The organism is Pandoraea norimbergensis, assembly GCF_001465545.3.
Lineage (GTDB): Bacteria > Pseudomonadota > Gammaproteobacteria > Burkholderiales > Burkholderiaceae > Pandoraea > Pandoraea norimbergensis.
Window position 1 is genome coordinate 3160261 of sequence record NZ_CP013480.3, and the last position, 461373, is coordinate 3621633.

Below are 461373 nucleotides of genomic sequence, written 5' to 3' on the forward strand. Positions count from 1 at the left end.
CGGGGGTCGCGATCTCGCACAAATCCGCAGGCTTGGCAACGGTGTGCTGTACGCCGTTGCCGCCAAACCACGACCGAGCGTCGTTATCCCTTCGCCATGGTTTGCAATGTTTCAGGATTTATCCGAAACATGTTATAAATGCGAATCGTTTTCGTTAACGTTTGCATTTGTTGTGCACTTGATTTGCATTCCGTTAGCCTTTGATTTGCGCCGGCTTTCATTAGCCCGCATCGCAGCAACGTCGCCCGAGGGCGGCGTTTTTGCTTGTGCCGCTTCGTTTTTCATCGATCTCATCGATTCCTCAGCATGTTGATTGCATTGGCTATCGCGCTGGCCTGGTTTGCAGGCGGCGCCTGCTACCTGACGTCGGCGCATCAGCGCCTGCGCACGCAGCGCCTGAACCCCCAACCCGCCCGCGCGCTCTCGCTCGTGGCCGCCATCGCCAGCCTCGTGTGCTGGCTCGTGGCCGCCGGGGCATCGGCCGGCATTGCCGCCGCCTTCATGTCGCTGTGTTTCGGCCTGCTGTTCTGGCCCTATGCCGCTGGCGGATGGCACTGGCTGCGCGGAGATGCCCATGTGGAGTAGAACCTTTGCGGGTCTCGTGCTCGGCTTCTTCGCCGCCATGGCGCTGTGCGGCGCCATGGCGTACATGACGCCGGCCGGCTGGCACACCGCCATCATCCCCGTCATCACCCTCTTCCCGCTCGTGTGGCTCGGCTTGTTTGCCGTGGTCTATGCGAGCCGAACCGCCACGCGTGCATGGATCGGCCTCGGCGCCACCACTGTCGTCGCCTGGGTCGCGCTGTGGCTGGCGCGCGCTGTCTGGTAAGGATCGTCCGATGCGTGCCCAAACGCTGCGTCAATATCTGAGCGTCCATACGTGGGCCGGCATCGTCGCCGGTTTCGCGCTGTTCATCGCCATGCTCGGCGGTGCGCTGACCGTTTTTCAACACGAAATCGAGCGCTGGGAGCAACCGGCCACGCGTCATGCGCCGCTCACGCTCGCCCAGACCGAAAAGCTCGCCGAACTCGTGCGTGCGCAGTTTCCGGCAGCGCGCGAGCAAATGGGCGTGGTCCTGCCCAACCATTCGCCGACGCCGTTCGCCTACTGGCAAGGTGCCGACGGCGAATGGATGCAGGCAAGGTTGCGCGAATCTACAGACAGCAGCGGCGGCGCCGAGCCGTCGCTCATCGTCGGCAATGCCCGCCCCGGTTTGTCGGCGACGATCAACGCGCTGCACTACTCGCTGTCGATCCCGACCTATGGCCTGTATCTGATGGGCATCGTGTCGCTGTTCTACGGCATGGCGCTGATCTCGGGCGTGATTGTGCATTTGCCACGCGTGACGCGCGACATCTTCGCGCTGCGCCCGGGGCGCAATCTCAAGCGTTTCTGGCAAGACGCCCACAACGCCATCGGCGTGCTGAGTCTGCCGTTTCACATCGTCTTTGCACTCACCGGCGCGCTGCTGTGCCTGAGCGTGCCATTGATGATGGCGTTCAACGTCATCACGTTCGAAAACAAACTGATGGCGCAGATTCCGCAGGTGATGGGTGCGGTGCCGGCGAAGATTGCCCCGGTCGACGGCAAGCCGCTCGATCTGGCCACCATCCTCGCGCGTGCGGAACACGCCGCCCCGGATGTCGAAGCCACTGCCGTGTCGTGGACCGGTTACGGCAAACCCGACGCCGGGGCGGAAGTCTATGGCGAAGCCGGTGATTCGCTCGGTGTGTTCGCGGCGGTCGCCGTGCGCCTGAACGACGGCGCCATCATCGGCCAGCACAGCCCGGGCGTACGCGATGCGAACCACGCGGTACTGAGCATGATCTACGGCGCGCACTTCGGTAATTTCGCAGGCATCGGCATGCGGTGGGTCTATTTCGTGCTCGGCCTGATGGGCGCTGTGCTCGTGTACAGCGGCAATCTGCTGTGGCTGGAGTCGCGCCGCAAGCGCAACTCGGCCATTCAACCCGCCAATTTGCGCTGGATGGCCAAGGCGACCGCAGGCGTATTCCTCGGCACCTGTCTCGGCCTTGCCGTCGCGTTCTCCGGTGCGTTGCTCTCGCAAGGCACGACAGCGCTGTCGATCTTTGTCGGCACGGTCATCGTGTCGCTGATTTTTGCCGCTTTGACGGCACCCGCCATTGCCGCGACGGGGCTGCTCGCCGCCACCGCGCTCGCGTGTCTCGCGATTCCGGTCATCGACGCCCTCGTCACACCCGACAACGTGCTGCGCTCGATCGCAAGCGGCGACTGGGTATTGGCCAGTGTCGATCTCGTGGCGATCGTTTGCGCCATCGCGTTCTTCCTCTTTGCGCGTGCGACATGGCGTCGGGCGCGCCGCGGCGACCCGAACAGCGTGTGGGCACGGCGCGCGCCGACGGCGGGCACGCCGGAAGTCGGCGGCGCCACGCGCACCACGGTTTAGCAGCACGCCCCGGCGACACCCTCGCTGGCATCGCCGGGGAATACAAGATTTGGCGCGCTGACGCCATCGACCCAGCACACAAGACACCAACTCACTCAGGGAGATTTACCCGAATGCCGCAACTCCGCTCCGTCACGGCGCGCGCCCCCGCTCGCCCCGAAACTTCGCGTCTCGCCTCGCCGATTGCGCGTGCCACCTTCGCGCTCATCGCAACTTACGCCGCGCTGGCCACGGTAGCCACGACACAAGCGTATGCACAAAGCACCCCGTCAGGCGCCGATTCGGCCGCCACGCCATCGAGCACGCAGGCACAGCCCACGGCGCAGTTGACGACGACGACGGTCACGGGCGACCGGAGCAACGACTACGATCCGCTCGCCGTGAAAAACGTGACCTCGGGCGCACTCGGCACCCGCAAGGCGGTCGACACGCCCTTCTCGACCACGACCGTGACCAACGAGCAAGCGCAGGATCTGATGGCGACGTCGATCAACGACGTGTTCAAGTACGACCCGTCCGTCGCGCAGGTCATCAGCAGCGCGACCGGCGAAAACGCGGTCTTCAGCGTGCGCGGTCTGGCGATCGACATGCTCAACGGCATCAAGGTCGACGGGCAGAGTTTCCCGGTGTGGGACGCAGATCTCGCGATGGAGCCGTTCGAGAAAGTCGAGCTGCTCAAAGGCGCCGGCGGTTTCATGTACGGCTTCGCCACCCCGGGCGGCATGCTGAACTACGTGATGAAGCGCCCGACCGATGACGCGTATCGCTCGGCGACCATCGGTTACACGTCGGCCAACATCTGGGCGGAAAAACTCGACGTGGGCGGCCGCTTTGGCCCGGATAACCAGTTCGGCTACCGCGTGAATCTGGTCAACGAGGAAGGCAATTCGTCGGAAGCGCGTCAGCATATTCGCCGCAAGGGCGCGTCGCTGGCGCTGGACTGGCGCATCACGCCGGACCTCACTTGGTCGGCCGACGTGATGTATCAGGATCGCAAGTCGACGGGCACGATTTTCGGTCTGGGCTTTTATGGCGTGACGCAGATTCCGTCGGCCAAGAGCGTCAAGGATCTGTCGCAGCCGCAGAACTGGTATGAAACCGAATTCCTGTCGGTGGGCACGGGTCTCGATTACCGCATCTCGGACGATTGGCGCGCCAGCGTGAAATTCCGCTTCGCCAAGGAAAACCGCTACAACTTCGATAGCTTCATTGCGGTCAACGACAACGCCGGCAACTACACCAACACGCTGTACGCCGCCCTGACGCGCTACTACTACCAGAACTACGATGCGATGCTGCAAGGCAAGGCCGATACGTGGGGCGTGAAGCACGATCTGGTCGTCGGCGCGAGCTACATGAACCAGTGGAAGGACTACGACGCGGGCGAAGGCTGGCAAAACGGCTACAACCTCGGCAACGGCAATCTGTTCTCGCCGACCCTGCTGAGCAACGCCGCCGCCGGTATTTCCGCCGATCTGTATCGCGCCGGCCGCATCACGCAGGCAGCGATTTACGCCAGCGACACGGTTCACGTGACCTCGCGCCTGTCGGTGCTGCTTGGCGCGCGCTACACGCAGTATCACGACTGGAGCTACTTCACCAACGGCACGCAGTCGGCGAACTACTCGGCCAACCCGGTCTCGCCGACCATCGCATTGATGTACAAGACGGACGCGAACTCGACCGCTTATGTGAGCTACGTCGAATCGCTGGAAGAAGGCGCGTCTGCCGACAACCGCTTCGCCAACTCCGGCACGACCTACGGTCCGCTCAAGAGCAAGCAATGGGAAGTCGGCTTCAAGACGGATAACCGCAACTGGGGCGCCAACATCGCACTGTTCCAGATGCGTCGCGGCTATTCGTACGGCGACTCGAACAACAATCTCGTGCAGAACGGCATCATGCGCTTCCAAGGGCTCGATGCGAGCGGCTGGGTCAAGCCGCTCGACGAGTGGCGCGTGATGGGCGGCGTGCTGCTGATGAACTCGAAGGCGGTCGATATCGACGATCCGAGCGTCGCGGGCAAGCGCGTCTACGGTGCGGCCAAGGTCATCGGCACGGGGCGTATCGAGTACAACCCGTCGTACCTTCGTGAGTTGACGGTGGCGTTCGGCGGCAAGTATGTCGGCGGCATGGCCGTCGATGCCGCCAACACGCAGTTCATTCCGGGCTACACCACGTTCGACCTGAGCGCGAAGTACCAGACGCGCATCAGCGGCAAAGATGTCGTGTTCCGCGCGGGCATCAACAACCTGTTCGATCGCAAGTACTGGACCGAAGCGTGGGGCGGCTTCCTGTTCCTCGGCGCCACCCGCACGTTCGTGGCCAACGCGACGATTCAGTTCTAAGCGGCACAGGCTCGGAAACGACAAAACCCCACGACCCGAAAGTCGTGGGGTTTTGTTTTGTGCTGTCGTGCTGGGTTGCGGCGATGTCGCTGACGTCTTAGCCGGCGAACTTAGCCAACAAACGCGCGCTCAACGAGGTAATGCCCCGGGGCGTGGTTGTGACCTTCGACAAAACCGCGCTTTTCCAGCAGCTCACGGGTGTCCTTGAGCATGGCCGGGCTGCCGCACAGCATGACGCGATCGTTTTCCGGCGTGAATTCCGGCAGGCCGATGTCCTCGAACATCTTGCCCGACTCGACCAGCTCCGTGATACGGCCCTGGTTCTCGAACTCTTCACGCGTGACCGTCGGGTAGTAGATCAGCTTGTCGCGCACGTACTCGCCGAGGTATTCGTGTTCCGGCAGGTGCTCGGTGATCAGGTCGCGATAAGCCAGTTCGCTCGTGAAGCGGCAACCGTGCACGAGAATGATGTGCTCGTAGCGGTCATACACTTCCGGGTCGCGGATGATGCTCATGAACGGCGCGAGGCCCGTGCCCGTCGAGAGCAGGTACAGGTTTTTGCCCGGGAGCAGATTGTCGTTGATCAGGGTGCCCGTCGGCTTGCGGCCCACGATCACCTTGTCGCCCGGCTTCAAGTGTTGCAGACGCGAGGTCAGCGGACCGTCCTGCACCTTGATGCTCAGGAATTCGAGCTCTTCCTCGTAATTGGCGCTTGCCATGCTGTAGGCGCGCAGCAGCGGCTTGCCCTCGACTTCCAGACCAATCATCGTGAACTGGCCATTGACATAACGGAACGAAGCGTCGCGCGTGGTCTTGAAGCTGAACAGCGTGTCAGTCCAGTGGTGGACTTCCAGCACGGTCTGTTGATTCTGTGTACTCATATTGGCGGTCGATAATGCGGTAATGGCCCCGTAGCCCGGACGGCGGCGTGTAACGTACACGCACTATCGGTCGAGGGCGGGAAAACCCGACTATTTTACCTTAATTGGGAATGGCTTTCATTTGTCCCCTGCCCCATAGCGGGCTTTTTCGGGACGATTATTGATATCCATCAGGATTCTGGCGCTGCCAGCGCCAGTGATCGACGCACATGCGCGCCAGATCGTACTCGGCGCGCCAGCCCAACAGCGCCTGCGCCTTGGCCGGATTGGCATAGCAGGTGGCGATGTCGCCGGCCCGCCGGGCCACGATGTCATAAGGCACATCGCGGCCGCTCGCGGCCTCAAAGGCACGTACGACGTCGAGCACGCTTTGCCCTTCCCCTGTGCCCAGATTGACAGTGAAACCTGTCTCGCGAGCGCGCAGCCCCGCCAGCGCGAACAGATGCCCCCGCGCCAGATCGACCACATGCAGGTAATCGCGCACGCCCGTACCGTCGGGGGTCGGCCAGTCGCCGCCAAACACCTTCAGGCGTGGCAGTTTGCCCACGGCCACCTGCGCCACGAACGGCATGAGATTGCTCGGCACGCCCGTCGGATCTTCACCCAACAGACCGCTCTCGTGCGCGCCGACGGGGTTGAAGTAACGCAACACCGCCACCCGCCAGCGCGGATCGGCCACGACCGTGTCGGCCAGCATCTGCTCGGCCATCAGCTTGGTCTGACCGTAAGGGTTCGTCGCTGACAGCGGGAACGTCTCGTCGATCGGCACCGAGCCGGGGTTGCCGTACACCGTGGCCGACGAGCTGAATACCAGATCGCGCACGTTGTGGCGGCCCATGACGTCGAGCAACGTAACGAGACTGCCGAGATTGTTGTGGTAGTAGCGCAGCGGCTGGCTGACCGACTCGCCGACCGCCTTGAGCGCGGCGAAGTGAATCACACCATCGATGCGGTAACGGGAAAACACGTCGTCCATGACCGCAGCGGAACAGACGTCGCCCTGCACAAAGACTGGCGCGCGGCCGGCAATGCGTTCGATGCGGGTAACGGCTTCGCGTTGACTGTTGCAGAGGTTATCTACGATGACGACGTCGTAGCCGCTGCCCAGCAACTCGACACACGTGTGCGAACCGATATAGCCGGCGCCGCCGGTAACGAGAATGGTGCCCTGATTGCTCATGAAAATGCCTTGGCGTCGCCTGCCCGGCGCGCCCGGGGTCGCGCACGGCGCGCGAGGTGACGCATATTACTCCACCGCTGTCGGCTTCGCCAATCGGCCCTCACATCGGCTGCCGCATGTACGTTTCGTACTCGAGCGCATCCAGACGCCTGCCCAGCCAGACCACGCCCCGCACCAGCACGCAAAACAACGCCAGTGCGAAACCATAGCCGTACCAGGCCGGCCCGAGCCGCAGACTGACCCAGGTGAACAAGCCATTGAGCACCACCAGCGACACCGTGAGCACGAGCACGTCACGGCGCCGGTCGAGATAAAACAACACGTTGAGCACGCCCAGCAGCAGCACCTGCATGCCGGCGGCAACGACATCTACACGCAACAGCGGCTGCCACGCCACCGGCATGCCGACCACACGCAGCATGTCGTCGCCGAACGCAAACACCAACAGCGTCACGACCGCCTGCACCTTCAGGATTTCGTAGAGCCCGGTGCGCACGGCGCGGGTCATCATGTCGCGCGCCGTCGCGATCTGGCGCAGCGTGCCCCCGTGCCGCACGGCGTCGAAGAAGCTCGTATAGGCTTCGGCAAAATCCGTCTCGATGCGCAGCAGAAACACCGCCATGCCGGGAATGACGCAGAGATATGAGAGGAAGACCGGCAGATCGTAGACCGGCGACGCGCGCAACGGCCCGATGATCACCATGCCGGTGGCCGGCGACACCCAGAACATCAGCTTGTCGATCCACACGCCAAGGCCGAAACACACGCCGACGCCCACCAGCGAGATGTAGATGCCCTTCGGTGCGAACACGTCCCACGACAGCCACGTATCGGTGCGGTACTGGCGCACGACGATCGCCGCCAACCCGAGCAGCAGACACGCGTGACCGATCACAAAACCGCCGAGCAAGCCCGTCAGGCCATAGCGCCCGAGCAATACGGCGCTCACCACGCTCAGGCTGTAACCCACGCAGAACACGCCGAGAATCGCGCGGTACTGCTTCACGCTGGTCAGGAACAACACCACGATCCACAAGTTGCCGAGCAGCACGAAGCCGATCCACATCAGCCAGCGGTACGCGAGCGGCAAATCAGCGAAGAGCGTTTGCGACAGCACTAGTCCGAGGCTGCCGAGCACGACCGTCGTGACCAGCGCCACGGCATTGAGCGCGGGCATGACCGCGCGTGACTCGCCGGCAAACAACCGGTCGCTCAGATGCCGGGTGAACGCGAGCTGCACCAGTCCGGTCGCGATCACGCTGGCGGCGATCAGATACGTCACCGACACCTGAAACTGCGTCAGCACGGCGGCCGGTTGCACGTTCGCCAGACTCATCAGGCCGACGAGCACGATGCCCACCATCGACAGCACCAACGGCCCGGCGCTGATGATGCCCGCGTACCCATAGGCCACCAGCGTGCCGGACAACGTGTCGCTGCGCAGCAACCGGCGCAGTTCGAATCCGATGCCCGCCATCAGTCGGCACTCCCGGCAAGCAGTTGTCGATAGAGCGTGCGATAGGCGTCCCGCATGGCGTCGTGGGTGTAGTGACGCTCGACACGCGCCATCCCGGCGCGACTCGCCGCGTGCCAGGCGTCAGGCTCCAGCACCTCGACGATGGCGGCCGCGAGCGCCTCCGGATCGGCAATCGGCACCACGCGTCCGGCACGCCCGAGCGCCGGATCGCCGTCAATGCCACTGTCGCCCTCGATCAGATGGCGGCATGCGCCCACGTCGGTCGCCACCACCGGCACGCCGGCGGCGGCCGCTTCGAGCACGACGAGCGGCAACGCCTCCGACACCGACGACAACGCCAGCACGCCAATGTGCGGCAGCACCGACTCGACTGGCCGGTAGCCCATAAAGCGCACCTGATATTCCATGCCAAGGCTCGCCGCCACGTCGCGGCACTCCTGCGCATAGGCGGGGTCTTCCGTCTCCGGTCCGATGATCCACCCCTGCACGTCGGGGCGATGGCGATACGCGATGAAGATGGCGCGCAGAAACGTCTTGATGTCCTTGACCGGCACCACGCGCCCGATCAGCGCCACCACCGGCGGAATCTCTGCCCGATTGGCCTCGGCAGGATCACTGGCTGCCGCCGGGTCGCCACGGCGCGGCACGCGCAGCGCGGCAAAATGGGCCACGTCCACACCGTTGGCAATGTTGCGTGTCTTGTGTGCGGGCGCGCCGTCGGCCAGTTGCCGCTGCCGGTTGCCTTCGAACAACGCCACGATCTCATCGGCGGCGTCGTAGCACACGCGACCGATGGTCTCGAAGAACCGCATCCACAGGTTCTGAAAGTAGCCGACCTGTGAGATATCGCGCTCCAGCACGCCGCGGTTGTCGCGCAACCACTCGCTTTGCAACAGATCGAGCTTGCGCTCCTTGGTGTAGCTGCCGTGTTCGGTCACCAGTAGCGGCTTGCCCGTCGAGAACCGCAGCAATGCGCCGAGCAGCCCCGCGTAGCCGGTGGATACCGTGTGGTACAGCCGTGCAGAGGGCATCGCGTCGGCGATGCGCGCGAGTTGCCACAGCGGCTTGTGCATCGTGCGCACGGTCCAGAAGTAATCGGTAAATGACGGATCGAGGCAGTGGCGTTCATAGCGCTCGGTCATGAAGCGCCACGCGGCACGGCTATGCAAAAACTGGGGTTGCGCCAGTTCACGGCCGTCTCTGAGCATCGGCAGGATACCGGCGAGCATCTGGCGCAAGCTGTCGTTACCTTGACTCGCCACCTCCGCCGCAGCCCCCTCGGCTTCGCTCGCGCTCCCGCCCTCGCGTCGACGCATCAGGTCGTGCATCTCGCCGACCCGCGCAAATGCGGCGGCGTCTCCATCGGTATGAAGCGCCCCTTGGTGGCTGGCGCTTGCGCCATCCCCCTGCGGCGACGGCTCGTAAAGATAATGGGCTTCGAAATGCGTGACGTTCGGCGGCAACGCATAGACCGGCGTGCCGTAGTCCTCGCGGCGGCTGCCGATAAACACCACCGCAAACGTCCGCTCGGGGAACGCACGGATCAACTGATCGACCCACGACGACACCCCGCCGCGCACATAGGGGAACGTGCCTTCGAGAAGCAAAGCGATGTCCGCTACCGGGGCGCCTTGCGAGGCGGCTCGGCTGGCGGGCTCGGCCGACGCTCGCAGTCCGTCGTCAGGCGGCGTCATCATCGGGTCCAGAACCGCACGGCAGGCTGCACGGCAGGTGCGACGGCCGCCAGCGCCGCATGGCCGCCCAGTCCGCCGAGCAACTGTGTCACGCGGTCGTAGCGTCGTTTCTGAAATGCCGCTTCGGCGAGCCAAGGCAACAGCCGCTCACTGGGGAAGCTGTGGAACTGCGCATGCCGAAGGTACATTTCCGCCGCGTCAGGCGCATGGCGCAGCAACGAGCAGCGGCCGAGCAGATACCACATCGAGGCGTCGTCTTCGTGCTGCTCCAGCGTGGCGTGCGCAAAGAATTCCACTCGCTCCAGCGTGAAGCGCAGCACTTCGCCGCGCACCAGATTCTGATAGATCAGCTCCCAATACAACTGCGCCAGACGACGGCTCGTATCTGCGCGCTCATCCTCGTCTTGCGCGGCCTCGTGACGGTCTCGCATGCGAAAAATCTGCTGCATGATGCGTTTTTCCAGTCCGTCGAGAATGCCGTAGGCCAGCAGGCGCACCTCTTCGACCGGGTCGGCCAGCAGGTCGCGGGCGATCTCGCTGGTCACCCGCGACGGCAACGCCTGCACCGAGACGAGCGCGGCCACACGGTCGTCACGCTCCCCATTCACATTGCGCAACCGCGCGCGCAAGCGCATGCCGGTGCCGTGCTGCACGCGGGCGACGAGGTGCGTGACGAAGCCCGGCGCGGCCACCTGCACCGCTTGTGGCGCCTCGCGCGGCGGCGGAAACAGGTAGCCGATGACCATCACGCCAAACAGGACGAAAAGGCCCACGACCGGCAGGAAGAAACAGATCAGCGCCGCGTGCCACGTGGCACCGCGCCGGTGGCGATAGCTCGGGGGCAAGGCACGCGCGATGAACGCGCCTGCCAGACCCGCCGACACCGCTTGCCATGCCAGCACGAGCCATAGCGGGTGCGTCGTGGCAGACAGGTCGCGGGCAATGTCAGGCGACGACAAGACGATCCGAGCCGCCTGCCCCTGCGCGGCTATCGCGAGGCACGCGACGGCAAGCAGCAGGCTCCATCGCAGCACATTGGCCGCGCCGCGCCGCTCGGCGTTTTGCCAACGGGGGGTGCCGTCGCCGCGTGGCATCGTGTCAGCCATGACCGACGCACCGCTCGACCAGTTTCAGCAACCCTTCGCCCGGCGCATCCGGATCGACATGCGCGGTGTGTACGGCGATATGGGCGCTCTGAAAATCGACACCGTACTGCTGGCGCAGGAGGTTTTCCACCCGCAACAGATAGCCGTCGATGCCATGCTCGTCGGTGATCGGCATCAACGCGATGGCGATCTGCTGCCGCGGCGTGCCCAACGTCCACAACGCGTCGAGCGCGCGCCGCTGCCGCACGGTCTGTTCGAACAATGAGTCGCCGCGCGCCCCGCGCGGGAACACCAGCGCGACCAGCGACGATTCGATACTGCTGGCCCGTTTGAGCCGCGCAAGACGGCCCAGCTCCAGCGCGAAGTCATACGGCGCCTCGGGCACCGAGGCACGCACTTCGGTCACGAGCGGCTGCTGCGCCACGCCGTCGGCGTAATACGCCAGCAGCACCAGCAACAGTTGGAGGTTGTCGTGATTGAGCGCGAGAAACGGCATGCGGCGCACGATCAGCACGCTCACCAGTTGCCCGTCGGCATCGACCAGCGGCGCACACGCGAGATAAGGGCTCGCGTCGCTGGCAGCGTCATCGGTGCGCACGTGGGTCAACGTGCCTTCGCGAAGGCAATGCTGAACCAGCGGGTCGTCGGCAATGGGCTCGAAGCTCTCGCCCACACGTGCCAACGCCGTCGTGCCGAGCCGATCACCACGCACGGGGAACAGCGATGCCACTTCGATCTGACACGTGAGCGCTGCGAACTCGAGCATCGGCTGGGCGTTCGGGAGCGGCGCACCGTTCGTGTGCGCGTCACCCGCTCGCCGCACCGTCAAGTCGCGCAAACGCGTGATCGCGTCACGCAAAGTTACGGGCCGGGCGAGCAGGTCACGCTCCAGCCGTTCATGCGAGACACGCAGCAGATAGTGGTTGTGGGTGATCGCGACCAGCCGGTCGTTCAGATACGCATTGATGCTGTGTGCGCCGCGGGTGCGATAGGACCAGACGTCGCAGAAGTGACCGGCCACGAGTACGGCGGTCATGCCGCCGGCGAAGTAACCGATCGGGAAGACCTCGCCCGCACGGCCGCACAGGAGAACCCATGCCAGCGCGAGCATGGCGCCGCTGCCCGCACCCGCCAGCGCCCCATAGCGCAGCGCCGTCACCAACGCGACGAGCCACAGCCACGGGAACTGCGCGGTGCGCAGCAACGGGTCTTCCGGCCGGAATTCCCAGGCGACGAAGACTGCCAGCGCCATGACACCCACGATTTCCAGCACTGCGAACGGACGCGCGACGGCGGGGGCGAGCCAGCGGCCCCACACGCCGAGATTGCCGAGCGGTTGCGAGCGGCGAACGCGCGCGGGTGCATGGGCATCGCGTGCCGGCTCGGCGTCGTTGGGCGTGGCGGTTGTCACGTGGCGCTTGTGGAAAAAAGAATCAGCCGGGTCGGGCGGCCTGCGGGCTCACGCGCCAACGCTTCGGTATGGCATCCGCGCAGGCATCGCAATGTCTCGTGGCGGACAACGGCTTTCGCGCAGAACCGGCGCGACGACGGTATTTTTGGATCCCCGGGCAGCCCGTGACTGCTGATCTGAACAGACTTCTTATGGTTGATACGGCCGCACTGTACACATCGTGAGTCCTACTATCGTCCCCTTTTTTTATCGCTGTCCGATGGGATTGCCGCCGGTGACTACCGCCCTGACAGGCCACCTGACAGGGCGCCTGAAACCCTCAGGAGACCAACGCACCGTCAAAGGTGAACGGGCCGTCGAACGGACCCACGTAGGCCAGATGCGTACGCACCCCAGCGCCCGGCTGCCACAGGTGCATGGCGAAGCCCGGCGGCTCCAGCGTGATCGATCCGGGGGCACCGGGTGCCAGCCCCAGTGAGATCTGGTGCGCGGTCGAAACGCAAGTGCTGGCCATGACGCCCGGAGCGCCCGGCACTACCGCGTGAATGCTGCGATGCAGATGGCCGCAGATCACGCGCTCGATGTGACGGTACCGTGACACGACGGCCGCAAAGCCCTCGCGACCTTGCACCGAGAGGCCGAGCCCGTCCATGAATTCGATGCCGGTATCGAACGGCGGATGATGCATCGCAATGATCGTCGGACGCCCGGCGCAAGCCTGCAACTGCGCGTCGAGCCAAGCCAGCCGTGCCTCGCACAAATGGCCGCCCGCGTTGGGCGGCGACTGCGTGTCTAGGGCCAGTACCGTCACCGGCCCCAGATCGACACGGTACTGCACGAAATCGTCGTCGGCATGACCGGCGCTTTGCATGCCGCCATGGAGACACGCATGCTCGGGGAACGTGGCGCGCAACGCGGCACGATGGTCATGGTTACCGACGACGAGATACAGCGGAATTTCCAGCTCAGCGAGACACTCGCGCAATACTTCGTATTCCGATGGATGTGGCGTATCGACGAGATCGCCGGTGGCAATCACCGCATCGGGGCGCGGCGACCACCGGTTGATCGTGGCAATCGCGTGGCGCAGCGCGCGCGCTGTGTCGACGCGCTCACAAGCGAGCGCGCCCGGGCGGCTGACGTGAAGATCGGTAATCTGGCAAAGCAACATGAAGGCGAATCCTTGATGCGCGCGCAGGCGCATGACATCACGTGTTCAAGTGTAGGTCGCAGCGTCAGGCGCGTGGGCAACACCCGTGGTGCGAGAGACGAGGCGAACGACTTAAGGAGATGAAAGCAGAGACAGAAGCCGCGATGAATGCAGGCGGCGCAACGCTAGGCGCCGAAAATGACATCGGGATGACAACCCGGCAGAACGGGGGCAGAAGCCCATCAATGCCAACCAAAAGTCGTCGTTCTGCGCAAGCCCCTCAACGCTAGGGAAACCCCCAAAGCCCGCCCAGCAAGGGATTGCGCGACGCTAAGCCCGTAGATGACCGCAGTTACCGGGGTTTTACCATCAAGAACGAGAAAGTACGCGGCATTGCACAACAAAATCGCCGCAAACCGTTGCCAGCACTGGCCCACAGGCCGCCGAAGGCTCTATAATGCGGCTGCCCGGCAAGTGCCGGCGTCCTCTCGAATCATCACGAGGCGCGATCTTCGGATCGGGTTTTTTCGATGTTCCGGGAAGACGACATTCTGGCGCGCGCCGCGTGCCTTATGGCGCGGATACAACACCGACACTCGCCAAATGGCGAAAGTGTTAGAGTTGTCGCCGGTATTCACCACCTCTCAAGGGAAACACACATGAACAAACAGGAACTGATCGACGCCGTCGCTGGTGTTACGGGTGCAAGCAAGGCTCAAACCGGCGAAACCATCGACGCTCTGCTCGAGACCGTCAAGAAGGCAGTCGCAAAGGGTGACGCGGTTCAGTTGATCGGCTTCGGCTCGTTCGGTTCGGGCAAGCGCGCTGCGCGTACCGGCCGCAACCCGAAGACCGGCGAAGCGATCAAGATCCCGGCTGCCAAGACCGTGAAGTTCACGGCTGGTAAGGCGTTCAAGGACGCCGTGAACAAGAAGTAAAACCAGTTGCGCGCAGGCCGGCCTCCGTGCCGGCCTATCTTTTTTGCTCGCGCTGCCGGTCTCCGGTTCGCAGCAAAGAGATACGTCTCACGTCACCCTCTCACGAGGACCACGACTGATGTGAGCTGCGCGCCTCGCGGGTGTCCTGCGCCGAATCACTTCGGGAACCGGGCGCCCGCGGTAGTCCCGCCGTTCCCGCAATTCCCGCAATTTGCACCACCCTCTGTACTGCCACTCGCAACAGCTTTTCCGACGCTCAACGCCTGGCCACCTATGCTATGGTGCGTGACATGACACGCGAGACGTCTGCGGCCAGCGCCGCCTCCCCCGAGAATTCCTCGCTTTCTGCGCGACCTGAATCCAACATCGGCACGCCGCTCGATATTGGACAGATGCGCCGAATGCCGGCACCCCATTTGCTCGTCAGTCTGGCGGCCGAATCGATTGCGCAGTGGCCGACACTCTCGGCCGCGCACGATGGCGCCGACGTCATCGCCCCCGAAGCCATCCACCACCTGCGCATTGCCACGCGCCGTTTGCGCGCGCTCGTCGACGTGTTTTCGCCGTGGTTGAAGCCACGCTGGCACCGCAAGCTCAAGCAGGAGTTGCACTGGCTGAGCCACGCCATGGGACCGGCCCGTGATGCCGACGTGCTGAGCGGCACGACATTGCCGGCGCTGCGCACCGAACACCCCGACCTCGACTGGGGTTCGGTCGACGCCTACGTGGCGAAGCTGCGCAGCGACGCCCACAGTCAGGCCGACGAGGCGCTGCTGAGCGAGCGTCAGGTGGCATTGCACCGCACGCTGAAGCGCGCGTTTGGCATTGACGAGCATGGCAGCACGGATGTACGCGCCGCCAAAGCGTTGCGACGTGCGTCGCGTACACCCGGCAAGCGGCCCCGCGCCGTGGCGAAGCACGCACGTGACGTGATTCGCGAGCGCTACGTTGCGTTATTTCCGGATTGTCGCCAGTTGGCGATGCTCGATACCGATCAGTTGCACGCGTTGCGCGTGAAGATCAAAAAGGCCCGCTACAGCGCCGAAGCGCTGACACCGTGGTTGCGCAAGTCGATGCGCACGCCCTATCAGGACACGTTGCGCGCCGCGCAGAACCTGCTTGGCCAGCTCAACGATGCCGCGGTCGCACAACAATTCTGCGAGTCGATGCCGCTCTCGCAAGCGCAGCGCGACGTGCTCACCGTACGCCTCGACACGTTCATCGTGAACGCCACCAGCCGAGCCGCCCACGTGCTGTGCCGGTTGCCCGATGCGGCCACGCTCGATCGCAGCATTCGCAAACGCTAAGCGCTGGACGCTGAACGAAAAACGCTGACGGGATTTCCGTCAGCGTCGTCAAACACCACCAAATTTCGCACAACGCTCCCACCCTGCCGGTGCCGGTGTCGATGCCGCGATGCCGGGAAATTGCGATATCGCGTTACAGCGCCCTCAGACCGTGCGCGTACGCAGCAGGCGCATGCCGTTGGCAATCACCAACAGGCTCGCGCCCACGTCGGCAAAGACGGCCATCCACAATGACGCTGCGCCCACGACAGCCAACGCGAAGAACACGGCCTTGATACCGAGCGCCATCGCGATGTTCTGCTTGAGGACCGTGGCGGCACGCCGCGAAAGCGCCAGAAAGGCCGGCAACTTGCGCAGATCGTCGTCCATCAGCGTGACGTCGGCCGTCTCCAGCGCGCTATCAGTGCCGGTGAGCCCCATGGCGAAGCCGACATCGGCCGCCGCCAGCGCCGGCGCATCGTTGATACCGTCGCCGACCATGCCGACATGACCGAATTCGGCACGCAACTGCGTGATCGCCTGCCACTTATCTTCCGGCAGCATTTCGGCCCGCACGTCGGTGACCCCGGCCTGCTCGCCGATGACCTGTGCTGTTGCGCGATTGTCGCCAGTCAGCATCACCGTCCGGATTCCCATCTGCGCCAGTCGCGCCAACGCTTCGCGGCTTTCTTCGCGCAAGGTGTCGGCAACGGCCAATACCGCCAGCGCCTGTGTTTCGCTCGCCAACACAATGGCCGTGCGAGCCTGCGCTTCCAGCCGCGTCAATTCGGCTTCGACACGCGCGTTGCAAACGCCGAGCGACTCGATGAGGCGATGGTTGCCCAAGTAGTACAGCGTCTGACCGATGCGGCCTTTCACGCCCATGCCCGGCAATGCCTCGAAGTCGGTGACCGAAGGCAACGGACCGAGGCCGGTCGCCTGATAGCCGTCGACAACCGCCCGGGCGATCGGGTGCGTCGTCTGCGCATCGAGCGCAGCCGCCAGCGTCAGGACGTCGTTGCGTGATGTTTCTGACGAATCTCCCAGCGGCACCACATCGGTCAGATGCGGCTCGCCGCGTGTGAGTGTGCCCGTCTTGTCGAGCGCTACCGCACGAATCAAGCGGCCGCTTTCGAGAAATGCGCCCCCCTTGATCAGAATGCCGGCACGCGCCGCCGCCGTCAGGCCGCTGACCACCGTCACCGGCGTTGAAATCACCAACGCACACGGGCAAGCGATCACCAGCATCACGAGCGCCTTGTAGATCCACGGCGTCCATGCGAGACCGAAGGCCAGCGGCGGCACAATCGCGACCAGCAGCGCGCAGAGCACCACCACCGGCGTGTAGATGCGCGAGAACTTGTCGACGAATCGCTGCGTCGGCGAGCGCTGCTGCTGTGCCGTCTCCACGATGCGTACGATGCGCGCCAGCGTGGTGTCGCCCGGGGCGACGCTCGTGCGGTAAATGATCAGACCGCTTTCGTTGATGCTGCCCGCGAAGACCTCGTCGCCCACCGTCTTGTCGACAGGCACGCTCTCGCCCGTAATCGACGCCTGATTCAGTGCCGAACTCCCCTGCTCGATCACGCCGTCGATGGCAACACGCTCGCCCGGACGGGCACGCACCCGCGTGCCGACCGTCAACGCGGCCACCGGCTGGTCGGCCCAGCTACCGTCGGGTTGTTCCACCGATGCCTGATCGGGGGCCAGGCGCATGAGCGCTTCGACTGCGCGCCGCGCGCGGGTGAGCGACGCGGCTTCGAGCTTCTCCGAAATGGCGAACAGCACGATGACCATCGCTGCCTCGGGCCACTGGCCGATGGCGAGTGCGCCGATGACGGCGAGCGACATCAGGAAGTGGATGTTCATCGTGAAATGGCGCAGCGCGATCCAGCCCTTCTTGAGCGTCGGCAGACCGCACAAGGCAATCGCAGCCAACACGATGGCGCCGACCCACGGGCTGTGCTCGGGCACGCCCGACCAGACAGCCGCTTCGCTGGCCGCCGCCAGCACGCCGCCGGCCACCAGCCGCGCGACGTCACCCTTGCCGCTCGGCGGCGGCGGCGCGGGGTTGGCCGCGTCATCGGTCAGCGGCACCGGGGTCATGCCGAGTTTGCGCAGCGTGGCGGCCACGACGTGGCTGTGACGCGTGACATCCGCTTCCGAAGCCTTCGCACCGAACACCACCGTCAGTTCGCGCTTGAGCAGGTTGAAATACAGTGCGTCCACGCCCGGTTGCCGCTCCAGTTGGTCGCGAATGAGGCGCTCTTCGGTCGGGCAATCCATCTGGTCGATGCGAAAACGAGCCTGTGGAGCGCCCGTGGCCGGGGCCACCGCCGGCGGCATCAGGCTCGCCGAATCGCCACAGCACGCCACCGCCTCATGCACATGGCCGTGATCGTGGCCATGGTCGTGAGAATGCGAGTGGCCGCCCGACGCCGCTTCATGGCTGTGCTCATGCGCGTGGTCGTGACCATGGTCATGCCCTTCACGACGGGCCTGAGCACCATGATCGTGCGCCTGCCCGTGGGCATGGGCGTGATCATGGTCGTGTGCGTGGTCGTGTGCGTGGTCGTGGTCGTGGTCGTGGTCGTGGTCGTGCCCATGATCGCGATGATCGTGGGCCTTGTCCTGAGGGCCGTGCGCGTGGTCACACACCGCCTCCGGGGCCGTCCGGCGGGCCTGATCCGAGGGATTGGGCATGTTCACTCCTGGTTTCATGATTCGTGTTACTCTCCATTCAAAACCCTGTAGTCACTACGGAGTCAAGCATGAAAATCGGTGAACTGGCGCGTGCGGCCGAAACCGACGTCGAAACCATCCGCTATTACGAGCGGGCCGGGCTGCTGGCCGCCCCGCCGCGTACCGACGGGGGGTATCGCACCTATGGCACGGAACATCTCGAAGCCCTGCGCTTTATCCGTCACTGCCGCTCGCTCGATATGCCGCTGGCCGACGCCAAGCGGCTGGGCGAACTCGCGCACGACACGAACGTAACGTGCGAGGACGCCAATCAACTGATCGAAGCGCATCTGACGCGCGTGCACGCCCGCATCCACGAGTTGCAGGCGCTGGAGCAACAACTGCTGCATTTGCAAGCGCAGTGCCAGAGCCGGCACGACACCAGCGACTGCGGCATTTTGCGTGCGCTGATGCAAGGCGCCCACGGCGAGGCGTGTGCCTGCCATAACGACACCGATCCTATTGCGGTGGCGTGCGAGCACGATCACCAGCACGCGTGAGCGTAGCTGTCGTATTGACGAGACACCCGGCGCCCGCCGGGTGATCCCCCCCAGTCCTCCCCCCCTTCACTTGGCACGCCCGGACGTCGCCGCGCCGACGCGTTTCGGAGCACGCATTACGTTGAACGCCGCGATGATTGTGATGAATCGTGGGTTTGCAAGCCGAAACACGGGCAAAACCGCATGTTTTCTATACAATGTCCCGGCACGTTTCATGCGGGTTGCCTTACATTCCCTTTTAATGACGTTCGCTCGCCGCTTTTAAATGCGTGTCGATATGTCGTAATCCGTCTCAATTTTTCCCATTTGTCGGAGACCTTATGTCCAGCGACGCATCCGCTACGCCCACTCCCGCGACGGAGCACAGCGCCGACATCGTCATCATGGGAGCCGGCGCCGCAGGCATTTCCGTGGCTGCAAGCCTGCGCCGCCGCCGCCCGTCGCTCTCGATCACGATCGTCGATCCGGCCGACACGCATTACTACCAGCCCGCCTGGACACTCGTCGGCGCTGGCGAATTCGATCAAGCGCGCACGGCGCGCCCGATGTCGAGCGTCATCCCCGAAGGCGTGACCTGGCTTCAGGTCGCTGTCACCGCCTTCGCACCGGACCACCAACAGGTCTTGCTCTCCGATGGCCGCCGCCTGAGCTATCGCTACCTGATCGTCGCGCCGGGCCTGCAACTGAACTGGGAAGCCATCGATGGTCTGACGGAAACGCTCGGCCGCAACGGTGTGACCTCGAACTACCGCTTCGACCTCGCCCCTTACACGTGGTCGCTGGTCAATCAGTTCTCCGGCGGAAATGCCCTGTTCACGCAGCCGCCGATGCCGATCAAGTGCGCCGGCGCACCGCAAAAAGCGATGTATCTGTCGGCCGACACGTGGCGCTCGCGGGGTTTGCTCGACAAGACCAAGATCGAATTCCATCTGGTCGCGCCTGCCCTTTTCGGCGTCAAGGATTACATCCCCGCGCTCATGGAGTACGTGAAGCGCTACAACATCTCGCTGAACCATCTCTCGCATCTGCGGGCTGTGGATGGTGAGCGCCGCGTGGCGCGTTTCGAAATTTTCGATGCCGACGGCCAGTCGCAATTTGTCGACAAGCCGTTTGATCTGCTGCACGTGGTGCCGCCGCAAAGCGCCCCCGACGTGCTGCGCGCGAGCCCGCTGGCCGATGCGGCCGGCTGGTGCGAAGTCGATCACGCGACGCTGCGTCACCCGCGCTTTGCCAACGTGTTCGGCCTCGGCGACGCCATCTCGGCCCCCAACGCCAAGACCGCCGCAGCGGCCCGCAAGCAGGCCGTCGTCGTTGCGGAAAACCTGCTCGCCGCCATGGATGGCCGCCCGTTGCCGCTGCACTACGACGGTTACGGTGCCTGCCCGCTCACGGTCGAGCACGGCAAGATCGTGCTGGCCGAGTTCGGCTACGGCGGCAAGCTGCTGCCGACGTTCCCGATCGATGGCACGCATGCCAATCGTTTTGCGTGGGTATTAAAGAAATACGTGCTGCCCAAGGTGTATTGGGATTACATGTTGCGAGGACGCGAGTGGCTGGCGCAACCCAGTCGCCCGGGCCATAGGTGAAACCCGGACTTAATTTTTAAAGCCGGGTGCCGTTAAAGGTCAAAGGACCCGGTTTTCGCGACCGGGCACGAGCTTCTTGTCGGGCCACGCCTTGCGCGCGGTCTGCCGGAAAACGGGGGTGCCTCGCATGGGGCTGCCAATGCATCGCCTGTCACCGGCCGACACATTTACGCGTCTTATGCAGAACATGATTCAAGGGTTTCCTGGCGGCACGACCTGTTCGACGCGTGGGCTTCACCGGTTCGCCGGCCTGACACGCGAGAATGACCCACGTTCAACCCTACGGGCGACGTCAGCCTGCCTGCCGAGATGAACGATACCAACGCGCTGCGCCGGCAAGTCGTACTGGCCGATCTGTTGCTGGATCGCCAGCGGCTGCTGCGCGCCCTCAGCCTTGAGCTACGCACGCCCAGCCCACCCGGCAGTCATAGCGCTCTCGTGGTGCTGCACGTCGGGCGCGGTCAGCGCACGGCCACCAATCAGCAAGCCATTTCCGATGCCGATCTGCTCGCCACGGTGGCGTTTCGCATCGGCTCGCGCATTCGGCGGCGCGACCTGATCGGACGCGTTTCCGAACAGCAGATCGCCGTGCTGTTGCGCGACCTCGGCAGCCGCGAAGCCGCTGTGCAGATCACCCGCCGCTTTATCCGTGCCGGTGAATCGCCGGTGCCGTGCGGCAACGGTTTGCTTTACCCGATTGTGTCCGCAGGTATCACCCACCTGCCGCAGGTGCCGGTATGGCCTGCCACGTTGCTCGAACATACGTCCGAAGTGGCCGATCTGGCCATTCGCGAGAGCGCGGCACGCTTTCTGGTCACCGATGCGCCCAGCGCACCGACCGAAGGCGTCACGCCACCGGACGACGCCGGCAACGAGCACTACTGGCGCAGCGCCATTGGCCGCGCGCTCTCTGGCTCAGAATTCCGTCTGCATTACCAGCCGCAAATCGACATGCGCACGCACCGGCTGACCGGTCTCGAAGCGCTGATTCGCTGGCAGCGCGACGACGAACTGATCATGCCCGGTGAATTCATCCCGGCGGCCGAGCGTTGCGACGTGATCGGCCCGATCGGCGAGTGGACGCTGCACGAAGCCTGCCGCCAGCTCGATCAGTGGCAGACCGATGGTGAGGAATATCCGCGCGTGGCCGTCAATCTCTCGGCCCAGCAGATGCGCGTGCAGACGCTCGAAACTGTGCGCTACGCGCTCAAGCATCACCGTGTGCCACCCGACAAGCTGGAAATCGAGATCACGGAATCGTCGTTGATTTCGCATCTGGACGAGGCGGCCACGCTCATGAACGAACTCGTGGCGATGGGCGTGCGCCTGTCGCTGGACGACTTCGGCACGGGCTATTCCAGCTTTGTGCGCCTGAAGCGCTGGCCGTTCGGTACGGTCAAGATCGACTATCAGTTCGTGGCGGGCGTGCTACTCGGCGGCTACGACACCGAGCTGATTCGCGCCATCATCGCCATCGCTCGCAAACTTGAAATCGAGACGGTGGCCGAGGGCGTAGAGACGAGCGCACAACGCGATGCGCTCGCGCAACTCGGCTGCCACGCATGGCAGGGGTATCATTGCACACGGCCCTTGCCACCCGGTCACATCGAGACGTTCATCCGAGACTGGCACGGACGTCTGTAATCGTTTTTGCCGTTGCTCAACGCCTTCAACACCTTCCTGTCGCGCCGCCGCGCCGTACCTGTCCTCGTTCGCGGCTTCGTCATGCTCCTGTGCGTGTTTGCCGCGTGGGGGCTGGCGCGCTTCGCCGCCGATCAACTGGTGGCGAACCGCTCGGCGCGTCTGCTCGCCGAAGAGCGCAGCGTCGCCACCCGGCTCGCGCGCGGCACCGTGCACACGGTCAATCAGGATCTGATCCTCATTCGCGGCATCCCGCAGGTGCTCGCGCAGATCTCGCAGATTCAGCATGCGGCCGCCGACATCGCCGATCACCCCCTGACCGAACTGCCCCACGAGACCGCGCGCGAGAAGCTGCTCGCCAACGCAGCACTCAAGCCCGTGAACGAACTGCTGCGCGCCGCCCAGTTGTATTTCGGCGCCGATCTCGTCTGGCTCGGCACCCCTGACGGGGTCACGATCGCGTCGAGCGACGCTAACAGCCCCAACCCGCTCGTCGGGGACAATTACGGCGACCGGGGCTACTTTCAATCAGCCGTGCTCGGCACGGCAGGCCAGCAGTACGTGATCGGGCGCAAGACGCGCCTGCCGGGTATCTACTTCACGGCCCCCGTCTACAGGGAAGGCCGGCTCGTCGGTGTCATGGTGGTCAAGCTCGGCTTGCGCCGGTTGTCGCACTGGGTCGATACGGGGGCGTCGTTCGTCACCGACGTCAACGGCGTGATCGTGCTCGCGAACGACCCGACCTTCACGGGGCTGGCTGTGCCCGGCGCGCCGGTGTTCAAGATGTCGCCGGCCGAGCGCCGCCATCTTTATCAGCAGGATTACTTCACGGTCGTGCCCATCGAGGACTACGACCCGGCCCCCGGTACACCGCCGTTCATGCTGCCCGGCACCCGAGGGGAACCGCAGGCGCAACACGAGCCCGAAGCGGCCGATCTGGTGCGCGTGCGCCCCGACAATCAGCCTTATCTGCTCGAATCCGCCCCGTCGATGGACAGCGAACTGGTGATCTACACGATGAGCGAGGTGCCCACGCTGCGCAGCCTGTTCATCGAGCGCCAGCGATATACGGTGCTGATGTTCGGCCTGATGCTGAGCTCGGCGGGCGCCCTCGTCCTGCTGATTCGCCATCTGCGACGTGGAAAACTTCAGTTGTCCGACACACTGGCCAAGAATGCCGCGCTGGAGCACGAGGTGAAGTACGACGCGCTCACCGGCAGCCTCTCGCGCGGCCACTTCCTGAAACGCCTGCGCAGCGAGGTCAATCAGGCCAACACCACGGGCGTGCCGGCGTGCATCATCCTCGTCGATCTGGACCACTTCAAGCAGATCAACGACACGTGGGGGCATGCATTAGGCGACACCGTACTCGCCACGTTCGTGCGGCTTTGTCACGATTCGTTACGCGAAGATGACATCTGCGGTCGTTTGGGGGGCGAAGAATTCGCTATTATCCTGAGTGGCGCCACCGAAGCCCGTGCCTTCGATGCTGCCGAGCGCTTGCGCGAAGCGGTTCGCGCGGCGCGTATCAATGTCGATGGACGCGCACTTCAGTTCACGATCAGTGCCGGGGTCGCACAGTGGCACGCAGGCGATGACGACAACGCCTGGCTGCAACGTGCCGACGCCGCGCTGTATCTTGCCAAATCTCGCGGGCGCGATCGCTGCGCACGCGAGTCCGACCTCCGGGTGCTCACCCGAGGCGGCTCGTAACTGACTTCGGGCTTGCCGGCCCGGGGTCGACAACCCAGACCGGACCGATGCCCAAGACGAATCTCGCCACGTTCGCCACATCCAGCACGTTCGCGCCATGGCCGCTGCGTGCCATGCAGATCGGCGCCGCCCTCTGCCTCGCGTTCAGCACCGCCGCCCACGCCGATCTGTCGCTGCTGCAACCGCCACGCGCCCTTACCGGCGGTGCCCCACTGCAACTGACGCTGCTCGTGACGCAAGACGCGCCGGGCCGCAAAACTGTCAAGCTGCCCGACGAAATCGTCGTGCGCATTTCCAACGACGATTTCAAGCCGACGCTGCTGCATCTCAAGCGCGCGGCCGTCGTCCCGGCGCAGGTCACGCTGTCGAACGGTCAGTACCGGCGTATCTCGTACGCGGCGGAGTTGCCCAAGGAATTGCGGGGCACTGTGCGTCTGGAGCCGGTCGACTGGGACGCCTCGATCACGACCATCGTGCTTGATCGCGCCGCCCCCGCTGAGCCGATGGTGGCCGCCGCGCCCGCACCCGCAAGCGGCGCCGCTGCCGCAGCGGCGGCGGCCGGGACGGGAGGCGCCGCCGTTGCGGCTGCCACCGACGCGGCCAGCGCCGCGAATGCGACCGCCGCCCCCGGCACGCCCGGCACGTCGACCGCGCCCGCCAGCGCCACCGCCGATGCGATTGCCCCGACGGCCGATACCGAGTTCGCGCGCATCTCGTCGCACGAGCCGATGTATATCGCGTTCGGCAAGAATGGCGACGCCAATGCGCGCTTCCAGTTGAGCTTCAAGTTCCACATTCTCAAGCCGGATAATCCGTCGTCCAAATCATTCCTCGACAACCTGTACTTCGGTTACACGCAGTTGTCGATCTGGGATCTGGAGGCGGAATCGGCGCCGTTCCGCGATTCGAACTACCGGCCGAGCCTGTTCTATTACATCCCGGATACCGGTCTTCGCGCGGGCTGGTTCTCGTCGCTTGGCGTGGCCGCCGGTGTCGAGCACGAGTCGAACGGCAAGGCCGGCCCCGACTCGCGCAGCATCAACACGGTCTTCGTCAAACCGATCTTCACGTTCGGCGATCCGGCGGAGTACCACTGGACGGTGGCGCCCAAGCTGTATGCGTATGTCGAGAAGGCCGACAACCCCGATATCCAGAACTATCGCGGCTACATGGACTTGCTGGTGCTGTGGGGCAAGCCGAATGGCTGGCAAGTCGGCGCGACGCTGCGCAAGGGCATGAAGCGCAACTACGGCAGCGTGGATGTGCAGGTGACCTACCCGCTCGGCAAGCTGATTTCGGGCGCAGGCGGCTATATCTGGATCGGGTACTTCACCGGCTACGGCGAAGACCTGCTCGATTACAACCGCCATTCGCCATCGCAGGTGCGTATCGGCTACAGCGTGTTCCGCTGGTAACCGGACGATACGACCTTACAGCACCAGGACCAGCGCGCCGGCGAAGATCAATGCGCCGCCGAGCGCCTCCTTGAGCGAGAACGGCTCGCCGAGCACAACCCAGCCGATCAGCATCGCCATCGCCACGCTGAGCTTGTCGAGGGGCGCAACACCCGAGACGGGGCCGAGTTGCAGCGCCCGGAAGTAACAGAGCCACGACAGCCCCGTCGCCACCCCGGACAGCACGAGAAACAGCCACGTGTTCGCCGTCAAACTCGTGGGACGCTGCCATTCGCCGCGCATGCCGACAATGGCAAGCGTCACCGCGAAGATGATCACCGTGCGGATCAGCGTGGCCATGTTCGAATTGACCTGCGCCACCCCGAGCTTGCCGAAAATCGCCGTGAGTGCAGCGAAAAACGCCGAACCGAGTGCAAAAAGTTGCCAACTCCGCAGCATTTGAAAATCTCCCGAGCCTGCCGTGGCATCCACCGGATGCCGGTACGTAATCAATCTGTGATGGGCGACGTCGCCGATGCGATAATGACGCCTGTCCCACCTTCCTGAATTGCTCCGACATGTCCGAACTGCACGACCGTCCCGACAGCCCCTGCATTGGCATTTGCTCCACCCTGTTCGACGAGGTCTGCAAAGGGTGCGGCCGCACCGCGTACGAAGTGTCGAACTGGGTGTTTCTCAACGAAGACGAGAAACGCGCCATCTGGGAGCGCATCACCCGCGAAGGCACGGCGATGCGCTTTTGCGACAACGGGACTACGACTTCGTCGACGCCGTAACCTTGAATTGCAGCGATTTGTATTCGAGGAATTCTTCGAATCCATAAACGCCGTTTTCGCGGCCATTCCCCGATTGCTTGAAGCCGCCAAACGGCGCGGCCACGTTGAACTCCCCGCCGTTGATGCTCACCTGTCCAGTGCGGATCCGACGCGCCACGCGCGCCGCACGTGCCTCATCCGCTGACCACACCCCGCCTGCCAGTCCGTAAATCGAGTCGTTGGCGATGCGCACCGCATCGGCCTCGTCCTGATACGTGATGATCGTGAGCACAGGCCCGAAGATTTCCTCCTGTGCGAGCGTGCTATCCGGCGTGACACGGCCAAGCACGGTCGCCTGCACGAAGAAACCGGCCTCAAAGCCTTCCGGCACCGCATCGCCACCGGCGATCAACTCCGCCCCTTCCGCCAGTCCCTTGCGAATGTATGACTGCACGCGCTCGCGCTGTGCCGCCGATGCGAGCGGCCCGAGCCGCGTTGCGTCTTCGCGCGGATCGCCCAACGTGAAGCGCGCAACCGATTCCTTGGCGAGCGCCTTCACTTCGTCGTAACGCGTCGCCGGGACGAGCAAGCGCGTGTGCGCCGCGCACGTCTGCCCCGAGTTCAGGTAGCAGGCGTTAAGCGTGCCCTTTACCGCTGCCGCAAGATCCGCATCGTCGAGCACGATCGATGCCGACTTGCCACCCAGTTCCAGCGCCACCCGTTTGACTGTTTGCGAGGCCACTTCCGAGACACGTTTGCCTGCCCGCGTGGAGCCCGTGAAAGACACCATATCCACGTCGGGATGCCGTGCCAGCACTTCACCGGCGACGGGTCCCAGCCCCGTCACGAGATTGAATACGCCCGGCGGCAATCCGGCCTGCTCAATGACTTCGGCGAGGATGAAAGCGTCAAACGGCGCGACCTCCGACGGCTTGAGCACCACCGTGCAGCCGGCGGCGAGCGCCGGTGCCACTTTCACCGTGATCTGATTGAGCGGGTAGTTCCAGGGGGTGATGGCACCGACCACACCAACCGGCTCACGCACCACTAGCGAATTGCCGACCTGTGCTTCGAAGACGAAGGTCTGCGCCAACTCGGCATAGTGGCGCCAGTGTTGAACGGGCGCCGCGACCTGCACCGCACGCGACACGCGAATCGGCATGCCGGTCTCGCCCGTGATCACCTGTGCGAGTTCCTGTGCGCGCGCCTCGAGACCGTCGGCGATCTTGCGGAGATACTCGGCACGCTTGGCCGGGGGCGTTGCGGCCCACGTGTCACGCGCCTTGACCGCAGCGGCAACGGCGGCTTCCGTGTCGGCGGCAACACCTTCCGGGATGCGGCCCATCAGCTTGCCGTCTGCCGAATGAAAGACATCGAGCGTGCCGGTGCCGATCGGTGCGACCCACTGGCCGTCGATATAGAACTTGTCCTGAGTGATCATGTGAGGTCTCCTGCTCGCAGCGTGACAACAAACGTCAATTGTAGTCGCGCGGCGGTAAACGCAAACAGGGCGCCTGCAATGCAAGCGCCCTGTTTGTCGTTGTGAATCTAACGACGCGTTACGTCAGCGCGTTACGTTAGATCTCCACGCCTTGGCTGGCCAGATACTCGTCGTAGGTCCCGGCGTAATCGACCAGCGTGCCGTCGCTCTTCACTTCGATGACGCGCGTGGCCAGACCTGAGACGAATTCGCGGTCGTGCGAGACGAATACCAGCGTGCCCGGATACTTGTCGAGCGCGATCTGGAGCGATTCGATCGACTCCATGTCCATGTGGTTGGTCGGCTCGTCCATCATCAGCACGTTGTGGCGGCCGAGCATCAGCTTGCCCCAGATCATGCGGCCCTTCTCACCGCCGGAGAGCACACGCACCGACTTGCGCACGTCGTCGCCACCGAACAGCAGACGGCCCAGCGAGCCACGAATCACCTGATCGTCGTCGCCTTCCTTGCCCCACTGCGTCATCCAGTCGGTCAGGTTCAGGTCCTGCGGGAACGCTTCCGACGTGTCTTGCGGCATGTAACCGATGTTGGCGTTCTCGGCCCACTTCACATTGCCCGCATCCACCGGCAGGTCCGACATCAGGCTGCGCAGCAGCGTCGTCTTACCGGCACCGTTCTCGCCGATGATGGCCACACGCTCGCCGGCGCGCACTGCACCGGTGTAGTTCTTGAAGATCGGACGCTCGTACGACTTGCCGATGCCCTCGAATTCGAACGCGAGGTTGTGCAGCTTCTTCTCGTATTCGAAACGAATGAACGGGTTCTGACGCGACGACGGCTTGACGTCTTCCACCTTGATCTTGTCGATCTGCTTGAGACGGCTGGTTGCCTGACGCGCTTTCGACTTGTTGGCCGAGAAGCGGCGCACGAAGTCTTGCAGATCGGAGATGCGTTCCTTGGCCTTCGAGTTCGCAGCCATCTGACGCTCGCGAGCCTGTGCCGACGCCAGCATGTAGTCGTCGTAGTTGCCCGGGTAGACCGTCAGCGTGCCGTAGTCCATGTCGGCCATGTGCGTGCACACGGCGTTCAAGAAGTGGCGATCGTGCGAAATGATGATCATGGTGGAGTTGCGCTCGTTGAGCACGTCTTCCAGCCAGCGGATCGTGTTGATGTCCAGGTTGTTGGTCGGTTCGTCGAGCAGCAGCACGTCCGGGTTCGAGAACAGTGCCTGTGCCAGCAGCACACGCAGCTTCCAGCCCGGCGCGACGTTGCTCATCGGGCCTTGATGCTGATCCGTCGGGATGCCCACGCCCAGAAGCAACTCACCGGCACGCGCTTCGGCCGTGTAGCCGTCGTACTCGGCGAACTTCGCTTCGAGCTCGGCCGCGTGCATGTAATCGTCGTCGGTGGCTTCCGGGTTCGCGTAGATGGCGTCGCGCTCGCTCATGGCCGCCCACATTTCCGTGTGGCCCATCAGCACGACGTCGAGCACGCGCATGTCTTCGTAAGCGAACTGATCCTGCTTGAGCTTACCGAGGCGCACGTTCGGTTCGAGCATGACGTTCCCGCCACTCGGCTCCAGGTCGCCGCCGAGGATCTTCATGAACGTGGACTTGCCGCAGCCGTTCGCGCCGATCAGGCCATAACGGTTGCCCCCGCCAAATTTGACGGAGATGTTCTCGAAGAGCGGCTTGGCGCCGAATTGCATGGTGATATTGGCGGTAGACAGCACTGGCGGTATCCGGAAGATGAGGTGCGGCGGCACGAATTTGCGCCACGAAACCTGACATTTTAACACCGATGCGTGTCGCTCGCCGTCACATGGCGAATCGGGAACGTATGAATCGCCCCAAAGAAAAAACCGCCGGGGTCACCGGCGGTTTCTCTGCCCGCAACACCTGACGGGCCAGCCACTTCACCATCCAACGATGGTAATGGCGTTATTGCTTCGGCAGCGTGCCCTCGACGCCTTCCACGAACCAGTTGATCTGGTGCTTCTCGTCGTCGTTGAGTGTCTTGCCAGCCGGCACGATTTCCTTGCCGTCCTGCCCCTTGAGCGGGCCGGTGAACGGGTCGTACTTGCCGTCGCGAATGGCGTCGTGACGCTCGGTCACGGCCTTGCGAACGGCTTCCGGCACGGCCTTGTCGTTGATGGCGACGAGGTTGATTTCGTCTTCCTTGATGCCGCCCCAGACCGGGGTGTTCTTCCACGAACCCTGCATCACTTCGTCGACCGTGCGGATGTAGTACTTGCTCCAGTCGATCGCGGCCGAAGCCAGGTGCGCGTTCGGACCGAACTTGCTCATGTCCGAATCCCAGCCGAACGCGTGAATCTTCTTCTCTTCGGCCACTTGCATGACCACGGCCGAGTCCACGTTCTGCATCAGCACGTCGGCGCCCTGCCCGACCAGCGACTCAGCCGCCTGACGCTCCTTGCCCGGATCGAACCAGCTGTTGATCCACACGACCTTGACCTTCACCTTCGGGTTGGCTTCGCGTGCGGCGATCGTGAACGCATCGATGTTGCGGATCACTTCGGGAATCGGCACCGAGGCCACGTACCCGATCACGTTGGTCTTGGTCACGCGGCCACCGACCACACCGGCCAGATGCGCGCCTTCATACGTGCGCACGTCGTACGTGCCGAGGTTCGGCGCGGTCTTGAAGCCCGTAGCGTGCTCGAACGTCACGTCCGGGAAATCGGCGGCCGTCTTGACCATCGAGTCCATATAACCGAACGACGTGCCGAAGATCAGCTTGTTGCCCTTGCTGGCCAGATCGCGGAACACGCGCTCGGAGTCGGCGCCTTCCGGCACGTTCTCGACGCGGGTCACGCTCACCTTGTCGCCGTACTTGGCCTCGACGGCCTTCGCGCCTTGCTCGTGCGCGAACGTCCAGCCGGCGTCGCCCGGGTTGCCGATGTAGACAAACGCCACACCGACCGGGCCCTTGCCTGCCGGGGCGGCCGACGCGGCTTGCGCGTCCGACGCGGCGGCAGGGGCGCTGGCCGTGTTGTTATCCTGCTTGCCGCAGGCGGAAACCAGCATGGCGGCCGCCAGGCTCGCCATCGTGATCAGGACTTTACGTCGCATCGATTTTCTCCTCGGTATCGATTGATTGAATTACTTCAAGAGCCAGCAAAAAACGGTTTGCCCAGCGACGCCGGGGCATTCAGGCGAATGGTCTGGCGGTTTCGTGAAATGATCACCAGCACGACGATGGTCGCCACGTACGGCAGGCTCGCGAGTGCCTGCGACGGAATGCGGATACCCATCGCCTGCGCCTGAAATTGCAGCGCCATCACCACGCCGAAGAGCAGCGCGCCCAGCACGGTACGCCCCGGACGCCATGTCGCGAACACCACCAGCGCCAGCGCGATCCAGCCGCGCCCGGCCGTCAGGTTCTCCTGCCAAAGCCGCAGATAACCCACGGAGTAATACGCCCCCGCCAGCCCCGACATCGCCCCGCCGAACAGCGTGGCGAGATAACGAATCCGCACGACCGGATACCCGATCGCATGCGCCACCGACGGTGCCTCGCCCACCGAGCGCAGCACCAGTCCGGCGCGCGTGCGGTAAAGGAACCATGCAATCGCCACCAGCAGTACCGCCGCCAGATAGCCGAGCGGATTCAGCGAGAAGATCGAGGGCCCGAGTACGGGAATCGACGACAGGCCGGGGATCGGCAGATCGCGCAGCATCGGAATCGTCGCGTCCGTGTAGGGGCGGCCGATATAGGCCGATAATCCCACGCCGAAAATCGTCAATGCGAGGCCCGTCGCGACCTGATTGGCCATCAACGTCAGCGTGAGCCACGCGAACACGGCCGACATCGCCACGCCCGCCACAATGCCGGCCAGCACGCCAAGCCAGAGACTGCCGGTCACGACCGTCACGGCAAAGGCGCCGATGGCACCCATCAGCATCATCCCTTCGACACCGAGATTGAGAACACCCGACTTTTCGGTCACGAGTTCGCCGAGCGCAGCCAGCATCAGCGGAATGGCCGCGATGACGGCACTTGCGGCCAGCGGCGTGAGCAGATTGATCCAGTCCATGCCGCCCTCCTCAGACGCTCTGCGCGGTCGCACGGGCGCGACGACGCAGTCGGTAATTCACGAAAACGTCGCAGCCCAGCAGACTGAACAACAACAGCCCCTGAAACACGCCGCTGATCGCCTTGGGCAATTGCAGCGAGGTCTGTACCGCTTCGCCGCCGAGATAGAGCAGCGCCATGAGCAGGCTCGCGAGTACGATGCCGACCGGATGCAACCGCCCGACGAATGCCACGATGATGGCCGTGAAGCCGTATCCCGGCGCCCACGTCGCCTGCAACTGACCGACCGGGCCTGCCACTTCACCCGTGCCTGCGAGCCCGGCCGCCGCGCCACCGATGAGCAGCGCCAGCCAGACAGCGCGCGGCTCCGAATACCCTGCGTAGCGCGCGGCGAGCGGCGCGAGGCCACCGACTTCCATGCGATAACCCGCGAAGCTCTTGCGCATGAAGAACCATGCGGCCGGCACGGCCACCACCGCCATGAATACCGAAGCATTCAGCCGCGTACCGCGCCACGGCGCCCAGCGCCAGTCGCCGAAGAAGCGCGGGAACAGCGCATCACGGCTGAAGTTGATCGATTGCGGGAAGTTCATGCCGTGCGGGTCCTGCCACGGACCGCTCACCAGATAGATCAGCAATTGCGTGGCTACATACGTAAGCATCAGGCTCACGAGAATCTCGTTGGCGTTGAACTTCACGCGCAGCAAGGCCGGGATGGCCGCCCACAACATGCCGCCCACGGCCCCCGCGAGCATCATCAGCGGCAGCAGCCACGGGCCGCCATGACCGTCGAAATGGATCGCGACGCCCGAGGCGAAGATGCCGCCGAGCAACAGCTGCCCTTCCGCCCCGATGTTCCACACATTGGCGCGATAGCCGATCGCCAACCCCAGCGCAATCAGACACAGCGGCGAGGCCTTGAGCAGCAGCTCCGACCAGCCGTTCAGGCTGCTGATCGGCGCGAGGAAAAACGCCGCCATCGCCTGCGCCGGGTTCTTGCCCAGAAAACTGAAAATGAGCACGCCGCCCGCCAGCGTAATGAGCGTGGCCACCAGCGGCATGGCGAGCCGCATGGTGCGTGAGGGACTTGGCCGTGGCTCAAGCGTGAAATCGAGCATGATGTCTGGTCTTGATGGAAACGTTGCAGTGCCCGCATCGGCGCGGGCGACCGTTGATGCTTGAGTTGATGCTTGAATTTGATACTTGCGTCAGGCAGCGCGCTGACCGGGGCCGCCGGGGAACATCCCCGCCATCCACAGGCCGATTTCGCGCGCGTCGGTCTGTTCGGGCTTGCGCATCGGCGACAGCCGCCCCTGTGCGAGCACCGCGATCCGGTCGCAAATTTCGAACAATTCGTCGAGTTCTTCCGAGAGCACCAGCACCGCCACGCCGCGTGACGACAGATCGAGCAACTGCTGACGGATAAAGCTCGCCGCCCCCACATCCACGCCCCACGTCGGCTGGGCCACCACAAGCACCTTCGGCTCTTGCAGGATTTCGCGCCCGACGATGAACTTCTGAAGATTGCCGCCCGACAGGCTCTGCGCAGCCGCATCCGGGCCACCGGCCTTCACATTGAAGCGTTCGATGCACAGCGAGGCAAAGCGCCGCAGCGCGCCGCGGCGAACCCAGCCGCCACGCAGCAAACCAAGGTGCGCCGTCCCCGACGCGCCGAGCAGCGCGTTATCGGTCAGCGACATGCTGGGCACGGCACCGCGCCCCAGACGCTCCTCCGGCACGAACGCCAGCCCGAGGCGACGGCGCGTGGCCGCGCCCATCCGGCCGACGGCACGGTCGTTGAGCTTCACCGCGTCGGGCCTGCCGGCACGGGCCTCGCCCGAGAGCGCCGCCAGCAATTCCGCCTGACCATTGCCGGACACCCCGGCAATGCCGACGATCTCGCCCGCGTGCACGTCGAGTGTCACGCCGTGCAGCGAGGTGCCGAACGGGTCTTCACTCGCCAGCGACAAGTTCTGTACCGACAGCAGCACGTCGCCGGGCTGATGCGCCCGGCGCTCGATCTGCGGCAATGCCCGCCCGATCATCATTTGTGCGAGGGTCTCGGCCGTCTCGTCGCGCGGTACGGCATGGCCGGACACCTTGCCCGCACGCAGCACCGTAGCGCGGTCGCAAAGATCGCGAATTTCGTCGAGTTTGTGGCTGATGTAGACGATGCTGCACCCTTCGGCAGCCAGCCGGCGCAGCGTCGTGAAGAGTTTCTGCACGGCTTGCGGCGTGAGCACCGAGGTGGGCTCGTCCATGATGAGCAGGCGCGGGTTTTGCAGCAGACAGCGCACGATCTCCACGCGCTGGCGCTCGCCGACCGACAGGCTGTGCACGTGCCGCGCCGGGTCGACTTCCAGCCCGTACTGCGCCGACACTTCGCGAATGCGCGTGGCCAGTGCCTTCAGATCGTGGCCAGCATCGTCGAGTGCCAGCGAGATGTTCTCGGCGACGGTCAGCGTCTCGAACAGTGAGAAATGCTGGAACACCATGCCGATACCGAGCTTGCGCGCGGCCGCCGGGCTCTCGATGCGTACCGGCTCGCCTTCCCAGAGAATCTCGCCCGCGTCTGGCCGCACGGCACCGTAGATGATCTTCATCAACGTGCTCTTGCCGGCACCGTTTTCGCCCAGTACGGCGTGGATCTCGCCGGGCAAGACGCGCAACGCGATGTCGTCGTTGGCCACCACGCTCGGATAGCGTTTGGTGATGCCGGTCAGCGTCAGACGCGGCGTCGATTGCAAAGGGGATGTCACGGCGGGAAGTCTCGGTCCTGGGCTTGGGCGGTCCGAAAATACCCAATTCGCGGCGAAATGTCGAGCGCGTGTCAATAACATGGCAGTTTCCCGAAGCGAACCAGCTATTGTGGTGATAGGGGCTTTCCGCTATAGAGTCGGCCGGCGCTTATGCCTCATAATGTTTTACTTATGCAATCCCGGGTCCGACATATTCGGATCGTTATATTAGTCATGAGCCAAAACCGCGAACCGATCGATACTTATTTGCTGCGCGTCTTGCATACCTTGCTGATCGAGCGCAGCGTCACGCGTGCGGCCGTCAAGCTGAACCAGTCGCAGCCGGCGATCAGCGCCGCCCTGCGCCGCCTGCGCGACATCACCGGTGACCCGCTGCTCGTGCGCGGCAAGCAGGGCATGGTACCGACCGAATACGGCCAGTCGCTGCTGGAACCGACGCAAAACGCACTGCGCGAGATCGAACGCATTACGGTGCAGCAATCGAACTTCGATCCGGCGACCACGGTGCGCACGTTCCGCATCGGCTCGCCCGACTATCTGAATACCCTCTTCGTGCCGACCGTCGTCGAGCGTTTTCGTCAGCAGGCCCCCAACGCACAGCTCGAACTGCACTCCCTCGGCCCGGCATTCGACTACGAGCACGCGCTCGAAGACGGCAAGGTCGACATCGTCATCGGCAACTGGCCCGAACCGCCGGAGCAGCTTCACCTCTCGAACCTGTTCGTCGACCAGATCGTGTGTCTGGTGCGCAATACGCACCCGTTCGCCAAACGCGGCCTCACGCTCGACCAGTACCTCGCCAGCCCGCATCTTGCCCCGACGCCCTATTCCGTCGCACAGCGCGGTGCCATCGACATGCATCTGGCGCGCGAGCGTCTCAAGCGCAACGTGGTCGTCACGATTCCGTACTTCAATCTGGCGCCGTACGTGCTGCTGAAGTCCGATCTGATCTTTACGACGACGCGCCTCTTTGCCGATCACTACGCCGAGTTCCTGCCGCTGACGGTGGTCGAAGCGCCGATCGACTTCCCGCCGATGCAGTACTACCAGTTGTGGCACGAACGCACGCACTACTCGGATGAAGTGCGCTGGCTGCGCAGCGTCATCTCGGATGCCACGCGCACGCTGCTCGAAACCCGCACCCTGCCCTGATTCTGTCGTGATCTTGTCTTAGTTCGGCCGTATTTCTGCTGCATGTCGGCTTCAGCCTGCTGTAAATCCCCAAGCTTCTGTTCATAGCCTCGCCGGTTTTTACCGGCGGAGCGGCCCCCACCGCTCCGCCGAACCGCAAGGCAGCGTTCCCCATGCACGAGAACGCCGCTAAGACTTCCCTTGCCCATTGCCACGCTCGGCCACACACCATGAATATGCGGCCGGTGTGGCAACGCTTTATCGGGAAGCCTCGGCCAGTTGCCGCGCCAGCGCGTTGTGACGCGTGACGAGGGTCGGCAGGTCGAGCGTCGTCAGACGCCCGTCGCGCACCACCACTCGCCCGTTCACCACGCTGTACGCAGCTTGTCCAGGATTACAGAAAACCAGTGCCGCCACGGGGTCGTGCAGGCCGCCGGCCATGCCGACACCGCGCGTGTCGAACGCCACGAAGTCGGCCGCCATGCCGGGGGCCAGCACGCCAATATCGTCGCGGCCCAGTACGCGGGCCCCGCCGATGGTGGCAATCTCCAGCGCTTCGCGCGCCGTCATCGCATTCGGCCCGAAGCCCACACGCTGCAACAACAACGCCTGACGCACTTCGTTGATCATGCTGGCGGCGTCGTTCGACGCCGAGCCATCCACGCCCAGCGCGACAGGCACGCCCGCGTCGCGCATCCGGCGAACCGGGGCAATGCCCGACGCAAGACGCATGTTCGAGCACGGGCAATGCGCCACGCCCGTGCCGGTCTTGGCAAACAACGCGATACCCGCGTCGTCGAGCTGCACGCAGTGGGCATGCCACACGTCGTGCCCGACCCAGCCGAGGTCCTGCGCATACTCGGCAGGCGTCATGCCGAACTTCTCGCGGCTGTAGGCGATGTCGTTGACGTTCTCGGCCAGATGGGTATGTAGCGACACGCCATAGTGACGCGCCATCGTCGCCGATTCGCGCATCAGGTCGCGGCTCACCGAGAACGGCGAGCACGGCGCCACCACCACCCGCAACATCGAATACCGGCCCGCATCGTTGTAGCTCTCGATCAGGCGCTGCGTATCCTTGAGAATGTCAGCCTCGCGCTCGACCACGCGATCGGGCGGCAGACCGCCCTGACTCTGGCCCACGCTCATGCTGCCGCGGCTCGCGTGAAAACGCATGCCGATCTCACCGGCGGCTTCGATGCTGTCGTCGAGCTTGCAGCCGTTCGGATAGATATAGAGGTGATCGCTCGACGTGGTGCAGCCCGAGAGCAGCAATTCGGCCATCGCCGTCTGCGTCGAGACGCGAATCATCTCCGGCGTGAGGTTCGCCCACACCGGGTACAGATTCGTCAGCCAGTTGAACAACTCGCCATCCTGCGCGGCCGGAATGGCACGCGTCAGGCTTTGATACATATGGTGGTGCGTGTTGACCAGACCGGGGATCACGACGTGCCCGGCCAGATCAAGCACCTCGTCGGCGGTCGTGGGCAGCGAGTCGCTGCTCCCCACGGCCACGATGCGGTTGTCTTCGACGTAGATGCCGCCGCGCGCGATTTCGCGCCGGCCAGCATCCATCGTGACGACAACTTCCGCGTTTTTGACGAGCAGCGATTTCATCAGTGCGCCTCCAGCCCGAGACCGTTACCGTTTTTCTCGCCGTGGCCGTTGGCGGCCGGTGCCTTGAAGCCGTTGAAGTAGGCGTTCAGGATCACCGCCGACAGCGTGGCCAGCAAGATGCCGCTATGGAGCAACGGGGCCAGTTGTTCCGGCATCTTTGCGAAGAACTTGTTCGATGCCACCGGAATCATCGCCATGCCGATGCTGATGGCCACGATGTACAGGTTGTAGCGATTGTTGTTGTAGTCGACTTTGGTCAGGATCTTGATGCCGGTAGCCAGCACCATGCCGAACATGACCACGCCGGCGCCGCCCAACACGAACTGCGGAATCGAAGCGACCACCACCGACATCTTCGGAATCAGGCCAAACACCAGCAGAATCACGCCCGCCGCGGCACACACCCAACGGCTCTTCACGCCGGTCACACCGACCAGACCGATGTTCTGCGAGAACGAGGTATGCGGGAACGTGTTGAACAAGCCACCGATGACCGTTGCCACACCATCCACCCGCAGACCGGCCACGAGCGCCTTTTCATCCACCGGCTTGCCGACGATTTCGCCCAGCGCGAGGAACATGCCCGTCGATTCGATAAACGTGATCAGGATCACGATGGTCAGCGTGGTAATCGCCCACGGATCGAACACCGGCATGCCGAAGTGGAACGGCAGCACCACGTCGAACCACTTCACCTGATCGAGACCGTCGAAGCTCACCTTGTGCAGCATCAGCGCGATGGCGAAGCCGAACAGAATGCCCAACAGCACGGCGATGTTAGAGAAGAAGCCCTTCACGAAACGCGTGATCAGCAAGATGAAGATGAGCACCGCGAACGACACGCCCAGATAGACCGGATCGCCGTAATCGGGGTTGCCCACACCGCCGGCCGCCCAGTTGATGCCCACGCCGATGATCGTGAGACCAATCGACGTGATCACGATGCCCGTGACGATCGGCGGGAAGAAGCGCAACAGCTTGCCGATGAGCGGGGCAATGAGCGTGCCGATGATGCCGGAGGCGATCGTCGCACCGAAGATGCCGGGCAGGCCTAGCGCCGGGTTAGTGCCAATGGCAAGCATCGGACCGACCGCCGCGAACGTCACCGCCATGATGACCGGCATACGAATGCCGAAGCGGCCCACGCCCACGCTTTGCAGCAACGTGGCGATACCGCAGCACATCAGGTCGGCGGAAATCAGGAAAGCAATCTGATCCTTGGGCAAGCCCAGGGCGCCGCCAATGATCAGCGGCACAGCAACCGCACCCGCATACATCACCAACACGTGTTGCAGGCCCAGCATGAACAATTTTGCGATCGGCAGTCTCTCGTCGACTGGATCGACGGTTTTCGTTGTCACACTCATTGCGTCTCCATCCCAGGGGGGCTGTTTGATTGATTTTTTGGGGTGGCTCAATGGTGCAGGTCGACGCCTTTTGCGGCAAGACCACCGGGGGCTATAGTGTTTTTTTCATAGAACGTATGCATGAATGCTTATCTTGAGTTTCGGGTTTTCCCCAAGAATGCACGTAGCCATTGGGCTTTCCGGGCAAATCACCGGCGACCGGGTCACCGCATCATGCGGATACTGTTATAGACCGCATAACAGAACCCCATAGTGGTCCAAAAAATCCTCAATCCGGTGCATGCTGAGCGCGCTTGCCATCTTCAGGCAGTCACTTGATGCGCGTCATCTTTTTGTCTGGCGTGACATGGTATGTGCGCGTTTTTATCTTTGGTATTGCGCGCGTTGCCGGGTCGCCATCTCCCTACAATGCACCCATCCATCACAGGAGACACCATGGGACGACTGACTACCCACGTACTTGATACATCGCACGGCAAGCCTGGCGCGGGCATCCGTGTCGAGCTGTGGCGCGTGGACGGCGAGCGCCGCTCGCTGCGCGACGTGCAGACCAATAACGACGGCCGCTGCGACAAGCCACTACTCGAAGGCGAAGAATTCGTCGCCGGCGAATACGAGCTGGTTTTCCACGCAGGCGACTACTTTGCGGCACAAGGCGTGGATGTTCCGGCGCCGCGTTTCGTCGATCGCGTTGTCTTGCGCTTCGGCATTGCCGAGCCTTCGCAGCACTACCACGTGCCCCTTCTGGTGTCGCCGTGGAGCTTTTCCACGTATCGCGGTAGCTAAACCTAATAACCGCGGACGTGAATGTCAGGCAGTTGAGGAGAACATAAGATGGAAGCGTTTATTACCGACTGGGTCAATCTGCTGTTGCGCTGGCTGCACGTGGTGGCTGCCATCGCCTGGATTGGCGAGTCGTTCTATTTCGTGATGCTGGACAACGGTCTGAAGCCGCCCAAGGCGGCCGAAGACAAGCAGAAAGGCGTATTCGGCGAGATGTGGTCGGTGCACGGCGGCGGTTTCTACCACGCCCAGAAGTACCTGAACTCGCCGCCGCAGATGCCTTCGGACCTGCACTGGTCGAAGTGGAAGTCGTACACCACGTGGCTGTCGGGCTTTGCCCTGTTCTGCGTGCTGTATCTGCTGCAACCGCAGACGTACCTGATCGACAAGAACGTGATGGATCTGCAACCGGGTCAGGCCGTCGGCATTGCCGTGGCGTTCCTGATCGGCGGCTGGTTCGTCTATGACTTCCTGTGCCGTGCACTGGGCAAGAACGAGCGCGTGCTGGGTATTGGCGTGGCGCTGTTCGTAGTGGCCGCAACGTATGCCACGACGCACATCTTCGCGGGCCGTGCTGCGTTCCTGATCGTGGGCGCGATGATGGCGACGTCGATGTCGGCCAACGTGTTCTTCTGGATCATTCCGGGCCAACGCAAGAGCGTGGATGCGCTCACCAAGGGTGAAGTGCCGAACCCGATCTGGGGCAAGCTGGGCAAGCAACGCTCGGTGCACAACACGTACTTCACGCTGCCGGTCGTGTTCATCATGATCAGCAACCACTACGCGTTCACGTACAGCAACCCGTACAACTGGGTGATCCTCACGATCATCATGGCGGCCGGTGCGATGATTCGTCAGTTCTTCGTGCTGCGTCATTCGGGCAAGAATCTGTACGCGCTGCCGGTTGCCGGTGCTGCGCTGCTCGCCGGGATTGCCGTGTTCGCTGCCCCGCGCCCCACCCCGGCCCCGGCCGCCGGTGCGCACGGTGAAGCCGCCGCCCCTGCCGTGAAGCTCTCGGAGATTCAACCGATCCTCACGCAGCGTTGCGCCACCTGCCACTCGGCCAAGCCGACCATGATGGGCAGCGCACCGGCAGGTGTGATGCTCGACACGCCGGCCGAGATCTCGCAGAACGCACAGCGCATTTATCAACAAAGCGTGGCGCTCAAGTCAATGCCGCTGGGTAATGTGACCCAGATGACGGACGAAGAACGCCAGAAGATTGCCGCTTGGTTCAACGGCGGCGCACAACAATAACGGCTACGACCGTCTTTCTTGCTGGACCCATGTTGGGGCGCTTAGGCGCCCCTTTTTTTATGGACGCGCATGACGGCACGGCTTCCGAGTCATTTCCCGCGACGTTATAAAAATCAAACACTTGGGAACTTTGTTACGCTGGCGCGGGTCTGTTCTACGCGCCCGGCAGTCCGGGTGCGACGTTCAGAAGGTAACCAATACGGGGAATCTCTCCGCAACCTTCCAACGACGTCAGATGACCGGCGCGATGCCTTTACTGGCAGGCGCGTCACGCTCAAACATCATGAATTTCCTTCTGTTTTCCGATTCACGGCAAGGCGTTGTCTGGGTGCATTTGCATCAGGCCATGTTTCCGCCGTCCCCCCTGCCGACCCGATAACGCTATCTCGCGTTAACTCGGGCGGAGCGGGTGCGCCATCGCTTGCGCGCGCCCGGCAATACTCTCCGGCAACACTCTCCATCTCGCAGTACCTGATGTGCAAGCCACGGTGAGCCGCGTCCCGACACGACGCGGCGATATGTCATCGAGGGGATCATGTCCAACATGTCTCATTCCATTTCCCATCAAGCCACGCAGGGCGTGAGGACGCCGGCGTTCAAACAACTTTTCAAGCAGTTCACTGCACTCGCGATTCCGACCATCTTGTCCGGATGGGTCTACACGATCTACACACTGATCGACGGGATCTTCATCGGCCGTTACGTCGGCCAACAGGCACTCGCAGCGCTAAACCTCGTGGTGCCGCTGCTGTATGTGCCCTACGCCTTCAGCGTCATGGTCGGCGTGGGCGGTGCCACGCTCATCGCCCGTTTGCTGGGCGAAGGCCGCGAGGCCGACGCCCGCCGTGCGTTCTCGCAGGTGCTCTGGGCGATGCTCGCCTTCGGCATCGTGATGAGCGCTGCCGTCTTGCTGTTCCGTCATGAGATCGCCGCGGCTCTTGGTGCAGAAGGTGCCATCGCCGCCGACGTGGTGGCCTATCTGTCCGGCTGGGGCTGGTTCGTGCTGTTCGCGAACGGCCTGTACGCGATGGAACTCTTCCTGCGTGTGGAAGGCGCACCGGCCGCCCGTTTCGGCCTGTATGCGATGTTTCTCGGCGCACTGGCCAACGTGGCGCTCGACTACTGGTTTATCGCCGTCAAGGGCATGGGCATGTACGGCGCGTCGCTGGCGACAGGTCTGTCGATGATGGTGTCGAGCAGCGTGATGCTGGCGTACCACTTCGTGTTCGCGAAGCAAGTCGTACCGGCGCGTCGTGCGTTCGGTGCAGGCGAGTCGTATGTGGGCCGCGTGATGTACAACGGCGCGTCGGAGTTTCTCGGCGCCATCGCCCCGGCGATCACGGTGTTTGCGTTCAACCGCGTGATTCTGGCCAACTTCGGTGAGTCCGGTCTGGCCGCGTATGCGATTCTCGAATACATGACGCTGGGCGCGACGGTCACGATGGTGGCGCTGGTGCAGAGCATGCAGCCGATGATCAGCTACTATCGCGGCGCGCGCGATATGGCGGCCCTGGAGGGGTCGTTCAAGCTCGGCGTAATCGCGGTGATGGGCTTTTCGGTGCTGGTGGCGATCGCCATGGCGACGCTCTCGCGCCCGCTCACGTTCCTGTTCCTGCCGGAAGGCGGCAATGCGTGGTCGATTCTGGAGCACGCGGTGCTGTGGTACGCGCTGGCGTTTCTGCCGGCAGCCGGCAACCTGATCGTCGCGGGCTTTCTGACGGCGATCGAGGCCCCCGGCCCGTCGGCGGCGATTGCTACGCTGCGTAGCTGGGTGTTGCTGCTGGGCTTGCTGTGGCTCCTGAACGTCTGGTTCGGCGGTGCGGCCATCTGGTACACGCTGCTGATCACCGAAATTCTGACGTTGGGCGTGAGCGCGTGGCTGTACTGGCGCACGGTCAATGGCGGTGCAATGCTCGCCCCGCAGATGCAGGCTTGATGCCGAATCGGTAGTACCCGTCGGCAAGACAAATAAGAACGGCGTGACTTGAGTCACGCCGTTTTTTTATGCCGCGCTGGTTATCTGATGGTCTGCGTTCAGGACGGCATCTTGAGCTTGAAGGTCTGCGCAAGCGACTGCACGGTGCCCGGTTCGGTCGCACCCGGCACACCATCAGGCGGCACGGCCAGCGGCGGCAGCCCGGTCGGGGTATCCGGCACGGTGGCAGCCCACTGCGGTTCGGGCAGTTCGTCGAACACCTGACGCAGGCGCTCGCCCCACGTGTCGTGAATCATCTTGTAGTACACATTCTCGTCGTTGAGCGACGCGAAGCGCGTCACGCGCAGCGAATTCTCTTCATACACGAGCAGATCGAGCGGCAGCCCCACCGACACGTTGGAGCGCAGCGTGGAATCCATCGAGATCAGCGCGCACTTGGCACCGTCGTCGAGCGACGTGGCGGGTGTGACGAGCCGGTCGATGATCGGCTTGCCGTACTTCGATTCGCCGATCTGGAAATACGGGTTCACGGACGACGCTTCGATGAAGTTGCCCGCCGAATACAGTTGAAACAGGCGGCTCGGCGCCCCGGCGATCTGGCCGCCCAGCAGGAAGCTGCAATTGAAATCGACGCCGAAGGCTTCGAGCGCTTTGGCATCGCGTTCGTACACGTCGCGAATGGCCTGCCCCACGACGCGCGCTACGTCGGTCATGGTTTTGGCATTCCAGAGGGTATTGGCGTCGCGCGCTTCGACGAGGTGCTGGCGCACGGCCTGTGTGACGGCGAGGTTGCCCGCCGAGAGCAGCACGAGCACGCGCTCGCCCGGGCGCTCGAACACCAGCATTTTGCGGAAGGTGCTCACGTGATCGACACCCGCGTTGGTGCGGGTATCGGAGAGAAAGACCAGCCCGGCATCGAGCTTCATGGCCACGCAATACGTCATGTCGTTCCTGTCTTGCAAAGCAGGGGCACCGTCCAATTCGGTGCCCCTGCGAGTGAATCTTGTGAGGGTACTGCCAGTGACTGAAATTAACTACTGGTCGAGCGGTGCCGCATCGACTTTCACCGACACATGCAGCGCTTCGGTCGCCCCGCCGCTGCGCATGCCGCGCACCGGTGCGGCGGACTCGTAGTCGCGCCCCACGGCCAGCCGGCAATAGTTGCCGCTGGCGAAGCACGCGTGCGTGACGTCGATGCTAACCCATCCGGCCCCGTCGACCCACACGTCGACCCATGCATGGCTTGCCGCATGGGGCACGTCGCCCGGATCGATGTAGCCGCTGACGTAACGCGCAGGCACGCCGCGCGCCCGGCAGATGGCGAGCATCAGATGTGCATGATCCTGACACACGCCCCGCCCCAGCGCCAACGCTTGCGCGGCGGTACTGGTCACGGCGGTGATGCCCGACTCGTATTCGACGTTGTTGCAGATGATTCCCGCCAGTGCCAGCAGCGCATCGGGCGTGGTGAGCCCGGTGTCTGCGGCCATGGCGTCGATGGCCTCGCTACGGGCGGTCAGCGGCGTCGGGCTGGCGAAGGATAACACCGGTACGGTGTGGGCCGTCTCGCCCAGCCGGCCGTCGACCAGTGGGGTGGTTTCGATTTCGCCTTCGGCGAGCAGGTGGATTTCGCTATGCGGCTGGTGCAGCACGAGGGTGTGCATGTCGTTGCCGTAGGCGTCGCGCGCGGCGGTGAGCTTGCCGGGCGCGTTGAGCCGCCAGTGCACGACGCGCTGCACTTCCGACGACGGCGGCGTGAGCCGCAGTTGCTGGATGGTGTAACGCACCGGTGTGTCGTAGCGGTAGGTTGTCTCGTGACGAATAGTCAGGCGCATGGCATCAGGCCGCGAGCGGGATCAGGAACGTCTGGCTGATCTTGTTGCCGAGCACGGACACGCGCTCGAGAAACTCGGTCAGGACCGGGTGCAAGCCTTGCTGCTGGATCTGCTGGATGTCGGTGTATTTGAGTTCGGCGTGGAGTTTGCCCGCATACCGTTCGACGTCGCCGGACTGCGCGTTGGACAAGGTGGCGAGGTTTTCGCACACGCCCGTAAGTGAGGCGAGCAACGAGCGCGGCATATGGGCGTTGAGCATGAGCAATTCGACGACGCGCTCGGGGGTAATCACGTCGCGATAGACCTTCCGGTAAATTTCGAAACCGGACACGCTGCGCAGCACGGCCGACCAGTAGTAGAAGTCGGTCGGATGCGAAGCATCGGGGCCCGCTCGGTCGGTGCGCACGGCCTCGTGAAAGCGCACGTCGAGGATACGGGCGGTGTTGTCGGCGCGCTCCAGAAAGAGGCCGAGCCGGGTGAAGTAAAACGCATCGTCCTGAAACAGCGTGCCGAAGCTGACGCCGCGCGATAGGTGCGAGCGCACTTTGACCCATTCGAAGAGGTGCGCGGGGTCATGTTCGAGCAGGTCGATCATGCGGGGGAATTCGAGCCACGTACTGTTGACGGTTTCCCACAGTTCGGTGGTGAGTGTGCCGCGCACGGCCCGGGCGTTTTCGCGGGCGGCTGCGAGGCAGCACGCGATGCTCGACGGGTTGTCGCGATCGCGTACGACGAAGTCGAGCACGTTGGCACGCGTGGCGCGGCTGTGTTTGCGATTGAACGCGGGTTCGAGCTCGGAAATTCGCAACGTGGCGCGCCAGCCGGCTTCGTCGTTGAGACCGGCGAGCGAGATGGGAGCGTTGTCGTCTTCGTCGTCGATGACGTCTTGCGGGAGCAACAGGTTCTGCAAGTTGACGTCGAGCAGACGCGCGGTGTTTTCGGCCCGCTCCATGTAGCGGGCCATCCAGAACAGGTGGTCGGCGGTACGGCTGAGCATGATCTCTTCCCGAGTTTGATGACGTAGTTCTGGCAGTCGATTCGCTTACTTCTCAAGGACCCAGGTGTCTTTGGTGCCCCCGCCCTGCGATGAGTTGACGACGAGCGAGCCCTCGGTCAACGCCACGCGCGTGAGGCCGCCCGGCACCATGGTGATGTTCTTGCCGGACGACAGCACGAACGGCCGCAGATCGATGTGTCTCGGAGCGATACCGGCTTCGACGAAGGTCGGGCAAGCGGACAGCGCCAGCGTGGGCTGCGCGATGTAGCCGTCGGGCTTGGCAAGCAACCGTTGCCGGAAGGCTTCGATCTCCGCCTTGGTGGACGCGGGCCCGACGAGCATGCCGTAGCCGCCGGCGCCGTGCACTTCCTTGACGACAAGCTCGCCAAGGTTATCGAGGGTGTACGCAAGATCGTCGGCGCGCCGGCACTGGTAGGTCGGCACGTTGTTCAAAATCGGCTTCTCACCGAGATAGAACTCGATCATGTCGGGCACGAACGGGTAGATGGACTTGTCGTCGGCGACGCCGGTGCCAATGGCGTTGGCGAGCGTGACGCGGCCTGCACGATAGACGCTCAGCAAACCCGGCACGCCCAGCGTGGAGTCGGCACGGAACGCCAGCGGGTCGAGAAAATCATCGTCGATGCGACGGTAAATGACGTCGACGCGCTTGGGACCGTTGGTGGTGCGCATGTAGACAAGATTGTCTTCGACGAACAAGTCCTGCCCTTCGACCAACTCGATGCCCATCTGCTGGGCCAGAAACGCATGCTCGAAGTACGCGGAGTTGTAAATACCCGGGGTCATGACGACGACGGTCGGGTCGTCAACGCCCATCGGGGCGACGGCGCGCAAGTTGTCGAGCAACATGTCGGGGTAATGCTCGACCGGTGCGATGCGGTTCCGGGCGAACAACTCCGGGAACAGACGCATCATCATCTTTCGGTTTTCGAGCATGTAGGACACGCCGGATGGTACGCGCAGGTTGTCCTCAAGCACGTAGAACACACCGTCGTCGCCGGTTCCCGCTCTGACGACATCGACGCCCGCGATGTGCGCATAGACGTTGCCGGGCACGTCGACACCCTGCATCTCGGGCCGATACTGCGCATTCATCAACACCTGCTCAGCCGGGATAACGCCCGCGCGCAAGATGTCCTGATCGTGATAAACGTCGTGAATGAACCGGTTCAGCGCGTCGACCCGCTGACGCAATCCGGTCTGCAAGGTCTGCCACTCATGCGCTGGAATGATTCTCGGGATGAGGTCGAAGGGAATGAGCCGCTCGGTACCCGCCTCGTTGCCATAGACGGCAAAGGTGATCCCCACCCGTCGGAACGCGAGATCAGCCTCGGTCCGCTTATGGTGCAAGACGTCGTCAGACTGACACTTGAGCCAATCGTCAAATCGACGGTAGTGCGAGCGAGTCGTGCCAGTAATGCTCGCCATCTCGTTATAGCTCTCGACCATACGCTTCTCCGCAGATTGCTGTGTCGAGATCGAGCAATATCCATGCCCGAGCTTTTTTGATCACTTCCGGCACGATTTCGGTGCGGTTTCCTCCACTACGCACCATGCCGGTGATTTTGAGTATAGGTCGGCGCTTTCATTGGCACAGGATTACGGCTTTTTGACCTCCCGCCCGGTAAACCTCCCGCCCGGCCAGAGTGGGGCCCCTTCCCGCTGCTCAGACAGTGTTCAACTCGCCTCGGGAAGGGGCCCCACTCTGTCCCCCTCCACCTTGCCGGTCCCTCCGGCGACACCGCCCCCTCCGCTCCCTGTTTCCTCTTCCCGCCAAACAAAAACGCCAGACATCGTCTGGCGTTCTTGTTTGATCCCTTGCAAGGCTGTCTGTTATGCAGCTTTCTGCTCGGCCCGCACTTTGTCCAACTCAGCCTGTGTCAGCCAATACGATCCCGGCAAATCCTGCTCATCACAGTTGTGCCCCTCACCACCCCGGTCCACCACGATGAAGTCACTCACCTCATGCAGCGCCAACAACGGGTGATGCCACACACCACGTGCGTAATTCACGCCCTGCCAGCCATCCGAGACGAACGCCCGCATCTGGCTCACGTCCAACTCGCCCGCCGGTGCTACCACCACCAAATACGGCAAGGTCTTCAATGGAATGAACGCCTGACTGCCCAACGGGTGACGCTCCAACATCTTCACCTCGTACGGCAACGTGCGCGGCTGACCTCGAAACACATTCACCAACGTGCGGCCACCCTCCGGCCCCAAATCCACCGTCGCCAAATCGTGATACCGCTCAGTCGTCCCGCCATTGATCGCGAAATGCTTCGCCCCCGCCAACTCGATCACGTCGCCAAACGCCGCAAACGACTCACGCGTCAACCGCTCTATCTTCAATGCCGGACCCGCCATATCACGCTCTCCTTCTTGTTTTATCCACTCGCACACTCGCCGCCCGACTCTGCGGGCGGCAGTTGCACTCTGTCTTTTGCTTACTGCTTTCCGCCCAACCGGCCCCACAGGCGCAGGCGCGACACGCCCCCGTCCGGGATGATGTTGAACCGGATATGCGTGATCGCACCCAGCTTCTGAATCTGCTCTTCAAAGAAGAACTGCTTGTCCATCGCCAACTTCTGCTCGGGCAACAACACGGGCCAGAACATGGACTGCGTAATCAACGACTGCTCGGTACCACCCGTGACGTACGCGCCCTGAATGGAGCAGCGGTCAGGGAAGTTGCCCTTGAAGTGCGCCGTATCGACTTCGATCTTGCCGATCTCGCCCGGCTGCGCCAGCGCAATGATCGCCCAGTCGTTACCCGGCTCACGACGGCGGCGCGTCTCCCAACCATCACCCATGTTCACGCCACGGCCCGGCATCAACAGGTTCGACGCCAAGCCGAAGTGCTGGTTGTTGGCCGCGACGACGTAGCCGCCGTTTTCCATGGCAATCAGGTCGATCAACTCGTCGCGCGAACGATTGTTCCAGTCGCTCTGCGGCAAGCCATACAGGCGCAGGCGCGCGAGACCACCGTCCGGATACAGGTTCACGCGCACGTGCGTGGCCGGGCGCTGGCTGGTGATGTCGTGATAGTGATGCGAGTTGCCTTGCAGCGTGGTCGAGGCGAGCAGTTCGAACCACTCGGCGTTCTCTGCCGGGGCGCCGTCGGGGCTGTAGCAGCCTTCCAATGACGCGGCCGGCGGGAAGTTGCCGGTGAAGTGGCTGGTGTCGAGATCGACGCCGAACAACACGCCCGGACGCGCCAGCTTGACGATGCACCAGTCGTAACCGTTGACGCGCTTGCGACGCGTCTCCCAACCGTCCATCCACTTGCCGTTGTCGTCGTACTTGCCGGGGATGAACACGGCAGGGTCGGGGTTGAGCATGCGCTCTTTGGCCGCGAAGAATTCGTCGCTGGCGACCAGTGCCTGAGCACCCAGACGCGGATCAGCCAGATTGACGTAACGGCGCACAAATTCCGGTGCGTTCGGGTCTTGCGGGGCGAGGGCCATGCCAACTCCTTAATGCGCTTTAGTGTCTGAAACGATATTGCGTGTAGTGCTTAAACCTGCTGGCGGGTGGCTCAGTCGCTCACCAGATCCTGCAAGCGGAAACCGGCAATGCGGAAGATCTGACGCAGGCACTCTTCGATTTCGTCAGCACGGCTGTTTTCCAGTCGCGTCGCGAAGTTCTCGATGATGCTGCTGCGCGTATGTCCACGCACCGCCAGGATGTACGGGAAACCGAATTTGGCCTTGTACGCGTCGTTCAACTGCGTCAGCTGCGCAAACTCTTCGGCGCTGCATTGGTCGAGACCGGCACCGGCCTGCTCACGCGTCGATTCGGCCGTCAATTCGCCACGCACTGCCGCCTTCCCCGCCAATTCCGGGTGGGCACGGATGAGGTCGAGTTGCGGGCCTTCACCGGCGTCGATGACGGCCTGACACATCGCATCGTGCAAAGCAGCGACGGTGGCGAACGGACGATCTTCCCAAGCAGCTTCGGCCACCCACGGGGAATGTTCGAAAATGCCGTCGAGTGCGGCGATGAATTCTGCGCGCGGCAGCGCCGACAACGCGGCAACGGTACGTTGGGTCATAGGCAACGGGGCGTTCATTTACTGCTCTCCTGGAGAACAAGGGTGGCGCCCCGCCGCGCTCCCTCGCGCAGCCCGATGACGCCTGTCGGTTTCTAGATTAGGTGATGAACTCAAGCGGCCACGAACGGGTGGCGCGCCTGCCAGTGGCGTGCCACGTCGATCCGACGGCACACCCACACCCGGTCATGCTTCTCGATGTGATCGAGGAATCGCTGCAACGCCGCAAAGCGCCCCGGACGACCCAGCAACCGGCAGTGCATGCCGATGGACAACATCTTCGGTGCTTCGTCGCCCTCGGCGTACAAGACGTCGAACGCATCGCGCAGGTAATGGAAGAAGTGGTCGGCGGTGTTGAAACCCTGCGGCGCGGCAAAGCGCATGTCGTTGGTGTCGAGGGTGTACGGCACCACCAGATGCGGCTTCACTTCGCCACTGCTGGTTTCCACCTGCGTCCAGAACGGCAGGTCGTCGCCGTAATTGTCGGAGTCGTAGACGAAGCCGCCCTGCTCGACCACGAGACGTCGCGTGTTGGGACTGTCGCGCCCGGTGTACCAGCCCAGCGGCGCACTGCCAGTCATTTCCTTGAAGATGTCGATGGCGATGCGCATGTGCTCGCGCTCGGTCGCCTCGTCCATGCTCTGATAGTGAATCCAGCGCCAGCCGTGACACGCAATCTCGTGCCCCAGCTCCTGAAACGCGGCCGTCACTTCCGGGTGACGCTGCATGGCCATGGCCACACCGAAGACGGTCAGCGGCAAACCACGGCGCTCGAATTCACGCAGAATTCGCCACACACCCGCACGCGAACCGTATTCGTAAATGGACTCCATGCTCATGTGACGGGCTTCGTACGCGGCCGCACCAATGATCTCGGAGAGGAACTGCTCGGACGCACGGTCACCGTGCAGCACGCAGTTCTCACCACCTTCTTCGTAGTTCAGAACGAACTGGACGGCGACGCGCGCACGGCCCGGCCAATCGGCAAACGGCACGTGGCGGCCATAGCCGATCAGGTCGCGGGGATAATCCTTGGAACTTGCGGTGTTGCTGGCTGGGCTGCTGGCCATGATGTCTTGGCATCCTTGTGACGGCGAAACGATCGAAGCAGTGTAGCCAAATCCACTCCGGCAAAACATAGCCGTACACAGATATTCAAGCTGTGCCGTGACATATAGTCGCCCCTCGCCTCCCCCGCGCGTAGGCGCTCAGACCAGCCCATCCGGCCCACTGGCGGCTCTGAAGACCCGACTCGTTCTCCCGCCAACTGACAGCGATTTCCCCTGCAAATTCCCCAAAGCGCCCCGGATCTGCACAAAACCAAAAAACAACGCCGGGCGCGAAATTCGGCCCGGCGTGCTTGTTGAAACGATGCGGCAGCAGTGATTTACGGCGTCAAACTGCCTTATAGGGATATCCCGTAAGCGTGAGCGTGACGCGCTCTCCCGCCGTCTGCAACCTCGCCTGACCGCCCACGGGCAAGGTCAGTTTGTCGGGGCAATGACCAAACGGCAACCCCGTGACGATAGGAATACCGATGACTTTGCGCATGCTCGCAATCATGGTGTCCATGTCGTAGCCGTTGTCGTACTCGCTCAGCCGGTATTCGGAGAAGTCGCCCAGCACGAGCGCACGCTGCCGCCCGAGAATGCCGGTCTGATGCAGTTGATACAACATGCGCTCAACCCGGTACGGCGGCTCGTTCACGTCTTCGACAAACAGCACGCCGCCGTCGATCTGCGGCAGATAAGGGGTGCCGATCAGGCTGCACACCATTGCGAGATTGCCGCCCCACAACGTGCCCGCGACATCGATGTCCTTGCTGCCACCGTCACCGGTCCACTCGGCCACATGCTCGGGCGCGCTCAGAATCGACTGGAAATGCGAAAGCGTGAAGTCGCTCAGGGTCTCGGCCCCGAAGTCGGCGGTCAGCATCGGCCCGGAGAAAGTCGTCAGATGCGAACGCGCCAGCAAGGCGAGTTGCAACGCAGTGAAGTCGCTATGGCCGACGATGGCCGCCGGCGTGCCGGACAGGCGTCGATGCAGTCCCTCGTAATCGAGCTGGTCGAGCAGATGCACGGCGCCGTATCCGCCGCGCACGGCCAGAATGACGTCGGGCACCGGATGGTCACGCCCGGCAAGACGATTGATTTCGGCAATGCGTTCGGCATCGGTGCCCGCAAAACGCAGGTACTGGCGCTCAAGGGCTTCGCGGTTGTCGACGGTGTAGCCAAGGCGCTCAAGCGTCTCGATGCCGCGCGCGGCGACTTCAAGACTGGCCGGATAGCCGGAAGGCGCAATCAGTTCAAGCAGCTTCGTCTGGGTCAATTGGGTTGTCCCGGGTAGGCGTTGGGGGAGTGTTTCAGGGGGTGTCCGAAGCTTTGCCGGCATCGCTGGCGTCCGTGGCACCAGCCGCCGCTGCCAGCCGTCGTGCCCGCGCGGCAGCACGCCGTTCGCTGAAGAAGCGTTGCAGGATGCCGACGCACTCGTCGCGGCGAACACCGCCGACGACTTCGGCATGGTGATTGAGCCGCGGTTCCGCAAACAGGTCGACGACGCTGCCGCAAGCGCCGGTCTTGGGGTCTGCCGCGCCGTACACGACACGCTTGATGCGCGCATGCATGATCGCGCCCGCACACATCACGCAAGGCTCCAGCGTCACATACAACTCGCAATCGGGCAGCCGGTAGTTGCCCAGTGTCTGAGCCGCCGCACGCAAGGCCTGCATCTCGGCGTGAGCCGACGGGTCATGGCCACCCACCGGGCAGTTGTGCCCGACGGCAACGACCTGCCCATCGCACACGACCACGGCACCCACCGGCACTTCGCCCTGCAACATGGCGGCGCGCGCCTGTTCAAGCGCGAGCCCCATATAGGTCGCGTCTGCGGTCGCTTCGGGAGTGCCGTGGAAGGCAGGATCGGAGGTGTCGCCCGGCGGAACGTCGGGATGGTCGTCGGGGGCGGGTAAATCTCGATTCATGTAACGCTGACGGAAAGCCGCCGCGCAACGCCCCACCCTTCGGCAAGACGCCACGCAGCGCAATGGGCCGCTTTGGCAATGCGATATTCTCGCACGGCCGCGCCGTCAGGCCATCGCTGCCGTGGCCGCGCCGCGTTTTCGATACAGCACGAGGGTGGCGATCAAACCGCACACGGCCGCGAAGGTCATCCACCAACCGGGCGCCGCCTTGTTGCCGGTCAGCCCGATGAGCCCGGTTGCCACGGCAGGCGTGAAGCCGCCAAACAACGCCGTCGCGAGACTGTAGGCCAGCGAGAAGCCCGCCGTGCGCACGTCGACGGGCATGATCTCGGTCAGCGCGACAACCATGGCCCCGTTATAGCTGGCGTACAGGAACGAGAGCCACAGCTCGACGATGAGCATCTTGCTGAAGGTCGGCTGCACGACCAGCCACGCCATCGCCGGATACGCGGTGAGAATGGTCAGCACGGTGAATACGATCAGCAACGGCCGACGCCCGATCCGGTCGGACAACGACCCCATGATCGGCAGCCAGATGAAGTTGGACACGCCCACACAGAAGGTGACGACCAACGCATCGGTGGTCGAGAGTTTCAGCACGGATTTGCCGAAGGTCGGCGTGTAGACGGTGATGAGATAGAACGACACGGTGGTCATGGCCACCAGCATCGTGCCCGCCACCACCAGGCCCCAGTTTTCCAACATGGAGCGAAAGATTTCGCGGGTGCTCGGACGGTGTTTGCGCGCGAGAAACGCTTCGGTTTCCTGCAACGACCGCCGGATGTAGAAGAGCACCGGCACGATCATGCAACCGATGAAGAACGGAATACGCCAGCCCCAGTCGGCCACCTGCCCCGGCGTCAGCCACTTGTTGAGCAAGTACCCCAGCAACGCGGCCACGATGATCGCGACCTGCTGGCTTGCGGACTGCCAGCTCACGTAGAAGCCCTTGTGCCCCGGCGTCGCCATCTCGGAGAGATACACGGACACGCCACCCAGTTCGACGCCCGCCGAAAAACCCTGCAACAACCGGCCGACGAGCACGAGCAGCGGCGCAGCATAGCCAATGGTGGCGAAGCCCGGCACGAAGGCGATGAGGATGGTCCCCATGGCCATCACGGACAAGGTGACGATCAGCCCGCGCCGCCGCCCGATCCGGTCGACGTACGCGCCCAAGATGATGGCGCCCAACGGCCGCATCAGGAAGCCCGCGCCAAACGTCATGAAGGTGAGCATCAGCGACGCGAATTCGTCGCCCGACGGGAAGAACGTCGCGGAGATGTAGGTGGCGTAAAAGCCGAACAGGAAGAAGTCGAACATCTCCATGAAATTGCCACTGGTGACGCGAATCACCGTGGCAAATTTCGAGGGAGGCGTTTGGGACACGGAAGCGGAATCAGCAGGACTGGCAGCCATGATGCGTGCACCTCACCGGGGACGATGTCACTCAAGATAGCACTTGGCGCGACACTTGACATCATGGCTTTCACTTCCACCGGCGCGACCGTATTACAGGTCGTTGGCCGCCGTCTTGCTTAGTCCCAAGCGGGAGCCAGCGAAGCCGGGTTGGCCTGACGGTCGTTGCGGTCGAGCGTCGCGATTTGCTGCATGTCGTCGTCGCTCAGACGCAGGTCACGGGCCTTCATATTGCTGGCCAGATTCTCGCGCTTGGTCGACGACGGAATGACGGCATAACCCTGCTGCATCGCCCACGCCAACGCCACCTGCGCGGTCGTCGCGCCATGCGCCTGCGCAATCTTCACCAGCACCGGGTCGTTCAGCACTTTGCCGTAGGCCAAGGTCATGTACGACGTCACGGGCACGCCTTGCGAGCGGGCGAATTCGGCCAACTTGCGGTTTTGCAGATACGGGCTCAGTTCGATCTGGTTGGTCGCCAGTTGGTCCGGCCCGGCAATGGCGATCGCCTGCTGCAACAAGGCGATGGTGAAGTTGGACACACCAATTGCACGGGTCAGCCCCTGCGCGCGGGCTTCCAGCAGCGCACCGAGATACTCGTCCATCGACACGGCATTGGCGGGCGACGGCCAGTGAATCAGCGTGAGGTCCACCCGGTCGGTGCCCAGCTTCGACAGGCTGTCTTTGAGACTCGGAATCAGCTTGTCGTGGGCGAAGTTGTCGACCCAGATTTTGGTAGTGAGGTAAAGCTCGTCACGCTTGACGCCCGAAGCGGCCAGCGCACGGCCGATATCGGCTTCGTTCTCGTAAATCTGCGCGGTGTCGATGGCGCGGTAGCCCAGATCGAGCGCGTTGGTGACGGTGTCGAATACGGTTTGGCCCTTGAGGCGGAATGTCCCCAGACCGAATGCGGGAAGCGTCATGAATGCCATCTCCTGTCAAAACGTCGCGCCGAAAAAATCAACAACGGTTGAATGGCACGACAAAGAACGACAGTGTGGCCCAATCGCCCGATCACAAAAAGTCCCCGCAGCCGCACAAGATTCGTGACGTAGATTCACAAATCAGCGCAACTCAGGATGTGGCGTTCGGGAATCGAAAGACTCAGACGGCGGCGTAATTGAGGAATCCGCCATCCTCGCGCGCCATCGCCTTGATTTCATTGCGCGTGGCAAGGATGTGCGCTTCGAGTAACGACACGACCGCCCCCACGTCGCGACGACGGCACGCAGCGAGGATTTTGTAGTGGTCTTGTTGCGGTTTCTCTTTGCCGGTGGCCTGCGACATCGCGAGATGCGAGTGACGCTCGGTGTTGAGGCAGTACTCTTCGATGAGCATGCGCAAACGCCGGTTGTTGGCCGGCGCACACAGCGCCAGATGGAAACGCCGGTTGAACTCGGCCCATTCCGACACGACTTCCGAGGCGGCGTACTCGATGAGAATCTGCTCCATCACCTGAAAGTCGCGCTCGGCCATGTTGGGCACGGCCAGCTTGGCGGCGTGGCATTCGAGCGCCACGCGAATGTCGAGCAACTCGCACAACTGCTCGAGATTCATGCTCGCCACCGTCGCGCCACGGTTGAGATGGTGCGTGACCAGCCCCTCCGCTTCCAATTGGCGCAACGCTTCGCGCACGGGCACCCGGCTCGCGTGGAATCGTTCGGCCAATGCCTCTTGCCGCAATTGATAACCACCCGGGAGCACGCCACTCAAGATCTCGTCTCGTAGCGTGTCGCGAATAGCCTGATGAAGTGCTTGGGGTCCGGGGGGGCGCATGGCGCGATTAGAGCACATTTCCTACGGTTTTTGCGATTCTGGATCCAATTCCACGTTATTGGATCCAATATACGAAATAATATTTTTATCGATATATTTCACGCATCGACGCTGACGAATCGATGCGTGGGGTGCCGGCCAGCATTACTTCCCTGCGCGTGCTTCCGCAAGGGCAATCGTCAGGTGGGCCACCTTCTTCTTGAGGGCATCGCGCTCGGTGGTCATGGCCTTGAGCTCGTTCCCCAGACGCGTCAGCTCGTCCGGATACTGCGACGGATCGATGCTGGTGTCCCACGGCGGTGTGCCGTCGTCTTCCATCTCGTTCTCGTCTTCGCCCTTCTTCTTGCGCGGCTTGATCGGGCGCGCTTCGCGCACCTGACGGGCCAACTCGCGCAGTTCCTGCTTGCCCGCCACCACGGCAGCCACCTGCGCCGCCTGAGGCAGCGTCGAGACTGCCGCCGCCGCATTGATCGACACTTCGCCGCGCTTCACGGCGTCGACCAGTTCCGGTGCTGCTGCGTTATGGATCTGCTCGATCTGTCCCAGCGTATTGCTCGACAGTTTGGCCGCGCGTGCCAGCGCCGCACGCGTGAGCGCCATCGTGTGTGCCGGAATCCCCGAAGCGGCAGCGGCGGCATCCTGTGGCGTCTCGCCAGACGCCGGTGACGCGGCCGGGGCCTCGTCCGCCGTCGCCAGCACGGCCGTGCGGGCTTCGATAATCGTCTTCTTGCGCAGGGCCAGCACACCGCGCTGGTAGTCCGACACGCTGCGGCGGCCCAGATGGTTGTCGATCATCCACAGACGCACATCGTCCATCGACTGGAACGACGGGTTTTGCGTCGTGCGGAATTCGATATCGTGCTTGCAGCAGATTTCGTAGCGGTTGTGGCCGTCGACCAGCACGTCGCCCCACAGGACGAGCGCGTCGCGGCACCCTTCGGCAAGCAGGCTCTGTTCGAGCGCCGCGTACTCGTCTGCCGTGAGCGGATCGATGTACGCCTTGAGTTCTTGGTTGATCTGGACTGTCATGGATTTTTCGTTACGGTCGCGCCGCGCGGAACATCGCCCCGGCGGGATTCCCGGGACGACGCGGCGACGTGAGAGGAGAACTTTGCAGGCGGCATTATCGCCGATCAGCGGGGATGGCGACGCAAGAGAATGCCGCGATGGCGTCAGGACAACACGCCGTGATCGGTCAGAAACGCCTGAATACGGGCCAGACGGGCGACCGGATCGTCGATGCCGAGCAGCGTTTCTTTCTCATGCGCCGGCAGCGGCAGCAGCTCCGCCCAGCGATCGGCTACCCAGCCGCATTCGTCCAGCCGGTAAGGCGGGGCAAGCGGCAACTTGGCCGCGCGGGCCGGGTCGCGCTGCAAGCCGGAGATCAGCTTGCCGAGCGTATCGGCGCTCACTTGCAGGGTGTCGGGAATGGCCGTAGGCGCATCGTCGGGCAGCATCTCGGCCTCGCCCATCCACAGGCCGTATTTGGCCAGTTCGACGGACGAGAGGCGAAACTTTGTCGTCCCCCGGCAGACCAGTTCGAGCAGCGCGGGCATCGGCGCGCGCCAGTCGTCGATGCGCGCCATGGTGCCGATCATCGCCGGCTCTTCCTGCGAATCGGGCAAGCGCACTTCACTGCCCTGTCGCAACACGACGACACCGAACTCGGTCCCCTCGCTCAGGCAGCGCTTGATCATGTCGAGATAGCGCACCTCGAAGATGCGCAAATGCAGCACCCCTGCGGGAAACAGGGCGTTGCCGAGCGGGAAAAGGGGGATATTTGCCATGCCGTATGATGACATGAAGTCAAACTTGGCACCGGTCGACATTCGGCCAGCGTGCGGTCTCCTGTGCGAAGCGTTCGATCAGAAAATCGAGCAGCGCGCGCACCCTCGGCACCATGTAGCGCGTGCGATGCCGCACGGCATACACGCCCGGTTCCTTCGCAATGTAATCCGTTAGCAGAATCTTCAACCGCCCTGCCCGCACATCGTCCGCCGCGTCCCATAACGTCTTTCGCACGATGCCCCGACCGTCCAGTGCCCAGCGCCTCGCCAGCGTGCCGTCGTTCGTCTCCCATGCCTGCGCCATCGGCACCGTGAACTGCCACGTGGCCTCGTGCTTGCGGAAGTGGAATTCGTTCAGCGGACCGGACGACGTCACCAGCACGATGAACTGATGCGCGGCCAGCGCCTCGGGCGTCTGTGGCTCGCCATGCTTGGCCAGATACTCGGGCGACGCGCAGAGCACGCGACACATCGGTGCGAGACGCCGGGCCACCAGCGCACCATCGTCGGGTTCGCTAAAACGGATGGCGAGATCGACATCGTCCTGCACGAGATGCGAGATCGAATCGGTCAGCGTCATCGACAAACGCACATCGGGATAGCGTGCCGTGAACGCGTCCAGCCACGGCGTGAGCGTGTGCAGTCCGAAGTCCGTCGACGCGGATAGCCGGATCTTGCCGCGAATGGCAGCACAGCCCGCTTGCAGCGCCGCCTCGCCGTCGTCGATGGCCTGCAACGCCACCAAACAATGTTCGAGATACATGCGCCCCTCGTCCGTCAGGCGCAACTGACGCGTGGTGCGCACGAACAGCCGCGTCTGCAACGACGCCTCGAGCTTCATCAGCCGCGCGCTGGCCGCCGCCGGAGAGAGCCCCAGCTTGCGACCGGCCGCCGACAGACTCCCGAGCGTCGCCGCTGTCGTGAACAGGCGCATATCGCCCAGCTTGTCAGTGGCCATCTGCCCGCATCCCCCGCTTTTGATTGACGCGATCTAATCGATCCATTTGCCTGCCAGATTTGAAAGTTATTCAATTATTTGACGAATTATCAAATGTAACTCGCATCGGCAGACTTCGTCATGTTGCCCCTTCAAGGGGCGTTTCTATGCCGATGAATGACCATGTCCTCCCCCTCCTCCGCGACCAGTAGCGGCCCTGCCGCCTCCGCCTGCCCCGCCGATGTCCCCATCATCCCGAGCCATGCCGCCGACGCCACACCGTGGGCGTCGATGGTGGCGCTGATGCTGGCCACGTTCGTTGCCGCCGCCAACGAAACCGTACCCGCCGGCTTATTGCCGCAACTGGCCGAGGGCTTCCACGTCTCCGAGGCGTGGGCCGGTCAATGGGTGACGCTCTGCGCCTTGGGCGCCGGACTCGGTGCCGTGCCGCTCACGACACTGCTCCAGCGCTGGCCGCGCCGGCGGGTGCTGACCACGGCGCTGCTCGGCTTTTTCGCCTGCAATCTGGTCACGGCGGTGTCGACGCACTTCGCACTCTCGTTGGCCGCGCGATTTGTCGTTGGAATGGCCACCGGGCTGGCGTGGAGCGAAATCGCCACCTATGCGCGCCGTCTCGTGCCGCCGTCGCGTCAGGGCCGGGCGCTGGCGATCGCCATGCTGGGCGTGCCGTTAGCGTTAGCGCTCGGCGTGCCGATGGCCACGTGGCTCGGGCACCTGATCGGCTGGCGCTGGGTGTTCGGAGGCTTGTCGGCTTTCGCGCTGATTCTGGTCGGCTGGGTGCAACTGATCGTGCCCGACGTGCAAGCCGAGTCGGTCGGCGAGCGTGCCCGCATCGGTGACGTGCTGCGCCTGCCCGGCGTGCGGCCGGTGTTGGCCGTGGTGATGCTGTGGGTCATTGCGCACTACACGCTCTACACCTACATCGCGCCATTTTTGGCGTCGGTCGGCCGGGAAGACCGTCTGGCGACCATGCTCTCGACGTTTGGCATTTGCACGCTCATCGGCCTGTGGGGCGTGGGCATGTGGGTGGATCGCTGGTTGCGCCGGCTGGTGCTGGTGGCGCTGGGGACATTTGCGCTGGTGATCGTCGCGTTCAGCGGATGGGGCGAGTCGTGGCCGGTGCTGTGCCTAGGCGCGGTGTTCTGGGGCTTGAGCTTCAGCGGCGCCCCGACGTTGCTGCAAACCGCACTGGGCGACGCTGCGGGGGAACACGAACACGTGGCGCAGTCGATGCTCGTGACCGTGTTCAATCTGTCGTTCGCGGTCAGCGGCGTGCTCGGCGGTGCTGTGCTCGAAACGCTCGAGGCAGCAGCCATGCCGTGGGTGTTGCTCGGACTGGTGCTGGCGGCGTGGCTGGTCGCCTTCGCCGCACGACGGCACGGCTTTGCGCAACGGCGCCGTCATTAAGCGCTCTCGTAAAGCCGTCACTCATCAGGCGAACCGCCGAGGCGCCCCCAACGATTCGGGCGCTTCGGTGACGCTTGTGCGTGCCGATCGAGCCGCTGCGTTAGTCCGCAGCGGCGACCGCACGGTCCAGCGTGGCGATATCGATCTTCTGCATCTGCATCATGGCTTCCATGGCGCGCCGTCCTGCGACGGGATCGCTGCCGCCGATGAGATCGAGCAGGCGCTGCGGTGTGATTTGCCACGAAAAGCCCCAACGGTCCTTGCACCAGCCGCAATCCATGGCTGCCCCGCCGTTGCCGATAATGGCGTTCCAGTAACGATCAGTCTCTTCCTGATCGCCGGTCACCACCATGAAGCTCACGGCTTCATTCGGTTTGAAATTCGGTCCACCGTTCAGCCCGACGAAACGGCGGCCGACCACGGTGAATTCGACGGTCAATTCCGGGCCCACGCCGATGCCCGGGATGGGCGAAACGTTTTTGGCGTCGACATGACTATCGGGAAACGTTGCCGCATAGAATTCAGCGGCCTCGCGGGCCTGACCCTGATCGAACCAAAGCATGGTGACGAGTTGTGTCATCGCTATCTCCTATTCAAGTGACACTGCGCGCCCATGATAGTCCCGTCGATATCGCCGGTCTTTCGCAATCCCAAACGTGAGGTGCAACGGTCCCGGCGAATGCGCCAAGGTTGACCCTCGCACGGTGTTGCGTTAATAACGCCAGTGAAGTGGGTTCACTCGATAGTCGCTAGCCAAGCTTGCCGCCAACGATGGAAAAATTCGACGTCAAGAAATCGCTTAGATCGCTTTACACCGGCCCGGTCGGCGACTTCGCCCTCGTGGACGTGCCGCCGCAGACCTATTTCATGATCGACGGACAGGGCGACCCCAATACGGCGCAGGCCTACCGCGAGGCGGTCGAGGCACTTTACGCGACGTCTTACACGCTGAAGTTCATGTGTAAGGCGATGGATGAAGACTACGTCGTGCCCCCGCTGGAAGGGCTTTGGTGGTCTGACGACATGGGCGATTTCGCGGCCCGCAGAAAAGACCGCTGGTCGTGGACGCTGATGATTTTGATACCGGACTTCGTTGCCGCAGCGCTCACCGAGCGTGCCATTGCCGCAGCACACGCGAAGAAAACCATCCCCGCACTCGCCCGCCTTCGGTACGAAGTCCTGACGGAAGGCCGATGTGTCCAGACCCTCCACATCGGCCCGTACGACGCCGAAGGACCGATTCTCGCGCGCCTGCACAACGAATTTCTCCCGTCGAATGGGCTCGTCGAAACCGGCAGGCATCACGAGATTTACCTCAGTGATCCTCGCAAAGTCGCCCCTGAGAAATGCAAGACGATTCTGCGTCAGCCGGTGGCGCCCGCTTGAGCGCTCAATTCGGCAAGCCGTGTCACGAACGCATCGACTTGCCGGACATCGGTCGCCCACGATGTCACCAACCTGACCAGTGAACGGCTGGCATCGGCGCGCTCCCAGACGTAGAAGTCAAAGTCGCGCTTCATCGCTTCGATGACGGTGTCGGGCAGTATCGCAAACACCAGATTCGTGGCCGTCTCCGAAGCCAGTTGATGCCCGTTGGCGACGATGCCTGCCGCTAGTCTCGCGGCCATGGCATTGGCGTGGCGTGCGTTCTGGAAGAACAGATCGTTGTCGCCGAACAGCGCCTGAAACTGAATTCCCAGCAAGCGCCCCTTGGCAAGCATCGCGCCGCGCTGCTTGAGGTGGAACGCGAAGTCCACCGTCAGTTCGGGATGGCAAACGACAATGGCCTCGCCGATCAGTGCGCCCGCCTTGGTGCCGCCGATCCAGAAAAGATCCGCCAGCGACGCGATATCGGCCAACGTCGCGTCGTTCTGGTCCGAGGCCAGCGCCGCGCCCAATCGCGCACCGTCGACGAACAACAAGAGCCCGCGTTGCCGGGCCAGTGTGGATATCGCGCGCAGCTCCGCCAGCGTGTAGACCGTTCCCGTCTCCGTGGCATTCGAGAGATAGATGAGCCGTGGCTTCGCCATGTGCGGAAAATGCGCGTTGCTGGCCAGCGCCGCTTCGATGCTCTGCGGCGTGAGTTTCCCGTCAACGGGCGGCACGACGATCAACTTGTGGCCGGTCGCCTCGATGGCCCCCGCCTCACGCGTCACTATATGCCCGGAGGTCGCCGCGATCACGGCTTCGTGTGGCCGAAGACAAGCGGAAATCGACACGATATTGGCAAGCGTTCCGCTGGCGACATAGTGAATCGCGCCATGGAAGCCATCGCCCAGACGCGCCCTAATGCGCGCCGTCGCGTCGGCACAAAAGTCGTCGTCGCCGTACGGGCTCTGTTGTTCGAGGTTGGACGCCGTGAGCGCACTGAGGATGTCGGGGTGCGCACCCTCGCTGTAATCGTCGAGAAAGCTGAAAGTCGTCATGCCGGGCTTCTGCCTTGGAGGAGGAACGCCCGGACGAGGGTCCGGCCGGGCACTGGACAGAAGACTACCGGCAGTTACCCGAATCGCCTTGTAAAAAATTGATCGGGGCGTCTCTTGGGCATCAGAACCGCGCGGGCGTCACCCCGTACGCCTGTCGAAACGCGCGCGTGAAATGGCTTTGATCGAAGAACCCGACGGCGTGCGCGACATCCGTCATAGGCATCTCGCGATTCGCATGCATCAGCGCCACGGCCTTTTCGAGCCGCATTCGCAGCAGCCACGCGTGCGGTGTCATGCCGATGGTGTGCTTGAACAACTTGAGAAACCGGAACCGGTCGAGGCCAACCAGACCCGACAAGTCCTCCAGCACGATCTTCTCCGCGACATGGGCCTCCACATAATCGCGCACGCGCTGCAATTGTTGCGACGACAGCGCCCCCGCGACCGCCAGCGGTGCCGGCCGCCGCATGCGGGCAAACAGCGATTCAAGCAGCGAAAGCACCTGCGTTTCGCTACGCATGATGTCGCCGCAGGGCTGGCGCAAGGCCGCATGGATGCCCAGCAGTTGTTCGGCAAGGCTCGCGTCCTGAAGCAGGACGGCGGCCTGCGACGGGAAATAGTGCTTGCCCGTGATTTCTTCACCGAGACCGTCGAGTAAGGCAGGTGACAGCCGAAACGTCTGGAGCGTGTACGAGGCTTCGGCGCCTGCCGTGCCGTCATGAACTTCGCCCGGCGGCATGAGCTGGATCGTGCCTCGGGTCAGCACCAACGACTCACCCCGCATGGTTTGCCGTTGCACGCCGCTGGCGATCAGCGCGATATGACAGTCGAGATGGTAGTGAGGCGCAAAACGGAACTCGGCGAAACGCGCCGTGCCCAGCGTCAGGCCCGGAATGTCGCTCGAATGACTGTAATGCACCTCTTCTGACACCACCCACCTCCTGCCCGCAGCCGGTCGTCCGCCATGCGCAAGCCTGCATTACGTCAGGCGGCGGACCAGCGCGAGGGCCTCCTCTCGCGTCGCGACGGCTTCATGAGCGATGCCGAATGCCTTGACCGCCGTCTCGCCCATCGCCTTGACCATGGCGCGCTGGGCGTCGTCGGGCTCGATGCTCACGAGCGCTTTGCACACTTCGGCCAGCGCCGCCTTGTTGTGCTTGAGCCAGACGGCGCGCTGCTTGCGGTCTTCATGTGATTCATCCGCCTTCAACTGATCGTAGACCACCACGAATGGCTCGCCGTTGTTCACGAGTGCGACCATTTCCGCCTCCCATTGACGGGCATAGCCGGGCTCGGCGGCCTGCTGATTGAAGAGGACAAACGGCAACTCGCGTATGTCGTGGATCGAAAACATCTGTGGATCGAGTGGCATGGTCAGTAACTCCTGTTGCGTGTTGAATGAAATGCGTGAATCGAATGCATGAATGATTGCGGCATGCGGGGCGGTCAGTTCACCGCCTCGCCCCATCCCGCGCCGAGCGACTTGTAGAGCGCGATCGCGCTACGCATCTCACCGCCCTGACTCAAGGCGAGCGCATCGCGCGCGTGATTTGCCGTACGTTGCGCAGTCAGCACCGGCAAATAGCCGCTAAGTCCACGGCGATACAACCGCGTTGCCCGATCGAGGGCCTGCTGGCTATCGCTCACGGCCGCCGCCAGCGAAATCTGCCGCGCGCGCTCGCTGTTCAGCCCGGTGAGCGCATCTTCTACGTCGCGTAACGCCAGCCGCACGTCACGCTCATAGGCGAGTCGTGCCGCGTCCGCCTGTGCTTGGGCTGCCGTGACACCCGCACGTGCGCGCCCGCCGTCGTAGACCGTCTGGCTCGCCTGCAACGCTGCGGACCACGCGAGACTCGCGCCCGAGAACAGGTCACTCAGCAGACTGGCCGTCGTACCGAGGCTCAATGGAATGCTGAAATGAGGAAAGCGCGCGGCCTCCGCGACACCGATCTGCGCCGTCGCAGCAGCCAGCCTGCGCTCTGCGGCACGCACGTCGGGACGCTGGCGCATCACCTCCGATGGCATCGACAGCGGCAGCGACGGCGTGACGGGTAACCGTGGCGACGGCTGCGCCAGCACCTCGCGCCAGTCCCCAGAGAAGCCCCCCGTCAGCACACCAATGGCATGGCTCAGCCGGGCGGCTTCGGCGTCCAGTTGCGGCGGCAACGCTTGCGCCGTCTCGCGCTCGGCGCGCGCCTGTGCCACGTCAGCCGACGTGCCGAGGCCATGCGCCAGCGCCCGCTCGGCAAGCTGCTCCCCTTGCGTCAGGTTGTGAATGTTTTCCTGAGCAATGGCAAGCCGCGCCTGCGCCGTGCGCAACATGGCGTAGTCGGCGGCGAGTTCGGCAAGCAGGCTCACCTGTACCGCGTGCGCGTCGTCGGTCACGGCATCGATTTGCGCGTCGGCGGCTTCCACCGCGCGGCGCGTGCCGCCGAAGAAATCCAGCTCCCAACTGGCGTCGAAACCGGCCCGCCATGTGCGCGATCCGCCGATGCCGGGCGGCCAGTCGAGGCGCTCGCTGGAACGCAACGCTTGCCCGACGCCGCCGACCGAGACTGTCGGCCCGAGCCCAGAGGCGATCTGAATGCGCTCGGCTCTCGCTTGCGTCAGCCGCGTTCGCGCAATCGCGAGATCCTGATTGCCCGCCAGCGCAGCATCGACCAACCGGTCGAGTATCGGATCGTTGAAAGATCGCCACCACGTGCGCAGTTGATCCTGCTGGGCAGCACTGAATTCGCCGCGCCCATCGTGCCCCTGTTGCGCTTCATGCCATTGCGACGGCACATCGATATGAGGGCTGCGGTAGTCGGGTCCGAGTGTCGTGCAGCCTGTCGCCAGCAGGGCAAGCAATGTGGCAAGGACCCTCGCGCGCACCGGCTGGCGTCGCCGGGAGCCGGCCGAAATCAAGACAGCGCTCATGACATCCACCGCATCAGCAGACTGGCCAGCGCGCCTTTCGGTGCGGCACCCTGCCCTGACGGGCCAACATCGACGCTGCACGTCATGCCGGCGGCCAGTACGATCCCCGGCGGCACGCGGTCGATGGCGACGCGCACGGGAATTCGCTGCGCCAGACGCACCCAACTGAACGTGGGTTCAACGCTCGGCAGGCCCTGCGAATCCGGGCGCTCGTTGGCATCGGTGATGCCGCGCCCGATGCTCGCGACGTGACCATCAATCAGGTCATCGAAGCCCATCAGCCGGATGCGTGCCGGAGCGCCCGCGTGAATACCGCGCAGTTTCGTCTCTTCGAAATAGCCCGTGATCCAGAAGCTGTGCGCGTCGAGCAACGCAATGCTGGCGTGTCCCGCAACAGCGTAATCGCCCGGACGAAGGCGCAGATGGGTGACGTAACCGTCGACCGGCGCGCGCAGCTCGGTGCGCGCCAGATCGAGTCGCGCAACATCGAGCGCGACCTGTGCCCGGCGTTGATCCGCCACGGCAATCGCCACCGCCTGACCCGCGCGCTGAATCTCTTCGCCGGGCACCAGATCATCCATCCCGCGCCGGCGTCGGGCGTCTTGCTGCTTCTGCTGCAAGATGGCGCGCGCTGCGCTTAACTGCGCCTCGGCCTGCGAGACGGCAAGTCTGAAACGCTCGGGATCGACGCGATACAGCAGGTCGCCGCGCCGCACGAACTGATTGTCGACGACGGCCACGTCTTGCACGGTGCCGGAGATTTCCGGCGCAATGCGCACGACTTCGGCACTCACGCGCCCGTCGCGCGTCCATGGCGCGACGACGTAAGCGCGCCACAGTGCAACCACAAGAACCACCGCCAGACCAACGACGGCCAAGGTGCCCGCCGCTTTCGCGACCGGACGGAACCACAACGCACGATTAGACATAAAGCATCAAGACAGAAACCAGACAGAGGGAAATGGCGAACTCAAAGAGCGCCGGGTGCCAGACGCGCCGTAACACGCCGGTGCGTGCGAGGACGAAGCGCACGCCGAGGAAAAGCGGCACGGCAAGGCAGGCATAAACGAAGAACGGCGGCAAATAGATGCCCGCCACGGCAACTTCACTGAGCATGGGTACGCACCGGAGGCAACGTTGAGAAATAGCTGGCGTGAGCGTCGAGCAAATCGGCGGCATCGGTCAGCGCGGCAATGAGTCGGGGGACGTCGGTGGCGACGCTTGCCGCATCTGCCTGCACCACGGAAAGACGCCGGGCGGCATCACGGGCGTGACGTGCAGCCCGTGACGGATCGTCCGCACGGCGTGCCATGCGAGCGAGGGCTGTCGTGATGATCTGGCGACACAAGGCGTCGCCGCCCTCGCCTTGCAACCACGCACGCAGGCGATGAATTTCGCGGCCGAGATGCAGGCTCGCCAGCGCGTCCACAATCGCGCGATCCATGGCGTCCGGCTGCGTCTTGAGCAACGCGCCCAACTGCGCGATTCGATGTTGTTGTCGGCGTTGCCAGACGTGTGCGTTGTGTGAGGTGGCCGCAAGACTGCCCACGCGCAACAACTGCACGGCTTCATCGCGAATACGCGCGCGCAGGCGTGCGATGTCGCGGGGCAACTGTCGCGGCAGGAACAACCGGAAGCCCATCCATGCGAAGAGCGTGCCCAGCACCCACGCAATCGACCAATTCAGGAACAACGCGACGTCGTAGTGCATTGGGTTATCGGCCCCCGTCAGCGTGTTGAAACCAACGAGGTACGCCAACGCGGCAAGCCCATGTTGCGGCATCGTCGTCGCGTAGATCCCCGGCAGCCAGAACACGGCCAGCACGACGAGCAACAGTGGCAAGCCTTCGATGTGCGGCAGGATCACGAACGCGCAGACAAACGCCGCAGGCACCGCAATCACCGTGCCCTTGACGAACTGAAACGCCCCGGCCGCCGGGTTGGGTGCCGTCGCCAGCAACGCGCAATACGGCGCAACGATCAACAGCATCATGTCGCCATGCGGCCACCCCGTGACAATCCAGAACGCGCCGGTGCCTACCAGCGTCAGCATGGCGCGCAGGCCGTTTTGCCACGCGGCGCGGACGTCGCGATGGAAATGCACCGGGCGTACGGGAGACATGGGAGACATGGGCGGCACGAGTGCGCCGCGTCGGGATGCCACTCGCGGACGTGTTCGACGCAGCGACGCGAGGCCTTCCAACGCGGCGAGATAGTCGTCAATCTGTTCGATCAACCGGTCGACGGCGATATGAAGCGCGGGGGGCGTCGGTGACGTGACGCTCGACTGCGCATCGAGCGTTGCCGACAGACGCGCCTGCGCGGTACGCAGAACGTCCACGGCACGCGACAAGCCTGTATCGCCCGCTGCGACGGCCTGTCCGGCCTCGCGCCACGCGGTGGCGAGCATGGACTGCGTGTCGCACCAGTGCGGCGACGCTTCGCCCTCACGCCCCGCCGATGAGGCGCTACCCGCCAGCGCCGCAAAGAGTGACGCCATCGCGTGCCGCACGGCGTCCGCGCGATGCGCCAGATCGGACGATTCGGCCTTGCCGAGCGAGAGCAAATCATCGACGCCGTAAATCTCGGCCATCAGGTGCCGCCGGGCCGGTGCGATCCGTGGCGAGGTTGTGCCGCTCACGTCAGCGCCGCCAACGTCATGCTGGGTGGCCAGCGCCTCCGCGACATGGGCCGACAACCGGCCCAGCAACGCGTCCAACTTGCTGCGCACACTGCGGCGGCTGAACAATGCCGACACCAGCCCCAGACACACGACGCCGATCATGACCGTCGAGCCCCGGCCGATCACATGTTCGAAAGTCAGTTGCGGATGTTCAAGCGCGCCGAACGTTGCCAGCCCGACCGTGTAGCCCGCGACCACCACGCCCGACGCCCGGAAGTGCCGGAGCAGCGTCATGCCCGTCACGCAGAGCCCGAGCCAAAAGCCGAAGCCCAGCAGAAACAGCCATGGCGTCTGCCCGAATGCGCTCATCAGCAGCACAGACACGACCATGCCGCCGAGGGTGCCGAGCACACGCCACGTCCCCTTCCCGATGACGGCGCCCTGAATGGGATGGATGACGAGCAGGACCGTCGATGCCGCTGAGTAAGGCATCTCCAGTTCCAGCGCATAGGCGACGACGAGGGCGAGCCACGCGGCGAAGATGGACCGTAAGACGTAGGTAGCGCGCGGCGAGCTCAGATCGAACCGCCCGAGAAAGCCCAGTAACCGGGTGCTCAGGCGGCCGGGCGATGTTGCCCCTGCATTAGTCGCCGTCTGCGATGACGCGGATTGCACGATGACCCTTTACGGAAGTGATGTTGATCACCACTGTAGGGGCCACCGCTACGCTGCGAAAAGTGACTTGATTGGAATTGATAAGTGCGCCAGACGCAACGATGATTACGCGGCGGCTGGCAGATCCCCGCACAGCTCGCGAATCGTGCGGCGCAGCCACTGATGGGCCGGGTCCGCCTGAAAGCGCGGGTGCCAAGCCTGCGTGAGCACCACGGTCTCCAGCGGCACCGGCAGATCGAACGCGCGAATGCGCATGCCCGCCGAGATGGCGCTATGAGCAAGATCAGACGGCAACGCCAGCAACAAGTCCGAGTCTTGCAGCGCGAACAGTGCCGTGAACGGGGTCGAGACCACGAGCGCCACGTGACGGCGAAGTCCGAGCCCGTCGAGCGCCGTATCGATCGGCCCCGCGAACTTCCCTCGCCGCGATACGCCGATATGCCCCCAGTGAGTGATTCGCTCGGGCGTAATGTCCTCGTCGAAGATCGGATGATCGTCGCGTGCGATGCCCACAAAGCGCGTGGTGAACAGCGATTGCACCCGAATTTCCGGCCCGAGCTGACGCGAGGCGCTGATGAAAAGATCGATGCGCCCACTGCGAAGCGCCTCGTCGTCGATATCGTCCTCTTCGGGGGCGAAACGCAGCATCGCGTGCGGCATCTCGTTGGACATCGCTTCGAGCAGGCGGCCCGAATGCATGCCGACGAAGATATCGTTGGCGCGCACGTTGAAGCGCCGCTCCAGCGTTTTCAGATCGACTTCGGCACTCGGCGAGAGGACCTGTGTTGCCTGCTCGACCGCCAGCCGGACCTGTTCACGCAGCGCCAGCGCGCGCGGCGTCGGCACCAACTTGCGCCCAGCCTGCACGAATACCGGGTCGCCCAGCGTTTCGCGGATACGGCTGAGCGTGCGGCTCATTGCCGGCGGGCTCAGGTGCATACGCCGGGCGGCGCCCACGACGCTCCCCTCCTCCAGCAGAATGTCGAGCGCGTGAAGCAAATTCAGATCGGGATAGGCCATGGCAGGTGAGAGTCTTCGATTGCGTTTAGCGAAATCCTAACCCGCGAGTCGTGTCTCCTGCAAAAGCCAATCGCGCACATTCGCCACCTGCCCCGCGTGACGCTGACGACGCGGCGACACGATGTAGAAGCCCGCGCCCGTGCGCAATTCGGTGTCGAAGAGGCGTACGAGCCGCCCGGCCGCGACGTCCGGGGCAACGAAGTCCGCGTGGGCGAGGGCCAGCCCCTGCCCGGCGACAGCAGCGTCGATCGCGAGTGCAGTCTGGTTGAATCGGATGTTTTTCGCGACCGAGGAAAGTGACTTCGGCATGGCCTGATCGAGGAACTGCGGCCACGCGTTGTGCGCATCGTGCAGCAAGGCGTGGCCGTGAAGCGTGCCCGCTGGCCCGGGATGCCCAGCGGTAGCGAGCAATTGTGGGCTGGCGACGGCGACCTGCACTTCTTCGAACAGCAACTCCACACTTACGCCACCGCCGAACGGCGGGCGGCCGTAGCGCACGGCGAGATCGACGGCGTCGGCCTGAAAATGCGACAGCCGGTCGGTCGCGAGAATGCGCAGATCAATGTCAGGGTGTGTGGCGAGAAACGCCGGAAGCCTCGGAATCAGCCACTTGGCCGCGAACGTCGGCGTCACGCTGATCGTCAGCCGAAACGGTTCCGGCCGCAACGCCTGCGTCGCTTCACTGAGCACTTCGAACGCTCGGCGCACGCTGCTGGAATAGCGTCGCCCATTCTCCGTGAGCGCGAGCGTGCGCGGATGGCGTTCGAACAATTTCATGCCCAACTCGGCTTCCAGTCCCCGAATCTGTTGCGCGACCGCGCCCTGCGTCACGCCCAGTTCCTCGGCGGCAATACGGAAATTCAGATGCCGGCTCGCCGCCTCGAAGGCGCGCAACGCATTGAGCGACGGGAGACGGCCAAACGATTCGGACATGGTGTAGTTTTTCTACTGGATCAAGCGTTGAAATCTGGTGCATCAACCAGGACGTGGGATGTTACGCTTTCATCCGTGGATTTCTTGATTTTCTTTGGTTATTAGCGTCGGGACGCCATGGTGGCGGCGGCCGGTGCCTCTGGAGGATAACAGCATGACTGTAGAAAAAGTGGCGTTGGTGACGGCAGGCGGTAGCGGCATGGGTGCGGCGGCAGCGCGTCGATTGGCGGCAGACGGTTACAAGGTCGGCATTCTGTCGTCGTCCGGCAAGGGCGAGGCGCTCGCCGCCGAGTTGGGCGGCGTGGGCGTCACGGGCTCGAACCAGTCGGTTGAATCGCTGCAAGCACTGGTCGATGCCGCCGTCTCGCGCTGGGGCCGTATCGACGTGCTGGTCAACAGCGCCGGGCATGGTCCGCGCGCGCCGATTCTCGAGATCAGCGACGACGACTGGCATCGCGGGATGGATACGTATCTGATGAACGTGATTCGTCCGACGCGGCTGGTGACGCCGATCATGCAGAAGCAGCAAGCGGGCGCGATCATCAATATCTCGACCGCATGGGCGTTCGAGCCGAGCGACATGTTCCCGACGTCCGCCGTGTTCCGTGCGGGGCTCGCGTCGTTCACAAAGCTGTTTGCCGACAAGTACGCGAAGGACAACGTGCGAATGAACAACATCCTGCCGGGCTGGATCGACAGCCTGCCGCAACAGGACACGCGCCGCGACAGCGTGCCGATGCAGCGCTACGGCAAAGCCGAGGAAATTGCCGCAACGGTGGCGTTTCTCGCGTCGGAAGGCGGTGGCTACATCACCGGCCAAAACCTTCGCGTGGATGGCGGACTGACGCGCTCGGTGTAAGCCTCCCTCGCGCGCACAAAAACGCCCCGCCATGTCTCGTCATGGTGGGGCTTTCTTTATGAGGCGACGTACTGACGTTCGCGATAGGCGTTATGCCCGGTCACCCAGCACCGTGGCTCGCGTGAATTCCTCGATGTTGTCCAGCAGCGCGTCGAGCGCATCACCTGCCCGCTTCACTTCACCGGCGGCGATCGCTTCGGCGACTTCTGCATGCAGACGCGCCATCGTTGGCAAGTCGGCCGCTTCCTTGTAGTGGTAGTACCAGAAACGGCGTGACAGGCCGTGCAGCAACCGCATCGCACCTTCGGCGAATTCGTTGCGTGCCGCGACCAGACACAGTTCATTGAATTCGCGGTCGGCGCGGATGAACTCCACATCCTTGCCGCTGCGTGCAGAACTCTTGAACTCCTTCGCCAGACGGGTGAAATGCTCACGCTGCTCGGCAGTGGCCTTCTTCGCGGCGCTTCTGGCGATCAGCCGCTCCACTTCGCGCCGCGTCTCCAGCAGTCGCAACTGCTTGCCCACATCCATCGGCGGCACGAGCAGCCCGCGCTGCGGCAGCACCACGATCAAATGTTCGCGAGCCAGTCGTTGAATCGCCTCGCGAATCGGCGTGCGGCCAAAGCCCGTCATCTCGCTCAACTGCAACTCCGACATCGTCGAGCCGGGCGCGAGCCGCAGCGTCACGATCGCCTCTTCGATCCACTCGTAAGCACGATCGACCATGTGACCGCGAGGGATCGCCTCCACGCGTGGATCCGGCGCGGCGGCTTCTGGTTTTTCCTTGCGTGGTGTCGCTTTTTTTGTCGCCATTGGGTCGAGATTCAGAGCAAATATTAATTGTATATCACCTGCTTCTACGTCCTCTCACGACGCCCCTCCCGTGCGCTACCCCGGGCTTTCCCGGTGTCCGTGCCGCTTGCTCGATCAAACTGATGTGCTATTATTCATCAACTAATATATTACTCAAACAAAAGGCTAGTCATGGAGATTCGGCGCGTAGGAACGCCCGACGGCTTTCCGGTGGTGGCCCTGCACGGCATTCAGGGGACGAGCGATTCGTGGGTACCGCTCGCGACCGCGCTTGGCGACACCTTCCATTTCATTCTCCCGAACCTGCCCGGTAGAGGTGATGCGGGTGATGCGGGTGATGCGGCATTTCCGACCGCCCCAGAGGCGTGCAGTGCGGATGCCTTCGCGCGGCTTGTTAGCGGCGTCATCGCACAGGAAATCGGCGCTCGCCCCTACGTACTGGCCGGCTGGAGCATGGGCGTGTCCGTCATCTTCGAACTGATGGCACAACTGGCGAATGGCACAGCACGACAAGCGCCGCCGGTGGCCGTCATGCTGATGTCCGGCACCGCGCAATTGAATGACGTGCGCTGGTTCGAGGCGTCCGAGGGGAGCGCGTTGCTCGACGAGATACGGCAGCGGGAGATCCGTCTGGGACTCACGCGCGCGGCACACCCGCAGGTCGTTGCGTGGACGTGGCAGGCGCTCAAAACGGTCTCACATCTCCCGAATCTGGCTCAGGTCACCATGCCCGCCCTCATCGTTCATGGCAGCGACGACGAAGACTGCCCCGTCGCACATGCCTATCGCATGCGTGAGGGCATCCGTGACGCGACGCTGCATGTGATTCCCAGCGCCCGCCATTCCCTCCTGACGCAGAACACGCAAGACGTCGGTGCCGCCGTGCGGGCTTTTCTGACCGAGCACACTGCACCGTCGCAGCCCCCGCTAAACCGAGAGGAAAATTCATGAGAATCGATGACTGCATCCACTTTTGTGCGCCCTCCCGGCTCATCATCGAACTGGGCTATCGCCATAAGCTTCCCCAACTGCTGCACAGTCTTGGCTACCGTCGGGGCCTGCTCGTCACCGACCGCTTCTTCGCCGATAAGACGTCTTGGGTGAGCGAATACGTGGCAGCGTGCGCACAGCTTGGGGTCCACGTGGATGTCTACACCGGTGGCCAACCCGACCCGACCACCGACCTTTGCGATCAAGCCACCGTTGAACTGCGCCGCATACTCGACGGGCAACGCCCCGATCATGTCGTGTCGCTGGGCGGCGGCAGCAACATCGATCTGGCCAAAGCGTTGTGCGTCACGCTCCCCGACGGGCGCCCCATTCGAGACTTCGGCGCGGGTGTCACCAGTGACTCGCCGGTTATCGACCATATCGCCGTACCGACCACCGCCGGCACCGGCTCGGAGCTCACGCCGGGCACCATCCTGTTCGATCCGGCGACCGGCATCAAGACGGCCGTGATGGACAATCGCCTGCGGCCGGTCATCGCCGCCGTTGACCCCGAACTGACGTTCACCTGCCCGCCCAAGGTCACGGCCGAGTCCGGCATCGACGCCCTCACGCACGCGCTCGAATCGTTCGTCACGCTCGACTCCAGCCGGTTCGACCGCAACGGCAGCGCCGACCCGGGTTACAGCGGCCGCAGCGGCCTCACGATGCTCTTTGCCCGTGAGTCGATCCGGCTGGCGGCGGCGTATCTGTTGCGCTGCTATGAGAATGGCAACGATGTGAAGGCACGCGTCGGCATGTGCTACGCGAGCGTCTATGCGGCGATGTCCTACGGCAGTGCGGGACTCAACGCGGTCCACGGCATTGCTTACGGCGTCGCGGCGCTCACGCACAAATCTCACGGTGCCACGAACGCGGTGGTGCTGCCGTATGCCATCGATCTCTTGCGCGAATCGCGCCACGCCGAGTTGCTTGAAGTCTCCCGAATGTTCGGTATCGACGCCGCCGATGACGTGCAGGCGGTTCGCGCATTGCCCCGCCTGCTGCGCGATCTCGTCGGCAAGTTGGGTATCCCTACCGATCTCAACGCGTTCGGCATCGCGCGTGCATCACTGAAAGACCTGCTCTCCGACTCACTCGGCGTGACTCGGTTGGCCAAAGCATTCCCCGTCGGGAATATCGAAGAAGGCTATGCGCAAATCATCGACAACGCATGGCAAGGAGCGCTTCGAGACGAGAAGGCAGAGAGACTGACAGCCGCCTGATCGCGTCGGATCGATTCAATTCGATTCGTCCTTTCACGGCTGCGCCGCAAAGACACTACACATCAACGACCGGACCACCGGCCGCTTTGCGTCTCGATGTCTAATATGTTAGTTGATCATTAGCTAGATGTATTGGAGGAGACACCAATATGAATATGTCCGCAGCCGCGTCGCGGCTGGGTGTTGACGTGGTCGCCCGGCTTGAGCGACTACCGATGACCCGTTATCAGCGCAGTCTTTTCTCGATCATTGCCACGGCCTGGTTTTTCGATTCGATGGATCTCGGATTGATGACGTTCGTGCTGGGTTCGATCAAGGCGGAGTTCGGTCTGTCCGCGTCGCAAGCCGGGCTGCTTGCCAGTTCAAGCTTCCTCGGGATGTTTGTGGGAGCCGCGACAGCGGGTCTGCTAGCGGACAAGTTCGGCAGAAAACCGATCTTTCAGATCAGTATGATTTTCTGGGGTGTCGGCAGCCTGATGTGCGGCTTCGCGCACAACGTCGATTCGCTGATGCTGTACCGCGTGCTGCTCGGCTTCGGCATGGGGATGGAGTTCCCGATCGGTCTGTCGATGGTCTCGGAGATCGTGCCGGCCAAGAGCCGTGGCAAGTACGTGGCCATTCTGGAGGGCTTCTGGCCCATCGGCTTCATTGCTGCGGGCGTGTTCGCCTATTTCATGCTGCCCGTGATCGGCTGGCGCGGCATCTTCATCGCGTTGGCTGTCCCGGCGATTTTCGTGTTTGTCATCCGGCGCATGGTGCCGGAGTCGCCCCGCTGGCTGGAAGACACCGGGCGCATGAAAGAAGCGGCCGACGTCATGGACCACATCGAAACCAAAGTGGAAAAAGCCTACGGACGCAAGCTACCCGAGCCGGTCATCACCGCGAGCGCGCCGCGCGTTCAGTCTGACCGCAAAGCGCTCTTCGCCGAGATCTGGCGCGGCATCTATGCCAAACGCACGGTCATGTTGTGGACCACTTGGTTCTTCGCCCTGCTCGGCTACTACGGACTGACGACGTGGCTGGGGGCCCTGCTGCAACAAGCGGGTTACGAGATCACCAAGTCGGTGCTCTACACCGTCTACATCTCGCTCGCCGGCATTCCGGGCTTCCTCTTTTCTGCATGGTTGCTCGAGAAATGGGGACGCAAGCCGACGTGTGCGCTGATGTTGCTGGGTAGCGCCGTGGCGGCCTATCTCTATGGGCAGGCAGCGGGCAATAAAGCGCCCATCGAGCAGTTGATCGCTGCGGGTCTCATGATGCAGTTCTTCCTCTTCGGCATGTGGTCGGTGCTGTACGCCTATACGCCCGAGCTTTACCCGACCCGCATGCGCGCCACCGGCTCCGGCTTTGCGTCCTCCATCGGACGCGTCGGGTCGCTGGCCGGCCCCTTCGCCATCGGTGTGCTGCTGCCGACGTGGGGCCAGACGGGCGTGTTCACCATGGGTGCCCTCTCCTTCGTCATCGCCGCGCTGGCCGTGTTGTTACTCGGCGTCGAAACCAAGGGGCGATCGCTGGAGGACGTGTCGCACTAGTCGCGCACTTGTTAATTTTTCATCGTTAAAACGCAGGAGACTCGCCGTGATTACCGAGCGTCAATTGAAGTTCAGAGAGCAGTACAAGTCCGATATCAGCCCGCTGTACAACGGTCTCCTGCACATCGTCGTGATGTACATCGTGGCCATTGGCGCAGTGACTTACGCGGTGAGCCGGTTGCAGCAGCCGACGTGGGAATGGTTGTTGATCGTGCCGGTGTTTTTGGCGGGCAACTTCGTCGAGTGGTTCATGCACCGGTTTGTGATGCACCGGCGAGTGGATGTCTGGGGCTTGCGCGAGATCTACAACCGCCATACGCGGCAGCATCACCAGTACTTCACCGATCAGTTGTCGACGATCGATACGACGCGTGAATTCCGGATCGTGTTTTTTCCGTGGCGCGTGCTGATTACGCTCGGCGTGGGCGGCGGCGTCTTCGGTTACGTCACCTCGCTGATCCTGAACACAAATGCGGGCTGGATGGTTTTCCTGACGATGGTCGGCCAGTACGTGATCTATGAAACGTTTCACTACTGCTGCCATTGTCATGAGAACTGGTTCGTGCGCAACATGCCGTTTATCAATACCATTCGCCGCCATCACACCGCTCATCACAACATGGGCATCATGATGAAATACAACATGAACCTGACGTTCCCGATTGCCGACTGGTACATGGGAAGCAGCGATTTGCGGCGCGGCCTGCTCGGCCATCTGTTTAACGGCTATAGCGAAAAGCACATCAAGGCGGAGCTCAAACCCATCATCGCGAAGTTCAGGGACGATCACTCTCAGGTCACGCTCGATGGCCCGATCCTTACGGAGGAAGAGCGCAAGGCGATGACAGCTTTCTGAGCGCACGGCTTTGGTAGAATCTGGCGCACACCGAGCGCTAGATAAGAGACCTTCATGATCGATCGACGTCAGTTCGTCCGCTATGGGTTGGGTGCCATGGCCGCCACATCGCTGTCCCGATTCGCCCACGCGGACGACGAGGATAAGAAGGTCTTTCTCGATTACACCCAGAAGCAGTTGGACGACGCCTACACGCAGACCGTGTGGGCGCCCAATGCCAAGCAGGTGATCGACGGCTACGCGCGGACCAGCGAGGAAGTGCGGCAGAAGTTACCGCCGACGACTTATTCGTACGGCAGCAAGGCGTCGGAAAACCTCGATGTCTTTGCCCCGCCGGGCGCGCGCAATCTGCCCATCATGGTGTTCATCCATGGTGGCGCGTGGCAGATGCTCTCCAAGGACGACAGTTCTGGCCCGGCGCCGACGTTTGTTGGTGCGGGTGCGATCTATATCGCGATCAACTTTGACAATATGCCGGGCAATACCCTGCCCGGCATGGTCGATCAATGTCGCCGGGCGCTGGCGTGGGTGGGTGCCAATGCGCGGCGCTTTGGAGGAGACCCGGAGCGCGTTTATGTGTCCGGGCATTCTTCCGGCGGCCATCTCACGGCGGTGATGCTCACCACCGATTGGAAAGCGCACGGTGCGCCTGCGCAGTTGCTCAAGGGGGGTGTCGTGATGAGCGGAATGGGCGACCTCGCGCCGGTTGTCCTGTCGGTGCGCGGGAAGTACGTGACGCTGAGCCCGGCACAGGTGATTGAATTCAGCCCGATGAAGCAACTGGACAAGGCCAATTGTCCGGCGCTGGTCGCGTGGGGGACATTGGAGAGTCCGGAGTTCAAGCGCCAGAACCGGGAGCTTGCCGATGCACTGGCGGGGCGCGCCCGGCTTGCCGGGGTGTTTCGGGTGCGAGGCGCGAACCACTTCGAAGTGGTCAATGAGTTGAATCGACCCGATTCGGAGTTGTCCCGGGCGACGTTGGCGTTGATGAATATTTGAGGCCGGTGTTCGCCAAGCGCCAAGTGCCAAGTTAATTGTCGTTCAGTAATTCAGTAATTCTTGATTCAGAGACGTATGCAAACTGTTGCCGTGCTTGACTTCGAAACGACGGGCCTGTCGCCCACGCAGGGTGACCGGGCCACCGAAATTGCCGTGGTGTTGTGGCGCGACGGGCAAATTGTCGACCGCTATCAGAGCCTGATGAATGCGGGACGACGCATTCCGTCCGACGTCGTGGCACTCACCGGCATCACGAACGACATGATCGCGTCAGCGCCGCCCGTGTCGAAAGTCATGCGTGAGGCCGTCGCGTTCGTGGGCAACTGCCCGGTCGTTGCGCACAACGCCGGGTTCGACAAACGGTTCTGGCAAGCCGAGCTTGCCTTGCTCGGCACCCCGGCGAATCATGCGTTCGCGTGCACAATGCTGACGGCGCGCCGGATCTATCCGAATGCGGTCAACCATCGGCTGTCGAGCTTGGCGGCGATGCTGCAACTGCCGCAAACCGGACGCGCTCACCGGGCCATGGTGGATGCGGAAATGACGACACATCTCTGGCAACGGATGCAAAGCGATATTTCGCGCACTTATGGCCTTGCTCGGGTCGATCACGCGCTAATTTCACGCGTGCAAGTCACGAGCAAGGACAAGGTGCCGATGTTGTTGAGGACGTTGGCGGCGGGTGGGTAAGTGATACGTTTGACGCCACGCAAATACCCGCTTTGGCGCTCAGGCACTGACCGGTAGTCTCATGTAGTGCGCGATCGAACACTCGCTGCATTTGCCCATTGCTCAGGTATGCGATCCCACATCGCCCGATTCATGCTTCTTACTTTTGGGGAAGGATGCGCTGATGTGAAGATGTTTATGTCCAGCGACGCCATCAACTTCTCAGCCCTCCCCGCTTTGCGCCCGACTAAAACCGCGGTTTTCAGATTGGGCAGCAACGCCACAAGGTTGTTTAATTCCTGAACGCCTTCGCGCCATTCCGTTGATCCGACCTTGATGGTTTTATTCCACCCGGGGACGACGTTCCATAGCACCGTTCGCTTTCTGCTGATATCTGCTTCGCTCATAAAACGGAAAAGCGCCTCTGCCGTCGGATCATCGTTGTTGCGAGAAATGAAACCTGAGCCCATGCGCTTACCTGATGTTGAAGTCATCGGGCCAGGTTTCTCCAAGAGAAAAAGCATGTCCGCATCAGTGCCGCCATCTGCCGGATCAAAGTCCTGAAATTCCCATTCTGGTAGCTTGCCCCTAAGACCCTCAACATAGGCAACTAACGGGGCAATATGGGGTTCGTTCAGCATGCCTCGTCGCTGCGCTATTGCCTCGGGTTGTTTGAAGGAACGGGGCGTATTGATGTAGTCCATGGAGTGCGTGTTCCCAATGATGGCGTTGCTCTGTGGGACTTGTTCAGCAGCATTGCGTTTGAACTTAGGGAAAAACGAGGAGAGATGTTGCTTGGTCATCAGGTGCAACTTCATAGCGAGAATTTTCGCTTAAATTAGTGCCCCGATGAGATTAAAACACGGCACATCCGTCACTTCCGAACGATACCCGAGCCGGAACCCAATGCTTGGCGTGTGAGACCGATACCGGGCAGCAAGGCGTCAATATCAACGGTCTCTGCCATCGCACGATTACCCTCGTCCCCGGGATGCAGGTGATCCCCCGAATCGAACCGTGCATTCATGCGTGACGGGTGCGTAGGGTCGCGCAGTGCTGCGTCAAGATCGATGACGGCGTCGAAAGCGTCGCCATGGCGAATCCACGCATTCACCTGCTCACGTAGCGCGTCCTTCTCCGGCTGGTAGTAGTTGTCGAGCGGCGAGCCGGGCAACGCGCCCTCGAACGGCGTGAGCGTCGCGCCAATCACGCGAATGCCTCGGTCGTGTGCCTGCGCGATCAGTTGACGGTAGCCTGCCGTCAAGGCGTCGAATGTCGGTAGCGCGCTGGTTGGCGCGAAGGCCGTCCCCGGCCATGAGATGTCGTTGATGCCCAGTATGACGACGACGCTCTGCACACCCGGCTGCGCGAGCACGTCGCGGTCGATTCTCGCCAATGCATTTGTTCCCATACCGTCGGACAACAGCCGCGCGCCGGAGATGCCGGCGTTGACGACACCCACGCCGTAAGGCGCCAAGCGAGTCGCTAGAAAATCGGGCCACCGACTGTCCTTGTCGAGGCTGGCGGTCGCGCCATCCGTGATGGAGTCGCCGATCACGGCAATCGTTTTCGTCGTTGACGATGCTTCGACGAGTACCCCGCTCAGCAGCGTGCGCGTTGTGATGCTTTCTGTTTTCGGTCCGGACGCAGGCGGTGTCACCACCGTCGTCTGGTCGCCGGCAACGATCCAGCCGCTTTGGCGGCCGTCCCAGTGAAAGGTGGTCACTGGGGTGTTCTCCGGCAAATACACGCTCACCGTCACCTGCCCAAGTGCGGGCACGGACAACGCAACGGGGTCGCTGACCAACGATGCGCCGGGCAGGATCGTGGCCGTTTCGTGCCCGCCGAAGGTGGTGGTTCGCAGGCTGTCGCTGATCAGTCCGCCATCCCCATCCGCCGCCGGCAACGCGATCGTGGCCCTCCCCACGACGATCGGCTGCTTTCCGTACGCATTGGACAAGACGATGCGTACCCGCTTCCCGCCCAGACTGACGCGCGCCACCTGACGCACGGTCTGGTCATGCAGTGTCGCGGGGATGTTGGTGGGAAACAGGAAGTCAGCGCCCCATACGGGCTGCGGGCTGGCGGTCCATGTAGTGATCCAAGTGGCGTCGGCAGCGCTTGCCTGCGTAGAGGAAACCGCTGCGCCAGCCGTTAGCGCCAAGGCCAGCATCGCGTTGGTCGAGGATTTTGAGACGAGTTTCATATTGGTGAATTCAATGTCAGCACAGGTGTTAATCATGAATTCAACGACACATATGGACTAGACTGTCCCCGGTACAAATATTCATGAGTTGAATTCACCGAGGAGGCCGTCGTGGCACGTCTTGAAGTCAACCGATCCGGCGAGCTGGAAGTGTTCGTTCGCGTGATTAAACTTGGCGGCTTCGCGGCGGCGGCGCGTGCCAGCGGGATGACGCCGTCCGCCGTCAGCAAACTCGTGGGGCGGTTGGAGGGTCGGCTCGGGACGCGGCTAATCAACCGATCAACCCGGCAGCTTCAACTGACGCCGGAAGGCTGCACATTCTATGAGCGCGGTATTCAGGTGTTGGCCGATCTGGACGAAGCCGAACGTTACGCCAGCGCGCAAGTCACGCCGCGTGGCAGGCTGCGGGTCAACGCGAATGTGCCGTTCGCGCATCACTTTCTGCTGCCGCTTGTCCCTGAGTTTCTTGAGCGCTATCCCGATGTCTCGCTGGACATCGTGCTGACTGACGAAGTCATCGACATTCTTGAGCAGCGTACTGACGTCGCGGTCCGTGCGGGTCCGCTCAAGAGTTCCAGCCTCATGGCGCGCAAGCTCGGGCAGACGCGGATGGCAATTGTTGGCGCTCCCCGCTATCTGGAACGTCACGGGACGCCGACAACGCCGGACGAGTTGCAGCAGCACAATCTGCTCGGGGCGAATTACGTCCGGTCACAGCCGGGTTGGCCGTTTCGCGTTGATGGTGCGGACACGGTGTTCCCCGTCACTGGCAATGCCCAAGCCAGCGATGGCGAAGCGTTGCACCGTCTGGCAGTTGCGGGATTGGGGTTGGCACGCCTTGCCGCGTTTCAGGTGCGAGAGGACATCGCCGCTGGGAGGCTTGTGCCGCTACTCGAAGCCTTCAATCCGGGCGAAGTGGAAGAGGTTCACGCGGTCTTTGTGGGCCAAGGTGGACACCTGCCCTTGCGCGTGCGAGCGCTGCTGGATTTTCTTGCCGAGCGAGTCAGCATTAGTGAGGACTACTGAGCGGAATAAATGAAAAAACGGCTTGGCAATTCAATTGCCAAGCCGTTTCTCATTTGCTACGGAGCTAATCTCCTAACTGCGTGGAGATTTTTATTCCCACTCGATCGTCGCAGGCGGCTTACCGGAAATATCATAAACAACCCGGTTCAGGCCACGCACTTCGTTGATGATGCGGTTCGAGACCTTGCCGAGCAAATCGTGCGGCAGGTGGGCCCAGTGCGCCGTCATGAAGTCTTGCGTCTGCACGGCGCGCAGTGCCACCACCCACTCATACGTGCGGCCATCGCCCATCACGCCCACGCTCTTCACCGGCAGAAACACCGCGAACGCCTGGCTCGTCAGTTCATACCAGGTCTTGCCGCTGTTCGGCTCGACCGTGTTGCGCAGCTCTTCGATGAAGATCGCATCGGCACGACGCAGCAGGTCGGCATACTCCGACTTCACTTCGCCCAGAATGCGAACGCCCAGACCCGGGCCCGGGAACGGGTGGCGATACACCATATCGTGCGGCAGACCCAGCGCCACACCCAACTCGCGCACTTCGTCCTTGAACAGATCGCGCAGCGGTTCCAGCAGCTTCAGACCCAGCGTCTCCGGCAGGCCGCCCACGTTGTGGTGGCTCTTGATCGTCGTCGCCTTCTTCGTCTTCGCACCGCCCGACTCGATCACGTCCGGATAAATCGTGCCCTGTGCCAGCCACTTCGCATTCTTCAGCTTCTTCGCTTCGGCCTGGAACACTTCCACGAACTCGCGGCCAATGATCTTGCGCTTCTGCTCCGGATCGGTCACGCCCTTCAGGTGACCCATGAACTGCGCCGACGCGTCCACGTGCACCACCTTCGCATGCAGACGGCCCTGGAACATTTCCATCACCATCTGGCCTTCGTTCAGGCGCAGCAGACCGTGGTCAACAAACACACACGTCAGTTGATCGCCAATCGCACGGTGAATCAGCGCCGCCGCGACGCTCGAATCGACACCGCCCGACAACCCCAAAATCACTTCCTCGTCGCCCACTTGCTCGCGAATGGCCTTCACGGCCTCTTCGATGTGGTCCCGCATGATCCAGTCCGGCTTGGCACCCGCGATCTGGAGCACAAAGCGCTCCAGCAGCTCGCGGCCCTTCACGGTATGCGTGACTTCCGGGTGGAACTGCACCGCGTAATAGTTGCGCGCCACGTCGGCGATGCCGGCAATCGGGCAGCTCGGCGTCGATGCCATCAGTTCGAAGCCCGGCGGCAGTTGCGTCACCTTGTCGCCGTGGCTCATCCACACCTTAAGCATGCCGTGGCCTTCGGCCGTACGGAAATCTTCAATGCCTTCAAGCAGCGGCGTATGCGCATGCGCACGCACTTCGGCATAGCCAAACTCGCGATGATCGCTGGCCTCGACCTGACCGCCCAACTGCACCGTCATCGCAAACATGCCGTAGCAAATGCCCAGCACCGGCACGCCCAGTTCCCAGACCGCCTGCGGTGCGCGCAAGTCCTTATCTTCGTACGTACTCGCGTGGCTGCCCGACAGAATGACGGCCTTCGGGTTGAATTCGCGGATGAATTCGTCCGAAACGTCGTTCGGATGGATCTCGCAGTAGACGTGCGCTTCGCGAACGCGGCGTCCAATGAGCTGGGTGACTTGCGAGCCGAAGTCAAGAATGAGGATTTTGTCGTGCATCGTGAGGTACGGATGAAGTGGATTCGTTGGACGTCGGCGCCGTGGCGGAAGGCACGGGCGTGACAATGCCGGTGGCGCCTACAGGCTCGACCGGCGTAGCGGGTGCGGAGCCGCCGCGAGGCGTCTCCATGCGCGGCTCAGCGCGCGTGCCTCGGACCTCGTCGGCCCGGGCATCGGGGTAGTCGTACTGAACGTCGCGTGCATCGCGTGCATCACGTGATGCACGGCCTGCGCCGTCAGTCACGACGCCGCCACGCACCCGCTCAGTGGACTGCTGTGCCGCCTTCACACGCTCTTTCGTGCGTACGCTGGAGGCCAGCTTGACGAGAATTGCGCCAATCACGAGCAATACAGCACCGAGCGCCGGCATCAACAACTTGCCGCCGCCCGTGACCGGCAATTGCCCGGAAATCAGCCAGCCCAGCACGAACGCACCAATGACCCAGTTGATGTGCCCCGTCACTTTCGCAACGGTCGATGTCAACTGGCCATTCACGGTGGCGTGCCATTGCAGCCAGGCCACACCGATAAATGCCACACCCAACGCCTGCGCATAAAGCACAGGCGATGGCGCAGGCACCTCGATGGCTGCGTACAGCGAGGACCAGAACGACGCAATCAACAGCACGCCAAGTGCCAGATTCAACGCCGCATCGAGGAACAGTACCGTACGCAACATGGCCTTCATGGGCAATTACTCCACGTGGTAGTTGGGGGCTTCCTTCATGATCTGAACATCGTGAACATGCGACTCGCGCATGCCGGCAGACGTGATTTCCACAAACTCGGCACGATTGTGCAGGTCTTCGATCGACGGGCAACCCAGATAGCCCATCGACGAGCGAATACCGCCAGTCAGCTGGTGAATGATCGCCAGCACACTACCCTTATACGCCACTCGACCCTCGATACCTTCCGGCACGAGCTTGTCGGCGTTGTTGGCCGGGTCCTGGAAGTAACGGTCGGCCGCGCCATCCTTCATCGCGCCCACCGAACCCATGCCGCGGTAGCTCTTGTACGAACGGCCCTGATACAGGAACACTTCGCCCGGCGCTTCTTCCGTGCCCGAGAACATGCTGCCCATCATCACGGTGTGCGCACCGGCTGCCAGCGCCTTGGCGATGTCACCCGAGTAACGAATACCACCGTCTGCGATCAGCGGCACGCCGGTGTCCTTCAGCGCCTTGGCCACATTAGCAATCGCCGTGATCTGCGGCACGCCAACGCCTGCCACGATACGCGTCGTGCAGATCGAACCCGGGCCGATACCGACCTTGACGGCGTCTGCGCCATGTTCGACCAGTGCCAGTGCGGCACTTGCCGTGGCAATGTTGCCGCCGACGACTTCGATTTGCGGGAAATGCTTCTTGACCCACTGCACGCGATCCAGCACGCCCTGGCTGTGGCCGTGTGCCGTGTCGACCACGATGACGTCAACGCCGGCGGCTACCAGCAGTTCGACGCGCTCTTCGTTGTCCGGGCCCACGCCGACCGCCGCGCCAACGCGCAGCTTGCCGTGTTCGTCCTTGTTCGCGAGCGGGTGCTCGGTCGCCTTCGTAATGTCCTTGACGGTCATCAGGCCGCGCAGCTCGAAGGCATCGTTCACGACCAGCACGCGCTCAAGGCGGTGGCTGTGCATCAGATGCTCGGCATCGGCCGGCGAGGCGCCTTCAGGCACCGTGATCAGCTTGTCCTTCGGCGTCATGATCGCGCGCACCGGCTCGTCCAGACGCTTCTCGAAACGCAAGTCGCGGTTGGTGACGATACCGATCAGTTGCGCGCCTTCGACCACCGGGAAACCGGAAATGCCATGCTGGTTCGACAGCGCAATCACGTCGCGCACCTTCATGTGCGGCGGAATCGTGATCGGGTCGCGCACCACGCCAGACTCGAAACGCTTGACCTTGGCGACTTCGCGCGCCTGCTCGGCCGGCTTCAGATTCTTGTGAATAATGCCGATACCGCCCTGCTGGGCCATGGCAATGGCCAAGCGAGCTTCGGTCACCGTATCCATGGCGGCCGACAGCAAAGGCATATTCAAAGTGATGTTGCGCGTGAGCTTGGTTTTCAGGCTGGTGTCGCGCGGGAGAACGACCGAGTGGGCCGGGACGAGGAGCACGTCATCGAAAGTGAGTGCTTTTTGGATCAGACGCATGGCAAATCCTATAGGCGCAAAACCGAATTATACAGAAATCGCGCGATCGATGGCACGTCTACCCCATATGTCAAGGGGCTTTTTCCCCGATCAATTTCTCAACCGGGCCGGGTGCCGGATTCCACAATTAACGCCCGAGGGGGCCATGCTATTCTTGCGCCCTCCCGGATGGCACTGATCGTCGGCACGACCGGCCCGTCAGCCTCACCCGCTAACACCCCCGTCATCCCCCAACCCTTTTACGGACAACAGGCGCGAACGTCATGGGCCAAGGCATTTCTTTCGGACTGGCAGCAGGCGCCCTCTGGGGACTGGTGTTTCTCGCCCCTCGCCTGCTCCCCGGCTTTTCGCCCCTCGAATTGTCCGCTGCGCGCTACGTGCTTTACGGCCTTGTGTCCGCCTTGCTGCTCGCCCCGCTCTGGGCGCGCCTGCGACATTCGGTCACAGGCAATGACTGGCGTGCGCTGTTCCGCCTGAGTCTGGTCGGGAATCTGATCTATTACCTGTTTCTCGCCGGCGCCGTCCAGATGGCCGGTATTGCCCCGGCGTCGCTGATCGTCGGCGTGCTGCCCGTGACCGTCACGCTGGTCGGCAGCCGGGACCATGGCGCCCTGCCCCTGTCGCGGCTGGCGGGGCCGCTGGCGCTGGTGGCGGCTGGCATCGTCTGCATCAATGTGGATGTCTTCGCGCACGCCACGGCCAATGGTGGCGACTGGCGGCTGACGCTGCTCGGTATTCTCTGCGCCGTCGGGGCGCTGGTGAGCTGGACCTGGTATGCGGTCGCGAATGCACGCTATCTGGCACGCTTTGGCCACTTTACGAGTCAGGAATGGTCGTTGTTGACGGGTGTCGCGACGGGCGTGCTGGCCCTCGCGCTGGCGGTGCCCGCAGTACTGCTGCCGCACCCGGTGGCAGCCGATGTGCCGCGCGACTGGCAGATGTTCATTCTGGTGAACATTGCCGTGGCCGTCGGCGCATCGACCATCGGCAACGCGTTCTGGAATGCCGCCAGCCGGCGCCTGCCGCTGACGCTGTCGGGTCAGATGATCGTGTTTGAAACGCTGTTTGCGCTGGTCTACGGGTTCATCTACGAACACCGGTTGCCGCGCTTGCTGGAAGTGGCCGCCGTCGTGCTGCTGCTGGCCGGGGTGAGCGCCTCGGTGCGGCTGCATGCGCGTGGCTCCGCACACTGAGCGCGTTGAGTTCTCTAGATTTTCTAAGGATCTGAAGCCGGCCGCCCTCGTGAAGCCGGCCGCCCTCACGCGCGGCCACTGCGGCGGTGAATCAACCGCCGCGACGGCTCCCGAGCCACTTCTGGCCCTCTCGGCTGCCCTCGTTGCGAACCTTGTCGACGCGACGCTGGCGAGCCAGTTTCGGATCGGCCTTGAGCGGGCGGTAAATTTCCACGCGGTCGCCCGCTTCTACGGCCGCATCAAGCGCCCGCACCTTGCCGAACACGCCCGCTTTCATGCGAGCCAGATCCAGTTCGGGGAATTGCTTCAGCAAACCGCTGCGCTCGATGGCATCGCCCACGGTCGCGCCTTGCGGCAGCGTGAGTGCGACGATGGCCTGCGTATTGGGCAGCGCGTAGCAAACTTCGATGGCAATCTCAGCGGACATAAACTGCCTCCGCGCGCTTAACGAAGGCATCGACGAACGTATTCGCGATATGGCTGAAGACGGGACCGATGACCTTTTCGAGCAGAAAATTCGCAAACTCGTAGTGCAGGCCGAATTCGATCTTGCAGGCGTTCTCGCGCAGCGGTGTGAACTTCCACGTGCCATGGAAGCGCTTGAAAGGCCCTTCGACGAAGGTCATCTGAATGGAGTGCGGACGCTCCTGAATATTGCGCGTCGCAAACGAATGCTTCAGGCCCTTGAAGTCAATGAGCAGCGACGCCTCCATGCTGTGCTCGTCCTGGTGCCGAATATCGACACCGCCGCACCAAGGCAGAAATTTGGGGTAATCGGCGACATTGGTCACCAGATCGTACATTTGCTCAGCAGAGAAATGCACGAGAACGGTTTTGCTGACTTCGGCCATCGTCTGTCGGGCAAGGTGTGCGTTTGCGCGTGAGCGTTTCGATCGAGAATCGACACGCCTGCGTCGTGGGCCGCCCCTTGCCGAGACTCTTTGTTAAAATCAGCATTTTACCCGAGCCCGACTCACCGGGTCCGACCAAGTTACCCGCCAAGGATCCATGAGCATCATTGACAACAAGAAAGCCTTCTTCGACTACTTCATCGAGGAGCGATACGAAGCCGGGATCGTACTCGAAGGATGGGAAGTCAAGGCGATTCGCGCCGGGCGGGCGCAGATCAAGGAAGGCTACGTCGTCGTCAAACACGGTGAAATCTTTCTGATCGGCGCAAATATCAGCCCGTTACAGACGGCGTCGACGCACATCAAGCCCGACCCGGTCCGCACGCGCAAGCTGCTGCTCAAGGCCGACGAAATCAAGAAGCTGATCGGCAAGGTCGAGCAGCGCGGCTACACGCTCGTGCCCCTGAACTTCCACTACAGCAAAGGTCTCGTGAAATGCGAGATCGGACTGGGCAAGGGCAAGAAGCAGCACGACAAGCGCGAAACCGAAAAGCAACGCGACTGGGATCGCGAGAAAGCCCGCCTGATGCGCACACCGACGCCCGCGGCAGACTGACGAGGTTCGCGAGGCCACCGGCGACGGCAAGTGCAGCGCCCTTGCGGCGCCCTCTCAGCACCCGCAGCGTCGCTAACGCGGCACTAACGCGGCACCATAGAAAAACGGCCCCTCGGGGCCGTTTTGCTTTCCAACAAGTCAGCGGGTGAACGCTGCCGATCAGCGGCGAACGCTGGAGCCACCAAAGCCCGCCACACCGCCAGTGCCGCCAGCACCACCTGCACCCGCGCCACCACCGCCTGCGCCGCCACCCGAGCCACCCTCCGTGCCACGCACGATCTTAAGTGCCGACGCGATCATGCCGCTCATGTCCGTCAGATTGCCCGGCACGATCAACGTGTTGCCCGCCTTGGCGAGCTTGCTGAACGCATCGACATACTGCTCGGCCACCTTCAGGTTGACGGCTTCCATACCGCCTTGCGTCTGAATGGCCGTCGCAATCTTGTGAATGGCCTCGGCATTGGCTTCCGCCACCGCGAGAATCGCCGACGCTTCACCCTGTGCCTGATTGATCTGCGCCTGACGCTCACCTTCCGACTTCTGGATCGCCGCTTCGCGCGCGCCAGACGCAAGGTTGATCTGCTCCTGACGCTTACCTTCCGACGCGGCAATCAACGCGCGCTTTTCACGCTCAGCCGTGATCTGCGCCTGCATGGCGTGCAGGATTTCCTTCGGCGGCGTGAGGTCCTTGATCTCGTAACGCAGCACCTTCACCCCCCAGTTCGATGCCGCCTCATCCAGCGCATTGACCACACTGTGATTGATGTATCCACGCTCTTCGAACGTCTTGTCGAGCTCCAGCTTGCCGATCACGCTACGCAACGTCGTCTGCGCCAGCTGCGTGATGGCCACGATGAAGTTACTCGAACCATACGACGCCTTCATCGGGTCGGTGACTTGAAAGTACAGAATGCCGTCGACCTGCAACTGCGTGTTGTCCTTGGTGATACAGATCTGGCTCGGTACATCGAGCGGAATTTCCTTGAGCAGATGCTTGTAGGCCACGCGATCGACGAACGGCACGACGATCGACAGACCCGGCGTGAGCGTGGCGTGATACTTGCCGAGACGCTCAACCACCCATGCATGCTGCTGCGGCACGATCTTGATCGAGCGCGCCGCGATGATGACCGCAATGATGAACAGAATGAACGCGACGTTGGATAGAGCGAACATGGTTTCCCCTGAAGCGCCGGCGAATACTGCCGGCTAGTTCCCCGCCACGTAAAAACACGGGGCGAATATCGTAACGGTCACTGCAACGCGTTTGCCCGGCGCGCTATCAAATCAGTGACTTTTCCTATGCATCCGAATGCCGACCTAGGCGACTTCATGCACCACGAACAACCGGCTGCCCCGCACTTCCCGGATCACGAACCAACCGGCACTCGGCGCCTCACCCGGCAGCAACTCGACATCCCACTCCGCGCCACGGTACTTGGTACGCGCACTGCCGTCAGCCTGCCACGCTTCGACATGCAAACGCTCGCCGATATCCAGATTGGCATTCGGATCAGCTGTTACATCGACCTTGATGCGACGACGCCCGAACTTGCTACGCCGCAATAGCCAGACCGCCACTGCGGCCACCACGGCGGCCGCGACCAATTGCCCCGGCCAACTAACGCCCAACAGCGCCGCCACACCGCCCGCAAACATGCCCAGCGCAACCATCAGCAGATAGAACGTGCCGCTGGCAAGCTCCAGCACTACAGTCAATCCGGCAACGCCGAACCACAGCCAAGCCTGCTCCATTGCGATCCCCAAAAAACAAAAAACCCCGGTGTATTACCGGGGTTTATAGCATGAAACCGTGGCCGTCAGCGCACGCGTCCCATGGGGCTCTCGGCCATTTGGGCGACGTCCGGCACGTGGACCGGACGCTTCCCAAACGACGCCGACGCCGTTACATCACTTCAACACCTTGGCGAGTTGCTGCCACGTCTCGACCACCGTATCCGGGTTGAGCGACATGGACGCAATGCCTTCCTTCGCCAGCCATTCGGCCAGATCCGGATGGTCCGACGGACCCTGACCGCAAATGCCGACGTACTTGCCCTTCGCCAGACATGCCTTGATGGCACGGCTGAGCATGAAGGTCACCGCCGGATCGCGTTCGTCGAAGTCCTTGGCCAGCAGTTCCATGCCCGAGTCGCGGTCCAGACCCAGCGTGAGCTGCGTCAGGTCGTTCGAGCCGATCGAGAAGCCGTCGAAGTACTCGAGGAACTCGTCGGCCAGAATGGCGTTCGACGGCACTTCGCACATCATCACCAGCTTCAGACCGTTGTCGCCACGCTTCAGGCCATGACCTGCGAGCATGTTGACCACACGCTCGGCCTGGCCCAGCGTACGCACGAACGGCACCATGATTTCGACGTTCGTCAGACCCATTTCGTCGCGCACGCGCTTGAGTGCACGGCACTCCATGGCGAACGCTTCGGCGAAGTCTTCCGAGATGTAGCGCGAGGCGCCACGGAAACCCAGCATCGGGTTTTCTTCATCCGGCTCGTAACGCGAACCGCCGACCAGCTTCTTGTACTCGTTGGACTTGAAGTCCGACAGACGCACAATCACGCTCTTCGGGTAGAACGCCGCCGCGATGGTGGCAATCCCTTCGGCCAGCTTGTCGACGTAGAACGCCTTCGGCGACGCATGACCGCGAGCCACCGACTCGACCGCCTTCTTCAGGTCCGCGTCGATGTTCGGGTACTCGAGAATCGCGCGCGGGTGCACGCCGATGTTGTTGTTGATGATGAATTCCAGACGGGCCAGACCCACGCCTTCGTTCGGCAGTTGCGCGAAATCGAAAGCGAGTTGCGGGTTGCCCACGTTCATCATGATCTTCACCGGGATCTTCGGCATTTCGCCGCGCTGGATCTCGGTCACTTCGGTCTCGAGCAGACCGTCGTAGATCTTGCCTTCGTCGCCCTCGGCACACGACACCGTCACCAGTGCGCCTTCCTTGAGCACGTCGGTGGCGTCGCCGCAACCGACCACGGCCGGCACACCCAGCTCACGCGCGATGATGGCCGCGTGGCACGTACGGCCGCCACGGTTCGTCACGATGGCCGCAGCGCGCTTCATCACCGGCTCCCAGTTCGGGTCGGTCATGTCGGCCACGAGCACGTCGCCCGGCTGCACACGTTCCATCTCGCTCGGGTCCATGATCACGCGCACAGGACCGGCGCCGATCTTCTGACCAATGGCACGGCCCGTGGCCAGCACCGGGGCATCGCCCTTGAGCTTGAAGCGTTGTTCGATCTTGCCGGCCGACTGGCTCTTCACCGTTTCCGGGCGCGCTTGCAGGATGTAAATCTTGCCATCCTTGCCGTCCTTGCCCCACTCGATGTCCATCGGACGGCCGTAGTGCTTTTCGATGATCAGCGCGTACTTGGCCAGCTCGACGCAATCGTCGTCGGTGATCGAGTAGCGGTTGCGCAGTTCCATCGGCACATCAACGGTCTTCACACGGCCCGGTTCGCCCGGTTGCGTGAATTCCATCTTCAGGAGCTTCGAGCCCAGCGTGCGGCGAATGATCGGGTACTTGCCGGCCTTGAGCGTCGGCTTGAAGACGTAGAACTCGTCCGGGTTCACAGCGCCCTGCACCACCGTCTCGCCCAGACCGTAGCTCGACGTGATGAACACCACGTCCTGGAAGCCCGATTCGGTATCGATGGTAAACATCACACCCGATGCGCCCGTGTCCGAGCGGACCATGCGCTGCACGCCGGCCGACAGTGCGACCTCGGCGTGCGTGAAGCCCTTGTGCACGCGGTACGAAATGGCGCGGTCGTTATAGAGCGACGCGAAAACGTGCTTCATGCGATCGAGCACGCTGTCGATGCCGACCACGTTCAGGTAGCTTTCCTGCTGACCGGCGAACGAGGCGTCGGGCAGGTCTTCAGCGGTGGCCGACGAACGCACGGCAAACGACGCGTCCGGCTGGTCGGCCGTGATGCGTGCGAATTGTTCGCGGATGTCTTTTTCGAGCTGCGGTTGCAGCGGCGCGTCGACGATCCATTGACGGATGTCGGCACCGGCTTCTGCGAGTGCCTTGACGTTATCGACGTCCAGACCCTCGAGACGCTTGGCAACGCGTTCGGTGAGATTGTTGTGCTGGAGGAACTCGCGGAAAGCAAAGGCGGTCGTGGCGAAACCACCCGGCACGCGCACGCCGGCGCTGGCCAGTTGGCTGATCATTTCACCAAGCGATGCATTCTTGCCGCCGACCGACTCAACGTCGGTCATGCGCAGATGCTCAAACGGCACCACGTAGGCGCCGTCGTGTGCTGCGTTAGTCATAAAAGCCCCTAAGGTAAGAAAAAAAATTCTCGGCGAATCGGCTGGGACTGACATGGGCCGACTGACCTGTTGGATAAGAAATCGCGCTGTGGCGATGTCGGCGGCCAGGGGCTAGCTCCCGACAACTTGCCTCGACCGTCCGAATTTCCCGGAGCGCCGCACCGGGCGGGCCTCTGACAGGAACTCGCGCGACGCTCGCGCAATTGCTTATCCAACAAGTTGCCGCTATTCTACCGTGCAATGCACCATTTTGCGATTCTGCGCATGAGCGAAGCCTCTACTCCCCCGAATTCCCCGGCAAGCCCCGCCGTTGCTGCCGATACGTCTGCCGCTGCGGTCAAACCCGTGAGCGTGCGCCCGGTCTTTATCGTGTCCGACGGCACGGGCATCACGGCGGAAACCTTCGCGCATTCGATCCTCGCGCAATTCGAGATGCGTTTTCGTCAGATTCGCGTTCCGTTCGTGGATTCCGTCGATAAAGCCTATGAGACGGCGCAACGGATCAATGAAATGTATCGGGTCGACAATGTCCGTCCGATTATTTTCAGCACGCTCGTCGATGCACGGGCGAACGAGATCCTGCGCAACACGCAAGGCGTGATTCTCGATATGTTCCAGACGTTCATCGAGCCGCTCGAACTGGAACTCGGGCTCAAGTCGATGCACGCCATCGGCCGCGTGCACCAGAACGCGGACAGCGAGGCGTACAAGAACCGGATCGAAGCGGTGAATTTCTCGCTCGCGCACGACGATGGTCAGTCGAACAAGAATCTGAAGAGCGCCGATGTGATTCTCGTGGGCGTGTCGCGCAGCGGCAAAACGCCGACGACGTTGTATCTCGCCATGCAGTACGGGGTAAAGGCAGCGAACTACCCGCTGATTCCGGACGATTTCGAGCGCGAGAAACTGCCCTCCACGCTCGATCAGTTCAAAGACAAGATTTTCGGCCTGTCGATCGACCCGATCCGTCTGTCGGAAATTCGTAACGAACGCCGCCCGGGCAGCAAGTACGCCTCGCTGGAGAATTGCCGTTACGAAGTCAACGAAGCGGAAGCCATGATGCGCCGCGAAGGCATCAAGTGGCTGTCGTCGACCCACAAGTCGATCGAAGAAATCGCCACGACGATCCTTCAGGAAATTAAGCTGGAGCGCGACGTGTATTGATCGATAGCGTGCTGGCCCGCGAGTACGGGCCACCACGAAAAAGGGACGCACAGTGAAATACTGGCATCCCTTTGTTTTTTCAGCGTCACGCGAACATCGATTGCCCGCGACGTGTGAATTTTGCGCTCAACTCAATCGTTGACGCACTGCCTCAAACAGACAGATCGCAGCGCACGCGGCGACGTTGAGCGACTCCATGCCGCCCGGTTGCGGAATCCGCACGGGCGTCTGCACACGCTCCAGCCAGTGCGGCGATACGCCCGCCCCTTCGTTGCCGAAGATCCACGCGACCGGCTGCCGCAAATCTTCCTGATACAGCGATGTCTTCGCCTGCAAGCTCGTTGCGAGCAGCGGCACCGCCAATCGCGGTGCCAGTGAATCGGGCGTGCAGTGTTCGACGATATTCAGCGAGAAATGCGCGCCCATGCCGGCACGCAGCACCTTGCTCGACCAAGCCAGTGCGGTGCCCGACATGCAATACACGTCTCGCACGCCTGCGGCTGCCGCGCTGCGCAGAATCGACCCGACGTTGCCCGCATCCTGTACTGCATCGAGAATCACGCAATCCGCCGTTTGCGACGCCGGCAGGTGGCCATTTGGCATCTCCACCACGAACAGCAGCGGCACACCGTTCACTAACGTCGAGAGCGGCTCGAACAGTGCATGCGGCAGGCTGACCCGGCGATCGGGCTCGACGCGCGCCCAGATGGCCGCGACTTCGTCGTTATCGAGCGCCTCTTCCGCCGCTACGCAAACTAGCGGCTGACCCAGCGCGCCAAGGTACGCATCCGCCAGATGCACGCCTTCGAGCAGCGTCTGCCCGAGCTTGCGGCGTTGCTGATTCGACTGCGCGAGTTGCTTGAGTCGCTTGTAGAACGGGTTGTCTTTGGAGCTGATCAGTTTCATGAAGATCGGGCCACGCGGGCGATCGTGAGCGCACCAAATGTCTCGAACGCTTCACGTACCGGCGCAAACGATTGGCGGTGATGCGGGCTCGGTCCATGCGTACGCAGGGCTTCCAGATGGCGCGGCGTGCCGTAGCCGGCGTGCTCGTCGAAGCCATACTGCGGGAACGCCTCATGCAGTTCGACCAGTTGACGGTCGCGTGTCACCTTTGCAAGGATCGACGCAGCGGAAATGGCCGGCACCTTGTCGTCGCCCTTGACGATGGCTTCGGCACGCATGGGCAATACCGGGCAGCGATTCCCGTCGATCAGCGCCAGCGACGGCACGCGCGGCAGTCCGATCACGGCACGCTGCATCGCGAGCATGGTCGCGTGCAGGATATTGAGCGAATCGATTTCGGCGACGCTGGCTTCGGCGATGTAATACGCCAGCGAACGCTCGATGATCTCTTCATAAAGCGCTTCGCGGCGCTTCGCCGTCAGCTTCTTCGAGTCGGCGAGCCCCTTGATGGGACGCGACGGGTCGAGAATGACCGCCGCCGTAACCACCGGTCCCGCGAGCGGGCCACGCCCGACCTCGTCAACGCCGCAAATCAGATCGGCCGCAATGTCGCCGAACAGATCCAGCGTCATTTGCGGCACTGCGGCCTTGGCAGCGCGCGTCCGCGGCTTCACAGCCGGTGACGATACTTCGGCTGCATTCCGCTCACGCGACGCGCTACGGCTCGTCCCACGTCCTTTGACGACGTCTTCGCTCATAGCCGCCCTTTCTCGCGCAACACGCGCTCGATCACTTCTGCCGCACGTGCGGCCGTGTTCTGGCGCAATTGCTCGTGAATTTTGGTGAAGCGGGCCTGCAACGACTCGCGCAATGCCGGGTCGGTCAGTTGTTTCCACACGGCGTCGGCCAGTGCTTCCGGCGTCGCGAAATGCTGCAACAACTCTGGCACGACAAACTCGCCGGACAGAATGTTTGGTAACCCGACATACGGCAGATAGCCCTGCCGCTTCATGATCTGTGCGGTCAGCCAAGGCACCTTGTACGAGATCACCATCGGCTTCTTGTACAACGCCGCTTCCAGTGTCGCCGTGCCGCTCGCGAGCAAGACACTGTCCGACGCTTCGAGCGCCAAGGGGGCCTTACCGTCGGTCACTGTCAGGTTCAGGTCGCTATGCGCGTCGAAAATCGGCTGCATCAACGTGCGCAGGCGCGGCGTCGCGGCGGGCAAGACGAAGCGAATCGACGGATCACGCTGGGCAAGCAGGCGCATCGCCGCGAAGAACACCGGTGTCAGGCGCTGCACTTCGGACGTCCGGCTACCCGGCAGGATCGCTACGACAGGCGCATCGCCCGTCAGGCCCAGCTTGGCGCGCGCCCCTGCCACGTCGGGCACCATCGGGATCTTGTCGGCCATGGGGTGCCCGACAAACGTCGCATCGATCCCCGCGCGATGGTAGATCTCCGGCTCGAACGGAAACAGGCAGAGCATGTGATCGACGGCGCGCTTGATCTTCTTGATACGTCCGCCGCGCCACGCCCAGATCGACGGGCTCACGAAGTGAATCGTCGGGACGCCCGCCTCACGCAGCTTGATTTCGAGATCGAAGTTGAAATCCGGCGCGTCGAAACCGACGAACGCCATCGGCTTGTCAGCCAGCCAGTGCTCGCGCAGTTGCTTTCGGATCGAGAGAATTTCGCGCAGATGCTTGATGACTTCCACATAGCCCATGACCGACAGCTTGTCGATCGGCCAGTAGGCGTTGAAGCCCTCTTCGGCCATATGCGGGCCACCGACACCTGCATACGCGATGTCGGCGGGAAGACTCTGCTTGAGACCGGCAAGCACGTTGCCGGCAATGAGATCGCCAGACAACTCCCCGGCCACCATCGCCAGGGTTCGCTGGCCGGTACCGGGAAGGGTCGGCGGCATAGGTCAGCGCACGATACCGCGCGTGCTGGTATTGAGGAAGTCGAGCAGTGCGAGCACCGAGCTGTGAACGTCGGCAGCTTCGGTGGCGGGTGCAGCCGCCGAGTTGGCTTGATCGAACGCTTCGATCTGCGCCTTGGCTTCGTCGAGCGTCAGACCACTCTTGTAGAGCAGCTTGTACGCATCGCGCAACGCCTTGATGGCATCGGCGGAGAAGCCACGGCGACGCAGCCCTTCGACGTTGATGCCGTACGGCACTGCGCGGTCGCCCGAGGCGATCACAAACGGCGGCACGTCCTGCACGAGGACCGACGCACCGCCGACCATCGAGTGCGCACCGATACGCACGAACTGATGCACGCCGGTCATGCCGCCGATGATGGCCCAATCGCCAACATGGACGTGCCCTGCCAACTGCGCATTGCTCGAGAACACCGTGTGATTGGCCACATGGCAATCGTGCGCGATGTGCACGTACGCCATGATCCAGTTGTCGTTACCGACGCTGGTCAGGCCGCCGTCCTGCACCGTACCGGTGTGGATGGTCGTGAACTCGCGGATCGTATTGCGATCGCCGATGACGAGCCGGGTGGGCTCGCCAGCGTACTTCATGTCTTGCGGCGTGCCGCCAATCGACGCGAACGGGCCGATCTTGTTGCCCTCGCCCAGCGTCGTGTGACCGTCGATGACCGTGTGCGACAAGATCTGCGAGCCCGCACCGATCGTCACGTTCGGCCCGACGATGGCGTACGGACCGACGACAACGTCGTCAGCCAGTTGCGCCTTGGGATCGACAACTGCGGTGGGATGAATATTCGTCATGGACGTCTCGGTTCCGGTTATTCGCCGTTCTTCTTGACCATGCACGTAAACTCGGCCTCGGCGGCAACATTGCCATCAACGAGTGCCTGCCCCTTGAACCAGTAGATGGAACGCTTGTGCTTCACGAAGTCGACGTCGAGCACGAGCTGGTCACCCGGTTCGACCGGACGCCGGAAGCGAACGTTCTCGATACCCACGAAATAGTAGAGCGTGTTCTCGTCATGCACGGCTTCTTCGGAGAACGTGAGCAGCGCAGCGGCCTGGGCCAGCGCTTCAACGATCAGCACGCCCGGCATCACCGGGCGCTGCGGATAGTGCCCCGTGAAGTACGGCTCGTTGATCGTGACGTTCTTGATGACCTTGATGTTCTTGTGCGGCTCGAGAGCGATCACGCGGTCCACCATCAGCATCGGATAGCGATGGGGCAACAACTTCATGATCTTATGGATGTCGAGCTTGCTGACGTCGACGATATTGGTATTGGTCTCGCTCATTTGTCTTGCAGGTCCTTGACCTTCGCTTCAAGTTGACGCACGCGGTCGCGCATCTTGTCCAGATTGCGCATGATCGCCGCGTTTTTATTCCATTCGGCGTTCGGAATTGCCGGAAACGCGCTGGTGTAGGTGCCCGGCCCCGGAATCGACTTCGACACGCCCGATTTGGCCGTGACGATGACACGATCGCCGATGGTCACATGGCCCGCTACGCCGACGGCCCCGCCCAACATACAGAACTTACCGATGGTACTGCTGCCGGCAATGCCCGTGCAGGCGGCGATGACGCTGTAGGCACCGACCCGCACGTTGTGCGCGATCTGTACCTGATTGTCGATCTTGCAACCGCGCTCGATCACCGTGTCGGCCATTGCACCGCGGTCGATCGAGGTCGACGCGCCAATCTCAACGTCGTCTTCGATCACTGCACGGCCGACTTGCGGAATCTTCACCCACTCACCGCCCGCGGCGGAGAAGTCAGGTGCAAAACCGAAACCGTCGGAGCCGATCACCGCACCCGAGTGAATGACGCAGCGCGCGCCGATCACGCTCGTGTGATACAGCGTCGCATTCGGGTACACATACACATCGTCGCCCAACGTCGTGCCACGGCCGACGAACACGTTCGCCACCAGTTGCACACGCTCGCCAAGGCGAACACCAGCTTCGATCACCACGTTCGGGCCGATCACGCACGACGCCGGCACCACGGCCGTCGCGTCGACCACCGCGCTCGGGTGGATGCCTGCGACCGGCGCCGGCGTGGCAGCGTCGGCGAACATCTGCGCAACCCGCGCAAAGTACGCGTACGGATTGGGCGCGATGATCCACGCACGGCCGTCGTGCGACGGCAGTTTGTCGAAATCGGCTTGGGAAAGAATCACGGCCGCCGCGCCCGAATCGGGCACTTCGGCGAGATATTTCGGATTGGACAGAAACGCGAGTTCACGCGCGCCGGCACGATCGAGTGGCGCCAGACCTTCGACGGCGACCTCGGCGTTGCCGACGAGCGTGCCACCGAAGCGGGCCACCAACTGAGCGAGCGAAACCGACATGGAGCGCGCCCCCGTCACTTGCCGCCAGCGGTGCCGTTGCCTGAACTTGCGTTCAGCGTCTTGAGCACCTTGTCAGTGATATCGATGCGCGGGCTCACGTAGACCGCTTCCTGCACGATCAGATCGTACTTTTCCGCTTCTGCAATCGACTTGATCACGCGGTTTGCGCGATCGAGCACAGCCGCGAGTTCTTCATTGCGACGCTGGTTCAGGTCTTCACGGAATTCGCGCTGCTTGCGCTGGAATTCCGTGTCGGCCGCTGCCAGATCGCGTTGACGCTTGGCGCGCTCGGCGTCGGACAACGTGGCGTTGTCCTTGTCGAGCTTGTCCGACATCGCCTTGAGGCGTGCTGCCATGGCCTGAAGGTCCTGATCCCGCTTGGAGAACTCGGCTTCAAGCTTGGCTTGTGCGGCCTTGGCCGGTGCTGAATCGCGCAAGATGCGATCCGAATTGACAGCGGCGATGCGCGCATCCTGAGCCGAAGCGGCAAATGCCGCACCAGCCAGCAACGCCGCGGCCACGCCGCGCAGGCAATGCTTACGGATACCGTTCAATGTATTACCCCTTACAACGATGAAACATTCGGAACCGGTCGATGTACCGTCGTTAGAACGACGTACCGACCTGGAACTGGAATTTCTGATACTGGTCGCCCGTCTTCTTGACGAGCGGGAAGCCCATCGAGAGCTTGAGCGGGCCAATCGGCGAAATCCACGACAGGCCGAAACCGTAAGAATAGCGCAGGTTATTCAGCGTAATCGCCTGGCCGTTATCGAACACGTTACCGCCGTCCATGAACGTGAAGATACGCAGCGTACGGTCATAACCGGTGCCCGGCAGCGGGAACGTCAGTTCGATGTTACCGATCAGCTTCGATGCACCACCCAACGGTTCGCCGTTGGTGTCCTTCGGGCCCAGCGAGCTCGGTTCAAAACCACGCACCGAGCCGATACCGCCGGCGAAGTAGTTCTTGAAAATCGGGAACGGCTGACCGCCCATCCCGTGGCCGTAGCCCACTTCACCATTCAGTGCCAGCGTAAAGCCGCGGCTCACCGGGTAGTAGTACTGGTGCTGGTAGTACGCACGGAAGTACTTGGTCGTCCCGATCGGCGTACCGACTTCGATGTTGGCCTGTTGATAGTGACCGCGATTCGGAATCAGCGCGCTGTCACGCGAGTCGCGCGACCAACCCACCGTCAGCGGGTAGTTGTTGCTGACGTAACCGAACTGGTTCGCGTAGTCGATGTAGCGTTGCGGCGTCGTGCCGTCGCTGGTCAGGTGCAGACGCGTCTGTTCGAAACCGATGCCGAAGAACACGGTATCGACTTCCGAGAACGGCACACCGAACTTCAGGTTACCGCCCAGCGTGTTGATACGGAAATCGGAGTCGCTCGTGAGCAGCAGCGGCTGATACGTACGGTAGTACACGTCGGTAATACGGCTCACACCGTCGACGGTGAAGTACGGATCGACCTGCGTCACGGCCAACGTACGGTAGGTCTTACCGGTATTCACGTTCACCGACAGCGACGTACCCGAACCGAACACGTTGTCCTGGCTGATACCGGCCTGCAACACCACCTTATCGGTCGACGAGAAGCCGGCACCGATGTTGATCGTACCCGTCGGCTTTTCTTCCACCTTCACCTGAAGGTCGACCTGGTCGTTCGAACCGGCCACCGGCTCGGTCGTCACGTTCACGTCGGTGAAGTAGCCCAGACGGTTGATACGGTCTTGCGAGAGCTTCAGGCGGTCGGCGTCGTACCACGAGCTTTCCAACTGGCGCAGTTCGCGGCGAATCACCTCGTCACGCGTGCGCGAGTTGCCCACGATGTTGATCTTGCGCACGTACACGCGGCGGCCCGGATCGATCGTCAGCGTCAGCGCCACGGTGTGATTGTTACGATCGATGGTCGGCTGGGCGTTCACGTTGGCAAACGCGAAACCGTAGTTGCCGAGCAGGTCCGAGATCGCTTTCGTGCTCGCTTGCAGCTTGGCAGCCGAGAACGTATCACCGGCCTTGAGCTGCACGAGCTTCTGCACGTCGTCCTGCTTGCCGAGCATTTCGCCGGCGAGCTTGACGTCCGAGACCTTGTACGGCTCGCCTTCGTGCAGGTTGATCGTCAGGTACATCTCGTCCTTGTCCGGCGTGATCGAGACGTCGGTGGAGTCGATGTTGAATTCGAGATAGCCGCGGTTCAGGTAGAACGAACGCAGCTTCTCCAGATCGCCCGTGAGCTTGTCTTTCGAGTACAGATCGTTCTTCGAGTACCACGACAGCCAGTTCGGCGTACCCAGTTCCATCTCGGCCGTCAGGTCCGACGTCGAGAAGGCTTTGTTGCCGACAAAGTTGATCTGCTGGATCGTCGCCTTGGGGCCTTCGGTCACGGCAAACTGGATGCCCACGCGATTGCGCTCGAGCGGTGTGATCGTCGTCTTCACCTCGGCAGCGTAGTAACCGCGCGTAAGGTATTGACGCTTGAGTTCCTGTTCCGACTTGTCGAGCAAGTTGCGGTCGAAGGTGCGGCCTTCGGTCAGACCGACCGAGCGCAGTGCCTTCTTCAGACCGTCCTTGTCGAATTCCTTGATGCCGAGGAAGTCGATCGTGGCAATGGCGGGGCGCTCATTGACGTGCACCACCAGCACGCTGCCTTGCGCTTCAACGCTCACGTCCGAGAACAGGCCCGTGGCATAAAGGGCACGAATTGCTTCGGTGCCCTTATCGTCGTTGAACTTGTCGCCCGGCTTGACCGGCAAGTAAGAGAACACGGTGCCGGGTTCAATACGCTGCAAGCCCTCCACTCGGATATCCTTGACCACAAACGGCTCGACGGCGCGTGCCAGGAAACTGTGTGCCGCCAGAACCGCAATCACCAGGGTCTTCGGAACAAGGTGGTATTTATTCGACAACTTGCTTCCCCAAGAAACAATTGAATCGTGAAAAACTCGGATTTGCCTGCGACCGGCAGGCACGTGACGCTGTCAGGGCGGAAGAATCACCCTAGTGCAACAATTTCGACAGGTCATTGAAAAGTGCTACGGCAGAGAGCGCAAGGATGCAAACGATGCCCACTCGTTGCAGCGCGCCCTGCCACCGCTCGGAGACTGCCCGACCGGTTATCGCTTCGACCGCATAATATAACAGATAGCCACCGTCCAAAACCGGAATCGGTAGCAGATTCAATACGCCCAGGCTAATGCTGACAAGGGCTAGAAAGGCGACGAAATAATCGAGGCCGAGACGCGCCGATCGACCCGCATAATCCGCAATCGTGACCGGACCGCTCAAATTCTTGAGCGAGGCCTGCCCCGTGATCATCTTGCCGAACATCCGCACGCTGAACGCCGTGACATCCCACGTGCGTTGCGCGCCACGCCCGACCGCCTCGAACAGCCCGTAGCGCACCGTGACGGTGTCGACCTGGCTCGCCAGCGCCGCACCGATCTTGCCCACGCGCGCCCCGCCCGCCTGCTCGGCGTCCACTTCGGCGCTCGGCGTCAGCGTCACATCCTGTGTCGCCCCCGCCCCATCGCGGCGAATCGTCAGTGTCATCGGCTTGCCGGGGTGTGCACGCACGGCGTCCACGAACGCCTTTGCCGAGGCAACCGGACGACCATCGACGGCCGCGATCTCGTCGCCCACGCGCAGGCCGGCCTTGCCAGCTGCACCATCAGGCAACAGTTGTCCCACTTTGATACGCGCCGACGGCACCAGCCCCAGACGCTGCATGAAGTCCTGCTCGCTGTCGGCATCGAAATGCTGGCCGGCAGCGTCCAGCGTGTATTCCGCCCGGCCATCGCGCGTACGTGCCACGAGCGTGACACGTTGGCCGTCGATCATCGGATCGACCAGACGCCAGCGCAGATCCTCCCACGAGCGCACCGGGCTTTCATCGCCCACGGCTTCGTCCGGACTATTGCCGTTCTCGCGAACACCGGTAATGAGCTCACCACCCGCCAGACCGGCGCGCGCCGCCAGCGTGCCCGCCGCCGGCGCCGCAACACGCGCGACCGGCTCCGTCACACCCGCGAGATTCAGGCCGGCGTACAGCGCAATGGCAAGCAGAAAATTGGCGATCGGCCCCGCCGCGACGATGGCGAAGCGCTTATAGACCGACTGACGGTTGAACGCGCGCGGCAGGTCTTCGGGAGCGACGACTTGCGTCTCGTCGCGTTCGTCGAGCATGCGCACGTAACCGCCGAGTGGCAGCGCGCAAAGCGTCCATTCGGTGCGATCCCGCCCCATCGTCCACTTGATGAGCGGCGCGCCGAAGCCCACCGAGAAGCGGAGCACCTTCACACCGCACAGCCGCGCGACCGTGTAGTGGCCCAACTCATGGAATACCACCAGCACACCAATGGCGACGGCGAAGGCGAGCAACGTGGTGAGCAGAGTCATGAGCGAGATCGGGCCGCGGTGGTATTACGACAACAGGAAAGACAGCGTCATGACGACGCCGGAGCCGGCAGTTTGGCCACAAAGGCCGTTGCCAGTTCACGGGCACGGCGGTCGGCTTCTAGGACGACATCGAGCGACGACGCTTCACCCACGGCCTCGCTGTCGAGCACGTGCTCGACAACCTGCGAGATCGCCGTAAAGCGAATGCGGCCTTCAAGGAAGGCAGCGACGGCGATTTCGTTGGCCGCGTTGAGCAGTGCGCCAGCCGTACCGCCGCGATGCAGCGTTTCGAACGCGAGACGCAGGCACGGGAAGCGGCGCAGGTCCGGTGCTTCGAACGTCAGCTTGCCGATGTCGGCGAGATTCAGTCCTGCGACACCCGACGTCACGCGATCCGGGAACGCCAGCGCGTGCGCAATCGGCGTGCGCATGTCGGGGTTGCCGAGCTGCGCGAGCGTCGAGCCGTCCGTGTAGGTGACCATCGAGTGGATCACGCTCTGCGGGTGAATCAGCACTTCGATACGCTCGGGCGGCATATTGAACAACCAGTGCGCCTCGATCACCTCGAGACCCTTGTTCATCATGCTGGCCGAGTCGACCGAAATCTTTCGGCCCATTACCCAGTTCGGATGCGCGCAGGCTTCATCGGGCGTCACATTATCGAGCGATGCCAGTTCGCGTTCGCGGAACGGGCCACCGGAGGCCGTCAGCACCAGCTTCTCCACGCCACGCGTGGAAATGCGGTTCTCGCCGGCCACTTGCGGCAGGCACTGGAAAATGGCGTTGTGTTCGCTGTCGAGCGGCAGCAACGTGGCGCCAGCGCGCTCGGCCGTCGCCATGAACAGCGCCCCGGAGAGCACAAGCGATTCTTTGTTCGCCAGCAGAATGCGCTTGCCGGCGCGCGCCGCCGCCAGCGTCGATTGCAGACCGGCAGCGCCCACGATGGCCGCGACGACCATGGTGGCTTCGGCCGCTTCGGCCACATCGATCAACGCTTGCGGACCGTAAGTCACCTCGATCTTCAGTCCGGCATCCGCCAGACGTGCCGCAATCTGGCGGGCACCGTCGGCATCCGCCACCACGGCGACTTGCGGGCGGTGCGCGACGCACTGCTCGAACAAGCGGTCGAGGTTGCGGTGCGCCGTCAGCGCGTAGACAGAGAAGCGATCGGGATGACGGGCCACGACATCGAGCGTACTGACGCCGATGGAGCCGGTGGAGCCAAGAATGACGAGACGTTGCGACATGATCAGACGAAGAGCAGAGCCAGTGGCAGCACCGGAAGCAGCGCGTCGATGCGATCGAGCACGCCTCCGTGGCCGGGCAGCAGCGCGCTGGAATCCTTCACGCCGGCTTGCCGTTTGAGTTGAGATTCGAACAGGTCGCCGACGACCGAGAAGGCCACCAGCACCGTGAGCGCTATCACGCCAAGCCCGAGGCCGAGCGTGTTGGCGAGATGCGAAACAATGGTCGGTGCCTGAAGGCCGCTCGCGAGCACAACACCCGCTACGACCAGCACCAGCAGCCAGCCGCCGATGGCCCCTTCCCACGACTTGCCGGGACTGATCGACGGCGCCAGCTTGCGCCGCCCGAACGCGCGTCCGGCGAAGTAAGCACCGGTATCGGCGAGCCAGACGATGACGAGCACCGACAGCAGGAATGCCACGCCTTGTTCACGCGCCAGACACAACGCCTGCCATGCGGCAATCAGCAACACGGGGCCGGCAACGAGCAACAGACCGCGCCATGCCCCTTTCGTCGCGGGCTTGCGCAACAGTGTGAAAGGTCCGGCGAGCACCCAGAAAATGGCGGCGGGCTTGAGCCAGATATGCGTAAGCGTCCAGCCGCCCGCCCACGTCATGCCAACACCAAGCAAGGCTAGCGCGCCATAAAACACCGCGCCGGTGCCGTTCAGGCCGACCAGGCGGCCCCATTCCCAACCCGCCGCGGCAACAATCACGGCGGCGAGCAATGCAAACTGCGCCGGCGTACCGACGAAGATCACAGGCAAGAGAATGGCAAGGAGTACGACAGCGGTAATAACGCGTGTCTTGAGCATCAGGCGGAGTGTCCCGAGGGGTTCTGGACTTGCGCGCTGGTACGGCCAAAGCGTCGCTCACGTTGCTGAAACTCGGCAACCGCGCGTTTAAGCGTATCGGCGTTGAAGTCCGGCCAGAATTCTTCGGTGAAATACAGTTCAGTGTACGCCAGTTGCCAAAGCAGAAAATTACTGACGCGCTGATCGCCACCGGTGCGGATGAACAGATCCGGTTCCGGCGCGTAAGCCATGCTCAGGTACGGCACGAGTTCGTCTTCAGAGAACGACGTCTCGAGTCCGGCAGCCCCGCCCTGCGCCACGCGCGCGGCAGCGAGCTTCTGCGCGGCTTGCAGGATGTCCCACCGGCCTCCGTAGTTGGCGGCGATGGTGAGCGTGAGGCCTTTGTTGTCTTTCGTGCGCGCTTCGGCCCGGCGCACCAGTTCCTGGATGCGGGGCTCGAAGGCTTCAAGTGCACCGATGACGCGCAGGCGAATGCCGTTGCTATGCAACTTGCCCACTTCACGCTCGAGCGCGAGGATGAACAACTGCATCAGCGTCGAGACCTCGTCCTGCGGACGGCGCCAGTTCTCGGAACTGAACGCGAACAACGTCAGGTACTCGACACCGAGTTCGGCGCAGGCCGTGACGGCCTCGCGCACGGCATCTACGCCGCGCTTGTGCCCTGCAACGCGCGGCAATTTACGACTGGTAGCCCAACGCCCGTTGCCATCCATGACGATGGCAACGTGGCGCGGAATACTTGCTGTTTCAGGAACAGTAAGCGTGGAGCTGAGAAAACCCATTGAGATACGGCGCGGGAGTCAGGGCGTAGGTCGGCGAGGAATCAGATGTTGAGCGCTTGCGCACTCACACCTTCATGATCTCGGCGTCCTTCTGCTGAACCAGCTCGTCGATCTCGACGACGGACTTGTCCGTCAGCTTCTGAACGACATCGCTGCCACGGCGCTCGTCGTCTTCCGAGGCTTCCTTTTCCTTCACGAGCTTCTTGAGTTGCTCGTTGGCGTCACGGCGCAGGTTGCGCACGGCAACCTTGGCGTTTTCGCCTTCCGACTTGACCAGCTTGGTCAGCTCACGGCGACGCTCTTCGGTCAGCATGGGCATCGGCACGCGAATCAGATCGCCTTGCGTAGCCGGGTTCAGACCGAGATCGGCGTCGCGAATGGCCTTTTCGACCACACCGACCATCTTCTTTTCCCACGGCTGCACACCGATCGTGCGGCCGTCGACGAGCGTCACGTTGGCGACTTGCGAGATGGGCACCATCGAGCCGTAGTAGTCGACCTGCACGTGGTCAAGCAGACCGGTATGCGCGCGTCCGGTACGAATCTTCGCAAGGTTGCCCTTGAACGATTCGATCGAGCTCTGCATCTTTTGCTCGGCATTCTTCGTGATGTCAGCAACGGTCATGACAACCTCCAAACCTAGAATTGATACGCAAACAAACGTAAATGATACGGCGTCGGCACGCCAATGCGCGCCGACGCCGCAATTTGAACTCAAACGTGGACGAGCGTTCCCTCGTCTTCGCCGAGGATGACGTGCTTGAGCGCGCCCGGCTTCACGATCGAGAAAACGCGCACCGGCATCTTCTGATCGCGGCACAGCGCGAAAGCGGTGGCATCCATGACCTGCAAGTTCTTCGAGATGGCTTCATCGAAGCTGATGGTCGAATACTTGACGGCGTCCGGGTCCTTCTTCGGATCGGCCGAGTACACGCCGTCGACCTTCGTGGCCTTGAGCACAACTTCGGCACCGACTTCCGAGCCGCGCAGCGCTGCGGCCGTGTCGGTCGTGAAGAACGGGTTGCCCGTGCCGGCGGCGAAGATCACAACTTTACCTTCTTCCAACTGACGGATCGCGCGGGGGCGGATATACGGCTCCACCACCTGATCCATACGCAGCGCGGATTGCACACGCGCTTCGATACCGGCGTGGCGCATGGCGTCCTGCAACGCCAGGGCGTTCATCATGGTGGCCAGCATGCCCATGTAGTCAGCCGTTGCACGGTCCATACCGGCGGCACCGCCTGCCACACCACGGAAGATGTTACCGCCGCCGATCACGACAGCCAGTTGCACGCCCAGGCGAACGACTTCGGCAATATCGGCCACCATCCGTTCGATCGTCGAACGGTTGATGCCGAATGCATCGTCACCCATGAGGGCTTCACCAGAGAGCTTGAGAAGTACGCGTTTATAAGGAGTAGACATGGCGGTCCCTAAGAAGTCTGGTCTGGCACTGTGGGTATTCTGGATGAAACAACGGGGACGGCACCGCCGCCCCCGGATACTACGGTACTGCGCGAATTACGACTGCTTGGCGGCGGCCACTTGTGCGGCCACTTCTGCTGCGAAGTCGTCTTGCTTCTTCTCGATGCCTTCGCCGACCACGAACATGGTGAAGCCCTTCACCGTCGTGTTGTTGGCCTTGAGCATTTGCTCGACGCTCGACTTGTCGTCCTTCACGTAAGCCTGGTTCAGCAGCGAAACTTCCTTCAGGAACTTCTGCACGCTGCCTTCCACCATCTTCGCGACGATTTCAGCCGGCTTGCCCGATTCGGCAGCTTTCTGCGAAGCGACGCTGCGCTCCTTCTCGATCAGGTCGGCCGACACTTGGTCTGCCGACACCGACACCGGCTTCATGGCGGCGATGTGCATTGCCACGTTCTTGCCCACTTCAGCGTCGGCACCGTCGAACTCGACGACCACGCCGATACGCGTGCCGTGCAGGTACGCGGCCAGCTTGCCAGCCGTTTCATAGCGCTGGAAGCGACGGATCGTCATGTTCTCGCCGATCTTGCCGATCAGGTCGGCACGGATCTGCTCAACCGTCTTGCCGTCGAGCGGCAGTGCCGACAGAGCAGCCACGTCAGCCGGGTTGTTGTCAGCGACGAGCTTGGCCACGTCGTTGGCAAACTTCAGGAAGTCGTCGTTCTTCGAAACGAAGTCGGTTTCGCAGTTGATTTCGACCACGGCACCCTTGCCGCCGTCGATGTAGGCTGCGATCACGCCTTCGGCCGTGATACGGCTGGCGGCCTTGCTGGCCTTGCTGCCCAGCTTGACGCGCAGGATTTCTTCGGCACGGACCATGTCGCCATCGGCTTCGGTCAACGCCTTCTTGCATTCCATCATCGGCGCATCGGTCTTGGCGCGCAGTTCGCCCACCATCGCTGCAGTAATTGCCGGCATATCGTTACTCCTGTCTATCGAATCAGTCGGGCGGATGGCACCCAGGCGGCCGCACTGCCCTGCCCAGGCGCCCCGCGCACCCGACGCGGGGAAATCGGACTAAAAAAAAGGGGCGCCACAAGCAGCCCCTTTTGTTACGCAGCGGTGGCCGCTTACGCCTCTTCGTTCACTTCGACGAAGTCGTCGCCTTCGCCGCGCACGGCTTCGACGACTTCCTTGACGGCGTTTGCACGGCCTTCGAGGATCGCGTCAGCAACGCCTTGCACGTACAGTTCGACAGCCTTGCTCGAATCGTCGTTACCCGGGATGACGTAGTCCACACCTTCCGGCGAGTGGTTCGTGTCAACCACGGCGATCACCGGAATGCCCAGCTTGTTGGCTTCGGTGATGGCAATCTTGTGGTAACCGACGTCGACCACGAAGATGGCGTCGGGCATGCCGCCCATTTCCTTCACGCCGCCGATCGACTTTTGCAGCTTGGCCATTTCGCGATCGAACAGCAGCGCTTCCTTCTTGCTCATGCGCTCTTGTTCGCCGGCTTCCAGCGCCTGCTCCATGTCCTTCAGCTTCTTGATCGACGACTTCAGGGTCTTGAAGTTCGTCAGCATGCCACCCAGCCAACGGTTGTTGACGAACGGCTGGCCAGCGCGGCCTGCGGCTTCTGCCACGATTTCACGCGCTTGACGCTTGGTGCCCACGAAGAGGATCGTGCCGCGGTTTGCAGCCAGTTGGCGCACGTACTTCAGCGCGTCCTGGTACATCGGCAACGTCTTTTCGAGGTTGATGATGTGGATCTTGTTGCGATGGCCGAAGATGTAAGGGGCCATCTTGGGGTTCCAGAAACGGGTTTGGTGACCAAAGTGGACGCCCGCTTCCAGCATCTGACGCATAGTGACAGACATGTGATTCTCCGTGAGGGTTGGGTCTTAGACCGGCTGCCGTACCCGTTTCGTCAGACTGCCATACAGCTTTGCATGACCCGCCTGCGAAGTTCGGGCACCCTGGGTGCGCCGGCCCGCGATTTCAAAGTTTTCCAAGCCGATAACGAATTGAGTCACCCGGCATTCCCTCGGACGCGATGCGAATCAACCGATTTGCACCACTGCGGGGCAGAAACTACCCCAAAAACCCGACAGAACCCATTGAATTCCAAGGGAAAACCCTTGGGCTTATTGACAACTCGTCCTCGACTTAGCCCGAGATTATAGCATCGCACCCCGCTGGCACTCAAGCGACGCGTGAACTTCCCGTGACATCCCGTAAATCCCCGGTTTGCGCGGCTCTCCGGCGAATTCGGAAAGGGCTCGGCTCAGCACGTTCAAAGCGCCGGATCGATTCCGTAAAATCGGCCGGAAATCCACGCCGCACGGGGCGGTCCCCGGCAAAAGCGGGGGCGAAAACCATAGGTTGGTGCGATAATGCGCCATTGTTCAAGCGATTCGTTCGATTCCCCAATGGCCATCACCATCAAGAATGCCCACGATGTCGAAATGATGCGCGTCGCCTGCCGTCTGGCAAGCGAGGTGCTCGACTTCATTACGCCGCACGTCCGTGCCGGCGTGACCACCGGTGAACTGGACCGCCTGTGCCATGAGTACATGCTCAAGGAGCAAGGCACCGTCCCCGCGCCGCTGAATTATCAGCCGCCGGGCTACCCGCCCTACCCCAAAGCCACCTGCATCTCGGTCAACGACGTGATCTGTCACGGCATTCCGGGTGACAAGGCGCTGAAAAACGGCGACGCGCTCAACATCGACATCACCGTCATCAAGGACGGCTATTTCGGCGACACGAGCCGCATGTTCATCGTCGGCGACGGTACCATTCTCGCCAAGCGGCTGGCCCAAGTGACCTACGAATGCATGTGGCTCGGCATCAACCAGGTGCGTCCGGGTGCGCGCCTCGGCGATATCGGCCATGCCATTCAGACGCATGCAGAAGCCCAAGGCTACAGCGTAGTACGCGAATATTGCGGCCACGGTATCGGTCAGGTGTTTCATGAAGACCCGCAGATTCTGCACTATGGCCGTCCGGGCACCGGGCTGGAATTGCAGGCCGGCATGATCTTCACGATCGAACCGATGATCAACGCCGGCAAGCGCGAAATTCGCACGATGCCCGATCAGTGGACCGTCAAAACGCGCGATCGCAGCCTGTCCGCGCAGTGGGAGCACACGCTGTTGGTGACGGAAACCGGCCACGAAGTGCTCACGCATTCGGCCCTGACGCCGCCCCCGCCGCCGGGTTCGGCGTATCTGGCGTCGTACGCCGCAGCCGCTTGAGCTTGATGTCTTATTGAAGTCTTAATGTCCGGCCGCCCTCCCCCAGGCGGCCGCCCAGCCTGACCCAGTTTCACCACGCCCAGGAAGCCGCCATGCACGCGCGCGCGCACGCCCCTTCTCCGCTACGTCAGGCCGTCAAGGAACGTAAGGCCGAACTCGTCGAACGCTTTGCCACCCACGGCAAGATCGACGTGCTGTTGCACGGCCTTTGTCAGGCGGTCGATCAGGCCATGCGCGAAGCATGGGCCAGTTGTGCCATGCCCGACGATCTGGCGCTTGTCGCCGTGGGCGGCTACGGGCGCGGCGAGTTGTACCCGTTCTCCGACGTCGACATTCTGGTGCTGCATCGTCACGCCGAGGGCGAGGCGCTGACCTCGCACGTCGAGCCGTTCATCAGCTTTCTGTGGGATATCGGGCTGGAAATCGGCTCGTCGGTGCGCACGGTGGACGAATGCATCACGGAAGCCCACGCCGACGTGACCGTGCAGACGAGCCTGCTCGAAGCACGCCTGCTCACGGGCAATCAGGCGCTTTTCGACGAGTTCGAACAGCGTTTCTCGGCCGATCTCGACCCGCGCGCGTTTTTTCGCAGCAAGCAGTTGGAGATTCGCCAGCGTCACGCGAAGTATCAGGACACGCCCTACAGCCTCGAACCGAACTGCAAGGAAAGCCCGGGCGGCTTGCGCGACCTGCAAGTGATTCTTTGGATGACCAAGGCGGCCGGCCTTGGCAACAGCTGGTCAGAGTTGTTCGCCCGTGACCTGCTGACCGATCGCGAACTCAAGGAATTGCGCCGTAACGAGCAGTTTCTCAAGGGGCTGCGCGCGCGCCTGCATCTGATCGCCCGCCGCCGTCAGGACGTGCTCGTCTTCGACATGCAGACGCCGCTGGCGCAAAGCCTCGGCTTCGAGGCCACTAGTACCAAGCGGGTCAGCGAGCAGTTGATGCGCCGTTATTACTGGGCGGCCAAAGCGGTCTCGCAGCTCAATACCGTGCTGCTGCTCAATGTCGAGGCGCGTCTCTTCCCGCAGAGCAGCGGCATTACCCGCGTAATCAACGAGCGTTTCGTCGAGAAGCAAGGGATGATCGAAATCGTCGACGATGAGCTGTATCAGCGCCATCCGAACGCGATTCTCGAGACGTTTCTGCTCTACGAGCAGGTCATCGGGGTGAAAGGTTTATCAGCACGTACGCTGCGGGCGCTTTACAATGCGCGCGATCTGATGAATGCGCAGTGGCGTGCCGATCCGGAAAACCGCCACACGTTTCTGGCGATCCTCCAGCAACCGCAAGGCATCACGCATGCGTTGCGCCTGATGAATCAGACGAGCGTGCTGGGCCGCTATCTGATCAACTTCCGTCGCGTGGTCGGTCAGATGCAGCACGACCTGTACCACGTGTACACCGTCGACCAGCACATTCTGATGGTGGTGCGCAATATTCGTCGCTTTGCGGTGGCGGAACACGCGCACGAATATCCGTTCTGTAGCCAGTTGATCGCCAACTTCGACCGGCCGTGGGCACTGACGATTGCCGCGCTCTTTCACGATATTGCGAAAGGCCGTGGCGGCGATCACTCCACGCTGGGCATGGTCGATGCGCGACGTTTTTGCACGCGTCACGGCATCGACAAGGAAGACACCGAATTGATCGTCTGGCTCGTGGGCGAGCATCTGACGATGAGCACGGTGGCGCAGAAGCAGGACACGACCGACCCGGAGGTCATTCGCCGCTTTGCGGAGAAAGTGGGCAACGAGCGGCGTCTGACGGCGCTGTATCTGCTCACGGTGGCCGATATTCGCGGCACCAGCCCGAAAGTCTGGAACGCCTGGAAGGGAAAACTGCTCGAAGACTTATACCGTCTGACGTTGCAGGTGCTGGGCGGCGCCAACCCCGACCCGCACGCGCAGTTGAAGACCCGCAAGGAGGAAGCGCTCGGCCTCCTGCGGCTTTACACGGTGCCCGAGCGCGCCCAGGAGGCGCTCTGGAATACGCTGGACGTGGCTTATTTCCTGCGCAACGACCCGGCGGACGTGGCTTGGCAGACACGGCACCTGTGGCGCCATGTCGATAGCAACACGCCGATCGTCAAGGCACGGCCGTCGCCGATTGGCGAAGGCTTGCAGGTGATGGTCTACGTGCGCGATCAGGTCGATCTTTTCGCGCGCATTTGCGGCTATTTCGAGCGCAAGGGTTTGTCGATTCTCGACGCCAAGGTGCACACCACGAGTCACGGTTTCGCACTCGACAGCTTTTTGCTGACGGACCCGGGACTCGACACGAGCTATCGCGACATCATCAGTCTGGTGGAGAGCGAACTGGTGGCATTGCTCACCCGTGTCGAGCCGCTCGCCGAGCCGAGCAAAGGCCGGTTGCCGCGCCGTTCGCGCAGCTTCCCGGTCACCCCGCGCGTCGATCTGCGACCGGACGATCGTGGTCAGTATTACCTGCTGTCGGTGTCGGCCAACGACCGCACCGGTCTGCTTTACGCGGTTGCCCGCGTGCTTGCGCGTCATGGCGTGAGCGTGCGCACCGCCCGCATTAATACCCTCGGCGAGCGTGTCGAAGACACGTTCCTGCTCGATGGCAGCCGTTTGCAGGACAGTCGTCTGCAAATTGCCGTCGAGACCGAATTACTAGAAGCACTGGAACCATGAGCGATACCCCGCGCGCCAAACTGGGCGCCAAACACCCCCGAACCCTCGACAAGACCCGCGCGCCGGTGCGCTCGTCAGGCGCCCTGCGCCGTCCGACGAAATCTGTCCCGGCGTCGATGCTCGACGGCAGCGGCGTAAAGAAGAAGCCTACCGGACCGCGGCCTTCCCGTCCCCGTCCGGCTGGCGACGACTTCACGCAAGCCACGGGTGGCGCACGCCGTCCGGCTGGCCCGGCAGGCGCTGGTGCCGGTGCAGCACCACGCAAGCCTGCGGGCGCTGCTGGCAAGCCGTTCGAGAAGCGGCCTTACGGCGAGCGCCCCCCAGCGCGCGGCCAGCGCGAGCGCGTCGCGGGTGCCCGTCCGGCACGTGCCGATGACGACCGCCCGCCACGTCGTTTCGACGAAGATCGTCCGCGTCGTGCACCGGAAGGTGGCGCGCGTGGCGATCAGGGCCGTCCGTTCAACCGTGGTGCTGACGACCGTGCACCGCGTCGCTTTGACGACAACCGTCCGCGTCGCGCACCTGAAGGTGGCGCACGTGGCGATCAGGCTCGCCCGTTCAACCGTGGTGCCGACGACCGCGCACCGCGTCGCTTTGACGAAGACCGTCCGCGTCGTGCACCCGAAGGTGGCGCACGTGGCGATCAGGCTCGCCCGTTCAACCGTGGTGCCGACGACCGCGCACCGCGTCGCTTTGACGAAGACCGTCCGCGCCGCGCACCCGAAGGTGGCGCGCGTGGCGATCAGGGCCGTCCGTTCAATCGTGGTGCCGATGACCGTGCACCTCGTCGCTTTGACGACAACCGTCCGCGTCGTGCACCCGAAGGTGGCGCACGTGGCGAACAAGGCCGTCCGTTCAACCGTGGCGCCGATGACCGCGCGCCGCGCCGCTTTGACGAAGACCGTCCGCGCCGCGCACCCGAAGGTGGCGCTCGCGGCGATCAGGCCCGTCCGTTCAATCGTGGCGCCGATGACCGTGCACCGCGTCGCTTTGACGACAACCGTCAGCGCCGCGCACCCGAAGGTGGCGCTCGCGGCGATCAGGCCCGTCCGTTCAATCGTGGCGCCGACGACCGCGCACCGCGTCGCTTCGACGAAGACCGTCCACGCCGTGCTCCGGAAGGTGGCGCACGTGGCGATCAGGCCCGTCCGTACAACCGTGGCGCCGATGACCGCGCACCGCGTCGCAGCCCGGACGGCGCACCGCCGCGCGGCCGGTTTGGCAACGACGAGCGCGGCGCACGCCCGGCCCGCGCCACACGTCCGACGCGCGTCGAACGCGATGACGACGACGATATCAAGGTGCATAACGACGCTGCGGGTTCGCTGCGTCTGTCCAAGCGCATGTCGGAACTCGGCCTGTGTTCGCGCCGCGAAGCCGATGAGTGGATTGCCAAGGGCTGGGTCCGTGTCGACGGCAAGGTCGTGACCGAGCTTGGCACCCGGATTCTGCCCACGCAGGACATTACCGTCGTGCAGGCCGCCCGCAAGGAGCAGGCCAATCGCATGACGATCATCATCCACAAGCCGGTGGGCTATGTTTCGGGTCAGGCGGAAGACGGCTACGAGCCGGCGATCGTTCTGGTCACACGTGAAAACCACTGGTCGGAAGACGATGCCGGCGTGCGCTTCTCGCCGACGCATCTGCGCAGTCTGGCCCCCGCCGGACGCCTCGACATCGACTCGACCGGCGTGCTGGTGCTCACGCAAGACGGCCGCATCGCCAAGCAACTGATCGGCGAAGACTCGGACGTCGAAAAGGAATACCTCGTGCGCGTGTCGTACGACGGCCAAGAGCAGAACGTGCAGGCACTGTTCCCCGAAAGCCGTCTGGCGTTGCTGCGCCACGGGCTCGAACTCGACGACCAGCCGCTCAAGCCGGCACAAGTCGAGTGGCAGAACCCGGAGCAGCTGCGTTTTGTGCTGAAGGAAGGCAAGAAGCGTCAGATTCGCCGCATGTGCGAACTCGTCGGACTGCATGTGACGGGTCTCAAGCGCGTGCGCATGGGCCGCGTCACGCTCGGCAATCTGCCGGTGGGCGAATGGCGTTACCTGCGCCCTGGTGAAGAGTTCTGATCTCGCTGCACGCCAGATGGTCCAAGACGTGAAAAAGCCCGCGAAAGCGGGCTTTTTTGCTTCTGGTGATACGAACTAGACTCGCATCAGCACATCAATCGTCGCTCGCCGGATCGAGTCCGGGGAAGAGGATTTCAGTGAATCCGAACTTGCTGAAATCGGTGATGCGCATCGGGTACAGCTTGCCGATCAGGTGATCGCACTCATGCTGCACCACACGCGCGTGAAAGCCTTCGGCAATACGGTCGATGCTCTTGCCATATTGATCGAAGCCCTCGTAGCGCAGCATCGAATAACGGCTGACCATGCCGCGCAGGCCGGGCACCGACAAACACCCTTCCCAGCCCTCTTCCATATCTTGCGTGAGCGGCGTGATCACCGGGTTGATCAGCACCGTCTCGGGCACTTCGGGAGCGTCGGGATAACGGTCGTTGTGTTCGAAGCCGAAGATCACCACCTGCAAGTCCACGCCGATCTGTGGTGCGGCGAGCCCTGCCCCGTCGGCATGCCGCATGGTGTCGAACATGTCGGCCACCAGTTCGTGCAACTCGGGGGTGTCGAAATGCTCGACCGACTTGGCGATGCGCAACAGCCGCGGATCGCCCATTTTCAGAATGTCGCGAATCATCGATTGGGTCCTCACATCAAAGCGCGGCCAACATGGTCCGCATAGCGTCCTCATCGAGCACGGGTACGCCCAGTGCCTCCGCCTTCGCCAGCTTGCTGCCGGCTTCCGCGCCGGCAACCAGATAGTCGGTCTTCGCCGATACCGAGCCTGCCACCTTCGCGCCCTTCTCTTCGAGCATCGCCTTCGCCTCGTCGCGCGAGAGCGTGGGCAACGTGCCCGTGAGCACGAACGTCTTGCCCGCCAACGGCAACGGGGCTACCGCCGCCGGTTCGGACTCCGGCCAGGTCACGCCTGCCGCGCGCAATTGTTCGATCACCTCGACATTATGCGGCTCGGCAAAAAAATTGGCGATGGACTGGGCCACAATGGGTCCGACGTCCGGCACGGCCAGCAGTTCCTCGGCGCTCGCCGCCATCACGTTATCCATCGTGCCGAAATACCGCGCCAGATCCTTGGCCGTCGCTTCGCCCACGTGGCGAATGCCCAGCGCAAAGATAAAGCGGGCCAGCGTCGTGTGACGCGCCTTCTCGAGCGACGCCACCAGATTGGCCGCCGACTTGTCGGCCATCCGGTCGAGTGCCGCCAGCTTGGCCACGCCAAGCTTGAACAGATCGGCCGGCGTGCGAATGATTTGCTGATCGACCAATTGCTCGACGAGCTTGTCGCCCAACCCTTCCACGTCAAGCGCGCGACGTTGCGCAAAATGCAGCAGCGCCTGCTTGCGCTGCGCGGCGCAAATCAACCCACCCGTGCAACGCGCGATGACTTCGTCGGGCAGCTTTTCGATGGCCGAGCCGCACACCGGACACTCGGTCGGCATGACAAACGCCCGCGCGTCGGCCGGACGGCGCTCAAGCACCGAACCCACGACTTCGGGAATCACATCGCCCGCGCGGCGCACGATCACCGTGTCGCCGATCATCACATCCTTGCGGCGGATTTCACCTTCGTTATGCAGGGTGGCATTCGTGACAGTCGCGCCGCCGACGAACACCGGCGCCAGACGCGCCACCGGCGTGATCGCGCCAGTGCGCCCAACCTGCACTTCGATGTCGAGCAACGTCGTGAGGGCTTCCTGCGCCGGGAATTTGTGCGCCAGCGCGAAGCGCGGTGCCCGCGAGACGAAGCCCAGACGGTCTTGCTCGTCGCGGCGATTGACCTTATACACCACGCCGTCGATGTCGTACGGCAGCGAGTCACGTGTCTCACCGACCGCCTTGTAGAACGCGAGCAGCCCGGCCGCGCCGCGCACCACTTCGCGCCGCTCGTTCACCGGAATGCCGAGTCCGTCATACCAGTCGAGCAGCGCCGAGTGCGTCTCGGGCATCGGCGCGCCCACCAGTTCGCCAATGCCATAGGCGAAGAACGACAGCGGACGTTTCGCTGTGATCTTCGAGTCGAGCTGACGCAGGCTACCGGCTGCGGCATTGCGCGGGTTGACGAACACCTTCTCGCCGGCCGCCTCCTGCGCCCGATTGAGCTTGTCGAAGTCGGCGCGGAACATCAGCACCTCACCGCGAACTTCGAGGACTTCGGGCGGATGATCGGTGTCCAGACTTAACGGAATCTTCTTGACCGTGCGGATGTTGGCCGTGACGTCCTCGCCGGTCGTGCCGTCCCCGCGCGTGGCCGCCTGCACGAGCACGCCGTGCTCGTAGCGCAAGGCGATCGCGAGGCCGTCGAACTTCAGTTCAGCGGCATATTCGACCGGTTCGGCGCCGTCGCCAAAGAGGTCGCCGGAAGGTGCCGCGTTCGGATCCCGCAAGCCGTCGGACACGCGACGGTCGAAGGCTTCGATATCTTCATCGCTGAAACCGTTGTTCAACGAGAGCATCGGCACACGGTGTACCACCGGCGCAAAGCCTTCCACGGCCTTGCCGCCGACGCGTTGCGTGGGCGAGTCGGCGCGCTGCAATTCGGGGAATGCGGTTTCCAGCCCGACGAGCTCGCCGAACAGGCGATCGTATTCGGCGTCGGGCACGATGGGTGCATCGTCTTCGTAATAGGCACGGTTCAGGCGTGCCAGTTCGATACGCAGCGCGGCGGCGCGCTCGGCGGCCTCGGCAGCGTCAGCGACATTCACAACACTGGCGGCCGTAGGGGCGGTAGCGCTCGGGTCCGGAACGGGTGTTTGGGTCATGCGTGGGAACTCTGGGTTCGCGAGATTCGCGGGGTTCGCTAAATAAGTCAGAACATTATGCCTTCGACGCGCCCAGGTTGGCGCGCCCGAAGGTCCGACAAAACAGGAAACCCGCGACGGAATAAAAACGCCGCTCACCCGACGGTGAACGGCGTGCATCAAAGACAGTGCCGGACCGATGTTCGCAGCAAGCCTGCAAACCCCGTGCCCGCCTGTCACGGCGGGCTGACCCGCCGTGTCTTCCGAATCGTTTACTGGCTGAACAAGCGGCGCGTGACCGGTGAGCCCGCAGGCAAACCCCGGGCTTCCAGCCGCTCATAAAGCTTGAGCAACTGTTTGTCGACGTTTTGCAGTGCGGCATCCGAGAGCGGCCGGCGCTGATCGTCCACCACCCGCCCGCCGATACGCTGTCCGATGGAGCGCGCGTAGTCGCACATCAGGCGGAACGGCAGCAGGTCTTCGTCGGCCACCGGCACGTCGAGCAGCATCGTGATCAGATCGCCGCCCTTGTACGTCAGGTCGTCGCGCAGGAAGTTGGTGTCGCCGAATTGCAGCATGAACACCGGATTCTGGCGTGTGTCGAGCTTCACGAAACGCATGCCGTCGCGGGACAGCAGCAAACCGTCTTGCGTGGCGACTGCCTGAACATAGTTGGCCGACCAAGGCGCACCGTCCGAGAGGACGTTCACCGACAGTTGCGCGTCGCACTGGGCCGCAAAGCTGTCCAGTTCACGACCACGCGCGACCGTCTCCATCATGTCGGGCAGTTCGGGCAGCGCATCGACGGCATCCGCCAGCGTCTGCACGAGATTCGAAAATTCGGAGAACTCGACTTCGTTGAGCGCCCCCGCACGGTTGGCCAATTGCACGGCCATGCGCAGTTGGTGATAACGGCCACCGGTGCGAATCGGCTCCCACGGCGAGTCTTCGTCCGCGCGGCCCTCGATATTGACCGGCTTGCCGCCCGCACGGCGCATGCGCACCGTCAGCGGCATCAGGCGCTCGGCGGCAACCACGTTCGCCAGCGGCAGCTCGACGATGCAATCGATGCGCTCGTCGATCACCGGCGGCGGGCCGCTCGGTACCGCAGGACGCGTCGCGACCGCGACTTCAGCCGGTGCAGCCGGTGCAGGCGCTGCCGGAGCTTCGGCGGCGTGCGATGCGGGTGCGGCATGCGTCGCATGGGTCGTCGACGCCACAGCGTCCGGCGCCCCTGCCGCAGCGGCAACCGAGGCGGCCGAAGAGGCGTCTACGGTGTCGTCGGCTGCCAGTTCGGCATCCACGCGCGCCACCATACTTGCCGTGGCCGCCTGTTGTGCGTCTTCGGCTTGCGCCGCTTCGGCCGCGACCATTTCAGCCGATTGAGCCGTTTCGGCCGAGGCAGCGGCGCCGCCAAAGCTCGGCTCTACCGGCGCGTTGCCCTGCTGGGCGGCTGCCTCCTGCGCGGCACGCTTACGTGCGGCAGGCGGCGCATCCCAGGCGTCTTCGTTGATGGCAAAGGCGTCCTGCACCGACGTGCTGGCCGCCGTTGCCGGGCCCAGCGTCGGTTCGCGACGCTCGCCCGACTGCGGCACGCGCGGCGGCGAGAGCGTCGGTTCGATGAACGGACGCTCGTCATCGGGATCGGGGATGCCAGCAGTGGCATCGATCCCTGCGCCGTCGACCGGCATGCGACGTGGAATGCGCTGGCGGGCCTTGCTGCCCTGCCATGCGTTATAAGCCACAACCCCCAGTAGTACCACTACCCCTGCGGCAATCAAGCTCAGCTGCAGTTCATTCATGCGCGGCGTTCCTCTCTCTTCTCCATCGTGGGCATGGGGTCAGGCAATTTCGGCCAGATTGATCGCGGACTCCATGTCCACCGCCACAATCCGCGACACCCCTTGTTCCTGCATGGTGACGCCGATGAGCTGATTGGCCATTTCCATCGCGATCTTGTTGTGTGAAATAAAGACGAACTGCGTGCGGTCCGACATGCGCGCAACCATCTTGGCGTAACGCTCGGTGTTGGCGTCGTCCAGCGGCGCGTCCACCTCATCGAGCAAACAGAAAGGTGCCGGGTTGAGCTGGAACATGCCGAACACGAGCGCGATGGCTGTGAGGGCCTTCTCTCCACCAGACAGCAAGTGAATCGTAGAGTTCTTCTTGCCGGGCGGTTGTGCCATCACCTGCACGCCAGCGTCGAGAATTTCGTCGCCGGTCATGATGAGTTTGGCCTGACCGCCACCGAACAGCATCGGGAACAATTCGCCGAAATGCTTGTTCACCTCGTCGAACGTGCCTTGCAGCAGCACACGCGTTTCTTCGTCGATCTTGCGAATCGCGCCTTCGAGCGTTTCGATGGCGTCGTTCAGGTCGGCCGACTGCGCATCGAGGAAGACCTTGCGCTCGCGCGCCGTCTCCAGCTCTTCCAGCGCAGCCATGTTGACCGGGCCCAGCGAGTTGATCGCGTTGTTGATGCGCGTGACTTCGCCTTGCAGGTACGACGCCTTCATGTCCGGCGTGAGCTTGGCCGAGAGCGCCTCTTCGTCGACCTCGGCATTCGTGAGCTGCTCCACGAACTGCTCGCGGTTCAGGCGGGCGGCCTGCTCCTTCAACTGCAATTCGGTGATGCGATCGCGCAGCGGCTGCAAGCCACGTTCAGCGGCCAGCCGCTCTTCGTCGCTCTGGCGCAGCTTGTGTGTGAGTGCGTCGAGTTCGATACGGGCAGCGCCCAGAATCTCTTCCTTCTCGGCGCGCAGTTCCAGTGCGTCCTGAAGGCCGTTCTCGGCAGTCTGTTCGGTGATCTGCGCCAGTTCGGCCTGTGCTTGTTCGATCGAAACGACCAGACGGTCGGCTTGTTCAAGCGAGGTCTGAATGCTGCGGCGATGCTCGTCGATCTTGCTGACGATGCCCTTCTGACCGAAAGAGGCTTCCTGTGCCAGACGCTCCAGCTCGCGGGCGCGATTGCGGGCGTCGGAGAGTTTGCTGTCGAGCGATTCGAATTCGAGTTGTCCGTCTTCGAACGTTGCCTGCAATTCGGCCAGACGCCCGTCGTTCTGTTCGAAATTGGCTTCTGACTCGGTGCGCAGCGCTCGTTGCTCTTCGATCTGCGCCGCGATCTCACGCAGTTCTTCGTCGATCTGCGTGCTGCGCGCGTTGAAGCGCTCGTAGGCTTGCGTGAGCTTGAGCACGTCGAGTTGCAAGGCGTGCACGCGCTGCGTCGCACGCTCGGCGCGGCCGCGCACATCCGTCAGTGCCTGAGCCGCCTGACTGTAGGCCGCTTCCGTGCGCACCGCTGCCGACTTGGCTTCGTCGGAGAGCAGCACCTGCGCACGCAGTTGCTTGCCGAGATTCTCGATTTCCTGCTGACGGGCAAGCAAGCCCGCCTGCTCCGAGTCGGCCGCGTAGAGCTGAACGCCCACACGCGTGACCTGATGGCCGGCCTTGACGACGAACGATGCGCCTTCGGGCAACTGCGCGCGCAAGGACATCGCCTGCGTGAGATCGTCCGCCACGAAGGTTTGGCCGAGCCATTCCTGCAACACCGCACGCAGGCCCGGATCGTCGATACGGAGCAGCGAAAGCAGCGGGCGCAGCGACGCCGGGGCATCAAGCGGACGCGCAGCCGGTGGCGGCGAATAGAACGCCAGCTTGGCCGGCGGGGCATCGCTTGCAAACGCCTTGACCCAGTCGAGATTGCTGATCTCAAGCGCGGCCAGCCGCTCGCGCAATACCGATTCGAGCGCGCTTTCCCAGCCCGGCTCGATGTGCAATTTCTTCCACAGACGCGGCAGTTGCGCCAGCTCGTGCTTGTCGAGCCACGGCTGCACCTTGCCTTCGGTCTGCACGCTTTCTTGCAGTTGCTTGAGCGCGACGAGGCGCGCTTCCAACTGAGCGATGGTCGCGGCTTCGGACTGCACGCGTGCCTGCGCTTCGCTGCGCTCGGCTTCGAGACGCGGCAGACGCTCTTGCGCCTCGGCCAGTTCGGCCTGTGCGTCTTCGAGCATCGCCTGATGTTCGGCCAGATCGCCGCGCTGCATTTCGAGTTCGGCTTCGTCGGGCTTGTCGAGCCCGCGTGCCTCGCCCTGCAAACGCTCCTGACGCTGCTGCAACTGCTGCAACGCCTGATCGGCGTTGCGCTGATGGGCCGCTTCCAGCTTCAGGCTCTGTTCGACCTGTGCGATTTCGCTGCGCTGCTCGTTGAGCAGGCTCTGCGCATCGCGCCAACCGGTTTCGAGCGCCGGCAGCGCGTCGTTCTGATCGGCGGCCTGATCCTGCGCCGTGGCGGCGCGCTCTTCGGCAATGATGAGTTCTTCTTCGGCCAGCGCGAGCGCTTCTTCCGACTGCGAAGAACGGGCCTGCCACTGTTCGCGCTGCGAGGTCAGTGCCGCCAGTTGCGCCTGCACGCGATTGCGCGACTCGACGACATAGCGAATCTCGGCCTCGAGCCGGCTCACCTCCGAGTTGGCTTCGTACATCGCGCCTTGCGCGGCTTGTACGGCATCGGTGGCGGTGTAATGCGCGGCGCGCAGCGTTTCGAGATCGGATTCCGACCCGCGCAGGCGTGCCATCTGCGCTTCGAGATCGACCTGAGCCGATTCGATGGCGCGCTGCTGACGCTCTTGCTCGCCCTGCGCTTCGTTCTTGCGCAGCAGCCACAGCAGTTGCTGCTTTTCTTCGCCGTCGCGATGCAAGTCCTTGAAACGATTGGCGACGACCGCCTGCGATTCGAGCTTTTCGAGATTGGCACCGAGTTCGCGCAGGATGTCTTCCACACGCGTCAGGTTCTCGCGGGTGTCCTGCAAACGGTTTTCGGTCTCGCGGCGGCGTTCCTTGTACTTCGACACACCGGCGGCTTCTTCGAGAAACACGCGCAGCTCTTCGGGCTTGGCCTCGATGATGCGCGAGATCATCCCCTGCCCGATGATGGCGTAGGCGCGCGGCCCGAGGCCGGTACCGAGGAAGATGTCCTGAATGTCGCGGCGGCGTGCCGGCAGGTTGTTGATGTAGTAGCTGGAGGTGCCATCGCGCGTGAGCACGCGCTTGACGGCGATTTCCGCGTACTGGCTCCACTGCCCGGCGGCGCGCCCGGCGCTGTTGTCGAACACGAGTTCGACGCTGGCGCGGCTCGCCTGTTTGCGGGCGGTCGATCCATTGAAAATCACGTCCTGCATCGATTCACCGCGCAGCTCAGAGGCGCGCGATTCGCCGAGCACCCAGCGCACGGCATCGATGATGTTGGATTTGCCGCACCCGTTCGGGCCGACAATCCCGACCAACTGGCCGGGAACCGCGAAGTTCGTCGGGTCGACGAAGGATTTGAAGCCAGCGAGTTTGAGGGAAGTCAGACGCACGGCAGGTTCGCTTTATCGGTCATTGAATGATGGGAAAGACGCAGACGCGCTTAGCTGGTCCTGTCGGGCCTCGCGCACGCTGGCGTGCGCTGGCCGCTCATACCGTTAATGACATCGGCAACAGCACCAGTCACACCGGTATTACATGGGTACGCATCATACCATCGCATCCCCCGCCGTCGTGGATTTACAACGCTTGGATTCCGGCAAAATTCCGGACAGGATGCCGGCCGCCACGATGCACAATCCGCCAGCGATTTCGCGGGTTCCTAGCCCTTCGCTGGCCAGCCACCACGACGAGATCGCCGCCACCACGATTTCGAACAGCATGATGAGCGCCGCCTGATTGGCCGGCACGCGCGCGAGCCCGAACTGCACGATCACGTTCGAAAAGGCGATGGTGCAACCCAAGGCAACCGCGACCGCCGCCGTCGCCGGGTTCGACGTCAGCGCCGAGAGCGCCGCCCCGCCCGACGCGATCCCGCCGTCGAACGGCAGCACCAGCAGGCCGCCAACCAGACAGCCCAGATACAGGGTCCAGCTCCGCATTTCCGGCTTGACGTCGGGCAGTTCGAGGCTCACCCGGCGCAGCAACACGTTATTCAGGGCGAAAGCGGCCCCGGCGATCATCCCGGCCCACTCACCGGGGTTGTTCGGCACCGGCCAGCCCAGTTCCGGCGACCAGAGCATGAGCCCCGCCCCGCCGAGCGCCAGCGCGATCAGGCCCGCCCCGCGCAGCCCGACGCGCTCGCCAAGCAGCCAGTTCGCGAAGAGCGCCGTCCATACGGGGGTCAGATAGAAAAGCAGCAGCACGCGCATGACATGGCCATGCGTGGTGCCCCAGACGAACGCGACGTTGGTAATGCCGCCCGCGAAGGCCACCCCGGCGAGCAGCCACGACCAGCGCAGCGTGCCCAGCGAGCGTCGATAGACCAGCGAGAGCAGCAGCAACGCGATGGTGGCCGTACAGGCTTGCGCCGGCACGGCGGCGACACCCCACTGGGCGAGAACACGGTAAGGAAACCAGGCGAGACCCCACACGGAGGATCCGATGAGAATGGCCAAGGCGGGGGCCGCCCGGGCACGCAGCGTGGCGCCGGACAGGGAGTCCGGGCCTGGCGCGCCGTTGCCGGCTACGGTCATACTTGCTCCTGAAAAACCTGAGATACTCCGCAGACTTGCCCCACTGGCGCCTCGGAGTGTGCTGAATTACGCAGCGGTTCGCGCTTTGTGCGCGCCGTAACGGTATAATTTTCGCTTTACCGATCTTGCCATTCTTGGGCGCGTCCGGGAACCCCTTCGTGTGATGTGGCTTATACACGGCGCGCTACCCAACGCCGGGCGTCCCATGTCAACATCCGGTATCCCGGCACGAATCCTGCACCGGATGCGCCGTATCCTCGCGACAACGCCATAGCGCCTTGCGAGCCCTAGCCCTGAGTCTGTTTGAATTCTCGTGAACCCATTACTCGACAAGCTCCAGCCCTATCCCTTTGAACGCCTGAAAGCGCTCGTGGCCGATGTCACGCCCGCTGCCGCGTACAAGGCCATCAGCTTCGGTATCGGGGAGCCCAAGCACCCCACGCCGCAGTTCATCAAGGAAGCCCTGATCGAAGGGCTGGGCGGTCTCTCGAACTACCCGGCGACGGCCGGCGGCGAGCCGCTGCGCGCCTCCATCGCCGCATGGCTGGAGCGCCGCTACGCGCTGCCCAATGTGAACCCGGCCACCGAAGTGCTGCCGGTCACCGGCTCGCGCGAAGCGCTGTTCTCGTTCGCCCAGGCGGTGGTCGACGGCAGCAAGCCCGGTGCGCGCGTGCTGTGCCCGAATCCGTTCTATCAAATCTATGAGGGTGCGACGCTGCTCGCCGGCGCCACGCCCTATTTCGCCGACAGCGATCCGGCCCGCAACTTCGCCCCCGACTACGACGCCGTGCCGGCGGACGTGTGGCGCGACGTGCAGTTGGTCTTCCTGTGCTCGCCGGGCAACCCGACCGGCGCGGTACTCAATCTGGCCGACTGGAAGCGCTTGTTCGAACTCTCGGACGAGTACGGTTTCGTGATCGCCTCCGACGAGTGCTACTCCGAGATCTATTTCGACGAAGAACGCGCGCCGTTGGGCGGTCTGGCGGCGGCCCATCAGTTGGGTCGCGGTTTCGAGCGTCTGGTGGTGTTCTCGAGCCTGTCGAAGCGCTCGAACGTGCCGGGCATGCGCTCGGGGTTCGTGGCGGGCGATGCGGCCATTCTCAAGAAATTCCTGCTGTACCGCACCTACCACGGTTGCGCCATGAGCCCGGCCGTGCAGGCTGCGAGCATTGCCGCGTGGAACGACGAAGCGCACGTGCGCCTGAATCGCAGCAAGTACTTGAAGAAATTCCAGACCGTCACGCCGATGCTGGCCGAAGTGCTCGACGTGCGCCTGCCCGACGCCGGCTTCTATCTGTGGGCCAAGGTCGACGAAAAGACCGGCCTGTCGGACACGGAATTCACGCGTCAGTTGCTGGCGCAATACAATGTCGCCGTACTGCCCGGGTCGTATCTGGGACGCGCGGCGCACGGCACCAACCCGGCTGAGAACTACGTGCGCATCGCCCTCGTGGCCGATGTGGACGAATGCACCGAAGGCGCGCAACGCATCGTGCAGTTCTGCCAGTCGCTGAACCAATCCCGTTAATCTTTTTTAGCTTCACATTCTCGCCATGTCGCAACAACTGCAAACCATCATCGACCAAGCTTGGGAAAACCGTGCCGAGATCTCGGCCAAGTCGGCACCTGCCGACGTGCGTGAGGCGGTCGCTCACGTCATCGCTGAGCTCGACAAGGGCGCCCTGCGCGTGGCCCAGAAGCAAGACGGCCAGTGGATCGTGAACCAGTGGATCAAGAAGGCCGTGCTGCTGTCGTTCCGTCTGGAAGACAACGCCGTGATGCCGGCGGGCGGTTTCAGCCAGTTCTACGACAAGGTGCCGAGCAAGTTCGCCAACTACACGGCCGAAGACTTCGCCCGTGGCGGCTTCCGCGTGGTGCCGCCGGCGGTCGCCCGCCGTGGTTCGTTCATCGGCAAGAACGTGGTGCTGATGCCGTCGTACACCAACATCGGCGCCTACGTCGATGAAGGCACGATGGTCGACACGTGGGCCACCGTCGGTTCGTGCGCCCAGATCGGCAAGAACGTTCACCTCTCGGGTGGCGTCGGCATCGGCGGCGTGCTCGAGCCGCTGCAAGCCAACCCGGTCATCATCGAAGACAACTGCTTCGTCGGTGCGCGCTCGGAAGTGGTCGAAGGCGTGATCGTGGAAGAGAACTCGGTGATTTCGATGGGCGTGTATCTGGGTCAGTCGACCAAGATCTATGACCGCGAAACCGGCGAAGTGCATTACGGCCGCGTGCCGGCCGGCTCGGTCGTCGTGCCGGGCAACCTGCCGTCCAAGGATGGCAAGTACAGCCTGTACTGCGCCGTGATCGTGAAGAAGGTCGACGCGCAAACGCGTGCCAAGACCGCCATCAACGATCTGCTGCGCGGCGAGTAATTTTCCGTCGCCGTCAAGGCGACATCGAACTCAGGAGTTTCAGGCGATGACGGCAGTGCTGTACGGCATTCCCAACTGCGATACCGTGAAGAAGGCGCGCACGTGGCTCGACGAGCATGGCGTGGCGTATGACTTTCACGACTTCAAGAAGGCGGGCGTGTCCGACGCACTGCTGAGCACCTGGCTCGCCCAGGTGCCGCTCACCACGTTGCTCAACCGCAAGGGCACAACGTGGCGCAAGCTCACGCCGGAACAACAGGCCGCGGCCGCCGAAGCACCGGCGGCCCGCGTGCTGATGATCGAAAACCCGTCGCTCATCAAGCGCCCCGTGCTGGTGGCCGACGGCAAGGTTTCAGTGGGCTTTACGCCCGACAGTTACGCTTCACGATTCTGATTTCATGACACTCTCCCAAGGCGCCACGCTGGCGCTCACCGAGCAACTGATCGCCCGTCACTCGGTGACGCCCGAAGACCGCGACTGCCAGAGCATTCTGTCGCGCCGCCTTGAAGCGATCGGCTTCGCGTGCGAAACCATTGCATCGAACGGTGTAACGAACCTGTGGGCCGTCAAGCGCGGCACACGCGGCACCGACGGCAAGCTGCTCGTGTTCGCCGGCCATACCGACGTGGTGCCGACCGGCCCGGTCGAGCAGTGGCACTCGGACCCGTTTGCGCCGACACATCGCGACGGCATGCTCTACGGGCGCGGTGCGGCCGACATGAAGACGTCGCTCGCTGCGTTCGTGGTGGCTTCGGAAGAGTTTGTCGCCCAACACCCGGATCACGCCAACGCCATCGGCTTTCTGCTGACGAGCGACGAAGAAGGTCCGGCGACCGACGGCACCGTCAAGGTCGTTGAAGCCTTGCAAGCCCGTGGCGAGCGCATGGACTACTGCGTGGTCGGCGAGCCGACGTCGAGCCAGAAGCTCGGCGACATGGTCAAGAACGGCCGTCGCGGCTCGATGTCCGGCAAGCTCATCGTCAAGGGTGTGCAGGGTCACATTGCCTATCCGCATCTCGCCAAGAACCCGACACATCTGTTTGCGCCGGCGCTGGCCGAGTTGACCGAGACGGTATGGGACAACGGCAACGAATACTTCCCGCCCACGACGTGGCAGATCTCGAACATCCATGCAGGCACCGGCGCCACCAACGTGATCCCGGGCGAACTGATGGTGATGTTCAACTTCCGCTTCTCGACGGCGAGCACGTCCGACGGGCTGCAAAAGCGCGTGCACGAGTTGCTCGATCGTCACGGCCTGACTTACACCATCGACTGGTCGATCAGCGGCCAGCCGTTCCTCACGCCGCGTGGCGATCTGTCTGACGCCCTGGCGGGCGCAATCCACGAGGAAACGGGGCTCGACACCGAACTCTCGACCACGGGCGGCACGTCCGACGGGCGGTTCATCGCGCGCATGTGCCCGCAGGTGATCGAGTTCGGGCCGTGCAACGCCAGCATCCACAAGATCGATGAGCACATTGCCGTGGCTGACATCGAGCCACTCAAGAACATCTATCGTGGTGTGTTGACCCGTCTGATTGCCTGAATTCGCCATGAGCTCCCAACAAGCTTCACACCCCGCATCGCATCCGTTCAAGACGCTGCGCGATTTGCTGCGTTACGCCGTCTCGCGCTTCACCGAGGCCGAACTGGCCTTCGGTCACGGCACCGCCACGGCTTACGACGAAGCCGCGTATCTGCTGCTGCACACGCTGCACCTGCCGATCGACACGCTGGATCCTTTCCTGGACGCGCGTCTGCTGCCGGAAGAAATCGAACGTGTGTTGTCGGTGATCAATCGCCGCGCCGGTGAGCGGGTTCCGGCGTCGTACATCACGAACGAAGCGTGGATGCATGGCCACCGCTTCTATGTCGATGAACGCGTGATCGTTCCGCGCTCGTTCGTCGGCGAGCTGCTCGAAGACGCGCTGCAACCGTGGGTCGATCATGCCGAGTTGGTCAACGACGTGCTCGAACTGTGCACCGGCTCGGGCTGCCTCGCGATTCTGGCCGCCGAGACGTTCCCGGTAGCGCAGATCGACGCCGTCGACATTTCGCCCGACGCCCTCGACGTGGCGAAGATCAACGTGGCCGATTACGCGCTCGAAGATCGCGTGTCGCTGCATCTGGGCGATCTCTACGCGCCGCTGCCCAAGGGCAAGCGTTATGACGTCATCCTCACCAATCCGCCCTACGTCAACGAAGGGACGATGCAGGTGCTGCCGGCCGAATATCTTCACGAGCCGCGTCTTGCGCTGGCCGGTGGCGATGACGGCATGGACGTCGTTCGCCGCATCATCGCGGGCGCACGCGAGCATCTGACCGACGACGGCGTACTGGTCGTGGAAATCGGCAACGAGCGGAATTTCGTGGAAGCGGCCTTCCCCGACCTGCCGATGACTTGGCTTGCCACGAGCGCCGGTGACGACATGGTGTTCCTCGTCCAAGCCGCTGACCTGCCCTGATCGCACGCAAGCGGCGCACGCCGTGGCTTCGGCATAGCGGCTGACTTCGCTTCAGCCGCCCTCTCCACTGACGCTGCCAACGCCGCTTACTCCCTAAGTTCACGCGTCCCGGGTACACTCAGGTTCCCGGGTCCGCGCGACTCTTGGCATGGAGGATGGCAGTCGGTCATGACGCTCAACTGGCTCGATGTCGGCTTTGCCGTCGCCTGTCTTCATGTGCTCGGCGTGATAGCAGCCATTCATGCCGTGCTGACGGTGCGCACCTCGCAAGGTGCGGTGGCATGGGCGGTCTCGCTCGTGACGATGCCGTACCTCACGCTCATCCCCTATCTGTTTCTCGGCCGCTCCAAGTTTGTCGGCTATGTCGAGGCACGCCGTGCGCGTAACGAAGTCCTGCAATCGCGCATGGGGGAGACCGAGCGCAGCGGCGAGCCGCCGGTCGCCGTCGAAGCCCATCCGGAATACAGTGCACTGACGTCGATCACCGGCATGTCGTTCGTCGCCGGTAACCGCGTGCGCCTGCTGGTGAACGGCCGCGCCACGTTCGACGCGATCTTCGCCGCCATCGACCGCGCGCGCGATTACGTGATCGTGCAGTTCTTCATCGTGAAAGACGACGCACTCGGCCGGGCGCTTGCCGCGCGTCTGCTCGCGCGCGCCGCCACCGGCGTGAAGGTGTATTTCCTGTACGACCGCATCGGCAGCCACGACCTGCCCCGCAGCTATTGCGAGAAACTGCGCAAGGGCGGCGTCGAAGTGCATGAGTTCGCGGCGGCCAAACGCGGCATCGTCGTCAACCGCTTCCAGCTCAACTTCCGCAATCACCGCAAGATCGTGGTGATCGACGGCAACGAGGCGTTTATTGGCGGGCACAACGTCGGCGTGGAATACCTCGGCGAGAAACCGCCACTGGCCCCGTGGCGCGATACGCATATTTCGGTGCGCGGACCGGCGGTAGTCGGCATTCAACGGGCATTTGCCGAGGACTGGCACTGGAGCACCGGCAACGTCCCGACGCTCAACCGGCAACCGGTGGCGTCAGGCGAGGACATGCACTGTCAGGTAGTGCCGAGCGGGCCCGCCGACCGGCTGGAAACGTCGTCGCTGTTCTTCGTGACACTGATCAACGCCGCGCAGCATCGCGTGTGGCTGACCACGCCCTACTTCGTACCCGACGAGGCGGTGTTTTCAGCGCTGCGACTGGCGGTACTGCGGGGCGTGGACGTGCGCATTCTGGTCCCGGACCGGGCAGACCACCGGGTGGTGTTCGAGGCGACGACGTCATACGCATTCGAAGCGGTCCGCAGCGGCATCAAGGTGTACCGCTATCACCACGGGTTCCTCCACCAGAAGGTCGTGCTGATCGACGAAGGCGCGGCCGCCGTGGGCAGCGCCAACCTCGATAACCGGTCATTCCGGCTGAACTTCGAGCTCATGCTGCTGACGGTGGATCGCGGCTTTGCCGACGATGTCGCGTACATGCTCACGCACGACTTCGATCAGGCGACGCTGCTCGACAAGGACGAATTCCGGCAGATTCCGCGCTGGCGGCAGATCGTCATGCGCGTGGCACGCTTGTTTGCACCGATTCTGTGAGTCGGCGCAACGCGCTGGCAGGCCATCCAGACGCGTAACTCGTCGACAAATCCGGCAACAAATGCCGCGCGCTCCCCACACCCGGTAAAATAGCGGCTTTGTCGCACCTGACGCGGCGTCGTGCGCCATGTCCGCCACGCCCGTCACGCTTTCGACCCTTACTCCCGATTTCGCCTCCCCTTTCGCTGTGATCCGATTCGAACACCTCTCCCTCGCGCGCGGCACCAAGCAGCTTTTTGAAGACATTTCCGTCACGCTCAATCCGGGCGAGCGCGTCGGCCTCGTCGGGGCCAACGGGGCGGGCAAGTCGACCCTGTTCGCCTTGCTGCGCGGTCAGTTGCATGCCGACGGCGGCGACGTCTTCATCCCCGGCGCCTGGCGCATCGCCCACGTGATGCAGGAAACGCCTGCCGTCGATCGCACCGCGCTCGATTACGTGCTCGACGGCGACACGCGTCTGCGCGACATCGAAGCCCGCATTGCGCAGGCCGAAGCCGCCCACGACGGACATGCCCAAGGCGAAGCCCACACGGCCTTTGCCGACGCCGACGGCTACACCGCCCCGGCGCGCGGTGAAGCCCTGCTGCTGGGTCTGGGCTTCACGCTCGCGCAAACGGCCATGCCCGTCGCGAGCTTCTCCGGCGGCTGGCGCATGCGCCTGAATCTCGCACAGGCGCTGATGTGCCCGTCCGAATTGCTGCTACTTGACGAACCGACGAACCACCTGGACCTCGACGCCATCGTCTGGCTCGAAGACTGGCTCAAGCGTTACCCCGGCACGCTCGTCGTCATCTCGCACGATCGCGAATTCCTCGACGAAGTCTGTAACGTCACGCTGCACATCGAGAATCAGCAGATCAAACGCTACGGCGGCAACTACAGCCAGTTCGAAATCACGCGCGGGCAGCAGTTGGCCCTGCAACAGAACGCCTTCGATAAGCAGCAGAAAACGATTGCTCACCTCGAATCGTTCATCACGCGCTTCAAAGCCAAGGCCACGAAAGCCCGTCAGGCCCAGAGCCGGATGAAGGCCCTCGAAAAGATGGAACGCATCGCGCCCGCGCACGTGGCGTCGCCGTTCACGTTCGAATTCCGCTCGGCCGACAGCGCACCGAACCCAATGCTGGTGCTCGAAGGGGTTCGCTGCGGTTATCACTTGGAAGACGGCAACGAGAAAGTGATCCTGCCGCACGTGACGATGTCGGTGCAGAACGAGCAACGCATCGGCCTGCTCGGCGCCAACGGTCAGGGCAAGTCGACGCTGATCAAGACGTTGGCGGGCACACTCGATGCCCTCTCCGGCAATGTGAAGACCGGCAAGGGTTTGCAGATCGGCTACTTCGCGCAGCATCAGGTCGAGACGCTGCGTCACGACGATTCGCCAATTCAGCATTTGCAACGCCTCGCCCCCGACACCCGCGAGCAGGAACTGCGCGACTTCCTCGGCGGCTTCAACTTCCGGGGAGAGATGGCGACGTCGTCCATCGCGCCGTTCTCCGGCGGCGAGAAGGCACGCCTCGCGCTCGCGCTCATCATCTGGCAGAAACCGAACCTGCTGCTGCTCGACGAACCGACGAACCACCTGGATCTCGAAACGCGCCATGCCCTGACGATGGCACTCGCACAGTTCGACGGCACGCTGATTCTCGTCTCGCACGATCGGCATCTGTTGCGCGCCACGACCGACCAGTTCTTGCTCGTGGCCGGCGGCGAGGTCAAGCCGTTCGATGGCGATCTGGACGACTACCGCGACTGGCTGCTGCAACACGCCGCCGATCAACGGGCCGCCGCGCGCGACAGCGCCGACACCGATGACAACGGCGTGAACCGCAAGGACCAGAAGCGCGCCGAAGCACAGGAGCGTCAGCGCCTGTCGCAACTGCGCAAGCCGTTGCAGCGCAAGATCGAAAAGCTCGAACAGTCGATGGCCAAACTCTCCGACGAGAAGGCCCGGCTCGACGCCATTCTCGCCGACAGCAGCACCTACGAAGACGCGAAGAAAGCCCTGCTCACCGACAGCCTCAAGCAGCAAGTCGAAGTCACGGCGAAGCTCTCGGATATCGAAACCGAATGGCTCGAAGCACAAGAAGCGATGGAACAGATCGTCTGAGCATTCGTCGTAACGAAAAATGCAAAAAGGCCCGGTCAGCGAACACTGACCGGGCCTTTTTCATGTCGGCTTACGATGTCTGCACGCAGGGGAAAATCCCCCCATCGTCGACTCGTTGTGCATCAACACATCACAATCCTGCCACCACCGAAATCGCTTGCTCCAGACGGTCGACGGCATGCACTTCCAGTCCATCGATCGGCTGCTTCGGCGCGTTGGCCTTCGGAATGATCGCGATCGAGAAGCCGAGCTTGGCCGCTTCCTTCAGACGATCCTGCCCACGCGGACTCGGCCGGATTTCCCCCGCCAGCCCCACTTCGCCAAAGGCCACGATCCCGCGCGGCAGCGGCTTGTTGCGCAGCGACGAATGAATCGCGAGCAACACCGCCAAGTCGGCCGCCGGCTCGGTAATCTTCACACCGCCCACCGCATTCAGGAACACGTCCTGATCGAAGCACGCGATGCCTGCGTGACGGTGCATCACCGCCAGCAACATCGCCAGACGGTTCTGCTCCAGCCCCACCGCCAGACGCCTAGGATTGGGCACCTGCGCGGTATCGACCAGCGCCTGCACTTCGACCAGCAGCGGCCGCGTACCCTCCTGCGTCACCAGCACACAAGAACCCGCCACCATCTGCTCGTGCTGCGACAGGAACAACGCCGACGGATTCGCCACGCCGCGCAGTCCCTTCTCGGTCATCGCGAACACGCCGAGTTCGTTCACGGCACCAAAGCGGTTTTTGAACGCCCGCACCAGCCGATACGACGAATGGGTATCCCCTTCGAAATACAGCACCGTATCGACGATGTGCTCAAGCACACGCGGCCCCGCGAGACTGCCTTCTTTGGTCACGTGTCCGACCAGAATCACCGTCACGCCGCTCTGCTTGGCGCACCGCGTCAGTTGCGCTGCACACTCACGCACCTGCGCCACCGAACCGGGCGCCGAGCTGAGCGCTTCGGAATACACGGTCTGGATCGAGTCGATCACCACCACGTCGGGCTTCTCAGACTCGATGGCGCCGAGAATCTTCTCAAGCTGAATTTCGGCGAGCAGATCGAGATCGCCGCCACCGCCCTCGCCCGCTGCGCCCAGACCGAGACGCTGCGCGCGCAGTGCGATCTGCGCGCCCGACTCTTCACCACTGACGTAAAGCGCGCGACGCTCGCGCGACAGATGCGCCAGCGATTGCAGCAACAGCGTCGACTTGCCGATGCCGGGGTCGCCGCCGATCAGCACTACGCCACCGGCGACGAGACCACCACCGAGCACGCGGTCGAATTCACTCACGCCACTGGAGAAGCGCGGTACATCAGAGGCTTCGATCTCCGCGAGCTTGCGGATCGGCGTGCTCTTGGCGAGCGACTGATAGCGGTGGCCGGTCGACGTTTCCGGCACGGATTCGACGAGCGTATTCCAGCCGTTGCAATGCGGGCACTGGCCCGCCCACTTGGGGCTCTGGCCGCCGCATTCGGTACAGATATAGACAGTCTTGGCTTTGGCCATGCGCGCGCTCAGTGCGCGTGCACGGGCACGCGACGCGCCACGGCACACATCAACTCGTAGCCGAGCGTGCCGGCCGAGGCCGCCACTTCGTCGATAGAGAGGCCACGGCCCCAAAGCGTCACCGACGTCCCGACGCGAGCCTGCGGCACCGGTGTCAGATCGACGGCCAGCATGTCCATCGACACCCGCCCAACGATGCGCGTACGCACGCCATCCACCAACACCGGCGTGCCCGACGGGGCCACGCGCGGATAGCCGTCGGCATAGCCGCAAGCGACCGTCCCCACACGCATCGGCGCTTCAGCCGTGAAGATGCTGCCGTAGCCGACGGTGCCGCCGGCCGGGACTTCCTGAATGCCGATCAGCTCCGATTCGAGCGTCATGGCCGGTTGCAGACCGAGGTCGGCAGCAGGCACTTCGAGCCCCTTCGGCGACGAGCCGTAAAGCATGATGCCCGGGCGTACCCATGCGCCATGCGTCTCCGGATGGAAAAGCGTCGCGGCCGAGTTGGCGAGGCTGCGCTCGCCGGGGACATCGCGGGCGCCACGCTCGAAAGCGGCCACCTGATGCTCGATGCCACGCGGGCCGTCGGCGTCCGAGAAGTGCGTCATCAGCACGATCTGGCTGACCCCGGGAATGGCGCGCGCACGTTCCCACGCGGCGCGATAGCGCTCGGGCGCGAAGCCCAGGCGATTCATGCCCGAGTTCATCTTCAGTTGCACGTTGAGCGGCTTGGTGAGACGCGTGGTCTCGAGCATGCGCAGCTGATCGTCGCTATGCACGGTCGTGGTGAGACCGTATTTGTCGACGATGGCGAGATCGGACGGCGTGAAAAACCCTTCAAGCAACAGGATCGGGCCCGCCCAGCCGAGTTCGCGCACACGCACGGCCTCGTCGAGATCGAGCAGGCCGAAGCCGTCGGCGTCGCGCAGACCGGGATAGGCATTTTCAATGCCGTGCCCATACGCATTGGCCTTCACCACCGCCCAGACCTTGGCGTTGGGGGCGTGGCGACGGGCGACATCGAGATTGTGAGCAAGCGCTGCGGTATGAATCGAAACTTTGATCGGACGAGGCATGGCAGGATTGAGGACAGAAGAGAGGCGCCACCGGAACACGGCTTCAAAAACACAGCCAAAGGACTGGCTGAAGCACTGACTGAAGCAGCGGTTCAAATACACTGCATTGACATGCCCCGCGCGAATTGGTGCGATTTTGTGCGAAGGGAAATGACGCAGCGTGAACCACAGCGTTTCAGGCATGCCTGAAGGTGCCGGCGGCATAACGCATCGGCATATTTTCGTGTTATAAAGCCGTGCGCACAACTTGTTTTGCCGAAATCTTTATCCCGACAACAATATCGGTCAAAGACCGAGGGCGACCGGGCGCCCGACACGGGGGCTACAAGGCCGAATATACGGCCCATTAGCGACACATGCATGCTTGATGAGCGCAGATACCCCTGTGTTTAAGCCCGGTTTCATCCCGTTTGGGTGCCCGACGCGGGCACCGCGGATTCCGACAACCGAGACACGCAAGTTTTACGCCGCACGGGATCGACTCAAGTACCGATGAAGAAAGGCTTTTACACCATCATGGCCGCGCAGTTTTTTTCGTCGCTGGCCGACAATGCATTGCTTATTGCAGCAATCGCACTTCTGAAAGATCTGCATTCTCCGCAGTGGATGACTCCGCTGCTCAAACTCTTCTTCGTTCTCTCGTACGTCATTCTGGCTGCCTACGTCGGCGCCTTTGCGGATTCCATGCCCAAAGGCCGCGTCATGTTCATCAGCAATTCGATCAAAGTGGTCGGCTGCATGATGATGCTGTTCGGCTCACATCCATTGATCGCGTACGGGGTTGTCGGCTTCGGTGCAGCGGCGTACTCGCCCGCGAAGTACGGCATTCTCACCGAGCTGTTACCGGCGGAACGACTGGTCGCGGCCAACGGGTGGATCGAGGGGCTCACTGTCAGTTCGATCATTCTCGGCACGGTATTGGGCGGCGCGTTGATCAGCCCCCATGTCTCCGACTGGATTCTGCTGCGCACGCCTGAAGTCATCAGTTCGCCGGCCATGGCCGCGATGGTGATCATCATGGGCATCTACGTGATCGCGGCCTTGTTCAACTTGCGCATTCCCGACACCGGCGCCCGCTACGCGCGTCAGGAACGTAACCCCATCAAGCTGGTTTCCGATTTCGCCGACTGCTTCGTCACGCTGTGGCGCGACAAGCTGGGTCAGATCTCGCTGGCGGTCACCACGCTCTTCTGGGGTGCCGGCGCGACGCTGCAATTCATCGTGCTGCGCTGGGCGGAAAAGGCCCTCGGCATGACGCTGTCGGAAGGTGCAATTCTGCAAGCCGTGTCGGCTGTGGGCGTGGCCATCGGCGCCATCGTCGCAGCCTCGCGCATCCCGCTCAAGCGCTCGCTCTCCGTCCTGCCCGTCGGCATCGCCATGGGCGTTGCCGTGATGGCCATGGCCTTCTTCTCGAAGGATCTGCTGCCCTTCGGCCAGCACTGGAAGGTGCCGCTGTACCTGATCATTGCCTACATTTTCCTGATCATCGTGGGCGCACTCGCCGGCTTCTTTGTCGTGCCGATGAACGCCCTGCTGCAACACCGCGGCCACGTGCTGCTGTCTGCCGGTCACTCGATCGCCGTGCAGAATTTCAATGAGAACCTGTCGGTGCTGATCATGCTGTGCCTGTACGCGCTGCTGATCTGGTTCAACGTGCCGGTCGGGATCGTCATTGTTCTCTTCGGTTTGTTCGTGTCGGGCACGATGTGGCTCGTCATGAGGCGCCATCAGGCCAATCAGCGCGAATTCGATTCGCTCTCGCTCATTGGCGAAGTCAAGCATTGATATGAATTCGCAATCGTCGTCCGCTTCGCAACCCTCCACAGGCATCCCCATTGCGCTGACCATCGCCGGCTCGGATTCGAGCGGCGGTGCCGGCATTCAGGCCGATCTCAAGGCGTTCTCGGCGCTTGGCGCGTACGGGGCGAGCGTGATTACCGCCCTGACCGCGCAGAACACACGCGGCGTGACCGACATTCACACGCCGCCTGCGAGTTTCGTCACGGCACAGATGGATGCCGTGTTTCAGGACCTCGATGTGGATGCCGTCAAGCTCGGCATGCTGGCCAACGCCGATGTGGTGCGGGCGGTTGCCGCCGGTCTGCGTCGATATCGGCCGCGCTTCGTGATTCTCGACACGGTCATGATCTCGAAGAGCGGTCATGCACTGCTGCAACCGGATGCGGTCGCCGCGTTGCGCGACGAACTGCTGCCGCTGGCCGACCTGATTACGCCGAACCTGCCAGAAGCCGCCGCGTTGCTGGGCGTTGCCCCGGCCACCAACGAAGGCGAGATGGAACAGCAGGCGCAGGCGTTGCGCGCGCTGGGTGCCCGCAACGTGCTGGTCAAGGGCGGCCATCTGGGCGGCGATCTGAGCCCGGACTGGCTCGTGAGTGCCGAGGGCGTGGAACGCTTCAATGCACCGCGCATCGCCGCGCACAACACGCACGGCACCGGCTGCACGTTGTCGGCCGCGCTGGCGGCATTACGCCCGCGCCGCAACGACTGGTCGAGCACCGTGCGTGACGCGAAGGCCTACCTCAACGGCGCGCTCGCCGCCAGCGACGAGCTTCGCATCGGCCATGGCATCGGCCCCGTGCATCACTTCCACGCAATCTGGCCGAAGGCATAAGCCTTACCCGGCCCGGCCCCATCGGCTTAACCGGTCTAAAGCGACGGCGCGCCGTCGTCGGCACTTGCTGCCAACGCCCGGCGGGCTGCCGCATCGGCCCGCTCCGCCAACTCTTCGATACGATGCCGCGCACGCGGCGCCCAGTAGTCGGGCACGATAAAACCACGCTCGCGCTCGATCCAGTCGCTCTGTGCCGGTGCGGTACCCGCGACAGGCGCCGCCCGTGTCAGCGACACGATCAACAACGGCTCGGCCACCCCTCGCTCACGCCAGTGCGTCTCGATACGCTCGCGCATGGCTTCGAGCGAGAACACCGCATGTTCGGCCACGCGCGCAGGCGCCAGCCAACGCACCCGCGGCAGAATGGCCCACGCCTCGTCTGCCTGCGCGTCACCGGCTGACACCGCCTGCTGGGCGTGCACCCACCACTCATCAAGCGTCGCCCACCAGCCCCGTCCATGTGTCTCGGCGGCCACCTGCGGCAACACGGAAGGCTGAGTGAGCGGATGGAACAACCACCCCTTGAGATAGACCTGCGGCAACCACGGGCCCGCGGCAGGCAATGCGCTGCGCACGGCGTCGAATGTCGTCAACCGCAATTGATGACCGAGCAGCCGCGCCACCTTGTCGGCGAGACTGTCGGCGAGATTCGGACCCAGCCAGTGGAATTGGAGCGAGCGTTCGTCCAGCGGCGGCACCTGAGCGACCGGCCCCGCCGGGGGCACGAACAGATAGAGTTTGACGGCCAGTTCCCAGTGCAACAACCGCCGGTCGGCGCGTCGCTCCAGCAGAAAGTCGCACTCGCCCAGTGTCATGTTGCCGCGCCGGACATCGCGGACTTGCAGCCCAGCCGCCAGCAGTTCAAGGCTTGGGCTGTGCATCAGCGCGAAATGCAGCAACTGCTCGGCATAGCGTCCGAGACGATTACTCTCGCCCTGCTGCACGATGAACTCGCGCAGCGGCTCGGCGTCGGCATCGCAGGCGAGCAACCAGTCGTGCAATGCCGCCGTGGCGCCCTGCCCGTCATCGAGATGCGCCAGCGCCGCCGGAAATCGTGCGGCACTGAGCAGATCGTCGGACAACAGAAGCCACGCGAGGTCCCTTACCGGCGGCTCGCGCAGCGTTGCGATCAGTTCGCGATAGGCTTGTTGGCCGGAGTCGATTCGCACACCGCCTCGTAGGTGGCCCGCGCCAGGCACCAATCCGTCCAGGCTTTGGCCTTGTCGGGCAGACTGCGTAACAGATATGCCGGATGGTACGTCACGATCACCGGCACGCCTTCATACTCGTGCACACGTCCACGCAGGCTCGCAATGCTCGCCTGCGTGCGCAAGATGCTCTGTGCGGCAAAGCGCCCCATCACCACGATCACACGCGGCTTGAGCAGCGCCACCTGACGCTTGAGATACGGCTCGCAGCTCGCCACCTCGTCCGCCTCGGGATCGCGGTTGCCGGGCGGGCGGCACTTGAGCACGTTGGCGATATACACGTTCTCGCCCCGCTTGAGCGCCGATGCCCGCAGCATGTTGTCGAGCAACTTGCCCGCTTGCCCCACGAACGGCTCGCCCTGCAAATCTTCCTGCTGCCCCGGCGCTTCGCCAACGAGCAACCAGTCAGCCTCGCGGTCGCCGACGCCGAAGACGGTTTGCGTACGCTTCTCGCACAATCCGCACAACTGGCAGTTGGCCACACGCTCGGTCAGCGCTTCCCAATCCAGTGTTTCTACGGCCGGCAATGCCGGACGCTTCTCAGCTTCTGCGGCACCACCATCGCGCACGATCGACCACAGCGCGGCATCGGCCGCCGCATCGCCGTCGCCATTGCCTTCGCTGTCGAGCCACATCGGGACATCGTCGGGCGGCATATCGCTCGCCCTGCCAGCATTGCCCGCAGGGTTAGACGCCACCGGACGCGGGTTGGCGGCACGCGCTGCCGGTGCGACAGGCGGCTCCCGATATGCCGGGACGGGTATCGCCCGCTCAGACGGCGAATCCGATGGGGCAGCATCGAATGCGTTAGCTCGGGCCACTGGGCGCGCCACCACGGGCGGCGTGACGTCCCAAGGCGGCAGCTCGTCAGCGTCAAGCGCTGCGCTGGCCACGGCAACGTCCAGCGTCGCAACGTCCCCTTCCTGCGCGGCATTCGCCGCATCGGCGGCAGCCGCAGCCACCGCTTCGTGCGACATCCATACTGGCCAAAGGCCGAACTCTTCCAGAATTGCTTTAGGCCACGGCACGATCGGTCTCCCACGACAGGCGCATCACGATGGCGTCTTCGCGACGCCCGCTGGCCGGATAGTATCCTTTGCGCCGGCCGATCTGTTCGAAGCCAAAACGCTCGTAAATGCGCAACGCACGCATGTTGGACGGCCGCACTTCCAGTAGCACGCCGCCCATGCCTTGCTCTCGGGAAGTGCGCACGATCTCTTCGAGTAGCGCCACCCCCAGACCGTTGCCCTGCATCTCAGGCACCACGCAGACGTTGAGCAGATGCGACTCGTCGACCACCGGCATCAATAGAAAATAGCCGAGCAGCGAGCCGTCCACTGCACGCAGACACACGCCCTGATGACCGGCATCGAGCGAATCGGCGAAGTTCTGGCGCGTCCACGGAAACGGATAGGCGCGCACTTCCACGGCGATGACTTCGTCGAGGTCGGCCAGGGTCATCGGCGAGTAATGGTTCGGGCCAGTCTGACGCATCAGGACGCCCCCTTGCCGTCAGCCTGGGCTGCCGCCTGCTTGATGGCTTCGCGTTCGGCCGTCGTCTGCGCGACCTTGTTCCGGATATAGACAGGCATCGCCTGATCGGCAGGGATCGCCTCGCCCCGTGCGAACGCACGCGCTGCGAGCGTCGCCACATAGCGCGCACGCGGCATGGCGTCGGCCAGCACGCCCTGCGCCTGCTGGGCGGCAATCAGGCGATCGCCGAACGCGACGGCGGCATTCCCGGCGACCACGAACGGCGCGTCAGGGGCTCGCACCAACTCTGCCGCATCGAGTGAAGGCGCCTGCGCTTCACGCCAGTCGCCGGCAGCGGCATCCCATACGTAATCGGCCCAGTAGGCCTCGTTCATACGGGCATCGAGCGCGACGAGCACACGCTCCGTGTCGACGTGCGTCGCACGGGCCGCTTCGGCGCAGGCCAGCAGCGTGCCGACCGGCACGACCGGCAAACCGGCACCGAAGGCCAGCCCTTGCGCGACACCGCACGCCGTGCGCAGGCCGGTGAACGACCCCGGCCCGGCGCCAAAGGCAATGGCATCGCAGTCGGCGAGCGCAAGACCAGCCTCGCGGAGCACGTCGCGCGCGGCCGGCAGAATATGGGTACTGGAGACGGGACCGGTGTCGAGGTGACGCTCGACGACGAGCGCCGGTGCGTCGCTGGCGGGATCATGACGATACACGGCAACCGAACAGAACTCGGTCGACGTATCGAGGGCAAGAAGCGTAATCGAAGACATGGCGCTATTGTAATCGGGCACGCCGCGAGCAACCTAGCGGATCGACGCAGGAACACGAGAGATCACGGGCATCCGTCGGCGAGTTGCGGGTGGCGGGATCGGCGTCAGCAGCGGGCTTTTTCACCCCGTGTAAATGCCGACGTGCATTTCCAAAAAAAATCAGGTATAATTCGCGCTTCGCTTTTCGGGGCACCATGTTGTACCCCATCAGGCGACGAAAACTGCGTTTTGCCCCAATCCTGTGATAAGCCTTTGTAGTAGTTCTTGCCGGTACTGGCGTTCCTAACCGAACGACCCGCCACCGTCCCCTGGCTTACGATACGGATTTCGATCCGCTTTCTGCCCCATCCGCGATTTGCTTCCTGCTTGCGACGAATTGGGTTTGCCGATTGGCGCCAACGCCCCAACGTAACCCTATCAATCCGCAAGAGGATTCATGGAACAGACATCCAAGATGTCTGCGCTCGCGCAGACCTATTTCCCTTCGTCCGAAGAAAACGCAATCGACGCCGCTGCTCCGCAAGTTGCAGCAGTTGCCGCCGTTGCTGAAGGCCCCACGTTCGCCGAACTCGGCCTGAACGAAGCCATTCTTTCGGCACTCAACACCGCCGGTTACACCAGCCCGACCCCCGTGCAGCAGCGTGCGATTCCCGCCGCGCTCGCCGGTCGCGACCTGCTGGTCTCGAGCCCGACGGGCTCGGGCAAGACCGCCGCTTTCATGTTGCCCGCGATTCACCGCTTTGCCGAAATGCAAGCCAGCGGCGACCTCGGCAACCGTGCCCCGGCCGCTCACCCGCGCAACCAACCGGCTGCCCCGGGCGAAAAGCCGCGCAAGGGCCAACGCATTCGTCGCGTCGCCGCGCAACCGCTGCTGCTCGTGCTCACGCCCACGCGTGAGCTGGCTCAGCAGGTGTCGACGGCCGCCGACACGTACGGCAAGCAACTGCGCCGTCTGCGCACCGTCAGCATTCTGGGCGGCATGCCCTACCCGCGTCAGTTGGAAATGCTGGCCAAGCAGCCCGAAATCATCGTGGCAACGCCGGGCCGTCTGCTCGACCACATCTCCAGCGGCAAGATCGATCTGTCGCAACTGATGATGCTCGTGCTCGACGAAGCCGACCGCATGCTGGACATGGGCTTCATCGACGACATTCAAACGATTGTCGACGCGACGCCGGCGACCCGCCAGACGCTGCTGTTCTCGGCAACGATCGACGGCCGCCTGAGCGAAATCACGCGTCGTCTGCTGCGCGATCCGGAAACCATCGAGATCACCCGCAGCAACGACCAGCGCACGAACGAAAACATCGAACAGATGCTGCACTATGTGGACGACCGCTCGCACAAGGATCGCCTGCTGACGCACCTGCTCGGTAACGACTCGCTCGACCAGGCCATCGTGTTCACGTCGACCAAGCGCGACGCCGACCTGCTGGCCGATCAACTCGAACAAGCCGGTTTTGACAGCGCCGCACTGCACGGCGACATGCCGCAAGGTGTGCGTAACCGCACGCTGCGCGCCCTGCGCGAGCGCAAGGTGCGCGTGCTGGTGGCGACCGACGTCGCTGCCCGCGGCATCGACGTGCCGGGCATCACGCACGTGTTCAACTACGATCTGCCGAAGTTCGCCGAAGACTACGTTCACCGCATTGGCCGTACGGGCCGTGCCGGTCGCCGCGGCGTCGCCGTGAGCCTCGCCGCACACGCCGAAGTCGGTGCCGTGCGTCGTATCGAACGCTACACGCGTCAACCCCTGCCGGTAAACGTTGTGGTCGGCTTCGAGCCGCGCCGCTCGGCCCCCAAGGCGGGTGCAGGCACCGGCGGCAAGCGTCCGGGCCAAGGCCGTGGCGGTCCGCGTCAGGGTGCAGGTGCGGGTGCAGGCCGTTGGAGCAATAACGGCCCGCGTCAAGGCGGCAACGGTGGCGGCGGTTATCAAGGCGGCCAACGCTTTGGTGGCGCAGGCAAGCCGGCTGGCGGCACTTTCGAGCGTCGTGAAAGCACCGGCTACCAAGGTGGCTACGCCGGCGGCGAAGGTGGCAATGGCGGCAACGCCGGCAACACCAGCGGCTTCTCGAACGGCAGCGGTACCGACCGTTTCGAGCGTCGCGCATCGCGTCCGTTCGAAGGCAACCGTCAAGGTCAGGACCGTGGCACCGGCGGTGGTTATCGTCAGGATCGCGGCGGCTACGGCGGCGGCAATCGTAACGGCGGCACCGGCGGCGGCTTCAAGCGTCGCGGCGACTAAGTCCGTGCAGCGCCGGTCACTTCGACTGGCGCTACCGGCGACATCGTCAGATTCGCCCGCAAAGCATTGAACGACACCCCGGCAGGTTGGACGTCAGTCCACCCTCCGGGGTGTTGTCATTTGCGGCCATGAAATCACCTCAACGTGATACGCCGATACTGGCCCGCGTGAGGCGCCCCTCCATGCATGCCGCGAACTGCCCCGCGTCCCTCAACGTAGATCGTGAATTCACCGACCTTCTGACGTAACTCTTTCCCCCGGAGCTCTTGCCCCGCCCCCTCGCACTGCTCGGCGAATGCCAGGCAAGCACGCAGCACCTCCGAGAAACCACCCACCGCGATAAATGTATCCCTGGAACTCGCGAGGCAGCGAATGACGGCCGCTTGCTTGTCGGCGCTCGCGAAATTCGAAATCGCTCGCGTGTAGAGTCCCGCCGCGACATCGAACCGCCCCGCCAACGCATAGGCGCAAGCATCTCGCTCGTGGTCGCGCGCCAGCCTTGTGAGGGCGTCCGGCGATAACGTTTGACGCATTGACACCAAGCACTCACGAATAGAGTTCGACGCACCACATGCGGAATCCATCAGGCCTTCGCACTCCATTTCGGTAATCGCACCGTCGCCGCAGCCGAAGCATTCCGGCATGAGCGGTACGCGCATGCAGACGCCAGGAATCTGCACCGTCACAAGCCCGCAAGGAGAGACCGCCACCCCCTCATTGACGGGACTTCCTGCTAACGGGCGCAGCATCACTGACCGGGCATCCGCGTTCAGCTTTTGAAACAGATACCGGCTGCTCTCGCCCGTCTTCAGCGGATACTCCCCCGATTCGCGCAAGTGTTGTCGTCCCTCGGGGGTTGACGCGATATGGCAGCGCACCAACGCATCGAGGATGCTTCGTTTCTGACCATCATTGGCAAACACATCCACGACCCGATCACGCAACCCCATCTGGGTGACGTCGTGCCGAAAGCGTTGAAACGCCGCGGACAGACGAGATCCGTTATCAGCGTAATTCTTAATGACCAGATCAAGCGCGTCGATGCACGTTCGCACCGTTTCGGCGCGCAATTCGCTGAGCTCACCACCGGGGTATCCCTGCACGGGCAGGCTTCTGGTCACTGTCGATAGCATTGCGATGCCTCAATTCTGTCGGGCGCGGCAACATCAACACCCGGTGTGTGGATTTGTCCGGCCATGTCAGTCAAGCGCGGGACTCATCCCGCCATGCTTACTCATGACTCGCTCGAACTCGTCGACTTCGCGACGAACCTCCTTCGCCTCGTGATTCCTTCCGGCATGCGCTAAGGTGCTGGCGTACCAATCACACGCCTTGACGACGGCCGACGCGTCGCCCGCGATCGGAAAAATCACCTGAGCCTGTCCGAGGCACCGGATCAAAGCCTCCGGTGCCGTTAGTCGCACGAACGCCTCGATAGCACTCTGAAGCAACTGACTCGCGATTTTGAACAGGCCGGCCCTCAGATAGATATGCGCATCGCTCTCGCAAGCGAGTCCAAGCGTTTCGTACTCGACGAGCGACAGTGCTTCATGCCGGTCGGACAGAATCTGACTAATCGATTTCCCGCCTGCGAACTCACCGTTCATCAGCCAATTGTATTCAGTCGGTGTGACCGCCCCATAGCCATCACCAAAGCAATCCGCCATGAGCGGCAGGCGAAGACCGATGCCGGGCACTATGACTTGAATGGGTGGCCCCGAATCCGCCAATATCAGCCGTTCGCAGGACAAGTTATCAGGCGTCGGCATCAGCATGTACGAGCGGACATCGGTCGTCAGGTGCGCCAGCAGATACAGGCTGCTCTCGCCCGTCTTCAGCGGATACTCACCCAGCGCGCGCAAATATTCCCGCCCCTGCACGGATGACCCGATATGGCAGCGGGCCAGCGCGTCCAGAATCGATCGCTTTCGTGCGCCGTTTGTAAAAAAGTCCTTGATGTAATCCCACAGTCCCATCTGCATCACGCAGCGTCGGAATTGCTCGAATGCCGCGCGAGAGGCAACCGTGTTGTCCACCTCGTTGCGCAGCGCATGTTCGAGTGCACCAACACCGAATTGAATCGCGTCGGCGCGTACCTCGCTGAGCTGCTGGGCGGGATATCCGTGTAACGGAAGAGATAGGGGGTGAGCGGGTAGCATCGCTGTGCCTCTGACGTGTCGAACGCAACTGTGCGTTGGCGTCAGCCACCGGGCGTGGGGATCACGCAGGTGCCGCCGCTCCCCGACTATCGCGCCGCCCGCCGCCCGGATATTTCAGGAATCGCCGAACACATGCGGGCGGGCTCCCAAACGCTTTCTGCATCGAGCCGTCACACCACTACGCAAACCGGTCCGTCGCCTCGATCAACCAGTGCAGAATCGTCGGTTCATTGAACGCGTGGCCCGCGTCGGCCGCCCAGAAGAAGTCGGCTTCCGGCCAAGTCTTGTGCAATTCCCACGCAGTGCGCGCGGGCGTGGCCACGTCGTAGCGACCCTGCACGATCACACCGGGAATTCCGCGCAATCGCCATGCGTCATCGATCAGCTGATTGGGCTTCAGAAAACCGTCGTGCACGAAATAGTGGTTTTCGATTCGCGCAAACGCAATCGCGTAATGCGGATCGCCAAACGCCTCAGTGAGCGCCGCATCGTGCAACAACGTGATGGTGCTGCCCTCCCACATGCTCCACGCGCGGGCCGCTTCGATCTTCGCGGCCTCGTCGGCCCCGGTCAGACGCTTGCGATAGGCGCGCATCAGGTCGCCGCGCTCTTCCAGCGGAATCGGGGCGAGAAACGCATCCCAGCGGTCCGGGAACAGCCACGACGCCCCCTCTTGGTAATACCAATGCAGCTCCTCGCGGCGCACGGTGAAAATGCCGCGAACGATCAGTTCGCTCACGCGCGTGGGATGTGTCTGCGCATATGCCAGCGCCAGCGTGCTGCCCCACGAGCCCCCCAGCACGAGCCACCGGTCGTAGCCGAACTTTTCGCGCAAGCGCTCGATGTCGCGCACGAGATCCCACGTGGTGTTGTGATCCAGACTGGCGTGCGGCAACGAGCGGCCGCAGCCGCGCTGATCGAACAACGTGATGCAGTATTTAGCGGGATCGAACAACCGCCGCTGCTCGGGAGAACATCCGCCGCCGGGGCCACCGTGCAGGAACACGGCTGGTTTGCCGTGCGGGTTACCGCACTGCTCCCAGTAGATCTGATGGCCGTCGCCCACGTCGAGCATGCCGCTCGCGAACGGGGCAATGGGCGGGTACATCTGGCGCAGGCGCTCGGGGCGCGCTTCCACCACGTTGCCCGTGGCGCGCGCGCCGGGTTGCGATGGCGGCGTCACGGTGTGCGGATCGCGAAGCGCGTCGTAAGGGGTGTCATCGGGAAAGTCGGCTGGCATCGGCATCCTCGCGTCCATCGTTCATGGTCAGAGTGGCGAGGTTCAGTGTAGCGCGGCAACTTCAACAAGACAAAGCAGTACCCGCCGCTTCGATTGACGTGTCAGGCAACGTTGCTGACGGACGTGACGCTCACGACGACGGCCGGGGTTCCGTGGCGACCAGCAGGTCCAGCGCCTCAACACCGCGCAAGATGTCGCTGCGGAGCAATGCTTCGCGCGTCAGCGGATGCGTACCGATCGCTTCCAGTTGCTGCGCCGACTCGACAGTAATCAGGTCGTAGGTCCGCTTGCCCTGATGCTCCCCTCGCAGCAACAGGCACCAGCGCTCGCCCTCCCCGGCGTCGAATGCCATGGCGGAAATCGGATCGCACATGTCGTCCATGAAAACCGTGGTCGAGCCCGAAGCAAAACCCGACGATGACAGCGCATCGCGATGGCGTCGAATCGCCTTGTCGATCGCCACGGCAATCGCGTCTTCGTTGCGTACATCCGCCTCCAGCAGATCCGCCCAGCGAAAACACTCGTCGGCCCGCTCGCGAAATCTGGCGGCCATTGCCGCCCCATCGGCTTCTTCATGAATGTCGGCCGCAGCCGCGTAAAAGACGCCGGACATGGCGTACTGCGCGTTGAGGCTGCACAGATGCGCAGCGCTGACGATAGCGTTGGTGACGCGCTCGGATACCTCGTTTGCCGAATAACACACGCGCCCCCGGGCCAGACACCGCAGGGCATCGTCATATTGCCGCCCCCTCGCGAAGTGCTGCATTGCCTTGAAGAACTCCGTCGCCGCGTCATCCTGGCAACCGCCCAGCGAGAAGGCATTCGCCAGCAGTTCCTCCTGCCTTGCCGCCAATGCGCAATCCGGCTCCGACAGTGCGTCGTCTCTACTGGCGATCGTGTCACTCACTGTCATCCATTCTTCGGTCCGCAAGTCCATCAGCAGACCGGCCTCATGCTCGCTCAAGGCGCCGTCCGCATGGGAGAAGCACGCCGGCAGCAGCGGCAAGCGCAACGGGGTGCCGGGGATCGTGACCACGATGATCGAGAGTGCCGACACCGCCGGCAGCCTTGCAGCATGCGAAGTCAGCAGCGCGGTGCGCGCCTCGGGCAAGAGTCGTTGCAGCAGATACAGGCTCTGGTCGCCCGTCTTGAGCGGGTAATGGCCTTTGGCGAACAAATAGCGCCGGCCGTGCGCGTAGCTCGCGACGTGGCACCGTGCCGCCGCTTTCAAAATCTCGCGCTTCTGCGAGCCGCTTTGAAACATGTCCATCAAGCGGTCCCAGACGCCCATGCGCGTGACATCGTCGATGAATCGTTCGCAGGACGCATCGATGGCGGCGTCGCTCATGGCCCAAGGCAGATCGTCATCGAGCGTTGCAACACAGTTGGCAATCAGTTGCGCGCGGTTGTCGCTGAGTTGCAGACCGGGATAGCCCTGTAGGGGCAAAGCGGTGGCGTTGATGGAAGTGCTCATGGGGCGATCGGTCGTCGTGTTCTGAAATCAGGCAATCCGGGCAGCGCGCCCGGAAACGATTGCCAGTTTCACAGCAACGACCATCGTTGCATTTCAGGTTTAGCCCAAGCAGTCACACTCAAGAACGCAAAATCCACTGCCAGAAAAGCAAAGCGGGGCGATATCGCTATCGCCCCGCCCGCTCATTGATTTCCCAATGATTTCCTACTGACGACGTCTTGCTGCCGCCGACCTGCCGATCAGACCTCTTCGTAGAGCGGCAGCGTCAGGAAGTCGACAAAGTCTTCGCTCGTGCTCATCTGCTCGAAAATCACAGCCGCACGATCATACGAAGGTGCGACCTGACCGACCAGCTCCTTCACGTTGGCGAGTTCCTGCGGAATCAATTCGCGCACCAGCTCGGCCGTGACCTTGCGGCCGTCTTCGAGCTTGCCCTTCGGCGAGCGAATCCATTGCCACACCTGCGAGCGCGAGATCTCGGCGGTCGCCGCATCTTCCATCAGGTTGTGAATCGGCACGCAGCCGTTGCCATCGAGCCACGCCCCCAGATAGTGGATGCCGACGTTGATGTTGTAACGCAGCCCGGCTTCGGTGATCGGCGCTTCCGGCTTGAATTCGAGCAGGTCGCGGCCCTTCACCTTCACGTCGTCGCGTTGCTTGTCGATCTGGTTCGGACGATCGCCCAGCACTTTCACGAATTCTTCCATGGCCACCGGCACGAGGCCCGGGTGTGCCACCCAGCCGCCGTCGTAGCCATCGGTGGCATCGCGTGCCTTGTCGCCACGAATGCCGGCCATCGCCTTCTCGTTGGCGTCCGGGTCGTTCTTGATCGGAATCAGCGCGCTCATACCGCCAATCGCCGGTGCATTGCGGTGATGGCAGGTCTTGAGCAGCAACAGCGCATAGGCGCGCATGAACGGCACCGTCATGTTGATGCGGCTGCGATCGGCCAGACAGAAGTCGGCATCGACCTTGAACTTCTTGATGCACGAGAAGATGTAATCCCAGCGGCCGGCGTTCAGGCCCGAGCTATGCTCACGCAGCTCGTACAGAATTTCATCCATTTCGAACGCGGCGAGAATGGTCTCGACCAGCACGGTCGCCTTGATGGTGCCTTGCGCCACGCCCAGCTCGTTCTGCGCGAGCACGAACACGTCGTTCCACAGACGCGCTTCGAGATGGCTTTCCAGCTTGGGCAGGTAGTAGTACGGCCCGAAGCCGCGCGCCAGCGATGCCTTCGCGTTGTGGAAGAAATGCAGGCCGAAGTCGAACAGACTGCCCGACATGCGCACGCCGTCCACCGACACATGCTTCTCGTCCAGATGCCAGCCGCGCGGGCGCACGATCAGCGTCGCCACCTTGTCGTTCAGCTTGTACTGCTTGCCGTTCTGCTCGAGGCTGATTTCGCCGCGCACGGCGTCGCGCACGTTGATCTGACCCTGCAACTGGTTGTGCCAGTTCGGCGTGTTCGAGTCTTCGAAGTCGGTCATGTAGCTGTCCGCCCCCGAGTTCAGCGCATTGATGATCATCTTGCGCTCGACCGGGCCGGTGATTTCCACACGACGGCATTGCAGGGCGTCGGGCAGCGGCGCAATGCGCCAGTCGGCGTCGCGAATCGCTTGAGTTTCGGGCAGGAAGTCAGGCACTTCACCGGCATCGAGGCGGGCAGCGCGCTCGACCCGCGCCGCCAGCAATTGTTGCCGGCGCGGTTCAAACGCACGGTGCAGTTTGGCGATGAACGCGAGCGCCTCGGGGGTCAGGATCGCTTCGTATTCAGGACGAACATCAGTGTTCGCATCGACATGCAGTTGCATGCCGGGGGGCAGCGTCAGGGACATCAGGGATCTCCAGCTTTCTTGATTTATATAAGGGAGTGCGCCGCAAGAAGGAACATCAGGGGCTTTGCACAAGAGGCGTCACGCCATGCCGTTTTTACGGCTATGAACGTGAAGCGCGCGCTCCCGTCAGAGACTCGACAAAACGCTGCAAGTCGCGCATGTCGCGCCCCATCCCTTGCGGCGTCACGCCGAGTTGTTCGACCGGCAGCCCGGCACGGTTGACCCAAAACGTCGGGTAGCCGAACCAGGTGGCACCAGCCGCGTCCCAGCCGTTGCTGGAGACGAAAACGATGGACTCGACCGGCAGGCCGAACGCGGCCGGACCCAGTCGATAGGCCTCGGGGGCCGTTTTGTATTTGCGCACGGCGTCGACCGACAACACGTGATCGAACAGGTCTTTGATGCCCGCGCTCTTCAGGCCGACGTCGAGCATTTGCGGGTTGCCGTTCGAGAGCACGCCAAGACCCAGCCCCATGGCGCGCAGGGCACGCAGCACCGGCGGGTTCTCGGGGAACACGGATAAGCAGGTGTATTCGTCCATCAGACGCTTCTCCGCCACCGGCGAGAGCGTGAGATTCAGGCGCGCGGCGGCGTAGCGCAGTGCATCGGCCGTGATGTCCCAGAACGGGCGGTAGCGCTCTCCATTCGGGCCAGAGAGCGTGCGCAGTTGCGTGTATTCGATCTGCTTGGTGCGCCACAACTCCGCAAGCGCCGCCCCGTGACCGGGGAACTGCTGCTCGGCGGCCGCCGCGACGGAATACACGTCGAACAGCGTGCCGTACGCGTCGAAGATCACTGCCTGAATGCGAGAAGCCATAGCTTGGGGGTCGGTTGACACTTGTCGTTGCAGGTCGATTGTATTACCTATACAGAACGTCATAAAATAGCCAAAACATCACTTTATCTTTGACTTTTTAGTACATAATCGCCGCGTGGATCGCTTCAAACAACTCGAAACTTTCGTCGCCGTGGCCGCCAAAGGCAGCCTGTCGGCGGCCGCCGCGCTTGAAGGCGTGGCCCCCGCCGTGATCGGGCGGCGCATCGACGCGCTCGAAACCCGGCTGGGCGTGAAACTGCTCGTGCGCACCACACGACGTGTGACGCTCACCTTCGAGGGCTCGGCCTTTCTCGAGGACTGCCAGCGCATTCTGAACGAGATGCATAACGCGGAAAGCGCGGTATCCGCCGGTGGCGTCAAAGCCAGCGGGCATTTGCGGCTGTCGGGCCCCGCCGGCTTCGGGCGCCGTCACGTGGCGCCGCTGTTGCCCGTGTTCATCGAGTCGCATCCCGACGTTACCGTCACGCTCGATTTGTCCGACCGGCTCGTCGATCTGGTCAACGAGGGCTTCGACTGTGCGATCCGGCTGGGCGAGTTGCCCGATTCGAGTCTGGTCTCCTTGCGGCTTGGCGAGAACCGGCGCGTCTGCGTGGCGGCGCCTGCTTATCTGGCGAAGCGGGGCACGCCCGATTCGCTCGATGCGCTCGCACGTCACAACTGCCTCGCGTTCGGCTCGACCGCGAATCAGCAACGTGGCTGGACCTTCGCGCAGGACGGCAAGGTCGTCACCATCCGCGTGAACGGAACGATGGAATGCACCGACGGCGCGGTGCTGCACGATTGGTGCCTCGACGGCTACGGCCTCGCGTGGCGCTCGTGGTGGGAGGTAGGTGACGATATTCGGGCCGGCCGGCTGGTGACCGTTCTGGACGCATTTGCCGCACCGCCCATCGGCATTCACGCCGTGTTTCCACAACGCCGGCATCTGCCGCTGCGTGTGCGGCTGTTCATCGACCATCTCAAGCATCACTACAGCAGTCCGACGTATTGGCAGGACGAAGGGCCAGCGAGCGCGTGAACCGATGGCCATGGCGAACGCCGTGCGTCGATTCGACACATGCATCATGTGGAACGTTTGTTACGCGGCGTCCGTCCGATACATAAAGGACGTCACACGACATCGCGTCGACCGCTGATGACGTATCGATTTTGCACGTTTGCGGGGCATGCGCCCGCGAATGCACTGGAATTGCGCTTTACTTGAGACAGGGGGAAAGTGGCCGTGCATTACCGGGTTTGCCCCCGTTGTTGCGTCGCGCCAAAGCCATAGAATCGAAGCGAAGGGTCTGTCATGGCGTCGGCAGCATGAACCGAACGCACTGACCGACTGGGTTGTGCAAGACCGTCATACCTGCGCGAGCCTGTGAACGCGTGTTCAGCAACGCCAACTGCGGGAGGTCATATGTTATTTACCCATATCCTCATTCCGACCGACGGCTCGGAGCTATCCGAAAAAGCCGTTACCGGCGGACTCGAACTGGCGCGCGCCCTTGGCGCGAGAGTGACCGGCTATTGTTGCCTCGCCGAATATCCCTACTCTCCGTTCAGCGAATACGTCCTCGAAGCGCCCGCAACTTTCAGTGAGCGCATCGCCGAAGAGGCTTGCTCGCATCTCGACAAGCTGGCCGAATCGGCCGCCGCGGCCAGCGTGCCGTTCCATCGCGACACCTCCACCTTCCCTGCCCCGTACCTCGGCATCATCGACGCCGCTGAGCGTCATGGCTGCGACGTCATCCTGATGGCCTCGCACGGGCGGCGCGGACTCACCAGCCTGCTGCTCGGCAGCGAAACCCAGCGCGTGCTCGTGCACTCGAAGATTCCGGTCATCATCTATCGCTGAGTCGATAGGCCGGTCCGGTTTCAACACATCACCCAATGAAAAAAACGGCTGCGAAGCGTCGCAGCCGTTTTTTCTTTGGCAGTCCGCTCAGCGAGCAGAACTTAAGATGCCCTCGATCTTGAATTGACGCCCGTCAAGGCTGTAAGCGCCGCCGCCGAAGGCGACGACTTGTAGCAGACCACCCGCCATGGCCAAGTTCTTCATGAAATGGAATAGCTGATTCTGATCGCCCAGCGCGTTGTGAAAGATCAACGCCGAAGCCACGGAAAACAGTGCCAGGATGGCCGCCACCAGACGGGTGCGATAACCGAGCGCGAGCAGCACGCCACCGATCGATTCGGTCGCCAGCGCCAACGCAAAGGCCAGAACAGGCATGGGGAGACCCACGGATGCGATGAAGCCGATAGTGCCGGCGGGCGCTGCCAGCTTGCCGAAAGCGCTAACCAGGAAAAGACTCGCGATCAGCAAGCGGCCGATCAGGGACAGTGCCGAAACCGAAGTGGGGGCGGCGGTAGCGGAGGTATTGGTGTTAGTGGACATGGTGAAGTTCGTTTAGGAATGTCGAGAATCAAAGGAATGAGGAAACCGGGAAATCCGATGCCGATCCGCGCGTTCAGCGCGCTCGGCCACGGGCGCGAAGTTGCTCGCCAATGCGGGCAATCTCTTGTTCACCGCGCACAAGCGCAGCGCCGCTGGTGTGCACGGAGTAGTGCCCGAGCACCAATGGGTGCGGATGCCGGACAGCGGTGCCGATAACGAACTCCGTCGCGCCTTCGGCGACCACATCGATCTCAGCGTCACTCTCGTTGAGCACTGCGAGTTCGTTAGCCACACGCGTGCCAGCCACATGCAGCGCCCCTTCGCTGACATGCAGCCAGCCAACGTCGTGCCCCGCCTCCGGTGTCAGTCGCCAGCGTTCGCCATCGCTTAACCGGACATGAAGAAACAGAAGGTCTTCAGGGGCAAGCGCCTGACTCTGGACACCCGCATAGCGGCCAAGAATTACGCGTGCCGGCCCCGATTGCGGAACGGCTTCAGGCGGCAAGTACTGACTCTGCGCGGGTGCAAGTTCCATTGCCTCCGGCAAAGCGACCCACAACTGGTAGCCGCGAAAACGCCCGGCACCGGCCGGAGAACCGTCGTGCCAAACACCGTGACCGGCACGCATCCATTCAACGCTGCCCGCTGCGAGCACGCCCGAGGCCCCCGTCGTATCTTCATAGCGCAGAGCGCCCGAGAGCAGCACCGTCGTCGTGGCGATCCCCGAATGCGGATGCATTGGAAACATGGCACCGCCGGTGGCCTGAAAATCGAAGTAATCCAGAAACACAAACGGCTTGACCTGATGCCCGATGTCGCCGGGGCTGAAGATCCGTGTCACCGGGCCATGTCGGTGACCGGTGGCACGCTGAACCACATAGCGCGGCGCGCTCTGCGGTGCGGTCACTGGCCGCTTGGAATGCAGTGATGCGGTGAGGTTGTCCATCGAGATGTTCCGTCAGAAGAGGTAAGTGCAACTCTAGGAACTGGACATGTAGCTGAGAAGCCTATATTTTTCGATGGAATCCATCCGCAGGAGCGATAGATGCTCGACGGCGTATCGTTGGACCAGCTACGAACCTTCATCGCGGCCGCGGAGGAAGGCAGTTTTTCTGCGGCAGGACGCAAGCTGCGCCGGGCCCAGTCCGTGGTCAGCCAGACCATGGCGAATCTCGAAGCGCAGTTGCGCGTCACGCTGTTCGACCGCAGCGCACGCTACCCGGTGCTGACCGACGAGGGCAAGGCACTGCTGAGTGAAGCCAAGAACGTGGTAAATGGCATGGATGCGTTCAAGGCACGCGCCCGCACCTTGTCCGAAGGACTGGAGCCCGAGCTGTCGGTGGCTGTCGACGTGATGTACCCGATGGCCTCGCTGACCGATGCCGTCGGCGCCTTTCGCGAGGCCTTTCCGACGACACCGCTGCGTATGTATGTCGAGGCGCTGGGTGCCGTGGTCCAGCCGGTGCTGGAAGGCACATGCCGTATCGGTGTGATCGGCTCGATGCCAGTGATACCCGAAGGCCTCAACGCAGAAAGGCTGCCGGGAGTGCCCATGGTCACCGTGGTCGCCCCCAACCATCCGCTGGCCGCAAGCCAAGATATCCTGCCCAGCAAAGTGCTGGAGGCGCATGTGCAATTGGTGCTGACCGATCGCACCACCTTGACGGCGGGCACCAATTTCGGTGTGTTCTCGCCGCTGATCTGGCGGCTTGCCGATCTTGGCGCGAAGCATGCCTTTCTCAAGGCCGGTTTCGGCTGGGGACATATGCCGCTGGCGATGGTGGAGCCCGATCTGGACGCCGGTCGATTGGTCCGCCTCCGTCTGGAAATGCACCAACCGGCCATACCGGTCATCGCCATGTACGCCGTCTACCGCACGGACGAACCGCCCGGACCTGCCGGGCGCTGGTTCATCGACCGCCTGCAACAGTTCACGACCGACGCGCCGGCGTAGCGCTTTCGCTCTCGCCCCCCCTCCCGACCCAATCGCTCCTGCGCAACGCAGGCTGTAGCATCGTCTTTTTCGATGGATTCCATCGAAACAAAGAGGCTACCGCGATAGGTCGTCGGCTCCTACGCTTGGGACATGACAACTCACTGTGTTGTCCAACCCAAGGAGCCTCAAATGACCAAAGTCCTCGTTCTCTACTACTCGTCCTACGGCCACATCGAGCAAATGGCCGAGGCCATCGCCGACGGCGCCCGTAGCGCCGGTGCCCAAGTCGACATCAAGCGTGTCCCCGAAACGGTGCCGGCAGAGGTAGCGAAGAACGCGCACTTCAAGCTCGATCAGGCAGCCCCGGTCGCCACTGTCGCCGACCTGGAGCACTACGACGCCATCGTCGTCGGCACCGGCACGCGCTTCGGCCGCATGTCGTCCCAGATGGCCGCGTTCCTCGATCAGGCTGGCGGCCTGTGGGCACGCGGCGCGCTCAACGGCAAGGTCGGTGCGGCCTTCAGTTCGTCGGCGACCCAGCATGGCGGTCAAGAGACCACGCTGTTCTCGATCATCACGAATCTGCTGCACTTCGGCATGACCATCGTCGGCCTGCCGTACAGCCATCAAGGCCAGATGAGCGTGACCGAGATCGTGGGCGGCGCCCCCTACGGCGCAACCACCATCGCGGGCGGCGACGGTTCGCGTCAGCCCTCGGAGATCGATCTTGCGGGCGCCCGCCACCAAGGCGAACTGGTCGCCAAGACGGCTGCCAAGCTGTTCGGTTAAGGCGTTCACTCCCTCACCGCCTTCCCAAGGAGCCTTTCATGTCTGAACTCAATATCAGCGACGCCGCCAAGGCCGTGATCCGCCGCAACACCGATGAGGTGCAAGGCGGCGGCGACTGGGCCCTCTTCGACGAACTGTTCGCCGATGACTTCGTCGACCACACGCCGCAGCCCAACAGCGGCGCCAACAAGGCCGGTGTGCTCGGCCTTTACCGCAAGCTTCGCGAAGCCTTTCCGGATTTCCGCGCCGTCATCCACTGGCAGCGCGCCGATGGCGACGTGGTCACCACGTACAAGACCTACTACGGAACGCACCAAGGCGACTTCCTCGGCTTGGCCCCCACGGGCAAGGCGATTCACTTCGAGACCGTGGATGCCATGCGTGTGCAAAACGGCAAGATCACCGAACACTGGGGGGTGGCCAATCTGTACTCGGCACTCCAGCAGCTCAACGCACTGCCGCGCTAAGGACCCAGTCATGAACACCAATATCCTGCAAGACAAGGTCGTCGTCGTCACCGGCGCGGCCAGTGGCATCGGTCGCGCGATCGCCATCAATGCCGCCCGGCACGGTGCCAAAGCAGTCATCGTGTCCGACATCAGTGAGACCCCGCGCGAAGGCGGCACGCCCACCACCCGTGAGATCGAGGCGTTGGGCGTACCGGTTCGGTTTCATGCGACGGATGTCAGCCAGCGTGAGCAGGTCGATGCGCTGGTCGAAGCCGCAGCAGCGTTCGGTGGCGTTGACGTGATGGTAGCGAACGCAGGCATCACCCTGCGCGCTGACGGCGTGGACGTGTCCGAAGACGACTTCCATCGCCTGATGGCGGTCAATCTCGACGGCACGCTGTTCAGCGCCCAAGCCGCCGCGCGCCAGATGAAGTCACGCGGCAAAGGCGGCAGCATCGTGCTGATGGCCAGCATGGGCGGCCTGTCGGGTGCCGGCATGACGGTCGCCTATTCCACCAGCAAGGGCGGCGTCGTGCTAATGGCCAAGGCCATGGCCGACGCGCTAGGCCCTGACGGTATTCGCGTCAACGCGGTCGCACCCGGCACCATCGACACGCATCTGCTGCGCACCAGCCCCGGCATCGCCGAAGCGGCCGAGGGCTTTCGCCAGCGCACCCCACTGCGCCGTCTGGGCCGGCCGGAAGAAATTGGCGACGCCGTGGCGTGGCTGGGCTCCGACCTTTCCAGTTATGTAACCGGCACTGCCCTGCTAGTCGACGGCGGCCTGCTGTCCGTCATCTGACGCTCCCCATTCTTTCAATCTTTCAATCTTTCAAGGCAACGCATCATGAACACCACCCTCCGTTTCCATCAGTATGGCGATCCCTCGGTCCTTCAGATCGAGGACGACGCCATCGGCTCGCCCAACGCCGGCGAAGTGCGCCTGCGCCATGAGGCTATCGGCATCAATTTCATCGACACTGCGTTCCGGCAAGGGATTTTCCCCGTGCCACTGCCCTCGGTGCCGGGCGTCGAAGGCGTGGGTATTGTCGAAGCGCTGGGCACCGGCGTGACCGGCATCGAAGTGGGCCAGCGCATGGCCTACTTCCTCGCGCCGGGCAGTTACACGCAGCAGCGCCTGATTGCGGCCGAGCATCTGGTGCCGGTGCCGGACGACTTGTCTGCCGAGATCGTGGCTGCCTTGCTGACCAAGGGCCTGACCGCCTGGGCCGGAATGAACGGCTACTACCCCTTGCAAGCCGGGCAGACCGTGCTGATTCAGGGGGCCTCAAGTAGCGTGGGCAATCTTCTGGCTCGCTGGGCCAAGGCGCGCGGCGCGATCGTGATCGGCACGGCCGGGTCGCCGGAAAAGCTCGCCGCACTCGCATCGGCAATCGATCATGCGTTGCCTTCGGGCGCCCCTGATCTGGCGGCTCAGGTGAAACGCGTTGCACCGCACGGCGTCGATGTCGTCTACGAATTCGTCGGCAAGGCAACTTTCGAAGCCACAGTGGCCGCAGTACGCGACGGCGGAACCATCGTTACGATCGGCGCCGCCTCCGGTGCCCCGGAGTTCGACAAGGCTGAGCTTGCCCGTCGCCGGATCCACATGGTCGGCGGCCCGATGGCGAACCACCTTCAGGGGCGTGTCGGCGAAGCGACGCAAGCCGTATTCGATGCCTATCGGCGTGGTGTGTTCGGGGCTGTCACTGCCACCCGTTATGCGCTCAAGGACGCAGCGCAGGCGCACACCGACATCGCGCGACGCCAAAAGGCAGGATCGCTGGTCCTCATCCCCTGACGCGAACTGGCGGCGAGGCCATCCAGAAGGCCTCGCACTCACGGCTCGCGCTTCAGTGCGATTGCATGATTTGCAGGAAGGTCTCAGCCGAGTCTGCCGAGAACATGGCATCGAATGTCGCAAAACCCTCTGGCGCCGCCTCGTTTGCCCGGTGCTTCATGGCGGCTGCCGCCTGTGCCACTTGTACGGTCCAGTCGCCATCCAGCGTAAGTGCCGTGGCAAGTTCGGCGGCATCCAGCATCGCGAGATTCACGCCGAAACCGACCGGGGGCAGCAGATGCGCGGCATCGCCGAGCAACGTCAGCCCCGCCACCGGTCGCCAGCCGAAGTCACCCGGCAGCGTGTAGATCGGCCGTGTCACGATGACATCGAGACACGACGAAATCAGTGCCAGCAGTTGTGGCGACCAGCCCGCAAAGCACTGCAACAACGCGGCGCGCATCTGTGCGGGGTCTTGCGTATTCACACCAAGCGCGTCGGCCCAGTTCTCCGGGCGACGGAACGCCGCGTACACCCGCACGTGCCCGCCCCCGTTACGTTGGGCAATCAGCCCCATGTTGTCGTGCAGCGAGAACATCGTGCCGCGTCCCACCAGCGCCGCGATCTCGGGATGCCGCGTATCTACCTCGTCGAGCCAGCATTCGACGAAGGTCACACCGGTGTACACCGGCACCACGTCCGAGAGCTTCGCGCGAATCTTCGACCACGCACCATCGGCACCGATGACCAGATCGAAGGTTTCCTCCGCGCCGTTGGCAAAGCGCAGCACATGCTGACCAGCGGGCTCGTTGTTCTTGCTCTCCCCCTCGCTCGCGCCCATGCCAGCCGTCGCAACCGCTTCGACGGCAACCAGCTTGTGCCCCCAGCGCACGGTATCCGGCAACAGCGATGCCAACAGCAGGTCACGCAGCGCACGCCGGTCGATTTCCGGACGATCGCCGGTGCCGGACGGCGGTGAATCTTCAAACAAGGGCTGCGCGCTCGCATAGTCGAGCATGCGGGTGCCCTGATCGTCATAGCGCGCGTGACTGACGAACGTGTCGTGCAGTCCGGCGAGTTCGAGGGCTTTTTGCCCGGTCTCGACGTGCAGGTCTAGCGTGCCCCCTTGATCGCGGGCAGACGTCGATGCCTCGGCTTCGAATACGACGGGATGGAACCCGCGCAATTGCAGAATGCGGGCGGCGACCAGCCCCGCAGGACCGGCACCGACGATGGCGATTCGCCGGGCACTTTGCGGGGCACTGCGCGGGAAATTGCGAGAAGAATGGCTCGTGGAACTGTCCGGGGAATTCTGCCGGGAAGACGTCGGGAACATGCTGCCTCAGTTTGCGTAGGTGTCTGCGCAATTTAGCAAAGAATCGACGTCGCCCCCATGAAAAAAGGCCCGTGAGCGGGATAAGCTCACGGGCCTCTTCTCGTCCGGCGTGCACTGCAACCCTGACGACGACGGGACACGCCGTCAGGGCCGCCCCGGCCGGATAGACCGGGATGCGCGGTCGAAGCGCGGCGGCAGTCCGCTCACAGTGATGTGCCCCCACGACGCATCACCATGGGCGGGCGCCGCTGCGCCCTCCCTCAGCCTGGTCAGGCTGCCTTGACCTGCGCCTTCTTTTCGTCGAAGAACTGTTCGTCCTCCGTCGAACCCTTCAGGGCCGTGGTCGATGCGTCGCGCTCGATGGTCTGCGTGACGGCGTCGAAGTAGCCCGTACCCACTTCACGCTGATGCTTGACCGCCGTGAAGCCCTTGTCGGCGGCGGCGAATTCGGCTTCCTGCAACTCGACGAAGGCGCTCATCTGACGACGGGCGTAGCCGTGGGCCAGATTGAACATCGAGTAGTTCAGGCTGTGGAAACCGGCCAGCGTGATGAACTGGAACTTGTAACCCATGGCACCGAGTTCCTTCTGGAACTTGGCGATGGTGGCGTCGTCGAGGTTCTTCTTCCAGTTGAACGACGGCGAGCAGTTGTACGAAAGCATCTTGCCCGGGAAGTGCTTGTGAATGCCTTCAGCGAACTGCTTGGCGAATTCGAGATCCGGCTTGCCGGTTTCGCACCACACCAGATCGACATACGGGGCATACGCCAGACCGCGCGAGATGGCCTGATCCAGACCGTTACGCGTGCGGTAGAAGCCTTCGACCGTGCGCTCGCCGGTGCAGAACGGTTGATCGATCGGGTCGACGTCGGCGGTGATCAGGTCAGCCGCTTCGGCATCGGTACGGGCGATGAGCACCGTCGGCACGCCCAGCACGTCGGCGGCCAGACGCGCCGCCACCAGCTTGGCGACAGCTTCGCGCGTCGGCACGAGCACCTTGCCGCCCATGTGGCCGCACTTCTTGACCGAGGCGAGTTGATCTTCGAAGTGCACGCCGGCAGCACCGGCTTCGACCATGGCCTTCATCAGTTCGAAGGCGTTGAGCACGCCGCCGAAACCGGCTTCGGCATCGGCCACGATCGGGGCGAAGTAATCGATGTAGCCTTCGTCGCCCGGGTTCTTGCCTTCCGACCACTGAATCTGGTCGGCACGCGTGAACGTGTTGTTGATGCGGCGCACGACTTGCGGCACCGAGTTGGCCGGGTACAGCGACTGGTCGGGATACATTTCACCAGCGAGGTTGGCGTCGCCGGCGACTTGCCAGCCCGACAGGTAGATCGCCTGGAGACCGGCCTTGACCTGCTGCATCGCCTGGTTGCCGGTAAGCGCGCCGAGCGCGTTCACGAACGGCTGCTCGTTGATCTGGTTCCACAGACGCTCGGCACCGCGACGGGCCAGCGTTTGTTCCGGCTGGATCGAACCACGCAGACGCACCACGTCTTCCGCCGAGTAGCCACGCTTGATGCCAGCCCAGCGCGGATTGTTCGCCCAGTCTTGCTCGAGTTGCTTCACTTGTTCTTGACGCGTCGTCATGGTGATCTCTCCTGGTTTCTCAATACAAATAAAAGAGGGGTATCTCTTTGCTGCCCTGATTCCGTTCGGTCGTTGCCACTGGCGGTTGACCGCTTTTTGTGTCTCCGAATCGGCAGGTCTTGTATAAGAGTTTAGGGATTCTTCACGCATCGCAACAGAACGAATGTCGCACTCAACGCATATTTTTTATTTATATAAATCAAATAGATAACAAAATATTTTTGTGATGTGAAACGATGTTTCCCTTCCTGAAATCATGATGTTGTGCCAAGCAGCGCAAATTTTTACGCACCGCAACTTCATTCCACATCATGAAAAAAGGCCGGTAACGCGAGTTACCGGCCTTCTTGCTTCCCTCACGCACCGTGTCAGGACGTCACGCGACTCGCGACCGGGGCGACCTTCGGTGGCTTGCAGACGAGCCACACGGCCATAGCGATGAAGCAGCCGCCGACAAGGTGAGCGAAGGTGACCGCTTCGTTCAGGAATAGCGCCCCCCACAGCACACCGAACGGCGGGATGAGGAACGTGACGGTAAGCGAGCGAAGCGGGCCGAGATCGGCGATCAGCCGGAAGAACAACATATAGGCCAGTGCACTGCATACGAAGCCGAGCGCTGCCATGGCCGCCCATACGCCGCCCGTGGCGGGGCCCGGCATGCCGGTGGTGGTCGATACGTAAGCGAAGAACGGCAGTAGCACGATCGCCGCTCCCAACTGGCTGCCGAACGCCACGAGCTTGGCGTCGAGGCCCCCGCGGTCGCTAATCCAGCGTTTGGTGAGATATCCCGCGAGGCCGTAGCACGACGTCGCCACGAGGCACGCGAGCGCCCCCATCACGACGGGCCCGGACATCGCCACCGGGCCGGTGCGGGTCAGCACGGCCACACCGATCAGTCCCAGCAGCACGCCAAGCCCCTTGGCCCCGGTCAGACGCTCGCGGAAGAACACCACGCCGATCAGCACACCCATGAGCGGCGTGGTGGCATTGAGGATTGACGAGTAACCTGCCGGCAGCACGCGCGCGGCCAGACAGTACATGACGAAGGGAATGCCGGAGTTGATCACGCCAAGCACCATCGACGCGCCCAGCAACCCTTTGAACTGCCAACGGACACGCAGCACGAGCAGGATGACGGCCAGCCCCAACGCGCCGAGCGCGACGCGGAAGAAGGCCGTCGGCAACGGCCCCAGTGCCGGCACGATGATACGCATGAAAAGAAAACTCGCGCCCCAGATGGCGGAGAGCGTCAGCAAACGGGCAATGTCGGACGATCGCATGGTGTGGGAGACGGCACAAAGGCCGCATATGTCTACCGGAATGCGTGCATGCTCCCACAACCGCCCGCGTTGCGCTGGTCATAATCGGACATGGCGGCATCGGCATATTTCAGATTCGGCGCATTGAACGCGCCGGACACGCGCGTTAAGTTCGACGATCAAACTTTCGGATGAACCCCAGCCTATGCCACACAACCCTTCCGGTGCAGCCCGTTCAGTCAACGTGCATGCCACGCATGGAGCTGAGCACGTGAGCCCAAATGCCGCAGCGACTGTGTTTCCTTGCCCACTGCCGCATGCCCGTCTGCGCGGGTCATCTGACACCGCGCATGGAATCAGCATGCGCGGCTACGATCTCTGGAACGACTACGAGGTTGCCTGGCTCGACATGCATGAACGCCCGCAAATTGCGGTGCTGGAAATCGTCATTCCCTGCGATTCGCCGTTCACGCTGGAAATGTCGGACGCGAGACGGTACGTTTCAACGCTGCGCGACCTTCGGTTCGAATCGGCGCAGGCGCTGGAAGCCCACGTCGCGGGGGCGCTCACCCATTGCCTGAAATCTTATGTGCTTGTGCGCGCGACGCCGGTCCGGCAGGCGGTTCGTGCCACCTGCGGTGACGAGTCCGACACGGTGAGTCTCGACACCGAGCCCGTCGGCGTGGTGCGCGGTGGCGTACAGGCCAGCCTGCTGCGAACGGTTCACGATGCTGGAGGCGCTGGCATTGCTGGAAACCGCAGCAAGGCGGAAGACGCTGCCCCGGGGTCGGCGACGCTGTCTCACGAATGTCTCAGTTCCGACCTGCTCAGCTCGCGCTGTCCGCTGACGGGCGGTATCGACCTCGGCACCGTATGGATCGACTACACGGGGCCACGCATCTGTCGGCAGACCTTGCTCGCCTACTTGCTCTCATTCAGAGACAGCGAGATGTTCCACGAACAATGCGTGGAGACCGTCTTTCTCGACGTGCTCGCCCAATGTGCGCCCACGCGCCTGACGGTCGGCGCACGTTTTACGCGACGTCACGGTCTCGATATCAATCCGGTGCGCTCGACGCACGCCATTTCCATTCGCAACGTCCGCACGGTACGCCAATGACCGCATCGCCTACCCATGCCGAATCGTCTACGGTGAACCCGGTGTCACCGGCACCGACATGCCCGCTTGCCCGCAACCAACAAGCCACACGTATCACCCCGGCCGTGATCTGCCTCGCCATTGCGTTCGTGAGCTTTCTGCTGGTATCGAACGCGCTGGGGGCGCGTGTGTGCGAAGTCGTGCTGCCGTGGCCGCTCTCCGAAGAGCCGCTGCGGCTGACGTTTTCGGCGGCGATCATCAGCTTTCCGTTCGCGTATCTGTTTGCGTCGGTGCTGACCGAGGTGTACGGCTATCGCATCAGCCGTGTGGTGATCTGGAGCGGGCTCGCCGCCAACCTCATCCTCATCGGCTTTCTCTGGCTGATGGCGCTGTTACCTACGCAACCGGAGTGGGCTGCGCAAACCGGCTTCACCGATGACGTGCAGCGCCACTGGTTCGAAGCCATCACGCATATGTTCGTGGCGTCGGTTTCGGCGTGCTTTGTCGGAGAGTTTGCTAACGCCGCGACCCTCGCGCGCATGAAGGTGGCCATGCACGGCCGTTGGGCGGGCTTGCGCATCATGGCGGGCAGCGCGTTGGCTGCCTTGCTCGATACGCTCGTGTTCGTCGTGATTGCGTTTGCCTACGTGCTCGATGCCGCCGCGATGGCGCGCATGATCGGACTCGAATTCGTCTTCAAGTGCGCGTTGCAGTGGCTGGTGCTGCCGCTCACCGTCGGGCTCGCTCGCCTGCTCAAGCGACTGGACGGCATCGATCATTACGATGTCGGCACGTCGCTCAACCCATTTGCGTTTCCGAGGCGCGGCGAGTGAACCGATGCGCCGCATCGCGGCGCATCGTGCCGCGCCACGTCATGCCGCGCTGACTTCCCGCGACTTCCGGTAGTCGACCCAATCGCCGCTGGCGATGTACGGCAGACCGGCCACGGCCGCTTCGTTCACGGGGTAGACGATGCAGGTATACGTGGCTCCCTCGTGGGCCACGTCGTGCAACTCGCGCACGAACAACCCCGCTTCCCCCGGATAGACGGCTTCGATCTCGTCGAGCACGGCTACCAACGCCGCCGGAATGCGATAGATGTCGCCGACCGTGCGCTCATTGGCTTGCGTTGATAACACCATGCCCGGGTAACGGCCAAAGTCGTACAGGCGGCCGCCCAAGGTCGACGTGCCCACATAAGCCGGTGCAGGCAACTGGTGACGCTCCGCCGCACGCATCATGTCGTTGATCTCGCCCGCGCGCAGCGTGCCGTAGACGAAGACGTGGATCGCCGCGTCTTCCCCGTTGCTTGTCACGTCGTTCGTCATACCAACGGCTCCGTCGAGACGAGAATGCCGTCGATGTCGCTGTAGATCCACTCGCCCGGGCGCACCAGCTCCCCGGCGATATCTACAATCAGATCGGTCTGCCCGGCCCCGAGCTTCACGCTCTTGCGCGGGTTCGTGGCGAGCGCCCGAATACCGATCTCGCACGCTTCCAGTTCCTCGGTGTCGCGCACCGCACCGTTCACCACGATGCCCGCCCAGCCATTCTTCTCGCCGAGCAGCGCCAGGTTGCCGCCCACCAGCGCACAGCGCACCGACCCGCCGCCATCCACGACCAGCACCCGGCCGTCGCCCGGCGTCTCCAGTGCGGTGCGTACCCGCGAGTTGTCTTCAAAGACTTTGAGCGTCGCCGCCGGGCCGGCAAAACGACGGGCCTGTCCGAACAACAGAAAGCCGGGTTGCAACACGCGCAGGCGGCCGTCGGCCAGCGCGTCTTCATGGGCATCACACAAATCACAGGTGGCGAATTTCATGGCAAGGTTCCGATTCGAATTGGCTTGAATTGGCTTGTTGATGCGGCGGTATCCGGTGCCGCGTCATGCATTCTGGAGGGCTGAGGCCGCAGGCTGCGCCCCACGCCGACATCGATCATAGCGCCTCGCCCGACAGGAAAGCCAATGCGTCGGGTCCCGGGGCGTGCCGCTCGCTTGGCGCACTCGTGGTTAACCTCGACATTACGCCAGCCGACACGGCGGCACGGCTGAATTACACTTATGGGACACAAATTGTCGCGCTTACGCCATGCCAAGCTCTTTGCGCCTCCCGCCCGGACGTTCCGATCTGCCTGCTCTGCCCGATGCTGCGTCGTCAACGACTGCGACCGAACCGGCAGCGGTGAAGGCGCGCGCACCATTGGCCGAGGGTTCCGACACCCCGGCTGAGCCAGCGGCGCCCGCCACGCCGGCGAGGCATGTCGTTCCTCCTGAGTTCTCTCCGACGCCTGAACGCCCCGTACGGTTACGGGCGCGGCCGATTCTCGACACGATTCGTGTGCCCGACCATCAGCACGCGTGGGCGCAAGTGGCCTACACACCGCGCGGCGTGATCCAGATTGCAGTGTCCGATGCCGCGTGGATTGTGCCGCCCTCGCGCGCCATCTGGATTCCGCCCGACGTCGAGCACAGCTTGCAAGTCAATGAGCCGTCCTACCTTCGTACGCTCTACGTGCATCGCGACTTCATCCCGTCCGGGCTCGATCATTGCCGGGTCGTGGAAGTCTCGCCGCTGCTGCGCGAGCTGATCGCCGCCATCGATGTGCCCGAAGACGAACTGGATGCGCCACGCGAGCAATTGCTCGGCGGCTTGATTCTGGATGAACTGCGTCGCGCGTCGCCGCTGCCGCTGGAAGTGCCCCTGCCTCGCGATAAACGCCTGCTGACGTTATGCAACGCCATGCTGGCCGACCCCGCCCGTGCATGGACACTCGACCAATGGGCGCGCTACGCAGGCGCGAGTCCGCGCACGATCGGACGCCTGTTCCGGCAGGAGCTGAACATGAGTTTCGTGCAGTGGCGGCAACAGGTGATCCTTGCGCAGGCCATTCCGCTGGCCTCGAAGGGCTACCCGCTCGCTCGCATCGCCCGCGAGTTGGGGTATCGCAGTCAGAGCGCGTTCTCGGCGATGTTCAAGCGCACGTTCGGGCGCACGCCGAGCGAGTTCTTCGCCACCGCCCCGGAGGCTACATCTGCCGGAACAAGTGCGCGTACTGACGACTGACGGCGACGCGGTCTTTGCGTCGCTTGAGCTTGAGTGTCAGGCGCCCGAGCGGCGTGTGCTGTGCGCTCACCACTTCGGCCACATTGACGACGGTGCTGCGATGCACCTGCCAGAAGCGCGACGGGTCGAGTTGCGGCAGTAACTCGCGCAGGCTCGTACGAATCAGAAGATCGCCGTCGACTGTCGCGACCACCACGTACTTGTCGGCAGCCTCGAAAAAGCACACTTCCTCCACCGGCACGATGCGGATCTCGTCGCCCACCGACGCCCGCACGAACCGCAGATACTCACCCGCCGCCGGCGCTGAGGCCACCGTCACGGCTTTCGAACCGCTCGCCCCATTTGCGCCATTCGTCCCGCTGATGACGTCCGCGCTGTGGGCTCCCCCATTCGTTGCAGCCGCCCCCTGTGCCCCGTTCGTTCCATTCACCGCGCCACTCTGCGCCGCCTCATCTTCCAGATGCGTGCGCAGCGTGGCGAGCAGTTGCGAGAGCGTGTCGTGCTTCGGCGCGGCCAGCCGTTCACGCAACCGTGCGACGGTGCGCGCGAGGCGATCGGGTTCCACGGGTTTGAGCAGATAGTCGATGGCCGCCGCGTCGAAAGCGTCGAGGGCGAACCGGTCGAACGCCGTGACGAATACGATCTGCGGCGCGCGCGTCAGGCGGGCACAGGCACGCGCCACATCGAGCCCGGTCGCGCCGGGCATCGCAATGTCGAGGAACACCACGTCCGGCTGCGCCTGCGCGATGGCCGCAATCGCCGACGTGCCGTCAGGCGCCACCGGCAACACGTGCAGATCGGGCCATGCCTGCGCGAGCATGGCGCGCAGGGCATCGGCGAGTAACGGTTCGTCTTCGGCGATCAGGGCGACGGGGGATGTCATGCACTCCACTCTCTGCGGAACTAGAAACTTATGCCGCTGCCGTCTGCCCGGACGCATCCACGGGCAAGCGCAACGTTGCGACCACACCTTGCGGCACACCCTCGGCGAGGGTGAGACGCGCGGCGTCGCCGTAGAGCACGCGCAGGCGCTCTCGAATATTCGTCAGTCCGATGCCGTGACCCGGCGCGTCCTGTGGCATTGACGGGGCCGGTGCCGCGGAAAATCCGGCACCGTCATCGCTCACCTGCAACACGACAAACTGTGTCCCCGTTTCATCAACTTCACCATGCGCACTCACCCGTACGGTGCCGCCGCGGCTCTGGCGCTCGATACCGTGCTTGATCGCATTTTCGACCAGCGGTTGCACCAGCATCGGCGGTACCTGTCGCGCACGGCAATCGTCCGGCAGATCGAGCGCGTAGTGCAGGCGCTCGCCAAAGCGCACCTGTTGGATCGCCAGCAACGCGTCGAGCAAGGCAAATTCGTCAGCCAGCGATATCGTCTCGGCGCGTGTGGCTGCCAGCGACGCACGCAGGAACCGGTTCATGTGACCCAGCAATACACGGGCACGCGCGGGATCGCTGGCGATCAACGAGTCGAGATTCGCGAGTACGTTGAACAGAAAGTGCGGTTCAAGCTGCGCCTGCAAGGTCTGCAACTGGGCGCGCACCAACTGCTTTTCAGCGGCCGATTCGCGCAAGGCCTGCTGCGCTGCCGCCGCCTTCAACTGCGCCATCCGCGCACGCGACCAACCGTGATACGTCCCCACGCCCGTCGCCAGCAACGCAATCAGCAGCACGATGGGCGTGGTGTGACCATTCAATGGACGCCACAACGTAAGCGGCAGCCCGAGCAGTACGGTGCCCAGCGTGATCCCGCCGACAAGGCCCGCCGAACAACCGAACGCCACCAACAACAGAAACGGAACGATAGGCGGTTCGCCATTGCGCCAGATCGCCCGGCGTCCGCCATCGATCAGCACGGTGATGGTGATGCCGATGCACTGGCTGAAAACGAAGTTCTGCCACAACGTGCCGCCAAAACCGATCAGCTTGAGTATCAGCGCAATCGCCGTGTTGAAGAGCAGCACACCCACGAGTTCGCGAAAAAACGTCGGCCAGAGACCGCGCGTCGCTTTGACGGGGGCCGGCTGCGGAGTCTCGACGGGTTGCGGTTGTCTCATCATCGTTGTCATTATCGTGTGCCCTCCCCGCCTGCCACGCCCGTCGTCGATATCGCCGATACCGTCGCGACCGTCATGACCTCGTGCCCCCATCGGGCGAGCGTCTCGTTGAGCACCCGGCCCGGCACCGCTACCGCCGCAACGCCCGCGACAATCAACCCGGTGTAAAGCCCAAGCATGCTGCGCCGATGCGTCACCACGTTCCCACGCCGGATCGCGGCAATGGCCAGTACCAGACTCACCAGTACCCATGCCGCCAGCGCGTGCAGCCACGAGAAGTGCCCCGGGTTTAACTCCCGAATGCCGAAGCTCGACAGCGCCGTGACCGCCATCGTCATCGCCCACGTCCTGCCCAGCCAGCGATGACGCGGAGTGCCCCGCCGCGCCATCAAAATCGCTATGCCCAGCATGACCGCCGCAACGGCCGCCGCCAGGTGAATTGCCACAATCGTTGTCATCGCTTCCTCTCGTCGTGATCGCTCATGACCCGACGATAGGAATTTGTTGCCGGTGGCGCACCCGCCATGCGACGAAGGACTCGCCCAGTGTCGCGAACGGTGATCCGCCAGCGCGAATCTCACGCGCTTGCACTGGCTGAAGGCAGGCCCGCAGGCGCAACCGCGATGTCAGCACATCGCCCTGCCGTGCCGCCTGCCCGGTCGCGCATTCTCGCCGACGATTGTGACACGACGATGCCATGCGCGAGCGCTCCCCGTGCCGAGGCGCTCCGGCTGGCCTTCCGGCGTGTTACGGCATCGAAGGACGAAAAAAAAGCGCGGCCGAAGCCGCGCTCTGCTACCTGCCGGGGAGGCCGTGACCTCCCCGCGAAGTCCCTCGGCTTACTCTGCCGCGGCTTCCGTTTCCTTGCTCACCTGCGCGGCCGTGTCGCCGTCGAAGGTGAACCGGCCATTGCGCCAGTCGACCGGGATGGTGTCCTTCGGACCGAACTTGCCGGCCAGCACCAGCTTGGCGACCGGATTTTCGATCTCTTGCTGGATCGCCCGCTTGAGCGGCCGTGCCCCGAACACCGGATCGAAGCCCTCGCGCGCCACATGCATCAACGCGGCCTTGCTGACTTCGAGTGCCATGTCGAGCTTGGCCAGACGCTTGCGCAGGATCTCGATCTGAATCGTCGCAATCGACTCGATGTGCTTCTGATCCAGACCATGGAACACCACGACTTCGTCGATCCGGTTCAGGAACTCCGGACGGAAGTGCTCCTTGATCTCCAGCCACACCGCGTCCTTGATACGCTCCTGCGGCTCGCCGACCATCGACTGAATCATCGACGACCCGAGGTTCGACGTCATCACGATCACAGTGTTCTTGAAGTCCACCGTGCGGCCTTGCCCGTCGGTCATGCGACCGTCGTCCAGCACTTGCAGCAGCACGTTGAAGACGTCCGGGTGCGCCTTCTCGACCTCGTCGAGCAGGATCACGCTGTACGGCTTACGACGCACGGCTTCGGTCAGATAGCCGCCTTCCTCATAACCCACATAGCCCGGCGGCGCGCCGATCAGACGGGCCACGCTGTGCTTCTCCATGAACTCGCTCATGTCGATGCGGATCAGGTGATCTTCCGAATCGAACAGGAACATCGCCAGCGCCTTGCACAGCTCGGTCTTGCCCACGCCCGTCGGGCCGAGGAACAGGAACGACCCGTACGGACGGTCGGGATCCGACAACCCCGCACGCGAACGGCGGATGGCGTCGGCCACGGCGGTAATCGCCTCGTCCTGCCCCACCACGCGCTCGTGCAATTTGCCTTCCATGTTGAGCAGCTTCTCGCGCTCGCCCTGCATCATCTTCGAGACCGGAATACCGGTGGCTCGCGAAATGACTTCAGCGATCTCTTCCGTGCCCACCTGCGTACGCAGCAGACGCGGGTGCGCTTGCTGACCTGCCGCTTCGGCAGCCGCCGCATCCTTCAACTGCGCTTCGAGTTGCGGCAGCTTGCCGTATTGCAGTTCGGCCACCTTGTCGAGCTTGCCTTCGCGTTGCAGCTTGGCCAGCTCGGCACGCACGCGGTCGATCTCTTCCTTGACCTGCGCGCTGCCCTGCACGGCCGCTTTCTCGGCGGTCCAGATTTCTTCAAGGTCGGCGTACTCACGCTCCAGACGCGAGATCTCTTCCTCGATGAGCGCCAGACGCTTCTGCGACGCTTCGTCGGTTTCCTTCTTGATGGCTTCGCGCTCGATCTTCAACTGGATCAGACGACGGTCGAGCTTGTCCATCACTTCCGGCTTCGAGTCGATTTCCATCTTGATCTTCGACGCGGCCTCATCGATCAGGTCGATGGCCTTGTCCGGCAGGAACCGGTCGGTGATGTAGCGCTGGCTCAGTTCAGCCGCCGCCACGATCGCCGGGTCGGTGATCTCCACGCCGTGGTGCAGTTCGTACTTTTCCTGCAAGCCACGCAGGATGGCGATGGTCGCCTCGACGCTCGGCTCTTCGACAAGCACCTTCTGGAAGCGGCGCTCCAGCGCAGCGTCCTTCTCGATGTACTTGCGGTATTCGTCGAGCGTGGTGGCGCCGATGCAGTGCAGCTCACCGCGTGCGAGCGCTGGCTTGAGCATGTTGCCCGCATCCATCGCCCCTTCGGCTTTGCCGGCCCCGACCATCGTGTGAATTTCGTCGATGAACAGGATCGTGCGGCCTTCGTCCTTGGCGATATCGTTAAGCACGCTCTTCAGACGCTCTTCGAATTCGCCACGGAATTTCGCACCGGCGAGCAGCCCCGCCATGTCGAGTGCGAGCACGCGCTTGTTCTTGAGCGACTCGGGCACTTCGCCGTTGACGATACGCTGTGCAAGGCCTTCCACAATGGCGGTCTTGCCCACACCCGGTTCGCCGATCAGCACCGGGTTGTTCTTCGTGCGGCGTTGCAGAATCTGAATCGTGCGACGGATTTCGTCGTCGCGCCCAATCACGGGATCGAGCTTGCCGAGCGCGGCGCGTTCGGTCAGATCGAGCGTGTATTTCTTGAGGGCTTCGCGTTGGCTTTCAGCATCCTGACTGTTGACGGACTCGCCGCCGCGCACGCCGACGATGGCGGCTTCCAGCGCTTTGCGCGTGAGTCCGCGGGCGCGGGCCAGCTTGCCCGTATCGCCCTTGTCGTCGGCCAGTGCCAGCAGGAACATTTCGCTGGCGATATAGCTGTCGCCGTGCTTTTGCGCTTCTTTGTCGGCCTGATTCAGCAGGCCCGCGAGTTCGCGGCTGACCTGCACGTTGCCATCGGTGCCCTGCACCTGTGGCAGCTTCGACAGGGCCGTCTCGATGTCGTGAGCCAGCGGCTGAACCTGCACGCCCGCGCGTTGCAGCAGCGAACGTGCTGCGCCCTCGGGTTGTGCGATGAGCGCGGCAAGCAGATGCAGCGGCTCGATATATTGCTGGTCGCGACCGACTGCCATGCTTTGGGCATCAGCCAGCGCTTCCAGGAACTGCGTGGTGAATTTGTCTTGTCGCATCGGGTGCTCCGGTAAGAAAACTTTCTGGATCGGATGTGCGGACAATCCCCTAAGGTTTCAAGGGCATTAGCGCCAAATGGTTGACATTTCGCGCAGGGCCTGTGGGTGGCCCGGTGAAGCCGTGGCATGCGGCAGTCGAACGACGCAGATCGAGGGGACACGCCCCGCGACACGCCTGACTTTGAGGCTCATAATAGCTATTTTTAGCACGCCGCACCATGAGTCAACACGACCGCCAAGGCACTGGATCTACCCGCAGGCACCCGGCCGGACATCGCGCCGAAACGGGGGATAAATCTGCGTCCGGGCTCGCCGCAGAAGTGGCCCTCGAAGGCAGTACTTTCGCTGCGGCGCCCCCCGTGACACGCCTCGGCGCGTGGCTCGATGCGCTGCCCGCCAAGCGGCTCGGGCAGGTCGACGAAGCGGCCGTGCAGTTGCTCGTTCACACCTTCTACGGACGCATTCGCGACGACGACCTGCTGGGCCCCGTCTTCCGGCAGGCACTCGAAGGCCGCTGGGACATGCATCTGGAAAAAATGGTCGCGTTCTGGAGCAGCATCGTGCTCGGTGCGAAACGTTACCGCGGCAATGTGACGCAGGCGCATCAGCCGTTTGCTCACCTCACCGGCCAGCACTTCAGCCGCTGGCTGGTGCTCTTCTTCGATACGCTCGACGCGTTGTTCGAACCGGAGGCCGCGTTCGTCTTCGCCGAGCCGGCGATTCGCATCGCGGAGAGCCTGCAATTGAATCTGTTCGGATGGGAGTACGCGCTGCCACCGGCACAGCGCGCGTTGCTCGACAGCGTGAAGGCAGCACGCCCCGCACGGCCGCATGAATGACAAATCGGCGAAATTGTTCGAATTTCGCCGATTTTTATAGATATTTTTTGATTTTTAGTCGGATTTAGCCGAAGAATCCGACGCATCGTCCTTCCCCACGGCCCAACGCTCACGTGCCGCCGTATCGGTATCGCGGGCATCGACCCAGCGCTCGCCTTGCGGCGTCGATTCCTTCTTCCAGAACGGGGCTTCGGTCTTCAGATAATCCATGATGAATTCGCACGCGGCGAAGGCATCGCCGCGATGCGCCGACGTCACGGCCACCAGCACGATCTGATCGCCCGGGCCCAAATCGCCGTATCGATGGATGACCAGCGCGTCGAACAGACGCCAGCGCTCGCTGGCCTGCGCCACGATCTGCTCAAGCGCCTTTTCCGTCATGCCCGGATAGTGCTCGAGCGTCATGCGCGAGACGTCCTTGCCGTCGTTCAGGTCCCGCACCGTCCCCACAAAGCTCGCCACCGCGCCCACGCGCAGGTCACCCGCGCGAAGTTGGCGGATTTCGGCCGACAGGTCGAAGTCTTCGGTCTGTACGCGAATCGGCATGATCGGCTCTCGGTTCGTCTGCTTTAAAGTCTGCTGTAATCAGCCGCCCGTCACCGGCGGGAAGAAGGCCACTTCGCAGCCGTCGGTGAGGCGCGTGGACGCCGGCACCATCGTGTGATTCAGCGCCATGCGCAGGAATCGCTGCTCACCGAGCGTCTCGGCCCACAGCGGCCCGCGCAGGCACAACCATTGGCGCACGTCTCCCACGGTGGTAATGCCGTTGGGCACTTCCACGTGTTCCTCGGCCACTTTCAGGGCCTCGCGTACGCTGGCAAAAAAGCGAAGATCGATCTGCATAGGCTTGGGCCATGCCGCGTCAGGCGCGGCATGCCTGTCTCTCAATATAGAAGGTCGGAAAACGGCAGGAATGCCACCGTCTGCCCCGCTTCGATGCGGTGGCCCGGCGGGTTATCGATGAGGCCGTCGCCCCATACCGTCGACGTCAGTACCGCCGAACTCTGATTCGGGAACGCGTCCAGTCCGCCATTGGCGTTCAGGCGGGCACGTACGAACTCGTTGCGGCGATCGGCCTTGGCTTGCGTGAAGTCGGCGCGCATGGCGATACGGCGCGGCGTCACGTCCTGCACACCTTGCAGGCGCAGGATGAACGGACGCACGAACAGCAGGAACGTCACGAAACTCGACACCGGGTTGCCCGGCAAGCCGATGAAATGCGCTGTCTGGGTGGCCTCCGCCGCCGCAGCGCTCGCGCCGGTGCGGTTGACCTCGCCATAAGCGAGCGGCTTGCCCGGCTTGAGCGCGATCTGCCAAAGGTTCAGACGGCCCTCGGCTTCCACCGCCGGCTTGACGTGATCCTCTTCGCCGACGGACACACCGCCCGACGTGATGATCAGGTCGTTGCCGCGTGCCGCGTCACGCAGAATGGCACGCGTGGCCGACAGGTTATCCGGCACGATGCCGTAATCGGTCATCTGGCAGCCGAGGTTTTCCAGCAGGCTGCGCAGCACAAATCGATTCGAGTTGTAGATGCTGCCGGCACGCAGCGTCTCGCCGGGCATCGTCAGTTCGTCGCCGGTGAAGAACACCGCCACCCGCAGGCGGCGCGCCACCTGAAGTTTTGCGATACCGACCGATGCCGCCAAGCCGAGCGCTGGGGCGCGCAGGCGGGTGCCTGCTGCCAGCACCACGCTATCGCGGCGGATGTCGGCGCCTTGCCGGTTAACGAATTCGCCATCAGCCGGGGCGTGACGAATCACCACCGAACCGTCGTCGCGCGCTTCGCACTGTTCCTGCATCACGACGGCGTCCGCGCCTGCGGGCACCGGAGCGCCCGTGAAAATGCGCGCCGCCGTGCCTGCCGCCAGCGGCTCGGGGGCGTGGCCCGCCGGAATGCGTTGCGAGACCGGCAACACCGTCTCTGCGCCCGTCAGGGTCAGGTCGGCCCGGCGCACGGCATAGCCGTCCATCGCGCTGGTGTCCATGGGCGGCACGTCGAGTGTGGCGACGACATCGGCCGCCAGCACGCGCCCATTGGCCGCGAGCGTGTCGACGGTTTCCGTCTGCCCGAGCGGACGGGCAGCGGCCAGAACAGCGTCAAGCGCTTCTTGTGTACTCAGCATGGCAGGCGTCGCGGGCCCGACAGGGCCCGGGAAGAAAAAGAGAGAGGGCGTCCCGATGGGTTCACGTGATGTGACGCCGGGACGCCGCGGCGTCCATCAGCCAACGCATCGGCCAACGCATCGGCCAACTTACAGGCCGGTATGTTCCGCAATATAGGCCTTCACGCGGGCGACGTCGTTCTGCACCGTCTCCACGCGTTGCGGCAGCGATTCCAGTTGCTCGAAACCCGCCGGACGCGGCGGCTCACGGTGCAGCGCTTCACGAATCGTTTCGGCAAACTTGGCCGGCTGGGCCGTTTCGAGCACGACCATCGGCACGCCCGGTTCCAGCGCTTCGCGCGCGACCTTCACGCCGTCGGCCGTGTGGGTGTCGATGACCACGTCGTAGCGCTTCGCCACGTCCTGAATCGTCGCCACGCGATCGGCGTGCGTGCTGCGGCCCGACACAAAGCCGAACTGCGCCACGCGCGCAAAGGCATCCGTGCCCGACAGGTCGAAACCGCCCTGCTCCACCTTGGCGAGCAGCGCCGCCGTGGCTTGCGCGTCGCGGTCCAGCAGATCGAACAGGAAGCGCTCGAAATTCGACGCCTTCGAGATGTCCATGCTCGGGCTGCTGGTGTGGAACGTCTCGGCCGACTTGCGCACGCGATAGTTGCCGGTGCGGAAGAACTCGTCGAGCACGTCGTTTTCGTTGGTCGCCACGACGAGCTTGTGGATCGGCAGGCCCATCATGCGCGCGATATGACCCGCGCAGACGTTGCCGAAGTTACCTGACGGTACCGTGAACGACACTTTGCCGTCCTGGCCCGACTTGCCGCCGGTGGCAGCAAAGTAGCCCTTGAAGTAATAGACGACCTGCGCGACCACGCGGGCCCAGTTGATCGAGTTGACCGTGCCGATCTTGTAGCGCGCCTTGTAGGCGTGATCGTTCGATACGGCCTTGACGATGTCCTGACAGTCATCGAACACGCCTTCGACCGCGAGGTTGAAGATGTTCGGGTCTTGCAGGCTGTACATCTGCGCGGTCTGGAACGCGCTCATCTTGCCGGCCGGCGAGAGCATGAAGACACGAATGCCTTCCTTGCCTCGCATGGCGTATTCCGCAGCGCTACCCGTGTCGCCGGACGTCGCGCCCAGAATGTTCAGTGCATCGCCGTGCTGAGCCAGTGCGTACTCGAACAGGTTGCCAAGCAATTGCATGGCCATGTCCTTGAACGCGAGCGTCGGGCCGTTCGAGAGCGCCAGCAACGACAGTTGCGTGCCGTTCTCTTCGCCCAGCGGCAGCAGCGGTGTGATCTCAGTGGCGTCTTCGCCCGGGCGCACATTGCGGTACACCTCGGCGGTGTAAGTACGGCGCGTCAGATCGGCCAGCACTTCGACCGGAATATCGCCGGCGAATTTGGCCAGCACCTTGGCAGCCAGATCGGCGTACGACAACTGGCGCCAGGCGTGCAGTTCGTCTGCCGAGACTTGCGGGTATTCCGTGGGCAGATAGAGGCCGCCGTCCGGCGCCAGCCCGCCCAGCAGGATGCTGGAAAACGATTGCGGCTCGCCCGAAGTCAGGCCCGCGCCGCGCGTGGAGATGTATTTCATGTCAGTCGTTGTCCTGTCCGTTGTCCAGTGGTGTCGAGTCGCTGCCAAGCGTTCAGCTCAGCGACTCCATACGGATACGCGTGACCTTCGAGAGCACGGTGCCCATCGCTTCGATCTTCGCGATGGCGGCATTGATGTGCTTCTCTTGCGTCACATGCGTCAGGAGAATGATGTCGGTCTGGTGCTCGCCTTCGCGCGATTCTTTTTGCAGCAGCGCGTCGATCGAGATATCCAGATCGGCCAGAATGCGCGTGAGTTCAGCCATCACGCCAGCCCGGTCGACCACGCGCAGGCGCAGGTAGTAGCTGGTGGTGACTTCGTCCATCGACAGCACCGGGGTGTTCGACAGCGCATCATGCTGGAACGCCAGGTGCGGCACGCGATGTTCCGGATCGGCCGTTTGCAGGCGCGTCACGTCAACGATATCGGCCACGATCGCCGAGGCGGTCGGCTCGGCACCGGCGCCCTTGCCGTAATACAGCGTGGCGCCGACGGCGTCGCCCTGCACCAGCACGGCGTTCATCGCGCCTTCCACGTTGGCGATCAGGCGCTTGGTCGGAATCAGCGTCGGATGCACGCGCAGTTCGATCCCTGCCTCGGTGCGGCGCGTGATGCCCAGCAGCTTGATCCGGTAGCCGAGTTCTTCGGCGTATTTGATGTCGATGGCCGCCAGCTTGGTGATGCCTTCCACATAGGCACGGTCGAATTGCACCGGCACGCCAAAAGCGATGGCGCTCATCAGCGTGAGCTTATGGGCGGCGTCCACCCCTTCGATGTCGAACGTCGGATCGGCTTCTGCGTAGCCCAGACGCTGTGCGTCGGCGAGTGCCACGTCGAAGTCGATGCCCTTGTCGCGCATCTCCGAGAGGATGAAGTTCGTGGTGCCGTTGATGATGCCGGCGATCCACTGAATACGGTTGGCCGTCAGGCCTTCGCGCAGGGCCTTGATGATCGGAATACCGCCGGCGACGGCAGCTTCGAACGAGACCATCACATTGGCCTTGCGGGCGGCGGCAAAAATCTCGTTGCCGTATACCGCCAGCAGCGCCTTGTTGGCCGTGACCACGTGCTTGCCGTTCTCGATCGCCTTGAGGACGAGCTCTTTGGTGAGGTCGTACCCGCCGATGGTCTCGACCACCACGTCGATGGCCGGATCGTTGACCACGTCGAACGGATCGCCCGTCACTTCGGCGGCGTTGCCTACGAGGCCCTTGGCGCGTTCGACGTTGCGCACGGCGACCTTGGTAATCTCGATGCCCCGGCCAGCGCGACGTTGAATTTCTTCCTGGTTGCGTGCGAGCACCTGAAAGGTGCCGTAGCCTACCGTGCCAAGGCCGAGCAGGCCCAATTTGATCGGTTTCATGCAGTTTTACTCAAAAGTCGAAATCGGTTGGTGCGCATCACTTGCCGTGGCGACGGCGATAACCGTCAAGGAAGCGGGCAATGCGGCTGATGGCATCTTCCAGGTCGCCCTCGTGAGGCAGGAACACTACGCGGAAATGGTCGGGGTGCATCCAGTTGAAGCCGCTGCCCTGCACCAGCAGGACCTTCTCTTCGAGCAACAACTGGAGGATGAACTCCTGATCGTTGGCGATGGGGTACACCGCCGGATCGAGACGCGGGAAGAGATACAGCGCCGCCTTGGGCTTCACGCACGTCACGCCGGGAATGGCGGTGAGCATGCGGTGCGCGATCTCACGCTGCTCGTACAGGCGTCCGCCCGGCACGATCAGGTCCTTGATGCTTTGATAGCCGCCCAGTGCGGTCTGAATCGCGTACTGGCCCGGCACGTTCGGGCACAGGCGCATCGACGCGAGGATGTTGAGCCCCTCGATATAGTCGCGCGCCGGGCGCTTGTCGCCGGACACGATCATCCAGCCCGCGCGGTAGCCGCACGCACGATAGCTCTTCGACAGACCGTTGAACGTGATGGTGAGCACGTCTTCGGAGAGCGAGGCCAGCGAGGTGTGGGTCGCGCCGTCGTAGATGATCTTGTCGTAGATCTCGTCGGCGTAGATGATCAGCTTGTGCTCGCGCGCCAAGGCGACGATTTCCTTGAGGACTTCGTCGGTGTAGAGCGCGCCAGTGGGGTTGTTCGGGTTGATAACAACGATCGCGCGCGTGTTCGGCGTGATCTTCTTGCGAATGTCGGCCAGATCGGGCTGCCAGTCGGCCTGCTCGTCGCACACGTAGTGCACGGGCGTGCCGCCCGAGAGACTCACGGCGGCCGTCCAGAGCGGATAGTCGGGTGCGGGCACCAGCACTTCATCGCCGTCGTTGAGCAGTGCCTGCATGGCCATGACGATCAGCTCGGACGCCCCGTTGCCGAGGTAGATGTCGTCGAGCTGCACGTCTTTGATGGCCTTCTGCTGGGCGTAATGCATGATCGCCTTGCGCGCCGCGAATACGCCCCGCGAATCGGAGTAACCGGCCGAGTTCGGCAGGTTGCGGATCATGTCCTGCACGATCTCATCGGGCGGCTCGAAGCCGAACGGCGCCAGATTGCCGATGTTCAGCTTGATGATGCGATGACCCTCGTCTTCCATGCGTTTGGCATGTTCAAGCACGGGCCCACGAATGTCGTAGCAAACATTCTGCAATTTCTGCGATTTGAGGATCGGTTTCACGGCGGTCGTTATTCTTGTCTGGCTTGACTAGCTTGACTGGCTTGACGGACGGCGGGCATGCCGACCTCTTGCGCAACGCTGGGACCGCAGGCGGGATTTGAGCGGACCGGCTATCCTCAGGCAAAATGCCCGATGTCCCCGGTTCCGGTGTCGCAAATGCCGCACTGCAACGGTTTGCCGTGCTGCGTACGGCAAAAAGCTATAATTTAGCCAATTATGACAGAGTTCGGCAATGCATCATTGACGGTTTCCGCCACGCGAGGCAAGATGCCCGACCGCGCCGAGCGTACAAATCCGTTCTGTTCATCAAGCGATCTGCTGCCACTCCGTCTCTATCCCTTATCCATTCCGTCCGCATCCGGTAGGGAATCTCCGAAAGTGAAACTGCACCAAGACCCCTCGCAAGCCTTGAACACGGTCACCGGCTACGGACCGGGTTATATCGAGATCAACAAGACGCGTCACAACCACAGTGTGATCGTCGCGCCCGAGGGCGAGATTCAGGCTTGGCCGGTGTCGGCGTTCGATGCGCTCGAACCGGCTCATTTCGAAGCCTTGCGCGCCCTCGACCCGGAAGTCGTGATCTTCGGTAGCGGCGAGCGGCTGCGCTTCGCCCACCCGCGCCTCACCGCCTCGTTGACCAGCACGCGCATCGGCGTCGATTCGATGGACACGCAAGCGGCCTGCCGCACCTACAACATTCTGATGAGTGAAGGCCGCCGCGTCGTGCTGGTCGTGCTCGTCGACAACGGAACGCCTGAGTGACCCGCGCCCCCGCCAAATCCGGGAACCCGGGGCTGCCTGCCGCTCACGCGCCGACGCCCCCTGCCCTTTCTCCTGCCACGCCGTACCCACTGTCGCCCGCCGCGTTCTGGACGCTGCTCATCGGCTTTGCCCTCGTATGGTTCGGCATGCTCGATTATCGCCACCTGATCGCCAGCGACGAAGGCCGCTACGCCGAAATGGCGCGCGAGATGTGGACGACGGGCGACTGGATCACGCCGCGCTACAACGGCTACAAGTATTTCGAGAAGCCGCCGCTGCAAACCTGGATGAATGCGCTCACGTTTGCGGCATTCGGTCTGGGTGAGTGGCAAGCACGACTGTGGACGGCGCTGACCGGCTTCGCCGGCGTGCTGATGGTCGGCTACACCGGCCGGCGCGTGTTCAACGCGCGTGTGGGCCTGTTTGCCGCCGCCGCGTTGGCAAGCGCCCCGCTGTGGGCGCTGCTCGGGCACTTCAACGTGCTGGACATGGGGCTGTCGTTCTTCATGGGGCTGTCGCTGTGCGCCCTGCTGCTCGCGCAACGTCCCGGACTGCCCCGCCCGTCGGTGCGCGGCTGGATGTGGCTGTGTTGGGCCGCCATGGCGCTTGCGGTATTGAGCAAGGGGCTTGTGGGCATCGTGCTGCCCGGTGCCGTGCTCGTCCTCTACACGCTCGTCGCGCGCGACTGGGCGCTGTGGAAGCGCCTGTACCTCGGCAGCGGCCTGATCGTGTTCTTCCTGATCGCGGCGCCGTGGTTCGTGCTCGTGCAGATGCGCAACCCCGAGTTCTTCGACTTCTTCTTCATCAACGAGCACTTCCGCCGCTTCGCCGAGGAAGGCCATAACCGCGACGGCGCGCTCTGGTACTTCGTGCCGGTGTTCCTCGTGGGTTTCCTGCCGTGGCTGTCGATCCTGCCCGGCACCGTACGCGCCACGTGGCGCATGCCCCGTCAGCCCAACGGCTTCGCGCCGGCCGTGCTGATGTGGACGTGGTCGATCTTCATCTTTGTCTTCTTCAGCGTCTCGCACTCGAAGCTGATCTCGTACCTGCTGCCGATCGCGCCGGCCATGGCCCTGCTGTTCGGCCTGTATCTGGCGCAGATGCGCCGCGACCAGTTGCGTGGGCATCTGGCCGGGTATGCCGTGTTTCTGATCGCGGCACTCGTCATGGTGGCAATCTTCGTCGGCCGTTCGGGCAGCGTGCGCAACCCCAACGAGTTGTACAAGGCGTTCCAGATCTGGCTGTATTTCGCGCTGGGCGCCGGGCTGGTAGGCACGCTGGTCGCGTGGCGGCTCGCGCGCCATAGCGCCCGCCGGGCCGTCATCATGTTCGCCACCGCCATGTTGCTGCTCACGACCATCGGCGGCATGGGCCACGAGGTCTTCGGGCGGCAAAGCTCGGGCGTGCTGCTGGTGCCGGCCATCAAGGCAGAAATGCAGCGACTCGGGCCCGATACCCCGTTCTATTCGGTCAATGTGCTCGATCACACCATGCCGTTCTATCTCGGCACGGATATGATCATGGTCCAGCACCCGGACGAACTCGAATTCGGCGTAAAGCAGGAGCCACAGAAGTGGCTGCCGACGCTGGCCGACTTCTACACGCGCTGGCGAACCGATCCGAAGGCGCTTGCGCTGGTCGATCCGGACACCTTCGGCAAGCTTGAGGCCGAGCACTTGCCCATGCGTGTCATCGCCCGCGACGCCCGGCGCGTTGTTATTAGCAAACCACTTCCGCAAGACAACGTAAAATAGCGCGTTTATAGTGCGTTTCAAGCGCCGGTTCGACTACCGGCCGCAGCATTCGTCTCATCATCCGAAATTATCAGGCACGGGGTTCGCGGGGAGCCCCTGCCTTCGGAAAAGTGTCGGTGCGTGCGCAGGACTATTGAAATCGACAGGGGTGTGACCCGGGCCGTTTGGGCCGTGCGCCAGCAGGCGCGGCCTAAGGATCAGCCAAGGAACACCATCCATAATTATTCACAAACGTTCACAAACGTTCCATGAATCTCGCTACGTTTTCCCTTATTCTCACGGGCGTGCTGCTCAACGCGTGCGCCCAGCTGTTGCTCAAGGCAGGTGCCAACTCCATCGGCGCGCTTGAATTCACGCGCGCCAACATCGTGCCCATCGGCATCAAGCTCGCCACGCAGGTGCCTATCATGGGCGGTCTGGTGTGCTATGCCATCAGCGTCGTCGTGTGGATTCTGGCGCTCTCGCGCGTTGAAGTCTCGATTGCTTATCCGATGCTCTCGCTCGGCTACGTGGTGAACGCATTTGCCGCGTGGTACCTGTTCGGCGAGACCCTGTCGATGCAGCGTGTCATCGCCATCGGCATCATTCTGGTCGGTGTTTATATTCTTGCGCGCAGCTAAGCTCTGCGCCGCTTACCTGAGGCCTTGTCTACTACCATGAGCGAATCGGCGACCTCCACTGCCAATCAACCGTTCCTGCCGTTCACGCGGCCCAGCATCGACGACGCGACCATTGCGGGCGTCACCGAAGTGCTGCGTTCGGGTTGGATCACCTCGGGCCCGCAAGTAAAGGCCTTCGAACAAGCGTTGTCCGAATTTTTCGGCGGGCGCCCCGTGCGCACGTTCAATTCGGGCACGGCCACGCTGGAAATCGGCCTGCGCATCGCCGGCGTGCAAAGCGGTGACGAAGTCATCACCACGCCGCTGTCGTGGGTGGCCACCGCGAACGTCATTCTCGAAGTGGGCGCCACGCCCGTGTTCGTCGATGTCGATCCGGCCACGCGCAACATCGATCTCGATCTGCTCGAAAAAGCGATCACCCCCAAGACGCGCGCCATCATCCCCGTCTATCTCGCCGGGCTGCCGGTCGATATGGATCGTCTGTACGACATCGCCCGCCGCCACAACCTGCGCGTGATCGAAGATGCCGCGCAAGCCATGGGCTCGACCTGGAAGGGCAAGCGCATCGGCGCGTTCGGCGATCTGATCTCGTTCAGCTTCCATCCGAACAAGAACCTGACGTCGATCGAAGGCGGCGCCCTCGTGTTCAACAACGAGGACGAAGCGCGTCTGGCCGAGAAGTACCGCCTGCAAGGCGTGACGCGTATCGGCATGGACGGCATGGATGTCGACGTGCTCGGCGGCAAGTACAACCTGACCGACGTCGCCGCGCGTGTCGGGGTGGGCCAAATGCCGCATCTCGCCGAATTCAACCGCCGCCGTACCGAACTCGCCCAGTTGTATTTCAAGGGCCTCGCGAACGGTCCGGCCGCCGCGCTGGGCCTTGGCCTGCCGCCTGCTGATTTCGAGAACTCGAATTGGCATATGTTCCAGGTCGAACTGCCGCTGGATCGCCTGACGATCAGCCGCGCCGACTTCATGGAAAAGCTCAAAGCGGCCGGCATCGGCAGCGGCGTACACTATCCCGCCATCCACCTGTTTACAATGTATCGGGCACTTGGGCATCACGAAGGGCAGTTCCCGCAGACCGAGCGTCTGGGTCGCTCGCTCCTCACACTGCCCCTGTTCCCTGCCATGACGAACGACGACGTCGCGCGCGTTTGCGACGCCGTCAACGCCATTAGCGCCAATCATCAAAAATGACTCATCCACAACTCTCCGTCGTCATCCCGGTTTATAACGAAGAGGCTGGCCTCGCCGCCCTCTTCACCCGGCTGTACCCGGCGCTCGACCAACTGGGGCTGACCTACGAAGTGGTGTTCGTCAATGACGGCAGCCGCGACCGCTCGGCCGCCATTCTTGCCGAACAGTACCGCCTGCGCCCGGACGTGACGCGCGTCGTACTGTTCAACGGCAACTATGGCCAGCACATGGCCATTCTGGCGGGCTTCGAGCACACGCGTGGCGAATGGGTCATCACGCTCGACGCCGACCTCCAGAACCCGCCGGAAGAAATCGGCAAGCTGGTCGATCAACTGGCCGCCGGTCACGACTATGTGGGCACGATCCGCATGAACCGTCAGGACACGTGGTTCCGCCGGAATGCCTCGCGCCTCATGAATCGCCTGCGCGAGCGCATCACGCGCATCCGCATGACCGATCAGGGCTGCATGTTGCGCGGCTACAGCCGCCATATCGTGGACACCGTCAATCAGTGCCGCGAGATCAACACGTTCATCCCGGCGCTGGCCTATACGTTTGCGCAGAACCCGACCGAAGTGCACGTCGCCCACGAAGAACGCTTTGCGGGCGAGTCGAAATACTCGCTCTATAGCCTGATTCGCCTGAACTTCGATCTGGTTACCGGTTTCTCGGTGGTGCCGCTGCAATGGCTCTCGGGCGTGGGCATTACGTTGTCCGCCGCCTCGGGCGTGCTGTTCGTCGTGCTGATGGCACGCCGCTTCCTGTTCGGCTCGGAAGTTCAAGGTGTATTCACCCTGTTTGCCGTCACGTTCTGCCTGCTCGGCGTGATTCTGTTCGGCATGGGCCTGCTCGGCGAGTACATCGGCCGAATCTATCAGCAGGTGCGTCAGCGTCCGCGCTATCTGGTGCAAGCCGTGCTGCAAGAGCAATCGGGCCGCGGCGCCGCCACGGCGGCCCTGTCGAATGGATCGACGGGCTCGACGGGCTCGACGGGCTCGAACAGTTCAGCCGCCGGCGCGACGGAGTTGGGCTCTGACACCGCACAGGACGCCGCTTCGGACAGCCCCGCCCATCGCACGGGCGCACGTTGACAGTCCCGGAAATTACACACGTCATGAGTTCCAAAGCTGTCGTATTCGCGTATCACAACGTCGGCGTGCGCTGCCTGCAAGTGCTGCTCGCACGCGGCGTCGACGTCGCGCTCGTGGTGACCCATCAGGACAACCCGAACGAGAACATCTGGTTCGGCAGCGTGGCCTCGGTTGCCGCCGAGCACGGCATCCCGGTCGTCACCCCCGACGATCCGGCCGATCCCGCGCTGGCGGCACAGATTGCCGCCGTGGCACCGGATTTCATCTTCTCGTTCTACTACCGCCACATGATCCCGGTGCCGGTGCTGGCGATCGCCCCGAAGGGGGCGTTCAACATGCACGGCTCGCTGCTGCCGAAGTATCGCGGCCGCGTGCCGGTGAACTGGGCGGTTTTGAAGGGCGAAACAGAAACGGGTGCCACGCTGCACGAAATGGCCCTCAAGCCGGACGCGGGCGCCATCATCGACCAGACGTCGGTGCCCATCCTGCCGGACGACACGGCGGGCGAGGTGTTCGAGAAAGTCACGGTAGCCGCCGAGCAGACGCTCTGGCGGTGCCTGCCGGCGCTGCTGGCGGGCACGGCGCCCCGCCATGCCAACAATCTGGCCGAAGGCAGCTATTTTGGCGGCCGCAAGCCGGAAGACGGCCGTATCGACTGGACGAAGCCTGCCGTCGAGGTCTATAACCTGATTCGTGCGGTCGCCCCGCCGTATCCGGGCGCATTTACCGACGTCGGCGAGCGCCGCTGGGTGGTCACGCGAGCCCGCCTGTCACGGGCGCCCGCCCCCGCCGGTTTGCCCTGCGGCGTGCAAGTAGTGGATAATGCGCTCCTTGGCGTTTGCGGCGACGGAAATGCCCTCGTCATTCATGAACTAACGCTGGACGGCAAGGTTGTCACGCCGACACAGTTTTCCCAGCTCAATCACTGACCGTAATATGAAAAAAGTCCTGATTCTCGGTGTCAACGGGTTCATCGGCCACCATCTGTCGAAACGCATCCTGGAGACGACCGACTGGGAAGTTTATGGCATGGACATGCTCACGGACCGCCTTGGCGATCTGATCAACCACGAGCGCATGCACTTCTTCGAAGGCGACATCACGATCAACAAGGAATGGGTCGAGTACCACATTCGCAAGTGCGACGTGATTCTCCCGCTGGTGGCCATTGCAACGCCGGCAACCTACGTGAAGGCACCGCTGCGCGTGTTCGAACTCGACTTCGAGGCGAACCTGCCGATCGTGCGCTCGGCCGTGAAGTACGGCAAGCATCTGGTGTTCCCGTCGACCTCAGAGGTCTACGGCATGTGCACCGACGGCGAATTCGACCCGGAAAACTCGCCGCTGATCTACGGCCCGATCAACAAGCCGCGCTGGATTTACGCTTGCTCGAAGCAGCTCATGGATCGCGTGATCTGGGGCTACGGCATGCAGGAAGGCCTGAACTTCTCGCTGTTCCGCCCGTTCAACTGGATTGGCGCTGGCCTGGACTCGATCTACACGCCGAAGGAAGGTTCGTCGCGCGTGGTCACGCAGTTCCTGGGTCACATCGCCCGTGGCGAGAACATCAGCCTGGTCGACGGTGGCAGCCAGAAGCGCGCGTTCACGGACATCGATGACGGTATCGACGCGCTCGTGCGCATCATCGACAACAAGAACAACGTTGCCAGCGGCAAGATCTACAACATCGGCAACCCGAAGAACAACTTCTCGGTGCGCGAACTGGCCAACATGATGCTGAAGCTGGCCGGCGAATTCCCTGAGTACGCCGAGACGGCCAAGAAGGTTCAGATCGTCGAAACGTCGTCGGACGCCTACTACGGCACCGGCTATCAGGACGTGCAGAACCGCGTGCCGAAGATCGAAAACACGATGCAGGAACTGGGCTGGGCACCGACCACGACGATGGACGACGCCCTGCGCAAGATCTTTGAAGCGTATCGCGGCCACGTCGCCGAAGCTCGCCGACTGGTCGAGTAAGCATCAGACCCGCTTGCCTATGGTGGCGGGTCTCGTTGCACGAATCGCACTGCACGCCCGGTGCGCCCCTGGCGCATCGGGCGTTTTTGACTCGGTATTTCCCGCGTAATGCTGGCGTAATGTCTGCGCATTTCCCGCGAATGACTCGTGAATTGCCCGGGCATCGCGTGCGCATCTGATGTTTTCGCGGCATCCGCCACATCGGGCACCCGGCGTGCCACGATGCCCCACACGAGGACGGCCATGGCCAAGATTGTCCTGAAGATCGACGTCGACACCCTGCGCGGCACCCGCGAAGGCGTGCCCAACCTGCTCGCCGCGCTGGCAGAGCATCAGGCGCAGGCCACCTTCTTGTTCAGCCTAGGGCCAGACCATACCGGCTGGGCGCTCAAACGCGTCTTCCGTCCCGGCTTTCTGAAGAAGGTGTCGCGCACGTCGGTGGTTGAACATTACGGCTTCAAGACACTGATGTACGGCACGCTGCTGCCCGGGCCCGATATCGGCCTGCGCGCGGCCGACGTCATGCGCACCGTGCAGACCGCCGGCCACGAGACCGGCATTCACACGTGGGACCACACGTACTGGCAAGACAATGTGCGCGGACGTGACGCCGATTGGACGCAACGCCAGATGTCGCAAGCCTATGCCCGCTTCGGCCAGATCTTCGGCGCACCGCCGGTGACGCACGGCGCGGCCGGCTGGCAGATGAACAGCCACGCGTTTCGCCAGATCGATGCCTGGGGCATGAAGTATTCGTCCGACGGGCGCGGCCACGCACCGCATTACCCAATCGTCGACGGCGTGCGCCTGAACCACGTGCAGATGCCCACGACGCTGCCGACGGTCGACGAACTGCTCGGCGTCGATGACCGCGACGCGAATGCCGTGGCCGAACACCTGCTTGCCCTGACTCGCGATCCGGCGCAAGATCACGTGTTCACGCTGCACGCGGAACTTGAAGGTCAGAAGCTTGCCCCACTGTTCCGCCAAGTGCTGGCCGGATGGCGTCGCCAGGGGCATGATCTGGTGACCATGGGTCAGTACTACGAGACGCTCGATCTCGCCAGCCTGCCGGCACGTCCGGTGGTGTGGGGCGAAGTTCAGGGCCGCTCGGGCGACTTGATTCTCGAGGGCCAGGCAGCCGCCTGAACCCGCTTTCTCCCGATCCCTCAGATTCCCCAGATTCCCTTTTCCGGCCGTGAACGGCCACCCCAAGGAGACCAACGTGACGGTAGCCATCGACACTCTCGTGCCTGACTTCACCGCACCGGCCACTGGCGGCGACTTCTCGCTCAAGGCCCATCGTGGCCAGAAGGTCGTGATCTATTTCTATCCGAAGGACAACACGCCCGGCTGCACCACCGAGGGCATGAACTTCCGCGATAGCTATGCTGAATTTCAGGCGGCCGGTGCGCAGATCGTCGGCGTGTCGCGCGACAGCCTGCGCTCGCATGAGAACTTCCAGCGCAAGCTCGAACTGCCCTTCCCGCTGATCTCCGATGGCGACGAAGCGGTGTGCAAGTTGTTCGGTGTCATCAAGCTGAAAAAACTGTATGGCAAAGAACATATGGGGATCGAGCGCAGTACGTTCGTGATCGACGAAAAAGGTGTGCTGCGTCTGGAATGGCGTGGCGTGCGCGTGCCGGACCACGTCAGCGATGTGCTCGCTGCCGTCAAGGCACTCTGAGGGCGAAAAAACACGTCGGCGTTGCGCCGATGTGGTGTTGCTTCAGTGTTGACCGAGCGGTGCCGGGCGGTGTCCGGCCGACCTGAGCGTCAGCGTCCGAGCGCTATTCACGCACGTGTTGCCAAAGCGCCGACGACGCCGCCAGTCAGGTGATTCGACGCTATACAAGCACCGTCAGAGACGTTATAGTCGGTCGTAATGATCAAGCGCATTGAACGAGACTATTGCAGGCGTCGCCACGGCGGCGCCTTCAGCCAAGCCGCCTCTCCGGTGCGTCCGGGCAGGCGGCTTTTTTGTTGCCGGGATGTGATGTATTGCGGTCTGTCCCGGCCGAGTAGTGTTGTGTTTTCTTGAACGGGAAATCTATGCCATTGCCATCGGCGCCGACCAAACCGGGCACGCTGCTTGCCCCGGAACAATTCCCCACTCGCCTCAAACCTTCGCGCACGGAGGCCAAGAAACCGATCCCCTCGTCTGAACAACATGCACTGGGCGAATCGTCTGGTGCGGCTGGTACGGCCGAATTGAAGGTCGTCCCCACGACGTCACCCGTGGCGCAGACTGCACCTCAGTCGCCACCCGCTGTTGCACGCTCGCCGCGTTCGGCACCTGTGGCCGACCCGTCAGGCGCGAATACGCCGCTCAAGGCGGTGAAGGCGCCCGCACCGACCAACGGCGCGAAACGCGCGCGCGTGAAAGACCTGGAACCGGCCAAGCTCTTCGTGCTCGACACGAATGTGCTCATGCACGACCCGAGCAGCCTGTTCCGCTTTGAAGAGCACGACGTCTATCTGCCGATGATGACGTTGGAAGAGCTCGACAATCACAAGAAGGGCATGTCGGAAGTGGCGCGCAATGCGCGTCAGGTGAGCCGCACGCTCGACGGGCTGGTCGCTGAAAGCGGCACAAAGTCGATGTCCGAGGGCATTCCGCTCTCGCGCCTTGGCAACAAGGACGCTACGGGCCGCCTGTACTTCCAGACCGACCTGCCCGAACCGCCGCCGCTCGAAGGGCTGCCGCAGGGCAAGGCCGACAATCAGATTCTGGGCGTCGTACGTGCCTTGCAGGACAAGTTCCGCGATCGTCAGGTCGTGCTGGTGTCGAAAGACATCAACATGCGCGTCAAGGCGCATGCACTCGGTCTGCCGGCGGAGGACTACTTCAACGACAAGGTGCTCGAGGACAGCGATCTGCTCTACTCGGGCGTGATGTCCCTGCCGCCGGACTTCTGGACGAAGCACGGCAAGGGCATGGAAAGCTGGCAGGACAACCGCACCGGCACCACGTTCTATCGCATCACCGGGCCGTCGTGCACGAGCTTCCTCATCAACCAGTTCGTGTATCTCGAGACGAATAACGGCGAAGCGCCGTTCTACGCTCAGGTACGCGAGATCAACGGCAAGACGGCGTTGTTGCAGACGCTGCGCGACTACGGTCACCACAAGAACAATGTGTGGGGCATCACGGCGCGCAACCGCGAGCAGAACTTTGCGCTGAACCTGCTGATGAATCCGGAAATCGACTTCATCACGCTGCTGGGTCAGGCGGGTACAGGCAAGACGCTGTTGGCGCTGGCGGCCGGTCTGGCGCAGACGCTCGACGAGAAGCGCTACAACGAGATCATCATCACGCGCGCGACCGTGCCCGTCGGTGAAGATATCGGCTTCCTGCCGGGCACTGAGGAAGAGAAGATGCAACCGTGGATGGGTGCATTCGACGACAACCTCGAAGTGCTGCAAAAGACCGACGACTCTGCTGGTGAATGGGGCCGCGCGGCCACGCAGGAACTGATTCGCTCGCGACTCAAGGTCAAGAGCATGAACTTCATGCGCGGCCGCACGTTCGTGAACAAGTTCGTCATCATCGATGAGGCGCAGAATCTGACGCCGAAGCAGATGAAGACGCTTGTGACGCGCGCGGGCCCGGGTACCAAGCTGATCTGTCTGGGCAACATCGCACAGATCGACACGCCGTATCTGACCGAAGGCAGCTCCGGGCTGACCTACGTCGTGGATCGCTTCAAGGGCTGGGGTCACAGTGGTCACGTGACGCTCGCTCGCGGTGAGCGTTCGCGCCTGGCCGATTACGCAGCGGAAATCTTGTAACGCTGGCGAAGCTTCACTCGCAGACGACGGCGCCTTCGGGCGCCGTTTTTTATGTGTGTTGAAACGATGCCGAATGCGCCATCACCTCAGCCATTCCCGCAGTCGAGTCGCAGCATTCATGACGTTGCGCTGACAAAATCGCGCTGGAATTGCCTGTTTTGTGACCTCGACGCCACAAAAAGTCCGGATTTCGGCACTTATGCGATGCATTCGCCCGGTAAGCGTCGTAAACTCGGCGCATGCGAATCCAGCGCCCCTTCCGCATTCATCGCTCCACCGCCGCACACCCGGCATTGCCGCGTGCGCATACGCTGCCGTCACTGGCGTGGTTGTCGGGACGTTGCGTCGCCGCGCTGGCCGTCACCGTACTGGTCGCGGCGTGCTCCTCCGGCCCCAGCGTTCGCCAAGGCAGCAACGCCAATTTCGGCAACCGCACGATGGGCCCCGAGCGTAGCGCCGGGCAGGAAGAAATCACGATCGAGGCGATGAGCCTCGTCGGCATTCCTTACCGTTACGGCGGCAATACGCCGGATTCCGGTTTCGATTGCAGCGGTCTGGTTCGTTATGTGGTGGCGCGCGCCGCCGGTGTGAACCTGCCGCGTACAACCGCCGACATGAGCAGCATCGGCACGCCGCTCGAACGAGACGATCTCGCCTCCGGCGACCTCATCTTCTTCAATACGACGGGACGCGCCCACTCGCACGTGGGCATCTATGTCGGTCAGGGGAAATTCGTGCACGCGCCGAATACGGGCGGGACGGTACGGCTGGAAAGCCTGTACATCCCGTACTGGGCGCGCCGCATCGATGGCGTTCGGCGCGTGGCGGCCAACAAAGCACCGGCGGGCAATACGACTTACGTGAACCGTACCGCACCGGATACGGTGGCAGCACAGACGCCGGCAGCCGCACCGTTGCCCACGGTCCCGATGAACACCACACCGAACCGGCCGCTGACCTCAGCAACGCCCTCGCCGCTCGAAACACCGCAAGTGGCACCGCCGAACCGCACGGCCAATCTGGCCCCGCCGCCCGCTCAAGACGACGATCCCATCGCCCGCTTCGCCAACAGCTCGATGTAACGACTTCCGGCCGACGAGGTATTGCACCCCGTTTGGCCTGTCTTGTTAGATCAGTGCAAATGCGAAAGCAGCGTTGCGGCGCCACCGACGTTAATGGCGACGCCCATCAGGGTAGCCAGCGGGCGAATACGCAGCGAACGTTGAATCATCGTGGTCATGTTGGCCTCCTTCGTTGGGCAATAAAACACTATGAGCAAATAATAATCAATTGCAATTAGCTATTGAAATTGATTATCGCGATGAGGCCGATAGGCCATCGCAATGCCAACCACGTCACGCACGACGGGCAACAAAAAAGCGGCCGAAGCCGCTTTTTTGTTTTGCAGGAACTGACCTTACAGGATCTGCTTGCCGACCCACCAGGCGATGGCGGCAATGAATGCCGACGCCGGAATGGTGAGCACCCAAGCCCACACGATGTTACCTGCCACACCCCAGCGCACGGCCGAGAGCTTACGCGTGGCGCCGACACCGACGATGGCGCCGGTAATCGTGTGCGTCGTCGAGACCGGCACGCCGAGCCACGACGCGAAGAACAGCGTGAACGCCCCGCCCGTCTCGGCGCAGAAGCCGCCGACCGGTTTGAGCTTCGTGATCTTCTGACCCATCGTGCGCACGATACGCCAGCCGCCGAACATCGTTCCCAGACCGATGGCCAGATAGCAGCCGACGATCACCCACAGGGGCGGTTCAGCCGCTTCTTGCGGCCACATGCCCGCAGCGATCAACAGCATCCAGATAATGCCGATGGTCTTCTGCGCATCGTTACCGCCGTGCCCGAGGCTATACATCCCGGCCGAAACCAGTTGCAGGCGACGGAACCAGCGGTCGACCCGTGCCGGTGGCGTTCGGAAGAACAGCCACGACACCAGCAGCATGAAGAACGAGCCAAGCACGAAGCCGAGCAGCGGCGACACGAAAATAAACGCGACGGTTTGCAGCAGGCCGCTCGCGACGAGCGAACCCGTACCCGCCTTGGCCACTGCCGCACCGACCAGACCACCGATCAGGGCGTGCGAGGAGCTCGACGGAATGCCGTAGTACCAGGTAATGATGTTCCAGGCGATCGCCCCGACCAGTGCACCGAAGATCACATAGTGATCGACGATCTCCGGGTGGACCGTGCCCTTACCCACCGTCGCCGCGACTTTCAGGTGAAAGACGAACAGCGCGATGATGTTGAACATGGCGGCAAAAGCCACCGCCTGATGCGGCTTCAACACGCCCGTCGAGACCACCGTAGCGATCGAGTTGGCGGCGTCGTGGAAGCCGTTCATGAAGTCGAACAGAAGCGCCAGCGCGACCAATAGTCCGACCAGCCAGAGGCTGATGTGAAGCGTTGCCATCAATCGTCTCCGCTCAGGCGTTTTCCAACACAATGCCTTCGATGATGTTGGCAACGTCTTCGCACTTGTCGGTCACCGACTCGAGCAATTCCGACACAGCCTTCTGCTTGATCAGCTCTTTCACATCGGCTTCTTCGCGGAACAGCTTCGAGAGCGAACCGCGCAGCAGGCGGTCGGCTTCCGATTCGAGACCGTCGATTTCTTCGCACAACTTCAGAATGTCGCGGGCACGATCCATGTCGTTGAGCAGTGCCACGGCGCTTTGCACGCGCTCGCAGCACTTCACGCAGATCTCGCCGAGCTGACGTGCCTCGGTGGGCACGCTCTTGATGTCGTACATCCAGACGGCCGTCGCCACGTCTTCCATCAGATCCAGGATGTCGTCCATGGTACTGATCAGCTTATGGATCTCATCGCGATCAAACGGCGTGATGAACGTCTTGTGCATCAGGTCGATTGTCTCGTGCGTGATGCGATCCGCCTTCTTTTCGCTGTTCTGCACGGCGACGGTACGGGACTCTGCGTTCGGCAGGTCGTTGAGCATGGCGGCAAGCTCTCGGCTGCCGGCAATCATGCACTCCGCGTGCTGGTTGAACAGGTCAAAGAACTTGCCCTCGGTGGGCATGAAGCGACCGAACATTATTGGGAAACTCCGGGTATTGAGTGGGGACTGGTCGACACAAAAACGTCACATTCTACCCTGTTGCGGGCGTGCGTCACCGCACGCCTTCTCAAACAGGCAGTAATTTCGCGTCAGTATTGGGGGCCGGCCAGATTGTCGAACTTGGTGTACGCACCGATGAACGCCAGGCGAACCGCACCGATAGGACCATTACGCTGCTTGGCGATGATGATCTCGGCGGTGCCCTTGTCGGGCGTATCGGGGTTATACACTTCGTCGCGATAGATGAACAGGATGATGTCGGCATCCTGTTCGATGGCGCCCGATTCACGCAGGTCGGACATGACCGGGCGCTTGTTCGGGCGTTGTTCGAGACTTCGGTTGAGCTGCGAGAGCGCAATCACGGGGACGTTCAGTTCTTTGGCGAGTCCCTTGAGCGAGCGCGAAATTTCGGAAATTTCAGTCGCCCGGTTCTCACCGTTGCCCGAACCGCTCATGAGCTGCAAGTAATCGATGATGATCAGCCCGAGCTTGCCGCACTGTCGCGCCAGACGGCGCGCACGTGCTCGCAATTCCATCGGGTTGAGCGCAGGCGTCTCGTCGACGAAAAGCTGCGTCTCGTTCATCTTCTGCATCGCGTGCGTGAGCTTCGGCCAGTCTTCATCGACCAGCTTGCCGGTACGCAACCGATGCTGATCGAGGCGCCCCACCGAACCCAACATACGCATGGCCAGCTGCGTCCCCGGCATTTCCATCGAGAACACGGCGACAGGCAGCCCTTCTTCCACGGCGATATGCTCGCCGATGTTCATCGAGAAGGTCGTCTTACCCATCGACGGGCGACCGGCCACGATGATCAGATCGCCACCGTTGAAGCCAGACGTCATGCGGTCAAGATCGACGAAGCCGGTCGGAATACCCGTGATGTCACTACCGCCTTCGCGGTGGTACAGCTCGTCGATGCGCTCCACCACTTGCGTGAGCAGCGGTTGCAGTTCGAGGAAGCCGGTGGCACTGCGCGAGCCTTCTTCGGCGATGGCGAACACTTTCGCCTCGGCCGCGTCGAGCATCTGCCGCACTTCCTTGCCTTGCGGGTTGAAAGCGTCGGAAGCGATCTCGTCGGCAACCGTCACCAGTTTGCGAAGCACCGCCCGGTCGCGCACGATTTCGGCGTAACGGCGAATGTTCGCCGCACTCGGCGTGTTTTGTGCGAGGGCGTTCAGGTAAGCCAGACCACCGACGTCTTCGCCTTTGCCTGCACTCGTGAGCGATTCAAAGACGGTGATGACGTCGGCAGGACGATCGCTCGCGATGAGCCGGCCGATATGCTGATAAATCAGCCGGTGGTCAAAGCGGTAGAAGTCCCATTCGGAAAGAAAGTCGCCGATACGATCCCAGGCGCCGTTATCGAGCAGCAACCCGCCGAGCACGGATTGTTCCGCTTCGATGGAGTGCGGCGGCACCTTCAGGGAGTCGAGCTGGGGATCGGGCGCGTTCATGCCGGGCATTATACCGTGCTCGTGCGATCCGCCATTGTCGCGATCCTGACCGGAAAATTCTCGCTTGCGCGACGATTTTCCCGAACGAGATTTGTCCAGCAGTTTCCCGGGAGGCAGCATAAGTCGGAGCTATCGAACGTAACGAACGTGGAACGGAACGCGCAACCGGAAGGCGGTCGGCGGGAGCGAGATCAGACGGGCAATCACAGCAGTGATCTTTGTGCAGCAACGAAAACTGCACGGACAGAACAGACGGACATAAAAAAACGGAAGCCGGCGGACCGGCTTCCGTCTTTTCAACGCGTCGGGAAGCTGACGCGTAATAGTTAGGCGTGCTCGCCCAGGACCGAGATGGTCACATCGACGACGACGTCGGTGTGCAGCGCGACCTGAACCGGGAAATCGCCCACGGTCTTCAGCGGGCCATTCGGCAGACGCACTTGCATCTTCTCGATCTTGAAGCCTTGAGCAGCCAGGGCTTCAGCGATGTCGTGGTTGGTGACCGAACCGAACAGACGGCCGTCAACACCCGACTTCTGCGTGATTTGCACGGTCAGACCCGACAGCTTTTCGCCTTCGGCTTGTGCACCGGCCAGCTTCTCAGCAGCAGCCTTTTCCAGTTCGGCGCGGCGAACTTCGAATTCGGCGATCGCGTCCTTCGTGGCACGGCGAGCCTTCTTGTTCGGGATCAGGAAGTTACGTGCGAAACCATCCTTGACCTTCACGATGTCGCCCAGGTTACCCAGGTTGACGACTTTTTCCAGCAGAATCACTTGCATTATCTATTCTCCTTCGTCGACTGGCGATTAAGCACCGTGCAGATCGGTGTACGGCAGCAGCGCCAGGAAACGCGCGCGCTTGATAGCCGTATCGAGTTGGCGCTGGTAGTGCGCCTTGGTGCCCGTCAGGCGAGCCGGGGTGATCTTGCCGTTGTCGCCGATGAAGTCCTTCAGCGTTTCGACATCCTTGTAATCGATCTGCTCGACACCGGCAACGGTGAAGCGGCAGAACTTCTTGCGCTTGAACAGCGGGTTTTGCTGTTGGCGACGGCGATCAAACTTCTTGTTTTTACCGTTAGGACGCGGCATGTTCAACAATCCTTTTCAAACTCTTGCAATGCTGTGATGTGAAACACCAGGGTTCGGCTATTGCGATGCTTCTTGGCGAGGAACCCAGCCCACTGAGCCGGTTTCTCGAGTCCCAATGCCATCACTTTGGCACTGATGGGACCGATCGCAACTGCCGGAATCGAGAACTCGACCTGGCGGGCAATGCCCGCTTCTTCGGTTGTTCCCGCATGGGCCAGAGTCACGTCGATCACGGGAAGCCCGGCTGGGGTATAGCGCAGCGTGCCGATTTCGACGATGCTGGCTTCTAGCCGTAAGCGATTCACGCGGTCGATGGTTCCAATGGCGCCCTGATGCGTTCCGGTGCGCTAATTACGAAGCGGCAGCTTCCGTGACGGGCGTCGCGGCAGCCTTCTTGGCTTCTTCGCGGGCCACTTCCTTCATCATCGGCGACGGGGCGGTCTCGGCCTTCTTCATGCGAACCACGAGGTGGCGCAGAACGGCGTCGTTGAACTTGAATGCATGTTCCAGTTCGTCCAGGGTGTCCTGGTCGCACTCGATGTTCATGCAAACGTAGTGAGCCTTGGCCAGCTTCTCGATCATGTAAGCCAGTTGACGACGGCCCCAGTCTTCGACGCGATGGATCTGACCAGCCTTGGCCGTCACCATGCCGCGATAGCGTTCGATCATCGCAGGCACTTGCTCGCTTTGATCGGGGTGAACAATAAATACGACTTCGTAGTGACGCATATGTAGCTCCTTTTGGAAATAGCCGCCTGAGCGTCAGATCAGTGCAGCAAGGTTGCAGAACTCGCGATTATAGCCACTTTCCCGAGACTGTTCAAGAACGGGCGGTAAACCGCCGCGCTCTCACTGCCCCCCGCCCACCCGCCGGCTGGACATCATTGGAATGTCAGGGTGCGGCGTCAGTCGTACGCTGTCTGGCGATTCCACGGGGTATGTCCCGGGGTATAGCGCTGATATAGCGTACCGCCATCCAGAAAATCGCCGACGCGCACGCGTTGCGCCGGATTATGCGTGTACGCCAACAAACCGATCAGGTGTTCGAGCGAGGAGGCATGCCCCACCACGCGGGCAACCGCGTCCGACCCGGTTTGCCCCAGCAACTCGCTAACCTCCATGACGAGCCCGTCGTACACGATCCGATCACGCGCCAGCAGCGTGTCGCGCGGCGTGTTGGTGTCCCGCATGACGGCGTCCCACGCGAGCTCGCCCTGCGCCACGACGTCGTCCATGCCCTCGATATCCGCCAGCGCGTCCTGAGCGGGCAACGCCGGCATGTAACCGGCATAAAGACTGGGGCCGGCGCTCACCAGCGAATCGCTCGTTCGCAGTGAGGCGTGGCTCACTTCGTGCAGCAGTGTCGACGCCATGACCTCCCGAGAATACCCGGCCAGCGACGAGGTATCGAAGCCGATGACCGGCCGCCCCAGATGCGGGATCAGATCGGCCTGTTCCAACGCACCGGCCAGCGCCTCGGCGATGGACCCATCGGTATTCTCCATCACACCGATGACGTCCCGACGCCGCGCTGAAGCCAGTTGCAGCCCGGTGTCCAAACGATGCAAGGCGTTGCGCAACGCGTCGGCAAGCGCCGGCGCGCTACCCGGCACAAAGCGCTCGAGCACGGCCAGTACGTCGGCGGACAGCGGCGCGAGCAGCGCTGCGCGCGCATCGCCCAGCATCGCTTCAGCCCGCGAGAACATGCTGTCGACGCGCGCCGTCAGCGTTGGCGTCTCAACGTCGCGCAAGCGACTCAGCATCGGTTGACCATTGACTTCGCGCACAGTCAACATGCCCTCCGACATCCGTTGTGTGGCCTCAAATCTGGCGACGTCCTGAGGTGTCATGCGCCCCAGCGCCACACTGAACGCTCTGTTGCTGTTTGGCGGAATGGTGAAACGGTACGCACGGTGGCGGGTCATCACAACGCCAAAACTCTCGCCTGTCGCGTCGATCGCCTCCGCATAGGGAAGTGCCATCTGAATCTCAACGGTATCTTCCAGAACCCGTCGCCCCTGGCTCGGCCGCGGTTGGGCAGCGATTGCCGCACGCAGCCGCATTCGCCGTCGCACATGCTCGGCATCGCGAATGTCGTCCAGCTCGACGTGAAACGCGACGCGCACATGCCCACTCAGTGGCAGCGCCGTGCCCACTGGCTGAAGCCCGGCTTTCAGCCTGCCGATTTCTCGCGATGGCGCGGTCGGCCCAAGCCCTCCTGCACGCCACATGATGGCGTTCCCCACAAGCCAATAGTCGTCGTGAATGCCTGCCGTCGGCCATTCGACACGCGTCGCGCGCACCGCGACATCATTGAGATCGATCCGTTGCCACCGGCCGTTGAGGTCGCGCCTGCGGCACTCGGGAGACCCTGCGAATTGAGGTGTTTGAATGCGCAGTTCGGGTTGTCCGATCAGGACGTCACATGCCGTCAGCAGCGACGGTGGCGCACGACGTACCCGCGCACCGGCCACCGGCGCAACGCACGGGGCAGATTCGCGCGGCGCTTCGATGCGCCCGTCGTGCGACGCGACGTTCTCTTGCCTGCCCCGCGTGAGCCGGTCCGCATCATCGATGCCGAGCCATGGGCCATAAGCTTTCCCCGTGTGCGGATTCGCGAGACGTACGCCCTCCCCGTCATGCCGAACTACGACGTGCTCGCGCTCACCCAGACTGGCAAGCGCCAGCGTCTCGCCGCCGCCCAAACCCGCACCGCTCGCACGCAACTCACCCGCCTGCGCAGGTGACACATACCAGACCCCATCCCGATGCAGGAAGACAGCGCCGCGATCCGCATCACGCCCCCACCGATCGGCCACGCGCGAAAGAAGCGGCAGACTGCCGATACGCATCAACCAGCGACGCCCGAATCCCGGCAGACGAAGCATGCCCCTCACACCGAGTTCCACACCCGGGTCGGCAAATCGTGCGAGCGCCACGCCGGTGTGTTTGAACTGCGCATTGGCGACGTCGATGGCGACGGACACCGCCGGGTCGGACAACACACGTGTAAATCCCCCCGCCAGACCGGCACGGCGAACGACATTCTGCGAGACCTCTTCAAGCACGGCCCCGACCAGCGTCCTGCTCACCTGCAACACCGCCCTCTCGGCCATCACCGCCGCGTGTACCAGCGGAATGGCGCTGGCAACATCGATGCCGCAGTCGAGCAACGCAATGCGGTAACTCCCCGACGTCACGTCATCAACGCAGTTATAGAACGGAATAAAACCGAGCACCGCACGTCGGACAGCCTCCCGATGCGCTTCGGTCGGCGTCTTGCCGTAAGCCCCGTCCCTGAATGCCTTTAGCCGCGCACCGAACTCCCGGGCCACGGCAAGCGTCGGTGACTCGTGCGGCGTGTCTGCCTCCGGCGCGATCGTACGGTACGTAGCCATATCGCCTTGCGTGAGCTTCGGCGCACCTTCCGCCGGACCGAAGAGCGTTTCTGGCGAAGCCCGCAGCCACGCTTCGGTACGTCCGTCATAGGCCGAGATTCTCAACGCCGACAGCGTCACTGCGAAGTGCCGTGTTATCCCGCCCATCGTGGCATCGACGAACACCACATTCGTCGCTTCCCTATTGACGATTTCCGTCCGGGGCTCGCCGACAAAATGTCGCCGCGTATTGGAACTCGCAGCGGCCAAAGGCACGATCATCTTCACGCTGGGCACACGGATCTGCCACGCTCCGCACGTCCAATGGCGAAAATCGTCCGGCGAAAGCGCCCTCACCAGCCCCTCAAGCGCGGGCAGCAGAATCGTGTCCCGGGCATGTTTCACACTGGCAGCGAACTCGGCGTCAAAGCGCTCCGTGAGCCCATCGGAATCAAGCCCTGCGTTGCGCAATCGCTCGCTCAGTTCGGGGTCGATACGGTCGATGTCGTCCATGCAGCCATCGAGAATCAGGTCTTCCATGGCAATCGGATCACCGGGCTTGACGCAGTCTCCACGCATCGCCCTGAGCAACTTCGCGCCCGCCTTCACAAGCAGCCGCGAAGCGCTGTTCTGAATACTCGGCGGCCCTTCGTCAACGGCGAAGTACACCGATTCGTCCTCCGGCAGCTGCTTGGCTAGTTCGCGCGACAGTATCGCCTTGCGCGTTGGCAACTCACCGCGCAATGCCTCCATGCCATTGGCAACCGGCGCGCCGAAAACCGGATGCATGCGCTCGTCGAACGCGTCGATAGCCGACTGCATGGCAGTCGCGACGGGTAAGCCTGCATCTCGCAGGTCGATTAGTCCCTGTGCGTGGGCATGAAGCAGAATCGGCTCGGCATTGATATGGAAAAACGTTTCGATGGCCGTGCCGTTGTCGTTGGCGCTCTCGATCGCACTCTCGTAAGCCGTCATGGCCAACGCTGTCAATTCCGGCGGCGACATCTGCCAGGCGTCCGGCCCGGCCATCGTCATGCCGATGCGGGTAAGCGCCCACGGCAAATCGCCCACTCGCATCGTGCCCATGCTGCCGTGCAGGCCGAGCGTCGGATCGATCAGCGCCCCCACCGTCCGATACACCCACGAACGCGCATCGCCAAGGTCCCAGCGCTCGCTGCCAAATACCCAGTCACCAAGCCGCGCCCGCAGCAAGTGAGCGTCGGGCACACCCACCGCGAACGTACTTTCGCCATTTCGGGCATCACGCTCGATTTCGCAAGTTTGCCGCTGATGATCGGGATGCAGCCAGGTCAGCCACTGTCTGCGCAGCGACGCAGGAATCATCGTCGGATCGTCGCCGTGTACCGGCCAGATCATCGCCGTCAGTACGCGTACGAAGGTCGCCTGAACAAACGTCGGGTCGTCTTGCATGGACGACCAACGAGCGCCATATCCCAACGAAATACCCGCGCGGGTGACCAATGCGTCAAAGGCCGTCGAAACGAAGTTCGCAGCGTCCCACGGCGAGCGATTGGGCTCGGCGGCCGGTCGCAGGCAACGATATAGCGTGAGCAACGCCGACTCGCGCGTTTTCAACCGATCGGCACTTTCGCCCGCCGTCGCCTCGCCGCAGAATTCCGTCAGAAATGCGGCGAACGGGGGGCCATCGAGAAAATCGGTCAGGTTGCCGCGACTGAGCCAGTCTTGACTCAGCAGCGACGCGGCCCCTGCGGTGACGATGGTGTCGTTGGCGCCTGCCGCACGAAGTGCGCGCGGCACACGGGGCCCTTGGGGTGGATGCGTCGGCCGGGTAAGCGTTGCCGCATCACCGGGCATCTCGCCCAGCAGGCGCGAAACGGACACTGATGGCACCGTGGCAGTCACTGTGGCAGGCAGGTAGCGCTGGCGTATGGCCATATCGAAATCGCTGTTGACGGACGCCCCGTCGCGCGATCTGGCGCTGCCACGGTAACTCGGCATGCTGCGCGCCACCACCACTGGGCAAGCAACACTCAGCAGTGCCGCCCCCATAAGTAACGTCTTCCACCCCTCCGATCTGGCCGTATCAGTGGTGGCCCGCACGCGCGCCGATACGGCCGGGGGCGCAAGCGATGCCGGTGACGCGGGCACGCGCGCGGTGCGCATGGGCTTCACCCATCGCAAACTTGCCGTCCAGGTCTGGGCCCCACGGTGTTGTCCGATATGGCGAAGCGCGTCGGCAGCGCCGCCCGCATGAGCCCGCCTTGGCTGACGTGAATGGCTTCGCGTGTGAAACGACGACTTTTGCATGTTGACTCTCGGTTGACGGTGCCGCCGGTCAATCCGGCCGACACCCAGCGCGTCATCATGCGTGTCATCGCAGTGCATCATTTCTTGGATCGGACGAGGCGTTACTGACCTTGACGGGGTGATCGGACAAATCCCCGCGTGACGCCGTCAATTGCCGAACTGGCAGGATCACAAACTTCACATGATGGCCTCGTGGGTGCTGGCCGGATCGGCCGATCCAGTACGCCACGCTTCATGTGAGGTCATATGTCCAAGGCATCTTCTTGTGCCACGCGTCTGACGGGATGTTCTCCGGGTTCAGGCACACCGCCGCACGCGCGCTCGCAACGCGCGCGACCGGTGTCAGGCAACGAAAACATGCAGCGCGTGGCGCACTTGCGCCGCAATCAACGTTGGCACGAAGACATCCAGTGCGTGCGGGGTCATGCCGCCACCGGGAAGGTGCAACTCAAGGCCCGGGGACGCGCCGGCGTCACCCCGCCACACTCACCGTCGGAAGCACCCTCTGAAGCACCGTCAGATAAAGCAGACGGGGCGCCATGGAAGGCGTTGTTGATGAGTACCGCCCTGTTGATGGCCGCCTGCCCGCCGGGCGCCGCTGCACGCCCCCGCCACGCTCGCGATGCATCGTCAATGTCGCCCGCGACCGACGTGTTCACGGGCGCGCGCAGCGAGCTCATGACGACGGCGCCCCCCCGGATGGCGGGCCAATCCGTCACCGTCATGGCCGCGATGTCGCACGCCGCAACACTGCGGGGTACGCAAGCGCTGACGGCAATGCCAACCGGGCCAGCCTCCACGTCCCCACTGTCCACCCAGCACCCCGGCATCGAATTCGATTCCCCGGCGGCGACACCCGCCACCCTGCTTGACGACTGGCTCACGGCGGGCGACCTGAGCGTCTTTCTCGACGGGCCGTCGTTCGCCGATTTTGTCGCGATGTTCGGCAACGGCACGCCCCCGGGCGACACTCGTGCATCGTTTCTGTGCGCGCTCTATCAGGCACTTGATCCGCAGGATATGCCGGGCTTCTCACCGTGGGATGCCTCAAATTTCAACCGCACGGCCACGGACGCATTCGGCAAGGAAGTCCGGGCCATCGACGCCCTGCTGCAACGCATCGCGCTGTCGTCGGGTTACGGTTCGGCCGCCGCCTCGCATGCGGACCCCATTTTTCAGCAGGGCATGCTGGCCCGGTTGCTGCGCGCCATGATATTTCCCGACTTGCGCAATGCGAACGATCGAATTCCAACGAAGCTTCGTACCCAATGGCTAACGTGGCTCCGACGTGATGATTTCAATGCGTCATGCGCGACTGGGGATGCCGGAAACGTCGATAGCGCTCGGAATGCAGATCAATTGCTCACACGTCTGGGCGACACGGTTTTCGCAGACGAGCGCAACGATCTAACGAAGGCAAAGTCGTGGGCTTACCGGCTGTTGGGCGCCTTGTTCGACCCGATCTTGGCCGTCGATGCAAACGCTCCCCCTGTGCGCGTGGGCAGCCTGCCTTGGGCATTGCAGCGAATCGGTATGCGCATGACCGGCGCGAACGCGTGGCAGCTGAGCGCCGCTGAGTTGGTCACGACAGCCGCGACGGCTTACATGACGGCACTCGAACACGCGCCCGACGCACTCGTCGCATTTTTTCATGCGAATGCCGACGTCGTACTGCTGTTTGCGCATGCCACGGGCACCGTCGATTTGCGCGACGAGCAAGTCATGGCAGCGGCAGCATTGAAAGATGCGATGGATTTGTTCCACGTCCAGATGCGCGAATCGTTCGCGAACGATCACGCCGAGTGGCTCGACGCCTTGCAAGGCGAGCTGCCGACTCGCGCAGCAATACTGACGCGCGAACTTGCTGCACAGCTCCCGGAAGACGAGTCGGTGTACTTCACCGTTGCGCCGTTGCCAATTCTTTTCGAGACGACTCATTTGGGGAGACTTGTCACGGTCGCTGCGGAATTGTTCAGGACATTACGCGGCGACTGCGTACAGCGGGACGAGTATTCCGCCATGGAAGACCTGATTCTCGACGGGTGCATGGATGACATACGTCGCATAGATGCCGCACTCGGCGAACGGCTGTGCGACGCACGACTCGATACCCAAGGCATCAATGCGCGCTTCGACGCCGAGTTCACTGCCGGTGTGACACACATTCGCGACGTGATTTTGCGGCCGGCGCTGGAGGCACTCACCAGCGGGCTCGCATCGGAAGATTTCCGGCACTGGACATGCGGTACGTGGAAGATGCGCGTGCCCACCGTGAGGCTGCTTGAGCCGGGCGAATCGTCAAACGCCCACTCCTGTGCGTCTTGTGCGGGGGGGTTCTCCGAGGGCCAGTTCGCCGACACCGAAGCAACGCATACCGTTTTCGTCGTTACCACATTGGACGGCGTGACAAACCACTTCGTCGTCACGCTTTCACCGCTCAAGATCGAGCGATTCGATGGCGACACCGATGCTTGGCTGCTTACCTATCCTCGCAAACTGCTCGGCACGCAAGGTGATGATCCACCACAGCGTGCGCGCAACGACATCGCACGATATCGGACGATCGCGCCTGCACCGGGCAAGCCGCACGAATCACCAACCCGAGCACTCGCAGCCGAATTCAGTGGCCGGCTGGAGGCATTTCGGCGCGCCGCTTATGGCAAAACGCCGACCGAATCGCATCGGGAGTCCGTCCATCGGTTACTGCTCGGGTTCGTGCCCTTCCATAACTGCGCCGACGACGTGCAAACCGGCAGCTATCGGCGAGCGTTGGTCGACTGCGGTATCGATGTTGTCGGCGCCATTCCATTGGCTTATGCCGCCATTACTGCGCAGAAGGCTACGTGGCAGGCGTCGCGTCTGCTGATGCAGGCCGCCCTCGACGATCTGTCGCACGGCGTCGCGCGCCGAGCCGGCTTGACCGGGGCGGCTCGTGTTGTCCCGCACTTGCTCGCGGAGCCAGCCGTGCTTGCCGCCGTCGATCTCGCCAACCTTCGCCTGACCCAGACAGGGTTGGCGGCGGTACGCTTCGTTGACCCGGGATTTGAGTTGGCAACGCGGGCAACGCTGCACTTGCCGGACTTTGCGCTGCGCCTTCGTGACAAGCTTCGCACCATGAAAATCACCGCGAGCGCGGCCAACGCGTGGGCACGCGATGCCGAGGCCGCCGTGACCTATGTGCGCCATGCAGGGGTGTGGCAAGTGCCGCATGAACAGACCGAAGCCTTCAACGCCGCCGCCCCGATCGTCGCGGGCGATGGCCGACCACTCGATCTGGTTGAGTGGGATGCGCACGCCAGCGCCGTTGTGAAACGCGATGGGGCGTGGCTTCGCCTGGCAAATCCGCACTCTGGAAAAACCTACGGGCCGGCATTTTCGATCCATGGGCAGGGGAAGCTTATCGCGCCGGCCCGCGTAACACTGCGCACGCGCGATGCACCCAGTGCGCTGACTCCAGCAGTCAACGACCCCTCGGTGGCGGCCGCCCCCGAGGCGTGCCTCGCCCCTGCAACATCGCGCAAACGCCGCGCCTTGGCGCGCGGCACGGTACCTTGCGCGATCCTCTCCCGGCAACAAGGCGCAAAATCTGCGGTCGTCACCTCGTTGTTCCACGAGCCACCGCCCTTGCGACACTTCGACACGAAGACCCAGCAGTGGCTCGATGTCGATGCCAATGACGTCGCGGCACGCGTCAGCGAGGTGGTATGGCCATCCCCCGATACGTTCGATGAGTACTATCTGAAGGGCAACCATGTGTTCTGGTGCCCCACCACACAAGGCGCGAAGCAACATTATCTGCTCGCCGGCGTACTGCGTCTGCCGCCAGTGCTCACCGGCAAGGTATATCCCGAACATGGCTACGTGCGCATCGATGTGACGATCGATCTCGATAGCCTGGCGGACCCGTTGCACTTCGAACGTCGACGTGCGCTTTACGCCGCACGCGCGATGGAGAAGGAAAGTCGGGCTACGGAACAGGCGCCCGGCACCAGCCGCGGACACACAAAGGCCCCTGAAGGGGCGTTCACTCTGAGCGTGGCATTACCCTACGCGGAGACAGTGGTGCAAGGGAACGATCAGCCCGCCGTGGTGCTGTTGGGCGCGAGCAGCTACGGCTTTTTCATGCACAGGCCCCGGGGACAGACGCAGCGCCCCTACCCGGTGTCGTTTGCACCGCTCGATCCGGCGGCGCAGCAAAATTTTCAAACGTTCCAGGCCGCCTTGCATAGCGATCTGAATGCGCGCTGGGTCGGCGAGACCCAAATGCTCAGCAGTCTGCGCGATCTCGACTCCCCGGGTCTGGAGGCCCAATTCGATCGCATTTTTGGCCGGGCCGAGAGCCTGCTGGTGGAGGCACGTACTGCGCTCAATGGTGAGCTCGCGCCCATGGTGATGTGTTTGCTCGATCGCTTCGTGCCGGGTAAGGCCCATGAGCTGGCGGCTGCGCTCTCCCCGGTCCTTGCAAAAATGCATGCGGGGTTGCAAACAGCCCGGCGCGAGCGGGACACCGTCATGGGTGTCATGGAAAACATCTCTGGCGCCGTGGCCGAGGCGCTCTACGGCACACTAGGACACCCGGAGTATGCGTCCAACTTGGCGCGGCCCGTGATCGGCTTTGATACGTCCGCATTGGCATCGATGCCCGACGAAATGCTGGCGGCGGTGCTGTTGCACGAAATCTCTCATGCCACCGTGGCCAGCAGCGACGCACTCTCCGACGGACGCGACCTTTACGCGGGCGTGATCCCGGCGCCTCGCACCCAGAGGGAATTGCCGACCATGGTCCCCGCGCCGCCCAACGAGCACGGTGAGCACGGTGAGCACGGTGAGCACGGAGGACAGAGTGACAATCGTTTTCCGCCCGATGTCATGGATCGCTCTGACACCCCTCGCTACCACTTGGTCGTGCGCGACTATCTCGTGCACGATGGCTTGCGTGTCGACATTGGCCAGATGCTGAACCAGCAGGGGGATAACGCCATCAGGAACATCGTGCAACACGCCGATTCCCTGGAACACCTGATTCTCACGATTGCCTATGCGCAAGATCCCGCCCAACATGGCCGGATCGGTGGCCTGATGCGCCGGGAGACAACGGTCTATCAGCGCTACACCCCGACCCATACCCCATGGGCACACCGTACGTCGCCGGGCACGTAAGGAATCGGGGCAATCATCCGGCGGGTGACGCCCTCCTGCCGGAGATACTGCCCATCCGTTGGCCGAACGCGCCCTACTCCTGCTCCAGCCAGTAATTCGGCCGCGCAAAGACCTGCCGCAGATGGTCGATGAACAGACGCACGCGGGCCGGCTGGAAGCGTTGCTGGGGGTAGACGGCAAGGATGTCGTAATCCGGCAGGGCGTACTCGTCGAGCACGGTTTCGAGTTCACCCGATAGCAACTCGCGCTGAATTTCCCACGTCGAGCGCCAGCCGAGCCCGAGCCCTTCGAGCGCCCAGCGGTGCAGCAACTCACCGTCGTTGCAGTCGAGATTGCCGTTCACGCGGGTGGTGACGAGCTTGCCCTGACGCTTGAAGTACCAGCCGCGTTGCTGCCCGCCTTGCAGGTTGAACGCCAGACAATTGTGTTTCGCCAGATCTTCCAGCGTCTTGGGCCGCCCGTGCCGTGCGAAGTACGCGGGCGTGCCGCATACCACGCGCCGGTTCTGGGCCAGCTTCACGGCGACGAAGTTGGGATCGACCGAGCCGCCGATGCGAATCCCCATGTCATAGCCCTCGCGCACGATGTCCACCACGCGATCGGTCAGGTTGAACGAAATCTGCACTTCCGGATGCTGGCGCAAAAACGTGGGGGCATGCGGCGCCACGTGCTTGCGCCCGAACGCCGCCGGGGCCGAGACGATCAGGTGGCCCGACACCGCGTGCCGCCCGGCGCTGATTTCGTTCTCGGCCATGTCCCAGTCGCCCAGCAACTGCTTGCAGCGCTCGAGAAAAGCGCCGCCCTCTTCCGACAGCGCGAGCCGCCGCGTCGACCGGTACATGAGCTTGATGCCCAGCCGCTTTTCGAGCGCGTCGATGCGCCGCCCGAGAATCACCGGCGAGACGCCCTCCTTGAGCGCCGCCGCCGCCAGACTGCCCGCTTCGGCCACCTGCACGAAGGTCTCGATCTGCTTGTAACGGTCCATCCCGCCTCCATTCGATACTTTTTGTTATTAAAAAAACGATCTTTTGTGATCTTATCAAACAAATCGTACCGGCTTAAAGTGGCTTCCAAGATCATTACCGATTACACATTGGAGGAGTCACATGGCCAAGATGACCGCCGTAGAGGCCGCCGTTCGGGTGCTGGAGAAGGAAGGCATCACCACCGCGTTCGGCGTGCCGGGCGCAGCAATCAACCCGTTCTATTCGGCACTGCGCAAGGCCGGCAGCGTCGAGCACGTGCTCGCGCGCCACGTCGAAGGTGCGTCGCACATGGCCGAAGGCTATACCCGTGCAGAAGCCGGCAACATCGGCGTGTGTATCGGTACGTCGGGCCCCGCCGGCACCGATATGATCACGGGTCTGTACTCGGCACAAGCCGACTCGATCCCCATTCTGTGCATTACGGGTCAGGCACCGCGCGCCCGTCTGTACAAGGAAGATTTCCAGGCTGTCGATATCGAATCGATCGCCAAGCCGGTGACCAAGTGGGCCGTGACCGTGCGTGAGCCGGCACTCGTGCCGCGCGTGTTCCAGCAGGCTTTCCACCTGATGCGCTCGGGCCGCCCGGGTCCGGTGCTGATCGACCTGCCGTTCGACGTGCAAGTTGCCGAGATCGAATTCGATCCCGATACCTACGAGCCGCTGCCGGTCTACAAGCCCGCTGCCACGCGCGCACAGGCTGAGAAGGCGATCCAGATGCTGCTCGCCTCGGAGCGTCCGTTGATCGTGTCGGGTGGCGGTGTGATCAACGCCGACGCTGCCGACCTGCTGGTCGAATTCGCCGAGACCGTCAATGTGCCGGTCGTCCCCACGCTCATGGGCTGGGGCACCATCGCCGACGATCACCCGCTGATGGCCGGCATGGTCGGTCTGCAAACGTCGCACCGCTTCGGCAACGCGACGATGCTCGCCGCCGACTTCGTGATGGGCATCGGCAACCGCTGGGCCAACCGCCACACCGGTAGCGTCGACGTCTTCACCAAGGGCCGCAAGTTCGTGCACGTCGACATCGAGCCGACGCAAATCGGCCGCGTGTTCGGTCCGGACTACGGCATCGTCTCCGATGCGAAGGCTGCGCTCACGCTGTTCGTCGAAGTGGCCAAGGAACTGAAGGCTGCCGGGCGTCTGCCGGATCGCTCGCAGTGGGTCGCCGACTGCCAGAAGCGCAAGCGCACGATGCTGCGCCGCTCCGACTTCGATCAGGTGCCGATCAAGCCGCAACGCGTGTATCAGGAAATGAACGCCTTCTTCGGCCGCGACGTGCGTTACGTCTCGACCATCGGCCTGTCGCAAATTGCGGCCGCACAGTTCCTGCACGTGAACAAGCCGCGTCACTGGGTCAACTGCGGTCAGGCCGGCCCGCTGGGCTGGACCGTGCCGGCAGCGATCGGTGTGAAGGTGGCATCGCCGTCATCGGACGTGGTGGCCATCTCGGGCGACTACGACTTCCAGTTCATGATCGAAGAACTGGCCGTGGCAGCACAGTTCAAGGTGCCGTACATCCACGTCGTGGTGAACAACTCGTATCTGGGCCTGATCCGTCAGGCACAGCGCAACTTCGACATGGATTACTGCGTGCAGCTCGCGTTCGAAAACGTGAACTCGCCGGAATTGAACGGCTACGGCGTCGATCACGTGAAGGTTGCCGAAGGTCTGGGCGTGAAGGCCATCCGCGTGCATCAGCCGAACGACATCCAGCCCGCCTTCGAGCAAGCTCGCAAGCTGATGGCCGAGTTCTCGGTGCCGGTGATCGTGGAAGTGATTCTCGAGCGCGTGACCAACATTGCGATGGGCACCGAAATCAACAACGTCAATGAGTTCGAAGAAATCATCGACGTCGTGGAAGAAGACAACAGCGCCGTGACGGCGTAAGCCGCCCGCCTGTGACCCGTTTGCGGGGCGTGTGCGTCCCCTCCGATAAGACCTAGACCCCCTTATCGGCCCAGCACGCGCCCTGCAATCCCTGCTTTACCTGTTTCACCCTGAATCGAATCGTCGAAACCACCCCCTATAAGAAAGAGAGGAGTCAGCGCAATGACGAAATTTGCCGCCAATCTGACCATGCTGTTCAACGAGGTGCCGTTCCTCGACCGCTTCAAGGCGGCCGCCGCAGCGGGTTTTCGTGGCGTGGAGTTCCTGTTTCCGTATGCATTCCATCGCGACCAGATCGCCGACAAACTGAACCAGTACCAGCTTGATCTGGTGCTGCACAACCTGCCGGCCGGCAACTGGGAAGCGGGTGAGCGCGGTATCGCGATCTTCCCCGAGCGCATCGCCGAGTTCCGCGACGGCGTGGGCGAAGCCATCACCTACGCCAAGGCGCTGGGCGTGAAGCAACTGAATTGCCTCGTGGGCAAGCAAGGTGCCGATCTGTCGACCGAAGCCGCCCGCGAAACGCTCGTCGGCAACCTGCGCTTTGCCGCCGACGCGCTCAAGGCCGAAGGCATCCGCCTGCTGGTCGAGCCGATCAACACGTACGACATCCCGGGTTTCTTCGTGAACCGCACGAAGCAGGCGCTGGAAATCTTCGACGACGTGGGCTCGGACAACCTGTTCTTGCAGTACGACATCTATCACATGCAACGCATGGAAGGTGAGCTCGCCAAGACCATCGAGACGAATCTGGCGCGCATCGCCCACGTGCAGTTGGCCGACAACCCGGGCCGCAATGAACCGGGCACGGGCGAGATCAACTACGCGTACCTGTTCGCCCTGCTCGATCGCATCGGCTACACCGGCTGGATCGGCTGCGAGTACAAGCCCGCCACCACCACGACCGACGGTCTGGGTTGGTTCAAGGCGGCGGGGCTGCGCGAAGCGGCATAAGTTCGACGCCGCTTACGCGTACGTACGCGCAAGCACAAGACAAGCACGACACAAGCAAAGCTGCTGACGGCGTTTCGACGAGGAAGGGCCCCGCCGGCCGCATGCAGGGGGCATGCGGCCGGAGCACGGGGATACGGGCAACGACTGCCCGCCTCGCTGACCGGCAGCCGCAGTGGCAGCAGCAGCGACAACATTCAAACTTTGGCAACAAGGAGTCTCGAAATGGCACAACTCGGTTTTATTGGTCTGGGCATCATGGGCGCGCCGATGGCGAAGCATCTGCAAAACGCCGGTCACAAGCTGTTCCTGTACGAGCGCCGCACGCCCCCGCAAGACCTGATCGACGGTCAGGCGACGTGCTGCACGTCGGCCAAGGAAGTCGCCAAGCGTGCCGACATCATCTTCGTGATGGTGCCGGACACTCCCGACGTCGGTAACGTGCTGTTCGGTGAAGACGGTTTGGCCGAAGGCCTGTCGGCGGGCAAGATCGTGGTCGACATGAGCTCGATCTCGCCGATCGAAACGAAGGAATACGCCAAGAAGATCAAGGCGCTGGGCTGCGAATACCTCGACGCACCGGTCTCGGGCGGCGAAGTCGGCGCGAAGGCTGCCTCGCTGTCGATCATGGTCGGTGGCTCGCAAGCCGCGTTCGACGACGTCAAGCCGTTCTTCGAACTGATGGGCAAGAACATCACGCTCGTGGGCGAAAGCGGTGCCGGTCAGACCTGCAAGGTCGCCAACCAGATCGTCGTCGCACTCACCATCGAAGCCGTGGGCGAAGCCCTGCTGTTCGCCTCGAAGGCTGGTGCCGACCCCGCCAAGGTGCGTGAGGCACTGATGGGCGGCTTTGCTTCGTCGCGCATTCTGGAAGTGCACGGCGAGCGCATGGTCAAGCGCAACTTCGAACCGGGCTTCCGCATCTCGCTGCACCAGAAGGACCTGAATCTGGCGCTGCAAAGTGCGAAGGCACTCGGCGTGTCGCTGCCCAACACGGCGACGTGCCAAGAGCTGTTCAACGCCTGCGCCGCCAACGGTGGTTCGAGCTGGGATCACTCGGGTATGGTGCGCGCGCTGGAACTGCTCTCCAACCACACGGTTGCCTGACCTTAGTCAGCGAATCTCACGCCCTGCCCTCGGGCCGGGCGTGAATCATCGGGTAGTTCGCGAGAAGATGAAGAAGCGGCCGCCACAGGCCGCCAGCAAGACCAGCAGGTCTAGTCAGGGGAGGTGAATGCGTCACACCACGCGAGTGGCGCATCGCTGAAACGGTAACGGCGCGAGTCGCATGACTGGCGCCGTATTTTTTTGCCTGCGTTCGTCGTGCCGATCAAGTCTCGATCACGTCACGATCCCGTCGCGATCAATACTCGTCGAACAGACTCTGCAAGCGATCGCGCGGCACACCGGCCTGCAAGGCCAGCATCAGCAGCACGCGCGCCTTGTACGGATGCAGATTGCCTGCACTCACAAAACCATACTGATCGTCGGGTGCCGCACCGTTATGCATCACGTGGCCACTGCCGACACGCGCAGCGCGCACCACCGCCACACCCCGCTGCACAGCCTCGGCAAGCGACTGTTGCAGCAGCGAATGCAGCGAACCGTTGCCGGTGCCCGCCACCACGATGCCCTGCACGCCCGCCTCGACCAGTGCATCGACGGCAATGCGTGAAACCCCCGCATAGCTCGACACCACTTCCACCGCCGGCAGTTCGCCCGACAAGCCAACGAATTCGCTTTCGACCGTGTGGTATTGCAGCGCAGCACGCTGGAAGGCAACGCGCTCGTCCTGCACCCAGCCGAGCACACCGATTTCCGGCGACAGGAACGCATCCACTGCATACGTGCTGGTCTTGATGACGTCGCGTGCACAGTGAATCTGATTATTGATGGCGACCAGCACGCCGCGCCCCGCCGAGATCGGGTCGGTCGCGACACGCACGGCATTGAGCAAATTGAGCGGACCGTCGGCAGACAGTGCCGTCGCCGGACGCATGGCCGCCGTGATCACGACCGGCTTGCGGCTATTGACCGTCAGATGCAAGTAATACGCGGTCTCTTCGAGCGTATCGGTGCCGTGGGTAATCACGGCCCCGGCGACGTCAGGCTGCGAGAGCAAAGCGTTCAGGCGTGCGGCAAGCTTCTGCCACAGCGAACAGCTCATGTCCTTGCTGTCGATCTGCGCGACTTGCTCGGCATGGATATGCGCAATGCTGCCCAGCGCCGGCACGGCAGCGAGCAGGTCCTGTACACCGAGCGCACCCGCCTGATAACCGGCCGTACGCGTCGCGTCGGGGGCGCTGCCTGCGATCGTGCCGCCCGTGGCGAGCAGCACAATGCGCGGCAATTCGCCGGTGGACACGGTGTAATGAGGGGTCGGATTAAAAGAGGTCAAAGTCATGCCAGCGATTGTATCGAATCCTGCCCCGGTTCCCAATCGCGGAAAACCCAACGGGCGGCGTGCCCCGGCACACGGGGCACGCGCGCCGGGGGAATTTTGATCTCAGGCCGCAAACTCCAGCGCTTCGCGCAGTTGCGTCGAGATTTCCTGCTCTTTAAGTGCCGGTGCCAGCATCTCGATGAAGCGGTAAGCGTACGAGCGCAGGAACGCGCCGCGACGCAGGCCGATACGCGTGGTGCTCGGCTCGAACGCGTTGTCGAGTTCGAGCACAGCCAGATCCTGATCCTTGCGCGGGTCGACTGCCATCGCGGCGACGATGCCGATGCCCAGCCCGATCTCGACGTACGTCTTGATGACGTCCGTGTCCAGTGCCGTGAGCACGATGTCCGGTACCAGTCCTTGGTCGGCGAACGCCTTGTCCACGTGCGAGCGGCCGGTGAAGTCGCCGTCGTAAGTGATGATCGGATATTCGGCAATGTCGGCCAGCGTCACGCTCTCACGGCCCACCAGCGGGTGATCCTTCGGTACCACGGCAACGTGATGCCACGAGTAGCACGGGAACGTCACGATATCGGGGAAGCGATCGAGCGCTTCGGTGGTGATGCCGATATCGGCTTCGCCGTCGATGACCATTTGCGCGATCTGGCGCGGGCTGCCCTGACGCAGGGCCAGATGCACCTTCGGATATACGCTGGTGAATTGCTTGATGACCTGCGGCAGCGCGTAGCGTGCCTGCGTGTGGGTCGTGGCCACCACCAGATGCCCACTGTCCTGATCGGCAAACTGACGCGCCACGCGGCGCAGGTTTTCTGCGTCGAGCAACATGCGCTCGATCAGTTGCAGCACGGCCTTGCCCGGCTCGGTGAGGCCCGTGAGACGTTTGCCGCGACGCACGAACACGTCGACGCCGAGTTCATCCTCAAGGTCTTTGATCTGCTTGCTCACGCCCGACTGCGAGGTGTACAGCGCACTCGCGGCTTCGGTCAGGTTCAGGTTTTGCCGTACGGCTTCGCGCACGTAGCGCAATTGCTGGAAATTCATGGTGTCACTCCGCCCTATCGCTTGTCTGTTACATCTACCTAGTACGTCTTGTCTTTAACGGCTTATCGATTTTCTGTGCGCTGTCCCAAGTGCTGCTGACGGCCCCGTTGCCGGGAACGCTCATGCCTGCGCCGAGAACACGCGCAACTGACGCGGCACGGCGCGCAGCGGTTCGCCCGCCGTCGCACCCAACGCCTGCCAGCCCGAGCGCGTGAGTTCGGCTTCCCAGACGGCATCGCCCGGCGCGGCCAGTTCCACGCGCACGGTGCCACCCAGCGGGATCGCACGGCGCACCGACACGTCGATGCCCGGCCCGCCATCGTGTGCCGGCAGCAATGCGAGTTCGTGCGGGCGCACGTAAGCAATGGCACGGCCGTCCTGCGGCAGTGCCGGCAGATCGTCCTTGGCCACCGTCACGCGGTACGCGCCGGCATCCGCAATGAAATCATGCGTCTGCAACTGCCCCGACAGGCGGTTTGCCGCGCCGAGGAATTCGTAGACGAAGGCGCTTTCCGGCGTGTCGTACACGTCTTGCGGCGCGCCGATCTGCTCGACCTTGCCGCGGTTCATCAACACGATGCGGTCGGCCACTTCCAGGGCTTCTTCCTGATCGTGCGTCACGAAAATCGTCGTGATGTGCAGCTCATCGTGCAGGCGGCGCAACCAGCTGCGCAGTTCCTTGCGCACCTTGGCGTCGAGCGCACCGAACGGCTCGTCGAGCAACAGCACCTTCGGCTCGACTGCCAGCGCACGGGCCAGCGCGATACGCTGACGCTGCCCGCCGGAGAGTTCTGCCGGGTAGTGATCGGCCAGCCAGTCGAGTTGTACGAGACCGAGCAGCTCATGCACCTTGGTGCGAATCTGCGCATCCGAGGGGCGATCGCGGCGCGACTTCACGCGCAGGCCGAACGCCACGTTCTCGAACACCGTCATATGACGGAACAGCGCGTAATGCTGGAACACGAAACCGACCTGACGCTCGCGGGTGCCCACGCTCGCCACGTCTTCGCCGTTGAGCACGACGCGCCCGGCATCGGCAAATTCAAGACCGGCCACGATGCGCAGCAGCGTGGTCTTGCCGCAACCGGACGGCCCGAGCAACGCCACCAGCTCGCCCGTGGGAAATTCGAGACTCACGTCGTCGAGCGCCGCGAAATCGCCGAACCGCTTCGAAACCTGTTGTACCTGAATGCTCATCTGCCTTGCTCCTCGATGCGTTGTCCGCGTTGGCGGCGTTCGCGTCTGCCTTCGTGTTCGTTGGTGTTCTTGGGTATCGCTTATTGGTGGATTCAGGCGGCGGTCGCGTCGATGCGGCGCGCGGCTTTGTCCTGTGCCAGCTTGCGTTCGGCCCACAGCTTCAGGCCCAGTGTCGCCAGCGCCAGCAGCGCGAGAATCGATGCCGCTGCGAACGCGCCTACCGTGTGGTAATCGTTGTATTCAATCTCCACATGCAGCGGCAGCGTGTTCGTTTCACCGCGAATGTGGCCAGACACCACCGACACCGCGCCAAACTCGCCCATGGCCCGCGCGTTACACAGAATCACGCCGTACAACAGGCCCCATTTGATCTTCGGCAGTGTCACCCGCGTGAACACCTGCCAGCCGCTGGCGCCCAGCACGCGCGCTGCCTCTTCCTCTTCGCTGCCCTGCGCCTGCATCAGCGGGATCAGCTCGCGGGCGACAAACGGGAACGTCACGAAGATGGTGGCGAGCACCAACCCCGGCAGCGCGAATACGATGCGCAGGTTGTTCGCGTCGAGCCAGTCCCACAGCGGGCCCTGACGGCCAAAGATCAGCAGGAACGTCATCCCCGCGATCACCGGCGAGACCGAGAACGGCAGGTCGATGAGCGTGGTCAGCACACTCTTGCCTTTGAAGTCGAAGCGCGCAATCGCCCACGACGCCGCCACACCGAACACCAGATTCACGGGCACGGCAATCACGGCAATCAACAACGTGAGACGGATAGCCGAGAGCGCATCGTCGTTGGTCATACCGTCCCAATACGCACCAATGCCTTTGCCCAGCGCGGTGACAAACACCGACGCGAGCGGCAACACCAGAAACAACGCAAAAAACAGCAGCGCCAGACCGATCAACACGACCTTGACGAGCTTGGGCTCGTCGGTCGGATCGGTGCTGCGCACTTTCGGCACGTGCGCAGCGGCGGCCGGGAGAGTTAGCGAATCAGACATGATCGAATCTTTCTCTGGAATCACGCGCCGCTGGCGCGCCGGCCCGAATGACGGCGTTGCAGCCACCATTGCAGGGTATTGATGAGGAGCAGCAGCACGAACGAGATCACGAGCATGACGACGGCCAGTGCCGCAGCGCCTGCGTAGTCGAACTGTTCGAGCTTGGTGACGATCAGCAGCGAGGTGATTTCCGAGACCATCGGAATGTTGCCCGCGATAAAGATGACCGAACCGTACTCACCGACCGCGCGGGCAAACGCCAGTGCGAAGCCGGTCAGCAGCGCCGGCAACACCGCCGGCAGAATCACGTGACGCACGGTCTGCCAGCGCGAAGCGCCCAGACAGGCCGCCGCTTCTTCCTGCTCGCGCTCGAACTCTTCGAGCACCGGTTGCAGCGTGCGCACCACGAACGGCAGGCCGATGAACGTGAGTGCAACGAAAATGCCCAGCGGCGTGAACGCGATCTTGATGCCCAGCGGCTCGAACCAGCGGCCAATCCAGCCATTCGGGGCGTAGATGGCGGCAAGCACGATGCCCGCGACCGACGTCGGCAACGCGAACGGCAGATCGACCAGCGCGTCGACGATGCGCTTGCCGGGGAACGTGTAGCGCACCAGCACCCACGCCAGAATGAAACCGAAGACAGCGTTCAGGAGTGCCGCCGCGAGCGAGATGCCGAACGTGAGGCGATACGACGCCAGCACGCGCGGCGAACTCACGGCGGTGACAAAACTCGCCCAATCGAGCGAGCTTGCCTTGATGAAGACCATCAGCAACGGCACCAGCACGACCAGACTCAGGTACGCCACGGTGTAGCCCATCGTCAGGCCGAAGCCCGGCAATGCACTCGGCTTACGCCAGATTGGAAACAGTGCGGTACTCATCGTTGGTCCCCTTCGTTCTTTTTTTCTGAATTACTTCTTGGTGTAGATCTGATCGAAGATGCCGCCGTCAGCGAAGTGCTTGGCCTGCGTCTTGGTCCAGCCGCCGAGATCGGCGTCCACCGTGTACAGCTTCAACTTCGGATACTGCGACGCGTACTTCTTGGCGATTTCCGGCGAACGCGGGCGGTAGAAGTGCTTCGCGGCAATCTCCTGCCCTTGCGGCGAGTACAGCCATTGCAGGTAGGCTTCAGCCACCTTGCGCGTGCCATGCTTGTCGACGTTCTTGTCGACCACGGCCACCGGCGGCTCGGTCAGAATCGACGATGACGGCACGACGATGTCGAACTTGTCCGGACCGAGGTCCTTCACCGACAACAGCGCTTCGTTTTCCCAGGCGATCAGCACGTCGCCGATGCCGCGTTCGACGAAGGTCGTCGTCGCACCGCGTGCGCCCGAGTCGAGCACGCCCACGTTCTTGTAGATCGCCTTGACGAAGTCCTGCGCCTTCTGCTCGTTACCGCCCGGTGCCTTGAGCGCGAACAGCCATGCGGCGAGGTAGTTCCAGCGGGCGCCGGCCGACGTCTTCGGGTTCGGCGTCACGACGCTGATGCCCGGCTTGGCCAGATCGTCCCAGTCCTTGATGTTCTTGGGGTTGCCCTTGCGCACGAGCAGCACGATGGTCGACGTGTACGGCGTGGCGTTGTCCGGCAGGCGTTTCTGCCAGTCCTTGTTCACCAGACCGGTTTGCGCCAGCTCGTCGATGTCGGCAGAAATACCCAGCGTGACCACGTCGGCCGGTGCGCCATCGAGCACCGTACGGGCTTGTTTGCCCGAACCGCCGTGCGAGGCCTTCAGCGTGACCGTGTCACCCGTGGTCTGTTTGTAATGGGCTTCGAAAGCCTTGTTGTAATCGGCATAAAGCTCACGCGTCGGGTCGTACGACACGTTGAGCAGCGAAAAGCTTGCCGCTTGTGCCTGTACCGTCATGCCGACGGACAGTGCGATAGCGCCCAGTGCGGTCGCCAGTTTCTTAGCTTTCGAACCCCGTGCTGCAATGCTCATGACTTTCGCTCCTTTTTTGCTTTCGTGTGGTAGGAGGCCAGTCTAGGGGGGCGGCTAAATAATTAAAAATAATATTTTGGCTTTTGTTTATACCGGAATAAGGATTAGAGATTTTGTGCTGAGGGATGAGGGGCACCGGTTTGCGGCAGAAATCGCGTCATTTGACGGCGAAGTTCATGAAGTACTTGAAGTTTTCGCTTGCGCTTTTGGAAACACTGTATAAAAATACAGCCACCTGTGCTTCCATACAGTGATGCCATGATCAAACTTACCGCACGTCAACAGCAGGTCTACGAACTGGTTCGCCAGGCCATTGAGCGCACCGGCTTCCCGCCGACACGCGCAGAAATTGCCGCCGAACTGGGCTTCTCTTCGGCCAATGCGGCCGAGGAACATCTGCGGGCGCTGGCGCGCAAGGGTGTGATCGAGCTTTCCGCCGGGCAATCGCGCGGCATCCGGCTCAAACGTCTCGATGAGGCGGGCGGCGTGCATCAATTCACGCTGCCGCATATGGGGCTGATGCAACTGTCGCTGCCGCTCGTCGGGCGCGTGGCCGCAGGCAGCCCGATTCTGGCGCAGGAGCATATCGAACGCAATTTCCAGTGCGATCCGAACATGTTTGCGCGCCAGCCCGATTACCTGCTGAAAGTGCGCGGGATGTCGATGCGCGATGCCGGCATTCTCGACGGCGATCTGCTGGCCGTGCAGAAAGCCGCAGATGCACGCGAAGGACAAATCGTCGTGGCGCGTATCGGCGACGACGTCACGGTCAAGCGCTTCCACCGCGTGAAGGGCGGCGTGGAGCTGATTGCCGAGAACCCTGACTTCGAGAACATCAACGTCAACGAAGGCAGTGGCGATTTTGCGCTGGAAGGGATCGCGGTCGGCCTGATTCGCAATAACGATCTCTAGGCGCAAGCCAAAGGCGCGCAACGACTTCACATCGCGCGCCATTCCCTGACGATCAAGTAACGCTGATTTGCGCCGGGCTGGGTCCGGCGCCCGTGCCCTGCTGCGCCTGCGATTTGTGAAGCGATGCGACAGGACACCTCTCTCCAACCGCTATTGGAAGAAGGAAACGCATCATGGCTCGACTCTTTGGTTTGCTGCGCACGTCCCTCGGTCAACCGCGCATTCGCTCGGCCACCGCCTCAGCGCAGGCGCGTCTTTCTGCGGTGTATGGCTTGTCGGCCCTGTCCGGACCGTTCGCGGCCGCACCGGCCGTCGCACGTTCTTACACGGTCCCGGCGCGTGCCCGCACTACCGCCCTGCCCCGCGCTATCGCTTCAGTTGTCAGCTCGGCGGCACGCCGTGCCTGCCCTGCCGCACAAGCGGTCAAGGCATCGCGCAATGTGCGTGAATTGCAGACACGGCGCGAGGCGCATGACGACGGGCGCGTCGATGTGCGCGTCTATCGTGACGTCTCGCATATCGTGATGGTCGGCAGCATCGCCGATATCTGCCGCAAACTCGATCAAGCTGTCGGCGAGCAGTTTTGTCAGGCGGCGGTGTAAGCGACGCCTTTTATTCGCCCAGCGTTGCCAGCGGGTGATCGGCACCGCGACGCTCGCCATCGAAGAACCGGGCAACATCTACCGGTTTGACGTCTTCGATGCGGGCGTGTTGCCAGCGCGGTGCGTGGTCCTTATCGACCACGAGGGCGCGAATGCCCTCAACGCCTTCGGCCCCGGTGCGCCCGTCCAGATTGAAGACGCAGCGCATCATCAGCCATTCTTCCCGCAGGTCTTCCGCCAGTGACAATTTGCGAGCACGCCGCACTTGCTCCAGCGTGACGCACACCATCAGCGGCGAGCGTTTGTTGCGCAACAGGTCCTCGGTTTCCTGGGCCCAGCCGGCATATTCGCAACGCGCTTCACGCGCCAGCGAATGCAGAATTGCCGTGGCGTCGGCATGACCGAAGTGCGCATCGATGACGTCGCGCAGCGCGGCGAGTTTGCCCTGAGCCAGCCCCGCCGGCGGCAGACTTTCACGCGCGAAATTGCGGGCCGCATTCAGCACGGCGTCGCTATCTTGCCAGTCACCGGTTGCCAGTTGCTCGCATAGCACCGACAGCGACGCACGCGGCATCACCACGTCGGCCAGACCGATCTCGCAGGCGTCGACGGCACCGAACACCGTGCCCGTCATGCCGAGATACTCACCAAGATGCCCCGCAAGATTCGCGAGGAAGAACCCGCCGCCGACATCGGGGAAGAGGCCGATGGCCGTTTCCGGCATCGCCATGCGCGTGGCTTCCGTGACGATGCGCAACGCCGCGCCTTGCGAGATCCCCATACCGCCGCCCATCACCACGCCATCCATCAACGCGATGTAAGGCTTCGGATACGTCGCGATGGTGTAGTTGAGCGTGTATTCGTCCGTGAAGAAGTCCATGATGCCCGCCGTCGCTTCACCGCCCCGGCTGACAACTTCATGGAAATAGCGGATGTCGCCACCCGCACACAGGCCCTTCTCGCCCTCCCCTTGCAACACGACGCCCAGCACTTGGGGATCGTCTCGCCAGACGTGCAAAGCGCTGGCGATCGCACGAATCATGTCGTGCGAGAGCGCGTTAAGTGCCTTCGGGCGTGCGAGCGTGATGAAACCAATACGGCCACGAATCTCAGTGCGGACAAACTCAGTCATGTCGGATAGTTAGGTCGAGGGGGTAATGTTGAGTGCAAACGTAGGCGAAGTCAGCGGGGTGCGTCAAACCTGCATGCGCATGGCAAATAAAAAAAGCCGGCGCTGAGCACCGGCTTTCTTTCCAACAGACTGGCATCGGCAACCGGACGGGCAACGCCCACTGGCTGCCGACCCTATCGCCGGCGACTACCTTACGACGCGTCGCGCGAAGCGCGCTTACGTTCGTGTTCCTTGAGGTAACGCTTGCGCAGACGAATCGTCTTCGGCGTGACTTCAACCAGTTCGTCGTCGTCGATGAATTCCACCGCGTATTCGAGGTTCATCGCGATCGGCGGCACCAGACGCACGGCTTCGTCGGTACCCGACGCACGCACGTTCGTGAGCTGCTTGCCCTTGATCGGGTTGACCACGAGGTCGTTATCACGGCTGTGAATACCGATGATCATGCCTTCGTACAGGGCATCGCCCGGCGACACGAACATGCGGCCGCGATCTTGCAGCTTCCACAGTGCGTAGGCCACGGCAGCGCCGTCGTCTTGCGAGATCAGCACGCCGTTACGACGCTCACCCAGCGAGCCATCCTTGAGCGGTGCGTAAGCATCGAAGATGTGGCTCATCAGGCCCGTACCACGGGTCATCGACAGGAAGTCACCCTGGAAGCCGATCAGGCCACGGGCCGGAATGCGGTATTCCAGACGCGTACGGCCACGGCCGTCCGAGACCATGTCCAGCATTTCGCCCTTGCGGCGGCCGATTTCTTCCATGACCGCGCCCTGGTGATCGTCTTCCAGGTCGATGGTCAGCATTTCGTACGGCTCGTGCTTCACGCCGTCGATTTCCTTGAGCACCACGCGCGGACGCGACACGGCCAGTTCATAGCCTTCGCGACGCATGTTCTCGATGAGAATCGTCAGGTGCAGTTCGCCACGGCCCGACACTTCGAAGACCGAGTCTTCCGCCGTGTCTTTCACGCGCAGCGCCACGTTGTGGTTCAGTTCCTTGTGCAGACGGTCGCGAATCTGGCGGCTCGTCACGAACTTGCCTTCACGGCCAGCCAGCGGCGACGTGTTCACGCAGAAGTTCATGGTCAGCGTCGGCTCGTCCACCGTCAGCAGCGGCAGCGCTTCCGGCGTATCGATATCGCACAGCGTCGCGCCGATACCCACGTCTTCAATACCGTTGATCAGCACGATGTCGCCGGCTTGCGCGCCGTCCGACATCACGCGCTCCAGGCCTTCGAACGTCAGCACCTGGTTGATCTTGCGCTTGAGCACTTCGCCGTCCGGACCGAAGCGCATGGCCACTTGCTGACCCGGCTTGATGCTGCCGCGCGTAATACGGCCAATACCGATACGGCCGACGAACGTCGAGTAGTCGAGCGAGCTGATTTGCAGTTGCAGCGGGGCATCGACGTCGGCTTCGCGCACAGGCACGTTCTTGAGAATCGCGTCGAACAGCGGGCGCATATTGCCTTCACGCACGTCCGAGTCGAGGCTCGCGAAACCATTCAGTGCCGAGGCGTAGACAACCGGGAAATCCAGTTGCTCGTCGGTAGCACCGAGCTTGTCCATCAGATCGAACGTCTGGTTGATCACCCAGTCAGGACGTGCGCCCGGACGGTCGATCTTGTTGACCACGACGATCGGCTTCAGACCGAGGCCCAGGGCCTTGCGGGTCACGAAGCGGGTTTGCGGCATCGGACCTTCGACGGCATCGACCAGCAGCAACACGCTGTCGACCATCGAGAGCACGCGCTCGACTTCACCACCGAAGTCCGCGTGACCCGGGGTGTCAACGATGTTGATGTGGGTGCCTTCGTATTCGACGGCGCAGTTTTTGGCGAGGATCGTGATGCCGCGCTCTTTTTCAATGTCGTTCGAGTCCATCACGCGTTCAGCGACGTGCTGATTTTCGCGGAAGGTGCCCGACTGGCGCAGCAATTGGTCAACCAGCGTGGTTTTGCCGTGGTCGACGTGCGCGATGATAGCGATGTTACGGAGAGCGCGGGTCATGAAAAGGTGCTCGAAAAAAGCCTTTGGAGAATCCGCGATTCTACCACTTGCGCATGTCCCACGTCATGGCATTTCTGCAATGCAACAACGGCTTACCGCATTGACACCGTGTCGTCACGAATTTTCCCCACCCGCCAACCTCCCGCCCCGCACCAATTAGAGGCTTCTTTCTAGTGCGGCGTGAAATATATGCCTAGTCAACTATTGCATCGCCTTGCTTTTTATTAAGTGCCCGCTATAATCGTGACAAGTCAATTATTGCATCATCACGAAAATGGCCGAACCGCCCGCCACTCTCAACGATTCGACGCCGACATCGCCCAGCGATGCGGCGCCCGCCGTCGACCCGCCCCGTAACGGTTACAACATCGACGATTCCCTCGGTTATCTGGTTGCCCGGGTGCGTCAGTTGATCATGGCCGAACTGACGAAGGAAACCTCGCAGTACGGGCTGACCAGCACACAGGCCACCATGCTCTATAAGGTAGCCACGGGCAAAAGCAAGACGGCAGCCGATCTGGCGCGCGACTACTGTATAGATGCGAGCGCCGTGACCCGGCTGCTCGACCGGCTCGAAGCGCATGGTCTGCTGGTGCGCGAGCGCAGCAAGACCGACCGCCGCACGGTCGATCTGAGTGCGACCGAGGCGGGCAACGCGATGGCCGACCGCATGCCGGATATCTTTGTGCGTGCTGCCGATCACCTGATGCGTGGCTTCTCCGTCGAAGAAATGGGCTTTCTGAAGAGCCTCCTGCGGCGCGTCATTGCCAACGGAGAGAGCGGATAACCGCCGGATTCCCCTCAAATAAAGCTTGCCATGTCCACTATTGCACGGACTCGCAAGTGCCCGATTCCCCGATTATTGTCAGTAGAAGACTTCACTCGTAAAGGTTTTGCGATGAAAGCGGCCTCACCGTTCCTCCCGCGTCTGCGGGCCCGCTCAGCGATTTCCGCCCTTTGTCTGGCGGCAGTGACGCTGGGATTTGCCGGTTGTGCGAATTTCGCCGGCATCCATAGCGACAAGCAGATCACCACGCCTGACCAGTATCAGACCCAGCGCAGCCTGCCCTCCGAAGGCGGTCAATGGCCGGGCACGGACTGGGCCCAGCGTTTTGGCGATCCGCAACTCGTCTCGTTGATCAATGAAGCGCTCGCGACCAACCCGGATCTCGCCTCGGCAGCCGCACGTCTGAAGGCCGCTCAGGCCCAGACCGAGGGTGCCGCTGCGGCGCTGCTGCCGTCGGTCGGTTTCCAGGCCGACGTGTATCGCGAGAAATTCACGGAAAACACCATCTATCCGCCGGGTTACGGCGGCACCTGGTTCACTCAGGGCGACCTGAATGCCTCGCTGTCGTGGGAACTCGATCTGTGGGGCAAGAACCGCTCCGCGCGTGCACAGGCCACCAATGCCGAGCGCGCCGAAGAAGCCGAAGATCAGGAAGTGCGCCTCGCGCTCTCGACGGCCGTGGCTCGCTCGTATAACCAGCTCGCGCAGCAATACGCACTGCACGACGTGCTGGAGCGCATCGGCAAGCAACGCCAGAACCTGGGCAAGCTGACCAACGACCGTGTGCGCGCCGGACTCGACACGCAAGTCGAACAGAAACAGGCCGAAAGCAATACCGCCGATATCGAAACGCAACTCGCGCAACTCGACGGGCAGATCCTGCTCACGCGTCATCAGTTGGGCGTGCTGCTCGGCAAGGGCCCGGATCGTGGTCTCGAGATCGAGCGTCCGACGCTCGCACAACTGCCGACGCCGGCGCTGCCCGACAACCTGCCGCTCGCCCTGCTCGGCCGCCGTCCCGATGTGGTCTCGGCCCGCTGGGGCGTGGAAGCCCAGTTGAAGGGCGTGGACGTTGCCAAGGCACGCTTCTATCCGGACGTGAACCTCAATGCCGCCTTCGGCTTCTCGACCTTCGGGCTGGGCAAGCTGATCGACCCGAGCAGCCAGAACATTCAGGCCGGCCCGGTGATTTCGCTGCCGATCTTCGACGGCGGACGCCTGCGTGCCAACCTCAAGGGTCAGTACGCCGCATATGAAAGCGCCGTGGCGAACTATGACTCGACGCTGAACAAGGCACTCGGCGATATCGCCGACCGCATGTCGTCGATTCGTTCCGCCGACCGGCAGATGGTGTCGCAGCGCGTGGCGCAAAACGCTGCGCAGCGTGCCTACGATCTGGCCATCGACCGTTACAAGGCCGGCCTCACGCCGCAAGTGACGGTGCTCACAGCCGAGTCGTCGCTGCTGCTGCAAGAACAGACACGCGTGAATATCGAAGGTGCACGCCGCGACCAGCAGATCGGACTGATCAAGGCGCTGGGCGGTGGCTTCGACGCGCAGGCGGCCGGTCTGGTTGTCGGGCAGGAGCGCCCGGCCAAAACCGACGGCGACGGCGATGCGGCAACGCAAACGCACTGACCGGCAGCGAACCGCACAGCAGCCCATAAGACACACAAGACACAACGTCAAAAAGCACATTGAGAGATTAGTACGGAGCGAATGATGAGCGAGAACCAACAACAAGCGCCTGCTACGCCGGCCCCGAACAACGGCAAGCGACGCCGCATGATGCTGACGCTGACGGCCGTGATCGTGATTGCAGCGATCGGCTACGGCGCCTACTACGCGCTTTATGCGCGTTACTACGAAGACACGGACGATGCATACGTGGCGGGCAACGTGGTGCAGATCACGCCGCAGGTCTCCGGCACCGTCACGGGCGTGAAGGTCGACGACACGCAGATGGTCAAGGCCGGCCAGCCGCTGGTCACGCTCGACCAGACCGATGCCCGCGTGGCGCTGCTGAAGTCGGAAGCCAATCTGGCGCAGACCGTGCGTCAGGTGCGTACGTATTTCGTGAACAACGACGCCTACGCGGCAACGGTCTCGATGCGCGAGTCGGATCTGGCCAAGGCCCAGGCCGACGTGAAGCGTCGCGAGATGGCGATTGCCTCGGGTGCCGTATCGCGTGAAGAACTGGCCCACGCCCAAGATGCCGTGAAGTCGGCACAAGCCGCGCTTGAGCAGGCCCGTGCGCAGTTGGTGTCGAACAAGGCACTGACCGACAAGACCTCGGTCACCACGCACCCGAACGTGCAGCAAGCTGCGGCGCAAGTGCGTGCCGCGTACCTCGATTACGCCCGCACGTCGATTCCGGCGCCGGTGGACGGTTATGTCGCCAAGCGCTCGGTGCAGGTCGGCCAGCGTGTCGCGACGGGTGCACCGCTGATGGCACTCGTGCCGCTCAACGAAGTCTGGGTGGATGCCAACTTCAAGGAAGTGCAGATTGCCCACATGCGCGTGGGTCAGCCGGTGACGCTCACGGCCGACGTCTACGGCTCGGCCGTCGAGTACAAGGGCACCGTGGCGGGCTTCTCGGCCGGTACGGGCAGTGCCTTCTCGCTGCTGCCGGCACAGAACGCCACGGGTAACTGGATCAAGGTGGTGCAACGTCTGCCGGTGCGTATTGCGCTGGACGCGAAGCAACTGCAACAGCATCCGCTGCGCGTGGGCCTGTCGATGCAGGTGAAGGTGAATGTGCGCAACACCGACGGCAAGGAACTGGGCGAAGCGCCGACGCTGCCGGTGTATTCGACCGACGTGTACGACAAGGTCGGGCACGACGCCGACGACATCGTGGCGAAGATCATCACTGAAAACGCTGGCGCGGCTGCTGGTTCGGGCGCTTCGGGCGCCGCCAACGACACGCGCAACCAGCCCGCTCGCGCGCGTCCCCTGTAAATCGGAGGGGGGTGCCCCCCACCCCCTTTGACAACTCATGGCAACTCAAAACGCTCCTGGCCCGCTTTCGGGCGGCCAGTTGGTACTCGGCACGATCGCGCTGTCGCTCGCCACGTTCATGAACGTGCTCGACACGTCGATTGCCAACGTTTCCATCCCTGCCATTTCCGGTGACCTCGGTGTGTCGTCGAGTCAGGGCACGTGGGTGATTACGTCGTTCGCCGTCGCCAACGCCATTTCTGTGCCGTTGACGGGCTGGCTCACCGAGCGCTTCGGCGCGGTGCGTCTGTTCATCACGTCGATTCTGTTGTTTGTGCTGGCTTCGTGGCTGTGCGGCATGGCGCCCACGCTCGAAATTCTGCTGGCTGCCCGTGTGTTGCAGGGTGCAGTCGCCGGCCCGATGATTCCGCTGTCGCAGTCGCTGCTGCTCTCGAGTTATCCACCGGCCAAGAGTTCCATGGCCCTTGCGCTCTGGGGTATGACGACACTCGTCGCCCCGGTGATGGGGCCGATTCTGGGTGGCTGGATTTCCGACAACTACCATTGGCCGTGGATCTTCTACATCAACATTCCGGTGGGCATTGCCGCTGCGTATGTGACGTGGATGATTTACAAGAAACGCGAAACGCCCACGCAGCGAAAGCCGATCGACAAGATCGGGCTGTCCTTGCTGGTGATCTGGGTCGGCTCGTTGCAGGTGATGCTCGACAAGGGCAAGGAACTCGACTGGTTCAACTCGGCAACCATCGTCGCGTTGGCGCTGGTCGCGCTGGTGGCGTTCTGTTTCTTCGTGATCTGGGAGATTACCGAGAAGCACCCGGTGGTGGACCTGACGCTGTTCAAGCGGGTCAACTTCACGGGCGGCGTGGTGGCGATTTCGGTCGGTTACGGGCTGTTCTTCGGGAATCTGGTGATTCTGCCGCAGTGGTTGCAGATCTATCTCGGCTATACGGCAACGGAAGCCGGGCTGGTGATGGCGCCGGTCGGGTTATTCGCCATCATCTTGTCGCCGATCATCGGCAAGACGTTGCCCAAGCTCGATGCCCGCTGGGTGGTGACAGTCTCGTTCCTGCTGTTCGCGCTGGTGTTTGTGATGCGTTCGCACTTCAACACGCTAGTGGACACGCGCACGCTGATGATTCCGACGTTCTTGCAGGGCGTGCCGATGTCGATGTTCTTCATCCCGCTCACGGCCATCATTCTGTCGGGGCTGCCGGCGCACCGTATTCCCGCGGCGGCAGGTCTATCGAACTTTGTGCGGATTACGTGCGGCGCGGTGGGTACGTCGATTGCAACTACGGTGTGGGACAACCGCATCACGCTGCACCACGCGCAGTTGACCGAGCATCTGACGCCGTACGATGCGACGTTCAACGACTCGGTGCAGTCGCTCAATCAGTTGGGCATGTCGACACCGCAGGCGCACGGCTACATCGATCGCATCGTCACGCAGCAGTCGGCGATGCTGGGCGCGAACGACATCTTCTGGATCTCGGCGCTGTTGTTCGTGCTGATGATTGCGATGGTGTGGATTACGCGCCCGATACGTGGCGGCGGTGGCGGCGACGCTGCGGCGGGGGCTCACTAAGCAGCACCCTCGCGACGCCCCCGGGAAACCTTCTTCCCCCCGAGTGCCCGGCCCTGCTCTGTACTACCGGGCACTTCTTGAACCCCGCTGACGTTAGCGGGGTTTTTTTCGTTTTGAGGCTCGATTCAACGACCGGCATCACGCGCCTCAACATGCACGCGTTCCAATGGGCAAACCGATCCATCGGGCGAATAATACATATCAAACAGCGCTTCCGACATCACGGCCGCGGCTTTGGTCGCCCCGCCCCCTGCCTCGATCCATCGATAGAGGTCAACCAATCCATCGGGAACCGTTGACACGTCTTTGCCAAACGGCAAACGCGCCACGAGCAGGATGAATAGGGTCGTGGATGCCGAGCGGATGTGCCACGCAAGTTGCCTCTGCCAATGCGGATCGTCGTGCATGACGAGCTTGTCACGCAACTTCGCTAGAACCGAGGCAAGGATACCGGCACGAATCGATGGGTTTGGCGCGTTTGGACGACTCGGCGATTCGCCAGTAGCAGGTTCGGGCGGCCCCAACACGGCAAGCATTTGTGCGAAGACCCCGCGATCATTCATCCATCCCATGAGGTTAGCGATGCTGTCGCCTTGAAAACGCAGGGCCCCCGGCTTGCCGATTTCGATAGACCAGCAAATCAGGTCGCCCAGCGCAAGCAATGCGAAATACGGTGCCAACATCGTACCCGGCGTGAAGACTGCGCTTCCGATACGCAACACCTGGCAAGGCGAACATGCGGGGTTGGGTGGAAATACGGTTGAGTAGGCGGGGCTCGTCGGCATCATGGTCGTCTCGTACATGACCTCGGCAGCGAGCCCCGCGAAGTACTTCGGCGCCAGATACGGCGCGGCCGAACTTGCGACCTGTGCCGCAAAATTGGCCGCATGGGTCAACAACACCCCTGCGCCCGCCACCCTGCCGTAGTGGGGGAGCCTGTCGCCTTGCTGAGTGTCCCCTTCTTCCGTATGCATCTCGATGAACGTGCACGCAGAGCCTCGTTCGGCAACGTTCGACTTGGCCGACTCGGCCGATGGGGCCCGAAGCTCCTCGGCCGGGAGCATGGCATCGTGTTCGGCGGGTATGTCGATTCGGAGATGCGGTGGATTCGATGGGACGGTTAGTGCCGCTGCGGCGCGCGTTGCGCCAATTCTAGATAGCATCCCGCAAGCTCCATGGCCAGCATCGCGCCATGGCACGATGCTGGCCGATAACGTTGACGATGCGTAGCATCGCACCACCCTGCGTTGCGTTGTATTGCAGGGGAAACCACAACGTTATGCGCGGCCATTGTCAATCCGCTTTCAGATTTCGCCTGCCTGGAAATGTCACCCGTCGGCACGCGTTTTGCGCATTCGCAGTATCATCGGCGTTCTGACGGCCAAACGCTCTGCCATGGGCGAGGCCCGACGATACATTTCCCCCGCACAATCAGCACAATCATGAATACCCCGCAAAACCAGAGCGACCGCTCCGAGATCACCTTCCGATTCCTGGCCGAGCCGGCTGCCGTCAACTTTGGCGGCAAGGTGCACGGGGGCTCGCTGATGAAATGGATCGATGAAGTGGCCTACGCTTGCGCCGCCACATGGTCGGGCCGTTATTGCGTCACGGTGAGCGTGGGCAATATTCACTTCCATCGGCCGATTCTGGTGGGCAATCTGGTGGAACTGCGTGCGCGCATCGTCGCTACCGGACGCACGAGCATGCACATCCACGTGTCGGTGCACGCGGGCGACCCGAAATGGGGCGAACTGCGCCAGACAACTGACTGCCTGATGGTCTTCGTCGCCGTCGATGAAAGCAATCACCCGGTCAGCGTGCCGTCGTTCGAGCCGAAGACCGACGAGCAGAAAGCGCTCGCCAAGTACGCCATGGACGTTCGTGCTGCGCTGGGCGCCATCGACGCCCTCAAGCCCGAGAACGTCGCCAACTAACTCGGCAATGCGGGCGGTAGTCTCACCGCCCGCTCACCACGCTGTCTTCCCAGCGTTCGCCGTACCCCCGCCCTGCCCTACCTCCCCTCGCTCCCACGTTCTGACGTCAGCGTCCCATAGCGCGTGACGGCTGTCGCCTGTCAACCTTGACAGTGTTTGGCCGTGATTCGTGGTGCTTCAATGAAGGCAACTCCGGCATATCGCCGCCTTCGTGGGAGCGTCAACATGTCTCCGATCAAGCATTTCAGCAGCAACGCACAATTGGCGTTCGAAACCTATGCGTCGATGAATCGGCACGTGTACGTCAGCCCCAAAAGCGGTGAAGGCCTTTTAAGAATTCCGATCGCTAGTCTTTTCGCCGATGCAGGTATTTCACCGGCGCTCGACATCAGTCTTTCGTGCAAGACCCACGAAGGCAACCTCAATATTCTTCCTTGTGGCATCCACACGTTCGTTCAAAGTCATACTGGAGTCGACTTCACTTATAAAGACATGCCGCTGTGCGACGGGCGCACGCTCAACTTCGAGTTGCGCCGCGGTGAATCATTCAATGGCGGGGACTTCCTGGTAGAGGACGCGGGCAATGCCTTCATCGTCTATCACAAGAATGGTGTCTCCGAAAAATTCGGAATTAGTGAAATACCTGGGTCGCGGCCCGGCGCTCAAAAATTTTGGGTATATCCGACTCACTACATCCTGCCCTCGGGCCGCTCACTGACATTCGATTGGAAAATATTCGATAGCACACCGCGAGTCGTCGCCATCAATGACGACGACGGCCGTCTGCTCAACGCGGACTGGATGGATTCACCGCTCGCCCCACTCGGCCTCAGAAACCCTGCGCCGATGCTGAAAAACCTCACTCTTTTCCCCGGTAGCGACGAACAAGTGAGCTACACCTGCGCGTACACCAATACCCGAGATACTTTCAAGCAAACCATTGAAGTCACCGGCGCCATCGGAACCGCCAAGACAATCTACTTTCTCGAAAATGAACAGGGCAACATCAAAAAATTCGAAATGCGCCGTCAGCAGTCAGTTGCGGCGGAAAAGAAAGGAGATCCGGATGTGCTGGAAACCTCGACGCACACCGAGTCGATGGATTTCAAAGACAACCAGGTCGTCAAGCACACCGCCTCACCTGGCGGCGGCGTCACCGCCTTGGTCGAGAGTTACCAATACGAAACGAACAAGACCACCATTGCCTGCACGCAAGGCAGCAAGAACGTTCTTACGCGCGTCTACACGTCCAAGGACACCGGGCAAGCCTCGGAAGCGGTCACTGCCGCCGACGTCACCGTCCTCACTGAACAAAGCGTCAGCATTGACAAGGCGCGCGGCGTCGCAACCCATAAAACGATCAAGAAGATCGACGGCACGGTCGTCGACGAACTCACGCTCGAATACGACGCCATTGGCAACCTCATCAAGTCCACTAAGGATGCCACGACCACTGAATGGACCTACTACAACAACTATGCCGCCTACACCGTCAAGGAAAGCGGGACGCGCTATTACGACACCAGCTTCTTCGGCATTCTGTTGAAGATCGTCGATTACGTGAATCCGATAGGCCTTGGCTTCGTTGCCTTCGGCTCCGGCGGGGTGACGTGGGGTACCCGAATCGATTCGACAGTCACCATGTCGATCACCAAAAACGACTACGCAAAAGCCGCCTTTCAGCTCCCGTTCGCGATGAACTATGCGGGTGACCCGAAAGGATTCACCTCGCACGTGGAGTCCGAACTCGTTTATCGAACGGATGGCGCCAAGAAACATTCGCTACGTCTCACGTACTACGGCTATGCAAAGTTCACCGGCAAATACGTCGGTGGCGTTGACCGGGAACATGTGCTTCTGCCGGGCAGAAAGCTCACCGTGATGCACCCGTCATATGAAGAAATCGACGTCAGCGCCGAACAACTGAAAATCGCCAAAGCGGCTGCCAGCGACAAAGAGGTCGACACCAAGTCGCTGTCCCTCGCAAGTAAGGCCATGAGCGAAACCATGCTCGTGGGTGCCATCGAAACACAGCGCAGCTACGATGCCGGCAAGCGCACGCTTATCGAGACCTCCGGCGCATCGAGTGCCCCGTCATTCAGGAAGCTCACCGCTTTCGACCTCGGCGGCAATATGACGTCCGTCCACATCGAGACCATCGACGGTGACCGGAAGACCAGCGCCGGTGACAAGATCACGATGGCCTACGATGGCCACGGCCGGCTCAAAACACTCACACCCAAGAAAGGCGCCGCCACGGCCTTTACCTACGATCGCTTCGACCGCTTACTCACCTCGACTACCAACGGCATCGAGATCAGCAACGACTACTCCGCCGCGAATCTTGCCGGTGTCGCCATCGGGGGTTACCTCAAAGACGCGAAGGGCACGATCACGCTAGGCCAACAATCGGTCGACGGCCTCGGTCGCCCCGACAAGGAGATGCGCAACGGCACCGATGCCCTCTTCATTTACAACGGCTCATCACGCTGGGGCAAGGACATCGATGCTGGCGCTCGCCCCCCAACGGTCACAGGCTACAAGAGCGAAATCGACAGTACCGGCCTGAAGTACTCCGAGACCACAGCGGACGGCGTTGGCACGCTGACGTCGAAGACACAGTTCAGCCACCGGCAGCAAATCATCGCATTCGAGGACATCACCGGTGCGAAGACGAAGTTCCACTACGACGCCTTCGGACGACTCGTCCGTTCGAAAAACGATAGCTGTGAGGCCACGTTCGTCTATTCGGATAACGGCCTGTTGTCGAAAGAAACGATCAAGGCCGCGAAGCAGAATCTCACCATGACGGTGCACTACAGTTACAACCGCTCGGGGATCGAGATCAAGCGCAAATTCGAATGCACCGGCATCAAGACACATGTCATTGAAAGTCAGCGCATGGACGACGGCCGCATCAACCGCATCATGCTCAAGGTCGACGACAAGACATCGAACAGCGACTACTTCGAGTACGACGACTCACAACGTCTGAAAACGTGGTACTGCTCGCAGGCAGGTGTCGCAGGCTATGGCGGCAAGCAATATGTCAAACAGGTCTTCGATTACGACAAGCTGGCCAATGTCTTGTCGAGCGACAACGAGTTCTATACCGGCGCGAGCCGTCCGGAGAAGCTCTCGGTATCCACGACGAAGCGTGTCTACGACGACAACAAACCCGGCGTGCTCGCCTCGCTTGATGGCACTGCCTATCTCAACGATGAAGCGGGGCGGCTGACGAAGCGATCGAATCGCAGCCTCGCCTACCACGGCAACGGCCAGATAAAGAGTTGCTCTGCCACGGCGGGTGGAAAAGACGGTGATTTCGTCTTCACCTATGACGATCTTGGGCGAATTCGCGGAGGCTCTGCGGGCAAGGGGCGGTGGAACGAGACCTACCACTACCGTGGGCAAAGGCGATATGCCGTTTCCCAACAGGACACCGTATCGCAGCACGGCTTCAACAAGCGCTCCCTTGTCCTGAAAAACGACAGCCCGTCATGCTTCCTGCAAGAGGCATCCACGACGATCGACGGCAAGACGACGGCCACCAGTTCCTTTGAACTTCGGGATCAGGCCGGGACCGTCTTCGCCAGCATCGACCTCGATACCAAGGCCATCACGTACTACCGCTTTACCCCTTACGGCTACCGGACTTCAGACCCCGGTGCGCTCACGTGGCTCGGTTTCAAAGGCGAACCGTTGAACTATGTGGGGCTCTACCATCTCGGCAACGGCTACCGGATGTATGACCCGGAGCATTGCCGATTCCAGTCGCCCGACACCCTGAGTCCATTCGATATGGGCGGGATCGCCGCCTACGTCTATTGCCACGGCGATCCCCTCAACTATCACGATCCGAGCGGGCACGCGGAAGTTGCGCAGTACAGCCGTCTCGACACGATGCCGCTCATGTACACGCAGGAATTCCGTATTGCATTAAGCGTGCTGGGTGTTCTGGCTACGCCATTTACCAGCGGCGGTTCTCTCGCGCTTGCGATCGGCATGACCGGGCTCGCTTCGGTGGCCGGTGCGTTCGATATTTCCGCGGTCGTGCTGGAGGATAGTGATCCGGACCTGGCGAGTGTGCTGGGGTATCTCGGACTGGGTTTGGGCGTTTTCAATCTGGGCGCCGGTGCGCTGGCGGGAATTGGACGGCGTGCGCCTGTGGTGATTGCGGGTCAGGGACTTCGGGGCGGCAACTTGTTCAACCGGTTCGTCTCCCGTCTTAACCGGGTGAAACCCAGCTTGGCCGGCAACGCCGCAAAAAAAGCCAGCCTCCAAGGCAACAAGGGATTGCAAACGCTCACGAAGGCGAACAGCTATGCGGGCGCGATCAACGGTGCCGTTGGATCCTCGCAGTACAGCGGCGCTACGGCAAAAGTGTCCAACAGCGTGTTGATGTGCACCAAGAACTGACCCTTTGAGGGGTGTAGTTTTCATCGAAAATTGACCCACGTGATTCAATGTCCTGCTCAACCTTTGAGCAGGAGATACCAAGGTGATCACGGTGGGCATGCTAGCCAAGATCAGGCGGATGTATTTCCGCGAGAAGGTACCGCTGCGAGAGATTGCGCGACGCACGGGCCTGTCCCGAAACACGATTCGCAGCTGGCTGCGCCAGACCGATGCGGTCGAACCCCATTACCCCAAGCGAATCAGCCCCAGCGTCATCGATGAGTGGGCGGAGCAATTGAGCTGCTGGTTACGCACCGACAGCCATCGGCCAAAGCGTGATCGCCGTACCGCTCGCTTCATGTTTGAGGCAATCCATGCACAGGGCTACGCCGGCAGCTACGCACGAGTGAGCGCCTTCGTGCGGCACTGGCACGAGACGCAATCCCAGGCACCACGCACCAAAGCTTACGTGCCGTTGGCTTTCGATCCGGGTGAGGCGTTCCAGTTTGATTGGAGCTGCGAGTATGCCTTCGTGGGAGGCTTGCGCCGGCGGCTCGAGGTCGCCCACGTCAAACTCAACGCCAGTCGCGCATTCTGGTTGGTTGCCTATCCCACGCAGAGCCATGAGATGCTATTCGACGCACATGCTCGAGCTTTTGCAGCATTTGGTGGCGTGCCTCGGCGAGGGATTTACGACAACATGAAGACTGCGGTCGACAAGGTCGGCCGAGGCAAAGAGCGAGCGATCAACGCCCGCTTCGAGGCGATGTGTGGCCACTACCTCTTTGAGCCCGAATTCTGCAATCGCGCTGCCGGTTGGGAGAAAGGTATCGTCGAGAAGAACGTGCAAGATCGGCGACGACAGATTTGGCATGAAGCGGCCGAGCATCGATGGGAAACACTTGCGACGCTCAACGAGTGGGTTGCCGACCAATGCCTATGCGCGTGGCAAGGCAAACACCCGCAGTGGCCTGAGCTCACCATTGCTGACGCGTTGCAAGATGAGCGCACGAAGTTGATGCCCAACCCTAAGCCATTTGATGGATATGTTGAGCAGACGCTACGCGTCTCCTCAACGAGCCTGATTCACTTCCAACGCAATCGCTACAGCGTGCCATCGAATCTGACCAATCAGGTCGTTAGCGTGCGCTGCTACCCGACATATCTGAGCATCGTTTCCGAAGGGCAAGAAGTCGCCCGACATGAGCGTAGCTTTGATCGATACCTCACTTTTTACGATTGGCGCCACTACATCGACTTGGTGGAGCGAAAACCCGGTGCACTGCGCAACGGAGCACCGTTTGCGACGATGCCGGTGCCGCTGCAGCGCTTACAGCATTACTTGCTCAAGCATCCCGGTGGCGACCGGGTTATGACGCAAGTACTAGCGGCAGTACGTGACCACGGTTTAGACGCTGTGCTGACTGCCGTAAAAATGTCATTGGAGTCAGGTCGGCCGAGTGCCGAGCATGTCATCAATGTGCTGGGCCGGCTCAAAACGCCAGTCGGGCCGTTACTGCCCGCACCAACCAAACTGCACCTGACCGAAGAGCCCTCAGCGGATGTCGATCGCTATGAGAGCCTAAGGCCCAATGCCCCGGAGAATCGCCATGTCTAATGACATTACAGCTCAGCTCAAGGGTTTGAAGTTGCACGGCATGGCAAGCAGTTGGCCGGAGCTGCTCGCACAATCCAGGCACACGGAGTTTGATCCGGAGCGTTTCATGAAGCAACTGCTGATGGCTGAGACGGCAGAGCGCCAAGTCCGATCTATTGCCTATCAAATGACTGCGGCTCGTTTCCCGGCACATCGCGATCTCACCGGATTCGATTTCGACCAAGCGCACGTAGATGAAATGCTGGTGCGAGAACTACATGACCTGGCGTTTCTCTCCAGCGCACACAACGTGGTGTTTATCGGCGGGCCCGGTACCGGCAAGACGCATTTGGCGACTGCGATAGGCATCCAAGCGGTGCAGCGCCAAGGCAAGCGAGTTAGGTACTTTTCGACAGTGGAACTGACGAACGCGCTGGAGCAAGAGAAGGCTATCGGCAAGCAAGGCCAAATAGCGCACAAGCTGATGTACGTGGATATGGTGATCCTCGATGAGCTGGGCTACCTGCCATTCAGCCAGACGGGCGGTGCACTGCTATTTCATCTGCTCTCGAAGCTGTACGAGCACACCAGCGTGGCGATAACGACGAATCTGAGCTTTAGCGAATGGGCCAGCGTATTCGGGGACGCAAAGATGACAACTGCGCTGCTCGACCGGGTGACGCATCACTGCCACATCGTAGAAACGGGCAACGATTCCTGGCGTTTCAAGACCAGTTCGGCCAAGTCTCGGGTATCGCGGAAAAAGGCCCCCAAGGGCACGGAAAATGACGACTTATCCACACAGAAGTAGATGTACTAGGCTGATTGGGGTGGGTTAAATTTCGATGAAAATCCCGGGTCAAGATTTGGTGAAAATCAACACCAACAGCGTGCTCACCGAGTATGCGATGTCAACCGACGTCAAGGAGATGCCGGGCCTTACCAACACGAAGTCGCTCGACCTAGGAGGCCTGTTCGGCAACGTGGGCCGTCAGCAGGGTGTCGACATCCTGATACCGATGCAACAAATCACGTTGGACCAAGTAATGAATGCACTCGCTGGCGCTGGATACCAGTACAAAGTTGTCGACGGTCTGTTTTGCCGCAGCGCCGTAGGCGCCATGGCCCCCGGCTTCGCAAAGCCGGGGCTGAGCAGCATTTTTGATGGGATGGACTGGTGGAGCGGCGCTCGGATGACGCCGTGAGCGCAAGGTTCGAAAGTCACGTTAAGGAGCGAAAAATGCCGAAAGGTAAAGTCAAATTTTTCAACGGCAACAGAGGTTTCGGCTTCATCACACCGGACGACGGCAGCGAAGCTGTTTTCGTTCACTCGGACAAACTCACCAACGTGATGGGTCAAACACTCGTCGAAGGCATGCTCGTCGAATATGACGTGGTGCAAGGCCCTAAGGGCCCAATGGCGGATAACGTGACGATCACGGATACCAAGTGAGACGCGGTGAGGTCACCGCGACAAGGGGCCACTAGAGGTGCCCTATCTAGGGGTTTCGCTACTCGTCTCCAGCGAATGCGTACCGCGCGGAGATGGGTCGCGAGTCCCCTGCCATCGGATTACTGTGTCTTGAGCAATCGCTGCGGTGTGAGCAGTGCCTCACTGTCGAGGCGAGCGACGCCGAGCAGGCGTGCTGCGATGTCGTCGGCAGCCTCTGCGTAGACCTTCACTTCGATGCCCTCTTCGTGCCCGGATGCGCAGGTGCGCAGCGTTTGCGGGCAACGCGTCTCGTCGAGCCGCAGTCGTTGACCGTGACCGAAACGTTTGGCGAGCGCGTCGTCGAGCCATACGGTCGGCAACGTCTTGAGCAACGCATCCACTGGCGCGAGTTTTTCCACACGCTGCGGTTGATCGATCGCATTGAGGTCTTCAAGCGTGACCGCACCATCAAGCGTCAACGGGCCTACCGCCGTGCGGCGCAGCGCCCGCAGGTGAGCACCACAGCCCAGCGCTTCACCAATGTCTTCTGCCAGCGTACGCACGTATGTGCCCTTGCTGCACGTCACCCGGAAAGTGAACTCCGGCGCGTCGGGCAACGAGCAATCCAGCAATTCGAGCGAATGAATCGTGATCTGGCGTGCCTCACGCTCCAGCGTCTGACCGGCGCGCGCGTACTCGTACAGCGGCTTGCCATCACGTTTGAGTGCAGAATACATCGGCGGCACTTGCGAGATCGGTCCAATGAACTGCGGCAATACGGCGCGAATAGCGGCTTCATCGACGGTCACGTCGCGGGTTTGCAGCACGTCGCCTTCGGCATCCCCCGTGGTCGTGGTCTCGCCGAGACGGACGCGGGCTTCATACGTCTTGTCCGCTTCGAGCAAATCCTGCGAGAACTTGGTCGCTTCGCCAAAACACAGCGGCAACAAGCCGGTGGCCAACGGGTCGAGCGTGCCGGTATGCCCGGCTTTCAACGCTTGCAGCAAGCGCTTAGCCTTGATGAGCGCGTCGTTCGACGACAGACCCAACGGCTTGTCCAATAGCAACACGCCATCGAGGGCGAATCGGGGAAGTTTTTGGCGGGGTGCCTGCGAACGCGGGTCCGTCATGATGCGGGAGAGCTTGAGATGTTCGTGGAGAATCAGCCACGCTGCGCGTCAGGCGCCAGCAGGCTTTCGTGCACCGCCGGACCGGCCTTTCGGCAGCCCGGCGTGCTCAGTCGGTCGAACCCGGAACCACGGAGACCACCGCTTACTTGCGGTCGTCGTCCTTGCCTTCGTCCTTACCGTCGCGATTAACGTCGCGATTAACGTCGTTCGTGTCTTGTTCTTCTTCGTCGACGCCGCCCTCTTCCTCTTCTTCCTTCGCGCGCGTGGCGTTGGCCGTGTCGATGAGGCGCGACATTTCAATCGCTCGTTCAATCGATTGGTCGAAGTGGAAGTGCAACGTCGGCACGGTGTGAATGTGCAAACGCTTGAACAACATGTTGCGCAGAAAACCGGCCGCTTCGTTGAGCGCTTCGCCCGTCTGCTTGGGGTCACCCGTCAGCGTGGTGTAGTACACCTTCGCGTGCGCGTAATCGGGCGTGACTTCCACGCTTTGCAGCGTCACCAGACCAATACGCGGGTCTTTCACTTCACGCTGGATCAGCTCGGACAGATCGCGCTGAATCTGATCGTTGATGCGCAGATTGCGGCCGCCCGGAATGTTACGTTTCTTTGCCATGACTCACTCGCTAGTAATGCAATGGCCCACCCCACCGGTTACCCGGCCTGGTGGGCCATTCCACATCCGTTGAACGTCGCGCCTTACAGCGAACGCGCAACCTCAGTGATTTCGAACGCTTCCAGTTGGTCGCCTTCCTGGATGTCGTTGAAGTTCTTCACCGACAAACCGCACTCGAAGCCCGTCTTGACTTCCTTGACGTCGTCCTTGAAGCGCTTGAGCGAATCCAGCTCGCCCGTGAAGACCACCACGTTGTCGCGCAGCACGCGGACATTCGACGAGCGCTTGACGAAGCCGTCAAGCACCATACAACCGGCAACCGTACCGACCTTCGGCACGCGGAACGTCTGGCGAACTTCGACGAGACCGGTGATTTCTTCCTTCTTCTCCGGTGCCAGCATGCCCGACATCGCTGCCTTCACTTCATCCACTGCGTCATAGATGATGTTGTAGTAACGGATGTCGATGCCGTTCGACTCGGCCAGCTTGCGCGCCAGTGCATCGGCACGCGTGTTGAAGCCGATGATGACCGCCTTCGAAGCCGTTGCCAGGTTGACGTCGCTTTCGCTGATGCCACCCACCGCAGCGTGCACGATCTGCACACGCACTTCCGGCGTCGAGAGCTTGTTGAGCGACTGCGCCAGTGCTTCCTGCGAACCCTGCACGTCTGCCTTGATGATGAGGGGCAGCGTCTTGACTTCGCCGTCGGCCATCTGCTCGAACAGGTTCTCGAGCTTCGCGGCTTGCTGCTTGGCCAGCTTCACGTCGCGGAACTTGCCCTGACGGAACAAGGCGATTTCACGTGCCTTGCGCTCGTCTTGCACGACCAGCACTTCTTCACCGGCACCCGGCACTTCCGACAGACCCTGAATTTCCACAGGGATCGACGGACCGGCTTCCTTCGCGTTCTTGCCGGTTTCGTCGAGCATGGCACGCACGCGGCCATAAGCCTGACCTGCCAGCACCATGTCGCCACGCTTGAGCGTGCCCGACTGCACCAGAATCGTCGCCACCGGACCCTTACCCTTGTCGAGCTTGGCTTCGATCACGATACCCTTGGCCGGAGCGGCTTCCGGTGCCTTCAGTTCCAGCACTTCGGCTTGCAGCAGCACGTTCTCGAGCAGATCGTCGATACCCGTACCGGTCTTCGCCGACACCGGCACGAACGGCGAATCGCCACCGTACTCTTCCGGCACCACGCCTTCGGCCACGAGTTCCTGCTTCACGCGGTCGGCGTTGGCTTCCGGCTTGTCGATCTTGTTGATCGCCACCACGATCGGCACACCGGCCGACTTCGCGTGAGCGATCGCTTCCTTCGTCTGCGGCATCACGCCGTCGTCGGCCGCCACCACCAGAATCACGATGTCCGTTGCCTGAGCACCACGGGCACGCATGGCCGTGAAGGCCTCGTGACCCGGCGTGTCGAGGAACGTCACCGTGCCGCGCGGCGTTTCAACGTGATACGCACCAATGTGCTGCGTAATACCACCGGCTTCGCCCGACGCGACCTTGGCGCGACGGATGTAGTCCAGCAGCGAGGTCTTGCCGTGGTCGACGTGACCCATCACCGTCACCACCGGCGGACGCGGCAAGGCTTCGCCTTCCGGTGCGTCATTGCCCAGCGACAGCAGCGTTTCCGGATCGTCCATCTTCGCGGCAATCGCACGGTGGCCGAGTTCCTCGACCATGATCATTGCCGTTTCCTGATCCAGCACCTGGTTGATGGTCACCATCTGGCCCATCTTCATCATCAGCTTGATGACTTCCGAGGCCTTCACCGCCATCTTGTGCGCCAGATCGCCCACGGTAATGGTTTCCGGCACGTGCACGTCACGTACGATCGGCTCGCTCGGCGCCTGGAACTGATTGTCCTGCGCATGACGATCGCCACGACGGCCGCCACGGCCACCGCCACGCCAACCGTCCGAACCACCGCTCGCGTCGCCGCGGGTCTTCATGCCGCCACGCTTGTTGCGGTTATCGGCATCCTTCTGCCACTGACCCGGCTTCTTGTCCTTCTTGTCGGCGGTCGTCGTCGACGGCGCAGCCGTGGTCGCAGGCTTCTTGTCTGCCGGCTTGGCCGACGTCGAACCTTCCGGCTTGGCCGGCTTGTGCAACGTACCCTTGGCTTCCGGCTTGGCGGCGGCCGGAGCCGCTACCGGTGCCGGTGCCGGTTCCGGTGCCTTCAGCACGCGGCGCGGGGCATTCAGCATTTCGCGAATGGCACGTGCTTCGGCTTCTGCCGCCGCACGGCGCTTGCGAATCGCTTCCTCTTCGGCACGCGCCTTGTCAGCCGCAGCACTGGCCTTCTCGGCAGCTGCACGCGCTTCTTCGCTGGCCTTGCGGGCCTGCTCGCGCTCGGCGTCCGCCTTGGCGGCCGCTGCCTTGTCAGCTTCCTGAGCCGCCGCTTGCTTGGCTTGCTCGGCCTTTTCCGTCTCGGCCTGAGCGGCCTTGTCGGCTTCAGCATCGACCTTGACTTCGGCTTTCGCTTCCGCCTTGGCCTTCAGCTCGGCCGCAGCCTTGGCCGCCGCCGCAGCGCGCTCCGCTTCTTCACGGGCACGACGCTCAGCCGCTTCCTTCTCTTCACGCTCGCGGCGCTCGGCCTCTTCGCGTTCAAGTTGTTCCTGGCGAAGCTTCAGTTCCGCAGCCTCGGCAGCAAGACGCTCCGCCTCACGGCGTGCGTCTTCCTCACGTTGGCGCAGCGCTTCGTCTTCGGCCGAAACCGCCGCGTTTTCAGCGCCCTCAGCCACATCGTCGCGCTTGACGAACGTCCGCTTCTTGCGGACTTCGACTTGAATCGTGCGCGCCTTTCCGGTCGAGTCGGCTTGCTTGATTTCCGAGGTCTGGCGACGCGTCAGAGTGATCTTCTTTTTGTCGCCGTCGCCAGCGCCGTGCGATCGGCGCAGGTGTTCCAGCAAACGGGCCTTGTCGGCTTCCGTTACCGAATCGTCGGCGCTGAGTTTGTCCACACCGGCGGCTTTGAGTTGCTCCAGCAACACGCCGGCCGGCATTTTCAGTTCTTCAGCAAATTGGGCTACGTTGATGCTCGCCATTCAAACCTCTTCAAGCAAGGCCACGCGCCTTGCGGTTAACTTCAAAGTTCACTGTTCCATATGCATGCCGGGGCAGGTCATCATTGGAACCAGTGCTCTCGCGCTTTCATGATCAAAGCCTTCGCAGCTTCCTCGTCGACACCGGTCATTTCGGTCAGTTCGTCGACGGCCAGCTCGGCCAGATCATCGCGCGTCTGAATTTCATGCTCGGCCAGTTTGGCCAGCAACTCGGGCGTCATGCCGTCGAGGCTCTTCAGGTCGAGCGCAACGCCCTCAACCTTCTCCTCGGTGGCAATCGCCTGCGTCAGCAGTGCGTCGCGCGCACGGTTGCGCAACTCATGCACCGTGTCTTCATCGAAAGCCTCGATTTCGAGCATTTCGTTGAGGGGCACGTAGGCGATCTCTTCCAGGCTCGAGAAACCTTCCTCGATCAGGATGTCCGCCACTTCCTCGTCCACATCCAGACGCTGCATGAACAACGTGCGCAACGTACCGCGCTCTTCGTTCTGCTTCTCGGCCGATTCGTCCGGCGTCATGATGTTGATCTGCCAGCCGGTCAGTTCCGACGCGAGACGCACGTTCTGACCACTGCGGCCAATCGCCACGGCCAGCTCGTTCTCGTCGACGACGACGTCCATGCTGTGCTTCTCTTCGTCAACGACGATCGACTGCACCGCCGCCGGCGCCAGGGCACCGATCACGAATTGCGCCGGGTCTTCCGACCACAGCACGATATCGACGTTCTCACCGCCCAGTTCGTTACGCACGGCCTGCACACGCGTACCGCGAATACCCACGCACGTACCGATCGGATCGATACGTTTGTCGTAGGCCACCACGGCGATCTTGGCGCGCACACCCGGGTCACGGGCGGCGGACTTGATCTCGAGCAGGCCTTGCTCGATTTCCGGCACTTCCATGCCGAACAACTCGATCAGGAACTCCGGTGCGGTACGCGAGAGTTCGATCTGCGGGCCACGGGCCGTGCGATCGACCTTCACGATGTACGCGCGAACGCGGTCACCGATACGGAGGTTTTCTTTCGGAATCAGTTGATCGCGACGCAGCAGCGCTTCGACACGGCCCGACTCGACGATCAGGTTGCCCTTATCGAGACGCTTGACCGTACCGGTCATGATCTTTTCGCCGCGCTCGAGGAAGTCCGACAGGATCTGCTCGCGCTCGGCATCGCGAATGCGTTGCAGAATCACTTGCTTGGCAGCTTGCGCGCCAATGCGGCCGAATTCGACCGACTCAACCGGCTCTTCGACAAATTCGCCGAGTTCGATCGCGTCGTTGTCTTCCTTTGCCTCAAACAACAGAATCTGCTTGTCCGGCTCTTGCAGGCCAGCCTCGTCGGGCACAACCAACCAACGACGGAAGCTCTCGTGCTCGCCCGACTCGCGGTCGATGTGCACGCGAATGTCGACGTCTTCGGTGTAGCGCTTTTTGGTGGCCGAAGCCAATGCTGCTTCCAGCGCGCCGAACACGACATCTTTGTCGACGTTCTTTTCGCGCGCGAGCGCATCGACCAACAGCAATACTTCGCGACTCATCGTTTGCGACTCCTAAAATCAATCTGCGGCACTAGGCGCGCACGGTCAATATCCGCGAGGGTGAATTCGAGCAGCGCCGGGCCGCCCTTGCCTTCGAACTCGAGGCTCAGATTTTCGCCTTGCGGCGCCTGCAAGATGCCGCGGAACTGCTTGCGGCCGTCCAGCGGCACACGCAACGTGAGACTCACTTCAACACCGGCAAAACGCTCGAAGTCGCGCAGCTTTCGCAGCGGACGATCCAGCCCCGGTGACGACACTTCGAGTCGGTCATAGTTGACGTTCTCGACCATCAGCACGTGCGAGAGCTGACGGCTTACCGTCTCGCAGTCATCGATGCCGATGCCCTCAGGCTTGTCGATATAAACTCGCAGCAAACCGCCGCCGGCGCGTTCAAGATCGACCAGCTCGTAACCCAGGCCTTCGACCGTGGTCTCGATCAGTTCTGGCAATTGCAACTTTGCTCACCCTAGAAAAACTCGTGCGCATCAGCGCCCGACTATATCTGCGCGCCCCGCATGGGACGCCGCACGATACCTGCCTCGACCGTCCGGGCCGGCGTGCCTGTGTCGACACACCCACTCCCCAACGCGGCGGTATCGGCCGCGCAAAACGCTCGCGGCAAAAAAAAATGGGCGAAACGCCCATTTCTTACATCCTCATTGCGCATGAGGTGCGCGCCGCAACAGAAAGTCCGGCACGCCAACCAGCTTATTCACTGATTTTATATGGTTTTTGGCCATTTTGCAACGCTTGGCATGGCAAATGCCCGTGGGACGGGCGTCTTCACAACGCCGCTGCAACGCAATAAGTCTGCCGCCTTCCAGCGTGTCAGACGGGCGCCCGGGGTGTCGCGAATGCCGTGCACCCACCCCACCATGCCGGGCCTGCCCTGAAGCATTAGCGCGAACGGTTACCGCCGCGATTGCCCCGGTTGCCGCCCGTGTTGCCCTGGCCGCCACCGCCGCCGGCACGATTGCCGCCGCCGCTGCGATTGCCGTTGGCATTACCGCCACGACCGCCGCCGCTACCGCCACGGGATTGGCCGCCAAAGCCGCCGCCGCCCGCGGAATTACCGCTGCGCGATTGACCGCCAAAACCACCGCCACCTGCGGAATTACCACCCCGCGACTGGCCACCAAAACCACCACCGCCGGCGGAATTGCCGCCACGCGATTGACCGCCGAAACCACCACCCGACGAATTGCCACCACCGAAGCGGCGACCTTCACCGCGCGGCGATGCCGCCGGCGCCGGGAAACCGCCGCTCGGTCCGACAAACGTAGTGAGCGGATTGGCACGCGGACGACGCGCCTGACCGTAGCCCTGCTCGCGAGTGAACACGCCAAGCGCGGTCTGCATCGGGTCCGGCTGACGGCGCGGCTCTTTCGGCGCACCTGCCCCGCCACGCGTACCCTTGCCACCCTTTTCAGCTTCGCTCGCACCCGGCACTTTCATACCGACGGCGGCGAAGAGCGAACGCACCTGAGCATCGTCCAGTTCTTCGTAACGGCCACGCTTGAGGCCGCGCGGCAGCGTGAGCGGGCCGTAACGCGTACGGATAAGACGACTCACCATCAGGCCCGCCGCATCGAACATGCGACGCACTTCGCGGTTCCGGCCTTCGGTCAGTGCCACGTGATACCAGTGGTTCGAGCCTTCGCCGCCGCCATCCTGCAAGCGCAGGAAGTTGGCCTTGCCGTCGTCGAGTTCAATGCCGCGCAGCAATTGCTGACGCGACGACTCGCTCAACTGACCGACGGTACGCACGGCGTATTCACGCTCGATGCCATAACGCGGATGCATGAAACGGTTAGCCAGATCGCCCGACGTCGTCAGGATCAGCAGACCTTCCGTATTGAAGTCAAGACGGCCCACGGCCAGCCACTTCGCAGTCTTCATCGGCGGCAGACGGTCGAACACCGACGCACGGCCTTCCGGATCTGCATGGCTGACGATCTCGCCCGACGGCTTGTGATACAGCAGCACGCGCGGGGGCTTGCTGGTGATCCGGCGCTTGACGAGCTTGCCGTTGATACGAACCTGATCGGTCGGCAGAATGCGCTGGCCGATGTGTGCCGGCTCGGCATTGACCGACACGCGACCGGCAAGAATCAATTCTTCCATCTCGCGACGCGAGCCCATGCCCGCTTCGGCGAGCACCTTATGCAGCTTGGGCGCTTCGTCGTCCGGCGAGAGCACACGGCGATCAGCCGACTTACGGGCACCACCACGCTTGGCGTCGCCCTCAGCCTCTTCGCTATCGAAACCACCCGACGTCACAAACGCAAACAGGTCGTCGTCGCCGGCCTTTCCGCCACGGGGGCCAGCACCAGCACCACCGGCCGGCTTGCGTCCGCGGCCCTTGCTTGCGCCTTGGGGTTTGCCTGCGCCCGTGCCTGCACCAGCGCCACCACCATTGCCGGCAGCACCTGCAGTCCCGCCATTGGCTGCGTTGCCAGCGGGCGCACCTTGCGCCCCTTGGCCCGCGCCATCGCGCTTGGTGCGCGGCTTGCGAGTGCCGGCACCGCTACCGCTGCGGCCACGGCCTTGCGCGGCAGACGCGGCGCCATCGGCAGCCGCTTCCTGAGCTTGCGGCGCGTCGACATGCGGGGCATCGGACGAGTCGGACTCGCCCGGGCCGCCTTCATCGCCTTCTCGCTTGGCTTGCTGGGCCGCACGACGGCGGGCGATCAGACTACGCGGACCACGGCGCAAACCGCGGCGCGACGCCTTATCATCGCCGCCCTCGCCTTCCGGCGCGCGTGCTTCGGCACCGGCATCGCGTGCGTGCAGGTCCTGGGATTCTTCGTTTTGTTTCAACACAACCTCATTGGAAAACGGGATCGTGGCGGGCAGGCAACTATCGCTGCCCTGATCCGTGTTCGCACCATGAATGCGCGGCAAACCTATGCCGCGGCTTCGTTTTTGTCGCTAACGGCCCTGTGCGAACCCGGCGCAATGCGCCGGAGCCTCAGGTACCGGTGACGAGATTCTTGTCGTCCCCGCCGTTTTCGTCGTCGTCCTCGTCCGCACCGGGCAAGGGCTGCCCGGATGCGGCTTCGTTCGCCGCCGTGTCGGCAGCGTGCGGGGTCACATCTTGCGTTGCCGGCGCGGCGGGATCGGCCGCCTGCGTCGTCACGTGCTGCATATCTTGCGGCGGATCGTTGTCGACCGGTGCCGCAGGTTCCGAATCTTCGGAATATTCCTCGTCCTGCTTGAGCGCGGCATCGATTTGTTCGACATCGCCTTGCTCACTGACGTGCGTCACGTCCGCGAGTTCCGCCGACGCCGGCAAATCACCGCCTTCGCCCTCAGCAATCACCGCATCGAGCAGCGCGTCGTCGGTGAGCGCTTGCGCCGCATCCGATACCGGCCGCTGATCTTCCGGCACGCCTTGGGCGAGCGGCAGATCGTCGGCACGCGCCTCAGCCAGCCGGGCCAGCGCTTCGGCATCGGCGACCGGCGCATCGTCCGAGGTCGCCTCGTTGTTGCTGTCTTCGCCTTCGGCACGTTCGCCGAATTCGATGTTCTGTTGCGCGAGCAAGTCGATTTGCGCCTGTGCCGCCGGGTCTTCCAGCGGCGGCAGCGCGTCGAGTGCACGCAAGCCGAGATCGTCCAGGAAATCCTTGGTCGTCGCGTACAGGCCAGGGCGTCCCGGCACGTCACGATGGCCGATCACCTCGATCCAGCCACGATCTTCAAGCTGCTTAATGATCTGTGTATTGACCGTCACACCGCGAATTTCTTCAATATCGCCACGTGTGACCGGTTGACGGTATGCAATGATCGCCAGCGTCTCCATCACAGCCCGCGAGTACTTCGGCGGCTTTTCCGGATTGAGGCGATCGAGATATTCACGCATGCGCGGACGGCTCTGGAAACGCCAGCCGGTGGCCAGAGCCACCAATTCCACACCTCGGCCATCCCATTGCACGCGGATTTCCTCGAGCAGCGCGCGCACCGTATCGCCAGACACGGTGTCATTGAAAAGCTTTCGCAGATCGCCAACCTTCAGCGGCTCTTGCGCGCAAATCAACGCGGTCTCGAGGACGAGTTTCGCCTCTTGGGTATTCATGTGCGACTAAGCAGACCGGGGGCTTGGCGACCCGGTATCAGGAATAAATGGATGCTTGGAACACGAGAAACGGTCGTAACCGCTTCGCATAAGCGCGCGCCCTTTTGTGTTCGGTCGTAGTGACGGCGGCGCGACCTGGATGCTTCGAAACGACCTGCCGGGAAAACGCCCAGGCCGATAGTGCGGCGAGACGGACGTCCGGTATGTGCGCAATTATTACTGAAACACTGTCGCCCGTAAAGCGTCGTCGACATGTCTGCGTCCCGCGCCCGCCCTTACCGGCCGGGAGAATGCCGCCATCGCCCCGCCGGCCGCCATTCGCCAGCCTGCGGCGTCTTGTCGCATTCACACACGGCGCGGACCGACACACCCCCTCAAACGCCCGTTCTGCGCCCCTATCGAGTCCGACAGGCCACCCCGTCGTTTGAAACGGCGGGTAGACGCACCATGGTAAACTTCTGAAATAACTTCAAGGGCATTCATGACCACCGAGATCGGACGCATTCCAGTCGCTCAGCCCCGTTGTTCCACGTGCTCGCTGGGGCAGTTCTGCCTGCCCGTCGGCATTCCTGCACCCGAACTGGAACGGCTGGATGCACTCGTGAGCGAGCGCCGTCGCCTCAAAAAGGGCGAAGTGCTCTATCACGCCAACGATTCGCTCAACGCCGTCTACGGCATCCGTTTCGGCTCTCTCAAGAGCTGTGTCACGGCACCGGACGGACGCGAGCAGGTCGTCGGCTTTCACCTGCAAGGCGAACTCATCGGCCTTGACGCCATCGCCGACAACCATCATCCAAGCACCGCCGTCGCACTCGAAGACAGCGAACTCTGCATTGCCCGCTTTGGCGAACTGGAGACGCTCTCGCGTCAGGTGCCCACGCTGCAACGTCAGATGCACCGCTTGATGAGCCAGGAAATCCGCAACGAACACCAGCAGTTGCTCGCGCTGGGCACCATGCGCGCCGAAGAGCGTCTGGCCGTGTTCCTGCTTAACCTGTCGGAGCGTCTGGCCGCACGCGGCTACGCGGCCAACGAATTCGTGCTGCGCATGAGCCGCGAGGAAATCGGCAGCTTCCTCGGTCTCAAGCTCGAGACCGTGAGCCGGCTGTTCTCCCGCTTTGCCCAGAACGGCATGATCGAAATCCGCCAGCGCCACGTCAAGATCATCGACGCCACCGCCCTGCGCACCCTAGCAGGCGCCCCCTCGGCCTGCTAAGACCGGCTTGCGTGCATAACCGATAAGCTACCGGTCGGCCGGCTCGCCCGCCTTGCGCCAGATCAAGAGTCGCGTGACGTCGATAACGGCGCACGCGATTCGACACACAGGCCGGGCGCGGCTCTGGCAAGCGTTCGACAAGCCCGGGCAAACCCTCCATAATCGGCGCGTTCGCCGTGCCGCCACCTGTGGTCCGGCGCATCACCCCGTCGGAGGCCGCCGTTATGCCCGCAGCCATTTTTCTGAGTCCGGAAGACGCCGAGCACGCTTATTACGAAGCGCTTCGTGCCGGTGACATCGATGTCCTGATGAACGTGTGGTCGGAAGACGAGGAGATCGTCTGCATTCATCCGGCCGGTCCGCGCCACGTCGGCCCCGCGGCCGTGCGCACGAGCTGGCGTCAGATTCTGTCCAAGGGCGGCCTGCAATTGGCCGTCAGTCATCTTCAGGTCGCACACAATCCGCTGTGCGCCGTCCATAACGTTCTGGAACAGATTCTGGTGGAAACGCATCCCGAAGCGCGCTACGCATTCGTGCTGGCCACCAACGTCTATCTCAAGGAAGCCGACGGCTGGCGCCTCGCGCTTCACCACGCAAGCCCCGCCATCGGCCACGAAGACACTCGCTCACCGACGTCCCACTCGCATCGCCTGCATTGACTTCGGCTGCATCGGGTCGGCTGCATTAGGTCACACAGACGACATCACTCAACGGCTCGCCGATGAGCGTCGCGCCCCTGCCTCTGAAGCTCACACGGTGGTGCCGGTACCGGCAGGCCCCTCTAGCGCATCGTCTTGCACGTCCCAATAAGGCGTGGGACCGAAGCGTGCTTGAAGGAAATCAATCAGCGCGTGCGTCTTCGGCGGCACGAAAGCGCGGCTCGGATACACCGCCCAGATCGCGACTTCGTCGGCGAGCGGGTACGCCGATAGCACCGGCACCAGCTCACCGCGGCGCAGGTAAGCCCCGATATCCCACGTCGACTTGGGGGCAATGCCCAGCCCCGCCACCACGGCGTCGCGCAGCACTTCGCCGTTATCGGACGACAGCCGCCCCGTCACGCGCACGCTGAGCGCGCCCCCGGATGTCATGAACCGCCAGTCACGCTGATCGCCCAGCGTCAGGCAATCGTGACTGGCCAGATCGCCGGGGTGTTTCGGTGCGCCGCGGGCCGCGAGGTAGGCCGGTGAAGCACACAACACGCGCCGATTGGGCGCGAGCTTGCGTGCGACCAGCGTCGAATCACGCAACGCCCCCACGCGAATCGCCAGATCCACGCCCTCCTCGATCAGATCGACCACCCGATCGGTCAAACGGAAATCCAGAGAAATGCCCGGGTACTGCGCAAGAAACGCAGGTAGCGCCGGCGAAACGTGTTGCCGCCCGAACGACGAGGAACACGACACCCGCAGGCGTCCTTGGGGGGCGGCATGCCCCTGCCCAACCGACGCCAGCGCCTGCGCTTCGGCCATCAGCAACGCCTGCGCCTGTACGAGAAAAATATCGCCTTCCTGCGTGAGTGCCACCCGGCGCGTCGTACGATGAAACAAGCGCGCGCCGAGCACGGCTTCAAGTTGGGTAAGCCGTGTACTGGCCGCAGCCGGCGACAAACCGCGTTCGCGGCCCGCCGCGGACACATTTCCCAGCGCCGCCACTCGCACGAACAACGCGACCGTCTCGAGGTCCAACGACATTTATCGCCTTTTCAAAAAAATCTTTTCTGCATTATGCGGATTATCAAATTAATCGACCAGTCGTAATCTCTCGTCATCATGGTCGGCGCTGGCTAGCCACTGCGCAAAGCGCCTCGCCCTTTCAAGGAGAAAACAGATGAAAGCTGTCGGATTGACCCGTTACCTCCCCATCGACGACCCCAAGTCGCTCGAAGACATTGAACTGCCTACGCCGACCCCGGCGGGCCGTGACCTGCTGGTCAAGGTCGAGGCAATTTCTGTGAACCCGGTCGACACGAAGGTCCGTGCCCCGAAAGACCGGGTGGAAGACGCGCCGCGTGTACTCGGCTGGGACGCAGCGGGCACCGTCGCCGCCGTTGGCCCCGACGTCACGCTCTTCAAGGTCGGCGACCCGGTGTACTACGCGGGCAGCATCACGCGCCCGGGCGCCAACAGTGAATTCCATTTGGTGGATGAGCGCATCGTCGGCCACATGCCGGCGTCGCTCGACTTTGCGAATGCCGCGGCGCTGCCGCTCACGACCATCACTGCTTGGGAAGGCCTGTTCGACCGCCTCGGCATCGCACCGGACGGCAGCGACGAAGGCAAATCGATCCTGATCGTGGGCGGCGCCGGGGGTGTCGGATCGATTGCGATTCAACTGGCCCGCCGTCTTGCCCGGTTGAATATCGTGGCGACTGCCTCGCGCCCCGAGTCTGCCGACTGGTGCCGTCAGTTGGGCGCCCAAAACGTGATCGATCACTATCAGGACATCCCGTCGCAACTGCAAGCGCTCGGCTTGCGTCATGTGGATTTCGTGCTGTGCCTGAACGACACCGACAGGCATTTCCCTGCGTTGGCCGAAGCCGTCGCGCCGCAGGGCAAGATCTGCTCGATCGTGGAGAATTCGGCGCCGCTGGAAGTCGGTCTGCTCAAGAGCAAGAGCGCCACGTTCGTGTGGGAGTTCATGTTCACGCGGGCGATGTTCGAAACGCCCGACATGATTGCGCAGCACAAGCTGCTGACCGAAGTGGCGCGACTGGTCGATGCGGGCACGTTGCGCACGACCGTCGGTGAAGTGCTTGGCCCGATCAATGCGGTGAACCTGCGCCGTGCGCATGCGCAGTTGGAAGGCGGACGTACTATCGGGAAGCTGGTGCTGGCAGGATTCTGAGCCCGGTATCCGATAAAAAGAAAGGCGTTTGCGCACAATTGCGCAGACGCCTTTTTTGCATCCTGATCGCAACAACGCGCGGGCACCCGGCCCGCCCGCCTTACTTCGTCGTCGGCACCGTCCCTTCAGGCAACGCCACCGCTTCGGCCGGATGGATGATCTCGCCGCCCAGCGCGTTCACGCCGGCCACCAGCCGCTCGAAAGCTGCGCCAACCTGCGCCGGGTCGCCCTTCACCCCGAGATCGATGTGTCGCCGTGCGTAGACCGCCCCGCGCTCCGCATCGCCCACGCTCGGCAGGCTGAAGACCTTGATGCCGTCATATTCGGCCTCGATGGCTTCCATCAGCGGCGTCAGCGTCGATTCCGCCAGCCCGAACACCAGCACCGAGCGCTCGGCGTGGCGCGTGAGATGGTGCAACTGGGTGTAATACGTGTCGAGCACCCACGCCATCATCGGCCACGCCATCACCGGGAAACCCGGCATGAAGTGGTGTTGTTCGACCGAAAAACCGGGAATCTTGTTGTACGGATTGGGCAGGATGCGCGCACCGACCGGAAACTCGCCCATCTTCAGACGATGGCGGTTGTCGGGGTTCGTCATGTCCGCGCGGCCGTCGCTGCTCGTATCCGCAATGCGCTCCATGATGAGCGCCTCGGCTTCCGGCGTGAGCGCCAGCGGCACGTTGAGCGCCGCCGCCGCGCACTGACGCGTGTGGTCGTCGGGGGTGGCGCCGATGCCGCCGGTCACGAACACGACGTCGTCGGTCGCGAGCGTACGGCGCAGCGTGGCCGTGATGCGCTCGGGATCGTCGCCCACATATTCGGCCCAGTCCAGTTGCATGCCGCGCTCGGCGAGCAACTCGATGATCTTGGGCAGGTGCTTGTCGTGGCGACGACCGGAGAGGATTTCGTCGCCGATGATGATGATGCCGACCGCCATGATGCTTCCTTTGTGTTGTCTTGCCGACGCGCTCGCGCTGCTCGTTTTGCCCGATGCAGCGCGCCGCCGGCGCTTGGGGGAGGGTCTTGAATCCGGACCGCGGCCGCCCCGGCCCACTGGACGTCCGCAGATCAACGATTGTGCCACTTTCGCAGCGAATCGTTACAGCACTTGCTCACGGGCAGCGCGCGCTCACCACCCCGTCACCGCCCGTCCGGCGGCGGCAGCAAGGGCGACGTGCCCGAGCTGCCCGCAGCACCCGCTGCATCGCCACTTTTGTGCGTCAGCGCCGTGGCGGCCGGCAGCACAGTGCCGTGAAGCGTCGGCTCATGATGGGCGGCCTCTTCGATGCGCAACCGCGAGAGCGCGCGCAAACAGTAATGCGCGAACCACAGCGCCGAGAACACGAAGATCACCACGTACAGCCAGATCGCCAGCAACGCGATAACCGGGAACAGCACGATCATGATGACCGACGACACCCACAGCAGCGTGGGCAACGAGCCCAGCAGACCGGTCGCCACGCCGATCACCAGCAGCGGCAGGCGTCGCTCGCGCACGATACGCTTGCGCTCCTCGGCACTCGCGTGAAACGCCAGCGCGTCGTAAGTCATGACCCGATACGTCAGCCAGCCCCAAAGTAGCGGCGGCACGATCGCAAAGAACGGCGGCACGAGCCACAGCGGCAACGTCACGAGCGCAGCGACGAGGAAGATGACCGTAGCGCCCAGCGACTGGCCGAGACTGCCCCAGAACGAGCCGCCTTTGCGCGCCTCCAGATGGATGAAGTGCCGGCGCGACAAATGCCGCAACACGGCCGGCATCGACCAGCCCGCGATCAGCAGCAGCGCGGTGACGACGATCAACGGCACGAGCAGCGCGACGAGAATGAACGGGGCGAGCGCCATGCGCACGCTATCTACGCCAAAGTAGCCGAAGAACCGGTAAATCCACTGCGTGAACTGCCACTGCTCAAGCCACAGCCGCAGAAAATCGGTGAACGGCTCCCAGCCGAACCAGATGACGGCCCCCCAGATCAGGCCGGAAACAAAAAAGGGCATCGCGGTGAGCCACAACATGCGCGGGTGCAGCAGGCTCACGAGCGCGCGGCCAAGCGCGCGAAGAATATCGTTCATGCAGATTCGGTGCGGTCAGTACGGGAAGCGGGTGGACGACCCTCGCGGTCATTACGACCATCGGGGCCATTAGTGACATTGGGACCATTCCGGCGAGTCGGTCGCAGACTTCTGGCCATGCGTTTGAGACCGAGCCACTGCTGGGCCCAGAACCCTTCGCCATAGTCGGTCGAGCGGCCGGCCGGCGGCGGCAGTTGATCGCGAATGCCGGTCGCCACGGCGGCCGATGAAAAGTCTGCTGTTCGAAACGCCATATCCCACCAAGGGAACAGCACGCCGAAATTACAGCCGCGATGGCGCCCCTCATGCCCGGCGCCGATGGCGTGATGGCGCCGATGGAACGTCGGGCTCACGAGCAACCGCTCACCCAGCCACCCGAAGCGCAGGCGGGTATTCGCGTGCTGCAAGCTTTGCAGCCATTCCGACACGGCCACAAGCAGCACGAACTGCACCGGGCTCACGCCGATCAGGATCGCGATGGTCGCAAAAAACGCGGCCTTGATCAGATCGTCGAGCAAATGGTTGCGGTTATCCGTCCAGAGCGACATCTGCCGCTGGCTGTGATGCACCGCGTGCAGTGCCCACCACCATCGGAACGTGTGACCCCAGCGGTGATACCAGTAACCCGCAAAATCGAGGATCAGGAGATAGATCAGAAAACTCGCCAGCGCGTGATCCGTCACCCCGGGCCAGACATTTTCCAGATTCAGATTGACGAAGCCCATCAGGCGCAGCCACGACTGCAAGGCGTCGAAGAGCGGCCGGAACGCGAAGAAGAACACCAGATTGAACAGGCCGAGCCGGTGCACGAGCGTGTAGAGCACGTCCACACGCACGGCGCGCCTCTCGCGCCAGGCTTCAGCGGGTGCAATGGCCTCGAGCGGGCGCAGCAGCACCAGCATGAGCACAATCTGGAGAACGCCGATGAGGAAGAACTGCACGGCGTCGTAAGCATCGTCGGCGAACGACATCAGCCCGGTGGCGAACAGCACGGGCTGCACGATGCGGGTATAGATCTCGGTCTGCGCCGCCGAGAAGGCGGCGTAGAAACCGTCGACCAGCGTTTCGAACATGGAGCGGGGCCGGGCGTCACGGGGACGCCCGGTCAGAGAAGCCGTTGCGGCAATGCCCCGATGTTACAGCACCGGCGCACGGTCGTAGAAGTAGATCCCATGGGGGGAACGACCGACCGGAATGGTGTTGATCAGCTTGCGCGACGCGAGGTCGATGATGCCGACCTTGCGCGCCCAGCGAAACGTCACCCACAGCGTCTTGCGGTCGGCTGAGAGCTCCATGTCGTCAGGCCCCGGCAGCAGGCCGGTGATATCGCCCACGTTGGTGAGCGCGTCCTGATCGATGATGCTGATCGTGCTCGACACACGGTTCGAAATCAGCACGTGCTTGCCGTCGGCCAGCGAACGGAAGTTGTGCGCGCCCTTACCCGTCGGGATCGTCTTCACGACCTTCTGGTTGCGCCAGTCCACCACGGCCGCGTAATCGGCACCGGTCATGCCCACCAGCAAGTACTTGTCGCCGGGCGTGAGCCACACCCCTGCCGGGCTGTCGCCGACCTTCATCTTCCAGATCACTTTCTGGCTGGCGAGGTCGATAGCCGCCACTTCGTTCGACTCTTGCAGCGAGATGAAAACGAGCTTGCTGTCTTGCGTGAAGACCAGGTGGCTCGGCATCTTCTTGAGCGGGATGCGCGACGCCACCGTCAGATTCTTACCGTCGAACTTGTAGACGTCCACGCGATCCAGACGCAAACCGTTGGCGACAAACCACTTCTTGTCCGGCGAAAAACCGATCTGATACGGGTCTTCGATGTTCTCGATCTTGCGTTGAATCTGACCGGTCTTCGGGTCGAGGAACACGAGGTTGTTGCCCACCGAGTTCGCCACGATGAGCGACTGGTTGTCAGGGGTCGCCATCAGGTGATGCGGTTCCTTGCCGACCGGGAACGTCTGGATGACCTTCTGGCTGGTCTTGTCGATCAGGCTGACGCTGGCGTCGCCGGAATTGAGCACCACCACCACGCCGTCCGGCACCGCTGCCGGCGCGGCCGGTGCTGCCACGGCCACCGGCCCGGCAAGCGCCGTGAGACCGAAGGAAGCAGCCAGACTGGCGGCGATCAGGAATTTACGCATTGCGAAATCTCTCGGGAAAAAAGAGTCACTGAAGAGTCTCTGCGAGGTCGCTGCGGGGCCATCGTCTGGCCACCGCAGCGTCGCGAAAAAGTTTCGCTATTGTAGGCTGGGAAATTGCCTAAGCGCGCGCCTCACCGGCGCTTTTTTGATCAGACGAAACAGTATCTCGACAGTTCCTGACGTAGCGCAAACCGGCGCGGGCGATCAGCGCTGCAACGCCTCCCAGACCTTGTGCAGACGTTTGACCGACACCGGCATCGGCGTGCGCAGCTCTTGCGCGAAGAGCGACACTCGCAGCTCTTCGAGCAGCCAGCGGAACTCCTCCAGACGCGCATCGCCGTGGTCGCGGCGCTGCGACGTCGCCCGTTGCCAGTTTTGCAGCAGCGGCCCCAGTTCGCTCATCGCCCGCGCGTCGCGGGTCGGATCGGCCTTGAGCTTGTCGATACGCGCCGCCATCGCCTTCAGATAGCGCGGGTAATGGGCGAGTTGCGGGTACGGCGTATCGATCAGGAACCGCTTGCCGATCAGCCGCTGCAACTGCGCCGTGAGGTCGGCATAGGCCTGCGCAAACGGCTTCGCCTGCGCCAGTTTCTTCTGCAAGGCCGCATATTCCGTGAGAATCTGCCCCGCCAGCCGCGCGATCTCCTGCGCGAGCAGCGTGAGCCGGCCGCGCCCTTCGTCCTTGCGCGCGACGAACGACGTGTTATCGCTCGGCCACGGCAATTGCAGACAAGCGCGCTCCAGCGCGAGATCCACGATCTGATCGCGCAACTCCTCCTGCGTGCCCAGATTCATGTACTGCATCGCCATCTGTTGCAGGCCGGGGATGTTCTTCTCGAGGAACTTCACCTGTTCGCGCAACTGAATAGCGAACAGACGCCGCAGCCCGGCGCGATGCTGCCGCTGGGCTTCGTCCGGATCATCGAACACTTCCAGATCGCAGTGATCGCCACGATCGACCAGTGCCGGATAGCCGAACAACGTCTGCCCGCCACGCCGGATTTCGAGCATTTCGGGCAGTTCGCCGAAGCTCCACGTCGTGAGGTTGTCGTATCGGCCCGGCTCCACCGCCGCCGCAGATGCGCCCGGCTGAGCGCCCGCGCCGCGCGAGGCTGCGCCCTTTGCGCCATTTGCCCCCCCCGCAGCCCCTGCCGCGCCGGTCATATCGCCCTTGCCAACCTGCTTGGCAGACTGACGGCCACCGCCATCGCTGCCCGCGCCACTCGCCACCACGCCAGTCGGCGTCGTGCCGCTCTTTGCCGCGAGCTCTTGGAACGTGCGTTGCGCCTGCTGACCGAGTTCTGCGCGCAGTTGCGCGAGGTTACGGCCCATGCCGAGTTGGCGCCCGTGCTCGTCGACGATCTTGAAGTTCATCGTCAAGTGCGCAGGCAACATCTCCAGCTTGAAATCGCTCGGGCTGAGCATGACACCGGTCTGCTCGCGCGCATCGGCCATCAGTGCATCGAGCAAGGCCCCCTGCCCGAACGTCGCACGGTCGACAAAGCCCGCTGCGTACTCGGGCAGCGGCACGAAGTGACGCCGCAACTTCTGCGGCAACGACTTCATCAACAGGTGCGCTTTTTCCTTGAGCATGCCCGGCACCAGCCACTCGCAACGGCGCGCGTCCACCTGATTGAGCGCGAAGAGCGGCACGGCAAGCGTGACGCCGTCGCGCGGCGAACCCGGTTCGAAGTGGTACGTCAGCACCATCTCGATGCCCGCGATAACCGTCTTTTTCGGGAACAGATCGGTGGTCACGCCGGCCGCTTCGTGGCGCATCAGGTCGTCGCGCACCAGATACAGCAGCTTCGGCGTGCCCTTGGCCGTCTCGCGATACCAGTGTTCGAAGCTCGTGCCGTCGTACAGATCCTCGGGCACCTGCGCGTCGTAAAACGCGTAAATCAGTTCGTCATCGACCAGCACGTCCTGCCGGCGCGACTTGTGTTCCAACTGTTCGATGTCGGCGATCAGCTTGCGGTTATGCGCGTAGAACGGCAGCTTGGTTTCCCATTCGCCTTCTACCAGCGCACTGCGCAGGAAAATTTCGCGGGCGCGACGCGGGTCACGCGGGCCGAAATTCATCCGGCGGCGCGCATAGATCGTCAGGCCGTACAGCGTGCCGCGCTCGTAAGCGGTGACCTGCGCGGCTTTCTTTTCCCAATGCGCATCGGACAGCGAGGTCTTCACCAGATGCTTGCCCACGCGCTCGATCCATTCCGGCTCGATCCGGGCGATACAGCGCGCATACAGGCGGCTCGTCTCAACCAGTTCACCGGCCATCACCCAGCGGCCCGCCTTCTTCACCAGCGACGACCCCGGCCAGATATGGAACTTGATGCCGTGGGCGCCGAGGAAATGCGGATCGTCGTCGGCCTTGCAGCCGATGTTGCCGAGCAGACCGGCAAGCAACGCAAGGTGCACCTGTTCGTACGTCGCTTCCGACTCGTTGAGGCGCCAGCCTTGCTCGCGCACCACCGTCAACAACTGGCTGTGCACATCGCGCCATTCACGCAGACGCAACTGCGAGAGGAAGTTCTCGCGGCAGGCCTGCCCGAGCAAGCGGTTCGACTTCTTGTGCGCAATCGCCTCGTCGAACCAGCGCCACATCTTGATCCACGAGAGGAATTCGGACTTCTCGTCGGCGAACTTGCGATGGGCGTTGTCGGCGGCGTCCTGCGCCTCGATGGGCCGATCGCGCGGGTCCTGCACTGCCAGTCCGGCGGCGATGATGAGCACTTCGCGCAGCGACTGCTGATCTCGCGCGGCGAGAATCATGCGGCCGACGCGTGGGTCCAGCGGCAAACGGGCCAGTTCGCGCCCGAGCGGCGTGAGCTGATTGGTGTCGTCCACGGCACCCAGTTCGTTCAGCAACTGGTAACCGTCGGCAATCGCGCGGCCCGGCGGCGGCTCGATGAACGGGAAGTCCTCGACCTTCGCCAGACGCAGCGATTGCATCCGCAAAATGACGGCAGCGAGCGACGAGCGGAGAATTTCCGGATCGGTAAAGCGCACCCGCGACTGGAAGTCCGCTTCGTCGTACAAGCGGATGCACACACCGTCGGCCACCCGGCCGCAACGCCCGGCGCGCTGGTTCGCCGCGGCCTGCGAGATCGATTCGATCTGAAGCTGTTCGACCTTGTTTCGGTAGGAATAGCGCTTCACGCGCGCCGTGCCCGCGTCCACCACGTAGCGAATGCCCGGCACCGTGAGCGAGGTTTCCGCCACGTTAGTGGCCAGCACGATGCGCCGCGCGTTCGACGCCTTGAACACGCGCTCCTGGTCCGTCGCCGAGAGCCGGGCAAACAGCGGCAAAATCTCCGTGTGTGGTGGATGGTGCTTGCGCAGGGCCTCGGCCGCTTCACGGATTTCACGCTCACCGGGCAGAAACACGAGCACGTCGCCCGAGCCTTCGCGGCACAGTTCGTCCACCGCGTCGACGATGCCGTCCATCAGATCGCGGTCGCGGTCGCGCGCGCTGGCGCGGCTGCCCTCGCGGCCTTCTGCGTTGGCAATGCGGGCGTCGTCCTGAATCGGGCGATAGCGCACCTCCACGGGGTACAGACGACCACTGACTTCGATCACCGGCGCGGGGTGCAGCGTTTCGCCGTCCATCGTGCCGAAGTGACGGGCGAAGCGGTCTGCGTCGATCGTCGCCGAGGTAATGATCACCTTCAGGTCGGGCCGGCGCGGCAGCAGTTGCTTGAGGTAGCCGAGCAGGAAGTCGATGTTCAGACTGCGCTCGTGCGCCTCGTCGATGATGATGGTGTCGTACGCACGCAACAGCGGGTCGGTCTGCGTCTCGGCCAGCAGAATGCCGTCGGTCATCAATTTGACCGACGCGCCGTTTGAGAGCGTGTCGTTGAAGCGCACCTTGAAGCCGACGATTTCGCCGAGCGGGGTGTTCAATTCGTCGGCGATACGGCGTGCCGTGGCCGAGGCCGCGATGCGGCGCGGCTGCGTGTGGCCGATGAGGCCTGTGCCGCCCGCGCCCAGCCCGCGGCCGAGCGCGAGACAGATCTTGGGAAGCTGAGTGGTCTTGCCCGAGCCGGTTTCGCCGCTCACGATCACGACCTGATGGCCCGCGATGGCGCGGGCGATCTCCTCGCGGCGGCCGGACACCGGCAGCGCTTCGGGAAACTGGATCTCGGGAATTCGGTTGGCGGCGGCCTGCTTCGCGGCCAGCCGCTCGGCGTCGCGTTCAGCCCGTTGGGCGGCCGTCATGCGGCGCTCGCCGGCATTCTCACGTCCGCGTTTAGGTCCCGCAGCCGGCACTGTCGGCTTCGGGGGCTTAGATTGTCGATTTCGTTCATCACTTGCCATGGGCGCGCATTATATAATCTGCGGATGTTTGCGCACGTACACCCATGCTGACCGAACCCGATCCCGCCCTACAAGACGAAGAGACCGCCCACCAAGCCCAGTTTGTGGATTGGTTGCGCTCGGTCGCCCCTTACATCCATGCATTTCGTGACAAGACCTTCGTGGTCGCCTTTGGTGGCGAGCTTGTTGCGGCCGGCGGGCTCGACACCCTGATTCAGGACGTCGCGCTGCTGTGTGCCATGGGCATGCATATCGTGCTGGTGCACGGCTCGCGACCCCAGGTCGAAGAGCAGATGCGCCTTCGACATATCGAATCGCACTTTGCCCAGCAACTCCGTATCACCGACGCGGCCGCTCTCGAAGCGGTCAAGGAAGCGGCCGGTGAGTTGCGTCTGGACATCGAGGCGTCGATCAGTCAGGGCTTGCCGAACACCCCGATGGGCAACGCGCGCATCAGCGTGGTGTCGGGCAACTTCGTCACGGCACGGCCGGTGGGCATTGTCGACGGGGTGGATTTCCAGCACACCGGCGTGGTGCGCAAGGTCGATGCCGAATCGATTCGCCTGTCGCTCGCCAACGGCAAGATCGTGCTGCTCTCGCCGCTCGGCTTCTCGCCGACGGGTCAGTCGTTCAATCTGACGATGGAAGACGTGGCGTCCTCGGCGGCCATCGCGCTGCGTGCGGACAAGCTGATCTTCATCACCGAGACGCCCGGCATTCTCAACGAATACAACGAGTTGCAGCGTGAGCTGACGCTCGAAGACGCCCAGCGCATGCAGTCGCAGGGCGCGCTCGACCGCGACTCGGCGTTCTATCTGAAATACGCCACACGCGCTTGCCGCGCGGGCGTGGGACGCGCGCACATCGTGCCGTTCGCGCTCGATGGCAGCATGCTGCTCGAACTGTTCTCGCACGATGGCGTGGGCACCATGATCTCGTACGAGAACCTGGAAAGCCTGCGTGAAGCGACGGTCGACGACGTCGGCGGCATCTTGCAGCTCATCGAGCCGCTGGAATCCGACGGCACGCTGGTGCGTCGCGGACGTCACCAGCTTGAGCGCGACATCGATCACTTCTCGGTCATCGAGCACGATGGGCGTCTGTTCGGCTGCGCGGCGTTGTATCCGTACCCGAGCGAGCGCATCGGCGAGATGGCCTGCCTCACCGTGGACCCGGAAGCCCAGGGTTCGGGGGACGGCGAGCGACTGCTCAAGCATATCGAGCAACGGGCGCGGGCGCGGGGGCTGGAGCGGCTGTTCGTGCTCACCACGCGTACCGAGCACTGGTTCCTCAAGCGCGGCTTCGTCAAGGCAGGCGTCGACGACCTGCCGGCGGACCGTCGCCGGCTTTACAACTGGCAGCGCCGGTCGCTGGTGCTAATCAAGAAGCTGTAACACGACACCGGGGGACGGGCCGCGTCGCTTGAGACCGATGTTGCATCGGCACCTTGAGTCTGGCGCGCCCTGCCCCCATATCCGGATATCGGCCACGGCAAGCGACGTCTCGATGTCGTCGCGTGAGTGCGTGGCCGCTCTTTTCACGCCCTACCCAAGATTACGAAGGAGTTCCCCATGGCTCGCATGGTTCAATGCATCAAACTCGGCAAGGAAGCCGAAGGTCTCGATTTCCCGCCGATGCCCGGCGAGCTCGGCAAGCGCCTGTGGGAGAGCGTGTCGAAAGAAGCGTGGGCCGGCTGGCTCAAGCAGCAGACCATGCTCATCAACGAAAACCGCCTGAACATGGCTGACCCGCGCGCACGTCAGTATCTGGTCAAGCAGACCGAGAAGTACTTCTTCGGCGAAGGCGCCGATGTGGCGCAAGGCTACGTGCCGCCGCCCTCGGAGTAAGCATCCCGCACTGCCGGTGGCTTTGAAGGTCACCGCAGCCGAGATGAAAAAGGGGTTCACGACGTCATGTCGTGAACCCCTTTTCTTTGCCTGAGCCGCTGATTGCCAGTGGCTTGAAACGTTGAGTGGACGCGTGTCAGGCAGGTTTGCCCGTCATGCCGTCAACCGCAGGATTCCCCGCGTTGGCACCGAGCGATGCTGCCCCGCAGTGGTGGCAATAGTGCGCGAACGCGTTTTTGCGCGTCTTGCACGTGCCGCAGTGATCAAACAGACAAATCCCGCAGTGCATGCAGAAGTCGCGCTCCGGGTCGTCGAGTTTCACCGGCCGCTCGCAGCCCGGGCACACCGCTTTCGACAGCCGCGCCTGTGCCAGATCGTACGACAGCGTCTTGCGGCGCTCCTGATCCGGCAACTGCTCCTCTGCCTTCTGGCGCGCCAGATAGCGTTGCAGCGAGACGATGGCGTAGCGCCCGACCAGCACCGTCAACACAATCCCCACCAGATAGCGCACATAACCGCCGTAGTCCGGCAGATACGGCACCAGTTCGACAAAGAATGCGAACAGCGCGAAGAAGATAAAGCCCCAGACGAACGGCCACCACGTGCTCTTGCGCTGACGCACGAAGAGCCAGCCGCCGATGGCGAGCAAGGGCAACGTAATCGCCAGACGAATACCGAAGACCTTCAGGTCCTGCGAGCGCTGGATCGCGGCCAACTGTTCGCTGGCTGCCGCGTTGAGTGCGAAGCGTGCCGTACGCGCCGACTGCACGGCGCGCGAGGCGTCGAGTTGCTTCGCCTCCAGCGTGTCGATCTGCGTCTGGGCATCGCGCTCGGCGGCCTTGAGCGCGTCGAGGGCACGCGTGCGGGAAACGAGTTCGGCATCCTGACTCGCCTGCGCCGTGGCGGTGCGCGTGGCAACCCAATCGTTGAACGACTCACGCGCATTGCGGTAGGCCGTGCTGCGCGCCTTGAGTTGCAGGCGCGCCGTCTCCAACTGCGTCTGGATGTCTTCGGCCTGCGCTTCCGCCTGCTTGATCGCGGCATCGGCGCGAGTTGCCTGTGCCGGATCGATGAACGAATCGAGTGTGGGTGCCGGGGCAACACCCGGCAGCTTGTCGACCACCAGACCGCCGAGGCCGATCAAAAACACCGCAAACAGCACGGCGATCAGCCACAGCCCACGGCGAAACCAAGTTTCGGGAAGACGACGCGATTGAGCCATCCTGCCCTCCAGGGTCAGTTATTTGTAGTCGATGGTCTTGACGCCCTCGGGCGTGCCCATGAGCGTAAGGTCAGCGCCGCGTTGCGCAAAGAGGCCTACTGTCACCACGCCCGGCAGTTGATTGATTTGCGTCTCGAACGCCACCGGATCGAGGATTTGCAGGCCGTGCACGTCGAGAATCGCGCAGCCGTTATCGGTCATGTACGGGCTGCCATCGGCGCGCACGCGCGCTTGCGGCTTGCCGCCGAGGGCGGTGAGTGCACGGGCGACGCTCGCTTGCGCCATCGGGATGACTTCTACCGGCAGCGGGAACACGCCGAGCACGGCGACGAGCTTCGAGGCGTCGACCACGCAGACGAATTCCTTCGCGACCGAGGCGACGATCTTCTCGCGCGTGAGCGCCCCGCCACCGCCCTTGACCATGTGGCCCAGCGCGTTGATTTCGTCCGCACCGTCCACGTAGACGGGCAGGCTGTCGATCTGGTTCAGGTCGAACACTTCGATGCCGTGCTTGCGCAGGCGCTCGGTGCTCGCTTCCGAGCTTGATACCGCGCCGCGATAGCGGCCCTTGTGGGCGGCGATGGCGTCGATAAAGCAGTTCGCCGTGGACCCGGTGCCCACGCCGATCACGCTGCCTTCGGGCACGTGTTGGTTCACATAGTCGGCAGCAGCCTGGCCGACCAAGCGTTTGAGTTCGTCTTGGGTCATGGGGAATTCCGGCAAAGTTTGGTAAAGTCGGAAGTTTACCGGAGTCGGGCGTGCCGCGCCGTATTTCGTCGCACGGCATGCCGGCAGTTTCGCGCCGACCGCCCCGTAGCGGGGCGGCATCATCGGCATCATGTCATGCAGTGCATTACTTGTAAGGCCCGCCATCATGAATCAGCTCGATCAGCTCAAGCGCCACACCATCGTCGTTGCCGACACCGGCGACTTCCAGGCCATGGATGCCTACAAGCCGCAGGACGCGACCACCAATCCGTCGTTGATTCTCGGTGCCGTGCAAAAAGACGCCTACAAGCCGATTCTCACGCGCGTGGTGAGTGAGCATCGTGCCGAGACCGTCGACGAAATCATCGATCGGCTGCTGATTGCCTTCGGGCGCGAAATTCTCGACATCGTGCCGGGGCGCGTGTCGACCGAAGTCGATGCGCGTTTGTCGTTCGACACTGCGGGCACCGTTGCCCGTGCGCGCAAGATCATTGCCATGTACGAAGCCGAGGGGATCGAGCGCAAGCGCGTGCTGATCAAGATCGCGTCGACGTGGGAAGGCATTCGGGCGGCGGAGATTCTCCAGCGCGACAACATCCACTGCAACATGACCTTGTTGTTCTCGCTGGTGCAGGCGGCGGCGTGTGCCGAAGCCGGTGCTCAACTGATTTCCCCCTTTGTCGGCCGGATTTACGACTGGTACAAGAAGTCTGCCGGGGCCAAGTGGGACGAAGCCGCGAATGCGGGCGACAACGACCCGGGTGTGCAATCCGTCGCGGCGATTTACCGCTACTACAAGCATTTCGGTTACGACACCGAGGTCATGGGTGCGAGCTTCCGTTCGGCCGGTCAGATTCTGGCGCTGGCGGGTTGCGATCTGCTCACCATCAGCCCCGCATTGCTTGAGCAGCTGCGCACGACCGAAGGCGACGTGCCGCGCAAGCTCGATGTCAAAGACGCACGTGATGCGGCGATCGATCGCGTGAAGACCGACGAGCCGTCCTTCCGCTTCCAGCTCAACGACGATGCCATGGCGACCGAAAAGCTTGCCGAAGGCATTCGCGCGTTTGCAGCGGACGCGATCAAGCTCGAAGCGTTGATCGAAGCGGCGCGATAAGCCGCAAGGTTCGAGCAGATCGAAAGCAAAAAGCCGGCGAGAGCCGGCTTTTGCGTTGCTGCTACGCGGATCGTGAATCGTGACCCTTGACCCTTGACCCGCAATTCACATGCGACTTACTTCGATTTGGCGGCCACCTTGCGTTGACGCACGGCTTCGTACAGGCACACGGCGCTGGCGACCGAGACGTTCAGGCTTTCGCAGCCGCCCGACATCGGGATGCTCATCAGCATGTCGCAGTTCTCGCCCACGAGGCGGCGCATGCCCTCGCCTTCTGCACCCATGACAATCGCCATCGGGCCGGTGAGCTTCGTGCCGTAGATATCGGCAGGCGCATCGTCCGACGTACCGACCACCCAGATGCCGCGATCTTTGAGTTCGCGCAGCGTGCGCGACAGGTTCGTCACCATGATGTAGGGCACTGTTTCTGCGGCACCGCTGGCGACCTTGGCCACCGTTGCGTTCAGGCCGACCGCACGGTCCTTCGGCGCGATCACGGCGTGCGCACCGGCACCATCGGCCACGCGCAGGCAGGCGCCGAGGTTATGCGGATCGGTCACGCCATCGAGAATCAGCAGCAGCGGGTCACCCGAGATACCGTCAAGCAGTTCGTCGAGGTTCAGGGCGAGCGAGACTTCCTGCGCGCGGGCGACCACGCCTTGGTGGCGCGACGAACCGGCCATACCGTCCAGGCGTTTGCCGTCGGCCTGCACCACCTTGATCTTTACGCCCGGCGCGCCTTTGGCGGCTTCCACGGCTTTCAGAAAGTCCGACATGCGGCGATCGCGACGGGTCGGGTCGTAGTAGATCTCTTCGATGCTGGTTGCGTCGTGGCGCAGGCGGGCTGTGACGGCGTGAAAGCCGAACAGCATTTTCAATTGACTCATTTCACATCCTCAAAATAGCGTGTGCCGAGGCAGGCCCCGACGTCGGGCGGGCCGGACGGGTCGCGTTGGCCGGGTGCGTCGAATTCGCGGAATTCGCAGAATTCGCCCGGCTGTCGTACAAAGTACGACGGCGGCGGCACCCTTGCCGGGTGTCCGCCGCCGCAACCCTACGCGGTCTTCTGCGCTGCCTTGCTTGGACACGGGGGTCGGCACAAGGCGCACATCTTACTGCAAAGCGCGAACGGCCCCTGCGCTTTCCACGACATCGTGCACTGGGTGCATCGTGTCAGGCACAGGGCAATCCGATCAGCGGCGCGGCTTCTTTGCCGGCCCGCCTGCGCGTTTCGACGAGGCCGTTTTCCCGCCCGAGCGCTTCACGGGCGTGGGTGCGCCGCGTTCGCCGTGGGGGATCTTGACCTTTGCCGGCTTCGGTTTGGCTGCGTGCTTGCCGGCCGGGGCCAGTTGCACGCCGTTGAGCAGCGCGCCGCCCTTGGGCAGTTGACGAACCGACGGCCCTGCCCCTGCGCCCGCCGTGCCTGCTACGCCCGGCGTACCGGCGGCAGGTGTCGGCACCGGTGCGCCACCGCGCTCCGTGCGACCCGAGGTCTTGGCGAGACTGCGGGCGTTGGCTTCCTTCACCAGACGGAAGTCAATCTTGCGGGCGTCGAGGTCCACACGGCTGACTTGCACACGAACGCGGTCCGTGAGGCGGTAGCGAATGCCGGTGCGTTCACCGCGCAGTTCGTGGCGGACTTCATCGAACTGGAAGTAATCGCTGCCCAGTTCCGTCACGTGGACGAGGCCTTCGATGAAGAGGTCATCGAGTTGCACGAAGATACCGAACGACGTGACCGCGCTGACCGTGCCGCCGTATTCCTCGCCGAGCTTGTCGCGCATGAAGTAGCACTTGAGCCAGGCTTCCACGTCGCGCGAGGCTTCATCGGCGCGGCGTTCATTGGCCGAGCAATGCAGGCCGAGTTCTTCCCAGACTGCGTCGCGCTTCTTCGCCGAGGGCGATTTCTTGTTCTTCGCGGCCTCGTCGTCCTTTTGAAGCTTACGGGCGTGCGGCGAAATCCCGGTCGTCATATCGACGCCTTGCGGAATCTCGGGTTCGTACTTGCGGCCGGCGAGAATTGCCTTGATCGCGCGGTGTGTGAGCAAGTCCGGATAGCGGCGAATCGGGCTCGTGAAGTGGGCGTAGGCCGGATAAGCGAGGCCGAAGTGGCCAATGTTATCGGGGCTGTAGACCGCTTGCTGCATCGAGCGGAGCAGCATCGTCTGGAGCATCGGTGCGTCGGGACGCGATTCAATCTGCGTCATCAGCTCCGAGTAGTCCGACGTTGCGGGTTCATCGCCGCCGCCGAGCGAGAGGCCGAGCGTCTTGAGGAACGTGCGCAGTACCTGAAGCTTCTCGCCCTTCGGCCCTGCGTGGATACGGTAGAGGCCGGGTTGCTTGTGACGCTTGAGGAAGTCAGCGGCGCAGACGTTCGCCGTCAGCATGCACTCCTCGATCAGGCGGTGGGCGTCGTTGCGGGTACGCGGCAGGATCTGTTCGATCTTGCCTTGCGCGTTGCAGACGATGTACGTCTCTGTCGAATCGAACTCGATGGCGCCGCGCGACTTGCGCGCTTTGGCGAGCACCTTGTACAGCTCGTAGAGATTTTGCAGATGCGGCAGCAGTGCGGCGCGGCGTTGCGCTTCCGGGCCCTTCGTGTTGCCGAGCACGGCGGCCACTTCCGTGTACGTGAGGCGTGCGGCCGAGTGAATCACGGCCTGATAGAACTGATATGCCTTCACGTCACCGGTCGGGGTAACGATTGCATCGCAGACCAGGACACAGCGATCGACGTCTGGGTTCAGCGAGCAGAGGCCATTCGAGAGTTTTTCCGGCAGCATCGGAATGACGCGGCGGGGGAAATAGACCGAGGTACTGCGCGTGAGCGCGTCGGCGTCGAGCGGGCCGCCCGAGGTGACGTAATGTGAAACGTCGGCGATGGCGACGATCAGGCGGAAGCCGTTGGCGCGACCGATCTTGACGGGTTCACAGTAGACCGCGTCGTCGAAGTCGCGGGCGTCTTCACCGTCGATCGTGACGAGGGGCACATCGCGCAGGTCGACGCGGTGGCGCAGGTCTGGGGCGCGAACTTCGTCGGGGAGCGCACCGGCGGCGGCGAGGGCTTCGGGTGAGAACTGATGGGGCACGCCGTATTTACGGACGGCGATTTCGATTTCCATGCCGGGGTCATCGATATCGCCGAGCACTTCCGAGACGCGGCCGATGGGTTGGCTGTAGCGGCTGGGGTAATCGGTGAGTTCGACCGAAACGACTTGTCCGACCTTCGCTTTGCCTTGCGAGCGGGGTGGGATGAGGATGTCGTGCCCGATGCGTTTGTCTTCCGGGGCGACGACCATCACACCGTTCTCGTTGAGAAGGCGGCCGATGACGTGCGTGTTGGCGCGGCTGACGACTTCGACGATGTGTCCTTCTGGTCGGCCGCGGCGATCATAGCCGGCGACGCGCAGGAGGACGCGATCGTTGTGCATGACCTTCTTCATCTCTTCCGTGGGGAGATAGAGGTCATCGCCATCGTCGTCGCGCACGGCGAAGCCGTAGCCATCGCGGTGGCCGATGACACGGCCGGCGATGAAATTCGAGGGGTGAGTCAGTTGATAGTAACCACGGCGATCGAGACGGATTTGGTCATCGCGTTCCATGGCGGCGAGGCGCTTAAAGAAGCCTTCGCGTTCTTGCTTTTTGATGGCCAGGGCTTCGGCGATATCGTTGGCGGACAGCGCGGAATCGGCGGTGCGCAGTACACCGAGGATTTCTTCGCGGCTCGGAATCGGATAGGGATATTTGCTCAAAGGTCGGTAGCGTTACTGTGCCGGTTGAGTCCGGCCGAGCGGCGCACCATGCGCCCTACGGTCCGTGGTGATGTTCGCGCCTCTGTAAAGGGGGTGACTGTGGCGAGAACAAGGACAATCATACGGCAAACCTTGCGAAAACTGCCACCTGTGCGGATTTTGGTTTTTGCTTGGGGGTTGGGTGGGGAGTTTGAAATTTTTTTGTACGGAAGTGTTGACAGTGCGGAGGTGCATGCGCATAATCTCACTTCTTCGCAGCGAGCACGCAAAAACGAGTGAGCTGACGATGCCCAGATGGCGGAATTGGTAGACGCACTAGTTTCAGGTACTAGCGGGTAACACCGTGGAGGTTCGAGTCCTCTTCTGGGCACCAAGACAAGAAAAGGCAGATGATCGAAAGATCATCTGCCTTTTTGTTTTGGCGCCCAGAAAGCAATGTGCTAATGCACATTGCGTGGGGACTCGAAAGGCATCGCATGCAGGCGATGCCGGGGTCGCGCGGAGTGTGACCGAGTCCTCTCGGTGCCGGGAGGCGCCGTATGGGCGGATGAGGCAAGCGCTGATCGTGGGCCAGAACTCCCGGTGTTAGCAAGTGTTTAAGTCCTCATCACCTTCTCAACCGTAATCGGCAGATCCCGCACGCGTTTCCCGGTAGCGTGAAACACCGCATTCGCCACAGCAGCGGCCAATCCAGTAATCCCAATTTCCCCGATCCCTCTCACCCCAAACTCATTGAGTGCAAGGTCAGGGTAATCAAGAAGAATGACGTTGATATTGGGTTGATCGGCGTGAACGGGGACGAGGTATTCGGCGAAGCTGTTATTGGCTGGGAGTCCGGAGTGGGGATCGTAGTCGGTGGCTTCGAAGAGGGCCATGCCGATGCCCATGACGATGGCGCCTTCCACCTGATTTCGGGCGGTAAGCGGATTCACGATCTTGCCGACATCGATTGCGCTGACCACACGAGAAACGCGCAGGTGGGAAATACCGGGATCGAAGCGGACTTCCACAAAATGGGCGCCGAAGCTACGGAAGGAGACTTTGCCTTCTGGGGCGCCGCCGGTGGCGCCATCGCCGATGGCGAGACCGAGCCGCAGTTCTTTGAGCGCGTCGCCGAACGGCACGTGTTTCCCGCGATAGACCAGCGCGCCGTCCACAAACTGCACCTCTTCCGCTTTCGCCCCGGCAAACGCGCCCTTCCCTGCGACCGCATACGAAGTGAGTTGCCCGATAGCGTTGCGTGTCGCCGCAGCAACCGCGGGCATCACACTCGCCGTCGCCCATGAGCCACCGGAGAGCGGTGCTGCGGGCATAGCCGAGTCGGCGAGCTTCACATCAATTTTCTCGATAGCGACCCCGGTCAAATCCGCCACCGTCTGCGCGACCACCGTATACGTCCCGGTGCCGATATCTTGAACAGCGCAGGTCACCTCCACCGTCCCATCCGCGCGCAGCATCACGCGGGCCCGCGCAGGTGTACGCATCGCATCCCAGCTACAGGCGGCCATGCCCATGCCGATGACTTCATCGCCGTCTCGCATGGAGGCAACACGGGCGTCTCGTCGTTGCCACCCAAACGCAGCCGCCCCTTGCACAATCGCTTCACGAAGATGATTACTCGACCAGGGAAGATTGGCGCTTTCATCCCGAGTAGAAATATTACGCAGGCGAAATTCCAGCGGATCGAGACCGGCGGCGAGCGCCATCTCATCTACTGCCGACTCGAGCGCGAACAATCCCGGCGCAGCACCGGGCGCGCGCATGGAAGTCGGCGCGCCTTGGTGCACCCGCGTCGTATGGTGGCTCACCAGAACATTGGCGCAGCCATAAAGACTCTTCGACATTCCCCCGCAGTTCTCGGTGAAATTATCGACAAACGCCTGCGTCGAAATCGACTCATGTCGTAGCGAAACAAGCTTCCCGTCCGCATCCGTCGCGAGTCTCAGCCGCTGCTCCGTTTGCGGCCGATGCCCGGTCGTCGTAAACATCTGCGCGCGCGGCACGAGCAACTTCACCGGCCGTCCGACTTCGCGAGAAACCGCGGCCGCGGCAATCGAATGCGGCCAAATAAACAGTTTCGAGCCGAAGCCGGAGCCGATAAACGGCGCCTCGACAACCACACGTTCCGGATCGAGTCCGAACACGCGGGCAATCGTATTGCGATGCACGGTGACGCCTTGCGTCGCCTCATAGAGATGCAAACTCCCATCGCGCCACTGCGCCGTAGTCGCATGCATTTCCATCGGGTTGTGGGTTTCCACCGGCGTGCGATAAACCACATCCACACGGCGCACTGCGTTATTGAATGCGGCGGCGGCGTCACCACGCTGGTGCCCTCGCCCGCCGTCTTGCGTGCCGTTGCGGGCGACGCCTTGCTCGAGACTCGTGAGCGGCGCTTCTTTCAGATAATCCACCCGCACCCGATACGCCGCTTCACGCGCGTGCTCAAATGTATCGGCCACCACCAGCGCGACAAACTGTCCGGCGTAGTAGACCTTGTCATCTTCGAACGGCAGCCGGTGCTCGTCGGTAATCGACGCTTCGAGAATCGCGTTGAATCCGCCGCCACGTTGCGGCACGCGAAAGAGCGTCGGGAAGTGATCGTGATGAAAGATATCGACGACACCGGGTACGCGCCGCGCGTCGCGCACATCGATGCTGCGAACCGTGCCGCGCGCCACGGTTGAGAACACGCCGTACGCATAGCAGAGCCCGGGAGGATGCCAATCTGCGGCGTAATGCGCGGCACCGGTGACTTTCTTGCGGCCGTCGATGCGACGAATCGGCTGACCGATCGTGGGCGTCGTCATACCGTACCTCCCGCAGCGAGTCGAGACAGATTTCGGACGATGGCCTGTTCGCAGAGTGCGATCTTGTAGCCGTTCTGTCCGTAGTCATGGGCACCTTCCAGCGCCGCCGCTGCCGCCCGTTGCCACAACGCAGGCGACGCTTGCCCGCCCCGCAGCACTTGTTCGGCCTGCATGGCGCGCCATGGCTTCGTCGCCACGCCGCCGAGCGCCACCCGCGCGTCGCGCACCACACCCCCATCGAGCGACAGAATCACGGCACAAGACGCCAGTGCGAATTGATAGGACGCCCGGTCCCGGCGCTTCAGATAGGCACCTCGCGCGTTCGCGAGCGGCGCGTCGAGCGTCACATGCGTAATGATTTCGTCGTCGAGGAGTGCATGTTCGCGCCAAGGCGTGTCGCCGGGCAGCTGATGGAAATCGGCGAATGCGATATCCCGCTCGCCTGCCGCGCCTTGCACGTGCACCGTCGCGCCGATGGCGGCCATCGCCACGCACATGTCGGAAGGATGCGCTGCGATGCATTGCGCGCTACCACCCAGCACCGCGTGCAGACTGCGGTGGTGCCCGCTGATAGCAGCACATCCTGAACCCGGCTCGCGCTTATTGCACGGCGATACGCCGTCGCGGAAATAGCCGCATCGCACGCGCTGCATCACATTCCCGGCCGTCGTCGCCTTGTTACGCAGCGCGGTGCTCGCGCCACTCAGCAGCGCCTGTGACAGCACCGGGTAATCGCGCACGACATTCGGGTCATAGGCCAGCGTCGTATTCGTCACCAGTGCGCCGATGCGCAGTCGCCCGTCGGGCAGCCGCTCGATCCGATCCATGCCCAGCCGATGAATATCGATCACGCGGGCCGGCCGCATCACATCGAGTTTGACGAGGTCAAGCAACGTCGTGCCGCCTGCGAGATAAACACCCTCGCCCACCACCATGGCGGCATTCTGTGGCGTGGTGTGTGCCGTCGCGTGGACGCTGATCGCCTGCGCGAGACTTTGTGGCCGGATGAATTCGAACTGTCGCATGGTGCTTAGCCTCTCATGCGCGAGCGCGCATCCTGAATGGCCGCGAGGATGTTGCGATAGGCGCCGCAGCGACAGATATTGCCGCTCATGGCTTCGCGCACGGCCGCGTCGTCGCGACCGATGCGTTTATCGGCGAGTATCCCGACCGCGCTCATGATCTGACCGGACGTGCAATAGCCGCATTGATAGGCGTCGTGCTCCCAGAACGCCGCTTGCACCGGGTGCAGCGTGTCGCCGCGCGCGAGACCCTCGATGGTAGTGACGGCGTCACCCTCGTGCATCAGTGCCAGCGAGAGACATGAATTGATCGATACGCCGTTGACGTGCACCGTGCAGGCGCCGCACTGGCCGTGATCACAGCCCTTCTTCGTACCGGTGAGTTGAAGTTGATCGCGCAGCACATCGAGCAGGATGGCGTTCGGCGCCACATGCAGCGCGCGACGCTGGCCGTTCACCGTCAGCGTGAGGGGCTCGCCCTCGACAGGCGCCGCAGCACCGGCGTTGGCGCTTGTGCTGGCGATGGCATTCCCGTCAGTGGTTTGCGCGTGGGCATTAGGCAGCCATGCGGCGCTGGCGCCGGCAAGGCTCGACGCGCCGAGCGACTTCAGAAAACGGCGGCGTCCGGCGGGATCGGCCACGGCGGCAGCAGCGTGAGCGGCTGCCGTGGGCGGCGATGGTGGATGGACGGAAGCATGCGGCGACTGCGGGTGTTGATGGCCATCATGTGAGCCATTGGCGTGGCTGGAACATGAGGCATGGGGGGAATGGCAAGCATGTTCCTTCATCGAGAGGCCTCCCTGAGGGCAATCGTTGAGGATGGCGACCGGTCGCCGCAAATCCATTCGAGCACTATAGAGAAAGCTTGCGCGGCTTGCAGGTGTCAGGAAACCGCCATCCTGACGTCATCTGACGCGCGCTGCGAGGGTTTGCGCACACATGCGGCGATGACTGCGCGCTCACCGCATGCTTCGGGTTTGTGGTTATAACTTCGCGTCGCGCAGGCGGGGTGCCATGAATTCTGGTCCTATTGGCGAAGTCACGTATTTCGCGAGAATTTCGTCGATATCGGTGAGATCCTGCGCGCAGAGTTGCCAGCCGAAGGCATCGTGAACGCCATCGAGCTGATCCGGGCGGCGCGCGCCCCACAGGGCAATCGTCGGTCCTTGATCGAGCACCCAGCGAATGGCCAGTGCGAGCACCGACTTGCCGTGACGCGCCTTAGCGAAGTCCTTGAGTGCATTCACGGCAGCCAGATATTGGTCAAACCGTGGCGCTTGAAACTTCGGGTCGGACTTGCGCAGATCGTCGCCTTCGAACGTCGTGTTTTCGTTCATGCGTCCCGAGAGCAGACCGCGGCAAAGCGCACCGTAGGCCAGCACGACGAGCGTCTCGCGCTTGGCATACGGGAGCACATCGGCGTCGATCGCCCGTTCGAACAAGTTATACGGCGGCTGCACGGCGGCGAGCGGTGCTGCGCGGCGGAACGTATCCATTTGTGCGGGCGAGAAATTGCTGACACCGATCGCGCGGATCTTGCCGGATTCACGCAGTTTTTCCAGCGCGGCGGCCGTCTCATCGAATGGGACAAGCGTATCTGGCCAGTGCACTTGATAGAGGTCGATGTAATCCGTGCGAAGGCGGCGCAGCGAGTCCTCGACTTCCTTCTGAATACGAGCGGGCGTCGAGTTACGGCGAATGCCGGCGTCGCCCCACGCCAGCGCGACTTTCGTGGCAATCACGGCCTTGTCGCGCAGGCCTTCGAGGGCGCGGCCGACGATCTCTTCCGAGTGGCCGAAGCCATAAACCGGGGCCGTATCGATCAGGTTGATACCGCGCTCCACTGCGCTGCGAATCGTGGCGACCGAGGCGATGTCGTCGGCGCCGCCCCACATGGCGCCGCCGATGGCCCACGTCCCCAGGCCGATGCGGCTGACGGGCGTATCGATGCCTGCGATGTGTAGCGTTTCTGTCACGTCCTTCATAGAGCGACCTCCCGAAAACATGTAATTCTGTAGAATTTAGCTCATAAAAAATTGAGTATTATTCAACGAACGCTTAACTCGTTGTCCGTGCTCGACGTTTCTGGTTTTGGATATTTGATACTTGTTGGGACCTACATGCCTGCTTTCACTCGCGGCGAGCTTGCCGATCTGAACGTTTTCGTCACCATCTGCCGCCGGCAGAGTTTTCGGGAGGCCGCCACCGAGTTGGGCGTGACCACATCGGCGTTGAGCCATGCCATGCGCAACCTTGAGGCACGTTTGGGGGTGAAGTTGCTCAACCGCACCAGCCGGTCCGTGTCACCGACGGCGGCGGGTGCGGCGTTGGCGAAAGAACTGGAGCAGGGGCTTGAGCAGATTGCCTCGGCGATCGGGGCATTGGATCGCTATCGTGCGTCACCGGCGGGTCGTTTGCGTTTGAATGTTCCGCGCGATGCGGCGCGGCTGTTACTCGACCCGATCTTGCCGCGATTTGTGGCGGCGTATCCGGACATCGAGTTGGACATCACCGTCGACGATCGGATGCTTGATATCGTGGCCGAGGGATTCGATGCGGGGATGCGGTATGGCGACACCGTACCGGGCGACATGATTGCGACGCCGTTGACGCCATCGTTGAAGTGGATTGTGGTGGCATCGCCTGCGTATTTGGCGCGGCATGGGCGGCCGAAATTGCCGCAAGATTTGTTATCGCACAATTGCATTCGGATGCGGTTAGGCGACAACTCGCTGTACAAGTGGGAATTGGGGAATGGGTCGAATGCGATCGAGCTGGACGTACCGGGGGCGTTGAGCATCAACGAGACCGATGGTGTTGTGGCGGCGGCGTTGGGTGGGTTGGGGTTGGGTTATGTGCTTGAGCAGAATGTGAGAGCGGAATTGGCGGCGGGCACATTAGAGGCGGTGTTAAGTGATTGGGCGGTGGATGGGCCGCCGTTGTCGATGTATTACCCGAGTCGCCGGCAGACGTTGCCTGGGTTGCGGCACTTGATCGACATGATTCGATCTGAGCATATGGGGCGAGCGGCTTGAGGAAGTGTGGATGTGAGTGGGTGCTTTATGAGGTGAGTTAAAGAGAAGCTGGGGGTGTTGATGACTTTTTCATTAAACCCTATTGACAGCATGTGAGGGTCTCGGCATAATCTCACTTCTTCGCAGCGAGCACGCAAAAACGAGTGAGCGGGCGATGCCCAGATGGCGGAATTGGTAGACGCACTAGTTTCAGGTACTAGCGGGTAACACCGTGGAGGTTCGAGTCCTCTTCTGGGCACCAAGACAAAGAAAGGCAGATGATCGAAAGATCATCTGCCTTTTTGTTTTGGTGCCCAGAAAGCAATGTGCTAATGCACATTGCGTGGGGACTCGAAAGGCATCGCTTGCAAGCGATGCCGGGGTCGCGCGGAGTGTGACCGAGTCCTCTCGGTGCCGGGAGGCGCCGTATGGGCGGATGAGGTTGCCGCTGACCGTGGGCCAGCAAAGCGCAACGCCGCCTCACCCTCCTCACCCTCCTCACCCTCCTCACCCTCCTCACCCTCCTCACCCTCCTCACCCTCTTCCCCCTCTTCACCCTCCATCCCAGTCATAAGCATCCAACAAGAAAATAGTTGTGTGACGGGATGTGTGTGGGGAGGATGGTTGTTTTGCCTGAGGTGATGGGCGAGGCACGAGTGAGAGTTGGAAGCCATGTCGCGAGAGCGGGTGACGAAGGACCAAGCGGAACACCAACTGGGATACCAAGCGAGCGATCCATCCGAGCAACCGGATCGGGTGGCGGATTGGTTATTGGCGGGGTTGGAGTTAAAGAGCACGTTATTCCATGTTGGGGAATATTGCGGGGCTTTTCAGGCGTCGACGGCGGGTCACCAACGCGCGAGTTTCCATGTGGTGTTGGACGGCGGTTGTTACTTGCACGTAGGCGCAGAGAATGGTCAACCTGCGCGATCGATTCGATTGAGCAAGGGCGATGCGGTCTTCTTGCTTTCGGACCTGAGTCACTGCTTATCACCGGATGCGGCACCGCCTGCGGACTTATCCGCACGCGCGGGAAAAATGACCGCGTTAGCAGCAAAAGAACGCGAGCACACCACCACCACCACCACCCCATCCGTCGCCTTAGCCTGCGGCTTCTTTGAATTTCGCACCGAGCTGGACGCCTTGGTTCTCGGCATGTTGCCGAACCCGATCATTGCGCGGCGCGACAGTGGCCGACATGACGGGCTCACGCAAATTTTCGCGTTAATCCAGACGGAAGCGCGCCGCCCGGGCGAGACGCCCTCCCCGTTACTCGCGCGGCTCACCGACTTGCTTTTCTACTATGCGTTGCGTGAAGCCGTGCATGCCGAGGACGTTGCGCCGGGCATGTGGCGTTTAATGCGGCGCGACGCCTTTGGCCGTCTTGCTGCGGCAATCATCGAGTCGCCCGGTGAGCGGTGGACCACAGACACGATGGCAGATTTCGTGCATATGTCGCGGGCGCGCTTTTGCAAGCAGTTCGCCGAGATCGGTGGTCAGCCGCCTGCGCAGTTCGTGACACTAGTGCGCATGAAAACGGCGGCCGCGCTGCTACGCTCGGGCGTGTCATTACCCGACACTGCGGAACAGGTCGGCTATCAGTCCGAGTCTGCGTTCGCGCAGGCATTCAAGCGAGTCACAGGCATTCAACCGGGCGCGTGGCGTCGGCAGACGAGCGCCGACAACGCCACTGACGCGCGTTTGCCAGCCCCCTCCCCTGCGCCTTCCGCTGACGCAACCGTCACACATTACGCGTTACACTGACGCGCCCGCGTCGCCATGCCCGCTCACGGGAGGGCATGGCAAATTCAGCAATACTTCCGACGCATCCAGCCAGGCCACAGCCCGCAACAAAGAAACGTCAGACGCCGCCGTCCGCCGGATGAGACGAATCCGCAGTATTTCCAGACGCGCGCGCATTGAGTGCTTGGCCGGGCCTCTGCACAATGGAGGCTCGACTTTGAGGAGCCCGATATGAGCCGACTGCCGTTGCATACCGTTGAGACCGCCCCGGAGGCGAGCCGTCCGTTTCTAGAGAAATCGTTGGCGGCGAATGGATTCCTGCCGAACTTGGTGGCGTCGCTTGCCAATGCACCGACGGCGCTCGAGACGTACCTGACCGTGGGCGCGATCAACGGCCGCGCGAGCCTGACGCTGGCCGAGCGCGAAGTGGTGCAGATCACGGCGGCCGGCATTCATGGCTGCGGGTTCTGCGTGGCGGGCCATACGGCAGTGGCGCTCAAGAAGGCGCAACTTCCCGAAGCACTGGTCAATGAAATCCGCGATCAGCAGACGCTTTCCGATGCGAAACTCGATGCCGTTGCCGTGTTCACGCGCGCTGTCATCGCCACGCGCGGTGCGGTCTCCGACGCCGAGTTCTCGGCATTCAAATCCGCCGGGTTCGACGATGCAGCAGCCCTTGAAGTGGTGCTCGGCGTATCACTCGCGACGTTGTGCAACTTTGCCAACAATCTTTCGCAAAACGAACTGAATCCGCAACTGGCGGCATATCGCTGGGCGCCGAAGGGTCAGGCGGCATGAGCACGAACGCCAGCGCATCCAGCGATGCAACTGCGGCAGTCGCAAAGACCACAGACGCGCCTTTCGGCTTGAGCGTGCGCGCGCCCGCGCTTGCCGCATGGCTGGACGCCCATGCGGAAGTGCTGGACACCGACGCCACGCTCGGCGCGGATGTCGTGCCGCAACTGGCGCAGGCCGGGTTGTTGCGCGTTGGCGTGCCTATGGAACTGGGCGGGTCCGGCGGCACGATTGGCGACGCCATCGACAGCGTTGCGGCGGTAGCGAGCCATTCCTTTGCGGCCGCGTTCGTACTGTGGGGCCAGCGCACGTTTATCGAATATCTGCTGCAAAGCCCGAATCGCGGTTTGCGCGAGCGTTTGCTGCCGTCGCTGCTCAGTGGCGAGCTTGCCGGGGCAACGGGGTTGTCGAATGCGATGAAGTATTTGTCAGCCATCGAGCCGTTGCAGATTCGCGCGACCGAGCGCGCCGGCAACGGCGGCACGCCCGCGTGGCAGGTAACGGGTGGCTTGCCGTGGATTACCAACTTGCGCAAACAGGGCTTCGTGGCAGCGGCCGCGGCCGATCATGACGCAGGCGGCCCGCCATCGATCTTCGCGGTTGCGCACGATGCCGAGGGGGTGACGCGCAGCGACGATCTCGACCTGATCGGCTTGCGCGGCACGAACACGGCGGCCTTGCAAATGGCGGGCACACCGCTTGACGACAACGATCGCATTACCGACGACGCCCCCGCATGGCTGGTGCGTGTGCGGCCCGCGTTCCTGGGCTTGCAATGCGGTATGTCGCTCGGTCTTGCGCGCCGTAGTCTTGCGGCAACGAATGACGGCGGCCCGGGCGCACGCGCTGCCGTGGCCGATGAAGTCGGCGCCCTTGCCGACCAGATCGAGGCGCTTGCCACGCGCCTGAAGTCCGGCGTCGCGCAAGGCGAGTTCGTCACGACGCCCGCCAAACTGTTCGAGTTGCGCATTGCGCTGGCAGGCGTGGTTCACGACGCCGCAACGCTTGAAGTGCAAACGGGCGGTGGACGAGGCTACCTGCGCGGATTGTCGGGCGTTGCGCGACGTCAGCGCGAGGCGGCGTTCGTGCCGATCGTGACCCCGAGTCTCGTGCAGTTGAAGAATCAGTTGGCGGCGCAGCGAGCGAAGTCATCTCTCCCCGCTGACACTGCCGCAAAACCCCGGACCGGAACGGCCTCATGACGCACCCCACGGCGACGCAACGCACGCATGCCGACACGCTGACCACCCCGGCGCGCGACGATGACTCGCGCGCTGCCGAGGCATCAAAAACTACATCGGCGACGCCGAGCGTGCACGCCAAGCCGTTCCTCATGCTGCGCGGCATCGGGCTGGCCTACGGGCCGCGAGAAATTCTGCGGGGCGTCGATCTGAGCGTCGCGCCCGGAGAACTCGTTTCCGTGTTGGGCCCGAGCGGCTCCGGCAAATCGACCCTGCTGCGCATTGCGGCCGGGTTGCTGCCGCCGAGCGCCGGCACCGTCGATATCGATGGTGCGCCGTCGAGCGGTCCGCGTCCCGACGTCGCACTTGCGTTTCAAGACCCCTGCCTGCTGCCGTGGCTCTCGGTCGAACACAACGTGGCTTTCGGCCTCACGTTCACGCGCCAGCCCAAGCTCTCGCGCGATACGCGCCGCGAGCGCATCGATGCGGCACTCACCGAAGTCGGGCTTGCCCACGCGCATCATCTGCACCCGCGCCAGCTATCGGGCGGTATGGCGCAGCGTGTTGCGTTGGCGCGATGCCTCGCACGGCAACCGCGCGCGTTGTTGCTCGATGAGCCGTTTGGTGCACTCGATGAAGTCACACGTGCCGACATGCAGCGCCTGCTCGTCACCGTCGTGCGCGATACCGGCGCGGCGACCGTGCTGGTGACGCACGATATCGACGAGGCGCTGCTCGTCTCCGACCGCATCGTGCTGCTCGGCAATCAGGGGCGCACGTTGGCGCAATGGCACGTCGACATTCCCGCGCCGCGCGAGACGCAGGTGGAAGCACTGGGTGCGTTGCGCATTGAAATCCTGCAAGCGCTGCAACGCGCGATGTCGCGCGAAGCAACGAGTGCCGCAAACGTAACAACCGAATCGAACCTGTCCGGCGTCGCGAACTCGCGGGACGTATCGAACGCCACACCGAATTCGCTGTAGATAATTCACCACACCGACCATACCTACGGGGATCTCTTATCCATGTGCCAAATTTCCCGCCGTGAATGGCTCAAGCTTGCTTCGATGATGACGGTGGCCGGCGCTGCGCCGCTGCTGGCCTCGGCCGCCGCGCGTGCGGCCGTTGAGCCCGACGCGCCGTTGCGCATCGGCTATCTGCCGATCACCGACGCCACGCCATTGCTCGTCGCGCACAACAACGGGTACTTCGAGCAGGCCGGCATCAAAGCGGAAAAGCCCACCCTGCTGCGTAGCTGGGCACAGTTGATCGAGGCATTCCTGTCGGGTCAGGTCAACGTCGTTCACCTGCTCTCGCCCATGACGGTCTGGGCACGTTACGGCAGTCAGGCGCAGGCCAAGGTCGTCGCGTGGAACCACGTCAACGGCAGTGCGATTACCGTGACGAACGACATCAACAAAGTGAGCGATCTCGGTGGCAAGACCGTTGCCGTGCCGTTCTGGTATTCGATTCACAACGTGGTGCTGCAAGGGCTGCTCGCCGCCAACGGTTTGACGCCGGTACTCAAAAAGTCGGGCGCACCGGCTGCCAACGAAGTGAACCTGATCGTGATGGCCCCGTCGGATATGCCGCCGGCACTCGCCGCCAAGCAGATCGCGGGTTATATCGTGGCGGAACCGTTCAACGCCGCGGCCGAGAACCTCAAGGTTGGCAAGGTATTGCGCTTTACCGGCGACGTGTGGAAGAACCATGCCTGCTGCGTGGTCACGATGCACGAGCGCGATCTGAGCGCACGCCCCGAGTGGACGCAGAAGGTCGTCGACGCAATCGTGAAGGCGCAGGCATGGACGCGTACGCATCCGGAAGACGCCGCCCGCCTGCTCTCGAAGGAGGGCGAGAATCGCTATACGCCGCATCCGTTCCAGGTGTTGCAACGCGTGCTGGCCCCGTCGGCGGCGGAAGAAGGCCGCTATCTGGCGGACAAGGCGATCGTGCATGCCGATTGGCACGAAAAGCGTATCGACTTCCAACCGTATCCGTATCCCAGCTACACCGAAGCCCTCGTGCGTCATATGCAGAAGACGCAGGTGGAGGGCAATGCGCAGTTCCTCGCCAAGCTCGATCCGGCGTTCGTTGCGCGCGATCTGGTCGACGACCGTTTCGTGAAGAAGAGTATTGCGGCCGCGGGCGGCATGAAGGCCTTCGGGTTGCCGGAAGGCTTCACGCGTCAGGAGGTCATCGTTGTCTGAGTTGGCGTCCGCAAAGGCAAGCACTGCACCCGCCGCGTCGAACGGCCGGGCGACAGTTGCCGAAAATCCGCTGAGCGCCATGAACGCCGCAGGTGCCGCAGGTTCTGCAACCAATGCGAGCGCAGTCTCCGCCGGCCGCCGCGCATGGCTCGGGTTGGCGGGACTGGCCGGCATCATCGCGATCTGGTGGCTGGGCATTGCGCTGCTGACCACACCGGGCTCACTGGCGGCGCAGTTCTCGCCCGCGGCAGCACTGAGCGCACTGCCCGACCTGTTTCGCGACGAGCAACTCGGCCTGCATATTCTCGCGAGCTTGCGACGCATCGGCGTCGGGCTTGCATGGGCGCTGGTGCTGGGCGTGCCGCTCGGCTTTCTGATCGGTCGTGTGCGCTGGCTCGACGCGACGCTCACACCATCGCTGCAATTCCTTCGGATGGTGTCGCCACTGTCGTGGATGCCGATCGCCGTGATGTCGCTCGGCGTTGGCGACCCGGCCGTGTACTTTCTGCTCGCGTTTGCCGCATTGTGGCCGCTGGTGATGAGCACCGCCGCAGGCGTGACGCAAATCGACCGGCGCTGGGTGCAGTTGGGCGAGAGCCTGGCGGCCACCCGCTGGGAGATGCTCTGGCACGTCTACGTTCCCGGCATCGCCGCGCATGTGCTGACGGGCGTACGTCTGGCCATCGGCATTCTGTGGATCGTGCTGGTCCCGGCAGAAATGCTGGGCGTGAACGCCGGACTGGGCTACCTGATTCTCGACACCCGCGACCGGTTGGCCTATTCGGAACTGACGGCGGTCATTCTCGTCATCGGCGTGCTCGGCTTCGGCCTCGATTGGGCAGCGCGCTTCATCTATCGCCGCTTTAGCGGAACGATGACCGACGAGTGAGCGGTACCGCCGTGCGTTCAGGCCGCTACAATAGCGGCCTGAATTCATGACGCCCGACGGAGAACGGATCATCGAGCTAGAACGTATTTTGCAATCGCAGGGCTTCGGCAGTCGCAAGATGTGCCGCAAGCTGGTCGCCACCGGCGCCTTCGCCATCGACGGCGTGGTGCACGACAACCCGCGCGAGTCGATCGATCCGCACGGCCTGCACTTCACACTGGACGGCGAACCGTGGGAGTACCGCGAGCACGTCTATGTGCTGCTCAACAAGCCCGCCGGCTTCGAGTGCTCCACCAGCCCCACACACCACGAAGGCGTGCATTCGCTGCTGCCGCTGCCGTTGGCCGTGCGTGGCGTGCAACCTGCCGGACGTCTCGATCAGGACACCACCGGCATGTTGCTGCTCTCCGACGATGGCCCGTTTCTGCACGCCATGATGTCGCCGCGCCGTCACGTCCCCAAGCGCTACATCGCGACCACCAAGCACCCGGTGACGGACGAGATGCTGCAAGCGTTGCGTGATGGGGTGCTGTTGCGCGATGAGACAGAGCTGTTGGCAGCCACCGACGTGATGAGCCCCTCGTCACACGAGATCGCGCTCACGATCACGCAAGGCAAATACCATCAGGTCAAGCGGATGGTCGCCGCAGCGGGCAATCGGGTGGAAGGTCTGGTCAGAACCGCCATCGGTGGTCTTCCGATGGGGATACTCGCTGAAGGGGAATGGCGCTATCTCAACCCCGACGAACTGCTGTCACTACCGTACGAAATTCCAGCAACCGGTCAGCGGTAACGCCAGAATCGACGTCATCGACAGAAATGCCGGAAATGCCAAAAACAGCAGTGACAACACTAACGACGGCTAAAACGGCAATGACGCAGATGATGCCGATGACGCGGATGACACGGATGACGGCAACGAGAACGCCGCGAATTCAGCCGCGGCGTTAGCCAGCAAGTCTGCCGCCCGGCTTACCGCCCGCCGCGTCGCGGACCGGGGGTTCGGGCACCCGGACGCCCAGGCACCGAAGTGCCGGTCGTCCCGGTCGTCCCGCTCGTCGAGGATGTGCCGGGTGTGCCCGGCTTGGCAGACGTTGCGCCAGTCGACGCGCCACGCCCGCCTGCCGACGGCCGCGATGCGCCACCGCGAGGCAGCAGCACCTTATGGCTGTCGTCCTCCAGCAGGTACTGCGCGCCCTTGTCCTGTCCCAGCGCCTTGACCAGATACGGCATGGTCGTCTTCAGCGTTTCATACAGCTGGAACGGCGGGTTCACGATGAACATGCCGCTGCCGTGCAGCCCCATGCCGCCCGGCACCGGGGAGCTCACGGTCAATGCCACGTGCACCCAGTTCTTGATCGGCTGATCTTTGATCGTCAGGCGCTTCATGCGCTCCGGCAGTTGCGCGGCCTCACGGCGCTGCACCAGCGGATACCACACGGCGTACATACCGGTCGGAAAGCGATCGAGCCCTTCCTGCACCGCTTGCGTCGTGCGCGTGTAATCGCGCTTGTCTTCATACGACGGATCGATCAGCGTGAAACCGCGGCGCGGGGCCGGCGGCAGAATCGTCTTGAGGCCCGAAAAACCATCGGCGCCGAAGATCATCGTGCGACGGGCCACTTCACGGCCTTGTGCCTCGAAATTCTCGCGCAGAACTTCCTGCTCCGTCGGGTGCGCCTCGAACAAACGCAGGCGATCGCGATCGCCCAGCAGTTGCAGCGCGAAATACGGCGAGCCCGGGTAGTAGCGCAACTGGCCGTCCGGGTTGAACTCACGCACCAATGCCACGTAGTCTGCCAGTGCAGGCGGCAGGTCGTTTCGCTCCCACAGTCGGCCGATACCGGTGTGATACTCGCCCGTCTTGTCGGCCCACTTACCGTCAAGCGCATAGCCACCCGCGCCAGCGTGCGTGTCGATATACCAGAACGCCGTGTCTTTCTGGCGCATGTAATCGATGCATTCGACGGCGATGAAGTGTTTCAGTACGTCGGCGTGGTTGCCGGCGTGGAAGGCATGGCGGTAGCTGAACATTAGGCAGTTCCTGATTCGTCAGGCGCGATTGTAGCCGACGCGGCGCCCCAGCGCCCTCTCCGCACCCTCAGCGCCGTCAATCGCCTCGCACGAAAACCCCTCAAACACTTCGCGAACACTTCGCGAACACTTCGAAAATACCGCGCAGACACCCTTCAGCGCCCCCTGCTCAGGCGCGCTTTGCCGACTTCGACGCCCCCTTCGCCAACGCCTTGACGGCCTTGTGACGCGGGCATGCCACCAAATGGTCGTTGATCATGCCGGCTGCCTGCATGAACGAGTAGCAGATGGTCGAGCCGACGAAGGTGAAACCCGCCTTCTTGAGCGCCTTGCTCATCGCGTCGGACACTGCCGTGCTCGCGGGCACTTCGCCAAGCGTCTCCCAACGATTCTGCAACGGCTCGCCGCCGACGAACTGCCAGACGAAATCGGAGAATCGGGTACCGGCAGCCTCCATGGCCAAATAAGCCCGCGCACCCTTGATCACGCCGTTCACCTTCAGGCGGTTGCGTACGATGCCCGCATCGGCCATCAGCCGCGCTTCGTCCTGCGGACCGTAGGCGGCAATGCGCACCGGATCGAAGCCGTCGAATGCCTTGCGATAGTTGTCGCGCTTCTTGAGAATCGTCGACCACGACAACCCCGCCTGCGCCCCTTCAAGCATCAACAGCTCGAACAACGCACGCGAGTCGCGCAGCGGCACGCCCCACTCCTCATCGTGATACTGACGGTACTGCTCGAAGCCCTCGCTCCACGGACATCGTTCCATTGGCCCCTCGATCGTTGCGCCCTGAGCGCTTTCGCGCCGCAGACAAAGTCATTGAATTGACGCAAGTGTGCCAGCATTTACCGGGAAAGCACACGCCACGCATCGCGTAGCGGGTCGCTTTCGGCACTGTGGCATCGATGGCCCGGAATTTTCCGGGTGCCCTCTCGGAATCGGCTCCTTGGGGCACCCCGACTCACAACATCAACTGTCCGCCATTCACCTCGATGATCTGGCCCGTGACGTAGCTCGCCAGTGTCTCCGACGCGAGGTAGAGGAACGCGCCCGAGCACTCGTCCGGCACACCCAGACGCCCCATCGGAATGCTCTGGCGGAACGCCTCGATCTGCGCTTCGGTGCTGAACTGCTCGTGGAACGGCGTCATGATCACCCCCGGCGAGACGGCGTTCACGCGAATACGGTCGGGCATCAACTCCTTTGCCATGCCACGCGTGAGCGTGCTCACGAACCCCTTCGCCGCCGCATAGATCAGCGCCCCTGGGCCGCCGCCATGGCGCGCCGCAATCGACGTCACGTTGACGATGGCCCCGCCGCCCTGCTTGCGCATGGCCGGCACCACCGCACGTGAAAACGCCACGACCGAGCGCGCGTTGACGTTGAGCACGTCTTCGAAGAACGCGTCGGTGACTTCAGTGAATGGCGTGCGCTTGACGAGACTGCCCGCGTTGTTGATGAGCACGTCAATACGCCCGAAGCCGTCGAGCACGTGCGCCACGGCGGCATCGATGGCCCCCGTGTCGGCCACATCGGCGGCCACGGTCATGGCCTTAACGCCATAGGCGCGCACGGCCTCCGCCACCGCCTCGGCCTTCTCCCGCGAACGGTTGTAATGCACGGCCACATTGGCGCCTTGCGCCGCAAACGCCGTTGCGGCGGCGGCACCAATGCCGGTGCTCGCCCCCGTGATCAGCACGAATTTGCCTTTCAGGTCTTCCATGGTGAAATCCTCAAATCGTCAGTCGAGCCAGCGCGTGTCGTAAGCATGAACATGCTGCTCCTGCTCGCCCAGCCCTTCGATCCCCAGACGCATCACGTCGCCCGCTTTCAGATACACCGGCGGCTTGTGGCCCATGCCCACGCCCGGCGGCGTGCCGGTGGTAATCAGGTCGCCCGGCTTGAGCGTCGCGAACTGGCTCATGTAGTGCACGAGAAACGCGACATTGAAAATCATCGTCGACGTGTGACCGGTCTGACGGCGCACGCCATTCACGTCGAGCCACATGCCGAGTTGCTGCGGGTCGCGAATCTCGTCGGTCGTCACCAGCCACGGACCGACCGGGCCGAAGGTGTCGAAACCCTTGCCCTTGTCCCACGTACCGCCGCGCTCGATCTGATACTCGCGCTCGGAGACGTCGTTCACGATGCAGTAGCCCGCCACGTAGTCCAGCGCCTTCTCAAGCGGTACGTAGCGCGCCGTCGTGCCGATCACAAAGCCGAGTTCGACTTCCCAGTCGCCCTTGACCGAGTCTTTCGGTAGCACCACGGGGTCGTTCGGCCCGTTCAGGCAGTTGTCCCACTTGGTGAAGAGCACCGGCTCGGACGGCGCCGCCAGCCCCGCTTCGGCCGCGTGGTCGCTGTAGTTGAGGCCCACGGCAAGAAACTTGCCGAGACCCGTGAACGGCACCCCCAGACGCCCCGGCGCGGCCACGATCGGCAGCGCATCGACGTCGAGCGCACGCAGCGCCGCCAGCCCTTCCGGGCTCAGCGTCTCGGCAGTGATATCGGTGAGCACGTTCGACAGATCGCGCACTTTGCCGGCCGCATCGAGCAGGCCCGGCTTTTCTTGGCCCTTGGGGCCGTAACGCAGCAATTTCAAAGCAGTTCTCCCAATTGGAGCAGTGGTAGCGGTGGATCAGTTCGACCAGCCGCCGTCGATCACGTGAATGGCCCCGGTGGTGAAGGCCGCATCGTCGGAACCCAGATACACGGCAAGCGCCGCAATTTCGTCAGGCGAGCCAACGCGTCCCATCGGCTGACGCGCCACAAACTGCGCGCGCACCGCCGCTTCGTCAGTGCCCGCTGCATTGGCCTGCGTCGCGATGCGCTGACGCAGCGACGGCGACTCGACCGTGCCCGGACAAATGGCGTTGCAACGAATGCCGTGCGCCACATAGTCGGCCGCGATGGACTTCGTCAGTCCGATCACCGCCGCCTTGGTCGCGCCGTACGCACAGCGATTGGCGACGCCCTTGACGCTCGACGCCGCCGACGACATGTTGATGATCGAACCGCGCCCGGCGGCCAGCATGGCCGGCAGAAAGGCCCGCGTGGTGCGGTACATGCTCTTCACGTTCAGGTCGAACGAGAAGTCCCATGCCGCGTCGTCGCACTCGAGAACCGAGCCGTGGTGCACGAAGCCCGCGCAGTTGAACAGCACGTCGATGGCGCCGATTTCGCCGGCCAGCGCCGCAACGGCGGCGGTATCGGTCACGTCGAGCGGGCGACGTACAAGGTTCGGGTGATCGTCGAGCTCACGCAGTCCTTCCGCATTCAGATCGGTCGCGATCACGCGGGCGCCCTCGCGCAAGTACGCTTCGACGCTGGCGCGTCCGATGCCCTGCGCTGCGGCGGTAATCAAGGCGGTCTTACCCGCCAGTCGGCCTGCCATCGGTGTCTCCTTGATGCTGGGATTGTTCGGAATGCTCGGGGGGCTCGGAATGTTCGGAATGTGCTGAAGGCTCTGTGCTGCCGATGTAGGCCTCTCGCACGCGGCACAAATGCCGGCGCATCGCCTCGGCGGCCTGCGCCGGATCGCGCGCCTGCAAGGCGGCAATGATGTCGCGGTGATCCTGCAAGCTGCGCTCCAGCACGCCCGCCACTTGCGACGTGACGCGCCGGCTCTTCTTGCCAAGCAGATACAGACTGTTGGCGATGCTTTGCAGAAAGGGGTTATCGCATGCGTCGATGATCGTCTCGTGAAACGCCATGTCGGCCGCCGAGAAGGTCTCGGGGTTGCCGAGCAGCGACTGCTCGTCCTCGACCAGCGCGTGCAGGCGCGCGAGGTGGGCATCGCTCATCTGACTGGCCGCCAGCGCCGCGACGCCGGGCTCGATGACCAGACGAGCATCGAACAGCGCTTCGAGCGTGCCCGCGTTTAACTCGATCACCATCTCCAGCGGCTCCAGCAACTCGCGCGTCTGAAGCGTGCCGACGAACGTCCCCTCGCCCTGCCGGATGCGTAACAGGCCCAGCAACGCCAATCCGCGAATGGCCTCGCGCACGGCCGGCCGGCCCACGCCGAGCATGGCCGCGAGATCGCGTTCAGGGGGGAGTTGCTGACCGGGCTTGAGCAGCCCGGTACGAATCATCGTGAGCAGCCGCTGGGCGACTTGCTCCGAGACGGAGACCTGCACGATGGGATCGAAGGACATGGCAGCCGGATCGTGAAGTGAACCGGACGCGTCATGCCAAATGCTGCGATGGCGGGACGCCCGTCGTTCAGTGGTAAGACCAATGAACACGACGATACGACTGATACCGATCGGATGTCAACTCATTGCACTCAATGTTTCATCCTATGGAATTTCTTGCCGATTGGGCACTCGGAGTCAAATGCATGGATGGCCGCAAATCGTTTGGCCATGCGCGTTTCGAGCCAAATGATGTTTTGGCCGGTGGCACGTCGTCATCGCGCCCTTTCTGTTGTCTGGGTGTCGCTTTTCTGCGACCATGATTCGCTGCCTCGGGGTTCCTGCCGGGGCAATGCTCCCGCCGTATCCGCTGTATCCGCTTTATCCCTCGAATCCCCCCGAATTCTGGAGTCTCCGACGATGTCCTCCTCAAAGACCGCCAAGCTGGGCCACTGGACCATGTACATGCCGATCGTGGCCCTCGTCGCGTGGGGCATTGCCGGTGTCCTGCCCTACGGTGTCTCGCTCACGGTATGTGCCATCGCCCTCGCCGGTGCGGTGTTCTCGGCCGTGCACCACGCCGAAACTGTCGCTCACAAGGTCGGTGAGCCGTTTGGCACACTGGTCCTCGCCGTGGCCGTGACCATCATCGAAGTGGCGCTGATCGTCTCGGTCATGCTCTCAGGCGGCCCGGACAAAGCCGGTCTCGCCCGCGACACGGTGTTCGCGGCCATCATGATCGTGTCGACGGGGATTGTGGGTCTGTGCCTGCTGTTTGGCGGGGTTCGCCATCACACGCAGGGCTTCCACGTGGAAGGCGCGAGCGCTGCTCTCGCCGTGCTGTGCGCACTCTCGGTGCTCACGCTGGTGCTGCCGAACTACACCAGCTCAGTGCTTGGACCGGGACTCACGTCCTCGCAACTGGCCTTCGAGGGCGTCATTGCGCTGGTGCTGTACATGGTGTTCGTGTTCGTGCAGACGGTAAGCCATCGCGACTACTTTCTCGCGAAGGCGCCCAGTGAAGAAGTCCACGTGCCGCCGCCCTCGCGCCGCACTGCCGTGCTGAGTCTTGGCTTGCTGGTGATCGCGTTGCTCGCAGTCGTCGCGTTGGCGAAGAAGCTGTCGCCGGCGGTGGAGCAAGCGGTGGCCGAAGCGGGTGCGCCGAAAGCGGTGGTGGGGATTGTGATTGCTGCGCTGGTGCTGCTGCCGGAAGGGCTGGCCGCGCTGCGTGCCGCACGTGCCAACAAGCTCCAGACGAGCCTGAATCTGGCACTCGGCTCGGCACTCGCCAGTATCGGCCTGACCATTCCTACGGTGGCGGCCGTCTCCCTGTTCCTCCACATTCCGATCGAACTGGGTCTGGCGCCCAAAGAGACGGTACTGCTGGCGGTCACGCTACTGGTGAGCGTGATCTCGCTTGGCACGGGGCGCACTACGGTGCTGCAAGGTGCGGTTCACCTTGTGCTGTTCGCGGCGTTCCTGTTTCTGGCGATCGTGCCTTAATGGCCTGAATCAGCGGCATGAATCTGCGGCCTTGAATCCGCCGCGTTGTGTCTGAAACATCGTGCGGGCACCTCAGCGGTGCCCCGCACGCTGGTCCTGAGCGATCAGGACTTCGACGTTCCCTTGGCGGGCGCTGCCGTGCCCGTTTCGCCACCCGCGTCATTCTTGCCTGCGTCAGCGTCAGCCGGTGCCGGGGCCTTGCCCAGCAGCGAGCCGAGCAGCTTGCTGCCCGCGGGGTTGCGCTTGCCTTGCGCGCCGACGCCATTGCCCGAGGGCGGGCCGCGGCGCACGCCGGCGTTGATCTTCAGGCCTTGTTGCTTGGCGAGGTCGAATTTTTTGAGCGTCATGATGATGGTCCTTGTGACCTCCGCTTCGGAGGCCGGTACAGCGTAGCGGTGGTCGCTCAGGGATCGATGCCGAGCGCGCCGTCTTCTACGAGCGTTTTTGCCAATGCATGGGCGGCTTCGAGCGCGTCGCCTGCCCAGCGGTAGGTATCGGGTGTCGTGTGCACGAGCGGCGGGTCGAGCGTTTCGATCACGTCGTCCACGTCGCGCCAGCCGGTAAAGTGCACCACTCCCTGAAACTGCCCGTCAGGCATGGGCGCGGTTTCCGCCCAGTAGTAAAAATCGCCCGCCAGCAGGCAGCCTTCGAAACCCATATCCGATCCCGCAAAAAGGCGGCATCGTAGCACGACGGGCGGCATACCGTCGTCACGCAGTAGAATACTGCGGCATAGCAACCTACGACTCTCTTACCGACATCACGATGTTCACCGGAATTGTTCAAGGCACGGCCACGCTGTCGTCCATCGAAGATCGCGACGGCATGCGCACTCTGGCGCTGGCGTTTCCCGAGGGCTTTTGCGAAGACCTCACGCTGGGCGCAAGCGTCTCGGTCGACGGCGTGTGCCTCACCGTCACGCAACTGCTCTCCCCCACTGCCGCATCGTTCGACGTCATTCTGCAAAGTCTGAACGTGACCACGCTCGGCAGCTTCGGCGTAGGCGCGCAGGTCAATGTCGAGCGCGCCGCCAAAGACGGCGCCGAAATCGGCGGCCACCCGCTCTCGGGCCACATCGACTTCTCGACCGAAATCCTGAGCGTGCGCACCTCGGACACGAATCGTGTGCTGCGCATCGCGATTCCCGAAGCGTTTCGCAAGTACGTGTTCGCGAAGGGTTACATCGCGATCAACGGCGCGAGCCTCACCGTCTCGGAGGTCAATCGTCAGGAAGGCTGGTTCGAAGTGTGGCTGATTCCGGAAACGCGCCGCATGACCACGTTCGAAGACAAGCTCGACGGCGCTCGCTTGAATATCGAAATCGAGCGCAGCACGCAGGTCGTGGTCGACACCGTGCGCGAAGCCGTGCAAGAGAGCCTCGGCCGCTTGCAGCCCGTGCTCGAAGCACTGCTCAAGGAGAAAGGGCTGACGCTGGACGACTTCGTGTCGGTGCCGCAACTGCCCGCTGCGGACACCAAGGCTTAATTTGGCATCAAGCCACTTCAGGCCACCGACAACCCCCAAAGGACATTCATGCAATTAGCCACCTGCGAGTTTAATTAGTGTTCCATAACGTCTCAATACGTTCCTAACCCTCCGTCTTCTCCCCTGAACCTCTTGAATCTTCGTTTCGTAGCGTGTCAAGATGCGCCCCTACATCGCGCATAAAGTGGGTAGCTAGGTGGGTAGCTAAAAGCGCCCGGCCAACTAGCTACCCACCCTGAAGGGAGGGGCTACTTGGCAAAACTCACGCACCTGTTGAATGACATCCAGATTAGGAACTGGGTGTCGAAAGGCGAAGCCATCGCGCGCTCTGATGGCGATGGCCTCACCTTCACCCTGTCCGACGCCGGCACGGCGACATGGATCCTTCGCTACCGCATCGGCAAAGGCCGCCGGCGCGAACTCACCATCGGGAACTACCCCGATGTTTCCCTGGCCTCCGCACGCGAGAAGGCCCGCGTCGCCCGCGTTGCCATCGACGAGGGCCGCGACCCGGCTATCGAAAAGCAAGAAGAAAAGAACCGGGTGCAGGCCGCGTGGAGCGTGCGCGACCTGATCGCCGACTACAGGGAAAAGTGTCTGCTGCTCACCGAGTACGCCCAGGACACCATCGACTACCGAAACCGCGACTACGACCAAATCATCATCCCCTACATCGGCGCGCGCCCCGTGCAGCGCGTCACGGCCATCGACATCGTGTCGATGCTCACCGACTGCAAACGCACCTGGACAGTATCGAAGCGCATCCTCACCTCTGCATCCAAGCTGTTCGACCATGCCTGCGGCCTGAAAATCATCGCCGCCAATCCCTGCACTGGCGTCAAGCTGAAGTCCATCAAGGGGCCGCGCCCGCCCATCCGAAAGCGCGTCATGCTGCTGGAAGAAGAGCTGCGCGAACTGCTGCCCGACATCGACTTCATCGGCGTGGAGAACGCCTACGCCTTCCGCATTCTGCTGGCAACGTGCGTGCGCGGCGTCGAGCTGGTGAAGGCCAAGAAAGCGCATATCTTCCTTGACCTGGGTATGTGGTGGATACCAGACGAATCGGTGAAGACCCGCCGGGGCTTCCTCGTGCCCCTCACGCCCGTGGTGGTCGAGTGGTTCCGCGCCCTGTTTGAAATGTCTGGGGAATCCATCTACGTGCTGCCCGCGCGCCAAGAGCGCCGGCGCCGCAACAAGGGCGGCGATACCCACGTCGGGGAAACGACCCTCTGGGCGGCCATCCGCCGCGCCTTCGAGCGCAAGGACATCGAGATCCGCAAGTTCACCCCACACGATACCCGCTCAACGGCCAAGGGCCACCTGCGCAACATGGGCGTGTCGTGGGAAGAATCCGAGGTGGCGCTCAACCACAAGCTGGGCGAGCTGGACGAGATTTACGACGTGCGCGAGGAAAGGCCGGAGCGGCGCGAGGCGCTGGAAAAGTGGTGCGAGTTCATCGTGGCCTGCGAAACGGGCGCGCCCACGCCGGCGTTCGTCAAGCCAACACAGAGCAGCAACGTCATCCGCCTGTTGTCAGCCGCCTAGCATGAGCTTGTCGGGGATGTCGCGCAGGCCGGGCACCAGCACCAGATCACCCAACACGCCTTCAACGGTGCGGTGGGCGTTGCAATGCTTGGCGTAGGCGAGGAACGACATCACGCGCTGGCGCACGTCGGGTAGATCGACCTCGCCGGCGAAATACTGGGTCATGAGCCGGCGGAAGTCAGCGCGGGCGCGCTTGATATTGCGCTTGCGCGGGAGGATATGCGTCGGCCAGATGCGGTAGCCGCAAAAGTCCACGCCGCGCTGCCACGGGTGAATCGCGGTCTTCGGGTTGAGCGACAGGCCCAGGCTATTGACGACCTTTTCCAGGGCCTGTAGCACGCGCTGGGCTTCAGCCTTGCCCTGCACCACCACCACGAAGTCGTCCATGTACCGCACGTAGAAGCGCAGGCCCATGTCGTCCTTGGCGATGTGATCGAGGCGGTTCAACAAGACGTTCGCCGCGAGCTGGCTGGTCAGCGCACCGACTGGCAGGCCCAGCCCGGCCTCGTGGCCGTATCCGCTGATGATTTGCCGCCAGAGCCAGAGCACGCCAGGATCCGAAATGACCCGCTCCACCTCGTCCATGAGAATGTGATGCTGGATGCTGGCGAAATACTTGCTGATGTCCGCCTTCACCACATAGATGTCGTCGCCCCAGTTCCGCTTCGCCACGCGCAGGAAGTGCTGCACGCGCATGACGGCGCGCTGGGTGCCTTTGCCCTCGCGGCAAGCGTAGCTGTCGTAAATGAACCGGCGCTCGAAGTGCGGCTCCACGACCTGCACCAGCGCATGGTGAACGACGCGATCTTGAAATGGTGGCGCCTGAATCAGGCGTAGCTTGGGCTCGCGCACCACGAACTCGCGTTGCGGGCCGGGCTTCCAAGTCTTCCAGAGCATGTGATTCTGGATGTTGAAGAGGTGCTCTTCAGCCTCTACCGCGAACTGCATTACCTCGTTGCGATACCGCTTTCCATCGCGGGCGCCCATGTAGGCCAGGTGCAGATTTTCAAAGGAGGTGAGTTCGTCCCAAAGACCATTCACAGTGCGCGGCATGTCTTCCTATTCAGTGTGGTCGGGTGCTGCCACGTCCGCCGGTTTCCCGGCTACTGGCCGCAGCGCCCTGTTCATCTTCGACAACATGGTCAGGACAAAGGCCCCAAAGGATATGCACTGGACGGCGGCCCGTGGGCCGCGCGCCTTCTGGCACTATTCGTTTGCGAGGCGACCGCCGATATTCGTGTTGACGTTCGACGCGGGATTGTTGACGTTCAGGCAGAAGAGCCCGTCGTTCGCGCCGTTGTCCCAATTGCCGCCGTTATAAGCCCTTGCCCGTTCAAAAACCGGGGTGGTGCTCTACGACATGGCGGCTCCTTCGTGCTTGATCCACGCGCCGACCATGCGGCCAATTTCGTTCGTGTGTTTCATCCAGACTTCCAGGCGATGCGTGTTGATGTATTCGAGGCGATGGGCCTTGCGGATGAAGTGCCGGAACACCTCGATTTCCACGTCCAAGTCGAAAAGCGACGAAGCCTTCTGTCGGCGCTTCCACGCCACGACGGCCAGGCGGCATACCTTATTCATGGCCGCCCGCATTTCCGCGCAAAGCAAGTGCCTTTCCAGCTTCGGGAACTGATGCAGCACGGTATGCGTGTAGGCATCGAGCTCTTCCAACTTGGTGATGAGCTTCAGGTATGCGTCGTTTTTCAAGTCAGCCTTTCCCCTTCATCCTCTTCGATGTTTTTCTGGCAGTGCTGGGCGTCGAAGGCGTCGAGCAGTTTGCACAGGATGCACCCCCACCGCTTTCCAGAGCGAGCGGCCTTCCCGGCCCGGCTGCTGATGGTTTCATCCTCGCTGCCGGCAAGCGCGGCGTTCAAGGTCTGGTCGTTGGAGACGGCCACCCGGAAAGCGCGATCACTTCCACCGATAGCCGACACCAGCGCCAGCATGTTGCCCGCCAGCGTCATCAGCATGGAGCCCAGCAGCAGGGCGATTCGGGCGCAATACTGCTTCACCTTGCGCCCGCCCGTTACCAGGAAATGGCGGACAGGTCTTCCAGGGACGCGGTGGCGCCGATGGCATCTTCGGCGGCCTGACGCCGACCAATGAGCACGCCGGAGGCCGCCGCGTAGGCGTTCATCTTGTCGAGCACGCGCGAGGCGAGCTCCGCGACCGGCAGGCCGCGCGCCGTGGCGATGGCGGTCAGCAGCGGAGCGTCCGCGCCGGCGTCGGCGGCCAGCGCCGTGGCTTCCTTGACCTGCTGGGGCCAGGACTGCACTTCGCTGTCAGGGTAGTCGGCAGCCAGCGCGGCCACCGCCTTCTGGCACTCGGCGTTGATTTCGGTCAGCTTGGCCGCCTTCGCCGCGTTCAGGATGGCCGCGTCGCTGGCTTCGAGGATGTCCTCGCCCAGCAGTTCGACCAGATCCTGACTGCACGCCGGCACGTCTTCCGGCTGGCCGGGAACCGTGACCGAAATGAACAGGCGACCGGGGCGGTACGCCTCGGGGACGAGGTACGCTTTGACCTTGGCGGCGGTTGCCACCTCGGGCAGCGGCACGGTCATGGTGGAGCCTTCGACTTCCACCACCAGATTCCCGTTTTCGATTTGCATTTACTGCTCCTTTCTTGAGAGGGGCGGCGCGCTTGGCGCGCTCGCCCAACTGCTACATGACACAGGTCACATGACCCATTACACCTTTGCGAGGCGACCGCCGAGACCCGTGCTGCCGCTCGACGCGGGACTGCCGACGCTCAGGCAGAAGAGCCCGTCGCCCGCGCCGCCGTCCCAATTGCCGCCGTGATAGGCGACGCAGTTCGCAGCCGACCAGAAGGCGTCCGCATACGTGCCGTTCGAGGCCGAAGCGTCGATGGTGGCGGGCAGGAACACTTGCGACAGGTCGTAGTTCGCGCCGGCATCCACGGACATCGTGACCGGGTAGGAGGCCGAAGCCGACGGCGCCACCTGGTTCGTGGTGATGTAGGTCTTGTTGCCCTGTTTGTCCCAGATTTTGTATTTCAGGCTGGCGTCGGTTTGCAGTCCATCGACCATCTGCCAGACGTTCGACCAGAGGCCGATAATGCCGCGCCACGAGGCTTGCGAGGTGGGCGACGCATCGACGTTGGTAGCGCCGGAACTGTTCGAGTTGCCTTGGCCGACCAAGGTCTGGGCGTCAGGGTTGCCCAGTTCGATGAGGGCCAGCATCTGGATGGCGGAGAGTTGGTAGATGTTCCACAGCGAGAAGCCCGTAACGCCCCCGGTGTTGCGCGCGTTCGCGCGGGCCTGCATCGTCGGGAAGTCGATGGAAACCAGCGGCCCGACGGCAGCCACGGACGCCAGCTTGTTGCCGGAGGCGTTCGAGCCCTGATACTTGCCGACCCAATACTGGGCCAGGTCAGCGCCGGCGTTCTTGAAAGCCGGGTGAATCTCGAAGCCGGTTTCCTTCTTGTCCGAAACCCAGATGGCCTTCTTTCCGACGTAGGCGCCGGACGCCACGATGCCGGTCTTGATGTAGAAGGCGGGCACCTTCACCATCGCCTGGCTGTCCAGGGTCTGATCGACGATACCGGCATAGGTCGGGTGGGCGTTGAAGAAGGCGGCATCGGTGGCCTTGGCGTTGCCGTCCTCGTCGATGCGTGCCCACGAACCGGAAGTCGCGCCAGTCGAAACCAGAGCGATACCGATCACCGTGCCGAAAATCTTTTTCGTAGTGAACTTCGTCTCCACCGACCATTCCGACCAGCCGATGGTTGCGCCCTTGTGGCGGACGCGCCAGAAGTATTGCGTGTTCGAGGACTTCAGCAGGCCGGCAGGAACGGCCAGCGAGGTCAGATGCGTGGCGTCCTCGCCGCTGTCGTAGGTGGAGGCGTCGTAGGACGCGCTGGCCTCGCGGATTTGCCATTGGGCCGCCGCTTGGGTGTCCGCACCCGCATAGACCGCGAAGGCGCTGGACGACAGCGTGGGCGTGTCGGCGACGTTGGTCAGGTTGTTGGCCGGGCCAACGTTCGACGGGGCCTGCACATACACGAACGACGCGGCGGTGGAGAACGAAACCGGGTCAGACCACGGCGACCACGCGCCTTCGGCGTCGCGCGCGCGGCCACGGGCGAAGTAGTCATGGCTGGTTTGCAGGCGCAGGCCGATTTCCTGCCAGGACAGGCCGCCCACCTGCGTGCCGCTGTCGATGATGACCTCGGCGAAGTCGGCGGTGGCGGAGACTTGGAATTGCACGGCGCCCACGGGCGTATCGGTGGGCGAAACGTAGCCGGTCAGGCCCAGCGTCGGGCGGTCGGTCAGGTTTTCAGCGCCATCGACGGGGTTGGACATGGCAGGCTTGAGCGGAGGCGTGTGCGTGCCGCGCAGGCCCGTGGTGGAGCCCAGGCCAATGATGTGCTGGATCTCGGTATTGCCAGCGCCGCCCACGACGGTCACGCGCAGCGCGGTGTCGCCATTGACGAGCAATTCGTACTCGCAGTCGATGTAGCCCGCCGGCACTTTGCCGCCTTCGCGCGTCCATGCCAGCGGCGCGGACACCCAGTCGCCATCGATCAGAAAATCGACGTTCACAACGGATGCGGTGGGCGTGCGGCGGATTACGACGGCGCGCTTGACGCCATCGAAGCCCAGATTGATGGGCTTGGAGAAGTAGGCCGCGCCCGGCTTGGCCTGCGCGGTGCCGTTAGCGACGGCAAACGAGGTGCGCGCGAGGAACGCGCCGGCGCCGCCGTAGGCGTTTGCCAGCGGGTCAGAAATGCGGATGCGGGTGCCGTTCAGCACAGCATTGACATGAACCTGCTCGGCGTGCGTCGCGTTGTAGATGACATAGTTCTGGCCGGGCGTGAAGAAGCTGCTGTCGGTCACGTCGATGGAATCGTCGCCGGCGACGGCAGAGGTCACGGCGATGGGCTGCGTGTCGGTCAGCGTGTATTCGCCGGCCCACATTTCAAGGCTGATGTTGTTGCCCGAATAGTCCCAGTCCAGGCGCACCGCACGCGCCAGCATGGGCGCGGTCATGCCCTGCAAGTCGCCGATGTCGCCGCCCAGGTCTGCGACGGCCTGCGCCACCTGGTTCATCTTTTCGGCGAAGGTGGGCGCATCGCCCTTGGCGGCGTTCAGCTCGTCTTCGACGCTCACCTGGCGCTCGTCGAGGGCGGAGAAGTTCTCGTCGATTTCCTGGTAGCGCGTGTTCCACAGCGAGGGGACGGCATCCGGCTCGTTGTTCGGAATCGGCGTGATGTTTTGGTTGGGCAGGGACATGGGGGGAGCTCCTTTCAGAATCGCATCTTCAGATTGACGCCATAGGTTTCCCCGTTCTCCAGGTACTTCGGCGCAAAGGTTTTCCAGCAAACAAGGTTGCCGTCGGTGTCGAGCAAGGCCGCCTCGGAGAGAGCGCCGGCATTGAGGTCGTCGGATTCGACGACGCCCTTCCCGGTGGCGGAATACAGGTCTTCTTGAACCAAGGCCGTGACGGGCTTGCGCTTGACCTCGTGGTAGAGGCCGGCGGCGCCGCTGTCGGCGGGCTTGGCGGTGTTGTCGGGGTTGTGGCCACCGTCGCCGTAGGCGATGAATGCGATGGGCTTGAGTACGCCAGTGCCGGCCATGTGGGCGGCGACGCGGCGGCGGTAGCTATCGGCGACTACGGCTTCGGGCACGGTCACGCTCCTTCGATCTTGTAGAACTCAAATTCCGCGTTCCTGGGGCCGCCCAGCTTCCATGCGCCGGAGAGCGTCAGGCGCGCGGGAGAGGTCGGCAGCAGGACGGGCTGCTGGTAGTTGCGGATTTTGAATTGACCGAAGCGCGGGTATTCGGTCATTTTCCGAGTGGTGAGCCGGTGCGAGCCGTCGAGGAGGAATGCGCCGATGTGCAGGCCGCTACCCACCGTCCAGCCGCCATCGAGGCGGCGCGTGTGGTGGTAGAGCTTCGTGGGTGGCGGCGGGGTGACGTACTCGAACTCTTCCAGCGGTAGGGTTTCGACGCGCCAGGCCGGGGCCTCGGCGGTGATGGTCACGCGCTGCGCGCCAGTGACGCGGCAGTTGTGCAGGTGCCAGTTCGACTTCTGGCCGTACTTGTGGCCCAGCTTGAAGGTGCCGAACGGCTGCGGCAGGCGCGGGAGCTCGCCGTCGATGCCCAGCTTCCAGCGCCCGGATGGTTCATCGGTGATGACGCGCCCGCACCACGGGTAGCGCGCCAGCATGTCCTTCCGCATCCAGAACTTGTAGGACGCGAGGATGGTCAGCAGGAACGATTCGTTCAGCCAGAAGCGGAATACCGGAACGAGGCGCGCCGGAATCACGTCCTTGATAATCTGGATGAGCTTGGCGACGGACTGGGTATCCACGTCGAAGCCCAGCGAGATCATGATGCGGCTGGTCAGGAACATGCCGCTCGTATCCACCACCCTGTCCTTGCGGCTTTCGTCAGCATCCTCGATGCGCCGGCCCAGGCCCCAGGTGCCGTCCAGCTTCAGGCCCGGCTCGCCGACCTGGTGCAGCCACCACGCGAAGCTCGGCTTCGAGGTGTAGAGCGCGGTGGGATACGGATAGTCCTTGTCCTGCCAAAGCTGCTCAATCTCGCACTGGTTCGGGAAGAGCATTTGCAGGTAGGTCTTCAGGAAGTGCAGGCCGCGCCCCTGCACGTCGCCCGACTTCCATGCCCGATACAGGTAGCGCGTGGCCGCCTCTTCGCGGTCGCCTTGCAGCAGCACCAGGCCGTCGGTGTTGACGGCCTTGCGCACCAAGTCGAACGAACCCAGGTGCGCAGCGCCCGACACATTCACGTCGAAGACATCCGGGGCCAGCATGTCGTTGAAGAGGTCGAGGAAGAGCCGCTTCAGGTCATCTTCGACATCGTTTTCGGCATAGCTGTTTTCCAGCGGCAGCAGGCGCGGGAGCTGGGCATTCGAGAAGTCAAAGGACATGGCGATCACCCGCCCCAGGTGGGCGTGACGATGTTTGCCGTTTCGACGGTCACGGCCAGGCTGTCGGCGGACACGTAGCGCCACATTTCAGGGCGTGCGGCCAGAGACGGCGGTTCCACGATGTTCACGGTCAGGTCGGAATCGCCGCTTGCCAGCGCCGCCACCTTCTGGCGCAGCAGTTCATACACGCGCTTGTAGAGCGGGCGATTGCGCCCACGGCGCGACGCGGCGGCGGCCTGGCCGAACTCGCCCAGCGCGGCCTCGATGATTTTCTGGCGCACGTCGGAAGCAACGTAGGACGTGCTCACGCGCGCGCTCACGGACATGGCGATCTTCGAGCGCACCGGCGTGAAGAAATAGACCCGGTAGCTGTTGTCGGCGGCCAGAATCGCGGCGCGAATGGTGCGCTGCGTCTCGGTCAGGTCATCCTCGGCGATTTTCACCGGCGCCACGGGCACAGCGGGATCCGATTCTTCGAGCACGGCTTCGCCGCCCTCTTCGGACAGGCAGGCCACGAACAGGGCGTTGATGTTGTCGAGGCTCGCGCCGCGCGCCTGCTCTTCCTCGGTTTCGTTCCAGATCGAGAGGAATTGCAGGTTCGGGAACTTCTTGCGTACCAGAAACCCGAACTCGCCCAGGAACACCGCGTTGTCGTCATAGACCGACGGGTAGCGCGCGAGGTCGCGCAGCACCGACATGGGCATGGGGTTTTGGCCGGGCTGCAAGAGCGCGTCCATCTTGAGCTCCACGACGGCTTCCAGCGGCGAACCAAGGTACTCGAACGAGAACGGGCTGCCGAAGGCCGGGCTCACAGCGCCGTTGGTGTAGTAGGTGGTCAGGGTGATTTCGGCCCCGTCCGCCGGCTGCACGCCCACCACGCCGCTGAAGCCGAATCGGACATAGACCTGCTGGCGGTCGTCGGCTTCGACGTGGAACACGCGCTCGTCGGCCTCGGTATTCACATAGCGATTGCGGTAGGCGTACTCGCCCTGGGCGTCGCTCACGGCGATGGAGCACAGGAAGGCGTCGTCGTCCGCCGCCGGCACAGGCACGGCATAGAACGGCTCGCTGCCGGAAACCGTGTGCGTGATCGTCACGGCGCGAAGCTGGCTGGCCTCGAAGGTAGCCTCGCCGCCCGGTGGGATGGTGATGGGGGTTTCCGCGCGGTACAGCAGGCCGGACGAATCCAGCAGCGTGCGCGCCGATTCCACGGTGAAGTCCTCGGTTCCGCCGTTGATGGCGCGGATGCGCACGCGCGCCGGCGTGCCGCTACGGATGATGCCGCGCATGGCCGCGTCGGCAAGCACGGTCGAATCGCGCACCTTGTCGTAGGGTTCGGCCTGGGCGGTTTCCACTTGGGCGGAAAACATCGCCAGCATGGTCGCCATCGCGTCCAGGTGTTGCAGGGTGCGCGGGTCGCCCGCCTGGTACAGCGGCGCGATGGACTGGTAGTTGCCGATGGTGTCGGCGATTTTCTTCTGGAAGTCTGCCTTGGTGTACATACTCTATGCCCCTGGCACTTGAATTGCCACGCCGGCCACATCCACGAACAGATCAACCCTGTCCGGGGGTGTGCGCACGGCGTAGAGGTTCAGCGAACCGGGGGGAAGAGCCTGAAGCGCCGGGATGTCCTGGCGCATCTTTTCGAGGAAGGCTTCGGGCGCACCGTCAGCCTGCGGCAGTTGCAGCAGGGCCTTGGCGTCCTGGCCGTAGCCGGAGCCCAAATAGCCCTCCACCGGCGTGTTCAGCCAGTGCCGCACCATTTCCTGAATGTCTTTTCCCGTGATCGTCGCCATACCCAAAGTGTGCGGTGCTGGCAACTACAGGAATCACGGTTTTTTCCGGGCCGGGCTCGCTATGCGCTCAATCCGCCCGTGGCGACGTGGGCGATACCCCGGTCGCGCACGTCCTGGCCCACGTCCGGCGACGGCATGGATACCTGGATGGGCTTGCCAGAATCGTTGGACGCCATCGGCACCGTCACCGGCGGGGCCTCGGGCACGGACGGCACGCTGGGCGCCGACGGCACCACCGGCGCGCTGGCGCTTGCCACCACCGGCGCGGCGGGCGCAGCCACCGATGCGATGGACGGGCGCGCGGGCGCAGCGGGTGTCGCCGGAGCGCCATCTGGGCCGGCGAACGCCTTGGCGTAGATGTTGCCGGCGGCCAGGTCGTTCTTGTATTTCAGGGCCGACGTGCCGTTGGCGTCGGATGGGCCGGATTCGCCGCGCGCAGCCTGCGCCGCGCCGCCCTCGCCGGCGATGTGGCGGGCCTTCAGGATCCCGGCGATTTCGTCCTGGCTCATGCCCTCCTTGATGACGCCGCGCGCCAGCAGACGGGCGTAGGACTTGTCGGAGTTGGTCTTGAAGGCGGCGTCCTGGGCATCGGCGCTGCCCAGGTACTTGTCGTAGCTCATGCCGCCGTTCCAGTTGTCGGCGTTCTTCAGGAACTTCGACATGCCGCCGGCCTGGCCCCACTTATATTCGTTACTGAAGCCGTCGGCCTTCATGGCGGCCTGCACCGCCGAGCTGCCGCCCTTGATGAGGCCCGCATCCGCCAGCCAGCCTGCGCCGGCCTGGTAGCGGCCCATGTAACCGGCGGAATTCACCACGTCGAGCTTGCCGCCGGCGCTTTCGGTTGCGGCGGTGGAAGCCACCAGCGCGCGCGTGTGGGCGTCGTCCAGCCCGGCGATGTTGCCCTGCTTGTAGTCGGCTCCGGTTTCCATCGCGCGCCGCGCCGCGATGCGGTCTTTCAGGCCCTGCGGCACCATGCTGGCGGCGAAGTCCTTGGTGCCGCTCCACGCGCTGCCGGCGGCGTTCTTCGTAGCGTTCCATGCGGTACTCGCGCCGGACTGGACAGCATCGGCAGCCTTGCCACCCAGTTCGACGGCACCATCCTTCACCGCGCCTGCCACCTCGGCGATCTTGCGCGCGCCAGCCTCGGCGGCCTTGATGGCTGGGCCGATACCGGGCAGGGACTTCAGCCCTTCGTAGGCCGACGCGAACGCGCCGGACACGGATTCCCAGCCAGCCTTCGCGGTATCGACGAAGCCGCCCCAGGCTTTCTTGATGGTGTCGCCCACGGCGGCGAACGCAGTCATGGTGGCGTCCCAGCCCTTTTGCAAGGAGCCCACCACCGAATCCCAGCCGGACTTCACCCAGTCGAAGGTGCCCAGCGCCGTGACTTTGACCTCGTTCCAGGCGTTGCCGATCATGCTGGGGATGTCGGCGGCGCGCAGGTCATTGACCCAGCCGCCTACGGTGTCCCCGAGAATCTTCCCGGCGTCGTCGCCCAGGAACATGCCCACGGCGCCGCCGATAGCGCCGCCAATGGCCGTGCCGATACCGGGGAAGATTAGCGTGCCCAGCGCCGCGCCGCCAGCCGCACCAGCGGCCATGCCAGCCATCGAGCCGGCGAACCCGCCGACGGCAGCCCCGGTCTTCTTGTCCTTCTCGCGCCGTGACAGGGTGTCATCGGATTCCGACGAATACACGTCCGCTGCTGCGCCCGCGCCGGCCAGCAGTGCCCCCAGAATCGGGACGCGCTTCAGCAGCCCGCCCATCTTGGAGAGCGCGCCGCCCTCCTTCAGCAGGCCGCCGGCCTTGCCCAGAAGACCGGCTTCTTTCGCGGCTCCACTGGCTGCGGCAGCTTCTTTGCCCCCGAAGCCCAGCAGGCGGCCCGCGCCCTTGAGCAAGCCACCGCCTGCACCCAGCAGGCCACCCACAACCGGGATGCGCGTCAGCACGCGGCCAAGGCCGCCGAACAGGCCGCCCAGAAGGCCAGACCCACCCTTCGCGCCGTCGTCCGGTTTTTCCTCGATGTTCTTCAGGCTCTTGTTGGCCGCCTTGTTGAAGGTCGTCTCGTCCTTGCGGAAGCCGGTCAGCGAAGTCCAGATGCGGCGCAACCAGCCTTCCTGCCGCTTCTCGCGGCTGCCGCCGGTCAGCAGTTCGTAGCCGCGCGCCATCGGGCGCGCCACCTCGTTCATGGCCTTTACGGCGGGGTCGGCTTCCTCCATGCCGCTGCCGGATTCCCTGATGGCCCCAGCGATGCGGTCGGCGACGCCGCGCAGCGCGCCGGTTTCTTCTCCGTCTCCGCCACCACCGCCGCCACCATTTCCACCCCCAGAACCGGGCGCACCAGAGCCGCTGCGCCCATCGCCACGCACGAAGCGCCCGCGCCCGTCGCGCGATACCGGCTTGGCGATGGCGCGCTGCGTGGCCTGGCTGGCCGCGCGCACGGCGGCCACCGCCTGCCCGGCAACCTCTACGGCCTGGGCATCGCGGCGGATTGCGCTGGCGCTGGCCCCGCCGGTCTGCGGCGTGGCGGTCTTGCGCAGCAGCGCCGGGATCTGGCTGGAACTGCGGGGAGTGCTCGGGGCGGGCGCCATCGGGCGCGCCACCTCGTTGCCGGTCTTGTCGGCGCGGCCAGGCCGTGCAGGCCCGCCGGATGCGCCGCTGGTCAGCGCGCGCCGGATAGCGCGCACGTCGTCGTGGATGTCGTCCCAGACCTTGAGTGCGCGCCCGATGTCGATGGGGTCGCCGGTCAGGAAGCCTTGTGCGTCGTGCTTGAGCGCCATGCTACGGTCTCATAAAGGTGTCGAGTTGGGAGAAGGACATCTGCACCTCTTCCAGCCCGTCCTCGCGGCGGGACAGGCTCAATGCCATGTTGGCCGGACGGAACATGCCGATGTCCTCATATCCGCCCCGGTTGCTGCCACGGGTGATGAAGGCATGGACTACCTTGATGGTGATGGCGTAGCTGTCCGGCACGCCTACCGTGCCGTCGCGCGGGGCCGCCGCGCCGTGGTGCGCCGCAAACCACCGCTTGAGCGTGCCTTGCTGGTCGTCGATGGTCGTCAGGCGCAGTTCCACCGGCTCCGCGCCCTGCACGGCGTCGATGACGGCACCGCCGACGCGGCGCTTCTCGCCGGCGATGATGAAAGGCTCGTATTCGACCTCGGTTGCGAAAAGGTTGAACCGCTGCGACATATCGCCGTTGAGGCGGCTCGAAACCTCGATCAGCCAGAGGTTCTTCTTCGCCAGTTTCTGGCCGCGCATGTCGTCGTAGATGTTGCGCGCCTCGGTCGGGCTGATGCCGCCGAACAACGGCGTGGGCGAGCCCCAATACATGGTCTGCGAGGCAACGCCGCCCATACCAGGCAGTAGATCGTTCAGCAGGCCGGAATCCAGCAGGCGCATCCCGGCGTCTTCCCAGTTGCCTTGCAGGACATCGCCCAGGGCACCACCGCCCACGTTAATAATGCGCTGGGCCTGAAGTGGCACGTACTTATTGACCAGGTTCATGGCGGCATTCGACGCCATGCTCTGGCCCATGCTGGTTACGGTCTTCGCCAACTTGCCGCCGCCCAGGGCATCGGACGCCGCGCTGCCGGCGCTGCCCAGCACGGAGTTCAGGCCCGACTTGATTGAACCGAACAGGCCGTTACTGGAAAGGCTCTCCGCGATGTTGTTGTAGAGGGACATGGGTTAGCCCCTCATGCCACCGAACCCGCCGCCCATGCCGCCATCGTCCTCGGGCGGTTTAGCATCGACGACGCTGGCGTAGAGCTTGGCCTGGTCTTCGTCAAGCATCATGGTCTTCACGAGGAATTCGGTCATCACCTCCTTGCTCGCGCCCAGCTCCTTCATCATCTGCATGGCCTGGGCCAGCAGCATCCCCGCGTTCATCGAATCAGAGCGCGTGCGCTGCTTCTCGGCTTCCAGGGCCGAAATAGACCCGAAGAAGTTGATCGTCCAGGGGCGCTCCTTGGGGTCGAACACCACGCCGTAGCGGCGCATGGTGTGGATGTCGATGACGTGGTTGAAGAAGTCGGACAGCGCCACGCGGATGATGCGCGCGCGCTCGGCGGCCTGCGCGGACACGCGGAAGAAGCCGCCCTCGCCAAGCCCGCCGGAAAGCTGATCAGCGAAACCCAGCATGGACAAATCGACGCCCAGCGCGCCGGCCAGCATCCGGGCGTGCAGCATCACGTCCTCGATGCTGATGGTCGCAGCGCGGCCAGGTGCGCCGCCGTTCGCCGGCCCCACTGTGGAAAGCTGCTTTTCGTTGAAAACCGGGATGATGTGGCGGATCCGCTCCATGACCGGGCGGCCAGTTTTCACGGCCTGCTCGGCGTAGGCTTTCGACGCCATGAGCATAGCCTTGACCGATTCGACGAACCGCTGTTGCTGATCGAGGTTCATGGATTCCAGATTGACCGCCACCATCTGCTCGTCAATCGAATCCATCCACCTCTGCCCGACCAAGCCCAGCAGGGATGCCGTGAGATTGTCGTAAGGCCCTTCGGCGCTGTAGAGCAGAGAGCCGCCGACCATGCTTGGCATGATGGGCAGGCTGTCGATGTCGTCCTCGGAGATTGCCAGGCGCACCGCCTTTTCGACGACACCGTACTGCGGCACCCACTGGACGCGCGGCATCTTCAAGCGGGCCATCTGCGAAACGTCAAGCCGCTCGAAGCCTCGCTCGCCGGTATAGACGGCGAAACCCACCGTGCGGCTGCCGCGCTCGAATGGCTGCACCATCGGTGGGCGGATGGTTTCGTCCATGTGGATGTCCACCACGCCGCGCGAGTTCGTGTAGAGGCGCGCGTAGGAATCCCCGAATGCGCCGCCGATGTAAGCCGCCTGAAAGGCCGTCTTGTTGAAGAGCGGCGCCAGCTCGGCGGCGATGTCATCGACGATGGCGGAAAGACGCTTGTCCTTCTTCGTCTCGGACTTCTTTTCGACGAAAACGAGGTCGCCATTGGTTTCGTGCCCACCAAGGGCCGAAGTGACCAGCAGCATGAGAGCCGTCGAAATGATGGGGTCGCCCTCCATCATCGACCACTTTTCGTAGATGATTTGCCGCGCCCGCGCCCCCTTGCTGCCGGAACCCAGAAGCGATGCAATGGTGGTCGTTCCGGCCCCGTACATGAAGGCATCGGAAGCCGTGATTTGCTGCGCCGGCGCGATGTGCGACGATGCCCACCGCTTGCGGGACAGGCCAAGCCGGGCCAGGAAGCCGGGCTTGGGCGGAACGGGGGTGTTGGAAATATCGGCCATACGGCAAGGGTAGGATGCCCCGCCGTGCCACTATCGGCCCGTTTTCCGCCTCACGATAAAGGACGCGCAATGGCGGGCAACCGCCGCGCCATGAGAAGGGTTACTGCGTCGGAAACTCCATGTCCTTGTCGAACAGGGTGTAGAAGTCCGGGCTGTTGGCGTCGAGCAGGAATTGGTTGCTGTAGATGATGTTCGACGCCAGGTAGGCCGTGCGGAACTCGTCGGCCATGATGAGGGTTTCCTCGCCGCTTTCGCCCTGGTAGGCCCGCTTGATGAGCGGGTCGCTCTGGTCGCCCAGCTCGAACCCGCCCGCCTTCAGCTCGTCCTTCAGCGCCCACCAGTACGGGCCATAGTCACGGTAGCGGCGCGGGTCTTTCTGCAACCGCTCCGCCACCACGCTCAGCCCGAAGCCCAGAAGGTTCGAGAAACCCCGGTTCGCGCGCAGTCCAGCCGCGCGCTCCGTCACCAGAGCCTTGATGGTGTCCTTGTCGAACTTGTATTCGGTGTAGGCCATGATGTTTCCCTTCAGATTTCACGGGTGGCGGGGGCGAGCTCCAATTGCTCCTGCGCCTTCGGGTAGGTCTTGATGAGGTATTCCCACGTCGAACGATACACGTTCCACGTCAGGGCGTCTCCATCCCACTTGAATTTGCCGCTCCCGGCCACGCCGGCGCACTGCTTGATGGTTTCCTTCCAGGCGCGGGTGTTGCCCTTGATGCCCACCACGTCGTTCGGCAGGTCGCCCTTGGGCTGGCCGCCCGTCACCACCTTGCGCACGGCTTCCTCGATGGCGCGCTTGAACTGGTACGGCAGATAGTCGCTGGCCGGATCCTTCGCCTGCCAGTCGAACCACGGCGCCGCCGCGCGCATGAAGGCGGAAGCCTGCTCGATGATTTCCGGCTCGCTCTCACCGGTCAGCGCGGCCTTCAGGGCATCCAGCGAGACATTGCTCTCGATCTCGTTCTGCACCCACATATCGAAGTTGTCGAAGTCCGCGATGGTCATCTTCAACCCGTAGGCCGTGGCGAACTCGCGCATCGCGGCGCGGTGCTTGTCGGCGCTGTTGCCATAGGCTCCACCGCCGATGCGCTCCACTGCCGCATCGCTGGGCACCACGAAATTTCCAGCCTCGTCGAACGATCTGATGATGGCCTTCTGGCTGTCGAAGATGCGCTGCATGACCGTGGTCTTGCTGGCATCGCGCGGGGGAATGACGTAGGGGAAGAATGGCTGCGGCAGCATGTACGAATGCGTGGCATACGCTACCAGTGCCTCGGTCTTGCGGCGCTGCGCCACCTCGGGCACGACCTCGTTGAAGCCGTTCTCGATGGTGCCGCCGCTATTCACCTTGTCCTCGATTTTGGCGGCGTCGGTGATGCAGGCATCGTAGTCGGCGGTGCCGCGATAGACCCACTCGCCGGCGAGAACGTCCTGGGTATTGGCCGCCAGCGGCTGGCCGTTGAGCGTCCGCCCGAAGGCGCGCGGGACGCCCTTGACCAGGGACAGCACGGCCAGCCCGCCCTTCACGCGGACGAAGGTGCCGTCCAGCAGCGGCTTCCCGTTGTAGATGATGCCGTTGCCGGCGGCGATGTCCTCGGCTACGCTCGCCGGGTAGCCGCCGGATTCCTCGGCCTGGCGTGCGAAGTTGGCCTTGGATTCCGCGATCATGGACTGGGCCATATCCACTTCGGCCTGCCATTCGTTGGTGATGGGGCCGCCCTCGGTCGCCTCGATGGCGAACGCCGGGTAGGTGCGGCCCAGCAGCATGGATTCGATGTCGTCGTCCTTCTGCTTCCTCGGGTTGCTGCGCAACGCGGAGAAGAAGGCGTCCAGCGTGGCCGCTTCCCTCACCTGGCCGCCGGCGCGCCACTCGGTACGGAACAGGGTCGCCGATTCCTCGATCTGCCGGCGCAGGCCGCCCATGCTGGCGGTCAGCTCGGCCAACAGGCTTTCGTTCTTGGCGACGGCGGTAGCCGTAGCCTTCGGGTTGCTGATGCGGTCGCGCAGGGTCGCGGCCTGCCGTTCCAGCTTCCAGAGGCCGATGACCTTGCGGATGATGAAGCTGTCCGCGCTCTTGTTGTCGTTCAGGAAGGCGTTTTGCTTGCGGATGGTGTCCAGGTTAATCATCTGGCGGTCGCGGTTATTGGCCGCGCGCGCCTGGGCTTCCTTGACCGCGATGGTTTCCTGCATCCGGCGCATAGCATCGGCGTCGCCCACCACGTCGATCAGGGCTTCCATCTGCTCCTTCGACAGGCCGCCGGTGACAGCCACGCTGCCGGAGCCATTCACGTCCATGACCTGGCCGATCCAGTCCGCCTTCTTGTTCACCATCGAACGCTTGCTGGTGTCGAAGGTGCCGTCGGCGTCGTAGTAGTAGAGGCTCACGCGCTGGGTCTTGTTGCCCTGGCGCACACCGCGCCCGTTGCGCTGTTCCAGGCTATCCGGCGTCCAGCCGATGGTCAGGTGGTGGATTGCCTGCGTGCCCTTCTGAAGGTTGATACCCACCTCGGCCTTCTCGTTGGCGATGACGGTCTGGTACTTGTTGTCATCGCCGCCGGCGTTGAAGCCGTCCTGCACCGCAAGAATCTCGTCGGGCGAGTTGTTCGTGCGGCCCGTGATGACGGCGATGGCAGCGGAGGGGATACCGGCGCGACGGGTCAGCAGGCGCTTGATCTTGTTGTGCAGCGGGAGAATGTCGCAGAACACGATTTGCTTGACGATGGACGCCGTAGCACCGCTTTCGTCGATGCCGCGCGGGCTGGCCTGCTCGTGCTGGAAGTTTTCGAGCATGGCGGCCAGCTTCGGCGGCACGGAAACGTCGAGGTCGAGGCCCAGCTTTTCGGCGATGGCCTCGAAGGCGCTCTGCGTGTCGGGGTCGATGGTGTCGATCACCACGCGGTTTCCGTCGATGACCTTGGCCTGCACTTGAATCTTCAGCAGTTCGGTTTCCTGGCCGGCGGTGTCCTTGATGGTGCGGTGCCCGACGATGGCCTTCTCGTCGGTCATGGGGCCGGGCCGGGGGCGTTCCTCGATGAACTTCTTGCCGTTGAACTGGGTGATGGCGTCCTTGGCCTTGGCGGCCTGGGTCTGGATGAAGCTGTAGAAGGTGGCGCGCTGGTCGAGCTCGGGATCCGCAATCAGCAGCGTCATCTTGTTGATGAGGTTGAATGGGTGCCCGATGAGGTTCAATTCCTCGCCGAAGTGCTCCGCCACCTGGTCGTAGGCGGCTTGATCGCCACGGTTCGGCGACTTCTCGGAAATGAGGTCGATGGCCCAGCGGAACGCGCCCTTGTAGAGCTTCAGGCGATCCACGATGTCCGGCGGCAGCGTTACCGGCGTGGCCTTCTCTTCGCGGTCAGGAACCACGATTTGCTCACCCACGTCCTCGGCGCTCTTGATGGTGGCCACCTCGCCGATGGCCTTGCGCAGCACGCCCACGTTGTTCAGGCCCACGAACACGTCGGTGGTGCGCGCCACGCCGTCCATCGTCACGTCGTCCTGGTTCTCCTTGGCGCACATCATTTCCATGAAGTTGTCGGCGCCCCGGATGCCCAGGCACATATCATTGACGCGCTCGTGGCCGGCGGCCAGAGACAGCATCGCGTACATTTCCAGCGGGCTATTGGTGATCGGCGTGGCCGTCAGCATGAGCACGCCATCCTTGCGCTCGGACTTACCACGGATGAACCAGGCTTTGGCCTGCGCGTCGATACCGCGCCGGGACGCCGGCGACAGGGACAGGAACTTGGCGCTCTTGAAGTCCACCGTCTGGGCGGAGTTCTTGAAGACGTGCGCCTCGTCGAATACCACGCTGTCGATGCCCATGTCTTCGAGGTACGGCGCGCCGCCGCGCTTGTCCGACAGGACGGCCAGTAGGCCCGCCTGCTTGCCCTTGGCGCGCTCGTCCTCCTTCTTGTCCATGCTCTCGGCGAAGCTGGCGTCAGCCTGGCGCATGAACGCCTCGTAAGCGCTGATGGTGTCGTCGCGCAGCCGGATCCGCTCGAACGCTTCGAGGGTCATAAAAATCTTGCTGTGGCGGTTCTCCATCACCGCCGTCAGGTCGGTGTCGAAGTTGGACGAACTGACGGTCGCCTTGCCGTCCTTGCCCACACGCAGACCGATGAACAGGCAATCGTCGGTGCTGGCATAGGCGCGCGAGGCTTCCTTGCGCCAGTTCGACAGCACGGAGTTGGGCACGACGAAGGCCGTCTTGGCCTTGACGCCGATGCTCTGGGCGTACTGGGTCGCTGCCAGCGCCGTGAAGGTCTTGCCCAGGCCCACGCCGAAGCCGTTGATGCCGCCGAATTCACGGCTGGTTTTGCGCACGTAGGAATTCTGGTAGCCGTGCAAGGTGAGGTTGGGATTCATGCCGGGAATCGGCATCGGGGCCTCGTCCTCCACCTGGCGGAAACGCAGCTTCGCGGGGTCGGATGCGATGGCTTCCAGGCGGGCCACGATGGCGCGGTTGCCGCGCACCCAGCCGTTGAACTGCTCGTTGGCGGTATTCACCATGCGGCGCAGCTCTTGCAGGGCCTTGGCGTCCTCCATGCCCAGCTTGACGCCGCCCAGGGTGATCGTGCCGTTCTTCAGGTAGTCGCCGATGCGGTTCAGCAGCTTTTCGCGGTCGGTGAGATTGCTCCCCGGCACGTCGATGTCCACGCGCTTCTCGCCCGTGCGCTCGTCGTAGATGACGGCGGCGGACGGATGCACGAAGCGGCGCAGGAAGTCGGCCTTCTCTTCCAGGGAGACGTGCGGGCTGAACAGGTTGAAGGTCAGCTTCGACACATCCACCTTGTCGATGCGGGCGGCGGCGTCCATCTTCTGGCGCAGCAGCTTGGCCCGCACTTCCTCGGTGGCCGCGCTGGCGATGTCGGCATCCACGCGCGTCAGGAAGTCGGCGTAGTTGCCCACGTAGTAATCGTCCGCGCGCGTGACGCTCTTGCCGTCCGGCGACAGGCACCAGGCCGGGTCGGCGTGCGGGTCGAAGCTCTCGCCGTAGATGGCCTTGGCGTCGTCCAGTCCGGCCCAGATGGATTTCGTCTTGTAGCGCAAGCCCTCGAAGGTGGAATCCGCCGTGGTTTCGACGCTCGGGGCTGCCTGCTGCACGTCGCCGCGCCAGACTGCCGAAAATCCGGTCTTCTTCTGGTAGTGGTTGCCGATGGTCAGCAGGCCGTCGCGCAACTTCCCGCCCAGCGCCGACGGGCGCTTCTTGGCGACGCCGGCGACGCGCTGCATGGCGTCGGACAGGGCCGGATACTCGGCCAAGAAATTGACGCCGGTTTCCTCGCCCAGGCGCTCTTGAAGCACCTGGGCGGCGGCCATGCCGACGATGCCGGCGTTCCAGAACTGGGCGCGGTCAGCATCGGTCTTCAGGCGGCGAATCTCGGCCATCGCGCCGCGCAGCCAGTCGGGAATGTCCAGCGACTGCGAGGTTTCCACCATGTAATTGACGCACTTCTCGGCGTCCGGCCAGGTGATAGCGGCCTCGAAGGCATCGTAGGGGCTCTTCAGCTTGCCCACCATGTCAGCCATGCTGGCGCTGTCCTCGCTGCGCGCCATTGGAACCCAGCGGCCATCCTGCATTTGCAGGGTCTGCCCAGCCTGGGTGATGGTGTCGCCGTCGCGGTAGATGATGGGCGTGGTTTCAGCCTCGCCCAGCACGTCCCAATTCACGCGCGAATCAGGGAAGCGTTTGAGCATCCGCGCGATTTCGCTGATGGGGGCCTTGGTGATGACGCGATCCACATCGCGGAACTTGGCCGGGTCTTTGGGCACGAACTCGCCCAATACGAACCGCTTGCCCTCGCCGTCGAAGTAGCGGCCCTCGATGAAGGGCTGCCACTGCACGTTCGTCTCGATCAGCACCTTGGGGGACTGCTCGCGCAGCTCGGCGATCTTGTCCAGGGTGTCGCGGCTGTATTTTCGGAACGCGATCACGTCCGTCATGGTGTCCGCGCTGGCCGTGCCGAACACGGCATTGGGGAGCCGGTAGGCCCCCAGGAACTCCGCGACGTAGCTGGCCTTGACGCGCAGTTCTTCTTCCTTGCCGCCCTTGCCGGAGACGCAGCGCGGCGGCGTGATGAACACGGCCAGGCCGCCCGGCTTCAGCTTTTCCAGCGAGCGCAGGATGAAGTAGTTTTGCAGCGGTTCCTTCTGGTAGCGGCTGTCCAGCAATTGGTTCCCGCCACGGTCAGCGACGCCGCCAAAGGGGACATTCGTCACCACCGCGTCGTACTGCTCGTCCGGCGTGGCTGCGGCCACCTTCTCGAACGGGGAAACCGTCGCGGTGTAGCCAGGGCCATCATTCACCAGGCCGTTGATGCGGCCCGACGTTTCATTCAGCTCCACCGCGTCGATAGCGGCGGACAGGGGCGCAGTCGCGCCGAAGACGCCCACGCCAGCGCACGGGTCGAGCACCTTGCCGCCGGAGAAGCCCAGCTCTCCCATGAGCTCCCAGACGCCTTCGGCGATGGGCTTGGGGGTGTAATACTCGTAGGCGCTGCCCTTCTTGCCGTCGGCGCCGATGAGCGCGCCGCCGGTGCCGGAATACTTCGCCAGAACCAGCTTTTCTTCCGGCGTCAGGCGCGCCGCATCCACTTCGCCAGTGTCGATGCGACGGAGCAAAGCCATCGCAGCGGTGTTGTCCTTCTTGCGCTGGGCCGGCTTGCGGTTAGGGTCAAACTCGTAATACTGGGCAGTCTGGTTGCGCGGCGCAGGCGGGGCGTCATCGCCGGCGGCGGCATCCGTCGGCGCGGCAGTTTCAGCCTGGGCGGTAGCGCCCCCCGTGGCCGTTTGGGCCGCGCCCAGTTCGACGCGGATCTGGTTCGCGCGCGCGGCCAGCTTCAGGCGCGCAAGCGCGTTGTCGGCATCCTTCAGACCCGCCTTGACGCGGGCGAGCTCGCCCACCAGTTTCAGCCGTGCCAGCACGCCACCTTTTCCCACGGCGCTATCGAAGGCGATACGGTTCAGCATGTCTTTCTTCCCTTCAGGAGAGGTTGGCGGTAGCGGCCAGCATGGCGTTCTGGTAGGTAGCCACGGCTTGCTCGAACAGGGTCACAAGCGCGGGGTCGTCTTGGTTGCGGTTGAAGGCGGCTTCCAGCGTGTCGGCGAGGTCAGGGGCCAGAATGTCGGGCACCGTGCCGTCGATGACGGACTGGAACAGGGCGCGGTCGGCATCCTTCTGCGGATCGGCCTGGCCGTCGCCAGCACCGCGCTTGGCGGCCTCGGCGTCCGCAATGGCGATGGCCGCTCCAACATCGGTCGTCCGGCCAATCTCGGCTGCCGCGCCCGTGATGCCGCCACTAAAGCCCACGGTGAGGCGCACCACAAAGCCGTCTTCAGTCACCCGGATGTTGAACTGAAGTTTCTTGTCGCCAGCCTGCACCGAGCGCACGTAGTCGTTGTTCAGAACGCGGCTGAAGCCGGCGGCGATCAACTCGGGAACGTCCGGCGAAATGTCGGGCAGCGCATCCGGTGCGGCGGTTTGCTGCGGCTGCTCTTCGGCGGCAGTCTTGCCGCGAATTTGCCCGATGGTCTTGGGGTTGAAGTGAAAGTCCAGTTCCACGCCGGCCTCCGTGAGTTCGTAGATGCTGATGTAGCCCAGCTCGCCGCCATCGCCGTACAAGTCGGCCAGGCCGAACGCCTGCTCGGTTCCGGTTCCCTCCATGTCCTTCTCGGTGATGTACCAGTCGCCAGCGCCACGGAAGTAGTGCAGGTGGGCCACGGCCTCGTCGCCCTTGCCGTCCTGGTCGTAGGTCTTCGGCATGGTGGCGATGACGCCGGCCAGCTCCTTCATCTTGTCCGCGAAGAACTGCCATTCCTCGCCCATCAGCCCGGCGATGACGGCCTTGTTTTGGGCTTCCGACATCCAGCGGTTCATGCCGGTGTCGGTCAGCACCTTGAGCGCGTCCATGCGGTCTTTCGCCGGGCCGGTGAAGGCTTCAGCCTGCGCGGTGGTGGGCTGCTCTTCAGCAGAGAACAGGGCCTCCACCATTTCCGGGGCATCGTCTTCGGAATACATGAACGGGCGGCCCTCGCTGCCCTTCACGCGCTCGTCGCCGGCCTCGCCGACATACACCATCGCCTTGCCGTCGTCGCCGATGTCGATGCGGCCCAGCACCTGGTCGCCCTTCTTGACCTTGCCCACGTAGCCGTCGTCATCCACTCCGTCCAGCGCGGGCGACTGCTCGGGCTTCGCGCCCGCGCGCCCGGTCAGTCGGTCGCTGATGGCGCGGGCATCGTTGGCAAATGCACCTATGCGATCCGTTTCCTCTTGCGTCATTTCCACACCGGAAAGCGACGCTCCGAAAGACATCACCGAACGCAGCGGCACGAGCGCACTATCGAAGGTGGCGATTTCGCTCACGCTGTCCAGCGCAGCGGCGAACTTCTCATCCGACGCGAGGAAGACGCTGAAGTTGTTGAGCAGGGCCTTGGTGGCCGCGACGGCGCGCACCTCGGTTTCAACCTCGAAACCGGCGGCGCTGTCCAGGGCCGTCTCCACGTCGAACGTAGCCCCGACTTCGGCTTCGTCCGGCTCGTAGTCGCCCTCGGTCAGGATGGCGATGGCTTCCTCAATGCTGGCCGCTACCTCGGCTTCGAGGTCGGCTTGCTCGGTGTTGCCCTCGCTGCGGTTGATGGGCTCGTTGTTCTTCGCCACATCCAGCGCCTGTTGCAGGGCAGCGACGGCGTGGCCGGTATCGTCGAGCGACGCGACAAGATCCCGGCCCTCGTTCGTCAGCCAGTTGTAGCCGTCACGGCGCTCGATGTAGCCGCGCTCCACCAGCGAATCTCGGGACGCCTTGGACGGCACATCGCCGTCCTCGATCTTGGGGTTCTTCTTCATGGCGCGCAGCGTGTCGAACTCGCCGCCGTCAAATTGCTCACCGGCGATGGTATGGACGGAATCCATCGCAGCGCCGGCGAACTCGCCCCACTCGATTTCCGCGCCGTGGCGCTTGGCGGCCTCGTCCATGCCCTTCGCGGTCACGAACGGCGAGTAGTCGCCCTTCAGCACGGATTCCGACAGCCAGAGCTTGAATTCGTCGGTAGCACTGGTGAAACGGTAGGCTTCATCGACGGCGGCGATTTTCTCGGCGTCGGTCTTCTCGGACTGCGGCTCGGCCACGCCCAGCGATTCCAGCGCCTGGCGCAGGCCGCCGAAGGCCAGCGCGGCCTTCAGGAAGCCGTTGAAGTTCTTGCTCTTCAGGCCCGTGATGCGGTCGCCCTTGCGCACGTAGTACGAGGTCGCGGCGCCGCGCTTGCGTGCCACCACCTCGCCGAAGCCCTGCTCGAAGAGCGATTTCACGAAGTCCTGCCCGTTGCTGACGGTGCCTTCGGTCGTGCGCACGCTGATGGAGGTCAGCCCGTTCCAGGCCCACTTCAGGTTGTCGTCGCGGCGCTTGGCTTCTTGGGCCTCGCTGCGTTGCGCTTCCAGTTCGGCGCGCTTTTCAGCGGTGATGCCCGCCCATTCGTCGATCTGCGGGCGACGGTCGCGCTGGGTCTTCGCCAGCTTGATGCCCGTGGCGCGCTCGAAAATCTCGGCGCTGGACTTGTTGTCGAGGTTGCTCAAGATGCTCCACGCCAGCGCGGCGTCCTTCGCCTCGATGGCGGCGACGATTTGCGGGGTCTGGCTGCCGGTGTCGATGCCGGCCTTGTGGAAGACGGCGGTGGCCACGTCGGCGAGCGGCGTTTCCGGGGTCAGCGCGGCGACTTCCGACGTGCCCTTGGCGATCAGGCGTTCCTTGGCGATGGACTGAATCCGGTCGCGCGCGGAAGCGGCGGCGTCCAGGGCGGCACTCCACGCGGCGAAGCCGGGATCTTCGCGCAGGCTGGAAAGGCGCTCGTCCCAGGTCTTGATGCCGCCAGCTTCCAGCGCCTGCGACGCCTTGCCGATGATGTCGTACTGGCCGGCGCGAGACGCGACGCCCAGTTTGTCGAGCTCGGCGCGCATGGTCTGGGTGTCGATGATGCCGTCCCAATTCACCGCAGCGACGGCGGCATTGATCACTGCGGCGGCGGCGCCGAACGACTGCACGTAGGCGTCGATCAGCTTCTGGGCGTCGTCCTGCTGGCCGGTTGCCTTGCTGAAAAGAATGTCCTCGCCCTTGACCAGCTTGAGCTTGGCGCGCACGTCATCCACGGTCAGAGACTTCCCGGCGAAGGCGTCGCCCATTCCGACGAACACATCGGAACGCAGCCATTCCACGATTTCGGCGGGCGTGCCTGCCCGCTCGCGGCCTAGGGTGCCGTCCTTGACGTGCGCCAGGTAGGCTCCGCCCTGCTCGGTCAGCGTCAGGTAGTCGTTGCTGCGAGACTTGCCCAGCAGGTACACGGCGGCGTATTTCTCGCCGAAAGAGCCTTCCCACCACTTGGCCGACTTCTTGGCCTGCTCGGCAGCGGCTTCGTCCCCGCCAAGCTCCTTCAGCAGGGCTTCGTCCTCTTCGGGCGTCGTCGCCGGGCTGGTGTCCTCGGCCACGGTGTAGCCGGCCTCGCGCAGTTGCGCGATGGTCGGTGCAGCATGGGCGGCCAGCACCTTGCCGCCTTCAGCGCCCGGCGTGGCGTTGATAGTGCTCCACGCCTTTTCGCCTTCCGGCGTGTTCGGGAAGAACGACGTGAAGAGGCCGTCGGCGCTGTTGCGATAGGTGATGTCGGGTTTCTGCTGCGCCTCCTTCGCGGCCTGTACGCGGCGCGCCACCTCTGCCATCGCCGCCGCATCCACCTGGGCGGCGTAGTCTTCCGGCGTCTTGGTCAGGTCGTCGTCGATGCCGTTCATGGCCCAGCCGGCGACGTTGCGGCCCGCGCCGACGTGCGTAAAGGTCGGCTGCACTTCGGCGTCGCCCTTGTAAAGGCGGGTATCGCTCGGCTCGCGGCCCTCCCAGCCCAGCGCGCGCAGGGCATTTCGGACGGCAACGATGCGGCCCTGGAAGAAGGCGTCGAGGCGGTCTTGCCAGTAGAGTTGCAGGGCTTCGTCGCCGCGCACCTTGGCGTAGCCCTCGGGCGTGGTCGGGTCGAACTCCGGCTTACCCTCGGCGGCCACCTTCGCCACTTCGAGTTCATGCTGGGCGGTCGCCAGTTCGGTTTCCAGGGTGGCGATTTCGTCCTTCAGGGTCTGGATGTTCTGCATCCGGGCCGCGCGCGTGGCATTCACGCGCTGGAACGCCTCGCTGTTCTTCTCGGCCAGGCGCATGATGCGGCGCGCCACCTCGCGGATGTTCAGGTCGGCGCCGCGCTCCGGCGCGACGACGATGGTGATGTCCTTCTTGTTCAGCAGCCATTTCCACGAGATAACCTCGTCCGCCGGGGCCATCTTGTTCGGCGTCACGTCGGGGTTGTGGAAGAAGATGGTCACGGTCTGGCCGTCGGACAGCTCGAAAATGGCCGCCACGTTGGCGACGCCGCGCTGCTTGAACGGGTCGGTGACTTGCAGGGCGATTGGCTTCACCTTGTCGCCGGTGCGCTCCATGATGCCGCGCAGCAGTTCCATCCGGCGTTCCAGCTTGGCGTAGGGCGTCACCAGCGCGTCGAAGGCCAGTGCGCCATCGGCGTCGTCGATGATTTCCTGGGCGGTCACGGCATCCAGAAGAAGGCCCTCGCCGCTGTCGGAGCGCCGGATGTCGTACAGCACCTTGTCCAAGGTGGTGTCGTAGGGCAGCGCGTCGGTGTTCCAGTGAGTTTTCTTCATGGTGTCAAGTCCTTCCTTGGGTAGGGTGTCGGCCCGAAGCGGGCTCTTCAGGTCGCCGTTGTCCAGCCACCACTTGAGTTGAGAAAGAGAGGCCGGGACGATGCTTTCCAGCCCGTCCCAGCCGCGTTCGTAGCTGTTCAAGTAGGCGGCGCGCGCCGATGCCAGGTCGGGAAAGGCGAGCATGACTTTGTGCTCGTCGAACTGGCCGCCGATGTTCTGGTTGATGACGTAGGCCCGCTCCGATTCGGGTAGCGGGCCGATGAAGCAATCCACGCCGTCGCCGTCCGCGCCGGTTGTGCCGCCGATGTAGCCGTAGTGCGCCGCCATGCGGCTAGACCACGCCTTGCCAGTCTTTTCATCCACGCCGGAGCGCGTGCTTCCGCGCGGCTGCTCGATGGCAAGATTCAGGCCGTACAGGCTCACCCGCCCCACCTTGTAGTTGCCGGCGCGGCACTGGGCTTCCGACGGTTCAGGCGTCAGGTTTTGGCCGAATGCGCCCTCGTGGGCGGCGCGCTCGATGAGGTGGAGAGGGGTATGGGACATGCAGGCATGGTATGGCCCGCGTTGCCCGTTATTTCGGGTGGTTTTCCGCCTCAATGTCGGCGGCAAGCTGATGGATGGTGATGCAGATGTCGGCCAGGTCGCGGCCAGCTTTCGACTTCTTGGAGAGGCCCCCGAAGTAGTCCAGCTCGGCGGCGATGTCGGCCATTTCGTCGGCCATCGCGCGCAGCCGCTTGGCCGGCGCTTCCGGCGGCGACTGCGGCGCGGGACTGCTGCTCATGGCATCAGGCGGCGGGGGCGAGGCTGGCGATCTGCTCGCGCACGGAGGCGATAGATTCCTTCAGCGCGTCGCGCTTCTGGGTCAGCACCTGCTCCATCTTCGGCGCGGCGGTGCGGATCCCGACGGGCGGCCTTACCTTCGCGGCGGCGAGCACCTTCTGGAACTTCACGCGCCCGGCGTCCATCGCCTGCACGATTTCGGCGATGGCCTTCACATGGTCGTCCTGGTTCTTGATGGGGAGCACCTTGCCATTCACCAGTACCTGGAAGATGTCGCCGGACTGCTTGATGCGCAACACCACTTGCTGGGAATCGGCGAAGGTCAGCGTCATTTCCCGGTAGGTGATGCCGGACGAACGCTTCACGGTGGTCGGCACGTCCTGCTGCACCACATTCGCGCCGGCGCGCGAGAAGTAGCGAACGGCCTGCTTGGCGGCCTTGTCTTTGGCCGACAGGTCTTCAAAGCTGAAAAGCAGGTTCTTCATGGTGTTTCCTTTCAATGCGAATGGTGGTTGCTGTTGCCGCCGCCGTCCATGATGGTGCCGGATGCGTCGATGTTGCCCTGCACGCCGATGTTGCCCTCGACCGAAACGCCAGAACCGCCGGAAACGGCCAAGCCGCCCTTGCCGACGATGGCGCCATCCACGGTGAGGTTTCCGGTGACGTGCGTATCGTCCGCCTGCACCGTGGCCGAAGGGGCCTGCACCGTCACATGGGAACCGGACTTGATGAGCACGTCGCCCTGCGCAATCAGGTTCATCAGCGCATCGGCAAGCAACTCCATGTTGGCATGGTGCCAGCGCCGCCAGCCCGTCGAATTTCCTGCCTGCGGGTTCCGATAGCCGGTGATGATGGGGTAGCGGGCGTCGCCGCCGATGAACGCCACCCAGACGGTATCGCCCGCCGTGATTTCGACCTCGGTAGCGTTCGCGCCGGCGCGCGACTTGTCGCCCAGGGAATACTCGATCTCGGCCAGCGGCAGCACGTCGCCGCCGTCGGTCAGGCCCGGAATCTCCACGCGGCACATGCGCGCGCCCGCGTCGTAGCCGCGCACGATGGCGGGATAGCGGCCAGGCCAGAAGCCGTAGGTTTCGCCCGCCTTCATTCTTCGAGGCTCCCCACCCAGAGCCGGGTATAGGCTTCCTGCTGGCCGCCGTCGTCCGTGCCGCTGCCGAAGACGTGGGCCGCCGTGATGACGGCCAGCTTCGCGCCGCCGGCGTAGGCGATCAGGTCGCCGGCCACGACATTCCCTCGCATGGTTGTCCGCGAGGTCTTGCGATGCACCAGGCAGCGCGTCATGTTGCGCAGGCGCTGGGCGTCCTTGAATGGGGAGTAGCGCACCGCGCGCGGCTTGTCGCGGTTGCCGAACACAGCCGCGCCGGATGCGGCCAGCGAGAAGAACCAGGGCACGGTATGCCGTTCTAGGAAGCCGCTTTCCACGTCCTCGCTGGTGTTGTCGGGCAGGGTCAGCACCGTGGCCTGCTTGAACAGGTCGCCCAGTCGGACGAATTGCAGCTTGCCGTTCTTCCAGCGCACCGCGCCGCCCTCTTCCTGAAGCACGCGGGCAATATGGAAGGTCGGGGTGTCGCCCACGGGGCAATAGAAGCGCGGCACGGGGAAGTCGGCATCCACGCCATTGATGGTCGCGCCGGCGGCCCGATAGATGGCGGCCAGCGAGGCGTTCTCTTTGATGATGGCGCGCTGGCGCACGTAGGCCGCGCCCTGGCAGGCATCCAGCAGCGCGGTCACGCTGTACGCCTCCATGTCACGCTGCCCCTGGGAAGAGCGCCCGGCGATGCGCTTGGACTTGACGATGCGCAGCGCGTCGCCTCCGACGTTCAACACCTGGCCCTCGGCCAACCGCTTGTCCAGCCCGTCGTCGCCGGCCCGGATCTCGGCTTCCAGCGTCAGGGGAATAGGGGAAAGGTCGGAGCGTAGCGTGGCGGACTTGATGAGGTCGCCGCGAAGCTGCTTACCGTCGGCGAAGGTCACGATCACGGCTACACCGTCAGGATGGGTTGAAAGAAAGCCCTATGCGGCATTTCCGCTTCGGTCTGGGCGATGTCGCCAGCAATCTCGCTGGCGCTGCGCCCGAAGGGATCGACACCCATGCCGCGCGAGGCTTCGAGCTGCAAGGCCGTCTCACGCTCGACGTACAGCAGGAACAGGGGGCGAATCAGCGCCCATTCGGGGTCGGTGATTTCCAGGTCGCCATTGATGGCCGGCACCGGGTCGGCGTTCTCGCGCGCGCGGATGACGGCATACCCGGCATAGAACCGGGTAGCCGCCATTGCCTGCGCAAGTACCGTTTCCTCGTCCAGCAGATTGCCGGCGGGGCGCTCTTGCGTGGCGAACTGCGTAGCCAGCGCGGAGAGCGTCGTCATTAGCGGTAGTCGTTCGAGTTGCCGGCGCCGATTTCGCCGAAGTAGTGGAAGAACGCCGTGCCGGTAATCATCAGCACCTGCGAGCGGTTCTCCCAGTCGCGGTCGGGGTCATCCACTTGGATGAAGCAATCGACGATGCGCTTGACGCGAAGGTACTGCTGCGGCGTGCCCTCGTACACCTTGGCGTTGAAGTAGCCGCCCTTGGCGATGAGATTCACCAGCATCTGATCGACGCTGCCGGCCACATCTTCCAGCAGGGAGATTTGGCCCTGGTGGGCGATCTTGATTTGCTGGGCCTGGTACATCATCGAGCCCAGCGGCATCGGCACTTCGATTTCGCCGGCGGGCGCGGTCTGCGGCCACGGGAACTGCTTGCACTTGAGCCAGCTTTGCTCGAAGCCTTCGATTTCCAGGGAGAAGTCGCTGGAAATGGCCTTCGCGCCCAGGGCGCGGGTCGCGTCGTAGTGCCCCTTCAAAAGGGCAGAAGTAGAAACGGTCATGTCGTTGTCCTTTCGTAGGGGATAGAGACGTACATAGGCACTGTATGGCACGCCCTGCCCAGCACCCGGCGCAGTTTTCCGCCTACTGACAAGCCAGAATGGCCGCTTCCAGCTCGGCCTCGTAGCCCTGGCGCTGCTTGCGCTCTGCGCGCAGGGCCGCCATCTGGCGGAAGACGGTGGAGCCCAGCGGAAGCGCCTCGACAGCGTAGGCCGGCTTCGTCGGAGCGGACACCTTGCACGGGACAGGAACAGGGACAAGCACCTGCTGCACGTCGGGCGCGCGCTGCGCGGGCGCGGCGCACCCGGCAAGGCAGGTCAGCGCAGCAAGGGCGATGGTGAGGATGACGGTCTTCATGGCTTCCCTCGCTCGGTCTTCAGTTCGGCGTCGAACGCGGCGGACGCGGCGGCGCACTCGTTGGCGCCGACTGGCGGCTGGGACTGCAAGATGCTCGCGGCCTGCGCCTGGTAGCCGGCGGATTCGGTCTTCGCCTTGTCGGCGGCGGCCTTGGCCTGCTGCTCGCGCTCGGCGGCCTGCGCAACCAGCTTCGTGAGTTCGTCGTTCTGCTTCTGCGCGGCGACGGCGACGGCGTTGTAGGACTGCTCGAAGGAATCGGCGCGGTCGTTGGCCGCCTTCAGTTGCGTTTCCAGCGCGGACACCTTGGGCGAGTAGTAGGCGGACGTGGCCTTGTAGCCAAGCCCAATACCCACGGCGATCATGGCAATGACGCCCAGCGCCTTCCAGAGCAAGGGATTGAGCGGGTTCATTGCGCCTCGCCTCCCGGCGCGTGCTCCTTGGGCTTGCTCTTGTCGCCCATGAGATACACGCCCAGGCCACCGACGAGGGAGCCGAAGCCGATGCCGAACGCCTGCATGTCGAAGTCCTTGCCCTGGGCGATCACGCCCCACGCAGCCAGGACGATGAACGCGGCGATGCCGACAATGGCGGCAACCCGCCCCGTTTCCAGCGTCTCGCCGTCGTAGTCGGTGATGAGATCCTTGAGCGACATATCATGCCCCTTTCTGCCGTCAGGCAAGTTCCGTGTCGTGCCGCTCGAAGGCAGCGGCCATCTTGGTGTCGTACTTGTTGGCCGCGTAGTTCGGGCCGTTGTAGTTCTTGGCGAACTTCGCCCAGTCCTGCGCCTTCAGCGCCGACCAGATGGCCGGGTTCGCTTTCACGAAACGCACGAAGGCGTCCAGTTGTGCGGCCTCGTCCCGGTACATGGCATTGATGAACTCCTGCACGGAGCCGTAGCCCAGCAGTTGCCAGTGGAAGCCCATGATCTGGAACAGACCCCAGCTCGCCGATTCCAGCGCGCAGGCCCGGTGAATCTTCGCCGCCTCGTCCAGGCGGTCACACTCGGCGACGCCGCCACGGTATCCGCCGGGCGTCGCATTGACGACGCCGGGGTGGCTCTTGGCGTAGGTTTCGGTCAGTTGCGGGCCGATGGCGTCCTTCAGGCGGCGGTACATGATGTGCCGCTCGAACAGGATGACGGGGCGGCCATCGTCGAAGAAGCCGGAGCCACGGCTTTCTACTTCGGTGACGGCCTTCACCGCCGCCACGGGCACGGACAGCAGCAGCGCGGCTTTCTGGAAGTCGGCGGGAATAAGTCGTTTGGATTCAGGCGTCGCCATATCAGCCACCCTTCTTGAATTTGTCCGTCATGCCCTGGATCAGGTCGTAGTAGTCGCGCTGCAACTCTTCGCGCGTCGGCGGCTCTACGCCATCGCACTCGCAACGACTGATGTATGCCATGCACTTCGTGACGAAGCCGAAGATGTGGTTTCGCGCCGCCTCGACCTCGGCAAGGCGTTCGTCCAAGTCCTCCACGCGCTTCTGCAAGCGGGTGAAGGCGTCGCGGTCAGAGGCGTCGGCCTTGAGGGTCACAGCATCCTTGCTGACGCGAAGGCCAATCCATCGAAGGATCGTGAAGCCCAGCAGCGCCAGGCCGGCAATGCCGCCTGCTTTCTGTTCGGGTGGAAGTCCGTCCAGCATCCTTACATCCTCCGACGGGCAAGCACCTTCCCGAGATTGCCAATGGAGCGAATCACGGTGTTCAGGCGATCAACGGTTGCGGCTTGCGTTTTCAACTCGGCTTCCTTTCCTTTCTTCCAGTCCTCGAAGGGCTTACCCTCGAAGAACCGTTTAGCGACGCTGGGCTGCATCGCCAAGGCTTCGTTCAGTGATGTGGATGAATATAGGGTGAGGCTAGATGCCGTCCCCATCAGGTTTTCCGACCAACTCGCGCGCCATTCGGGAGAGACAGGAATGAACCGGAAATCGGGCCGGAGGCAAGTTGCTTGCCGCCCCTCCTTTCGGCATAGCCACGATGCCGTCCTCGGTAAATTCCAGCTTGAAGAAGTGGTGCAGCTTGTCGCGGCCTTCCAGGTACAAGCCCATCAGCCGCGTGAAGTCGCTGTCCGGGTAGCCCTTCAGCACGCGCACGCGCGACAGCAGGTATTCGTCGAATGCGCCCTCGCCGTCGGCGGCCTCCGGCGCTTCCTCGCCGGTGCGCAGTAGTTGCGCAGCCATCGCGCCGAACAACCAGTGCAGACGGCCAGAAAGGCCCTCGACCTCGCCTACCATGCGCTCGATGGATTCAGCCATCGCGCCGGTGAGGTGTCGGACGTGCCAGGTGTCGCCGCCGACCTCGCCCACCTCGACGGCCTGCACCGAAGTCTGGATGTCGGCTTCGCCTTGCAGGTAGTCCGAGTAGCGCCCCGCGCCCAGCGAGAAGTCGGGGCCGTCCTCGGTCGTGGCGGAAAGGTAGTGGCAGACGGCCAGGATGCGCTCCTGCACCGTCCAGCGGGCCGGGTCATCGACGCCACCCTTCGACGCATCGACGGCAGCGCGCAGGAAGGCCGTGGTGCTGGCTTCTTCCATGTGGCCGGGCATGGCGGCCAGGGCCAGCGAATCGCCGATGGACAGTTCGCGCAGTTGCAGCGTCAAGCGTCGCGTGCGAAGTGGGGGAAAGTAGATCATGGGGTCTGGTGCTCCTACGTGAGGCTGACTTTCTGGGAATTCGCCCAGTCCTTGCGGTCAAGGGCGGTCAGCGTGCAGAGGGTCATGGGCACGGCGAGCTCGACGTACTGGCCGTTCGCATCCACGGGGGAGTTCATGGGCATACCGATGGACTCGATCACCAGTGGCGAGTAGGTACGGCCCTTGAACTTCATGGCGACGCGCGTGGGCGACTTCGACGGCATCAGGGCTTCGACATAGCCCATGTCACCCTTCGTCGTCTCGGCGGCGCGCGCCAGCAGGGAGCCATCCTTCGAGAGCTCGATGGGCAAGGCCCACTCCATCAGCTTGTTGAACGGGGCTTCGACCTCGCTTGCCGGGTCGCGCCAAGCGCGGAACAGGGCCACCACCTGGATCTTCACCGGCGGCATCCCGTTGAAAACCTGCGTGCTGTTCAGCTTCGTGATGCCGGTGCGCCCCTCGAATTGCTTGAGGAAGTCGTTGGACTTCTGCTGGGCGCTGCCCTCCGTCTTCGTCCCCGACTTGTTGCCGGGCAGCATGACATCGACGATGGGCTGAAGCGCGCCGGACTGAAGCATCGCCATGAGCGCCGGGGCCTTCGATTCCGGCCCGGCCTGCTCGAACGGGCTCTGCCAGTTCAGCACCATTTCCATATTCGCCTCGGTCAGCGGCGCGAGCACGGTGGCCGCGTCGCTCTGCGAGGTGCGCCCCCAGGAATCGTCGCCGGTCTTGACCACCTCGTAGAAGCTGGCGATCAGGTGCGGCGAAAGCCCGTCCCAGAGAGAGGACAGGCCGCCGCCTACCAGTGTGGGCGGGAGAATGGAAGGGATGTTTGGCATAGAATAAAAAGGGCGCTACCGCTCTCGCAGCAGCGCCCAAGGCCCCATCATGGCAAGGAGAACTTCTTACTTCAGGCCCGCGCGCTGGCGGATGCGCATGGACTTCATGCGGCGCATCATCGCCCCGGCGGAATGGCTCTTCATGCGCGCCTTGCGGATCGCCACCTTCTGCTTGGCAGACAGGCGGACGTGGCCGGAGATACGCTTGTTGATGCGCACCTTCTTCCCGCCACGGATGACCACCTTCTTGCGGTAGGCAGCGTCCAGCGCAGGCTCTTGGTCGTCGTCGGAGAACACGAAGGCGTCGATGTCATCGCCGGCGCCGTCTTCGCCATCGGGCAGCACGGATGCCACCAGGTCGCGCACGCGGTCGGCGGCCTCGCCGTCCCAGTCGTTCAGCAGCGCGCCGGCGTCCTCTTCGGACACGCCGCACTTCACGAGGTAGTCCCAGGCGGTGTTGAGCGCCACTTGCAGGACGCCCTGCTCGTCTTCGGTGATGTCGCCGTCCTTGTTGGCATCGGCGATACCCACGAAGAGAGCCATCAGGCGGTCGGCGTAGCTTTCGCCATCGTCCAGGTCGTCGGTTTCTGCCCATTGCTGGACGGCGGCCACAGCCGACACGGAAATGTCGGCGATGGTGTAGTCGTCGGCGCCGGACAGCTTCGGCTCCTTGTCGTCGGCGCTGTCCAGCGTCTTCTTGGCAGCGGGATCCGGGCGCTTGAGCGCGCCACGCAGCATTTCAGTCACGTTCATGGTTTTGCTTCCTTTCCTCTATACGGTTTGCGGGTGGCGGTTACTTGCTCAAGGTCTGCGTTACGAAGGTGCGGCGGTTCGTGCCGTCGTAGCGCAGGGCGTAGGTCACATCCATGTCTTCGTAGGGCCGCATTTCATTGGGCCGCACGTCATACACGAACGCCTTGCCGCCCATTTCCGGCTCGCTGGAAGGCACGATCCACTTGGACGCCTCCGCACCCTCGAAGAGGGTTTGCAGGAAGTCCTTGGTCTTCTTCACCGACATATCCATCGGCAGTTGCAGGTTGTCCTTCGCAGCGCGCGTCACGGCCTCGTCGATGCTGGTGCTCATGTCGGCCACCGCGATCAGCTTCTTGAGGCTGGATTCGACCAGCGCGCAGGTCAGCGAATCGCGGAAGACGTAGCGCCCGCCGCCGGTGTAGGTTTCGTACACCACCGGGTTGATCTTGGCGCGCGCGAGCGCGTTCAAGTCCTGGTCGCGCAGCTTGACGGTCTGCGTAATCTTCACGCGCTGGATGGCCCATTCGCGGCCCGCAATCGGGTAGTTCTTCGGCGCGAAGCCCTTGGCATTCACCTGGGCGTTACGACCGCAGGCGTAGGCGATGTTCAGCGTCGCCGTGCCGAAGTAGCCGTTGGGATTCACGCCCGTCGGGTCGTCGGACTTCAGCGGAGCCCAGAAGGCGTGCATCAGGTGCGCGGTCTGGCTGGCGCCCATGTTGAGCTGATTGACGAACGCGATGGCCGCTTCCACCGACAGGTTGCCGGGGATGTCGAAGCGGAGCTGGCGGTTCGTGTCGAACGCCAGTTGCGCGAGCTGGGCCAGCAGCGCCGGGGCCTGCGTGCCGCCGGACGAGATATAGGCGTAATCGAACTGCGTGTATTGCAGCTTTTCACGCGCGCCCATGTAGTCCTGCGTGGTGTAGGCCGTGCCGCCTTCGGAGAAGCACACCTGCACGCCGGACTTCGCCCATTGCTGGCGCCCGTTGGTGTCGTAGCCGTAGGCTTCGGAGCCGGCGGCGATGACGGCGGCAGCGCCCAGCACGCCGGTCTGCAATTCGACGGCATCGGTCTGGCCCTGGGCCACGTCCGGCAGGTAGTTCGAGTTGCCGTAGTCGTCCTTGGAATCGGACTTCAGCGAGCCGTAGAACTCGTACAGCAGGTTGTCGTCCTTGTCGCGCAGGCGCAGCGTGAGCTTGTCGTTGGCGACATCCAGGCCAGCGTCCTGCACGGATTCGGCACGGAACTCGATCTGGATGCCGTCGTTGTGGCATTCCAGGTGCTTGACGGCGAACAGGAACGGGGTTTCCAGTTCCTCGAAGGCGTCCTCGGTCATCACCGTGTAGGTGAAGTCGCCCGTCGGGGCCGGAGCCACGGGCGGCTCGGCTGCCGGGTCGCCGGCGGTCATTTCGACGGCCACCACCAGCCACTTGATGGCGGCGGAGGTCGTGGAAAGACGCTGGATGATGGCCTGGTAAGCGCCCTTGTTCAGGGCTTCCACGACATGCACCCACGCCTCGTTGAGCGCGGACAAGCGCACCTGCTCGCCGTTGCCCAGCTTCTTGAACACGTTGCCGCGATCCACGGCGAACGGCTTGTCGATACGGCCACGAGTGGCCCGCATCATGATCCCGAACACCTGGTCGGAGTTATCACCGGCGGGAATCTCGGAGTTGTCGCGCAGCGGGTTGAGCTGAACGCCGGATTCCGCACCGAGTTGTCGCACGAAAGCGGTACTCATGGCCTCTCCCTTCTATTACGCGCCGGTGGCTTGTTGGCCGTCGGCAGCGCCGTTTTCTTGACCGGCAGCGCCGGCACCTTCACCGCTGGCATCGCCGGTCGGCGCAACAGGGTCGGCGGTCTTGTCACCCTCGGGGGCGACAGGAGCGGCGTCCAGCAGCGCGGCCAGGTCGGCCTTCTTGGCATTGGCCTGGAACTCGATGCCCTTGGCCTTCAGTGCGTCCTTGAGTTGGTCGTAGGACAGACCTTCGGACGGCTTCTTGACGATGGTTTCGCCGCCCTCGCCGCCGGCGCCCGTGCCTTCGCCCGAACCCGTGCCGCCGGCACCTTCACCGCTGGCATCGCCATCGGTTTCAGCCGGGATAGCGCCGTCGGAAATGGTCACGGCCAGCTTGTAGCGGTTGAGCTCGGCGATCTGCTCGATGCTCGAAGCCACGCGCTGGAACAGGTCGTGCGAGGCAACCTTGACGGTCTTCGCGCTTTCCTTGTCGTTGGCGACGTGCTTCAGGAACAGGCCCGGCACCTCGGGGAAAACCACGTCGCGCGGCATGTGGTTCTTCACCGTGATGGTGAGCGGGTACTTGGCGTCGGCGAAAGCCTCGGCCACCAGTTGGTTGGCGTCCTTCCCCGTGAGGGAAGGAGCGCCCAGCTTGACGATCTTGGTCATGTTGGTGCTCCTTTCCGGCCTGGGCGATTAGCGCAGGTTGGTCACGTTGATGGTGGCGCAGCCCAGCGAAGACGGGCCGTGCGGATTGACCGCCGTGAAGTTGCGGGCGTAGAAGCCGGCGCCTTCGCGCAGGTCATCGCCGGCCAGCAGGGGCTTGACGGTCGGGGGAACGGCATCGCCCAGGACGATGGGGTTGCGCGCCACGTCGGTAGCACGGCCCACGCAGAGGATGTTGCCGCTGTTGGCGGTTTCGGCCACTTCCTTCGGGGTGTAGTACACCTCGTACTGGCCGAACAGGCGGCCCACGCGGAAGATGCCGGGGCGGACGGCGATACCGGACGGCTCGAAGATGTCGTTGGCGAGCGTCAGGAACTGCGAAGCGATGTCCTTGCCGACATACAGGTGGGTGATACCGTGGTTCATGGTATCGACGGCCATCTGCTGCGACGCATTGGCGAGAGCCGCGCCGAAGTCGTGCCAGATGTCGTTGCGCTTGAGCTGCGTCGAACGGTTCGCCCAGTCGAAGTTGTAGGTGGACTGGTTGTTCGCGGCCAGACGGCGGGCCTTCGCCAGCACGTTGTAGTGGCGCTCGTTGGCAAACTGGTTCTGGATGGCGATGATGCTTTCGCTGTACGGATCCAGGTTCAGTTCGTTCGCCATCTGGGTGCGGCCGTCGATGCTCTGACGGGTGATGACGCGCCACGGGGCCGCGTACAGCGGGAAGGTGCTGACGGACGTGATGATCGAGGGGGTAACGCTCGGGTCACGCTCGAAGTCGATGAAGCCTTCCACCGTCACGGGGATGGTGTCGGGCATCTTCGGGGTCGTGGTCAGCGCATACACGCCGGTGTCGGTGTTGATGGTGCCGCCGATCACGTAGGTGGTGCCCGCGATGGTGATGCTGCCATTGACCGGCGAGTTGCCGGCGCCGGAGCTGTTGATCGGCTCTTGGGCGGCAAGCACGCCATTGACATACACCTGCGAGCGGCCACGCAGCAGCTTGACGCCGGTAGCGCCCTGGTCGCAGGTGTCGCTGGTGGCTTGACCGACGGTCAGCTTGCCGCCCACGGTGCCGTCAGCGGTCGCCGGGGTGGTGGTATGGACGCGGGACGCGCCGACGTAGGCGCCGCCGGAGTGCGTGCCGTCCAGCAGGTCGTTCTGGGCGTAGGCGCCGAAGGTGTTGCCGGCCTGGTGGCTCACGATGGCGAGCTTGGCTTCGTTGGAGCCGATGTCCGCCGGCAGGTAGTGCGCGAACGGGATGGCTTCGGCGAAGGTGGTCAGGATGGACACCACGGCGCGGTTCGGCTGGATGGAACCCTGGTCGTGATGGACGGACGAGGCCGAATCCAGCGCGGCGCCGTACTTGCGCTTGGCTTCGCTGGTGGTGGCGTAGGCCAGGTGCAGAGCCTGCTCGGCCACGTCAGCGGGGACGGTCATGCCGTGCTGCTCTTCGTAGATTTTCACGCCGTCGAGGATGGCGCGAGTGACGCGCTCCTTCTCGCCTTCATCCTTGCAGTCGTCGAGGACGGCTTGCAGGGTTTCGGGGATCTTGACGCCCGAACTTTGGCTCGTCGCGGTCGCCATGAAGTCGGCGGCTGCGGCGGAATCGAAGGTGCCGCTCGGGGCGGCATTGTCCTTCAGGGAGGTGATGAAATTGGATACTTCGGCAGTCTCGCGCTTGAAGTAATCCTGTTGGATGCGCTTGGTCATGGTTTCGTGTCCTTTCGGAGAAGTTCAAACACAGGAAATGCCGACTGGTAGCCGACTGCTGGTCATTCTCCGGGCCGCAAAATCACGCCAAAGGCGGTTTTTCCGGTTTTCTACTACCCCGTCCAAGGGGGGCTACGACGGGAGCCTTTCGCCGCTCTCGAATTGCTCGCGCCCGTCCATCGCGTGATGCACGAACAGGCCCGGCTCGTCCTCGTCGGATGTCGAGCGACACCAGCACGAATCGCTAACCTCGTGCTCCCGAAAGTCGCCCAGCGGGATGATGTGGAGCTGTTCAGGGTTCATCCGGCGCCCCGTCTTCAATGTCTTCCACCGGCCCGGCGGGCAGGTGCAGGTCGTCGCGGCGGTTGGTCACATACCGGGTGGTGTATGGCGGGATGTTGGACGTGGTTTCGTAGCCGACGACCTCGAAGGCGATGCGCGCCGGGTTCGGGCCGTCGCCCAGCAGCACGTAGATCACGTCGTTGGTGCGCACGTCGAACCACTCCGCGCTGCCCGACGGGCCTTCCGGTTCGATGAGGAAGCGGAACTCGTCGATGCCACCCGTGTTCGCGTCCTTCCTGTCCATCATCGGCGACGCCCCGAAGGGATCCGCCGGCAAGGCGTAGCCGTTGCCGACGTAGGCGTACTCGAACTGCTCTTCGTCGCCGGTGTTGAGCACGGCCAGGCCGCCCAGCGTCGGGTTGCCATCCACCGTTTCCTCGCCGGCGCCGGAGCGCGTGACGCTCTTGCGGAAAAGCTGGATGTTGAAGGCGTTGGGGTGATTGACCACGACATTGCGGGCCATGCGGTTGATTGCTTCGGGCACGTTGTTGAGCATCGCTCTATCCCTTCTGATTCTGTTGGGCCTGGGCCAGCAGCTTCATCACCTGATCGGGCGTCATGCCGAACTGGGCGGCCAGGGTCTTTGCCGACGACTGCACGGCGCGGCGGGTTGCGGTCGCCTTCCTCTTCGGCGGTGGGGGCGCTGCTTTCTTGGCGGCTCGGACAAGCGCGGCGCGCTCCCGTGCGCGCTGGCGCTGGCGCATGGTGGCTTCCACGTCGCGGATGCGGGCGGCAGGTTTCCCGGCCAGCTTTTCGGCCTCTTCCTGGGACATCTGCACGCTCACGCGGTTGTTGTCCTGGGCGCGGGCCTTGTCGATCAGCCGGGCGAGGAAGTTCTGGATGGAAGGTGAGGATTCCACCTCGGCCATGACGCGCAGAATGTGCTTGCAGGCGACGCCGTGCAGGTTCGGGTTGCGCACCTTCGGGTAGCCCGTCTCGTCGCGCCCGGCGTTGAACTTGCCGATGGTGGCGATGTATCGGAACCAGTAGCGCCAGCGCCCGCAGTCGCACTCGATGCGCAGCGGTTCCTTGCGCATCCACGCCGCCGACTTCTTACCATCCCCGCGCGCACCGGAGGCGGCGGAGGCGTAGGACAGAAAATCGACGATGACGTGGTGGTGCGACACGTCGGAGTTCGGCCCGGCGTTGGTCATAAACCGCACCTTGCTCCCGTAGGCGGCCACCGGGACGGCGGTGCGAATCTCCGCATTGGCGCGCGCGCGGTCATCGGGCAGGGACAGGTCAAGCACCTGCCGGGCGCGGATGCCGCCCTTGTAGCGGCCCTGGGCGACACGGACGTTGTGGCGGAACTGCGCCAGGTCGTCATGCGTCAGGGGGCGCACATTCCCGCCCATCGTCGTCATCAGCATCCGGTGGGCGTCGTACTCGCCCTGCACGTCCTTGGCGTTGAGGATGACGGACTTGGGAGATTCGCCGGCGGCGCGGCGCTGGGCGGCATCTTCGGCGGCGCGGGCCTTCTGGTCGGTCGCGGAGCCGCGCAGCTTGGGCAGCCAGCCGCTGGGGCTGGAACCACCACTGGATCGGCCCGTGGGCTTCTTGGTCGCCATGCCTACGCCCCCGCCCAGGACGGCGCGCCAGCTTCGCGCAGGTCGGCGATGGATTCAAACCCGACGCGGCGCTTGATGGCGATGAGCTGGCCCTCGTTCGGGAGCACGATGCGCTTCTGGGGAAGCGGCTGGTCGATGCTGTCCAGGCCGGCGGCGGCCATGACCGTCAGGTATTCGTCGCGGCGGCCATAGACGCGCTGGGAAACCAGCGTCAGGTCGAGGGCTTCGTCCGGCTTCGTCTCGTAGTAGATGGCCGTAGTGTCCCAGGGCTTGACGCTCTCCGCGAACTTGCGGACTTCGCGGTAGAAGGACTTGGCGGCGCGGGTGTCTTGGTCGAGCATGGCCGGGCCTTTCAGATGGTCAGGATGCCGCCCCCGGCCAGGTGCCGGAAGGCTTCAGCCATGCGGACGGTGCTTTCCACCGTGTCGGAGCGCAAGGCGTACAGGCAGGTCGCCAGCGCGGCCACCTGCGCGCACGTCACGCTGGCGTTGATGCGGTACTTGGGGCCGCTGGTTTCGATGCCGTCCTGCTCGATGGCATTGCTGGGGTTCGCCCGGTTTGCCCGGTCGCCGAACACCAGGCGCGGGGCCTTTCCGTCCGCCGCCACGCCGTTCTTCAGGGACTGGAAGGCGGCGATGGCAGGCAGCAGGTCGGCATCGGTGAAGAGCTTGTCGCGGGTAATGTCCGGCACGTTGGTCAGGATGGTGCAACCCTCGCGGCGGTCGGCGCGGTATCCGGCCTCGGCGCTCACCACCAGCACGCGGGCGTCGGTGTCGTAGGCTGAAAACAGGCTGCACGGCTGGCCGCCGTAGCCGGTGAAGGTCGCCTGAATCTGGATCATGCCCCGCCCCCTTCGCCGCCGGCGTCAGGCGCGGACACGCCGTAGGGTCGGATGTCGGTCGCGCCGCCGTTCGGCCCGGCTTCGCGGCTGGTGATGCCGATTTGCTGCACCACGGGGTAGCCGGCAGGATCCGCAGCGTCGCCCGGCGTGCCCTTGCCGTCGTTCGGTTCGCCAGCCTTGGGAGCGTCGAAGAGCGGGATTTCCGCGCGCAGGGTGATGTCGATGGCGAGTACCGTCAGGTTCTTGGCCTCGGTCGGGATGTTCATGGCTGGCACGTCGGGAAGCTCCACCTGCACGGGCCAGTCCATCGGCTGGCTGGCGAAGGCGTAGCGCGCCGTGAATCGGCGGTTCGGTGTGGCATCGAGGAACAGGCCGAATTGCGCGGCCAGCGAATGCGCGGTTGGTTCGTCCGTGGCGAAGATGACGATCTGCGCCCGGATGTCGCCAGCCACGGCGCGCAGGCCGAACATGCGCTCCTTCGGGTCGGTGGGGATGATGACCATTTCCCGGTCGGCCACCTGGCGGGTGTAGTCGCGCCCCGTCGGGGTGTAGTCCTTCGCCAGCGCAACGAGGATGGCGGGCATGTCAGGCGGGCGCGTGGGAGCGTCGTGGATGTCGCTGCGCATCCAGAGGGAAAGCATGTCCTCGGCAGCGTCGATCATGCGGGACGGCGCCCAGGCGATGCTCTTTGCCACCCCGCGCGTGACGTAGCTTTCCAGCGGCTTCGTGGTCGGGACGAGGGTCGCGTAGAAACGGCCCATGAACAGGCCGAAGGCTTCCTTGACGGGTTGGAGCATGGGCGCGGCCTATCAGCGGGTGAACTTGCCGATGAGCCGGCCATACAGCGGGTCGGCGGGCGGCTCTTCCTGCTTCGGCTCCACGAAACGCGGCAGCGCGCCGGCGCTATGGAAGGCGGCCATGTCGCGCGCCATGCGCTCGCTCACGCCACCGGCCAGCACCAGCGGGGCAATCCCGGCGGCGTCCAGCGCCACACCCGCGTCGATGCCCTTGGCGGCCAGCATGGACAGAAGCTGCTCGTTCTCGGCGCTCAACCGCTCGATCACCTCGCAGGCCCGCTCGCGCTCGCTATTCGCGGCGTCCAGCAGATGGGCCATGCCGCGCAACTGCTCGTCGTAGATGGCGGCCTCGATGTCGTCCAGCGTCATGTCGCGCACGTCGTCCAAGGTGTAGCCCCGGTTCGTGCTGTAGTTCGGTTCCAGCACGTAGTCGAAGCCGAAGAACTCGGGCCGGGTCTGGTCGATGGCGGACGAAAAGCCGCCGGTGCGGCTGGCGTACAGCTTCGCGGCCACTTGGCCGGAATCGGTATCAAGGAACTCGGCCTGATGCTCGATGGTGCCGTCGTCGTGCGCGCGCAGTAGCGTGGTCACGAGGGCCGGTTCGACGATGGACGGCTTGCCGCCTTCCAGTCCGCCCTCGGCAGGGTTCAGGCCGAACTTGATGCGCGGCCAATGGCCGTAGTAGCCCTGCATGTCGCGGTTGCGCACGCGCTCTTGGCAGGCCGGGCCGTTGATGGCGGCGACGATGGCGCGGATGTTGAAATGCCGCTCCTTGCCGCGATACTGCCGGCCCCGCTCTTTCAGGTTGTAGGTGATGACGTTGGTTTGCATGGGGAGCCCCCTTTCTTCACTCGCCTGATGGTAGGTCGTGGGCGTCGCCGGGCAGGGTCGCTTTTTCCCGTTCTTGCGGGCTACCTGGTCTTCATCCTCACCTCAAGGCCGCGCAGCAGGCGGTGGGCGGTATCGTGGTTGCAGCCGCCGATGAACTTGCAAACGTCCTCGGCGGTCGGGCTGATTTCGCTGTTTTCCAGCGCCGCGTAGAGCCGTTCCACCATGTCGGCGTCGTCCGGCTGGCCGTGCCGCGCGACGGTCTGCCCGGCCAGCGCCGCCACCCACAGCAGGGAGCCCAGCACCTCAAGCAGCATGGCGATCACCACACCAGACCACGTATTCAAAGCCTCGATGGGCAGGCCGGTCACGGCGGTCACGCGCGCCACCACGGGATCCACCTCGGCCCCGGCGGCTTCCTGGTCGGTCAGCGCGGTCAGCCGGGCGCGCAGGTCGTTCGCCCTCTTGCCCTGGGCCAGCTCGATTTCCAGCGCGACGCGGCGCTGGGGGTCTTTCGTGCCGGCGAGGATGCCCGCCACGGTCGCGGCGGAGCGGGCCTTGTTCTGGGAAAGCTCGGCCTCGATGGCGGCGCGCTGCTCCTGCATGGCGCTGGCCTTGGCGGATGACGCGGCCCGGCCCTCGGCGGCGCCGTGGCTGGCATTGGCGAAGAACCAGATATGCCCCCAGAGCGCGGCCAGGAAGCAAAGGCACCAGACCGGCCAGACCACCAGTCGGGAGAAGCGGCCTAGCAGCGCGGGAAGCAGATGCACGGCCAGCACGATCACGGACGACAGCCCGGCCAGCAGCCATCTATCCACCTCCGCGCCGGCGCGCTGCCATGCGCTCACGACGGCCATAGACACGGCCAGGCCAGTGACGGCCACGGCAAAGATGCGGGTAATTGCGTCCTTCATCATCGGGTTTCTCCTACACGTCGGCGAACATTTCGGCGGCCTTCTTCGATACCTCGTCGGTCAGGCTGTTCGTCAATTCCCCGGCGCTGTCGCTCACCATGTAGGTAGCGCCTTCGAGGTATGCAAAGCTCATGGCGTCGATCAAGTCAGGGGACTTGATGCCCTCGCGCCGCATGTCCTCCTTGGACATCATCACGTAGCGCAGGCCGCCGGCCTCGCTGAAGTGGTACGGCAGCCGGGAGCCCTGGTCGATGATCTTCTCGCGCAGCTTCTTGGAAATGCCCTGCGGCAGCACCACGCGGCCCTGCCGGACGGCATCACGGAAGCGCACCATCGCGCACGCGCGCAGGTTGTAGAACCGGCTCTTGTATTCGTTCTTGAAGCAAGGGATGCCCCAATTCACCCGAACCACCGTGGCGCCGGAACGCTCGATCAGCTTGCACACGGTCGCGCCGACGCCGCCAGCATCCACGTACAGCGTGGCGTTGGACAGCTTGCCCACCAGATTCACCAGGTCGCCGGCCAGGTCGATTTCGTTCTTGTCGTTGGCCGCGATGGGGATTTCGATGTATTCCACGCGGCGCGCGTCCGGCCCGTGGTCGGTGTCGCCGATGATCTTGGCGACGATGGCAACCGAATCGTCGCGGTACTCGCCCAAGGCCACGTCGGACAGCACCACCAGGCCGAAGGGTTCGTCGTCGGCGATCAGCTTGCGCGGCTCGAAGGCGGCCTCGATGTCGGCGCGGGTCAGAAGGACATTGCTGCTGCTTTGGGCGAACAGGCCCAGCACGCGGATCTGGTATTCGACGGAACTGCGCCCGCCGCTCTCGTTCGCCCGCTCGCGCAGCCATTGGGTCGTGACGAAGGGCGACAGCTCGGAATTGAAGCGCAGCGCGTGCCAGCTTCCCCCGTTCTCGCGCTTCAGCGTGTGGTGCGAATCGTAGAAGCGCCCAGCGTTGCGCGCCCCCTGCGACGCCATGAGCGTGCGGTTCCCGCCCTGGGTCTGGGTGCCGTCGATCACGTCGAAGTGGTCGTCGGACACGCCGGCTGCTTCGTCGATGATGATGAGCTGCCAGTAGCGGTGCTTACCCGCTACCCCGATGGCCTCGCCCTTCTTCATTGCGATCTGGGTGATGAACCACTGCTCGGCGAACCCATTCACATGCACGCGGGTCTTCGTGATGGTGAAAAAGTCGTTCAGCCAGGCGTGCGGCCCGTTGGCGATGGCGATGCGGGCATCCTGCATTTCCTTCCAGATGCCGTCGGCAACCTGCTGGATGAACGGCGCGCCGATGTAGGTGTTGCTGCCCACCTCCACCTTGCCGTCATAGACCGCCACAGGGAAGCAGAGCAAGTGCCAGAGCGCGATGCGCGCGAAGCTGGCCGTCTTGCCGGTGCCGGTGCCGGACACCACGGACACCTTGGCATTCTCCGGCGTGATGGCCTGGAACAAATCCATCTGGTCGGCGCTGGGCATGAAGCCCGTCACCTCCACGGCGAAGCGCAGCGGGTCGGCGTGATACCGCTCCACGAACTCCGCGTAGCGCGGGTCTTCCAGCAGGTTCCGGTTCCTCTTCTTGGCCGCCATGATGCGCCTAGCTGCCCGTGGATTCCGGCTCTTGCAGCGGCTGCCCGTCCTCACCGCCGCCCGCCGGCGTGGCATCCTCGATCAGGCCGCGCTCGGACAGCACCGCCGCCTGCCGCGTGCGCGCCTGGTGCATCTTGTCCTCGTAGATGCGGTAGAGGTCTTCGCCCGACACCATGTTGATATTGACCTCGACATCCTTCTCCTTGAACAGGCCCAGCGCGCGCGCCAGGTTGTCCATCGCCTTCTCTTTGGACAGCATCAATACCTCGATGCCCTCCTTGCCCACCTTGACGCCGCAATAGACGAGGCGCGCCGCCGGCGACAGGTTGCGGGTGTCGTTGAAGAACACTTCCTCGATGCCGTGGCCGTGGCACTCCGGGCAGTCCTCGTGCGGGGCCTTGCGCTTGTCATACCAAGCGTCGGTGTAGTCAGGGAACTCGCCGATGTCGTCGGCACTGTCCGCCTTCTTCCGGCGGGCGCGCTCCCGGTCGTGCTTCTTCTTGGCCTCTTCCAGGCCGGACGGGGTGTATTGCCGGGCATGGCCCTCGCCCCAGCAGTACGGGCAACAGACCCGGCGAAGCTGGGAGATTTCGTTCGCGTCGAACGTGACGATGGCGGCCCACAGGCGCATGAGTTCGTCGCCGTCGATTCCCAGCCGGCGGGCGCGGGCCGTGGCGAGGGTGACGATGGCCTGGCTCACCTTCGGATTTTGTAGAAGCTGCCAGCCCTGCGTCATCGCGCTCTTGGGGCTGTATCCGGCCCTGATTGCCGCTGCCGATGCGTTCCAATCCACAAGGTATTCGCGCACGAAGATTTCTTGCTGGTCGGTCAGGTCGGCGAACACTCCGAACTCGTCCGGGTCGCGCTCCACGGCCTGCATGGTCGTAGCCGGCAAGGTTTCGATGGTTTCTCCGGCGATGGTTTCGCCCTTCTCGGAAACCATGCGGCCAGAAACCTTTGCCTTCGGCTTCCCGCTCTTGCCGGTCTTTGCTTTGGTTTCGATGGTTTCGGGCGTAGGTTTCTCGCCCGGCAGGTGCAGCGGGGACTTCTTCAGCCAGCCGTCGGCGGTCGCGCGCTTGCGCACGGCAGGCGCGGAGACGGGCAGTTCCATTTCGGCCACCAGCCAGGTGTAGCCGTCGCGGGGGTCGTTCTCCCACTTGGCGCGAACAGCAGTCCACTTCTGCGGGGAGAGCTTCGGGGGTGCAGCCATACGGATCTCGTCTTCTTCAAGGTCAGAGCGCCAGGCTCAATTGATGGGTCTGCGGGGCGGCGACGGCACACTCCATGCGGAACCGCTCCATCTTGGTCTTCGCCGCCTTGGCGGAATCGCTGGCGCGCTCCACGGCGGACACCAGCCGGGAGCCGGCGCGCATTTCCTCGAACGCGGGGTTGAGCTCGGCGAACCGGGCCAGGGCGACGCTGGCATCCTCGGACGCGGCCAGCATGACGGCCACGGCATCGGTCAGGGTCTGCACCCGGTCATGCAGACGCTTGAGGGTTTCCATGTCCCGCTGGCGCAGCTTGTCGAAGGTGTCGAACATCCAGGCGGACACTTCCCGCTCTTGGGTCATCCGGGCGCCCACCTCCCAGTCATCGGTAGCACCGAACAGGAAGTCCACGGACACCTCATACACGCGCGCTGCGCGCACGATGAGCCACAGTGGCACGGAGTTGGTATCCGTCGCCAGCTCCACCTTCGACAGCTTCGAGGGGTTCGCATACCCCAGACGACGCGCTGCCGCGCTCTGGGACAGGTTGCACAGTTCCCGCGCCGCGCGCATCCGGGCACCGATGGTCTTGACCGCCGCCGCCTGCTCTTGGCGCGTGGTCAGGGACATGGTTTTCTTCTCTGTTGCCATCGTTACACCCTCCTGATAGTCCAGCCGCCGCCCGCCTTCTTCGCCTGCTTTTGGCAGAGGAAGAACCGGAACGGGAACATGCCGGCGGCCACCTTCAATTTCAGCCACCCGTCTTCGCGGATGAATCCGCCCTTCGTTTCATGCACCTCCAAGGCCCCGTCGGCCAGCATCACCAGGAAGTCCGGCGTGTAGCGCGTGTTGTCCGCCAGCTTCAGGGTCATGGCTTCGTAGGCCCACCACTGGATTTCCCCGCTCACGCGGCGGGCTTCCAGCATCTGGGCGTACTCGGCCTCGGTCTTGTTCATGTCGGGCTCGCGCACAGTGCCCGTGGCCACGGGGAGCGCGACGGCCTGTCCGCCTTCGGCCACACCGGCGCGGGCGGGCTCCGCCGCGCGCTTCTGGTGTGCGGCAAGCTGCTCTTCCGTCCAGCGCAAGGTATTCGCGGCCATCAGGCAGCCTCCCCGCGTTTTTCCAGCCACGCGCGGCGCGCGCCCAGGGTCTTCTCGTCGGCCAGGCGGAACTGCGCGCACTGGCGGGGATACACCGACGACGGGAAGGACGACGTGCTGGGGCTCATGGCGCAGAGGCCGAAACCCAGGCGGCCCATCTGCCCGGCATCCTTCATCCGGTAGTGGCCGCAGTCGATGCACTTCACGGTGTCGTCGGCATTTACCGGCATCCGGCCCCCAGTCGTTCGATGGTCATGGCGAGCAAGTCCAGCTCGGACAGCCGGTAGGTGCGCTCGAAGGCGTTGGTGCCCAGCCCGTGCAGGCCGCTCTTGCCCTGGTGGTGCTCCGGGCACAAGGGCACGGTCAGGAAGTTGCTGGCGCGCTGGCTGGCCCCTTGCCCCTCGCGGATGTGATGCACCTGCGCCGGCGTGGCGCCAAGGCCAAGGTGATCGCAGAGGACGCAGCCCAGCGCGGCGACGCGGCCCATGTGGCGCTTCTCGGCGGCGGTCGGGGCGCGCTTCATTGGTCGAACCTCATCAGCTCATTGACGACGCGCTCCACCTCTTCCTCGCTGGCGTAGCCGGCGGCCTTCAGCACTCGATCCCAGACCACCGTGAGCACGGCGCGGAACACCTGCTCGAACCGCTCATCGTCCATGCTGGAAAAGGACAGGCTTTCGGCTTCCAGCCGCAGCTCGCCGCGCACGTTGTAAACCGGCTTGTAGAACCCGGCCAGGATGGTCATGTCCTTGCGGAACCGCTCGAAGTCCTTGGCGACGGGCAGTCCCTTGTATTCCAGGGGCGTGACCGGCTCCCAGACCTCGAAGGCCAGCTTGAACAGGGCGAACGCCTTGCGGTGGAACTTGACGTTGCGCGCCTTGCGCACCGTTGCGCGCACGCCCTGGCCGGCCTTCAGCTTTTCGACGAAGGCGGCGGCCTCCGCGTCCGCCGGCGCCAGCGCGCCGTTGAGGGTCTTCACCAGAACCACGTCGCTCATGGTCAGGCTCCAATCCGCGTGCGGTAGGTCACGATGTCGCGCGCCGTCCAGGGGCTGCAACCGAACAGGCGGCCCAGAACGCCGTAGCCCTTGCGGTGCTCGCAGTTGCTGGCCTGCCAGCCGTGGTACACGGCGCGCATTTCGCGCACCTTGGCGTCGGACAGCCGGGCCTTGTGGTGCTTCTCGCCGGGCTTAGGCATGGTCGCCCCCTTTCCGATGGCTGGGCCAGTCAAAGACGACGGACTGGCCGCCGTCCTCGCGCAGACGGTCGAACACCCGCTCGCCCAGGTAGGACTTGATGCCCGGCACCACGCGCCCACCCTCTTCGGCGTCGTCCAGGGCCAGGTTCGACATGAGGATGGTCGGGCGCCGGCGCTCGTACCGCTCGTTCAGGATGTCGAACAGCAGCAGTTTTTCGGTGTCAGAGCCGAACTGCACGCCCACCTCATCGAGGATCAGCAGGTCGGGGAACACCAGCGCGGCGATGGCCTCGCTCTCGCTCTCCCGGCTGTCGCGCCCCCAGGTGTCCTTGACGCGGCGCACCGCGCGCATGACCGTGGTGAAGAGCACGGCGGCGCCGTGGTGCTCCATGACTTCCAGGCCGATGCCGACGGCCAGGTGCGTCTTGCCGGTTCCGGGCAGGCCGATGAACAGCGCGGAGCGGCCCGTCTTGCGGATCTCGCCGAACTGGGCGGCGTAGGCGATGGCGAAGTCCAGCGCGCGCTTCTGTCCGGGCAGTTTCGCCGCGTAGGTGGCAAGGCGGCGTTCGCGGAACCGCTCGGGGATGCCGGCCTCGCCGATCTTGCGCTGCCAGCGGGCCACCGCATCGGCGCGCACCTTGGCGTCAGCCTCGGCCTGCTCGCGGGCCTTCTCTTCGGCGGCGCAGGTCGGGCAGGCCGTCCAGGCGTTGCCCAGGAAGCAGCGCGCCTCGAACGGGCCGTGCGTCGCGCAGGTGTCCTCGCGGGTCAGCGGCGGAGTGTGGAAGCCGGAATGGATGGGTTTCGCGGTCGTGGCGGTCACAGTGCGCCTCCTTGGCCGTAGTTGCGGTTCTCGTAGCCGCCGTGGGTGCCGGTCGCCGCCGGGCCGCGCGCGGCACTACCCTCTTGGCCCTGCTTGGCGTACCAGGTCGCCCGGAAGCCCTGCCACGAGTTCGTCGCGGACACGCGCACGGCATCGGCGGGGGTGATGCCGGCCTTGGCGGCCTCGGCCTTCACGTCATCCCAAGCGGTTTGCGTCAGAGGGGCGCGCTTCGCGGAACGCACCTTCAGCCAGTCCTCGGCATGCTTGCGCTCCACGCCCTCGGCAACCAGCTCGCGCACGCCCAGCGCACGCGGCAGACGGTCGGCACCCTTGCCGCCTTCGGCAGCAGGCGCAGCAGCACCGCCAGGCTGTCCGGGTTCAGCAGGCAAGCCTTCGCCGTCAGGCCCAGGGGCCGAAGGTGCAGGCGCGCAAGCGCCCCCTGTATTCCCGTCAGGGAATACAGAAGAATCTTTATCTGTATCTTTATCTAGCGTGACATCGCGTGACGCGACGTGACCACTGCCATTCCCAGCAGCTTCGCGGGCCTGCTTTTCGCGCTCGCGCTGGGCCTGCTTCCTCTCGGCAGCGGACTTTGCGCCGGTTTCCGGGTTGCCCGCATCCTCGCGTTTCGGCTGGCGCTTTTCCCAGCCGGACAGGCGATCACCGTCCAGCACGCGGCCCTGCATGGCCTTGAAAATCGCCTCGATGGCCTCGTCCGTCACGTCGAGCGCGCTTGCCACATCTTCCGCCGTGACAGTGACGTGACCGCGCGTGACATTTCGTGACGCATCCACCATCAGATGCAGGGCAACCGACAGAACAAGGGAAATAGGCTGGCCGGAAGTGCGCGCGACGGTACGCCACTTCGGGTCATTGGGCATGTCATGCCACAGCCTGAACCACTCAATAGCCGCCATGCAGCCCCCCATTGCTGGCAGCGAAAGCCGCGTTGAAGCCGGGGGCGCCCCGGAAGCGTTGCGCCGCCGCAATCAGGTATTCCCGGCACCGCTCCGTAACCAGCCAGCGCCGGTTATTCAGCTCGGCACCGCGCCCGGTCGTCGCCCATCCACCAAACGGATCCACGATCAGGTCGCCGACCTCGGACAGGAAACGGACGAAGTGCTCTGCCAGCTTGACCGGCATCAGCGCCGGATGGGCCGGCAGGTCGTGCCGCATCGCAAAGTCACGCGCGGGTTGCTGGTCTGGGTCGCGGTGTGGGACGGCCAGCACGTTGCGGGCGATAGCGCCCTCGGTCGGCGCGCTGAAACTGCCCTCGCGCACCGTGTAGGCTCCGCCGGCGTAACGGGCGTACTGCCGCACGCCACCAGCGTCCATGAACCTGCGGTGCTTGTCGGTGTGCTCGCGCAGGCAGCGGCGATTGTCGGCAATCACCAGCTCCGGGTCATTGGTGAACCACAGCACATGCTCGTAGGCCGTGTTGTGATGCACGCGCTTGATCGAGGCCCATTGCACGGGGCCGGGCGGCTTCGTCGGGTTGTGCCAGACGAAACGCTCCATCAGATGCAGGCCCAGCTTGTCGTGCAGCGCCAGGGTCAGCCGTTCCAGGTAAAGCGAGCGCGCCGGGGATCCAGGCACGAAAATATCGTTACCAAGGTTCAGCACCACGCTACCGCCGGGCCGCAAGTGCGCCACAATGGGCTCAAGAATCGGCAGCAGCCAGTCAATGTAGGCGGTTTGGTTGGCATTGCCGTAGGCGCGTTGTTTCGCCAGCGGGTACGGCGGCGAGGTAAAGGCCAGTGTGATTTGCTCGCCAAGTCCAGAGAACACATCCTCGGCATTCGCCCAGAGGGCGCAGCCAAGGTCGGTAGAGAACGCCAGCAGGATGGAGCGACGCGGTGCCGGCGTCAGCTCCTTCTTCGCATCACCGCTCAAGCGCCAGGTGCCACGATCAACCCGTTCCAGAACACCAAGGTGCTTCAGGGTCTGTTGGTGCCAGCGCACCTTGCGCTCGAACAGGTTGTAGCTCTTGCCGGACTTGCCTACGGGTGCGCGCGCGTCAAGCGCCGCCTCGGGGATGTCGAGCTGTAGGGCAAGCTGCTGGAAAAGCTCGCGGTTCGTCAGGTGGTCACGGCCAACAAACGGCGCCAGCACGTCTTCGGCGGAAAGGCCCTTGATGTCATCCATCTGCGGCTTCATTCAGCACCCCGCAATCGGATGAACGCGCCCGACAGGCCGCACGCGGCCAAGGCTTCGGCATTGGCCTTGCCAAAGGCGATCAGGACGGATGGGGCGCCCGAATTTCCGGCACGCCCCCCCCCCAGGAAGCCTGAACGACAGGCGCCCACGCAGGAACAGCATGGCGTCGGCCTTGGGCCAAACGTGGTCTTGGAAGACAGCGGTTTCGGTGCGCGCAAACACCAGGGCAATAGCGTTGCCGTGGGCGGCGCAGCGTTCCAGCCACAGGGCCGCGTGCGGGCCATAGGGCGGGTTGCACCAGACACGGCCAGCCCATTCGCGGGTCAGGCCGTCGTCGCGGATGGTGAATTGCTGGCGTGCCGTGCGCCACGGCTGAAACTCGCTCGCGCAGGGGTCGAGGTCGAACTCGCCCAGCGTCGCCAGTAGTTCGGGCGGGGTCAGCCAGTCGTGTGTCGTGGCGGTCGAGCCGGATTCTCCGGTTTCAAACAGGACGTTCAAGCCTGGCCCTCCGCCTGTTTGCCGTTGCCGGGTGCATAGAGGCGTCCGCCGGCGGTTCCATGCCCGCGCACGCGCGCGCAGGTTCCCGCCACGCGGATGTCTCCGTTGCGGATGGCCTTGGCGTAGATGGAACCGAAAGCCCGGTCGTCCTTGGGGCGGATGCCAGCGGCGCGCGCGGCAAGCGTCACCTGCTCGCCGGGCACGCTGCCCAGCGCGGCTGCCTGCTCGCGCACGTAGGCGACGATGAAGGCATAGGCCCGCTCGCCGAAGCTGGGGTCGGCGGACGTGGCCGCGTCGAAGGAAAGCTGCATCTGCTGCTCACCCAGGCGGCGCGCGGTGGCGGCGCGGCGGGCGTGCGAAGGATGTTGCAGGGTTTCGGTGTTCATCATGGCATCCAGCTCCTACACGTCGGTCGGCCCGATCTGGATGCGGCGCGCCGGCTGGGCCTGCTCGGCGGGTGCGTGGGATTCCGTGGCCGGCGTACTGACGAAGCGCGAACGCTCCGGGCGCGTGGCGCGGTAGGTGGTCTGGCTCATGCCATCGCGCACGGCCTGCTCGGGCTGCACGCCGTCAAGAACGGTGGTCGGGGCGCTGGTCATGGTCAGTTCCCCCGGATGGCCTGAAGAAGCTCTCCACTGGCCTTCATCAGCGCCAGCAGCAGCGGTTCCAGCGTGCGGCGCTCGTCGCCGTCGAAGCGGCCATCCATCGCGGCCTCGGATCCGGCGCCGAACAGCTCGGACGACGCCTTCACCAGGGACAGGAACAGCTTGACGGCCTCGGCAGGCGGACGGGCTTCCAACTCGAAGTCCATAGGAACCTGCCCGACGAGGTGGGCCAGCGCGAAGATGGCGCGCTTGGCTTGGGCCACGACGACGATTTCGAGGATGACGCTGAAGGACGGCGGCGGGGCCTCGTGGTCGGGGTTGATGCCGTTGGCGAGGGTGTTGCCGTTCATACCCATCGTTTCGGCGATGGCGCGGACGCCGCCGGGGTATTCCTTGGCGTCGGCCTGAAGGGCCAGAAACAGGGCGCGGTGAGCTTGTTTGATGGGGCGGCGCATTGGCGAACGTCTCCTTTTTTTCGTCTAGTCCCGCGCTTGGCGGTGGTGGAAACTGGCTTCGTCGAAAGAAAGGAAACCCGTCATGCAGCAGCCTCGCTTCCAGTCGTCTCGTTATTTGCAGCAGCGCCAGAGCCGCGCAGGTAGGCCCAATCAACGTCAGGGCGCAGCTCTTCGCACGTCACGGCACCGCCCGTGGCCTTCTCGATGGCCGGGCAGCGTTCAGCGGGGATGGGCCGGGTGTTGTTCGCCCACTGGGAAATGAGCACGGGCGCAACTTCGAGCGCCCGCCCAAGGGCGGCAGCCCGTCCGCGTTGCTGATCGATGTAGGTTCGCAGGTTCATGCTGCGAATAATAGCACGGTGCTACACAAAAGCAATAGCACCGTGCGTCTTCCAATAATTAGCAGGGTGCTATGGAATAGAGGGTATGAGAACAATAGAAGAGGTACGTCACGATTGGCTCTTGCGGCTGGTTGAAAAGCACGGCACGGTGGCCGACCTGAACGCCGCGCTGGGCCGCACGCGCACGGACGCAACCCTCACCCAAATCAAGAACAAAGCGCCCAATACCCGGACTGGGAAGGTCAGGAGCATGGGCAGCGACCTCGCGCGCGAAATCGAAGAAAAATTAGGGATGGAGCGCGGAACCCTCGATCACGAGCCGAAAGAAACTGCTCAAGTCGGTGATGCGCAAGGGCCTTGGACGGCCTACGAGCGCGCGGACGAGGTGCGCCGAGAGCTGGTCAATGCCGTCCTCAACATCGGCAGCGCGCCGCCGTGGCTGGATCCGTCGGCAGTTAAGTTCCTCGTTGGAATGACGAAGGAAGCTGCCGACAGTTTCAGCGCCGAGAGAAAAAAGAAACCCGCCGCCTAAGCTGACGCTCGTATGGTCGAGGGGAACGTAGTGCAAGAAAAAATCGAAGTCGCCACCGATGACATAGAAACCATCCTGCGCTTCATGCTGGGCTTCTATCACATCAACACGGGCGCCGCCGACGACCTGTTTAATATCGAGCCGGCGCACCGCGAGCGCGTCGTGGAAACCGGCATGGCACGCACCGTCGCCCAGCTCGCCAAGCTGGGAATCCCGTGCATCGAAGGAAAGCTGCGCGGCGGCTCCCTGGTCTTCCTGGGCGACCCAGACCTTGAAGCACACAAGGCACTGTATGGGCCGGGCACCATCTGCGTGTTGGAGAAGCACATGGCCCAGCACGATGAGCGCGCCCTGCTCGATGGGTTCGAGGCCAGGGTGAGGCTGGATGGCTCCGACACTTGGCTATGTGTCGGCATCAGCCCCACGGCAGCCTTTGAAGATGAAGATGAAGAGCCCGAAGAGGAAGAGCCGCCGATGCTCCCTCCGCCATCCACCATGCACGACATCAACCGCGTCGCAGTCATTGCGGCAAGTGCCGATGGCTTCGGTGTCGTAGCGCGAAACCGCGAGCTACGCGCCGACTTCGTGCGCCCTATTGCGCAGAGCGAGTTGCCTGAATCGGAAGAGTCCATCGTCCAGGCCATCGCGCAACAGGCCGTGACGTTCTGGGAGTTCGGTGTGGTGCCGATGCGCGCGAAGGAATTAAAATCGAGCGGAAAGAAGATCGCCGAGATTGCAGAAGCCCTTGGCATCACCAAGCAGCGCGCCGAACGCGCCGTGGGCATGGAAATGAAGCTCACGCTCATTGAGAAGATGGCAGAGTATCAGGCCAAGAACGAACAGAAAGGAATCGCACCATGACCATGCTTCGCACCGCGCTCCTTGCCGCCATGCTGCTGGCCGGCGTAGCGCAGGCCGCACCACCCGCGCTGTCCGATCAGCAAATATCGACGATTGCCGGGATGATGTTCCAAGCCTACGCCGAGGGTGGCGTGCCCCAGATGTTCGCCGACGAAATGAAGTGCTGGGACGACGCATCGAAGACCAAGCGCGCCGACAAAAACGTGGTGGCCGCCTGCGCCACAGCGGCAATGTCCGGCGGCCTGATCGAGGCATCATTTGCACGCAAGCAGCGGCGCGGCCCGAGTCCGCAGTACGCCGGCGACGCCATCCGCGCGCGCATATCCGACCTGTCCGGCTTGAATCCCGACGTGCTGCAATCCCTATCCGATGAAACCCTGCGGCCAGGCGTACCCGCCATGCTGACCGGCCTACAGGGCGCCGGCATGAGATAGCCGCCTCTCCCTCCCGCCCCCGCACCGCCCAGAAGCCCGGCCATTTGGCCGGGTTTTCTTTTGTCGAAAAATTTAGCACGGTGCTATTGACAATGAAAAGCACGGTGCTATCATTCGCCTTACTGAAGCGCGCAACAGCAGGCAAATGCAGAGCGCGGTGCTCCTTAAAAACTTGGTGGATGAACAGAGGCGAGGCCCCTTCGCAAGAGGCGCGGCGACAACCTCCTACCCCGTGGCGCGCACGGTAGAAGCAAAAGTGCGCGAAACCCGAATCTCCCTGGGGGAGTGGCCCGTGGGGCTGCGTTGAAACCATAGGTTCGGTTTGCACGTTCGCTATTTGCGAACTGCGAACGCCCACCCGTCCGTGGCGCAGGTAACGACGGGCAGAAGTGAAGTCCCTGCAATCAGGCCCCGCGAAGTCGGGGCGAGCCGCCCGTGACAGCGGGCATAGCAGGGGCGCGGCGCGCGCACTACGTCGCATCAATGCCGCAACCGGCCAGGCCCAGCGTCTGGCCGGAGTGATGCCCTGGCAACAGGGCCATCACCACCGCCGATTGCACCCAGTCGCCGGTGCTGATGCTCCCCTCAACCACAACCGAAAGGCCAACCATGCAAATTGACGCCAGCCCCATCGCCATGAAGGCGGTCGAATCCTCGCGCATCGCCGAGATCGGCCACAACGCCGAAACCAACACCCTCGCCATCCGCTTCAAGCGGGCCGACGGCAGCCACGGCGCGCTGTACCACTACGGCAATTTCAACGCCGAGGAATTCGCCACCTTCGACAGCGCCGAATCGCTGGGCACGCACTTCAGCCAGCACATCAAGAAGGAAACCGAGAAGCACCCGTACCTGCGCGTGGCCGAGCCGCCGGCGAACGCCGAGGCCGCCACCGCGTAATCCATGCCCGCGCCGCCGCGCGATAGGCGGAGGGACGACGCCAACAGTCGCACCCCGGTGAAAGGCCGGGGCCATCAAGAGGCGCCCTGGGCAAATCCAGCGCCGACCAACCCCAGAGCGAAGCACCCACGGGCAAGTTGGAGCCCGTCTCCGGGGCGCCCCTTGATGGCGGTCGCATGACCGAATCCCCTACCCGTGAGGACGGGTAGGCGGCGGACGAGCCCCGATGACGCCTGCCAGCCAGGCCGAGAAAAGCGCGCTTGCAAATGGTGCAGGTAGCCCGACCGCCATCAGCATCATCAACCACCGGAGCAAAGCCATGAACCGAAACCAGTACGAAGTTGCCCGTCGCGCGCGCGTCGAACGAGAGGTTCGCGCCAGCTCCGGCCCCGAAGACAGCGAAGCCGACATCCAAGAAATGATCGAGGACGCCATCGAAGAAGAGTTGCGCGCCGAGGCGCACGACCGCGAGGAAGACCTGGCGATGTTCGGCAGCCCAGAGGACACGCCCTGCATCCAGTCGGCGGACATCTGGGGCACGGGCGAAGGTCAGTACCACGGCTTCATCGGCTGACGCACCGCGAGGCACAGAACATGCGCATCAACATCTACAGCCAGGAACTGACGGACGAAGTGCTACGTGTCGAAAAGCCGAGCAACACCGGCGTCACGTATCACGCCGTCCAGTTCATCTTGCACAGCAGCGACAGGCTGCACCACCCGCCGCAGGACGACGACCGGAGCGCCGTGACGTTCTGGCTCCCCAAGTCGTCGGCACGCCGGGAACAGCTTGCAAAAGCCTTCGATGAAGCGGCGCGCATCGTGCGCACCGCGCCGCCCGAAACCGGGCTCGATTGACCGAATTGCGGCGTAGAGCAGTTGGCAGCTCGCCGGCTTCATAAGCCGGAGGTCGCTGGTTCGATTCCAGCCGCCGCTACCACCTTCCGACCCCACTGACAGGCTGGACTGGGAATCAAACCGGGCGCATGTCTGTTCGACCAGCCGGAGGTCGTGGAAACCGGAACGAAAGCGGATGCTGGCCTGGGATTGCTTCGGCGGTCGTGCGCAGCCAGACGCAGCGAGTAGGACGCGAGCCTGAACGCGCACAGGCCCATGCCGGACATGGTGAAAGCCGGAATCCCGCTCCTGCCCATCAAGCACCCCATCAACGCAAAGGACATCAACATGAGCCAAATCGGCATCGTCTTCGGCAAAAAGCACGCGCCCTGGACGCGCATCGACAACAGCGGCGCCATCGTCACCCCGGACGCCAGCTTCTTCAGTAACCACCCGACCTTCGCCGGCATCGCCGACGAGGAAATCGACGGCCAGAGCATGGTGCGCGTGCCGGCCTTCTACTACCGCTCCGACATCGTGCGCGACGGCCCGCTGCTGGGCAAGAAGGCGCTCTGGGTGAGCGACGAACCCGCCGAAGGCTACGCGCTGCATCCGGCCTTCCGCAACAACGGCGCCGACCTCGCGCAATACTGGCTGGGCAAGTACCAGGGCACGCCGGACGGCGACGACAAGCTGGGCTCGCAAGCCGGCCTGATGCCGCTGGCACGCATCGACTTCCCCACCATGCAGGCGCGCGCCGCCGCGCGCGGCGAGGGCTGGATGTTGTGGAGCATTTACCAGCTCGCGGCCATCCAGGCGCTGGCGCTGATCGAGTGCGGCACGCCCAACGTCAAGTCCATCCTGGGCGAGGGCTACATCGACGGAAACGGCGTGCGCAAGGTCGATGACGCCGAGGTGGTGCAGGCGGCCTACCGGGGCATCACGGGCCTCTGGGGCAACGTCTGGCAGATGCTGGACGGCTTGCAGACCGGCGCGAACCGCGAGTTCCTCATCTGGGACAAGGACGGCCACCGCAACCTGCTCAATACTGGCATCGAAGCGCCGGAGCATGGCTGGATCCACAAGCGCCTGCGCAACGTCGGCGAGGGATTCGACCTGGGTGCGGCGTTCGTGCCCAAGAAGACCCGCGACGAGCAAGAGGACGCGGCCTACGGCAACTACTCGTGGTTCTGGTCTGGCGGCGTGGCGTACCACGGCGGCAATTGGGGCGACGGCGCGGCCGGCGGGCTCTTCTGCCTGTACGTCTACAGTCCCGCGTCGCACGTCAGCACGACTGTCGGCGGTCGCCTCGCAAAGGTGTAATGGGTCATGTCGGCATGTGTCATGTATCCGGGCGAGCCTGCCGAGCAGGCCGCCCGGTTTTTTCGCAGCGCGAAAAATGGCACTCCGGCGATCACGGCGGAAGTGCTTAGGCTCCTTCTGCACTATGACCCCTACACCGGCGTCTTCGCCTGGCGCGCCCCCCCCAGTCGAACCGCGCTCCCGCCGGAAGCCCGGCAGGAACAATGCGAAACGGCTACGTCCGCATCCGCATCGCGGGAAAGGACTACAACGCGCATCGCCTCGCCTGGCTCTACGTGTTCGGCGTCTGGCCTGAAAAGCTGGTCGATCACATCAACGGCAGGCGCGACGACAACCGCATCGGCAACCTGCGCGAGCTCTCGAACACCGAGAACCAGCAGAACCGCCGCCGCGCTGCGCGGCACAGCAGCACCGGCCTGATAGGCGTCAGCCAAGGCCGGCGTGAGGGCACGTTCCGCGCCCACATCACGCTGAACCGGGAGCGTCAATTCCTGGGCCACTTCTCCGACCCATTGCAGGCCCAGCAGGCGTACATCGACGCCAAGCGGTGCCTGCATCCGTTCGGAACCATCTGAAAGGGAAATCCATGAGCACACCGCAGGCTGCGGCCTTGGCGGGCGACTTCGCACGCCCCAAGCCGCTCATCAAGTGCCAGGTCAAGGTGACGACCACCACAGGCGCGCGCTTCCGTTACGCCGCGCTCTTCGCCAGCACCTGCGACGCCGCCATCGACGCGCTCGAACGGTTCGGCATTTCCAAGATCAGCGTGGAGCCGGCCCGATGAAGAAGACGCTGAAGCTGCTGGCCGATTTTCACTACTACCTCAAACGCGGGTACGGCATCCGCAAGTCCTGGCGTCTCGCCAAGGTCACGCTGTAACCGCCGCCCATCCATCCCATCATCAAGGAAAACACATGGACAACATGCAACAGGGCGGCGCGCTCGCTGCCCGTCAAGAGTTCGGCGGTTCCGCCGTCACGCTCGCCGCCACCGAAACCGCATCCGCCTACGTGGCCGCCCAAGCAAAGGCTGTCGTCGAAGCGCGCTATGTCATGGCGCTGCGCCGCCCGCGCAACTGGGATCAGGTGCGCCAAGACCTGCTCAAGGAGTGCCGCCGCCCCAGCTTCGCGCACAACAAGAGCGCCTACTACCGCAAGCCCATCGGCGACGGCGTGGAAGGTCTGGGGATCCGCTTCGTCGAAGTCGCGCTGCGCTGCATGACGAACGTCCTGGTGGAAACCACCATGATCTTCGAGGACGAGAGCAAGGAAATCCACCGCGTCAGCGTGACCGACCTGGAATCCAACCTCACCTACCCGCTCGACGTGCGCGTGACCAAGACCGTCGAACGCTCGAAGCCCGCCGACGACGGCAGCTACATCAGCGTGCGCAAGAACAGCTACAACCGCAACGTCTATACGGTGCCCGCCACCGACGACGACCTGCTGAACAAGCGCGCGGCGCAAATCTCCAAGGCTATCCGCACGCTGGGCCTGCGCATCATCCCTGGCGACATGCAGGACGAGGCCGAGGGAATCATCAAGGCCATCCGCCTCGACGAAGCCGCGCGCGACCCCGACACCGAGCGCAAGCGCATCGCCGACGCCTTCAACGAAATCGGCGTCAAGGCCGCCGACCTGACCGAATACCTGGGCCACACGCTGGACACCTGCTCGCCTGCCGAGCTGGTGAATCTGCGCGGCATCTACGGCGCCATCCGCGACGGTGAATCCTCGTGGAAGAGCGTCATGGAGAACAAGGCCGAACAAGCTGGCAAGAGTGCCGGCACTGGCACGGGCAATACCGGCGGCGCGGGCACGGGCGGCGGGAAGGCCCTGCCGACGTGCAGCCCCGAGAACTTCGCCAAGAAGTCGGCGGGCTGGAAGAAGCAGGTCGAAGCCGGCAAGCCGGTGAATGACCTCATCGCCATGATCGAAACCAAGGAACTGCTCACGCCCGACATGAAGATGGAGATTGCGGGCTGGGCCACTGCTGGGGGTACTCAAGAATGAAAATCCATGACCTTCAACAAGGCAGCCCCGAGTGGCAAGCCTTCCGCCTGACCCACCACGGCGCCAGCGAGGCCGCCGCGATGCTGGGCCTGTCGAAGAAAACGACGCGCTCCGAACTGCTGCGCATGAAGCACACCGGCACGCCCAAGGAGTTCAGCGACTGGGTACAGGTGAACATCCTCGACTACGGTCACGAAGTCGAAGCGATGGCGCGGCCCATCATCGAAGACCTGATCGGCGAAGACCTCTACCCGGTGACGTGCTCGAACGAGGACACCGGCGGCATTCTGTCGGCGTCGTGCGACGGCCTGACGATGGGCTACGACACCGCCTTCGAGCACAAGCAATGGGCCGCCGAACTGGCCGCTTCCGTCGCCGCCGGCGTGTTGCCCGAAGAGCACATGCCACAGTGCCAGCAAATCATGCTGGTGACGGGTGCCAAGCGCGTCATCTTCACCGTATCCGACGGCACGCCCGAGAACTGCGTGCATGTCGAAGTGCTGCCGGATCCTGCCTGGTTCGTTCGCATCGAGGCGGGCTGGGCGCAGTTCGACCGCGACCTGGCCGACTACGTGCTGCCCGAGGCGAAGCCGGTCATCGTCGCCGAGGTCGTGCAGGCGCTGCCGGCGGTGGCGGTGCAGATCAGCGGCGAAATCACGGTGCGGGACAACTTCAAGGTGTTCGAGGCTGCCTTGCGCGACTTCCTTGAAAACCGCCTCATCCGCGAGCCGGAAACCGACAAGGACTTCATCGACCTGGATGCGCAAATCAAGGCGCTGAAGAAGGCCGAGGACGCACTCAACTCCGCCGAGACGATGATGCTGGCGCAAATCCAGACCGTCGATGAAGCCAAGCGTCAGAAGGACATGCTCTACAAGCTGACGCGCGACAACCGCCTCATGGCCGAAAAGCTGCTGGAAAGCGAGAAGACACGCCGGCGCGCGGAGAAGGTGGAAACGGCCCGCAAGGCTTACGTCGCCCACGTCGCCGAGCTTCAGCGTGAAATCGCTGGCCTGCGCATGGACGTTGCCACTCCGGACTTCGCGGGCGCCATCAAGGGCCTGAAGACGCTGGAAAGTATGCAGGACAAGCTCGACACGGCTCTGGCGAACGGCAAGATCGCCGCCGAGCAACAGGCCGCCGACCTACGCACGAAGCTGGGCTGGATCGAGGCCAACGCCGCCGAATACCGCGCGCTGCTGGCCGACCTGCAACAGCTCGCGGCCAAGCCGTTCGACGACTTCAAGCTGGCGGTAACGGCGCGCATCGACGCGCACAAGAAGGCCGAGGCCGACCGCCTGGAAGCGGAGCGCGCACGTATCCGGCAGGAGGAAGAGGCCAAGGCGAAGGCCGAAGCCGAAGCGAAGCTGCGTGCAGAACAGCGGGCCGCCACGCCCGCCGTTCCGCTGGCCGACCCGACGCCCCAGGTTACGGCCAAACCCACCACCACGGCCCGGCCTTCCACCGCGCCGGCGGTATCCCGCGCCAACCCGGCGCCCACCAGCAAGAGCCGCCCCAGCGACGACGAAATCATCGACGTGCTGGCGCTGCATTTCCGCGTCCATGAATCCGCCGTGGTGGCCTGGCTGCTCGAAATCGACCTCGAAGCCGCCAGCCAGCGCATCGCCGACAGCATGGCCGCATAGGGGAAGTCCATGAGCACCGTTCAACAAGCTGCGCCGGCGGTCTGCCCCGACGGCGCTCACATGGGCGAGCACGCCTGCACGAACCGTTCCCGGTGCTGGGAGCCGTGCGGCGAACTCGGGCACAGCGAAGAGCACGCCAAGGCCATCCATCCCGACGATGAGGCCGTGGATCGCTTCGCCGCCGTGCTGAAGGACAAGCTGGCCGTGGCGCGCGCGAAGGGGCGCGGCGGCTGGGAGGACAAGGCGGAAGTGTCCGGCGACGAACTGACCGACATGCTGGTGGGCCACCTCTGGAAGGGCGACCCGCGCGACGTGGCGAACTTCTGCATGTTCCTCTGGGAGCGCGGCGAGCGCATCACCCTGGCCGGCGGCCCGCGCATGGAGCGCGCCACCGACGCCTTCCAGATTGCCGAGGCTCAATGCGCGGAGCGGCACGCCGCCGCTGGCCGGCTGATCGACCCGTCCATCAGCACGGAAGCGGGCCTGCTGGCCGCCGCGCCCTACTTGGTTAGCCAGAACTCCCCGTCGACTGCCGACGGCCAACAAGCCAAGCAGGCGCTGCGCAAGGTGCTGGGCGTCCTGCACCGCTACCTGGAACCGAACGGCATCAGCAAGTATGACGCCCTGAACGAAATCTTGGGCATCGTCGATTCGGTTCCGCTGGTGGCCACCGATAGCGAGGAAAGGGGTGAAGCATGAGCGGGAACAGCACCGGAATCCTTAGCCAGGTTGCCACCAGCATGATGAACTTCGGCGCCCCGATGCTGCTGGACGAGAAGGACTGGGAGGAAGCCGAACGCATGGCCGATGCCGGCCTGCTTCAGCGCCATGACCCCGTTTTCAAGAGCTTCGGCTACTCGCTCACGGACGCTGGCATCGAGGCGTACAACAAGGCTTTTCCGCCAGCACCGCTGCCGGATCCCGTGAAAGCGTGGGGCGATCAGCCGCCGAAATCGCTGAAGGGCCGTATCGCCTTCATCAAAAGGCAATGCGTCAAGCCGCTCGAAGACGCCTACTGGCTGGAAATCGAGGGCGACAAGGGAAGCGTCGAATCAATGACGCTATCTTCCTCCGCCCTGGACAAGAAGCTCGAAGAACTGGGATATGACCGATATTCCAACGATGGGCGCATCTACTTCGGGAAAGAGGACAGCTACGCGCTCTACACCTGCGACATCACCGGGGCGCTGCTGGAAGGTGCATGGAGCTCCGAGCCCGATTATCTGGCCTATGAACTTGGCGGGTTCGCATGGCGCCGGAGCAACCGATTCCAGATGGAAGAGCGCGACTGGCAAGAGGCGAAAGCCTTTATCGACCGGCTCGACGCCAGCAGCCGCGAGCAAGCGAAGCTACGCCGACTGATCGCCGACAGTTGCTTCCTTGACCCTGCCAGCGTGAACGATACGGGGCTTCTCAACCCCGGCGGTGGCGGCCAGAGCGAATTCGCGGAACTGATCGCCCTTTTCGACTTCATGGGCGCAACACCGCAGCCATGAACTACCCGCCCGGCTCCCTCATTGGGATGCAGGTGCGGACAAACCCCTTGCTCACCGTGGCCGGCCCGCCGGTCAAGGTTCGCCGCGCGTGGCGGGAACGCCTGTTCTCGCGCCCGTGGAAGCCGTGGCGAGCAACCCGCACCGTCATCCCGCAAATCCCCGACCCCCACGCAATGCTCGTCGGCAACTTTCTCATCATGCACCCGGACACCTGGGCGCGCATGAGGCGGGAGCTGGACGAGCGCGGGGCCACATCCCTATCCCCAAGAAAGGACTGCCCGTGAGCAAATCCACTTGCCCAGACCTGCAAGACCTGCGTGAAAAACTGCTGGCACCGCGCGCCATCGTGCGCGATGAAAACGGCCACCTCACCCATCCCGATCTGCCCGCCTGCGACGAGGGCGTGCGCTACGACGACCTGCTGGCCGTGTTCGGCATCGAATCGGCCTTCGTCAGCATGGAATCCGATGCACCCCACGACGTTTCGGAACGCTACTTCGATTCCGGCGACCCGGATTGCAGCTACTGGACGCCCACACCGCCCGACGGCGATGGCTGGATGCTGCTGGAAATCTACGACACCGAGGATGGCCCCTACGCCCTGTTCGGGCGCGCCATGCCCGACACCATGTACCCGCGCCGTGGCGGCAAGCCCTTCGACTTCTACGCGCACCTGGAGCGCCAGGCCGAGTTCTCGCGCAAGACCTTCGGGCCGGGCCGCCGCACCCAGGGCGTGATCGACCACATCAAGAAGGAACTGCGCGAAATCGGCAGCAAGCCGGACGACATCGAAGAGTGGATCGACGTGGTGATTCTGGCCCTCGATGGCGCGCCGGCGCGTCGCCGAAAGTCATCATCCGCACGCTGGCTGCGAAGCAGGCCAAGAACGAGGCCCGCGACTGGCCGGACTGGCGTACCTCTGACCCCAACAAGGCCATCGAGCACAGCAAGCCGAAGAAGCGCCGCATCTACATCAGCGGCCCGATGTCCGGCCTGCCGGAGCACAACTTCCCGGCCTTCCACGCCGAAGCCGCGCGCCTGCGCGACCTGGGCTACGACGCGGTGAATCCCGCCGACCTCAACCCTGATCCCGGCAAGGGCTGGAAGGACTGCCTGCGGGTCGATTTGCTTGAACTGCTGGGCTGCGACGCCATCGCCATGTTGCCCGGCTGGCAGAAATCCGAGGGCGCCCATCTGGAAATGCACGTCGCCCACCGCGTCGGCATCGACATCTTGGACGCCACGGACATCCAGGCCCCGGCGGACGCCGTGGCTTTGGCCGCGTAGCCCGCTTCACCCACCAACCTGAAAGGAAATCCCGAAATGTCGAAGCCGCTTAACGAAAACCTCGCATCCGTCCGCCTCGAAACCGAGGACGGCGACCTGCTGCCCATCATGGACGTGGCGGGCGCGAAGTTCAGCGAACTCATCAACGCCGTCGCTTCGCACCAGAAGGCCGGCACGCTGACGCTGAAGATTGCCGTCAAGCCCTCCACCGCCGGCGCGATGGCGGTCAAGGCGGACGTGAGCATCACCAAGCCCAAGGGCTTGCCGCCCGAATCGCTGCTCTGGGCGACGCCCGAAGGCAACCTCATTGGCGAAGACCCGCGCCAAACCAAGCTCGACCTCAAGGCCGTCGCACCCGACCCGGTGCGCGAGCTGAAGGCCGTCCAGTAATCCCACCACCCGCAACCAAGGAGCCTATTCCTCATGGAACAAACCACCGACAACATCCAGACCGCGCTCGCCGCCGGCGCTGCCAGCGTGCAGCCCGTGACCAGCCACGGCGGCATCCCCTTCGTGGCCGTGCCCGACGGCTACAAAGTCCACGACCTGGAGAGCCTGTTGCCCGTGCCCACGCGCAAGCGCGCCGAGGTCACGATCACCGACACCGATAGCTTCATCCACTACACGAAGAAGCACGGCGTCACCGACACCACCACCATCTTCGCGGACATCGACGCCGAGGCCAGCCGCTTCAACCTGATCGGCGTTCTCAACGACCACGGCACCGACGCCGGTGCGGCCCAGTGGCGTGACCACCAGTGCAAGTTCCAGCCCGCGCAAGCCGTGGAATGGAAACGCTGGCTGTCCCGCAACAAGCAGCACTTCAGCCAGATCGACTTCGCCGCCTGGCTGGAAGAAAACCTGTCCGACATCGCCAGCGTGGCCGGTATGCCGTCCGGTGCCGACATCCTGAAGATGGCGCTGGGCTTCGAGGCCAACTCCGACAAGAAGCTGCGCAGCAAGGTCAATCTGCAAGACGGCGGCGTGCAGTTCGAGTTCGTCGATGATTCGACGCAGGAAACCCGGACGACCATGCAGGCGTTCGAGCGTTTCACCCTGGGCCTGCCGGTGTTCGACGGCAGCACCAGTGCCTACCCGCTGGAAGCGCGCCTGAAGTACCGGGAGAAGGACGGCAAGCTGACCTTCTGGTACGAGCTCATCCGCCCCGACCGCGTGTTCAAGACCGCCGTCACCGACGAGCTGGGCCGCATCAAGGAAGCGACCGGCTTCCCTGTCGTCTCCGGCAAGCCGTAACCACCAGCGCCCCGCCTGGGCGCAAGCCTGGGCGGGAAAGGAGCCCCGCACATGGAACTCGCAACACTCAAGCAATTTGCCCTCTGGCTGTTCTGGCTGTTCGTCGTCGGCCTTGTTTTCTCATGGGTCATTTCCCTCACGCCCATCGGACGCGACGACACCGACAAGGGTTCATGGGGCGGTGGCCGCAGCGGCATCAAGCCCGTCACGGACGCGCTGACCGGATGCCAATACCTCGTTTCGCCGGGCGGCGGTATCACGCCGCGCCTTGACGCCGAGGGCAAGCACATCTGCGTCAAGGCGGAATAGCTCATGGCCTGCGCATTCGACCGTGGCGCGCACGACCTGCGCGAGGTGGGGCGACAGCCGTACAGCATGGCCCCCGATGCCTACACCGTCGTCCGGTGGTGCTCGAAGTGCGGCGCCGTCGTGATCGACACCGACCTGGACGGACGCACGATGCCGGGCGACATCCTGCCGATGCAGTTCCCCAGGATTGCAACCGAAAAACGATAGGGACACCCCAATGGAACAGAACAAGCCCGCCTTCGCGCAACGCTGCGAAGCCCTCGCCAATGACGAGAAAGCCTGCCACGAAGCCTACAACAACCAGTACCACAAGGTGCGCGCCGAAGTCGGCTTCGACGACTGGCGCAGCGTGTGGCGCTTCCTGCTGATTTGCGCGCTGCCCACGCTGCTGAAGCCCGAAGGCGAGCAAGAACCCGGCGCGCCGGTGGCCTATCAGGGCATCGTCTCCGCCATCCGCGCCGTGGGCGACGAGGCCGCGCGACGCGGCGCGATGTTCCCGCAAACCCGCGACGAGCAGGAAGAGGACAAGCGCGCCGTGCGCCGCGTGGCGGAAATGATCGAGTGGTACGCGACCGCCGGCGGCGCCGTGGCCACTGGCCTGCCGGGCTGGCCGAAACACCCGGCGCAGCCCAAGGAAAGCGACGAAATCGCGCGCCTGAAGCAAACCCTCAACGACCTGGGCAAGATCATCCACGACATGACAGTGGCCCAGCAGGCCGCATGGATTGAATGGCAGCACGGCAAGGGTGCCGAAGAAGCCATGAGCTGGATCCACAACGGCCTCGTCGGCCCCGGCTTCATCCCAGACGAAGACGAGCCCTACGGCAAGGAGGCGCAGGCGTACTTCGACGCCAACCGCTCCGGCCCGTTCCCCGCCTGCTACTGCGGCAGGCCGTCGAACAGCCTCTGGATGGGGCAGGGCTTCTGCTGCCGCGAGCACTACGACACGCGCCGCGCGCAGATCGAGGCCCAGCAGCAGGCCGGCAAAGAGGGCTGACCATGAAGGCCCTCTCCATCCGCCAGCCTTGGGCATGGCTGATTGCAAACGGCTACAAGGACATCGAGAACAGGTCATGGCCGACGGGATACCGGGGGCAGTTCCTGATTCATGCCGCCAAGGGCATGACCCGCGCCGAGTACGAAGACGGGGCCGACCTGGCCGCGCAACTCGGAATCACGATTCCCCCTTTCGACAACTTGGAGCGCGGCGGCATCGTCGGGCGCGCAACCATCGTCGGATGCGTCGAAGACAGTCCTTCACCCTGGTTTTTCGGGAAGCATGGATTCGTCCTGAAGGATGCGGTGACGCTGCCGTTTCAGGCCGTGCGCGGGCACCTGGGGTTCTTCGACCCAACACAAGAACAGGAAGGGCCTCATGGCTGAAAACTCGAAAATCGAATGGACGCACCACACGTTCAACCCCTGGGAGGGCTGCCAGAAAGTCGGGCCTGGCTGCGATCACTGCTACGCTGAAACGCGCAATGCCCGCTTCGGTGGCGGCGTGGCGATCAACTGGGGGCCGGGCGCACCACGCCGCCGCACCAGTGCATCGAACTGGGCGCAGCCGGCGAAGTGGAACGCCACGGCGGCCCGTCTGGGCGTGCGCTACCGCGTCTTCTGCGCCTCGCTGGCCGACGTGTTCGACAACCAGGTGCCGGACGAATGGCGCCGCGACCTGGCTGCCCTCATCCTCGCCACGCCTCACCTGGACTGGCTGCTGCTGACCAAGCGCATCGGCAATGCCGACAAGATGCTGGCCGCCATGTTCCCCGAGGGCATCCCCGATAACGTCTGGGTGGGCGCGACCATCACCAGCCAGGAAGAAGCCGACCGCGACATTCCGAAGCTGCTGGCGCTGCCGGTAGCCGTGCGGTTCCTGTCGATGGAGCCCTTGCTGGGCCGCGTGGATCTTCGGTTCCACATCTTCAGCGAGCCGACGGGCAACTTCCGCACCCACGCGGGCAAGCGACAGATGGAGCTGCGCAAGCCTGCCGACGGCGGCCTGCACTGGGTCATCGTCGGTGGCGAGAGCGGTTCCGCCGATTCCCGCCCGATGAACCCCGACTGGGTGCGCGCGCTGCGCGAACAGTGCCGCGCCGGCGGCGTCGCCTTCCACTTCAAGCAATGGGGCGACTGGCGCCCACCTGAAGAGGACGAGGAATACGACACGTCGATGGGCCGCGCCCAGCGCGTGCCAGCGTTCATCGTCGCCGACGCCGGAACCGTGCATTGCTTCGAGAACGATAGCACGAAGGACGGCGGCGCGGTGATGCTGCGTGTCGGCAAATCGAAATCGGGCCGGACGCTGGACGGCCTGCTGCATGACGGATACCCGGAGATAGCTCAATGACCGACAAAGAAGTTTTCAAGTCCATGCGCGATGACATCGTGGAAGCGAAATCGCGCCTTGAGGTGCAAACCAGCCAGCACGGCGTCGCCGCGCTGACCACCGCGCTCACGCAAGCCAACGCGGCCCTGCTGCTGGCGCTCACGGAGCCGACCGATGACGCGCCGGCGGGTGTCCTGCCGCCCGAAATCTCGCGCGAACTGCTGGGCCAGGTCGTGGATGAAGTCTTCGGCGGCGCCATCGAGGACGCCACCGTGATCGAGGACATCTACCGGGTGATTGCGCGCAGCGTCGCCCCCCCCGCACGGGAGGGCTTGAACCATGACCCCCGGCAAGCTCAACAAGATCCTTCAGGGGCAAACGGCGCTGGCGCGTAAGGTCTTCGAGGTCGTCCCCATCAAGGAAGCCTGGCCCGCGAGCCAAATTCGGCACTCCCTGAAGGAGGTCGAGCGCAGCAACGCCGACCTGCATACCGTGCGTGGCTGCCTGGCGACGCTGCGCGAAATCGGCCTCGTCCGCGAGCCCGAACCCGGCTGCTTCCAGCGCCACGCCATCAGAACGCCCCAGCCCACCCCGAAGAAGGAAATCATCACCATGCACAAGACCGCCGTGGCGCCTCAAGCCGTCCAATCAGCAGCACCCGCCAGCGCCGCGCCGGCGAGCAAGTCTCCCCTCGAAATCCTGGGCAACCTGTCCAGCCAGATCACGGCGCTGGCCGACGACTTCAGCACCCGCCTGAAGCAACTGGCCGCCCAGGTCGAGGAAGCTGCGCTCACCATCGAGCAGGAACAGGAAGGAAACGCCCAGAGCCTTGAAAAGTTGAAGCAGCTCCAATCCATCCTGAAGAGCCTGTAGGGGGACGCCGACCATGAGCAGCCACTACGAATGGGCCAAGGAAGTCACCGCCCGGCACGACGCCAAAAAGCCATTCGCCCCGGAGAACGGCCAGCCCTTGCAGTTCAAGGCTGGCGACCCAGTGATCTACACGAACCCGGCAGGCATCGAATTCGCCCTGCGCGTGACCGGCTTCTATGAGCGCCCGGCGTCGCCGGATGGCATGTACGCCAATGGCGCGCGCTATCTGCTGGACTGGGACTGCCCTTGGTTCCCCGTGGCGGAATCGTGCTTGCGCCTGGACGAATCCCGCACCGAGCGGGAGGCGCGTCATGGGTGACATGGGCGACTACTGGCGGGACGTGCGACCCGCCATGCAGGAAGAAAGCCGGCAAAAGCGGGCGAGCAACCGCGAATCGTCGGCCAAGATGCTTGCCGCCGCCGGCATCGCCTTCGAGGCGAAGAACGAGGGCGCGCACCTCATCGTGATGGCGAACGGGCGCACGGTTGATTTTTGGCCCGGCACCGGCCTCTGGATAGAGCGCGGCACGTCGAGGCAGAAGCGCGGCGTGCGCCGCCTGATTGCCGAACTGAAGAACAGCGCGCGAACTGCGCCACAACATCAACCCCATTCCAAGGAGTAACTCCACCATGCCTATCCTGCGTTTCGAGGGCTACAGCGACGACACCTTCGGCGAAGTCCAGCACTTCAAGGACGACTACGACAACTGCGCCAGCGGCAAGCCGATTGAATACCTCGTGCTTGGCCCGGCCATCGACGGCCAGCCCCAACTTGGCATCATCGTGACCGGCCAGCACTGCCCCGGCAACAGCGGTAGCTGGCTGATCGGCGTCGCCAACCACGACCCGGACAGCGAAGACCGCGACTTCCCGCGCTGGCCCATGCGCATCGAGGCGCAGGACTACCGCAACGGGTTCCAGCCGTCCCTTGTCATCGAAGCGCCCGACGGCGTGACGATCAAGTGCCTGCAACGCTCCGGCGACGACGAGGACTGATGCCATGAGCGCCCACGACGAGCACCAGCAGATGGTGAAGGACTGCATCGACCGCGAGGCCAAGCTGACCGACTGGGAGCGCAGCTTCATCGACAGCATCGAGCGCCAGCTCGCGCAGGATCGCGCTCTTTCCCAGAAGCAGGCGGACACGCTGGATTCCATCTGGGAGCGCGTGACGTGAGCGAGTACCAGCCGCTTTCATCGGTGCGCGACCTGGACGTGCTGGACGAGGACGACTGTATGGCGGGCTATCTCGCCGGCCTGGACGGCCTGCCCGAACCCGGCAGCGACAAGAGCAAGTCCTACTGGCACGGCTGGCGCAACGGGATGATGGACAAGGGGCGGCTCCCCATCGACGGCGCTGCCCGCAACCTGGCCCATGAGTTCGTGCGCAGGCAGCGCGCGCACTGACGGCCACAGAATGAGAGAAGGAACAGCATGGCTTCAGTCAATAAAGTAATCCTCGTCGGCAACCTTGGAGCCGACCCCGAAACCCGCTACATGCCGAACGGCGACGCCGTGACAAACGTCCGCCTGGCGACGACCGATAGCTGGAAGGACAAGGCCAGCGGCGAGAAGAAGGAAATCACGGAATGGCATCGCGTGGTGTTCTACCGCCGCCTCGCCGAAATCGCCGGCGAATACCTGCGCAAGGGCTCGTCGGTGTATGTCGAGGGCCGCATCCGCACGCGCAAGTGGCAGGACAAGGACGGCCAAGACCGCTACACGACCGAGATCGAGGCCACGGAAATGCAGATGCTGGGCCAGCGTGGCGGTGGCGACGGTGGCAGCCAGCAGTATGGCGGCGAATCGTCGGCCCAGCCTTCGCGCCAGCAGCAGCGTTCCGCGCCCGCGCGCGGTGCCCCGGCCTCTAAGCCAGCTCCACCGCCGTCCGGTGGCGGTGGCTTCGCCGACATGGATGACGACATCCCTTTTGATTGAGCAGCGCACGACTGCTTCATCAACGTGCAGGCCCCGACGAGGGCCTACCCAACACCATCACCTACAAGGGGCGCCGCGAGCGCCCCAATTTTTTGCAAGGAGCCCGCCAGATGCTGCGCCCGCAACTCGCCCTGCCGTTCCCCGGAGAACTCATCATCGACAACTTCGCCGGTGGCGGCGGCACCAGCACCGGACTGGAAGCAGCCTTCGGGCGCCCCGTGGACATCGCCATCAACCACGACCCCGAAGCTCTGGCGATGCACGCGATCAACCACCCTTACACCAAGCACCTCTGCGAGAGCGTATGGGATGTGGATCCCATCGAAGTAACCGGCAACCAGCCGGTGGGCCTGGTCTGGCTTTCGCCGGACTGCAAGCACTTCTCGAAGGCGAAGGGCGGAACGCCTGTTTCCAAGGAGATTCGCGGACTGGCCTGGGTCACGATGCGCTGGGCTGCGCTCTGCCGCCCGCGCGTCATCATGTTGGAGAACGTCGAGGAATTTCAGACCTGGGGGCCGGTCATCGTCGGAGAGGACGGCAAGCTCTACCCCGACCCGAAGCGCAAGGGCAAGACCTTCGATAGCTTCATCCGGCAGTTGCGCCAGCACGGCTACAAAGTGGACTGGCGTGAAATGCGCGCGTGCGACAACGGCGCCCCGACTATTCGCAAGCGCCTCTTCCTGGTGGCGCGCCGCGACGGCCTGCCCATCATCTGGCCCGAGCAGACCCACGGCGAGCCGACCTCGCGCGAAGTGCTGGCCGGCTCCCTGGCCCCGTACCGCACTGCCGCCGAGTGCATCGACTTCAGCCTGCCCGCCGAGAGCATCTTCGACCGCAAGAAGCCCTTGGCCGTGAATACCCAGCGGCGCGTCGCCAAGGGCCTGTACCGCCACGTCCTGACGAGCGCCAAGCCGTTCATCGTCACCAACACCACCGAGCACTCCGGCGCGGCTGCCGATGAACCGCTGCCGACCGTGACGACCGGCAATCACCACATGCTGGGCGCGCCCGTGCTCGCCCCGTTCATGGCTGGTGCCGGCGGCCCAGCCTATTCCGGCAAACCCGTGGCTGCAAACCAGCCGTTCGGCACGCTCACCACGGAGAACCACCGCGCCATCGTGGCGCCGGCCCTGGTGCCGTTCCTCACCGAGCACGCCAACGCCAGCAACCAGCGCACCATGCCCGCCGACGCGCCGCTGCGCACCGTCTGCGCCCAGGTGAAGGGCGGCCACTTCTCCGTCGTCGCCCCGACCTTGGCCCCGCTGCGCGGCACCAGCGATGCCCACATGGGCGGTCATAGCATCGAGCAGCCGCTTTCGACTATCTCCGCCGGCGGCACGCACCATGCGATGGTAGGCGCGCACCTCGTCACCATCGGCTACGGCGAACGCGAGGGCCAGCAGCCGCGCGTGCAGGACATCGAGGCCCCACTGGGAACCGTCGTAGCTGGTGGGGTGAAGCAGGCCCTGGTGGCCGCGCATCTGGCCCACCTGACGCACCACGGCGAGCGCGCTGGAACGACGCCGGCGGAGCCCTTGCCGACGGTCACGGGCGCACATCGTGGCGAGCAGGCCCTGATCGTCGCCAACCTGGTGGATATGGGGCATGGCGAATCGTGCAGCACCGGCGCGAAGCGGTGGAGCAACGGCGTCCGCTCCCTGGAAACTCCGCTCAATTCGGTTACGGCCAGCAGCGTCCCGAGCGCCCTGGCGTCGGCCTTTTTCGAGCAGGCCAACGGCGGGTTCTACGACGGCTCTGGGCGGGCTGCGGAAGCGCCCATGTCCACCATCACCTCGTCGGGCAGCAATCAGCAGTTGGTAACGGCCTACCTGGTCAAGTATTACAGCAGCGGCGGCCAGTGGCAGAAGGCGGACGAACCGATGCACACTCTGCCGACCAAGGGCCGTATGGGCCTGGTGCAGTCGGTGCAGGTGCCGGCGGACTGCTTGTCACCGGAACATCGGGCGAAGGCCCGCCGCTGCGCCGAACTGCTGCATGAACATCTGCCCGAGCACTTCCCAGAGCCCGCCGACCTGGTGCTGATGAGCTACGACGGCATCTGGTGGGTGCTGGTGGACATCACGCTGCGGATGCTGAAAGCGCGCGAGCTGTACCGCGCCCAGGCGTTCCCCGACAGCTACATCATCCACGAGATCCCCGACCCGCTGCTGCTCTTCAAGGAGGGCGTGCAGGTTGCCGACCCCTTGGCTATCCCCCGCGTCCCGCTGACCGTCACCGCACAGGTTCGCATGTGCGGAAACAGCGTGTCGCCGGCGCAGGCCGAGGCCCTTGTGCGGGCCAACTTCCGCCACGAAGCGGCCTTCATGGGGCAAGTCGCGTAATCGGAAATCATGGCCCGCTGGTGCCCAGCACGTTTGCAATCATGGGCATCAGCAGGCAACTACACGAACTATAAGGATTCCGAAATGACCGAAACAAAGAATGAAGCAGGCGCGGGCCAAGAAGGCCAGCGCATCTACAGCCACGAGCAAGTCCTCGCCAAGGTGCCCATGTGCGCCCGAACCATCCTGAATATGGAAAAGCGCAGCGAGTTCCCCCGTCGCTTCCGCGTGTCGCCGCGCCGCGTGGGCTGGGATGCCGACGAGGTGGAAGCGTGGATTGCTGCCCGCAAGAAAGAGCGTCAGCAGGCCGCCGCGCCCGGCGCCAAGACTGCGTAAGGTGGCCGCCATGAGCGCAGTCATGCAAGGCGTCGCGCCAGCCAGCGGCGCGCTTCTGTATCGCATCAACGTGGCCGAGGCGAAGTTGGGCGTCTCGCGCTCCACCATCTACCGCCTGGTCAAAGATGGGGAACTTGAGCTGGTGAAAATCGGGAAGCGTTCCAGCGGTATCACAGCCGACAGCATCAATGCGATGATCGAGCGTAACAAGGCCACTCGCTGATACCATAGTGGCATCCGCGCAACACGGGTGCCACACCCGCAGCGCCCCGAAAGTGGGTAGCTAGATGGGTAGCCAGAGCGAAAAATCAGGCAAACTACCCGTGCAAGTGCCTGAAACTAAAAGAAAACGCTTATACCATGAAGATTGCCACCTGGAACGTCAACTCGCTCAAGGTCCGTGTCGGTCATGTGCAGGATTGGCTGCGCAGCAATCCCGTCGACGTGCTCTGCCTGCAAGAGCTCAAGCTCACGGACGAGAATTTTCCGATCGCGGAAATCGCCTCGCTTGGCTACACCTCGCACTTCACCGGGCAGAAGACGTATAACGGCGTCGCGCTGCTGGTGAATCACGCCAAGGCCGGTGAAGCCACCGACATCGTGATGAACCTGCCGAATTTCGCCGACGAACAGCGCCGCCTGATTGCGGCCACCGTCAGCGGCGTGCGCGTGGTCTGCGGCTACTTCCCGAACGGACAGGCCGTCGGCTCCGACAAGTTCGAGTACAAGCTCAACTGGCTCGATGCCCTCACGCATTGGCTCTCTGACGAACTCGAGCGTCACCCGCAACTCGCACTCCTCGGCGACTACAACATCGCGCCGGAAGACCGCGATGTGCATGACCCGGCCAAATGGGAAGGCCAGAACCTCGTCTCGCCGCAGGAGCGTCAGGCCTTCGCGCGCCTGCAAGGGCTCGGCCTGCGCGACACCTTCCGGATGTTCGATCAGCCGGAGAAGTCGTTCAGCTGGTGGGACTACCGCATGGGCGCGTTCCGCCGCAATGCGGGCCTGCGTATCGACCACATCCTCGTGACCGCAGCCATGGCCGAGCGCTGCACCGGTTGCGAAATCGATCGCGAACCGCGCACGTGGGAGCAGCCGTCCGATCACACACCAGTGGTGGCGACGTTCAAGGACTGAACGTCACGGCCGGAACGACGGTCGTTGCAGCATCGGATGATGCCACCCGAACAGACACTGTTCGGGCGACAAACAAAAACGGCACCGAAATCCGGTGCCGTTTTTTATTGGCCTGCCGACGCTCGCATCACGCGAGCGCCGCAGGACCGCGGGCTACTGACTCGCGCGCGGATCGGTCAGCCGCGACTCATACACGTAGCAGCGAATGGCCGCCTTGTTGCGCGTATCCATCTGCATGAACTCCAGCCCATAGACCCACGTCCCGTCGGCACGCGGCCCTTCCGTGCCTCGCACAGCCGCCATGCCGAGAATCGGCACGACATCCGCACCGATAGGCACACGGAACTGCATGGCCACGTGGGTGCATCCGTCGGGCAACGCCGTCTTGGCGACAATGCCCGCGCCGTCAGCGCTGATGTCGCGCACAAGCACCAGCCACTCCGGGGTGTCCTCCGGGTCGGCCAGCATGCGCGTGAACGACGCGCGCGAGCTTTCGTCGAGCGGCGACAGTCGCGCGACCAGCCGGGTATCGACGCGCGGCGTGCGCCGCACGGGCGTCTCACGCACCTGCGACGGCCGCGAGAGCACCACGTAATCGAACGGCCCGTGGTGCACGCTGTGCACGTCGCACGTGAACTCGTAAAGGTTGTCGCCGGGAAACGTCCAGAGGGCGAGCTTGTCGCCAGCGGCCACAGGCAGCCGCGTGTCGCCCGCCGCCGGTGGCGTGATGATCAGCATGCCGTTCGGTGCCCGGCCGATCAACCGCGCGCGCACCCGCATGGTTTCGGCATCGGGTGCCACACGCACCTGCAACCACGCGCCGATCGGCAACGGCACGGGCAAGCCGTGCAGATACACCGTCGAAGCGCTGGAAGAGGCCGTGTCGAGCGGCGATGCCGAATTGGCGGCCTCGCTGCGTCCTGCCGCTTCGCCCGTGCTGGCCCCTTCGGGCAGCGGCCGGTGCGGCGCGAACATGGTGAACAGCCAATCGAGATCGGCCTCTGAGGGCAAACGCTCGCCGGCCGCCAGCAACGGCGTACCGTCGGCGTCGAACAAAGGCCAGGAGAGTGGAACATGTGCGTCAAGCTCGCGGCGATTGACCGCCACGAACCCCGGATAGCCTGACGCGATACAAGTCGATTGCATGATGCCTGAGAGGGTTACAAACCCCTTGAGAGCCTGGGAACAAGGCATTGACCTTCCCCGCATTCCGGCACCCGGGGCCACGTCTTGGGCGACCCTCTTTGCACCGTCATCCGTGGCCAACACCCCACAAATGTCGCCAACCTACACAAACTTCGCGCCTCCGGCCGGCCGGAAGCGCCGCCCTGACGGGCAGCGCATTGCGCGTTCATCTTTGTACCACGAAAGCGCCCCGATCCTTACAGCGCATTATCGGGTGAAATTGGCGTCATTCCGGTCGTGTTCGCCGACTGTGACGTGGCCAGCAAGGCCGCCGTATCGGCAGGTGTGAGCGGCAGCCGGGCCAGCCAGAACCACGGCAGCGTCTGCGCAAGCAAACCCGAGAGCCCCGCTGTGCCTTGTATCGCGGGGCTGGCCAGCCAGCCGGCCAAGGCCCCTGCCAAGGTCTCGACATCACAGGCAGGGTCGGCGAGGTTCGCACGCAAGCCCCAGCTTTGCGGAAGCTCACGCCATACGCGCTCGTGGCTCATAGCATCGTTGAACGCCGCCAGTGCGTAGTGCTTGAGCAAGTCGGCCGTCTGCTCCGGCATCTTCTTCGCCAAACGCGCGCTTTCGGGGGGCTCGTGCGCGCCTGCGTGGCGCGTCGCCTGACATTCCGGCTGTACGGCCAGCCACGTCAACCCGGCTGCGACCGCCAGTAATCTCGTGCGTTGCGTCGCTTGTATGGCCTGCCGGGAGGATGTGCCAGCTACCTCGGTCTGCGGCGGCGTCAGCGTGACCGCCCGGAATACGTCATCGATATCGAGATGTGCGAGGGGTCGCAATCGCTCACTGTCCGGCCGTGCGGCATTCCCGACCAGCGCATCGACGCGATCCGACGTCGACAACGCCACGGATGGCAGCGGCGCGCCCGGCACGGTATCGCTATGGAGAATGGCATTCGCGGCATCACCGCCCGCATCGCCAAGCCACCTGCCGAGCAAGCGGACGAAGGCCGACAACGTACGCTCCGTCGGCCAGATGTCACGGAAACATCCAAAGTCGCGGATCAGCGTATGGAGTTGCGACATATCACCCGGTGCATACGGGCCGTCCACGTTACCCATGTCTGCCACGCCGTCCGCCCCGTTCTCGCACGTCGCCACCCGAACGCCCAGCCACTGCCAGCCGGTCGACGCGCCTCGCACCACAGGTTCAGATGCTGTCGCGTGCGCGGTATTCGACACCGTCGACGCCGTCTGCGCCGCGGGTTCGCCGTCGCGGGCGTCACCCTCGAGCCCCACCGCCAGAAGCTGCTGCGGCACACGCATGCCAACACGGCCATCGGCACTGATCAGCACGAAGGACTTCGGTCCGAAGGCATCCGTGCCGTCGACGGACAACGCACTGTGCAGATGCGCCGGCAACGCGTCGTGCCACGCCTTGCGCAACGCCTGCGTCTCAGCATCTGCGACACCCCCAACGCCCGCCTGCGCCCAGTAAAGCGTCTGGCAAACCGCGCCGGCGAACGGCCAGACGGCTTCGGGGGGATGCGTCAGACAATGCGCCAGCAACGCCTGAAGCAATGCGGGCAACACCCAGGCCGCGTGCACCCGGTTCAACGGTGTCGCGGTCAGGTCATCAATGGCCCGTGTGAGCCACTGCGCGCGCAAGTGCGCAAAACCATCGAGCTCGCCCACACCGCCGAGTGCAGGCTCTGCGGCCAGCAGCCGACCCAACCATTCACTGTGTTGCACATCGATGCGCAGACGCGCCAACGACGGCACTGACGGTGAGGCCTCACCGATCCATGACGGCATGACGCCCGAGCGACCCGCCAGCGCACGCAACACCTGCCCGAAGACATCGGCACGCAGCGCTGGCTGGTCGAACGGCAACGTCATCCACGACTGCACAACCTCGTCGAGCGCCCCGGGTGAGAGCGCGCGCAACCAATCGGCGTCGAGCCGTATGCGCGCCCCTTGCCACTGCGTGCCACCCAACTGGCAACCGGGGCCGACGCGCAGATCGTTCAGGCTTGCACCGCCGAAATGCGCGTCTCGCAAATCACACGCGAAAAACAACACGCCATCGAGCTTCGCCTCCCGCGCATTCAAGCGAGTGAGTTCGCAGTGCCGGAACGCCGCGCGGCGCAAATCTGCCCCCGCCACGCAGCCCCTCGCCATCGTCACTTCGTCCCATTGAGACTTCGCCGCGCTCGCGCCCGTCAAGCGTATGCCGGTGGCATGGCAGTCGTAAAAACTCGCGCGCCGCAACTGGGTGCGCTGCAACGACGCATCGTCGAGCCGGTTGTGTGCGAACGCTACTGCATCGCATCCGGCGTCGCTGAAGTCCGCCCCCGTCAATGCCGCGAAGCGGAAATCGGCGCCTTGTGCACGGACCTTCGACAGTCGCGCACCACTGAGGTCTGCTGCCCGAAAAGTGGCCTCGCGTAAATCAGCCCCTTCGAAATCGGCACCGACGTTGCGCGTACGGTCGAGCGTTGCGCCGTTAAGCGATGCGCCACCCCACTGCACGCCGTCGAAGCAACCATGACTCAGCTGCGCCCCGGCGGCCTGCACGCCGCGCAAGTCAGCCATCGGCACCGAGAGGTCGGGCAAGTTGGCGTTGCGCAGGTCGGTCATCGTCAGCGCAACGCCCATCACCGCAGCCGGCCATTCGCGCACCGGCGTGTGACGGCAACGCGACACGTCGAATCCGTCGGCGTCTGCCAGGGCCACCCAGTGCCACTGCGTTGGCCGGGTTGCCGCCGTCGCAGCGGCGGCGTGAGTCGATGCCTGCGCCTGAGCCTGAGACTCGCAACACCACTGCTTCAGTGCACGCAGCGCACCGGTAACGTTGCCGTCAGGTGACAAATGGGCGAAGCGCAAACGCCATGCGCGCGCCAACGCCTGCTCGTCAAATGGCAAGGCGGCCTGCGATGCCCGGCCCGTCAAAGCGGGTTCGGCGTGTCGATCCGAGCGATCCGAAGCAGCGTGCCGCGTCGATGTCCCGGCGTCCGGGCCAAGCACATGGACCAGCCACGCCACCTGTTGCCCAATCGTGCGGCGCTCGTCTTTGTCTGCGCACAGAATTAACCGCCGTAACGCTTCCGGAGGCGCTGCGCTTCGTTGCTCAAGATCGTGGTAGGACACCGCGCCCTCTGCCGGCATGCACTCGGACGGGCGGACACTCGGGTAACGCTGAGTGGGGGCTGATGCGTTTGAGAACAGGACCATGTGTGGCTCCTTGTCGCGCACGCTCATGCGTGACGCGAACAAAAAGCGACCATGGTGCCGAAGGAAACCGGACCAGCGCGTTGGGTAAATTCCGAATTAGTACGCCGGCACGTGAGGGGCATCCTTGGCGTTACGGCGTGGGATACCGTCAACGAGAAGTGCGGCGTTGCGCCGCAAACGCCACAAAAAAATCGGGCGGCACCGAGTCGAAACCCGTTGTGCCGCCCGGTATCACGCTGGACTGCCCAGTGCTGCCCGCGCCACCGAAGTCGGTCGCGCTACCAGCGCATCGGCATCAGCCGAGGCAGAGATTGAGCGCGTCGCGCCAGTCGGGTGCGCGTACGCCAAACGTGCGAGCGAGCTTGTCATTGTCGAGTACCGAATACGCCGGGCGCTTGGCCGGCAACGGATACGCCGAAGTGGGAATCGGCACAACGTTCGGACGCTTCTCCGCCGCGCTCAGATCGAGAATGGCCTCGGTGAAACCGTGCCACGTCGTCTGACCTGCCGCCGTCAGGTGGTAGACGCCACTGCGCTCATGCCAGAAGTCAGCGTCGAAGCCCTGCTCGTTCGACCCTTGTGCCAGCGTCTGCGCGGTCAACTCGGCAATCGTGCGACACCAGGTCGGGGCGCCATGCTGGTCGGCCACGATACGCAGTTCGTCGCGCTCGCGTGCCAGTCGTTGCACGGTCAGCAGAAAGTTGGCACCGCGGTTGCCGTATACCCAGCTCGTGCGCAGCACGAGGTGGTTCGCGCCGCTTGCCGCAATGGCCGCTTCGCCAGCCAGCTTGGTGCGGCCGTAGGCATTCTGCGGATTGGTGGGTTCTTCTTCACGATACGGCACGCTGGACGTGCCATCGAAAACGTAGTCGGTGGAATAGTGAACGACGAGTGCGCCGAGACGCTTGGCCTGCTCGGCCATGACGCCGGGCACCACGGCATTGACCTGATACGCCGCCGCCTCTTCCGTTTCCGCCCGATCGACGGCCGTGTAGGCGGCCGGATTGACGATCAGGTCGGGGGCGAAGTCACGAATCGTACGCACGACGCTATCGGTGTCGAGCAGGTCCATCTCGCTACGCGCAGGTGCGTAGACATCGCCCATGCCTTGCAGGCAACGCGCCAATTCCCAGCCTACTTGTCCGGTGGCGCCTGTCAGCAGGATACGTCTCGTCATGGTGCGACTCCCTTGTCTCGGATCGGATCGGTGAAACAGGGGAGCCTACCGCGATTACCTTCAGGTTTCCAGCCCCAGCTCCTGAATCTTGCGGGTAATAGTGTTGCGGCCGATGCCCAGACGGCTTGCCGCCTCGACTTTTCGACCCCGCGTGAAGTCGAGTGCCTCATTGATCAGAGCCGTCTCGAAACGACGCGTCAACTGGTCCATGACATCCGGCGATGCCGAGCGCAGCAACCTCGCCACCTCGCGCCGCAAAATCGGTTCCCAGCTATCCGCCCCCGCCGCATCACCCGCTGTCGATGCGCCATTCGCACCGTTCTGCGGGACAGCAGCCCCCGCGCCACCGGACATGCCGTTGGCGCCCGCGTATCCGGCACCCGCTGCACCCGCCACACCACCGACCGGCGAACTGACCGCAGCGTTTGCAGGCGCCGCTACCGCCGCCGCGTAAGCCGGTGCGGGCGCACCCGAGCCGGTGATGGAAGTTGGTGCCAGCGTCTGAAATTCCGGGGGCAGATCCTTGATTTCGACGGTTTGTGCCGGCGCCATCACCGTGAGCCAGTTGCTCAGGTTCTCCAACTGCCGCACGTTGCCCGGGAACGGGAAGCGCGTCAGATGGTTGAGCGCGCCCTCGCTGATGCGCTTGGTCTCGACGCCGAGATCGCGTGCACTCTTTTGCAGGAAGTGACGCACCAGCAGCGGAATGTCTTCGTTGCGCTCACGCAGCGACGGCAGGCGCAGGCGAATGACGTTGAGGCGGTGGTACAAATCCTCACGGAACAGGCCCTGCCGCACACGATCTTCCAGATTCTGGTGAGTCGCGGCAATCACGCGCACGTTCGCCTTGATCGGGCTGTGCCCGCCCACGCGGTAATAGTTGCCGTCCGAGAGCACACGCAGCAGACGCGTTTGCAGATCGAGCGGCATGTCGCCGATTTCATCGAGAAACAGCGTGCCGTTCTCGGCCTGTTCGAAGCGCCCGCGCCGGGTGGCTTGTGCACCGGTGAACGCGCCACGCTCGTGACCGAACAGCTCGGACTCCAGAAGATCTTTCGGAATCGCCGCCGTATTGAGCGCGATGAACGGCCCCGCAGCGCGCGGCGAATGCCGGTGCAGCGCGCGGGCAACGAGTTCCTTGCCCGAGCCCGATTCACCAGTAATGAGCACCGTCGCACTCGAATGCGACAAGCGGCCGATGGCGCGGAACACGTCCTGCATCGCGCTCGCCTGCCCAAGAATCTCGGGCTCTTCGGTGATGCGCTCGTCGTCGGTCGCTTCGCGCAGGCTTTCTTCCACGGCCCGCAGAATCAGTTCGACCGCACGATCCACGTCAAAGGGCTTGGCGAGGTATTCGAACGCCCCGCCCTGAAACGCGGCAACGGCGCTGTCGAGATCCGAGAACGCCGTCATGATGATGACCGGCAGGCCGGGGTGGCGTTGTTTCGCCATTTGCAAAAGCTCGAGCCCGGAACCGCCCGCCATGCGGATGTCCGAGACCAGCACTTGCGGCGAGTCGTGTTCGAGGGCAGCGCTGGCTTCGCGCGGGCCGGTAAAGCTGCGCACCGGCAAGTTGGCGCGTGTCAGCGCCTTCTCAAGCACCCATCGAATCGATTGGTCGTCGTCTACTATCCAGATCGGCTTCATTGTTCACCGTGTAACGTCTATGCCCGGCCGCAGGTGTACGGCCGACGGCGTGAGGGCCGCATCAGCCCAGGGGCAGCAGGATTCGGAAATCCGTCCGTCCGGGCCGGCTTTCGCATTCGATCAGACCGTCGTGACGCTGTACGAACGACTGCGCCAGTGTGAGTCCCAGACCGCTTCCCCCTTCGCGCCCGGAGACGAGCGGATAGAAGATGCGGTCACGAATGTCAGCGGGAATACCAGGCCCGTTGTCGATGACATGCAATTCCAATGCCAGCTTGTGCAAACGTTTGGCAATCGTGATCTTTCTTGCCACGCGCGTGCGTAAAACGATGCGTGCGTCGCCACGTGCAATCTGCTCGCGCAACGCCTCGGCCCCGTTGCGCACAATGTTCAGAAGCGCCTGAATCAGTTGCTCCTTGTCGCCGCGAAAGTCCGGCAGGCTCACGTCGTAATCGCGCTCGATCGACAGCCCCTGCGGAAATTCGGCCAGCACCACCGAGCGCACGCGCTCGCACACTTCGTGAATGTTCACGTCGGTGGCGATATACGGATGGCGATGCGGCTCAAGCAGCCGGTCGACCAGCGTTTGCAGCCGGTCGGACTCCTTGATGATGACCTGCGTGTACTCACGCAATTCGCGCTGATCCAACTCGAACTCCAGCAACTGCGCCGCACCACGAATGCCGCCGAGCGGATTCTTGATCTCGTGCGCCAGGTTGCGGATGAGCTGCTTGTTCATCAACGCCTGATCGATGATGCGTTCTTCGCGCTCGTTCTTGAGCTTCTGCTCGTTCTCGATCAGCTCGACGATCACGAAATCGGGCGCTGCCTCGGGGGCGGCCACGATCGCGTGCGTATGCAAAGGCTCCTGCGCGGTGCGTTCAAGCACCAAATCGAGGCGCGTGGTCTGAAAGTGATTGGCGATCAGCTCGACCATCGTCGACGCCAGCACGTCGCCGTTGGTGAACACATCGTTCCACGTCATCTGCGACAGCGAGCGGCGCGAGAGCGCCAGCAACGCTTCGGCCGCCGGGTTCGCAAACACCACGCGCAGCGTGTGCTTTTCGAGCACCAACAGCACGGTCGGCAACGCTTCGAGCCCCGGCAGAATACCGGTCGCCGCGAGCTTCACGGCCGACGGATCATCACTCTGCGCGAGCAACGGCTCCGCGCTTGCATCGGCAGACACCATTGCCGTTTGCGTCTCGCCCTTCGGCCGGGCACCGGCACGCACACTTTTCATCAAGGATCGAGGCGATAAATTCATGGTGGATAACCTGGTGACTGGCAGTGCCGGTCACGACACGCAGGGATAAAAAAGGGGGACGGCCGCGGCCATCCCCCTCTGGCTTGCAAGCATGACGGTCGGCCGCTGGCGTTCCGTCATGCCGGCGCATTCCCTGCGCAGCGCTTCGATTACAGCGAGTAGTACATCTCGAACTCGAGCGGATGCGTGGTCATCGCGATACGACGGGCTTCGTCGCTCTTGAGTGCGATGTACGAATCCAGCATGCCGTCCGTGAACACGCCGCCACGGGTCAGGAACTCGCGGTCTTCGTTCAGGTACTCCAGCGCCTGTTCGAGGCTCGAGCACACGGTCGGGATCTTTGCATCCTCTTCCGGCGGCAGGTCGTACAGGTTCTTGTCGGCAGCTTCGCCCGGGTGGATCTTGTTCTGCACGCCATCCAGACCGGCCATCAACATGGCCGAGAAGGCCAGGTACGGGTTGGCCATCGGGTCCGGGAAGCGCGCTTCGATGCGGCGGCCCTTCGGGTTGGCAACGTACGGAATGCGGATCGATGCCGAACGGTTACGGGCCGAGTAGGCCAGCTTCACCGGGGCTTCGAAGTGCGGGACCAGACGCTTGTACGAGTTCGTCGACGGGTTCGTGATCGCGTTCAGGGCACGGGCGTGCTTGATGATGCCGCCGATGTAGTACAGCGCGAATTCCGACAGACCGCCGTAGCCGTTACCGGCGAACAGGTTCTGACCATCCTTCCAGATCGACTGGTGGATGTGCATGCCCGAACCGTTGTCGCCAACGATCGGCTTCGGCATGAACGTGGCCGTCTTGCCGTAGCTGTGGGCAACGTTCTGCACCACATACTTCAGGATCTGCGTCCAGTCGGCACGTTGCACCAGCGTCGAGAAACGGGTACCGATTTCGTTCTGGCCTTGACCGGCGACTTCGTGGTGGTGCACTTCAACCGGCACGCCCAGTTGTTCGAGCAACAGGCACATTTCCGAGCGCATGTCCTGGAACGTGTCGACCGGTGCGACCGGGAAGTAGCCGCCCTTCGTGCCCGGACGGTGGCCGGTGTTGCCGCCTTCGAAGTCCTTCGACGACGACCACGGTGCTTCTTCCGAGCCGATGCGCACGAACGTGCCCGACATGTCGGTGCCCCACTGGACCGAGTCGAAAATGAAGAATTCCGGCTCCGGACCGAAGAAGGCGGTGTCGCCCAGGCCCGTGCTCTTCAGGTACGCTTCGGCGCGCTTGGCGATCGAGCGCGGGTCGCGGTCGTAGCCCTTGCCGTCAGCCGGCTCAACCACGTCGCAAGTCAGCACCAGCGTGCTTTCTTCATAGAACGGGTCGATGTAGGCCGTGTTGGCGTCCGGCACCAGCAGCATGTCCGAGGCTTCGATGCCCTTCCAGCCGGCGATCGACGAACCGTCAAAAGCGTGACCGCTTTCGAACTTGTCGGCGTCGAAGTGCGACACCGGCACCGAGACGTGTTGTTCTTTGCCGCGCGTGTCGGTAAAGCGGAAGTCGACGAACTTGACATCTTCTTCCTTCACCAGGTTCAACACATCTGCCACTGATTTGCTCATGCTATCTCCCGAAAGATTCAATACTGGCGCTGCCGGCGCTAGTCACCAGCGTCGCCGCACCCTCTTAACGAACTCCGTGTTCGGATTCACCAGTGATTAGCACGAAGCGTGCCAGCCACCGATACTGCTATCGCCGCATGGCGGTTTCCGTCCGGGTTTCGCCCTATCTCCCTCTGATTTCTAAGGAAATAATGAATTGAGCGATTGCCGGCGGAAGAATTCCCGTTCCCGGGCGGCGATTCTCCTTCGTGGTGCCGTTTTGGTGCAGATCGCACCAAAATAACCCCATGTTGGTGCATTGGCGAATTATGCACCTTTTAGGTGCCGGTCGCCGATTTGCACCGACCCGAAATTGTGCATCCGAATGCACCGTCTGTACACGTGGGCATCCTCCGATACGCGCGCGATCGGCTATGTATGTGACGTAAAGTGCACGCTAGAATGAGAGTCAACCTTCGACCAACGAGATCACAGCAATATGACAAGCGCGAAAGCCATTCTCGAACAAGCCGCCCAACGCCGCGCCGCCGGCCAACTTGCCTATTCGGGCGCCGTGACCCCGGAAGAAGCGCTGGCGCTGCTGCAAGCCGATCCGGCGGTGCGTCTGATCGACGTGCGCACGCGCGCGGAACTCGACTGGGTGGGCCGCCCGCAGGTGCCCGACGGCCAATACGTCAACGTGGAATGGGTGCGCTACCCCGGCGGCGTGCCGAACGAGCAGTTTCTTGAGCAACTGGCGTCGCAGGCCGCCAGCAAAGACACGCCGCTGCTGTTCCTATGCCGCAGCGCCGCGCGCTCGAAGGCTGCCGCAAAAGTGGCCTATGAAGCCGGTTATGCGCAATCGTTCGACATTCTCGAAGGCTTCGAAGGGGATAAGGACAGCGCAGGCCATCGCAAGCACGTGAGCGGCTGGTGCTTCCGCAGGCTGCCGTGGCTGGGCGCGTGAGATCGCTGCGACAAGCCATCGAAGCATCGAAGCATTGATTCCCCAATTCGGAGCGTTCCCGCTCGAGTGAAGCCATCGGGTTACGTCGCTACGTAACCCGAACAACCGATCGAACAACGCAAGCAAGCCCAACAACGACGCATCGCCGCAAGGAGACATCCCCCATGGACTGGACCCATTTGCTGACTTTCGCCCTCGCGCTGTTCGTGGGTGCGGGAACGCCCGGCCCCGGCATCGCCGCCATCGTGGCGCGCGTGCTCGGACGCGGCATGCAAGGCGCCGTAGCGTTCTCGGCAGGTGTCGCGATCGGCGACGTCGTGTGGCTCACGCTGGCGGTGCTTGGCGTGGCGGCGTTGGCCCATACGTTCTCGGGTGTGTTTCTGGCGATCAAGTACGCGGGTGCAGCCTACCTGCTCTATCTGGCGTGGAAGATGTGGCACGCTCCGGCCGTGGCCCCGGCAGAGCCGATGACGAACGCCCCACGCGAGAAGTCGTGGCGGCTGTTTCTCGGTGGCTTGTCGGTCACGCTGGGCAACCCGAAAGTCGTCGTGTTCTATTTCGCGCTGCTGCCCAACTTGCTCGACCTGCAACGCATCACCGCGCTCGGCTATTTCGAAGTCGTGGGCGTGACGCTTTCGGTGCTCACGATCGTGTTCGGCAGCTACATTCTGCTGGCCGCACGTGCGCGCCGCCTGCTCAGTTCGGCCCGCGCCGTGCGCCGGCTCAACCGGGCCACCGGCACGGTGATGGCTGGTGCAGCGGTCGCCATCGCGACGCGATAACCAGAACGTCTCCCGCATTGTTGCGTCAAGCGGAGGGGTTCATTTGCTCAATTGCGGTTTCTCCCCCATCGCCCGGCCTCTACACTCGTGGCGTGGGTGATGCAGTTAGCGCAGGGCAATGCGCACTTCCCCTTCGTCACTCACATGCGTCGGCCGCCTGCGACAGTCCGCAGGCGTACGACCTTCGGCCCTCGTTGCGTTGTCGCCCCCCTCAGCTGTATCGCGACAACGCGACACGACGCACGCAAGTCGGACGGCATCTCCGGCTTGCGCTGCGTCACCTCTTTACGTCACATCGATATCACCCCGGTATCGGTGTCGTAGGGTCCGTCGACAGGCGCGCGCCCGCGTCTTTCCGGGGCATCGTCAAGCACATCCGGCCAGTCCTCTTCCCCTCTGGCCGGGGCAGGCGCCGACGACGCCTTCGGGCGCATCTCCTGTCGCCGTGCGTCCTGCGCTATTGCGTGGCTCGCATGGGACTTTCTGCCCGCCCCTCGCCCAGGGAGCGGGCTTTTTTCGTAGCGGCACGTGCACTGCGTGCTACCATGCTGCCGTTTCAATTTGCATAGACAGGATCATCCGGTGAGTCAAATCGAATTCGATATCGAGTGGACCGAACGCGCAGCGAAAAAGGCCGAGCGGATCATCAAGAAGGACACGCCCATCGCGCTGCCGCCGATCGAATGCATGCCGGCCGAAGGCGACGTGCTGTTTCTCGGTCAGGGCGACAAGAAGCAGCCGTTCGTCGTGGTGGAGCGCCAGTATCACCACGAAGGCGAAGATGCATGGACGATCGTCCTGATTCTCGACCTGCCGGACTAATGCGCAATTGCGCTGCACGGTGCCGATGAGCACTCCGTAGCGCAGGTCCAAACGCATCGCACGCGGCGCGGCCACTGGGGAAATCCCGGTTGCCGCGCCGCTTTGCTTGGGGCGAGCCATTTTCTATACTCGAATCGCGTCTTTAGTCGCGTGATATCGACCGGGAGATGGACCATGGTCATGCCCCACCTTTCCAATGCGCAACTCGTCGTCATGTTTGCGATTGCGGTGTTCGGAGCGATTGTCGTCGGCGCGATGCCGTGCAAGGGAGCCGTGCGAATGTGTTGGCGTTCGCTGCTGGTCGTGGTGGGGGCAGTGCTTGCCGTGCTGGCATTCGAACTCGTCCCGCTGCTCGCGTGAGAGCTTTTTTGCGGAATTTCATCATTAAGGGTTGACCCCATGCGGAAGAGCCGATAATATCTCGGTCTCGTTGGGGCGTTAGCTCAGTTGGTAGAGCAGCGGACTCTTAATCCGTAGGTCGAGTGTTCGAGTCACTCACGCCCCACCAAACGAATTTTTGAAGAAAGGCTGCTTTGCCGTGCAGCCTTTTTTATTCCCGGTTGCATCGGGGCGTTAGCTCAGTTGGTAGAGCAGCGGACTCTTAATCCGTAGGTCGAGTGTTCGAGTCACTCACGCCCCACCAAGCAATACCGAAAACGGCGCCGAGAAAGGCTGTCACTTGCAGTCTTTTTTGTTCCCGGTAACACCGGGGCGTTAGCTCAGTTGGTAGAGCAGCGGACTCTTAATCCGTAGGTCGAGTGTTCGAGTCACTCACGCCCCACCAGATACCCTTCAAGGGCCGCACACTGTGCGGCCCTTGTCGTTTCTGCGGTGTCGTTTCTGCGGTGTCGTTTCTGCGGTGTCGTTTCTGCGGTGTCGTTTCTGCGGTGCCGTTTCTGCGGTGCCACTTCTCCCGCGCACGCCCTGCATTACATTCCCGCGCCGGCATCTACTCCCCTCGCGTCCCAAGTCTCCCGTCGCAGTGTCTGTCGTCCTATTCCTACAGCCGATTCAGTTTCAGCCGATAGTGCACGCGCGATGCGACAACTAAGCTGTACACATACCGCCGCGCGCTAAATGGCTACGCGTGTAATACGTGAAACGCGGCTGACACTCGCTACAGGAGACACATCATGAAGACGGCGAAGTCGATTCTGGTTCTGGCCACCGCGCTCATCATGGGCGCGTCCATCGTCGGTTGCACACTCGGCGGCGCCGCAGCCGGCGGCGTCATCGGCCACGAAGCTACTGGCGGCAGCACCGCAGGCACCATCGGCGGCGCCGTAGTCGGCGGCGTGATCGGTCACGAGTTGGGTAAGTAACCCGTTAGATTCCGCTTGGCGCGCCTGGAATCAGCGGAGCCACAAAATCCCGCGCTGCGCTCAGGTTTGAAACAGCAAGCTCCCTGAAAGCACGCGGGATCGGCAACCGGGAAGTGTCATGCGTGACACTTCCCCAAAAAACTTCTGCGGCCCGAATCGCCCGCCCCCAAACGTGGGGTCTTGCGCCGATCGTGCCGATTTTCGGCGTGATCGGCGCAAGATCAGGGTCCACTCCGCCGCCCAAAGAGGCGTAGCGCATGGGCAAGATGTCATAGGCGGGTGCCACACGCTCAAACCGGCCGCGCCCATCCAGTAGTACCGAAATATTCTCGAAATGCCGGTCACCGTTCCCAATGAGTTCGCTGAATGCGGCCATGACGTGAATCTTCAACACCTCGCCTTCCGATAGGTACTTCGCCTGTTCGCATCGCGCGGCGAACTCGGACCACGTATCGCGCTTGCCAAAGTACTCATCGTCGATGGCCCCTGCCGACAACATGCCGATTCGACCATAACGCCCCACGCGATCAAAGCGCTGCACCTCAAGAAAAATGTAGGTATCCGAAACCAAAACGTTCGTGTGCGCCGCCGGCACATCCGCTACGCTTAGCGCGTCCAGCGCAAGATGCTCCAGACAGAGCAGGTCAGCCATGCGGCTGCCCCGCTTCGCGAATTTCACGATCACGTGTCCTGAGTCTTCCGTCAGACAAAGAAACTTCGGTTGCTCACCGCCGGCGCTTGACCCAAAGGACGCATCCTTGAGTTGATTCGCCATTGCATCGTATTCACTCACCTTCTCCGCCGACGCTACCGGCGATAGTTGTCGAAACGCCATCTCCTTTTGCAGCGACGTATCCCCGTAGATCAAATTGCCGGGCAGGTTCAGCCCCCGCGTGAAGAGATACGCGATGCGCTGCTCGTCGCTCCAGTCCCGGAGACTCTCAGGAAATTGCATCTCCAGAGCAGCGTTTCGGGCGACTTGGCGCCCCAGGAAACCCGAGGGCGCTGCAAAGGCCATGTGTGGCGGCAGGCCCGCGTAAAGCGTATTCCTCAGGCCGGAAAGCTCGACGGTACCTCCGCCCTCAAGAAATTCCATTTGCGAAGCCGGTTCAATCGCGCCGTCCATCGACACGCGATACACCGTTTGACGCGGATTCAACCCACCGGGCAACTGCCGCAACAGCCCGTATTTGGGCACTCGATCTCCCGAAATACGAAAGCTCGTGAATAGTTCAGGAGCATCTCGAATCGTTCGGGAAAGCGTTGGCTGGCCGATGGACAGTGCGGTAGTAATTTCCTGCGCAGTCCTTGTTTCATGGCGTAGAAAGCGGCGAAGGGCTTCGATTCGGAGTGATGATTCGGACATGAAACACCTCGATTCAGCGCAGAATTGAATAGTTCATGAATAGTTCATGAATAATTCAAGACTAGCACGAACCTGCCCCTGGTCAAGGTTTCATTGGCCAAGGGGAAGGTTCTATCCCACCGATCACGCGCAGCCGTTGGCCGACGTTAACGGCCCGCCCTGCCATGCGGGTTCCCCGCCCACGATGTATAGCGGCCCGTTGGACGCGTACGCATACATCACCATCGCATCGCCCGCCAGTGCCTCCACCGCTGCGCGGGCTGCATCGACGCTATCGAAGCGCTTGGCCTGCGACGTGCATACTGCGTAGTGCCGGCCGCCGCCGGGCAAGTGCCCGTCCTGCCGCCCGACAAAGGCCGCCTGCCGGCCTAGCCACACGAAGTGCCCCTCGCATTTCGCCAGCGCCGGCGGCCGCTTAACCGTCGAATCCTCCGTCTGCGACGGCTCGCCCGCCCGGTGCAAACGCAATTGCCGCCGGATCGCTGCGTCCGACCAACGACCCATCCCGATATCTCGTGCTTTGCTCTTTGCCATCAGTAACTCCCCGGTGTTGGCCTGCGGCACTGCGCTCGCGGGCACTCCGATAATGGTGAACAATAAAGCGGTGAATGGGGTTGGGGAGTGTCCGATATACGATGCCGCGCCCCGGGGTCACGCTTCACGCGCTCCGAAACTCACGGGTCGTTAACCAAAGGATGCATTGCATCGGTCGCCACGCTCGACACCTTGATTGACGCCGCAGCGCTCGCAGCAAGCCCGGCGCGGGCGTTATTCCCTGACAGCTACAACGCGGCCATCGCGCAACAGCACTGCAACGCGCACTACGAGGCCACGCGCCGTTGTCTACACTGAGACATGGCAACCGTCACGTTTGCACCCGCAATTCAACGTCACGTCCCCGTCGATGAACAGCAAGTCGACGGTGCCAACGTGCAATCCGCGCTCGCCACGTGCATGACGCGGGCGCCCGGCTTGCGCGGTTATCTCTTCAACGATCAGGGCCGTTTGCGCGCGCATGTCGCGGTCTTTGTCGACGGTCATCTGATCAAGGACCGCAGTCACCTGAGCGATGCCCTCAACGCGCAGAGCCGCGTGTACGTTGCGCAAGCCCTGTCTGGCGGATGAGCGCACGAATTTATCAACTGAAAAAAGGTAGATGCGGCGACATGCGCGAGTCGGCTTGCGCGGCCAACCCAACGGGTGAGCTAACCGCAGACTGCCGAGGAGGAGGATCGTGGAAAGCGACACCAGACCCGCGCTGCGGGTCGCCACCCGCAAGGGTTTGTTCACCTGGCATCGTGAGGCGTCGGGCTGGCAGTTGGTCTCCAGCACCCCTGAGTTTCCGGGCGAACCCGTGAGCGCAGTACTGCACGATGCGCGTGACGGCACCGACTATGCAGCCCTCAATCTCGGGCACTTCGGCGTGAAGCTCTGGCGCAAAGCGGCCGGCGCTCGCGAATGGACCGAACTGTCCCCGCCCGCCTTCGCGCAAGCCGACGGGACAGGCGCAGGGACCGACGCAACCAGCGCCAACGACAAGGCGAGTGCGACGACGTCAGCGCCCCCGACACCCTCCGACCCGCAAGCCCCCAGCGTTGAACTCCTCTGGACACTGGAAGCCTCAGGTCCCGATGCGCCCGGCGTGCTGTGGGCCGGCACGATCCCGGGCGGACTGTTCCGCTCGCCCGATCGCGGTGAGCACTGGCATCTGATGCAAAGCCTGTGGGACCGGCCGGAGCGGGCCGAATGGATGGGCGGCGGCTACGATCACCCCGGGCTGCACTCCATCTGCATCGATCCTCACGACAGCCGCCACGTTATCGTGGCGATCTCGACGGGCGGCGTCTGGCGCACTCGCGACGACGGTCAAACCTGGTCGCTTGCCGCCACCGGCATGGAGGCGGATTACATGCCGCCGGAGCGTCGTCTCGATCCGAATGCGCAAGACGTGCATCGTATGGTGCAATGCCGCACCGCCCCTAACGCGTTATGGGCCCAGCACCACAACGGCATTTTCCGCAGCCTCGATTTCGGCACGCAATGGCGCCGCATTCATGCCCTGCCGTCGAGCTTCGGCTTTGCCGCGGCGGTCGATCCGCATGACCCCGATACCGCCTGGTTCGTGCCCGCGCAGCGCGACGCGTGCCGAATTCCCGTCGACGCCCGTCTCGTCGTCACCCGCACCCGCGACGGCGGCGAAACCTTCACCACCCTCGCCCACGGCTTGCCTGATACACCGTCCTACGACCTGATCTACCGGCACGGGCTCGATGTCGACGCCAGCGGGCGCACGCTCGCCATGGGTTCGACCACCGGCGCCCTGTGGATCAGCGAAGACGCGGGCGAGCGCTGGCACTGCATGAGCACCCATCTCCCCCCCATTTACGCCGTCAGGTTTGTATAGGATTCATGTCGGCGTTTACCCCGTTCGTTTGTCAGACACCTTCAGAGAGTCGTATTTCAAGTCGTATACGAAGGTAGACGGACTGGCTTCCCTCGAATCCCCCCGTCACGCGTCGCCGGACATGTCACACGTGTCGAACCCGGCGCGTGAGCCAACGTCGCGTCGTACCGTATCCCTTGTATTGACGCGTGCCGCGGCAGCCCGGCGACCACTCCTCGCAACGTCGAAGACGTCACGTCACCCGTGACGCTGCGACATCACATCCCTAAAACGGAGTCATTCCCTATGCGAATCGCCGACCTTAAAATCCGGACCCGGCTGGCCATCGGCTTCGGCACCCTCCTGGTGCTGTTGCTCGCCATGCTCACCATCGCGCTGGTACGTTTCGTGGCGATCGAACGCGCCAACGAGATGCTGCTGACCAGCGCCTGGTCCAAGGCCGATGCGGCCCACACCATCGACGCCATGGTGCGCGGCAACGGACGCCGTCTGCTCGAAGTCTTCACCACGAACGACGCGGCGCTGCGCAAGACGTACAACGAGCGCATCGACGTGAACCTCGCGCGCATCGCCCAAGCCCAGCAGGTGCTGGACAAATACGTCACCTCCGACGACGGCCGCGCGCTGCTGGCCAGCATCCGTCAGCACAACGAGACATTCCAGAAAGCCCGCACCGCGGTGAACACCCAACTCGCCGCCGACCAGCGCGAAGCGGCCCTCGGTGTGGTGGAGCGCGAGGCCCTGCCCGCGCTCGATGCCATGCAGGCCGAGGCGGTAGATCTCGTCAAACTCCAGCAGAAGATCGTCGACGAGACCGGTGCGGCCACCAGCGCCGACATTGTCTTCGCCAAGTGGTTGCTCGCTGCCATTGGGGCGGCCGCCGCCATCGTGGGGATTGGGGCGGCATGGTCGGTCACGCGCAGCGTCACGCGCCCGATCGCGCGCGCCGTGCAGATTGCCGAACGTGTGGCGCAAGGCGACCTGACGAGCCGCATTGAGGTCACGAGCCGCGACGAGACCGGCCAGTTGATGGCGGCCCTCAAACACATGAATGAAAGTCTTGATCAGATTGTGCGTCGCGTGCGCACCGGCACGGCGGCGATTGCCTCGGCCTCCGGCGAATTGCTCGCCGGCAATACCGATCTGTCGGCACGTACCGAGGAGCAGGCAGCATCGCTCGAAGAGACCGCATCGTCGATGGAACAGTTGACGGCCACCGTCAAACAGAACGCCGACAACGCGCGTCAAGCCAGCCAGTTGGCCGCGAATGCGTCGGAGATTGCGGGCGAAGGCGGCCGCGTGGTGGAGCGTGCTGTCTCGTCGATGCAGGAAATCGCGGCCAGCTCGACGAAAATCAACGACATCATCGGTGTGATCGACGGCATCGCCTTCCAGACGAATATTCTGGCGCTCAACGCCGCCGTCGAAGCGGCCCGTGCGGGCGAACAGGGCCGGGGCTTCGCTGTCGTGGCCGGTGAAGTGCGTACGCTGGCGCAACGCAGCGCGGCCGCTGCCAAGGAAATCAAAGGGCTCATCGAGACGTCGGTCGGCAAGGTCGAAGACGGCTCGTCGCAAGTGCGCGAGGCTGGCCGCACCATGACCGACATCGTGCAGGCCGTGCAGCGCGTGACCGACATCATGGGTGAGATTTCTGCGGCATCGGCAGAGCAGTCTGGCGGTATCGAGCAGGTCAACACCGCCGTGATGCAGATGGATCAGGTCACACAGCAGAATGCCGCCCTCGTCGAAGAAGCCACGGCTGCCGCCGGCTCGCTCGAAGATCAGGCGCGCAACCTGCGCGAAGCCGTCGCCGTGTTCCAGTTGCCCGGCGGGCAGGCCCTGAACCCGATGCATGACGGCGACGACCTGGCACCCGCGGCCAACACCCCGCGCGGTGCCGTGCTCGCCTTCTCCCGCGAGCGCCACATCGCCTGATGAAGCAGGCTGACGCAGGCGGCTCGACCGCCTGCGTCAGTCGGTCGCAAAGCCCCGTGGCTGCTGGTCTTCGGGGCGAATTGCCTGCCAGCGCGGTAACGCGACATTGGAGTATGATGGCTGCTCCTATGTTTTTCCCACGCTTGGCAAAAGAGGTGCATCGTGCCCCGAGAAACTCCCATCGAGCGCTATCGCAATATTGGCATTAGCGCTCACATCGACGCTGGCAAGACAACGACGACCGAGCGGATCCTGTTCTACACGGGCGTCAATCACAAGCTCGGCGAAGTTCACGAAGGCGCAGCCACGATGGACTGGATGGAGCAGGAACAGGAGCGTGGCATCACGATTACGTCGGCTGCCACCACCTGCTTCTGGGCCGGTATGGCCGGCAACTATCCGCGCCACCGCATCAACATCATCGACACCCCCGGACACGTCGACTTCACGATTGAAGTCGAGCGTTCCATGCGTGTGCTCGATGGCGCCTGCATGGTCTACGACTCGGTCGGCGGCGTGCAGCCGCAGTCGGAAACGGTCTGGCGTCAGGCCAACAAGTACAAGGTGCCGCGCATCGCGTTCGTCAACAAGATGGACCGCGTTGGCGCCGACTTCTTCCGTGTGTACAAACAGATTCACGAGCGTCTGCGCGGCAACGCCGTGCCGATTCAGATTCCGATCGGCGCCGAAGACAACTTCCAGGGCGTGGTCGACCTGGTGAAGATGAAAGGCATCGTCTGGGACGAAGCGTCGAAGGGCGTGAAGTTCGACTACATCGACATTCCCGACAATCTGAAAGAAACCGCGCAGGAATGGCACGACAAGTTGATCGAGGCCGCCGCCGAAGCTGACGAAGCGCTGCTCGAGAAATACCTCGGCGGCGAAACCCTCACGGAAAGCGAGATCAAGGCCGGCCTGCGCAAGCGCACGGTCGCCGGCGAGATCGTGCCGATGCTGTGCGGTACGGCCTTCAAGAACAAGGGCGTGCAGGCCATGCTCGACGCGGTGATCGACTACCTGCCCTCGCCGATCGACGTGCCCGCCATTGCCGGTCACGACGAAGACGACAAGGTGATCGAGCGCCACCCGGCCGATGACGAGAAGTTCTCGGCGCTCGCGTTCAAGATCATGACCGACCCGTTCGTGGGCCAGTTGATCTTCTTCCGCGTGTACTCGGGCGTGATCGAATCGGGCGCGACGGTCTATAACCCGACCAAGAGCAAGAAAGAACGGATGGGGCGCATTCTTCAGATGCACGCCAACCAGCGCATCGAGTTGAAGGAAGTGCGCGCGGGCGATATCGCCGCGGCCGTGGGCCTGAAGGAAGCGACCACGGGCGACACGCTGTGCGACCCGGACGCGATCATCATCCTCGAGAAGATGGAATTCCCGGAGCCGGTGATTTCGCAGGCAGTCGAGCCGAAGACGAAGGTCGATCAGGAGAAGATGGGCCTGGCGCTCAATCGTCTCGCGCAGGAAGACCCGTCGTTCCGTGTGCAGACCGACGAAGAATCCGGCCAGACCATCATCTCGGGCATGGGCGAGTTGCACCTTGAAATTCTGGTCGATCGCATGCGCCGCGAGTTTGGCGTGGAAGCCACCGTCGGCAAGCCGCAGGTGGCCTATCGCGAAACCGTCCGCAAGAAAATCGAGGACGTACAGGGCAAGTTCGTCAAGCAGTCGGGCGGACGCGGTCAGTACGGCGACGTGGTCATCACGCTCGAACCGGACAAGGAAAAGCTTTACGAATTCGTGGATGCCATCAAGGGCGGCGTGGTGCCGCGCGAGTACATCCCGGCCGTGGACAAGGGCATTCGCGAAACGCTGCCGAACGGCGTGGTCGCCGGGTACCCGGTGGTCAACGTGAAGGTCACGCTCACGTTCGGCTCGTACCACGACGTGGACTCGAATGAAAACGCGTTCCGCATGGCCGGTTCGATGGCGTTCAAGGAAGCGATGCGCCGCGCCGAACCGGTGCTGCTCGAACCGATGATGGCGGTGGAAGTCGAGACGCCCGAGGAGTTCATGGGCAACGTGATGGGCGATCTGTCGAGCCGTCGCGGCATGTTGCAGGGCATGGACGACATCGCGGGCGGCGGCGGCAAGCTGGTGCGCGCCGAAGTGCCGCTGTCGGAAATGTTCGGCTACTCGACGTCGCTACGCTCGCTCACGCAAGGCCGCGCGACGTACACGATGGAGTTCAAGCAGTACGCAGAAGCCCCGAAGAACGTGGCCGAAGCGATCATTTCGTCGAAGAAGTAAGCTCGCCCCTCACGGGAGCCAGCCACGCCCGCTGCCGGGTCGTCATGAGAAGTGACGGCGATCCGGCAGCGGGCGTTTTTATTCACCCCGAGCGCGCCAGCACGCCCAGAGCGAGATCCATGACGATGTCACGCCGGTCATCGGCGGACGCCACGGCGGCCATCTGCTTGTCGAACGCGAAGTAGTAGTCCATCAACGCCGCATACTCGGGACGGGCATTCCCACCGATCTCGATGCCATCTTCGTTGGCCTTCATCATGTCCACCATCGTGCGGATGCCCGGTACCCAGTCATACAGCACATGGGTCACGAGATGCGGGCCGCACAGCTCGCTCAACGTACGCGTCAACCATGCCTCCGGAGCCTGTGTGGGCGCGCACAACCACTCGCGATAGCACGGCGGTGCCTCGCCGCCGGTCAGCGCCTGCCACTTGCGCCACATGTTGTCGTTGATGGCTTCGATGGCCGGATTGCCCGGCAGCGACGCCATGATGCCCACGTGCAACGGGCTGTACTGGTAGGCATGCGGCGGCACGATAAAACCGCTCACCGTCACATCGGCCAGCGCCAAGGCCTCGGGCAGCGTCGGCGGGCCGAATCGGAACTTGTCTCGCGGGTCGAACAAGATGCCGCCAAGGGCGTGCAGTACCCGGTAGCGCACGGCATCGTGCGGCGCACTCCAGTATTTCGCTGCCGTCAGCTCACGGAACATGGCAAACGACGGCGACGCCGCGAAGGCGCGGAAAAACGGTTCCTCGGTGAGGACGTTGACGGTGACGTTCGGTAAAGCGTCGAGTTGTTGGTGCAACGATGGCGCCTGCGTCCGGGATTTCATGACGTGGAGTTGCACGGTAAACGCCGGGGACGCTTTCTCGAAACTGTGGGCCAGGCGCGCGAGATTGGCAAAAACCACCATCGACATCCGCCCACCGAGCCATACCGTATGCGCCACACGAGGTAGCGGCCTGCGCACCGTCACAGGCGGCAACGGTACGGCGTGCGCGGCAAACCGATACCCCATGCGCTTGAGCCGGTATTGCTGCTGTGCGGCACTTATCACGGGGTCGGTGGCCGGCGTCGGCGCTGGACGTTTGAACCACTCGTCGACCACGCCATCGTTGCCGAAGTACTGTCGGGTGCCATCGAGACGTCCGGCGTACCAGAGGTCGTAGGCCAAATCTCTGTGCACCGGCACTTCGCCGCCTTCGAAGCGGATAGCGAAGGCGAGCGTCTCGGGCTTGCGCACGGCCTCGGTGCAATCGAGTTCGTCGGCAAATCGCCGGGCGATAACGCTACGTTTGAGCACAGGGGGGACGGCCGGCGTCGCGGCAGGCGTGGCGGCAACGAAAGCGCGTGGCAATGGGGATGACGTGGAAACAAGCATGAGCCGGGAAGTGGAGGCGTGAACGGAACGAACACCGTATCCGGCTGCGGTGCGCCTGCTTTTGTCCACCACCGGCCGCCATTGGCATTGCGCCCCGGCGAGACGCGGTGCTACGCTGACCATCTGTCGCTTTTGGCATGACGCGCTTTGCGTTACCTACGGCTCTGCCTCCCCGCCTCGTCACTATGAAAAACATCCTCAGCATCCAGTCGCATGTGGTCTTCGGACATGCCGGCAACAGCGCCGCCGAGTTTCCGATGCGTCGTCTCGGCGTGAACGTCTGGCCGATCAACACGGTGCAATTCTCGAATCACACGCAATACGGCAAGTGGACCGGGCAGGCGCTGCCAAGCGAAGAAATTCTGCGGCTGGTCGACGGCATCGCCGATATTGGCGAGCTGGCCAATTGCGACGCAGTGCTATCCGGTTATCTCGGCGCCCCCGAGCAAGCGGGCTTCGTGGTCGAGGCCGTGCGGCGCGTGAAGCAGGCCAACCCGGCAGCCATCTATCTGTGCGACCCGGTCATGGGGCATCCGGAGAAAGGGTGTCAGGTCAAACCGGGGATTGAGCAATATCTGGTCGAGCACATGCCGGACGTGGCCGACATCATGACGCCCAATCATCTCGAACTGGAGAAGCTCTCACAGCATCCGATCGATACGTTCGACGATGCCGTCGCCGCCTGTCGCGCGCTGCTCGCACGGGGGCCGAAGATGGTGCTGGTCAAGCATCTGGAATACACGGGTAAGCCTGCCGACCGATTCGACATGCTCGTGGTCACTGCCGACGAAGCCTGGCATGGTTCGCGCCCGCTCTACCCGTTCTCGCGACATCCCGTGGGCGTGGGCGACCTGACCTCGGGCATCTTTCTCGCGCGTTTGCTCAAGGGCGATACGGTGCGGGCCGCGTTCGAACACACGCTGGCCGCCGTCGACGCCGTGCTGTCGGTCACGCATCTGGCCGGGCGCTATGAGCTGGAAATCGTTCGCGCACAGGACGAGATCGTGAACCCGCCGCGCCGTTACGAAGCACGGGCGGTGTAAGGTGAGCGCGATGCGCCATCGCTGATGGCGGCGGGGGCATCCGCCGGGGCCAACGCCTCGACCGATGCCCTCTGCCGTTCACTGACCGGCCAACTCAGTACGCGCGCAAATGCTCGGCGTGGTGCGTCAGGTGGTCGGCCATGAAGGTCTGGATGAAGTAGTAACCGTGGTCGTAGCCGTTATGGCGGCGCAGGTTCAGCGGCTGGCCGGCGTCACGACAGGCACGCTCGAAGATGTCCGGATGCAGTTGGGCTTCGAGAAACTGGTCGTTCAACCCCTGATCGATCAGAATGCCGCCCGGGAATACCGCTTTCCCGGCCTTCGCCACCAGCTCGCTCGCGTCGTACTGACGCCACGTCTCCCGATCGCTGCCCAGATATCCCGTGAAGGCTTTCTCACCCCACGGGCAGTGCATCGGTGCGGCGATCGGCGCGAACGCCGACACCGAGTGGAATTTGTCAGGGTTACGCAATGCGATCGTCAGCGCCCCGTGGCCGCCCATCGAGTGGCCGAAGATGCCGACGCGACTGGCATCGATCGGCAGCGTCTGTGTCACCAACCCATACAACTCATCGACGATATAGCTGTACATGCGGTAATTCGTCGACCATGGCGCCTGCGTCGCATCCAGATAGAAACCTGCGCCGACGCCAAAGTCCCAGGCGTCCGCCTCGCCCGGCACGCCCGCGCCGCGCGGGCTGGTATCCGGCGTAATCAGCGCAACGCCGTGTTCAGCGGCCAGCCACTGCGCGCCGCCCTTGATCATGAACGTCTCTTCGGTACACGTCAGACCGGCCAGATAGAACAGCGCCGGTACCGCACGGCCATCGCGTGCTTGCGGCGGAATGAACACCGAAAAACGCATCGGCAGACCGATGGCCGTCGAGGCATGGCGATAAAAACGTTGTGCGCCGCCGAAACAACGGTGTTCGGCAATGAGTTCGAGCATGACGAGATCCGGGAGTCTTCAAATAGTCTGAAAAACCTGCAACGTCTTCGATGCAGCGTCGCCGTTTAGAGCGAGACGAGTATCTTACCGCGCGGCGCCTTCCCGTGATGGTGCGCAGACCATGTGGAAATGATGTGAAACATCACCAAGGCACGCAGGGCACGTGGCCCGCGCACCTATGCCGCGCTTGCGGCCTTGTGACAGGCGATGACGCGTCGCTACGGTGAGCCTCCCTTTCTCGTCACAAGGAGCGCTCCATGCCGATGTCATCGTTCGACCTCGACGACGTCACCAATCTCGTGCAGCGTCAGGGCATCGCCGCCCGGCTCTCCGAACAGGAAAAACGTCTGCTGGTGCTGCTGGCCACCCACGCCGGAACCTCGCTCGACAAGCGCGTGCTCATGGAAGCGCTATGGGGACGCCGCGCGCAGTGGATGGAAGACGCAGCGATCGTGCAACTGGTCTCGCGCCTGCGCCGCTCATTGGCCCCGCTCGGCCTGCAACGCGCCATCGTGACAGTGGCACGTGTCGGCTATCGGTTCGACCCGCCGGCGGGCCATACGCAAACGTCGCAAAGCGCGCATACCACGCCGGCTTCGCCGTCGCACGATGTGCTGCCACACCACTGCGTCGCTCGTGAAGGGCACGGCGAGGTGTCTCGCCACGGCATCGTCGTCCAGATTCCGCAGATCGAGTACCGCCTGTTAAGCGCCCTGCTCTCGCCGCCCCACGTCGTCCATGACAAACGTACGTTGATCGCGCATCTATGGCCTGACCGTCCGGATCAGGACGATACCAATCTCATGCAAGTGGTTTCCCGCCTGCGCCGCAAGCTCATTCCGCTCGGCCTGCATCGCCATATCGTGACCGTGCCACGCATGGGCTATCGCTTCACGTCCAGCGTGGTCGCGCCAGTGACGTCGATCGATCCATCCGGCGACGCGAGCGCTTCCAACGGCGGTCACCGACATGCCCTGCACCGGCGCCTTCATCAAGGCGCTCATCAATGCCTTCGCAGCGTGAAGCGCTCGCTCGTGTGGCTGACACGGCATTTGCGCTGGTACGGGCGGTGAGCGTGCCCGAGTCTGAATACGCCGAAGCCGACGCGGCAAGCGCCGCCCGGCAAAGGCCACTGTCCTTTCATTCTCAGGAGCCACACCATGTCCGACACCCATCGTAAGACCCTTGCCCCAGCGGCCCCGCTCGCCGAAACCTCTCCCGCCGCCACCTCCGCGCTCGTCTATCCGGCTGACCCGTCGGGCGGCGCCACGGAGACCACCTATACGCAAAACGGCTTCGACCCCGGCACCAGCACGACGCAACTGTCGTACACGTCGGCACGCGTCGCGCGCCCCGTCTACAACCGTTATGCCAAGAGCACGTTGCAGGTATCGGGTTATTACACCGACTGGTCGCAATACGATGGCCGCCTCGACGGCGATTTCAGCAACGATGCGGCGGGACGTGGCGTCGACCTGATGCAACTCGATCCGTTCGCCTACGACCGGCTCATCATCGGCTTCGCCGGCATCGTCGGCGATCAGGGCGAAAAGGCGCAGACGATCGCCCGCGCCGCGACAGACTTTCAGCGAAACGCCGATCAGGCCACCTTCGTCGACAGTTGGGGCGACGTGCTCTCGTACCGTAATTGCGGCTTCGACGGCTGGGTGAGCAACGACGTGATGCCGATGTTCCAGCAAGCGCGTGCACAAGGTGTGCTGGGCGGTCTGCGCCTGCTGCATGCCAAGAACCCGGCACTCAAACTGGCCATCGCCATCGGCGGATGGACGATGAGTCAGGCATTTCACGGCATGGCCGCCAGTGCACCGCGACGCAAGACGTTTTGTGCGAGCGTGGTCGATCTGCTCAAGCGGTTTCCGATGTTCAGCGAGATCAACCTCGACTGGGAATACCCGGGCTCACCCGCTGACGACGGCAATGTCTACGACGACACCGACGGGCCGAATTACGCCGCCCTCGTCGGCGACCTCAAGAAGGCGTTGGTGGCGGCGGGCCGCAAGGACGTGGAAATTTCGATCGCGGCCTCGGCTAACGTCGCCGACATGGCGAAAGCCAATCTGCCCGGGCTCGTTGCGGCCGGCGTCACGCGCATCAATCTGATGACCTATGACTTCTTCGGCACGCCGTGGGCGCCGGCGCTCGCGCATCACACCAACCTGCACGACACAGACCCGGGCGCCACGGCCGCGTTCTCCATCGACCGCGCGGTGAACTGGCTGCGTCAGGCCAAGGTGCCGTTGGCGATGGTGCATATCGGCTACGCGGGCTACAGCCGCAACGCCTGTCAGGCGCAGATCGGCAGCGTGGCACCGCTCTCGGGCACTTACACGCCGGGCAGCGACATCACGACCGGGACGTTCGAATCGGGCACGACTGAGTACTTCGACATGCTGTTCAACTATCTCGATCTCGAAAACGGCGGCGCACGCAATGGCTTCTCGCTGTACACCGATACGGTGGCGGACGCCGACTTCCTGTTCAACCCGTCGAGCGGCCTGTTCCTGTCGCTCGACACCCCGCGCACGGTGAAAGCCAAGGGCGACTACGTCCGTCGCAATGGGCTGGGCGGCCTGTTCACCTGGACCATCGACCAAGACAACGGTGTGCTGGCCAACGCTGCACACGAGGGGCTGGGCCAGAAGGCGGTGCTCTCGACCCTCGATATGCAGCCGTTCTACTTCAGCGGCAAAACGGTACTCGACGACGAGACGGGAGCCTGACCATGGGTTTTCTCATTGCACGGCTGCTCGAACCGTCGACCTGGGCGGGCCTGACCGGACTGGCGGTCTCGCTCGGCACGTCGCCCGACGTGATGCACGAGATCGCTCAGGCGGGCGCGGCATTGGCGTCGCTCGCCGCTGTGGCGTTGCCGGAGCGTGCCCGGCGTGGCATCCCGCAGAGGTCGCACGATGATGTATCCGGGCAGCCTTGAGCCCCTGCGCTCACCCGTGTTTTGGCGCGAGTCGGGCCGGCGATCTCCGTTTTTGGGGACCGCCGGCCCGTGAACATAAAAAATTGTCACGATTTCTAAACTTTTGGCGGCGCGCGTCGCTATACGCTAAAGGGCTCCGTGTTCGTTGTTATGCCGCAGCAACGAACGATAAAAGTGATAAGTGCTTTCTTATCCGGCAGGAATGTTGTCATAATCGGCCGCTAAGATGCGCCTCGCATCGCGAATTGCAGGACATGCACCGAGCCCCCCGGCCAGAAAAGCAGTCAGGACCGTTAGTGGCAACAGAAGCCGTCTCGCCGTAAGCCGTGCCAGATCCAGAGATTGCAAGAAGATCGCAAGTGCGTTGCCGGTCCATGCCGCGCGCTATAGACGATCCGAGCGATCGATAACACCGACCAGATGCAATTCATGTTTCACCCGGGGGCCTTATGAAGCTGATCCTGCTGGCGCTTGCCGCCTCGCTATTTACGCTCGTGATGATGGTGCAGGCACGTAGCGAGCCGGGCGACGCACCGATTTCCGCCGTGCGTTCGCGCCCGGTCGGCATCAACGTCAACGAACGTGCCCCCACCCGCAAAGACATGGCGCTCTGGAGCGCACGCCGCAAGATGCACGCGGTGCGTCAGGACGACTGAGCAAGCCCCTTCGCGGCGTTTGCGACGCGGCCACGGCGCTGCTTCATCGCATCGTCTCGCCGCGAATTCTGAAGCCAGTCTCCTCGCAGCAACATGCTGCGACGCACCAAATTTGGGCATCCTTGCCAGCCGTCCTATAGTGGAATGGCTTTCAGGCGAGGAGACAAGAACGATGCCCGTATTCCACTTCAATCTTTACGACCTGACGCTGTTCCTGCCCATGGCGGTCGCTGGTGCCCTGCTTGTCGGCGGCATCCCGGTCACCACCCGGGCGACGCGCTACAGTCTGCGCGCCGTAGGTGCCGTCGTCGGCGCCCTCGTTGGGCTGCTCGTCGTGCAGGCGCTACCGGTACTCGTGTAGCCACACACGGCTTGGCTTGATGAGCTTAGCGATAACGGCCGGTAACGCCTCACGTTACCGAGTGTGGTGCCGTCGCCTTCGAATCTGGATAGCCATCCGGCTGTGATGACCGCAGTGGTCATCGCTTTGTCATTCCCGGCAACTACGCTGTGTCTGGCAACTCCGGTTGCGCTGTCACCCCTCTCTGTTGCGCCGCCGACCCGCTCGGCGGCATTTTTTTGCCGCCTTTTTGCCGCGCACTCCTGACGCTTGTCCAGCGGTGCAAATACCGGCGGTGCGCCCGGCGCTTTGCCCCGACAGGGACACACACATCGCCTACAATCACCGGAAGCACAACGTTGTGTGCGTGCTCTGCGTGGACGGTCGGCACCGCTTGCCGAGTGCCACGCACGGGCTGAGAAGGAGGCTCTCGCATGTCTGACGCGTTCTCCCACGCCTTTGCCGTCGTCATCAATCAGTACCGCTCACCGCGTCAGTACACCGTCTCGGTGGAACGGGCGAGCGAGATGATCGCCAAGAATATTGGCCTGTTTTCCGACGGATTCGCCGGCGAAGCCCATCTGATCGTCGGCCTGTTCGAGCGCGAGGCCGACGCCTGGGCACTCTCCCGCCGCCTGCAACGCACCCGCACGACCGTGCAGGCATTGCTGCAAACGCCGTCGCACGCGACCTCCATCGCCCCGCCCGAGCTCGATCCGAGCAAGTAATCCGCGCCTTCGCGCACCGCCGACACCTGCGCGGTCTCAAGATCAGCCTTCCGAATTTTCAAAAGCCTCACGATTCACGTCACTCAAGGTCCGTTCATCGGCGTAGAATTCGGAATTCCAGATATCACGAAAGCGTCGACACCCCGTCGGCACCGAATCTCCTCATGTCTAACGCCCCGTCCCCTGCCGATGAGCAAGGTGCCCTCGCCCCACTGGCGAGCAGCCCCGTCCTGATCGATCAGGTGTATTCGCGCCTGCGCGATGCCATTGCCGACCTCACGCTGCCACCCGGTGAGCGCATCCGTCAGGCGGAACTGGCCGATTCGCTGGGGGTATCGCGTCAGCCCGTGAGCCACGCGTTGCAATTGCTCAAGCGCGACGGACTGGTCTGCGACAGCGGGCGTCAGGGGCTGGAAGTCGCGCCGATCGATGCCGCCCATTTGCGCCAGCTTTATCAGGTACGTACGGCGCTGGACGGTCTGGCGGCAAGACTCGCGGCCGGGCGCATGGCGGAAGGCACGCTGGGTGAGGACGAATTGCGCCGGTTGCACGATGCCGTGGCCGCCGGCATGGCCCTGACGCATGGCACACCGGTCGCCCGGCAGGTACGCGTGGAAGTGGCATTCCACACGGCGCTGCATAACGCCTCGGGCAATCCGCTGATCGCGCAGACGGTTGCGCCGCAATGGCCGCACATCATGCGCGCGATGGCGGCGACACTCGGCACGCTGCCAAAGCAGGAAGTCGTCTGGCACGAACACGGAGAAATCGTCGCGCGTATCGCCGCAGGCGACCCCGCCGGTGCCGAAGCGGCCGCTCGCGAGCACACTGAGGCCGATGGCGGCAATGCTCGGCGCGAGTGGCTGATCCGACTCGCGGCGGAGCACTGATCATGCAAGCCGTCATCTCCGCAGCACTGCCCGTCTTCGGGTTGATTTTTGTGGGCTTCCTGTGCGCCCGCCGTGCGTGGCTCGGGCCGTCGGCGCTCGACGCGCTGAATCGCTTCGTCGTCTACCTCGCGTTGCCTGCCGTGCTGTTCCAGTCGATGGCGCAGATCACGTGGGGCGAGCTGATCAATCCGGGGTTTCTGGGGGCTTTCGGCGGAGGCATGGCAGCGACGTTCGCGTTGTCGTTCCTGCTAGATCGCACGGTCCGTGGACGGCTGACCGACGCCAGCATCGAAGGCATGGGCGCCGCCTATCCGAACGCCGGGTTCATGGGCCTGCCGTTGTGTCTGGTTGCGTTCGGCCCGGCCAGCGTACCGGCGGTGGTGGTCGCCATGCTACTGACCGCGACCGTGCTGTTTGCGATCTCGATTGCGATTATCGAAACCGATCTGCAAACCACGCCTTCGTGGCGCCGCACGAGCGCATTCGTCGCCCGTGCGTTGATGCGTAATCCACTGGTGGTGTCGCCGTTTGTCGGCATGGCGTTTGCCGCGGCAGGTATCGCCCTGCCCGCGCCAGTGCTTCACTTCACGACGCTGCTCGGCGGCGCGGCGAGCCCCTGTGCGCTGGTGGCCATCGGCATGTTCCTCGCACAGAACCCGGGCGGCGCCCGCGAGCCGCGCACGGCGCGCGCCGTCGGACGTCTGGTCGGGCTCAAACTGATCTTTCAACCGGCCATTACGGCGTTTCTCGCGTTCCGGGTGTTTGATCTGCCGGCCATCTGGGCCCACAGCGCCCTGCTGCTCTCAGCCCTGCCGATCGGCACCGGGCCGTTCATGCTGGCGCAACTCTACGGACGCGAAGCCGCCGTGGCATCGCGCGCCATTCTGATCTCTACGGTGCTGTCGGTCGTGACGGTGTCGTTGCTGATCGGCTGGTTTAGCGTGCGCTGAGCGTCGTTCGCCCGGCACTCAGCGCAGCGTTGCAGGCGCTGCGACCATGACGCGGTCGCGCCCCGCGCGCTTGGCGGCATAGAGTGCCGCATCGGCGGCACCGAGCAGGCGCATCGGCAAGGCTTCCGGATCGGCGCTGTCGCGCGGATCGATGCTCGCCAGCCCGATCGAAATAGTGAGCGGCACCAGCGTACCGTCGTCGTCGGGCACTTCAAGACGCGCCACCGCGCGGCGAACCCGCTCTGCCACCGTCCCCGCCCAGTTCTGCTCGGTCTGCACTAGCAGCGCGGCAAACTCTTCGCCACCGTAGCGCGCCAACGTGTCGGTCACGCGCAGTTGTGCACGCATGCACGCGCTGGCGGCGCGCAATGCGCGGTCACCGGTCGCATGGCCGTGGCTGTCGTTCACGCGCTTGAAGTGGTCGATGTCGATCAGCAGACACGCCAGCGGTGCGCCGTAGCGCACGCCGCGAATCACCTCTTCGCGCAGACGCTGATCGAAGTAGCGGCGATTCGACAAACCCGTCAACGGATCGGTGAGTCCGATGCGCTTGAGCCGCTCGCGATTCCACATGTTCTCGAGACAGACCGCCACGACCGCGCCGAAACGCTCAAGGAAATCGGTGGCCATGTCGGGAGCGAAGCGCTTCGCATCGCGGCTGCCCAGCGCAATCACGCCGATGTAGCGGCCGTTGCGCGACAACGGGATGACGACGGCACTGGCCGGTGCACGCGCCCCGAAGAGCGGCACGTGGCGCTCGCGCGGTGCGCCGATCCAGAGGCGTCCGTCGCCACAGATCGCCGCGAACGTGCCCGCATCCTGCGCGATGCACAACCCGGAGTCGAGGGCGCGAACACCTTCGGCGGTGTCGATGAGATCGCGCAAGGTGTCGTCGATCTCGGCGAGCATCACGTGAACCCCCGAGAGATCGAAGTCGTGACGCAACCGGTTGAGCACCACCTCCAGAAACTGCCCGAAGTCGGGGGCGCCCATCAGGGCCAGTTCGATGTCCTGAAAACGTTTTAGCGAACGCTCATTGCGCTGCACAGTCGCCAGCAGCGCTTGCAAAGCATCGGGCGTTGGTGCCTGGTTGGTTGCCACTTGTGGTCTCGAAAGACGCGCGGCACTTCGCGGCCGCGTAGCGTGATTGCCCGGATTTGATATCGGCATTGTGCCGGGCATTGAGGCCTATAACGGCACTCACCTGTGAAATTTGAGGGTGCCAGGTATGAATTTTGACGCCCGCAAATTAAGTCGTGGCGCGGTTTTCCACACCCCTAGGGAAAATACCTACCCCGCGAGTCTCCCATGTGGCACCGCACAAAATTCTCGCGAGAGACCCGGCGCAGTGCCTTCGCGCCATGACGGACGGCCGCCCGGCCATCTCGACAACGCTTTTTAGCGGCACTACAATCGCGCCCGCTCGTGTGCGCCGACGGTCACAAACGCCCCCGGAATCCGGTCGTCGGCCGGCGCACAACAGACCGGCGTCACTTCGCATCACCTCGAATCGCAGCCGGCAGAGCGCTCACGTCTTAACTTTCGATATCCCCACGGAGACACAGTTGTTTACGTCCTACCTGCGCGCTTCGCGCAAGGCGCTCGCCGCCATCACGTGCGCCGCCTTTGCGGCGTTCATCGCCACCACCCCGGCACACGCCGCCGACGCCGCCACCCGACATCACGCCCACAAGGCCAGCAAGCCGGCTAAGCACGCTAAATCGGCCAAACCGACAAAAGCGAAGAAAGCCGCCAAAGCAAACAAAGCCAAGACGGTGAAGACGGCGCACGCGAAACCCGCCAAGGCGAAAGCAGCGTATGCCACAACCACGGTGGCGAAGTCGCATCGCAAACACCAAGGCAAGGCGGCCGCCAGACAAGCATCAGCCAAATCGAATGCCGTCTCGGGCAAACGCGCCAGCGCGAAGTCTCGCGCTCCGATGAAGACGGCCAGCCTGCGCAAGCACAAAGTCGCCGCGCTATAGTCACGAGACGGTGACGCCTCGAACCCCGGACGCCACCCTCTCATTTTCGTGAGGCTGCATAGGGTGGTGACATGTCCATGACATTCCGGCGTACGCCGGCGCGCGTTGCGCCGGCGCGACAATCGATTTATTTCACTTCGTTTATTTGGTGCGAAGCTAATTCTTGTTTTGCCCGATCCGACTCTCGGCATACGGGAAACACGGCATGACCGCGCCGCGTATTTTGTGCGCCACGCAATCGGATGTGGATGCCATCGCAGCACTTCACGCGCATAGCTGGCAGGCCACTTATGCACACACACTCCCCTCTGGTCCACTAAGCGCCCATCTGACACGCGAGCATGCATCGCTCTGGCGCGAGCGGCTGACGCGGGTCGACGACCCCGCACTGCGCATCTGGAAAGCCTGCCCCGATCTGGACGATGGCCCGCTCGCAGGCTTCATCTGCGCCTTGTCGGGGGCCGACGGCATTCTGGTCGACAACCTCCACGTGGCCGCGCCCTGGCAGGGACAAGGCATCGGGCGGGCGCTTTTCGGGCGCGTCAGGGTCTGGTCGAACGCGCTCGATCCGAGCGCGCCGCTTTATCTCTGGGTGTTGGCGCAGAACACGCGGGCACGCCGGTTTTACGAACGACTTGGCGGCGCCGCCGGCCCGGTTCACCCCATCGCTGTCTCACCCGGCATTGAAGTTCCTGCATTGCGCTATATGTGGAAGTCGGGATAACGGGTGCAAACCATCCCGAAATGGAATACCTGGACGGACCGGTCGTCCGGTTGCTTCGTGCACATGCCGCACTGCAACGAAAAATGGCCCGAGACTGGCGTAGATCAACAATCTAAAAGTTTCCCCGCTTGACACCTTCCCACCTTTCCCGTAAAAAAACGGGTGCATGAACGTTGTATGGCGAGTCTTGTGTTCATCTAATGTCGCCCTATGCGTCAACTCGGTTGTACCTGATCAGCTTTAATGTCATGCGCTCACTGAGCTTCTCGCTCGCTCATTTGAAAATTTTAAGGATTTAAGAAATGGCAACTGGTACCGTCAAGTGGTTTAACGACGCCAAGGGTTTCGGATTCATTACGCCGGACGAAGGTGGTGAAGATCTCTTCGCGCACTTCTCGGAAATCCAAGCAAAGGGCTTCAAGTCCCTGCAAGAAAACCAAAAGGTCACCTTCGAAGTGAAGATGGGACCGAAGGGCCGTCAAGCCAGCAACATCAATCCGGTCTAAGTGATTGATGTTCGGCTAAGCGATCGCTAACCCGATCGACGCGCCTCGGGCAGAACTTAACCGTCTGCCCGAACTGAAAACCCCGCTCAGGCGGGGTTTTTTCGTTGGGCGGCGGATCCGCCAGCTATGCTGACGACTCCCCCACGCAGGAGGTATGAAATGGGCCTACTGGTAGATGGCAAGTGGCACACCGACTGGTATGACACGCGTGCCACGGGCGGGCGCTTCGAGCGCCGCCCCACGACCTTTCGTCACTGGATCACCGCCGACGGTGCACCGTCGCCGGATAGCGAAGACGCGACCGGCTTTGCCGCCGAGCCGCAGCGCTATGTGCTGTATGTGAGCTATGCGTGCCCGTGGGCGCATCGCACGCTCATCATGCGGGCGCTGAAAGGGCTGGAAGACATGATTCCGGTCGCCGTCGTGAACTGGCTGATGCTCGACGACGGCTGGACGTTCGCACCGGGCCCCGGGGTCACGGGCGATCCGGTCAACCACGCGGCGTTCCTGCGCGACGTGTATCTCTCGGCAGACGATCGCTTCTCCGGCCGCGTGACTGTCCCCTTGTTGTGGGACACCGTCACCCGCACCATCGTGAACAATGAGTCGTCGGAAATCCTGCGCATGTTCAACAGCGCTTTCGACGGGCTGGGCGCCACGGCGGGCGACTACTATCCGGTGGCGTTACGCGAAGACATCGACACGCTCAACGCGCGTATCTACGACACGGTCAACAACGGCGTCTACAAGGCTGGGTTTGCGACGACGCAGGCGGCCTACGAAGAGGCTGTCGCGCCGCTGTTCGAGACGCTCGACATGCTGGAGCAGCGCCTCACCAGCCGCCGCTTTCTGACGGGTGCGCGCATGACCGAAGCCGACATCCGGTTGTTCACCACACTCATCCGCTTTGATGCCGTCTACGTGGGGCACTTCAAGTGCAACGTGCGCCGCATTGCGGACTACCCGAATCTGTCGGCCTATACGCGCGACATCTACCAACAGCCCGGGGTTGCGGCGACGGTCAACTTCGATCACATCAAGCGTCACTACTACGAGAGCCATCGGACGATCAATCCGACCGGGATCGTACCGATGGGCCCGTTGCAGGATTTCGATGCGCCTCACGGCCGTGGACAAATGGCCTAGATGGCCTGACCGGTGAGGTGGCAGTGAGATCGCTGTCAGCCGCGCTCTGCGGCGGCCGACAGCGGATAAAAGCAGGCCTGAAGCGGGCTAGAAGCTCTCAGACCGCGCGCGGCTTCACGCGGCTGGCCGCTTCCAGCGCGTTGCGACGTGCGACGTCGAGGTCGTCGTCGTAAGCCAGCGCGACGCCCATACGACGCTTCATGAAGCTCTCGGGCTTGCCGAACAGACGAATGTCGGTCTGCGGCACTTGCAGTGCCTGATCCACGCCGTCGAACACGATCCCCGTCGCGTCCACGCCGCCGTAGATCACGGCGCTCGCGCCGGGCGTCTTCAGCGTGGTGTTGACCGGCAGGCCGAGAATCGCGCGCGCATGCAGTTCGAATTCGTTCTGCCATTGCGTGATCATCGTCACCATGCCCGTGTCGTGCGGACGCGGGCTCACTTCGCTGAACCACACCTCGTCGCCCTTCACGAACAGCTCGACCCCGAAGAGTCCCTGCCCGCCCAAGTTCTGCGTCACCTCGCGCGCGATCAAGCGAGCACGCTCCAGCGCGTTCACCGGCATCGGGTGCGGCTGCCAGCTCTCGACGTAATCGCCACTCACCTGCTTGTGGCCGATCGGCGCACAGAAGTGGGTTTCAACCTGACCGTCGGCGCCACGTGCACGCACGGTGAGCAACGTGATCTCGTAATCGAAGTCGATGAAGCCTTCGACGATGATGCGGCCATGGCTCACGCGGCCGCCGGCCATGGCGTAGTCCCACGCGGCTTTCACATCATCGGGGCCGTCGATCTTGCTTTGTCCCTTGCCCGAGCTGCTCATCACGGGCTTGACCACGCACGGATAGCCGATGCCGCCGTCGATCGCGGCCTGCAACTGTTCGAGCGAATCGCAGAACTGGTACGGGCTGGTCGGCAGGCCAAGCGTTTCGGCGGCGAGGCGGCGGATGCCTTCACGGTCCATCGTCAGACGCGCGGCGCGCGCCGTCGGCACGACATGGACAATGCCGTCGGCTTCGAGCGCTTCGAGCATCGGCGTGGCGATGGCTTCGATTTCCGGCACGACGAGGTCGGGCTTTTCGGCGAGGATGAGCGCCTTGAGTTGTTCCGGATCGGTCATCGCAATCGTGCGCGCATGATGCGCGACCTGCTGCCCCGGCGCGTTTTCATAACGGTCGACGGCAATTGTCTCGACGCCAAGCCGCTGCAAAGCGATCAGGACTTCGCGGCCGAGTTCGCCAGCGCCCAACAACATGACCTTCGTCGCGCTCGGCGACAACGGGGTTCCGATAGTGGTCATTTGCGACCCTTGGAGAGTGAGGAAAAGGGATGCGTTGTCGCGCGCGGGCGCGCCAAACGCGAAAGACGTATTGTAGCGAGCGCCGCCATGCCGAAGCTAGGTGCAGGCGGCGGGAAGCCGGACATCCGCCGCGACCGCGGACCTGTTACGGATACCGGGACTAGGCCAACGCCCCGCGCAACACGCGGCGGCAACACGCGACCATGCGGGCTTCCGTGTCCTGATACCCGGTCAGCACCCATGCCGTCCCAGCGTTCGTCATGGCGCCCACGAGTGCCAGCCCGACGATGCGAGCGTCAGCCGCCGCGTCTTCACTGGCCGGCGGCGGCGTGTCGGCCATGCCGATGATCAGGCGGGCAAATTCGAACAGGTAGCGCTGGTAAGTCGCGTCGGTTTCGGGGCTCACGCCCATCACCTCAAGCAGCAGCACGCGCGCGGCGTGACCATCGCGCAAGAACGTGAAGAACGCGTGCAAGCCGGCGTCGAGTCGCGCGTCTAGCGTCGGTGCGCTGGCGGCAACGGCCACCTGCAACTGACTGAGAAGTGTCTGCGCATGATGGGCATACGTCGCGCGCAACAGATGCTCCATGCTCTCGAAAGCGGCATAAAAGTAACGGTCGTTGAGCTTCGCCAGACCGCACACCGAGCGCACCGTCGCGCGCCGAAACCCCACCGTACCGAAAACTGCCGTGCCGGCGTTGATGAGCGCCATGCGCCGTGCCGCTTCCCGCTGGGCCTGCCCCACTCCGCCATAACGGCGGCCGGACGGCGCACCCGGCGGTGCGGCGTCCTTGTTGTCCGATTCGAGTCCTTGTTCCATTTCGCTATTTGACATCACGAACGCTGAAAACTAAAGTGGTGACACGCATCACCAAATTATACGCAACGCGATGCGAGTGACAAATGACGAAATTTGGCGTCACTTCCAAGTCACCGGACATGATCCGCATCCATTGATAGGAGACATTGGCATGAAGACGTTCACCGACAAGGTGGCGGCCATCACCGGTGCAGGCTCCGGCATGGGTCGCTCGCTCGCCTTGGAACTGGCGCGCCGAGGGGCGCATCTCGCGCTATCCGACATCGATGACGCCAGCGTCGCCTACACCGCTGCGGCCTGCCGCGATTTCGGCGTGCATGTCACCGCCCGGCGACTGGATGTATCCGATCGCGAAGCCGTTTTCGCGTGGGCCAGCGAAACTGCCGAGATGCACGGCAAGGTCAATTTCATCTTTAACAATGCCGGCGTCTCGCTGTCGGTGCCCGTTGCGACGGCGCGCCTCGAAGACGTCGAGTGGCTGATGAACATCAACTTCTGGGGTGTCGTGCACGGCACGCAGGCGTTCCTGCCTTTCCTGGAGGCCTCGGGCGAAGGTCACGTCGTGAATACGTCGAGCCTGTTCGGCATCGTCGCCATGCCGACGCAGTCAGCCTATAACGCCAGTAAATTCGCCGTGCGTGGCTTCACCGAAGCGTTGCGCATGGAACTCGATCTCGCGGGCTCGCCCGTGACCGCGACATGCGTTCACCCGGGCGGCGTGGCGACGAATATCGTGCACACCTCGCGCATCGACGACAGCATCACGGCGCTGACCGGCATGGACGCCCAGTCGCACCGCCGTCGCGCCAACAAGCTGATCGACGTGACGAGTGCCGATGCGGCCGCCCGACAGATTCTCGCCGGGGTCTCCCACAACGCCAGACGCGTACTCGTGGGCGCCGATGCCCGCCGCGTCGACAAGCTGGCACGTCTGCTGGGCGCGAGTTATCAAGCGCTGGTCGTGTGGTTCTACCGGCGCACGGCCGTCGCGCGCAAGCCCGCAACTTCCGCATCGTCGCCACCCTCTTCGACGGCATCGGCCTCCGACGCGGCGCGCGGCACTTCGGCAGGCGCCTCCGACGAAGGCCTCGGGCAGCGGACACCGCCCCGATACGAATAATCGACGCTACAGAACAGCACCCGACGGATTCCGCCATGACCGCTACCCGTACCGCTTCTGCATCGAACACATCGAACGCGTCGAACGCGTCGAACACCCCGACTGATATCGCCAGCGTGGCCACCGATCTCGACGTCATCGTCATCGGTGCAGGCATCTCGGGCATCTCGGCGGCGCACTACCTCCGCGAGCGCTGCCCCGGCACACGCTTCGCGATGCTTGAGGCCCGGCAGTCGCTGGGCGGCACGTGGGACCTGTTCCGCTATCCCGGCGTACGCTCCGACTCCGACATGTTCACGCTCGGCTTCAGCTTCCGGCCGTGGAATAGCAATCAGGCCATCGCCGACGGCGGCAAGATTCTCGACTATCTCAAAGACACCGCGCACGCCGAAGGGCTCGACGGCCTGATTCGATACGGTCACAAGTTGCGTGAGGCGCGATGGGATTCGGGCATCGCGCGCTGGACGCTCGACATCGAGCGCACCTTCCCCGATGGTCGACAAGAAACGCAGCATCTGACGTGCCGCTTTCTCTTCATGTGCAGCGGCTACTACGCGTACGACGCCGGCCACTCGCCGGCATGGCCCGGCATGAATGACTTCACCGGCAAACTGGTTCACCCGCAACACTGGCCGGCGAATCTCGATTACCGCGACAAACGCGTGGTCGTCATCGGCAGCGGTGCCACTGCGGTGACGCTGCTGCCGAACATGGCAACGAGTGCCGCCCACGTCACGATGCTGCAACGCTCGCCCAGCTACATCCTGTCGATGCCGTCACGCGACGGCGTGGCTGAGCGATTGCGCGCGCTGCTGCCCGCGGGACTAGCCCATCGCATCGTGCGTATGAAAAACGTGTTGGTGGCGCTGGGCTTCTACAACGCCGCGCGCCGATGGCCGAACGCGATACGACGCGTGTTGATCAAGCGAGCGGCGCGTCAGGCGCTCGGGCACGTGGATGTCGCGCGCGATCTCTCGCCGCGTTACAACCCGTGGGATCAACGGCTATGCCTTGCACCGGGGGGGGACATTTTCAAAGCGCTGCGCAGCGGCCGTGCCTCCATCGTGACCGACGAAATTGCGTCGTTCACGCCGACGGGGCTTGCCCTCAAGAGCGGCAAAACGCTCGACGCGGACATTGTGGTGACGGCGACCGGACTGCGCGTGCAACTGATGGGCGGCGCGAAATTGTTCGTCGACGGTGAGCCGATCGCGCTGGCCGACACCGTCTCGTATAAGGGCATGATGTACAGCGGCGTGCCCAATCTGGCGTCGATCTTCGGTTACACGAATGCGTCGTGGACATTGAAAGCCGAGTTGATCGCGCAGTACGTCTGCCGTCTCGTCAATCACATGAACAAGCGTGGCTACGACACGTGCGTGCCCCAGCTGCGCCCGCACGAGCACGCCGAATTGCCGGCGATCGGGCTCACTTCCGGCTACATTCAGCGAGCCGCCGGCGAGTTGCCCAAGCAAGGGGGCCGCAAGCCGTGGGTGTTCTATCAGAGCTATTTCCGCGACGTACGCCTGATGCGCTGGGGCCGCGTCGACGACGGGGCCATGCGCTTCGAGCGACGCGCCACGCGCGAGGTCGAAACCCCGCAAGTTGCCGACTTGCCGAGTGGCATGAAAGCGGCGTCGTGTTAGGCGCGCTGCGTCGTTGACATCCATCGACGGCATGTTTGACATCGACACCTTCAAGATGCCTGAACTTCTCCTCCTCGGCACGGCCTCATGACCGCATTCAACTCACTGCCCGACATCATGCTCATTGCCTACTTGCTCGGTTGTCTCGTGATCGCCTTCGCCGTGATCGTGCTGGTGCTCGTGCGCTTCACCCAGCGCGTAGCCAAACGCGCCGAGGCCGCTGTGCCGCCGGACGGTCAGTTTCTGGACATGGATGGCGAACGTTTGCACTACGTCGATTTCGGCAGCGGGCCGGCGGTCGTGTTCGTGCATGGCCTGTGCGGTCAGCTACGTAACTTCGCGTACTTGCCCCTTGCGGAGATGTCACGTACGCATCGGTTGATCCTGATCGACCGGCCGGGCTCTGGTTACTCGACACGCTCACCGGAAAGCGACGGCAACATCGCGGCGCAGGCGGCGGTTGTCGCGAGACTGATCACGACACTGAGACTTGAGCGCCCGCTCGTCGTCGGCCACTCGCTTGGCGGTGCCGTCGCGCTGGCGCTGGCCCTCAACCACGGCGAGCAAGTGGGTGCGCTGGCGTTGATCGCGCCGCTCACGCAACCGGTGTCCCAGCCGCCCAAGGCATTTCGCGCGCTGGCGGTACGCAGCGCGTGGTGGCGCCGCTGGATCGGTCGCACGCTGGCGGTGCCGGTCGGCATGATGACTGGCCGCACGACACTCACTTACGTGTTCGGTCCTGAAGATGCGCCGAAAGACTTCCTGATCCGCGGTGGCGGCGCACTGGGCTTCCGCCCGGGCAATTTCTACGCGGCCTCGGTCGACATGCTCGCCGCAGAACGCGACATGCCGGGTATCAGCGCACGCTACGGCTCGCTGAGCGTACCCGTCGACGTGCTGTACGGGCGCAGCGACCGGATTCTCGACTACCGCGTGCATGGCGAGGGACTACCGCGTGGCTATTCGGCGGCGCGGCTGACGCTGATTGAGGGCGGACACATGCTCCCCGTCACACAACCCGAGACCACGATGCGGTGGTTGCAAGCAGTAGCGGCGCGTGCACAAGGCGCAGCGAGCGCTGCGTCTGCCGCGCCGGCAACGGTGTCTACGCACGCGGCAAATGACGCGGTGTGACGCTTCCAGTGGCACACTAACGGCTTCGCGACTCCGCTTGGCCTATGTGCCGGCAGCGCCATGTCCGTCATCACCGATTCGCGTCCGTCTGTCCCTTCCCTGCGTCAAGCAGCGAGTCTCGTCGTGCTGCGCGCGCGACCGAGCGGCATGGAAGTGCTGCTGCTGCGCCGCGCCGTGCGCGCCAACGATTTCAGTTCCGATGCCTATGTTTTCCCCGGCGGGGTGGTGGATGCCGCCGACCGGGGCGCGCATGCCGCGTGCTACGGGCTCGACGATGCGGCGGCGAGCGATCGCCTGCATCTGCCCGAGGGCGGACTCGACTACTACATTGCCGCGATTCGCGAATGTTTTGAAGAGACCGGCGTTTTGTTTGCCGACGTTGCGCGTGGCGATGCCGGAAGCCATGTGGATGACGTCATCGCTGACGACAGTGCGAACGGCCGAGCCGGCACGCCGATCGACAGCGCCCGCCTGACGGCCATTCGCGCGCATCGTGAAGCGCTGCATGACGCGGCGATCGATCTGACGTCCCTCTGCCGAACATTCGACATACGACTGGCACCGGCCCGGTTGCATTACCTGAGCCACTGGGTGACGCCGCTTGCGCTACCGAAACGATTCGACACCCGCTTCTTTCTCGCGGTGTTGCCCGATGGGCAACAGGCCGAAGTCGATCAGGTGGAGACGGCAGCACACCGCTGGATGCGCCCCGCCTATGCCTTCGCCCACGCCGAGCAACTTCGCTTGTTGCCGCCGACGCGCAAGCTTCTGCAATGGCTGGAAAGCATGGGCGATGTCGACACCGCCGTGGCCGCCGCGCAGGCGCTGACCGAAGTGCCCCGCATTCAGCCGCGGCTGGCCGAAGGCAAGCGTGGCCGCTGGCCCGTGACACCCGGCGAACCCGCATGGGCTGAGTTGTCGCTGACTGATCCGCAGGAACAAGGCACGGGCAGCTACGACATCGTGCCGGGACGCGTGGTTGCGCTCATGCCGGGCGTCCTGCGGGTGAGCGCCCCCAATCCGGGGATGATGACGGGCCCCGGCACGAACACGTATCTCATAGGCGGCGGCACGGCCAACGCGTGGGCGGTGATCGACCCGGGGCCTGACGATCCGTCGCATATCGACGCGATTTTGCGGGCAGCGCCGGGCGAGATCCGCCAGATTTTCGTCACGCATACCCATCGCGATCATTCGCCGGCCGCCCGTACGCTCGCGGCGCGCACGGGGGCAACGACATACGGGATGCCTGCGCAACACGAGGAAGGTCAGGATCTGACGTTTGTGCCAGACGTCATGCTGGCGGACAGCGATGCGGTGGTGTTACCCGATGGGCGCACGCTGCGTGCCATTCATACCCCGGGACACGCGGCCAACCATCTCTGCTATGCACTCGACGAGGCGAAGCTCGTCTTCACCGGCGATCACGTCATGCAGGGCTCGACGGTTGTCATCAATCCCCCCGACGGGCATATGGCAACGTATCTGCGGTCGCTGGAAAAGCTGGCAGCACTCGCGCCCGAGTGGCTGGCACCGGGGCACGGTTTCGTCATGGATCAACCGGCACAGCGCATTGCCCGGTTGGTCGCCCACCGTCTCCAGCGCGAAGCACGCGTGCTCGACGCGCTACGCCAGCATGGGCCGGCGACGATCGAGACGCTGACGCCGATCGTGTACGACGATGTGCCGGCGGTGCGTCACGCGGTGGCGCGTCGCTCGCTGAGCGCGCATCTGGAGAAACTCGCAGAAGACCGCCTCGCCGTGCATCAAGCCGAGGGGCTTTGGGTCGCTACCGACGCCTGAGCGCGCGCTTCCTTTACGACTTAGTCGTCACCGTCGCCGAGCAACTCGTCGACGATGCGTTCCCCCGCTTTGCGCCCCGCCATTTCAGCATCGACGCGATTGTCTCGATGGCCATCGGGCGAGCGCACTTCCGGCCCCTCCGGCTTGCCGTGGCGTGAGACTTGCACCAGATAGTCCCAAGGGCCGGCGTACTCGTTCTGAAACGCCTTGACGCGAATCGCATAGCCGGCGCGATATTCGTACATCTGCTCGTGGGAGGCATAGCTCATGACGGACTCCGGTGCGTGACGTCATACGCAGTCGCGTGACGTCGTGGCGGGATGCGTGCCTATCCGCGAGTGGCGCGCAGGATGACGGGTTCGGATTGAGCGCCGTCTGAAATTGCGGTAACAGCCAGCGCGACGATGGCATCTTCGTGTTCCACGAATTGGCCGAAGAGCGCTTCCCCGGCCGCGTCACGGCCAGCGAGTTGATTGAGCGCGGCGCGCTCGATCAGGCAAGTCCAGACCCTGCCGTCCACATTGAGGTAAAAGCGCACCGACCGGTCATCATCGACGAGTCCGATGCCGCCGTGCAACGTTGCTCCCATCGCACTTCTCCAATTTCCGGATGATGCCCAATCGTCAAATTCTGACAAAAAATGCTATCACTTTCGGATTGTGTTCGTATTTTTTACCTATCAAAACTGGCAGCATAAAAAAACCCGCCTGAGAGAGGCGGGCTGAGAAAACCGGAACGCACGGGGCACCATGACTATCCCGGGAAGACAGGGTCATGAAAACATGACAAACCCATTATGCGTCGGCGCAATGTCGGCGGCGAAGCCTTCCACGACGGGAGTTAGATCTAGATCAAGAATGTTGGCATCCCTGTTTCTTGGCGCCACGACGCATGAGACGCGCGTCACAAAAATGCAACATATTTATGCATCAGCAGCCGGGCATCATGGATGTTTCGTGAAGTCGTCGTCTGTATTTTTGCTTAGTTCTCCACATTTACTCGATTTCCCTAATCTGTTAAGGTGCGGATCGTCTAAGAAATTCGTACGAAGTCAAGAGATTCTAAAATGAATGCGAAATTTCACAACGGGGAGACCGAAGAGCCGTTTATCCCAAGCTGGGTATATCGACTTGTCGCTCGGTGGAAGTTTTTTCTGCCTTTGGCTGTTGCGCTCGCCGCGTTGATTTATTTAGCGCTCCATGCGATCGCCTACAAATATGAAAGCAATGGATTTGTGCTGCTGCGTCGTGACGTTTCTCTCTACAACGCACAGCGGCAAGCGTTCTACGATGGCGCGTTGCTGCGTCGTTATCTGACGAGCAAAAACAAGCTCGAAACCCCCGAAGGCCAGTTCCTGCTGCACTCGGTCGGTAGTGGGTTTATCGCCAAGCACCTCACACTGACAATGCCTTACAGCAGGGACGATGCTCGCTACGTCGGTGACAAAGATCGGTCAGCGCTGATTTCTACCGGTCTTGACCTGACCATGCAGAGTCGCACCTCAGGCGAACAAGCGGCTGCGCGTATGCATTTGTTGGCAGGGTTTGTTGTCGACGCGATGCTCAAGCAAACGCTCATGTCAGAGCTGCGCAACAAGCTGGTGGCCGCGCGAAGCCAGCGCCAAGTCCTCGACAATCAGTTGATCGAAGCGAACCTTAGCCTGCGCGAACTGACGAGCCGCCTGGACGCCACGCGCCAGATCGCTGCGCGCTACCCGGAATCGTCACGCCTGAACGATCGCCAGTTGTTGACGACAACCGGTGACTCCGGGCGATTCCTGTCGCCGATGGCCCAGATGATCGGACTGGAATCCGACATCGCCGCCGTCAAGACTTCGCTCGATCGCCTGAAACGCCAGGAAACACAGAACAACATTGCGCTTCAGTTCTACGAAGGCCTGTTTGCCAAACTACCGGCGGACCCGACCGGCGAGCAGTTGCTTGGCAACTTTGTTGCCGCCATTGGGCACTATTTCGGCGACACCAGCCCGACCGACGACGTTCGGCGCGAAGTCTTCAATACGCAGTTGCTGATTGTTCAATCCATGCGCTCCCAGGGTCTGGACGCGCCGCGCTTTACCTCGGGCCCTACCGTTCCGTCGCGAAAGCAAGGCCCGTCGCCGCTGGTCCTGTTGCTCGCAGGCACTGCGCTCGCCACGTTGTTTGCGACCGTCGCAACGCTGGTCTTCGATTTTTTCGCACTCGGAAAGCACCTTCGGCGCACTGGGGACACCTCATCTGCCACGCCATTGGCAGCGATTACCGAGCCCCCTCGAGAACTGACTCGCGAAGCGCGTAGCGCGTGAACCAACCCATTGAAAAGCCGCTCTTCTGAGCGGCTTTTTTTGTGCGCGCGCTGCGTATGGAAGCAGCACAATGTTCATTTTGCTCTGATATCCTTGGCGGCTTTCGCAGATTGACATCCTATTTTTGCGTCGGCTTCCGAGACCCACGATGGTGAAATTGGCAGAACAAAAGAACGCCTCCAAAGCGTCTACCGGAACCATCATTCTTGAGCGCATCCGGCGATATTGGGCACTCTGGCTCGTGTTGGCGACCATCATTTCGGTGGCGCTGTATCTCCTGATGAGCACCCTGCTCTATCGCTACGAAAGCCACGGCTTACTGATCGTCAAGCAAAGTCTGGTTCAGTTCAAATCCGAAAGCCCCGCCTTTTCCGACGACGTCCTGCTCAAGCAATACCTACGCGCCAATGGCGCACTCGAAACGCCCGCAGGAAGGTGCTTCGTCGATACGCTGGATAAGCCATTTCTCAGCAAACACGTTTCGCTGCTCATGCCTTATGGCAAAGATGACCTCGCCTTTGTCAAATTGAAAGACAACGAGAATCTGACGTCGGTCGGTCTCGAACTCACCATGTCGAGCCCGATATCCGGCAGCGATGCCGCAGCCCGATTGCAGTTGTTCGCTGGTTTTCTCACTGACACCATGCTGAGCCAATCACTCACGGGGGATGTGCGACGCGCTTACATGCAGGCGCTCGAAGACAGGCAGACGCTGGACAACAAACGCATCCAGAACAACGTAAGACGCGATGAGATGACCAACTTGCTCGCGCGCACGCGTGAAATTGACGCACGCTACCCCGACTCGGATGACATGGACCAGAGTCAATTGTTGAGTACCGATGCAGCCACCTCGGCACGTTTTCTATCGCCGATGTCGCAGATGATTGGCATTGAGTCCGACATAGCGTCGAACAATGCGGACGCCGAGCGACTGAAGCGACGTATTGCGCAAAACGCCGTTGCCCTGCGTTTCTACGAGGCATTCAACGCGAAGGTCAAACCCACGCTCACGGGCAATCAACGGCTTCACGTGTATCTCGACGTGCTCAAGACGTTCTTCGACGACGGCCGCATGACGGATGAAATGACCCGTGAAGTGCGCAACAACCTCATGCAGCCGGTGCAACGCATCAACGCCCAAAGCATCGACACGCCGCGCTTTTCCGCCGGCCCGACGACGCCGACAAACAAGTCAGGCCCACCATTCCTGACCTTGCTGGGGCTCGCAACCCTTGCAGGCCTGCTGCTCGCCACTGCCATGACGTTACTGATCGCCGCCCTCAGGAATCGCCGAACACATAGCGCCTGATATGGCCGCCGCAAGGCAACGACGCCACAGCGATATCGATCTATCGATACGGCTGTGGCGTTTGTCTATGCGCACCGACGATGCGACGGCCAGACAAGAGCGCACGCAGAGTCGACAAACGTACGTGGCTCCGACGGCTACGCAATCGATAGCAGAAGCGGGAACAACAAATGGAATAAAAAGGGATGTACTACAGAGAAACTACGGGTGGCGGCAAAATACCGCGAAGGGGATTTTGGGGTGACCGATGGGACTCGAACCCACGACGACTGGAATCACAATCCAGGACTCTACCAACTGAGCTACGGCCACCGCCGTGATCAACAACATGACTTGCTTGCTGAACAGAAACAAGATTATAGCGACGTTATTATCGCGTTGCCAAGCACTTTCTTCACTTCTTTTAAATATTTCTTGGCTCACACGCGTGATCGATGCGCGGCACCCTGTTCTCGCGCGGCAACGACCCGCCGCGCGCTTCCCTTTTCGGGTCTTACGCCGACATCACCGACGACACGTCCTGTGCATCCACTGCATCACGTGCTGCACGCGCATCACGGCTATCGCGCTCGGCCAACGCGCCTGCACGCAGTTGCGCGCGCGCCTCTTCGAACGCACCGATGCCCGCCTTCAGGCGCTTCGGGTCGGAGAGCACCCGACGCCATCCGCGAGCGCCCGGCACGCCACGATACAAGCCCAATGCGTGACGCGTGATCGCGCCCAGATAGTGCCCTTTCGCCACTTGTGCCGCTGCGTATTCGATCAGGGCATCCTCCACCGCTTCGCGTGACTTTACCGGCGCAGGATCGTCATAGAAACGCGCGTCGATTTCCGCCAGCACATACGGGTTGTGATACGCCTCGCGGCCCAGCATCACGCCATCGACATGTTGCAGATGCAGCGCGACCTCATCGAGTGTCTTCACGCCACCGTTGATCAGGATCTCGAGTTGTGGAAACGCCTGCTTGAGACGATACGCATAGTCATACTTGAGCGGCGGAATCTCGCGGTTCTCTTTCGGGCTCAGTCCTTTGAGAATCGCGTTGCGTGCGTGGACGATGAACGTGCTGCACCCCGCCTCCGCGATCTTGCCGACGAAATCTTCGACGAACGAAAACGATTCGACGTCATCAATGCCGATGCGATGCTTGACCGTCACCGGCACTTGCACCACGTCGCGCATCGCCTTGACGCAATCGGCGACCAATTCGGGCTCTGCCATCAGGCACGCACCAAATGCACCGCGCTGCACGCGCTCCGACGGACAACCGCAGTTCAGATTGATTTCGTCGTAACCCCACTGCTCACCCAGCTTCGCAGCACGCGCAAGATCCTGCGGCTCGCTGCCGCCAAGTTGTAACGCCACCGGATGCTCGACCGCATCGAAGTCCAGATGACGCGCGACATCACCGTGCAGCAGCGCACCGGTCGTCACCATCTCGGTATACAGCCACGTGTGACGCGAAAGCTGACGATGGAAAACGCGACAATTCGAGTCGGTCCAATCCATCATCGGCGCGACGCTGACGCGGCGGGCAGGCAAGTTCATGCAAATTCCTCGGTATTTCTTGATACGTCTTGATCTGTTCCGGGTGAGCGCCAATGTCGCAGCACCCCATCAAATGACGTCTTTTACGATACAAAACACGAAGTATACGTCATGCGTACCGGCCTCGCAGGCGGCGCAACCCGCCTCCAGACCCCGCACCGAGCCCTCAACAACGAGCACCCCTCAATTCGTTTCCTGACGACAACGTCGACGCTCGGGGAGTACACTTTCGCCTTCCCGATGTCACTAGAACAAACACAAGGAGACGCCGCCATGGCCCCGAAGGATCTGTTGCAGGCATTGATCGTGGTCCTTGCCTGGGGCGTGAACTTCGTGGTCATCAAAGTCGGACTCCACGGCGTGCCACCCATGTTGCTCGGCGCCCTACGCTTCTTGCTCGCGGCATTTCCCGCCATCTTCTTCGTCAAGCGCCCAGCGGTGCCGTGGCGCTGGCTTATCGCCTACGGCGTCACCATCTCGTTCGGCCAATTCGCCCTGCTGTTCACCGCGATGTACGTCGGCATGCCGGCCGGCCTCGCCTCGCTCGTGCTTCAGGCGCAGGCCTTCTTCACACTGGGCCTTGCCGTCGCCTGCCTGGGCGAACGCTTTCGCGCGCAAAACGTCGTCGGCCTGCTGATCGCCGCCGCCGGGTTGGCCATCATTGGCGCCCAAGGCGGCGGCGCCATGACGCTGCTTGGTTTTGTGCTCACCCTGTGCGCGTCGCTCAGTTGGGCCACCGGCAACATCGTGACGAAGAAGATCGGTCAGGTCGATCTCGTCGGACTTGTGGTGTGGGCGAGTTTGATTCCGCCCATTCCTTTCGCGCTGCTGTCTTACTGGTTCGAAGGGCCCGCGCAGATCACCGAATCGCTTTCGCACATCTCGGGCGCTTCGATTTTCGCGATCGCCTATCTGGCGTTTATCGCGACACTCGTCGGCTACAGTCTCTGGGGCCGCCTGATGACGCGCTACCCGGCAAGTCAGGTCGCGCCGTTCTCGCTGCTGGTGCCGATCATCGGCCTCGCCTCGGCAGCACTGCTGCTGGACGAACAACTCACGGCACCGCAAATCGCTGGCACCGCGCTTGTCATGGCAGGCCTTGCCGTGAACGTGTTCGGCGCGAAGATCAAACAGCGCCTGATGCCGTCTTCGCGGTAGCCAGACGCATGTGCAATAACGGGAACGGGCGGCCCTGCCCGTCCAACTCGGATCGGCCAATCACCTCGAACCCCTCGCGCTGATAGAACGCCAGCGCCTGCGGGTTCTGTTCATTGACATCGACCTTCGTGCAATCGAGCTCGCGCACGGCATACGCCAGCAGCGCCGCGCCGATGCCCTGCCTGCGCGCCTCGGGCGCGACGAACAACATTTCCACGTTGCCCTCAGCCGCACCGAGAAAACCACGGATGGCTCCGGTATCGTCGCGGAACACGCGCAGGGTCACCGCGCCCAGATAATCCTCGCGAATGCGCGGGCGCAGCCACGCAATGTCCGCGTCGCTCAGGAAATTGTGCGTAGCGCGCACGGATGCTTCCCACAATTCAGTGATCGCATCGAATTCGTTTTCGCTAGTGGTGAAAATGCCAGACATCGAATTACCCCGGATGAGAGATCGATTACGTTGAATGCGCACGGCCGAAGCCAAAACGCAAAAAGCCTGATTTCTTTTGGAAATCAGGCTTTTCAATTTGGTTGCGGGGACAGGATTTGAACCTGTGACCTTCGGGTTATGAGCCCGACGAGCTGCCAGACTGCTCCACCCCGCGTCTGAAGAAATAGATTATATGGCAATCATCATCGCAGTGCAACAATAACGGCAGATTATTTTTCATGGGGCCAGTCGCGACATCGTTGTCGCACTGCGCCATGACTGCCCTTCCTATATAGAACGGGTTATCCCGTAACGCCGTGTGCGTCGCCGCACAGCGCGCGCCGCCGATGATACACTCGCAGCAACCATGAACCGACGCCCTCCCATCCAATTCTGTTCTGCCTGCGGCCATCCGGTCGAGTTGCGCATCCCGCCCGGTGATAACCGTGAACGGCACGTCTGCGTGAATTGCGGCACGATCCACTATCAGAACCCCCGCAACGTGCTCGGCACCGTACCGGTATGGGGCGATCAGGTCTTGCTGTGCAAACGCGCCATCGAACCGCGTCTGGGTTATTGGACCCTGCCGGCCGGCTTCATGGAAATGGGTGAGACAACGTCGCAGGCCGCGGCCCGCGAGACACTCGAAGAAGCTGGTGCCATCGTCGACGTCGGCGCCCTCTTCTCGCTGCTCAACGTCCCGCACGTCAATCAGGTCCATATCTTCTATCTGGCGCAGATGCGTGAACCGCAATTTGCCGCGGGTGAGGAGAGCCTCGAAGTCGCCCTGTTCTCCGAAGACGAGATTCCGTGGGACGACATCGCATTCCCCACGGTCGCCAAGACGCTGCGTTTCTTCTTTGAAGATCGTCGCGCCGGGGCATTCGGCGTCCACATGGAAGCGAACACGGGTGCAGGCGTGCCTGGCGTTCCGGTGCCCGGTCTGCCCGTCAACACGGCGCACACCGAGGACATCCTCACGCCGATGTTGCGCGGCTGAGCGCTCGCTGCGCTCACCGCACCGCGCCGCCGCCCCGACATGGTTGTCTGGCTCGAAGCTAACGATCCCTTTCCTCCGGCCGATAACGCGCTCTCCGCAGCCAGCGAAGCGCCCGGCCTGCTTGCCGCCGGGCTCGACCTCTCGCCACAACGACTGCTCGCCGCCTATCACCAAGGCATCTTCCCGTGGTATTCGCAGGGCCAGCCCGTGTTGTGGTGGAGCCCCGACCCACGCATGGTGCTGCGCCCCGAGAACTTCGTCGTCAGCCACAACTTCCGCAAACTGCTGCGCCGCGTACTGCGCGACGACGCCTGGGAAATCCGTCTCGATGCCGATTTTCCCGCCGTCATGCGTGCCTGCGCCGAAGCCCCGCGCCGGGGTCAGGACGGCACCTGGATCACATCGGCCATCGTTGCCGCCTATCGCGCCTTGCATGACGCCGGCCTCGCCCACAGTGTCGAGACGTGGTATCAGGGCGAGCGCGTCGGAGGCCTCTACGGCGTCGCGCTCGGGCGCATGTTCTACGGCGAATCGATGTTCGCAAAACGCACCGACGCCTCCAAAATCGCGCTGGCCGCGCTCGTCGCCTTTGCACGCACACACGCAATAGAGGTGATAGACTGCCAGCAAAGTACCGCCCACTTGGCGTCACTCGGCGGCGGCGAGATCTCCCGCCACGCGTTTCTGACCCACGTGCAAAAGGCGGTCGCGGCCCCCGCGCCGGTCTGGCATCTCGACAAACAGATCCTCACCGGCCTGGCCTACGGTAACGCAGCAGATAAGGCTCACGAGGTTTTGCAGTGACCCATCCGAACGAACTGCCGCTCTCCCCGCTGTCTGCCCTCCAGTTCTACGCAACAGCCCCCTATCCCTGTAGCTATCTCGATCATCACACGGCGCGCTCGCAAGTTGCCACGCCGAGTCACCTGATCAATTCCGACGTCTACAGCGAACTCGTTCGCTCCGGTTTTCGCCGCAGCGGCGTGTTCACCTACCGCCCCTATTGCGACGGCTGCCGCGCGTGCGTTCCGGTGCGCGTCCCCATCGACCGCTTCGGGCCAAACCGCACGCAACGCCGCATCTGGCGGCGCCATGCGAGCCTCGCGGTCAACGTCTCGGGCCTGCATTACACCGAAGAGCATTACCAGCTCTATATGCGCTACCAGTCGCGGCGTCACGCCGGCGGCGGGATGGATCACGACAGCCGCGAGCAGTACGAGCAGTTTCTGCTGCAAAGCCGCGTGAACTCACGTCTGGTCGAATTCCGCGAGCCACCGGGCCGCCAGGGCGCTGGCACTCTGCGTATGATCAGCATGGTCGACATTCTCAGCGACGGCCTGTCGTCGGTGTACACGTTCTTCGATCCCGATGTGGAAGGTGCCTCGTACGGCACCTACAACATCCTCTGGCAGATCGAGCAGGCGCGTGCGCTCGGGTTGCCGCACGTCTACCTCGGTTACTGGATTCAGGCGAGCCGCAAGATGGTCTACAAAGCCAACTTCCGACCGCTGCAAGGGCTGATCGACGGTCAGTGGCAAGACATGCCCGACGCCATGCTCGACGCCGCCGGCGAGCCGATGACACCCCAAGCCGAACAGGCCAAATAAGCAAAATCAGGCAGCATCAAGGAGCACCCAGCGGAGACCGCTGGACGAACCGAACCGACTGGACCGGCGGATTGATCTTCACGTGCCGGACGCCTTCGATGGCATCGCAGTGCGCACCGCGCTCATGCACAGCGCAAACCTTCCCCGCCCTGACATACGCAGAGCGTAGAAAAAGACGCGATCTGCGCCGGGATACCGGTAAAATGGCGGCTTTCCGATTCTGCCGAACCCGACATCGTGCTTGCGCCCCTTTATCCCCTGGCCCGCCGCGCCCTGTTCTGCCTCGACGCTGAACAAGCCCACCACCTGACGCTGGCAACCCTTCGCGGCGCCGCATCGCTCGGCCTGGCCGGACTCGTCGGCCAGACGCTGCCGGAAGATCCGCGCACGGTGATGGGTATCCGCTTCCCGAACCCTGTGGGACTGGCCGCCGGCCTCGACAAGGACGGCAGTTGCATCGACGGCCTTGCTGCGCTCGGTTTCGGTTTCGTGGAAGTGGGCACCGTCACGCCGCGTCCGCAAGCCGGCAACCCGAAGCCCCGCATCTTCCGCCTGCCGCAAGCCGAAGCGATCATCAATCGCATGGGCTTCAACAACGGCGGCGTTGAACAGTTCCTGCAAAACGTGCAGTCGGCCCGCTACAAGGGGCCGCTCGGGCTGAACATCGGCAAGAACGCCGATACACCGATCGAGCGCGCCGTCGACGACTATCTGATCTGCCTCGAAAAGGTCTACCCGTACGCCACCTACGTCACGGTCAACATCTCGTCGCCCAACACGAAGAACCTGCGTCAACTGCAAGGCGGCGACGAACTCGATGCCCTGCTCGGCAAGCTCAAAGAAAAGCAGAGCGCGCTCTCCGACCGGCACGGCAAATACGTGCCGATCGCCCTGAAGATCGCCCCCGATCTCGACGACGAACAGATCAAGGTGATCGCGGGCACGCTCACGCGTCACGGCTTCGACGGTGTGATTGCCACGAACACGACGCTCTCGCGCGAAGCCGTCGCCGGACAGCCGAACGCCAACGAAACCGGCGGTCTGTCGGGGCGTCCGGTGTTCGACGCGTCGAACCGCGTGATTCGTGCGCTGGCCACCGAGCTGGGCGGCGCGCTGCCGATCATCGGTGTCGGCGGCATTCTCTCGGGCGCAGATGCCCGTGCAAAACTCGATGCTGGTGCGAGCCTGGTTCAGGTCTATAGCGGATTGATTTACCGCGGACCCGAGCTGGTGCGAGAATGCGTGCAAGCGCTGCGCCCGGCCTGATCTGTCCGAGCACTTCGATTCAGCCGGCAAGCGGCGCGCCTTTCATCCGACGGAGAACCCATCACTATGAAAACCTGGCTCAAGACGTTGTGCCTCGTGCCGCTGGCCGCTGCCGCCCTCATGGGCACGTCCGCCGCGCGCGCCGCCGACCTGCTCGACACCGTGAAGTCGGCCGGCGTGCTGAAGATCGGCCTTGAGGGCACGTACCCGCCGTTCAACTATCGCGGCGCGAATGGTGACCTGGATGGTTTTGACGTCGACGTCGCCAAGGCCGTCGCCGCCAAGCTCGGCGTGAAGCCGGTGTTCGTGACGACCGAATGGAGCGGCATCATCGGCGGGCTCGTCGCGGGCAAGTTCGATGTGATCGTCAATCAGGTCGCGATTACCGACGAGCGCAAGAAGTCGGTCGACTTCAGCCAGCCGTATGTGTATTCCGCCGCGCAGCTCATTCAGCGCAAGGACGACACGCGCGAGTTCAAGTCGCTTGACGACCTCAAGGGCAAGAAGCTGGGCGTGAGCCTGGGCAGCAACTACAACACGCTGGCGAAGTCTGTGCCGGGCATCGACGTGCGCACGTATCCGGGCGCGCCGGAGTATCTTCGCGATCTGGCCGCTCAGCGTATCGACGCCGCGCTCAACGACCGCCTGATGCTCGCCTATCTGATCAAGACGTCGAACCTGCCGCTGCGCACCGGTGCCGTGCTGCAAGGGGCCAACGAGTCGGTGGGCATTCCGTTCCGCAAGGGCAATCCGCAATTTGCGAAGGCGATCGACGACGCGCTCACGCAGATGAAGCAGGATGGCTCGCTCGCCAAGCTCTCGCAGAAGTGGTTCGGCGAAGACACGTCCAAGCCTGCCAAGTAACCCGACACCGTCCGTAATCATCATAAAAACGCGCTTGTCGATCACCTCGCAAAGCGCATGAACGCGGCCGACGCCACGCAAACCTGCTGGCGTCGGCCTTTGCCGTTTTAGACGATCTATCCCCCCGCCATGGATCCATTCGAACTCGCCGCTCAATCCCTGCCCGTGCTATTGCAGGGCACCGTCCTCACGATCAAGTTTGCCGTGATGTCGATGGTGTTCGGTCTGGCGCTGGGCATCGTCGTCGCGATCATGGGGATCGGCAAGATCCGCGTGTTCCGCGCCCTCGCCCGCGGGTACGTGAGCATCATGCGCGGCACGCCGCTGCTCGTGCAGATCTTCGTGATCTACTACGGCTTGCCCAGCGTCGGCATCTCGCTTGAGCCAACACCCGCCGGTGTCCTCACGTTGAGTCTGAACGTCGGCGCCTATCTGTCGGAGAGCATGCGCGGCGCGCTCGAAGGCATGCCGCGTGGTCAGTGGCTGGCGTCGTATAGCCTCGGGTTGTCTTACTGGCAGACGCTTCGCTACGTGATCGGCCCGCAGGCCTTGCGCATGGCCGTGCCGAGTCTCGGCAACAGCCTGATCAGCCTGATCAAGGACACGTCGCTCGTCTCGGTGATTACCGTGACCGAGCTGTTGCGCTCCGCGCAGGAAGTGATCGCATCGACGTACCAACCGCTCCCGCTCTATCTCGCCTGTGCAGCAATCTACTGGGTGCTGTCGACGGGTCTCTCGGCGCTGCAACGGCGCATCGAAAAACGGTTGGCGTTGCCCTCGCGGAATTGACGCCAAGTACGACGATGTGACGGCATGAAAAAAGTCGGGACCTTTGGGACCCGGCTTTTTTACACCGTGCGCTGTCGGCGTCGTGCCAACGACTTAACGCGGCGCGCGGCGCTCCCTATACATCGCGCGGAACGTCTTGCCGCTCGGGGCCGGCATCTCACGCGTGTTACTCCAGCCGCCGGCGAATGGCAGCTTGGAAATGCTGCCGCGATCGCGCCCCATCCGGTTCAGCACCCACGTACCGAGCCCGGAGATGGCGGAATAAAGCCGCGGACGCCGGGCGGCAAACCCCCACGCCGCCAGCGCCGCCCGTTCCTGCCACGGGCGCAGGCCACGATCGACCTGACGCTCGCGCAGCTTGCGCAGCAGATCCGAAATCGGAATACCCACCGGGCACACGCGATTGCATTCGCCGCACAGCGTCGCCGCCTGTGGCAAATCGAGCGTCTTCTCCAGCCCGACGTAGCTCGGCGTGAGCACCGAGCCCATCGGCCCCGGATACACCCAGCCGTAAGCGTGGCCACCAATCTTTTGATACACCGGGCAGTGGTTCATGCAGGCACCGCAACGAATGCAGCGCAGCATCTCCTGAAACGCACCGCCGATCAATCCGGTGCGCCCGCCGTCCACCAGCACGAAGTACATGTGGTCAGGACCATCGACCTCGCCTTCGGCGCGCGTCCCGGTGAGCAGCGAGAAGTAATTCGACGTGCCCTGCCCAGTTGCAGAACGCGGCAGCAGGCGCATGGCGGTCGCGAGATCTTCGAGCGTCGGCAACACCTTCTCGATACCGGTCACCGCCACGTGCACGCGCGGCATGATCGTGCACATGCCCTCGTTGCCTTCGTTGGTCACCACCGCAACCGAACCGGTCTCCGCGATCAGGAAGTTGCCGCCCGTCACGCCCATGTCGGCAGACAGAAACTGCGGCCGCAGCATCTCACGCGCCTCGCGCGTCATCGCCGGAATTTCGGTGAGCCGCGGCTTCTGGTGTACGCGCGCAAACAGGTCGGCGACTTCGTCCTTATCCTTGTGCACCACCGGCGCGATGATGTGCGACGGCGGCTCGTTGTCGTTGATCTGAAGGATGTACTCGCCCAGATCGGTCTCGACCGACTGCACGCCCATATCGGCGAGCACCTTGTTGAGCTGAAGCTCTTCGGTGACCATCGACTTCGACTTGATCACCTTCTTCACCTCGTGCTTGCGCGCAATCTCGGCAATCAGGCGCGCCGCATCCTGCGTCGATTCGGCGAACAGCACGGTGGCCCCCCGGCGCGTGGCTTCACGCTCGAACATTGCCAGCCAGACGTCGAGACTCTCGAGCCCGCGATTACGCCGCTCTTTGAGCGCTTCGCGCGTCGCATCGAAGTCGATCTCTTCGATCGCGGCGGCACGTGCCGTCACGAACTTGGTCGAGAGCTTCTTGAGATTGGCCTGAAGGCGTTGGTCGGCGAGCTTCTGCCCCGCACGCGCCTTGAATTGCATCGATTGAACTTGCATCGCGGCTCACGAGAAGTGATGGCCGCACCCGCGCACAACATCGGCGCAAGTGGGCTGAAAAGTCTGAAAGAAGACCATGCGCTCAGGCATCGCCTGCGAGGACCTGCGCGATATGCAGCACGCGCGTCTTGGTGTCGCCGGTACGACGCAGGCGACCCTCGATATTGAGCATGCAGCCCAGATCGCCCAGCACCACGGCCGGCGCGCCGGACGCCGCAATATTGGCGCACTTCTCGTCGACGATGGCTGTCGAGATGTCGCCGTACTTGAGCGCGAAGGTGCCGCCAAAGCCGCAGCACGCCTGACAGTCCTTCATCTCGGTCACCGTGACACCCGGCATCTTGGCCAGCAGCGCACGCGGCTGCGCTTTCACGCCAAGCTCGCGCAGCCCCGAACAGGAGTCGTGATAGGTCACTTCACCGTTGAAATCGCCCGGCACCGTCTCGACGTGCAGCACGTTGACGAGAAAATCGGTCAGTTCGAACACACGCGGGCGTAGACGCTCGTAGCGGCCCATGAGTTCGGGATCGTCGGCGAAGAGGTCGCCGTAGTGCGCTTTGACCATGCCGCCACACGAGCCCGAGGGCACGACGACATAGTCGAAGCTTTCGAATTCATCGAGGAATTTCTGGGCGAGATCGCGCGCGATGGCACGTTCGCCGGAGTTGTAGCCCGGCTGGCCGCAACAGGTCTGGGAGTCGGGGATGACGACCTCGCAGCCGGCGGTCTCGAGCAGCTTGAGCGTCGAGAAACCGATCTCCGGACGCATCAGGTCGATCAGACACGTGACAAAGAGTCCGACGCGCATGGGGAATCCTCTTCTGGGAATAATGCGCCATTATAGGCCGCTGGGCCGAGGCGGCCCAGCGTGGATTCCCGCATGCGGAAGCAGGACGCTGCGTCAGGCGAGACGGCTGGCGTCGAAAGTCAGTTGACTACAAGAAAGCGCTCGCACCAGCGGCGCCGGGCGGTCCCGTGGCGGCGTACCCACGGGGGTCGAAAAGGTACTCGACGATGGCGTCGAAGGCAGACTCGGAAACGGACTCGACACCGGATTCAATGCCCCGCTTCTGAACGGTGACGGATGAACGCCGGTCGCTCGCGCGAGACTTCGCATGTCTTCGCGCAAGCCATCCATCTTGCTGTTCATGTCGCTGGCAAACACATCGTGCTTCGTCTCAAACGCTTCGTGCTTCGCCGCAAGATTTTCCAACGTGCGCTGCGTCTGCTGAAGATCGCCGCGCATACCCTGTTGCCCATCCCAAATCATGTTGAGTTGACGGGACATCACATCGGAGTGGGCCAGCCAGATCTCGGTTTTCATTGCGTCTCCTTCACAGTTGATGAATTCCTTGGTCGCCTCAAGCAGGCTCTCGGCCGACTTCCAGCTTCGCTCGCGGTCGTAGCCGCGTATGCTGCCGAGACTCACCACCCGAAGCACGAGCGTTACGGCAAATGCGACGATGGCCACCCCCAAACTCGCAACAGCGAGACCGATGACGCCAACCGCGGCGGCAGCACCATAAAGACCGCCGGAGATGGCAAGCCGTCTGCCGTAGTGCTTCTTGTCGGGCCACACCTGGTCGCCGGCACGCGCAAGGGCCTTTCGCGCGTTGTCACGGTGTTCAGCAATCTCGATGATGAGCTTCCGGCTCAAGATCGCCGTGCGCTCACGCCCCGCCCATTCGGCCTCCCCGCCCTGCGCTTCCAGCGTTCTGACTTCCGCCTTCAGCAGCCCGAGCTCATTGCACTTGGCCAAGGCCTCCTGCTCCTGCAAAAGCGCCTCGCTCACGTGATCCAGAATCAGCGTGAAGCGCTTGGCTGAGGGGGTCAGTTGGTCAGTGTCGGTCACGTCGAGCTGGTGCGCGACGAGATAGTGCGGCCACCACTTTCCTTTCATCTCTGCGTATCGCCAGCACCCATCCCACATCCCTCCCTTGAGGTATCCCGACGTCGCCTTCGCATAGGCGCGCTCGAACTTCTTTTGCAGCGCTTCGACGTCGGCCGTGTCTTTGTTCATGCCTTGCTTGGTATTCGCCAACGTCACGAATTGCGCGGCAATGACATCGTGCTTCCCGGCAATCGAGCAACCGACTGTCCCTGCCGTGGTCTTCGTGTTGTCCAACGTCAGATCGACGTGTCGCGGCGCTCGGGTGTCGACAGCGCTCGCCTTCAGTAAGCCCAGCGCCCCCATCGCCTTCATCGCCACGCCAGGGTGACTTGCCAAGTACGTCATGACTCATCTCTCCGTAGTAATGCGCTGGCGCCATCACCCGCCCCCTCGCGCTGCTGGCGATCAACTAACAGGTCAACGCCCGGTGGAATATCGACACCCTCTCGCCACGCCCATTCATTGCGCCGGGCTTCATCGCGAACGCGGTCCATCGCGTCGGCGCTTTGCTCACATATCGACGCCAACTGCATGTGCGCGTTCGCGATGCCGCTAAACGACGCCAGTAGCCGTTCGCGTTTGTCACGCTGGCCGGCTGCAAACGCGATGAGCAATGCCTGACGCGCCATGTTGACGCTGTCGATGGCCGCATGTTGCGCGATCCACTCGCTGCTTCGCGCGGGTGTGAGGAAGTCGTTGGGCGCATGACGCCAGTCGAGGCTGCGGCATTGCATGGCGTAGCGCAGCCCATATGTGGCCGCCTGCATGCAAACCAGTTCGTCGAACAGCGCCTTGGCGGTGCGCGTGAGATGGTGAGCCTGATCCAGTTGATCTCGAACACCGGGTCTGCCGCCCTTGCGCAATATGTCTCGCCACGAAGCGCAGTCCTTGATGTCGCCGAGACGGAACACCTCGGCGTCGATCGCATTCAGCAGCCCCGTCACCAACCCTATTTGCGGTGCACAATGCCCTTGCCATCGATCAGGCTGTGCCACCTGTTCCATCACGACCCGGAGATCGTCCTCCAGGAACCGCCGGGCTTCCCGAATGGTCCGTGGCACCCGCACCGGGAACGAGACCGGCACCTCGTGCCGACGCCGCTGAAGGCACTTGCGAACATCTCTGGCGAATGCAGCACCACACATCCCTCTTCCGGCGACCGTCATCCCGATGCGCGCCTGCCACGTGCCCGTGCGTGGGCGCAACCGGCTTGCCTGAAGGGCGTTCATTGCTTCCATCCTATCGCCTCCTTCTGCTTTTCGCAAGATTCCTCTACGGGAAGTCCTGCGAATTTTTCACCATATGATATAGAATCGACGCTATACGAAACTCGGCCCTACCCCATGAAAGACGACAGCAGTCAAGGCGCGGAGTCGCGCACGTCCATTCAGGTGATCGAGCGCATGATGCGTTTGCTCGATGCGCTCGCCGGACATGCCGATCCCGTCAGCCTCAAGGAGTTGGCGCAGTCCACCGAACTCCATCCCTCCACCGCACACCGCATCCTCAACGACATGGTGGCCTGCCGCTTTGTCGACCGTTGCGATCCGGGCACCTACCGGCTCGGCATGCGCTTGCTCGAACTCGGTAATCTCGTCAAAGCACGCCTGTCCGTACGCGACGCAGCGCTGTCGCCGATGCGCGGCCTGCACCGCATCACAGGACAGACGGTCAATCTGTCGGTCCGTCAGGGCGATGAAATCGTCTACATCGAGCGGGCCTACAGCGAACGCTCGGGCATGCAGGTCGTGCGCGCCATCGGCGGCCATGCGCCGTTGCATCTGACGTCCGTCGGCAAGCTGTTTCTGGCGGCCGATGAAGCGACCCGCGTGCGCGCTTACGCCACGCGCACCGGTCTGTCGGGACACACGCGCAACAGCATTACCGATTTGCAGAAGCTCGAACGCGAGCTGGGCCATGTGCGCAAATCGGGCTATGCCCGCGATAACGAAGAACTTGAACTCGGCGTGCGCTGCATTGCGGCCGGCATTTACGACGACAGCGGCAAGCTTGTCGCAGGGTTGTCGCTCTCTGCACCGGCCGACCGGCTTCAGGACGCGTGGCTCGTCAATCTGAACGAAACCGCGCTCCAGATCTCGGCCTCGCTGGGCTTTCACGCCCCTAGCCGTGACGCCAGTCATATGGCGTCGCACGGGGTCGCGGCCGAGTAATCGTATCGATGCGTCATCGCGTCATCACAACCGGGTGTCGGATGCCGGGGCCGAAGGCGGCGGTGGTAGCGCAGGCGCCATGAGAGACGGCGGCGGGGATGGCGGCGCATAAGGTGGCGGCGTATAAGGTGGCGGCGCCTCCCCAGGTGGCAGAAACGATGCCATCTCCGACACCATATTTGCCGCCATGCCGGCCATCTCCGATAGCTCGGACTGCATCTGCGCAATGCCGTCAGACGCGCTCAACGCGCGCCCGGAGACGGCGACCAGATCCTGCACCAACGCCGCATACGCCTGCTCGAAAATAGCGTTGTCGCGCGCCTGTAGCTGAGCAGCCATCGATGCCGCGACGCGCTCCTGATACGCCGTCGCCCGCAACAGTATCGCCTCGCTACGGCTATCGACATCGAGCAGAAACTCGTGGAGTCGTCGAGCGGACGAGGTCAGGCACGACGCGTTCGCTACATCCCACTGCCCACGCACCGAGCGATTGAACCCGTCGCCGCGCATACCGCGCAACATGCTGAAATCGCTGCGCTTGGCTGACTGCCGAATGCGTGCCTGAATACGCCCCTCGAAGTTGTCGATCTCGCGCACCATGCCTGACGGTGCGCGCTCCCCATCCGCGTCGATCACACGCTGTTTCGCGTGCTTGAGGTTCATGGCGATGTGCTCGCAAATCTGCCCCATGCTTCGCTGGGTCCGCACAGCCGGGCGAGCGTGCTGCATCGTCATAATGCGTGCCTCCACGTCCGCCAACGCACCGATCCATCCAAGACTCATATCGCCTCCACACGCTCATGTCATCAATATTGCCGGTGACGTCGTTGACGCTGTTTCGGCGTCACCGTCACTGCCAGCCGGAAGGTTAGATGGCTACCGGCCGCAGGCTTTGACAATCGGGCGTCGACTTATGCGAGATGTGGCGACGAGGCATCACTACGGTGTCCGAAGCGCTATTTCATCGGCACAAAACAAAAGGCGCTCCCGAAGGAGCGCCTTTTGTTGGCACCTACGCGCGCGCAGCGCGTCAGTGAAGCATGGCTTACAGCGCGTGAGCGCCGTTGGTGGCCACTTGCGCGGTCGGGTTGTTACCCGCCGTGCGTTGCGGCGCCGTGCCGCCACCTTCAAGCAACCACTTGCGAACGCGCGTGGCGTCAGCAAAGCGCGAGTACTTGCCGGTGGAGTCGAGCAGAATCATGATGACCGGACGGCCATCCACGTTGGCCTGCATCACGAGGCACTGACCCGCTTCGTTGATGTAACCCGTCTTTTGCAGGCCGATTTCCCAGCCCGGATGACCGATCAGATGGTTCGTGCTCGCGTAGTGCAACTCGCGACGGCCCGTGTTGACGTCGTAGTTGGTATCGGTCGAGAAGCGACGAATCATCGGGTACTGATACGCGGCCTTGACCATCTTCACGAGGTCACGCGCGCTCGACACATTCTGACTCGACAGGCCCGTCGGGTCATTGAAGTGCGTGTCGTTCATGCCGAGTTCTTTGGCCTTGCGATTCATCGCTGCCAGGAACGCCGGACGTCCACCCGGGTAGTAGCGCGAGAGCGCTGCTGCCGCGCGGTTTTCCGACGACATGAGCGCAATGTGCAACATGTCTTCACGCGACAGGCGCGAGCCGACGGACAGACGCGAACCCGTGCCTTTCTCGTAATCGCGATCTTCGTCGGTCACTTCCATGGCGTCCGTCATCGGGATACCGGAATCGAGCGAGACCATCGCCGTCATCAACTTCGAGATCGAAGCGATGGGCAGCACAGCTTGCGAATTCTTGTCGAACAGCGATTCGCCGGTACGCTCGTCAATCACGTAAGCCACCGACGAACGCAGTGCGAGGGCATCCGGCGCTTCATGCAGACCGAATGCACGGCCGGTCGACAGACGCTCGGGCGCTTGCGGTGCGAAGTTGACGGTGCGATACGACGTCACGACATGGCGCTTGCCATTCTTGAAGACGACGCGTTTGACGGCAACACGTTTGGCCGCAGGTCCGTCGTCGTCGACGGCTGCGAGCTTGCGTGCCTTGCCGCCTGCCTTCGTCGCGCTTTTGGTATCGCGCGAGGCAGTGGTGGCAACCGCGCGTTTGGCGGTGGTTTTGCTGGTTTTTGCGACGGGCTTGGCGTTCGCGCAGGCGCGTTTTTGCGCCGCAGTCTTGGCAGTCTTCGGCGAGCATTCGCTCGTCTTACCGGCTGCGTAGACAACGGCCGGCGCACCGGCAGCGAGCGAGATCGCCACGACGGCTGCACCCCAGAGGCGGGCGCGGCACAAACGTGCAAGGGTGGTGATCGCGTACATAGATTGGGAGTAGCGTAAGGTTGGCAGGCAACGAGTTTGGGAGAAGTTTAGTAACTTCCCAAAAAATAAGCAATATGAATGACTTAGCTGAAATACTTAATCCGGCATCTGGCAGTTTTGTGCAGCGCAACCCGAGAAATGTAACGATCGCCACAAAATGCCAGAAAACGCAAAAGTCCTATGTTTTATCAATTCAAAAAGTGCGCCCAGTCGTCGAGCGGCGCTCGCTCGGTGACAAGCTGATTCTCGGCGGCATCCGGGTCCGCATACCCCAGCGCCATGCCGCAGACCACCATGCGTGACTCCGGCAAACGCAATACCTCGGCGATCACTCGCGGATACATGGCGAAAGCCGCCTGCGGGCAGGTGTCGAGCCCACGTGCGCGTGCCGCGACCATGAAGCTTTGCAGGAACATGCCGTAGTCCAGCCAGCTCCCCTGCTCCAGATGCCGGTCGATCGTGAAAATCAACCCGACCGGCGCATCGAAGAAGTTGAAGTTGCGCCCATGCTGACCATGCATGCGCGCCTTGTCCTCGCGTCCGATGCCGAGCAAGCCATACAAGTCCCACCCCACCTTGCGACGCCGGCCCTGATACGGCTCGGTCCATTCGCGCGGGTAGTACGCATACTCTTCGTCGTGCATCAGGCGCTGCGCCGGATCGTTGAACGTGTCGAGCAAGCGCGTCGTGAGCGCGGTCAACGATTTCCCGGTGAGCACGTAGGTTTGCCACGGCTGGATGTTGCTGCCCGACGGGGCGCGCGATGCCACCGAGAGCATGTCGGCCACGGTCTGCTGCGGCACCGGCGTGGGCAGGAACGCACGAATCGACCGGCGGCTGCGAATCGCCTCATCGACATGTTCCACGCGCAAGGCCGCCAAGTCGTTGACAAGCGCCGGGGGCGTACTTTCCCCAACACGGGCGGCAAGGCCCGCCCCATCAGGGGTAGCGTCGCTTGCGTCCGTCATAAGGGGCGCGCGCACGTGCGCGGTTTGCGGGGCATCCCCGCCCTGATGATCGTGTTTCATGAGCTTTCTGGTTGTCTGGTTTTCGACGGATTGCGTCTTGATGCCGTTACGTATTCACGTCTTCACGTCTTCACGTCTTCACGTCTGTCGAGCTCGATACCGACCGTCGTTCGATAACAAGCGCCACGCCGAGCGCTGCCACCACCATGCCCGCGGCACTCAACGGCGAGAGCGTCTCGCCGAAGAGCAGCCAGGCCATCACGGCTGTCGTGGGGGGCGTCAGGTACATGAGGCTCGACACCTTGGTCGCCGCGCCATGCCGGATCAACAGGAACAACAACGAAATGGCGCCGATCGAGAGTGCCAATATCGACCACGCCAGTGCGCCGAACATTTCCGCGTTCCAGCGCACCTGCATGGTCTCGAGCAGCCACGCTGCGGGCAACGTCACGATAAAGGCCGCGCCAAACTGGACGATCGTGCCGACGCGCAAGTCGAACTGGGCACAGAAGCGCTTCTGATAGAGCGTGCCCGCAGTGATAGCCACCAGACTCAATACACACAGCGCAATCGCCGCCGGGCCGACACCGCGCACGCCGACCTTGTTGGCCACCACGAGGCCCACGCCTGCAAAGCCGCACAACAAGCCGAGCCATTGCCGCCGCGACACCGGCTCGCCGACGACCTTCGCGAACAGCGCCGTCAGCAGCGGTTGAATGCCGACGATCAGCGCGGCCAATCCCGCCGGCACGCCATGCTTGATCGCGGCCCAAACGCCGCCGAGATAAACCGCCTGAATGAGAATGCCCGAGACGGCGAGGTGACCGTACAGCGCCCAATGCACCACGTCCCTGCCCGCAACCTTACGTCGCGGCCAGGGCGTGCCAGTCAATAGCGCAATGGGGAGCATCACGACCAGCGTGCCGGCATAGCGCCACGTGAGAAACGTCAGCGGTTCGGCATTCGGCATGCCGTACTTGGCCACGATGAAGCCCGTGCTCCAGATCAGGACGAACCACCAGGGCATGGTGGCCGCCCAGATTGCGGCGCGCCCGGTCGATGGTGTTGAGGAAGTCACGGGAGTAACGGGAGTAACGCCCGCGCGTGGCGCCACGCTCTGGCCTGCCTGTCGCTCGGTCATACGAGAATGTCGTGCACGGACACGTCCTGAAGACGGCGGCCGGTGCGCTGGAACTGGCTGGCCAGCCGGAGGGTAGCGAAATGGGCGGCGACGGTCTGTTCGATGTCGCGCCCGTAACCGCCGGCCATCGCAATGGCGACGGGCAAGCCGCGCTCGACACAAGCCGTCAGCACCTTGCGGTCACGGGCGAGCAGACCGTCATGCGAAAGCGCCAGGCGCCCAAGCCGATCGTTTTCCAGGGGATCGGCCCCGGCGAGATAAATCACGAGCGACGGCGTGAATTGCGCGAACAGGTCCGTCAACGCGTGGCCAAGCGCAATCAGATACTCGTCGTCGCCGCAGCGGTCGGGCAATGCCACGTCGAGATCGCCGCGGGCCTTGTGAAACGGGTAATTGTGTTCGCCGTGCATCGACAAGGTGAATACGCTGGCGTCGTGTTCGAATATCGCCGCCGTACCGTTGCCCTGATGGACGTCGAGGTCAATGATCGCAACGCGGGTGCCGGGACCGAGCTCGGCCTGCATGGCACGGGCGGCAACCGCGGCGTCGTTGAACACGCAGAACCCTTCGCCACGATCAGCGTAGGCATGATGGGTGCCACCGGCCAGATTCGCTGCGACGCCGTCGATCAGCGCCGCCCGGCACGCGGCGACCGTCGCCCCGGCGGAACGGCGCGAGCGCTCGACCATCTGCGTCGACCACGGGAAGCCGATATCGCGTTGTTCTTTGGCATCGAGTGCCCCGGTGCTGACACGGGCCACGTATTCGGCCGAGTGCACCCTGCGCAACATCGTGTCGTCGGCGGGCAGCGCTTCCGCCAGCGTCACGTGCGGCAACTCAGACGCTACGCGCTCACGCAGTCGCGCGTACTTCTGCATGGGGAAGCGGTGCCCGGGGGGCAGAGGCAGGACAAAATGGTCGCTGTAAAACGCTTGCATCGACACGATTGGCCGACAGACGCGGCACGCAAAAGGCGTTGAACGACATCGGCACCGGCGCGCGATACCCCGCCGCCGATTAGAAAAACCCTTCGGATTTTTGCCGCGAGTGACCGCTCCGCCAGTGCCGGAACCCGACGATAGTACCATCGCCGCGCCGGGTTCGCCGCGCCCCCAATCGGTGCAAAGCCGCACCAATTAAGGCTCTCCAAGGAGATCCCGGATTTCGCCGCAGCGCGGTGTCATGCAACTGTCACGCGCGTCTCAAGCGTTTGATTTAGTAAGCTTTTGTTGAATTGTTGCGCCGCACAAAAAAGACTTGACAGCGACAAAAATATCTCTAAACTTGCAATTGTGCGATGCAACAAAGAACATTGCACCACTTGAGAAGGCCCCAACCGTGTTTTCACCGAAATAAGGTGAGAACCAACAAAGCGAACACGGAGTGGGTCGATATGTTGTGTATGACACCATAGGAGAACGCCATGTCGTTTCTGACCCCCGAGCAACTCGCTGCCGCCCACAAGGCCAACCTTGAAACCCTGTTTGGCCTGACCAACAAAGCCTTTGAAGGCGTTGAAAAGCTCGTCGAACTGAACCTGCAAGCCGTGAAGGCATCGCTGGCAGAATCCGCTTCGACCGCGCAAAAGGCTTTCGCTGTGAAGGACGCGCAGGAATTGCTCGCTCTGCAAGCTAACCTGGTCCAGCCGGCTGCCGAAAAGGCACTCGCCTACGGCCGTCACCTGTATGAAATCGCTTCGTCGACGCAAGCCGAAGTGACCAAGGTGGCCGAAGCCCAACTGGCAGAAAGCTCGCAGAATGTGCAAGCGCTGTTCGACAACCTGGCCAAGAACGCACCGGCCGGTTCGGAGTCGGCAGTTGCACTCGCCAAGTCGGCCCTGTCCGCTGCCAACAGCGCATTCGACAGCGTGCAGAAGGCAACCAAGCAAGCCGTTGAAATCGCTGAAACGAACTTTGCTGCCGCGACCAACGTTGCAACGAAGGCTGCTGCTCAAGCCTCGCGCGCCGCGACCGCTGCCAAGAAGTAATCGTCTGCGTCCTGTCTGTAGCACGAGGGGCGTTTGAGAATTGATCGCGGTAGTCCCAACGGACGCCGCGACACCAGTTGTCTCCTCGGTACCGCAGGTACCTTTCGAACCCGGCCCCGCGCCGGGTTTTCTTTTTGCGGTGCCCTGAAAGAGAAAACCGCCACCCTCAAAAGAGGCGTGGCGGTTTTTTTCGGCCCGGCATTCAAGCCGTTGGCCCGACTACCTTCCCTGCTACCTTACTTCTTGCGCGGCGGCGGCACGTCGGTGCAGACACCTTCGTAGATCTCGGCGGCCATACCCACCGACTCCGACAGCGTCGGGTGCGGGTGGATCGTCTTGCCGATATCCACCGCGTCGGCGCCCATCTCGACAGCCAGACAGAGTTCGCCGATCAGGTCGCCTGCGTGCGTCCCGACAATCGCGCCACCGACGATGCGATGCGTTTCTTCATCGAACAGCACCTTGGTGAAGCCTTCGTCGCGACCGTTGGCAATCGCACGACCCGACGCAGCCCACGGGAACACGGCCTTACCGTACTTCACGCCTTCCGCCTTCAACTGGTCTTCGGTCTTGCCGGCCCATGCCACTTCCGGATCGGTGTAAGCCACCGACGGAATCTGAATGGCGTCGAAGTAAGCCTTCTCGCCCGCAGCAGCCTCGGCAGCCACGTGCGCTTCGTGCACGGCCTTATGCGCCAGCATCGGCTGACCGACGACGTCGCCGATCGCGAAGATGTTCGGCACATTCGTGCGCATCTGCTTGTCGACCGAAATGAAACCGCGATCGCCCACCGACACGCCTGCCTTTTCGGCACCGATCTTCTTGCCGTTCGGACTGCGGCCGACGGCCACCAGCACGAGGTCGTAACGCTGCGGTTCGGCCGGTGCGGCCTCGCCTTCGAACTTGACGTAAATCCCGTCAGCCTTGGCTTCCGCGCCCACCGTCTTGGTCTTGAGCATGACGCGGCCGAAGCGCTTCGCGTTCATCTTTTCCCAAACCTTGACCAGATCGCGGTCGGCGCCTTGCATCAGGCCGTCGAGCATTTCGACAACATCGATTTCAGTGCCGAGTGCGCTGTACACCGTGGCCATTTCCAGCCCGATGATGCCGCCGCCGATGACCAGCATCTTCTTTGGCAACTGGCGCAGTTCCAGTGCACCCGTCGAATCGACGATGCGCGGATCTTCCGGCAGGAACGGCAGCTTCACGGCTTGCGAGCCGGCTGCGATGATCGCCTGAGCGAACTTCACCACGCGCTTGCTGCCGTCGGCCGCGACCACTTCGATATGGTTCGGGTCAAGGAACGTGCCCACGCCGTGCAGCACTTCGACCTTACGCATCTTGGCCATGCCGGCCAGACCGCCCGTGAGCTTGCCGACCACGCTGTCCTTGTACGCACGCAGCTTGTCGAGATCGACTTCCGGCTTGGCGAACGAAATGCCGTGGTGACCCAGCGACTGTGCCTCTTCGAGAACTGCCGCCGTGTGCAGCAGTGCCTTCGAGGGAATGCAGCCTACGTTCAGGCACACGCCACCGAGCGTTGCGTAACGTTCGATCAGCACGGTCTTGCGACCCAGATCAGCCGAACGGAATGCTGCCGAGTAGCCGCCGGGGCCAGCGCCCAGCACGACCACTTCGCACTCGGTGTCGGCGCCGCCGCTATGCGAGGCGGCCGCCGGAGCCGGGGCCGGTGCAGCGGGCGCTGCGGGTGCGGCCGGTGCTGCTGCGGGAGCGGCCTTGGCGGGTGCGGCTGCCGGTGCAGCGGCTTTCGCAGCGCCTGCATCTTCGGCTTCGATGATAGCGATCAGCGTGCCCTGGCTCGCCTTGTCGCCCACCTTGATCTTCACTTCCTTGACCGTGCCCGACACTTCCGAGGGCACTTCCATGGAGGCCTTGTCGGACTCCAGCGTGATGAGTGACGCATCCTTGGCGACCTTGTCGCCGGGCTTGATCATCACTTCGATGACATCCACGCCCTCTGCGCCGATATCCGGCACCTTGACTTCAATGAGACTCATGCGGGGTCTCCCTGTCGCATTTATGACTTGATGGTGGTATCGATCGGAAACGTGTGCACCTGAAACGGGCCGGCAGAACTCTTGTCGAATTCTGCGCCCGCCTTGACGCCGGCCTCGGCGATGGCGCTTGCGCTCAGATCCTGATCGTAGAGGGCATACATGGCACCGAGCGCATAGTTGCGTCCCGAGCCGATGCCCCAGAAGCGATCGAAAACAAACACTTCCCGGTAGGAATAAACGCCGTAGATACCGGTCGGATTCGCAATCACGCAAGTGATCTGCGACGACTCGTACGGATCGTCTTCTTCCTCCTTCGTATTGAGGAAATACTCTTCCTTGAGCTTCTGATGGACGCGGCAGAACGTGCGGAACACCTCATCGCGCGAGTGCAGACGGCACTCGTCGCTCATGCCCGAGAGAATGGCACGCATGACCGGGAAATGCGCCGTCGTACCGGCCAGCCCGATATACGAGTCGCCCACGAGAAACACCTTGCGGTTTTCCTCGTACGACTGCGACAGTCGCGTGTCGCCGAACGTCACGAGTGAATCGGCGGCAATCGCGATTTCACCCGCTTTCCTGACGACTACCACGGTGGTCATGGTGCCCCTCCTCGTCCAGATTCCGAAGCTTGCGCTTGCCTTGATGGCGTAGTGCGGCGTAGTGCTGCGTATTGCTACGTGCTGCTACGTGTTGGCTACGCTGTGGTGCCTGACAGCGACTTGACTGCCCGGCAACCGACTGCCGGCGTACGCTTGCGCGTGGCCGGCAGCACAGGCCATTACAGCATTGCGCGACGGAAGTCCGCCAACAGTTGGCCCAGGTAAGCATTGAAGCGAGCCGCCTCTGCGCCATCGATCACGCGGTGATCGTAGGACAGCGACAACGGCAGCGTCAGTTGCGGCAGGAACTGTTGCTTGCGGTCATCCCACACAGGCTTCTGATACGAACGCGACAGACCCAGAATGGCCACTTCGGGCGCATTGATGATCGGCGTGAACGTGGTGCCGCCAATACCGCCGAGCGACGAGATCGAGAAGCAACCGCCTTGCATCTGATCCGGCTTGAGCTTGCCTTCGCGGGCGAGCTTGGCCAGGTCCGACGTCTCGCGGGCGATTTCGAACACGCCCTTCTTGTCGGCATCGCGCACGACCGGCACGACCAGACCATTCGGCGTGTCGGCCGCGAAGCCCACATGGAAGTACTGCTTGAAGACGAGGTTGTCGCCGTCGAGACTTGCGTTGAACGTCGGGAATTTCTTCAGGGCCATCACGACGGCCTTGATGACGAACGCCAGCATCGTGACCTTGACGCCAGCCTTCTCGTTTTCCTTGTTCAGTTGCACGCGGAAGGCTTCGAGTTCGGTGATGTCCGCTTCGTCGTTGTTCGTGACGTGCGGGATCATGACCCAGTTGCGATGCAGGTTCGCACCCGAAATCTTCTTGATGCGCGAGAGTGCCTTCGGCTCGACCGGACCGAACTTCGAGAAGTCGATCTTCGGCCACGGCAGCAGGTTCAGCTCGCCACCGCCTGCGGGTGCACCACCCGCGGCCGCCGCACGATTACCACCGGCCAGCGCGCTCTTGATAAAGTTGCGCACGTCGTCGACGGTCACACGGCCCTTCGGACCGGTTCCCTTGACCTGCGTGACTTCCACACCCAGCTCGCGCGCAAACTTGCGCACCGACGGGCTGGCGTGGCTAATCGGCTGGCTACCCGATTGGGGTGCCGGGGCTGCGGCAGCCGCCGGGGCGGGTGCCGGGGCAGCAGGTGCAGGTGCAGGCGCCGGGGCCGGGGCAGCGGCTTGCGGTGCGGGGGCCGGGGCAGCAGCGGCCTTGGCCGGTGCGGCAGCAGCACCTTCGAGCACCACGATCAACGAACCTTCGGAGACCTTGTCGCCGACATTGACCTTGATTTCCTTGACCACGCCAGCGGCCGGGCTCGGCACGTCCATCGACGCCTTGTCCGATTCCAGCGTGACCAGCGATTGCTCAGCCGTCACGGTGTCGCCCACCTTGACCAGCACTTCGATCACGGGCACATCGTCGTAGCCGCCGATATCCGGCACCTTCACGTCGATCTTGCTCGTGCCGCCAGCGGCAGCCGGCGCGGCCGGTGCTGCGGGTGCCGGCGCAGCTACCGGCGCCGAAGCGGCGGCAGGTGCGGCTTGCGGTGCAGCGGCAGGTGCGGCTGCCGGGGCAGCAGCGCCGTTGGCTTGTGCGCCCGACCCGTTGACGGTCTCGAGCGTCAGGATCAGCGAACCTTCCGACACTTCATCGCCAACTTTCAGGCTCAGTGCCTTGATAACACCGGCAACCGGGCTCGGCACATCCATCGTGGCCTTGTCCGACTCCAGGGTGATCAGCGCCTGCTCGGCGTCGATCTTGTCACCCGCCTTGACCAGTACTTCGATCACGGGCAAGTCCTTGAAGTCGCCGATGTCCGGGACTTTCACTTCGATCACTTGACTCATTTTCCACAGTCTCCTCGAGGCTGCGCTTGTCGTGCGGCGCGCGTCCGCCTGCCGCTGGGGGGCGGCTGGCGGACACTTCTACCGCGCGAAGCGGCCTTTAGACGGTCATCGGGTTGGGTTTATTCGGATCCAGGTTGTACTTGGCAATCGCTTCGGCAACCTTGCTTGCCGGCAGCGTGCCTTCGTCGGCCAGCGCCTTGAGCGCAGCGACCGTCACCCAGTTACGATCCACCTCGAAGAAGTGACGCAGCTTCTCACGCGTATCCGAGCGGCCATAGCCGTCGGTACCGAGCACCACGTAACGACCGCGCACGAACGGACGAATTTGATCCGCATACGTACGGATGTAGTCGGTCGATGCGATGACCGGACCCCGCGTATCGTTCAGGCACTTCTCGACGTGCGACAGGCGCGGCGTCTCGGTCGGGTGCAGAAGATTGTAGCGTGCCACGTCATTGCCTTCGCGCGACAGCTCGGTGAAGCTCGGGCAGCTCCACAGATCCGATTCGACGCCCCAGTCGTTCTTGAGCATCTCGGCCGCAGCAATCACTTCATTGAAGATCGTGCCCGAACCCAGCAGTTGCACACGCGGTGCCTTGCTGTTGTCCACGCCGCGGCGGAACGCATACATCCCCTTCAGGATGTCTTGCTCCACGCCTTCCGGCATGGCCGGGTGTGCGTAGTTCTCGTTCATCACGGTCAGGTAGTAGTACACGTCTTCCTGATCCTGCACCATGCGGCGCAGACCGTCCTGAACGATCACGGCGAGTTCGAAGGCGAACGTCGGATCGTACGGCAGGCAGTTCGGGATCGACGACGCCCACAGCAGCGAGTGGCCGTCTTCGTGTTGCAGGCCTTCACCGTTGAGCGTGGTGCGACCGGCGGTACCGCCGATCAGGAAACCACGAGCGCGCATGTCGCCCGCGGCCCATGCCAGATCGCCGATGCGCTGGAAGCCGAACATCGAGTAGAAGATGTAGAACGGGATCATCGTCTCGCCGTGCGTCGAGTACGACGTCGCGGCAGCGATCCAGTCGCACATGCCACCGGCTTCGTTGATGCCTTCCTGAAGGATCTGACCGCTCTCCGACTCGCGGTAGAACATCAGTTGATCCTGATCCTGCGGGATGTAGCGCTGGCCGACCTGACTCCAGATACCGATCTGGCGGAACAGGCCTTCCATACCGAACGTACGCGACTCATCCGGCACGATCGGCACAATACGCTGACCCAGCGCCTTGTCCTTGAGCAGCACGTTGAGAATACGCACGAACGCCATCGTCGTCGAAATCTCACGGCCTTCGGCTGTCGCCTTGAGCAGTGCGTCGAAGGCGGTCAGGGCCGGCACCGGCAGCGAAGCGGCCTTGGTGCGGCGCTGCGGCAGGTAGCCACCGAGTTCCATGCGGCGCGCGCGCATGTACTCGAGTTCCTTCGAACCTTCTTCGAACTTGACGTACGGCACGTCGGCAATTTCGTCGTCGGTGAGCGGCAGCTTGAATTGGTCGCGGAATTTCTTGAGCGACTCCACCGGCATCTTCTTCTGCTGGTGGGTGATGTTCATGGCCTGACCGGCTTCGCCCATGCCATAGCCCTTAATGGTCTTGGCCAGGATGACGGTCGGTTGACCCTTGTGCTGCGTTGCCGACTGGTAGGCCGCGTAAATCTTGTGCGGATCGTGACCGCCGCGATTCAGCGCCCAGATGTCTTCGTCGGAATAGTCGGCCACCATGGCCTTCAGCTCAGGCGTGTTGAAGAAGTTCTCGCGCACATAGGCGCCGTCCTTCGACTTGTACGTCTGATACTCGCCGTCCACGCATTCCATCATGCGCTTCATCAGCAGGCCCTTGCGATCGCGGGCGAGCAGCGAATCCCAGCGGCTGCCCCAAATGACCTTGATGACGTTCCAGCCGGCACCACGGAACTCCGATTCGAGTTCCTGGATGATCTTGCCGTTACCGCGCACCGGACCGTCCAGGCGCTGCAAGTTGCAGTTGATCACGAACACGAGGTTATCGAGACGCTCGCGCCCGGCCATGCCGATCGCGCCCAGCGATTCCGGCTCGTCCGTTTCGCCATCGCCCAGGAAGGCCCAGACCTTGCGGCCTTCGGTCTTCACGATGTTGCGCGACTCGATGTACTTCATGAAGCGAGCCTGATAGATCGCCATGATCGGGCCCAGGCCCATCGACACCGTCGGGAACTGCCAGAAATCGGGCATCAGCCACGGGTGCGGGTACGACGACAAACCGCCACCGTCGACTTCCTGACGGAAGTTCTCGAGCTGGCTCATCTCCAGACGGCCGAGCAGGTACGCGCGGCTGTAGACGCCCGGCGACGAGTGACCTTGCACGAACACCAGGTCGCCACCGTGCTTGTCCGACGGGGCGTGCCAGAAGTGGTTGAAACCGACGTCATACAGCGTCGCGGCCGAGGCGAACGAGGCGATGTGGCCGCCGACGTTCGTGTCCTTGCCGGCACGCAGCACCATCGCGATCGCATTCCAGCGGGTGTACGAGCGGATCTTGTGCTCGATTTCCTGGTCGCCCGGAATACGGGCTTGCTGGTCGACGGGGATGGTGTTGATGTAGGGGGTGTTCGCCGAGAACGGGAGATGTTCGCCATTGATACGGGCGAATTCAATCAACTTCTCGAGCAGGTAGTGGGCACGGTCCGGGCCCTCCGCAGCCAGCACGCCTTCGAGCGAGGCCAGCCATTCTTGCGTTTCTTGGGGATCGGCGTCCGCAGGGGACACGATCTTGAGGGCTTCTTCAGGTACGGCGGACATGGTGTCTCCTTGTCTGTCGTTAGCGGGTTGGCGTAATGGTCGATACCCGCTTCATGGACGGGCCCACCGGCATTTTTACCGGGGCATTGTACGAAGGATATTCCTGCCTTCGCAAGCGAAATTTCAGATTACGATAGTAAATTTCATAGTGCGAAATTCTGTTGCAGTGCACATAAAATCAAGGGCTTGGAGATGCCATCTCAACACGGTTTGATGGCGTACCGATCGGTCTCAGTGGCGTTTTGAGCGGGCTTCTTACCGAAAACCTCGGACGCTTCCGAAAAGCAGCGCTTGCAAGGGCAAAGGCGCAGGAAACCGGCCGGCCTGCGCTACAATCTCGGCATGCTTTCGCCACGCCTCGCCAACTCCGCCCCACCGTCCCGGACCGCCACCACGCCCGCCCGCTCGAACCGCTGGCTGCAAGGGTTCGCGGAGTCGCACTACTACTTGCTGGTGCCGCTGGTCTCCATTGTGATCTTCCTCGTGGTGATGAGTCTGATCCTGTGGAGCCTGAATCGTCGCGAGACCGAACAGCAACAGGACACCCTCTACCGCAATGTGGCATGGGCGCAGCAGCAGATACGCCTGAACATGCTGGCCATTCAGGACCAGATCAGTTCCCTTGCGCGTGACACCGCCGCCAAGCCTCAGGACATTGCGCACTTCCAGAACACGGCCAGCGAGCTGATGCAGAATCATGCAGACATCGTCTTCATGAACTGGCTCGATGCGGGGCAACGCCCGAAGTGGGCCGTGCCCGCCGACTCGCCGTTTGCCTCGCGCTTACAGGGCACCGCGCAACATCCGATGGAGGATGAGTTGCTGGTGGCGTTTCGCGCCGCGCGAGACTCCCGGCGCTCGGCCTACTCCACGTTGATCTACGACGCTTCGGGGGCGAGCTATATCGTCGTGCAGGTGCCGGTGCTGCGAGAGCGCGAGTTTCTCGGCACGATCAGCGCGGTCTATTCGGTGGAAGGCCTGCTGATCCACGAATTACCGCAAGAGCTTGGCGACAAGTTCAAGGTGTCGTTCATCGACACGCACAACAACGAACTCGCAACGACATCGACCCGTCCGCCCTTGCCGCGCGACGTCTCCTACGAATTGCTGCTCGACCCGCCCGGCCACAGCCTCGCGGTGCGTATTTATTCGTATCCGGCGGTCGGCAACTTCGTCAACAACACACTGGTCTGGCTCATTGCCGGGCTGTCGTGCTTCGTGCTGTGGAGCCTCTGGAGTCTGTGGCGGCACACGCGCCAGCGCTTCGAAGCCCAGCAGGCACTGTTCAACGAGACGTCTTTCCGGCGCGCGATGGAAAACTCCATCGTGATCGGCATGCGCGTACTCGATTTGCAAGGCCACATTACCTATGTGAATCCGGCGTTTTGCCGCATGACGGGCTGGGATGAGCCCGACCTCATGAACCGTGCGCCGCCATATCCGTACTGGCCGAAAGACGATATTCACGAGATGCAGCGGCGCATCGACATGACGCTGCGCGGCAAGGCGCCCTCTCACGGATTTGAAATTCGTGTGCAGCGCAAGGACGGCACGATCTTCTACGCGCGTATGTTCGTCTCCCCGCTCGTGGACGCGCACGGCCGCCAGACCGGCTGGATGTCGTCGCTGACCGACATCAGCGAGCCCAAGCGTGCCCGAGAGGAACTCGCCGCCGCACACGAACGCTTTACGACCGTGCTGGAAAGCCTCGATGCGTCGGTGTCCGTGCTTGCCGTCGACAAGGCGGAGTTGTTGTTCGCCAACCGCTATTACCGCCAGTTGTTCGGTACACGCCCGGAAGGTCACCTCGAACTGTCGGGTGGCGGCGAGTTGTCGCCGACCTCGCTCGATCACATCGACATGGTCGATGCGTTCGCCGGATTGCCAGCGGCATCGCTGACCGATACGGCAGCAGAAACGCAGGAAATCTATCTGCCGACGCATCAGAAATGGTTCGAAGTGCGCCGCCAGTACATCCAGTGGGTGGACGGCCATCTGGCCCAGTTGCAGGTCGCGACGGACATTACTGCGCGCCGCCATGCAGAAGAATTGGCACGTCAGGAGGAGGAACGGTTACAGTTCACTGGCCGCCTGACGACCATGGGCGAAATGGCCTCGTCGCTCGCACACGAACTGAACCAACCGCTCGCGGCGATCAACAACTACTGCATGGGCACAGCCGCCCTGGTACGCGCGGGTCGCACGTCGCCGGAAACGCTGTTGCCGGCGCTGGAAAAGACGTCACAGCAAGCGGTTCGGGCAGGCATGATCATCAAGCGCATTCGCGCTTTCGTGAAACGTAGCGAGCCGAAGCGTCAACCGTCATCAATCTATGAGATCGTGGCGGATGCCGTGGGCCTCGCCGAGATCGAGGCGCGCAAGCGCCGGGTGCGCATCGTGACCGAGCTGCCGGCAGGACTGCCACAGATTTACGTCGACCCGGTGTTGATCGAACAGGTGCTGGTGAACCTGTTGAAGAATGCCGCAGAAGCGATGCACGGCTATACGCCGCCGCCCGGCCAGCGACGCGACCTGACGGTGCGTCTGCACGTTGAGCGACGCGACAAGTCGATTGAATTTCAAGTGTCCGACCACGGCCCAGGCGTGGACGAAGCCACCATCGAACGGTTGTTTGAACCGTTCTTCAGTACCAAATCGGACGGCATGGGCATGGGCCTGAACATCTGCCGCTCGATCATCGAATCGCATCACGGCCGTCTGTGGGTAGAAAACAATGAAGTCGACGGCGTGCGGAATGGTTGTACTTTTTGTATTCTGTTACCGTTAGAAGGCGATACGACATCCGGATCCGGGGGAGGACTATGACGACACCAAACACCAATATCGATCAAGAAACTGTCTTTGTTGTCGATGACGACGAGGCAGTGCGCGATTCGCTGCGCTGGCTACTTGAAGCCAATGGCTACCACGTGCGCGGCTTTGAGAGCGCCGAACAGTTTCTTTCGCACTACGACCGACGTCAGGTAGGCTGCCTGATTCTCGACGTGCGGATGGCCGGCATGAGCGGCCTGGAGCTTCAGGAACAGTTGATCGCGCAGAAGATCAACATCCCCACGATCTTCGTGACAGGCCACGGCGATGTGCCGATGGCCGTCAACACGATGAAGAAAGGCGCGATGGACTTCATCGAAAAGCCTTTCGACGAGGCGGAACTGCGGGCCTTGGTGGAGCGCATGCTCTCGAAAGCCCGGCAGGACGCCAGCAGCCAACGCGAGCAACAACAAGCCGAGGAACTGCTCTCGCGCCTCACCGGCCGCGAACAGCAAGTGCTGGAACGGATCATCGCGGGTCGCCTCAACAAGCAGATTGCCGACGACCTGGGCATCAGCATCAAGACGGTCGAGGCTCACCGGGCCAACATCATGGAGAAGCTGAACGTCAACACGGTCGCCGACCTGCTGCGTCTCGCCCTGTCCAAACGCTCGTGAGTCCCGCCTGACAAGGGCTTTCTGAGTGCACCTCTGCCCCGCCGCCCACCCGGCGGGCAGTCAGCGGCAACGATACCCACCTTGCATTCCCCCAAGGGCCGGCACACCACCGGCTCGCGCAAGGTGGCCTACGACTTACCGCACCGATTCCGGGGGTCGCTCCCGCGAGTTGCATCCCAAGCGGCTGACACTGCTGCCCCTCCCGCCGCCATCGGCGCGCCGCTATAATACGGTCTTTGCCGTCTGCCACCTGCCTTGGCCGACGCTGCCGTATCCGGCCCCTCAGGCCAGCCCCCTTCTTCACACGATACCCACGCACCATGACCGCCACCCTCATCGACGGCAACGCCCTCGCCAAACGCATTCGCGCGGAAGTTGCCACGCGCGCCGCCGCCCTCACCGCCCGAGGCCATCAGCCCGGCCTCGCCGTCGTTCTGGTCGGCGAAGATCCGGCCAGCCAGGTCTACGTGCGCAACAAGGTCAAGGCCTGCGAAGACAACGGCCTCTATTCGTCGCTCGACCGCTACCCCGCCGACCTGACCGAGACGGCCCTGCTCGCCCGCATCGATGAGCTCAACCGCGATCCGAAGATCAACGGCATTCTGGTGCAACTGCCGCTGCCGAAGCACATCGACAGCCACAAGGTGCTCGAAGCCATCGCGCCGGAGAAGGACGTGGACGGTTTTCACGTCTCGAACGCTGGCGCATTGATGACGGGCGCGCCGCTGTTCCGCCCGTGCACGCCTTATGGCTGCATGAAGATGCTGGAGTCGGTCGACTTCCCGCTGCGCGGCGCGGTGGCTGTCGTGATCGGTGCATCGAACATCGTCGGCAAGCCGATGGCCATGATGCTGCTGCAAGCCGGCGCCACCGTTACGATCTGCAACAGCAAGACGAAGGATCTGGCCGCGCACACCCGCAACGCCGATGTGATCGTTGCCGCCGTCGGCAAACGCAACATCGTCACCGCCGATATGGTCAAGCCGGGCGCCGCCGTGATCGACGTCGGCATGAACCGCGACGACGCCGGCAAGCTGTGCGGCGATGTCGACTTCAACGGCGTCAAGGACGTGGCGGGTTTCATTACGCCGGTGCCCGGCGGTGTCGGCCCGATGACCATCACGATGCTGCTCGTCAACACGATCGAAGCCGCCGAGCGCGCGCTGGGCGCCTGAGCGTCTGGCTGCCCCGCTTGAGGGGCTTGCGAAGGAACGTGGTTGACGGCCCCGTACGCCGTCCGCCATGGCAATCCCCAATCAATCCAGTTGAAAAAAACGACTGGAAAAATCGCAGGGATGCCCCCACACTCTTCGTAAGCCCCTTCAAGTGGACATCGATCGCATGAATACGCCGCAAACCAATCCCTTGCTTGATACCGAAGGACTCCCCCGCTTCGCCGATATTCGCCCCGAGCACGTGACGCCCGCCGTCGACGTTCTGCTCGAGCAGGCGCGTGCCGCGGTGGACCGGGCGGCGGATCCGTCAACGCCGGCGACATGGGCCAACATTCTCGACGCCGTGGAAGACGGCACCGAGGGCCTTGGCCGCGCCTGGGAAATTGTCGGACACCTGAACGCCGTTGCCGATACGCCGGAACTGCGCGCGGCCTACAGCGACAACCTGCCGCGCGTCACCGAGTTTTCGGCCAGCGTTGGTCAGAACCTCGCCCTGTTCGACAAGTACAAGGCCATCGCCGCCGGCCCCGAATTTGCCGGTCTCTCGACCGCTCGCAAGAAGATTCTCGATAACGAGATGCGTGGCTTCCGCCTGGGTGGCGCCGAACTGCCCGAGGACCAAAAGCCGCGTTTTGCCGAGATTCAGGAAGAACAAGCTCACCTTGGCAAGGCCTTCTCCGATCACGTGCTCGACGCGACGAACAAGTTCTCGCTGGTGATCACCGACGAGCAGGAAATCGCCGGGGTGCCTGAAGACGACAAGGCCGCTGCACGCGCCGCCGCCGAGCGCGACGGGGTCGAAGGCTGGAAATTCACCCTGCATTTCCCCTCGTATTTCCCGGTGCTTCAATACGCCGACAACCGCGCATTGCGCGAGACGCTGTACCGCGCCAACGTGACACGTGCCTCGGAGCTTGGCCCGCAATACGGCGAGGGCGAGGCCGAGTGGGACAACACCAAGATCGTGGTGGAGCAACTTGCCCTGCGCCGCGAAGAAGCGCAGATGCTCGGCTTCAAGAACTACGCCGAAGTGTCGCTTGAGCCAAAAATGGCCGAGTCCCCGGCCCAAGTGCTCGAATTCCTTGAGGATCTGGCCAAGCGCGCGCGTCCTTACGCCGAGAAGGATTGGGCGGAGTTACAGGACTTTGCCGCCAAGTCGCTCGGCATCGACAAGCTCGAACCGTGGGACACGGCTTACGCTTCCGAAAAACTGCGCCAACAGCGCTACGCCTTCTCGGAGACGGAAGTTCGCCAGTATTTCCCGCTGCCGAAGGTCCTCGATGGGCTCTTCCGCGTGGCCGGCACCTTGTTTGGCGTGACCATACGCCCGCAAGACGCCGAGACGTGGCACCCGGATGTGCGCTTCTTCCGCATTGAGCGCGACGGCGAACTGGTGGCCCAGTTCTACATGGATCTGTTTGCACGCGAAGGCAAACGCGGCGGCGCATGGATGGACAGCGCCCGCACACGCAAGCGCCTGCACGACGGCCAGTTGCAAACGCCGGTCGCTTATCTCGTCTGCAACTTCCCGGCACCCGTGGGCGACAAGCCCGCGCTCTTGCCGCACGACGACGTCATCACGCTGTTCCATGAGTTCGGTCACGGCCTGCATCACATGCTCACGCAAGTGGAAGACGCAGGCGTTGCCGGTATCAACGGGGTGGAGTGGGATGCCGTCGAGTTGCCGTCGCAATTCATGGAAAACTTCTGCTGGGAATGGGATGTGCTCGAGCACATGACCGCCCATGTCGACACCGGTGCACCGCTGCCGCGCACGCTGTTCGACAAGATGATCGCCGCACGCAACTTCCAGAGCGGCCTGATGATGCTGCGCCAGGTGGTGTTCTCTGACTTCGACATGCATCTGCACTATGACTTCGACCCGCGTGGTCCGGAGTCGGTGCTCGACGTTTCGCGTCGTATCAACGACCGCCTGCACGTCACGCCGCAAGCCGAGATTTCACGCTGGCCGAATACGTTCAGCCACATCTTTGCCGGCGGGTATGCCGCAGGCTACTACAGCTACAAGTGGGCGGAAGTGCTCTCGGCGGATGTGTATGCTGCGTTCGAGGAAGCTGCCAAGGTCAGCGGCACGGTGCTCGACACCGCGACGGGGACGCGCTATCGCGACGAGATTCTCGCCGTCGGTGGCAGCCGCGAAGCGATGGAATCGTTCATCGCGTTCCGTGGCCGCGCGCCGCAAGTCGACGCGCTGCTGCGTCACAGCGGTATGTCGGCAAGCTGATGAAAATTGCGCTGGTTTGACTTGACTGACGTCTGATCGGTAGTGTCTTGCGGGCCGGTTCCTTCACAGGATCCGGCCCGTTTCATTTGCGGCTAGCGCCCCCGCTTTGAAGCGCACGTGCGCTTCAACTATCGTCATCGCAACCGTTCGGGCGCCACACATAGCTGTTGGTCTCCCGATCAAGACATCGTGCCGCCTGAAACCGCACGGTACAGCCATTCTCGTACGTCCGCACGCACTCGCCGTTGTTACAGCGCGTCTGCATGCGCACCACCTGCCCTGTGGGAATCCGGCACTGCGGCTGGGGTGCCTGAGCCGCTTGCGGCGCGGGTGGGCGTTTGCCGGGGCGCTGCCCGCTGTCATACCAGATCTGTGCGTTGTCAATTGCGCAATCGCCGCCGCGCTGGCAGACCACGAAGGCATCTTGCACCGCGGCCGCCTTCTCGTCGCCAAGTGCCACGCCGATCTCGCCGTTGCTCGCATGCACGACCGACCAATAGGCCGGCCCGTTGCCCGCCATGATGATCTCGCAACGCCCACCCCGTCGGCCCGGTGCAAGCTGGCTACGACACTTGTCGAGCGCCACCAACTTGGCCTTCGCCATGGACGTCTGATTGCCCACGAAGACGTAGCGCAGCGTCCCTCCCGAGCGGATGCCGGCGACGGCAGCCGCAGCGAAGCTCTGCGTGCTGGCGAGTGCCATCACACAGCCCAACATTGGGAGACTGATCAGGGAAAGGAAGCGAAACCACATCGTCATGACGGTGCCGCGGGTGCCGCTGACGCGGCGTCTGCGTTGACTGAATCGATAGCGTCATCAGACCACAGCCATGGGGCGCACGATGCGCCGAGCAGAAGGGAGTTTCGTCGCTGTTTTTGCGATTTCCCGGTCGCCTCGGGCCACCGTCCACGTATCTGCGGCGCACCGCCGGGCCACCCATCCTCGCCCCACAAAGCAAAACAGGCGGCGCACCTTTCGGTGCCACCGCCTGCATCGCGAAGCATCAGCCTCGCCGGAAACGCCTCTCGGCATCTCTGCTCACACGTTCAAACGCTCAGGTACCGCGCTTGATCCACGCCGACAGATTGTGCGGGCGCAGCGTGTCGTACTCTTCGAACGGCTGGTGAATCCAGGGGTTCGTCGCCAGAAAATCGACGGCGTAGTCCGGTGCCACCTTCGAGCACGCCTTGTGCCACAGCACGGCCGAGCGCACGTCGGTCACCTTCGGGAAACGCTCCTTCAGGTGGCTGCCCACGCGCTCGAGCGTCACGCCCGAATCGACCAGATCGTCGACCAGCAGCACACGGCCTTCCAGCTCGCCGCGCGTGATGGTGATGTACTGAGCAATGTCGAGGTCGCCGCGCACGGTGCCTTCGGCCTCACGATACGAGCTCGTCGCCAGAATCGCGAGGGGCACGTCGTAGATGCGTGCGAGCTGGTCGCCCACACGCAAGCCACCACGGGCCAGACACAGGATCTTGTCGAATTTCCAGTTGGACTCATAGACCTTGAGCGCCAGGCGCTCGATCAGTCGATGGTATTCGTCCCACGAAACCCAGAGGTTCTTATCGTCGTTTTGGGGCAGATTCATGGTGTGCCGTTCCAATCCTACGGGGTCTCAGTTCTTGAACGGGTGACGCAGGAGAATGGTCTCCTCGCGATCCGGACCGGTCGACACCATATCGATCGGAATACCGCTCACTTCTTCGATGCGCTTCAGGTAGTTCTGCGCTTCCACCGGCAGTTGATCCCACGACTTCACGCCGAACGTGCTCTGCGACCAGCCCGGGAAATCTTCGTAGATCGGCTCGCAACGGGCGACGTCCACAGCGCCACGCGGCAGGATGTCGACCGTCTTGCCGTCGATCTTGTAACCCACGCACAGACGCACGGTTTCGAGGTTGTCGAGCACGTCGAGCTTCGTCATGCACAGACCGGTCACACCGTTGATCTGGATCGAACGCTTGAGCGCAGCGGCATCCATCCAGCCAGTGCGGCGCGGACGGCCGGTCACCGAACCGAATTCCTTGCCCACCGTCGCCAGTTGCAGGCCGATGGCTTCCTGACGTGCGGGATTGTCCGCATCGTACAGTTCGCTCGGGAACGGGCCGGCGCCAACGCGCGTGCAATAAGCCTTGGTGATACCGAGAACGTAATGCAGTTGCTGCGGACCGACACCAGCACCCGCCGACGCGGCACCGGCCACGCAGTTGCTGCTGGTCACGTACGGGTACGTGCCGTGGTCGATGTCGAGCAGCGTGCCTTGGGCACCCTCGAACAACAGCTTCTGGCCTTCGCGGTTGGCCGAGTAGAGCAATTGCGACACGTCGGCGATCATCGGACGCAGACGTTCGGCGTAGCTCAGCATCGTATCCAGGGTTTCTTGGAAGTCGACGGCCTTCGCGCCCAGATACTGGGTCAGCACGAAGTTGTGATAATCGAGGTTCTCGCGCAGACGGGCAGCGAACGTTTCCGGATCGAAGAGATCCTGCACGCGCAGCGCGCGGCGGCCAACCTTGTCTTCGTACGCCGGGCCGATGCCACGACCGGTCGTGCCGATCTTGCTGGCGCCGCGACGCGCTTCGCGCGCCTGGTCGATGGCGATGTGGTACGGGAGAATCAGGGTACAGGCTTCGGAGATGCGCAGACGGCCGCAGACATTCAGGCCAGCGCCTTCGAGTTCGCCGATTTCCTTGAACAGGGCTTCCGGCGAGAGCACCACACCGTTGCCGATGTAGCAGGTGACGCCTTCATGCATGATGCCCGACGGGATCAGGCGCAGAATCGTCTTCTTGCCGCCAATGATGAGCGTATGTCCGGCGTTATGGCCACCCTGGAAACGCACCACGCCTTGCGCGTGATCGGTCAGCCAATCGACGACCTTACCCTTTCCTTCGTCGCCCCACTGGGTTCCGATAACGACGACATTGCGTCCCTGATTCAAAGCATTGCCGGACATAACAATAGTTGGTTTGGTTAAAAACGTATTCTACCCGTGTTGGGGTACGCTAGTGCCGCTTTTTTCAGCGGATTCACCGGGGTGTCACAACCCACTGGCCATCTTTCTCAACGAGAACGCGGTCTCCCGTGAACTCCTCGAAGTCTTGATCGTGGCCCGGCAGCATGCGGATGACCACCTCACCGGCGTCGCGCAGGCTTTCGATCTTGGCACGCAGCCCCGGCACGTCGTCCGCAGGCGCCAAAATCGCGTTACTACGTGCTTCTACCGGCGAAATTGCCGCCAACTCACGCAAATCCAGCGAAAAACCGGTTGCCGGACGGTCGCGCCCGAACGCCTGACCGACCTTGTCGTAACGGCCGCCGCGCGCGATCGCGTTCGGGATGCCATCGACGTACGCCGCGAACATCACGCCGCTGTGGTACTGGTAGCCGCGCAAATCAGCCAGATCGATCGACAGCTCGGCCTGACCGTCTTTGCTCTGCGACGCCGCCAGATAGTCCAGATCGTCCAAGGCGGCCTTCACGCCCGGCAGGTCGGGCAACGCCTTACGGGCACGCGCCAGCGTCTCAGCGGGCTCGCCGTACAGCGTGGTGAGCGCCAACAGCGCGTCGCGCACGTGGGCCGGCAAATCTTGCGTCAGCGCTTGAAGCTGGGGGACATCCTTCGTCGCCAGCGCGCCAAACAACTCGCTTTCCCGCGCCTCGGCCACCGGCACGCTGTCGATCAGCGCCTCAAGCACGCCCGCGTGGCAAAGGTCGATACGGATTTGCTTGAGACCTGCCAAACGCAGGCAGAACAGCAGCAACTCCTGAATCTCGAGATCCGCTTCCAGCCCGCCATGGCCGAAGATTTCCGCGCCAATCTGGAACGGCTCACGCGTGGCGAGCAAGTTACGCGGACGCGTGAACAGCACGCTGCCGGCATAGCACAAGCGCGTCACGCCCTTGCGGTTGAGCAAGTGGGCGTCGATACGGGCAATCTGCGGCGTGATGTCGGCGCGAAGCCCCATCGTGCGGCCAGAGAGCTGGTCGACCAGCTTGAACGTGCGCAGATCGAGGTCGTGACCGGTGCCGGTGAGCAGCGATTCGACGTACTCGAGCATCGGCGGCATGACGAGTTCATAGCCGTAGGTGCGGAAACGATCGAGCATGAGCCGGCGCAGATCTTCGATCTTGCGCGCCTCGGACGGCAGCACGTCGGCGATATTTTCAGGGAGTAGCCAGTTCGGCATGGGTATTTCGGTATTCAGACGGCGCGCAAAGCGCACCTTTTAGTGATCGGCCAGCAGCATCAGAATCAGCCCCAGCGACACGGCGGCCAGGCCGAAAAAGCGGATCTGGCCGGACGGCATTTCCGTTATTTTACGAAAACTTTGCCGCCACCGGTCCGGGGCGACGAACGGAAACAAACCCTCGACAATCAGCATGAGGGCTAAAGCGAGAATGAGGGTGCTGCTGGTCACGGGGGGGACTCGGCCAAAATGCCACCGCCCGCGGTTGACGCGGGCGGTGGCGGCTACTCGGGTGTCAAGGGGGCTATTTTCCCGCTTTTCCGGCTGTCGCGCCAGCACCGCCCGAACTCCGCATGAAACGGAAGAAATCGCTGTTCGGATCGGCAATGATCACGTCCTTCTTGTCACGGAAGGTCGCCTTGTACGCTTCGAGGCTCTGGTAGAACTGAGCAAACTGCGGGTCACGGCCAAACGCTTGCGCATAGATGTTGGCGGCGGCAGCATCGCCCTCGCCCTTCACCTGCTGCGCCTTGGCGTAGGCTTCGGCCACGACGACGTCACGTTGACGGTCGGCATCGGCACGAATCTGCTCGGCTTCTGCGGCACCGGTCGAACGCAACTCGTTCGCCACGCGCTTGCGCTCGGCAGCCATCCGGCTGTACACCGAATCGCTGATGCCTGCCGCCAGATCCACACGACGCATCCGCACGTCGACGATCTCGATACCCACTTGCGCGGCATCCTCGCCAACCTTCTGCTTGACCCACTGCATCACCTGCTCACGCTGCGACGACACAACTTCGGTCACCGTGCGCTTGGTAAAGGCTTCCTGCAAGGCCGAGCGAATTTGCTGCGTCAGACGATCCTGCGCCAGACGGTTGTCGCCCTTGAAGCTCACATAGAACTTACGCGGGTCGACGATGCGCCACTTCACATACGAGTCGACGATCAGGTTCTTCTTCTCGGCCGTGATGAAGCGCTCCGGCTCCGGGTTGTCGATGGTCATGATGCGCTTGTCCAGATACAGCACAGTCTGGAGCGGCGGCGGCAACTTGAACTTCAGGCCCGGCTGGCCGTAGACATCCTTGATTTCGCCGAGCGAAAACACGACGGCATAACGACGCTGATCCACCACGAACATGGTCGAGGCAAGCACGATCAGCAAGACGATCAGCGCGACAATAATGGTTCCAATACGGTTCATGCGCTTATCCCCTTAGCGTGAATCGCGGTCGCGGTTGCGCAGTGCCGCGCGCGATCGATCATGGTCGATATCCGTGGCATCGTCGGCAGCCGCCGAGCCCGTCGCAGCGTTCGTGCCCGCACCTGAGGCCGGTGCCGGGGTCGACGCATCGCTGCGTGTGCGATCCATGATCTTGTCCAACGGCAAATACAACAGGCTGTTGTTCTTCGAATCCACCATGATCTTCGTGGTGCGCGAGTAGATCTGCTGCATCGTATCGAGATACATACGCTCGCGAATCACGCCAGGTGCCTTGGCATAGGCTTCCTGCACCGACTTGAAGCGATCGGCATCACCCTGCGCCTGCGACACGACGCGTGCCTTGTAACCGGCCGCCTCTTCGGTCAGACGCGACGCGGTACCCTTGGCACGCGGAATCACGTCGTTGGCATATGCCTGTGCTTCGTTCTTGGAGCGCTCCAGATCCTGACCGGCCTTCACGGCATCGTCGAACGCGGCTTGCACCTGCTCCGGCGGCTGCACGCTTTGCATCGTCACGCTCGTGACGAGAATGCCCGTCTTGTACATGTCGAGAATGCGTTGAATCGACGTGACCAGTTCGTTGGCGATTTCTTCGCGGCCGGAGTACAGCACGAAGTCCATCTTGTTCTTGCCCACGATTTCGCGCACGGCGGTTTGCGCGGCAAGATTCACCGACGATTCGGCGTCCACGTTATTGAACAGGAACTCGGTCGCATCTTTGATCCGGTACTGCACGGCAAAGCGCACGTCGATGATGTTCTCATCGCCGGTGAGCATCGACGAATCCTTCAGTGCGGTATCGCGAACGGTGCTCGAGCGGCCAACTTCGACCGATCGGATCTGCGACATGTTCACGATCTCGACCGCTTGGATCGGATACGGCAGGCGCCACTGAATACCCGAGGTCGTCGTGTATTTGTACTTGCCGAATTGCGTGACGACGCCGACCTGCCCTTCCTGCACGATGAACACGCCGGTGGCGAGCCAGATCAGGAAAGCGATGGCGACGACGATGCCGACACCGATACCCGAGCCGCGCGAGCCGCCCGTGTAGTTATTGGAACCGCCACCATTACCGCCTCCGCCGCCCTTGCGGCCGAAGATACGGTTCAGACGGCGATTGAAGTCGCGCCAAAGTTCGTCGAGATCAGGCGGACCATCCTGCTGCGGGCCTTGCGGTCCACGCGGGGGTTCTTTCTGATCTTGAGGATTCGGATTGTTTGAACGGTCGGGCCGATTCGGCTCCTGATTGCCGGACGGCGTATCGCCGCCGCCGTCCCGCCCCCAGCGCGGGTCGTTCAGGGAGAAAGTCAAGCCAACTCGTCGCATCAAAGCTCTTGGAAGCATAGGTAGAAGCGTGGTGACTGAAGCGGTCTTGGCGTTGCGACCGGCGCGCCGCGTTTCGGAGCGCGCGTGTTGCCGGTTGCGCGTGGTTCCCGAATCTGGTGTGCCGATCGGCGGCCTTGCCCGGCCTCCGTCTAGTCTCTTGCCAGTTCGTCACCCGTTTCAGGCGGTGCTGCCAGTGTTCCCCGCGGCAGCCGCACCATCACGGTGTGACGTCTCGTGTTATCTGTCTTCTGCGCGCGGCACATCGTCCCAACGGTCGATGAGCCGGACATCGGGCGCTTCGTGCTGCGATTGTAACCCAGCAGTGCCGGCCACAACCGCCTCGGTAATGGCCTCACGCAGCAGGTCGAGGCCCTGACCGGTACGCGCGCTCAAAAATACGCGCGTGATGCGTCCGCTCTCGTCCCGTTCGATTCTCGGCCCTTGTGCGGCCAGTTCCGGCACCGCGTCGATCTTGTTCCAGACGAGAATCTGCGGGATGTTCGCTGCATCGATCTCCGCCAGCACGGCGTTGACCTCGGCCATCTGCTCCTTGCGCACCTGACTCGAGGCATCCACCACATGCAGCAGCATGTCGGCGTGTACCGTCTCCTCAAGCGTCGCCCGGAATGCCGCCACCAACTGGTGAGGCAACTCGCGGATGAATCCGACAGTATCCGATAGCACGATGTTCCCGACTTCTCCCAGATAAACGCGACGCGACGTCGTGTCGAGCGTCGCGAAAAGCTGGTCAGCCGCGTAGGCATTGGCCTTGGTCATCGCGTTGAACAGCGTCGATTTGCCCGCGTTCGTATAGCCGACGAGCGAAATCGACATCGTGCCGCTGCGCTGACGCGCCCGGCGCTGCGTATCGTGCTGACGCTTGAGCCGGTCCAGCCGGATACCCAGCGACTTCACGCGCTCGCCGAGCAGACGGCGGTCGGTCTCGAGCTGCGTTTCGCCAGGGCCGCGCAGGCCGATACCGCCCTTCTGACGTTCCAGGTGAGTCCAGGCGCGCACGAGGCGCGTGGACAGGTACTGCAACTGCGCGAGCTCGACCTGCAGCTTGCCTTCGTGACTCTTCGCACGTTGGGCGAAGATATCGAGAATCAGGCTGGTGCGGTCGACGACGCGCGTTTGCAGAAGATGTTCGAGGTTACGCTGCTGACCCGGTGTCAGGGCGTGATTGAAAATGACCAGATCGACGTCGTGCTCTTCGATCGCAGCGCGCAGTTCTTCGGCTTTACCGCTACCGATAAACAGCTTCGCATCTGGGCTATGGCGACGACCGGTAATGCTGACGACAGGCTTGGCGCCTGCGGATTTCGTCAGAAGGTCAAGTTCCTGGAGACTGGCTTCGAAATCGAGCTTGCCGAAATCGATGCCGACGAGGGCGGCGTTTGTGATCAAACTACGCAGGGGATGGGTTTCGTGGCTGTTGGACAAGAGCGGGATGGCGGGAAGAGAAATTCGCCCGGCCGGAGTGACTCCCGGTCGGGCGAGCCTGAATCAGGACTGCTCGGCTTCCGGATGGAAATTCACCGGACGCGCAGGCACGACCGTCGAAATGGCGTGCTTATAAACCATTTGGGTGACCGTGTTACGCAGCAGGACGACATACTGGTCAAACGACTCGATGTTTCCCTGCAGCTTGATACCGTTGACCAGATAGATCGAGACGGGAACATGCTCCTTACGCAAGGCGTTCAGAAACGGGTCTTGTAGAAGTTGCCCTTTGTTGCTCATAAGTTACTCCATTGTATTTTTAGCAAATGACCGTAGCCAGGGCGTGTGCGCGCTTCCCACCCTGACTCCCACACTATAGCCGATTTTGCTAGCGTCGCCAGCAAAACCCCGCCCCGGACGGGCTTTCACTCGCCCTTGGCGTAAGGGTTCGCGCTGTTCCGGAACTCTATGCGTAATGGAGTCCCCTTCAACTTAAAAGTTTCGCGGAAACGGTTTTCTAAGTAACGGCGATAGCTGTCAGTCACCCCATCGAGATTGTTCCCGTGGATGATGATGATCGGCGGATTCGAGCCCCCCTGGTGCGCATAACGCAGCTTGGGACGCGAGAAGCCAGAGCGGCGCGGTTGCTGGTGCTCCACGGCCTCTTCCAAGGCACGCGTGAGCTTTGGCGTAGGCAGCTTGCTCATGGCCGCGGCATACGCTTCGTCCACCGAGCGCATCAGTGCACCGATACCGGTCGCACGCACCGCTGAAATGAAGTGGAAGCTGGCGAAGCCCAGGAATTTGAGCTTGCGCTCCAATTCCTGCTTGGTCTGGTCACGCGTGTACTCGTCCAGACCGTCCCACTTGTTCACACCCACCACCAGCGCACGGCCCGATTCGACGATGAAGCCAGCGATGTGGGCATCCTGATCGGAGATGTCCTGGCGGGCATCCAGCATCAGAATCACCACGTTGGCGTCGGCAATCGATTGAAGTGTTTTCACAACCGAGAACTTCTCAACGGCCTCAAACACCTTGCCGCGACGGCGCAGACCCGCCGTGTCGATCAGCGTGTAATTCTTGCCCTGCCGCTCGAATTCGATATGGATCGAATCGCGCGTGGTCCCCGGCATGTCGAACGCGATCACG

Annotated in this window: 416 protein-coding genes, 8 tRNA genes and 4 pseudogenes (1 of these 428 only partly in view); 179 read left to right on the top strand and 249 right to left on the bottom strand. The window is 63.2% G+C overall.

All coding sequences use genetic code 11. From position 1 onward, the window contains the following. Nucleotides 1–306 precede the first annotated feature (306 nt). The 4 genes from AT302_RS13730 to AT302_RS13745 all read left to right on the top strand — a co-directional run bounded on the left by AT302_RS13730 (nucleotide 307) and on the right by AT302_RS13745 (nucleotide 4777). The gene (locus AT302_RS13730) at nucleotides 307–585 is read left to right on the top strand and encodes a hypothetical protein (RefSeq protein WP_058378899.1); all 279 of its coding nucleotides are present in this window, start codon (nucleotides 307–309) and stop codon (nucleotides 583–585) included. Then, nucleotides 575–829: a hypothetical protein gene (locus tag AT302_RS13735; RefSeq protein ID WP_058378900.1), complete on the top strand. Its 255-nt coding sequence runs from the start codon at nucleotides 575–577 to the stop codon at nucleotides 827–829. Before AT302_RS13730 ends, AT302_RS13735 begins: the two co-directional genes overlap by 11 nt. Before the next feature lie 10 nt (nucleotides 830–839). Continuing rightward, the gene (locus tag AT302_RS13740; protein ID WP_058378901.1) at nucleotides 840–2429 is read left to right on the top strand and encodes a PepSY-associated TM helix domain-containing protein; all 1590 of its coding nucleotides are present in this window, start codon (nucleotides 840–842) and stop codon (nucleotides 2427–2429) included. Between the two features lie 113 nt (nucleotides 2430–2542). Then, nucleotides 2543–4777, top strand: a complete 2235-nt coding sequence (locus AT302_RS13745; protein ID WP_084656227.1) for a TonB-dependent siderophore receptor — start codon at nucleotides 2543–2545, stop codon at nucleotides 4775–4777. Between the two features lie 110 nt (nucleotides 4778–4887). Here AT302_RS13745 and AT302_RS13750 read toward each other — a convergent pair whose 3' ends face one another. From AT302_RS13750 to AT302_RS13780, 7 genes are all read right to left on the bottom strand, one after another. Beyond that, complete coding sequence (locus AT302_RS13750) at nucleotides 4888–5658, bottom strand: ferredoxin--NADP reductase (RefSeq protein ID WP_058378902.1); 771 nt, start codon at nucleotides 5656–5658, stop codon at nucleotides 4888–4890. A gap of 157 nt (nucleotides 5659–5815) precedes the next feature. Beyond that, on the bottom strand, nucleotides 5816–6838 hold the full coding sequence (galE, locus tag AT302_RS13755; RefSeq protein WP_058378903.1) for a UDP-glucose 4-epimerase GalE: 1023 nt from the start codon (nucleotides 6836–6838) through the stop codon (nucleotides 5816–5818). Between the two features lie 100 nt (nucleotides 6839–6938). Next, nucleotides 6939–8315 (bottom strand): exopolysaccharide Pel transporter PelG, encoded by a 1377-nt coding sequence (gene pelG / locus AT302_RS13760; protein WP_058378904.1) that lies wholly within the window; start codon nucleotides 8313–8315, stop codon nucleotides 6939–6941. Beyond that, complete coding sequence (gene pelF / locus AT302_RS13765) at nucleotides 8315–10012, bottom strand: GT4 family glycosyltransferase PelF (RefSeq protein ID WP_237171925.1); 1698 nt, start codon at nucleotides 10010–10012, stop codon at nucleotides 8315–8317. The genes pelG and pelF overlap by 1 nt, the downstream gene beginning before the upstream one ends. Continuing rightward, on the bottom strand, nucleotides 10009–11115 hold the full coding sequence (locus AT302_RS13770) for a hypothetical protein (protein WP_058378906.1): 1107 nt from the start codon (nucleotides 11113–11115) through the stop codon (nucleotides 10009–10011). The genes pelF and AT302_RS13770 overlap by 4 nt, the downstream gene beginning before the upstream one ends. Further along, the gene (locus AT302_RS13775) at nucleotides 11108–12526 is read right to left on the bottom strand and encodes a PelD GGDEF domain-containing protein (RefSeq protein ID WP_058378907.1); all 1419 of its coding nucleotides are present in this window, start codon (nucleotides 12524–12526) and stop codon (nucleotides 11108–11110) included. The genes AT302_RS13770 and AT302_RS13775 overlap by 8 nt, the downstream gene beginning before the upstream one ends. A 319-nt stretch (nucleotides 12527–12845) precedes the next feature. After that, nucleotides 12846–13697, bottom strand: a complete 852-nt coding sequence (locus tag AT302_RS13780) for a phosphodiesterase (RefSeq protein ID WP_058380320.1) — start codon at nucleotides 13695–13697, stop codon at nucleotides 12846–12848. A gap of 638 nt (nucleotides 13698–14335) precedes the next feature. Here AT302_RS13780 and AT302_RS13785 point away from each other — a divergent pair. Both AT302_RS13785 and AT302_RS13790 read left to right on the top strand, forming a co-directional pair. Next, entirely contained in the window at nucleotides 14336–14614 is a 279-nt protein-coding gene (locus tag AT302_RS13785) for an HU family DNA-binding protein (RefSeq protein WP_058378908.1), read from the top strand. A 290-nt stretch (nucleotides 14615–14904) separates the two neighbouring features. After that, on the top strand, nucleotides 14905–15921 hold the full coding sequence (locus AT302_RS13790; RefSeq protein WP_167365802.1) for a CHAD domain-containing protein: 1017 nt from the start codon (nucleotides 14905–14907) through the stop codon (nucleotides 15919–15921). A gap of 144 nt (nucleotides 15922–16065) precedes the next feature. Here the strand turns inward: AT302_RS13790 and AT302_RS13795 are convergent, their stop codons facing one another. Beyond that, nucleotides 16066–18603, bottom strand: a complete 2538-nt coding sequence (locus AT302_RS13795; RefSeq protein WP_064675085.1) for a heavy metal translocating P-type ATPase — start codon at nucleotides 18601–18603, stop codon at nucleotides 16066–16068. A 68-nt stretch (nucleotides 18604–18671) separates the two neighbouring features. Between AT302_RS13795 and AT302_RS13800 the strand changes: the two genes are divergently transcribed. From AT302_RS13800 to AT302_RS13820, 5 genes are all read left to right on the top strand, one after another. After that, on the top strand, nucleotides 18672–19142 hold the full coding sequence (locus AT302_RS13800; RefSeq protein ID WP_058378910.1) for a Cd(II)/Pb(II)-responsive transcriptional regulator: 471 nt from the start codon (nucleotides 18672–18674) through the stop codon (nucleotides 19140–19142). Between the two features lie 320 nt (nucleotides 19143–19462). Further along, entirely contained in the window at nucleotides 19463–20728 is a 1266-nt protein-coding gene (locus AT302_RS13805; protein ID WP_058378911.1) for an NAD(P)/FAD-dependent oxidoreductase, read from the top strand. A gap of 309 nt (nucleotides 20729–21037) precedes the next feature. Then, the gene (locus tag AT302_RS13810) at nucleotides 21038–22372 is read left to right on the top strand and encodes a putative bifunctional diguanylate cyclase/phosphodiesterase (protein WP_058378912.1); all 1335 of its coding nucleotides are present in this window, start codon (nucleotides 21038–21040) and stop codon (nucleotides 22370–22372) included. A 6-nt stretch (nucleotides 22373–22378) separates the two neighbouring features. Next, nucleotides 22379–24082: a sensor domain-containing diguanylate cyclase gene (locus tag AT302_RS13815; protein WP_058378913.1), complete on the top strand. Its 1704-nt coding sequence runs from the start codon at nucleotides 22379–22381 to the stop codon at nucleotides 24080–24082. Between the two features lie 47 nt (nucleotides 24083–24129). After that, nucleotides 24130–25497: a phospholipase A gene (locus AT302_RS13820; RefSeq protein WP_064675086.1), complete on the top strand. Its 1368-nt coding sequence runs from the start codon at nucleotides 24130–24132 to the stop codon at nucleotides 25495–25497. Between the two features lie 15 nt (nucleotides 25498–25512). Here AT302_RS13820 and AT302_RS13825 read toward each other — a convergent pair whose 3' ends face one another. Beyond that, on the bottom strand, nucleotides 25513–25935 hold the full coding sequence (locus AT302_RS13825) for an EamA family transporter (RefSeq protein ID WP_058378914.1): 423 nt from the start codon (nucleotides 25933–25935) through the stop codon (nucleotides 25513–25515). A 119-nt stretch (nucleotides 25936–26054) separates the two neighbouring features. Here AT302_RS13825 and AT302_RS13830 point away from each other — a divergent pair, with 119 nt between their 5' ends. Continuing rightward, nucleotides 26055–26273, top strand: a complete 219-nt coding sequence (locus tag AT302_RS13830; protein WP_058378915.1) for a DUF1289 domain-containing protein — start codon at nucleotides 26055–26057, stop codon at nucleotides 26271–26273. On the opposite strand, the gene AT302_RS13835 is transcribed toward AT302_RS13830, so the two are convergent. From AT302_RS13835 to AT302_RS13860, 6 genes are all read right to left on the bottom strand, one after another. After that, nucleotides 26251–27693, bottom strand: coding sequence for an aldehyde dehydrogenase family protein (locus tag AT302_RS13835; RefSeq protein WP_058378916.1), 1443 nt, complete (start codon nucleotides 27691–27693; stop codon nucleotides 26251–26253). The genes AT302_RS13830 and AT302_RS13835 overlap by 23 nt on opposite strands. A 136-nt stretch (nucleotides 27694–27829) precedes the next feature. Beyond that, complete coding sequence (locus AT302_RS13840; protein WP_058378917.1) at nucleotides 27830–29425, bottom strand: ABC-F family ATPase; 1596 nt, start codon at nucleotides 29423–29425, stop codon at nucleotides 27830–27832. A gap of 208 nt (nucleotides 29426–29633) precedes the next feature. Then, complete coding sequence (locus tag AT302_RS13845; RefSeq protein WP_058378918.1) at nucleotides 29634–30785, bottom strand: BMP family ABC transporter substrate-binding protein; 1152 nt, start codon at nucleotides 30783–30785, stop codon at nucleotides 29634–29636. A 35-nt stretch (nucleotides 30786–30820) separates the two neighbouring features. After that, entirely contained in the window at nucleotides 30821–31750 is a 930-nt protein-coding gene (locus tag AT302_RS13850; RefSeq protein ID WP_058378919.1) for an ABC transporter permease, read from the bottom strand. A 10-nt stretch (nucleotides 31751–31760) separates the two neighbouring features. Next, nucleotides 31761–32867, bottom strand: a complete 1107-nt coding sequence (locus AT302_RS13855) for an ABC transporter permease (RefSeq protein ID WP_371328779.1) — start codon at nucleotides 32865–32867, stop codon at nucleotides 31761–31763. A gap of 90 nt (nucleotides 32868–32957) precedes the next feature. Then, a complete protein-coding gene (locus AT302_RS13860) occupies nucleotides 32958–34589 on the bottom strand; it encodes an ABC transporter ATP-binding protein (RefSeq protein ID WP_084656228.1) in 1632 nt (543 codons plus the stop codon). Nucleotides 34590–34721: 132 nt separating this feature from the next. Here AT302_RS13860 and AT302_RS13865 point away from each other — a divergent pair, with 132 nt between their 5' ends. Beyond that, nucleotides 34722–35660, top strand: a complete 939-nt coding sequence (locus AT302_RS13865; protein ID WP_058378922.1) for a LysR substrate-binding domain-containing protein — start codon at nucleotides 34722–34724, stop codon at nucleotides 35658–35660. A gap of 237 nt (nucleotides 35661–35897) precedes the next feature. Here the strand turns inward: AT302_RS13865 and AT302_RS13870 are convergent, their stop codons facing one another. Together AT302_RS13870 and AT302_RS13875 are read right to left on the bottom strand one after the other, a co-directional pair. Beyond that, the gene (locus AT302_RS13870; protein ID WP_218918961.1) at nucleotides 35898–37256 is read right to left on the bottom strand and encodes an 8-oxoguanine deaminase; all 1359 of its coding nucleotides are present in this window, start codon (nucleotides 37254–37256) and stop codon (nucleotides 35898–35900) included. Beyond that, nucleotides 37256–38623: a nucleobase:cation symporter-2 family protein gene (locus tag AT302_RS13875; RefSeq protein WP_058378924.1), complete on the bottom strand. Its 1368-nt coding sequence runs from the start codon at nucleotides 38621–38623 to the stop codon at nucleotides 37256–37258. The genes AT302_RS13870 and AT302_RS13875 overlap by 1 nt, the downstream gene beginning before the upstream one ends. A gap of 435 nt (nucleotides 38624–39058) precedes the next feature. Between AT302_RS13875 and uraH the strand changes: the two genes are divergently transcribed. From uraH to AT302_RS13890, 3 genes are all read left to right on the top strand, one after another. Further along, nucleotides 39059–39409 carry a hydroxyisourate hydrolase gene (uraH, locus tag AT302_RS13880; RefSeq protein WP_058378925.1) on the top strand — a complete coding sequence of 117 codons (351 nt, stop codon included), beginning with the start codon at nucleotides 39059–39061 and terminating at the stop codon, nucleotides 39407–39409. A gap of 48 nt (nucleotides 39410–39457) precedes the next feature. Continuing rightward, nucleotides 39458–40663 (top strand): urate hydroxylase PuuD, encoded by a 1206-nt coding sequence (locus AT302_RS13885; RefSeq protein ID WP_058378926.1) that lies wholly within the window; start codon nucleotides 39458–39460, stop codon nucleotides 40661–40663. A 535-nt stretch (nucleotides 40664–41198) separates the two neighbouring features. Beyond that, nucleotides 41199–42599 (top strand): MATE family efflux transporter, encoded by a 1401-nt coding sequence (locus tag AT302_RS13890; protein WP_237171926.1) that lies wholly within the window; start codon nucleotides 41199–41201, stop codon nucleotides 42597–42599. Nucleotides 42600–42697: 98 nt separating this feature from the next. Here the strand turns inward: AT302_RS13890 and AT302_RS13895 are convergent, their stop codons facing one another. From AT302_RS13895 to AT302_RS13970, 16 genes are all read right to left on the bottom strand, one after another. After that, on the bottom strand, nucleotides 42698–43543 hold the full coding sequence (locus AT302_RS13895; RefSeq protein ID WP_058378927.1) for a proteasome-type protease: 846 nt from the start codon (nucleotides 43541–43543) through the stop codon (nucleotides 42698–42700). Nucleotides 43544–43633: 90 nt separating this feature from the next. Further along, nucleotides 43634–44434, bottom strand: coding sequence for a transglutaminase family protein (locus AT302_RS13900; RefSeq protein ID WP_058378928.1), 801 nt, complete (start codon nucleotides 44432–44434; stop codon nucleotides 43634–43636). A 4-nt stretch (nucleotides 44435–44438) separates the two neighbouring features. Beyond that, on the bottom strand, nucleotides 44439–45431 hold the full coding sequence (locus tag AT302_RS13905) for an alpha-E domain-containing protein (protein ID WP_058378929.1): 993 nt from the start codon (nucleotides 45429–45431) through the stop codon (nucleotides 44439–44441). A 45-nt stretch (nucleotides 45432–45476) separates the two neighbouring features. Continuing rightward, nucleotides 45477–46901, bottom strand: coding sequence for a circularly permuted type 2 ATP-grasp protein (locus AT302_RS13910; protein ID WP_058378930.1), 1425 nt, complete (start codon nucleotides 46899–46901; stop codon nucleotides 45477–45479). A gap of 384 nt (nucleotides 46902–47285) precedes the next feature. After that, nucleotides 47286–47819, bottom strand: coding sequence for an ureidoglycolate lyase (locus tag AT302_RS13915; protein ID WP_058378931.1), 534 nt, complete (start codon nucleotides 47817–47819; stop codon nucleotides 47286–47288). 80 nt (nucleotides 47820–47899) lie between these two features. Further along, the gene (gene alc / locus AT302_RS13920) at nucleotides 47900–48919 is read right to left on the bottom strand and encodes an allantoicase (RefSeq protein WP_058378932.1); all 1020 of its coding nucleotides are present in this window, start codon (nucleotides 48917–48919) and stop codon (nucleotides 47900–47902) included. Nucleotides 48920–48990: 71 nt separating this feature from the next. Beyond that, nucleotides 48991–49524: a 2-oxo-4-hydroxy-4-carboxy-5-ureidoimidazoline decarboxylase gene (gene uraD, locus AT302_RS13925; RefSeq protein ID WP_237171927.1), complete on the bottom strand. Its 534-nt coding sequence runs from the start codon at nucleotides 49522–49524 to the stop codon at nucleotides 48991–48993. 92 nt (nucleotides 49525–49616) lie between these two features. Beyond that, nucleotides 49617–50573, bottom strand: a complete 957-nt coding sequence (gene puuE, locus AT302_RS13930) for an allantoinase PuuE (protein ID WP_058378933.1) — start codon at nucleotides 50571–50573, stop codon at nucleotides 49617–49619. A 325-nt stretch (nucleotides 50574–50898) separates the two neighbouring features. Then, on the bottom strand, nucleotides 50899–51831 hold the full coding sequence (gene ldcA, locus AT302_RS13935; RefSeq protein WP_058378934.1) for a muramoyltetrapeptide carboxypeptidase: 933 nt from the start codon (nucleotides 51829–51831) through the stop codon (nucleotides 50899–50901). A 34-nt stretch (nucleotides 51832–51865) separates the two neighbouring features. Next, complete coding sequence (gene tadA, locus AT302_RS13940) at nucleotides 51866–52483, bottom strand: tRNA adenosine(34) deaminase TadA (RefSeq protein ID WP_084656229.1); 618 nt, start codon at nucleotides 52481–52483, stop codon at nucleotides 51866–51868. 105 nt (nucleotides 52484–52588) lie between these two features. Beyond that, nucleotides 52589–53899 (bottom strand): MFS transporter, encoded by a 1311-nt coding sequence (gene tcuC / locus AT302_RS13945; RefSeq protein ID WP_058378936.1) that lies wholly within the window; start codon nucleotides 53897–53899, stop codon nucleotides 52589–52591. Between the two features lie 119 nt (nucleotides 53900–54018). Beyond that, nucleotides 54019–54822 carry a 2,5-didehydrogluconate reductase DkgB gene (gene dkgB / locus AT302_RS13950; RefSeq protein ID WP_058378937.1) on the bottom strand — a complete coding sequence of 268 codons (804 nt, stop codon included), beginning with the start codon at nucleotides 54820–54822 and terminating at the stop codon, nucleotides 54019–54021. 181 nt (nucleotides 54823–55003) lie between these two features. After that, on the bottom strand, nucleotides 55004–55603 hold the full coding sequence (locus AT302_RS13955) for a GntR family transcriptional regulator (protein ID WP_237172190.1): 600 nt from the start codon (nucleotides 55601–55603) through the stop codon (nucleotides 55004–55006). Nucleotides 55604–55819: 216 nt separating this feature from the next. Further along, nucleotides 55820–56704, bottom strand: coding sequence for a ParB N-terminal domain-containing protein (locus AT302_RS13960; RefSeq protein ID WP_058378939.1), 885 nt, complete (start codon nucleotides 56702–56704; stop codon nucleotides 55820–55822). 143 nt (nucleotides 56705–56847) lie between these two features. Continuing rightward, a complete protein-coding gene (locus AT302_RS13965; protein WP_058380324.1) occupies nucleotides 56848–57462 on the bottom strand; it encodes an LON peptidase substrate-binding domain-containing protein in 615 nt (204 codons plus the stop codon). Nucleotides 57463–57481: 19 nt separating this feature from the next. Then, nucleotides 57482–58420, bottom strand: a complete 939-nt coding sequence (locus AT302_RS13970) for a LysR family transcriptional regulator (protein WP_058378940.1) — start codon at nucleotides 58418–58420, stop codon at nucleotides 57482–57484. Nucleotides 58421–58582: 162 nt separating this feature from the next. On the opposite strand from AT302_RS13970, the gene AT302_RS13975 reads away from it, so the two are divergent. Then, nucleotides 58583–59827, top strand: a complete 1245-nt coding sequence (locus tag AT302_RS13975) for an MFS transporter (RefSeq protein ID WP_084656231.1) — start codon at nucleotides 58583–58585, stop codon at nucleotides 59825–59827. Nucleotides 59828–59927: 100 nt separating this feature from the next. On the opposite strand, the gene AT302_RS13980 is transcribed toward AT302_RS13975, so the two are convergent. Next, entirely contained in the window at nucleotides 59928–60407 is a 480-nt protein-coding gene (locus AT302_RS13980; RefSeq protein WP_058378941.1) for a VOC family protein, read from the bottom strand. Between the two features lie 191 nt (nucleotides 60408–60598). On the opposite strand from AT302_RS13980, the gene AT302_RS13985 reads away from it, so the two are divergent. Continuing rightward, nucleotides 60599–61213, top strand: a complete 615-nt coding sequence (locus AT302_RS13985; RefSeq protein ID WP_058378942.1) for a GyrI-like domain-containing protein — start codon at nucleotides 60599–60601, stop codon at nucleotides 61211–61213. Here AT302_RS13985 and AT302_RS13990 read toward each other — a convergent pair. From AT302_RS13990 to gcvA, 9 genes are all read right to left on the bottom strand, one after another. Further along, nucleotides 61192–62253: a threonine aldolase family protein gene (locus tag AT302_RS13990; protein ID WP_058378943.1), complete on the bottom strand. Its 1062-nt coding sequence runs from the start codon at nucleotides 62251–62253 to the stop codon at nucleotides 61192–61194. The two genes, AT302_RS13985 and AT302_RS13990, sit on opposite strands and share 22 nt — an antisense overlap. Before the next feature lie 121 nt (nucleotides 62254–62374). Then, nucleotides 62375–63184: an AraC family transcriptional regulator gene (locus tag AT302_RS13995; RefSeq protein ID WP_058378944.1), complete on the bottom strand. Its 810-nt coding sequence runs from the start codon at nucleotides 63182–63184 to the stop codon at nucleotides 62375–62377. 48 nt (nucleotides 63185–63232) lie between these two features. Beyond that, complete coding sequence (locus AT302_RS14000) at nucleotides 63233–63625, bottom strand: hypothetical protein (protein ID WP_058380326.1); 393 nt, start codon at nucleotides 63623–63625, stop codon at nucleotides 63233–63235. A 74-nt stretch (nucleotides 63626–63699) separates the two neighbouring features. Then, complete coding sequence (locus AT302_RS14005; protein ID WP_084656233.1) at nucleotides 63700–65172, bottom strand: efflux transporter outer membrane subunit; 1473 nt, start codon at nucleotides 65170–65172, stop codon at nucleotides 63700–63702. After that, entirely contained in the window at nucleotides 65169–66101 is a 933-nt protein-coding gene (locus AT302_RS14010) for an efflux RND transporter periplasmic adaptor subunit (RefSeq protein ID WP_058378945.1), read from the bottom strand. Before AT302_RS14010 ends, AT302_RS14005 begins: the two co-directional genes overlap by 4 nt. Continuing rightward, the gene (locus AT302_RS14015; RefSeq protein ID WP_058378946.1) at nucleotides 66094–66288 is read right to left on the bottom strand and encodes a DUF1656 domain-containing protein; all 195 of its coding nucleotides are present in this window, start codon (nucleotides 66286–66288) and stop codon (nucleotides 66094–66096) included. The genes AT302_RS14010 and AT302_RS14015 overlap by 8 nt, the downstream gene beginning before the upstream one ends. Beyond that, nucleotides 66278–68470, bottom strand: coding sequence for an FUSC family protein (locus AT302_RS14020; protein ID WP_237171928.1), 2193 nt, complete (start codon nucleotides 68468–68470; stop codon nucleotides 66278–66280). The genes AT302_RS14015 and AT302_RS14020 overlap by 11 nt, the downstream gene beginning before the upstream one ends. 105 nt (nucleotides 68471–68575) lie before the next feature. Continuing rightward, nucleotides 68576–69490, bottom strand: a complete 915-nt coding sequence (locus tag AT302_RS14025) for a LysR family transcriptional regulator (protein ID WP_058378947.1) — start codon at nucleotides 69488–69490, stop codon at nucleotides 68576–68578. Between the two features lie 36 nt (nucleotides 69491–69526). After that, entirely contained in the window at nucleotides 69527–70423 is an 897-nt protein-coding gene (gcvA, locus tag AT302_RS14030) for a transcriptional regulator GcvA (RefSeq protein WP_058378948.1), read from the bottom strand. 154 nt (nucleotides 70424–70577) lie between these two features. On the opposite strand from gcvA, the gene AT302_RS14035 reads away from it, so the two are divergent. After that, complete coding sequence (locus AT302_RS14035; protein ID WP_058378949.1) at nucleotides 70578–71282, top strand: SDR family oxidoreductase; 705 nt, start codon at nucleotides 70578–70580, stop codon at nucleotides 71280–71282. Nucleotides 71283–71372: 90 nt separating this feature from the next. Here AT302_RS14035 and AT302_RS14040 read toward each other — a convergent pair whose 3' ends face one another. Then, complete coding sequence (locus tag AT302_RS14040; protein ID WP_174554628.1) at nucleotides 71373–72008, bottom strand: GntR family transcriptional regulator; 636 nt, start codon at nucleotides 72006–72008, stop codon at nucleotides 71373–71375. A gap of 258 nt (nucleotides 72009–72266) precedes the next feature. Between AT302_RS14040 and AT302_RS14045 the strand changes: the two genes are divergently transcribed. The 6 genes from AT302_RS14045 to AT302_RS14070 all read left to right on the top strand — a co-directional run bounded on the left by AT302_RS14045 (nucleotide 72267) and on the right by AT302_RS14070 (nucleotide 78385). Further along, nucleotides 72267–73046, top strand: a complete 780-nt coding sequence (locus tag AT302_RS14045) for an alpha/beta fold hydrolase (RefSeq protein WP_058378951.1) — start codon at nucleotides 72267–72269, stop codon at nucleotides 73044–73046. Further along, nucleotides 73043–74308, top strand: coding sequence for an iron-containing alcohol dehydrogenase (locus AT302_RS14050; RefSeq protein WP_058378952.1), 1266 nt, complete (start codon nucleotides 73043–73045; stop codon nucleotides 74306–74308). Before AT302_RS14045 ends, AT302_RS14050 begins: the two co-directional genes overlap by 4 nt. Nucleotides 74309–74457: 149 nt before the next feature. Then, the gene (locus AT302_RS14055; RefSeq protein WP_058378953.1) at nucleotides 74458–75840 is read left to right on the top strand and encodes an MFS transporter; all 1383 of its coding nucleotides are present in this window, start codon (nucleotides 74458–74460) and stop codon (nucleotides 75838–75840) included. A 46-nt stretch (nucleotides 75841–75886) separates the two neighbouring features. Beyond that, on the top strand, nucleotides 75887–76696 hold the full coding sequence (locus AT302_RS14060) for a hypothetical protein (protein WP_058378954.1): 810 nt from the start codon (nucleotides 75887–75889) through the stop codon (nucleotides 76694–76696). A 54-nt stretch (nucleotides 76697–76750) separates the two neighbouring features. Then, complete coding sequence (locus AT302_RS14065) at nucleotides 76751–77695, top strand: alpha/beta hydrolase (protein ID WP_218918962.1); 945 nt, start codon at nucleotides 76751–76753, stop codon at nucleotides 77693–77695. Nucleotides 77696–77770: 75 nt separating this feature from the next. Further along, nucleotides 77771–78385 (top strand): 3'-5' exonuclease, encoded by a 615-nt coding sequence (locus AT302_RS14070; RefSeq protein ID WP_058378955.1) that lies wholly within the window; start codon nucleotides 77771–77773, stop codon nucleotides 78383–78385. A gap of 59 nt (nucleotides 78386–78444) precedes the next feature. Here AT302_RS14070 and AT302_RS14075 read toward each other — a convergent pair whose 3' ends face one another. After that, complete coding sequence (locus tag AT302_RS14075; RefSeq protein ID WP_237171929.1) at nucleotides 78445–79182, bottom strand: uracil-DNA glycosylase; 738 nt, start codon at nucleotides 79180–79182, stop codon at nucleotides 78445–78447. A 56-nt stretch (nucleotides 79183–79238) separates the two neighbouring features. Next, nucleotides 79239–80570 (bottom strand): SGNH/GDSL hydrolase family protein, encoded by a 1332-nt coding sequence (locus AT302_RS14080; RefSeq protein WP_237171930.1) that lies wholly within the window; start codon nucleotides 80568–80570, stop codon nucleotides 79239–79241. A gap of 111 nt (nucleotides 80571–80681) precedes the next feature. Here AT302_RS14080 and AT302_RS14085 point away from each other — a divergent pair, with 111 nt between their 5' ends. Continuing rightward, nucleotides 80682–81596, top strand: a complete 915-nt coding sequence (locus AT302_RS14085; protein WP_058378956.1) for a LysR family transcriptional regulator — start codon at nucleotides 80682–80684, stop codon at nucleotides 81594–81596. A gap of 90 nt (nucleotides 81597–81686) precedes the next feature. On the opposite strand, the gene guaA is transcribed toward AT302_RS14085, so the two are convergent. Genes guaA through guaB form a run of 3 tightly spaced genes read right to left on the bottom strand, consistent with a single transcriptional unit; the run spans nucleotide 81687 to nucleotide 85425 of the window. Further along, nucleotides 81687–83270 carry a glutamine-hydrolyzing GMP synthase gene (gene guaA, locus AT302_RS14090; RefSeq protein ID WP_058378957.1) on the bottom strand — a complete coding sequence of 528 codons (1584 nt, stop codon included), beginning with the start codon at nucleotides 83268–83270 and terminating at the stop codon, nucleotides 81687–81689. Continuing rightward, nucleotides 83245–83958 (bottom strand): hypothetical protein, encoded by a 714-nt coding sequence (locus tag AT302_RS14095; protein WP_058378958.1) that lies wholly within the window; start codon nucleotides 83956–83958, stop codon nucleotides 83245–83247. The genes guaA and AT302_RS14095 overlap by 26 nt, the downstream gene beginning before the upstream one ends. 6 nt (nucleotides 83959–83964) lie before the next feature. Beyond that, entirely contained in the window at nucleotides 83965–85425 is a 1461-nt protein-coding gene (gene guaB / locus AT302_RS14100) for an IMP dehydrogenase (RefSeq protein WP_058378959.1), read from the bottom strand. Nucleotides 85426–85688: 263 nt separating this feature from the next. On the opposite strand from guaB, the gene AT302_RS14105 reads away from it, so the two are divergent. Continuing rightward, the gene (locus tag AT302_RS14105) at nucleotides 85689–86618 is read left to right on the top strand and encodes a DMT family transporter (protein WP_058378960.1); all 930 of its coding nucleotides are present in this window, start codon (nucleotides 85689–85691) and stop codon (nucleotides 86616–86618) included. Between the two features lie 91 nt (nucleotides 86619–86709). Here the strand turns inward: AT302_RS14105 and AT302_RS14110 are convergent, their stop codons facing one another. Both AT302_RS14110 and AT302_RS14115 read right to left on the bottom strand, forming a co-directional pair. Continuing rightward, nucleotides 86710–87045: an RnfH family protein gene (locus AT302_RS14110; protein WP_058378961.1), complete on the bottom strand. Its 336-nt coding sequence runs from the start codon at nucleotides 87043–87045 to the stop codon at nucleotides 86710–86712. Continuing rightward, nucleotides 87035–87469, bottom strand: coding sequence for a type II toxin-antitoxin system RatA family toxin (locus AT302_RS14115; RefSeq protein ID WP_058378962.1), 435 nt, complete (start codon nucleotides 87467–87469; stop codon nucleotides 87035–87037). The genes AT302_RS14110 and AT302_RS14115 overlap by 11 nt, the downstream gene beginning before the upstream one ends. Before the next feature lie 157 nt (nucleotides 87470–87626). Between AT302_RS14115 and smpB the strand changes: the two genes are divergently transcribed. Continuing rightward, complete coding sequence (gene smpB, locus AT302_RS14120; RefSeq protein WP_058378963.1) at nucleotides 87627–88085, top strand: SsrA-binding protein SmpB; 459 nt, start codon at nucleotides 87627–87629, stop codon at nucleotides 88083–88085. Between the two features lie 159 nt (nucleotides 88086–88244). Here smpB and AT302_RS14125 read toward each other — a convergent pair whose 3' ends face one another. From AT302_RS14125 to ppsA, 3 genes are all read right to left on the bottom strand, one after another. Then, a complete protein-coding gene (locus AT302_RS14125; protein WP_058378964.1) occupies nucleotides 88245–89261 on the bottom strand; it encodes an SPFH domain-containing protein in 1017 nt (338 codons plus the stop codon). Nucleotides 89262–89405: 144 nt separating this feature from the next. Continuing rightward, a complete protein-coding gene (locus tag AT302_RS14130; protein ID WP_058378965.1) occupies nucleotides 89406–89840 on the bottom strand; it encodes an NfeD family protein in 435 nt (144 codons plus the stop codon). A 156-nt stretch (nucleotides 89841–89996) separates the two neighbouring features. Further along, nucleotides 89997–92387, bottom strand: coding sequence for a phosphoenolpyruvate synthase (ppsA, locus tag AT302_RS14135; RefSeq protein ID WP_058378966.1), 2391 nt, complete (start codon nucleotides 92385–92387; stop codon nucleotides 89997–89999). A 264-nt stretch (nucleotides 92388–92651) separates the two neighbouring features. Here ppsA and ppsR point away from each other — a divergent pair, with 264 nt between their 5' ends. After that, nucleotides 92652–93551 carry a posphoenolpyruvate synthetase regulatory kinase/phosphorylase PpsR gene (ppsR, locus tag AT302_RS14140; protein ID WP_084656603.1) on the top strand — a complete coding sequence of 300 codons (900 nt, stop codon included), beginning with the start codon at nucleotides 92652–92654 and terminating at the stop codon, nucleotides 93549–93551. Between the two features lie 126 nt (nucleotides 93552–93677). Here ppsR and AT302_RS14145 read toward each other — a convergent pair whose 3' ends face one another. From AT302_RS14145 to rpsB, 16 genes are all read right to left on the bottom strand, one after another. Continuing rightward, on the bottom strand, nucleotides 93678–94457 hold the full coding sequence (locus AT302_RS14145; RefSeq protein WP_058378967.1) for a TrmH family RNA methyltransferase: 780 nt from the start codon (nucleotides 94455–94457) through the stop codon (nucleotides 93678–93680). Beyond that, nucleotides 94454–95089, bottom strand: coding sequence for a ribonuclease HII (gene rnhB, locus AT302_RS14150; protein ID WP_058380333.1), 636 nt, complete (start codon nucleotides 95087–95089; stop codon nucleotides 94454–94456). Before rnhB ends, AT302_RS14145 begins: the two co-directional genes overlap by 4 nt. A gap of 122 nt (nucleotides 95090–95211) precedes the next feature. Then, complete coding sequence (gene lpxB, locus AT302_RS14155) at nucleotides 95212–96387, bottom strand: lipid-A-disaccharide synthase (protein WP_058378968.1); 1176 nt, start codon at nucleotides 96385–96387, stop codon at nucleotides 95212–95214. 3 nt (nucleotides 96388–96390) lie between these two features. Continuing rightward, nucleotides 96391–97206, bottom strand: coding sequence for an acyl-ACP--UDP-N-acetylglucosamine O-acyltransferase (gene lpxA / locus AT302_RS14160; RefSeq protein WP_058378969.1), 816 nt, complete (start codon nucleotides 97204–97206; stop codon nucleotides 96391–96393). A gap of 17 nt (nucleotides 97207–97223) precedes the next feature. After that, nucleotides 97224–97700 carry a 3-hydroxyacyl-ACP dehydratase FabZ gene (gene fabZ / locus AT302_RS14165; protein ID WP_058378970.1) on the bottom strand — a complete coding sequence of 159 codons (477 nt, stop codon included), beginning with the start codon at nucleotides 97698–97700 and terminating at the stop codon, nucleotides 97224–97226. Beyond that, nucleotides 97697–98755 carry a UDP-3-O-(3-hydroxymyristoyl)glucosamine N-acyltransferase gene (lpxD, locus tag AT302_RS14170; RefSeq protein ID WP_058378971.1) on the bottom strand — a complete coding sequence of 353 codons (1059 nt, stop codon included), beginning with the start codon at nucleotides 98753–98755 and terminating at the stop codon, nucleotides 97697–97699. The genes fabZ and lpxD overlap by 4 nt, the downstream gene beginning before the upstream one ends. 14 nt (nucleotides 98756–98769) lie before the next feature. Next, nucleotides 98770–99309, bottom strand: a complete 540-nt coding sequence (locus tag AT302_RS14175; RefSeq protein ID WP_058378972.1) for an OmpH family outer membrane protein — start codon at nucleotides 99307–99309, stop codon at nucleotides 98770–98772. A 52-nt stretch (nucleotides 99310–99361) separates the two neighbouring features. Beyond that, nucleotides 99362–101665 (bottom strand): outer membrane protein assembly factor BamA, encoded by a 2304-nt coding sequence (gene bamA / locus AT302_RS14180; RefSeq protein WP_174554610.1) that lies wholly within the window; start codon nucleotides 101663–101665, stop codon nucleotides 99362–99364. 91 nt (nucleotides 101666–101756) lie between these two features. Beyond that, a complete protein-coding gene (gene rseP / locus AT302_RS14185) occupies nucleotides 101757–103154 on the bottom strand; it encodes an RIP metalloprotease RseP (RefSeq protein ID WP_058378974.1) in 1398 nt (465 codons plus the stop codon). A 47-nt stretch (nucleotides 103155–103201) separates the two neighbouring features. Next, nucleotides 103202–104401, bottom strand: a complete 1200-nt coding sequence (gene ispC, locus AT302_RS14190; RefSeq protein WP_058378975.1) for a 1-deoxy-D-xylulose-5-phosphate reductoisomerase — start codon at nucleotides 104399–104401, stop codon at nucleotides 103202–103204. 2 nt (nucleotides 104402–104403) lie between these two features. Continuing rightward, on the bottom strand, nucleotides 104404–105213 hold the full coding sequence (locus AT302_RS14195; RefSeq protein WP_058378976.1) for a phosphatidate cytidylyltransferase: 810 nt from the start codon (nucleotides 105211–105213) through the stop codon (nucleotides 104404–104406). Next, complete coding sequence (gene uppS, locus AT302_RS14200) at nucleotides 105213–105995, bottom strand: polyprenyl diphosphate synthase (protein ID WP_058378977.1); 783 nt, start codon at nucleotides 105993–105995, stop codon at nucleotides 105213–105215. Before uppS ends, AT302_RS14195 begins: the two co-directional genes overlap by 1 nt. 64 nt (nucleotides 105996–106059) lie before the next feature. After that, nucleotides 106060–106620 (bottom strand): ribosome recycling factor, encoded by a 561-nt coding sequence (frr, locus tag AT302_RS14205; protein ID WP_058378978.1) that lies wholly within the window; start codon nucleotides 106618–106620, stop codon nucleotides 106060–106062. A gap of 89 nt (nucleotides 106621–106709) precedes the next feature. Further along, complete coding sequence (gene pyrH, locus AT302_RS14210) at nucleotides 106710–107423, bottom strand: UMP kinase (RefSeq protein WP_058378979.1); 714 nt, start codon at nucleotides 107421–107423, stop codon at nucleotides 106710–106712. Nucleotides 107424–107519: 96 nt separating this feature from the next. Beyond that, nucleotides 107520–108401: a translation elongation factor Ts gene (gene tsf, locus AT302_RS14215; RefSeq protein WP_058378980.1), complete on the bottom strand. Its 882-nt coding sequence runs from the start codon at nucleotides 108399–108401 to the stop codon at nucleotides 107520–107522. A 152-nt stretch (nucleotides 108402–108553) separates the two neighbouring features. Beyond that, nucleotides 108554–109303 (bottom strand): 30S ribosomal protein S2, encoded by a 750-nt coding sequence (gene rpsB, locus AT302_RS14220; RefSeq protein WP_058378981.1) that lies wholly within the window; start codon nucleotides 109301–109303, stop codon nucleotides 108554–108556. Between the two features lie 552 nt (nucleotides 109304–109855). On the opposite strand from rpsB, the gene map reads away from it, so the two are divergent. The 3 genes from map (at nucleotide 109856) to AT302_RS14235 (ending at nucleotide 115415) form a co-directional block, all read left to right on the top strand. Next, nucleotides 109856–110683: a type I methionyl aminopeptidase gene (gene map / locus AT302_RS14225; RefSeq protein ID WP_058378982.1), complete on the top strand. Its 828-nt coding sequence runs from the start codon at nucleotides 109856–109858 to the stop codon at nucleotides 110681–110683. Nucleotides 110684–110775: 92 nt separating this feature from the next. Then, nucleotides 110776–113340, top strand: a complete 2565-nt coding sequence (locus AT302_RS14230; RefSeq protein ID WP_058378983.1) for a [protein-PII] uridylyltransferase — start codon at nucleotides 110776–110778, stop codon at nucleotides 113338–113340. Continuing rightward, entirely contained in the window at nucleotides 113337–115415 is a 2079-nt protein-coding gene (locus tag AT302_RS14235) for a pseudouridine synthase (protein WP_084656235.1), read from the top strand. The genes AT302_RS14230 and AT302_RS14235 overlap by 4 nt, the downstream gene beginning before the upstream one ends. A 94-nt stretch (nucleotides 115416–115509) precedes the next feature. Here the strand turns inward: AT302_RS14235 and def are convergent, their stop codons facing one another. The 5 genes from def to AT302_RS14260 form a co-directional block, all read right to left on the bottom strand. Next, nucleotides 115510–116043, bottom strand: a complete 534-nt coding sequence (gene def / locus AT302_RS14240) for a peptide deformylase (protein ID WP_058378984.1) — start codon at nucleotides 116041–116043, stop codon at nucleotides 115510–115512. 16 nt (nucleotides 116044–116059) lie between these two features. Next, on the bottom strand, nucleotides 116060–118183 hold the full coding sequence (ligA, locus tag AT302_RS14245; protein ID WP_084656236.1) for an NAD-dependent DNA ligase LigA: 2124 nt from the start codon (nucleotides 118181–118183) through the stop codon (nucleotides 116060–116062). 251 nt (nucleotides 118184–118434) lie between these two features. After that, nucleotides 118435–119964, bottom strand: coding sequence for a cell division protein ZipA C-terminal FtsZ-binding domain-containing protein (locus AT302_RS14250; protein ID WP_058378986.1), 1530 nt, complete (start codon nucleotides 119962–119964; stop codon nucleotides 118435–118437). Between the two features lie 39 nt (nucleotides 119965–120003). Then, a complete protein-coding gene (gene smc, locus AT302_RS14255; protein ID WP_058378987.1) occupies nucleotides 120004–123519 on the bottom strand; it encodes a chromosome segregation protein SMC in 3516 nt (1171 codons plus the stop codon). A gap of 156 nt (nucleotides 123520–123675) precedes the next feature. Next, a complete protein-coding gene (locus AT302_RS14260; RefSeq protein WP_157125789.1) occupies nucleotides 123676–124662 on the bottom strand; it encodes a DMT family transporter in 987 nt (328 codons plus the stop codon). A gap of 313 nt (nucleotides 124663–124975) precedes the next feature. On the opposite strand from AT302_RS14260, the gene dapC reads away from it, so the two are divergent. From dapC to AT302_RS14295, 7 genes are all read left to right on the top strand, one after another. Then, the gene (gene dapC, locus AT302_RS14265) at nucleotides 124976–126190 is read left to right on the top strand and encodes a succinyldiaminopimelate transaminase (protein WP_058378988.1); all 1215 of its coding nucleotides are present in this window, start codon (nucleotides 124976–124978) and stop codon (nucleotides 126188–126190) included. A gap of 25 nt (nucleotides 126191–126215) precedes the next feature. After that, the gene (dapD, locus tag AT302_RS14270) at nucleotides 126216–127043 is read left to right on the top strand and encodes a 2,3,4,5-tetrahydropyridine-2,6-dicarboxylate N-succinyltransferase (RefSeq protein ID WP_058378989.1); all 828 of its coding nucleotides are present in this window, start codon (nucleotides 126216–126218) and stop codon (nucleotides 127041–127043) included. Between the two features lie 46 nt (nucleotides 127044–127089). Beyond that, nucleotides 127090–127437, top strand: a complete 348-nt coding sequence (locus tag AT302_RS14275; protein WP_058378990.1) for an ArsC family reductase — start codon at nucleotides 127090–127092, stop codon at nucleotides 127435–127437. A 4-nt stretch (nucleotides 127438–127441) separates the two neighbouring features. Continuing rightward, on the top strand, nucleotides 127442–128593 hold the full coding sequence (dapE, locus tag AT302_RS14280) for a succinyl-diaminopimelate desuccinylase (RefSeq protein ID WP_058378991.1): 1152 nt from the start codon (nucleotides 127442–127444) through the stop codon (nucleotides 128591–128593). 7 nt (nucleotides 128594–128600) lie between these two features. Continuing rightward, nucleotides 128601–129512, top strand: coding sequence for a 50S ribosomal protein L3 N(5)-glutamine methyltransferase (gene prmB, locus AT302_RS14285; protein ID WP_058378992.1), 912 nt, complete (start codon nucleotides 128601–128603; stop codon nucleotides 129510–129512). A 168-nt stretch (nucleotides 129513–129680) separates the two neighbouring features. Next, on the top strand, nucleotides 129681–131108 hold the full coding sequence (gene cls, locus AT302_RS14290; protein WP_058378993.1) for a cardiolipin synthase: 1428 nt from the start codon (nucleotides 129681–129683) through the stop codon (nucleotides 131106–131108). 187 nt (nucleotides 131109–131295) lie between these two features. Then, nucleotides 131296–133218: an ATP-binding cassette domain-containing protein gene (locus AT302_RS14295; protein ID WP_058380336.1), complete on the top strand. Its 1923-nt coding sequence runs from the start codon at nucleotides 131296–131298 to the stop codon at nucleotides 133216–133218. 130 nt (nucleotides 133219–133348) lie between these two features. Here the strand turns inward: AT302_RS14295 and radA are convergent, their stop codons facing one another. Both radA and alr read right to left on the bottom strand, forming a co-directional pair. Then, the gene (radA, locus tag AT302_RS14300; protein WP_058380337.1) at nucleotides 133349–134725 is read right to left on the bottom strand and encodes a DNA repair protein RadA; all 1377 of its coding nucleotides are present in this window, start codon (nucleotides 134723–134725) and stop codon (nucleotides 133349–133351) included. Between the two features lie 8 nt (nucleotides 134726–134733). Then, nucleotides 134734–135804: an alanine racemase gene (gene alr, locus AT302_RS14305; RefSeq protein ID WP_058380338.1), complete on the bottom strand. Its 1071-nt coding sequence runs from the start codon at nucleotides 135802–135804 to the stop codon at nucleotides 134734–134736. 492 nt (nucleotides 135805–136296) lie between these two features. On the opposite strand from alr, the gene lplT reads away from it, so the two are divergent. Beyond that, entirely contained in the window at nucleotides 136297–137589 is a 1293-nt protein-coding gene (lplT, locus tag AT302_RS14310; protein ID WP_058378994.1) for a lysophospholipid transporter LplT, read from the top strand. A gap of 1 nt (nucleotide 137590) precedes the next feature. Continuing rightward, complete coding sequence (gene thiD / locus AT302_RS14315; RefSeq protein WP_058378995.1) at nucleotides 137591–138436, top strand: bifunctional hydroxymethylpyrimidine kinase/phosphomethylpyrimidine kinase; 846 nt, start codon at nucleotides 137591–137593, stop codon at nucleotides 138434–138436. 35 nt (nucleotides 138437–138471) lie between these two features. Here thiD and AT302_RS14320 read toward each other — a convergent pair whose 3' ends face one another. From AT302_RS14320 to tsaB, 4 genes are read right to left on the bottom strand one after another with little or no spacing between them, the layout of a single operon-like run. Beyond that, nucleotides 138472–139605: a DUF1853 family protein gene (locus AT302_RS14320; RefSeq protein ID WP_058378996.1), complete on the bottom strand. Its 1134-nt coding sequence runs from the start codon at nucleotides 139603–139605 to the stop codon at nucleotides 138472–138474. Continuing rightward, entirely contained in the window at nucleotides 139566–140621 is a 1056-nt protein-coding gene (locus AT302_RS14325; RefSeq protein ID WP_407668850.1) for a uracil-DNA glycosylase, read from the bottom strand. Before AT302_RS14325 ends, AT302_RS14320 begins: the two co-directional genes overlap by 40 nt. Nucleotides 140622–140658: 37 nt before the next feature. Beyond that, complete coding sequence (rimI, locus tag AT302_RS14330) at nucleotides 140659–141138, bottom strand: ribosomal protein S18-alanine N-acetyltransferase (RefSeq protein ID WP_058378998.1); 480 nt, start codon at nucleotides 141136–141138, stop codon at nucleotides 140659–140661. Beyond that, the gene (gene tsaB / locus AT302_RS14335; RefSeq protein WP_058378999.1) at nucleotides 141138–141899 is read right to left on the bottom strand and encodes a tRNA (adenosine(37)-N6)-threonylcarbamoyltransferase complex dimerization subunit type 1 TsaB; all 762 of its coding nucleotides are present in this window, start codon (nucleotides 141897–141899) and stop codon (nucleotides 141138–141140) included. The genes rimI and tsaB overlap by 1 nt, the downstream gene beginning before the upstream one ends. Nucleotides 141900–142335: 436 nt before the next feature. Between tsaB and AT302_RS14340 the strand changes: the two genes are divergently transcribed. Next, nucleotides 142336–144144 carry a DEAD/DEAH box helicase gene (locus AT302_RS14340; protein WP_064675087.1) on the top strand — a complete coding sequence of 603 codons (1809 nt, stop codon included), beginning with the start codon at nucleotides 142336–142338 and terminating at the stop codon, nucleotides 144142–144144. A gap of 134 nt (nucleotides 144145–144278) precedes the next feature. On the opposite strand, the gene AT302_RS14345 is transcribed toward AT302_RS14340, so the two are convergent. The 6 genes from AT302_RS14345 to AT302_RS14370 all read right to left on the bottom strand — a co-directional run bounded on the left by AT302_RS14345 (nucleotide 144279) and on the right by AT302_RS14370 (nucleotide 151672). Further along, entirely contained in the window at nucleotides 144279–145277 is a 999-nt protein-coding gene (locus tag AT302_RS14345; protein ID WP_058379000.1) for a hypothetical protein, read from the bottom strand. A gap of 66 nt (nucleotides 145278–145343) precedes the next feature. Next, the gene (locus AT302_RS14350; RefSeq protein WP_058379001.1) at nucleotides 145344–146303 is read right to left on the bottom strand and encodes a hypothetical protein; all 960 of its coding nucleotides are present in this window, start codon (nucleotides 146301–146303) and stop codon (nucleotides 145344–145346) included. Nucleotides 146304–146481: 178 nt separating this feature from the next. After that, the gene (gene pip, locus AT302_RS14355; RefSeq protein WP_058380339.1) at nucleotides 146482–147411 is read right to left on the bottom strand and encodes a prolyl aminopeptidase; all 930 of its coding nucleotides are present in this window, start codon (nucleotides 147409–147411) and stop codon (nucleotides 146482–146484) included. Nucleotides 147412–147673: 262 nt separating this feature from the next. Further along, nucleotides 147674–149017: a hypothetical protein gene (locus AT302_RS14360; RefSeq protein ID WP_058379002.1), complete on the bottom strand. Its 1344-nt coding sequence runs from the start codon at nucleotides 149015–149017 to the stop codon at nucleotides 147674–147676. Nucleotides 149018–149256: 239 nt separating this feature from the next. Further along, nucleotides 149257–150855 carry a malate synthase A gene (gene aceB / locus AT302_RS14365; RefSeq protein WP_058379003.1) on the bottom strand — a complete coding sequence of 533 codons (1599 nt, stop codon included), beginning with the start codon at nucleotides 150853–150855 and terminating at the stop codon, nucleotides 149257–149259. Between the two features lie 100 nt (nucleotides 150856–150955). Continuing rightward, nucleotides 150956–151672 (bottom strand): haloacid dehalogenase type II, encoded by a 717-nt coding sequence (locus AT302_RS14370; protein WP_058379004.1) that lies wholly within the window; start codon nucleotides 151670–151672, stop codon nucleotides 150956–150958. 115 nt (nucleotides 151673–151787) lie between these two features. Here AT302_RS14370 and AT302_RS14375 point away from each other — a divergent pair, with 115 nt between their 5' ends. Together AT302_RS14375 and AT302_RS14380 are read left to right on the top strand one after the other, a co-directional pair. Continuing rightward, a complete protein-coding gene (locus AT302_RS14375) occupies nucleotides 151788–152711 on the top strand; it encodes a LysR family transcriptional regulator (RefSeq protein ID WP_058379005.1) in 924 nt (307 codons plus the stop codon). Between the two features lie 384 nt (nucleotides 152712–153095). After that, a complete protein-coding gene (locus AT302_RS14380) occupies nucleotides 153096–153533 on the top strand; it encodes a universal stress protein (RefSeq protein ID WP_058379006.1) in 438 nt (145 codons plus the stop codon). Between the two features lie 87 nt (nucleotides 153534–153620). Here the strand turns inward: AT302_RS14380 and AT302_RS14385 are convergent, their stop codons facing one another. Together AT302_RS14385 and AT302_RS14390 are read right to left on the bottom strand one after the other, a co-directional pair. Next, complete coding sequence (locus AT302_RS14385; protein ID WP_058379007.1) at nucleotides 153621–154073, bottom strand: DoxX family protein; 453 nt, start codon at nucleotides 154071–154073, stop codon at nucleotides 153621–153623. A gap of 73 nt (nucleotides 154074–154146) precedes the next feature. Continuing rightward, nucleotides 154147–155019: a pirin family protein gene (locus AT302_RS14390; RefSeq protein ID WP_058379008.1), complete on the bottom strand. Its 873-nt coding sequence runs from the start codon at nucleotides 155017–155019 to the stop codon at nucleotides 154147–154149. Nucleotides 155020–155118: 99 nt separating this feature from the next. Between AT302_RS14390 and AT302_RS14395 the strand changes: the two genes are divergently transcribed. The 5 genes from AT302_RS14395 (at nucleotide 155119) to AT302_RS14415 (ending at nucleotide 159048) form a co-directional block, all read left to right on the top strand. Continuing rightward, on the top strand, nucleotides 155119–156027 hold the full coding sequence (locus AT302_RS14395) for a LysR family transcriptional regulator (RefSeq protein WP_058379009.1): 909 nt from the start codon (nucleotides 155119–155121) through the stop codon (nucleotides 156025–156027). Between the two features lie 171 nt (nucleotides 156028–156198). Further along, nucleotides 156199–156798: an NAD(P)H:quinone oxidoreductase gene (wrbA, locus tag AT302_RS14400; protein WP_058379010.1), complete on the top strand. Its 600-nt coding sequence runs from the start codon at nucleotides 156199–156201 to the stop codon at nucleotides 156796–156798. A gap of 38 nt (nucleotides 156799–156836) precedes the next feature. Then, complete coding sequence (locus tag AT302_RS14405; protein ID WP_058379011.1) at nucleotides 156837–157265, top strand: ester cyclase; 429 nt, start codon at nucleotides 156837–156839, stop codon at nucleotides 157263–157265. A gap of 10 nt (nucleotides 157266–157275) precedes the next feature. Continuing rightward, a complete protein-coding gene (locus tag AT302_RS14410; protein ID WP_058379012.1) occupies nucleotides 157276–158049 on the top strand; it encodes an SDR family NAD(P)-dependent oxidoreductase in 774 nt (257 codons plus the stop codon). Between the two features lie 45 nt (nucleotides 158050–158094). Continuing rightward, entirely contained in the window at nucleotides 158095–159048 is a 954-nt protein-coding gene (locus AT302_RS14415; protein WP_058379013.1) for a quinone oxidoreductase family protein, read from the top strand. A gap of 52 nt (nucleotides 159049–159100) precedes the next feature. Here AT302_RS14415 and AT302_RS14420 read toward each other — a convergent pair whose 3' ends face one another. The 3 genes from AT302_RS14420 to AT302_RS14430 form a co-directional block, all read right to left on the bottom strand. After that, the gene (locus AT302_RS14420; RefSeq protein WP_058379014.1) at nucleotides 159101–160363 is read right to left on the bottom strand and encodes an FAD-dependent oxidoreductase; all 1263 of its coding nucleotides are present in this window, start codon (nucleotides 160361–160363) and stop codon (nucleotides 159101–159103) included. A gap of 269 nt (nucleotides 160364–160632) precedes the next feature. Beyond that, nucleotides 160633–161955, bottom strand: coding sequence for an isocitrate lyase (aceA, locus tag AT302_RS14425; RefSeq protein WP_058379015.1), 1323 nt, complete (start codon nucleotides 161953–161955; stop codon nucleotides 160633–160635). Between the two features lie 368 nt (nucleotides 161956–162323). Then, nucleotides 162324–163235 (bottom strand): DMT family transporter, encoded by a 912-nt coding sequence (locus tag AT302_RS14430; protein WP_058379016.1) that lies wholly within the window; start codon nucleotides 163233–163235, stop codon nucleotides 162324–162326. A 184-nt stretch (nucleotides 163236–163419) separates the two neighbouring features. Here AT302_RS14430 and AT302_RS14435 point away from each other — a divergent pair, with 184 nt between their 5' ends. Together AT302_RS14435 and AT302_RS14440 are read left to right on the top strand one after the other, a co-directional pair. Continuing rightward, complete coding sequence (locus tag AT302_RS14435; RefSeq protein ID WP_084656238.1) at nucleotides 163420–164334, top strand: hypothetical protein; 915 nt, start codon at nucleotides 163420–163422, stop codon at nucleotides 164332–164334. After that, nucleotides 164331–165146, top strand: coding sequence for a queuosine precursor transporter (locus tag AT302_RS14440; protein ID WP_058379018.1), 816 nt, complete (start codon nucleotides 164331–164333; stop codon nucleotides 165144–165146). The genes AT302_RS14435 and AT302_RS14440 overlap by 4 nt, the downstream gene beginning before the upstream one ends. A gap of 39 nt (nucleotides 165147–165185) precedes the next feature. On the opposite strand, the gene AT302_RS14445 is transcribed toward AT302_RS14440, so the two are convergent. Further along, on the bottom strand, nucleotides 165186–165641 hold the full coding sequence (locus AT302_RS14445; RefSeq protein WP_058379019.1) for a gamma-glutamylcyclotransferase family protein: 456 nt from the start codon (nucleotides 165639–165641) through the stop codon (nucleotides 165186–165188). Next, nucleotides 165638–166132, bottom strand: a complete 495-nt coding sequence (gene rraA / locus AT302_RS14450; protein ID WP_058379020.1) for a ribonuclease E activity regulator RraA — start codon at nucleotides 166130–166132, stop codon at nucleotides 165638–165640. The genes AT302_RS14445 and rraA overlap by 4 nt, the downstream gene beginning before the upstream one ends. Nucleotides 166133–166649: 517 nt before the next feature. On the opposite strand from rraA, the gene AT302_RS14455 reads away from it, so the two are divergent. Further along, nucleotides 166650–167375 carry an AraC family transcriptional regulator gene (locus AT302_RS14455; protein WP_237171931.1) on the top strand — a complete coding sequence of 242 codons (726 nt, stop codon included), beginning with the start codon at nucleotides 166650–166652 and terminating at the stop codon, nucleotides 167373–167375. Here the strand turns inward: AT302_RS14455 and AT302_RS14460 are convergent. The 4 genes from AT302_RS14460 to clpB form a co-directional block, all read right to left on the bottom strand. Next, nucleotides 167338–168258: a LytR/AlgR family response regulator transcription factor gene (locus tag AT302_RS14460; protein WP_058379021.1), complete on the bottom strand. Its 921-nt coding sequence runs from the start codon at nucleotides 168256–168258 to the stop codon at nucleotides 167338–167340. The genes AT302_RS14455 and AT302_RS14460 overlap by 38 nt on opposite strands. Before the next feature lie 28 nt (nucleotides 168259–168286). After that, complete coding sequence (locus AT302_RS14465) at nucleotides 168287–169444, bottom strand: sensor histidine kinase (protein ID WP_167365804.1); 1158 nt, start codon at nucleotides 169442–169444, stop codon at nucleotides 168287–168289. 8 nt (nucleotides 169445–169452) lie between these two features. Further along, nucleotides 169453–169899: a DUF2306 domain-containing protein gene (locus AT302_RS14470; RefSeq protein ID WP_058379022.1), complete on the bottom strand. Its 447-nt coding sequence runs from the start codon at nucleotides 169897–169899 to the stop codon at nucleotides 169453–169455. 381 nt (nucleotides 169900–170280) lie between these two features. Beyond that, nucleotides 170281–172908: an ATP-dependent chaperone ClpB gene (gene clpB, locus AT302_RS14475; protein WP_058379023.1), complete on the bottom strand. Its 2628-nt coding sequence runs from the start codon at nucleotides 172906–172908 to the stop codon at nucleotides 170281–170283. Nucleotides 172909–173126: 218 nt separating this feature from the next. Between clpB and AT302_RS14480 the strand changes: the two genes are divergently transcribed. Further along, the gene (locus AT302_RS14480) at nucleotides 173127–173747 is read left to right on the top strand and encodes a group III truncated hemoglobin (protein WP_237171932.1); all 621 of its coding nucleotides are present in this window, start codon (nucleotides 173127–173129) and stop codon (nucleotides 173745–173747) included. Between the two features lie 54 nt (nucleotides 173748–173801). Here AT302_RS14480 and moaE read toward each other — a convergent pair whose 3' ends face one another. The 6 genes from moaE to AT302_RS14510 all read right to left on the bottom strand — a co-directional run bounded on the left by moaE (nucleotide 173802) and on the right by AT302_RS14510 (nucleotide 180093). Beyond that, nucleotides 173802–174293 carry a molybdopterin synthase catalytic subunit MoaE gene (moaE, locus tag AT302_RS14485; RefSeq protein WP_058379025.1) on the bottom strand — a complete coding sequence of 164 codons (492 nt, stop codon included), beginning with the start codon at nucleotides 174291–174293 and terminating at the stop codon, nucleotides 173802–173804. A 39-nt stretch (nucleotides 174294–174332) separates the two neighbouring features. Continuing rightward, the gene (gene moaD, locus AT302_RS14490; protein ID WP_058379026.1) at nucleotides 174333–174590 is read right to left on the bottom strand and encodes a molybdopterin converting factor subunit 1; all 258 of its coding nucleotides are present in this window, start codon (nucleotides 174588–174590) and stop codon (nucleotides 174333–174335) included. 41 nt (nucleotides 174591–174631) lie between these two features. Continuing rightward, on the bottom strand, nucleotides 174632–175873 hold the full coding sequence (locus AT302_RS14495; protein WP_058379027.1) for a molybdopterin molybdotransferase MoeA: 1242 nt from the start codon (nucleotides 175871–175873) through the stop codon (nucleotides 174632–174634). 129 nt (nucleotides 175874–176002) lie between these two features. Further along, complete coding sequence (gene thrC, locus AT302_RS14500) at nucleotides 176003–177466, bottom strand: threonine synthase (protein WP_058379028.1); 1464 nt, start codon at nucleotides 177464–177466, stop codon at nucleotides 176003–176005. A gap of 52 nt (nucleotides 177467–177518) precedes the next feature. Continuing rightward, nucleotides 177519–178829, bottom strand: coding sequence for a homoserine dehydrogenase (locus AT302_RS14505; protein WP_058379029.1), 1311 nt, complete (start codon nucleotides 178827–178829; stop codon nucleotides 177519–177521). Nucleotides 178830–178866: 37 nt separating this feature from the next. Further along, the gene (locus AT302_RS14510) at nucleotides 178867–180093 is read right to left on the bottom strand and encodes a pyridoxal phosphate-dependent aminotransferase (RefSeq protein WP_167365805.1); all 1227 of its coding nucleotides are present in this window, start codon (nucleotides 180091–180093) and stop codon (nucleotides 178867–178869) included. Nucleotides 180094–180471: 378 nt separating this feature from the next. On the opposite strand from AT302_RS14510, the gene AT302_RS14515 reads away from it, so the two are divergent. The 11 genes from AT302_RS14515 to AT302_RS14565 all read left to right on the top strand — a co-directional run bounded on the left by AT302_RS14515 (nucleotide 180472) and on the right by AT302_RS14565 (nucleotide 192380). Then, nucleotides 180472–180858 carry an Mth938-like domain-containing protein gene (locus AT302_RS14515; RefSeq protein WP_058379031.1) on the top strand — a complete coding sequence of 129 codons (387 nt, stop codon included), beginning with the start codon at nucleotides 180472–180474 and terminating at the stop codon, nucleotides 180856–180858. After that, nucleotides 180855–182612, top strand: a complete 1758-nt coding sequence (locus tag AT302_RS14520; RefSeq protein ID WP_084656242.1) for a glycosyltransferase family 39 protein — start codon at nucleotides 180855–180857, stop codon at nucleotides 182610–182612. Before AT302_RS14515 ends, AT302_RS14520 begins: the two co-directional genes overlap by 4 nt. A gap of 248 nt (nucleotides 182613–182860) precedes the next feature. After that, nucleotides 182861–183232 (top strand): SMR family transporter, encoded by a 372-nt coding sequence (locus AT302_RS14525; protein WP_058379032.1) that lies wholly within the window; start codon nucleotides 182861–182863, stop codon nucleotides 183230–183232. A 36-nt stretch (nucleotides 183233–183268) separates the two neighbouring features. Further along, nucleotides 183269–184435, top strand: coding sequence for a DegT/DnrJ/EryC1/StrS family aminotransferase (locus AT302_RS14530; protein ID WP_058379033.1), 1167 nt, complete (start codon nucleotides 183269–183271; stop codon nucleotides 184433–184435). Beyond that, the gene (locus tag AT302_RS14535; protein ID WP_237171933.1) at nucleotides 184432–185526 is read left to right on the top strand and encodes a glycosyltransferase; all 1095 of its coding nucleotides are present in this window, start codon (nucleotides 184432–184434) and stop codon (nucleotides 185524–185526) included. The genes AT302_RS14530 and AT302_RS14535 overlap by 4 nt, the downstream gene beginning before the upstream one ends. Before the next feature lie 23 nt (nucleotides 185527–185549). Next, nucleotides 185550–186455: a formyltransferase gene (locus AT302_RS14540; protein ID WP_058379034.1), complete on the top strand. Its 906-nt coding sequence runs from the start codon at nucleotides 185550–185552 to the stop codon at nucleotides 186453–186455. 7 nt (nucleotides 186456–186462) lie between these two features. Next, nucleotides 186463–187506, top strand: coding sequence for a bifunctional UDP-4-keto-pentose/UDP-xylose synthase (locus AT302_RS14545; protein WP_058379035.1), 1044 nt, complete (start codon nucleotides 186463–186465; stop codon nucleotides 187504–187506). A 243-nt stretch (nucleotides 187507–187749) separates the two neighbouring features. Continuing rightward, entirely contained in the window at nucleotides 187750–188655 is a 906-nt protein-coding gene (locus AT302_RS14550; protein ID WP_058379036.1) for a polysaccharide deacetylase family protein, read from the top strand. Nucleotides 188656–188731: 76 nt separating this feature from the next. Then, entirely contained in the window at nucleotides 188732–189193 is a 462-nt protein-coding gene (locus AT302_RS14555) for a peroxiredoxin (protein WP_058379037.1), read from the top strand. 365 nt (nucleotides 189194–189558) lie between these two features. Beyond that, entirely contained in the window at nucleotides 189559–191298 is a 1740-nt protein-coding gene (locus AT302_RS14560) for a PhoH family protein (RefSeq protein ID WP_058379038.1), read from the top strand. A 239-nt stretch (nucleotides 191299–191537) separates the two neighbouring features. Then, nucleotides 191538–192380, top strand: a complete 843-nt coding sequence (locus AT302_RS14565; protein ID WP_084656243.1) for a C40 family peptidase — start codon at nucleotides 191538–191540, stop codon at nucleotides 192378–192380. 335 nt (nucleotides 192381–192715) lie between these two features. On the opposite strand, the gene AT302_RS14570 is transcribed toward AT302_RS14565, so the two are convergent. From AT302_RS14570 to AT302_RS14605, 8 genes are all read right to left on the bottom strand, one after another. Beyond that, nucleotides 192716–193726, bottom strand: coding sequence for an inorganic phosphate transporter (locus AT302_RS14570; protein ID WP_058379039.1), 1011 nt, complete (start codon nucleotides 193724–193726; stop codon nucleotides 192716–192718). 13 nt (nucleotides 193727–193739) lie between these two features. Further along, nucleotides 193740–194366, bottom strand: a complete 627-nt coding sequence (locus tag AT302_RS14575; RefSeq protein ID WP_058379040.1) for a DUF47 domain-containing protein — start codon at nucleotides 194364–194366, stop codon at nucleotides 193740–193742. A gap of 113 nt (nucleotides 194367–194479) precedes the next feature. After that, nucleotides 194480–195847, bottom strand: coding sequence for a replicative DNA helicase (locus AT302_RS14580; protein WP_058380343.1), 1368 nt, complete (start codon nucleotides 195845–195847; stop codon nucleotides 194480–194482). 326 nt (nucleotides 195848–196173) lie between these two features. Continuing rightward, nucleotides 196174–196626, bottom strand: a complete 453-nt coding sequence (gene rplI / locus AT302_RS14585; RefSeq protein ID WP_058379041.1) for a 50S ribosomal protein L9 — start codon at nucleotides 196624–196626, stop codon at nucleotides 196174–196176. Nucleotides 196627–196653: 27 nt separating this feature from the next. Next, on the bottom strand, nucleotides 196654–196935 hold the full coding sequence (gene rpsR / locus AT302_RS14590) for a 30S ribosomal protein S18 (protein ID WP_010803800.1): 282 nt from the start codon (nucleotides 196933–196935) through the stop codon (nucleotides 196654–196656). Nucleotides 196936–196937: 2 nt separating this feature from the next. Further along, entirely contained in the window at nucleotides 196938–197240 is a 303-nt protein-coding gene (gene priB, locus AT302_RS14595) for a primosomal replication protein N (RefSeq protein WP_058379042.1), read from the bottom strand. 46 nt (nucleotides 197241–197286) lie between these two features. After that, a complete protein-coding gene (gene rpsF, locus AT302_RS14600; protein ID WP_058379043.1) occupies nucleotides 197287–197664 on the bottom strand; it encodes a 30S ribosomal protein S6 in 378 nt (125 codons plus the stop codon). Nucleotides 197665–197840: 176 nt separating this feature from the next. Continuing rightward, nucleotides 197841–202457, bottom strand: coding sequence for a hypothetical protein (locus AT302_RS14605; RefSeq protein WP_157125792.1), 4617 nt, complete (start codon nucleotides 202455–202457; stop codon nucleotides 197841–197843). A gap of 699 nt (nucleotides 202458–203156) precedes the next feature. Here AT302_RS14605 and AT302_RS14610 point away from each other — a divergent pair. Beyond that, nucleotides 203157–207761, top strand: coding sequence for a hypothetical protein (locus AT302_RS14610; RefSeq protein WP_157125793.1), 4605 nt, complete (start codon nucleotides 203157–203159; stop codon nucleotides 207759–207761). 73 nt (nucleotides 207762–207834) lie between these two features. Here AT302_RS14610 and AT302_RS14615 read toward each other — a convergent pair whose 3' ends face one another. Further along, nucleotides 207835–208746 carry a LysR family transcriptional regulator gene (locus AT302_RS14615; protein WP_058379046.1) on the bottom strand — a complete coding sequence of 304 codons (912 nt, stop codon included), beginning with the start codon at nucleotides 208744–208746 and terminating at the stop codon, nucleotides 207835–207837. Between the two features lie 121 nt (nucleotides 208747–208867). Between AT302_RS14615 and gcl the strand changes: the two genes are divergently transcribed. The 3 genes from gcl to glxR all read left to right on the top strand — a co-directional run bounded on the left by gcl (nucleotide 208868) and on the right by glxR (nucleotide 212695). Further along, complete coding sequence (gene gcl, locus AT302_RS14620) at nucleotides 208868–210637, top strand: glyoxylate carboligase (RefSeq protein ID WP_058379047.1); 1770 nt, start codon at nucleotides 208868–208870, stop codon at nucleotides 210635–210637. 162 nt (nucleotides 210638–210799) lie between these two features. Then, on the top strand, nucleotides 210800–211591 hold the full coding sequence (gene hyi, locus AT302_RS14625) for a hydroxypyruvate isomerase (RefSeq protein WP_058379048.1): 792 nt from the start codon (nucleotides 210800–210802) through the stop codon (nucleotides 211589–211591). Nucleotides 211592–211813: 222 nt separating this feature from the next. Continuing rightward, complete coding sequence (gene glxR / locus AT302_RS14630; RefSeq protein ID WP_058379049.1) at nucleotides 211814–212695, top strand: 2-hydroxy-3-oxopropionate reductase; 882 nt, start codon at nucleotides 211814–211816, stop codon at nucleotides 212693–212695. Between the two features lie 256 nt (nucleotides 212696–212951). On the opposite strand, the gene AT302_RS14635 is transcribed toward glxR, so the two are convergent. From AT302_RS14635 to AT302_RS14660, 6 genes are all read right to left on the bottom strand, one after another. Then, the gene (locus AT302_RS14635) at nucleotides 212952–213992 is read right to left on the bottom strand and encodes an asparaginase (RefSeq protein ID WP_058379050.1); all 1041 of its coding nucleotides are present in this window, start codon (nucleotides 213990–213992) and stop codon (nucleotides 212952–212954) included. Nucleotides 213993–214094: 102 nt separating this feature from the next. Then, the gene (locus AT302_RS14640) at nucleotides 214095–215033 is read right to left on the bottom strand and encodes a CysB family HTH-type transcriptional regulator (RefSeq protein WP_058379051.1); all 939 of its coding nucleotides are present in this window, start codon (nucleotides 215031–215033) and stop codon (nucleotides 214095–214097) included. A gap of 120 nt (nucleotides 215034–215153) precedes the next feature. Then, nucleotides 215154–216230 (bottom strand): sulfate/molybdate ABC transporter ATP-binding protein, encoded by a 1077-nt coding sequence (locus AT302_RS14645; RefSeq protein WP_058379052.1) that lies wholly within the window; start codon nucleotides 216228–216230, stop codon nucleotides 215154–215156. 92 nt (nucleotides 216231–216322) lie between these two features. Next, complete coding sequence (gene cysW, locus AT302_RS14650; protein ID WP_058380344.1) at nucleotides 216323–217228, bottom strand: sulfate ABC transporter permease subunit CysW; 906 nt, start codon at nucleotides 217226–217228, stop codon at nucleotides 216323–216325. A gap of 20 nt (nucleotides 217229–217248) precedes the next feature. Next, nucleotides 217249–218112, bottom strand: a complete 864-nt coding sequence (cysT, locus tag AT302_RS14655) for a sulfate ABC transporter permease subunit CysT (protein WP_058379053.1) — start codon at nucleotides 218110–218112, stop codon at nucleotides 217249–217251. A gap of 30 nt (nucleotides 218113–218142) precedes the next feature. Then, nucleotides 218143–219174: a sulfate ABC transporter substrate-binding protein gene (locus AT302_RS14660; protein ID WP_058379054.1), complete on the bottom strand. Its 1032-nt coding sequence runs from the start codon at nucleotides 219172–219174 to the stop codon at nucleotides 218143–218145. A gap of 258 nt (nucleotides 219175–219432) precedes the next feature. Here AT302_RS14660 and lexA point away from each other — a divergent pair, with 258 nt between their 5' ends. Both lexA and AT302_RS14670 read left to right on the top strand, forming a co-directional pair. Beyond that, entirely contained in the window at nucleotides 219433–220086 is a 654-nt protein-coding gene (gene lexA, locus AT302_RS14665) for a transcriptional repressor LexA (RefSeq protein ID WP_058379055.1), read from the top strand. A 173-nt stretch (nucleotides 220087–220259) separates the two neighbouring features. Continuing rightward, on the top strand, nucleotides 220260–220688 hold the full coding sequence (locus AT302_RS14670; RefSeq protein ID WP_058379056.1) for a hypothetical protein: 429 nt from the start codon (nucleotides 220260–220262) through the stop codon (nucleotides 220686–220688). A 10-nt stretch (nucleotides 220689–220698) separates the two neighbouring features. On the opposite strand, the gene AT302_RS14675 is transcribed toward AT302_RS14670, so the two are convergent. Beyond that, nucleotides 220699–221820: an enoyl-CoA hydratase/isomerase family protein gene (locus AT302_RS14675; protein WP_058379057.1), complete on the bottom strand. Its 1122-nt coding sequence runs from the start codon at nucleotides 221818–221820 to the stop codon at nucleotides 220699–220701. Nucleotides 221821–222011: 191 nt separating this feature from the next. Then, nucleotides 222012–223832 carry a translational GTPase TypA gene (gene typA / locus AT302_RS14680; protein WP_058379058.1) on the bottom strand — a complete coding sequence of 607 codons (1821 nt, stop codon included), beginning with the start codon at nucleotides 223830–223832 and terminating at the stop codon, nucleotides 222012–222014. A gap of 274 nt (nucleotides 223833–224106) precedes the next feature. Here typA and AT302_RS14685 point away from each other — a divergent pair, with 274 nt between their 5' ends. The 4 genes from AT302_RS14685 (at nucleotide 224107) to AT302_RS14700 (ending at nucleotide 229168) form a co-directional block, all read left to right on the top strand. After that, nucleotides 224107–224619: a MarR family winged helix-turn-helix transcriptional regulator gene (locus tag AT302_RS14685; RefSeq protein ID WP_058379059.1), complete on the top strand. Its 513-nt coding sequence runs from the start codon at nucleotides 224107–224109 to the stop codon at nucleotides 224617–224619. A 111-nt stretch (nucleotides 224620–224730) separates the two neighbouring features. Then, a complete protein-coding gene (locus tag AT302_RS14690) occupies nucleotides 224731–226257 on the top strand; it encodes an efflux transporter outer membrane subunit (protein ID WP_058379060.1) in 1527 nt (508 codons plus the stop codon). 84 nt (nucleotides 226258–226341) lie between these two features. Then, nucleotides 226342–227580 (top strand): HlyD family efflux transporter periplasmic adaptor subunit, encoded by a 1239-nt coding sequence (locus AT302_RS14695; protein ID WP_058380345.1) that lies wholly within the window; start codon nucleotides 226342–226344, stop codon nucleotides 227578–227580. 37 nt (nucleotides 227581–227617) lie between these two features. Beyond that, nucleotides 227618–229168 carry a DHA2 family efflux MFS transporter permease subunit gene (locus AT302_RS14700; protein WP_058379061.1) on the top strand — a complete coding sequence of 517 codons (1551 nt, stop codon included), beginning with the start codon at nucleotides 227618–227620 and terminating at the stop codon, nucleotides 229166–229168. A gap of 125 nt (nucleotides 229169–229293) precedes the next feature. On the opposite strand, the gene AT302_RS14705 is transcribed toward AT302_RS14700, so the two are convergent. Continuing rightward, the gene (locus AT302_RS14705; protein ID WP_157125794.1) at nucleotides 229294–230142 is read right to left on the bottom strand and encodes a hypothetical protein; all 849 of its coding nucleotides are present in this window, start codon (nucleotides 230140–230142) and stop codon (nucleotides 229294–229296) included. Between the two features lie 468 nt (nucleotides 230143–230610). Between AT302_RS14705 and AT302_RS14710 the strand changes: the two genes are divergently transcribed. The 6 genes from AT302_RS14710 (at nucleotide 230611) to AT302_RS14735 (ending at nucleotide 238553) form a co-directional block, all read left to right on the top strand. Continuing rightward, nucleotides 230611–231105: an acyl-CoA thioesterase gene (locus AT302_RS14710; protein ID WP_058379063.1), complete on the top strand. Its 495-nt coding sequence runs from the start codon at nucleotides 230611–230613 to the stop codon at nucleotides 231103–231105. A 225-nt stretch (nucleotides 231106–231330) separates the two neighbouring features. Next, on the top strand, nucleotides 231331–235524 hold the full coding sequence (locus tag AT302_RS14715; protein ID WP_058379064.1) for an RHS repeat-associated core domain-containing protein: 4194 nt from the start codon (nucleotides 231331–231333) through the stop codon (nucleotides 235522–235524). 91 nt (nucleotides 235525–235615) lie between these two features. Then, the gene (istA, locus tag AT302_RS14720; RefSeq protein ID WP_058379935.1) at nucleotides 235616–237121 is read left to right on the top strand and encodes an IS21 family transposase; all 1506 of its coding nucleotides are present in this window, start codon (nucleotides 235616–235618) and stop codon (nucleotides 237119–237121) included. Continuing rightward, nucleotides 237114–237911 (top strand): IS21-like element helper ATPase IstB, encoded by a 798-nt coding sequence (gene istB / locus AT302_RS14725; RefSeq protein ID WP_058376310.1) that lies wholly within the window; start codon nucleotides 237114–237116, stop codon nucleotides 237909–237911. Before istA ends, istB begins: the two co-directional genes overlap by 8 nt. A gap of 34 nt (nucleotides 237912–237945) precedes the next feature. Continuing rightward, nucleotides 237946–238305, top strand: coding sequence for a hypothetical protein (locus AT302_RS14730; RefSeq protein WP_058379065.1), 360 nt, complete (start codon nucleotides 237946–237948; stop codon nucleotides 238303–238305). Between the two features lie 35 nt (nucleotides 238306–238340). Continuing rightward, nucleotides 238341–238553 carry a cold-shock protein gene (locus AT302_RS14735; protein WP_058379066.1) on the top strand — a complete coding sequence of 71 codons (213 nt, stop codon included), beginning with the start codon at nucleotides 238341–238343 and terminating at the stop codon, nucleotides 238551–238553. Between the two features lie 119 nt (nucleotides 238554–238672). Here AT302_RS14735 and truB read toward each other — a convergent pair whose 3' ends face one another. The 5 genes and pseudogenes from truB to rimP form a co-directional block, all read right to left on the bottom strand. Beyond that, the gene (gene truB / locus AT302_RS14740; RefSeq protein ID WP_058379067.1) at nucleotides 238673–239662 is read right to left on the bottom strand and encodes a tRNA pseudouridine(55) synthase TruB; all 990 of its coding nucleotides are present in this window, start codon (nucleotides 239660–239662) and stop codon (nucleotides 238673–238675) included. A gap of 247 nt (nucleotides 239663–239909) precedes the next feature. Continuing rightward, nucleotides 239910–240278, bottom strand: a pseudogene (gene rbfA / locus AT302_RS14745) (30S ribosome-binding factor RbfA); the annotation flags it as partial. Between the two features lie 83 nt (nucleotides 240279–240361). Further along, on the bottom strand, nucleotides 240362–243331 hold the full coding sequence (gene infB, locus AT302_RS14750; protein WP_058379068.1) for a translation initiation factor IF-2: 2970 nt from the start codon (nucleotides 243329–243331) through the stop codon (nucleotides 240362–240364). A gap of 80 nt (nucleotides 243332–243411) precedes the next feature. Further along, nucleotides 243412–244887, bottom strand: coding sequence for a transcription termination factor NusA (nusA, locus tag AT302_RS14755; protein WP_058379069.1), 1476 nt, complete (start codon nucleotides 244885–244887; stop codon nucleotides 243412–243414). After that, complete coding sequence (gene rimP / locus AT302_RS14760) at nucleotides 244884–245342, bottom strand: ribosome maturation factor RimP (protein ID WP_058379070.1); 459 nt, start codon at nucleotides 245340–245342, stop codon at nucleotides 244884–244886. The genes nusA and rimP overlap by 4 nt, the downstream gene beginning before the upstream one ends. 2 nt (nucleotides 245343–245344) lie before the next feature. Between rimP and AT302_RS27620 the strand changes: the two genes are divergently transcribed. Further along, nucleotides 245345–245695 (top strand): hypothetical protein, encoded by a 351-nt coding sequence (locus AT302_RS27620; RefSeq protein ID WP_157125795.1) that lies wholly within the window; start codon nucleotides 245345–245347, stop codon nucleotides 245693–245695. A gap of 89 nt (nucleotides 245696–245784) precedes the next feature. Here the strand turns inward: AT302_RS27620 and AT302_RS14765 are convergent, their stop codons facing one another. Together AT302_RS14765 and scpB are read right to left on the bottom strand one after the other, a co-directional pair. After that, complete coding sequence (locus AT302_RS14765) at nucleotides 245785–247602, bottom strand: pseudouridine synthase (RefSeq protein WP_447639687.1); 1818 nt, start codon at nucleotides 247600–247602, stop codon at nucleotides 245785–245787. A 256-nt stretch (nucleotides 247603–247858) separates the two neighbouring features. Continuing rightward, entirely contained in the window at nucleotides 247859–248962 is a 1104-nt protein-coding gene (gene scpB / locus AT302_RS14770) for an SMC-Scp complex subunit ScpB (RefSeq protein ID WP_058379071.1), read from the bottom strand. A 481-nt stretch (nucleotides 248963–249443) separates the two neighbouring features. Here scpB and fnr point away from each other — a divergent pair, with 481 nt between their 5' ends. Together fnr and AT302_RS14780 are read left to right on the top strand one after the other, a co-directional pair. Further along, nucleotides 249444–250178 carry a fumarate/nitrate reduction transcriptional regulator Fnr gene (gene fnr, locus AT302_RS14775; protein ID WP_058379072.1) on the top strand — a complete coding sequence of 245 codons (735 nt, stop codon included), beginning with the start codon at nucleotides 249444–249446 and terminating at the stop codon, nucleotides 250176–250178. 224 nt (nucleotides 250179–250402) lie between these two features. Continuing rightward, nucleotides 250403–250837 (top strand): YybH family protein, encoded by a 435-nt coding sequence (locus AT302_RS14780; protein WP_058379073.1) that lies wholly within the window; start codon nucleotides 250403–250405, stop codon nucleotides 250835–250837. A 90-nt stretch (nucleotides 250838–250927) separates the two neighbouring features. Here the strand turns inward: AT302_RS14780 and AT302_RS14785 are convergent, their stop codons facing one another. After that, on the bottom strand, nucleotides 250928–251872 hold the full coding sequence (locus tag AT302_RS14785) for a LysR family transcriptional regulator (RefSeq protein WP_058379074.1): 945 nt from the start codon (nucleotides 251870–251872) through the stop codon (nucleotides 250928–250930). A 136-nt stretch (nucleotides 251873–252008) separates the two neighbouring features. Between AT302_RS14785 and AT302_RS14790 the strand changes: the two genes are divergently transcribed. Continuing rightward, complete coding sequence (locus tag AT302_RS14790; protein ID WP_058379075.1) at nucleotides 252009–253025, top strand: zinc-binding alcohol dehydrogenase family protein; 1017 nt, start codon at nucleotides 252009–252011, stop codon at nucleotides 253023–253025. 100 nt (nucleotides 253026–253125) lie between these two features. On the opposite strand, the gene AT302_RS14795 is transcribed toward AT302_RS14790, so the two are convergent. The 5 genes from AT302_RS14795 to hrpA form a co-directional block, all read right to left on the bottom strand. Continuing rightward, nucleotides 253126–253965 carry a competence/damage-inducible protein A gene (locus tag AT302_RS14795; protein WP_058379076.1) on the bottom strand — a complete coding sequence of 280 codons (840 nt, stop codon included), beginning with the start codon at nucleotides 253963–253965 and terminating at the stop codon, nucleotides 253126–253128. A gap of 203 nt (nucleotides 253966–254168) precedes the next feature. After that, nucleotides 254169–255101 (bottom strand): EI24 domain-containing protein, encoded by a 933-nt coding sequence (locus AT302_RS14800; protein WP_237171934.1) that lies wholly within the window; start codon nucleotides 255099–255101, stop codon nucleotides 254169–254171. After that, the gene (locus AT302_RS14805) at nucleotides 255098–256174 is read right to left on the bottom strand and encodes a sterol desaturase family protein (RefSeq protein ID WP_064675088.1); all 1077 of its coding nucleotides are present in this window, start codon (nucleotides 256172–256174) and stop codon (nucleotides 255098–255100) included. The genes AT302_RS14800 and AT302_RS14805 overlap by 4 nt, the downstream gene beginning before the upstream one ends. Nucleotides 256175–256237: 63 nt before the next feature. Next, nucleotides 256238–257248: a YVTN family beta-propeller repeat protein gene (locus tag AT302_RS14810; RefSeq protein WP_058379077.1), complete on the bottom strand. Its 1011-nt coding sequence runs from the start codon at nucleotides 257246–257248 to the stop codon at nucleotides 256238–256240. Nucleotides 257249–257452: 204 nt separating this feature from the next. After that, nucleotides 257453–261568, bottom strand: coding sequence for an ATP-dependent RNA helicase HrpA (hrpA, locus tag AT302_RS14815; protein ID WP_058379078.1), 4116 nt, complete (start codon nucleotides 261566–261568; stop codon nucleotides 257453–257455). Between the two features lie 44 nt (nucleotides 261569–261612). Between hrpA and argA the strand changes: the two genes are divergently transcribed. Together argA and AT302_RS14825 are read left to right on the top strand one after the other, a co-directional pair. Next, on the top strand, nucleotides 261613–262962 hold the full coding sequence (gene argA / locus AT302_RS14820) for an amino-acid N-acetyltransferase (RefSeq protein ID WP_058379079.1): 1350 nt from the start codon (nucleotides 261613–261615) through the stop codon (nucleotides 262960–262962). A gap of 177 nt (nucleotides 262963–263139) precedes the next feature. Then, complete coding sequence (locus tag AT302_RS14825) at nucleotides 263140–263415, top strand: oxidative damage protection protein (protein WP_058379080.1); 276 nt, start codon at nucleotides 263140–263142, stop codon at nucleotides 263413–263415. A 136-nt stretch (nucleotides 263416–263551) separates the two neighbouring features. On the opposite strand, the gene AT302_RS14830 is transcribed toward AT302_RS14825, so the two are convergent. Both AT302_RS14830 and rpiA read right to left on the bottom strand, forming a co-directional pair. Next, a complete protein-coding gene (locus AT302_RS14830; RefSeq protein ID WP_058379081.1) occupies nucleotides 263552–264637 on the bottom strand; it encodes a hypothetical protein in 1086 nt (361 codons plus the stop codon). Between the two features lie 18 nt (nucleotides 264638–264655). Beyond that, a complete protein-coding gene (gene rpiA / locus AT302_RS14835) occupies nucleotides 264656–265345 on the bottom strand; it encodes a ribose-5-phosphate isomerase RpiA (RefSeq protein WP_058380347.1) in 690 nt (229 codons plus the stop codon). 163 nt (nucleotides 265346–265508) lie between these two features. Here rpiA and tal point away from each other — a divergent pair, with 163 nt between their 5' ends. After that, a complete protein-coding gene (tal, locus tag AT302_RS14840; protein ID WP_087721558.1) occupies nucleotides 265509–266462 on the top strand; it encodes a transaldolase in 954 nt (317 codons plus the stop codon). A gap of 116 nt (nucleotides 266463–266578) precedes the next feature. Here the strand turns inward: tal and rlmB are convergent, their stop codons facing one another. Further along, entirely contained in the window at nucleotides 266579–267349 is a 771-nt protein-coding gene (gene rlmB / locus AT302_RS14845) for a 23S rRNA (guanosine(2251)-2'-O)-methyltransferase RlmB (protein ID WP_058379083.1), read from the bottom strand. Between the two features lie 306 nt (nucleotides 267350–267655). Then, nucleotides 267656–270214 (bottom strand): ribonuclease R, encoded by a 2559-nt coding sequence (gene rnr, locus AT302_RS14850; RefSeq protein WP_084656247.1) that lies wholly within the window; start codon nucleotides 270212–270214, stop codon nucleotides 267656–267658. 288 nt (nucleotides 270215–270502) lie between these two features. Here rnr and AT302_RS14855 point away from each other — a divergent pair. Then, nucleotides 270503–270587, top strand: a tRNA-Leu gene (locus tag AT302_RS14855). A 223-nt stretch (nucleotides 270588–270810) separates the two neighbouring features. Here the strand turns inward: AT302_RS14855 and AT302_RS14860 are convergent. The 4 genes from AT302_RS14860 to AT302_RS14875 all read right to left on the bottom strand — a co-directional run bounded on the left by AT302_RS14860 (nucleotide 270811) and on the right by AT302_RS14875 (nucleotide 276031). Then, entirely contained in the window at nucleotides 270811–273024 is a 2214-nt protein-coding gene (locus AT302_RS14860) for a xanthine dehydrogenase family protein molybdopterin-binding subunit (protein WP_058379084.1), read from the bottom strand. Next, the gene (locus tag AT302_RS14865; RefSeq protein ID WP_058379085.1) at nucleotides 273021–274049 is read right to left on the bottom strand and encodes an FAD binding domain-containing protein; all 1029 of its coding nucleotides are present in this window, start codon (nucleotides 274047–274049) and stop codon (nucleotides 273021–273023) included. Before AT302_RS14865 ends, AT302_RS14860 begins: the two co-directional genes overlap by 4 nt. Nucleotides 274050–274054: 5 nt before the next feature. Further along, nucleotides 274055–274834, bottom strand: coding sequence for a (2Fe-2S)-binding protein (locus AT302_RS14870; RefSeq protein ID WP_084656248.1), 780 nt, complete (start codon nucleotides 274832–274834; stop codon nucleotides 274055–274057). Nucleotides 274835–275029: 195 nt separating this feature from the next. Continuing rightward, nucleotides 275030–276031, bottom strand: a complete 1002-nt coding sequence (locus tag AT302_RS14875; RefSeq protein ID WP_058379087.1) for an aldo/keto reductase — start codon at nucleotides 276029–276031, stop codon at nucleotides 275030–275032. A gap of 135 nt (nucleotides 276032–276166) precedes the next feature. Between AT302_RS14875 and AT302_RS14880 the strand changes: the two genes are divergently transcribed. The 9 genes from AT302_RS14880 to AT302_RS14920 all read left to right on the top strand — a co-directional run bounded on the left by AT302_RS14880 (nucleotide 276167) and on the right by AT302_RS14920 (nucleotide 284671). After that, a complete protein-coding gene (locus AT302_RS14880) occupies nucleotides 276167–277081 on the top strand; it encodes a LysR substrate-binding domain-containing protein (RefSeq protein ID WP_058379088.1) in 915 nt (304 codons plus the stop codon). A 156-nt stretch (nucleotides 277082–277237) separates the two neighbouring features. Further along, nucleotides 277238–277322 (top strand) — tRNA-Leu (locus AT302_RS14885). 410 nt (nucleotides 277323–277732) lie between these two features. Then, nucleotides 277733–278824, top strand: coding sequence for an AraC family transcriptional regulator (locus AT302_RS14890; RefSeq protein ID WP_084656250.1), 1092 nt, complete (start codon nucleotides 277733–277735; stop codon nucleotides 278822–278824). Nucleotides 278825–279034: 210 nt separating this feature from the next. Next, nucleotides 279035–279601, top strand: coding sequence for a carboxymuconolactone decarboxylase family protein (locus AT302_RS14895; protein ID WP_058379090.1), 567 nt, complete (start codon nucleotides 279035–279037; stop codon nucleotides 279599–279601). After that, nucleotides 279598–280800, top strand: a complete 1203-nt coding sequence (locus tag AT302_RS14900) for an acyl-CoA dehydrogenase family protein (RefSeq protein ID WP_084656251.1) — start codon at nucleotides 279598–279600, stop codon at nucleotides 280798–280800. The genes AT302_RS14895 and AT302_RS14900 overlap by 4 nt, the downstream gene beginning before the upstream one ends. A 131-nt stretch (nucleotides 280801–280931) precedes the next feature. After that, complete coding sequence (locus AT302_RS14905; protein ID WP_084656609.1) at nucleotides 280932–281762, top strand: ABC transporter ATP-binding protein; 831 nt, start codon at nucleotides 280932–280934, stop codon at nucleotides 281760–281762. Nucleotides 281763–281804: 42 nt separating this feature from the next. Beyond that, nucleotides 281805–282989, top strand: a complete 1185-nt coding sequence (locus AT302_RS14910; RefSeq protein WP_058379091.1) for an ABC transporter substrate-binding protein — start codon at nucleotides 281805–281807, stop codon at nucleotides 282987–282989. A 79-nt stretch (nucleotides 282990–283068) separates the two neighbouring features. Beyond that, nucleotides 283069–283878: an ABC transporter permease gene (locus AT302_RS14915; RefSeq protein WP_058380350.1), complete on the top strand. Its 810-nt coding sequence runs from the start codon at nucleotides 283069–283071 to the stop codon at nucleotides 283876–283878. Nucleotides 283879–283948: 70 nt separating this feature from the next. Then, nucleotides 283949–284671 (top strand): pseudouridine synthase, encoded by a 723-nt coding sequence (locus AT302_RS14920; RefSeq protein ID WP_058380351.1) that lies wholly within the window; start codon nucleotides 283949–283951, stop codon nucleotides 284669–284671. A gap of 383 nt (nucleotides 284672–285054) precedes the next feature. Here the strand turns inward: AT302_RS14920 and AT302_RS14925 are convergent. The 6 genes and pseudogenes from AT302_RS14925 to AT302_RS14950 all read right to left on the bottom strand — a co-directional run. Then, nucleotides 285055–285912 (bottom strand): annotated as a pseudogene (locus tag AT302_RS14925) (23S rRNA (adenine(2030)-N(6))-methyltransferase RlmJ); the annotation flags it as partial. Between the two features lie 169 nt (nucleotides 285913–286081). Next, entirely contained in the window at nucleotides 286082–286681 is a 600-nt protein-coding gene (locus tag AT302_RS14930; RefSeq protein ID WP_058379092.1) for a DNA-3-methyladenine glycosylase I, read from the bottom strand. A gap of 193 nt (nucleotides 286682–286874) precedes the next feature. Continuing rightward, nucleotides 286875–287636, bottom strand: a complete 762-nt coding sequence (locus AT302_RS14935; protein ID WP_058379093.1) for an SDR family NAD(P)-dependent oxidoreductase — start codon at nucleotides 287634–287636, stop codon at nucleotides 286875–286877. A gap of 18 nt (nucleotides 287637–287654) precedes the next feature. Continuing rightward, a complete protein-coding gene (locus AT302_RS14940) occupies nucleotides 287655–288515 on the bottom strand; it encodes a fumarylacetoacetate hydrolase family protein (protein WP_058379094.1) in 861 nt (286 codons plus the stop codon). 36 nt (nucleotides 288516–288551) lie between these two features. Continuing rightward, complete coding sequence (locus AT302_RS14945) at nucleotides 288552–289307, bottom strand: SDR family oxidoreductase (RefSeq protein WP_058379095.1); 756 nt, start codon at nucleotides 289305–289307, stop codon at nucleotides 288552–288554. Continuing rightward, nucleotides 289285–290070, bottom strand: a complete 786-nt coding sequence (locus AT302_RS14950; protein WP_084656253.1) for a FadR/GntR family transcriptional regulator — start codon at nucleotides 290068–290070, stop codon at nucleotides 289285–289287. The genes AT302_RS14945 and AT302_RS14950 overlap by 23 nt, the downstream gene beginning before the upstream one ends. 399 nt (nucleotides 290071–290469) lie before the next feature. On the opposite strand from AT302_RS14950, the gene AT302_RS14955 reads away from it, so the two are divergent. After that, entirely contained in the window at nucleotides 290470–291552 is a 1083-nt protein-coding gene (locus AT302_RS14955; protein WP_058379096.1) for a calcium:proton antiporter, read from the top strand. Nucleotides 291553–291656: 104 nt separating this feature from the next. Here the strand turns inward: AT302_RS14955 and AT302_RS14960 are convergent, their stop codons facing one another. Both AT302_RS14960 and AT302_RS14965 read right to left on the bottom strand, forming a co-directional pair. Next, nucleotides 291657–291899, bottom strand: a complete 243-nt coding sequence (locus AT302_RS14960) for a hypothetical protein (protein WP_058379097.1) — start codon at nucleotides 291897–291899, stop codon at nucleotides 291657–291659. 56 nt (nucleotides 291900–291955) lie between these two features. Beyond that, nucleotides 291956–292210 (bottom strand): hypothetical protein, encoded by a 255-nt coding sequence (locus AT302_RS14965; protein ID WP_058379098.1) that lies wholly within the window; start codon nucleotides 292208–292210, stop codon nucleotides 291956–291958. Between the two features lie 107 nt (nucleotides 292211–292317). Between AT302_RS14965 and AT302_RS14970 the strand changes: the two genes are divergently transcribed. Beyond that, nucleotides 292318–293037 carry a riboflavin synthase gene (locus tag AT302_RS14970; RefSeq protein WP_058379099.1) on the top strand — a complete coding sequence of 240 codons (720 nt, stop codon included), beginning with the start codon at nucleotides 292318–292320 and terminating at the stop codon, nucleotides 293035–293037. Nucleotides 293038–293289: 252 nt separating this feature from the next. Further along, the gene (locus AT302_RS14975; protein WP_058379100.1) at nucleotides 293290–294582 is read left to right on the top strand and encodes a tyrosine-type recombinase/integrase; all 1293 of its coding nucleotides are present in this window, start codon (nucleotides 293290–293292) and stop codon (nucleotides 294580–294582) included. Here the strand turns inward: AT302_RS14975 and AT302_RS14980 are convergent. The 56 genes from AT302_RS14980 to AT302_RS27305 form a co-directional block, all read right to left on the bottom strand. Continuing rightward, entirely contained in the window at nucleotides 294571–295635 is a 1065-nt protein-coding gene (locus tag AT302_RS14980; RefSeq protein WP_058379101.1) for a reverse transcriptase/maturase family protein, read from the bottom strand. The genes AT302_RS14975 and AT302_RS14980 overlap by 12 nt on opposite strands. Before the next feature lie 300 nt (nucleotides 295636–295935). Beyond that, complete coding sequence (gene avd / locus AT302_RS14990) at nucleotides 295936–296289, bottom strand: diversity-generating retroelement protein Avd (RefSeq protein ID WP_058379103.1); 354 nt, start codon at nucleotides 296287–296289, stop codon at nucleotides 295936–295938. After that, nucleotides 296286–296594, bottom strand: coding sequence for a hypothetical protein (locus AT302_RS14995; RefSeq protein WP_237171937.1), 309 nt, complete (start codon nucleotides 296592–296594; stop codon nucleotides 296286–296288). The genes avd and AT302_RS14995 overlap by 4 nt, the downstream gene beginning before the upstream one ends. 14 nt (nucleotides 296595–296608) lie before the next feature. Further along, the gene (locus AT302_RS15000) at nucleotides 296609–297190 is read right to left on the bottom strand and encodes a hypothetical protein (protein WP_058379104.1); all 582 of its coding nucleotides are present in this window, start codon (nucleotides 297188–297190) and stop codon (nucleotides 296609–296611) included. 78 nt (nucleotides 297191–297268) lie between these two features. Further along, nucleotides 297269–299923: a hypothetical protein gene (locus AT302_RS15005; protein ID WP_167365806.1), complete on the bottom strand. Its 2655-nt coding sequence runs from the start codon at nucleotides 299921–299923 to the stop codon at nucleotides 297269–297271. After that, nucleotides 299848–300228 carry a hypothetical protein gene (locus AT302_RS15010; protein WP_064675089.1) on the bottom strand — a complete coding sequence of 127 codons (381 nt, stop codon included), beginning with the start codon at nucleotides 300226–300228 and terminating at the stop codon, nucleotides 299848–299850. The genes AT302_RS15005 and AT302_RS15010 overlap by 76 nt, the downstream gene beginning before the upstream one ends. 2 nt (nucleotides 300229–300230) lie before the next feature. Continuing rightward, nucleotides 300231–301493 carry a hypothetical protein gene (locus tag AT302_RS15015; protein ID WP_157125796.1) on the bottom strand — a complete coding sequence of 421 codons (1263 nt, stop codon included), beginning with the start codon at nucleotides 301491–301493 and terminating at the stop codon, nucleotides 300231–300233. Between the two features lie 5 nt (nucleotides 301494–301498). Then, nucleotides 301499–302995, bottom strand: a complete 1497-nt coding sequence (locus tag AT302_RS15020) for a hypothetical protein (protein ID WP_058379108.1) — start codon at nucleotides 302993–302995, stop codon at nucleotides 301499–301501. 3 nt (nucleotides 302996–302998) lie between these two features. Next, the gene (locus AT302_RS15025; RefSeq protein ID WP_058379109.1) at nucleotides 302999–303289 is read right to left on the bottom strand and encodes a hypothetical protein; all 291 of its coding nucleotides are present in this window, start codon (nucleotides 303287–303289) and stop codon (nucleotides 302999–303001) included. Nucleotides 303290–303348: 59 nt separating this feature from the next. After that, a complete protein-coding gene (locus tag AT302_RS27975) occupies nucleotides 303349–306069 on the bottom strand; it encodes a hypothetical protein (RefSeq protein WP_218918963.1) in 2721 nt (906 codons plus the stop codon). 1 nt (nucleotide 306070) lies between these two features. Beyond that, nucleotides 306071–306976 (bottom strand): hypothetical protein, encoded by a 906-nt coding sequence (locus AT302_RS15035; RefSeq protein WP_058379110.1) that lies wholly within the window; start codon nucleotides 306974–306976, stop codon nucleotides 306071–306073. Nucleotides 306977–306979: 3 nt separating this feature from the next. Next, nucleotides 306980–308554, bottom strand: a complete 1575-nt coding sequence (locus AT302_RS15040; RefSeq protein ID WP_058379111.1) for a hypothetical protein — start codon at nucleotides 308552–308554, stop codon at nucleotides 306980–306982. A 100-nt stretch (nucleotides 308555–308654) separates the two neighbouring features. After that, nucleotides 308655–309068 carry a hypothetical protein gene (locus tag AT302_RS15045; protein WP_058379112.1) on the bottom strand — a complete coding sequence of 138 codons (414 nt, stop codon included), beginning with the start codon at nucleotides 309066–309068 and terminating at the stop codon, nucleotides 308655–308657. 11 nt (nucleotides 309069–309079) lie between these two features. Continuing rightward, a complete protein-coding gene (locus AT302_RS15050; RefSeq protein WP_058379113.1) occupies nucleotides 309080–315526 on the bottom strand; it encodes a hypothetical protein in 6447 nt (2148 codons plus the stop codon). Between the two features lie 13 nt (nucleotides 315527–315539). Then, complete coding sequence (locus tag AT302_RS15055; protein ID WP_058379114.1) at nucleotides 315540–320780, bottom strand: defense against restriction DarA-related protein; 5241 nt, start codon at nucleotides 320778–320780, stop codon at nucleotides 315540–315542. Nucleotides 320781–320808: 28 nt separating this feature from the next. After that, nucleotides 320809–321018 (bottom strand): hypothetical protein, encoded by a 210-nt coding sequence (locus AT302_RS15060; protein WP_058379115.1) that lies wholly within the window; start codon nucleotides 321016–321018, stop codon nucleotides 320809–320811. 4 nt (nucleotides 321019–321022) lie between these two features. Then, on the bottom strand, nucleotides 321023–321502 hold the full coding sequence (locus tag AT302_RS15065) for a defense against restriction DarA-related protein (protein ID WP_058379116.1): 480 nt from the start codon (nucleotides 321500–321502) through the stop codon (nucleotides 321023–321025). Between the two features lie 11 nt (nucleotides 321503–321513). Then, nucleotides 321514–322122 carry a hypothetical protein gene (locus AT302_RS15070; protein ID WP_058379117.1) on the bottom strand — a complete coding sequence of 203 codons (609 nt, stop codon included), beginning with the start codon at nucleotides 322120–322122 and terminating at the stop codon, nucleotides 321514–321516. Further along, nucleotides 322119–323015 (bottom strand): hypothetical protein, encoded by an 897-nt coding sequence (locus AT302_RS15075; protein ID WP_058379118.1) that lies wholly within the window; start codon nucleotides 323013–323015, stop codon nucleotides 322119–322121. The genes AT302_RS15070 and AT302_RS15075 overlap by 4 nt, the downstream gene beginning before the upstream one ends. A gap of 2 nt (nucleotides 323016–323017) precedes the next feature. Then, nucleotides 323018–323401 carry a hypothetical protein gene (locus AT302_RS15080; RefSeq protein ID WP_058379119.1) on the bottom strand — a complete coding sequence of 128 codons (384 nt, stop codon included), beginning with the start codon at nucleotides 323399–323401 and terminating at the stop codon, nucleotides 323018–323020. Continuing rightward, nucleotides 323401–323901 (bottom strand): hypothetical protein, encoded by a 501-nt coding sequence (locus tag AT302_RS15085; protein WP_058379120.1) that lies wholly within the window; start codon nucleotides 323899–323901, stop codon nucleotides 323401–323403. The genes AT302_RS15080 and AT302_RS15085 overlap by 1 nt, the downstream gene beginning before the upstream one ends. Nucleotides 323902–323983: 82 nt before the next feature. Next, a complete protein-coding gene (locus tag AT302_RS15090) occupies nucleotides 323984–324256 on the bottom strand; it encodes a hypothetical protein (RefSeq protein ID WP_058379121.1) in 273 nt (90 codons plus the stop codon). Beyond that, nucleotides 324253–324666, bottom strand: a complete 414-nt coding sequence (locus tag AT302_RS15095; RefSeq protein WP_058379122.1) for a hypothetical protein — start codon at nucleotides 324664–324666, stop codon at nucleotides 324253–324255. Before AT302_RS15095 ends, AT302_RS15090 begins: the two co-directional genes overlap by 4 nt. Then, entirely contained in the window at nucleotides 324663–324908 is a 246-nt protein-coding gene (locus AT302_RS15100) for a hypothetical protein (RefSeq protein ID WP_058379123.1), read from the bottom strand. Before AT302_RS15100 ends, AT302_RS15095 begins: the two co-directional genes overlap by 4 nt. 19 nt (nucleotides 324909–324927) lie before the next feature. Beyond that, a complete protein-coding gene (locus AT302_RS15105; protein WP_058379124.1) occupies nucleotides 324928–325536 on the bottom strand; it encodes an N-acetylmuramidase family protein in 609 nt (202 codons plus the stop codon). A 1-nt stretch (nucleotide 325537) separates the two neighbouring features. Then, nucleotides 325538–325897 carry a hypothetical protein gene (locus tag AT302_RS15110; protein ID WP_058379125.1) on the bottom strand — a complete coding sequence of 120 codons (360 nt, stop codon included), beginning with the start codon at nucleotides 325895–325897 and terminating at the stop codon, nucleotides 325538–325540. A gap of 2 nt (nucleotides 325898–325899) precedes the next feature. Next, nucleotides 325900–326127, bottom strand: a complete 228-nt coding sequence (locus tag AT302_RS15115; RefSeq protein WP_058379126.1) for a hypothetical protein — start codon at nucleotides 326125–326127, stop codon at nucleotides 325900–325902. After that, nucleotides 326111–326884, bottom strand: coding sequence for a hypothetical protein (locus AT302_RS15120; RefSeq protein ID WP_058379127.1), 774 nt, complete (start codon nucleotides 326882–326884; stop codon nucleotides 326111–326113). The genes AT302_RS15115 and AT302_RS15120 overlap by 17 nt, the downstream gene beginning before the upstream one ends. 14 nt (nucleotides 326885–326898) lie before the next feature. Next, nucleotides 326899–327723: a hypothetical protein gene (locus tag AT302_RS15125; RefSeq protein WP_058379128.1), complete on the bottom strand. Its 825-nt coding sequence runs from the start codon at nucleotides 327721–327723 to the stop codon at nucleotides 326899–326901. A gap of 66 nt (nucleotides 327724–327789) precedes the next feature. Continuing rightward, nucleotides 327790–328476, bottom strand: coding sequence for a hypothetical protein (locus tag AT302_RS15130; RefSeq protein ID WP_058379129.1), 687 nt, complete (start codon nucleotides 328474–328476; stop codon nucleotides 327790–327792). A 40-nt stretch (nucleotides 328477–328516) separates the two neighbouring features. Next, nucleotides 328517–330214 carry a hypothetical protein gene (locus AT302_RS15135; protein WP_058379130.1) on the bottom strand — a complete coding sequence of 566 codons (1698 nt, stop codon included), beginning with the start codon at nucleotides 330212–330214 and terminating at the stop codon, nucleotides 328517–328519. 15 nt (nucleotides 330215–330229) lie between these two features. Then, complete coding sequence (locus AT302_RS15140) at nucleotides 330230–330880, bottom strand: HeH/LEM domain-containing protein (protein WP_058379131.1); 651 nt, start codon at nucleotides 330878–330880, stop codon at nucleotides 330230–330232. A gap of 27 nt (nucleotides 330881–330907) precedes the next feature. Continuing rightward, a complete protein-coding gene (locus AT302_RS15145; protein ID WP_058379132.1) occupies nucleotides 330908–332590 on the bottom strand; it encodes a hypothetical protein in 1683 nt (560 codons plus the stop codon). Between the two features lie 292 nt (nucleotides 332591–332882). Further along, a complete protein-coding gene (locus tag AT302_RS15150) occupies nucleotides 332883–333428 on the bottom strand; it encodes a hypothetical protein (RefSeq protein ID WP_058379133.1) in 546 nt (181 codons plus the stop codon). Nucleotides 333429–333432: 4 nt separating this feature from the next. Next, nucleotides 333433–334500: a hypothetical protein gene (locus AT302_RS15155; protein ID WP_058379134.1), complete on the bottom strand. Its 1068-nt coding sequence runs from the start codon at nucleotides 334498–334500 to the stop codon at nucleotides 333433–333435. Between the two features lie 2 nt (nucleotides 334501–334502). Further along, entirely contained in the window at nucleotides 334503–334841 is a 339-nt protein-coding gene (locus AT302_RS15160; RefSeq protein ID WP_058379135.1) for a hypothetical protein, read from the bottom strand. Between the two features lie 11 nt (nucleotides 334842–334852). Next, nucleotides 334853–335341 (bottom strand): hypothetical protein, encoded by a 489-nt coding sequence (locus AT302_RS15165; protein WP_058379136.1) that lies wholly within the window; start codon nucleotides 335339–335341, stop codon nucleotides 334853–334855. Then, nucleotides 335338–336138: a hypothetical protein gene (locus tag AT302_RS15170; protein WP_064675090.1), complete on the bottom strand. Its 801-nt coding sequence runs from the start codon at nucleotides 336136–336138 to the stop codon at nucleotides 335338–335340. The genes AT302_RS15165 and AT302_RS15170 overlap by 4 nt, the downstream gene beginning before the upstream one ends. 12 nt (nucleotides 336139–336150) lie before the next feature. After that, a complete protein-coding gene (locus AT302_RS15175; protein ID WP_058379137.1) occupies nucleotides 336151–336969 on the bottom strand; it encodes a hypothetical protein in 819 nt (272 codons plus the stop codon). Between the two features lie 80 nt (nucleotides 336970–337049). Continuing rightward, nucleotides 337050–337883, bottom strand: coding sequence for a hypothetical protein (locus AT302_RS15180; RefSeq protein ID WP_058379138.1), 834 nt, complete (start codon nucleotides 337881–337883; stop codon nucleotides 337050–337052). A 10-nt stretch (nucleotides 337884–337893) separates the two neighbouring features. Beyond that, complete coding sequence (locus AT302_RS15185; protein WP_058379139.1) at nucleotides 337894–339468, bottom strand: hypothetical protein; 1575 nt, start codon at nucleotides 339466–339468, stop codon at nucleotides 337894–337896. 7 nt (nucleotides 339469–339475) lie between these two features. Next, nucleotides 339476–340678: a terminase small subunit gene (locus AT302_RS15190; protein WP_058379140.1), complete on the bottom strand. Its 1203-nt coding sequence runs from the start codon at nucleotides 340676–340678 to the stop codon at nucleotides 339476–339478. A gap of 22 nt (nucleotides 340679–340700) precedes the next feature. Then, nucleotides 340701–341327 (bottom strand): helix-turn-helix domain-containing protein, encoded by a 627-nt coding sequence (locus AT302_RS15195; protein WP_058379141.1) that lies wholly within the window; start codon nucleotides 341325–341327, stop codon nucleotides 340701–340703. A gap of 2 nt (nucleotides 341328–341329) precedes the next feature. After that, a complete protein-coding gene (locus tag AT302_RS15200; protein ID WP_237171938.1) occupies nucleotides 341330–341776 on the bottom strand; it encodes a PDDEXK family nuclease in 447 nt (148 codons plus the stop codon). Then, complete coding sequence (locus tag AT302_RS15205) at nucleotides 341776–342006, bottom strand: hypothetical protein (protein ID WP_058379142.1); 231 nt, start codon at nucleotides 342004–342006, stop codon at nucleotides 341776–341778. The genes AT302_RS15200 and AT302_RS15205 overlap by 1 nt, the downstream gene beginning before the upstream one ends. Beyond that, complete coding sequence (locus AT302_RS15210) at nucleotides 341997–342299, bottom strand: Ref family recombination enhancement nuclease (protein ID WP_058379143.1); 303 nt, start codon at nucleotides 342297–342299, stop codon at nucleotides 341997–341999. The genes AT302_RS15205 and AT302_RS15210 overlap by 10 nt, the downstream gene beginning before the upstream one ends. Next, nucleotides 342296–342772, bottom strand: coding sequence for a DUF1367 family protein (locus AT302_RS15215; RefSeq protein WP_058379144.1), 477 nt, complete (start codon nucleotides 342770–342772; stop codon nucleotides 342296–342298). The genes AT302_RS15210 and AT302_RS15215 overlap by 4 nt, the downstream gene beginning before the upstream one ends. A gap of 2 nt (nucleotides 342773–342774) precedes the next feature. Next, nucleotides 342775–342972: a hypothetical protein gene (locus tag AT302_RS15220; protein WP_058379145.1), complete on the bottom strand. Its 198-nt coding sequence runs from the start codon at nucleotides 342970–342972 to the stop codon at nucleotides 342775–342777. Then, entirely contained in the window at nucleotides 342965–343792 is an 828-nt protein-coding gene (locus AT302_RS15225) for an ATP-binding protein (RefSeq protein WP_058379146.1), read from the bottom strand. Before AT302_RS15225 ends, AT302_RS15220 begins: the two co-directional genes overlap by 8 nt. Beyond that, the gene (locus tag AT302_RS15230; RefSeq protein ID WP_058379147.1) at nucleotides 343789–344673 is read right to left on the bottom strand and encodes a hypothetical protein; all 885 of its coding nucleotides are present in this window, start codon (nucleotides 344671–344673) and stop codon (nucleotides 343789–343791) included. The genes AT302_RS15225 and AT302_RS15230 overlap by 4 nt, the downstream gene beginning before the upstream one ends. Before the next feature lie 22 nt (nucleotides 344674–344695). Further along, nucleotides 344696–345949 carry a site-specific DNA-methyltransferase gene (locus AT302_RS15235; RefSeq protein WP_058379148.1) on the bottom strand — a complete coding sequence of 418 codons (1254 nt, stop codon included), beginning with the start codon at nucleotides 345947–345949 and terminating at the stop codon, nucleotides 344696–344698. Continuing rightward, on the bottom strand, nucleotides 345950–346447 hold the full coding sequence (locus AT302_RS15240) for a phage N-6-adenine-methyltransferase (protein ID WP_237171939.1): 498 nt from the start codon (nucleotides 346445–346447) through the stop codon (nucleotides 345950–345952). It abuts the gene before it with no gap. Continuing rightward, nucleotides 346444–346836: a hypothetical protein gene (locus tag AT302_RS15245; protein ID WP_058379149.1), complete on the bottom strand. Its 393-nt coding sequence runs from the start codon at nucleotides 346834–346836 to the stop codon at nucleotides 346444–346446. Before AT302_RS15245 ends, AT302_RS15240 begins: the two co-directional genes overlap by 4 nt. A 12-nt stretch (nucleotides 346837–346848) precedes the next feature. Then, entirely contained in the window at nucleotides 346849–347046 is a 198-nt protein-coding gene (locus AT302_RS15250) for a hypothetical protein (RefSeq protein WP_058379150.1), read from the bottom strand. 2 nt (nucleotides 347047–347048) lie between these two features. Beyond that, the gene (locus AT302_RS15255) at nucleotides 347049–347507 is read right to left on the bottom strand and encodes a phage regulatory CII family protein (RefSeq protein WP_058379151.1); all 459 of its coding nucleotides are present in this window, start codon (nucleotides 347505–347507) and stop codon (nucleotides 347049–347051) included. Between the two features lie 80 nt (nucleotides 347508–347587). Beyond that, nucleotides 347588–347848, bottom strand: a complete 261-nt coding sequence (locus AT302_RS27305) for a transcriptional regulator (protein ID WP_084656254.1) — start codon at nucleotides 347846–347848, stop codon at nucleotides 347588–347590. Between the two features lie 85 nt (nucleotides 347849–347933). Between AT302_RS27305 and AT302_RS15260 the strand changes: the two genes are divergently transcribed. The 35 genes and pseudogenes from AT302_RS15260 (at nucleotide 347934) to xth (ending at nucleotide 369697) form a co-directional block, all read left to right on the top strand. Then, nucleotides 347934–348380 (top strand): hypothetical protein, encoded by a 447-nt coding sequence (locus AT302_RS15260; protein WP_058379152.1) that lies wholly within the window; start codon nucleotides 347934–347936, stop codon nucleotides 348378–348380. Between the two features lie 30 nt (nucleotides 348381–348410). Further along, nucleotides 348411–349241 (top strand): hypothetical protein, encoded by an 831-nt coding sequence (locus tag AT302_RS15265; RefSeq protein WP_157125797.1) that lies wholly within the window; start codon nucleotides 348411–348413, stop codon nucleotides 349239–349241. Next, entirely contained in the window at nucleotides 349238–349675 is a 438-nt protein-coding gene (locus AT302_RS15270; RefSeq protein WP_058379154.1) for a hypothetical protein, read from the top strand. The genes AT302_RS15265 and AT302_RS15270 overlap by 4 nt, the downstream gene beginning before the upstream one ends. Nucleotides 349676–350284: 609 nt before the next feature. Continuing rightward, complete coding sequence (locus AT302_RS15275) at nucleotides 350285–350575, top strand: KTSC domain-containing protein (protein ID WP_058379155.1); 291 nt, start codon at nucleotides 350285–350287, stop codon at nucleotides 350573–350575. A gap of 226 nt (nucleotides 350576–350801) precedes the next feature. Further along, nucleotides 350802–351149, top strand: coding sequence for a hypothetical protein (locus AT302_RS15280; RefSeq protein ID WP_058379156.1), 348 nt, complete (start codon nucleotides 350802–350804; stop codon nucleotides 351147–351149). 20 nt (nucleotides 351150–351169) lie between these two features. Next, a complete protein-coding gene (locus AT302_RS15285; protein WP_058379157.1) occupies nucleotides 351170–351433 on the top strand; it encodes a hypothetical protein in 264 nt (87 codons plus the stop codon). A 6-nt stretch (nucleotides 351434–351439) separates the two neighbouring features. Beyond that, a tRNA-Met gene (locus tag AT302_RS15290) sits at nucleotides 351440–351515 on the top strand. A 173-nt stretch (nucleotides 351516–351688) separates the two neighbouring features. Beyond that, nucleotides 351689–352735: a hypothetical protein gene (locus AT302_RS15295; RefSeq protein WP_058379158.1), complete on the top strand. Its 1047-nt coding sequence runs from the start codon at nucleotides 351689–351691 to the stop codon at nucleotides 352733–352735. Between the two features lie 203 nt (nucleotides 352736–352938). Beyond that, on the top strand, nucleotides 352939–353310 hold the full coding sequence (locus AT302_RS15300; RefSeq protein ID WP_058379159.1) for an HNH endonuclease: 372 nt from the start codon (nucleotides 352939–352941) through the stop codon (nucleotides 353308–353310). A gap of 11 nt (nucleotides 353311–353321) precedes the next feature. Then, the gene (locus AT302_RS15305; protein ID WP_042115626.1) at nucleotides 353322–353519 is read left to right on the top strand and encodes a hypothetical protein; all 198 of its coding nucleotides are present in this window, start codon (nucleotides 353322–353324) and stop codon (nucleotides 353517–353519) included. A 130-nt stretch (nucleotides 353520–353649) separates the two neighbouring features. After that, nucleotides 353650–354747 (top strand): hypothetical protein, encoded by a 1098-nt coding sequence (locus tag AT302_RS15310; protein ID WP_058379160.1) that lies wholly within the window; start codon nucleotides 353650–353652, stop codon nucleotides 354745–354747. Continuing rightward, nucleotides 354744–356393 carry a YqaJ viral recombinase family protein gene (locus tag AT302_RS15315; RefSeq protein ID WP_058379161.1) on the top strand — a complete coding sequence of 550 codons (1650 nt, stop codon included), beginning with the start codon at nucleotides 354744–354746 and terminating at the stop codon, nucleotides 356391–356393. Before AT302_RS15310 ends, AT302_RS15315 begins: the two co-directional genes overlap by 4 nt. 9 nt (nucleotides 356394–356402) lie before the next feature. After that, on the top strand, nucleotides 356403–357092 hold the full coding sequence (locus tag AT302_RS27930; RefSeq protein ID WP_174554611.1) for a hypothetical protein: 690 nt from the start codon (nucleotides 356403–356405) through the stop codon (nucleotides 357090–357092). Then, the gene (locus AT302_RS15325) at nucleotides 357089–357889 is read left to right on the top strand and encodes a hypothetical protein (RefSeq protein ID WP_064675091.1); all 801 of its coding nucleotides are present in this window, start codon (nucleotides 357089–357091) and stop codon (nucleotides 357887–357889) included. Before AT302_RS27930 ends, AT302_RS15325 begins: the two co-directional genes overlap by 4 nt. Before the next feature lie 628 nt (nucleotides 357890–358517). Further along, nucleotides 358518–358777: pseudogene (locus AT302_RS28440) on the top strand (dATP/dGTP pyrophosphohydrolase domain-containing protein); the annotation flags it as partial. 96 nt (nucleotides 358778–358873) lie between these two features. Further along, nucleotides 358874–359176, top strand: coding sequence for a DUF4406 domain-containing protein (locus AT302_RS27985; RefSeq protein WP_058380354.1), 303 nt, complete (start codon nucleotides 358874–358876; stop codon nucleotides 359174–359176). A gap of 36 nt (nucleotides 359177–359212) precedes the next feature. Further along, nucleotides 359213–359566, top strand: a complete 354-nt coding sequence (locus AT302_RS15340; protein WP_058379165.1) for a hypothetical protein — start codon at nucleotides 359213–359215, stop codon at nucleotides 359564–359566. 33 nt (nucleotides 359567–359599) lie between these two features. Beyond that, nucleotides 359600–360430 (top strand): DUF2303 family protein, encoded by an 831-nt coding sequence (locus tag AT302_RS15345; protein ID WP_058379166.1) that lies wholly within the window; start codon nucleotides 359600–359602, stop codon nucleotides 360428–360430. A 51-nt stretch (nucleotides 360431–360481) separates the two neighbouring features. After that, nucleotides 360482–360739 (top strand): DUF6440 family protein, encoded by a 258-nt coding sequence (locus AT302_RS15350; RefSeq protein WP_058379167.1) that lies wholly within the window; start codon nucleotides 360482–360484, stop codon nucleotides 360737–360739. Between the two features lie 3 nt (nucleotides 360740–360742). Next, nucleotides 360743–360946 (top strand): hypothetical protein, encoded by a 204-nt coding sequence (locus AT302_RS15355; protein ID WP_058379168.1) that lies wholly within the window; start codon nucleotides 360743–360745, stop codon nucleotides 360944–360946. 10 nt (nucleotides 360947–360956) lie between these two features. Continuing rightward, complete coding sequence (locus tag AT302_RS15360) at nucleotides 360957–361736, top strand: hypothetical protein (protein ID WP_058379169.1); 780 nt, start codon at nucleotides 360957–360959, stop codon at nucleotides 361734–361736. 2 nt (nucleotides 361737–361738) lie between these two features. Further along, nucleotides 361739–362122: an ASCH domain-containing protein gene (locus tag AT302_RS15365; RefSeq protein WP_058379170.1), complete on the top strand. Its 384-nt coding sequence runs from the start codon at nucleotides 361739–361741 to the stop codon at nucleotides 362120–362122. Next, a complete protein-coding gene (locus AT302_RS15370) occupies nucleotides 362115–363089 on the top strand; it encodes a phage Gp37/Gp68 family protein (protein WP_058379171.1) in 975 nt (324 codons plus the stop codon). Before AT302_RS15365 ends, AT302_RS15370 begins: the two co-directional genes overlap by 8 nt. After that, on the top strand, nucleotides 363086–363463 hold the full coding sequence (locus AT302_RS15375; RefSeq protein WP_058379172.1) for a hypothetical protein: 378 nt from the start codon (nucleotides 363086–363088) through the stop codon (nucleotides 363461–363463). Before AT302_RS15370 ends, AT302_RS15375 begins: the two co-directional genes overlap by 4 nt. Continuing rightward, nucleotides 363408–363941, top strand: a complete 534-nt coding sequence (locus AT302_RS15380; protein ID WP_058379173.1) for a hypothetical protein — start codon at nucleotides 363408–363410, stop codon at nucleotides 363939–363941. The genes AT302_RS15375 and AT302_RS15380 overlap by 56 nt, the downstream gene beginning before the upstream one ends. 13 nt (nucleotides 363942–363954) lie before the next feature. Next, nucleotides 363955–364260 (top strand): hypothetical protein, encoded by a 306-nt coding sequence (locus AT302_RS15385; RefSeq protein ID WP_058379174.1) that lies wholly within the window; start codon nucleotides 363955–363957, stop codon nucleotides 364258–364260. Then, entirely contained in the window at nucleotides 364253–364564 is a 312-nt protein-coding gene (locus AT302_RS15390) for a hypothetical protein (protein ID WP_064675092.1), read from the top strand. The genes AT302_RS15385 and AT302_RS15390 overlap by 8 nt, the downstream gene beginning before the upstream one ends. 7 nt (nucleotides 364565–364571) lie before the next feature. Next, the gene (locus tag AT302_RS15395) at nucleotides 364572–364937 is read left to right on the top strand and encodes a hypothetical protein (protein WP_058379176.1); all 366 of its coding nucleotides are present in this window, start codon (nucleotides 364572–364574) and stop codon (nucleotides 364935–364937) included. A 4-nt stretch (nucleotides 364938–364941) separates the two neighbouring features. After that, nucleotides 364942–365118, top strand: a complete 177-nt coding sequence (locus tag AT302_RS27630; protein WP_157125798.1) for a hypothetical protein — start codon at nucleotides 364942–364944, stop codon at nucleotides 365116–365118. Continuing rightward, nucleotides 365115–365348, top strand: coding sequence for a hypothetical protein (locus tag AT302_RS15400; protein WP_058379177.1), 234 nt, complete (start codon nucleotides 365115–365117; stop codon nucleotides 365346–365348). The genes AT302_RS27630 and AT302_RS15400 overlap by 4 nt, the downstream gene beginning before the upstream one ends. Before the next feature lie 27 nt (nucleotides 365349–365375). Beyond that, nucleotides 365376–365879: a single-stranded DNA-binding protein gene (gene ssb / locus AT302_RS15405; RefSeq protein WP_058379178.1), complete on the top strand. Its 504-nt coding sequence runs from the start codon at nucleotides 365376–365378 to the stop codon at nucleotides 365877–365879. Between the two features lie 110 nt (nucleotides 365880–365989). After that, entirely contained in the window at nucleotides 365990–368221 is a 2232-nt protein-coding gene (locus AT302_RS15410) for a DNA cytosine methyltransferase (protein WP_064675093.1), read from the top strand. An 84-nt stretch (nucleotides 368222–368305) separates the two neighbouring features. After that, a complete protein-coding gene (locus AT302_RS15415; protein ID WP_058379179.1) occupies nucleotides 368306–368557 on the top strand; it encodes a helix-turn-helix transcriptional regulator in 252 nt (83 codons plus the stop codon). A 10-nt stretch (nucleotides 368558–368567) separates the two neighbouring features. Beyond that, nucleotides 368568–368780 carry a helix-turn-helix transcriptional regulator gene (locus AT302_RS15420; RefSeq protein ID WP_058380355.1) on the top strand — a complete coding sequence of 71 codons (213 nt, stop codon included), beginning with the start codon at nucleotides 368568–368570 and terminating at the stop codon, nucleotides 368778–368780. A 137-nt stretch (nucleotides 368781–368917) separates the two neighbouring features. After that, the gene (xth, locus tag AT302_RS15425) at nucleotides 368918–369697 is read left to right on the top strand and encodes an exodeoxyribonuclease III (RefSeq protein ID WP_058379180.1); all 780 of its coding nucleotides are present in this window, start codon (nucleotides 368918–368920) and stop codon (nucleotides 369695–369697) included. A gap of 153 nt (nucleotides 369698–369850) precedes the next feature. Here xth and AT302_RS15430 read toward each other — a convergent pair whose 3' ends face one another. From AT302_RS15430 to glnA, 6 genes are all read right to left on the bottom strand, one after another. Further along, nucleotides 369851–370843: a flagellar brake protein gene (locus AT302_RS15430; protein ID WP_058379181.1), complete on the bottom strand. Its 993-nt coding sequence runs from the start codon at nucleotides 370841–370843 to the stop codon at nucleotides 369851–369853. Nucleotides 370844–371079: 236 nt separating this feature from the next. Next, nucleotides 371080–374058 (bottom strand): pentapeptide repeat-containing protein, encoded by a 2979-nt coding sequence (locus AT302_RS15435; RefSeq protein WP_174554612.1) that lies wholly within the window; start codon nucleotides 374056–374058, stop codon nucleotides 371080–371082. A gap of 295 nt (nucleotides 374059–374353) precedes the next feature. Then, complete coding sequence (gene rfbD, locus AT302_RS15440; RefSeq protein WP_058379183.1) at nucleotides 374354–375235, bottom strand: dTDP-4-dehydrorhamnose reductase; 882 nt, start codon at nucleotides 375233–375235, stop codon at nucleotides 374354–374356. A 60-nt stretch (nucleotides 375236–375295) separates the two neighbouring features. After that, on the bottom strand, nucleotides 375296–376882 hold the full coding sequence (gene ntrC / locus AT302_RS15445; protein WP_058379184.1) for a nitrogen regulation protein NR(I): 1587 nt from the start codon (nucleotides 376880–376882) through the stop codon (nucleotides 375296–375298). Between the two features lie 61 nt (nucleotides 376883–376943). After that, entirely contained in the window at nucleotides 376944–378074 is a 1131-nt protein-coding gene (glnL, locus tag AT302_RS15450; protein WP_058380356.1) for a nitrogen regulation protein NR(II), read from the bottom strand. Nucleotides 378075–378298: 224 nt separating this feature from the next. Beyond that, nucleotides 378299–379714 (bottom strand): type I glutamate--ammonia ligase, encoded by a 1416-nt coding sequence (gene glnA / locus AT302_RS15455; RefSeq protein ID WP_058379185.1) that lies wholly within the window; start codon nucleotides 379712–379714, stop codon nucleotides 378299–378301. 478 nt (nucleotides 379715–380192) lie between these two features. On the opposite strand from glnA, the gene AT302_RS15460 reads away from it, so the two are divergent. The 8 genes from AT302_RS15460 (at nucleotide 380193) to AT302_RS15495 (ending at nucleotide 383586) form a co-directional block, all read left to right on the top strand. After that, a complete protein-coding gene (locus AT302_RS15460; RefSeq protein ID WP_058379186.1) occupies nucleotides 380193–380660 on the top strand; it encodes a rhodanese-like domain-containing protein in 468 nt (155 codons plus the stop codon). A gap of 164 nt (nucleotides 380661–380824) precedes the next feature. Further along, on the top strand, nucleotides 380825–381442 hold the full coding sequence (locus tag AT302_RS15465) for a LysE family translocator (RefSeq protein WP_058379187.1): 618 nt from the start codon (nucleotides 380825–380827) through the stop codon (nucleotides 381440–381442). Nucleotides 381443–382024: 582 nt separating this feature from the next. Continuing rightward, on the top strand, nucleotides 382025–382264 hold the full coding sequence (locus AT302_RS15470; protein WP_058379188.1) for a hypothetical protein: 240 nt from the start codon (nucleotides 382025–382027) through the stop codon (nucleotides 382262–382264). Between the two features lie 174 nt (nucleotides 382265–382438). Beyond that, complete coding sequence (locus tag AT302_RS15475; RefSeq protein ID WP_058379189.1) at nucleotides 382439–382624, top strand: hypothetical protein; 186 nt, start codon at nucleotides 382439–382441, stop codon at nucleotides 382622–382624. Between the two features lie 72 nt (nucleotides 382625–382696). Further along, nucleotides 382697–382772, top strand: a tRNA-Lys gene (locus tag AT302_RS15480). Nucleotides 382773–382831: 59 nt separating this feature from the next. Continuing rightward, nucleotides 382832–382907 (top strand) — tRNA-Lys (locus AT302_RS15485). Between the two features lie 65 nt (nucleotides 382908–382972). Next, nucleotides 382973–383048, top strand: a tRNA-Lys gene (locus tag AT302_RS15490). Between the two features lie 349 nt (nucleotides 383049–383397). Next, nucleotides 383398–383586 (top strand): glycine zipper 2TM domain-containing protein, encoded by a 189-nt coding sequence (locus tag AT302_RS15495; protein ID WP_058379190.1) that lies wholly within the window; start codon nucleotides 383398–383400, stop codon nucleotides 383584–383586. Between the two features lie 4 nt (nucleotides 383587–383590). Here AT302_RS15495 and AT302_RS15500 read toward each other — a convergent pair whose 3' ends face one another. Further along, nucleotides 383591–384952: a HipA domain-containing protein gene (locus AT302_RS15500; protein WP_084656258.1), complete on the bottom strand. Its 1362-nt coding sequence runs from the start codon at nucleotides 384950–384952 to the stop codon at nucleotides 383591–383593. Nucleotides 384953–385075: 123 nt separating this feature from the next. After that, nucleotides 385076–385486, bottom strand: coding sequence for a hypothetical protein (locus AT302_RS15505; RefSeq protein ID WP_157125800.1), 411 nt, complete (start codon nucleotides 385484–385486; stop codon nucleotides 385076–385078). A gap of 321 nt (nucleotides 385487–385807) precedes the next feature. On the opposite strand from AT302_RS15505, the gene AT302_RS15510 reads away from it, so the two are divergent. From AT302_RS15510 to fusA, 4 genes are all read left to right on the top strand, one after another. Next, nucleotides 385808–386077 (top strand): MoaD/ThiS family protein, encoded by a 270-nt coding sequence (locus AT302_RS15510; protein ID WP_058379193.1) that lies wholly within the window; start codon nucleotides 385808–385810, stop codon nucleotides 386075–386077. Between the two features lie 109 nt (nucleotides 386078–386186). Next, a complete protein-coding gene (locus AT302_RS15515) occupies nucleotides 386187–387356 on the top strand; it encodes a WD40/YVTN/BNR-like repeat-containing protein (protein WP_237171940.1) in 1170 nt (389 codons plus the stop codon). A 285-nt stretch (nucleotides 387357–387641) separates the two neighbouring features. Next, a complete protein-coding gene (locus AT302_RS15520; RefSeq protein ID WP_058379194.1) occupies nucleotides 387642–389291 on the top strand; it encodes a methyl-accepting chemotaxis protein in 1650 nt (549 codons plus the stop codon). Between the two features lie 162 nt (nucleotides 389292–389453). Then, complete coding sequence (gene fusA / locus AT302_RS15525; protein WP_058379195.1) at nucleotides 389454–391553, top strand: elongation factor G; 2100 nt, start codon at nucleotides 389454–389456, stop codon at nucleotides 391551–391553. 82 nt (nucleotides 391554–391635) lie between these two features. Here fusA and AT302_RS15530 read toward each other — a convergent pair whose 3' ends face one another. Further along, nucleotides 391636–392913: a hypothetical protein gene (locus AT302_RS15530; RefSeq protein WP_157125801.1), complete on the bottom strand. Its 1278-nt coding sequence runs from the start codon at nucleotides 392911–392913 to the stop codon at nucleotides 391636–391638. 209 nt (nucleotides 392914–393122) lie between these two features. Here AT302_RS15530 and pdxY point away from each other — a divergent pair, with 209 nt between their 5' ends. Continuing rightward, entirely contained in the window at nucleotides 393123–393980 is an 858-nt protein-coding gene (gene pdxY, locus AT302_RS15535; protein WP_058379197.1) for a pyridoxal kinase PdxY, read from the top strand. 94 nt (nucleotides 393981–394074) lie between these two features. Here the strand turns inward: pdxY and fghA are convergent, their stop codons facing one another. After that, on the bottom strand, nucleotides 394075–394929 hold the full coding sequence (gene fghA / locus AT302_RS15540; RefSeq protein WP_058379198.1) for an S-formylglutathione hydrolase: 855 nt from the start codon (nucleotides 394927–394929) through the stop codon (nucleotides 394075–394077). A 257-nt stretch (nucleotides 394930–395186) separates the two neighbouring features. Here fghA and AT302_RS15545 point away from each other — a divergent pair, with 257 nt between their 5' ends. From AT302_RS15545 to AT302_RS15580, 8 genes are all read left to right on the top strand, one after another. Beyond that, nucleotides 395187–396002, top strand: a complete 816-nt coding sequence (locus tag AT302_RS15545) for a winged helix-turn-helix domain-containing protein (protein WP_058379199.1) — start codon at nucleotides 395187–395189, stop codon at nucleotides 396000–396002. 87 nt (nucleotides 396003–396089) lie between these two features. Next, nucleotides 396090–397670, top strand: a complete 1581-nt coding sequence (locus AT302_RS15550; protein ID WP_084656259.1) for a glycoside hydrolase family 18 protein — start codon at nucleotides 396090–396092, stop codon at nucleotides 397668–397670. 2 nt (nucleotides 397671–397672) lie between these two features. After that, nucleotides 397673–397882: a hypothetical protein gene (locus tag AT302_RS15555; protein WP_058379200.1), complete on the top strand. Its 210-nt coding sequence runs from the start codon at nucleotides 397673–397675 to the stop codon at nucleotides 397880–397882. Nucleotides 397883–398331: 449 nt separating this feature from the next. Then, nucleotides 398332–398538, top strand: a complete 207-nt coding sequence (locus AT302_RS15560) for a hypothetical protein (RefSeq protein WP_058379201.1) — start codon at nucleotides 398332–398334, stop codon at nucleotides 398536–398538. Nucleotides 398539–398710: 172 nt separating this feature from the next. After that, a complete protein-coding gene (locus AT302_RS15565; RefSeq protein ID WP_058379202.1) occupies nucleotides 398711–398899 on the top strand; it encodes a hypothetical protein in 189 nt (62 codons plus the stop codon). A 413-nt stretch (nucleotides 398900–399312) separates the two neighbouring features. Next, entirely contained in the window at nucleotides 399313–399606 is a 294-nt protein-coding gene (locus tag AT302_RS15570) for a hypothetical protein (RefSeq protein WP_058379203.1), read from the top strand. 164 nt (nucleotides 399607–399770) lie between these two features. Then, a complete protein-coding gene (locus tag AT302_RS15575) occupies nucleotides 399771–400496 on the top strand; it encodes a GntR family transcriptional regulator (protein ID WP_058379204.1) in 726 nt (241 codons plus the stop codon). A 2-nt stretch (nucleotides 400497–400498) separates the two neighbouring features. Continuing rightward, nucleotides 400499–401446: an AEC family transporter gene (locus AT302_RS15580; RefSeq protein ID WP_058379205.1), complete on the top strand. Its 948-nt coding sequence runs from the start codon at nucleotides 400499–400501 to the stop codon at nucleotides 401444–401446. 18 nt (nucleotides 401447–401464) lie between these two features. On the opposite strand, the gene AT302_RS15585 is transcribed toward AT302_RS15580, so the two are convergent. After that, the gene (locus tag AT302_RS15585) at nucleotides 401465–402547 is read right to left on the bottom strand and encodes a GGDEF domain-containing protein (protein ID WP_058379206.1); all 1083 of its coding nucleotides are present in this window, start codon (nucleotides 402545–402547) and stop codon (nucleotides 401465–401467) included. Between the two features lie 464 nt (nucleotides 402548–403011). Between AT302_RS15585 and AT302_RS15590 the strand changes: the two genes are divergently transcribed. The 4 genes from AT302_RS15590 to AT302_RS15605 all read left to right on the top strand — a co-directional run bounded on the left by AT302_RS15590 (nucleotide 403012) and on the right by AT302_RS15605 (nucleotide 405807). Continuing rightward, nucleotides 403012–403431: a hypothetical protein gene (locus AT302_RS15590; RefSeq protein ID WP_058379207.1), complete on the top strand. Its 420-nt coding sequence runs from the start codon at nucleotides 403012–403014 to the stop codon at nucleotides 403429–403431. Between the two features lie 205 nt (nucleotides 403432–403636). Next, a complete protein-coding gene (locus tag AT302_RS15595) occupies nucleotides 403637–404155 on the top strand; it encodes a GNAT family N-acetyltransferase (RefSeq protein WP_058379208.1) in 519 nt (172 codons plus the stop codon). Between the two features lie 302 nt (nucleotides 404156–404457). Further along, entirely contained in the window at nucleotides 404458–404661 is a 204-nt protein-coding gene (locus AT302_RS15600) for a cold-shock protein (protein ID WP_058379209.1), read from the top strand. A 159-nt stretch (nucleotides 404662–404820) separates the two neighbouring features. Further along, entirely contained in the window at nucleotides 404821–405807 is a 987-nt protein-coding gene (locus AT302_RS15605; protein ID WP_058379210.1) for a glutathione S-transferase family protein, read from the top strand. Nucleotides 405808–405904: 97 nt separating this feature from the next. Here the strand turns inward: AT302_RS15605 and purT are convergent, their stop codons facing one another. Next, on the bottom strand, nucleotides 405905–407107 hold the full coding sequence (gene purT, locus AT302_RS15610; protein WP_058379211.1) for a formate-dependent phosphoribosylglycinamide formyltransferase: 1203 nt from the start codon (nucleotides 407105–407107) through the stop codon (nucleotides 405905–405907). Nucleotides 407108–407267: 160 nt separating this feature from the next. After that, on the bottom strand, nucleotides 407268–407942 hold the full coding sequence (locus tag AT302_RS15615; RefSeq protein ID WP_084656261.1) for a TetR/AcrR family transcriptional regulator: 675 nt from the start codon (nucleotides 407940–407942) through the stop codon (nucleotides 407268–407270). A 136-nt stretch (nucleotides 407943–408078) separates the two neighbouring features. Here AT302_RS15615 and AT302_RS15620 point away from each other — a divergent pair. The 4 genes and pseudogenes from AT302_RS15620 to AT302_RS15635 form a co-directional block, all read left to right on the top strand. Next, nucleotides 408079–408963, top strand: a pseudogene (locus AT302_RS15620) (SDR family NAD(P)-dependent oxidoreductase); the annotation flags it as partial. Nucleotides 408964–409082: 119 nt separating this feature from the next. Then, nucleotides 409083–410693, top strand: a complete 1611-nt coding sequence (locus AT302_RS15625; protein ID WP_058379213.1) for a flavin-containing monooxygenase — start codon at nucleotides 409083–409085, stop codon at nucleotides 410691–410693. A gap of 87 nt (nucleotides 410694–410780) precedes the next feature. Beyond that, the gene (locus AT302_RS15630; RefSeq protein WP_237171941.1) at nucleotides 410781–411827 is read left to right on the top strand and encodes an alpha/beta fold hydrolase; all 1047 of its coding nucleotides are present in this window, start codon (nucleotides 410781–410783) and stop codon (nucleotides 411825–411827) included. Nucleotides 411828–411887: 60 nt separating this feature from the next. Continuing rightward, nucleotides 411888–413630 carry an MBL fold metallo-hydrolase gene (locus AT302_RS15635; RefSeq protein ID WP_058379214.1) on the top strand — a complete coding sequence of 581 codons (1743 nt, stop codon included), beginning with the start codon at nucleotides 411888–411890 and terminating at the stop codon, nucleotides 413628–413630. Nucleotides 413631–413650: 20 nt separating this feature from the next. On the opposite strand, the gene AT302_RS15640 is transcribed toward AT302_RS15635, so the two are convergent. Together AT302_RS15640 and AT302_RS15645 are read right to left on the bottom strand one after the other, a co-directional pair. Next, complete coding sequence (locus AT302_RS15640; RefSeq protein ID WP_058379215.1) at nucleotides 413651–413899, bottom strand: hypothetical protein; 249 nt, start codon at nucleotides 413897–413899, stop codon at nucleotides 413651–413653. 59 nt (nucleotides 413900–413958) lie between these two features. Next, complete coding sequence (locus AT302_RS15645) at nucleotides 413959–414219, bottom strand: DUF1488 family protein (RefSeq protein WP_058379216.1); 261 nt, start codon at nucleotides 414217–414219, stop codon at nucleotides 413959–413961. 477 nt (nucleotides 414220–414696) lie between these two features. Here AT302_RS15645 and AT302_RS15650 point away from each other — a divergent pair, with 477 nt between their 5' ends. Together AT302_RS15650 and AT302_RS15655 are read left to right on the top strand one after the other, a co-directional pair. Beyond that, nucleotides 414697–415935, top strand: coding sequence for a hypothetical protein (locus AT302_RS15650; RefSeq protein ID WP_157125802.1), 1239 nt, complete (start codon nucleotides 414697–414699; stop codon nucleotides 415933–415935). 148 nt (nucleotides 415936–416083) lie between these two features. Next, nucleotides 416084–417247, top strand: a complete 1164-nt coding sequence (locus tag AT302_RS15655) for a hypothetical protein (protein WP_058379218.1) — start codon at nucleotides 416084–416086, stop codon at nucleotides 417245–417247. 236 nt (nucleotides 417248–417483) lie between these two features. Here the strand turns inward: AT302_RS15655 and AT302_RS15660 are convergent. Both AT302_RS15660 and dusA read right to left on the bottom strand, forming a co-directional pair. Next, a tRNA-His gene (locus AT302_RS15660) sits at nucleotides 417484–417559 on the bottom strand. Between the two features lie 181 nt (nucleotides 417560–417740). Beyond that, nucleotides 417741–418796 carry a tRNA dihydrouridine(20/20a) synthase DusA gene (gene dusA, locus AT302_RS15665; RefSeq protein ID WP_167365807.1) on the bottom strand — a complete coding sequence of 352 codons (1056 nt, stop codon included), beginning with the start codon at nucleotides 418794–418796 and terminating at the stop codon, nucleotides 417741–417743. Between the two features lie 273 nt (nucleotides 418797–419069). On the opposite strand from dusA, the gene AT302_RS15670 reads away from it, so the two are divergent. Then, nucleotides 419070–419954 carry an EamA family transporter gene (locus AT302_RS15670; protein ID WP_058379219.1) on the top strand — a complete coding sequence of 295 codons (885 nt, stop codon included), beginning with the start codon at nucleotides 419070–419072 and terminating at the stop codon, nucleotides 419952–419954. Here the strand turns inward: AT302_RS15670 and AT302_RS15675 are convergent. Together AT302_RS15675 and AT302_RS15680 are read right to left on the bottom strand one after the other, a co-directional pair. After that, the gene (locus tag AT302_RS15675) at nucleotides 419923–420483 is read right to left on the bottom strand and encodes a GNAT family N-acetyltransferase (RefSeq protein WP_157125803.1); all 561 of its coding nucleotides are present in this window, start codon (nucleotides 420481–420483) and stop codon (nucleotides 419923–419925) included. The genes AT302_RS15670 and AT302_RS15675 overlap by 32 nt on opposite strands. A gap of 2 nt (nucleotides 420484–420485) precedes the next feature. Further along, a tRNA-Met gene (locus tag AT302_RS15680) sits at nucleotides 420486–420562 on the bottom strand. A 210-nt stretch (nucleotides 420563–420772) separates the two neighbouring features. On the opposite strand from AT302_RS15680, the gene AT302_RS15685 reads away from it, so the two are divergent. The 6 genes from AT302_RS15685 (at nucleotide 420773) to AT302_RS15710 (ending at nucleotide 425913) form a co-directional block, all read left to right on the top strand. Then, on the top strand, nucleotides 420773–421387 hold the full coding sequence (locus AT302_RS15685) for an NUDIX hydrolase (RefSeq protein ID WP_084656615.1): 615 nt from the start codon (nucleotides 420773–420775) through the stop codon (nucleotides 421385–421387). Between the two features lie 39 nt (nucleotides 421388–421426). Beyond that, on the top strand, nucleotides 421427–422191 hold the full coding sequence (gene aat / locus AT302_RS15690) for a leucyl/phenylalanyl-tRNA--protein transferase (RefSeq protein WP_058379222.1): 765 nt from the start codon (nucleotides 421427–421429) through the stop codon (nucleotides 422189–422191). Next, nucleotides 422188–422994 carry an arginyltransferase gene (locus AT302_RS15695; RefSeq protein WP_058379223.1) on the top strand — a complete coding sequence of 269 codons (807 nt, stop codon included), beginning with the start codon at nucleotides 422188–422190 and terminating at the stop codon, nucleotides 422992–422994. Before aat ends, AT302_RS15695 begins: the two co-directional genes overlap by 4 nt. Nucleotides 422995–423231: 237 nt before the next feature. Next, nucleotides 423232–424260 carry a quinone-dependent dihydroorotate dehydrogenase gene (locus AT302_RS15700; RefSeq protein ID WP_058379224.1) on the top strand — a complete coding sequence of 343 codons (1029 nt, stop codon included), beginning with the start codon at nucleotides 423232–423234 and terminating at the stop codon, nucleotides 424258–424260. A gap of 66 nt (nucleotides 424261–424326) precedes the next feature. After that, on the top strand, nucleotides 424327–425124 hold the full coding sequence (locus AT302_RS15705) for a cystine ABC transporter substrate-binding protein (protein ID WP_058379225.1): 798 nt from the start codon (nucleotides 424327–424329) through the stop codon (nucleotides 425122–425124). Between the two features lie 129 nt (nucleotides 425125–425253). Continuing rightward, nucleotides 425254–425913 carry an amino acid ABC transporter permease gene (locus AT302_RS15710; RefSeq protein ID WP_058379226.1) on the top strand — a complete coding sequence of 220 codons (660 nt, stop codon included), beginning with the start codon at nucleotides 425254–425256 and terminating at the stop codon, nucleotides 425911–425913. Nucleotides 425914–426006: 93 nt separating this feature from the next. Here AT302_RS15710 and AT302_RS15715 read toward each other — a convergent pair whose 3' ends face one another. The 4 genes from AT302_RS15715 to AT302_RS15730 all read right to left on the bottom strand — a co-directional run bounded on the left by AT302_RS15715 (nucleotide 426007) and on the right by AT302_RS15730 (nucleotide 430473). Continuing rightward, nucleotides 426007–427416: a lactate utilization protein B gene (locus AT302_RS15715; RefSeq protein ID WP_058379227.1), complete on the bottom strand. Its 1410-nt coding sequence runs from the start codon at nucleotides 427414–427416 to the stop codon at nucleotides 426007–426009. Between the two features lie 82 nt (nucleotides 427417–427498). Next, nucleotides 427499–428224 carry a (Fe-S)-binding protein gene (locus AT302_RS15720; RefSeq protein WP_058379228.1) on the bottom strand — a complete coding sequence of 242 codons (726 nt, stop codon included), beginning with the start codon at nucleotides 428222–428224 and terminating at the stop codon, nucleotides 427499–427501. Between the two features lie 93 nt (nucleotides 428225–428317). Next, nucleotides 428318–429652 carry a hypothetical protein gene (locus tag AT302_RS15725; RefSeq protein WP_058379229.1) on the bottom strand — a complete coding sequence of 445 codons (1335 nt, stop codon included), beginning with the start codon at nucleotides 429650–429652 and terminating at the stop codon, nucleotides 428318–428320. Next, nucleotides 429649–430473, bottom strand: a complete 825-nt coding sequence (locus tag AT302_RS15730; RefSeq protein ID WP_157125804.1) for a hypothetical protein — start codon at nucleotides 430471–430473, stop codon at nucleotides 429649–429651. The genes AT302_RS15725 and AT302_RS15730 overlap by 4 nt, the downstream gene beginning before the upstream one ends. Nucleotides 430474–430650: 177 nt before the next feature. On the opposite strand from AT302_RS15730, the gene AT302_RS15735 reads away from it, so the two are divergent. Next, a complete protein-coding gene (locus tag AT302_RS15735; protein ID WP_058379231.1) occupies nucleotides 430651–431478 on the top strand; it encodes an IclR family transcriptional regulator in 828 nt (275 codons plus the stop codon). 24 nt (nucleotides 431479–431502) lie between these two features. Here the strand turns inward: AT302_RS15735 and AT302_RS15740 are convergent, their stop codons facing one another. From AT302_RS15740 to AT302_RS15760, 5 genes are all read right to left on the bottom strand, one after another. Next, the gene (locus tag AT302_RS15740; protein WP_058379232.1) at nucleotides 431503–432261 is read right to left on the bottom strand and encodes a hypothetical protein; all 759 of its coding nucleotides are present in this window, start codon (nucleotides 432259–432261) and stop codon (nucleotides 431503–431505) included. 262 nt (nucleotides 432262–432523) lie between these two features. Further along, nucleotides 432524–433789, bottom strand: coding sequence for a D-alanyl-D-alanine endopeptidase (pbpG, locus tag AT302_RS15745; RefSeq protein WP_058379233.1), 1266 nt, complete (start codon nucleotides 433787–433789; stop codon nucleotides 432524–432526). Between the two features lie 188 nt (nucleotides 433790–433977). Then, entirely contained in the window at nucleotides 433978–434817 is an 840-nt protein-coding gene (locus tag AT302_RS15750; protein ID WP_084656263.1) for a nitroreductase, read from the bottom strand. A gap of 70 nt (nucleotides 434818–434887) precedes the next feature. Beyond that, nucleotides 434888–435784, bottom strand: coding sequence for a DMT family transporter (locus tag AT302_RS15755; protein ID WP_058379234.1), 897 nt, complete (start codon nucleotides 435782–435784; stop codon nucleotides 434888–434890). Nucleotides 435785–435894: 110 nt separating this feature from the next. Next, nucleotides 435895–436836, bottom strand: coding sequence for a histone deacetylase family protein (locus AT302_RS15760; protein WP_058379235.1), 942 nt, complete (start codon nucleotides 436834–436836; stop codon nucleotides 435895–435897). 485 nt (nucleotides 436837–437321) lie between these two features. Between AT302_RS15760 and AT302_RS15765 the strand changes: the two genes are divergently transcribed. Further along, nucleotides 437322–437885, top strand: a complete 564-nt coding sequence (locus AT302_RS15765; RefSeq protein WP_058379236.1) for a phasin family protein — start codon at nucleotides 437322–437324, stop codon at nucleotides 437883–437885. A gap of 236 nt (nucleotides 437886–438121) precedes the next feature. On the opposite strand, the gene lpdA is transcribed toward AT302_RS15765, so the two are convergent. The 4 genes from lpdA to aceE form a co-directional block, all read right to left on the bottom strand. Then, nucleotides 438122–439903: a dihydrolipoyl dehydrogenase gene (gene lpdA / locus AT302_RS15770; RefSeq protein ID WP_058379237.1), complete on the bottom strand. Its 1782-nt coding sequence runs from the start codon at nucleotides 439901–439903 to the stop codon at nucleotides 438122–438124. A gap of 20 nt (nucleotides 439904–439923) precedes the next feature. Then, on the bottom strand, nucleotides 439924–440505 hold the full coding sequence (locus AT302_RS15775) for an Ntn hydrolase family protein (protein ID WP_058379238.1): 582 nt from the start codon (nucleotides 440503–440505) through the stop codon (nucleotides 439924–439926). Nucleotides 440506–440684: 179 nt separating this feature from the next. Beyond that, the gene (gene aceF / locus AT302_RS15780) at nucleotides 440685–442376 is read right to left on the bottom strand and encodes a dihydrolipoyllysine-residue acetyltransferase (protein WP_058379239.1); all 1692 of its coding nucleotides are present in this window, start codon (nucleotides 442374–442376) and stop codon (nucleotides 440685–440687) included. A gap of 97 nt (nucleotides 442377–442473) precedes the next feature. After that, entirely contained in the window at nucleotides 442474–445161 is a 2688-nt protein-coding gene (gene aceE, locus AT302_RS15785) for a pyruvate dehydrogenase (acetyl-transferring), homodimeric type (RefSeq protein ID WP_058379240.1), read from the bottom strand. Nucleotides 445162–445503: 342 nt separating this feature from the next. Between aceE and AT302_RS15790 the strand changes: the two genes are divergently transcribed. The 4 genes from AT302_RS15790 to AT302_RS15805 all read left to right on the top strand — a co-directional run bounded on the left by AT302_RS15790 (nucleotide 445504) and on the right by AT302_RS15805 (nucleotide 452030). Further along, nucleotides 445504–447987 carry a PAS domain-containing sensor histidine kinase gene (locus AT302_RS15790; RefSeq protein WP_058379241.1) on the top strand — a complete coding sequence of 828 codons (2484 nt, stop codon included), beginning with the start codon at nucleotides 445504–445506 and terminating at the stop codon, nucleotides 447985–447987. Then, nucleotides 447984–448610, top strand: a complete 627-nt coding sequence (locus tag AT302_RS15795) for a response regulator transcription factor (RefSeq protein WP_058379242.1) — start codon at nucleotides 447984–447986, stop codon at nucleotides 448608–448610. Before AT302_RS15790 ends, AT302_RS15795 begins: the two co-directional genes overlap by 4 nt. A gap of 320 nt (nucleotides 448611–448930) precedes the next feature. Further along, nucleotides 448931–449785 carry a bifunctional methylenetetrahydrofolate dehydrogenase/methenyltetrahydrofolate cyclohydrolase FolD gene (gene folD / locus AT302_RS15800; RefSeq protein ID WP_058379243.1) on the top strand — a complete coding sequence of 285 codons (855 nt, stop codon included), beginning with the start codon at nucleotides 448931–448933 and terminating at the stop codon, nucleotides 449783–449785. Between the two features lie 166 nt (nucleotides 449786–449951). Then, complete coding sequence (locus AT302_RS15805; protein WP_058379244.1) at nucleotides 449952–452030, top strand: M3 family metallopeptidase; 2079 nt, start codon at nucleotides 449952–449954, stop codon at nucleotides 452028–452030. 124 nt (nucleotides 452031–452154) lie between these two features. Here the strand turns inward: AT302_RS15805 and AT302_RS15810 are convergent, their stop codons facing one another. The 10 genes from AT302_RS15810 to der form a co-directional block, all read right to left on the bottom strand. After that, nucleotides 452155–452790, bottom strand: coding sequence for a DUF4189 domain-containing protein (locus AT302_RS15810; protein ID WP_157125805.1), 636 nt, complete (start codon nucleotides 452788–452790; stop codon nucleotides 452155–452157). 295 nt (nucleotides 452791–453085) lie between these two features. Continuing rightward, the gene (locus AT302_RS15815) at nucleotides 453086–453622 is read right to left on the bottom strand and encodes a phosphoribosyltransferase (RefSeq protein ID WP_058379246.1); all 537 of its coding nucleotides are present in this window, start codon (nucleotides 453620–453622) and stop codon (nucleotides 453086–453088) included. A gap of 27 nt (nucleotides 453623–453649) precedes the next feature. Beyond that, complete coding sequence (locus tag AT302_RS15820; RefSeq protein ID WP_058379247.1) at nucleotides 453650–454990, bottom strand: adenylosuccinate synthase; 1341 nt, start codon at nucleotides 454988–454990, stop codon at nucleotides 453650–453652. Between the two features lie 73 nt (nucleotides 454991–455063). Beyond that, nucleotides 455064–456224, bottom strand: a complete 1161-nt coding sequence (locus tag AT302_RS15825; protein WP_058379248.1) for an ATP phosphoribosyltransferase regulatory subunit — start codon at nucleotides 456222–456224, stop codon at nucleotides 455064–455066. Between the two features lie 39 nt (nucleotides 456225–456263). Next, on the bottom strand, nucleotides 456264–456419 hold the full coding sequence (locus tag AT302_RS15830) for a DUF2065 domain-containing protein (RefSeq protein WP_039374751.1): 156 nt from the start codon (nucleotides 456417–456419) through the stop codon (nucleotides 456264–456266). Between the two features lie 109 nt (nucleotides 456420–456528). Next, nucleotides 456529–457428 carry a protease modulator HflC gene (hflC, locus tag AT302_RS15835; RefSeq protein WP_058379250.1) on the bottom strand — a complete coding sequence of 300 codons (900 nt, stop codon included), beginning with the start codon at nucleotides 457426–457428 and terminating at the stop codon, nucleotides 456529–456531. Between the two features lie 12 nt (nucleotides 457429–457440). Then, nucleotides 457441–458796, bottom strand: coding sequence for an FtsH protease activity modulator HflK (gene hflK, locus AT302_RS15840; RefSeq protein WP_058379251.1), 1356 nt, complete (start codon nucleotides 458794–458796; stop codon nucleotides 457441–457443). Nucleotides 458797–459015: 219 nt separating this feature from the next. Next, nucleotides 459016–460182, bottom strand: a complete 1167-nt coding sequence (gene hflX / locus AT302_RS15845) for a GTPase HflX (RefSeq protein WP_058380360.1) — start codon at nucleotides 460180–460182, stop codon at nucleotides 459016–459018. A 102-nt stretch (nucleotides 460183–460284) separates the two neighbouring features. Further along, entirely contained in the window at nucleotides 460285–460521 is a 237-nt protein-coding gene (hfq, locus tag AT302_RS15850; RefSeq protein WP_010807283.1) for an RNA chaperone Hfq, read from the bottom strand. Between the two features lie 125 nt (nucleotides 460522–460646). Next, nucleotides 460647–461373: the 3' portion of a ribosome biogenesis GTPase Der gene (gene der, locus AT302_RS15855; protein WP_058379252.1), read on the bottom strand. It continues 611 nt past the right edge of the window; the window shows 727 of its 1338 coding nt (coding positions 612–1338); the start codon falls outside the window, past its right edge; the stop codon is at nucleotides 460647–460649.

What these genes read in the sequence shown, in the direction of transcription:
- AT302_RS13730 (WP_058378899.1), top strand. Translation starts at nt 307, where the DNA reads ATGTTGATTGCATTGGCTATCGCGCTGGCCTGGTTTGCAGGCGGCGCC.
- AT302_RS13735 (WP_058378900.1), top strand. Translation starts at nt 575, where the DNA reads ATGTGGAGTAGAACCTTTGCGGGTCTCGTGCTCGGCTTCTTCGCCGCC.
- AT302_RS13740 (WP_058378901.1), top strand. Translation starts at nt 840, where the DNA reads ATGCGTGCCCAAACGCTGCGTCAATATCTGAGCGTCCATACGTGGGCC.
- AT302_RS13745 (WP_084656227.1), top strand. Translation starts at nt 2,543, where the DNA reads ATGCCGCAACTCCGCTCCGTCACGGCGCGCGCCCCCGCTCGCCCCGAA.
- AT302_RS13750 (WP_058378902.1), bottom strand. Translation starts at nt 5,658, where the DNA reads ATGAGTACACAGAATCAACAGACCGTGCTGGAAGTCCACCACTGGACT.
- galE (WP_058378903.1), bottom strand. Translation starts at nt 6,838, where the DNA reads ATGAGCAATCAGGGCACCATTCTCGTTACCGGCGGCGCCGGCTATATC.
- pelG (WP_058378904.1), bottom strand. Translation starts at nt 8,315, where the DNA reads ATGGCGGGCATCGGATTCGAACTGCGCCGGTTGCTGCGCAGCGACACG.
- pelF (WP_237171925.1), bottom strand. Translation starts at nt 10,012, where the DNA reads ATGATGACGCCGCCTGACGACGGACTGCGAGCGTCGGCCGAGCCCGCC.
- AT302_RS13770 (WP_058378906.1), bottom strand. Translation starts at nt 11,115, where the DNA reads ATGGCTGACACGATGCCACGCGGCGACGGCACCCCCCGTTGGCAAAAC.
- AT302_RS13780 (WP_058380320.1), bottom strand. Translation starts at nt 13,697, where the DNA reads ATGTTGCTTTGCCAGATTACCGATCTTCACGTCAGCCGCCCGGGCGCG.
- AT302_RS13785 (WP_058378908.1), top strand. Translation starts at nt 14,336, where the DNA reads ATGAACAAACAGGAACTGATCGACGCCGTCGCTGGTGTTACGGGTGCA.
- AT302_RS13790 (WP_167365802.1), top strand. Translation starts at nt 14,905, where the DNA reads ATGACACGCGAGACGTCTGCGGCCAGCGCCGCCTCCCCCGAGAATTCC.
- AT302_RS13795 (WP_064675085.1), bottom strand. Translation starts at nt 18,603, where the DNA reads ATGCCCAATCCCTCGGATCAGGCCCGCCGGACGGCCCCGGAGGCGGTG.
- AT302_RS13800 (WP_058378910.1), top strand. Translation starts at nt 18,672, where the DNA reads ATGAAAATCGGTGAACTGGCGCGTGCGGCCGAAACCGACGTCGAAACC.
- AT302_RS13805 (WP_058378911.1), top strand. Translation starts at nt 19,463, where the DNA reads ATGTCCAGCGACGCATCCGCTACGCCCACTCCCGCGACGGAGCACAGC.
- AT302_RS13810 (WP_058378912.1), top strand. Translation starts at nt 21,038, where the DNA reads ATGAACGATACCAACGCGCTGCGCCGGCAAGTCGTACTGGCCGATCTG.
- AT302_RS13820 (WP_064675086.1), top strand. Translation starts at nt 24,130, where the DNA reads ATGCCCAAGACGAATCTCGCCACGTTCGCCACATCCAGCACGTTCGCG.
- AT302_RS13825 (WP_058378914.1), bottom strand. Translation starts at nt 25,935, where the DNA reads ATGCTGCGGAGTTGGCAACTTTTTGCACTCGGTTCGGCGTTTTTCGCT.
- AT302_RS13830 (WP_058378915.1), top strand. Translation starts at nt 26,055, where the DNA reads ATGTCCGAACTGCACGACCGTCCCGACAGCCCCTGCATTGGCATTTGC.
- AT302_RS13835 (WP_058378916.1), bottom strand. Translation starts at nt 27,693, where the DNA reads ATGATCACTCAGGACAAGTTCTATATCGACGGCCAGTGGGTCGCACCG.
- AT302_RS13845 (WP_058378918.1), bottom strand. Translation starts at nt 30,785, where the DNA reads ATGCGACGTAAAGTCCTGATCACGATGGCGAGCCTGGCGGCCGCCATG.
- AT302_RS13850 (WP_058378919.1), bottom strand. Translation starts at nt 31,750, where the DNA reads ATGGACTGGATCAATCTGCTCACGCCGCTGGCCGCAAGTGCCGTCATC.
- AT302_RS13855 (WP_371328779.1), bottom strand. Translation starts at nt 32,867, where the DNA reads ATGCTCGATTTCACGCTTGAGCCACGGCCAAGTCCCTCACGCACCATG.
- AT302_RS13860 (WP_084656228.1), bottom strand. Translation starts at nt 34,589, where the DNA reads ATGTTATTGACACGCGCTCGACATTTCGCCGCGAATTGGGTATTTTCG.
- AT302_RS13865 (WP_058378922.1), top strand. Translation starts at nt 34,722, where the DNA reads ATGAGCCAAAACCGCGAACCGATCGATACTTATTTGCTGCGCGTCTTG.
- AT302_RS13870 (WP_218918961.1), bottom strand. Translation starts at nt 37,256, where the DNA reads ATGAAATCGCTGCTCGTCAAAAACGCGGAAGTTGTCGTCACGATGGAT.
- AT302_RS13875 (WP_058378924.1), bottom strand. Translation starts at nt 38,623, where the DNA reads ATGAGTGTGACAACGAAAACCGTCGATCCAGTCGACGAGAGACTGCCG.
- uraH (WP_058378925.1), top strand. Translation starts at nt 39,059, where the DNA reads ATGGGACGACTGACTACCCACGTACTTGATACATCGCACGGCAAGCCT.
- AT302_RS13885 (WP_058378926.1), top strand. Translation starts at nt 39,458, where the DNA reads ATGGAAGCGTTTATTACCGACTGGGTCAATCTGCTGTTGCGCTGGCTG.
- AT302_RS13890 (WP_237171926.1), top strand. Translation starts at nt 41,199, where the DNA reads ATGTCCAACATGTCTCATTCCATTTCCCATCAAGCCACGCAGGGCGTG.
- AT302_RS13895 (WP_058378927.1), bottom strand. Translation starts at nt 43,543, where the DNA reads ATGACGTATTGCGTGGCCATGAAGCTCGATGCCGGGCTGGTCTTTCTC.
- AT302_RS13900 (WP_058378928.1), bottom strand. Translation starts at nt 44,434, where the DNA reads ATGCGCCTGACTATTCGTCACGAGACAACCTACCGCTACGACACACCG.
- AT302_RS13905 (WP_058378929.1), bottom strand. Translation starts at nt 45,431, where the DNA reads ATGCTCAGCCGTACCGCCGACCACCTGTTCTGGATGGCCCGCTACATG.
- AT302_RS13910 (WP_058378930.1), bottom strand. Translation starts at nt 46,901, where the DNA reads ATGGTCGAGAGCTATAACGAGATGGCGAGCATTACTGGCACGACTCGC.
- AT302_RS13915 (WP_058378931.1), bottom strand. Translation starts at nt 47,819, where the DNA reads ATGGCGGGTCCGGCATTGAAGATAGAGCGGTTGACGCGTGAGTCGTTT.
- alc (WP_058378932.1), bottom strand. Translation starts at nt 48,919, where the DNA reads ATGGCCCTCGCCCCGCAAGACCCGAACGCACCGGAATTTGTGCGCCGT.
- uraD (WP_237171927.1), bottom strand. Translation starts at nt 49,524, where the DNA reads ATGAACGCCCCGTTGCCTATGACCCAACGTACCGTTGCCGCGTTGTCG.
- puuE (WP_058378933.1), bottom strand. Translation starts at nt 50,573, where the DNA reads ATGGCCAGCAGCCCAGCCAGCAACACCGCAAGTTCCAAGGATTATCCC.
- tadA (WP_084656229.1), bottom strand. Translation starts at nt 52,483, where the DNA reads ATGAATCGAGATTTACCCGCCCCCGACGACCATCCCGACGTTCCGCCG.
- tcuC (WP_058378936.1), bottom strand. Translation starts at nt 53,899, where the DNA reads ATGGCTGCCAGTCCTGCTGATTCCGCTTCCGTGTCCCAAACGCCTCCC.
- dkgB (WP_058378937.1), bottom strand. Translation starts at nt 54,822, where the DNA reads ATGACGCTTCCCGCATTCGGTCTGGGGACATTCCGCCTCAAGGGCCAA.
- AT302_RS13960 (WP_058378939.1), bottom strand. Translation starts at nt 56,704, where the DNA reads ATGACAGTCCAGATCAACCAAGAACTCAAGGCGTACATCGATCCGCTC.
- AT302_RS13965 (WP_058380324.1), bottom strand. Translation starts at nt 57,462, where the DNA reads ATGGCAAATATCCCCCTTTTCCCGCTCGGCAACGCCCTGTTTCCCGCA.
- AT302_RS13970 (WP_058378940.1), bottom strand. Translation starts at nt 58,420, where the DNA reads ATGGCCACTGACAAGCTGGGCGATATGCGCCTGTTCACGACAGCGGCG.
- AT302_RS13975 (WP_084656231.1), top strand. Translation starts at nt 58,583, where the DNA reads ATGTCCTCCCCCTCCTCCGCGACCAGTAGCGGCCCTGCCGCCTCCGCC.
- AT302_RS13980 (WP_058378941.1), bottom strand. Translation starts at nt 60,407, where the DNA reads ATGACACAACTCGTCACCATGCTTTGGTTCGATCAGGGTCAGGCCCGC.
- AT302_RS13985 (WP_058378942.1), top strand. Translation starts at nt 60,599, where the DNA reads ATGGAAAAATTCGACGTCAAGAAATCGCTTAGATCGCTTTACACCGGC.
- AT302_RS13990 (WP_058378943.1), bottom strand. Translation starts at nt 62,253, where the DNA reads ATGACGACTTTCAGCTTTCTCGACGATTACAGCGAGGGTGCGCACCCC.
- AT302_RS14000 (WP_058380326.1), bottom strand. Translation starts at nt 63,625, where the DNA reads ATGCCACTCGATCCACAGATGTTTTCGATCCACGACATACGCGAGTTG.
- AT302_RS14005 (WP_084656233.1), bottom strand. Translation starts at nt 65,172, where the DNA reads ATGAGCGCTGTCTTGATTTCGGCCGGCTCCCGGCGACGCCAGCCGGTG.
- AT302_RS14010 (WP_058378945.1), bottom strand. Translation starts at nt 66,101, where the DNA reads ATGTCTAATCGTGCGTTGTGGTTCCGTCCGGTCGCGAAAGCGGCGGGC.
- AT302_RS14015 (WP_058378946.1), bottom strand. Translation starts at nt 66,288, where the DNA reads ATGCTCAGTGAAGTTGCCGTGGCGGGCATCTATTTGCCGCCGTTCTTC.
- AT302_RS14025 (WP_058378947.1), bottom strand. Translation starts at nt 69,490, where the DNA reads ATGGCCTATCCCGATCTGAATTTGCTTCACGCGCTCGACATTCTGCTG.
- gcvA (WP_058378948.1), bottom strand. Translation starts at nt 70,423, where the DNA reads ATGTCCGAATCGTTTGGCCGTCTCCCGTCGCTCAATGCGTTGCGCGCC.
- AT302_RS14035 (WP_058378949.1), top strand. Translation starts at nt 70,578, where the DNA reads ATGACTGTAGAAAAAGTGGCGTTGGTGACGGCAGGCGGTAGCGGCATG.
- AT302_RS14040 (WP_174554628.1), bottom strand. Translation starts at nt 72,008, where the DNA reads ATGGTCGATCGTGCTTACGAGTGGATCGAAGAGGCGATCGTGACGCTG.
- AT302_RS14045 (WP_058378951.1), top strand. Translation starts at nt 72,267, where the DNA reads ATGGAGATTCGGCGCGTAGGAACGCCCGACGGCTTTCCGGTGGTGGCC.
- AT302_RS14050 (WP_058378952.1), top strand. Translation starts at nt 73,043, where the DNA reads ATGAGAATCGATGACTGCATCCACTTTTGTGCGCCCTCCCGGCTCATC.
- AT302_RS14055 (WP_058378953.1), top strand. Translation starts at nt 74,458, where the DNA reads ATGAATATGTCCGCAGCCGCGTCGCGGCTGGGTGTTGACGTGGTCGCC.
- AT302_RS14065 (WP_218918962.1), top strand. Translation starts at nt 76,751, where the DNA reads ATGATCGATCGACGTCAGTTCGTCCGCTATGGGTTGGGTGCCATGGCC.
- AT302_RS14070 (WP_058378955.1), top strand. Translation starts at nt 77,771, where the DNA reads ATGCAAACTGTTGCCGTGCTTGACTTCGAAACGACGGGCCTGTCGCCC.
- AT302_RS14075 (WP_237171929.1), bottom strand. Translation starts at nt 79,182, where the DNA reads ATGAAGTTGCACCTGATGACCAAGCAACATCTCTCCTCGTTTTTCCCT.
- AT302_RS14080 (WP_237171930.1), bottom strand. Translation starts at nt 80,570, where the DNA reads ATGAAACTCGTCTCAAAATCCTCGACCAACGCGATGCTGGCCTTGGCG.
- guaA (WP_058378957.1), bottom strand. Translation starts at nt 83,270, where the DNA reads ATGCACGACAAAATCCTCATTCTTGACTTCGGCTCGCAAGTCACCCAG.
- AT302_RS14095 (WP_058378958.1), bottom strand. Translation starts at nt 83,958, where the DNA reads ATGAAGGCCATGTTGCGTACGGTACTGTTCCTCGATGCGGCGTTGAAT.
- guaB (WP_058378959.1), bottom strand. Translation starts at nt 85,425, where the DNA reads ATGCGTCTGATCCAAAAAGCACTCACTTTCGATGACGTGCTCCTCGTC.
- AT302_RS14105 (WP_058378960.1), top strand. Translation starts at nt 85,689, where the DNA reads ATGGGCCAAGGCATTTCTTTCGGACTGGCAGCAGGCGCCCTCTGGGGA.
- AT302_RS14110 (WP_058378961.1), bottom strand. Translation starts at nt 87,045, where the DNA reads ATGTCCGCTGAGATTGCCATCGAAGTTTGCTACGCGCTGCCCAATACG.
- AT302_RS14115 (WP_058378962.1), bottom strand. Translation starts at nt 87,469, where the DNA reads ATGGCCGAAGTCAGCAAAACCGTTCTCGTGCATTTCTCTGCTGAGCAA.
- smpB (WP_058378963.1), top strand. Translation starts at nt 87,627, where the DNA reads ATGAGCATCATTGACAACAAGAAAGCCTTCTTCGACTACTTCATCGAG.
- AT302_RS14125 (WP_058378964.1), bottom strand. Translation starts at nt 89,261, where the DNA reads ATGTTCGCTCTATCCAACGTCGCGTTCATTCTGTTCATCATTGCGGTC.
- AT302_RS14130 (WP_058378965.1), bottom strand. Translation starts at nt 89,840, where the DNA reads ATGGAGCAGGCTTGGCTGTGGTTCGGCGTTGCCGGATTGACTGTAGTG.
- ppsA (WP_058378966.1), bottom strand. Translation starts at nt 92,387, where the DNA reads ATGACTAACGCAGCACACGACGGCGCCTACGTGGTGCCGTTTGAGCAT.
- ppsR (WP_084656603.1), top strand. Translation starts at nt 92,652, where the DNA reads ATGAGCGAAGCCTCTACTCCCCCGAATTCCCCGGCAAGCCCCGCCGTT.
- AT302_RS14145 (WP_058378967.1), bottom strand. Translation starts at nt 94,457, where the DNA reads ATGAAACTGATCAGCTCCAAAGACAACCCGTTCTACAAGCGACTCAAG.
- rnhB (WP_058380333.1), bottom strand. Translation starts at nt 95,089, where the DNA reads ATGACGCTGGATCTGTTCGGCGACATTGCGGCCGATCTGATTTGCGGC.
- lpxB (WP_058378968.1), bottom strand. Translation starts at nt 96,387, where the DNA reads ATGCCGCCGACCCTTCCCGGTACCGGCCAGCGAACCCTGGCGATGGTG.
- lpxA (WP_058378969.1), bottom strand. Translation starts at nt 97,206, where the DNA reads ATGACGAATATTCATCCCACCGCAGTTGTCGATCCCAAGGCGCAACTG.
- fabZ (WP_058378970.1), bottom strand. Translation starts at nt 97,700, where the DNA reads ATGAGCGAGACCAATACCAATATCGTCGACGTCAGCAAGCTCGACATC.
- lpxD (WP_058378971.1), bottom strand. Translation starts at nt 98,755, where the DNA reads ATGTCGGTTTCGCTCGCTCAGTTGGTGGCCCGCTTCGGTGGCACGCTC.
- rseP (WP_058378974.1), bottom strand. Translation starts at nt 103,154, where the DNA reads ATGACTCTGCTCACCACGTTGCTCGCCTTCGCCGTCGCCATTGGTGTG.
- ispC (WP_058378975.1), bottom strand. Translation starts at nt 104,401, where the DNA reads ATGTCGCAACGTCTCGTCATTCTTGGCTCCACCGGCTCCATCGGCGTC.
- AT302_RS14195 (WP_058378976.1), bottom strand. Translation starts at nt 105,213, where the DNA reads ATGCTCAAGACACGCGTTATTACCGCTGTCGTACTCCTTGCCATTCTC.
- uppS (WP_058378977.1), bottom strand. Translation starts at nt 105,995, where the DNA reads ATGGGTTTTCTCAGCTCCACGCTTACTGTTCCTGAAACAGCAAGTATT.
- frr (WP_058378978.1), bottom strand. Translation starts at nt 106,620, where the DNA reads ATGACCGTTGCTGACATCACGAAGAATGCCGAGCAAAAGATGCAGAGC.
- pyrH (WP_058378979.1), bottom strand. Translation starts at nt 107,423, where the DNA reads ATGTCTACTCCTTATAAACGCGTACTTCTCAAGCTCTCTGGTGAAGCC.
- tsf (WP_058378980.1), bottom strand. Translation starts at nt 108,401, where the DNA reads ATGCCGGCAATTACTGCAGCGATGGTGGGCGAACTGCGCGCCAAGACC.
- rpsB (WP_058378981.1), bottom strand. Translation starts at nt 109,303, where the DNA reads ATGTCTGTCACTATGCGTCAGATGCTGGAAGCGGGCGTCCACTTTGGT.
- map (WP_058378982.1), top strand. Translation starts at nt 109,856, where the DNA reads ATGGCCATCACCATCAAGAATGCCCACGATGTCGAAATGATGCGCGTC.
- AT302_RS14230 (WP_058378983.1), top strand. Translation starts at nt 110,776, where the DNA reads ATGCACGCGCGCGCGCACGCCCCTTCTCCGCTACGTCAGGCCGTCAAG.
- AT302_RS14235 (WP_084656235.1), top strand. Translation starts at nt 113,337, where the DNA reads ATGAGCGATACCCCGCGCGCCAAACTGGGCGCCAAACACCCCCGAACC.
- def (WP_058378984.1), bottom strand. Translation starts at nt 116,043, where the DNA reads ATGATTCGCGACATTCTGAAAATGGGCGATCCGCGGCTGTTGCGCATC.
- ligA (WP_084656236.1), bottom strand. Translation starts at nt 118,183, where the DNA reads ATGACCCAAACACCCGTTCCGGACCCGAGCGCTACCGCCCCTACGGCC.
- AT302_RS14250 (WP_058378986.1), bottom strand. Translation starts at nt 119,964, where the DNA reads ATGAATGAACTGCAGCTGAGCTTGATTGCCGCAGGGGTAGTGGTACTA.
- AT302_RS14260 (WP_157125789.1), bottom strand. Translation starts at nt 124,662, where the DNA reads ATGACCGTAGCCGGCAACGGCGCGCCAGGCCCGGACTCCCTGTCCGGC.
- dapD (WP_058378989.1), top strand. Translation starts at nt 126,216, where the DNA reads ATGTCGCAACAACTGCAAACCATCATCGACCAAGCTTGGGAAAACCGT.
- AT302_RS14275 (WP_058378990.1), top strand. Translation starts at nt 127,090, where the DNA reads ATGACGGCAGTGCTGTACGGCATTCCCAACTGCGATACCGTGAAGAAG.
- dapE (WP_058378991.1), top strand. Translation starts at nt 127,442, where the DNA reads ATGACACTCTCCCAAGGCGCCACGCTGGCGCTCACCGAGCAACTGATC.
- prmB (WP_058378992.1), top strand. Translation starts at nt 128,601, where the DNA reads ATGAGCTCCCAACAAGCTTCACACCCCGCATCGCATCCGTTCAAGACG.
- cls (WP_058378993.1), top strand. Translation starts at nt 129,681, where the DNA reads ATGACGCTCAACTGGCTCGATGTCGGCTTTGCCGTCGCCTGTCTTCAT.
- radA (WP_058380337.1), bottom strand. Translation starts at nt 134,725, where the DNA reads ATGGCCAAAGCCAAGACTGTCTATATCTGTACCGAATGCGGCGGCCAG.
- alr (WP_058380338.1), bottom strand. Translation starts at nt 135,804, where the DNA reads ATGCCTCGTCCGATCAAAGTTTCGATTCATACCGCAGCGCTTGCTCAC.
- lplT (WP_058378994.1), top strand. Translation starts at nt 136,297, where the DNA reads ATGAAGAAAGGCTTTTACACCATCATGGCCGCGCAGTTTTTTTCGTCG.
- thiD (WP_058378995.1), top strand. Translation starts at nt 137,591, where the DNA reads ATGAATTCGCAATCGTCGTCCGCTTCGCAACCCTCCACAGGCATCCCC.
- AT302_RS14325 (WP_407668850.1), bottom strand. Translation starts at nt 140,621, where the DNA reads ATGTCGCACGAAGCGGTGGCTGCGGCTGCCGCCGATGCGGCGAATGCC.
- rimI (WP_058378998.1), bottom strand. Translation starts at nt 141,138, where the DNA reads ATGCGTCAGACTGGCCCGAACCATTACTCGCCGATGACCCTGGCCGAC.
- tsaB (WP_058378999.1), bottom strand. Translation starts at nt 141,899, where the DNA reads ATGTCTTCGATTACGCTTCTTGCCCTCGATACGTCGACCGAGTTCTGT.
- AT302_RS14340 (WP_064675087.1), top strand. Translation starts at nt 142,336, where the DNA reads ATGGAACAGACATCCAAGATGTCTGCGCTCGCGCAGACCTATTTCCCT.
- AT302_RS14345 (WP_058379000.1), bottom strand. Translation starts at nt 145,277, where the DNA reads ATGCTATCGACAGTGACCAGAAGCCTGCCCGTGCAGGGATACCCCGGT.
- AT302_RS14350 (WP_058379001.1), bottom strand. Translation starts at nt 146,303, where the DNA reads ATGCTACCCGCTCACCCCCTATCTCTTCCGTTACACGGATATCCCGCC.
- pip (WP_058380339.1), bottom strand. Translation starts at nt 147,411, where the DNA reads ATGTACCCGCCCATTGCCCCGTTCGCGAGCGGCATGCTCGACGTGGGC.
- AT302_RS14360 (WP_058379002.1), bottom strand. Translation starts at nt 149,017, where the DNA reads ATGAGCACTTCCATCAACGCCACCGCTTTGCCCCTACAGGGCTATCCC.
- aceB (WP_058379003.1), bottom strand. Translation starts at nt 150,855, where the DNA reads ATGTCCCTGACGCTGCCCCCCGGCATGCAACTGCATGTCGATGCGAAC.
- AT302_RS14370 (WP_058379004.1), bottom strand. Translation starts at nt 151,672, where the DNA reads ATGGCTTCTCGCATTCAGGCAGTGATCTTCGACGCGTACGGCACGCTG.
- AT302_RS14380 (WP_058379006.1), top strand. Translation starts at nt 153,096, where the DNA reads ATGTTATTTACCCATATCCTCATTCCGACCGACGGCTCGGAGCTATCC.
- AT302_RS14385 (WP_058379007.1), bottom strand. Translation starts at nt 154,073, where the DNA reads ATGTCCACTAACACCAATACCTCCGCTACCGCCGCCCCCACTTCGGTT.
- AT302_RS14390 (WP_058379008.1), bottom strand. Translation starts at nt 155,019, where the DNA reads ATGGACAACCTCACCGCATCACTGCATTCCAAGCGGCCAGTGACCGCA.
- AT302_RS14395 (WP_058379009.1), top strand. Translation starts at nt 155,119, where the DNA reads ATGCTCGACGGCGTATCGTTGGACCAGCTACGAACCTTCATCGCGGCC.
- wrbA (WP_058379010.1), top strand. Translation starts at nt 156,199, where the DNA reads ATGACCAAAGTCCTCGTTCTCTACTACTCGTCCTACGGCCACATCGAG.
- AT302_RS14405 (WP_058379011.1), top strand. Translation starts at nt 156,837, where the DNA reads ATGTCTGAACTCAATATCAGCGACGCCGCCAAGGCCGTGATCCGCCGC.
- AT302_RS14410 (WP_058379012.1), top strand. Translation starts at nt 157,276, where the DNA reads ATGAACACCAATATCCTGCAAGACAAGGTCGTCGTCGTCACCGGCGCG.
- AT302_RS14415 (WP_058379013.1), top strand. Translation starts at nt 158,095, where the DNA reads ATGAACACCACCCTCCGTTTCCATCAGTATGGCGATCCCTCGGTCCTT.
- AT302_RS14420 (WP_058379014.1), bottom strand. Translation starts at nt 160,363, where the DNA reads ATGTTCCCGACGTCTTCCCGGCAGAATTCCCCGGACAGTTCCACGAGC.
- aceA (WP_058379015.1), bottom strand. Translation starts at nt 161,955, where the DNA reads ATGACGACGCGTCAAGAACAAGTGAAGCAACTCGAGCAAGACTGGGCG.
- AT302_RS14430 (WP_058379016.1), bottom strand. Translation starts at nt 163,235, where the DNA reads ATGCGATCGTCCGACATTGCCCGTTTGCTGACGCTCTCCGCCATCTGG.
- AT302_RS14435 (WP_084656238.1), top strand. Translation starts at nt 163,420, where the DNA reads ATGCCACACAACCCTTCCGGTGCAGCCCGTTCAGTCAACGTGCATGCC.
- AT302_RS14440 (WP_058379018.1), top strand. Translation starts at nt 164,331, where the DNA reads ATGACCGCATCGCCTACCCATGCCGAATCGTCTACGGTGAACCCGGTG.
- AT302_RS14445 (WP_058379019.1), bottom strand. Translation starts at nt 165,641, where the DNA reads ATGACGAACGACGTGACAAGCAACGGGGAAGACGCGGCGATCCACGTC.
- rraA (WP_058379020.1), bottom strand. Translation starts at nt 166,132, where the DNA reads ATGAAATTCGCCACCTGTGATTTGTGTGATGCCCATGAAGACGCGCTG.
- AT302_RS14460 (WP_058379021.1), bottom strand. Translation starts at nt 168,258, where the DNA reads ATGACATCCCCCGTCGCCCTGATCGCCGAAGACGAACCGTTACTCGCC.
- AT302_RS14465 (WP_167365804.1), bottom strand. Translation starts at nt 169,444, where the DNA reads ATGATGAGACAACCGCAACCCGTCGAGACTCCGCAGCCGGCCCCCGTC.
- AT302_RS14470 (WP_058379022.1), bottom strand. Translation starts at nt 169,899, where the DNA reads ATGACAACGATTGTGGCAATTCACCTGGCGGCGGCCGTTGCGGCGGTC.
- clpB (WP_058379023.1), bottom strand. Translation starts at nt 172,908, where the DNA reads ATGCGACAAGACAAATTCACCACGCAGTTCCTGGAAGCGCTGGCTGAT.
- AT302_RS14480 (WP_237171932.1), top strand. Translation starts at nt 173,127, where the DNA reads ATGAGTCAACACGACCGCCAAGGCACTGGATCTACCCGCAGGCACCCG.
- moaE (WP_058379025.1), bottom strand. Translation starts at nt 174,293, where the DNA reads ATGCCGATTCGCGTACAGACCGAAGACTTCGACCTGTCGGCCGAAATC.
- moaD (WP_058379026.1), bottom strand. Translation starts at nt 174,590, where the DNA reads ATGCAGATCGATCTTCGCTTTTTTGCCAGCGTACGCGAGGCCCTGAAA.
- AT302_RS14495 (WP_058379027.1), bottom strand. Translation starts at nt 175,873, where the DNA reads ATGCTGAGTACACAAGAAGCGCTTGACGCTGTTCTGGCCGCTGCCCGT.
- thrC (WP_058379028.1), bottom strand. Translation starts at nt 177,466, where the DNA reads ATGAAATACATCTCCACGCGCGGCGCGGGCCTGACTTCGGGCGAGCCG.
- AT302_RS14505 (WP_058379029.1), bottom strand. Translation starts at nt 178,829, where the DNA reads ATGAAACCGATCAAATTGGGCCTGCTCGGCCTTGGCACGGTAGGCTAC.
- AT302_RS14525 (WP_058379032.1), top strand. Translation starts at nt 182,861, where the DNA reads ATGAATCTCGCTACGTTTTCCCTTATTCTCACGGGCGTGCTGCTCAAC.
- AT302_RS14530 (WP_058379033.1), top strand. Translation starts at nt 183,269, where the DNA reads ATGAGCGAATCGGCGACCTCCACTGCCAATCAACCGTTCCTGCCGTTC.
- AT302_RS14535 (WP_237171933.1), top strand. Translation starts at nt 184,432, where the DNA reads ATGACTCATCCACAACTCTCCGTCGTCATCCCGGTTTATAACGAAGAG.
- AT302_RS14540 (WP_058379034.1), top strand. Translation starts at nt 185,550, where the DNA reads ATGAGTTCCAAAGCTGTCGTATTCGCGTATCACAACGTCGGCGTGCGC.
- AT302_RS14545 (WP_058379035.1), top strand. Translation starts at nt 186,463, where the DNA reads ATGAAAAAAGTCCTGATTCTCGGTGTCAACGGGTTCATCGGCCACCAT.
- AT302_RS14550 (WP_058379036.1), top strand. Translation starts at nt 187,750, where the DNA reads ATGGCCAAGATTGTCCTGAAGATCGACGTCGACACCCTGCGCGGCACC.
- AT302_RS14560 (WP_058379038.1), top strand. Translation starts at nt 189,559, where the DNA reads ATGCCATTGCCATCGGCGCCGACCAAACCGGGCACGCTGCTTGCCCCG.
- AT302_RS14565 (WP_084656243.1), top strand. Translation starts at nt 191,538, where the DNA reads ATGCGAATCCAGCGCCCCTTCCGCATTCATCGCTCCACCGCCGCACAC.
- AT302_RS14570 (WP_058379039.1), bottom strand. Translation starts at nt 193,726, where the DNA reads ATGGCAACGCTTCACATCAGCCTCTGGCTGGTCGGACTATTGGTCGCG.
- AT302_RS14575 (WP_058379040.1), bottom strand. Translation starts at nt 194,366, where the DNA reads ATGTTCGGTCGCTTCATGCCCACCGAGGGCAAGTTCTTTGACCTGTTC.
- AT302_RS14580 (WP_058380343.1), bottom strand. Translation starts at nt 195,847, where the DNA reads ATGAACGCGCCCGATCCCCAGCTCGACTCCCTGAAGGTGCCGCCGCAC.
- rplI (WP_058379041.1), bottom strand. Translation starts at nt 196,626, where the DNA reads ATGCAAGTGATTCTGCTGGAAAAAGTCGTCAACCTGGGTAACCTGGGC.
- rpsR (WP_010803800.1), bottom strand. Translation starts at nt 196,935, where the DNA reads ATGCCGCGTCCTAACGGTAAAAACAAGAAGTTTGATCGCCGTCGCCAA.
- rpsF (WP_058379043.1), bottom strand. Translation starts at nt 197,664, where the DNA reads ATGCGTCACTACGAAGTCGTATTTATTGTTCACCCCGATCAAAGCGAG.
- AT302_RS14605 (WP_157125792.1), bottom strand. Translation starts at nt 202,457, where the DNA reads ATGCGCACCGCGCGCGTGCCCGCGTCACCGGCATCGCTTGCGCCCCCG.
- AT302_RS14610 (WP_157125793.1), top strand. Translation starts at nt 203,157, where the DNA reads ATGAGTACCGCCCTGTTGATGGCCGCCTGCCCGCCGGGCGCCGCTGCA.
- AT302_RS14615 (WP_058379046.1), bottom strand. Translation starts at nt 208,746, where the DNA reads ATGGACCGTTACAAGCAGATCGAGACCTTCGTGCAGGTGGCCGAAGCG.
- gcl (WP_058379047.1), top strand. Translation starts at nt 208,868, where the DNA reads ATGGCCAAGATGACCGCCGTAGAGGCCGCCGTTCGGGTGCTGGAGAAG.
- hyi (WP_058379048.1), top strand. Translation starts at nt 210,800, where the DNA reads ATGACGAAATTTGCCGCCAATCTGACCATGCTGTTCAACGAGGTGCCG.
- glxR (WP_058379049.1), top strand. Translation starts at nt 211,814, where the DNA reads ATGGCACAACTCGGTTTTATTGGTCTGGGCATCATGGGCGCGCCGATG.
- AT302_RS14635 (WP_058379050.1), bottom strand. Translation starts at nt 213,992, where the DNA reads ATGACTTTGACCTCTTTTAATCCGACCCCTCATTACACCGTGTCCACC.
- AT302_RS14640 (WP_058379051.1), bottom strand. Translation starts at nt 215,033, where the DNA reads ATGAATTTCCAGCAATTGCGCTACGTGCGCGAAGCCGTACGGCAAAAC.
- AT302_RS14645 (WP_058379052.1), bottom strand. Translation starts at nt 216,230, where the DNA reads ATGAGCATTCAGGTACAACAGGTTTCGAAGCGGTTCGGCGATTTCGCG.
- cysW (WP_058380344.1), bottom strand. Translation starts at nt 217,228, where the DNA reads ATGTCTGATTCGCTAACTCTCCCGGCCGCCGCTGCGCACGTGCCGAAA.
- cysT (WP_058379053.1), bottom strand. Translation starts at nt 218,112, where the DNA reads ATGAGTACCGCACTGTTTCCAATCTGGCGTAAGCCGAGTGCATTGCCG.
- AT302_RS14660 (WP_058379054.1), bottom strand. Translation starts at nt 219,174, where the DNA reads ATGAGCATTGCAGCACGGGGTTCGAAAGCTAAGAAACTGGCGACCGCA.
- lexA (WP_058379055.1), top strand. Translation starts at nt 219,433, where the DNA reads ATGATCAAACTTACCGCACGTCAACAGCAGGTCTACGAACTGGTTCGC.
- AT302_RS14670 (WP_058379056.1), top strand. Translation starts at nt 220,260, where the DNA reads ATGGCTCGACTCTTTGGTTTGCTGCGCACGTCCCTCGGTCAACCGCGC.
- AT302_RS14675 (WP_058379057.1), bottom strand. Translation starts at nt 221,820, where the DNA reads ATGACTGAGTTTGTCCGCACTGAGATTCGTGGCCGTATTGGTTTCATC.
- typA (WP_058379058.1), bottom strand. Translation starts at nt 223,832, where the DNA reads ATGACCCGCGCTCTCCGTAACATCGCTATCATCGCGCACGTCGACCAC.
- AT302_RS14685 (WP_058379059.1), top strand. Translation starts at nt 224,107, where the DNA reads ATGGCCGAACCGCCCGCCACTCTCAACGATTCGACGCCGACATCGCCC.
- AT302_RS14690 (WP_058379060.1), top strand. Translation starts at nt 224,731, where the DNA reads ATGAAAGCGGCCTCACCGTTCCTCCCGCGTCTGCGGGCCCGCTCAGCG.
- AT302_RS14695 (WP_058380345.1), top strand. Translation starts at nt 226,342, where the DNA reads ATGAGCGAGAACCAACAACAAGCGCCTGCTACGCCGGCCCCGAACAAC.
- AT302_RS14700 (WP_058379061.1), top strand. Translation starts at nt 227,618, where the DNA reads ATGGCAACTCAAAACGCTCCTGGCCCGCTTTCGGGCGGCCAGTTGGTA.
- AT302_RS14705 (WP_157125794.1), bottom strand. Translation starts at nt 230,142, where the DNA reads ATGCATACGGAAGAAGGGGACACTCAGCAAGGCGACAGGCTCCCCCAC.
- AT302_RS14710 (WP_058379063.1), top strand. Translation starts at nt 230,611, where the DNA reads ATGAATACCCCGCAAAACCAGAGCGACCGCTCCGAGATCACCTTCCGA.
- AT302_RS14715 (WP_058379064.1), top strand. Translation starts at nt 231,331, where the DNA reads ATGTCTCCGATCAAGCATTTCAGCAGCAACGCACAATTGGCGTTCGAA.
- istB (WP_058376310.1), top strand. Translation starts at nt 237,114, where the DNA reads ATGTCTAATGACATTACAGCTCAGCTCAAGGGTTTGAAGTTGCACGGC.
- AT302_RS14730 (WP_058379065.1), top strand. Translation starts at nt 237,946, where the DNA reads ATGAAAATCCCGGGTCAAGATTTGGTGAAAATCAACACCAACAGCGTG.
- AT302_RS14735 (WP_058379066.1), top strand. Translation starts at nt 238,341, where the DNA reads ATGCCGAAAGGTAAAGTCAAATTTTTCAACGGCAACAGAGGTTTCGGC.
- truB (WP_058379067.1), bottom strand. Translation starts at nt 239,662, where the DNA reads ATGACGGACCCGCGTTCGCAGGCACCCCGCCAAAAACTTCCCCGATTC.
- infB (WP_058379068.1), bottom strand. Translation starts at nt 243,331, where the DNA reads ATGGCGAGCATCAACGTAGCCCAATTTGCTGAAGAACTGAAAATGCCG.
- nusA (WP_058379069.1), bottom strand. Translation starts at nt 244,887, where the DNA reads ATGAGTCGCGAAGTATTGCTGTTGGTCGATGCGCTCGCGCGCGAAAAG.
- scpB (WP_058379071.1), bottom strand. Translation starts at nt 248,962, where the DNA reads ATGAATACCCAAGAGGCGAAACTCGTCCTCGAGACCGCGTTGATTTGC.
- fnr (WP_058379072.1), top strand. Translation starts at nt 249,444, where the DNA reads ATGACCACCGAGATCGGACGCATTCCAGTCGCTCAGCCCCGTTGTTCC.
- AT302_RS14780 (WP_058379073.1), top strand. Translation starts at nt 250,403, where the DNA reads ATGCCCGCAGCCATTTTTCTGAGTCCGGAAGACGCCGAGCACGCTTAT.
- AT302_RS14785 (WP_058379074.1), bottom strand. Translation starts at nt 251,872, where the DNA reads ATGTCGTTGGACCTCGAGACGGTCGCGTTGTTCGTGCGAGTGGCGGCG.
- AT302_RS14790 (WP_058379075.1), top strand. Translation starts at nt 252,009, where the DNA reads ATGAAAGCTGTCGGATTGACCCGTTACCTCCCCATCGACGACCCCAAG.
- AT302_RS14795 (WP_058379076.1), bottom strand. Translation starts at nt 253,965, where the DNA reads ATGGCGGTCGGCATCATCATCATCGGCGACGAAATCCTCTCCGGTCGT.
- AT302_RS14800 (WP_237171934.1), bottom strand. Translation starts at nt 255,101, where the DNA reads ATGAACGATATTCTTCGCGCGCTTGGCCGCGCGCTCGTGAGCCTGCTG.
- AT302_RS14805 (WP_064675088.1), bottom strand. Translation starts at nt 256,174, where the DNA reads ATGTTCGAAACGCTGGTCGACGGTTTCTACGCCGCCTTCTCGGCGGCG.
- AT302_RS14810 (WP_058379077.1), bottom strand. Translation starts at nt 257,248, where the DNA reads ATGCGTAAATTCCTGATCGCCGCCAGTCTGGCTGCTTCCTTCGGTCTC.
- hrpA (WP_058379078.1), bottom strand. Translation starts at nt 261,568, where the DNA reads ATGGCAAGTGATGAACGAAATCGACAATCTAAGCCCCCGAAGCCGACA.
- argA (WP_058379079.1), top strand. Translation starts at nt 261,613, where the DNA reads ATGCTGACCGAACCCGATCCCGCCCTACAAGACGAAGAGACCGCCCAC.
- AT302_RS14825 (WP_058379080.1), top strand. Translation starts at nt 263,140, where the DNA reads ATGGCTCGCATGGTTCAATGCATCAAACTCGGCAAGGAAGCCGAAGGT.
- AT302_RS14830 (WP_058379081.1), bottom strand. Translation starts at nt 264,637, where the DNA reads ATGGCTCAATCGCGTCGTCTTCCCGAAACTTGGTTTCGCCGTGGGCTG.
- rpiA (WP_058380347.1), bottom strand. Translation starts at nt 265,345, where the DNA reads ATGACCCAAGACGAACTCAAACGCTTGGTCGGCCAGGCTGCTGCCGAC.
- rlmB (WP_058379083.1), bottom strand. Translation starts at nt 267,349, where the DNA reads ATGAGTCAATTGAAAATGCTGTTCGGCTTTCACGCCGTCACAGCCCGC.
- AT302_RS14860 (WP_058379084.1), bottom strand. Translation starts at nt 273,024, where the DNA reads ATGACGACGCCCACGATCGGTCAGCCGATTCGTCGCATCGACGGCCGC.
- AT302_RS14865 (WP_058379085.1), bottom strand. Translation starts at nt 274,049, where the DNA reads ATGCGACAGTTCGAATTCATCCGGCCACAAAGTCTCGCGCAGGCGATC.
- AT302_RS14870 (WP_084656248.1), bottom strand. Translation starts at nt 274,834, where the DNA reads ATGAAGGAACATGCTTGCCATTCCCCCCATGCCTCATGTTCCAGCCAC.
- AT302_RS14875 (WP_058379087.1), bottom strand. Translation starts at nt 276,031, where the DNA reads ATGAAGGACGTGACAGAAACGCTACACATCGCAGGCATCGATACGCCC.
- AT302_RS14880 (WP_058379088.1), top strand. Translation starts at nt 276,167, where the DNA reads ATGCCTGCTTTCACTCGCGGCGAGCTTGCCGATCTGAACGTTTTCGTC.
- AT302_RS14890 (WP_084656250.1), top strand. Translation starts at nt 277,733, where the DNA reads ATGTCGCGAGAGCGGGTGACGAAGGACCAAGCGGAACACCAACTGGGA.
- AT302_RS14895 (WP_058379090.1), top strand. Translation starts at nt 279,035, where the DNA reads ATGAGCCGACTGCCGTTGCATACCGTTGAGACCGCCCCGGAGGCGAGC.
- AT302_RS14900 (WP_084656251.1), top strand. Translation starts at nt 279,598, where the DNA reads ATGAGCACGAACGCCAGCGCATCCAGCGATGCAACTGCGGCAGTCGCA.
- AT302_RS14905 (WP_084656609.1), top strand. Translation starts at nt 280,932, where the DNA reads ATGCTGCGCGGCATCGGGCTGGCCTACGGGCCGCGAGAAATTCTGCGG.
- AT302_RS14910 (WP_058379091.1), top strand. Translation starts at nt 281,805, where the DNA reads ATGTGCCAAATTTCCCGCCGTGAATGGCTCAAGCTTGCTTCGATGATG.
- AT302_RS14915 (WP_058380350.1), top strand. Translation starts at nt 283,069, where the DNA reads ATGAACGCCGCAGGTGCCGCAGGTTCTGCAACCAATGCGAGCGCAGTC.
- AT302_RS14930 (WP_058379092.1), bottom strand. Translation starts at nt 286,681, where the DNA reads ATGGAACGATGTCCGTGGAGCGAGGGCTTCGAGCAGTACCGTCAGTAT.
- AT302_RS14935 (WP_058379093.1), bottom strand. Translation starts at nt 287,636, where the DNA reads ATGGAAGACCTGAAAGGCAAATTCGTGCTGATCACGGGGGCGAGCACC.
- AT302_RS14945 (WP_058379095.1), bottom strand. Translation starts at nt 289,307, where the DNA reads ATGGCAGGCCGACTGGCGGGTAAGACCGCCTTGATTACCGCCGCAGCG.
- AT302_RS14950 (WP_084656253.1), bottom strand. Translation starts at nt 290,070, where the DNA reads ATGTCCTTCGATCCCATCGTGCAGGTCTCCGTCTCGGAGCAAGTCGCC.
- AT302_RS14955 (WP_058379096.1), top strand. Translation starts at nt 290,470, where the DNA reads ATGTCCTCCTCAAAGACCGCCAAGCTGGGCCACTGGACCATGTACATG.
- AT302_RS14960 (WP_058379097.1), bottom strand. Translation starts at nt 291,899, where the DNA reads ATGACGCTCAAAAAATTCGACCTCGCCAAGCAACAAGGCCTGAAGATC.
- AT302_RS14965 (WP_058379098.1), bottom strand. Translation starts at nt 292,210, where the DNA reads ATGGGTTTCGAAGGCTGCCTGCTGGCGGGCGATTTTTACTACTGGGCG.
- AT302_RS14970 (WP_058379099.1), top strand. Translation starts at nt 292,318, where the DNA reads ATGTTCACCGGAATTGTTCAAGGCACGGCCACGCTGTCGTCCATCGAA.
- AT302_RS14980 (WP_058379101.1), bottom strand. Translation starts at nt 295,635, where the DNA reads ATGCCGCGCACTGTGAATGGTCTTTGGGACGAACTCACCTCCTTTGAA.
- AT302_RS15000 (WP_058379104.1), bottom strand. Translation starts at nt 297,190, where the DNA reads ATGCAAATCGAAAACGGGAATCTGGTGGTGGAAGTCGAAGGCTCCACC.
- AT302_RS15015 (WP_157125796.1), bottom strand. Translation starts at nt 301,493, where the DNA reads ATGTCCTTTGACTTCTCGAATGCCCAGCTCCCGCGCCTGCTGCCGCTG.
- AT302_RS15020 (WP_058379108.1), bottom strand. Translation starts at nt 302,995, where the DNA reads ATGTACACCAAGGCAGACTTCCAGAAGAAAATCGCCGACACCATCGGC.
- AT302_RS15025 (WP_058379109.1), bottom strand. Translation starts at nt 303,289, where the DNA reads ATGGCGACGATCACGGGAAAAGACATTCAGGAAATGGTGCGGCACTGG.
- AT302_RS27975 (WP_218918963.1), bottom strand. Translation starts at nt 306,069, where the DNA reads ATGGCGCTCAAGCACGACGCACAAGGCTTCCTGACCGGCGACCCCATC.
- AT302_RS15035 (WP_058379110.1), bottom strand. Translation starts at nt 306,976, where the DNA reads ATGTCCCTCTACAACAACATCGCGGAGAGCCTTTCCAGTAACGGCCTG.
- AT302_RS15040 (WP_058379111.1), bottom strand. Translation starts at nt 308,554, where the DNA reads ATGGCCGATATTTCCAACACCCCCGTTCCGCCCAAGCCCGGCTTCCTG.
- AT302_RS15045 (WP_058379112.1), bottom strand. Translation starts at nt 309,068, where the DNA reads ATGGCCTACACCGAATACAAGTTCGACAAGGACACCATCAAGGCTCTG.
- AT302_RS15050 (WP_058379113.1), bottom strand. Translation starts at nt 315,526, where the DNA reads ATGCTGAACCGTATCGCCTTCGATAGCGCCGTGGGAAAAGGTGGCGTG.
- AT302_RS15055 (WP_058379114.1), bottom strand. Translation starts at nt 320,780, where the DNA reads ATGTCCCATACCCCTCTCCACCTCATCGAGCGCGCCGCCCACGAGGGC.
- AT302_RS15060 (WP_058379115.1), bottom strand. Translation starts at nt 321,018, where the DNA reads ATGAGCAGCAGTCCCGCGCCGCAGTCGCCGCCGGAAGCGCCGGCCAAG.
- AT302_RS15065 (WP_058379116.1), bottom strand. Translation starts at nt 321,502, where the DNA reads ATGAAGAACCTGCTTTTCAGCTTTGAAGACCTGTCGGCCAAAGACAAG.
- AT302_RS15070 (WP_058379117.1), bottom strand. Translation starts at nt 322,122, where the DNA reads ATGAAGGCGGGCGAAACCTACGGCTTCTGGCCTGGCCGCTATCCCGCC.
- AT302_RS15080 (WP_058379119.1), bottom strand. Translation starts at nt 323,401, where the DNA reads ATGACGACGCTCTCCGCGCTGGCTACGCAGTTCGCCACGCAAGAGCGC.
- AT302_RS15085 (WP_058379120.1), bottom strand. Translation starts at nt 323,901, where the DNA reads ATGACCGTTTCTACTTCTGCCCTTTTGAAGGGGCACTACGACGCGACC.
- AT302_RS15090 (WP_058379121.1), bottom strand. Translation starts at nt 324,256, where the DNA reads ATGAAGACCGTCATCCTCACCATCGCCCTTGCTGCGCTGACCTGCCTT.
- AT302_RS15095 (WP_058379122.1), bottom strand. Translation starts at nt 324,666, where the DNA reads ATGAACCCGCTCAATCCCTTGCTCTGGAAGGCGCTGGGCGTCATTGCC.
- AT302_RS15100 (WP_058379123.1), bottom strand. Translation starts at nt 324,908, where the DNA reads ATGTCGCTCAAGGATCTCATCACCGACTACGACGGCGAGACGCTGGAA.
- AT302_RS15105 (WP_058379124.1), bottom strand. Translation starts at nt 325,536, where the DNA reads ATGGCGACGCCTGAATCCAAACGACTTATTCCCGCCGACTTCCAGAAA.
- AT302_RS15110 (WP_058379125.1), bottom strand. Translation starts at nt 325,897, where the DNA reads ATGCTGGACGGACTTCCACCCGAACAGAAAGCAGGCGGCATTGCCGGC.
- AT302_RS15115 (WP_058379126.1), bottom strand. Translation starts at nt 326,127, where the DNA reads ATGGGGACGGCATCTAGCCTCACCCTATATTCATCCACATCACTGAAC.
- AT302_RS15120 (WP_058379127.1), bottom strand. Translation starts at nt 326,884, where the DNA reads ATGATCTACTTTCCCCCACTTCGCACGCGACGCTTGACGCTGCAACTG.
- AT302_RS15125 (WP_058379128.1), bottom strand. Translation starts at nt 327,723, where the DNA reads ATGCCAAACATCCCTTCCATTCTCCCGCCCACACTGGTAGGCGGCGGC.
- AT302_RS15130 (WP_058379129.1), bottom strand. Translation starts at nt 328,476, where the DNA reads ATGAACGTGACTGAAATGCTGCGTGGCGCGCTCAAGCGCCCGGATCCC.
- AT302_RS15135 (WP_058379130.1), bottom strand. Translation starts at nt 330,214, where the DNA reads ATGAGTACCGCTTTCGTGCGACAACTCGGTGCGGAATCCGGCGTTCAG.
- AT302_RS15140 (WP_058379131.1), bottom strand. Translation starts at nt 330,880, where the DNA reads ATGACCAAGATCGTCAAGCTGGGCGCTCCTTCCCTCACGGGGAAGGAC.
- AT302_RS15145 (WP_058379132.1), bottom strand. Translation starts at nt 332,590, where the DNA reads ATGACCAAGCGCATCCAACAGGATTACTTCAAGCGCGAGACTGCCGAA.
- AT302_RS15150 (WP_058379133.1), bottom strand. Translation starts at nt 333,428, where the DNA reads ATGCTCAACAACGTGCCCGAAGCAATCAACCGCATGGCCCGCAATGTC.
- AT302_RS15155 (WP_058379134.1), bottom strand. Translation starts at nt 334,500, where the DNA reads ATGGCGACCAAGAAGCCCACGGGCCGATCCAGTGGTGGTTCCAGCCCC.
- AT302_RS15160 (WP_058379135.1), bottom strand. Translation starts at nt 334,841, where the DNA reads ATGCTCGACCAAGACACCCGCGCCGCCAAGTCCTTCTACCGCGAAGTC.
- AT302_RS15165 (WP_058379136.1), bottom strand. Translation starts at nt 335,341, where the DNA reads ATGATCCAGATTCAGGCGACCTTCACCGGCTACGGCGGCCAGCCGTGC.
- AT302_RS15170 (WP_064675090.1), bottom strand. Translation starts at nt 336,138, where the DNA reads ATGCTCCAACCCGTCAAGGAAGCCTTCGGCCTGTTCATGGGCCGTTTC.
- AT302_RS15175 (WP_058379137.1), bottom strand. Translation starts at nt 336,969, where the DNA reads ATGCAAACCAACGTCATCACCTACAACCTGAAAGAGCGGGGCCGGCAG.
- AT302_RS15180 (WP_058379138.1), bottom strand. Translation starts at nt 337,883, where the DNA reads ATGATGAAGGACGCAATTACCCGCATCTTTGCCGTGGCCGTCACTGGC.
- AT302_RS15185 (WP_058379139.1), bottom strand. Translation starts at nt 339,468, where the DNA reads ATGGCGGCCAAGAAGAGGAACCGGAACCTGCTGGAAGACCCGCGCTAC.
- AT302_RS15190 (WP_058379140.1), bottom strand. Translation starts at nt 340,678, where the DNA reads ATGGCTGCACCCCCGAAGCTCTCCCCGCAGAAGTGGACTGCTGTTCGC.
- AT302_RS15195 (WP_058379141.1), bottom strand. Translation starts at nt 341,327, where the DNA reads ATGGCAACAGAGAAGAAAACCATGTCCCTGACCACGCGCCAAGAGCAG.
- AT302_RS15200 (WP_237171938.1), bottom strand. Translation starts at nt 341,776, where the DNA reads ATGGCCGCGAATACCTTGCGCTGGACGGAAGAGCAGCTTGCCGCACAC.
- AT302_RS15205 (WP_058379142.1), bottom strand. Translation starts at nt 342,006, where the DNA reads ATGCCGGTAAATGCCGACGACACCGTGAAGTGCATCGACTGCGGCCAC.
- AT302_RS15210 (WP_058379143.1), bottom strand. Translation starts at nt 342,299, where the DNA reads ATGAAGCGCGCCCCGACCGCCGCCGAGAAGCGCCACATGGGCCGCGTC.
- AT302_RS15215 (WP_058379144.1), bottom strand. Translation starts at nt 342,772, where the DNA reads ATGAGCGACGTGGTTCTGGTGAAGACCCTCAACGGCGCGCTGGCGCCG.
- AT302_RS15220 (WP_058379145.1), bottom strand. Translation starts at nt 342,972, where the DNA reads ATGCCTAAGCCCGGCGAGAAGCACCACAAGGCCCGGCTGTCCGACGCC.
- AT302_RS15230 (WP_058379147.1), bottom strand. Translation starts at nt 344,673, where the DNA reads ATGCCCAATGACCCGAAGTGGCGTACCGTCGCGCGCACTTCCGGCCAG.
- AT302_RS15235 (WP_058379148.1), bottom strand. Translation starts at nt 345,949, where the DNA reads ATGAAGCCGCAGATGGATGACATCAAGGGCCTTTCCGCCGAAGACGTG.
- AT302_RS15245 (WP_058379149.1), bottom strand. Translation starts at nt 346,836, where the DNA reads ATGATGAACACCGAAACCCTGCAACATCCTTCGCACGCCCGCCGCGCC.
- AT302_RS15250 (WP_058379150.1), bottom strand. Translation starts at nt 347,046, where the DNA reads ATGACCAGCGCCCCGACCACCGTTCTTGACGGCGTGCAGCCCGAGCAG.
- AT302_RS15255 (WP_058379151.1), bottom strand. Translation starts at nt 347,507, where the DNA reads ATGCGCCGCCCCATCAAACAAGCTCACCGCGCCCTGTTTCTGGCCCTT.
- AT302_RS27305 (WP_084656254.1), bottom strand. Translation starts at nt 347,848, where the DNA reads ATGAACCTGCGAACCTACATCGATCAGCAACGCGGACGGGCTGCCGCC.
- AT302_RS15260 (WP_058379152.1), top strand. Translation starts at nt 347,934, where the DNA reads ATGAGAACAATAGAAGAGGTACGTCACGATTGGCTCTTGCGGCTGGTT.
- AT302_RS15270 (WP_058379154.1), top strand. Translation starts at nt 349,238, where the DNA reads ATGACCATGCTTCGCACCGCGCTCCTTGCCGCCATGCTGCTGGCCGGC.
- AT302_RS15275 (WP_058379155.1), top strand. Translation starts at nt 350,285, where the DNA reads ATGCAAATTGACGCCAGCCCCATCGCCATGAAGGCGGTCGAATCCTCG.
- AT302_RS15280 (WP_058379156.1), top strand. Translation starts at nt 350,802, where the DNA reads ATGACGCCTGCCAGCCAGGCCGAGAAAAGCGCGCTTGCAAATGGTGCA.
- AT302_RS15285 (WP_058379157.1), top strand. Translation starts at nt 351,170, where the DNA reads ATGCGCATCAACATCTACAGCCAGGAACTGACGGACGAAGTGCTACGT.
- AT302_RS15295 (WP_058379158.1), top strand. Translation starts at nt 351,689, where the DNA reads ATGCCGGACATGGTGAAAGCCGGAATCCCGCTCCTGCCCATCAAGCAC.
- AT302_RS15300 (WP_058379159.1), top strand. Translation starts at nt 352,939, where the DNA reads ATGCGAAACGGCTACGTCCGCATCCGCATCGCGGGAAAGGACTACAAC.
- AT302_RS15305 (WP_042115626.1), top strand. Translation starts at nt 353,322, where the DNA reads ATGAGCACACCGCAGGCTGCGGCCTTGGCGGGCGACTTCGCACGCCCC.
- AT302_RS15310 (WP_058379160.1), top strand. Translation starts at nt 353,650, where the DNA reads ATGGACAACATGCAACAGGGCGGCGCGCTCGCTGCCCGTCAAGAGTTC.
- AT302_RS15315 (WP_058379161.1), top strand. Translation starts at nt 354,744, where the DNA reads ATGAAAATCCATGACCTTCAACAAGGCAGCCCCGAGTGGCAAGCCTTC.
- AT302_RS27930 (WP_174554611.1), top strand. Translation starts at nt 356,403, where the DNA reads ATGAGCACCGTTCAACAAGCTGCGCCGGCGGTCTGCCCCGACGGCGCT.
- AT302_RS15325 (WP_064675091.1), top strand. Translation starts at nt 357,089, where the DNA reads ATGAGCGGGAACAGCACCGGAATCCTTAGCCAGGTTGCCACCAGCATG.
- AT302_RS27985 (WP_058380354.1), top strand. Translation starts at nt 358,874, where the DNA reads ATGTCCGGCCTGCCGGAGCACAACTTCCCGGCCTTCCACGCCGAAGCC.
- AT302_RS15340 (WP_058379165.1), top strand. Translation starts at nt 359,213, where the DNA reads ATGTCGAAGCCGCTTAACGAAAACCTCGCATCCGTCCGCCTCGAAACC.
- AT302_RS15345 (WP_058379166.1), top strand. Translation starts at nt 359,600, where the DNA reads ATGGAACAAACCACCGACAACATCCAGACCGCGCTCGCCGCCGGCGCT.
- AT302_RS15350 (WP_058379167.1), top strand. Translation starts at nt 360,482, where the DNA reads ATGGAACTCGCAACACTCAAGCAATTTGCCCTCTGGCTGTTCTGGCTG.
- AT302_RS15355 (WP_058379168.1), top strand. Translation starts at nt 360,743, where the DNA reads ATGGCCTGCGCATTCGACCGTGGCGCGCACGACCTGCGCGAGGTGGGG.
- AT302_RS15360 (WP_058379169.1), top strand. Translation starts at nt 360,957, where the DNA reads ATGGAACAGAACAAGCCCGCCTTCGCGCAACGCTGCGAAGCCCTCGCC.
- AT302_RS15365 (WP_058379170.1), top strand. Translation starts at nt 361,739, where the DNA reads ATGAAGGCCCTCTCCATCCGCCAGCCTTGGGCATGGCTGATTGCAAAC.
- AT302_RS15370 (WP_058379171.1), top strand. Translation starts at nt 362,115, where the DNA reads ATGGCTGAAAACTCGAAAATCGAATGGACGCACCACACGTTCAACCCC.
- AT302_RS15375 (WP_058379172.1), top strand. Translation starts at nt 363,086, where the DNA reads ATGACCGACAAAGAAGTTTTCAAGTCCATGCGCGATGACATCGTGGAA.
- AT302_RS15380 (WP_058379173.1), top strand. Translation starts at nt 363,408, where the DNA reads ATGACCCCCGGCAAGCTCAACAAGATCCTTCAGGGGCAAACGGCGCTG.
- AT302_RS15385 (WP_058379174.1), top strand. Translation starts at nt 363,955, where the DNA reads ATGAGCAGCCACTACGAATGGGCCAAGGAAGTCACCGCCCGGCACGAC.
- AT302_RS15390 (WP_064675092.1), top strand. Translation starts at nt 364,253, where the DNA reads ATGGGTGACATGGGCGACTACTGGCGGGACGTGCGACCCGCCATGCAG.
- AT302_RS15395 (WP_058379176.1), top strand. Translation starts at nt 364,572, where the DNA reads ATGCCTATCCTGCGTTTCGAGGGCTACAGCGACGACACCTTCGGCGAA.
- AT302_RS27630 (WP_157125798.1), top strand. Translation starts at nt 364,942, where the DNA reads ATGAGCGCCCACGACGAGCACCAGCAGATGGTGAAGGACTGCATCGAC.
- ssb (WP_058379178.1), top strand. Translation starts at nt 365,376, where the DNA reads ATGGCTTCAGTCAATAAAGTAATCCTCGTCGGCAACCTTGGAGCCGAC.
- AT302_RS15410 (WP_064675093.1), top strand. Translation starts at nt 365,990, where the DNA reads ATGCTGCGCCCGCAACTCGCCCTGCCGTTCCCCGGAGAACTCATCATC.
- AT302_RS15415 (WP_058379179.1), top strand. Translation starts at nt 368,306, where the DNA reads ATGACCGAAACAAAGAATGAAGCAGGCGCGGGCCAAGAAGGCCAGCGC.
- AT302_RS15420 (WP_058380355.1), top strand. Translation starts at nt 368,568, where the DNA reads ATGAGCGCAGTCATGCAAGGCGTCGCGCCAGCCAGCGGCGCGCTTCTG.
- xth (WP_058379180.1), top strand. Translation starts at nt 368,918, where the DNA reads ATGAAGATTGCCACCTGGAACGTCAACTCGCTCAAGGTCCGTGTCGGT.
- AT302_RS15430 (WP_058379181.1), bottom strand. Translation starts at nt 370,843, where the DNA reads ATGCAATCGACTTGTATCGCGTCAGGCTATCCGGGGTTCGTGGCGGTC.
- AT302_RS15435 (WP_174554612.1), bottom strand. Translation starts at nt 374,058, where the DNA reads ATGGTCCTGTTCTCAAACGCATCAGCCCCCACTCAGCGTTACCCGAGT.
- rfbD (WP_058379183.1), bottom strand. Translation starts at nt 375,235, where the DNA reads ATGACGAGACGTATCCTGCTGACAGGCGCCACCGGACAAGTAGGCTGG.
- ntrC (WP_058379184.1), bottom strand. Translation starts at nt 376,882, where the DNA reads ATGAAGCCGATCTGGATAGTAGACGACGACCAATCGATTCGATGGGTG.
- glnL (WP_058380356.1), bottom strand. Translation starts at nt 378,074, where the DNA reads ATGGTGTCTGCCGATGCAAGCGCGGAGCCGTTGCTCGCGCAGAGTGAT.
- glnA (WP_058379185.1), bottom strand. Translation starts at nt 379,714, where the DNA reads ATGAGCAAATCAGTGGCAGATGTGTTGAACCTGGTGAAGGAAGAAGAT.
- AT302_RS15460 (WP_058379186.1), top strand. Translation starts at nt 380,193, where the DNA reads ATGACAAGCGCGAAAGCCATTCTCGAACAAGCCGCCCAACGCCGCGCC.
- AT302_RS15465 (WP_058379187.1), top strand. Translation starts at nt 380,825, where the DNA reads ATGGACTGGACCCATTTGCTGACTTTCGCCCTCGCGCTGTTCGTGGGT.
- AT302_RS15475 (WP_058379189.1), top strand. Translation starts at nt 382,439, where the DNA reads ATGGTCATGCCCCACCTTTCCAATGCGCAACTCGTCGTCATGTTTGCG.
- AT302_RS15495 (WP_058379190.1), top strand. Translation starts at nt 383,398, where the DNA reads ATGAAGACGGCGAAGTCGATTCTGGTTCTGGCCACCGCGCTCATCATG.
- AT302_RS15500 (WP_084656258.1), bottom strand. Translation starts at nt 384,952, where the DNA reads ATGTCCGAATCATCACTCCGAATCGAAGCCCTTCGCCGCTTTCTACGC.
- AT302_RS15505 (WP_157125800.1), bottom strand. Translation starts at nt 385,486, where the DNA reads ATGGCAAAGAGCAAAGCACGAGATATCGGGATGGGTCGTTGGTCGGAC.
- AT302_RS15510 (WP_058379193.1), top strand. Translation starts at nt 385,808, where the DNA reads ATGGCAACCGTCACGTTTGCACCCGCAATTCAACGTCACGTCCCCGTC.
- AT302_RS15520 (WP_058379194.1), top strand. Translation starts at nt 387,642, where the DNA reads ATGCGAATCGCCGACCTTAAAATCCGGACCCGGCTGGCCATCGGCTTC.
- pdxY (WP_058379197.1), top strand. Translation starts at nt 393,123, where the DNA reads ATGAAAAACATCCTCAGCATCCAGTCGCATGTGGTCTTCGGACATGCC.
- fghA (WP_058379198.1), bottom strand. Translation starts at nt 394,929, where the DNA reads ATGCTCGAACTCATTGCCGAACACCGTTGTTTCGGCGGCGCACAACGT.
- AT302_RS15545 (WP_058379199.1), top strand. Translation starts at nt 395,187, where the DNA reads ATGCCGATGTCATCGTTCGACCTCGACGACGTCACCAATCTCGTGCAG.
- AT302_RS15550 (WP_084656259.1), top strand. Translation starts at nt 396,090, where the DNA reads ATGTCCGACACCCATCGTAAGACCCTTGCCCCAGCGGCCCCGCTCGCC.
- AT302_RS15555 (WP_058379200.1), top strand. Translation starts at nt 397,673, where the DNA reads ATGGGTTTTCTCATTGCACGGCTGCTCGAACCGTCGACCTGGGCGGGC.
- AT302_RS15560 (WP_058379201.1), top strand. Translation starts at nt 398,332, where the DNA reads ATGAAGCTGATCCTGCTGGCGCTTGCCGCCTCGCTATTTACGCTCGTG.
- AT302_RS15565 (WP_058379202.1), top strand. Translation starts at nt 398,711, where the DNA reads ATGCCCGTATTCCACTTCAATCTTTACGACCTGACGCTGTTCCTGCCC.
- AT302_RS15570 (WP_058379203.1), top strand. Translation starts at nt 399,313, where the DNA reads ATGTCTGACGCGTTCTCCCACGCCTTTGCCGTCGTCATCAATCAGTAC.
- AT302_RS15575 (WP_058379204.1), top strand. Translation starts at nt 399,771, where the DNA reads ATGTCTAACGCCCCGTCCCCTGCCGATGAGCAAGGTGCCCTCGCCCCA.
- AT302_RS15580 (WP_058379205.1), top strand. Translation starts at nt 400,499, where the DNA reads ATGCAAGCCGTCATCTCCGCAGCACTGCCCGTCTTCGGGTTGATTTTT.
- AT302_RS15595 (WP_058379208.1), top strand. Translation starts at nt 403,637, where the DNA reads ATGACCGCGCCGCGTATTTTGTGCGCCACGCAATCGGATGTGGATGCC.
- AT302_RS15600 (WP_058379209.1), top strand. Translation starts at nt 404,458, where the DNA reads ATGGCAACTGGTACCGTCAAGTGGTTTAACGACGCCAAGGGTTTCGGA.
- AT302_RS15605 (WP_058379210.1), top strand. Translation starts at nt 404,821, where the DNA reads ATGGGCCTACTGGTAGATGGCAAGTGGCACACCGACTGGTATGACACG.
- purT (WP_058379211.1), bottom strand. Translation starts at nt 407,107, where the DNA reads ATGACCACTATCGGAACCCCGTTGTCGCCGAGCGCGACGAAGGTCATG.
- AT302_RS15615 (WP_084656261.1), bottom strand. Translation starts at nt 407,942, where the DNA reads ATGTCAAATAGCGAAATGGAACAAGGACTCGAATCGGACAACAAGGAC.
- AT302_RS15625 (WP_058379213.1), top strand. Translation starts at nt 409,083, where the DNA reads ATGACCGCTACCCGTACCGCTTCTGCATCGAACACATCGAACGCGTCG.
- AT302_RS15630 (WP_237171941.1), top strand. Translation starts at nt 410,781, where the DNA reads ATGACCGCATTCAACTCACTGCCCGACATCATGCTCATTGCCTACTTG.
- AT302_RS15635 (WP_058379214.1), top strand. Translation starts at nt 411,888, where the DNA reads ATGTCCGTCATCACCGATTCGCGTCCGTCTGTCCCTTCCCTGCGTCAA.
- AT302_RS15640 (WP_058379215.1), bottom strand. Translation starts at nt 413,899, where the DNA reads ATGAGCTATGCCTCCCACGAGCAGATGTACGAATATCGCGCCGGCTAT.
- AT302_RS15645 (WP_058379216.1), bottom strand. Translation starts at nt 414,219, where the DNA reads ATGGGAGCAACGTTGCACGGCGGCATCGGACTCGTCGATGATGACCGG.
- AT302_RS15650 (WP_157125802.1), top strand. Translation starts at nt 414,697, where the DNA reads ATGAATGCGAAATTTCACAACGGGGAGACCGAAGAGCCGTTTATCCCA.
- AT302_RS15655 (WP_058379218.1), top strand. Translation starts at nt 416,084, where the DNA reads ATGGTGAAATTGGCAGAACAAAAGAACGCCTCCAAAGCGTCTACCGGA.
- dusA (WP_167365807.1), bottom strand. Translation starts at nt 418,796, where the DNA reads ATGAACTTGCCTGCCCGCCGCGTCAGCGTCGCGCCGATGATGGATTGG.
- AT302_RS15670 (WP_058379219.1), top strand. Translation starts at nt 419,070, where the DNA reads ATGGCCCCGAAGGATCTGTTGCAGGCATTGATCGTGGTCCTTGCCTGG.
- aat (WP_058379222.1), top strand. Translation starts at nt 421,427, where the DNA reads ATGGTTGTCTGGCTCGAAGCTAACGATCCCTTTCCTCCGGCCGATAAC.
- AT302_RS15705 (WP_058379225.1), top strand. Translation starts at nt 424,327, where the DNA reads ATGAAAACCTGGCTCAAGACGTTGTGCCTCGTGCCGCTGGCCGCTGCC.
- AT302_RS15710 (WP_058379226.1), top strand. Translation starts at nt 425,254, where the DNA reads ATGGATCCATTCGAACTCGCCGCTCAATCCCTGCCCGTGCTATTGCAG.
- AT302_RS15715 (WP_058379227.1), bottom strand. Translation starts at nt 427,416, where the DNA reads ATGCAAGTTCAATCGATGCAATTCAAGGCGCGTGCGGGGCAGAAGCTC.
- AT302_RS15720 (WP_058379228.1), bottom strand. Translation starts at nt 428,224, where the DNA reads ATGCGCGTCGGACTCTTTGTCACGTGTCTGATCGACCTGATGCGTCCG.
- AT302_RS15725 (WP_058379229.1), bottom strand. Translation starts at nt 429,652, where the DNA reads ATGACGTACTTGGCAAGTCACCCTGGCGTGGCGATGAAGGCGATGGGG.
- AT302_RS15730 (WP_157125804.1), bottom strand. Translation starts at nt 430,473, where the DNA reads ATGACGGTCGCCGGAAGAGGGATGTGTGGTGCTGCATTCGCCAGAGAT.
- AT302_RS15735 (WP_058379231.1), top strand. Translation starts at nt 430,651, where the DNA reads ATGAAAGACGACAGCAGTCAAGGCGCGGAGTCGCGCACGTCCATTCAG.
- AT302_RS15740 (WP_058379232.1), bottom strand. Translation starts at nt 432,261, where the DNA reads ATGAGTCTTGGATGGATCGGTGCGTTGGCGGACGTGGAGGCACGCATT.
- pbpG (WP_058379233.1), bottom strand. Translation starts at nt 433,789, where the DNA reads ATGTACGCGATCACCACCCTTGCACGTTTGTGCCGCGCCCGCCTCTGG.
- AT302_RS15750 (WP_084656263.1), bottom strand. Translation starts at nt 434,817, where the DNA reads ATGAAACACGATCATCAGGGCGGGGATGCCCCGCAAACCGCGCACGTG.
- AT302_RS15755 (WP_058379234.1), bottom strand. Translation starts at nt 435,784, where the DNA reads ATGCCCTGGTGGTTCGTCCTGATCTGGAGCACGGGCTTCATCGTGGCC.
- AT302_RS15760 (WP_058379235.1), bottom strand. Translation starts at nt 436,836, where the DNA reads ATGCAAGCGTTTTACAGCGACCATTTTGTCCTGCCTCTGCCCCCCGGG.
- AT302_RS15765 (WP_058379236.1), top strand. Translation starts at nt 437,322, where the DNA reads ATGTCGTTTCTGACCCCCGAGCAACTCGCTGCCGCCCACAAGGCCAAC.
- lpdA (WP_058379237.1), bottom strand. Translation starts at nt 439,903, where the DNA reads ATGAGTCTCATTGAAGTCAAGGTGCCGGATATCGGCGCAGAGGGCGTG.
- AT302_RS15775 (WP_058379238.1), bottom strand. Translation starts at nt 440,505, where the DNA reads ATGACCACCGTGGTAGTCGTCAGGAAAGCGGGTGAAATCGCGATTGCC.
- aceF (WP_058379239.1), bottom strand. Translation starts at nt 442,376, where the DNA reads ATGAGTCAAGTGATCGAAGTGAAAGTCCCGGACATCGGCGACTTCAAG.
- aceE (WP_058379240.1), bottom strand. Translation starts at nt 445,161, where the DNA reads ATGTCCGCCGTACCTGAAGAAGCCCTCAAGATCGTGTCCCCTGCGGAC.
- AT302_RS15790 (WP_058379241.1), top strand. Translation starts at nt 445,504, where the DNA reads ATGCTTTCGCCACGCCTCGCCAACTCCGCCCCACCGTCCCGGACCGCC.
- AT302_RS15795 (WP_058379242.1), top strand. Translation starts at nt 447,984, where the DNA reads ATGACGACACCAAACACCAATATCGATCAAGAAACTGTCTTTGTTGTC.
- folD (WP_058379243.1), top strand. Translation starts at nt 448,931, where the DNA reads ATGACCGCCACCCTCATCGACGGCAACGCCCTCGCCAAACGCATTCGC.
- AT302_RS15805 (WP_058379244.1), top strand. Translation starts at nt 449,952, where the DNA reads ATGAATACGCCGCAAACCAATCCCTTGCTTGATACCGAAGGACTCCCC.
- AT302_RS15810 (WP_157125805.1), bottom strand. Translation starts at nt 452,790, where the DNA reads ATGACGATGTGGTTTCGCTTCCTTTCCCTGATCAGTCTCCCAATGTTG.
- AT302_RS15815 (WP_058379246.1), bottom strand. Translation starts at nt 453,622, where the DNA reads ATGAATCTGCCCCAAAACGACGATAAGAACCTCTGGGTTTCGTGGGAC.
- AT302_RS15820 (WP_058379247.1), bottom strand. Translation starts at nt 454,990, where the DNA reads ATGTCCGGCAATGCTTTGAATCAGGGACGCAATGTCGTCGTTATCGGA.
- AT302_RS15825 (WP_058379248.1), bottom strand. Translation starts at nt 456,224, where the DNA reads ATGCCGAACTGGCTACTCCCTGAAAATATCGCCGACGTGCTGCCGTCC.
- AT302_RS15830 (WP_039374751.1), bottom strand. Translation starts at nt 456,419, where the DNA reads ATGCTGATTGTCGAGGGTTTGTTTCCGTTCGTCGCCCCGGACCGGTGG.
- hflC (WP_058379250.1), bottom strand. Translation starts at nt 457,428, where the DNA reads ATGAACCGTATTGGAACCATTATTGTCGCGCTGATCGTCTTGCTGATC.
- hflK (WP_058379251.1), bottom strand. Translation starts at nt 458,796, where the DNA reads ATGCTTCCAAGAGCTTTGATGCGACGAGTTGGCTTGACTTTCTCCCTG.
- hfq (WP_010807283.1), bottom strand. Translation starts at nt 460,521, where the DNA reads ATGAGCAACAAAGGGCAACTTCTACAAGACCCGTTTCTGAACGCCTTG.